Raw genomic sequence first — 451,132 nt, 5'->3', positions numbered from 1 at the left:
ATCTCGATCGATTGGCAGCCGGGAATGCAGCGCCTGAGAATCTCGGGATCGTTGAGCGCAGCCCACACCTTCGCTTTCGACGCCGGAATGCGCTGGCTGTCGTTCATCTGCATCGCTTCCACCCTCCGTTGTGTTTGTTCAGTGCGGATAGGGCGGCACGCGCCGTCGATCAATCGCCAGGAAGTAGGAGGCGAGCAATCGCGCCCGGCTGCGCCGCAAGGCGCTCGGCGGGCAGAGGGACCACAGCAAAATCAAAGGCTTAGCGCTCCGGCGCATACTACCAAGATCGCGATTACAAAGTTGCGGGCACGTGCTCCTATTCACGCCAAGGAACAACACATCAGGGGAGAGCAACGTGCCACGGGGCTGAACTTGCGGGCGAGCAGCGGCGGCACGCGGCGTCGACGATGCGGCATGGCCAGCGGCCGCGACACCCAACATTCCAAAGCCACCTTGCGGCTGCGCCATGCATTGGCGATCGTCGCGCCGTGACGGCCGCCACGATGACCTTTCCATGACGCGAGGTCACCAAAATGCCAGTTGCAAAGTTCCGTTGCGCTGTTTCTAATTAGAACCAATCAAAATCATTCTGGGAGGACTCCACGTGTCTACAGTCAAACTGACGGTGAACGGCAAGGCCGTTGCTGTCGACGTCGAGGACCGCACGCTGCTGGTCCAGCTCCTGCGCGATCACCTCAATCTCACGGGAACGCATGTCGGCTGCGACACCAGCCAGTGCGGCGCTTGCGTCGTGCACATGGACGGCAGGGCGGTGAAATCCTGCACCATGCTGGCGGGCCAGGCCGATGGCGCCACCATCACCACCATCGAGGGCATCGCCAAGGGCGACGAGCTGCATCCGATGCAGGCCGCCTTCCGCGACAATCATGGCCTGCAGTGCGGCTATTGCACGCCGGGCATGATCATGTCCGCGATCGACATCGTGCATCGTCACGGCGGCCAGCTCGACGAGGCCACCGTGCGCCAAGAGCTGGAAGGCAATATCTGCCGGTGCACCGGCTACCACAACATCGTCAAAGCCGTGCTGGACGCGGCCGGACGCATGAAGGTCTCGCAGGCGGCCGAGTAGAGCGGCGCGCCTCGAAAGAAAACCACCGCTTGCTGCTTTCGAAGGAAAGCGCAGTCATAAAATTTCCGGTCGGGAGGACCAGACATGGGTGTTGAAGGCATCGGCGCGCGCGTCGTGCGCAAGGAAGACAAGCGTTTCATTACCGGCAAGGGCCGCTACGTCGACGACATCAAGCTGACGGGCATGACCCATGCCCATTTCATCAGAAGTCCGCACGCCCACGCCAAGGTGAAGGGGATCGACGCCTCCGCCGCGCTGAAGATGCCGGGCGTGGTCGCCGTGCTCACGGGCCAGCAGATCGTCGACGACAAGGTCGGCAACCTGATTTGCGGCTGGGCCATCACCTCCAAGGACGGCAGCCCGATGAAGATGGGCGCATGGCCGGCGATGGCGCCGGAGACGGTGCGCTTCGTCGGACAGGCCGTCGCCGTCGTGATCGCCGAAAGCAAGAACCTGGCGCGCGACGCCGCGGAAGCGGTCGTGGTCAATTACGAAGAGCTGCCGGCAGTCGCCGACGTGCTCGCGGCAATCAAGCCCGGCGCACCGCAGCTGCACCCCGAAGCGCCCGGCAACCAGGTCTATGACTGGGTGATCGGGGACGAGGGCGCGACCGATGCCGCCTTCGCCAAGGCCGCCAATGTCGTCAAGCTCGACGTCACCAACAACCGCCTCGCCCCGAACGCGATGGAGCCGCGCGCGGCGATCGCGGACTACGACGCGGCGGAGGAACATTTCACGCTTTACACCACCTCGCAGAACCCGCACGTCGCCCGGCTCGTGCTGTCGGCGTTCTACAACATTGCCCCCGAGCACAAGCTGCGCGTGATCGCGCCTGACGTCGGCGGCGGCTTCGGCTCCAAGATCTTCATCTATCCCGAGGAGATGGTGGCGCTGTGGGCCTCCAAGAAGGTCGGCCGTCCCGTGAAGTGGACCGGCGACCGCACCGAGGCTTTCCTCACCGACGCCCATGGCCGCGACCATGTGACCCACGCCGAGATGGCGTTCGACGCCAACAACAAGATCATCGGCTTCAAGGTGAAGACCTACGCCAATTTCGGCGCCTACATGTCGCTGTTCTCGTCCTCGGTCCCGACCTATCTCTACGCGACGCTGCTGTCGGGCCAGTACAACATCCCGGCGATCCATGCCGAGGTGATCGGGGTCTATACCAACACCACGCCGGTCGACGCCTATCGCGGCGCAGGCCGCCCGGAGGCGAGCTACCTGATCGAACGGTTGATGGAGACGGCGGCGCGGCAGCTGAACGTCGATCCGGCCCAGCTGCGCCGGACCAACTTCATCACCCAGTTCCCGCACCAGACGCCGGTCATCATGGCCTACGACACCGGCGACTTCAACGCTTCGCTCGATGCCGCGATGAAGGCGATCGACTATGCCGGCTTCCCTGCCCGCAAGGCCAAGGCGAAAGCCGACGGCAAGCTGCGCGGCATCGGCGTGTCCTGCTACATCGAGGCCTGCGGCATCGCGCCGTCGAAGGCGGTCGGCAGCCTCGGCGCCGGCGTCGGCCTGTGGGAATCGGCCGAGGTGCGCGTCAATCCGGTCGGCACCATCGAGATCCTCACGGGATCGCACAGCCACGGCCAGGGGCACGAGACCACGTTCTGCCAGCTCGTCGCCGATCGGCTCGGCGTTCCCATCAGCCAGGTCTCGATCGTCCATGGCGACACCGACAAGGTGCAGTTCGGCATGGGCACCTACGGCTCGCGCTCGGCGGCCGTCGGCCTCACCGCGATCCTGAAGGCGATGGAGAAAATGGAAGCGAAGGCCAAGAAGATCGCCGCGCATGCGCTGGAGGCCTCCGAGGCCGACATCGTCATCGAGAACGGCGAGTTCAAGGTGACCGGCACCGACAAGGCGATCGCCCTGCCGATGGTGGCGCTCGCGGCCTATACCGCGCACAATCTGCCCGAAGGCATGGAGCCGGGCCTGAAGGAGAGCGCCTTCTACGACCCGACCAACTTCACCTTCCCGGCCGGCGCCTATATCTGCGAGGTCGAGGTCGATCCCGGCACCGGCAAGACATCCTTCGTCAACTTCGTCGCGGCCGACGATTTCGGCCGGCTGATCAACCCGATGATCGTCGAAGGCCAAGTCCATGGCGGCCTGGTGCAGGGCATCGGGCAGGCGTTGCTCGAGCATGCGGTCTACGATGCCAACGGCCAGCCGGTCACGGCCTCGTTCATGGATTACGCCATGCCGCGCGCCGACGACGTGCCGTCGTTCAACCTGTCCCACACCACGACGCTGTGCCCGGGCAATCCGCTCGGCATCAAGGGCTGCGGTGAGGCCGGCGCGATCGGGGCATCAGCGGCCGTCATCAACGCGATCACGGATGCGATCGGCAAGAACAATCTGGAAATGCCCGCTACCCCCGACCGGGTGTGGCGCACGATCCATGCGGCCTGACCGCTCATCATCGTCGTTCCGGGGCGACGTGAAGCGTCGAACCCGGAATCTGGAGCTGAAGAATTCAACCTCGGGATTCCGGGTCTGCGCCTGACGGCGAATCCCGGAAGACAGAGAAAAGATTTCAGGAGCATCAAAGATGTACCAGACCACCTATCATCGCGCCTCCTCGGTCGACGAGGCCGCCAGCCTGTTCGCCAAGGGCAGCGAATCGAAGTTCCTTGCCGGCGGCCAGACGCTGCTTCCGGTCATGAAGCAGCGCCTTGCAAGCCCCTCCGATGTTATCGATCTCGGCAAGATCAAGGAGCTGCAAGGCGTCGAACTATCCGGCGACACGCTGACGATCAAGGCCGCCACGACCTATTACGACATCATGACGAATGCCGATGTGAAGAAGGCGATTCCCGCGATCGCCTATCTCACCTCGGTGCTCGGCGACCCGGCCGTGCGTTATCGCGGTACGATCGGCGGCTCGATCGCCAACAACGATCCGGCGGCGGATTTCCCGGCCGCGCTGCTCGCACTCGGCGCCACCGTGAAGACCAACAAGCGGTCGATTGCGGCGGAGGATTTCTTCCAGGGCCTGTTCACGACGGCGCTCGAGGATGGCGAGATCATCACCGCCGTGTCCTTTCCTGTTCCGGCCAAGGCAGGTTACGAGAAGATGCGGCACCCGGCCTCGCGCTTCGCGCTGACCGGCGTGTTCGTGGCGCAGACCAAGTCGGGCGAGGTCCGGGTCGCCGCCACCGGCGCATCGCAAACCGGCGTGATGCGAGTGCCGGCGATCGAAGCGGCGCTGAAGGGGAACTGGTCGCCATCGGCGATCGACAGCGTGACGATTTCGGCGAACGGGCTCCTGGCTGACATCCACGGCACGGCCGAGTACCGCGCCAATCTCGTCAAGGTGATGGCACAGCGCGCGGTCGCCGCGGCGCGCTGATAGCGCCTCGACGCAATTTTCCGCGGCGCGCACTTCGGTGCGCGCCGTTTTATTTTGCGCGTGCGGCATGAAAACCGCTTGCCTCGCGGACATGAAGGCGAGAAAAGTTAATCAGCCGATTAACTCGCCCCCAAGAGCAACGTGAGGCGCTTGCCGGATCACCGGCACCTGCCCGCGACCCGAGGAAACAATAACGTGCTCGACAAATCAGCCCCCACCTCCTCCGTCCGCACCACCGGCCCGCTCTCGGGCTTCCGCATCGTTGAATTCGCCGGCATTGGTCCCGGCCCGTTCGCCTGCATGATGCTGGCGGACATGGGCGCTGACGTCGTCACGCTCGACCGCGTCGGTGCCAAGAAGAGCATGACGTCAGTGGCAGGCCGCGGCCGCAAGGTGATCGAGCTCGACCTCAAGGACAAGGCGGCGATCGCGCAGGTGCTGGACCTGCTCGCCAGCGCCGATGCGCTGGTCGAAGGTTTCCGTCCCGGCGTGATGGAGCGGCTCGGGCTCGGGCCGGACGTCGTGCTCGCACGTAATCCCAAGTTGGTCTATGGCCGCATGACCGGCTGGGGTCAGGAAGGCCCGCTCGCGAACGCGGCCGGCCACGACATCAATTACATCTCCATCACCGGCGCGCTCGCCGCCATCGGCACCAAGGAAGCACCGGTACCACCGCTCAACCTGGTCGGCGACTTCGGCGGCGGCGCGCTCTATCTCGTGGTCGGCGTGCTCGCCGCGCTCCTGGAAGCGCAGAAATCCGGCAAGGGCCAGGTGGTGGACGCGGCGATGTGCGACGGCGCGGCCTCGCTGATGTCGTTCTTCTTCGACATGACCGCGATGGGGCGCTGGACCGAAAGTCGCAACCAGAATTTCCTCGACGGCGGCGCGCATTTCTACGGCGTCTACGAATGCGCCTGCGGCCATTTCATCTCGATCGGCTCGATCGAGCCGCAATTCTACGCGCTGCTGCGCGAGCATGCGGGCCTGACCGACGCCGATTTCGACGCACAGATGGACCGCAAGGCCTGGCCGGCCCTGAAGGAGAAGCTCAAGGCGGTGTTCAAGAGCAAGACGCGCGAGGACTGGTGCAAGATCATGGAAGGCAGCGACATCTGCTTCGCGCCGGTGCTGACCATGTCGGAGGCTACGCAACATCCGCACATGGTCGCGCGCAACGTGTTCATCGAGCGCCACGGCGTGAAACAGCCCGCGCCCGCACCGCGCTTCTCGCGCACGCCGTCCGCGGCGCGTGAGCCGGAGCCGGCGGAGATCGCCGCGGTGATGAAGGCGTGGAAAGGCTGACGTCATTCCGGGTCGCTCGCGTCGCGAGCGAACCCGGAATCTGGAGATTATCACATCGGGATTCCGGGTTCGCGCTGATGCGCGCCCCGGAATGACAGTCAGGCCGCCGTATCCACCTTCAACACCCCGCGCCGGATCTGATCCTCCTCGATCGATTCGAACAGGGCCTTGAAATTGCCCTCGCCGAATCCGTCGTCGCCCTTGCGCTGGATGAACTCGAAGAAGATCGGGCCGATCGCGTTCGCCGAGAAGATCTGCAGCAGCACCTTGGTCTGGCCCCCCTCGACCACACCCTCGCCGTCGATCAGGATGCCGTTCTTCTTGAGCCGCGCGAGATCCTCGCCATGCTTGGGCAGGCGCGCATCGATCTTCTCGAAATAGGTGTCGGGCGGCGAGGGCATGAACGGCAGGCCGGCCTCACGCAAGCCTTCGATGGTGCTGTAGATGTCGCGGCAGCCGCAGGCGATGTGCTGAATGCCTTCGCCGCGATAGGTCTTCAGATATTCCTCGATCTGGCCGGAATCGCCGGCATCCTCGTTGATCGGGATCCGGATCTTGCCGTCCGGGCTCGTCAGCGCGCGCGAGAACAGGCCGGAGGCGCGGCCCTCGATGTCGAAGAAGCGGATCTGGCGGAAATTGAACAGCTTCTCGTAGAATCCCGCCCACACATCCATGCGGCCGCGATGAACATTGTGGGTGAGATGGTCGAGATAGAACAGGCCGGCCCCATGGGGCCGCGGATCGCGCGCGCCGAGCCATTCGAACTCGGCATCATAGGCCGAGCCATTCGCACCATAGCGGTCGACCAGATAGAGCAGACTGCCGCCGATGCCTTTGATCGCGGGCACGTCGAGCGTCTTCTGTGCGGATGACACACCGGCCGGCTCCGCGCCAAGCGCAATCGCGCGGTCATAAGCCGCCCTGGCATCGACGACACGGAACGCCATCGACGGCGCGCAGGGCCCGTGGGCTGCGACGAAGCCGGTGCCGTGGGTGCCGGGCTCCTCGTTGACGAGATAGTTGATGTCGCCCTGGCGATAGACCGTGATCTTCTTGGTCTTGTGGCGCGCGACGGGCGCATAGCCCATCAGCTTGAACAATGCATGCAGCTCGCCCGGATTGGGGTGCGCATATTCGACGAACTCGAAGCCGTCGGTGCCCATCGGATTGTCGGCGCTGACAGTGGCCGGCGGTGCATCGTGCGGAAACGGTCCCATTGGCGGCTCTCCCAAATTGCCCTGCGAGGAGGAAATATCCTTCACGGGGCGCGCAAGGAGCGTGCAAACATTATGCATTTTGGTTACCATGTGCACGATCTGCGCATGAAATCGCCGGAGGATGCATGATTTCGGTGGACGCCTTCGACCTCAAGATCCTGGGTGCGCTGCAGGACGACGGCCGCCTCACCAACCAGGAGCTCGCCGACTTCGCGGGCCTGTCGGCCTCGCAATGCTCGCGCCGGCGGATGCGGCTGGAGGAAGAGAAGGTAATATCAGGCTATCATGCCGACCTCTCCAGCGAGGCGCTCGGCTTCGGCGTGATCGCCTTCATCCAAGTCGGGCTCGCCACCCACTCGCCTGATAATTCCAAGCGCTTCCGCGCGCTGGTCAACCGCATCGACGAGATTCAGGAGGCCTATTCACTGACGGGCGATGCCGATTACGTGCTCAAGGCCGTGCTGCGCGATCTCAAGGGCCTCTCCAATCTCGTCAACGACGTGTTGATGCCGCACCAGAGCGTGGCGCATGTGCGCTCGTCGATCGTCCTGGACAGATTGAAGGAGAGCTCGCGGCTGCCGCTCAAGGAGATCAAGCCCGGCTGAAATCGAGGGAACTACGTCATTCGCGCTGCGCCGGCGATCTGCGATGATCGGAGCGATCCAAGGATGCGACCATGGCCCTCCAGCTTCGACCGAACTGCGAATATTGCGATTGCGATCTGCCGCCTGACGCGACGAACGCGCGGATCTGCTCCTATGAATGCACGTTCTGCGCGGATTGTGTCGAGACCAAGCTCTCCAACGTCTGCCCGAACTGCGGCGGCGGCTTTGCCCCGCGCCCGATCAGGCCAACGCAGGAATGGCGGCCGGGCGTGTGCACGGCGAAGCAGGCGCCGTCCGACAAGCGGGTGCATTTGAAGTACAGCATCGAGGACGTCGCGGCGCATTGCGCGCGTGTGCGCGACGTGCCGCCGGAGAAGCGGTAGGCTCTTTCGTCGTTCCGGGATGGTCCGAAGGACCAGACCCGGAACCTCGAGATTCCGGGTTCGCGCTACGCGCGCCCCGGAATGACAGCAAATTCATTCCGCCGCCAAAATCGTCCCCTCGACCTCTCCGAACCCGATACGATAGCCCTTGCCCTGACACCAGCCGCGCATGATGAGGCTGTCGCCGTCTTCGAGGAACGAGCGCTTGGCGCCGCCAGGAAGCTCGACCGGCTCGGTGCCGTTCCAGCTGATCTCGAGCAAGCTGCCGCGCTGGTTCTTCTCCGGCCCGGAGATGGTGCCGCTGCCGAGGAGATCGCCGACATTCATGGCGCAGCCCGAGGAGGCGTGGTGCATCAGCTGCTGCACTGAAGACCAGTACATGTATTTGAAGTTGGTGCGGCTGATGCTGGCGGGCGCGTTGGCGCCGGCCGCGCGCAAGGAGACGTCGAGCTCGACGTCATAGTTCTGCGGCCTGGCCTGCTTGAGATAATCCAGCGGCACCGGCTCCTGCTCCGGGCCCTTCAGGCGGAACGGCTCCAGCGCCTCGCGCGTCACCACCCAGGGGCTGATCGAGGTCGCGAATGCCTTGGCGAGGAACGGCCCGAGCGGCACATATTCCCATTGCTGGATGTCGCGCGCGCTCCAGTCGTTGAGCAGCACGAAGCCGAAGATCATCTCCTCTGCCTGTTGCTCGCTCAACATGCCGCCCATCGGCGAGGGTTGGCCAATGACGACGCCCATCTCGAGCTCGAAGTCGAGCCGCTTGCAGGGCCCGAAGCTCGGCACCTCGACATTCGCAGGCTTCAGCTGCCCCCGCGGGCGCTTCACCTGGGTGCCGGAGACCACGACGGTGGAGGCGCGGCCGTTATAGGCGATCGGCATATGCAGCCAGTTCGGCTGCAACGCGTTGTCCTTGCCGCGGAACATCACGCCGACATTGGTGGCGTGCTCCTTGGAGGAATAGAAATCGGTGTAGCCGGAGACCGCGAACGGCAGATGCAGTCTGACATCCCCCATCTGCACCAAGGCGCGGCTGCGCAATTCCTCATTGTCGCGCAGCTCCGGATGATCGTGCCGCAGCAATTCGCTGAGCCGTGCACGGGTCTTGCTCCACACTTTCGGTCCCAGCGCCATGAAGGGATTGAGCGAGGAGCCGGAGAACACGCCGAGCGGGCCGACGTCGAGGCGGGAATCCTGCTCGAGCTCCCATAGATCGAGCACGTAGTTTCCGATCGCCACGCCGACGCGCGGCGCCGGATTGGAAGCGGTCGAGAACACGCCATAGGGCAGGTTCTGGATCGGGAAGTCGGAAGAAGGATCGATCTCGATGAAGGAGCGGAGGCTGGGGTCGTTGGGGTGGGGCATGGGTTTCCCGTGGCACAGCGGTGACGGTGTCACCCTCCCCTGGAGGGGGAGGGTCGGTTCGCATGAAGCGAAGCGGAATGCGAAACGGGGTGGGGTGATCTCTCTGCACGGGCACGCCTCTTTGGAGAGACTGTCACCCCACCCCGCTCGCTACGCGAGCGACCCTCCCCCTCCAGGGGAGGGTAAGGGGCATCACGGCTTGCTCGGATCGAACCGCTTCTCCAGGCCTTTCCAGCAATCGGCATAATCATCCTGCAGCGTCGAGGACTTCGCCGCATGCGCGGTGACGCGCTGCGGGTAGCGGGTCTCGAACATGAAGGCCATGGTGCCGGTCAGCTTCACCGGCTTGAGCTCGCCATTGCTGGCATGCTCAAAGGCGTCGCGGTCGGGGCCGTGCGGCAGCATGCAATTGTGCAGGCTCATGCCGCCGGGGACGAAGCCTTGCGGCTTGGCATCGTAGACGCCGTAGATCAGGCCCATGAACTCGCTCATGATGTTCATGTGATACCAGGGCGGGCGGAAGGTGTTCTCGGCCACCATCCACCGCTCGGGGAAGATGACGAAGTCGATATTCGCGGTGCCCGCCGTCTCTGACGGCGAGGTCAGCACCGTGAAGATCGAGGGATCGGGATGATCGAATCCGATTGCACCGACCGGTGAGAACGTGCGCAGATCATATTTGTACGGCGCGTAATTGCCGTGCCAGGCAACGACGTCGATCGGCGAGTGGGCAAGCTGCGTCTTGAACAGCGAGCCGCCCCATTTCACGTAGAGCTCGGTCGGCGTGTCCTTGTCCTCGTAGTTTGCGACCGGAGTCAGGAAGTCGCGGGCATTGGCGAGGCAGTTGGCGCCGATCGGTCCGCGCTCCGGCAGCGTGAACGCGCCGCCGTAGTTCTCGCAGAGATAGCCGCGCGCGGGGCCGTTCGGAATCTCGACGCGGAACTTGACGCCGCGTGGGATCACCACGATTTCGCCGGGCTCGGCATCGATGCGGCCGAACTCGGTGACGACGCGAAGATTGCCCTGCTGCAGCACGAACATCAGCTCGCCGTCGGCATCGTAGAAATGCTGGTCCACCATCGACTTGGTGATGAGGTAGACATGCGCGGCCATGCCCGCTTGCGTGTTGACGTCACCGGCCGTCGTCATGGTCTGCACGCCCTGGATGAAGGTGACCTCCTCCTTCGGCAGCGGCGTCGGGTCCCAGCGCAGCTGCGCGATCGGCAGGTCATATTCGTGGCACGGCGCCGAACGCCACAGCCCGGCATCGATTTTCTCGAAGCGGCCGGAATGCTTCACGGAAGGGCGGATGCGATAGAGCCAGGAGCGCTCATTGGTGCCGCGCGGCGCGGTGAAGGGCGAGCCCGAGAGCTGCTCGGCATAGAGCCCATAGGCGCAACGCTGCGGCGAGTTGCGCCCGATCGGTAGCGCGCCCGGCAGCGCCTCGGTCTCGAATGAATTGCCGAAGCCGGACATGTAGCCCGGCGTGACCTGGGCCGAGCTGCGGATGATCTGATCAGGCGAGGTATTGATGTTCATGACTATCCTCCTCCTTGCAAGTTCGCCCACATTTCCTGGTCGCGCTTGTCGGTCCAGATCACGGGATCGTCGATCCCCGACGCTTCGTCATAGGCGCGCGACACGTTGAACGGGAGGCAATGCTCGTAGATGGCAAAGCTGTGGAATTTAGGATCCATCACCTCGCGCGTCGCCGCCATCGTCTCCTTCAGCGTGCGACCCTTGGCGACGGAGATCTCGGCCGCGCCATAGAGCGATGTGACGAAGTCGCGCGTCATCGCGATGGCCTCGCGCACCGTGGCGGCGCCCTTCAGTGCATCGCCGCGGCCCGGCGCGATTGCCTTGGGATTGAAGTTGCGGATCTCGTTCAACGTCGTCGGCCATTCGCGCAAATGCGCATCGCCGCAATAACAGGCCGAGTGATATTCGATGAGGTCGCCGGAGAACATCACCTCGGCATCCGGCACCCAGGCGACGATGTCGCCGGAGGTGTGGCCGGCCCCGAGCTGCATCAGGCGCACCTCGCGCTTGCCGAGAAAGATCGACATCTCGCCTTCGAAGGTCAGCGTCGGCCAGGTCAGGCCGGGAATGCTCTGGGCATCCTGGAACAGGCGCGGAAAGCGGCCATATTCGGAATCCCAATCCTGCTTGCCGCGCTCCTCGATCAGCCGATAGGTCTCCTGCGAGGCGACGATGCCCTGCGCCTTGTAGGCGGAGGCCCCGAGCACGCGCACGGCATGATAGTGCGACAGCACGACATATTTGATCGGCTTGTCGGTGACGGCGCGCACGCGCTCGATCACCTTGTTCGCCATCGCAGGCGTTGCCTGCGCGTCGAACACAAGGCAGCCGTCGTCGCCGACGATGACGGCCGTGTTCGGATCGCCTTCCGCGGTGAAGGCATAGAGATCGGTGCCGATCTCGGAGAAGGTGATCTTCTTCTCGGAGAGATCGCCGGTGGATGCGAAGTTCTTCGCCATCAGCTCGTCCTTTGGATGTTTGGCTATTGTTGCTGTTGTTGCTGCTGCTGACCGTCGATCATGCGGCGCCTGGCGAGCGCGATCGCCTCGCGCAGCACGTCGATGTCGCCGATATGGTTGGCGAGGATCAGCACCAGCGCCGCGTCGAAATCAGCGCTCTGCTCGTCGGTGAGGCCGCGATGCGCCTCGACGATGGCGCGAAAAGCGTCGTCGGGCCGCGCAAAGTTGGAGCCTGTGGACAGCGGCATGCGAAACCTCAATTCAGACCTTGGGCCCGCGATAACGCCGCCGCAATCGCCTCGCGGGTCGGATGGCGGAAGCGCGCGGCGACATAGCCGTCGGGCCTGAGCAGATAGGCTGTGCCGGGCGCGGCATCATAGCGCTTTGCGACGAGGCCTGCGGAATCGGCGAGACCGCCCTCGCCACCGATGCGAATGGTCTTGGTGCCATCGGGCACAGCGGTCGCGCTGCCATTGTTGAACGAGAGCAGGGTGAATTCCGTTCCCTTGCTGCGGAATGCATCCGTCAGATAACCCTGCTCGCCCGCCGGCATCGCAACGGGGGCATCGAGCATCGAGCAGCCGGGAGAGGGGCCGCCGCCCCACACATCCGCATCAGGCGAGGACAATGGGGAGTCGTAGCTGCACGGCACCGACAGTCGTCCGCCATTCACCATGCGCTTGCCGAACTCGGTCTCCTTGGCGAGCGACAGCACCGCCTTGCGCAGCCGCGCCTCCTGGTGCGAGTTCGGCGCCATGAAATCCGTCGAGCGGGTGGATTCGCGGATGTTCTCGTCGGCTGCCAGGCTGCGCTCGAGATGATAGCTCTCGAGCAGGCTCGCCGGCGAAACGCCGCGCAGCACACGGTCGAGCTTCCAAGACAGATTTTCGGCGTCCTCGAGCCCGGAATTGGCGCCGCGGGCACCGAATGGCGAGACCTGATGCGCCGAATCCCCCGCAAAGAGCACGCGGCCATGGATGAAACGGTCCATCCGCCGACACTGGAATTTGTAGAGCGAGATCCACTCGAACTCGAACTTGTCGTGGCCGAGCATGCGCGCGATTCGCGGCCGCACGTTCTCGGGCTTCTTCTCGACAACCGGATCGGCATAGCGATTGAGCTGGAGGTCGATGCGCCAGACGTCGTCCGGCTGCCGGTGCAGCAGCGCGGAACGGCCGGCATGGAACGGCGGATCGAACCAGAACCAGCGCTCGGTCGGGAATTCCGCGGTCATCTTGACGTCGGCGATCAGGAACTGGTCCTCGAACACCTGGCCGGCGAACTCGGCCCCGACCATCTGCCGCAGCGAGGAGCGCGCGCCGTCGCAGGCGATGACATACTGCGCATGCAGCCGATAGGCGCCCTCCGGCGTCTCGATCGTCAGCGCCACGGAATCGTTGCGCTGCTCCAAGGCCGTCACCTTGTTGCGCCAGCGCAGGTCGACCTCAGGCAGGTCGTTGATGCGATCGACCAGATAGGCCTCGGCGTAGTATTGCTGCAGGTTGATGAAGGCCGGCCGCTTGTGGCCGTCTTCCGGCAGCAGGTTGAACTGGTAAAGCTGGGACTCTCCGTGGAAGATCCGGCCGACGCTCCACACCACGCCCTTGGCGACCATGCGATCGCCGACGCCGAGCCGGTCCCAATATTCCAGCGACCGCTTCGAGAAGCAGATCGCGCGGGAGCCTTCGCCGATGCGGTCGGCGTCATCGAGGAGGACAACGCGCTGGCCGCGCTGGGCGAGATCGATCGCGAGCGACAGCCCGACCGGGCCGGCGCCCACAACCACGACCGGGTGTTCGGCCGGACTTTGAGCGGCACGGTCCTGATCGGGATGGCGGCGATAGCCGAACTGGGCTTTGGCCTGATGCGGCTTGTCAGAAAGCGGCTTGGCCTGCGCCATACACGAACCTCGGCTCTGGTCAGGACAGATCTGATCTGCTAGATAGTCTCACGTGCAACTATTTTGGACCGGAGCCGGCCGGCCGTCAACTGGAATCGGAGCACTCTCCTTGGCGAGGACATCCAGCGACATCGCACTGAAGGCGCGCGGGGCCGGTGACGCTTCGGTGCGGCCAAAGGCGCGGCTCGACCTGTTCAAATTCGTGCCGTTCCGCCTCAACCGGCTCGCCGCCGAAGTCAGTTCCGCACTCTCGGTCGAATATCAGGAACGGCACGGTCTCGACATCCCGGCCTGGCGCGTGATTGCCACGCTCGGGTTCCGCAACGATGCCTGCAGCGCGCAATACATCGCGCAATGCACCCGCACGCACAAATCCACCGTCAGCCGCGCGGTGACCACGCTGTTGCACGATGGCTTGATCGAGCGGGTCGAGAACGAAGCCGACCGCCGCGAATTCCGCCTGCAACTGACGACGAAGGGCCGCTCCCTTTACGAAGAACTTTTCCCGCAACTGCTACGGCGTGAAGACGAGATCCTCGCCTGTCTCTCGGCGCAGGAGCGCAAGCAGCTGTCTACCCTGCTCGGCAAGATCGAGCAGAGCCTCGACCTGATCCAGACCAGCGAAGAGGCCGACGCCAAGCAGGCGTATTGACGATGCCCTCATTCCGGGGCGCCGCGACCGCGGCGGGCCCGGAATCTCGCGCCACAATTTCTGGATTCCGGGTTCGCGCTCCGCGCGTCCCGGAACGACGCTAGCGCGTCATTTGGCAAACGATCGCGACGGCGGCAGATGCAGCGCCCAGGCATCGACCTTGTCGCTGGCCCGTGGGTAGATCTCGGTCACAACAGGATCGTGGCCGGGAATGAATCGATCCGGATGGCCGGCGAGGCGCTCGATCGTCTCCCAGCCTATCGCCATGTCGCCGACATTGTAGACGATCGGGAACGGGCTCCTGCGCTGCAGATTGGCGTAGTAATGCGCGGCATCGGAGGCCAGCACCACCGGCCCGCGTGCGGTTTCGACCTTGACGATCTGCAAGCCGTCGGAATGGCCGCCGACGCGATGCACGGTGACGCCGGGCGCGACCTCGCCGTCGCCGGAATGGAATGTGACGCGCTCGCCATAGACATGGCGCACCATCTGCGTGACGTGCTCGACCGTGAATGGATGTCGCAGCAGCCCGTTGCACATGCAGCGGCCGGTTGCATAGGCCATCTCGCGTTCTTGCAGATGGAAGCGCGCGTTCGGGAAGCGATCGAGATTGCCGGCATGGTCGTAATGCAGATGCGTCACGATGATGTCGCGGATGCTCGACGCCGCGACGCCGAAACGCTCCAGCGCATCGACCGGATTGAGCGTCAGCTTGCGCGCCCGCACGCTCGCCTCCTCGGCATTGAAGCCGGTGTCGACCAGGATGTCGCGGCCGCCCCCGCGGATCAGCCAGACGAAATAGTCCAGATCCTGCGCCGTGCTGTCATGCGGGTCGGGCGCCAGGAAGTTCATGCTGGGGGTGCGCGGCGACATCGTCGCATAGCGCAGGGCGTAGATCTCGTAGGCATTTCCCATGGTTTATTGGCTTTGCTTTTCTGGTTGGAGCTTCCGGGACGATGCTGCGCACCAAGCCATTGTCCGCCGCAAAGGTCAAACGCCTCCCGGCGCGAGGGAGGCGGCCTTCAACGCGAGAGCCATCACATTTTCGTCGCCGTGATTGCCCTAGCCTGTTGCCGACCGGATCGAGCCGGACCGCGTCGAGCACAGTCATGGCACCCCCATTTATTCCCCTTGCGGCGCACCGGGGTGTTGCGATCAATCGTCGCGATAATACCGCATTTCCAAGCGGTTGACGCCCCCCGTCCCTGGTTTGATAATGCAACAAGCGTAAGTTAAGGTCGCCGCGGCGCAAGCTGGGAACGGCGCCTTTTTGGCTGGACCGCGCTGATTATGAAAATTCGCTTCTTTCTTCTTCTTCCCTTGCTCATCTCGCTCGTCCCGACAGCGCCATCGCTAGCGGCCGGTGACCGTTTTGCGCTGGTCATCGGCAATGCCAAATATCCGGATGCGGATGCTCCGCTGAAGGAACCGATCAACGATGCGCGCGATGTCGCGGACGAACTCAAGCGCGACGGTTTTGCGGTCGAGATCGGGGAGAATCTGACCGGCGACGGCATGCGCCGCGCCTTCGACAAGCTCTACGCCAAGATCAAGCCGGGATCGGTGGCGCTGGTGTTCTTCAGCGGCTTCGGCATCCAGTCGGCGCGCCAGAGCTACATGCTGCCGGTCGACGCGCAGATCTGGACGGAATCCGATGTTCGCCGCGACGGTTTCAGCCTCGAGACCGTGCTCGGCGAGCTCAACACCCGCGGCGCCGGCGTCAAGATCGCGCTGATCGACGCCTCCAGGCGCAACCCGTTCGAGCGCCGGTTCCGCAGCTTCTCGGCCGGCCTGACCCCGGTCATCGCGCCGAACGGCACGCTGGTGATGTATTCGGCGGCGCTGGCCTCGGTGGTCTCGGACGCCGGCGGCGATCACAGCCTGTTCGTCCAGGAGCTCCTGAAGGAAATCCGCGTCCCCGACCTGATGGCCGAGGAAACACTGAACCGCACCAAGATGGGCGTCACGAGGGCTTCCCGCGGCGAGCAGGTGCCGTGGATATCTTCTTCGCTTGCCGAAGATTTCTCGTTCAGCCCGGGAGCCGGCGGATCGCGTCCGACACCGGCAACGCCGCCTGCGCCTCCCGCCCCCCCGCCGGTGGTCGCCAACAACCCGCCGCCGGCGCCTCCCGCGCCGCCAACACCGCCTCCGCCGCCGAAACCGGCCGACACCGCTGCGGCGCCAGCGCCTCCTCCTGCGCCCCCGGCCCCTGCGCCGGCTCCCACGGCAAAACCGCAGATCGAGGCCGCTCTGCCGCCACCGCCACCACCGGTGAAGCCGATCGAGACCGCTCCGGCGCCGAGCACAGATAGCGGACCGAGCGCCGCCGCCTTGGCTGACGATCCCACGATCAAGAGCCTGACCACCAAGATTGCCGCCAATCCGGACGACGTGAACGCGCTGTACCGGCGCGGCCAGGTCTATGCCAGCAAGGGTGCCTACACCCTCGCCATCAGGGATTTCGACGACACGCTCCGGATCAATTCGAAGGATGTCGAGGCGCTGAACAACCGCTGCTGGACCCGCACTGTGGTCGGCGACCTCCAGGGCGCGCTGAAGGATTGCAACGAGGCGCTGCGGCTGCGGCCGAACTTCGTCGATGCTCTGGATAGCCGGGGGCTCGTCAACCTGAAATCGGGGGCGGTCAAGAATGCCATTGCCGATTTCGATGCGGCCCTGAAGATCAATCCGCGCCTGACCTCCTCGCTCTACGGCCGCGGCCTCGCCAAGCAGCGCAACGGCTCCGCCCAGGAAGGAGCGCTCGATATCGCCAACGCCAAGGCGATGGATCCGAACATCGTTCAGGAATTCGCAAGCTACGGAGTGCGCTAGTATTTTTTTGAGTCGCGGCAGGCGGCGCCTCGAACCCTTGGCGGCCCAGGGAAGACTAACCAACGGATGCCGCAGGCGGCCTTCTCAGGAGGGCTCATTGCAGAAATTTTCGAATCGCGCGAGCTGGCTGCGCAGGAGGGACTGGCTATGAAATCGGCTGCAAAGGGACTTACCGCGATCCTGTCCGTCATCACGCTTGGCATTACTCTTGGCGCCGCCCTGTCGCTGCCGGCCTCGTCCGCCTTCGCGGGCGAAGAAAGCAACAGCAAGAACGTCACCGAGGATGACATCGTCCGCGCGCTGGCGCCCGCGCCCAAGAAGCCCCTGACCCGTGGCCTCTCGATCGCCCCGCAGGCCGATCCCGCGCCGAACGCGGCCGAGACCAAGTTGATCCAGTCGGTCCGGGGCCGCTCGACGCGTTCGCTGTCGTCGACCGAGCGCGAGGAGATCGCCTCGGTCGCCAAGGACAAGCCGAACATCGATCTTGAAATCACGTTCGACTACAACTCCGCCAATATCAGCGCCAAGTCGATGCCCTCAGTACAGGCGCTCGGTCGCGCCCTGACCAGCCCGGACCTGAAGGGCTCCACTTTCGTGGTTGCCGGCCACACCGACGCTGCCGGCGGCGAAGCCTACAATCAGGACCTGTCGGAACGCCGCGCGGATGCGATCAAACGCTACCTCGTCGATAAGTACAGCATCTCCGCGACCGACCTCGTCACAGTCGGCTACGGCAAGAGCAAGCTGAAGGATCCGAGCCAGCCGCTGGCTGAGGTCAACCGACGCGTGCAGGTCGTCAACATGGAAAACAAGACCACCGCATCGAAATAGACACGACGTAATCCTTCGAATTGACAAGTCGTGATGTGGTGTAAAGTCTCGCTTCCAAAGCGCGTCCCGCAGCCTTGCGGGACGCCGCTTTGTTTCAGGGAAACGCTCTCGATGGGCCTCGCGCGGATGGCCGTGAGCCAGGCCAGGATGATCCGGCGATGAATCTCTCCGAATATCTCAAGCCCGCCGGAACCGTGGTGTTCGTCGTCGCCCTCGGCGTCGGCTATTACCTGTTCGAGCATCGCAAGCGTCCCGAGCCGAAGGAGACGCAGAGCGAGGCGCTCGTCATCGTGACGAAATCGACCAATGCCTGCTTCTCCGACCTCGTGCGGGTGACCGGCTTCTTCGTGCCGCGCCGCGAGGCCGTGGTGATTGCCGACCAGGAAGGCTCCAAGGTCACCGATCTCCTGGTCACCGAGGGCGCCGTCGTCGCCGACAATCAGGAGCTGGCGCGCCTGACCGCGCCGCCGCAGATCCCGGGCCAGCCGCAGCGACCCGGCCCGCAAGGCCCGATTTCGCTGAAGGCGCCCGCGCCGGGCCTCGTCACCGAAGTCCGCACCATCGTCGGCGCGCCCGCATCCCCTCAAGCCGGCCCGATGTTCCGCATCGCCGTCAACAACGAGATCGAGCTCGATGCTCAGGTCCCGGCAGTGCACATGCCCAAGCTCAGCGCGGGCGCCACCGTGCGCATCAGCCGCGACGACGCGCCCGATCTGATCGGCCGGGTCCGGCTGGTTGCGCCCGAGATTGACCGCGCCACGCAGCTCGGCCGCGTCCGCATCAGCGTCACCAACAATCCGTCGCTGAAGGTCGGCGTGTTCGCGCGCGCCTCGATCGACGCCAAGCGAAGCTGCGGCGTCTCGATCCCCAAGACCGCGATCGACCATCTCACCATTCAGGTCGTCAAGGGCAACACGGTCGAGACCCGCAAGGTCCGGGTCGGACTCTCGTCCGACAACGCGACTGAAATCCTGGAAGGCCTCGACGTCGGCGAGATCGTCGTGGCCGACGCCGGCTCTTCCCTCCATGACGGCGACCAGATCAAGACCATGTTCGCCGATGAACTCGATCGCACGCGGGTACGCTGATGGCTCTCAATATTTCGGCTTGGTCGATCCGTCATCCGCTGCCGTCGGTCGTCTTCTCAATCATCCTTCTGGTCCTCGGCTGGGTGTCCTTCACCAAGCTCGCGATCACGCGGCTGCCCTCGGCCGACATTCCCGTGATCTCGGTCGCGGTCTCGCAATTCGGCGCCGCGCCCGCCGAGCTGGAATCCCAGGTCACCAAGACTGTTGAAGACGCGGTCTCCGGCGTGGAGGGCGTACGGCACATCACCTCCTCGATCACCGACGGCCTGTCCGTCACGACGATCCAGTTCGCGCTGGAGACCAACACCGACCGCGCGCTCAACGACGTCAAGGACGCCGTGACGCGCGTGCGCTCCAACCTGCCGCAAAACGTCACCGAGCCGCTGATCCAGCGCGTCGACGTCATCGGCTTGCCGATCGTCACCTATGCCGCGATCTCGCCCGGCAAGACGCCGGAACAGCTCTCTTATTTCGTCGACGACGTGGTCAAGCGCGCACTGCAGGGCGTGCGCGGCGTCGCCCAGGTCGAGCGCATCGGCGGCGTCGAGCGCGAGATCCTGGTCTCGCTCGATCCCGACCGCCTGCAGGCGATGGGGCTGACCGCGGTCAATGTCAGCCAGAGCCTGCGCGGCACCAATGTCGACGTTGCCGGCGGCCGCGCCGAGATCGGCAAGAACGACCAGGCGATCCGCACGCTCGCCGGCGCCAAGACGCTGGGAGACCTCGCCGGCACCATGATCCCGCTGTTCGGCGGCGGCGAGGTCCGGCTCGACGATCTCGGCACCGTCACCGACACCATCGCCGACCGCCGCACCTTTGCCCGCTTCAACGGTGAGCCCGTGGTGGCGCTCGGCATCAAGCGCTCCAAGGGCGCCAGTGACGTCAAGGTGGCCGAGGCCGTGCAGAAGCGCATCGACGCGCTGAAAGCCGCCTATCCCGACGTCGACCTCAAGCTGATCGACACCTCGGTCGACTACACCAAGGGCAATTACCACGCGGCGATCTCGACCTTATTCGAAGGCGCCATCCTCGCCGTGGTCATCGTGTTGCTGTTCCTGCGGGACCTGCGCGCCACCATCATCGCCGCGATCTCGCTGCCGCTGTCGATCTTCCCGGCGTTCTGGGCGATGGATCTGCTCGGCTTTTCGCTGAACCTCGTCAGCTTCCTCGCCATCACGCTGTCGACGGGTATTCTGGTCGACGACGCCATCGTCGAGATCGAGAACATCGTCCGGCACATGAACATGGGCAAATCGCCGTATCGTGCCGCGCTCGAGGCCGCCGATGAGATCGGCCTCGCGGTGATCGCGATCTCGCTGACCATCATCGCGATCTTCGCGCCTGCAAGCTTCATGTCGGGCATCGCCGGACAGTTCTTCAAGCAGTTCGGCATCACGGTTTCGGTGCAGGTGTTCTTCTCGCTGCTCGCGGCACGCTTCGTCACGCCGGTGCTGGCCGCCTATTTCCTCAAGCATGGCAATCACGCGGAGCCGCCGCCCGGACGCATCTTGCGGTCTTATCACCGCATCGTGGCGTGGTCGGTGAGGCACTATTTCATCACGGTGCTGATCGGCCTCGGCGTGTTCGCCGCCTCGATCTGGAGCATCACGCTGCTGCCGCAAGGCTTCCTGCCGGCCCAGGACAGCGCCCGCTCGCTGCTTGCCCTCGAACTGCCGCCGGGCACCCAGCTCGCCTACACCGAAAAGGTCACCGAGGACATCGTCGCACGCCTGCGCAAGCGGCCCGAGGTGAAGAGCATCTTCGTTGACGGCGGGCGCGTCCCGCCGGGCACGCAGGAAGTCCGGCGCGCCGCCCTGATCATCAACTACACGCCCAAGGACAGCCGCGACATCACCCAGCGCGAGCTCGAATTTTCGATCAGCCAGGAGCTGGAGAACGTTCCGGACATCCGCTTCTGGTTCCTCGACGAGAACGGCCTGCGCGCGATCTCGCTGGTGGTGACCGGCATCGACCCCAACATCGTCAACAACGTCGCGAGCGAGCTTGCGACGCAGATGAAGCGGATTCCCACTATCTCCAACGTCATCTCGGAAACCTCGCTGGAGCGTCCCGAGCTGCGCATCGAACCGCGCGCGGATCTCGCCGCACGGCTCGGCGTCTCGACCGAAAGCCTGTCGCAGACCATCCGCGTCGCCACCATCGGTGACGTCGGACCCGCGCTCGCCAAATTCGATGTCGGCGACCGTCTGGTGCCGATCCGCGTGCAGCTCGAGGATGCCGCGCGCGGCAATCTGAAGACGCTGGAGCAGTTGCGCGTGCCGCTCGGCGAGCACGGCGAGAAGGGCGGCGTGCCGCTCTCCGTCATTGCCGACGTCAAGCTCGACCAGGGGCCGACCAGCATCAACCGCTACGATCGCGAGCGGCAGGCCACGGTTGCCGCCGACCTGGTCGGCTCGGCTGCGCTCGGCGATGCCACCAAGAAGATCTACGAGCTGCCGGTGATGAAGAGCCTGCCGAAGGGCGTGAAGGTTTCTCCCTCCGGCGACGCCGAAAGCCTGAACGAATTGTCGGACGGCTTCGCCACCGCGATCACCGCGGGCCTGATGATGGTCTACGCCGTGCTGGTGCTGCTGTTCGGCACCTTCCTGCAGCCGATCACCATCCTGTTCTCGCTGCCGCTCTCGATCGGGGGCGCCATCGCGGCCCTGCTCGTCACCGGCAAGCAGCTCACGACGCCGGTGTGGATCGGCATCCTGATGCTGATGGGCATCGTCACCAAGAACGCGATCATGCTGGTGGAATTCGCGATCGAATCCATCCACGCCGGCAAGCCGCGCGAGGAGGCCATGATCGACGCCGGCATGAAGCGCGCCCGCCCGATCGTGATGACCACGATCGCGATGGCCGCGGGCATGATGCCGAGCGCGCTCGCGGTCGGCGCCGGCGGCGAGTTCCGCTCGCCGATGGCGCTCGCCGTGATCGGCGGCCTGATCTTCTCGACCATCCTGTCACTGGTGTTCGTGCCCGCGATGTTCATGGTGATGGACGATTTCGGCGGCCTGATCTGGCGCTTCGCCAAGCGGCTGATCGTCCACAGCGCGGATGCGGAGACGGACGGGCATCGCGGCGCGGCGCCGGCGGAAGCGGGGCCGGCGTCGAAGAACCTGGTACACCCCGCGGCGGAGTAAGGTTCGAAACGTTGCGGTCGTGCACTGGCGAAATGTGAGCGCTGACGCTATGTGGTGGCTATGACGTTTACGCGCATCACGATTGATCCTGCGGTCTGCACCGGCAAGCCCTGCATTGGCGGGTTGCGGTTTCCTGTGATCGAGGGCAGCATCATCACCATCGACCGCGATCATGTCCGCCGACGCAGACTCCCGATCGGCTGATCCTACTCATTCCGGGCGATCGCCGTCAGCTTGGTCATGTTCTGCAGCAATATCCGGCCGCGCTGCACATCGAGGATGGCTTCCTTGCGCCAGGCCTGCAGTTGGCGATTGACGCTCTCGCGGGCGGCGCCGACGAACACGCCGAGCTGCTCCTGCGAGATATGCACCTCGGAACCGAAATCGGCGGCGAGCGCGCAAAGCCGCCGCGCGAGGCGCACCGGCAGCGGCTGCAGCATGGATTCCTCCATGCGCTCGCTCTGCCAGCGGATGCGCTGGCACAGCAGAGCGATGATCTTGATCGCGACCTTCGGCTCGCGTTCGAGAAAGTTGAGGAAATCTTCGCGCCGCAGCACGAACAATTCGCTGGCCTCGCCCGCGGTCGCATCCGCGGTGCGGTTCTGCCCGTCCAGCACCGCGACTTCGCCGAACAGGTCGCCCGGTCCCATGAAATTCAGCGTCAGCCGGCTGCCGTCGGAGGCACCGGTCTCGATGCGGACTTGGCCGCGGCGCACGCCGAACAGCGCGTCCCCGGGATCACCCTTCTGGAACAGCACCTCGCCGTTCCCCAGATGCTGGGTGTGACAGAGATTGGACAGCCGCTGGAGCTCGTCTGCACCGAGATCCGCGAACATCGCGTTCATTTTCAGAATGACCGCAAATTCGGCCTGCTTGCTCATTTCAATGTCCTTGTGAACGCCCTGATCAGTTCTCTTGGAAAATCGCTTGAAACCATCAACATCAGAATCGCGTAAAACCGCGCCGGGGAAGTGTGTCATAAGTCACATAACTTTGCAGCACCCCCTGACTATTTTTACGCGCTTGGAGCCGCTTCTTGTCCGGGGGTAAACTCGGGGCGCGCGAAGGATGGATGGCCGGCGGGATACGACGCCGACTGTCCGTCGTTGGAAAGTCGACATGAGAGCAGTGAAATTCGCCGGCGCGGCGTTGGCCGCCGTCATCATCGTGATCGCACTCCTGCTGGTGATCGGAATCCCATCGGGCTTCCTGACCTCGACGATCGCCTCGCGCGTCGAGAGTGCGACCGGCTATCGGCTCTCGATCGACGGCACCACGAAGATCAGCCTGTGGCCGACGCTGAACGTCACCCTGAACGATCTCACGCTTGCCGATCCCCGGGATCGCAGCGGCATCACCCGCCTGACCATCGACAGCGTGCAGGCCGACATGTCGCTCTCCAGCGTGTGGTCGGGCCGCCCTGAGATCAGCGAGCTCATCGTCACCCGTCCGGTGCTCTACCAGCCGCTGCTGCGTGAGCGGCTGCCGAATGCGGGCGGCTCGTCGAAGCCGCCCCTCGCACTCGATGCCAATGGCGCGTCCATCGCGCGCGTCAAGATCACCGACGGCGAAGTCGCATTCTCGCGCTTGCGCGACCGTGTCGAGGGCCGCATCAGCGCCATCAACGCCGACGCGATCGTTGGCCGCGATCGCAAGGTCGATGTCACCGGCACAGCGCGCGTCGGTGACCACCCGACCAAGTTCGACATCAAGGCGGCCACGCCGGCTGCGCCAGGCGAACGGCCGACGATCCCGGTGGATTTCGCCGTCGACATGCCCGATGTGCTGAAGTCTCAACTCACCGGGCACGCCGAGATGCGTCTCAATGGCGACGTCGTCATGCTCAGCAGCATCAACGGCCGGCTTGGCGAGGGCGCGTTCAACGGCTGGGCATCGGTCGACATCGCGAGCAAGCCGCTGGTCAAGGTCGATCTCGACTTCCAACGGCTAGCGATTCCGCTGGCGAAGACGCCGGAGGGCATGCCCGGACAGCCCTGGAGCGATGCACCTATCGACGTCTCCGGGCTCAATTATGTCGACGCGCAGGTGCGGATCTCCGCGAACGAGGCCGTGATCGGCGACGCGCACATCGCGCCGCTGGCGCTCGACGCCAAGCTCGCCGGCGGCGTGCTGAAGGCCGGCACGGCCAATCTCGGCGCCTATGGCGGCCAAGTCTCCGGTGAGGCGATCCTGGACGCAACCACCGGCGCGCCGAGCTTTGCCATGCATTCCGATCTCGTCGGCGTGCGTGCGCTGCCGCTGCTGCAGAGCCTTGCCGAATTCGACCGCATCGACGGCAAGCTGCAGGCCAAGCTCGCCTTGCGCAGCGCCGGCACCAGCCAGCGCGCGCTGATGGCGAACATGCAGGGCACGGCCTTCGTCAACTTCCAGGACGGCGCCATCCGCGGCATCAATGTCGCCCAGATGATCCGCTCGCTGACGACGGGCACGCTGTCCGGCTGGCAAGACAGCAAGGAGCAAAGCACCGATCTGTCGCAGCTCTCGGCCTCCTTCCGCATCGACAAGGGGCAGGCGGTGACGACCGATCTCAACCTGATCGGGCCGCTGGTGCGGGTCACCGGCGCCGGCACCATCGCGCTCGACACCAAGATGATGGGCTTTCGCGTCGAGCCGAAGCTGGTCATGACGACCGAAGGCCAGGGCCGCACCAACGAGCCGGTCGGCTTCGGCATTCCCGTGATGATCCAGGGCTCCTGGTCGCAGCCGCGGATCTACCCCGACATGGCCGGCATGCTGGACAATCCGGATGCCGCCTACGCCAAGCTGCGCGAGATGGGCAAGGGCCTGTTCGGCCCTGACGGCGCCGGGCTCGGCAACATTCTGGGCAGCCTCGGTCTCGGCGGCACCGCCACACCGGGCGGCGGCAATGCGGCCGGCAATGCCAATCCGCAAGTCCAGCAGCCGGGCCAGAATAATCTGCTCGGCGGCCCGCTGGGGGAGGCGATCGGCAATTTGATTCAGCAGGGGCTGTCCAATGGCGCAGGAAGCAGCACTGGGGCCGCGCCAAACACCGGCCGCAGCCGCAACCTGCCGGCAACGCCCTCCACACCGGCACCGCAGGCATCCCCCGCCCTGGAAGACCCGCCGGTTGCGCAGCAGGACAGTCAGCCAATGAACGACGTGCTGCGGCAACTCTTTAACCGGTGATTGGCGGATTGGCGGGCTGGTCTCCACGGCAACCCCTCCCCTACATCAGCCGGCCCGCCCTCTGCTTCCCCCAAACAGATGAGGCTGCGGCAATTCATCCTCCTTCCACCCGACCCGGCGTCCACAGAGGGTAACCACGCCGGCCGGTGCCCGGCCACGCGGCGATCCCCTGGCCCAAATTGTGATAGAACGGCCCGACATGGGCCAACGGCCCGTAGCGCCGGCGTCGATGGCGGCGCGAGAGGATCGGGATGGCAGGAGCGAACGACAAGACACGGTTTCTGCGCGAGGGCCTGTTCGCCAAATACGTCGTCTCCCTCGTCGGCCTCGTCGTGTTCGTCCTCGCCGTCAACGGCGCGATGGAGACCTGGATCTCCTACCGCGCCACCCGGACCCAGCTGATCGACGGCCTGGAGGACAAGGCGCAAGCAGCGGCCCGGCGGATCGAGCAGTCGATCTCCGAGCTCGATCGCCAGATCAGCTGGGTGACGCGGGCGAGCCAGGACACCCTCGAGAAGCGCCGCGCCGACTACGCCCAGCTGCTGCACCAGGTGTCGGTCGTCAACCAGCTGTTCCAGCTCAACGGCGAGGGCCGCGAGGTGCTGCGCGTCTCGCGACAGTCGACCACGACCGGCAGCAACGCCGACCTGTCGCGCGACATGCGCTTCACCGAGACTGTCGCCCGCGGCATCAGCTATGCGCCGGCCTGGTTCGCCGACCAGACCCCGTTCATGTCGATCTCGGTGGCGCATTCCGGCTTCAATGCCGGCGTCACTGTGGCCGAGATCGATCTCAGCTTTCTCTCCGACTTCCTGTCCGACGCCCAGGTCGGCAAGGCGGCTTTTGCCTATGTGGTCGATCCGCGCGGCCGCGTGCTGGCGACATCGTCGAAGGGGCCCGATGTCGGCAAGGACCTGTCGAAGCTGCCGCAGGTGGCGGCCGCGATCGCGCCCGGCCGGGAGCCCGACACTTCGGGCACCGACTTCAACGGCCAGTCGGTGATGAGCGCCGCGAGCACCGTGCCGAAGCTCGGCTGGAGCGTGCTGTTCGAGCAGCCGAGCACGCAGGCCCTGATGCCGATCCGCGACCAGCTGGTGCGCATCGCGCTTTTGATCGGCATGGGCCTGATGGTCGCGATCCTCGCCGGCACGCTGCTCGCGCGCCGCATGATCATCCCGATCACGGCGCTGCGCGACGGCGCGCACAAGCTCGGCGAAGGCGATTTCAGTCATCGCATCGACGTCCACACCTCGGACGAGCTGGAGGACCTCGCCGGCCAGTTCAACCGCATGGCCGGCCAGATCCAGGAGACCTATTCGAGCCTGGAGACCAAGGTCGAGGAACGCACGCGCGATCTGGCGCAGTCGATCAACGAGCTGAAGGTGCTGGAGGAGGTCGGCCGCGCGCTCGCCGCCTCGCTCGATCTCAATGCCGTGCTGTCGACGATCGCCGCGCGCGCGATCGAGATCACCCATGCCGATGCGGTGCTGATTTACGGCTTCGACGCCGAGCGACGCCGCTTCGACCTGGTGGAGGCTGACGGCATCGACAAATCCGCCGACGGCGCGCATGTCACCATCGAGGAAGGCGAGAACATCCTGAGCGATGCCGCTACGAGCGGCGAGCCGATCGCGCTGCCCGATCTCGACCAGGCCGCCGAGCAGCCGCTGCGCGAAGTCGCGATCGCCGCCGGCTTCCATTCGGTGCTGGTGGTGCCGCTGGTCGACCAGCAGGGCACGCTCGGCTCGCTGGTGGTGCTGCGCCGCGGCGGAGGCGAGTTCGCCGGCAACATCATCGGCCTGATGCGCACCTTCGCCAACCAGGCCGTGCTGGCGATGCGCAATGCGCGCCTGTTCACCGAGGTTGCCCATAAGGGCCGCGAGCTGGAGGCCGCCAACGCGACCGTGCGCGCCCAGGCCGACAAGCTGCGGATGCAGACCGAGCAGCTCAAGGACTGGAACAAGTCGCTGGAGGAGCGGGTCAAGACCCAGCTCGGCGAGATCGAGCGCATCCGCAAGCTCGAGCGTTTCCTGGCGCCGCAGGTGGCGCAGCTGATCGCCTCCTCCGACAGCCCCGAAGGCTTGCTCACCAGCCAGCGCCGCGAGGTGACGGTGGTGTTCTGCGATTTGCGCGGCTTCACCGCGTTCACGGAAGCGACCGAGCCGGAAGAGGCGATGAACGTGCTGCGCGAATATCACGCCGCGCTCGGCGAGCTGATCTTCAAATATGAGGGCACGCTCGACAAATATGCCGGCGACGGCGTGATGATCCTGTTCAACGCACCGATCCAGTTCGAGGACCACACCAAGCGCGCCGTGAAGATGGCGGTGGAGATGCGCGACACCATCGGCCCGCTGACCGAGCGCTGGCGCAACCGCGGGCACAGCCTCGGCTTCGGCATCGGCATCGCGCTCGGCTACGCCACGCTCGGCCAGGTCGGCTTCGAGCAGCGGCTGGAATATGCCGCGATCGGCAGCGTCACCAACCTCGCCTCGCGCCTGTGCGGCGAGGCCAAGCCGAACCAGATCGTGGTGAGCCGCCGCGTCTACGGCATGGTCGAGCCCTGGGTGGAGGCCCGCGCCCTCGACGATCTCCAGCTCAAGGGCTTCAATCACCCGGTACTGGCGATGGAGATCCTGAACTGGCGCGAGCAGGTGGACAATGTGGTGGATGCGTCGGCGGTGCGGCGGCGGGGGTAGCCAACACAAAAAGTGCGAAAACAACCCCATGCACAGTAGACGGGGTCTGCAAGATCAAGGGGTTATGAGCGCACTCAGGCGCAGGATCGCAGGCCTCTAACGATCAGGAAAATCGATTTTCGATTTTCGGTTGACCCCGCGGCGGCGCACTGCAATCATCACCAGATGGGTCCGCTTCAGTTCGATATGTCCGGGAGCCCCGGGGACGGTCCGCGCAGCCTGACGTCCGCGCTGCATGAGCGGTTGCGCGCCGATATTCTGGCGGCGCGGCTGCTGCCGGGCCAGAAGCTGCATATCGCCGGCCTCGCCAAGCAATTCTCGGTCAGCCTCGCGGCGGTGCGCGAAGCCCTCTCGCGCCTCGTCGCCGACGGCCTCGTTCAGGCCTCGGACCAGCGCGGCTTCCGCGTCAGCCCGGTGTCACTCGCCGATCTCGCCGACGTGACCCAGACCCGGATCGACATCGAGGGGCTGGCGCTGCGCCGCTCGATCGAGCAGGGCGACGAAGCCTGGCTCGCGTCGGTGAAGGCGGCCTGGGCGGATCTGAAGGCCGTCCCCTATCACTATCCCGACGATCCGACCGTGCATTACGAGGAATGGGTGATCCGTCACCGCATTTTCCACCGCGCGCTGGTCAACGCCTGCGGCTCGCCATGGCTGCTCGGCTTCCGCGACGTGTTGCACGAGCAAAGCGAGAGATATCGGCGTCTGTCGATCCGACGCGAGCCCGGCGGCCAGCCGCGCGACGTCGAGGCCGAGCACGAGGCGATCGTCGCTGCCGTGGTGAAGCGCGATGCCGACGCGGCCGTTCGCGCACTATCAAAGCATTTCGGCACCACCAAGGCGTTCGTCGAGCTCGCCGCCTCGCGCATTGCGGAGGTGAGCCGCGCGACCTGACGATCCGGAACAATCCGGCACACAAAAAACATCAGACCGGGAGGAAACAATGAAGATCAACCGCCGTCACGCGTGCCTATCGCTCGTCGCCGCCGCAATTCTTGCCGGCCCCGCGAGCGCCGCCGAGACCATCCGCGTCGGACTTCCCACGAAGACATATTGGCCGACGACGGTCGCCGAAACGGCCGTGCGGCAGAAGCTGTTCGAGAAGGAAGGCATCCAGGCCGAGCTGACCATCTATCGCAGCGGTGCCGAGACGTTCGAGGGCATGGCGGCAGGCGCGGCCGACATCATCCTCGATCCGCCGTCGCTGGTCTCCGCCGGGCGCAAGAAGGGCGTGATGTCGCGCATCGTCGCCAACGCCGCGATGGGCAATTTCGGCTGGCAGTTGATGGTGCCGACCAAATCGACGCTCGAGGTCAAGGACCTCAACGGCAAGAAGGTGGCGATCACCGCGGCCGGCTCGGGCTCTGACCTGCTTGCGCTGTGGACCATCCAGGACAAGAAGATCGACTTCACCCGCGTTCCCGTCGGCGGCGGCGGCCTGGTGCCGAACCTCCTGGCCGGCAATGTCGACGCCGCCGTGGTCTATTCGCCGCTGAGCTTCCAGATCTCGAAATCCGGTGAAGCCAAGACCATCCTCGACTACGCGACCGCGGTGCCGCCGAACCTCACCGCGGGCTGGATCGTGCTCGACAAACTCGCCGAGGCCAAGCCTCAGCTGGTGCAGAAGGCGGTGAACGCGCTCTACGGCGCGGTCGCGTTCATGCGGGCGAACCGCGACGTCACCGTCAAGCTGATCGCCGAGCTCTACGAAATGCCGCCGGAGATCGCCGGCCTCGAATACGACAACACGATCATGAAGCTCGAGACCAGCGGCGACATGGGCGCGGCCAATGTCAACGCGGCGGTGCAGCTCTCGCTCGATCTCGCCAAGCTCGGCGGGCTCAAGGAGATCGTGCCGGCCGAGGACGTGATCTCGACCAAGTTCAAGCCGGTCCCGACCAAGTAGCAGCGATGCAGAGCTCGCTCGCCATCAACCTCGCGCGGATCGCGATCATCGTCGCGATCCTGGCGCTGTGGGAATTGCTGTCGCGCAGCGGCATCGTCAATCCGCGTCTGTTGCCGTCTGCGTCCGACACGCTCGCAACGCTCGGTGATCTCCTGCAGCGCGCGGCGGTGCAGAAGGACCTGATGGTGACCGCGACCGAGGTGCTGACGGCGTTCGCGCTGGCCGTGCCTGTCGGGGCACTGATCGGCTTCCTGATCGCCGAGAATCGCTACTTTGCCGACGTCGCCAAACCGCTGCTGTTCTTCGCCTTCAGCATCCCGAAATCGATCTTCCTGCCGATGTTCATCCTCGTGTTCGGCGTCGGCTTTGCCCAGAAGGTCGGCTTCGGCTTCTTCTCCACGATCTTCATCGTGATCATGTCGACCACGACCGCGGTGGAATCGGTCAAGGTCGAGCATCTGACGGTGGCGCGCTCCTACGGTGCCACGCCATGGCAGACTGCGTTCCGCGTCTATCTGCCGAGCATGCTGCCGGTGCTGCTGGAGGCGCTCAGGATCTCCATGATCTTCAACCTCACCGGCGTGATCCTTGCCGAGATGTATGCCTCGCGCGACGGCATCGGTCACCAGATCGCGACCTGGGGCGAGAATTTCCAGATGAAGCAGCTTCTCGCCGGCGTCGTGATGGTCGCCGCGATCGCCATGACCTTCAACGAACTTGTCAGATGGGTGGAAACGCGATGCAGCCATTGGCGAACGTGACCCCGTTGAAACCCGCCGCGCGCGCCGGCGCGATAGAGGTGAAGAATGTCGGCCAGGTGTTCAAGACCCGGTCGCAGGACGTCGTCGCGCTGGAGGACGTCTCGCTCGAGATCAAGCCCGGCCGCTTCGTGGTGCTGGTCGGCCCCAGCGGCTGCGGCAAGTCGACGCTTCTGATGATGATGGCGGGCCTGCGCCAGCAGACCGCAGGCACCATCACCATCAGCGGCGCGCCGATCCTGCAGCCTGATCCCGACCGGGTCGGCGTGGTGTTCCAGGAGGCGAGCCTGTTTCCGTGGCTGACCGCCGAGGACAATGTCGAATTTCCGCTGGCACTGCGAGGTATCCCCAAGGCCGAGCGGCACGCCAAGGCGCAGGATGCGCTGAAGCTGGTCGGGCTCGAAGGTTTTGGCCGGCGGCATCCGCACGAACTGTCGGGCGGCATGAAGCAGCGGGTCTCGATTGCGCGCGGGCTGGTGCAGGATCCGCCGGTGCTGCTCATGGACGAGCCGTTCGCAGCACTCGACGAGCAGACGCGCATGACCATGGGCGACGAGCTGCTGCGCATCTGGGCGGCGACCGGCAAGACCGTCGTCTTCGTCACGCACAGCCTCACCGAAGCGGTCTATCTCGCCGACGAGGTGATCGTGATGTCGGCGCGGCCCGGCCGGATCGTCGACCACCTTCAGGTCCCGCTGCCACGGCCGCGGACCTACGAGATGCTCAGCGGCGATGCCTTCGGCAGCTTGCGCGACCGCATCTGGCGGCACATCCGCAAATCGGCGTGAGACGACGACGATGAGCGCCAGGATCAGTGCGAAGACGCTGCGATATCTGATCGTGATCGGCTTGATCGCGCTGTGGGAGCTGCTGCCGCGCACCGGGCTCGTTGCCGAGCTGTTCCTGCCCTCGCTATCGTCCACGCTGATCGCTGGATGGACCGACGCGGGCGAATACGGTCACGCGCTCGCGATCACGCTCTACGAGGTCGTGGTGTCCATGGCCTTCGCCTGCGGCGGCGGAATCCTGCTCGGCGCAGTCGTCGGCAGCCTGCCGCGCCCGCGCGTCCTGATCATGCCGATGGTGTCGAGCCTCTACGCGGTGCCGCTGGTGATCCTCTATCCGGTCTTCACCGTCTGGCTTGGCATCGGCTCGGAGTCCAAGATCGCATTCGCCTCGATCTACGGTTTCCTGCCGACGATGCTCGCCACGGCGGCCGGCATCCAGACCATCGACCCGCAGCTCCTGCTCGCGGCCCGCAGCATGGGCGCGACGCTGAGTCAGCGGCTGGTCCGCGTCATCATACCGGCAGCGATCCCGACGGTGCTGTCGGGCCTGCGTGTCGGCGGCGCGCTGGTGATCGTCGGCGTGGTCGTGTCGGAGATGCTGATCTCCTCGGCCGGCATCGGCTATCTGATCTCGCGCTACCGCACGATCCTCGACAGCGCGCACGTGTTTGCCGGCGTGCTGCTGGTGCTGTTCCTCGCCATCGGCTTCAACGCCGTGATCCGCGGGATCGAGCGCAAGGCGGCGATCTGGCAGACCGGCACCCGCGCCGGCCACACCAACGACGACATCGCTTCCAGCACGATGCAGCCGGCGACCTGAGGTTTGCGCGTGTACGACTTGACCCTGACATTCGACAACGGTCCCGATCCCGACGTGACGCCGCGTGTGCTCGACATTCTGCAGAAGCGCGGCATCAAGACGACGTTCTTCGTCATCGGCGAGAAGCTCGCCGATCCCGGCAGGCGCCGCATTGCCGAGCGGGCGCACAACGAAGGGCACTGGATCGGCAATCACACCTTTACGCACAGCATTCCACTCGGCGAGCAATCCGGGCGCGACACCGCAGAGCGCGAGATCGGCCGCACCCAGGACGCGATTGGCCATCTTGCACATAGAGAGCGCTGGTTCCGGCCGTTCGGCGGCGGCGGCAATCTGGACAAGCGGCTGCTCAAGCCGTCCGTGGTCGACTATCTCACCCGCGAGAAGCACAGCTGCGTGCTCTGGAATTCCATTCCGCACGACTGGGACGATCCCGACGGCTGGACCGCGCGTGCGCTCGATCAGTGCAGCCGGCAGCCCTGGACGCTGATGGTGCTGCACGATCTGCCGACCGGCGCGATGGCGCATCTGGAGCGCTTTCTTGACCGCGCCGCTGCGGCTGGCGCCCAATTCCGCCAGGACTTCCCGCCGGCCTGCGTTCCGATCCGCAGCGGCGCGATCGCGTTTCCGATCGACGACTATGTTTCCTCCATCGAAGAGAGTGTTTGACTGATGAAAGTCGCAAGCTTCACGATATCTGGCACGGCGAGCTATGGCATCGTCACCGACCAGGGCGTCATCGACGCCGGCAGGCGCCTGAAGACATATCCGACGCTGAAGGCGCTGCTTGCGAGGGGATCGCTCGATGAGTTGAAGAAACTCGCTGCCGAGAAGCCCGACTACGCGCTTGCGGACGTCGCGCTGCTGCCGACGGTGCCCGATCCCGACAAGATCTTCTGCATCGGCGTCAACTACGCCACGCATCTGGCCGAGAGCGGCCACCCGACGCCTGCGCATCCGATGATCTTCACCCGCTTCGCCAACAGCCAGGTCGGCCATGGCCAGCCGATGATCCGACCGCTGGAATCCGAGCGTTTCGACTATGAGGGCGAAATGGCCGTCATCATCGGCAAGGCCGGCCGCCGCATCTCGCGGGAGGCTGCGCTCGGCCATATCGCAGGCTATGCCTGCTACAATGACGGCAGTATCCGGGACTGGCAGCGCCACACTTCGCAATTCGCGCCGGGCAAGAATTTCGTCGGCACCGGCGGCTTCGGGCCGTGGATGGTGACGACCGACGAGTTGACCGACGTCACCAAGCAGACGTTGATCACCCGGCTCAACGGCGTCGAGGTGCAGAAGGCTCCGATCTCCGACCTCGTCTTCGACGTGCCGGCCCTGATCGCCTATTGCTCGACCTTCACCGAGCTCGTGCCCGGCGACGTGATCGTCACCGGGACGACCGGCGGCGTCGGTGCCTATCGCACGCCGCCGCTCTGGATGAAGGGCGGTGATGTCGTCGAGATCGAGATCTCCGGCATCGGCATCCTGCGCAATCCCGTCAAGGACGAGGGATCGGTCGCGGCAACGCGCGCGGCCTGAACCGCCGCGCTCGACAACAATAAGAAGGAGAAATCCATGCCCATGCCAGCGCACATCCTGCCGACCACGGTGGTCGGCAGCTACCCGCAGCCGGAATGGCTGGTGAACCGCGCCATGTTGTCGAAGGTGGTGCCGCGCACCCGCCTGCACGACATGTGGCGATTGCCGCCGGAACATCTGGAGGAAGCCCAGGACGATGCGACCATCGTCGCGATCCGCGACATGGAGCGCGCCGGCATCGATATCGTGACCGACGGCGAGATTCGCCGCGAGAGCTATTCCAATCGCTTCGCCACCGCGCTCGAGGGCATCGACGCCGACAATCCCGCGATGATCGTGGCGCGCACTGGCAACACCCAGACGCCGGTGCCGCGCGTCGTCGGACCTGTCAGGCGCAAAGGTCCGGTCGAGCTGCACGACATGCAGTTCCTGCGGAAGAATACCGAGCGTGCAGCAAAGATTACTCTTCCCGGCCCCTTCACGATGAGCCAGCAGGCCAAGAACGAGTTCTACAAGGACGAGGAAGGGCTCGCGATGGCGCTCGCCGAGGCCGTCAATGCCGAGGCGCTCGATCTGCAAAAGGCCGGCGCCGACGTGATCCAGCTCGACGAGCCTTGGGTGCGCAACAATCCCGAGCTCGCCAAGCGCTATGCGGTCAAGGCGATCAACCGCGCTCTGCAGGGCATCACGGTGCCGACCGTGGTGCATCTCTGTTTTGGCTATGCCGCCGTCGTGCCCGGTTCGAACAAGCCGGCCGGCTATTCCTTCCTGGCCGAGCTCGACGACACCATTGCCGACCAGATCTCGATCGAGGCGGCGCAGCCGAAGCTCGACCTCGGCGTGCTCAAGGACCTGTCGTCGAAGAAGATCATGCTCGGCGTGCTCGACCTTGCGGACCCCGCGATCGAGAGCGTCGATACCGTCGCCGACCGCATTCGCAACGGTCTCAAGCACGTGCCGCCCGAGCGACTGATTGCGGCGCCCGATTGCGGCATGAAATACATGCCGCGCGCGACCGCGTTCGGAAAGCTGAAGGCCATGTGCGATGCCGCGGCGAAGGTCAGGCGGGAGATCGGTTAGAGCATGATCGGGAAAACGCGCGGCGGGCTTCCCAAAGGATCATGATCAAGAAATAACCTCACGCCAGGCGGGTCGGCGGCGGCCTCACGCTCCCCGCTTCGGCCCGATCGCCTCGAAACCGGCCTTCTGCTCGTCGCTCAGGTCGGCCTCGAAATCGTCGAGCGCATCGGCAACGGCGTTCACGGCGGCAAGCATCGTCTCCAACCGCGCCTTTACGGCGGTGAGTCGGGCCTGCGGGGTCGCAGCGGCCTCCGCCGGGCAGGCGCTCAGCGTCTGCATGGTGCGCAGCGTGGTGTCCTGAAGCACCTCGAAGCGGGCGCGGCCGGTCTCGTCGAGGCGAAGCGTGGTGGCGATGTCGTCCGCGGGCCATTGCTGCTGCACCAGCTGCTCATATTGACGTTGCAGCTTTTCGTCATAGCGGGGATCGCTGTCGGGGTCGCAGGCGCCCGACGCCTGCGCATCCTTGCTCGTATCCTTGCGCTGCATCGAGGCCAGAGCGGCGCGGCGCTCATTGGCGATGGCATTGAGCCGGGCCTTCTGATCGTCGTCGAGCGCGCCGGTGAACTTCGCCAGCGGCGGCGCGACCGCGTCGATGGCCTTGATCATGGCTTCGAGGCGTGCGCGCATCAGGCCAAGGCGCTCGGCGGCCGTGGCTGGCGCCTGCGCCGGGCAGGCCGCACGAATGGTGTCGCGCGCATTGGCCCAGGTGGATGCGAGCTCGTCGAGCGCGGTGCGCTGCAATTCGTTGGGCGTGACGGCCGCGGCGATACGCTCGACCGGCAGGCCGCCGGTATCGCTGGCCTCGCAGAGGCTCTCCGCAGTGGGAACGCGTCGTCCGCGCCGGCCTTGCGGCGTGGTATAGGCCGCGAGCTCGGTCGCCGCATAGGGCGCGAAGATCGCGGCGTAGATATCGCCATAGCCGTAGAGCGAGAGGCTGGTCGCATCGCCGAACACCACGGCATTGGTGAGGTCGTCATGCGCGAACGGCCAGAACACCGGGCCGACCCAGCCATAGCTGCCGTCGGGATGGCGCCACCAGCCTTGCGGGCTGCGACCACCGCGCCAGCCCGCAAGCGCGGCTTGCGCCGTGAGCGCCGCACGCAGGACGTAGGGGTTGGCGGGCTGGCCGCGCTCGGCGCCGCGCGGGTCCTGACGGGGATCTTGCGACCTCAGGGCAGCGGAGCGGTATCGGCCGCCCCGCACCGCCATGCGGGAATGGCGCAGCCGCGACAGGCCGATCATGTGGCCGACGGCGAAACGTGCAACGCCGAGCGGGCCGCCGCGCAATCCGAACTGCGCCTCGGCCCTCTCAGGCAGCAGCACGGCCGCAATCAGGAGAGTCGCGCCGGTCAGCGCCAGGCCCATGCGTCCCGACATGACCGCTGACCTGACCAATTTGGCCTCCTCCCAGCTGCCCGCACGCGCCCACTGCGTCTCAGCAGGATGACGCACGAGGGAACCAAATGTTCCCTGGGGACACAGGGCAAAGCGTCGCGGGCGAGGGGGCGGAGTTCGCGGTTGTCATGCTTTGGCCGCAGCCGGGGGCGCGCGCCTCGTCCTTCGAGACGACCGCTGCGCGGTCCCTCAGGATGAGGCTAGGACAGATTTGTGCCTGTCGAATTGCCGCCGCACATTCCGTCCTCATCCTGAGGGCCCGCCGAAGGCGGGCGTCTCGAAGGATGGCTGCAAAGAGTACGACAGCCGTGCGGTCGGGACGGAGCCCTCATTCCGCCTTTTGCGGCATCACAAAGGTCTGGCCGGGATAGATCAAATTGGGGTTGTGGATCTTGTCGCGATTGGCGTTGAAGATCACGGCATAGCGGGCGCCGTCGCCATAGGCGAGCCGGCTGAGCGCCCACAGGCTGTCGCCGCGGGTGATGACCCGGCTGCCGCCTGCCTCAGGTGCGGCGTGGAGCACGTCCGCCGGCGAGGCCGATGCAACCGTCGTCGCCGCGGATGCCCGCGCCAACACCTTGGGCTTCGGCGCGCCGGCCAATCTCGGCCGCGGCGCGGGCCGGTCGGGCACCGACGCCAGGCGCGACGAGGCCGACGGCAGGGCAGCGACGACGTCTGCTTTCTCATCCGGCTTCTCGGCCTGCGTCGTCTCCTGCTTGGTCTCTTGTCTCGCAATCGGTGCCGGGCGCGCGGGCGGCGGCGCCGCCTCGGCAATGGTCACCGGCATGGTGCGGCTGGACTGCGTGACCGTGCCATCCGGCGCCTTGGCCCGGAGCGTCAATTCATAGGAGCCGGCGGGAAGCTGCGGCGGGGTCATCACGAACTGACCCGAGGCGTCGGCGACCACCGCATCGAGCGGCTTGCCGTCGCGCAGCAGCTCGACCTTGGCACCGGGCGCGGCCTGGCCCGCGATCACCGCCGACTCGCCGCGCTCGTCGACGCGGGCGACATCGAAACGAGGGCCGGTATCGGCGGCTGCCGCCGGCTTGGCCGGTGCGAGATCGGGCAGCGCCGTGGCCTGCTTCTCCGTCTCGGCCAGCGCGCCAGGGTTCGCCTCGCGCGCCGATACAGGTGCTGGCGGCGCAATGGCGGCAAGCTTCGGCTGTTCCGGCTTGAGCTGCGCTGATTTGAGCTCTTCCGGTTTCGGCTCCGGCTTGAGATCGGCCTTGGTCTCGACCTTGGCCTCAACCTTTGCTTCGACTTTGGCTTCCGGCTTGGCGGCGACGGCGGTCTTGGTCCCATCCGGCAGCAGGCGGCGCAGCTCGGTCGGGCCGATCACCAGCACGGTGCCGACCAGCGCGAGCAGGCAGAAAACAATGAAGGCCTTGGATGCGGTGATCATCGGAAAAGAACCTTGGGTGGCAAATCAACCGAGGGCGGCAAGGTGCGCCGATTTGGCTGCGGCAGCAAGACGGTCGATGGGATGATAGCGCCGTCCAGGCGCGCCCGCGATGAACCGGCGCGATCCCACCGGCGTCAAATCGGTTGAGGCCGCATCGCGGCATTTCTCCAGGAATTTTCCCGTGACCTCATTTCGCCGTCCCGCCCCAAATCTGTCACTTGGGCTGGCGCTTGCCCTGACGCTCGCCACGTCCCCGGCGCTGGCCGCCTCCGGCCCGCCGCCGGGCTTCGTCCTCACCGACAATGCCGATCTCGCCTTCACCTCGCCCGACGGTGCCACCAAGATCGAGCAGTACATGAAAGACAGCGAAGACCTGTTCGGCGTCAAATGGCAGGTCTGGGCCCGACGCGGCGACCAGATAACGGAGCTGAAGCCGGAGCAGGGCTATGGCGCGGGCTTCCGCTTCACCAGCGACTCGCAATGGCTGGTGCGGATGCAGAAGACCGGCTCGGGCGAGCAGGACCTGTTTCTCTATCATTTCGAGAACGGCGCCTTCGCGAACGCGACGAAGAAGTCGCTCAGCGATCTCGCCTGGGACTATTTCCACAGCCGACCCGACACTGGGAAGATGAAGCTCGACTATCACATCTCCGCCAATCTGATGAAAGGCACCGAGGATGGCTATCGCTGGCTCGGCGTCGACTGGCCCAACAACCGCTATCTCCTGATCTCGCTGTCGGGCGAAATGGACAAGCATCCGAAGAACGTCGCCGTGAAGGGCCTGGCCGACTGGCGCTGTCGCTACGACCTCAAGACCGGCAAGTTCGACGTCCCCATCATGTTCGCCAAGCAAAATGCGGAAGCGCTGAGATGGGAGATCAGGCGGTGAGTGCCTCAACGGTGCTCTCTCCGTGCCCTCCCCCCTTGTGGGCAGGGGAATCGCATGTGGCCCTTTGCACGAGCTGAGCGCGCGCCTCGTCCTTCGAGACGACCGCTTTCAGCGGTCTCCTCAGGACGAGGCCAAGCGGCATCGGAGCTCGTCGAAACCAGCGAAACGCACTCGGTCCTCATCCTGAGGGCCCGCCAACGGCGGGCGTCTCGAAGGATGGCCGCACGCGACATCACTCTCATATGCGATAGCCCTGCCCTTGTGGGGAGGGAACATACTTCCCTCGCGGCGCCGTGCGAGCCTCGATCTGCGGTTGCTTGCGCTAAACCATCCCACTGATGTCGCTTCGATTCATGTTTTCCTAACCCTCAATGGTAACCGGGTCTTGTCGGTTTTGCTGCATCTTGCATCCCACGGGAGGGCTGCAATGGGCACATCGAACCGATGGACCGCGCGTATGCGCGCGCTGCTCCGTCGCTGGCGGGGAGCGCCGCTGACATGGCTGATCATCGGAGGGTTCGTGCTGATGGCCGCAACGGCCGTCGGCACCGCGCTCACCGTCGACCGCTTCCGGCAGAATGCGATCGAGAGCGGCCGCGACAGCCTTGAAAACTCCGTGCGCCTGCTGGCCCGGCATTTCGACCGCGAGTTCGAGGACTTCGCCGTGCTGCAGAAGAGCATCATCGCCGAGCTGGAGAGCCGCGGCACCGAATCCGCCGATGTGTTCCGTAGCGAGATGGGCACGCTGGCCGTGCACGAGGTGCTGCGCGCGAAAGCCAGCGGCTGGTCCGACATTGCCGGCGCCAATCTGTTTGATTCCCGGGGCGTGCTGATCAACTCGTCGCGGCGCTGGCCGGTTGCCGACATCTCGGTCGCCGACCGCCTCTATTTCAAGCGTCTCAGGGACGATCCAACCGCGCAGGAGGAGGTGGAGGTCGTGCCCGGCCGGCTCGGCAACGGACCGGCGATCGTGTTCGCGCGGCGCGTCTCCGGCCCGCGCGGCGAATTCCTCGGGCTGGTCTCGCGCGCGATCACGCCCGAGCAGCTCGAATCGTTCTTCGCCTCGACCGGCCTCGGCGAGGATTCCTCGGTCGCGATGTATCACCAGAACGGCCAATTGCTGGCGCGCGTCCCGCGCGTCGATGCGATGATCGGGCAGAATTTCCGCAAGGGCACCCCGGAGCAGATGGAGGTGTTCCAACGCACCACCGGCTCCACGCGACTCGTGAGCCCGATCGACGGCAAGGACCGCATCGTCGCCTCGCGCCTGCTCACCGGCGAACCGCTGGTCGTGATCGCAACCAAGTCGCTGGATGCGACGCTCGCGACCTGGCGCACGCAGACGAAATTCTTCGTCACCATCGCCGTGCTGTCGATCAGCCTTCTGGTGCTCACGCTGTTCTTGATCTTCCGCCAGGTGACGCACCGGCTCTCGCTCGAGAAGCAGCGGCTCGACACCGCGATGAACACGATGACGCAGGGGCTCCTGATGTTCGATCAGGACGAGCGGCTGATCGTCTGCAACCGCCGCTACATCGAGATGTACGGCCTGTCCGCTGATGTGGTGAAACCCGGCGCCAGTTTCCGCGACGTGATCCAGCATCGTCACGACACCGGCTCGTTCCACGGTGACGTCGAATCCTATTGCGACGGCATCCTGCGCAGTGTCGACCGCACCCAGAGCGCCATCGTCGAGACCGCGGACGGCCGCCTGATCGAGATCAAGAACCAGCCTGCCGACGCTGGCGGCTGGCTCGCGACCCACGACGACGTCACCGACCGCATTCGCGCCGACGAGCGCATCGCGCATATGGCGCATTACGACGCGCTGACCGACCTGCCCAACCGCGTGCTGATGCGCGGACATCTGGAGCGGCGCGTCGCCGAGCTCGGCGAGGGCAAGCCGTTCGCCATCCTCTATATCGATGTCGACGAATTCAAGGGCGTCAACGATTCGCTCGGACACGAGGTCGGCGACGAGCTGCTTCGCCAGGTCGCGAACCGCCTGCGCGCCTGCGTCAGCGGCAACGACATGGTCGCGCGGCTGGGCGGCGACGAATTCGCCATCATCAAGGCCGGCACCAACGATCGGGCCGAGCTGACGGCGCTGGCGGAGGACATTCTCAAGGCGTTGCGTGCGCCGGTAGACTGCAAGGGCCAGGACATCCCGACCGATGCCAGCATCGGCATCGCGATCGCGCCCGACCATGGCGACAATCTCGACGACCTGCTCAAGCGCGCTGACCTCGCCATGTACGCCGCGAAGTCAGAAGGGCGCCGCACCTATCGCGTCTTCGCGCCCGAATACGACGCCAAGGCAAAGGCGCGCCGCCAGCTCGAGCTCGATCTGCGTCAGGCGCTCGTTCGCGGCGAGTTCGAGGTGCATTACCAGCCGCTGGTCGATCTCGCAGCCAATGTCGTGACCGGCTGCGAAGCGCTGTTGCGCTGGCGCCATCCGGAGCGCGGCATGATCTCGCCGGCGGACTTCATCCCTGTGGCGGAAGACACCGGGCTGATCGGCGATATCGGCGAATGGGTGCTGAAGCAGGCATGCCTCGAAGCCGCCTCCTGGCCCGGCCAGATCCACATCGCGGTCAACGTCTCGCCGGTGCAGTTCCGCTCGCGCACGCTGGCGCTCAAGGTCGCGGCGGCCCTCGCCGAATCCGGGCTGGCGCCCGGCCGGCTCGAGCTCGAGATCACCGAGACCGTGCTGATCCGCGACGACGAGGAAGCGCTGACGATCCTGCAGCAGTTGCGCGAGCTTGGCGTGCGCATCGCGCTCGACGATTTCGGCACCGGCTATTCGTCGCTGAGCTATCTGCACCGCTTCCCGTTCGACAAGATCAAGATCGACCGCAGCTTCATCAACGACATCGGCCGGTCGGAGGATTCCTCACCGATCGTGCAGGCCGTGGTGCACATGGCCGCCGCCCGCCACATGGCGACCACCGCCGAAGGCGTCGAGACCGAAGCCCAGCGCGAGGTGCTGCGCCGGCTCGGCTGCAGCCAGATGCAGGGCTGGCTGTTCAGCCCGGCGGTGCCGGCGGCGAAGTTGAAGCAGTTGCTGCCGAGGCAGGCCGCGGCCTAGCAACGCGGAACGCGGCTATTTCGGAACGTGGACCAATGCTGCGGCATTTTCGACAGCCGCGGCGAGCCGCCTTCGTTCCCCCGTCAAGCGGGCGAGAGTGCGTTGCACGGCGAGCCAGCTCAGGAGCGCGATCGCCAAGCCGGCGATGACGTCACAAAAATAGTGGCTTCCATCCACCGGCGTCGCCGCGATCATCGCAACATTGAGCACGGCAGCGATGCTTCCGATATATCTCACCGGCCACAGCGCCAACAGGAAGAGCAATCCGAGCGCGGCATGCAGGCTCGGGAAGCTGATAATTCCGTCGGCGCCCTCCGCGACGAGCTGACGGACGGTTCCGTCGCGCAATCCAAAGAATACCGGAAGAGGCAGATCCCGCGTCACCGGTACGATGGCCGGAGAATTGATCGAAGACAGATTCAGATGACCCCAGACGCCCTGCGCCGGCATCAGGGTCGACACGCCGATCGTCAGAAGGGTCGTCAGCACGAAGCTCAGCATGAAGAGGCGCAATCGCGCAGCATGCCCTGCCGCAGCCAACACGAGGACGATGGCCGTCGCTTGCACGGCAAAGCTCGCATAGGCTAGCGCCAGTGTCCGATGTAGAAGCGGCGCAGCGTTCATTGCATCGAGCCAGGACATCCAGTCGAAGCCGAGACGCCGGTCCAGCGCGGCGAACGTAGCGTCCCAGAGCGGGAATGCCGCGCTCGCCGCGACATAGGACAGAGGAGCCGCCACCGCCGCAAATGCAATGATCTGGGCTGCCCCGGTCAATGCGCTGGCGAGAGCCGCGTCCTGTCTGACGGTCGCGTAGAACCAGCTCATCGACCCGAGCAAGACGGCGACGAGAGCGGGTTTCCAGAATGAAATCCATTCGATCTGGAAAGGCCCCAGCATCGCCGCGATGAACACGACGGCAGCCGTACCCCCGACTGCAATCCAGACAATGCGATCGGCATGCTTCGAGAGGTCGGAGTCGAGGGGCTGGGTCATGGCGGCGCGATCGACCACGGCGGCGGCCAAGTACGGCCGGCGGGATGACGTATGATACGGCGACTTCAGGCAGGATTCCTTATCGGAGGAAGACTGAAGGAATCGTTGCCCGGACCGTTTAATTGCCTTCGGGCGGCAGCCTCCTGGAGCATTTCCGGCTCTGATTGAATCAGAACCGGAGCTCTAGGCTCTTGTTTTGACGCGTTTTCTTGACGCGAACCGGTGCCCGCTTCGCTCGAAAACGCTCTCGCCGCCGAAAAATAGGATCAAACCTTCGACCTCGCGGTTATCGCCTCGCTGAGACGGCCGGGAACTCCGGCCGACGGGCATTGGCCAACATCGCATCACGCGCATCGCAGTGGCTTTTCGCCTGCGCGATCGCGCGCGTGCGAGAGCGAGCGAGGCAACATGGCGAGCGTGGCTTTCAGGATGATCCCTCTCGTCGCGGTGGCGGCCATGATCGGCCTCACCGCGCAGGCCCGCGACGACGGCCGCTATGCAAACTCTCCCCTCAAGGGCTGGTTCGAAAGCCTGCACAGCAAGGGCGGCGGCCCTTGTTGCGCCGATGCCGACGGCACCGCGCTGGCCGATGTCGATTGGGAGACGCGGGACGGGCATTACCGGGTGCGGCTCCTCGGCAATTGGATCGAGGTGCCGGACGACACCGTCATCACCGAGCCCAACCGCGCCGGGCGCACCATGGTCTGGCCGTATTACGTCAATGGCCGTCCCCTGATCCGCTGCTTCATGCCTGGCAGCATGACCTGAGCCGCGACGAACTCCGCCAGGTCGGGACGCTTACATCGCCAGGTCGGGACGCTTACATCGATCGTCTGGCAGCCTGCACCTCGACGAACTCCGCATCGGGATGGCTGACGATGGTGGCGACCCAGATGCCGCTGATGATGAGCGACCAGGCGGTGTTCCAACAGATCCAAAACACGTACCAGCCTCCTTTGCGGCGCGACTCCTTGCGCGCTATTTTGATTTGGTCGGCGCCGCCGCCCGATCGGTTTGACCGGTGTGGCGCTTTGCCACGACGTCCTCGTCGCGCTCGCCGTCGTGCGGACGCGGCGGCGACTTGGGCAAGCCGGCCTGGCCGCCATGCTTGCCGCCCATGTCGGGTTTACCTTCGAGATCGTTTTCGCGGGGCATGCGGGTTCAATGCGCTGGCGCGGCATTGGTTCGCATTGTGCCGGGCGTTTTCGGCCTGTGAACGAGATCATAGGATCGCCGCGGTTTGCAGTGCACGATCGGGGGGCCCGGGACCTTCGGCACGCGAGCGGATTCCACCAGATGCACAAACGCCTCATCGTCTCGACCATCCTGACATGTGCTGCGGTTGCGGTCGCGGTCTGGACCGTGCTCGGACCGCCCGCTCATCCGTCCGGCCCGCACCTCCCATCCCGGACCGCCGCAGTGCGGTAGCCTCCTGCACCACCGATACAATTTCGGCATCGATCAATCCCAATTCGAATTTGGTCCGGCGGTGCGCCGGCCGCTATCCTCATCGGCAAAACGACGAAGCCGCGATGCGGCCTTCAGGAGGAGCGCATGTTGAGACCGACCCGACGCACCGCGTCCAAAGCGCCACGCGCTGCGATCACCACCACCCTGTTTGCTGTCCTCACTCTCATCTCTGGAGTCCATTCCGGCATGGCCGAGACCTTCGCTTATGTCGGCAACGCCGACAGCAACGATATCAGCGTGTTCAGGATGACCGAGAGCGGCGAGATGATTCCGGTGCAGACGGCCGCCTTCAAGGGCGTCGACAAGCCCGGCTCCTCGACGCCGCTCGCGATCACGCCCGACCATCGCGTGCTGATTGCCGGAATCCGCTCGCAGCCGTACCAGGCGGTGAGCTTTGCGATCGACCCCGGGACAGGCCAGCTCAGCCATATCGGCAACGGACCGCTCGCCGACAGCATGGCCAGTATCGCCATCGATCGCAGCGGCAAATTCCTGTTCAGCGCCTCCTATGGCGGCAACAAGGTCGCGCTGAATCCGCTTCTTGCGAACGGCGTCGCCGGCGAGCCGAAGCAGGTGATCCCGACCGGGCTGAACGCGCACGCCATCGTGCCCTCGCCCGACAACCGCTTCGTGTTCGCGACCAATCTCGGCTCCGATCAGGTGCTGGCCTTCGCATTCGACGCCACGACCGGCACTCTGACGCCGAACGATCCGCCGGCCCACAAGGTGCCGGAGAAATCGGGGCCGCGGCACCTAGTGTTTCATCCGAGCGGCAAGTTCGTCTATCTCGTCCACGAGCTGAACGGCGACGTCGCCGCATTCGCCTATGAAGCCAGGAGCGGCGCCTGGAACGAAATCCAGCGCACCACCGCGCTGCCGGAAGGTTTTACCGGAAAGGAATCTGACAAGAAGGAGTCTGATAAAAAGCCTTGGGCCGCGGACATCCACATTACCTCGGACGGCCGCTTCCTCTACGCCTCCGAGCGCACCACCAACACGCTCGCCGGCTACAAGGTCGACGCCACCAGCGGGATGCTGACCACGATCGGCAGCGTGCCGACCGAGAAGCAGCCGCGCGGCTTCCACATCGACCCCTCCAGCCGCTACCTCGCCGCGGTCGGCGAGCTCTCCGACAGCATGACGGTCTATGCGATCGACCAGAGCAGCGGCGCGCTGGCCAAGCTGAAATCCTACCCCACCGGCAAGAAGCCGAACTGGGTGGAATTCCTGAACCTGCCCTGAGGAGCCGCCACGACCGACCTACGTAAACATCCGTAATTTCGGATCGCGCGCCTTGGCTTCATATCTGGGCCATGGATCGGCAGATTGTGTTCAAGTGTCCCCAGACGGGCATGAATGTGCAGCATCGGCTTAGCGAGGAGCCGACCGGGCACACGCACGTTTCCGTATCCTGTCCGGCCTGCACCCGCCTGCATCTCATTGATCGCGCCACCGGCAAGCTATTGGGCGAGGCTCGCGGTTAACGGGCAGCCTAAAGCGCGATGCGAGTGGGATGAATCGTCATCGCGCTTTGCGTCGTCGTTGAAGCACGATCCCTTCTGAAAACCGCTGCGCACTTTTCCGGCTCATGCTTTAGGACCGCGCCGCGACCTGTGCCGTGACGTCCTCGACGTGGTGCAGCAGGTAAACCACATGCCCGGTCGTGTCGTGGATCGGCGAGTTGATCGGCTGCCAATGGCGCTCGATGAAGGTCCCGCCGGGATCCCGGATGTCGTAGCGCTGGATCGCCATAGCATGCGCCCGCCCCGTTTCGCCAACGATCCTCAAGCTGCTGTAGAGGTTGCTGACGCCATCGGCCAGCGGATCGTCGGGATTGTCAGGAAATATCTCGAACAACGAGCGGCCGACGACGTCGGCCCGGCTGATGAAGGTCGCCGCCGCATAGGCATCGTTGATGTCGACGATCGACAGGCCCGGCCCCGGGTCCAGCAACATGTAAGGATGCGGTGAAGCATCGAATTCGGGCTGGAATTGCCGCCGGATCGCCTCGGCATCGCCGTGCTGCCGCCGGCGCTGTTCGAGCGGCGTCGTATCGGCGCCGGACTCCGCCGAGCTCAATAATGCCAGCTGCCGCTTCGCCGAGGCCAGCAGCGCACGCACGGTGGTCTGGACCGTCGGATCGGCCGTCTCGTTGAGCAGCCGCTCGAAATGAACGATATTCTGCTCGCAAACGAACCGTTGCATTCCATCTCGACCGTGAGTTGAGCGGCCGCAACGCCGCGTCCTCCTGATCTTAGTTCCATACAGGCGCCCCTGGCAGATGAGAAGACCGTGATCGGCCGCACCGGATGCGTACGGACCGCGGGTGGCGGCCCAGGCAAGGGCGAACCTGTTCTCTAATTCCGCGACTAATCAAAGACTTGTCATCAACGACTGGCCGCGACGGCGCGACATCCTTGCTGGGGACAACACTGCCGTAGTCCGCAAGACGGCCATCTGCTATCGATTGGAGGCATAGCCCCGTGGAATTTCCGATGCGTCATTTGCCCCGTGCCGTCGTTCGTCGCCTGCGTGCCGCGGCCGTCGCCAGCCTGCTGGTCCTCGGTCAATCTCCCGCCAAAGCCGCCGAGGACGACGCGCCCAAGGGGCCGGCGGTCACGGTGCTGAAGGTCGCAAAATCCTGCTTCTCCGATATCGTCGAAGCCACCGGCACGATCGTCGCGCGCGAGGAGACGTCGGTGCGGCCCGAGCGTCCGGGCTTGAAGGTCACGGACGTATTGGCGGAAGCCGGGGACACCACCACCGCCGGCCAGGTGCTGGCGCGGCTGGCGCTCCCCGAGGGCGGCACGCTGCAGGTCACCGCGCCCGTGGCCGGCGTGATCGCGACGTCGACCGCCCAGATCGGCAATTTCGCATCGGCCAAGGGCGAGGCGCTGTTCACGATCGTGGCGCGCAGCGAATACGACCTCGTCGGCCTCGTGGCGACCACCGACGTGCGCAAGCTCGCCGTCAACCAGCCAGCGACCGTGCGGATCGCCGGCGCCGGCGACATCGACGGCAAGGTGCGCCGCATCGGCCCGACCGTCGAGCCCAACATCCAGCAGGGCATGGTCTATATCGGCATCTCCTCGCAGAAGCGGCTGCTGCTGAAGGCGAGCGGGCGCGCGCTGATCAAGACCGGACAGAGCTGCAACGTCGCAGTGCCCCTGACGGCCGTGCAATATTCCTCCGCCGGCACCGTGGTGCAGGTGATCCGCCGCAACCGCGTCGAGACCAAGCGTGTCGAGATCGGCCTGATGTCGGGCGGCAATATCGAGGTCCGCGAGGGCCTCAACGAAGGCGACGTCGTCGTCGCCCGCGCCGGCGCGCTCTTGCGTGAAGGCGATCCGGTTCGCCCGGTGATGGCCGCGGAAGCGGCGAAGTAGGCAATTCCGATCGCGACTGGCTCTTACCCTACCCTGGAGGGGGACGGTCGCTTCGCATGCAGCGTAGCGAAATGCGAAGCGGGGTGGGGTGATCTCTCGACACGGGCACTGTTCGTGGGGAGAGATCACCCCACCCGCTCGCGCTTACGCGCGATCGACCCTCCCCCTCCAGGGGAGGGTAAGACAAAGACTAACCGCCGGCTTCGCCGAAACGGACGTCTTCGAGCAGCGAGGAGGAGACCGTCGGGACCTGGTCGCCTTCGCTGGCGCGGGAGATGGCGAGGCGGGTCTTGTTGAAGATGCTTTCTACGCTGCCCTGCGCATTGAGATTGTTGAGCAACTCGCCGACCAGCACGCTGTGCTCGCCCTTGTCGTCGTCGACGACCTTGCCGGGCGAGGCCGAGGTGAGCACCAGCGCATTGTCGGACGCGCTGATCGGCGCGAGGCCGTGGCTGTAGGAGCGGAAGCGGCGCTCATAGGGATTGCGACGGGAGGCGTCGATGACGACGAGCTTGGCCTTGGCGCCCTGCTCTTTCATCATGTCGAGCACGCCCTCGATCGACACGCCCTGGCGGCGGACGTCCTTTTCCTTCCAGATCACGGCATCGACCGGCAGCATGTAGCTCTCGCGGCCGGCCTGCACGCCGTAGCCGCCGAAGAACAGCATGACGACGGTGTCGTGCTTGATCCGCGACTTCAGGCGGCCCACGGCGCGGACCATGTCGTCGCGAGTCGCGTCTTCCACCATGTCGACGTCAAAGCCGTTCTTGCGCAGGGACGAGGACAGCGCGCGGGCGTCGTTGATCGACTGCGTCAGCGGCGCGCTGGCGTCGGGATAATGTCCGTTGCCGATGACGAGGGCGAGACGCGAGGTCTGGCCGATCGAACCAGTGATCTGGTCGGTCGACACCGCCTTGGCGGCATCGATCGCACGCATGTTGAGAGCAGCATGGGCGCCGATCACCAGCGAGACCGTGCCGATCAGGGCCGCGGCCAGCGCGATGGTGCGTCGGGAAAGGTCGAGCTGCTTTAGATTCATCTCGGTTCGTTTCCTGTGCCAAAGACCGGCCAAGCGCGCGCACACTGCTTGAGTAGCGCGATAGCGTCTTTAGGTTTGAGGGATTGGCCGGGGATGTGCCCCCGAATTGCGCGCAATTTGCGGCGCCGCACCAAACAAACTCTTAACCGGATATAGTGCGCCCGGCAATAGATTGCCCGAAATTTGAGCTAAGTCACTGCAAATGCTAGTTAATTTTCCCCGGAAGATGTCCGCATTTTTTGCTCCCCCGGCGCCTTCCTGCGCCGGATCCTGCAGCCCTCATGCCGGTCTCTTCCGTGACTTCCGTCACATTTGTATTTCCTGCGAATCCGGGTAGCCTTTTCAACGACTTGCAGGGGGTGGCGCGTGGCTGGGAACGCGCCGGCCGGCCCCCGGCTAAGACCCCGCCAAAGTCCCCGCGACCAGGTACTTCATGAGCTTTCATTATTTCGCCGGCGCCGCCTGCCGGGTGCTGCTGGCGCCCAAGGACGGCCCTTCGCTTTACGATGTGTGCGATCCCGTCTTGGCGGGGCCGGCCGGCGGCGATCCGCATCTGGCCAAATTCTACAAGACCGCACTCGGCAATCCCGCGCTGCGGGTGCTGCTGCGGCGGGCCGGGCTGCCCGAGCTGCGCGACGAGGCCCGGCTGACGGCGCTGCGACAGGCGTTGGCTCGCGCCCGCGACGAAGCCGAGCCCGACTGGGCGGCGATCGGCCAGCCGGTCGCCGATCTCGTCGACAGCATTGCGCTCGGTCATCCCAAGCCTCCGCCGGCGATGTTCACGGGCTCCGCGCCGTCAGCAGCGCAGATCGACGGCGTGATCCGCGACTGCGCGCAGCATCTGCTCGGCTCGTACCGCAAGAACGGCTTTCTGCCGACCTACGCAGCCTTCAACCTGATCGGCGACCCTGATTTTCGCGGCCGCGAGCTGATCATGGCGCTCACCGGCCTCAACGCGCGCGGCTACAAGAATTCCTCGCTGCTGTTCAACCTCGCGCGCGTCTTCATCGCGCGCTCGAAGGCCGCCGCCGTCGTCAATCCGCCCTGGCGGGGGATCGCCGAACCGATGTGGGAGCCGGTGCAGATCCGCCACCGTTCAGCCTATTACGACGCGTTCTTCATCGAAGCGCTGCTGAGCTATGGCGAGACCGGGCTCGCCTCACAGGCCGACAAGATCGCGGCAGAGCGCGCCATCGCCGACATGGTGAATTTCTGCGTCAATATCAGTCGCGAAGAGGTCGAGGGCATCGACGGCGCGCGCTTCAACGTCGTCACTGCGCTGGCCCCCGCGCCGCATCCGCGCTTCTCCCGCTATTTCGCGCAGATCAAGCAAGACCTCGGCTTCGGCATTTACGTGCCCGACTGCGACACCACGGCGTGCTCGATCTCCGCCGCGACGCAGGCCGGCTGCACCGATCCCATCATCGACCAGCCGCTGCTGGACTTCTACTCGGCTTATCAGGTCCGCGCCGGCGTCAACGAACCCCGCGTGACGGTGCCGCTCAACGACAATATCGACTATGAGGGCGGGGTCGCGACCTGGATCGACAACCTCAAGGGCGAGCGGCCCTACGGCAACGACCTCGATCCGACACTCAATCTCGACATTCTCGAGGTCAGCTTTCGCAACCTTGCGCGCTGGAAGATTCTGGAGACGCCGTCGCGGCTCGCCACGGTGCATCGCATCATCGGCTTCCAGAAGCGGCTCGCGGCGAGCGGCGCCTTCGCCAATCCGCGCTCGCACATCTATTACCTGCCGGAGCTCTACAGCGCCTATTTCGGCCGCTGCTATGCCGCCTTCCTGGCGCTGCCGCTGGCGGCGCAGGCGGCGATCGATCCTGCGGGCGATTTCGACTTCATCCGTCATCGCGTGCTCTCCTACGTCAAGGGCGAGCTGATGGCCGCGGAGATGAACGCGTTCGACGCGGCGCTGGCGCTGATCGCGCTCGGCCATCTCGGCGCCGATCCGCGCGCCTTCGCACCGGCGCTGAACGTGATCGTCGGTGCCGTCGGCGAAGGCGGCCGCCGCGGCCCGTTCCGCGCCTATGAATGGAACAAGATGAAGACGCCGACGCGGATCCTGGTGGGCGGGCCAGAGGTGACGTCGGCCTTCGTGCTGATGGGCCTTTCCGTAGCGAGGCGGGCGATGGCGCGGGGGTGAGGCTTCTCTCTTACCTTCCCCTGGAGGGCAGGGCTAACGCGTATGAGTCGGGTTGCCTGTGGCGCATCCTTCGAGACGCCCGCCGTTGGCGGGCCCTCAGGATGAGGACGGAGTGCGCGGCAGCGCTTTCAACGGACATCGATACAGTTCAGCCTCATCCTGAGGAGACCGCGAAGCGGGCGTCTCGAAGGAGAGGCGCTTGCTCGGGCCCCGCCACAAAGCCATATGCATAGCCCTGCCCCGGAGGGGGAGGGTAAAGCGAAAGCCACCACAATGACGGGAAGTTGAAAGCTCAATGGTTCGGCATAAGCTGGCCCGGCGGCCAAAAGCCGACCACAATTGCGCGGCTTATCGAGATCGTCCTGAACACGCGGACCGGCATGTTGCGAAAATTTCTGACTGCGCTGGCTTTGCTCGCTCTTCCCTCGCTCGCGCACGCCGCCGACATCACCGGCACCGCAAAGGTGCGCGCCGGCGATGCCGTCGTGATCGGCAACACGCGGATCCGGCTCGGCGGCATCGACGCGCCCGCGGTCGACCAGCTCTGCCTCAACACCAAGGCCGAGCGCTGGACCTGCGGCGTCGCGGCGCGCGACGAGCTCGCCAAATATGCCGACGGCAAGAATTGGGTTTGCCACACGAGGTCGATCGACCGGCGCGGCCGCACCGTGGCGCGCTGCGAGGTCGGCGGCGAGGACATCCAGAAATGGCTGGTGCGCAGCGGCTGGGCGCTGGCATACACCCGCATCTCCAAGGACTACGAGTCCGACGAGGCCGCCGCGCGTGAGGCCAAGGCCGGGATGTGGCAGGGCGCCTTCATCGCGCCCTGGGACTGGCGCGTCCGCAACAAGAAGACCACCATCCTCGGCGCGACCAAGCCGCCAGACGGGGCGCATGCGGTGCTGCTCGCCTCGGCCTCGGGGCCGACCGCGCCGTCGCCGGATTGCACCATCAAGGGCAACGTCAACAGCGCCGGCGAGTGCATCTATCATCAGCCGACCAGCCGCTGGTACACCCAGATCAAGATGAAGATCAGCAAGGGCACCCGCTGGTTCTGCTCGGTCGAGGAAGCCGAAGCCGCCGGCTGCCGCGAGACCAAACGATGACCCAGCCCTGCATTTTACGTGCTTTTCTTGGTTTCCTGCAGCGCGTAAGAGTGTGATTTAGCGACCCATCAACCTGTCCTCCAGCAACAAGGACCAAGAGCAATGACCGTTCGCGCGGGCCGGGAATTTCTGGCCATCCCCGGGCCCACCACGATGCCCGACGAGGTGCTGCGGGCGATGCATCGTCCGGCGATCGACATCTATTCCAAGCAGATGCTCGATCTGACCGAGAGCCTGCTCAGCGATATCTCGAAACTGTTCGCGACCAAGGGCAAGTCCTACATCTACATCGCCAACGGTCACGGCGCCTGGGAAGCGGCGCTGAGCAACGTCTTGTCGCGCGGCGACAAGGTGTTGGTGCTGGAGAGCGGCCGGTTTGCGATCGGCTGGGGCAATGCGGCGGCGCTGATGGGCGCCGAGGTCGAGGTGCTCAAGGGCGACTGGCGCCGCGCGGTGCGGCCGCACGAGGTCGAGGAGCGCCTGCGCCGCGACAAGGAGCACAGCATCAAGGCCGTCGTCGTGGTCCAGGTCGACACCGCGAGCGGCGTGCAGAACGACATCGCGGCGATCGGCAAGGCAATCAAGGCGAGCGGCCATCCCGCGCTGTACATGGTCGACACCGTGGCCTCGCTCGGCTGCATGCCGTTCGAGATGGACAAATGGGGCGTGGACGTCGCGATGTCCGGCTCGCAGAAGGGCCTGATGACGCCGCCCGGCCTCGGCTTCGTCGCCGCCAATGCGCGCGCGCTCGAGGTGCACAAGAAGGCCAACATGTCGACGCCCTATTGGAGCTGGAGTGAGCGCGAGGGCACCGAGAATTATCGCAAATATGCCGGCACCGCGCCGGTGCATCTGTTGTTCGCGCTGCGCCAGGCGATCGACCTCTTGCACGAGGAAGGGCTGGAAAACGCCTTCCGCCGCCACAGCCTGCTCGGCGAAGCCGCGCGGCGCGCCGTCTCGGTCTGGGCGGAAGGCCAGGTGCTCGGCTTCAACGTCGCGGAGGCCAACGAGCGCTCCAACACCGTGACCACGGTGACCATGAGCAACGGCCACGACCCCGCCGTGCTGCAACGCTATTGCAAGGACAAATGCGGCGTCGTGCTCGGCACCGGCATCGGCGACCTCTCCGGACAGGCCTTCCGCATCGCCCATATGGGCCATGTCAACGCACCGATGCTGCTCGGCACGCTAGGGGTGATCGAGGTCGGCCTCAACGCGCTGAAGATCCCGCACGGCAAGGGCGGGCTGGAAGCGGCGGTGTCGTATCTCGGCGAGGAGGTGGCGGCGTAGGGCGGAACGCTCTCCCGGCCGACGCCGCGCCGATTTCTTGCTTCTCCCCTTGTGGGAGAAGGTGGCACGAAGCGCCGGATGAGGGGTTCTCTCCGCGATCCATACTGCGAGATGGACTCGCGGAGAGAACTCCTCACCCGTCTCGTCGCTACGCGGCGAGCCACCCTCTCCCACAAGGGGAGAGGGAAGATCAGTGATCGAGGCGATATACTTCGACCTGCGCTCTCAGCTCATTCAGTGAGCTGAGCGGCGCCTTCGGATCGACGCGATACTCCCCGCTTGCCAGCCACTTCAGCACCATCGCATCCACCACCGGCGAATGGTGGATGACGTCGCTGTAATTGTCGAGATCGTGCGTCACCGCCTTGGTCGCGCGAAAATCGTGCACGCGCACGTTCGGTAGCTGCGTCAGCCGTCGCGCAATAACCGCCGTGAGATCGGTGACGATCGTCAGCGTCTCGGGCGAGGCATCGCGCATCGCGACGAATTGCAGGATCGAATAGGGCGGGAAGTAGATGTCGAAGGTCACGTCCGGATGCCGGGTGATCAGGCCGACGGCGTCGTGCTCGAAATGCCGGACCATGGCCTCAAAGCCGTAGCCTTCGCCGAGGAAGCGGCGGCGCGAGGGAGCGGTGATGTAGGAGAACGACGCCAGCGCCTTCGTCGCGTTGTACTCCCGCGCAACATCGAAATCGCGCGGCAGCGCGTAGATATCGTCGACGTCGGCAAGGGCGAACTTGACAGGCAGATAAGGCGTCGCGCGGGTCAGCGGCTCCCGCAGCGGCGGGATGGAGCGCAGCAAGGCGAACAGGGATTCCTTCGCCATCGCCGCGCTGAACAGATAGGACGCGATGCCCTTCGCCGTTCCGCGATAGAGATCGACCGGAAGATAGGGATCGGATTCGATGTCGGCGGCGTCGACGAAGATGAAATCGTCCATCTCCCAGATCACCCGCCTTGCGCCGCGATCGATCGCCTGCTCCAGCACGAAGGCCTGCTGGCGCGAGTTGGAGCCGGTCATCGCCAGCTTGAGCGAATGGACGGCGAGTGCGCGGTCGATGTCGCTCTGGCGGAAATGGATCGCAAGCGAGGTGCCCATGAAGGCGGTGTCGAACGATTGGCTGCGGATCAGCCCGGCATTCTGCATGCGCGTGTCATCGGAATGGAACGCGGATCGCGAAGGACGGAACAATTGCAGGGGATCGACGGCGTAAGTGAGCAGTGCCGCACCCAGCATCCACACGATGCTCGCGAGCAGAAGACGCTTCAGATGTGTGTACGTGGCGCGCATCAGAACCGGAAATAGATGAATTCGCTGTGGCTCTGGATGCCCAGGATGCCGAACGCGAGCACCAGCGAGGCCGCATAGAGAAACAGCGGCCGCATCCGCCCTTCCCGCAAAGCTGCGCCGACCCTGCGGCTGGCGTGGTCGTAGCCCATCAGGCCTTGCGTGTTCGGCGCCAGCCACACCAGCGCAGCGTAGACGGCGACCATCACCAATGCGGCGATCTCCTCGCGGCCGAACACGATGTTCGAGGGGTCGGCCATGGCGTGGAGCACGCGCAGTGCCCAGGCGACGCTCTCGGCGCGGAAGAACACCCAGGCGACGACGACGGCGAGAAATGTCAGCACGGCGCCGGCAATGCGGACCGGGCGTGCAAGGATCGCCGGAACGTCAGGCACCAGCGCGTTGAAGGCGTGGTTGACGCAGAGATAGGCGCCGTGCAGCGCGCCCCACACCACGAACGTCCAGGCCGCCCCATGCCAGAGCCCGCCGAGCAGCATCGTGATCAGCAGATTGACGTAGCGCAGCACGCGGCCGCGACGATTGCCGCCGAGCGGGATGTAGAGATAGTCGCGCAGGAATTGCGACAGCGTCATGTGCCAGCGGCGCCAGAACGCGACGATGCTCGTCGCCTTGTAAGGCGAATTGAAGTTCACGGGTAAGAAGATGCCGAACATCAGCGAGATCCCGATCGCCATGTCGGAATAGCCGGAGAAGTCGAAATAGAGCTGGAACGTGTAGGCGAGCGCACCCAGCCAGGCCTGGTCGAAGCTCGGCGCGCGCACCTCGAAGGCGAGCGCGACCAGCGGCTGGATGCCGTCGGCAAGGCAGGTCTTCTTGAACAGGCCGATGGCGAAGATGATGACGCCGCACAGAATGAGATGCGGGTCCGGATGCTTCGATTGCTCCCGCTGGAATTGCGGAATCATGTCCTTGTGGTGGAGGATCGGGCCCGCGATCAGGTGCGGAAAGTAGGTCACGAACAGCGCGTAATGCGGCAGCGCATAGGCCGCGACATGGCCGCGATAGGCGTCAACCAGGAACGCGATCTGGGTGAACGTGTAGAAGGAGATGCCGACCGGTAGCAGGATGTGCAGCGCGACGTCCGTGCCAAGCAGCGCGTTGATGTTCTCGGCGGCAAAGCCGGCATATTTGAAGATGCCGAGCAAGAGCAGGTCGCCGGCGACGCCGAGCGCGAGCGCGGCCTTTCGTCGTGACGGCCCGAGCTTCGCCACGATCAGGAGATGGCCGATGCCGTAATTGAACGCGATCGAGAGCAGCAGCAGGGCCACGAACTGCCAGCTGCCGATGGCGTAGAAGGCGATCGAGGCCAGTGCCAGCCAGATCACCGGGGCCAGATTGCTGCGCCGACCCAGCCAAAAATAGCCGGCCAGCACGATCGGCAGAAACAACAGGATGAACGGATAGGAATTGAACAGCATCAGGCTGGACCGGCGGCGGAGACATGGAGCCTAAAGCATACAAGGGACGGATCAACAACCCGGCGACTTGGCGCGCGGGCGCTGGCAATCCGCAGGCGCCTCGCCATATGATGCGCGACCTGCCGCCTTCCGATCTCGTCATTGCCGGGCGTGACCCGGCAATCCATCGACAAGGAATTCGCCCTTGATGGATGCGCGGGTCAAGCCCGCGCATGACGAGCCGGGTTCCGAAGAGACACGAACGAGGACCGAGTGACACAAGCCAAGACGCCTTCGAAGCCCCCCGTCGCCCCGCGGCGGCCGCATTCCTTCACCCGGCACGGCATCACCGTGACCGATGACTATGCCTGGCTGAAGGACGAGAAGTGGCAGGAGGTGCTGCGCGATCCCAAGGTCCTCGACCCCGACATCCGCAAATATCTGGACGAGGAGAACGTCTACACCGAGAGCCTGCTCGGCCACACCGCGCCGTTGCAGAAGACGCTGGTGCGCGAGATGCGCGGGCGGATCAAGGAGGACGATTCCAGCGTGCCGTCGCCCGACGGTCCGTTCGCCTATTTCCGCAGGTTTCGTGAAGGCGGGCAGCACGAGCTGTTCGGCCGCATGCCGCGCCATGGCGGCGAAGGCGAGATCGTGCTCGACGGCGACGCGCTTGCCAAGGACCACAAATATTTCAAGTTCGGCGGCAGCCGGCACTCCTACGATCACAAGCTGCAGGCCTGGAGCGCCGACACCAAGGGCTCGGAATATTTTTCCATCCGCATCCGCGACTGGGCCACCGGGAAGGATCTCGACGACCTCGTCGAGGAGACCGACGGCGGCGTGGTCTGGGCCGCGGATTGCAAGAGCTTCTTCTACGTGAAGCTCGACGACAATCACCGCCCGATGCAGGTGTGGCGGCACAAGCTCGGCACCAGGCAGGCCGACGACACGCTGGTCTACGAAGAGCAGGATGCCGGCTGGTTCACCCATTTGCACGAGAGCACCAGCGGCCGCTTCTGCGTCATCGCGGGCGGCGACCACGAGACAAGCGAACAGCGGCTGATCGACCTCGCTAACCCCGAGGCGCCGCCGCGCCTGGTCGCGGCCCGCGAGGAGGGTGTGCAATATTCGCTCGCCGACCGCGGCGACGAGCTGTTCATCCTCACCAATGCCGATGACGCCATCGACTTCAAGATCGTCACCGCGCCGCTTGCTTCGCCCGAGCGCAAGAACTGGCGCGATCTGATCCCGTATCGTCCCGGCATCTACATCATCGATCTCGACCTCTATGCCGGCCATCTGGTGCGGCTGGAGCGCGCCAATGCGCTGCCGTCGATCGTGATCCGCGATCTCGCTGGCGGAGAAGAGCATGCCATCGCTTTCGACGAGGCCGCCTATTCGCTGGACACGATGGGCTCCTACGAATTCGAGACCACGAATCTGCGCTTTTCCTATTCGTCGATGACGACGCCGTCGGAGGTCTATGATTACGACATGGTCAAGCGCACGCGCATCTTGCGCAAGCGCCAGGAGATTCCGTCGGGCCACAATGCTGCCGACTACGTCACCACCCGCATCATGGCGAAGGCGCATGACGGCGCCGAGGTGCCGGTCTCGATCCTCTATCGCCGCGGGCTGAAGCTCGACGGTTCCGCGCCGCTCCTGCTCTACGGCTACGGCTCCTATGGCATGGCGATGCCGGCCTCGTTCAGCGCCAACCGCCTGTCGCTGGTCGATCGCGGCTTCGTCTACGCCATCGCACATATTCGCGGTGGCGCCGACAAGGGCTGGGGCTGGTATCTCGACGGCAAGCGCGAGAAGAAGACGAACAGCTTCGACGATTTTGCCGCCAGCGCCAGCGCGCTGATCGATGCGAAATACACCAGCGCCAAGCGGATCGTCGGCCATGGCGGCTCGGCCGGCGGCATGCTGATGGGCGCGGTCGCCAACCGCGCCGGCGAGCTGTTCGCCGGCATCGTCGCCGAGGTGCCGTTCGTCGACGTGCTCAACACCATGCTCGACGACACGCTGCCGCTGACGCCGCCGGAGTGGCCGGAATGGGGCAACCCGATCGAGAGCGAGAAGGATTTCCGCACCATCCTGTCCTACTCGCCCTACGACAATGTCGCGACGAAGGATTATCCGGCGATCCTGGCGATGGGCGGGCTCACCGATCCACGCGTCACCTATTGGGAGCCTGCCAAATGGATCGCGCGCCTGCGCGCCACCATGACCGGCGGCGGCCCGGTCTTGCTCCGCACCAACATGGGCGCTGGCCACGGCGGTGCCTCGGGGCGCTTCGACCGGCTCGACGAGGTCGCGATCGTCTATGCGTTTGCGCTGTGGGCGGCGGGGATGGCGGAGGCGTGACTCTTCTCGCCCCTCGCGAGCAGGAGGATGGTATATGGCTTGGAGCATCGGCCAGTGCACACGCCTCGTCCTTCGAGACGACCGCTGCGCAGTCTCCTCAGGATGAGGCTAAACACCATGCGTGCTCGTTGAAACGTTCGCCAAGACTTCGGTCCTCATCCTGAGGGCCCGCCAACGGCGGGCGTCTCGAAGGATGGCCACATGCGATATCGCCATGCGATTGCCCTGCCGCAAGCAGGAAGAAGCGAAGAAACTACCGCCCGTTCTTCTTGCGCCATTCCGCGAAATCGGTGAGCGTCTGCGGGTCGGTGGCGGGATAGAGGCCGAAGATGCCGCGGCCCTTGCCGACTTCCTCGGTGACGAAGTCCTCGAACGCGGTCATCTCGAAGGTCTCGCTGGCGATCTCGTCGGCGAGATGCGCAGGGATCACGATGACGCCGTCGGCATCGCCGAGGATGACGTCGCCGGGAAACACCGGCGCATCACCGCAACCGATGGGCACGTTGATCTCGATCGCCTGATGCAGCGTCAGATTGGTCGGCGCCGAGGGACGGTGGTGATAGGCGGGAATGCCGAGCTTGGCGATCTCGGCGGAATCGCGAAAGCCGCCATCGGTGACGACGCCGGCGACGCCGCGCTTCATCAAGCGCGTCACCAGGATCGCGCCGGCCGAGGCCGCGCGCGCGTCCTTGCGGCTGTCCATCACCAGCACGGCGCCGGGCGGGCAATCCTCGACCGCCTTGCGCTGCGGATGCGAACGGTCCCTGAAAACGTCGATGGTGTTGAGGTCCTCGCGTGCCGGCATGTAGCGCAGCGTGAAGGCCTCGCCGACCATGGTCGGCTGGCCGGGACCGACCGGATGCACGTCCTGGATCATCTGGATGCGCAGGCCGCGCTTGAACAGAGCGGTGGCGACGGTGGCCGTGGAGACGGACTTGAGTTTGTTGCGGGTGGCTTCGCTGAGTTTTGGCATTTGTGTATCCTCATCTGTCATTCCGGGGCGATGCGAAAGCATCGAACCCGGAATCTCGAGGTTCCGGGTTCGCTTCGCGCCCCGGAACGACGGTGAATTAATAAATCGACGGCTCGCCGATCGGCGCGCCGAAATCGGTCTCGAGGAAGTCGAAGTCGCAGCCGTCATTGGCCTGCTTGATGTGCTTGGTGAACATCCAACCATAGCCGCGCTCGAAGCGGCGCTCGGGCTGCTTCCAGGCGGCGCGGCGCTTTGCCAGCTCGGCTTCGGGAACGTCGAGATTGATGGTCCGCGCGGCGACGTCGAGGGTGATGCGGTCGCCGTTCCGCACCAGCGCCAGCGGGCCGCCGATATAGGACTCCGGAGAAACGTGCAGGATGCAGGCGCCATAGCTGGTGCCGCTCATGCGCGCATCCGAGATGCGCACCATGTCGCGCACCCCCTGCTTCACGAGCTTGGTCGGGATCGGCAGCATGCCCCATTCCGGCATGCCCGGCCCGCCCTGCGGCCCCGCATTGCGCAGGATGAGAATATGGTCCTCGGTGACGTCGAGATTGGGATCGTCGACCGCCTTCTTCATCGACGGATAATCGTCGAACACCAGCGCCGGCCCGGTGTGCTTGAGGAAACGCGGCGCGCATGCGGAGGGCTTGATGACGCAGCCGTCGGGCGCAAGGTTGCCCTTGAGCACGGCAAGCGCGCCTTCCTTGTAGATGGGATTGTCGACGCCGCGGATGACGTCGGCATTGTGTACCTCGGCGCCCTCGATGTTCTCGCCCAGCGTCTTGCCGGTGACGGTGATGCAGTCGAGATGCAAATGCGGCTTGATCTGGCCCATCAGCGCCGGCAGCCCGCCGGCGTAGAAGAAGTCCTCCATCAGATAGGTATCGCCGCTCGGGCGGACATTGGCGATCACGGGCACCTTGCGGCTCGCGATCTCGAAGTCGTCGAGGCTGATGTCCTGGCCGGCGCGGCGGGCTTGCGCGATCAGATGGATGATGGCGTTGGTGGAGCAGCCCATCGCCATGGCCACCACGATCGCATTCTCGAACGCCTTGCGGGTCTGGATCACCTTGGGCGTCAGATCCTCCCACACCATCTCGACGATGCGGCGGCCACATTCGCTGGCCATGCGGATGTGGTTGGCGTCGGCGGCGGGGATCGAGGAAGCGCCGGGCAGCGTCATGCCGATCGCTTCCGCAATCGCCGTCATGGTCGAGGCCGTGCCCATGGTCATGCAGGTGCCGTAGCTGCGGGCGATGCCGGCTTCGATGTCGAGCCAGTCCTTGTCGGAGATCTTTCCGGCGCGGCGCTCGTCCCAATATTTCCAGCCGTCCGAGCCGGAGCCGAGCGTCTTGCCTTTCCAGTTGCCGCGCAGCATGGGACCTGCCGGCAGATAGATCGCCGGGATGTTCATCGAGGTTGCGCCCAGGAGCAGCGCCGGCGTGGTCTTGTCGCAGCCGCCCATCAGCACGACGCCGTCGACGGGATGGCTGCGCAGGAGCTCCTCGGCGTCCATTGCCAGCAGATTGCGATAGAGCATGGTCGTGGGCTTTAGCAGCGATTCCGACAGCGACAGCGCCGGCAGCTCCAGCGGCAGGCCGCCGGCCATCAGGATGCCGCGCTTGACGTCGTCCACGCGCGACTTGAAGTGCATGTGGCAGGGCTGCGCGTCCGACCAGGTGTTGAGGATCGCGATGATCGGCCGGTCCTTCCACTCCTCCGGGGCGTAGCCCATCTGCATGGCGCGGGAGCGGTGGCCGAACGAGCGCAGATCATCGGGCGCGAACCAGCGCGCGCTGCGGAGCTGGTCGGGCGTTTTCTTCTTGGTCATGATTGGGTGCCCCATTTCTGGACGGTGTTCCGCTCGATGGCGCGGAAGATCAGGTTCTCGACAAAGAGCCCGATGATGAGCACCGTCAAGAGGCCCGCGAAGACTGCAGGTATGTCGAGGACAGGGCGGGGGCCTGGACGCTGATGCACAGCCGCAGCAGGCATTTCCGCCAGCTGCGCAGGCCGCATCTACGCGACAATCGATTAAATCCGGAACCCCTTCCGTTCTAGGCCGCGTTGCGGCCGCTATGCCGCTCCGGCCCGCGGCTATCGGGATCCAGGCTGCTGCGGTGATCCATCGGGCCGTTGCGCAGCTTGACGAAGAAGGCCTGGACCTCGGCGGCAAGGCGCTCGGACGCCCCCGAGACCTGGTTCGCCGCCCCCATCACGTCGTCCGCAGAGCGGCTGGTTTCCGTGATGGCGCCGGAGACGGTGCCGATGCTGGTTGCGAGCGTCTGGGTCCCCGATGCCGCCATCTGGACATTCTGTGAAATCTCCCGGGTCGCTGCGCCCTGCTGCTCCACAGCGCTGGCGATCGCGGCAGTGACCTCGTCGATTCTGCGCATGGCCGTGGTCACCTCCTTGACGGAGGCGACCGCGCCGCCGGTCGAGTTCTGGATCGCGGCGATGTGCCGCGTGATATCCTGCGTCGCATTGCGGGTCTGGTCGGCCAGTGCCTTGACCTCGGAGGCGACCACCGCAAAGCCGCGGCCGGCCTCGCCGGCGCGCGCCGCCTCGATGGTGGCGTTGAGCGCAAGCAGGTTGGTCTGAGCCGCGATCGCCTGAATCAGGTCGACCACCGAGCTGATGCTCTGGGCGGCATGGGCGAGGCCCTCGATCTCCGCCTCCGAGCGGGCGGTGACCTCCCCCGCCGACCGCACCGTCTTGTTCGACAATTCGATCTGGCGGCCGATCTCGACGATGGAGCTTGCAAGCTGCTCCGCGGCGGCGGCGACGGTCTGGACATTGACCGCGGTCTGCTCGGACGCGGCGGCTGCGGACGTGGCCTGGTTCGTCGCATGATGCGCGATGCCGCCGAGGCTCTCCGCGGTCTGGCGCATGGTGCTCGCATTCTCGCCGACCAGCGCGAGCAGGTCGCGCGAGGTTGCCCGAAACTCCTCGACCGCGTTCTCCATATTGCGATTGGCGGCTTCGCGCGCCTCCGCCTCGCGCACAAGGCCGGCCGCGGCCTGCTGCTGGGCAATCACATTGTCGCGGAATTTGGCCACTGCCTGAGAGACGGTTCCGATCTCGTCACCGCGCTCGGCCGTCCTGAATTCGACACTGGTGTCGCCGCCGGACAGGCGCGCGGAATCTCCCACCAGCGCGATGATCGGACGCGTAATGGATCGCGCAACCAGGATCGCGATCGCGGTGCCGAGCGCAAGTCCCGCGGCGAGCAGGATCCATTGCACCTGCAGCAGCCTCTCGACCTCGTCGGCGACGCGGCGGGCGTCCGCGGCGAGCTTCGATTGTTGGTCGCTCTTGAGGCCTCCGGACCGCTTGCCGTCCGCGTCCTTGCGGCCGTCGAGGAGATCGAGGATGCGGGCGGCACGAGGCGCCGCCTCGGTGGACAGGATGAAGACGGGCATGTTCCATTGCGGCGTCTGGCGGATCGCGAAAATCTTCCCCGGCGATGCCGTGAAGGCTTCGTTCGCTTTTACGATGGCCTGATAGGCGGTTCTCTGGGTGGAGGTCAGCAGGGCGTGCTGGGCCCCGACCGAGGCGAGCGCGGCCCGGAATGTCGCAAGCGGCTTCTCGAATTTATCGCGGTCGGCGGCCTCGCCGGAGGCCACGTAGAGCCGCAATTGCGATCCCGCTGCGGCGAGATTGCCGCGGACGTCGGCGAAGGTCTTGAGCAAATGCTTGCGCTGCGGCGTCGCCTCCAGCGTCTCCTCCTCGTCGATCATCGCGGTGATCTCGGCGAACATGGTCGCGATAAGCGGCGCGGCCTCCTTCGTCAGGAGCTCGCTCGCCGGATAGGCCGACGGGGTGAAGGCAGCCAGCTCGGCCTTGTCCTGGGCCTGGCGGAATTCCGCAATCAGCGCCCTCGCCTCGCGCCAATTGACCTTGTTCTCCGGGCTGGAAAATCCTTCGGCGATACGGTCGACCGCTTCCATGGTGCGATCGAGCTCGGCCCAGACCGCGGCGCGGTCGCGCTTGCCCTGCGCGTCGCCGGTCAAGAGGTAGCCGCGCAGCGTCGACAGCGTGGAATAGAGATTGCCGACCAGCTCGGTGCTCGCAATCGCGACCGGCGCCCGCTGGTTGGTGACGGTGTCGATGCGCGAGGAGATGCCCAACACCGCGGTGACGGTGTAGATCACGGTCGCCGCGAGCAGCGTGCAGATGAGCGCAAAGCCGCCGAGCAGCCGGGTCCGAATTCCGGTATTCGCCAGTGATTTGAACATAAGTGTCTCGTTACTGAATCGGTCTGATCGGCGGGCTCGCTTTGGCGCCCGGACGGGGCAATGCCTTCCGTGACAATTGACGTCTGGAACGGCGCCGAGTTTGGTCCGCCGCCTTTAATCACCGGTGAAATCAGGCGCCCGTACAACTACGGCGAGAACAATAATTCTCAGGCTGCGCGCAGACTTGGGGCGCGATATGCACGGAACCATGCATAGTGAGGGGCATCTGCGTGGCTGGCCAAGCGGCCGCTCGCCACTCGCGAAGTGCTTGCAGGCCGGGCAGAATCCGCGCAACAATTTCATTTTTGATGGTTTGATTTGTGGCCGCTGGGAATGTCCCATCCGGCCCGGAGGAATTCAGACGTGGCCAACATCCTGATCGTGGATGACGACCCGGCCGTTCAAATCACAATCCGGCTGCTCCTGGAGCGGGCCGGTCATCACGTCACCGTCGCCGGCGACGGCTGCAAGGGACTTGCGCTGTTCGAGGCCAGCCGGTTCGATCTGTTGTTTCTCGATATCTTCATGCCCGGCATGGATGGGCTGGAGACGATGCGTCATATCCGGGCCTCCGCCCCCACCGTTCCGATCATCGTCATTTCCGGGCGTTCGGCCGCGCCGGATGCCTATGCAGAGCCGGACTTCCTGAAGATGGCGACCAAGCTCGGCGCGGTGGCAAGCCTGCAGAAGCCGTTCCGACCCGGCGCGCTGCTCGCCGCGGTCGATGGCTGCCTGAAGGCGGGCGAGGCGGAGGGGTCCGATGTCCGCTCCGGCCACAGATAACGAGGGGGCGTCTGCTTCAGGCCAGATCGGCCGCAATCATGCGGGAAGCCCTGCGAGCATCCCGATGACGCTCGCCACGCGGCTCGCCGTCGCAATGATCCTGCTGGTCGCCGTCACGGTGGCCGCGGTCGGCTGGCTGGGCTACCGCAACACCACGCAAGCGGTCATTCCGCGCGTGCTGGAGCGAGTCGAGGCCCAGTCGCGCCTGCTCGCGACCAGTCTGGAATCCTACGTTTCCGGAGCTCGCGGCGATCTGATCGGCTATCGCTCCGCCGCAGCGATCAACGGCTTGATCCGTGCTCACGTCGCTGGGGGAATCGACCCTGCGGACGGCGTCTCGGAGCAGACTTGGCGCGAGCGTATCGCGACGCGGCTCGCAGCCGAGATCGAGGCCAAGCCGGGTTACGGTCAGTTTCGAATCATCGGCCTCGACGACCAGCGTGAGCTGGTCCGCGTCGACCGCTCTGGCCCGAACGGAGCGGTGAGAATCGCCCCCGGCAGTGAGCTGGAGCAAAAGAGCGACCGGGCCTATTTTCAGGACACGATACGGCTGGCGCCGGGCGAGCTCTACGTTTCGCCGATCGAGCTCGCGACCCGCCAGGGCGGCACCACGGACTTGCACATTCCGACGCTGCGGGTCGCGACGCCCCTGTTCACGCCGGATGGCAAGCCGTTCGGCATCATCATCGCCAATATCGACATGCGTCCGGCTCTCGACCGCGTCCGCGGGACGGCGAGCTCGGGTGGAGAGATCTACGTCGTCAATTCGCACGGCGACTATCTCGTTCATCCCGATCGCGCGCGCGAATTCGGCTCGCAGCGCGGCCACCCCACCAACTGGCGCGATGATTTTCCATTCTTCTCGGCCTTGGCCGGCAGCTCGGACTTATCGACACGGCTCATGACGGATGGGTCGGGGCGGCCGAGCGGCGCGGCAATGGCGCCGGCGCTGCTGGCCGGCAAGGAATGGGTCGCAATCATCGTGACCATTCCCCCCGCCGTCTTTGGCCGGGTGCCGGCCGCCATTCAAAAGACGTCCCTGCTGGTCGGCGTGCTCGCCGTCCTCGCTGCGGCTTCGCTCGCGGTGCTGCTGGCGCGCTCTCTGACCCGCCCGATCGGCCGCCTGACCGCGGCCGTGGAGGCGATCGGGCGCGGGAAACCAGCAAACATCCCCATCGATGCCAGCGGCGAGACAGGCGTGCTGGCGCGGGCCTTCGCTCAGATGGTCGAGGAGACGCGGGTGAAAACCGCCGCGCTCGAACGCGAGATCGAGGAGCATCGGCGCACCGAAGCGGCGCGAAGCCATCATGCGGAGCGCGAGCGCTTGTTCAGCGCTGCCGTCGAATCATCCGACGACGCAATCGTGATGCAGACACTCGATGCCATCATCACAGGCTGGAATCCTGCGGCCGAACGCCTCTATGGTTATTCGGCGAGCGAGGCGATCGGGAAATCCACCTCGATCATCGTGCCGCCCGACCGCCGTGAGGATGGCAAGGAATATTTGCGGCGGATCGCCCGCGGCGAGCCGATCGAACGCTTCGAGACAGTGCGCCTGCGCAAGGACGGCACCCCGGTCGAGATCTCGCTCAGCCTGTCGCCGATCAAGGGGCCATCGGGCGAGATCATCGGCGCTTCCGGCAGCGCGCGCAGCCTGACCGAGGCGCGGCGCGCCGAGCGAGCGGTGCAGCAGCAGCTCGAGGAGCGGCGGCAGATCTTCGAGACGTCACAGGACCTGATCATGATCATGGATGCGCGGGGCCATATCGCGCAGATCAGCCCGAGCAGCGAGGCCATTCTCGGCTATCGTCCGGAACAAATGGTAGGCCGCAGCGGTGCCGACTTCATCCATCCCGATCATCTGGAGCAGTCCCGCGCCGAGATGCGCGCGATGCGTCAGGGCGAGCGCGTCAAGCTCGCCGACACCCGCTGCTTACACCGCGACGGTCATGAGGTCTGGCTGTCCTGGCTCGGCAGCTGGTCCGAGCAGGCGCAGCGCTACTACTTCGTCGGGCGCGACATGACCGAGGCGCGGCTCGCGCAGGAATCGCTGCGCGAGAGCGAGCGGCTCGCCCGCAACATTGTCGAGACCTCGCTCGACGCCTTCATCCAGACCGACGAGACCGGCAGCATCCTGAACTGGAACTCGCAGGCCGAGCAGCTGTTCGGCTGGCGCCGCGAGGAGGTGCTCGGCAAGAGCACGATCGACCTCATCGTCGCCGAAAGCGAACGCGAGAGAGTGCGGGCGGGTCTGAAGCTTTTCCTCGAGAGCGAGGACGGCAGATCGCTGAACCGCCGCCGCGAGCTGCTGTGCCGCCGCCGCGACGGCAAGGAATTCAAGGCCGAGCTGAGCGTCACCGCGCTGAAGCGCCGCGAAGGGCTGCTGTTCAACGTCTTCTACCGCGACCTCACCGACAAGATCGCCGCCGAGGAGCGCATCCGCCATGCCGAGAAGATGGAGGCCGTCGGTCAGCTCACCGGCGGCGTGGCGCACGACTTCAACAACATTCTCACCGTCATCACCGGGACGATCGAGATCCTCGCAGAGGCCGTCGAGAAGGAGCCGCAGCTTGCGGCCATCACGAAGATGATCGACGAGGCGGCCGCGCGCGGCGCCGATCTGACCCAGCACCTGCTCGCTTTCGCGCGCAAGCAGCCGCTCCAGCCGCGCGAGATCGACGTCAACTCGCTGGTGGTCGACACCGCGAAGCTGTTGCGACCGACGCTAGGCGAGCAGATCCAGATCGAATCGGTGTTCGAGGACGAGAACTGCGTCGCGATCGTCGATCCGAACCAGCTCACCACCGCGATCCTCAACCTCGCGCTCAACGCGCGCGATGCCATGCCCGGCGGCGGCAAGCTGATCCTGGAGACCGGCGCCGCCTATCTCGACGAGGCCTATGCCAGCGCAAACGATGTGCCGCCAGGGCATTACGTTCTGATCGCCGTGAGCGATACCGGCACCGGCATCCCTGCGAACATCCTGACCAGGGTGTTCGACCCCTTCTTCACCTCGAAGGGACCGGGCAAGGGCACCGGCCTCGGGCTCTCAATGGTCTACGGCTTCATTAAGCAATCCGCAGGTCACATCAAGATCTACAGTGAGGAGAACCACGGCACCACGATCAAGATGTACCTGCCGCCCGGCAAGACGCCCACAGCAGTCGGCGAGGGCGTGACGCCGGCGATGATCGAGGGCGGCCATGAGACGATCCTTGTGGTCGAGGACGACCGGCTGGTGCGCGACTACGTGCTGGCGCAGCTGCATTCGCTGGGTTACGTCACCTTGCAGGCGGCGAACGCTGCGGAGGCCCTCGCGATCGTCGCCGCCGGAAAGCCGTTCGACCTTCTGTTCACCGACGTCATCATGCCCGGCAAGATGAACGGACGGCAGCTCGCCGACGAGATTCAGAAGACGCGTCCGGATCTGAAGGTGGTCTACACCTCCGGCTACACCGAGAATGCGATCATCCATCACGGCCGGCTGGATTCCGGCGTGATGCTGCTGGCCAAGCCCTATCGCAAATCGGATCTGGCGCGGATCATCCGCAAGGCGCTGAGCGGGTGAGGCGATAATCCTTGGCCCGGATGAGCGAAGCGATCCGGGACTTCCGCAGCAGCGCTCCCGGGTGTCGCTTCGCTCACCCGGGCTACAACAGCTCTACGACGCGCGCTGGGCCGCAGTCATCACGATGCGGATCAGATCGGCGGCATTGCGCGCGCCGAGCTTCTTCATGATGTTGGCGCGGTGATCCTCGATCGTGCGCGGGCTGATGCCGAGCGTGCGACCGGCTTCCTTGTTGGACGCACCGGAGGCGAACTGTTCGAGCACTTCGCGCTCTCTGCGTGTCAGCGGCTCGCGTCCGGGGAAATGCAGCGAGCCGAACTTCGGCGAGGCGTTCTCCGCCTGCCTGCGCGCATAGGCGCCGATCGCCTCGTCGAGCCGGCCGACGATCTCGCTGCCGCGGAACGGCTTCTCGATGAAGTCGAGCGCGCCGCTCTTGATCGCGCCCACCGCCATCGCGATGTCGCCCTGTCCCGAGATCATGAAGATCGGCGCTGGATAGTCCTCGCCGTGCAACTCCTTGAGAATGTCGAGGCCCGACTTTCCGGGAATGTGCACGTCGAGCAGGATCGCAGCAGGCGTACGGTTTCGTGCGACGGAGAGCAGCGCCGCGCCGTCCGCGAAGCAGATCACCTCATAGCCCGCCGCCTTCAACACCATCGACAGAGTGTCGCGAACGGCAGGATCGTCGTCGACCACGAAGATTTCACCGCGAGAATTTTGTTCGGCCATGTGCCACATCCGGTTGGCATGAAGGACTCGCGTCCGCGCCAATCGTTATGGCGTTCGGCGCGGATTCGGCCCACCCGTATTTGTACGGGACATGGACTTAACGCACAAGTAGCGGCAAGGTGCCTAATTGCGGGGTACGGAGAATATCCATGCTAAATTTCGCAGGCACACCCCCGCTCCTCGCGATGCCCCAAACTGACAGCCGTCAGTTGATCGCCGCCGATCTTCGCGCTCTGATCACACGGATCGAGAGCAGCATGCGCCTGATCGACGCCGCCATGATGGAAGCCGGCGTGCTGGAAACCAGCCTGGCGCACGGCGATCCAGCCGGTTCCACGGATATTTTCGTGCTCGACGACGTGACGCCGCGCTATGCGAGGGCGAGCGCCGCCCTCAACGCCTGTCGAGCGGGCCTTGACCAGGCCGTGCAATGCTTGTCGGAAGCCGGCAACCCGGCATAGATCGCGATCAGCGCAGCGCGCCGGCTGCATCCCACCGCATGGCAGCTCCGCAAGATCAGGCGCGGTGCCGTTCCACGATCGCATCGGTGGCGACGCCGCCCCAGGTGTGGATCGCGGGCAGGCCCATCGCGGTCTTGCCGAGATTGGCGAGGCTGATGCGCAGGGCCGCAAGATCGAGCGGCTTCGGCAGGCTTTGAAGCTCGATTCCGACGGAGCGGGCGAAGCTGCGGGCAGCACTGCGGCGCTTGCCGTCCATGCCGCTGACGACGATCACGGCACCGCCGAACTTCGCCGCCGCCATCTCGCGCAGCACATCGATGCCGTCGCCGTCCTCCAGCACCAGATCCAGCGTCACGCAATCGAAGCGGGCGGCGCGCAGCTTCTCGATCGCATCCGCCACGGACGGCGCCACGGTGACTTCGTGGCCGGCCTGCTTGGCGGCCACCGTGATCAGGCTGCGCTGCGTGGCGTCGTCATCGACCACCAGGAGCTGAAGCGCACGCCGTTCGGTGCCGTCGGGCAGGTTGGACGGGATGGGGGAAAGAGAACTTCTGGGCATTTCCGTATCCTGACATTGAGACCGTCAATGGATACACGGTTCGCGCTTAGGCGACGTAAAGCTGCTGTCGCGAATTCGTTCGGATGTTTTCAGAAAATGTGAAGCAAGCGGTCGGAAAAGGCGGCAATGGACCCGGGCAATCACGCCGCGGCGTCATGGCCGCCACCGGCACCGCGCTTCTTCCTGTTCTTGCCGCGCAGGAACTGGATGTCCATTTCGGCACCGTTGACGCGGACCAGCTCGCAGCGGCGGTAGGCGAGGCCCGTGGACGACAGCAGCAGGAAGAACTCCTTCAGGTTCAACCCCTGAATCGAGCCTTCCACCGTGAGAATGGCGTCGGTGTCGGAGATCGCGTTCAGCTTGCAGTCGCGACGCCAGGTACCGTCGATGGCCATGATGCAAACATCATAGCCGCGACTGAAAGTTACGCGTTCCGTACCCTTGCCATCCTCGGCCATGTCTATCGTCCTGCCACGGCCGCGAGGCGCGGCACCGCGACGGCGAGAGCGGGCTTGGCGGCTGCGGCACGCGGATCGTTCGGCTTGTAGAGGCCGCGCCGCTCCGGAAGCGGGCGGAACGTATCGGTCAGGCCGACCACGGTTTCGGCCGCGCCCAGCACCAAGAAGCCGTCCGGCTCGATCTGCCGCGCCAGCCGGTTGAAGATGTTGATCTTGGTGTCCTGGTCGAAATAGATCAGCACGTTGCGGCAGAAGATGACGTCGAAGGTGCCGAGCTGGGAAAAGTCGTGCAGCAGGTTGAGCTGGCGATGCTGGATCATCGCCCGCAATTCGGGATTGACCTGCCAGGTCTCGCCGGTCTGCTTGAAATATTTGACCAGCATCTGGATCGGCAGGCCGCGCTGCACCTCGAACTGGCTGTAGACGCCGGCCTTGGCTTTCTCGAGCACCTCCTGCGACAGGTCGGTCGCAATGATCTCGATGCGCCAGCCGGTGAGGGCCGCGCCCATTTCCTTCAGGCACATCGCCAGCGAATAGGGCTCCTGCCCGGTCGAGCCCGCGGCGCACCAGATGCGCACGCTGCGCTTGGCCGCGCGCGCCTTGATGATCTCGGGCATGATGGTGTCGCGGAAATGATCGAACGGGACCTTGTCGCGGAAGAAGAAGGTCTCGTTGGTGGTCATGGCCTCGACCACGTCGGTGATCAGCTGGCGCGAGCCGCCTTGCAGCTTCTGCACCAGCTCGGCGATGCCGGAGAGCCCGGCCTTGCGGGCGAGCGGCAGCAGGCGGCTTTCGATCAGATATTGCTTGTCTGCGGATAGGTCGAGCCCGGAATTGTCCTTCAGGAACTTACGCAGATACTCATACTCGGTCGGGGTCACGGAAGCCTCTTCGAAGCTGTACTGGAACACTCTGGCCAAAATGCGCGGGCCAGACTCACTCAGACCATGTCTTGTCCGACCGGAAGCAAGCCGACTTCAGCAAACTTGTCGGCGATGATGTCTTTGTCGAAGGGCTTCATGATGTACTCGTTGGCGCCGCCACTGAGCGCCTGGGCGATATGAGCCACATTGTTCTCGGTGGTGCAGAACACCACCTTGGGCTGGTCGCCGCCCGGCAGCCGGCGCATGTGGCCCATGAATTCGAAACCGTCCATGACAGGCATGTTCCAGTCGAGCAGCACCGCATCGGGCAGCTGCCGCTGGCAGATCTCGAGCGCCTTCGAGCCGTCCTCGGCCTCGGTTACCTCGAATTCCAGGCCTTCCAGGATCCGGCGAGCGATCTTGCGCACCACGCTGGAATCATCGACCACCAAACAGGTCTTCATGTTGGTTCTCCGGCTCCGATGTTCGTTGGCTCACGCAGCCATTTGCACTTTGGTTTCGAGCTCGAGGACACGGTCGACGTCGAGGACGACCATGAGCTGTCCGTCGAGGCGGTGGACGCCGCCGGCGAGCTTGGCCATGCGGGGATCGAGGTTGACGGGGTTTTCTTCCTTGCCGTCCTCGGGCAGGCGCAGCACCTCGCCGATCTGGTCGATCAGGAGGCCATAGGATTCGCCGCGCAGATCGACGCCGACCGCCATCGCCGTCTTGCCGTCCTCGGCCTTGGGCAGGCCGAGCCGGGCGCGCATGTCGACCACGGTGACGATGCGGCCGCGCAGATTGAGCACGCCGGCGATCTCGCGCGAGGCCAGCGGCACGCGGGTGACGCGCTCGGGCATGAACACGTCCTGGACGCGCGAGATCGGCAGGCCGAACAGCTGGCCGCCGATCATCGCGGTGACGTATTCGACCATGGCGCCTTCGCTGGATTGGGTCTTGCTGGTCATCGATCCATCTCCTGATCGCGAACACTGTTCTGTTTGAGCATGATCTTGGCGGAAAGCCGCTTCACACTTTTCCGGATCATGCTCTACGCCGCTGCCCGGCTCAGCTCGGAGGCGCCGGCGGCGCTCGCGGTCTGCTCCTTCAGCGCCGCAATCAGACCGGGACGGTCGAACTTGGCGACATAATCGTGGAAGCCGGCCTGGCGGCCGCGCTCGATCGCCGCCGGCGACACCAGCGCGGACAGGCCGATGATCGGCGTCGCGGCGAGGTTGTTGTCGGCGCGGATAACTTCCGCGAACTCGAACCCGTTCATGTCGGGCATCTCGATGTCGGTCAGGATCACGTCGAAGCTCTGGGCCCGCAGCGCCGCCAGGCCCTCCTGCGCGGTCGGCGCGGTGCGGACGCGGTAGCCGGCGGCCTTGAGCACCGGCGCCAGCATGTTGCGGAAGAACGCACTATCGTCGACCAGGAGCACCGACTGCGCGTGCAGCGACGGCTTCATCTCCTTGCGGGTGAACCAGTCGGAGAACGCCATCGGCAGGAAGTGGCCAACGTCGATCACCTCGGTGGCCTGGCCCTTGATCACGGCCGAGCCGAGAATGCCGCTGGAGGAGCCGCCGACCTCGATGTTGAGCCGTTCCTCGACGATGTCGATGATCTCGTCGACCACGAGGCCCATGGAGCGGCCGTCATCGGCGAACACCAGGATCGGCTGGGCGCCCTGGCTCGCGATGGTGACGCCTTCCATGGCCACCAGCGGCATCAGCTGCTCGCGGTACTGCACCATGTAGCGGCCGTTGCTGAACTCGATCTTGTCGGCGGGGAGCTCTTCCAGGCGCGTGACGAGCCCGAGCGGGACCGCCTTGGGCTGGGACGAGCCGGCGCGGAACACCAGGAGCGAGGTGGTCTGCTCGCCCGAGCCGATGTGATGGGCGCCATTCTCGTCGCCCATGTCATGGGCCGAGGAGCCGGCGGCGCCGAGCGCCTTGGCAATGCCGTTGGGGTCGATGATCATGATGACCGCGCCATCGCCCAGAATGGTGTTGCCGGAGAACATGTCGATGTGACGCAGTTTGGTCGACATCGGCTTCACCACGATCTCTTCCGTGTGGAAGACCCCGTCGACGACGATGCCAAAGGTCTGGCTGCCGACCTGGGTGACCACGATGAAGCCGTTCTCGGGATCGCTAGCCGCGCCGTCGTCGATCTTGAGCAGCTTCTTCAGATGGATCAGCGGCAAGAGCTTGTTGCGTAGGCGCAACACCGCGGTGTCCTTGATGCGCTCGATGCGGTGCTCGGAGTTGGCGCGGGCCCGCACCAGCTCGACCACCGAGAGCTGCGGGATCGCAAAACGGTCGCCGGCGGCCTCGACGATCAGGGCCGAGACGATGGCGAGCGTCAGCGGGATCTTGATGGTGACGGAAGAACCTTCGCCGGCCACGCTCTTGATGTCGATGGTGCCGCCGATCTGGTCGATATTGGTGCGCACCACGTCCATGCCGACGCCGCGGCCCGAGACCGAGGTGATGGCGGCAGCAGTGGAGAAGCCCGGCGCGAAGATGAACTTATGGATCTGGGCTTCGCTCATCTTCTCGAGCTCAGCCTCGGTGACGAGGCCTGACGAGAGCGCCTTGGCCTTGATCTTCTCGGTGTTGAGGCCGCGGCCGTTGTCGGCGATGCAGATGATGATGTGGCCGCCCTCGTGATAGGCGGACAGGCGAATGGTGCCCTGCTCGCCCTTGCCGCTCGCCAAGCGCTCGGCGGGGTCTCCAGGCCATGATCGGCGGAGTTGCGCACCATGTGGGTGAGCGGGTCCTTGATCAGGTCGAGCACCTGGCGGTCGAGCTCGGTGTCGGCGCCGTGCATCTCCAATTCGATCTGCTTGCCGAGTTCGCTCGAGAGGTCGCGGACGATGCGGGGCAGCTTCTGCCAGGCATTGCCGATCGGCTGCATGCGCGTCTTCATGACGCCTTCCTGCAGCTCGGCGGTGACGTTGGAGAGGCGCTGCAACGGCACCTTGAACTCGGTGTCCTCGTTGCGGCGGGAGATCTCCAGCAGCTGGTTGCGGGTCAAGACCAGCTCGGAGACCATGGTCATCAGGTGCTCCAGCGTATCCACGTTGACGCGGATCGACTGGTTGGCGATGCGGTCGCCCTCGCCGGCGCCCTCGTCGGCCATCGACTTCTTCGGTGCGGCCTTTTCCTTGGCCGCCGGCTTTGCAGCTTCCTTCGCCGCGGGCGCCTCAGCAGCCGGCGCGGGGGCGGCCTTTGCTTCGGCCTTGGCAACCGGCGCAGGCACCGGCGCTTCGATCGCGGTCTCGCGGAAGGCGCGCTCGAGCTCGTCGAGCGAGACCTCGCCCGGACGCAAGGGGCGCTCCAGCGTCTGCTCGATCAGCGAGCCCGTGGTCATCTCCTTGGCGGGCGCAGCGGCGGCCGGGGCTTCCGGCACCAGCGGCGGGGCCTCGGCAACGGGAGCGGCTCCAGCGGCCATGGCCGCCATGCCCTGCTCGACCATCGCTTCCAGCTTGTCGATGAGGTCGCGGTCGTTGCCCTCAGGCTCGGCTTCGGTCGCCTCGAGCCCGGCCAAAATCTCCTTGATGCGGTCGATCGAGGACAGGATCACCGTCACCGCCTGCCCGGTCACCGGCATGCCGTCACGGAATTTGCCCATCAAGGTCTCGCCGGCATGGGCCAGCGCTTCGAGCCGGGGCAGGCCGAGGAAGCCGCAGGTGCCCTTGATGGTGTGAACCAGGCGGAAGATGTTATCGAGAATCTTGGCGTTGTTCGGCTCCTGCTCGAACTTCACCAATTGATTGTCTACGGTGTCCAGGCTCTCGCTGGTCTCCGTCAAAAACTCCCGCAACAGATCATCCATGAGCTACGCCTTACTGACCTGACCCTGGACTTCGACGCCTGGGCCACCCTTGGCACGGACGGAAGTCCTCTTCTGGATCGTTAGACATCCCCTTTCACAGTCCCGTTAATTTCATCCTCCGTGCTAATACGGATATTGAAGAGAAGTTTGCGGTTTGACGGCATGCAGCAGCGCCTTTCGGCAGAGCCGGCTCAGCGTCGCAGCAGCACGGAGGCGAGAGGTGAACGGCCCGGTCACAGCGAGGCGCAGCGCGCAGGAAAAGTCCTGCCCGCGAAGGACGATAGGCTCGGCTCGCGGGACATTGAACCGAGCCGCCTGCAATCGGGAGCGCACGCGCCCGCCTCGTTTCGCCTCGCCGCCGCGCTCCGCAAGGTCCGCACATGCGGTAAACGAACGGTTACCTCGCCACCATGGCGGGCCGTGGCGCGCTAACCGAAGCGCGCGGCCGAGGCAATGCCGCCATCGGGACGATGCTCTGCCAGGCAATCGTTGATGGCAGCGAGCAGCGCATGCGGCGTGAACGGCTTGCGCAGACAGCGTGCGGCACCGAGCTCCAGCGCCATCCGCAGGAAATCGGGAGCGGGCGAATTCAGATTCGCAAAAGCGTAGCCGGACATCGCGATCAGCGGAACGACCGGCGCGCGCTCGTGGAAGATCCGGATGGATTCGAAGCCACGCATGTGCGGCATGAAGATATCGATGATCATGAGATCGATATCGCCCTGCTCGAGGGCACGCAGCCCCGCTTCACCTCCATCGGCAATCGTCACCCGAAAATTGTTGCGCTGAAGATAGATCTCGATGGCCATGCACACCATCGGGTCGTCGTCGACAACGAGAATGTGGCGTAGACTTTCGGTCCCGGTATGAGCTTCCCGTTTGGGCGATTCAATAATCGAACCGTGGGGCACGCCTTGCTCCTTTGCTTTTCATCAAGAGGGGAATGGTCGCAAACGTCTCAGGCGGTCCGAGAAAACCGATACGACCGAGCTGAAGTCCACGGTCACCGGGCGCCAAGGTTCAGGGCAAGGTTCAATGACTGCAAGCGCTCGTCCCACGGACGAGGCGACGCGGCTCGACCGGCGTCCGATGGCAGCACGGATGCAATGCTTCCGGCTCATGAAGGCCCCTCTACCGCTTTTTCCTGCATATCCTTGCAGGGTGCACGCCCACTCGTGAGCGAATCAGCGCGCTTCTTACTTCCGCCGCAAATGAGACAGCCTGTCTGCCTCTAACGGGTATATGGACGTCATTACAACCTTTACTATAATATCTATTCGCCGCGCAACTGACCAGGAACAGGCGCCGCGCCGATCGTCCACCGAACCCGTCGGATTGACCTCTATGACCGCCAGCGGCCGCCCGCCCAATCAGCTCCTGCAATTGCTCGACGCGGTGGATTTCGATCTGCTGCACCCGCATCGGGCGACGGTCGAAATGGTCAGGAAATCTGTCCTGGCAGAGGCGGACGCTGCGCTCGGATATGTCTATCAAGGCCCATCACCAGCGCTTGGTGGAAGCCTTGCCATGGGGAACTCGGCGCAATCGATTGTGTACTGCATGCATGCAGTGGCGGAAAGATTGTTCGATCCGGACAACTTGTCCCAATTGCCAATATATCCCGACGTGAACATGATGGAACCTGCCGACGCGGGACGCAATTTGGCCTATAGCGCTTCGATGCTACGGGAAACGGGAGGCAGCTTTGGAAACGATGGTGCGCCCATCCAACGGTTTCCTGTCCGCACTGCCGGCAGACGATTATGAACTGCTCCGCCCGCATCTGCGAACGGTCGATCTGCCTCATGACGCCGTGCTGGTCGAGACCGGCGAGACGCTGAGGCGCGCCTATTTTCTCCACCGCGGTGTCATCTCGCTGGTGGTGAAACTCGCCAAGGGCGAGCATGTGCAGGTCGCCATGATCGGCCGTGACAGCCTGCTCGGGGCGCTCTCGATCTTGGGCGATGCATGCGCGTTGAACACTGCCATCGTGTTGGTTCCAGGCCTCGCATCGGTGATGGATCTCGACCGGCTGCAGATGGCCGCTGACCAGAGCAGCGCCTTGCGCGCGTTGCTGACGCGCCACGGCCTTGCAGTCTACGCCCAGGTTCAGCAGACCGCTGGGTGCAACGCCGCCCATCCGGTGGAGTCGCGGCTGTCGCGCTGCCTGTTGCACACGCATGACCTGTCGGGCGACTACCGCCTGCTGCTGACCCAGGAGGCCATGGCGCAGATGATCGGGGCGCGCCGCAACAGCGTGTCGCTGGTCGCCAACACCTTGCAGCAGGCCAATTTCATCCATTACAGCCGCGGACACATCCAGATCGTCAACCTCGAAGGCCTGCGCCAGACGGCGTGCGAATGCTACGCCACGGTGAAGGCCCAGTACGACCGGCTGCTCGGCGCGCGCTGACCGCCGCGCGCGCATGGTAAATCGCCGGCTAATGCCGACGCACAAACACCTGACGTCCTGCTACCGGAACCGAAATTCGAATGCCGTAGACACGAAACGTGCTCGCGCGCCGGGACGTGCTGCGCGACGAATGACCGTGATCAAGGCAGCAAGGCCATGTTTGAAGCTACCATCGCCCCCGCGCAGGAGGCGCCCGATACCGAGCCCGCGCGCGAGCCGCGCGCCTATGAAGCGCTGGTGCGCGAGATCGGCGAGGACGGCGCCCGTGAAGTGCGCGAGGTGTTCTGGAGCGAGACCTGCGCGCGCCTGCAACTGTTCCGTACGCTCGCGCTCGCGCAGCACCACGCTAGGATCGCGCGCGAAGCGCATTCGCTGAAGAGCGCGGCCGGAAGCTTTGGCTATGTCAGGCTCGCGGCACTGGCGCGGACGCTGGAAAAGACCGCGGAGAAGCTCGGCGATGCCGAATTCCGCGAGCTTCTGGACCGGATGGATGCCGCCTACGCCGCCGCGCGCGCACAGGAGCCGCGAGGCTAACCACTCGCGCGTGCATTCCCGCCGTACTTCTACGGCTTGGGATTTTTAGAGATGGCTAATCATAGGTGGCGATAGTCCCGGGAAACCAGGAGGGTTTCCATGTTCACCTACGAGACCGCGGACCAGAAAGAGGTTCGCCGCTTCCGCATCGCTCAGTTCAACGGCCGGATGGCGACGGTGAAGGCGGGCGATTCGACGGTGACCGGCTTCGTGCGTTCGGTGCTGGAGCAGGAATCGAGCATGCCTCCGCGCTGGACCATCACGATCATCCCGAACGGACCGAAGCAGGAGATCAAGCCGCTGCGTCCCACCTCGCGCGTGCGCCCCTTCGCCGAAGACTATTTCTGAGCGCGATCGGGTTTTGAGACGTCTCGAGAAATAGCGGGTCTGGTCTGCATCGCCTGCCGGCGATGCTACACGCCGGCCTCAATCGATTGAATGCAGCAGCGCCGCACGGACGAGGTCCGCGGTGTTGCGCGCGCCGAGCTTGCGCATCGCCTCGGCTCGATGGCTCTCGAACGTGCGCGGACTGATCTGCATCCGAAGCGCGCCCTGCTTGTTCGAGTAGCCTTCGCTGATCAGTCTCAGCACCTCGCGCTCGCGCTTGGTCAGGCGCTTCTGGCCCGACGGGCCGAGAAGTTCAGCATTCGGCACGCGCTGGGGTTGCTGTACGCGCACAGCCTTCGCGTCGGTGTCCTCGACGCTGGAGGGGATCGGCGGGCCACCCTTGTGAGGGCCGGCAAGCTGCTTGACCAGGCCGCAAACCCGCTCGGTCTGTGCCAACGCGTTCTCGATCACCCGTTGCAAATAGGCACGGTCGCCGGTGACGGGCGCAAGCTGATCGCTGTGATGCTTGATCTCGCCCATATAGAGCAGGAGCGCAGTCAGAGGGCCGTTGAGCTCGCGGGCGATGGCAGCCGCCATCTCGTCGGCCGCCTTGGCCCTGACGGCGCTCAGGCGGACGAAATCGAGCTCTTCAGTTGGAGCGGCGCTGCTTTCGTACCATTCCGACGGCCGCGAATCGGCGGCCGTATCATTCTGTGACCCCATGTCACTCATTTAGCGGAACCCGGGGCGGTCTGTGGTTAACTTTTTGCTCCGTAAGACTACGGTGATTTTGGCAGTTTTGCGCTAAAAAGGCGACGTCGGCACAATTTGTGCTTGCGCGCGGTCGCGCGCGACCATGCAACGGTTGCGTCTCCGGCGGAAATTTCGGGCGAACGGGCGGAAAACGCCTAAACCGCCGCTCTCGCCGGACGGCGCCCCCCGATTTTTACGGAATAATTAACGGCGACTTGCTTCTCTTAGCGAGGTTGAGAGCGCGCAAATGCCTCCACGCATTGGGCCCGCACGCCCGCGGGAAACGCTGCGAAAGATTGCGTGCCATGAACGAGATTGATCGGCTGTCGGAATTCTTGCAGAGGCTGACGCCGCTGTCGCGGAGTTGTTTGCTCAGCGAGCTCGAGCGGCTCGAGCTGTGCGGCATCGACATGCCGGGTTCGGCCGACATCCAGGCCCGCCTGCGCGCCGAATTCCGCAAGGATGGATCGACCCAGGCGCGCGCCACCAGCCCTTCGCGCTATTTCTTCGCGCCGCTCGAACTGCTTCTGATCGACGGCGCGCCCGAGCACGCCAATCTGGGGCGGATCTCGCGCAACACCCTGACGCCGATCTGGGAATGGATCTGTCGCGACCTGCTGCCGACCATGGCCCGCGACTACATCAAGGCAATCAACGATCAGGTCGCTGCCAACAACCCCAAGGAAGTCTTGAAGATCGCGTCGACCTTCCAGACCAAGGTCACGAAGGTTCTCGAGAGCACCTTCGCGTCGGCGGAGAGCACCGAATTCGCGCGCGGCAAGCTCGCGCAGTACACGGCGTCACGCAGCGCCTTCGATGACGTCAAGAAGATGCTGCAGGTGCTGCGCGCCGGCGATGCGCTGGCGAAATTCAACGAAAAGCTGCCCGAGAAGATCGCGAAGTTCGACGACAGCCGGGTTGCTCAAATCACCACGCAACTCGATGCCTTCAAGAAGGCCCATCCCGAGGCACTGCCCTACGCGCTGGCGCTGGTGGCGCGACGCCTGACGACGTCCTGGCAGCTGGTGCGTCTCGCCACCAAGGCCGCCGCCAGCAAGAGCGCCGCTGACGTCGCCGCCACGCCCTACGCCTGCGTCGTTCACATGGTGCTCGACCGGCTCGACGACAAGCGCCTCGCACTTCGTATCGCGCTCCGGCACAACCGGGTGCTGATCGCACGCGACCTGCTCACCGAGATCTACGACACCGAATATGCACTCAGGGTGCGCATCGACGGCATCGAACAATGCGAATGGGGCATCCGCCTTCAGCAATTGATGGACGCGATCGCAGCACTGGTGTCGGCCGAGGTGAGTCGCTTCCCCGCCAATGTCGGCCATATTCTCGGCTCACGCCGGCTGCGCAGCTACGACACGCTCGGCGGCAAGCTGACTTATCTGGCCTGGAAGGGACGCGACGCGATGCAGGACGGCGCGGCGGCGTTTCGCAAATTGATCGGGCAGACCTGATATCGCGACGCGCGCCTGAAGCATGATCCGGAGAAGTGCGAAGCGGCCTTCCGGAAGATCATGTGCAAGCTTTAGTGTGCGCGCGGCATGCACAGGAAGCGATCGAGAAATCGCCCTGACATCACGATCCTGAACCACCAAAAGATCAACCGCCGCGTCGTCATTGTCGCAAATCCTCGACAGCCCTCCACCGGCTGTGCCGAGCATTAGCGCAGGTGCAGCAATGGGCGTGTGATGCGCTTCACATTCGCACCAGCGGGCCTTGCCGGCTTGTCGCAGAACTGTCGCGAGCGAAGGCAGGACTACGCGCACATCGCGCGAGAAACGAATCGCGTAGCACGTCCGCCGCAATATCGCCACGCCGACCAGGGGCGATTCGGCTCCGGTTCACCGCCTTCGTCGGGCACGATCGCGTCGTACGCCTCAAAAGCACCACCGGCAATTAATCCTCCGAGACTCCGCCGTTGCACCGAAAGGGCACACGACTTTGTCGCCGCCTGCATTCGGCGCCAAGCACGACACAGGCGATATCGCGCGAGAGAAATTCCGCATGCGCCGGCAGCTCGTTGCAGATGCGGTGCTCCGGTATGCGAATCCTTTGCGAAGAATCTGTCGACAAATTAGCTCGAGTTGCAGGGTTTAACGTTACTCAAATAATTCAACAACGAAGTGAAGCTCTCCTTATTTGAACCCACGCTCGGCGTTTAAGAAACTGTCACGGAACGGGAGTGGTGTACGATGAACGATGGGATGGTTGAACTCGTCGGACGAAGGCCTGTGACCTTCGGACGGCGAAAGGTGACGCCGCGCGCCTGCGTGGCCGACAGCAAGCGTCACTTGCGAGCTTTCCTCAGCGAAGTGCTCGAGGACCTCGGGTTCGTCACCAGCGAATGCGCCAGCGCGGACGAGCTGCAGACCGTGCTCGCCAGCGAGTTGCCGGATCTGATCCTGCTCGGCGTGGCTACCGACGGCATCGAGCCGGGACGGTTCCTGGAGATCTTGGTCCGCGAGGCCTTCGCCGGAAAAGTTCTGGCGGTCGGCGCCCGCGAATCGATCATCGTCAGAGCGGTGCGGCAGGTCGGCGAGGAATATGGCCTTGCCATGCTGCCGCCGTTGACCACGCCCTTTGCCGCGGAGACGCTGCGCGAGCGTGTCGCGATGCTGCTGCCGGACGAGCCGGCGCCAAGCCCGGCCGTACATGTCGGCGAAGCCTTGCACGCCGGCTGGCTCGAGCTGTGGTACCAGTCGAAGATCGACGCACGCACGCTGGTCCGCCGCGGCGCCGAGGCGTTGGTGCGGATGCGGCATCCGACCTGGGGCGTCGTGCCGCCGGCCTATTTCATTTCGGAGCCGCACGATCCGCATCTGCGCGCTCTCTCGGAATTCGTGATCGACCGCGCCATGCAGGACTGGCACTATCTTCTGGAACAACAAAGCCCGGTCGATCTGTCGATCAATCTGCCCGCTTCCTATCTCAAAGAACCGCAGGCGGTGCGCGATCTCTGCCGTCGCATGCCGACGCATCCGGCCTTCGGCGGGCTGACGGTCGAGATCGACAGCGAGGAGGCGATCCGCGATCTCGATCTCCTGACGGAGGTCGCGCGCGAGGTCGGCCTGCACAATATCGGCCTCTCGATCGACAATCTCGGCGCCAACTGGCCGTCGCTGATGGAGCTGGACCGGATTCCATTCGTGAAGCTGAAGGCGGACCGGCAGTTCGTCACCGGCAGCGGCAATGATCGGCTCAAGCGCACGGTGTGCCGCCACATCGTCGAGCTCGCGCAGGGTTATGGCGCGCACGCGGTGGCGCAAGGGGTCGAGAGCCGCGCCGACCTCGTCATGGCCAACGAGCTCGGCTTCGACTTCGTGCAGGGCTTCCTGTTCGGCAAGCCGATGCCGCTGAAGAAATTCGCGCGCTCGACGCTGACGAAGACCGTGATGGAGTGAGCGTGAGGCCCAACCCTCACGCAAACCGCCGCGCGAAGAAGACGCAGGCGACTACGAGCACGGTCGCGGCGATCATGCTCCAGGCGACGGGCTCGTGTAGCAAGAGGCCCGCGAGCGCGAGGCCGAAGAACGGCTGGAGCTGTTGCAGCTGGCCGACGCGCGCAATGCCGCCGAGCGCAAGGCCGCGATACCAGAAGATGAAGCCGACGAACATGCTGAAGATCGAGACGTAAGCGAGCCCGATCCAGGCGGACGCGCTGACCCCGCTCCAGGACGGCGGCCAGGTCCAGACTGCGAGGGGGATCATCAGCGGCAGCGCAAGCAGCAGCGCCCAGGAGATCACCTGCCAGCCGCCGAGCCGGCGCGACAGCGCCGCTCCCTCGGCATAGCCGAGCCCGCACAGCACGATTGCCGCGACCATCAGGAGATCGCCGGTGAGCGAGGCCGAGCCGCCGCCGGACAAGGCAAAGCCGGCCACCGTGGCGCTGCCGAGGATCGCAAACAGCCAGAACAGCGGCTGCGGCCGCTCGCCGCCGCGCAGCACGGCGAAGATCGCCGTCGACAATGGCAAGAGGCCGATGAAGACGATCGAATGCGCCGAGGTGATGTGCTGGAGCGCGAGCGCCGTCAGCAGAGGGAAGCCGACCACGACGCCGACGGCGACGATGGCGAGGGAGGCGAGATCACTCCGCTTCGGCCAGGCCTGACGGAGCAGGCCGAGCACGGCCAGAGCGATCAGCGCGGCGATGAGCGCGCGCACCGACGTCAGGAACAGCGCGGAGAAGCCGCCGACCGCAACGCGCGTCGCCGGCAGGGAGCCACTGAAGATGATGACGCCGAGAAGGCCGTTGCCCCAGCCGCTGGCGGAAGAGTGCATGTTGGTCTCGCTTGGGTAGGAGGCGGCGGAGGTGGTGCCGTGGCGGTTGAACGCCTCGCGTTCAGCCATGGAACAACGAAACTGCGAAAACAACCCCATGCACAGTAGACGGGGGTTGCAATATCAATGGGTTAGGTGGGCGGAATTGGGTGGACTCGGCGGGCAAGTGTTCAAGAGCACGACGCGGCAAGTTGCGCGAGCTGAGTGCGCGCCTCGTCCTTCGAGACGACCGCTTTCAGCGGTCTCCTCAGGATGAGGCTAAGCAGCATCGGAGCCTGTTGAAATTGGCGCAGCATCCTCGTTCCTCATCCTGAGGGCCCGCCGCGACGGCGATCGTCTCGACGGATGGCCACAGGCGAATTGCTTGCATATGCGATAACCCTCCCGCAAACGGGAGAGGTTGCACCCAGCCCGCGACAATCGATTCAACCCAAAGCCATTCCGCTCTAGTTTCCCTTGATGCCGGCCTCGCTGATCAGCTTGCCCCATTTCGCGCTTTCGCTCTGGATGAAGTTGCCGAACTGCTCGGGCGAGGTCGGCGCGGGCTCCGCGCCGAGGGTGCGGATCTTCTCCGCCACGGCAGGATCCTTCAGCCCTTTGGTGAAGGCTTCGTTCAGCCGGCCGATGACATCCGCGGGCGTGCCGGCGGGCGCAACGAGCCCGAACCAGCCCACGGATTCAAAGCCGGCAATGCCGCTCTCGGCCAGCGTCGGGACGTCGGGCAACGAAGGAAGACGGCGCGCGGAGGACACACCGATCGCGTTGAGCTTGCCCTCGAGGATCAATTGCCGCGACGCCGGAATGTCCAGCACCGCGAAGGGGACATGGCCTGCAAGAACATCGACCGTCGCCGGCGCCGTCCCGCGATAGGGGACCAGCTCCATCGCGATTCCTGTCTTGTGCGTGAACAGCGCAGCCGTCAAATGCATCGCGGTCGAGTTGCCGCCATGCCCGATCGACAGCGCGCCCGGCTTGGCCTTGGCGAGCGCGATCGTCTCCGCGGCGTTGTGTGCCGGGATATTGGCGGACGCGACCAGCACAAAGGGAATTTCCGCGAGCAGGGTGATGGGCGCGAGATCCTTCAGCTCGAACGGCATCGCGGCATTGAGGTGCGGGTTCACAGTGAGCGCGCCCGCCGGCGCGACGCCGAGCGTGTAGCCGTCGGGCTTGGCCTGCGCGACCGCGGCCATGCCGATGTTGCCGCCGGCGCCCGCGCGGTTCTCGATGACCAGGCTCTGCTTGAGCTCGGCGGCGACGAGAGGTTCGAGCGCGCGGATGACGGTGTCGGCGCTGCCGCCGGGCGGGAAGGTCACGATGACCTTGATCAATTGCTCAGGATAGGCGCCTGCCTGCAGCGGCAATACGGCGAAGGTTGCAGCCGTCAGCACGGCCAGGATGCAGCGCCTTGCAACGTGAAGCACGTTCTCCTCCTTAAGTGCGCTCTTGCTTGAAACAGCCGGGCAGCCGGGCCGCCGGGCTGTCCGCTTGAAGTCAGCCTTACGCCGCAGCGCCGGTGATGCGTGCCAGCAGGCCCGGTGGATCTTCGGGCGCGATCTGCCCGCGCCAGGCGATGTGCTGATCGGGCCGCGCCAGCACCAGTTTCTCGGCATAGGTGCCGTTTGCCTCCTCCGGTGCGATGTCGACCAGCGCCAGCGGCACGCCGCGCTCCTTTGCGGCGGATTGCAGCCGCGTCACGTCGATCGCCGGGTCGAACCGCAACAATGTGTAGCCGGCGCCGAACGCATCGTAGAGCGACCGTCCGTCGCGCAGGAATAGATGCGGCGCGCGGGCACCCGGCACGGTGGAGGGCGTGAAGCTGCCCATCGCGTAAGGCGGCGGCGTCTCGCCGTCATAGGCGATGATCGGCGAGGCATCGTAGTAGTAGCCGAAGTTCAATCCGGCGCAGCAATATTGCTGCACGTTGAGATCATAGGCCGCTCTCGCCAGCGCCGCGCGCGCGGCGTGTCCGCGCGGCGTGTCGTTCTCGATCTCCGCCGAGACGCCGCCGCGCTGCGCCATCATCTTCATCGCGTGGTCCATCGCAAAGCGCGACACCTGCTCGGTGATGGGCTGACGCTCCGCCTCATAGGCATCGAGGATCGCAGCCGGCGCCCAGCCGTTCAGATGCGCCGCCAATTGCCAGCAGAGATCGACGGCGTCGGCAATGCCTGCATTCATGCCGTAGCCGGCATAAGGCATCCACAGATGCGCGGCGTCGCCACAGATGAAGACCCTGCGGTCGCGGAAGCGATCGGCCACGAGGCGACGGCCGACCCAATCCTCCTTGCTGAGCACCCGGTATTCGAAGCGCTCGTCGACGCCGAGGATGGCGCGGATGGCCCAGTCGCGATCGACCGAGTCGAATTCGGGCTCGTCGGGCCTTAGGTGATTGTGGATCAGCCAGCGGTCGTGACCGTCGATCGCAACAGTGGTGCCGGAGCGGCGCGGATTGAGCGAGAGCACCATCCAGGCCGGCTTATGTGCGCCCATCAACTCCTTCAGCTGCGGCGCCTCAATGTAGGTCGACTGCACGCGCTGGATCACCGGCGTGCCGGACAGGCTGGCGCCGATCGATTTGCGAACCAGGGAACGGCTGCCATCGCAGCCGATGACGAACGATGCTTCGATGCGGAGCGAATCGCCGCTGTCGAGATCGCGCGCGAGCGCAACGACATGGTCGCCGTCCTGTTCGATGTCGGTGATTTCCGTGCGGGCCAGGATCTTGATCCGCGGCTGCGCTGCGGCATGACTGAACAGGATCGGCTCGAGATAGATCTGGTTGATGCGGTGCGGCGGCTCGGGTGTCGGCCACCAGGTGTCGGGGCCGCCGGTGGCGCTATAGCGGCGCGCGCGGCAGGGAATCTCGATGCGGCAGAGCTCGATGCCGGTCGCCGTAATCCGGTAGGAGCAATCGTTGGGAAAATCGGCAGGCAGCCCCGCATCGCGCAAGCGGGCGGCCACGCCGAGCCGTCGAAAAATCTCCATCGAGCGCGCCGACACGTGATTGCACTTGACGCTGGGCGGATCGCCGGCGTGACGGATCTCCGCAACGACGACATCGATCCCGCGGGAGGCCAGATCCATCGCCGCGGTCAATCCGACGGGCCCGGCGCCCACCACCAGTACCTGTGTCTTCATCTCGCTCCCTTCCTCGCTGCGGATTCTCCGTCCGCGCAACCTGCATTTTATTGCAGGTCGGTTTATACGATAAGCCGGAAAGAACTCATCAATTCATGAGATTTGGATATGAATGTCACCTTGCGCCAATTGCGGGCCTTCACGGGCGTGTACCGGACGCGCAGCATCACGCGCGCCGCCCGCGAGCTCGGGATCACGCAATCGGCGGCGAGCCTGTTGATCCAGCAGCTCGAGAGCCAGCTCGGCGTCAAACTGTTCGACCGCTCGACACGCTCGGTGCAGCCGACGCTGGCCGCCGAGGAGGCGTTGCAAGCCGCCGAACGCATGCTGAGCGATGCGCAGGGCCTGTCGCACCGCATGCGCGACCTGGCGCAGGCGCGCGCGGGCCGCGTCGCATTTCTCGCCTCGGCCGGCGCCGCGTCGGCGCTGCTGCCGCTGGTGCTGGCGAGATTCCGCGCCGGCCATCCCGACATCGAAATCGACATGCGCGATGTTGCCGCCGACGATCTCGTACCGCGCCTGAGCGCGACCGATGCGGAGTTCGCGATCGGCAGCGTGGAAGGCGAATTCGCCGACATGACGGTCGAGATCCTGACCCGCGGCCGTCTCAGCGCCATCGGCCGTCGCACCCCGGACTTCGCCGCGCGCCGCTCCCTGACGTGGGACGAGCTGGCGCAACTGCCGACCATCGCAATGCGCCGCGAGAGCCGGATCCGTATGCAGATCGATCAGGCGCTGAGCGCGCAAGGCAAGCGCCTCGATCCGACCTATGAAGTGACCCTGATCAACACCGCGCTCGCCATGACCGCACAAGGCCTCGGCCTCGCCATCCTGCCCGCGACGATGCTGCCGGCCGACCAGTTTCCGACGCTGATCGCAAGACCTCTGGTCCGCCCGGCCATCACCCGTCCGGTGTCGCTGCTGCAGCGCCAGGGGCGAACGCTGTCGCCGGCAGCGCAGGCGTTTGTGGCGACCGCACGGACGGTGCTGGCGGGCCGAACGGCACCGGCATCAGGCTGATTTTTCGGAACTATTGGCTGAGCTGGCGGAGAGGGAGGGATTCGAACCCCCGATAGGCTTGCACCTATGCCGCATTTCGAGTGCGGTGCATTCAACCACTCTGCCACCTCTCCTGAAGGCGCCATATAGGAGCTGGGCCCCTGTGGTTGGGGGCGTTAATAGGCGAGGATGGCGGGCCAGACAAGGCGCGAAAGGGGAAAATCCGCTGCCTCTTTCATCCCGGCCTCCCGTGCCGAAGATCGGAACGGGAGGCCCGATTCTTGTTTGACGCGTTTTCTTGACGCGAACCGGTCCCCACTTCGCTTGAAAACGCGTCTGCCTGCCCTCGGGAAGGAACTGCCATGGAGCATCTGACGATCAAGGCCAACGGCGCCGATTTCCACCTGGTCCGCGCCGGAGCCGGAAAACCGCTGCTTTTGCTGCATGGGTGGCCGGAATTCTGGCTGACCTGGGAGCCGGTGATATCGAGGCTTTCGGACCGTTTCATGCTTGTAGCGCCTGACCTGCGCGGCTTCGGCGACAGCGCCAAGCCTGACGGACCTTATGGGCCGGAGGGACACGCCGCCGACATGCTGGCGCTGATGGACGAGCTCGGCATCGACCGATTCGGCGTGGTCGGCCACGATGTCGGCGGCGCCGTGATGCAGCCGCTGGCCCGGCAGGCGCCTTCGCGGCTCGCCGGGCTGTTCCTGTTCGATTTCGTCTATCCCGGGATCGGGCCGCGCATGGCGGCACCCGATCGGCTCAACGACATCTGGTACCAGTCCTTCCACCAGATGGAGATGGCGCCGGCGCTGGTCGGTGCGAGCCGCGAGAGCTGCCGGCTCTATATCAGCCACTTCCTCAAGGGCTGGGCGCATCGCAAAGATGCGTTCGACGACGCTCTCGATGCTTTCGCCGACAATTTCTTCAAGCCTGGAAACCTCGCCGGCGGCTTTGCGCATTACCGCGCTTCCCATGCCGGCCGGGTCGCGATGATGAAAGGCGAAGCGCCCAAGCTGCCGCCGATCGAGCTGCCGACCTGCGTGCGCTGGGCGGAGCACGATCCGCTGTTTCCCTATGCGTGGACCGATCGGCTTTCGGAGACCTTCAGCGCGCTCGACCTCGGGATGTTTCCCGGCGTCGGCCATTTCCCGCATCGGGAAGAGCCGGACCGCGCAGCCGCGGAGATCGCGGGATTCTTCCAACGGATCGGGTGGCGCTGAAAACGGGGTGGGACCGCCAGACGCGGTAAACACTGGCGGTCCCGGTGCCGCTCATTGAAATACTGGCCGTGAAGGGCGGCTTCGCCGGCCGAGTGGAAGCGACGATTCGACCCTAGCGTGCGGCCCGCATCCCGCAACGCAATCCGGTCCTTAACCTAACCGGTCAAGGTTACTCTTTGTCCGACTTGGCCTTTTTCTTCCCGTTCTCCGTAGAATCCCGGTCCTTGCCGTTCTCCTTGCGGCGATTGGTGAAGCGCGCATTGCCGAGCCCGGTGCCGATGGTGAGCACGCCCCAGCGCTCGACATGCTGCATGAACGGTACCTCGGAGAGGCCCTGCACCACGCCGTCATTGTGCATCACGATCGCCGTGTCATGCTCGCCGATCTTGGGAATGGCTTCGACCAGGCTCGCCGGCAGGTTGAACTTGCTGCTTTCCCAATTGCCGGGGAGATTCTGCGCGCCCTTCTCGATGGAGCCGTCGGCGTTGATTACGCCGGGACAGGCGATGCCGATGAAGGGGGCGAGCTTGAAGCCTTCGGCTTCGGCATCCTCGATGAGGCCCTGGAGCATCTTGACCAGCCGCTTCACCGCGGTCTCGCGGCTCGGCTCGTCATCGGCGTGGCGCCACAGATCCGACTTGAAGACGACCGCCTTGGACAGATCGGGCGCCTTCTTCCAGCGGGTCTCGACGATGCCACAGCGGATGTTGGTCCCGCCGATATCGACCGCGAGAATGCTGTCATAGGCCTCAAAGATCCAGGACGGCGCGAGATGTAGGGCTCCGATCAATCCGGCATCGTCGGGATCGAAGCGGATCGGCACCAGATCGACCTTGAAGCCTTCCGATTTCAGGATGATCTCGGCCCGGGCAATGGCAATCTCGCCGAGCCGGCTGGCGCGAAAGCCGCCGCCGACCACGATGCACTGGGTCTTGGCCCAGGCCTTGGTCTTGAGAAAGCGCCGCGTGACATAGGCGAGCTCCTGCGCGAAGTCCTCGATCGCGCTATGCACGACGGCCGTGGCCTCGGTGTCGTCGCCGACCAGAACGGCATCGAGAGCCTTCTTGCTGATCTTGTCGGACGGCTCCTCGCCAAAGGGATCCTCGCCGCTCTTGCGCAGCGGCTTGCGCCATTCTTCCAGGATCTCGCGAAAAGCGCCCTTGCTGGCGCGGTCGCCGAGAAAGCCGTCGTCGTCCTTGATCTCGATGTTGAAGCTGTCAACGTCGACCGACGGCAGCCGCCCGGCGCCGTGATGTGCGATGCCCGTCGTCGTCTTGACCAGTTCGTCGGTTGCCATATGGGAGCCCTTGCCCGCTTACGTGTTCCGGCCGGGACAACGACGTGGGAACCGGTTTGTTGCACGGCGACCTCAGATTCGGCTGACGGCCGCAAGCTCCGCCAAATCCTTCAAATCCGGACGCTTTTCGCCCGCTTTTCCTTGACTCCTGGCGCTCGGCGGCTATAAGTCCCACAGCCGGCGCGGGGCGTTTCTCGCGCCGCTTGTTTTTGCGTGGGGTTTCAAAGGGATAACTCCCGCCCGCACAAAACGCGCATAAACCCTTAGCGACTGACAAAAAGCCGGCCCCTGACAATCTGTCGCGAGGCCGGGATTGAACACGAAGGAAAAAAACGATGTTCGCAGTCATCAAAACCGGCGGCAAGCAATACCGCGTCGTGCCGGATGATGTTCTCGAAGTTGGCAAGATCGAAGGCGAAGTCGGCTCGATCGTGCAGTTGAATGAAGTGCTGGTGCTCGGCGGTGACACGCCGGTGCTGGGCGTTCCGACGGTCGCAGGTGCGTCCGTTGCGGTCGAGGTGCTCGACCACAAGCGCGGCCCCAAGGTCATCGCGTTCAAGAAGCGCCGCCGCAAGAACTCGCGCCGCAAGCGCGGCTATCGCGACGAGATCACGGTTCTCCGCGTTTCCGAGATCCTGGCTGACGGCGCCAAGCCCACCAAGGGCCCGCGTCCGAAGAAGGAGAAGGTCGCGAAAGAGGCCGCCGAGTAACGAAAGCCGATCACGCCAATTCACGAATTGATGCGTGCGACGTTTTGAAATGATTCCGTCAAGGAATTGACCTAGAACTACGCAGGATTTCGGAGACGAGCCATGGCTCACAAAAAAGCAGGCGGTTCATCGCGTAACGGACGTGATTCCAAGGGCAAGCGCCTCGGTATCAAGGCGTTCGGCGGGGAGATCGTCACTCCCGGCAACATCATTGCGCGTCAGCGCGGCACCACCTGGCACCCCGGCCTTAATGTCGGCATGGGCACGGACCATACTCTGTTCGCCAAGATCGAGGGTCGTGTTGCGTTCCAGGCCAAAGCCAACGGCCGCACCTTCGTATCGGTACTCCCGATCGCAGAGGCTGCTGAATAGACGGTGGATCAAATTGGAGTCCGCCGGTCCCGACTGAACCGGCGGAGTCCTAGAGATCACTGAGATCGAAGGCTCCAGGGGGAGGCGGGAAACCGGCCTCCCCTTTTCTTTGCTCACTTTGCATTAGTGACTTTCACGGAGCCGGACATGTTGCAGGATTTCTCGAGCGTGACCTTGCGGGAGGCGAGACCGGGTGTCGTCGCCACCGAGCGGCTGACCTTGCGGCGGCCGACGCTGGCCGACGTCAGGACCATCGCCCGGCTCGCCAACGATCGCCGCGTCGCCGAAAACACCCGCCGCCTGCCGCATCCCTATTCGCAGGACGACGCCGCCGAATTCATCCGCGCCACCGCCGCGCTCGGCAGCGAGACCGCGTTCCTGATCGAGCACGACACCACGCCGATCGGCATGGTCGGCATCGACTGCTCGACACCAGGCAATGCCGAGCTCGGCTACTGGCTCGGCGTCGAGCATTGGGGGCGGGGCTTCGCCACCGAGGCCGCACGCGGCGCGATCGACTTCTTCTTCGAGGAGTTCGACGACGAGCATCTCCACGCCGGCGCGCGCGTCACCAACCCCGCTTCGCGCAAGGTGCTGGAGAAGTGCGGCTTCCAGTGGAGCGGCGTGCAGCTGCACCGCTTCCTGGCGCTGGGCTCCTCGACGCCGGTCGACTGCTTCCGGCTGTCGCGCGGCGTGTGGGCGTCGCTGAAGAGCTGGAGCAGCGCGCGGAGGATGAGGTAGAGGCGCGCTTGACCACCCTCCCCTGGAGGGGGAGGGTCGGCTCACGTTGAGCGCAGCGAAATGTGAGACGGGGTGGGGTGACGGTCTCTCCACGTCGAACACTGCCCGTGGGGAGAGATCACCCACCCCGCTCGCGCTTCGCGCGCGCGACCCTCCCCCTCCAGGGGAGGGTGTCACGCCGGCGGATCCACTTCCGCGGTCTCGCGCCCCAAATCGCGCTCCCGCAAGTAGATATAGAATCCCGCGCCGATGATGATCGCGGCGCCGATGAGCGTGGCCACCTGTGGCACGTCGCCGAACACGACGAAGCCGAAGATCACGGCCCAGACGATCATCGAATACTGGTACGGCACAACCACGCTGGCCGGCGCCAGCTTGAGCGAGCGGTTGACGCAGAACAGCGCGGTGACCGAAATGATGCCGGCCAGCGCGAAGAACACGAGGCTGCCGGCGGTCGGCGGCACCCAGTTGAAAGCCGACAGCACCGCGCCCAGCGAGAACGTGCCGACGAATTGCGAGGACGCCATCACGATGTCGGGCGTCTTGCGCAGGCTGCGCGTGATCAGCATCAGGGTCGCGAATGACAGGCTGCCGCCGAGCGCGATCAGCGCCGGCAGGCTGACGGTCTGGGCCGACGGCCGCAGCGCGATCAAGACGCCGCAGAAGCCGATCAGGATCGCGGTCCAGCGCCGCCAGCCGACCCTCTCGCCCAGGAAGATCGCCGACATCGCGGTGACGAAGATGGGACCGGCGAGATAATAGGTGATGACATCGGCGAGCGGCAGATAGACGGTCGCAAGGAAGAAGGCGGCGACCTCCAGCGTCGAGAGCACGACGCGAACCAGCTGCAGGCCCGGCCGCTCCAGATGCAGGAACAGGTGGCGCTGCTTCCAGATCAGCGGCGACAGCAACAAGAGCGCCGCGCAGGCGCGCAGGAACAAGAGCTGCCCCACCGAATAGGTGCCCACCAGGAACTTGCCCATGGCATCGCCGAACGAGAACATGAAGATCGACAGCACCATCAGTGCAATGCCGGCCAGCCGTGCCGATCGGTCGTCATAGGCGGAGAGGTTCTTGAACAGGGGCATCGATCGAACTGCGAGGGATCGTCATTGCGAGGAGCTCTTGCGCCGAAGCAATCCAGACTGCGTCCGCAGCGGCAGTCTGGATTGCTTCGCTGAGCCTGTCATCGGGCCGCGCTTCGCGCGGACCCGTTGGCTCGCAATGACGGGGAGAGAGCGTCAGGAATCGGCTGGTAGCGGTGCTTGCGGTCGTTTTAATGACGTGAGCCGCCGCGACAAGCCCGCCACGCTGAATTGAACGGATTGTCGCACTCGTCCCGGCGCGCTAGCGATAGAGACCGCACCGAGAACAAGAGCATGGACATGACCGATTTCGATCCGACCCAGCATCGCATGATCCCCACGCAACGCTGGTTTGAGGATTTCGTGGTCGGCGAACGTTTCGTGCTGCCGAGCCGGACCCAGACCTCGGCGGTGTTCGCCGCGTTCCAGACCGCGAGCGGCGACACCCATCCGGTGCACTATGACGTGGAGTATTGTCGCGCCCGCGGCATGCCGCATCTGCTCGCCCACGGCTTCCAGACCCTGATCCACACCGCGCCCGGCGCCGGCCTGTTTCCGTTCATGGTCGAGGACTCCTTGGTCGGCTTCCTCGAGCAATCGAGCCGGTTCTTGAAACCCGTGTTCGCCGACGACACCATCTATCCCGCGCTCGAGGTCACGGAGCTGGCACCGGGCCGCAGCACCGGCGTGGTGACGCTCAAGAGCACCGTGTTCAACCAGCGCAAGGAGCTGGTGCTGGAGGGTACGCAGAAATTCCTGATCCGGCGACGCCCGGCGGGTTAAGCAAGCCGCAAATTCGCGGAGATTCGGCCGATTTGCGGGGTCATGCGGGTTGCCGGAGGGGGCCGGCTGGCCTACCTATGGCCCATGAAATTCCTCGACGAAGCAAAGGTCTATATCCGCTCCGGTGACGGCGGAAACGGCTGCGTGGCGTTCCGCCGCGAGAAGTTCATCGAATTCGGCGGTCCCTCCGGCGGCAATGGCGGCCGCGGCGGCAACGTCATCGTCGAGGTCGCCGACGGCCTCAACACGCTGATCGACTACCGCTACCAGCAGCACTTCAAGGCCCAGAAGGGCGAGAACGGGATGGGCTCGGACCGTCACGGCGCCAACGGCAAGAACATCGTGCTGAAGGTGCCGGTCGGCACCCAGATCTTCGACGAGGACCGCGAGACGCTGATCCACGACTTCACCAAGGTCGGCGAGAAATTCGTGCTGGCCGAGGGCGGCAATGGCGGCTTCGGCAATGCGCATTTCAAGTCGTCGACCAACCGCGCCCCGCGCAACGCCAATCCCGGCCAGCCCGGCGAGGAACGCTGGATCTGGCTGCGGCTGAAACTCATTGCCGATGCCGGCCTCGTCGGCATGCCCAATGCCGGCAAATCGACCTTCCTCTCCAAGGTCAGCGCTGCCCGGCCGAAGATCGCCGACTATCCCTTCACCACGCTGCATCCGCAGCTCGGCGTCGTGAACGCCGACGGCCGCGAGTTCGTGCTCGCCGACATTCCCGGCCTGATCGAAGGCGCGCATGAGGGCACCGGCCTCGGCGACCGCTTCCTGGGCCATGTCGAGCGCTGCCGCGTGCTGCTGCATCTGATCGATGCCACCTGCGAGCATGCCGGCAAGGCCTACAAGACGGTGCGCAAGGAGCTCGACGCCTATGGCGGCCAGCTCACCGACAAGATCGAGATCGTGGCGCTGAACAAGATCGACGCCGTCGAGCCGGACGAGCTGAAGAAGCAGAAGGACCGGCTGAAGCGCGCCGCCAAGAAGACGCCGCTGCTGCTCTCCGGCGCCACCGGCCAGGGCGTGAAGGAAGCCTTGCGCGCGCTCGCGGATGTGATCGGCGAGAGCCCGGTTTCCGCCAAGGCCAAGAGCGCGGCCGAAGCGGAGCCGTGGTCGGCTTGACCTCTCTCCTCATGGTCGTCCCCGCGGACGCGGGGACCCGTACCGCGTGATCTATCGGTTGGGGACGGTCATCGTACCGAAAATCGAGTCTTCGCCAAACCACGCCCTGTGGTTATGGGTCCCTGCGTTCGCGGGGACGACAGCGGAGTGTGAAGCCACAGGCACGCGCACTGACTTGTCATCCCGGCCGCGATAGCGCAGCATCAAGCAATCAAGAAAATGCAGGGACGAAGCATGGCACGCGCGAAGAACGTTCTCTGGATCATGTGCGACCAGCTTCGCTATGATTATCTCGGCTGCACCGGCCATCCCACGCTGAAGACGCCGAACATCGATGCCATGGCGAAGCGCGGCGTGCTCTTCACCAAGGCCTATGTGCAGTCGCCGATCTGCGGCCCGTCGCGGATGTCGTTCTACACCGGCCGCTACATGCGCTCGCACGGCTCGCACTGGAACGGCTGGCCGCTGCGGGTCGGCGAGCCCACGCTCGGCGACCACCTCAAGAAGATCGGCGTGCGCAACGTGCTGGTTGGGAAGACCCACATGGCGCCCGATCTCGAAGGCATGAAGGCGCTCGGCATTCCCCCGGAATCGATCATCGGCGTCCATGTCGCCGAATGCGGCTTCGAGCCGTATGAACGCGACGACGGGCTGCATCCCACGGGGCGGCCGCGGCCGAAATACGACGAATATCTCCGCAGCCAAGGTTTTGACGCCACCAATCCCTGGGAGCATTGGGCCAATTCCGGCGCTGCCGAGGACGGTAGCCTGCAGAACGGCTGGCTGCTGGTGCATGCCGACAAGGCGGCGCGCGTGCCTGAGGAGCATTCCGAGACGCCCTACATGACGCGGCGCGCGATGGACTTCATCAGCGAGGCCGAGACTCTGGGCAAGCCGTGGTGCCTGCACCTGTCCTACATCAAGCCGCACTGGCCCTATATCGCGCCGGAGCCCTATGCCAGCATGTATTCGACCGCCGACATGATCCCGGCGATCCGCTCGGAGCGCGAGCGGCAGAATCCGCACCCGGTGTTCGGCGCCTACATGGACATGCGCTACTCCCGCAACATGGCGCGCGACGATGCGCGGGAGAAGGTGATCCCGACCTATATGGGCCTGATCACCCAGATCGACGACCAGATGGGCGTGCTGATGAAGTTCCTGGAGGAACGCGATCTCCTGGAGACGACCCTGATCGTGTTCACCTCCGATCACGGCGACTATCTCGGCGACCACTGGATGGGCGAGAAGGATCTGTTCCACGAGCAGTCGGCGAAGATTCCGCTGATCATCATCGATCCCTCGAAAGAGGCCGACGACACGCGCGGCACACGCAGCGACGCGCTGGTCGAGGCCATCGACCTTGCGCCCACCTTCGTCGATTATTTCGGCGGCAAGGTGCCGGGCCACATTCTCGAGGGACGCTCGCTGCTGCCGCTGCTGCGTGGGCAGAAGCCGGGCGATTGGCGCAAGGTGGCATTCTCCGAATACGACTATGCCATGCAGGACGTCCGGCTGAAGCTGAACCAGCCGATCGAACGCTGCCGCCTATTCATGGTGTTCGACGGCCGCTGGAAATACATCCACGCTTCCGGATTCCGCCCAATGCTGTACGACCTCGAAACCGATCCGCAGGAATATGTGGATCGCGGCGACGACCCGGAATGCGCCGGCATCATCGCGCGGCTGCAGGCGGAGCTGTTCGACTGGGCGCTGCATCCGAACGACCACATCACCACGCCGCGCGAGAAGATCGCGGCCTATGCGGATAACCAGCTGCAGGTGAAGGGCGGGGTCTTGATCGGTATCTGGGATGAGCAAGAGCTCGCGGCGATCAAGGACGGGATAGCGCAGCGCGCGAAGATGTGAGCAAGAGAGCGCAGCTCTCTCCACTCGTCATGCCCGGGCTTGACCCGGGCATCCACGTCTCACCTCCATCGCGGAAGCACCTGGATGGCCGGGTCAAGCCCGGCCATGACGATGGGGTACGGAGCGCGGGCGGAGCCTCAGTTCTCGATTTTGTATCCCGTCGCCTTCACGATCGGCTGCCACAACGCGATATTTGCGGCGAGCTCCTTCGTCAATCCATCTGCATTGCTGCCGACCGGAATGAGGCCGATCGCCGTCAGTTTCTCCTTCACCTCGGGCTTGGCGAGTGCGGCGCTCGCGGCCGAGCCGAGCTTGCTCGCAAACTCCGGCGGGCTGCCGGCGGGAAGCCACATGCCGTACCAGGCATCGGCAACGAGATCGATGCCGCTCTCCTTCAGCGTCGGAACGTCAGGCGCAAACGGCGAACGTTCGGCGCTTGCGACTGCGATGATCTTCACGCCCTTGGCACGATGCTGCGGCAGCGCATCGGCTAGCGTCGTGATGCCGAACGAGATGTGGCCGCCGACGAGATCGTTCAGGATCGGCGCGCTGCCGCGATAGGGCACGCGGGTCAGGGGAATGCCGAGATCCTTCTCGAGCTTGGAGCCCGTGAAATGCGGAATGGTGCCGTTGCTCGGCACGCCGAACGAGGTCTTGTCGGGATGCGCCTTCAGCCACGCGACGAATGTCTTGAAGTCGACGGCTTCGACGCCCGGACCAATCACCACGGCGAATTCGAACCGTGCCAAGAGCGACACCGGCACGAAGTCCTTGGCGGTGTCGAAGCTCGGCGTCGCCTCGACCATCGGCAGCAGGTACATGGTGGGGCCGGTCGTCACCAGCACCATGCTGCCGTCGGGGCTTGCGCCCTTCACCGCCTTGATGCCGATCAGGCCGTCGCCGCCGGTCCGGTTCTCGACCACGATGGTCCGTTGCAGCACTGGGGCCATCTCCTGCGCGATCAGCCGGCACAGCGTGTCGCCGCCGGCCCCGGCAGCAAACGGGAAGATGATCTTGGTCAACCCGGCCTGCGCTCGCGCCTCACCCGTTCGAGCCAGCAGCGGCAGGGCGAGACATCCGGCCATGAATTTGCGGCGATCCATTTGGCGTCCTCTCCAGCCCATTATTGGTTGCTGGCATTAGAACCGGGCCGTTGCCCAAGACAAGGCCCGTTTACCATTCCGCCCGCCTTGCGCCGGCCATCGTCCTGCTGCAAAAGCAGGCCTCGACCGGCGCCGCCCTTCCCGCTCCGCCGTTTCCAATGCAGAGCAGACCGCCCAAGCGCGCCAACACACATACGCACATGGCCAGCCCCGAACTCAGTCAATTCCGCCGCATCGTCGTCAAGGTCGGCTCCGCGCTGCTGGTCGATTCCGACAAGGGCGAGGTGCGGGCGTCCTGGCTCGCCGCGCTCGCCGACGACATGGCCAAGCTGCACAAGGAAGGCCGCGACGTTCTCGTGGTGTCCTCGGGCTCGATCGCGCTCGGCCGCAGCCGCCTCAAGCTGCCGCGCGGCCCGCTGAAGCTGGAAGAGAGCCAGGCCGCCGCCGCCGTCGGCCAGATCGCGCTGGCGCGGATCTGGTCCGAGGTGCTCGGGGCGCACGGCATCGGCGCCGGCCAGATCCTGGTGACGCTGCAGGACACCGAGGAGCGCCGCCGCTATCTCAACGCGCGCTCCACCATCGGCAAGCTGCTGGAATGGCGCGCCATCCCCGTGATCAACGAGAACGACACCGTGGCGACCAACGAGATCCGCTACGGCGACAACGACCGCCTCGCCGCGCGCGTCGCCACCATGGCGAGCGCCGACTTGCTCGTGCTGCTGTCCGACATCGACGGCCTCTACGACGCCCCGCCGAAGAACAACCCGGACGCCAAGCTCATTCCGGTGGTCGAAAGCATCTCCTCGGAGATCGAGGCGGTGGCAGGCGATGCCGAGTCCGAGCTGTCGCGCGGCGGCATGCGCACCAAGGTCGAGGCCGCCAAGATCGCCAGCACCGGCGGCACCCATATGCTGATCGCCTCCGGCAAGATCGAGCATCCGTTGCAGGCGATCGCCGATGGCGGCCGCTGCACCTGGTTCCTGACGCCGGCCAACCCCATCACCTCACGCAAGCGCTGGATCGCGGGCACGCTGGAGCCGAAGGGCACGCTGACCATCGATGCCGGGGCGGTGACGGCGCTGCGCGCCGGCGCCAGCCTGCTGCCGGCCGGCGTCATCAAGGTCGAGGGCCAGTTCGCCCGCGGCGATGCCGTGATCGTGCGCGGCCCCGACAGCAGCGAGATCGGCCGCGGCCTGATCGCCTACGACGCCGACGAGGCCGAGCGGATCAGGGGACGCTCCTCCCCCGACGTGATGGCCATCCTCGGCATCAGCGGGCGATCGGAGATGATCCACCGCGACGATCTGGTGGTCGGCGGGTAAGGACCCCGCCGTCATCCCGGGATGGTCCGGAGGACCAGACCTCAGGTGCGCAATTGCGCACCGGGGAATCTCGAGATTCCGGGCTCGATGCTCCGCATCGCCCCGGAATGACGGGGGACTCACCTAGCCCGCCGGATCCCTGCCATTCCCTCCCCGCCCTTCGCAAAAGCGGGATTTCCGTGCTAGGACACCGCCTTAGCAGAAGGTTGAACTCCCATGGCCGCCCCCCTCAAAGCCGTTGACGGCAATGCCGATTTGCAGGCGCTGATGTCCGATCTCGGAACCCGTGCCCGCGCCGCCGCGCGCGTGCTGGCGCTGGCGCCGCCGGAGCAGAAGAACCGGGCGCTGGAGGCCATGGAGCGGGCAATCCGCAGCAACGCTGCGGCGATCCTCGCCGCCAATGCCGAGGATGTCGCGGAGGCCCGCGCCTCCGGCAATGCCACCGCCGCCTTTATCGACCGCCTGACGCTGACGCCGGCGCGCGTCGAGGCGATGGCCGAGGGCATCGCCATCGTGCGCGGCATCGCCGATCCGATCGGCACCGTCACCGAGAGCTGGCAGCGGCCGAACGGCATGACCATCGAGCGCGTGCGCGTGCCGCTTGGCGTCGTCGGCGTGATCTTCGAGAGCCGTCCCAATGTTGCGGCGGATGCCGGCGTGCTGTGCCTGAAGTCGGGCAATGCGGTGATCCTGCGCGGCGGCTCCGACAGTTTCCGCTCCTGCCGCGCGATCCACGACTGCCTGGTGCAGGGCCTGCGCGAAGCCGGCCTGCCCGAAGCCGCGATCACGCTGGTGCCGACGCGCGACCGCGCCGCGGTCGGCATGATGCTGTCGGGCCTCAACGGCGCGATCGACGTGATCGTGCCGCGCGGAGGCAAGAGCCTCGTCGCGCGCGTCGAGCAGGAGGCGCGCGTGCCTGTCTTCGCGCATCTTGAAGGCGTCAATCACGTCTATGTCGATGCCAGCGCCGACCTCGCCATGGCGAAGTCGATCGTGCTCAATGCGAAAATGCGGCGCACCGGCGTTTGCGGCGCGGCCGAGACGCTGCTGGTCGATCGCGCCGCTGCCGGCAACAGCCTGAAGCCGCTGGTCGAGATGCTGCTCGACGCCGGCTGCGAAGTGCGCGGCGACGATGCGGTCCAGAAGACGGACGCGCGGGTCAAACCTGCCAGCGACGAGGATTGGGACACCGAATATCTCGACGCGATCATCGCCGCAAAAGTGGTGGACGGCGTCGACGGCGCGATCGCACACATCCAGAATCACGGCTCGCATCACACCGACGCGATCGTGAGCGCAGATGAAGCCGTCGCGACGAAATTCCTCAGCGAGGTCGATTCCGCAATCGTGCTGCACAACGCCTCGACGCAGTTCGCCGATGGCGGCGAGTTCGGCTTCGGTGCCGAGATCGGCATTGCCACCGGCCGATTCCACGCCCGCGGCCCAGTCGGCGCCGAGCAATTGACGAGCTTCAAATATCGCGTCCACGGCACCGGGCAGACGCGGCCGTAAACGTCGCGAGGCGTTGGCATTGAGCAACAATTTCGTCGCGCCCCGCTTCGTGTCGCAGGCGGTCCCGCCTCACACGGAGGGCATGCGCATCGGCCTGCTCGGCGGCTCGTTCAATCCGCCGCATCAGGCTCATCGCGCCATCAGCCAGTTCGCACTCAAGCGCTTGCAACTCGACCGCATCTGGTGGCTGGTCACGCCAGGCAATCCGCTGAAGGAGAACGGCAACCTGCATGAGCTCGGCGAGCGCATGCAGGCCGCGCGGGATGTCGCCGATGATCCGCGCATCGAGGTCAGCTGTCTCGAATCCGTCATTCGCACGCGCTACACTATCGACACGATCAACACCTTGCGCCGCCGCTTCCCCGGCCTGCGCTTTGTCTGGATCATGGGCGCCGATAATCTCGCTCAATTCCACCGGTGGCAGGACTGGCGACGCATCGCCGCTCAGGTCCCGCTCGCGGTCATCGATCGTCCGCCCCGGAGCTTTCGCGCCCTCGCCTCGCCCGCAGCCCAGGCGTTATCGCGCTACCGTCTGCCCGAGAACAAGGCAGCCTTGCTTGCAGATCGGCCGGCGCCGGCCTGGGTGTTCCTGACCGGATTGAAGCTGACCCTGTCCTCGACGGGCTTACGGAACCCGGACGGGAGCTGGAAAGGTACGAAATGAGACGGAGTGCGCGGCGGTGGTGTGGGCTTCCGCCTCTCTGGCATATTGAAACCCTTAACCCCACATGATGTAGTGTAACCGGTGGGCGCCGGATTCGGCGTTCGCGATACAGTGAAAGGAATGGTCCCTGACCACATCTGTATTGTCCAAGTCTGTTTTACCCAAGGTTGCCAAGCCGACGCGTAAAACATCGACCAAAGCTGCGGCCTTGAAGGCGCAACCCGACGCCGACAAGACGCTGAGCCTGATCCTCTCCCGCCTCGAGGATATGAAGGCGGAAGAGACGGTCACCATCGACCTTCGCGGCAAATCGGCGTACTCCGACTACATGATCGTCACCACCGGCCGGGCCAACCGGCACGTCGGCGCGATCGCGGAAAACGTCACCAAGAGCCTGAAGGAAAACGGCATCAAGACCATCCATGTCGAGGGCTTGCCCAATTGCGACTGGGTGCTGATCGATTCCGGCGACGTGATCGTGCACGTGTTCAGACCCGAGGTCCGCGAGTTCTACAATCTCGAGCGATTGTACACGCAGGGCCCAGGGGCGGCGAAGGCGATCTAGGCTCACCTGAGCCGATTTCGAATCGGCTGACGCGCATGCTAGCGTCGTGCGCGCGCTTCACGCGCGCGGTGTTGAAAACGCGACCCTGAAAATATCATGCGTGTTGCTGTCATTGCGGTGGGCCGGCTGAAGCAGGGCCCCGAACGGGAGCTTGCCGACCGCTATTTCGAGCGGTTCGACGAGGCTGGCCGCAAGCTCGGATTCCGCGAGCTCGTGGTGCACGAGATCCCCGAAAGCCGCGCGCGCGACACCGCGACGCGGATGGCCGAGGAGGCCGCGGCGATCTCGGCGCATATCCCCGAAAAGTCGATCCTGGTGGCGCTGGACGAGCGCGGGCAGAATTTCGATTCCACCGTATTCGCACGGCATCTGTCGCGCTGGCGGGACGAAGGCGCCGGACATACTATCTTCGTGATCGGAGGGGCGGACGGACTTTCGCCCGAATTGCGCCGTAAGGCCAAGCTCGCGATCGCGTTCGGCTCTGCGACCTGGCCGCACCAAATGGTCCGCGTCATGCTTCTGGAACAGCTTTACCGGGCCGCCACCATTCTGGCCGGCCATCCCTATCACCGCGCGTGATCCGCGCCACAACGAGCACCTTTGCCTGAAGCGATGCGAGCGCCGCTCCTCAACCTCTTGCTGATCACAAGCGTTGCCGGCGCAAGCTTCGCGCAAGCTCAGACGGCACCGCCCGCGCCACAGACTGCAGCCGTCTCGCCCGATGCCATCAAGCAGCGCGAGCAGGAGCTGGAAGCCGCGCGCGCCAGGCAGAAGAGCGCGGAAGAGGCGCAGGCCAAGCTCAAGGCCGAGATCACCGCGCTCGGCCGGGACCGCACCCAACTCAATCAGCAGCTGATCGATACCGCCGCCAATGTGCGCACGGTCGAGACCAAGATCGACGACACCGAAGCGCGGCTGCGAAGCCTGAACGGCCGCGAGCAGGAGATGCGCGCTTCGCTGGATTCGCGCCGCGCCGACATCGTCGAGGTGCTGGCGGCGTTGCAGCGGGCCGGACGGCGCACGCCGCCCGCGCTGTTGGTGCGGCCCGAAGATGCGCTGCAATCGCTACGCACCGCGATGCTGCTCGGCGCCGTGGTGCCGGAATTGCGCGGCCGCGCCGAAAAGATCGCGAGCGAGCTCGGCGAGCTCGTGGCCTTGCGCAAGACTATCGCCACCGAGCGCGACCAGCTCGCCTCCGACCGCGACAGGGTCAGGAGCGACCAGACCCGCCTGACCGCGCTCGTCGACGAACGGCAACGCCAGCAAGCGGCACGCGAAAAGGATCTCGACGCGGAGAACGCGCGCGCGATCATGCTGTCAAAGCAGGTCGGCGATCTGCAGGGGCTGATCTCCAAGATGGAGCAGGACCTGCAAAGCGCCGCCAAGGCCGCTGAGAAAGCCGCCGAGGCCGCAAGGCAGGCCGAAGCCAAGGCGGCCGCCAGCGCCAAGTCAGGTCCGGGCGTGTTCAAGGACCGATCGCGGACCACACCGGCCATCGCCTTCGCCTCCGCCAAGGGTCTCCTCCCGCTTCCGGTTAACGGTAACAAAATCAGGGATTTTGGCGGTTCCGACGGGGTCGGCGGGGTCCAGAAGGGCATCTCGCTGGCGACCAAGCCCGGCTCCCAGGTCACAACGCCGTGTGACGGCTGGGTGGTCTATTCCGGCCCGTTCCGCAGCTATGGACAACTCTTGATCCTCAATGCCGGGGGCGGGTATCATGTCCTGATCGCCGGGATGGAGCGCATTTCGGTCAACATCGGACAGTTTGTGCTCACGGGGGAGCCGGTCGCGACCATGGGGTCGACATCTCAAGTCGCCTCCATTCTCGCCACGAACGCGAGTCAACCTGTGCTGTATGTCGAGTTCCGTAAGGACGGCACTCCAATCGATCCAGGCCCATGGTGGGCCGCAAATGAAGGCGAGAAGGTTCGCGGATGATGCGCAAGACTTCAGTAATCCTCCTCAGCGCGGCCACCGGTGCGGCGCTGACGCTGTTCGTGACCCAGCCGCGCGCGGTGTTCATGGGCTCCAGCGCGCGAGCCGCCACCGCGGACACCTATCGCCAGCTCAATCTGTTCGGCGACGTCTTCGAGCGCGTGCGCTCCGACTATGTCGAGAAGCCCGACGACACCAAGCTGATCGAATCCGCCATCAGCGGCATGCTCACCGGCCTCGATCCGCATTCGAGCTACATGGACGCCAAGAGCTTCCGCGACATGCAGGTGCAGACCCGCGGTGAGTTCGGCGGCCTCGGCATCGAAGTCACGATGGAAGACGGCCTCATCAAGGTGGTCTCGCCGATCGACGACACGCCGGCCTCGCGCGCCGGTGTCATGGCCAACGACATCATCACCAATCTCGATGACGAGGCGGTGCAGGGCCTGACCCTGAACCAGGCGGTCGAGAAGATGCGCGGCCCGGTCAACACCAAGATCAAGCTCAAGATCATTCGCAAGGGCCAGGACAACCCGATCGACGTCACCCTGGTGCGCGACAACATCCGCGTCCGCTCGGTCCGCGCGCGCGTCGAGCAGGATGACATCGCCTATATCCGCATCACCACCTTCAACGAGCAGACCACCGAAGGCCTGAAGCGCGAGGTCGCAAACCTCTCGAACCAGATCGGCGACAAGCTCAAGGGCTACATCATCGACCTCCGCAACAACCCGGGCGGCCTGCTCGAGGAAGCGGTCACCGTCTCCGACTCGTTCCTGGAGAAGGGCGAGATCGTCTCCACCCGCGGCCGCAACGCCGAGGAGACCCAGCGCCGCACCGCGCATGCCGGCGACCTCACCAAGGGCAAGCCGGTCATCGTGCTGATCAATGGCGGCTCGGCCTCGGCATCGGAAATCGTCGCCGGCGCGCTGCAGGACCACAAGCGCGCGACCATCGTCGGCACGCGCTCGTTCGGCAAGGGCTCGGTGCAGACCATCATTCCGCTCGGAAGCGGCAATGGCGCGCTGCGGCTGACCACGGCGCGCTACTACACTCCGTCGGGCAAGTCGATCCAGGCCAAGGGCATCGTGCCGGACATCGAAGTGCTCCAGGACGTGCCCGAGGAGCTGAAGTCGCGCACCGACACCAAGGGCGAGGCTTCGCTGCGCGGCCATCTGAAGAACGACGGCGACGAGAAGACCGGCTCGCAGTCCTACGTCCCGCCGGACGCCAAGGACGACAAGGCGCTCAAGCTCGCCGGCGACCTGCTCCACGGTATCAAGAACAGCGCCTCGGCCGCACCCGCCCCGGGCGGCGACAACAAGGCGACGGCCGACAAGCCGAAGGCGGCGAATTAACCCGACGTCTCACGCGGTTTCCCCGAAGGGCGGCTCCAGGAGCCGCCCTTTTCGTTGGGAACTCCCGGCCTCCCCGGCCTATCCCGGCCTGCCGCCGCTTGACCTCGGCGTGGTATCGTCAATTGCAGTGATTCGGGATCGCGCATGACTGAAACGGCCGATGATCTGAGCGCCCCGCTCGGACAGGACAAGCCGCGCCGGAAACGCCGGCTGCGGCTGCCGTTCACGGCCATGCAGCTGCTCGCCGTCCTGCTCGGCCTGTTCCTCGTCACCTTTGCCGGCTTCGCCATCTTCAACAAGGACCCGCTCGGCGGCGAGCCGATGACGCGGATCGCCATCCGCGCTCCCAATGCCACGGACGAGAAGTCGGCAGCCTCCGGCCACGGCTCGGAGAGCAAGCCAGAGGGCAAGCAAACCACCCAGGAGGCCCCGAAGCAGGCCGCCCCCGGCGAGCAGAAGACCGTCACCATGATCGACGGCTCCACCGGCGCCCGCCACGACGTGGTGATCGGCAGCGGCGATGCCGCCGACAAGGGCGAGGCGGCGTCCGCCCCGCCGCCCGTCATGGCCGGGATCAATCCGAAGCTGCTGGAGAAGTCACGCTACGGCATGATCCCGGTCGTCGCCGACGGGCTGAAGCCGTTCAACGTCTATGCGGCGGAGGCCGACCGCGCCAAGGCCGCCAAGATGCCGGTGGTCGCCATCGTGATCGGCGGGCTCGGCGTCGGCGCCGCCAAGACCACCGACGCCATCATGAGGCTGCCGGCGGCGGTCACGCTGGCCTTCACCCCCTACGGCGCCGATCCCGGCAAGCTTGCCGAACGAGCCCGCGCACAGCGCCACGAGATCTTCCTGCAGATCCCGATGGAGCCCTACGACTTTCCCGACAACGACCCGGGGCCGCAGACGCTGCTGACCTCGCTCAGCGCCGACCAGAACATTGACCGCCTGTACTGGCATCTGAGCCGGATGCAGGGCTATGCCGGCATCACCAACTTCATGGGCGCCCGCTTCATCGCGACGGAGCCGGCGATGCAGCCGATCATCCGCGAGGCCGCCAAGCGCGGCCTCGGCTTCTTCGACGACGGCTCCTCGCCACGCAGCATCGCGCCGCAGGCCGCCGCGAACCAGGCCATGCCGTTCGGCAAGGGCGACATCGCGATCGACGTGGTGCCGACCCCGACCGAGATCGACCGCGCCCTGAACAAGCTCGAATCGGCGGCCCGCGAGCGCGGCGTCGCCGTCGGCACGGCCTCCGCGCTTCCCGTCTCGATCGAGCGTATCGCCGCCTGGACCAAAACGCTGGGCGACCGAGGTATCCTTTTGGTGCCATTGACAACCGCGATGCTGAAATCAAAATCCAGCTAAATCAACGAATTGGTCGGGCACGACTCCTCGCGGAGCCGGTTAAGCCCAACCGACAGCATGCGAGAGGTCTGGCGGAATGGCGCGTTACGAGGATCTGCCCTACCGGACCTGCGTCGGCGTGATGCTGATCAACCCGAAGGGCCTGGTGTTCATCGGCCGCCGTGCCGGCGGCATCGAGCATGTCGACGACACCCATGTCTGGCAGATGCCGCAAGGCGGCGTCGATCCCGGCGAGGACACCTGGGAGGCCGCCAAGCGCGAGCTCTATGAGGAGACCAGCGTGCGCTCGGTCGAGCGGCTCGGCGAGATCCCGGACTGGCTCACCTACGACATTCCGCGCACCGTCGCCGGGCGCGCCTGGAAGGGCCGCTACCGCGGCCAGCGCCAGAAATGGTACGCGGTGCGCTTCACCGGCAAGGACAGCGAGATCAACGTCGAAAAGCCCGGCGGCGGCGGCCACAAGGCGGAGTTCGTGAGCTGGCGCTGGGAGCCGATGCAGAATCTGACCGGACTGATCATTCCCTTCAAGCGCCCGGTCTACGAGCGCGTGGTGAAGGAATTTTCGTCGCTGGCGAAGGATTGACCTCCACCGTCATTCCGGGGCACGCGAAGCGTGAACCCGGAATCTCGAGGTTCCGGGTTCGATGCTGCGCATCGCCCGGGGATGACGATGGAGAGCGAAAGCACATGCCTGATCAAAAACCCTACCGCCCGAACGTCGGCATCGCGCTCTTCAATGCCGAAGGCCGTGTGCTGATCGGCCACCGCTTCAAGGGCGACGGGCCCGAGATCATCCTGCCGGGGCTCGACTGGCAGATGCCGCAGGGCGGCGTCGACGAGGGCGAGAATCTGCGCGATGCCGCGATGCGCGAGCTCTGGGAGGAGACCAACGTTGTCAGCGCGGACTATCTCGGCGAGAGCGACTGGTTCACCTACGAATTCCCGCCTTACGACGGCCCGCAGACGCATCGCCTCGCCAAGTTCCGCGGCCAGCGCCAGAAATGGTTCGCGCTGCGCTTCACCGGCCGCGACGAGGAGATCGACCCGCTGACCCCGCGCAACGGCCAGCCCGCGGAGTTCGACGCCTGGCGCTGGGAGCGCCTCGACCGCGTCGCCGACATCGTGGTGCCGTTCCGGCGCGAGGTTTATCGGGCGGTCGCGCGAGAGTTTGCGGCCTTCGCCAAGTAAAACCGCGAAAACAACCCCATGCACCGTAGGATGGGGATTGGAATGGTTGGGGAATTTCGAACGAAATTTGCGGGAGAGAGAACGCACCGGCTTCGGCGCGTTAGAGCATGATGAAATTAGATTCAGCGGGCTGTCGGTGATTCACCTCTCCCCGACGGGGAGAGGTCGGATTGCCCTGGCGATGCGAAGCATCGTCCAGCGCCATCCGGGTGAGGGGCCGTGGCACTCAGCGAGACCAGATCCCCTCACCCGGACCGCATCTTCGATGCGCTCCGACCTCTCCCTGCGGGAGAGGTGAATCGAGCTGAGCGCACATCGATACAACCAAATCTCATCCTGCGTTAGGCGGGCGTAAGCTCGGGACGCGCTAATTGATCGGTCCCACCGTGAACGGGCCGATGGCGATGACGTGGCAGTCGCTGTCGCGCTTGGCGCAATCGGCGAGCGCGGACTTGACCGCGGCCGGCTCGTCGGCGGCCTTGAGGCCGAGGCCGGGCCGGCCCGCGGTGCCGACGGCGACCGCATTCCAGCCGATGGCATCACCGAGCTTGCGCACCACCTCGCCGCGCGCATCGGCCATGATCGAGGGGTTGGCCGCGGCATTGAAGAAGCCGGTGATCCTGAACAGGGTCGGGATCGGCACGACGAAATTGTCGTCGATCGCGACCACGAGGCACGCCACGCCGGCAATCGCACCGCACGATTCCAGGGACCGCCGCGCCGCGTCCTCGGCGGACGAAGCGCCGAGCACCATGAAATATTGTCCGCCCGGGCCGAGCGCGACCGCGCGGGCCTTGGCCGCGGGCACGAAGATGTTCTCGAGCCGGACCTTCTGCGGCTCGCGCACCATCGGAAAATCCTTCGAGACGAAGGGCCGCTCGGTCATCGCATCATGCCGAAAGAAGGGAGGCGGCGGCATCGGCGGCTTGCCATGCGCATACACCACATTGTCGCCGACGGCGTAGAGCTCGCAGCGCCGCGGCGATTGCGCGGCATCGGCGCGCTTCTGGCACTGCTCGATCGCCATGTTGCGCGCGGCCTCCTCGCTCGCCTGGTTCAGCGCCGAGCCGGTGAAGCCGCCGACATTGAGCGCGAAGGCCTTGTGGTCGCCGGAGCTCGCATAGTCGCTGGCGAGGAAGTTGCGCGCGCGCTCGTTGATGAAGGGCACGCTGTCGGCGGACAACTTTCCGGACATTGGCGAAGCCGACGGCATCGGCATCGGCATCGGCGTCGGCATCGGCATCGGCATCGGCATCGGCGCCGTTGCAGCGCCGGCATTCGAAGGCGGCATCGGCATCATCGGCGCCTTCGCCATCTGCGTCGGCATTGGGCTCGGCGCGGCTGCATTTGCAGTCGGCGCGGGACCGGGTGCAGAACTTGACGCCGGAGTTGGCGCCGCTGCGACATTCGCCGCCTGCTTGAGCTTGGTGTTGTAGAGAAAGCCGGTGACGCCGATCGCGACGGTCGAGATCACAGCCACCACCAGCGGCCACATCCATACCGGTGCGGCGGCCATCTTGGACGCCGCTTTCTTCAGCTGCGGCTTGCCGTAGGTGCCGTCCTCGCGCCGCATCGCCACCATATAGGCATGCACCGGCGTCGGGATGTTCTTGACCTCCTGCGCGCCGATGTCGGCGAACTGCACCGAGAGCTTGTTGGCGACCTGCTCGTGCACCGCGCGCGAGACGCAAATGCCGCCGACCTCGGCGAGGCCCTCCAGCCGTGCCGCGATGTTGACGCCATCGCCCAAGAGATCGCCGTCGCGCTCGACGACGTCGCCGATGGTGATGCCGATGCGGAACGACATCTGCCGGCTCGGCGGATAGGCCATGTTGCGGGTTCGCAGGGATTCCTGGATGTCGATCGCACAGCGCACCGCATCGACCGCGCTCGGAAATTCCGCGAGCACGGCATCGCCCGCCGTGTTGAAGATACGCCCGCCGGCCTTGGCGATGAAATCGTCGACGACCTCGCGATAGGAGGCGAGGCGCCGCAGCGTCTCCTCCTCGTCTTCCGCGACCAATCTCGAATAGCCGGCAATATCGGCCGCGAAAATCGCTGCGATCTTGCGTTTCATCTTCGACCCGCCCCGGGGACCAAATCCGCAAGGCAGAATGCCGCTATCGCAAGCGCGGTGCAACAAAGTTTCAGCGCCCGCCACGGTCGGTGACGAGCGCTGAACCTATTCAAGAATTTCGAGACTGGCCCCGGAGCAGTGCCCCGGGGCTTAGTGCATGGCCGTGGAGTTGAGCTGGTGCTGGATGCTCTTGAAGTGATCGAGCCGCTCGATGGCGTGGTCGAGCTCGCCGCCTTCGTGCTCCTTCAGATTCTCTTCCATCTCAGCGATCGTCTCGGCGAACTGGGCACGGTCGAGCTCGGCGAGCGACGTCGCGACGTCGGCGAGCACGGTCAGACCCTTGTCGGAGACTTCCGCGAGGCCGCCGAGCACGATGATCTTCTCGTGCTTGCCGCCGGTGGTGATGGTGAGAATGCCGGGCCGGATCGCAGCCACGACCGGCGCGTGCCCCGCCAGCACGCCGAAGTCACCCTCGACGCCGGGGATGTCGACCTGGTCGACCTCACCCGAGAAGGCGAGCTTTTCCGGAGAGACGAGATCGAAGTGGAAGGTGGCCATGGTGTTTCCGTTCTCTTCACTTGTCACCCGCGGGCTTGACCCGCGGGTCCATCCATCAAAACCTTCTTTTGATGGATCGCTGGGTCAAGCCCGGCGATGACGAGATGACAAAGCTTACGCGGCTTCCGCCGCCAGCTTCTTGCCCTTCTCGACCGCCTCTTCGATGGTGCCGACCATGTAGAAGGCGGCTTCCGGCAGGTGGTCGTACTTGCCTTCCACCAGGCCCTTGAAGCCCTTGATGGTGTCGGCGAGGTCGACGAACTTGCCCGGCGAGCCGGTGAAGATTTCGGCGACGTGGAACGGCTGCGACATGAAGCGCTCGACCTTGCGGGCGCGGGCCACCGTCAGCTTGTCCTCTTCCGAAAGCTCGTCCATGCCGAGAATGGCGATGATGTCCTGGAGCGCCTTGTAGCGCTGCAGCACCTGCTGGACCTGACGGGCGACCGCATAGTGCTCCTCGCCGACGACCAGCGGGGAGAGCATGCGCGAGGTCGAGTCGAGCGGGTCGACCGCCGGGTAGATGCCCTTTTCGGCGATCGAGCGCGACAGCGTGGTGGTCGCATCAAGATGCGCGAACGAGGTCGCCGGCGCCGGGTCGGTCAAGTCGTCGGCCGGAACGTAGATGGCCTGCACCGAGGTGATCGAGCCCTTCTGCGTCGTGGTGATGCGCTCCTGCAGCGCGCCCATGTCGGTGGCGAGCGTCGGCTGATAACCCACCGCCGAAGGAATACGGCCGAGCAGCGCCGACACTTCCGAGCCGGCCTGGGTGAAGCGGAAGATGTTGTCGACGAAGAACAGCACGTCCTGACCCTGGTCGCGGAAGTCTTCGGCGATAGTCAGGCCGGTGAGCGCGACGCGGGCGCGGGCGCCCGGCGGCTCGTTCATCTGGCCGAACACCAGCGCGCACTTCGACTTCACGCTCGGATCCGGGTTCTTCGGATCGGCGTTGACCTTGGACTCGATGAACTCGTGATAGAGGTCGTTGCCCTCGCGGGTGCGCTCGCCGACGCCGGCGAACACCGAGTAACCACCGTGGGCCTTAGCGACGTTGTTGATCAGCTCCTGAATCAGCACGGTCTTGCCGACGCCGGCGCCGCCGAACAGGCCGATCTTGCCGCCCTTGGCGTAGGGCGCGAGCAGGTCGACGACCTTGATGCCGGTGACGAGAATTTCAGCTTCGGTCGACTGGTCGGTGTAGGTCGGCGCTTCCTGGTGGATGGCGCGCAGGCTTTCGGTCTTGACGGGACCGGCTTCGTCGATCGGCTCGCCGATGACGTTGATGATGCGGCCGAGCGTGCCTTCGCCGACGGGAACGCGGATCGGCGCGCCGGTGTCGGTCACTTCTTGGCCGCGGACCAGACCTTCGGTGGTGTCCATCGCGATGGTGCGCACGGTGGACTCGCCGAGATGCTGGGCGACTTCGAGCACCAGGCGGTTGCCGCCGTTCTTGGTCTCGAGCGAATTGAGAATGGCCGGGAGGTGGCCTTCGAACTGCACGTCGACGACGGCGCCGATGACCTGGGTGACGCGACCGACCTGGGCTGCCATTGAATGTCTCCTTCGATCCGAACTACTAGACCACGGTCAGCGTGACCGGGATGTTGCGTTGATGGGTGCCGATGCGTCTTAGACGGCTTCGGCGCCCGAGATGATTTCGATCAGTTCCTTGGTGATCTGCGCCTGACGCGTGCGGTTGTAGACCAGCGTCTGCTTGCGGATCATCTCGCCGGCGTTGCGCGTCGCGTTGTCCATCGCGCTCATCTGCGCACCGTAGAACGAGGCGTTGTTCTCGAGCAGCGCGCGGAAGATCTGGACCGCGAGGTTGCGCGGCAGCAGGCGGGTGAGGATCTCGTCCTCCTCCGGCTCATATTCGTAGGCCGTCGTGTTGGCGCTACCTGCCTCCTCGACCACCAGCGGAATGATCTGCTGGGCGGTCGGGATCTGCGCGATCACCGACTTGAAGCGGGAATAGAACAGCGTGCAGACGTCGAACTCGCCGTTGTCGAAACGTGCCAGGACTTTCTTGGCAATGTCCTCGGCATTGGCGAAGCCGAGCTGGCGGACGCTGCGCAGGTCGAGATGCTCGACAATCTGCTTCTCGAACTGGCGGCGGAGCTGCTCGTAACCCTTGCGGCCGACGCAGAAGAACTTCACGTCCTTGCCCTGCGCCATCAGCGCCAAAGCGCGCTCGCGGGCGAGACGCACGATCGAGGAGTTGAAGGCGCCGGACAGGCCGCGCTCGCCGGTGCAGACCAGCAGCAGGTGAACCTGGTCCCTGCCGGTGCCGGCCAGCAGCACGGGTGCGCCGGGCGAGCCCGCCGCGGCGCTGGCGATGTTGGAGATCACCGCGCTCATCTTGTCGGCATAGGGACGCGCCGCTTCCGCGGCGGTCTGCGCACGGCGCAGCTTGGAGGCGGCGACCATCTGCATGGCCTTGGTGATCTTCTGCGTCGCCTTGGTGGAGGCGATGCGGACGCGCATGTCTTTAAGTGACGCCATTCTTCGTCCCCAGCGATCAGCCTGCGGCTCGACCGCGACCCTATCCTTTCGTCATGCCCGGGCGTGTCCCGGGCATCCACGTCTGCTCCCTCCACGCGGTCAGGCGTGGATGGCCGGGACAAGCCCGGCCATGACGGGCACTCTTAAGCAAAGCTCTTCGCAAAACCTTCGACCACCGCCTTCAGCTTGGCAGCCACGTCGTCGGAGAGGTCGCGGGAGTCGCGGATCGCGTTGAGGATCTCGACGTTCTTGCCGCGCAGCAGCGAGAGCAGACCGTCTTCGAACGCGCGCACCTTGTTGAGCGGGAGCGGATCGAGATAGCCGTTGGTGCCGGCCCAGATCACGCAAACCTGCTCTTCCATCTTCAGCGGCGCGAACTGCGGCTGCTTCAAGAGCTCGGTGAGGCGCGAACCGCGGTTGAGCAGGCGCTGGGTCGAGGCGTCGAGGTCGGAGCCGAACTGCGCGAACGCCGCCATTTCGCGGTACTGCGCGAGCTCGCCCTTGATCTTGCCGGCGACCTTCTTGGTGGCCTTGGTCTGCGCGGACGAACCGACGCGCGACACCGACAGACCGACGTTCACCGCGGGACGGATGCCCTGGAAGAACAGGTCGGTTTCCAGGAAGATCTGGCCGTCGGTGATCGAGATGACGTTGGTCGGGATGTAGGCCGACACGTCGTTGGCCTGGGTTTCGATGACCGGCAGCGCCGTCAGCGAGCCCGAGCCCTGGTCCTTGTTCAGCTTCGCCGCGCGCTCGAGCAGGCGGGAGTGCAGATAGAACACGTCGCCGGGATAGGCTTCGCGGCCCGGCGGGCGGCGCAGCAGCAGCGACATCTGGCGGTAGGCGACAGCCTGCTTGGACAGATCGTCATAGATGATGACGGCGTGCATGCCGTTGTCGCGGAAGTACTCGCCCATGGTGCAGCCGGTGAAGGGCGCGATGTACTGCATCGGCGCCGGATCCGACGCGGTTGCGGCGACGACGATCGAATATTCGAGCGCGCCCTGCTCTTCCAGAACCTTCACGAACTGGGCGACGGTCGAACGCTTCTGGCCGACCGCGACGTAGACGCAGTACAGCTTGATGTTCTCGTCGGGCTGCGAATTGAGCGGCTTCTGGTTCAGGATGGTATCGAGCGCGATCGCGGTCTTGCCGGTCTGACGGTCGCCGATGATCAGCTCGCGCTGGCCGCGGCCGATCGGGATCAGGGCGTCGATCGCCTTGAGGCCCGTCGCCATCGGCTCGTTGACCGACTTGCGCGGAATGATGCCGGGCGCCTTGACGTCGACGCGCATGCGCTTGTCGGCCTGGATCGGACCCTTGCCGTCGATGGGATTGCCGAGCGCGTCGACGACGCGGCCGAGCAGACCCTTGCCGACCGGCGCGTCCACGATGGCGCGGGTGCGCTTGACGGTCTGGCCTTCCTTGATCTCGCGGTCGGCACCGAAAATAACGACACCGACGTTGTCGGTTTCGAGGTTCAGCGCCATGCCGCGGGTGCCGTTCTCGAACTCGACCATTTCACCGGCCTGGACGTTGTCCAGACCGTAGACGCGGGCGATACCGTCGCCGACGGACAGCACCTGTCCGACTTCGGAGACTTCAGCTTCCTGGCCGAAATTCTTGATCTGGTCCTTGAGGATCGCGGAAATTTCCGCGGCGCGGATGTCCATCAGCCTGCCTCTTTCATCGCGTGCTTGATCGCATTGAGTTTGGTGCGAAGCGAACCATCGACCATGCGGCTGCCCAGCTTGACGACGAGGCCACCGATGATCGCGGGATCGACTTTCACGTTCAGCGCGACGTCCTTGCCGGTCACCGACTTCAGGGCAACCTTGAGGGCGTCGAGATTCTTGTCGGAGAGTGCTTCAGCCACCGTGACGTCGGCCGTCGTCTCGCCCTTGAACTTGGCGACGAGGGCGCGATAGGCGCGAATGACGTCGGTCACCGCGAACAGGCGGCGGTTGGCGGTCAGCACTTTCAGGAAATTGGCGGAGATGCCGGCAATGCCGGCCTTGGCCAGCACGGCTTCGAGCGCCTTGGACTGGGCATCCGCCGCGAACACCGGGCTGCGGACGAGGCGCTTCAGATCGGCGCTCTCGTTCAGCAGGGCCTCGAATTTGTCGAGATCGGCTTTGACCTCGTCGACCACCTTCTGGTCGCGGGCCAGTTCAAACAAGGCCGTTGCATAACGGCCGGACACACCTGAAACGGACGTATCTTCTGCAGCCACAGACGCGCTCTTTTTGCTGTCAAACTCGCAAGGGAAAAACCGTCGCCACGAAGCGGCGCCTAGCGATCCAAGCCCTTGGAATTCAAGCGGGACTTCGATTTTCGACCAGCACGGGACGTGCCGGGCTCGTTAAAATCGCGGCTTTGCTAACATAGCAGGCGCGCAGGTGCAACATGACGCCAAATTAAAGGCACGAGGTTCTGTCGCCAGTTCGTCGCATGTTGCGACACGCCGACGACCGCCTCACCCACGGACCGGACCCGGACCTGATCAAGGACTTGGACGAGACCTGCCGCGCCGCGGAATGGTCGAGGACCTCGCTGCGGCTCACCCGGCGTTGGTTCCTGCCCTCAGCGCATAGCGGCCATGAACACGGATCGCTGAGGCGTGATTCCGGCGCCCTCCGCTCCACTCGCTGAATACTTACCCAATTCTAAACATGCCCAGCGATGACTTCGTTTTACAGTATTCGACAGTAATGAATAGCTTAACGAATCGTTAAAGCCGAAGACTTCGCAACATCGGCTGAATATCGGCGGCCGGTAACAAGATGTTTCATGACGACACAGAACGGATTTACTGCCCAATTCACGCCGCATTGGGAATCGAAACGCCAAAGCGCTCACAAACTGATGGGGGCTCCACTAGCCACATATGTGGCAATACTAGCTTAGGGACCACTAAATGCTGTCTTTGAAGACGCTGGGCTTTGCGACCCGGCCACGCACGGCGATTGCTTTCGTTGCCGCAACTCTCCTCATCGGTGGAACTGCCACCGAAGCTTCTGCCAAATCCCGCCACCACCGGCATCATCACCGCCACCACGCAGACGCCGACGCCAACACGACCTCCGACTGGCGCAACGCCAACGCGTTGATGACGCCGACCTCGGGCACGGGCCGCAGCTTCTCCGGCATGGCGTCCTATTACGGCAACGAGTCCGGCAGCCGCACCGCCTCGGGCGCGCGCTTCAATCAGAACGCCCTGACCGCGGCGCACCGCTCGCTGCCGTTCGGCACCAAGCTGCGCGTCACCCATCGTGGCCAGAGTGTCGTCGTCACCATCAATGACCGGGGCCCGTTCATTCGCGGCCGGGTTCTCGATCTCTCCACCGGTGCCGCCCGCGCCATCGGCCTCACCGGCGCCGGCGTCGGCCGCGTCACTGCAGAGGTCGTCTCCTAAGGCGCGATCCGCGTCTTGAGCGAACGCGCAGTTTTCATCAGTTTGCTGCGCACGTGAAACAAGCCCGCGGTCTTGGGGGACCGCGGGTTTTTTACGTCCTGTCATTCCGGGGCGCGCGCAGCGCGAACCCGGAATCCATTCCTCCACCAACTCTGCCGCCCGATGGATTCCGGGCTCGCGCCCCGCGCGCCCCGGAATGACGACCGGGGATGCGATTGCGACTGGCGCTTACAAAAAGCTCTGCGGATCGACGTCGACTTCGAGCTTCTGATTGCCTGTCGGCTTCGGGCAGACCGCGAGCCAGTTGCGCAAATAGTCCGACAGATCGAAACCGCGGGCCGATTTCACCAGGATGCGGAAGCGGTAGCGGCCCTTGATGACGGCGAGCGGCGCTTCCGCCGGGCCGAGCACGACGACGCGCTCGTCGCGCGGCGCCAGCGCGACGATACGGCGGCCGAGACCTTCGGCGCTGGGGCGATCGCCGGCGGAGATGATCAGGCTGGCGAGCCGGCCGAACGGCGGATACAGCGTCCTCTCGCGCAGCTCGATCTCGCTGTCGTAGAAAGCCTCGCGGTCGCAGGCGATCAGCGCCCGCATCACGGGATGATCGGGCTGGTGGGTCTGCAGGTAGCCGACGCCGCGGCCCTGCTCGCGGCCGGCGCGGCCGATCACCTGGTTGAGCAATTGCCAGGTCCGTTCCGCCGCGCGTGGATCGCCGTTGCTGAGACCCAGATCCGCATCGACCACACCGACCAGATTGAGCCGCGGAAAATTGTGACCCTTGGCGACGAGCTGCGTGCCGATGATGATGTCGACGCGCCCTTCCGCGATCTCGGCGAGCTCGCCGCGCATCGTCTCGATCGAGGTGATGAGGTCGCTCGACAGCACCATGGTGCGGGCCTGCGGAAACAGCGCAGCCGCCTCCTCCTGCAGGCGCTCGACGCCGGGCCCGACCGCGACGAGCGATTCCTCTGCCGAGCAGTTCGGGCAGAGATGCGGCCGCGGCATCGAGAAGCCGCAATGGTGACAGACCAGGCGCTGGCGGAAGCGGTGATCGACCAGCCAGGCATCGCAGATGGTGCAGGCGAAGCGATGGCCACAGGCCCGGCACAGCGTCAGCGGCGCATAGCCACGGCGGTTGAGGAACAACAGCGCCTGCTCGCGCTTCTCGATCGCGCCTCTGATCTCGCCGGCGAGGCGCGGCGAGATGAAGCGGCCGCGTGCCGGCGGCTCGCGCCGCAGGTCGATGGCCTCGATATGCGGCATGTGCTGGCCGCCGAAGCGCGAGGGCAGTGCGATGCGCTGATAGCGGTTCTTGCGCGCATTGACCTCGGATTCGACCGACGGCGTCGCGGAGGCCAGCACGACCGGGATCTTGGCGATATGCGCGCGCACCACCGCCATGTCGCGGGCGTGATAATGCACGCCCTCGTCCTGCTTGTAGGCCTGGTCATGCTCTTCATCGACCACGATCAGGCCGAGATTGGCGTAAGGCAGAAACAGCGCCGAGCGCGCGCCGACCACGACGGGCGCCGATCCTTCGGAGATCGCCGCCCAATTGCGCGCGCGAGTGCGCGGGGTGAGCTCGGAATGCCACTCGATCGGCCGCACGCCGAAGCGCTGCGCGAAGCGATCGAGGAACTGGCCGGTGAGCGCGATCTCCGGCATCAGGATCAGCGATTGCCTGCCGCGGCGGATCGCTTCCGCGACCGCCTCGAAATAGACCTCGGTCTTGCCCGAGCCGGTAACGCCGTCGAGCAGCGCGACGTGGAAGGTACCGTTGGCCGCGAGCGCGCGCATGGTGTCGACCGCGGCGCGTTGCAGCGGGGTGAAATCCGGCCGGCCGAAATCCGGATCGGGGGCGGGCGGCGGCGGCGGTGGCGGCATCGGCTCGACCGTGAGCGTGCCTTCATCGACCAGGCCATCGATCACGCCGGCGGAGACGCCGGCCTCCCTGGCTGCCTCAGACTTGCCGTGCAGCAGCCGGTCCGACAACACCTCGATGACGCGCTGGCGTGCCGGCGTCAGCCGCCGCGGCGGATCGCCGGTCAGGCGCACGCCGGGCCGCACCCGTTCGGGGCCGAGATTCTCGCCCATCCGCAGGCACATGCGCAGCACCATGCCGCGCGGGCTCAGCGTGTAATTGGCGACCCAGTCGACCACCGCCCGCAGCTCAGGCTTGAGCGGCGGGATGTCGAGCTTTTCGCTGACTTCTTTCAAGCGGTTGTGCAGGCGCGGATCGGGATTGGCGTTCTCGCCCCAGACCACGGCGAGCACCTCGCGCGGCCCGAGCGGCACGCCGACGAGATCGCCCGCCTTCAGTGTCATGCCGCGCGGCACCTTGTAGGAATAGGTCTGGTCGAGCGCGACCGGCACCAGCACGTCGACCATGCCGGTCGCGTTGGCGGGAGTGGTCGTGCTGCGCGACGAATGATCCATCAACGGTCTTTTGGGGAGAATCGGAACCCGGGGCCTCAAGGCTAGCGCTGTCGCGCGGCCTTAGCGAACGATAAACGAGTGGGATGCGATATACTGAGCGGAATCATTCCGTCCAGAGCGCATGAGCAAAGCCGCCGCACCACGAATCGAGCTCGCCAGCGCCGATCCCTCGCTCGCGCAGGAGATGGCGCGCTGGCTGGCGCATCTCGGCGCCGAGCGGCGGCTGTCGCCGAAGACGCTGGAGGCCTATGGCCGCGATTTGCGGCAGTGCCTGGATTTTCTCTGCAGCCATTGGGGCGAGCGCGTCACGCTCGAGCGCTTCGCGTCGCTGGAAGCCACCGACGTCCGCGCCTTCATGGCGATGCGCCGCGCCGACGACATCGCGGGGCGCTCGCTGATGCGCGCGCTGGCGGGCCTGCGCTCGTTCGGCCGCTTCCTCGAGCGCGAGGGCAAGGGCAAGGTCGGTGCGCTCTCCGCGATCCGCGCGCCGAAAGTCGCCAAGAGCCTGCCGAAGCCTTTGCCGATGGCATCGGCAAAACGTCTTGCCGACGCCGACGAGCGTGCGAGCGAGGACCGCGAGACCTGGATTCTTGTGCGCGATGCCGCCGTGATGGCGCTGCTGTACGGCTCGGGCCTGCGCATCTCCGAAGCGCTCGGCCTGAAGCGCCGCGAGGTGCCGCGGCCCGGCGAGGGCGACGTGCTGGTCGTCACCGGCAAGGGCAACAAGACCCGCATGGTGCCGGTGCTGCAGAACGTGCTCGAGCTGGTGCAGGAGTACGTCGCGATGTGCCCCTATCCGCTGCCGGCGGAAGGGCCGATCTTCGTCGGCGCGCGCGGCGGGCCCTTGAGCCCGCGCATCATCCAGCTCGCGATGGAGCGGCTGCGCGGCGCGCTCGGGCTCCCCGACAGCGCCACGCCACACGCGCTGCGGCACTCCTTCGCCACGCATCTGCTCTCGCGCGGCGGCGACCTGCGCGCCATCCAGGAATTGCTCGGCCATTCCTCGCTCTCAACCACGCAGGTCTATACCGGCATCGATTCCGAGCGGCTGCTCGAAGTCTATGCGAGCGCGCACCCGCGGCGCTGAATTGCCGCTGAATTCTGACATGAAGCTGTCATAGCGGTCAGGCCTCTTGCGCAGGCCGCGCGGTTCGGTCAATCGTTGCGGCACCGAACCGGAGGGAATCATGAGTGCACACGAAAGCATGGAGCATGCCGAGCACGCCGAACACGCGTCCGGCTCGAACAAGAAGATCGCGCTCCTGATCGCGGTGCTGGCGCTATTCCTGGCCGTGTCGGAGACGCTCGGCAAGGGCGCCCAGACCGAATCGATCAGCAAGAACGTCGAAGCCGCCAATCTCTGGGCGTTCTTCCAGGCCAAGAGCATCCGCCGCACCGTGGTGGTGACCGCAGCCGAGCAGGGCAAGCTCACGCTGGCCGGCACGGCGGACGACGCGATCAAGGCAACGGTGCAGAAGCAGGTCGACGACTGGACCAAGACCGCGGCCCGCTACCGCTCCGAGCCCGAGACCGGCGAAGGCACCGAGCAGCTCGCGGAGAAGGCCAAGCACGCCGAGCACGACCGCGACGAGGCGACCGCGAAATACCATCATTTCGAGCTGGCCTCGGCCGCCTTCCAGATCGGCATCGTGCTGGCTTCGGCCACCATCATCACCGGCATGTTCGCGCTGGCCTATGTCAGCGGCATCCTGACGCTCGCCGGCCTGTTGATGACCGGGCTCGGCCTGTGGTGGCCGCACCTGTTGCATCTGCATTGAGGCGTTGAGGCGCGTGGCCTTGACGCCAAAAAGACAAGTGTCATGCCCCGCGAAGGCGGGGCATCCAGTATGCCGCGGCTTCTCGGTTCAATCACTGACGTCTCTGGAATACTGGATTGCCCGCCTTCGCGGGCAATGACACCGAGTTTGTGGCGATGACAATATGTATGCAGCGCGCAGCTAGCGCGCCTGGTGCACGCTCTTCCTGAAACGCTGGATCAGGCGCAGCGTGCGGGAGGACCAGCCTTCGCCGTTGCCGGCGATCAGTTCGCGGATGCGGCGCTTGATCGGGTCGACCAACAGGTGCGCCTTGGCGCGGATCTTCAGCACGAGATCGTAGATCCGTTCGAACCAGTGCATCTCCAAAAGCTTGTCGCGCGTCACGTCGAACACGAAGGCGGTGACGCCGACGCCGAGCATTTTTGCGAACAGGATGGTGAAGACTGCGCTGGTCCAGTATTCGTGCGCGAGCAGCCACAGCCCGACCAGCTTGAGCGGAAACAGCGGGATGACAGGCACCGCGAACACGATCAGCGTCATGGCCGGCGACAGCGCGTCGACGCGCTCCGTCAGCCATTGCTTGAAGCGCGCCAGCGGGATGGCCGCGACGATCTTCGCAACGATCGGCTCGAGATGGTCCCACAGCCAGGCTTCGATCAGGAAGATGATCGCCAGCAGGACCCAGACCGGTTGAAGAAGGCGGCGCAGCATATGTTTCCCGCCCGATTCGGCGCTGGGCGCGTGGCTACATATGGATGGCCCGCTTGCCGACTGCAAGCGCGGCTTCCTTGACGGCCTCCGAGCGGGTCGGATGGGCGTGGCAGGTGCGGGCGAGATCTTCCGCACTGCCGCCAAACTCCATGAGAACACACGCTTCATGGATCATTTCGCCGGCTTCGCGGCCGATAATGTGCACGCCGAGCACGCGATCGGTCTTCGCATCTGCGAGAATCTTCACAAAGCCGTCGGTGGTCTGGTTGACCTTGGAGCGGCCGTTGGCGGTGAACGGAAACTTTCCGACGGTATAGGCCGTGCCCGCCTGCTTCAGTTCTTCCTCGGTCTTGCCGACGGAGGACACTTCCGGCGTGGTATACACAACGCCCGGGATGACGTCGTAGTTCACGTGACCGGCCTGGCCGGCAATGATCTCGGCCACCGCCACGCCTTCATCCTCGGCCTTATGCGCGAGCATGGGCCCAGCGACGACGTCGCCGATGGCATAGACGCCCTTCAGGCTGGTGGCGAAATGCGGATCGATCTGCACGCGGCCGCGGGGGTCGAGCGCGACGCCGGCTTCCTTCAGGCCGAGGCCATCGGTGTACGGCACGCGGCCGATGCAGACCAGAACGACGTCGGCTTCCAGCGTCTCGGCGGCGCCGCCGGCGGCGGGCTCGACCGTCGCCTTCAGCGTCTTGCCGGAGGTATCGACGCCCGTGACCTTGGCGCCCAGCTTGAACGCAAAGCCCTGCTTCTCGAGGATGCGCTGGAATTGCTTGGCGATCTCGCCATCCATGCCGGGCAGGATGCGATCGAGGAATTCGACGACGACGACGTCGGCACCGAGGCGGTGCCAGACCGAGCCGAGCTCGAGGCCAATCACGCCGGCGCCGACGATCAGCAGCTTGCCGGGGACCTTGTCGAGGGACAGCGCGCCGGTCGAGGACACGATGCGCTTCTCGTCGATCTCGATGCCCTTGAGGCGCGCGATGTCCGAGCCGGTGGCAATCACGATGTTCTTGGTCTCGACGACCTGCGACTTGCCGTCGGCGGAAACCTCGACCTTGCCGGTGCCTAAGATCTTGCCGGTGCCCTTGAGCACGTCGATCTTATTCTTCTTCATCAGGAACTCGACGCCCTTGACGTTGCCGTCGATGCCCTGCTGCTTGAAGTTCATCATCGCGGGCAGATCGAGCTTCGGCGCGGACACGGAGACGCCCATTTTCGCGAAGGAATGGCCGGCTTCCTCGAACATCTCGGAGGCGTGCAGCAGCGCCTTCGACGGCATGCAGCCGACGTTGAGGCAGGTGCCGCCGAGGGTTGCGTTCTTTTCGACCACGGCGACTTTCATGCCGAGCTGGCTGGCGCGCACCGCGCAGACGTAACCGCCAGGTCCGGTGCCGATGACGACGAGATCGTAGGTAGCCATGAGAGGAAGTCCCGTGAGTTTAGCGTGATGAGGATGTGTCAGCGTCCGCCGGTGCGTCAGCGTCCGCCGGACACATCGAGAGTGGCTGCGGTGACGTAGGAGGCCTCGTCCGACATCAGCCAGAGGATGGCGCTCGCGATTTCATCTGATGTGCCGACACGCTTCATCGGCACCATATGAGCCAGACGGTGGTGCCGGTCGGGCTCGCCGCCCGAGGCGTGGATTTCCGTATCGATCAGGCCCGGGCGAATGCCCGCGACGCGAATGCCTTCGTTCGCGACCTCATAGCCGAGCCCGGTGGTGAAGGAATCGATCGCCCCCTTGGAGGCGGCATAATCGACATAGGTGTTGGGTGCGCCGAGCCTGGCCGCGACCGACGATAGATTGATGATGACGCCGCCCTTGCCGCCATGCCTGGTCGACATCCGCTTCACCGCCTCGCGCGCGCAGAGGATCGAGCCGGTGACGTTGACCGCCAGCACGCGCTGAATGCGCTCGGCCGACATCTCGTCGACGCGCACGCCGCTGGTCCCGACGATGCCGCCATTGTTGACGAGCGCCGCGAGCGTGCCGAACTTGTCGGCTTCCTTGAACAGCTCGATGATGTCGCGCTCCTCGGCGACATCGCATTTCACCGCGACGGCCTTGCCGCCCTTCGCCTCGATCTGCGCGACCACCTCGTCGGCGGCCTTCTTGTTGCTGGCATAGCCGACCACGACGCGGTAGCCGCGCGCGGCCGCCGCAAGCGCGGTCGCCCGCCCGATGCCCCGGCTGCCGCCGGTGATGACAACGACTTTATCCGTCACGCGCGCCTCCATGGTTCGACACGCGCCGTCGCGAATGGCGACGGCGCTCGCAGAGCATCAGGGATCAGAGATCGAGCACCAGGCGCGCCGGATCTTCCAGGCTCTCCTTGACCCGGACCAGGAAGGTGACGGCTTCCTTGCCGTCGATGACGCGGTGATCGTAGGACAGTGCCAGATACATCATCGGGCGGACCTCGATCTTGCCGCCGACGACCATCGGCCGCTCCTGGATCTTGTGCATGCCCAAAATGCCGGACTGCGGCGCATTCAGGATCGGGGTCGACATCAGCGAGCCGTAGATGCCGCCATTGGTGATGGTGAAGGTGCCGCCCTGCATCTCGTCGATCTTGAGCTGGCCGTCACGGGCGCGGCGGCCGAAATCGGCAATGCTCTTCTCGATGTCGGAGATCGACTTGTGGTCGCAGTCGCGCACCACGGGCACGACGAGGCCCTTGTCGGTGCCGACGGCAACGCCGATGTGGTAGTAGTTCTTGTAGATCAGATCGCTGCCGTCGATCTCGGCGTTGACGGCCGGGATGTCCTTCAGCGCCTGCACGACGGCCTTGGTGAAGAAGCCCATGAAGCCGAGCTTGGCGCCGTGCTTCTTCTCGAACGCGTCCTTGTAGTGCGCACGCAGCGCCATGACGTTGGTCATGTCGACCTCGTTGAAGGTCGTGAGCATGGCCGCGGTATTCTGCACGTCCTTGAGGCGGCGCGCGATGGTCTGGCGCAGCCGGGTCATCTTGACGCGCTCCTCGCGGGCGGCGTCATCGGCCGGCGAGGGCGCGCGCACCTGCACGGCGGCGGCGGGCTGGTTGACCGGGGTCGGCGCCGATGCAGCGCGCTCGATCGCAGCGAGCATGTCGCCCTTGGTGACGCGGCCGTCCTTGCCTGAGCCGGGAACGGTCGAGGCATCGATGCCGGTCTCGGCGGAGAGCTTTCGCACGGACGGCGCGAGCGGCGCATCGGCCGGCGGTGCCTTCGGCGCGGCGGCAGCAGCCGGAGCCGCCGCCGCGGGTGCCGGAGCAGCAGCGGGCTTGGCGGGTGCAGCAGTGGGCTTGGCCGCGCCGGCGCCGTCGGTGATCTGGCCGAGCAACGCGCCCACGGCAACGGTCGCGCCATCGGCGGCGATGATCTCGCTCAGCGTGCCCGCGGAGGGCGCGGGGACTTCGATGGTGACCTTGTCGGTCTCGAGCTCAACCAAGGGCTCGTCGACGGCGACGGGGTCGCCGGCCTTCTTGAACCAGCGGCCGATGGTGGCCTCGGTGACGGATTCGCCGAGCGTCGGCACACGAATTTCAGTCATGGTCTCTTCCTTAAGGGATCGCCAATGCGGTCATAAGTCGATCGTCAACGGCCCGCGAAAAGCAGGCCATCCAGCAAGCCGGGACGCTTCGCCTTGACGCGGAGGTCACGAGTTACTGGATGCCCCGCTCCTGTGCGCTGGTTGCGCACGAGGCGGGGCATGACCCAGTTCAAAAAGTTCAGCTCAGTGCTTCGTCCAGGAACGCCTTCAGCTGAGCCTGATGCTTGGACATCAGACCCGTGGCGGTCGCGGCGGAAGCGGCGCGGCCGACATAACGCGGACGCCGGCTTGCGCCGTTCACCTGGTTGAGCACCCATTCCAGATAAGGCTCGATGAAGTGCCAGGCACCCATGTTGCGGGGCTCTTCCTGGCACCACACCACTTCGGCCTTCTTGAAGCGCGACAGCTCGGCCACCAGCGCCTTCAGCGGCACCGGATAGAGCTGCTCGACGCGCATCAGATAGATGTCGTCGATGCCGCGCTTCTCGCGCTCCTCGTAGAGGTCGTAATAGACCTTGCCGGAACACAGCACGATGCGGCGGATCTTCTCGTCGGGGACGAGCTTGATCGCCTCGTTCGGCAGCATCTGGGCGTCGTCATAGAGGATGCGGTGGAAGGTCGTTCCCTTCGCGAGCTCGTCGAGGCGCGACACCGCCCGCTTGTGACGCAGCAGCGACTTCGGCGTCATCATGATCAGCGGCTTGCGGATCTCGCGATGCAGCTGCCGGCGCAGCGCGTGGAAGTAGTTCGCCGGCGTGGTCGGGTAGACCACCTGCATGTTGTCTTCCGCGCACATCTGCAGGTAACGCTCGAGCCGCGCCGAGGAGTGCTCCGGTCCCTGGCCCTCATAGCCGTGCGGCAGGAGGCAGACGAGGCCGGACATGCGCAGCCATTTGCGCTCGCCCGAGGAGATGAACTGGTCGAACACGACCTGCGCGCCGTTGGCGAAGTCGCCGAACTGGGCTTCCCACAGCGTCAGCGTGTTCGGCTCGGCGAGCGAATAGCCGTATTCGAAACCGAGCACGGCTTCTTCCGACAGCAGCGAGTTGATGACCTCGTAATGGCCCTGCTCGCCACCGAGATGGTTGAACGGCGTGTAGCGGCTCTCGTCCTCTTGATCGATCAGGACCGAATGGCGCTGCGAGAAGGTGCCGCGTTCCGAATCCTGTCCGGAGAGGCGGACGTGGTGGTTCTCGTTGAGCAGCGAGCAGAACGCCAGCGCCTCGCCGGTCGCCCAGTCGATGCCGTTGCCGCTCTCGATCGCCTTGGCGCGGTTATCGAGGAAGCGCTGAATGGTGCGGTGGACGCGGAAGCCGTCCGGCACCTTGGTGATCTTGCGGCCGATGTCCTTCAGGATGGGCAGATCGACGCCGGTGACGCCGCGCCGCGCATCCTCTTCCTGGTCGGCGATCTTGAAGCCCGCCCACTTGCCGTCGAGCCAGTCGGCCTTGTTCGGCTTGTAGGAGGTGCCGGCCTCGAATTCGGCGTCGAGCCGGGCGCGCCAGTCCGCTTTCAGCTTGTCGACCTCGCCCTCGGTGACCACGCCTTCCGCGATCAGGCGCCTGGAGTAGAGCGTCAGGGTCGAGGGATGGGCCGCGATCCGCTTGTACATCACCGGCTGGGTGAAGGCCGGCTCGTCGCCCTCATTGTGGCCGTAGCGGCGGTAGCACCACATGTCGATGACGACGGGCTTGTGGAACTTCTGCCGGAATTCGGTCGCGACCTTGGCTGCGAACACGACGGCTTCCGGATCGTCGCCGTTGACGTGGAAGATCGGCGCATCGATCATCTTCGCCACATCCGACGGATATGGCGAGGAGCGCGAGTAGCGCGGGTAGGTGGTGAAGCCGATCTGGTTGTTGACGATGAAGTGCACGGAACCGCCGGTGCGGTAGCCCTTCAGGTCGGACAGGCCGAAGCACTCGGCGACCACGCCCTGGCCGGCGAACGCGGCGTCGCCGTGCATCAGAAGCGGCATCACGGAGATGCGCATGTCCGGGGGATCGCCGTGCTGGTCCTGCTTGGCGCGCACCTTGCCGAGCACGACGGGATCGACGATCTCGAGATGCGAGGGGTTGGCGGTCAGCGACAGATGGATGCGGTTGCCGTCGAACTCGCGGTCCGAGGAGGCGCCGAGGTGATACTTCACGTCGCCGGAGCCTTCGACCGCGTCGGGATTGGCCGAGCCGCCCTTGAACTCGTGGAATAGCGCCCGGTGCGCCTTGCCCATCACCTGCGTCAGCACGTTGAGGCGGCCGCGATGCGGCATGCCCAGCACGATCTCCTTCACGCCGAGATTGCCGCCGCGCTTGATGATCTGCTCGAGCGCGGGGATCAGGGCTTCGCCGCCGTCGAGGCCGAAGCGCTTGGTGCCGGTGAACTTGGTGTCGCAGAACTTTTCGAAGCCTTCGGCTTCGACCAGCTTCTGCAGGATGGCTCTGCGGCCTTCCCGGGTGAACGAGATCTCCTTGTCGGGTCCCTCGATGCGCTCCTGGATCCAGGCCTTCTGCGCGGCGTTGCTGATATGCATGAACTCGACGCCCAGCGTCTGGCAATAGGTACGCTCGCAGATCGCGGTGATCTCGCGGATCGTGCCGTATTCGAGGCCGAGCACGTGATCGAGGAAGATCTTGCGGTCGAAATCGGCCTCGGTGAAGCCGTAGGTGCGCGGATCGAGCTCTTCGCGGTTGCGCTGGGCCTCGATGCCGAGCGGATCGAGCTTGGCGTGGAAGTGGCCGCGCATGCGGTAGGAGCGGATCAGCATCAGGGCGCGGACGGAGTCGCGCGTGGCCTGGAGCAGGTCGGCGGAGGAAATGTCGGCGCCCTTGGCCTGGGCCTTGGCGGCGATCTTGGTGCCGACCGTCTTCTCGACCTCGGCCCAATTGCCGTCGAGCGCGGAGGTCAGATCGTCCTTGGGGGTCAGCGGCCAGTTGTCGCGCTCCCAGGACGGGCCTTCCGCGTTCTTGCTGATGTCAGCGGGCGCGTCGTTCAGGCTCTTGAAGAACTCCTGCCACTCGGCGTCGACCGAGGACGGGTCCTTCTGGTAGCGGGCGTAGATTTCGTCGATGTAGGTGGCGTTGGTGCCCTGCAAAAACGATGACAGGGCAAAGGCTGCGTTGGCGTCCTGGCGAGACATACTTGAGTTCCTGGCGATTTCGGTTCGCGCATAACAAACGGCGCTGGCGCCGAGCTCCCCCGACAGGGCTCGACGCGACAGGCACCCTTTACCCTATTTGCTGCGAAACTTCGCCCGGAAAAGTACGAAGAAGTGAATTAGCCTTTCAACTTTTCGGCAAGCGTATGGCCGAGGCGGGCGGGCGACGGGGACACTGTAATTCCTGCCGATTTCATCGCCTCGGTCTTGGAACCGGCATCGCCCTTGCCGCCCGAGATGATGGCGCCGGCATGGCCCATGCGGCGGCCGGGAGGAGCGGTGACGCCGGCGATGAAGCCGACCATCGGCTTCTTGCGGCCACGCTTGGCCTCGTCCTTGAGGAACTGGGCGGCGTCCTCCTCGGCGGAGCCGCCGATCTCGCCGATCATGATGATCGATTCGGTCTTGGGGTCGGCGAGCAGCATTTCGAGGACGTCGATGAACTCGGTGCCCTTGACCGGGTCGCCGCCGATGCCGACCGCGGTGGTCTGGCCGAGGCCTTCCTGGGAGGTCTGGAACACGGCTTCATAGGTCAGCGTGCCCGAGCGGGAGACGATGCCGACCGAGCCGGTCTTGAAGATGTTGGCGGGCATGATGCCGATCTTGCACTCGCCGGCGGTCATGACGCCCGGGCAGTTCGGCCCGATCAGGCGCGACTTGGAGCCGATCAGCGAGCGCTTGACGCGGACCATGTCGATGACGGGAATGCCCTCGGTGATGCAGACGATCAGCGGGATCTCGGCGTCGATCGCTTCGCAGATCGCGTCCGCCGCGCCCGGCGGCGGCACGTAGATCACCGACGCATCGGCACCGGTCTTCTCACGCGCCTCGCGCACGGTGTCGAACACCGGCAGGCCCAGATGCGTCGAGCCGCCTTTGCCCGGCGAGGTGCCGCCGACCATCTTGGTGCCGTAGGCGATCGCGGCCTCGGAGTGGAAGGTGCCGTTCTTGCCGGTGAAGCCCTGGCAGATGACCTTGGTGTTCTTGTCGATCAGGATGGACATGAGGTCTGCTTTCGCGAAACTAACAGAGTGAGAGGGTCAGTGGATGCGGCGGTAGACGCCGGTGAGCACGTCGGCCCAGCCTTCCGCGTCCGGCGAGAACTGAATCTTCAACCAGTAGGAATCCTCGTTGATGATCTCGTAGACGTGGCGCGCATTGCCGCGGAGCGAGCCGCGCACCAGCGTCAGGGTCTGGCCGACCCACCCGCCTGAGGCGGGCGAAGGCGGCGTGTAGCCGAGCGAGTCGTACCAGAACAATTTGTAGGTCCGGTCGTCGCGGTCGAAGGTGAAGATGCCGTGGGTGGCGAAGACCTGCTTGCCGTCGCGCATCTGGACCGAGTCCTGGATCAAATAGAACCCGTTCAGATCCATGCGCGCGACGGTGCGCGAGGTCGCCGGCCCGCCCGCCGTCCAGCGCGACGGGAAGACCATCTCCTCACCATCCCATTCGCCGGCGAACGCGGCGAGGCGCGCGTGCTCGGGGAGCGGAGATGATGCGGCGAGATGGTCCTGGGCCATGGCGTCAGCCTCCCTTGACGGCCTTCACGATCTTCTGCGCGGCGTCGTCGAGATTGTCGGCCGGCACCACGTTCAGTCCGGATTCGCGGATGATCTTCTTGCCGAGCTCGACATTGGTGCCTTCGAGACGAACCACCAGCGGCACGCTGAGGCCGACTTCACGAACCGCGGCTGTGACGCCCTCGGCGATCACGTCGCACTTCATGATGCCGCCGAAGATGTTGACCAGGATGCCCTTCACGTTGGGATCGGCGGTGATGATCTTGAAGGCGGCCGCGACCTTCTCCTTGCTGGCGCTGCCACCGACGTCGAGGAAGTTGGCCGGCGCCATGCCGTAGAGCTTGATGATGTCCATCGTCGCCATGGCAAGGCCGGCGCCGTTGACCATGCAGCCGATGTTGCCGTCGAGGGTGACGTAGTTGAGGTCGTATTTCGACGCCTCGATTTCCTTGGCGTCTTCCTCGGTCTCGTCGCGCAGCGCGAGCACCTCGGGGTGCCGGAACAGGGCGTTGTCGTCGAACGACACCTTGGCGTCGAGCACGCGGAGCTGGCCCTGCTTGGTCACGACCAGCGGGTTGATCTCCAGCATCGACATGTCCTTGGCGACGAAGGCGGCGTAGAGCTGCGCCGTGAGCTTCTCGGCCTGCTTGGCGAGATCACCGGAGAGCTTCAGCGCGTTCGCAACCGTGCGGCCGTGATGGCCCATGATGCCGGTGGCGGGGTCGACCGAGAAGGTGACGATCTTCTCGGGCGTGTTGTGGGCGACGTCCTCGATGTTGACGCCGCCTTCGGTCGAGACGACGAAGGAGACGCGCGAGGTCTCGCGGTCGACCAGGATCGAGAGATAGAACTCCTTGTCGATGTCGGAGCCGTCCTCGATGTAGAGGCGGTTGACCTGCTTGCCGGCGGGGCCGGTCTGCACGGTCACCAGCGTCGCGCCCAGCATCTGCTTGGCGAATTCGGAGACTTCTGCCGCCGACTTGGCGATGCGGACGCCGCCCTTGTCGCCGGCGCTAGCTTCCTTGAACTTGCCCTTGCCGCGGCCGCCGGCATGGATCTGGCTCTTCACCACATAGACCGGGCCCGGCAGCGCCTTGGCCGCGGCTTCCGCGTCGCTCGCTTTGAGGACCGGCACGCCCTTGGAGATCGGCACGCCGAACTCACCCAGCAGCGCTTTGGCCTGATATTCATGGATATTCATATGGTCGCTCCCTGAACCCGCGGGCGGCGGCCTCTTGGGCCCACCTCAGTCTTGTGGCTGGCATACCATATACCACAGGAACTGCAACCCGGATTCTTTGACATCGATCTCTGGACTGCCGAACCCGAAGCCCGTCCCGACATCCGGGCCCCGGAAATGAAACCGCCGAAGACCGGGTTTCGATCTTCGGCGGGATTAGGTTGCGCCTCAGCGGCCGAGAAGATCGGGGGCGATCTTCTTGCAGGCATCGACCAGGCCCTGCACCGCGCCGACCGACTTGTCGAAGGCCTCGCGGTCCTTGCCGGCAAGCTCGATCTCGACGACGCGCTCGACGCCCTTGGAGCCGATCACGACGGGCACGCCGACATACATGTCCTTCACGCTGTACTCGCCGTTGAGGTAGGCGGCGCAGGGCAGCACGCGCTTCTTGTCCTTCAGATAGCTCTCGGCCATCGCGATGGCGGAGGCGGCCGGCGCATAGAAGGCCGAGCCGGTCTTGAGCAGATTGACGATCTCGGCGCCGCCGTTGCGAGTGCGGTCGACGATCTCGTCGAGGCGCGCCTGCGAGGTCCAGCCCATCTTGACGAGGTCGGGGAGCGGGATGCCGGCGACGGTGGAGTACTTCACCAGCGGCACCATGGTGTCGCCATGGCCGCCGAGCACGAAGGCGGTGACGTCTTCAACGGAGACGTTGAACTCGTCGGCCAGGAAGTAGCGGAAGCGGGCCGAATCCAGCACGCCGGCCATGCCGACGACCTTCTTGTGCGGCAGGCCGGAGGCCTTCTGCAGCGCCCAGACCATGGCGTCGAGCGGGTTGGTGATGCAGATGACGAAGGCGTCCGGCGCGTACTTCTTGATGCCGGCACCGACCTGCTCCATGACCTTGAGGTTGATGGAGAGCAGGTCGTCGCGGCTCATGCCGGGCTTGCGCGGCACGCCGGCGGTGACGATGCAGACCTTGGCGTTGTCGAGCGCTTCGTAGGAGTTCGCGCCGCTGTAGTGCGCGTCGAAGCCGTCGACCGGCGAGGACTGCGCGATGTCGAGCGCCTTGCCCTGCGGCACGCCTTCGGCGATGTCGAACATCACGACGTCGCCCAGTTCTTTCAGGCCGATGAGGTGAGCCAGCGTTCCGCCGATCTGACCGGAGCCAATCAAAGCAATCTTGTCGCGCGCCATGTGAACCTGTCCTTTAGACACGTAAGGAGGGGAAAACTGAGACGGGTGGTTATCCCTTTCGCCTCCCCCGTTCAAGTCGCCCAATGCCCAATTGTCGGGCTTGGCGCGAATCCGGCCAGCAGCCCCTCAGCCGTCATTCCGGGGCGCCCGTGCACTGCGCGGGCGAACCCGGAATCTCGAAATTGTAGCGCGAGATTCCGGGTTCGCGCTGCGCGCGCCCCGGAATGACGGGAAGATAGGAATAGGACTTAAGTCTCCACCAGGCCCTTGGTGGAGCCGCTCGCGGTGGAATCCTTGCGGCCATGGGCCAGCGCCAGATAGGATTTCGAGCTCATTTCGATCAGGCGCGAGGCGGTCCGCTTGAACTCATTGGCCTCGTTGCCCTCGGTGGCGAGGTAGAGCGAGATCGGGTTGGCGTCGGCCGAGGCCATCAGCTTCACGGCATTGTCGTAGAGCGCGTCGATCAGCGTGATGAAGCGCTTGGCGGCGTTGCGCTGGGAGAGATCCATCACTGGAATATGGTCGACCAGGATGGTGTGATAGTCGTGCGCGAGCCTGAGGTAGTCCGATGCCCCGAGTGGCTTCTCGCAGAGATCGGCGAACGAGAACCGCGCCACGCCATGGGCCGAGCACGGCACATGCAGGATGCGGCCCTTGATCGAGATGTCGCGCGAGCGGCATTTGGCGCTGCCCGACATCCGATTCCAAGCGCGGTCGAGGGCGGCATCGGCATCGGCGTCCGCCGGCGTCAGCCACATCGGCACGCCCTGCAGCTTCTCGAGGCGAAAGTCGGTGCGCGCATCGAGCCGCGCGACGTCCATGTGGTCGGTGATCTGCTTGATGAAGGGCAGGAACAGCGAGCGGTTCAGGCCGCCCTTGTAGAGATCTTCGGGCGCGACATTGGAGGTCGCGACCACGACGGTGCCGAGCTCGAACAGCTTTGCGAACAGGCGTCCGAGGATCATCGCATCGGCGATGTCGGTGACGTGGAATTCGTCGAAGCAGAGCAGCCAGCTCTCCTCGAAGATCGCGTTCGCCGTCAGCGCGATGACGTCGCCGTCGGGGATCTCGCCGCGCGCGATGCTCTGGCGGTAGTCGTAGATGCGCTCGTGCACGTCGGCCATGAATTCGTGGAAATGCGCGCGCCGCTTCTGTTCGACCGAGGCGTGCTGGAAGAACAGGTCCATCAGCATGGTCTTGCCGCGGCCGACCTCGCCATGGATGTAGAGCCCGCGCGGCGCCTCGTCCTTGTCGCCGCTGCCGAACAGGCGGCTGAGCAGGCCCTGCTTGCGCTGCGGATTGTAGTTCGCAAGCCGCAGGTCCAGCGCCGCATAGGCCTCGGCGACCTCGGCCTGCGCGGCATCGGGCTCGATTGCGCCGGCGGCGATCTGGGCCTGATAGGCTTCGCTGAAGGGGGAACTGGGAGTCGAGAGCATGGCCCTTTACCGCCAGAGACGGACGGAAATTGCAAGCGGTCAATTGGTGCGGGGCGCTATGCGTTCCGTGTCCCGGACGCGCTGCGGCAGCAATAGCGCGTCTTCGCCGCGCTATCGCTAAGACGCAGGGTTGGGACCCACTATTTCGTTTATCGCCGAATTTCGTCCATCGCGCAGCGCTGAGCCCCGGCTCTGCGGCCGGGGCAAGAGAGCGGAGCTACGCACACAGCTCGTAGGCGTCCTCGACGACATACGGGCCGCCGCCGGTGGAAGCGCGCGAGGAGAACAGCACGAAGCGTTCGGCCATGAAGGCCTTGCTCGGGAAGTAGCCGCGCAGCGACAGATAGTCGGCGACGTCGCGGTCGGAGGCGTCGTGCAGTCTCGCCAGCGTGACGTGCGGAATGTATTTGCGTCCCTCGGGGTCGAGGCCGATCCGCTGCATCATGCGTTCGAGCTCGGCCTGCAGCTCCATCAGGGGCTTGCTCGGCGCGATGGTGGCGACCACCGCGCGCGGCTTGCGGCCGCCGAAGCTCGTCAGTCCCTGCACCTTGACCTCGAACGGCTTGCGATCGACGCGAAACAGCATCGAGGCGATCTCGTTGGCGGAGACGCCGTCGATATCGCCGATGAAGCGCAAGGTGACGTGATAATTTTTGGGATCGATCCAGCGGGCGCCGGGAAGGCCACCCCTCAAGTTGGAAAGCGCCTGGCCGATCTCGGCCGGAATTTCCAGACCCGTAAACAAACGCGGCATCGTTCAGCACTCCCGATGCTTTGGGTACAGCCCTCGAACAGCGAGGACGATACCCACATTAGAGCCGGCGACGAATCACCGGTACCCTGATTCCTATCGCAGTTGTGTGACTCTGCGAAGCATGCCGCGCCTTACCCCGGCAAAACCCTGGGAATTACGGTCAGCCCTGCCTGCTTTTCAACGCCGATGCTCAGCGATCGTGCCAATGAATGCCTCCACCATGGGCATGAGCTTTTCGACGATGACGTCGACGCCGGCCGCTGTCGGATGAATGCCGTCGCCCTGGTTGAGCTTGGCGTCGGCCGCAACGCCGTCGAGGAAGAACGGATAGAGCGGCACGTCGAATTGCTTCGCCACGTCCGGATAAATCGCATTGAAGCGCGCGGCGTAGTCCGCGCCCAAGTTCGGCGGCGCCAGCATGCCGCACAGCATCACCGCGATCTTGCGCGCTCTGAGCCGCTGGATGATGTCCGCGAGCGCGGCGCGCGTCACGCCGGGATCGATGCCGCGCAGCGCGTCGTTGGCGCCGAGCTCGACGATGACGCCCTCGGTTCCTTCCGGCACCGACCAGTCGAGCCGGTCGCGGCCGCCGGAGACGGTGTCGCCGGACACCCCGGCATTGATCATGTCAATCGCTATGCCTTTGGTCTGCAAGGCTTTTTGCAGCTTTTGGGGAAATGCGTCCGCGGCCCCCAGGCCATAACCTGCGCTCAAGGAATCGCCGAGCACGACAAGCTTGACCGGCCTTGTCGCATCCGCCCAAGCCGGCTTCGCCATTGTCATCAAGGCGAGCATCAACACGGCTATGTGCATGAACAATCCGTAACGCCTCTCGACCGCGCTATCGGAGTTGCCATATGACCGGACCATGGACACTCGCATCGATACCTCTTCGCTCGCCGCCACCTCGGCGGACACCATCGCCATCTCCAACGTCAATCTCTCATTGGGCACGGGCGCGGCACGCGTTCACATTCTCAAGGATATCAGCTTGCGGGTCGGCCGTAGCGAGACGGTCGGCCTGATCGGCCCGTCAGGCTCGGGCAAATCCACGCTGCTGATGGTGATGGCGGGGCTGGAACGTCCTGATAGCGGAGAGGTGGTGGTATCGGGCACGCCTTTCAATGCCCTCGACGAGGACGCGCTGGCCCGCTTCCGCGGCCGCCAGGTCGGCATCGTCTTCCAGTCCTTTCACCTGATTCCGACCATGACCGCGCTGGAGAACGTCGCGGTGCCGCTCGAGCTTGCCGGCAATCCCGATGCCGCCAGGCGCGCCGCGCACGAGCTGCAATCCGTCGGGCTCGGCGACCGCCTGCATCATTATCCGACGCAGCTCTCGGGCGGCGAGCAGCAGCGCGTTGCACTCGCCCGCGCGCTGGCACCCGATCCCGCCATCCTCGTGGCGGACGAGCCGACCGGCAATCTCGACGAGACAACCGGAAAGCAGATCGTCGATCTCCTGTTCAGCAAGCATGCCGAGCGCGGCATGACCCTGGTGCTGGTCACGCATGATGCCTCGCTCGCACATCGCTGCGACCGCGTGATCCGCCTGCGTTCGGGCCGCATCGACACGCAGTCCGCGGCGGCATGAGCACGGCGGTCGAACCCCTGGTGAAGCCCGCCGGCGTCGCGCTGTCGTTGCGTTATGCGCTGCGCGAATTGCGCGGGGGCCTGCGCGGCTTCTACGTCTTCATTGCCTGCATCGCGCTCGGCGTGATGGCCATCGCCGGCGTCGGCTCGGTGTCGGCGAGCCTCTCCGACGGCCTGGCACGCGAGGGCCGCACCCTGCTCGGCGGCGACGTCTCGTTCGTGCTGTTTCAGCGCGAGGCCAAGCCCGACGAGGTCGCCTTCCTGCGCTCGCGCGGCGCCGTCTCGACCGCCGCGACCCTGCGCGGCATGGCCCGCGCAGGCGACGGCAAGCTGGCGCTGGTCGAGATGAAGGCGGTCGACGACACCTATCCGATGCTGGGCCAGCTGACGCTGGCACCGCCACTATCGATGCCCGACCTGCTCGCGGAGCGCGACGGCGCGTTCGGCGCCGCCGCCGATCCGACGCTGCTGGCACGGCTGTCGCTGAAGACCGGCGACCGCGTCACCATCGGCGCGGCGACCTTCCAGATCCGCTCCACGGTCGAGGCCGAACCGGACAAGCTCGCCGGCGGCATCGGTTTCGGTCCGCGCTTCTTGATCAGCGAGGCGGGCTTGCGCGCCACCGGCCTGATCCAGCCCGGCAGCCTGGTGCGCTGGGTCTACCGGGTCAAGCTGCCCGAGACCGCGAACGACGAGCGCGCCACCGAAGCCTTCATCGCGGACGCCCGCAACGCCGCGCCGCAGGCCGGCTGGGAGATCCGCAGCCGCTCCAACGCTTCGCCGCAGCTCGAACGCAACATCAACCGCTTCACGCAGTTCCTGACCCTGGTCGGCCTTGCCGCGCTGCTGGTCGGCGGTGTCGGCGTGGCCAACGCCGTGAAGAGCCATATCGACCGCCGGCTCGAAGTGATCGCGGCGCTCAAGGCCGTCGGCGCCACCGGGCGCGACGTGTTCGGCATCTATCTCGCGCAGGTTCTGCTGCTCGCTTGCATCGGCTCGGTGATCGGCCTTGCGCTCGGCGCCGCCATGCCGTTCGCCATCGTCGGTCTGTTCGGCAAGCTGTTGCCGCTGCCGGTGGTGCCGGCCGTGCATGCCGACGAGCTCGCGCTGTCCTTCGTCTATGGCCTCCTCACCGCGCTCGCCTTCGGCCTGTGGCCGCTCGGACGCGTCCACGACGTGCCGGTGGCCGCGCTGTTCCGCGACACCATCAGCTCGGAATGGCACCGGCCGCGTGCGGGCTATCTCGCCTTCATGGGCATCGTGATCGCGCTGCTGATCGCGGTCGTGATCGGGCTGGCGTTCGACAAGCGCATCGCCGCGGTGTTCGTTGCCTCCTCGATCGTGGTGTTCGCCCTGCTGCGCGGCATCGCCGCCCTGCTGATGGCGATCGCGCGGCGGCTGCCGCGGACGCGGCTGCCGATGCTGCGGCTGGCGATCGCCAACATCCACCGGCCGGGCGCGCTGACGCCCTCGGTCGTACTGTCGCTGGGGCTCGGGCTCGCCGTGCTCGTCACCATCACCCAGATCGACGGCAATCTGCGACGGCAGTTCCTCGCAGCCCTTCCCGATCAGGCGCCATCGTTCTTCTTCATCGACATTCCCAGCGCCCAGGCCGAGCAGTTCGACCTCTATCTGCGCCGGATCGCGCCCGGCGCGAAGATCGAGGACGTGCCGATGCTGCGCGGACGCATCGTCGCCGCGCGCGGGGTGCGTGCCGAGGAGCTCAAGCCGACCACCGATTCCGAATGGGTGCTGCAGAGCGACCGCGGCCTGACCTATACCAGCGAGCTGCCGAAAGGCTCCAAGGTGGTCGAGGGCGAGTGGTGGAGCGCCGATTATTCCGGCCCGACGCTGGTCTCGATGGAGAAGAAGATCGCCGACGGATTGGGCCTCAAGCTCGGCGACGAGATCGTGGTCAACGTGCTCGGCCGCGACATCCCGGCTAGAATCGGCAATCTGCGCACCATCGACTGGCAGGGCCTCGGCATCAACTTCGTTCTCGTGTTCTCGCCGAACGCCTTCAAGGGCGCTCCGCACACCCACATCGCCACGCTGACGGAAGCGGGCGGAAATGCGGCAGGCGACGGCAAGATCATCAGGGAGGTCGCCGACGCCTATCCGATGGTGACGAGCGTGCGCGTGCGAGAGGTGATGGAGACGGTCGGCTCGGTGGTGACCAATCTGGCGCTGGCGATCCGCGGCGCCAGCGCCGTGACCCTGATCTCGGCGATCCTGGTGCTCGGCGGGGCGCTCGCCGCCGGCCATCGCCACCGGGTCTACGATGCCGTGATCCTGAAGACGCTGGGCGCGACGCGGCTGCGGCTGCTCGGGGCCTATGCGCTCGAATACCTCCTGATCGGGCTCGCCACGGCGGTGTTCGGCGTGATCGCCGGCAGCGTCGCGGCCTGGATGATCGTGACGCGGCTGATGACGCTCAGCTTCGTCTGGCAGGCCGGCAGCGCGGCCGGCGTGGTAGCGGCCGCCCTGGTCGTCACAGTCGGGCTCGGCCTCGCCGGCACGCTGCTGGCGTTGAACAAAAAGCCCGCCACGGTGTTGCGGAATTTGTGACAAATGGTAGCGGCCCGCCGCGCGGGTGCGAAATCGCACGATTTCTGCGATTAACCACGCTGGCCGTCAGGTTCGCGTCAGGATTGCCGCCGAGGGCGACATTCAGCCGCGCGTGGAAGGTTGCGGCGAATGTGTTAGTTTCCCACATATCGAATGGGTTCGGAGCCCCGATTGTTAGCCAAAATTTAGTCGGTTGGCAGCGGTATCCGAGATAGAGTTTGACGAACCGGCGGCATGGCGACCCTCATGCCGGACCGGACCAACCAACGGGAATTCGACCATGTCGGACCTAGACCGTAACTACGCTTCTCCTTTCGGCAGGGCCGCCGGGCGTGTTGACGCCGCGACGGTCGATGCCGGCCTGCGCGCCTACATGCTGCGCATCTACAATTACATGAGCATTGGCCTCGCCATCACCGGCCTGGCCGCGCTCGGCGTCTACATGGCTGCCGTAACCGACGTTCCGACCCCGGAAGCCGTCCGCGTCGGCAAGCTGTTCCTGACGCCGTTCGGCTACGCGATGTTTGTCAGCCCCCTGAAGTGGCTGTTCATGCTCGCGCCGCTCGCGATGGTGTTCGTGATCTCGGCGGGGATCAACCGTCTCGCCCCCTCGACCGCCCAGATCCTGTTCTGGGTGTTCTCGGCGCTGATGGGCATCTCGCTGTCGTCCATCTTCCTGGTGTTCACGCACACCTCGATCGTGCGGGTGTTCTTCATCACCGCGGCGACCTTCGGTGCGCTGAGCCTCTACGGCTACACCACCAAGCGTGACCTGACCGGCATGGGCTCGTTCCTGTTCATGGGCCTGATCGGCATCATCATCGCGAGCCTGGTGAACCTGTTCCTGGCCAGCTCGATGCTGCAGTTCATCGTGTCGGTGGTCGGCGTGCTGGTGTTCGCGGGCCTCACCGCCTGGGATACGCAGCGGCTGAAGAACGACTACATCTACGGCTACGCTTCGGCCGGCGGTGACATCGCAGAGCGTGCAGCCATCACCGGCGCACTGTCGCTGTACCTGAACTTCATCAACCTGTTCACGTTGCTGCTGCAGCTCCTCGGCCAGCGCGACTAAGCGCAACGACGAGAGAACGGAGACGAACCCCGGCCGAAAGGCCGGGGTTTTTGTTGGGGGCGGGATCTCCCTCGTCATTGCGAGGAGCTCAGCGACAAAATTGAGGAGCAATTTTGCGCAGATGCGACGAAGCAATCCAGAGACCCTCCGCGGATGCATTTCTGGATTGCTTCGCTGCGCTCGCAATGACGGGTGTGGAGGCGGAACGGCCTCTTCCAGCAGTGTCCGGAAGGCTCTAATCTTCCCCCCATGTCCGCACCTGAAATCAGGCCCACGCTTGAGGCCGACCTCCCCGCCATCACCGCCATCTACCAGCAGGCCGTCCGCGAGGGCACGGCTACGTTCGAGCTGGAGCCGCCTGACCTCTCGGAGATGACGCGCCGCTATCGCGCGCTGATCGACGGCGGCTATCCCTATTTCGTCGCCGTCCTTGACGGACGCGTGGCCGGCTATGCCTATGCCGGCGCCTACCGGCCGCGCCCGGCCTACCGCTTCACGGTCGAGAACTCGATCTACCTGGATCCGAGCTTCCACCGCCGCGGGATCGGCGCATTGCTGCTGGAACGGTTGGTCAAAGAATGCGAGGCGCGCGGCTTCCGCCAGATGATCGCGGTGATCGGCGACTCCGCCAATGCCGGCTCGATCGGCGTGCACACCAAGGGCGGCTTCAAGATGATCGGCACGCATCCCAATGTCGGGCTGAAGTTCGGCCGCTGGCTGGACACGGTGATGATGCAGCGCGACCTCGGCGAGGGCGCAACCACGGTACCGGGGAGTTAGGTTTATCCGTCATTCCGGGACGATGCGCAGCATCGCACCCGGAATCCAGAAGTTGTTTGCGAACGCGGATCGAGATTCTCAGGGCGCAACCGCGCCGGAGTTCGCAACTTTGCCGCGCCCGGGAATGACGACCTAAGGTCGTCACACCACCGCCAGCTTGCGATCGATCACCAGCAGCACACGCTCGAGCTCGTGGCCGCGGCGCAGGATCAGGCCCGTCGCCGAGATCACGCTGTACATGCCCTGCTTGCGGGCCAGGCGCGGGTCCTTCTCGATGCGATAGATCGGCACCTCCGAGGCACGGCGATAGACCGAGAACACCGCGCGATCCCTGAGGAAGTCGATGGCATAATCGCGCCACTCGCCGTCGGCGACCATGCGGCCGTAGAGATTGAGAATCCGGTGCAGCTCGAGCCGGTTGAACGTCACCCGGTTCAGTTGGGCACTGGCAGCGGCGGGGCGCGCCGCCGCGCGCTGCTCGCTCGGATCGGCATTCTCCGACGTCAGACTCATGGGAAGCGCCTCCTCATCGCAACAGCACGCTCCGCGTCCGCGAAGACCGTCCCCGGAACCTCGGAACATGACAATTGCATGATTGCGCCAACCGGCCACCGCCGCAAGGCCCCCGATGGGACTCGGTGAACTCAACCGGTGGAATCGGCTGCGAATCAGGCCACACGCAGGGGTGGAACTCTGTCGCGACGAACCGTCACGGGATCGTGCTCAAGAATCTTAGTCTCGCCGCTTTTCCGCCTAGCGACTGCCGCCCTGCACTGCGAAAAGGTTCATGTGCGTTGACCCGGTCCTTTCGGTTCCGGATTCCTCAGCCCCCAGCCCCCCGGGGTCGAACAGGATCGGGTCTGTACGCGCGACAAGGAGGGCCAACGCGAGTTGGTCCTTTTTTGTTTGTGTCGGGATTTTTCGGCACGGCCTCTCTCCGAACATCCGGCCGGCGACTCTCTCCCCTTATCCTGAGGGCCGCGCACTTCGCGCGGCGTCTCGAAGGGCGAAGGCCGGGCTGCGTCAGCGGGGCCTTTCATGGTTCGAGACGCGCGCAAGGGCGCGCTCCTCACCATGACGGTCGAGAGCAGTGCGCGACGCTAGAGAGAAATCAGTGCAGCGAGGTGTACGCCGCGCCCAGCATCGGGCCCGGCCGCTCGCGGCTGCCGTCCTGAACATAGACCACCGCGCCGTCGACACCCTCGCGCGTGAGGTTCTCGATCGGCACCGTCCAGCTTTCCGGACGCCCGGTCCAGTCGCCGACCTTGAGCAGATTGCGAACGACGTTGTGGTAAGTGACCTGCTGCCCGCGATTCTCGCCGCGGGTGATTGCGATCGGGACCGACTTGGCGATCGAGCAGATCCAGACCTCGCCGTGCGAGACGGCCGGCTCGTTGCTCGCCGCCACCGATACGTTGATCTGCTTGCCCGCGAGCGACATCGTCACCGGCACGCTCATCACGCCCCCACCCTTGTCGGTCTTGCCGATCGCGTTCTCGATGCCGGCACGGTCGCTGCCGATGACATGCGTGGAGCCGTTGACCACGACCTGCGGCGTGTAGACCTCACGGTCGCCACGCATGCGCGAATAGGCGCGCTGCCGTGCCGAGAAACGCGAATCCGCCAGCGTGTCCTTCCAGCCGAGATAGTCCCAATAATCGATCGGCATGCTCAGCGCGATGATCGACGGGTCTTTCGAGAGATCGCCGATGATCTGGTCGGCGGGCGGGCAGGACGAGCAGCCCTGCGAAGTGAACAGTTCGACCACGGCCCGAGGATCGGCTGCGGCGGGACGGATGACGGCGACGATCGCACAGATACCGAGGGCGCCCGACCAGAGGGCACTGGACCAACGTGAAACCAGATGAGAAGCCGTCATTGTCGTCATGTTGAACGCCGCACACCATTGCTCGTGGGAAGGGGATCTTATCGCGGGATGGTCACCGTAGTCTTACGGGGCGCAGCACGCTCGACCGTCCGGGCAAATCGTCCAAAGGGAGATTTTCCGCCGGGCGGGCCCATCTAGAGCATGCCGCAAACGCACGAAGGCGGCCTTGTGATAGGCCGCCTTCGTTTAACCTTCTACTCACTTCGCAGTGAGCCACCGTTCACAAATCCGCGCTTAGGCTGCGAGCTTGCGCAGCACGTAGTGCAGGATACCGCCGTTGCGGTAGTAATCGAGCTCGTCCAGCGTATCGATGCGGCAGAGCAGCGAAACACGCTGCAACGAGCCGTCGCCGGAGACGATCTCCGCGGTCAGCTTCTGGCGCGGCTTGAGGTCGCCGACCAGGCCCCGCAGCGTGACCTTCTCGTCGCCCTTCAGGCCGAGCGACGACCAGGAGGTGCCTTCCTCGAAGGTCAGCGGCAGCACGCCCATGCCGACCAGGTTGGAGCGATGGATGCGCTCGAAGCTCTGGCAGATCACCGCACGCACGCCGAGCAGACGGGTGCCCTTGGCAGCCCAGTCGCGCGAGGAGCCGTTGCCGTATTCGGCGCCGGCGAACACCACCAGCGGCACCTGCTCCTGCTGGTACTTCATCGCGGCGTCGTAGATCGACATCTGCTCGCCGTCGGGCCAGTGCTTCGTCAAGCCGCCCTCAGGGATGTTTCCATCCGCGCCCTTGAGCATGAAGTTCTTGATGCGAATGTTGGCGAAGGTGCCGCGCATCATCACTTCGTGGTTGCCGCGGCGGGTGCCGTACTGGTTGAAGTCGGCGGGACGCACCTGGTGCTCGCTGAGATACTTGCCCGCGGGCGAGGTGAGCTTGATCGAACCGGCCGGCGAGATGTGGTCGGTAGTGATCTTGTCGCCAAACATGGCGAGGATCCGCGCCTCGACGATGTCGGTGACCGGCTCCGGCTCCTTCTTCATGCCTTCGAAATAGGGCGGGTTCTGCACGTAGGTCGAAGACATGTTCCAGCGATAGGTCTCGCTCTCGACAGTCTTGATCTTGCGCCAGTTGGTGTCGCCCTTGAACACGTCGGCATACTTCTTCTTGAAGATCGACGCGGTCACGAACTTCTTCATGAAGGCGTTGATCTCCTTGGTCGTCGGCCAGATGTCCTTCAGATAGACCGGCTTGCCGTCCTTGCCCTCGCCGAGCGGCTCGGTGGCGAGGTTCTTGGTGACGCTGCCGGCGAGCGCATAGGCGACGACCAGCGGCGGCGAGGCAAGGTAGTTCGCCTGCACGTCGGGCGAGACGCGGCCTTCGAAATTGCGGTTGCCGGAGAGCACGGCGGCCGCGACCACGCCATTGTCGTTGATCGACTTCGAGATCTCCTCAGGCAGCGGACCGGAATTGCCGATGCAGGTGGTGCAGCCGAAGCCGACCAGATTGAAGCCGACCTTGTCGAGATAGGGCTGCAGCCCGGAATTGGCGAGATATTCCGCCACCACCTGGCTGCCCGGGGCGAGCGAGGTCTTCACCCACGGCTTGGCCTTGAGGCCCTTGGCCGCAGCGTTACGCGCCAGGAGGCCGGCGCCGATCAGGACGCTCGGATTCGAGGTGTTGGTGCAGGAGGTGATCGCGGCGATCACGACGTCGCCATGGCCGATGTCGAAGTTCTTGCCTTCGACCGGGAAGCGCTTCGCCGGCTCCTCGGCCTTCTTGTATTCGCTGCCGAGCGCAAGCGAAAAGCCCTCCGCGACGGTCGGCAGCGCAATGCGGCCTTCGGGGCGCTTCGGGCCGGCCATCGACGGCACGACGTCGCCGAGGTCGAGGGTCAGCGTTTCCGTGAACACCGGATCGGGCGACTTGGCGGTGCGGAACAGGCCCTGCGCCTTGGCGTAGGCCTGCACCAGCGCGACGCGCGCCGAGGCGCGGCCGGAGGTCTTGAGGTAATCGAGCGCGGCGGCATCAACCGGGAAGAAGCCGCAGGTCGCGCCGTATTCGGGAGCCATGTTGGCGATCGTCGCCTTGTCGGCGACCGAGAGATGGTCGAGGCCCGGGCCGAAGAACTCGACGAACTTGCCGACGACGCCGAGCTTGCGCAGCATCTGCGTGACCGTGAGCACGAGGTCGGTCGCGGTGACGCCTTCCTTCAGCGCGCCCTTCAGCTTGAAGCCGACGACGTTGGGCAGCAGCATCGACAGCGGCTGGCCGAGCATGCAGGCTTCCGCCTCGATGCCGCCGACGCCCCAGCCGAGCACGGCGAGACCGTTGACCATGGTGGTGTGGGAATCGGTGCCGACCAGCGAATCAGGATAGGCGACCTCGAAGGTGCCGGTCTTCTTGCCGACCGTCATCTTCTCCTTCTTGGTCCAGACCGTCTGGGCCAGATATTCCAGATTGACCTGGTGGCAGATGCCGGTGCCGGGCGGCACGACGGAGAAGTTCGAGAACGCCTTCTGGCCCCATTTCAGGAACTCGTAGCGCTCCTGGTTCTGCTTGTATTCCTCGGTGACGTTCTTGCCGAAGGCCTTGTTGTCGCCGAAGAAGTTCACGATCACGGAGTGGTCGATGACGAGGTCGACTGGCACCAGCGGATTGATCTTTTCGGCATCGCCGCCGAGCTTCTGCATCGCGTTGCGCATCGCGGCGAGGTCGACCACCGCCGGCACGCCGGTGAAGTCCTGCATCAGCACGCGCGCCGGGCGGAACGCGATCTCATGCTCCAGCGACTTCTTGCGCAGCCATTTCGAGACGGCGACGATGTCCTCTTTCTTGACCGAGCGGCCGTCCTCGTTGCGCAGCAGGTTCTCGAGCAGGACCTTCATCGAATAGGGAAGCTTGGAGATTCCCTTCAGACCATTCTTCTCGGCCGTGGGCAGGCTGTAATAGACATAGGTCTTGGCGCCGACCTTGAGGGTCTTTTTGCATTTGAAGCTGTCGAGCGAGGTCATGTAGGAAATCCCAATTGTTAGTTATACCCGGCAGGGTATCTTAACACCGTCAGCGATCAGGCTGGGGCCGCTTGCAGGGGCGGGTTGAGTTGCTGCATCAAGTAGTTCCGGGCTTATAGAAGCTTTCTAACCGCGCCGCCACAGCCACAATCGTGCCGCAGCAATCGCCAGCCAAAAATTCCCATGCGCTACCCCAAGTTTTCCTGAGGCCCGGCCTTGAGTGATGTGAAACCAGGCCAGATGCGGCTCTCCGGACAGGGGGTCACCTGCGTGCGGGGCGGCCGCCAGGTGTTTGCCGGGCTGGATTTCGCGGCCGTCTCGGGCGAGGCCGTGGCGGTGGTCGGCCGCAACGGCTCGGGCAAGACCTCGCTGCTGCGGCTGATCGCCGGCCTGCTCGTGCCGGCGGGGGGCAAGATCGCGCTCGCCGGCGGCGATGCCGAGCTGACGCTGCCCGAGCAGTGCCACTATCTCGGCCATCGCGATGCCCTGAAGCCGGCCCTCACGGTGGCCGAAAACCTGTCATTCTGGGCCGATTTCCTGGGCGGCGAGCGCGGCAACGCCGCCGAGACCCTCGCCACCATCGGCCTCGACCACGCCACCCATCTGCCTGCCGGATTCCTGTCCGCGGGACAGCGCCGCCGGCTCTCACTGGCCCGGCTGCTGACCGTCCGCCGCCCGGTCTGGCTGCTGGACGAGCCGACCAACGCGCTGGATGTCGCCGGCCAGGACATGTTCGGCGGCCTGATGCGCGAGCACCTGTCGCGCGGCGGCATGATCGTCGCCGCCACCCACACCCCGCTCGGAATCGAATCGCGGGAGCTGCGGATCGGGGGGACGGCATGATGCGGCCCTACCCTCAGCTTTCCGAGCGGCTGGCCGCCGCTCTCACCGTTCCCTCCCCGCCCCCCCATCTCGCATCCTTGAAGCAGGCGTCGCCGCGGGCTCCCACGCCTCTCCCGCTTGCGGGAGAGGCCGGCGCGGAGCGACGGGTGAGGGTTCTCTCCTCTGGGGGAGACTTCGTTATCGGGCGAATCTTCGTTGTCGAGACACCCTCTCCCCGACCCTCCCCCGCAAGCGGGGGAGGGAGCGCACCGCCCTGGGGACGCGCTGGGAGCCCGCCATGACCGCCCTCACCGCCCTCATCCGCCGGGACATCCGGATCGCGCTCCGCGTCGGCGGCGGGGCGCTGATCGGCGTGCTGTTCTTCCTCACCGTGGTGGTGCTGATGCCGTTCGCGGTCGGGCCGGATCTGGCGCTGCTGTCGCGACTGGGGCCGGCCATCCTCTGGCTCGGTGCGCTGCTGGCGAGCCTGCTCACCCTCGACCGGCTGTTCATGGCCGACCACGAGGACGGCTCGCTCGACCTGATCACGATGAGCCGGACGCCGCTGGAACTGGCCTGCGCCGCCAAGGCGCTGGCGCATTGGCTGGCCGCCGGCCTGCCGCTGATTGTCGCAACCCCCGTGCTCGGCCTCCTGCTCAACCTCGACATGGTCGCCACGGCTGCGGTGGCGCTGACGCTCCTGGCGGGCACGCCGGCCCTGACCTTCACCGGCATGATCGGCGCGGCGCTGGCCGTGACGCTGCACCGCGGCGGATTGCTGATGGCGGTCCTGGTGCTGCCGCTGTCGATCCCGGTCCTGATTTTCGGGGTCGCGGCCTCGCAGGCGGTGATCGTCGGCCCGATGACATTCGGCGCACCGTTCTCGATCCTGTGCGCGCTGTCCCTGGTCAGCCTGGTGATCGGCCCTTTCGCAGCCGCAGCGAGCCTGCGGCACGGGCTCGACTGACCTTGACCCCGATCAACTTTCGCAACGGACTTTCGTGCTGATTGCCTGAGCGGCCACCGATGATTATCAGGGTACCATGACGCTGATCGACCTCGCCAACCCCACGCGGTTCCTCGCGCTGACAGCGCGGGTCTTGCCGTGGCTTGCGGCCGCGACCGTCATCCTGCTCACGATCGGTCTCTATCAGGCCGCGCTCGCGCCCGACGACTACCAGCAGGGCGCGACGGTGAAGATCATGTTCATCCACGTCCCCAATGCCTGGCTGTCGATGTTCGTCTGGGGCGTGATGAGCATCGCCTCGCTGGGCACGCTGGTGTGGCGTCATCCGCTCGCGGACGTCGCCGCCAAGGCCGCCGCGCCGATCGGCGCCGCCTTCACCTTCCTCGCGCTGCTCACGGGCTCGCTGTGGGGCCGGCCGATGTGGGGCACCTATTGGGAATGGGATGCGCGGCTGACCTCGGTGCTGATTCTGTTCCTGATGTATCTCGGCCTGATGGCGCTGTGGCGCGCGGTCGACGATCCCTCGCGCGCGGCACGCGCCGCCGCGGTGCTGACCCTGGTCGGCGCGCTCAATCTGCCGATCATCAAATTCTCGGTCGACTGGTGGAACACGCTGCACCAGCCGGCCTCGGTGATGCGCATGGGCGGATCGGCGCTCGACAAATCGTTCCTGATTCCGCTCTTGGTGATGGCGGTCGCGTTCACGCTGCTGTTCGTCACGCTGCATCTGGCGGCGATGCGCAACGAGATCCTGCGCCGCCGCGTCCGCTCGCTGCAAATGATGCAGGCGAGCCGCGTCGCGTTTTCGAGCGAGATGGGCGCCGGCCCGCGCGGACAAAACGCGTCGAACGAAGTCGGGGCCGCCTGATGATGTCGCTCGGCCCCTATGCATCCTTCATCGTGACCTCCTATGCCGCGGCGGCTTTCGTGGTCGCGATCCTGATCGGCTGGATCGCGCTCGACTATCGCAACCAGACGCAGCGCCTGCGCGAGCTGGAGGAGCGGGGCATCACGCGCCGGTCCGGCCGCAGCGCGACGGACATGCGATGAGCGATCAACCTATCTCCGCAGCACCGCAGCGCCGCACGTTCCTGATGGTGCTGCCGCTGATCGCCTTCATCGGGCTTGCGCTGCTGTTCTGGTTCCGGCTCGGCAGCGGCGATCCCTCGCGGATTCCCTCCGCGCTGATCGGTCGTCCCGCGCCGCAGACCGCGCTGCCGCCGCTCGAGGGATTGCAGGCCGACAATGCGCAGGTGCCGGGCCTCGACCCCGCCGCGTTCAAGGGCCAGGTGAGCCTGGTCAATGTCTGGGCCTCCTGGTGCGTGCCGTGCCACGACGAGGCGCCGCTCCTGACCGAGCTCGCCAAGGACAAGCGCTTCCAGATCGTCGGCATCAATTACAAAGACACGACCGAGAATGCGCGGCGCTTCCTGGGGCGCTACGGCAACCCGTTCGGCCGCGTCGGCGTGGATGCCAACGGCCGCGCCTCGATCGAATGGGGCGTCTACGGCGTGCCTGAAACCTTCATCGTCGGCCGCGAGGGCACCATCGTCTACAAGCTGGTCGGACCGGTCACGCCGGACAATCTGCGCACCGTGTTGTTGCCGCAGCTGGAGAAGGCGCTGAAGGCGGCGGGGTCTTAGCCAAGACCGTCATTGCGAGGAGCTCTTGCGACGAAGCAATCGAAAATCCCTCCGCAGAGACATTCTGGATTGCTTCGCTTCGCTCGTAACGACGAGCCGAGGGCTCACCCCTTGCTGACATCCCCCGCCTCGGCCTCGCTGGCTTCCAGCGAGACCGGCTCGAGGTGATAGCGCTTGATCAGGGGCATCTGGATCATGCCGAAGATGGCCGTCAGCGGCAGCACGCCGAACACCTTGAAGTTCACCCAGAAGTCCGTGCTCTGGGTCCGCCAGATGATCTCGTTCAGCACCGCCATGCCGGCGAAGAACAGCGCCCAGCGCAGCGTGAGAATGCGCCAGCCCTGCGAGGTCAGATTGAACACCTGGTCGAACATCACGGCGATGAAGGAGCGGCCGAACAACAGGCCGCCGCCGAGGATCGCGGCGAACAGGCCGTAGATGATGGTCGGCTTGACCTTGATGAAGGTCTCGTCGTGCAGCACCAGCGTCAGCGTGCCGAACACCAGCACGATCACGCCCGTGACGATCGCCATGATCGGGATGTGGCGCGTCACCACATAGGAGGCGGCCATCGCCGCCACGATCGCCACCATGAAGGCGCCGGTCGCGGCGAACAGATTGAACTTCGCGTTCACGAAGAAGAACACGAGCAGCGGGCCGAGCTCGGTCGCCAGCTTGAACAGCGGATGCGGCTGGGTCTTGTCCATTCTCTCTTCCGTCTCTCCCATCCTTCGAGACGACCGCTTCGCGGTCTCCTCAGGATGAGGACCTCATGTGTGGCACGACCTCATCCTGAGGAGCCGCGCAAGCGGCGTCTCGAAGGATGACGTTATTCGATTCCGGCTATGGCGCGGGCGAAATCGCGCGCGGTGAACGGTGCGAGATCGTCGACGCCTTCGCCGACGCCGATGAAATGCACCGGCAGTTTGAACTTCTCCGCGAGCGCCACCAGAATGCCGCCGCGCGCGGTGCCGTCGAGCTTGGTCATCACGAGGCCGGTGACCCCGGCGGTGCGGTGGAACGCCTCGACCTGGGACAGCGCGTTCTGGCCGACGGTGGCGTCCAGCACCAGCAGCACCGCATGAGGCGCGGTGGCGTCCACCTTGCGGATGACGCGCACCACCTTCTCGAGCTCGTTCATCAGCTCGGCCTTGTTCTGCAGGCGGCCGGCGGTGTCGATCAGCAACACGTCGATGGCCTGTTCCTTCGCCGCCGTCAGCGCGTTGAAGGCAAGGCTCGCCGAATCCGAGCCCTGCGCGCCCGCGATGACCGGCGTCTTGGTCCGCTCGCCCCAGACCTTGAGCTGCTCGATCGCGGCGGCGCGAAACGTGTCGCCGGCGGCCAGCATCACCTTGCGGCCTTCGGATGCGAATTTCTGCGACAGCTTGCCGATCGTGGTGGTCTTGCCGGAGCCGTTGACGCCGACCACGAGGATCACGAACGGTTTTTTGGCCGCATCGATCACGAGCGGCTTTGCCACCGGCGCCAGCACCTTCTCCACTTCAGTGGCGACGACGTCCTTGACCTCGTCCGCCGAGATCGCCTTGTCGTAGCGCCCAGTGCCGACCGCATCCGCGATCCGCACCGCCACGGAGGTGCCGAGGTCGGCGCGCAGGAGCACGTCCTCGATGTCGTCGAGCATGGCGCGGTCGAGCTTGCGCTTGGTAACGAGGTCGGCGACCGCGGTCCCGAGCGAGGACGAGGTGCGCTTCAGCCCGTTGGACAGGCGGCGCCACCAGCTCAGCTTGGGGGTCTCGGAGGTGGTATCGTTCATGGGGGCGTGTTAGCCGTTCCGGCTCGCAAACGAAAGCCTTGACCGAAAGTCTTGCAATTGCTCGATGTTCCCCAGTTGACCGCCGACGAGATCCTGGCCCGCGTGCTCCATCGCGACGGGCTGATGCTGATCATCGACAAGCCGGCCGGCCTGCCGGTGCATCGCGGCCCCAAGGGCGGCCCCAATCTGGAGGACTCCTTCGACGCCCTGCGGTTCGGTCTGCCGCGGCCGCCGGTGTTGGCCCACCGGCTGGACAAGGACACCTCCGGCTGCCTCGTGCTCGGCCGCCATCGCAAGGCGACCGCCTCGCTCGGCCTCCTCTTCAAGCATGGCAAGATCGGCAAGACCTACTGGACCGTGGTCGAGGGCGGCCCTGCCGAAGACGAAGGCACCATCGACATGCCGCTCGGCCGGCTCAATGCCGAGCGCGGCTGGTGGCAGAAGCCCGATCCGGACGGGCAGAAGGCAATCACGAACTGGAAAGTGATGGGCCGGGGCGACGGCCTGACCTGGCTGGCCATGGAACCGGTGACCGGGCGGACCCATCAATTGCGGGTGCACGCGGCCGCGAGCGGTTGGCCGATCTTCGGCGATAACATTTACGGCAACGGCCCGCGCTTCGGCGAGCCGCGCCTGCACCTGCATTCCCGCGAGATCGTGGTGCCGATCTCACGGAATAAGGAGCCGATCCGCGTCGTGGCACCGGCTCCGCCGCATATGCACGAAAAACTTCGCGCCTGCGGGTGGAATGGGGAATAGGTGTTGTTGTCACCTCTTCCGCTTGCGGGAGAGGCGGAGCAAGCCCGCGGGCCTCGCGAAATCCATATGCGATTGCCCTGCCCTGGAGGGGGAGGGAGCGCACCGGGGTTGCGGCGACGCTCGCTGCGGCTACCGGCTTTTCCCCATGGTTTACCAAACCTTCAGTGCTCGCCGCTAAGGATGACGGTTGCTTAGAACAAGCTTCTGTAACCGCTCAGGACGAGCAGGGCGTGATGTCCAAGGCCAATCTATCCATTATCGACGAGGTCGAATCCGCGATTCGTGCGGGTTCGGCGGAAAAGGGCCTGGAGACCGCCCGGCGCGTCACCGATTTATTCCTCTCTTCCGCCGGCAGCTTCGACGACGAGCAGATCGCGCTGTTCGACGAGGTGCTCGAGCGTCTGATCCGCACCATCGAGCTGCGCGCGCTTGCCGACATGGGCGCACGCATCGCGCTCGCGGAGATCAGCGCGCAGCTGGCACCGGTCGCGCAGGCGCCACCCTCCGTCATGCGCCGCCTTGCCAGCAACGACGAGATCCGCATCGCCGGTCCCGTGCTGCAGGAATCCGCCCGCCTCGACGACGGCGAGTTGGTGAAGATCGCATCAGCTAAGGGCGAGCCGCATCTGCTCGCGATCGCCGGCCGCTGGTGGCTCAAGGAGATCGTCACCGACGCGTTGCTGGCGCGCCGCTATCCCAGCGTCAGCCGGCGGCTCGCCGCCAATCCCGGCGCGCGCGTCTCCGGACAAGGCTTCGCCCTCATGGTCGGCCAGGCCGAGGCCGATCCCGAGCTCGCCGTCAGCGTCGGCATCCGCGTCGACCTGCCGTCGGAGCTGCGCCGCAGATTGCTGCGCTCGGCAACCGATGCCGTGCGCGCCCGCCTGTTGTCGCGCGCGCCGCCGCACCTGTTCGAGGAGATCCAGAGCGCGATCGCGGCCATCGCCGTCGGCGTCGAGCGCGAGATGTCGGCGGTGCGCGATTTCGAGGGCGCCAAGCGCGCCATCGCAGGTCTCAAGGCCACCGGCCAGCTCAACGAGGCGACGTTGCTCGGCTTCGCCAAGCAGCGGCGCTATGAGGAGACCGCCGCCGCCCTGGCGGCATTGTCCGGATCGACCATCGAAGTCATTCGTCCGCTGATGCAGAGCCTGCGCGACGACGGCTTGCTGGTGCCGTGCAAGGCGGCGCAGCTCAGCTGGGAAACTACCACGGCCGTGCTCGACAGCCGTTTTGCCACCGGCGCGATGAAGCCGGCGGACCTTGCGCGGGCGCAAAGTCATTTCGCGCGGATGACGCCGGAGAATGCAAAGCGGACGCTGCGGTTCTGGCAGGTGCGGGCGTCGTAGGACGCGCGTTCCAGGTCACGGCGTATCACCCCCTCGGTGTCGTCCCTGCGCACGCAGGGACGACGTCGAGGATAAAGCGTGGCGCACTTAGTACAGCCCGGTTACGCGATCAGCCGCTCGCCATCGCTACCGGCAATTCTCAGCGCCACCACGCTGCCGACACGCTCGCCCGCAATCGCCACCGGCAGATAGTGCTCCGTGCGGCCCTGGCCTTCGCTCTCGATCAGCACGCCGCGTGTCGCGCCGATCTCGGCCTGCAACCGCTTGCGCAGCGCTGCTTCTCCCACTGCCCGCAGCCGTCGCGCACGCTCCTTGATCGCGCTGCCCGCAACCTGCGGCATCCGCGCGGCCGGGGTGCCGGGGCGGGGCGAATAGGGGAAGACGTGCAGGAATGTCAGGCCGCATTCCTCGACGAGGTCGAGCGAACGCGAGAACATCGCGTCGGTCTCGGTCGGGAAGCCCGCGATGATGTCGGCGCCGAAGACGACGTCGGGGCGCAGGCGGCGCACCTGCTCGCAGAAGCGAAGCACGTCCTGCCGCGAATGCCGCCGCTTCATGCGCTTCAGGATCATGTCGTCGCCGGATTGCAGCGACAGATGCAGATGCGGCATCAGGCGCGCATCGTCGGCGATGGCATCGAGCAGGTCGTCGTCCGCCTCGATCGAATCGATCGAGGAGATGCGCAGGCGCTTCAGCTCCGGCACATGGCGCAGGATCTGCTTCGTCAGCAGGCCGAGCTTCGGCGCGCCCGGCAGATCGGCGCCGTAGCTGGTGAGATCGACGCCGGTCAGCACGATCTCGGCATGGCCGCGCCGGGCCAGCGCCCGCACCTGCTCGACCACCGCGCCCATCGGCACCGAGCGCGAATTGCCGCGGCCATAGGGGATGATGCAGAAGGTGCAGCGATGATCACAGCCGTTCTGCACCTGCACGAACACGCGCGGCAGGCCGCTCGCAAAACCGTCGATGAGATGCGGCGCCATCTCCTTCACCGACATGATGTCGCTGACGGCGATCTTCTCGCCGGCGCCGAGATCGAACGCATCGCGCGTCTCGCGCCAGGCTTCGCGGCGCATCTTGTCGTCATTGCCGACGACGCGATCGACCTCGGCCATGTCGGCGAACATCGCAGCCTGCGTCTGCGCCGCGCAGCCGGTGACGACGATGCGTGCCCCGGGCCGTTCGCGCTTCAATTTTCGTATCGATTGACGCGCCTGCGCCACCGCCTCGTTGGTGACCGCGCAACTATTGATGACGATGGTGTCGTTGAGCCCTGCGCCTTCGGCCTCGCGGCGCATCACCTCGGCCTCGAAGGCATTGAGGCGGCAGCCGAAGGTGACGATTTCGACGGCCATCAGGCGACCGGCGCGAACAGCGCCGGATCGAACCTGCCCTCATATTCGAAGGTCGCGGTGCCCGTCATCAGCACGTGGTCGTCGCGCTCGCGCCACTCAATGCCGAGCTTGCCGCCGGGCAGCGTGATCTCGACCTTGCGCTTGGCCCGCTTCAGTCGCGCCGCGGCGACCGCGGTCGCGCAGGCCGCCGAGCCGCAGGCCCTGGTCAGGCCGGCACCGCGTTCCCAGGTCCGGATCGTGATGTGCTCTCGATCGACGATATGGGCGAGCGTGATGTTGGCGCGCTCCGGGAAGATCGGATGGTTTTCGAGCAGCGGACCGAAGCGGCCGAGATCGTAAGCGTTGACATCCTCGACCCAGAAGATCGCATGCGGATTGCCCATGCTCACCGCGGATGGCGAATGCAGGATCGGATTGTCGATCGGCCCGATCTGCAATTCGATGTAGCGGGTGTCGCGAAACTCTTCCGCCAGCGGAATGTCCTGCCAGCCAAACTTCGGCGCGCCCATGTCGACAGTGTAGAGATCCGGCGACGGGCCCTGCCAGGCGTTGAGGAGGCCAGCAGCCGTCTCGAACGTTGCGGTGGTCTGGCCGGTCTTCTCGAAGATGCGGCGCACGACGCAACGCATGCCGTTGCCGCAGGCGCCGGCCACCGACCCGTCATTGTTGTAGATGCAGATGAAGGCCTCGGTGCCCTCGAGCCGCGGCCTCGAGAGCACCATGAGCTGGTCATAGGCCACGCCGCCGTTCGCGGACGCCACCGCGCGGGCATCGTCCGGCGTGACCCGACCTGCGGAATCGCGCATGTCGACAACGACGATCTCGTTGCCGATGCCGTTCATCTTGGCAAATGCGTGATTGGCCAGCGCGCTCATGAAAATTCCCGAATTTCGCCCGTCTTATATGGCGATCCTTGCCGGCTTGGCCAGTGATTTGCGGTCAGCGGCCAAGAGGTCTGCCATGACGCATCTGTCATGGGACGAATTCCGCGCTTGCGTGTTAAAACGGCGCGGCTTGCCGCGAACCGGGATGCGCGGCTGGCTGCAGCCGAATTTCAGGCCTTGGTGGGCAAGGCGTGGTGATTAAGGCCTTGGTGATCAAGGCCTTGGGGAGAATAAAATGATCGGGTTTCGTCGTCTCGCTCTGGCCGCGCTGATCCCGGCAGCGGCCTTGTCGCTTGGACTGCCGGAGGTTCTGGCGCAAACCCCAAGCCCCGCAACGCCCAGCCCGGCACCGGCCGCCTCGGCAAGTCCCTCGCCAGCCCCGTCGGCTTCCCCCTCCCCAGCCGCGAGCGCCTCGCCTGCGCCGACGACGTCGCCCTCGCCCGCAGCCAGTGCTTCGCCCAGCCCGGCAGCACCGCCACCTGCCGCCGCCGCAACGCCTGCTCCGGTGCAGACCGCCGATCCGTTCGGCCTGGAGACCACGCTCGAGGCCAAGAAGGTCGTGATGGTGAAGGGTACCGCGAACTGGGACTCGGCCTTCGACACGCTGATCGATGCCTTCAAGGCGCTGAACACGCTCCTGGACAAGCAGGGCATCAAGCACGCCGGCAATCCGATGATCGTCTACACCTCGACCGACGACACCGGCTTCACCTTCCTTGCCGAGATTCCGGTCGAGCAGGATCCCAAGAACTTGTCCAAGGACATGAGCATCGGCAAGTCGCCGGAGGGCAAGGTGCTGAAATTCGTCCATCGCGGCTCCTACGACAACATGGACAACACCTACGAGGCGATCACCAATCACCTCGACGACAAGAGGCTGGAAGCCAAGGACACTTTCATCGAGGAATATCTCACCGATCCGCTCAAGACCGCTGAGGACAAGCTCGTGATCAATGTTTTCGTACCGCTGAAATGAGAGAGATGAAGAAGCCTGCCGTACTTGCGACGTCCCTTGCCGCCGTTTTCGCCACGCTGCTGGCAACGCCTGCGCTTGCCGATGATTTTCCGTCCGCCATTTCGGTGAGCGGCGAAGCCAATATCTCCGTGGCGCCGGATCTCGCCCAGATCGACGCCGGCGTCGCCAATGACGCCAAGACGGCGAAGGAGGCCTCCGACGCCAACAACGCCGCCATGGGCAAGGTGCTGCTGGCGCTGAAAGGCGCCGGGATCGACGAGAAGGATTACCAGACCTCGCGTCTGTCGCTGCAGCCGCAATACGGCCAAAACAAATCCACCGGCGCATCTCCGGTGGTCGGCTTCCGCGCCTCCAACCGCGTCACCGTGAAGATTCGCGACGTCACCAAGGTCGCCGGCATCATCGATGCGCTGGTCGGCGCCGGTGCCAACGACATCGGCAACATCTCCTTCGAGGTGACGCAGGCCTCGAAGCTGCTCGACGACGCCCGCGAGCGGGCCGTCGCGGATGCCCGCCGCAAAGCCGAGATCTACGCCAAGGCAACGGGCGCGACGTTGGGCGCGCCGCTCAGCATCACCGAGGGCGGCGCCCCGGTGCCGCTCTTCAAGGCGCGGATGGCAACGGCGCCGATGGCTGCGCCGGCAGCCGTTGCACCGGGCGAGGAGACGCTGTCGGTGACGGTGAATGTGAGCTGGGCGATCAAGGCCAAGGAGTAGTAACTCTGTGCCCCGGACGCGCTGCAGCATGAAACGCTGCTGCGCCGCGTCCGGCACGAACAGTACGCGCGGAGAGAGCTAAATCTCCACCACCTGCCCCGGCAGCATCGCCACGAACCGCTCCTGCGGAATCTTGGCTGCATCGAGCGCTTCCATCAGCGCCTTCGCCGGTGCGTCGATTGCCTCGTCGGTAAGCTGGAACGTGAAGTGATGATGTCCGAGCGCTTGCTCGGCACCGCAATCGGCCAACGCCTTCACCGCATCTTCCGGATTCATGTGCTGGTCGCGCATGAACCAGCGCGGCTCGTAGGCGCCGATCGGGAGGATGGCGAGGCGCAGCGGCCCGTGCTTCTCGGCGACGCGACGGAAATGCCGCCCGTCGCCGTAACCGGAATCGCAGACGATGTAGATTTTCCCGGCCGGCGTCTCCAGCACGAAGCTCGCCCACAGCGCCCTGTTCCGATCGAACATGCCGCGTGCGGTCCAGTGCCGCGTCGGCACCAGGTGCACGGCGATGCCGCCACCGAGCTCGACACGCTCGTGCCAGTCGAACGCTTCCACCTTGATCGTCCGGTCCCAGCTACGCATCGTAACGTCGTTGCCGAGCGGGGTGACCACGCGCGGGGCGAAGTTTTTCGCGAGCCGCGACAGCGTCGCGATGTCGAGATGGTCGTAGTGGCCGTGCGAGACCAGCACGACGTCGACCTTCGGCAGCTGCTCGAATGCGATGCCGGGATCGTTGCGCCGCTTCGGCCCGGCGAAGGCGACCGGCGAGACCCGCGTCGACCAGACGGGATCGACCAGGATGTTGAGGCCGCCGGTCTGGATCAGCCAGCTGGCATGACCGACGAAAGAAAGCCGCACCTTGCCGCCCTCGACCCGCTCCGGCGGAGTGTCGGCATGAGGGCTGGGCGCCCAATCCGGCCATTTCGCGCGCTGCCGCTTGCCGCCGAACTGCCAGCGCAGCACCTCACGCAGCGATTTTGGCGGCGCCCCGTCCGGATCGAAGAAGGTCAGACCATCGAAATGGTCGGAGATGGGACCGTCATAGGTTTTCATGTTGGACATCCAAAGGGACGGGACACCGACCAGCGCGCCGGCCCCCGCAAGCAGCCCAAGAACATGGCGGCGGGTGACGGGCACAGGCGGGCTTTCAGGAATGGCGGCGGAGGTAAGTCATCACCTTCTATATGGGCGGGGCCAAGAGAAAAGGAACCGGCTGCCAAAAGGGACCTGTTTTCAGGACCTTACCCTGGCAAAGCCGCCACGCCACGCTAACTTTCCTTGACTTTTGGGCGGGAGCGGCGTTTAACCCCGCCACTTTCTCGGAAAGGCTTTCTTTTCGACCCGCCGACCGGCCCTCGAGACCGGAGGTCAACGCCCGACAGCGCTGTGCGCCCTCGGGCGCAAAGGTGTTTGGAAGATCGTTTGCCAAGAAAGTGGTCATCGCCCGACTTGATCGGGCGATCCAGTATCCCAGAGGCGGCTCGGCTGGAACCGAGAAGCCGCTGCTTACTGGATGCCCCGGTCAAGCCGGGTCATGACAGCGGCGAGTAACGGAGCGCTCTTCCCGTCGGGAAGACAGCAACAGGACAACGGCATTGTTCGACAATCTGTCGGAACGGCTTGGTGGCATTCTCGATCGTCTGACGGGGCGCGGCGCGCTGACCGAAAAGGACGTCGATGCCGCGATGCGCGAGGTGCGCCGCGCGCTGCTGGAAGCCGACGTCGCGCTCGAAGTGGTGCGCAGCTTCACCGAGCGCGTGCGCGAGCAGGCGATCGGCGCCACCGTCGTCAAGTCGGTCACCCCCGGCCAGATGGTGGTCAAGATCGTCCATGACGAGCTGGTCAACACGCTCGGCAGCGAAGGCCAGACCATCGACGTCAATTCCGTGCCGCCGGTGCCGATCATGATGGTCGGTTTGCAAGGCTCGGGTAAGACCACCACCACCGCCAAGCTCGCCCGCCGCCTGGTCCAGCGCGACAAGCGCAAGGTGCTAATGGCCTCGCTCGACGTCTACCGTCCGGCGGCGATGGAGCAGCTGGCCGTGCTCGGCCGCGACCTCGACATTCCCACGCTTCCGATCGTGGCGGGCCAGCAGCCGCCGCAAATCGCCAAGCGCGCGCTGGAAGCCGGCAAGCTTGGCGGCTACGACATCGTGCTGCTCGACACCGCCGGCCGCACCACGCTCGACGAAGAGATGATGGCAGAGGCGGCCGCGATCAAGGCGGCGGCCAACCCGCATGAAGTGCTGCTGGTTGCCGACAGCCTCACCGGCCAGGACGCCGTGAACCTAGCCCGCTCATTCGACCAGCGCGTCGGCCTCACCGGCATCGTGCTGACGCGGGTGGACGGCGATGGCCGCGGCGGTGCCGCGCTGTCGATGCGCGCCGTCACCGGCAAGCCGATCAAGCTGATCGGCACCGGTGAAAAGACCGACGCGCTGGAAGACTTCCACCCCGACCGTATCGCCGGCCGCATCCTCGGCATGGGCGACGTGGTCTCGCTGGTCGAGCGCGCCGCCGCCAATATCGACGCCGAGAAGGCCGCGCGCACCGCCGAGCGCATGCGCAAGGGTCAGTTCGACCTCAACGACATGCGCGAGCAGCTGTTGCAGATGGCCAACATGGGCGGCATCAGCGGGCTGATGGGCATGATGCCCGGCATCTCCAAGATGAAGAACCAGATCGCCGCGGCCGGCATCGACGACAAGATCTTGAAGCGCCAGGTCGCGATCATCGATTCCATGACGCGCGACGAGCGCCGTCATCCGGACCTGCTGAAGGCGAGTCGCAAGAAGCGCATCGCCGCAGGCTCCGGCCAGAGCGTCGAGCACGTCAACAAGCTTCTGAAGATGCATCGGAACATGGCCGACGTGATGAAGGCCATGGGCTCGGGCAAGCGCGGCCCGCTCGCCGGCATCGCGCAGGCCATGGGCTTCGGCGGCGGCATGAAGATGCCCTCTCCGGAAGAGATGAAGGCGCTGCAGGAGAAGATGCAGAGCGGCGGCGGACAAGGCCTGCCGAATCTGCCGAAGGATCTGCCCGCCGGCTTGCGCCAGGGCCTGCCGAATGTGCCGGGGCTCACGGGCCTCAGCAACAAGCCGACCCTGCCCGGGCTCGGCGGCTTCCCCGGATTGGGGAAGAAGAAGTGAGGGCACTCTCTCCCCTCGTCACTCCGGGGCACGCGAAGCGTGAACCCGGAATCCATCGACCCGCAGATGCGGGGAGGAATGGATTCCGGGCTCGCGCCTGACGGCGCGCCCCGGAATGACGAGCAAACTTTTCAATTAACCGACACTCAGGAGACCAACATGTCCGTCGTTATCCGCCTCGCCCGCGCAGGCACCAAGAAGCGTCCCGTCTATCACGTCGTCGTCGCCGATTCGCGCTTTCCGCGCGACGGCCGCTTCATCGAGCGTCTCGGCTATTTCAACCCGCTGCTGCCGAAGGACAACGAGGCGCGCCTCAAGCTCGACATGGAGAAGGTGAAGGCCTGGGTCGCCAAGGGCGCGCAGCCGTCGGACCGCGTGATGCGTTTCCTCGACGCCGCCGGCGTCAAGAAGCGCGAAGCGCGCAACAATCCGCAGAAGGCCGTGCCGCGCAAGGAGCGCAAGGCGCAGGCCGAAGCCGCCGCGAAGGGCTAAGGCTAGACCATGTCGGCGCTGGTCTGCGTCGCGCGGATCGGCGCCGCGCATGGTGTGCGCGGTGCGGTCAAGCTGTGGACTTTTACGGAAGATCCCTTTGCCGTCCGCCGCTACGGTCCGCTGTCGACCAAGGACGGCAGGCGCCAGTTCGAAATCGCGCAGCTGCGCGAGGCCAAAGATCATCTGGTCGCGACCTTCAAGGGTGTCGCGACCCGCGATGAGGCCGAGCGCCTCAACGGCATCGAGCTCTACGTCGCGCGCGACAAGCTGCCCGCGACGGATGAGGACGAATATTACCACACCGATCTGATCGGGCTCGCGGCCGTCACAACGGGCGGCGAGCCGCTCGGCCGCGTGCTCGCGGTCCACAATTTCGGCGCCGGCGACATCATCGAGATCGCCCCGCTCAAGGGCCCGACGATGCTGCTGCCGTTCTCCAACGCGGTGGTGCCGGAGGTCGACATTGCGGGCGGCCGCGTCGTGATCGCGCTGCCGCAGGAGATCGAGGGCGAGGAGCGCGATGCTTCCTCCACGAGTCGGCCTGCCGAAAGCCGCAACCCATAACCACCGACTACAATTTTGGCTAAGCTGATCGCTCCGGCCGTCGCAAAACTGGCTGCGGTCGCTATGGGTGCCGGATCTGCGCGCTTGAGGCGCGCTTGTCCGGGACGACGAGAACTGAGATCCGATGACAAACCCCTTGCCCTGGCGCGCGACGGTGCTGACGCTGTTTCCGGAGATGTTTCCGGGACCGCTCGGCGTGAGCCTGGCCGGGCGGGCGCTGGCATCCGGAATCTGGGAGATCGAGGCCCGCGACATCCGGGCCTCCGCCACCGACCGCCACCGCAGCGTCGACGACACCCCGGCCGGTGGCGGGCCGGGCATGGTGTTGCGGGCGGATGTTCTGGCGGACGCCATCGATGCCGCCGGGATCGGTCCGGACCGGCCGAAACTCCTGATGAGCCCGCGCGGTCGGCCATTGACCCAGGCCCGGGTTGCGGAGCTCGCCCGGGGTCCAGGTCCCCTGATCGTCTGCGGGCGCTTCGAGGGCGTGGACCAGCGGGTGATCGACGGCCGCGCTCTGGAGGAGGTCTCGATCGGCGATTACGTGCTGTCCGGGGGCGAAATCGCCGCCATGGCCCTGATCGACGCCTGCGTGCGGCTGCTGCCGGGGGTGATGGGCAAAGAGGCCTCGGGAACCGAGGAAAGCTTTTCCGAGGGCCTTCTGGAGTATCCCCAATACACCCGCCCGCAGCTGTTCGAGGGGGCTCCGATCCCTAATATCCTGACCTCGGGCGACCATGCCAAGGTGGCCGCCTGGCGGCGGGCGCAATCCGAGGCCCTGACGGCGGCCCGGCGGCCAGATTTGTGGGCCCAAATCCCGCCCAAACCGGCGAATCGGGCCGGGCGCCAAAAAACGCCAAAAAACAAGACAGACGGGTGACAAACGCTCCGGCTTGCCTTATAGGAGCGGCCAAATCCGCAATGGCTGGATAGACGAATTTTGCGCAGCCCCCCGTTTCCAGGGCTGGGCGCGCCGATGGAGATTTACCCATGAACCTGATCAAGCAGCTCGAGCAAGAGCAATTCGACAAGCTGTCCGCCGGCAAGGACATTCCGGAATTCGGTCCCGGCGACACCGTGATCGTCAACGTGAAGGTCGTAGAAGGCGACCGCACCCGCGTGCAGGCCTATGAAGGCGTCTGCATCGGCCGTTCCGGCGGTGGCCTCAACGAGAGCTTCACCGTCCGCAAGATCTCCTACGGCGAGGGCGTGGAGCGCGTGTTCCCGGTGATGTCGCCGATGATCGACTCGATCAAGGTGGTGCGCCGCGGCAAGGTGCGTCGCGCCAAGCTCTATTACCTGCGCAACCTTCGCGGCAAGTCGGCCCGCATCGTCGAGAAGCAGGACCGCCAGGCTGCCGTCGGCGAGTAAGCTTCGCCCCACCCGGCAAGTTTTCGAAAGCGCGGGGCTCGGCTCCGCGCTTTTTTGTTTTGCTCCGCGCCCTCCCCGACCCCGTCATTGCGAGCGCAGCGAAGCAATCCAGAATCTTTCCGCAGAGGCAGTCCTGGATTGCTTCGTCGCAAGGGCTCCTCGCAATGACGGTGCCGCTAGGCTCTCGCGCTTTAACTTGCGCGTGCTATATAGCCTCTAGAATGTTTCCAGATCCGACCAGCCTCGCCCCCGTCAAGCGCATCGTCATCGACGATCGCTCGCGGCTGCCTGGCCGGTTCTTCGGACGCTTCGCGACCTCGGCAACGTCAGAGCTTATTCGCGCAGCCTGAAAGGCTGCGCCGACGATTTTGTTGCCCGCGCGCCACCTGCGCATATCCGCTGACACAACGTTCTTTCGGAGCTGACGCTCATGTCCAAGCCGACCACATTGTACGACAAGATCTGGAACGACCACCTGGTGCACGAAGCCGAGGACGGCACCTGCCTGCTCTATATCGACCGTCACCTGGTGCACGAGGTGACATCGCCGCAGGCGTTCGAAGGCCTGCGCGCGACGGGGCGCAAGGTCCACGCGCCCGAGAAGACGCTCGCCGTCGTCGACCACAACGTGCCGACCACCGATCGCACCAAGCCCAATCCCGATCCGGAGAGCATCGAGCAGATCAAGGCGCTGGCCGAGAACGCCAGGGAATTCGGCATCGAATATTACAACGAGTTCGACAAGCGCCAGGGCATCGTTCACGTCATCGGCCCCGAGCAGGGCTTTACGCTGCCCGGCACCACCATCGTCTGCGGTGACAGCCACACCTCGACGCATGGCGCCTTCGGCGCGCTCGCGCACGGCATCGGCACGAGCGAAGTCGAGCACGTGCTGGCGACGCAGACGCTGATCCAGAAGAAGGCCAAGAACATGCGCGTCACCGTCGATGGCAAATTGCCCGACGGCGTCACCGGCAAGGACATCATCCTGGCCATCATCGGCGAGATCGGCACCGCCGGCGGCACCGGCTACGTGCTGGAATATGCCGGCGACGCGATCCGTGCGCTCTCGATGGAGGGCCGCATGACGGTCTGCAACATGTCGATCGAAGGCGGCGCCCGCGCCGGCCTCGTTGCGCCCGACCAGAAGGCCTACGACTTCCTGCGTGATCGTCCGAAGGCCCCGAAGGGCGCGGCCTGGGATGCGGCGATGCGCTATTGGGAGGGCTTGCGCTCCGACGAAGGCGCGCATTTCGACCACGAGCTGCGCCTCGACGCCGCAAAACTGCCGCCGATCGTGACCTGGGGTACCTCGCCTGAAGACGTGATCTCGGTCACCGGCATCGTGCCCGATCCCGACAAGATCGCGGACGAGGCCAAGCGCATCTCCAAGCATCGCGCCTTGAAGTACATGGGCCTGACCGCGGGAACGAAGATCACCGACATCAAGCTCGACCGCGTCTTCATCGGCTCCTGCACCAACGGCCGCATCGAGGATTTGCGCGCGGCGGCCAAGATCGCCGAGGGCAAGACGGTCAACGCCAACGTCAACGCCATGGTCGTGCCGGGCTCCGGCATCGTGAAGGAGCAGGCCGAGGCCGAGGGCCTCGACAAGATCTTCATCAAGGCCGGCTTCGAATGGCGCGAGCCGGGCTGCTCGATGTGCCTTGCCATGAATCCGGACAAGCTGAAGCCGGAAGAGCGCTGCGCCTCGACCTCGAACCGCAATTTCGAGGGCCGCCAGGGCTTCAAGGGCCGCACCCATCTGGTGTCGCCGGCGATGGCGGCGGCCGCGGCGATCGCGGGGCACTTCGTCGATGTCCGGGACTGGCGCTAAGCCGCTCCCCGCAATTGTAGCGATCGCGGCAAACCGCCGTTAATCGATCGCCTGACACTCTCGTCCTCGCGATGATGTCGCGAGGACATGCCTCATGGCCAACAAGCCGGAATATGTCGACCTGATCGGCGAAGCCACGCGCCAGCACCGCCGGCGCGCGGCGCCCTTGCGCATCGTCGCCAAGCCGGAGGTCGAGGAGACCTCCAAGCTCAGCCGCTGGCCGCCGGCGATGTTCAAGCAATGGAAGCTGGACAATCTGATGCGGTGGAAGGCTTCGTCGTGGAAGCTGAAGGATTGGCTCTAACCAGTCCCGCCGTCATGCCCGGGCTCGTCCCGGGCATCCACGAATTCTCTGCGCAAGCCCGAAGAACGTGGATGGCCGGGACAAGCCCGGCCATGACGAATGCAGAGCCAGCAATTCACTCACATCACCAATAGTAGCGGTACGGATAGTGCCAGCGCGGCCAGCGGCAGACGCGGCGCGGGCCGTAATAGGTCCAGATGATCCGGCAGCGGCGCGGATAGTGATAGTAGGGATAATAGCCGCCGTAATAGTAGCGCCGGTGAAAGTGGCGATAGCCGTAATGCGGGCGATGATAAGCCCAATGGCGGTGATAGCCGCCATATCCGCCGTAGCGGACCCCGCCATAGCGATAGCCGCCGTGGAACGCCGGCGCGGCGCGGAAGCCACCGACATGGCCGCCGTGAAATCCGCCACCGCGGAAACCGCCGCCGCCGTGAAAATGTCCGCCACCGCCATGTCCGCCGCCGCCGTGGCGAACCGGCGTGACGAGGTCCTCGGTTGCAGTCTTCGCCGCGGGTGACGTCGCCGGATTGATCAGGGTCAGCGCTTCAGCACGACGCGTGGTGCCGGCCGACAGCATCAGCGTCGCGGCCGCTGCAATCCCGAGCAGGCGCATCGGGCTTGTCCTGAAACCCAAACTCCTCAGCATGGAATTCTCCCTGACTCTGGATAGCGGAGTTTGCGATGCTCGTTTCCGGCCCGCGTCATCCCTGTTCAACCGCAGTCGCTCCCGAGGTTAAGATTGAGGAGAGCGATGTGAACGCCCCATGAATGAACGAAGCAGGGCTCCGCGCTGCGGCGCCGTGCCGCGATGGGAAGGAATTCGAGAGATGACTGTCTATGCAATCGCACAATTGACGATGACGGACCGCGCGGCCTACGACCGCTACCAGGCGCGGTTCTTCGACGTGTTCAGAAAGTACAATGGGCGGCTGCTCGCCGCCGACGAGCGCCCGCGCGTGCTGGAGGGAACATGGCCGCACGACAAGCTGGTCATGATGTCGTTTCCGGACGAGGCCGCCTTCCTCGCCTTCTCGAACTCGCCCGACTACGAAGAGATCTCGCGTGACCGCAAGGCCGGCGCAAAGGCGACCGTGCTGCTGGTCAAGGGATTTGCGCCCGCGAGCTAGCGGTTCACCAGAACGGCCCGTAGCCGAACACGAAGGGTGCGGGCACGGGATAGGGATAGGGCCGGTAATAGACGGGCCGCGCGTAGTAGCGCGGATCACGGCGCACCGCAGGCCGCACGACGCCATGCGTGCGCGCCGGCCGTCGCGCATCGAAAACCGCGATTCCAGCCGAGGCCTCCGGCATCGTCGCCCTGTGCGCCGCGGAGGCGCGCGGCAGGCCCGCGGCAAGCGCGACGGCAACGGCCCATGCAACCCATCTCGCCATGATGACCCCGCGAGGCTTCTGCGCTGCGCGCGCGTGTTGAACCGGCGTTAGCCGGGACGCCAATAGCAGCTCACACGCGGCACGATCACGGTGCCGCTCGGCCGGTATTCCTGCACATAGGTCGCGTTGCATTCGCGGACCGCGTTGGGACCGGGATTGTAGCGCGGATAGACGCCGTCAGGGCTGTAATAGGGCGTAACACGCAGGCGGGCCGGCGGGCGCTTGCGCGGCGGGGGGATGTCGTCCGGCGCCGTCGCCTGCGCGAGCCTCACGCCGGGGGCCGCCGTCTCAGCCTTCGCGCCGACGCAAAACTGCGAAAACAACCCCATGCACAGTAGCGTCAGCGCTGTTTTTGCTCGCATTTTTTCGCCCACCTGTAACGTCCCGTGACGGCCCCACGCTCCCCGTTTTGGCGGCGCCCGTCAACCTCGCCGCGCTTATAATGCGGGATGCATCGCCGCGGAACCCGCGGTATGAGGGTCTCATGTGGACGGAATTGAAAGCCCCTTCGCTCGCCGAGATGGAAGCGACGGCACACGAGATCTTCGAGGGCCTGCCGGCGGAATTTCGCGCCCTGTGCGAGGGCGTCATCATCCGCGTCGACGACTTCCCGACCGAGGAGGTCCTGGACCAGATGGACTGCGAGAGCGAGTTCGACCTGCTCGGCCTGTTCCAGGGCGTCGGCCTGCCCCAGCAGAGCCTTGGCGACGTGGCGCGGCTGCCCAACATGGTCTGGCTCTACCGCCGCCCGATCCTGGATTACTGGGCCGAGCACGACGAAAGCCTCGGCCATATCGTCCGCCACGTCCTGATCCACGAGATCGGCCACCATTTCGGTCTCTCGGACGACGATATGGCCGCGATCGAGGCGCGGGTGGAGTAATCGGTCTCGACTCACCTCTCCCCAGCGGGGAGAGGTCGATTTGCGCAGCAAATCGGGTGAGGGGGCGCTGCCCCAAGTGACACCGTAGCCCCTCACCCGGCGCGCGGGACGATGCTGCGCATCGCCCGGGACGCGCCGACCTCTCCCAAGGGAGAGGTGACTTCCCGATGCCGCGCCAGTAGAGCCTCAAACTCGCGGAGCAGACGAGCCCTGCCGAATTCGGCCTAGGATTCAGGCCACGGACACGATAAATACGCCTTCCCTGAACCACCCGGGAAACGCAACCATGGACAAGTTCACCACGCTGGAAGGCGTCGCGGCGCCGCTGAAGATCATCAATGTCGACACCGACATGATCATTCCGAAGCAGTACCTCAAGACCATCAAGCGGACCGGCCTTGGCAAGGGGCTCTTCTCCGAGCAGCGCTACAAGGACGACGGCAGCGAGAATCCGGATTTCGTCCTCAACCAGCCCGCCTATCGCAATGCGAAGGTGCTGGTCGCCGGCGACAATTTCGGCTGCGGCTCGAGCCGCGAGCATGCGCCCTGGGCGCTGCTCGACTTCGGCATCCGCTGCGTGATCTCGACCTCGTTCGGCGACATCTTCTACAACAATTGCTTCAAGAACGGCATCCTGCCGATCCGGGTGTCGCAGGAAGACCTCGACAAGCTGTTCGACGATGCCGAGCGCGGCGCCAACGCGACGCTGACGATCGACCTGCCGAACCAGGAGATCCGCGGGCCCGACGGCGGCAAGGTCAAGTTCGAGATCGACCCGTTCCGCAAGCACTGCCTGATCAACGGCCTCGACGACATCGGCCTCACCATGGAAAAGAAGGCCTCGATCGACTCCTACGAGGACAAGCTCAAGCGCGAACGCGCCTGGGCCTGATCGCAAAGTTGGTTTGAGCCCCGGTGCCGCAAGCGCCGGGGCTTTTTCTTTGTCCGGCTAATCTCCTGGTTTGTGCGGATGCTGCCCGAGATCGTCACCTTCTGGCATGGCCCGATGGACGCGCTGCGCCAGACCTGCCTGCGCTCGCAACTGGCTGCGGGCCACAAGGTCACGGTCTACAGCTTCGACACCATTCCCGGCCTGCCCGCCGGCGTCGCGAACGCCGAGGCGGAAGCGATCCTGCCGCACGCGTTCTCCGAACGCCTCCGGCCGCCGCAGCCGGACGGCAGCTGGCGCGACTGGACCACGTTACAGTTCAGCGACTTCTTCCGCATGAAGCTGATGGCGAAGGGCCTCGGCCTCTGGCTCGACGCCGACGTGCTGCTCTTGAAGCCGGTCGAGATCGACCCGGCAAAGCCCTATTTCGCCTGGGAGCGGCCCCGCCAGCTCGGCAATTCCGTGATCTATCTGCCGGCGGAGCACGGCATCGTGCGCGCGTTCGAAGAGCTGATGGAGCAGGAGGAGCTGACGCCGAACTGGCTGTCGCTGCGCCACCGCATCATCTTCATGATGCGGCGCCTGCGCGGCGGCTCCCACCGCCTTTCGGATATTCGCGTCGCGATCTATGGACCTGCAGCGCTGACCGCGCTCGCGCGCCGCACCGGCGAATTGCACAATGCGCTTCCGAAGCAATCGTTCTACGCCGTGCACGCCGAGCCAAGACTGTTCTTCGATCCCTCCAGCTATCTCGGCCTCGTCACCGACCCCGCCATCATCGGCCTGCATATCTCACCCAAGGGCCGCGGCGGCGAAAAGCCGGTACCGGGCAGCCTGTATGCGTGGGCGGCGGAGCGATTCGGGTAGCCGCCGCGCAGAAAGTGCGCTCCCGCTCCCGCAAGCGGGAGAGGTGCAGCGGAGGTCGCGGCCCCACCCAATTTGATCCAGCGCAACGCGCCTCTGCAACATCGTGCTTATTTGGCTCCAATTCCGCCGTCCGAAGGGAGCTTTCCATGAGCACCGCAAGCAGGCCTTATCCCATCGTCCAGGACCTCATCGACTCCTTTGCGAGCTGGCTGAAGCATCGCCGCGAGATCAACGAGATGCGGCAGCTCGATCGCGCCGATTTCGACCGGATCGCGAGCGATCTGAGGATCGCGCCTGACGATCTGGAAGAGCTGGTCCGTCACGGCAAGCACTCTGCCGACGAGCTGCCGATGATGCTGCAGCAGCTCGGCATCAGCGCCGAAGGCCTCGGCCGCGCGCAGCCGCTATTGCTGCGCGACATGGAGCGGGTCTGCTCGCTGTGCAATCACAAGGCAGAATGCGACCGCGATCTCGCCGACGGCACCGCCGCGGAGAATTATCACGGCTATTGCGCCAACGCCTCGACCCTGGAATCGCTCGATCGCGCCGACCTCGCGCCGCGCTGAACGGCGCCTCGTGCCGAGTCATTTGGCGGCAATAGACCACTTGAAGTGGCCGGCTGATCAGGCGCGGTTCGCCATCGCGGCCGCTTCGGCGGCGGCGCGCTGCATGCTGGTCGACATCTCGTTCGTCACCGTGCTCTGCTCCTCGATCGCCGCGGCCGTCGACGTCACGTACTCGCTGACATTGTTGATGGCCTGCTTGATCGCAACGAGGGCACCGACGACGTCCCCCGAGATCTGATTGAGGCTGCCGATCTCCTGAGCGATCTTGTCGGTGGCCTGCTTGGCCTGATTGGCAAGCCCCTTCACCTCGGATGCGACCACGGCAAAGCCGCGGCCGGCTTCCCCGGCACGGGCCGATTCGATCGTCGCGTTGAGCGCGAGCAAATTGATTTGGCCGGTGATGTTGTTGATCATCTCCACGATGCCGCTCATCGACTGCGCGGCATCGGTGAGGCGCTGGGCCTGGGCATCGGCGGAGGAGACCTGCTCAACGGCGCCGATCGCGGTTTCGCGCGATTTGGTCATGGCCTCCGATATCTCGCGTACCGATGCGTTGAGCTCCTCAGAGCCCGCAGCGACCGATTCCATCATGGCGCGGACGCGCTCGTTGCCCATCCGGACCAACACCTGCCTGGTGGTGTCGGTGGCGTATTTCACCACCTTGAACGGCTTGCCGTTGAGATCGAGGATCGGATTGTAGGAGGCCTGGATGTAGATCTCCTTGCCGCCCTTGCCGATGCGCTTGTATTCGGCCGCCTGGTATTCGCCGCGATTGAGCGCCGCCCAGAACTCGCGGTAGGCGGCGCCGTCTCGCTCCGAGGGCTCGACGAACATGCTGTGGTGCTTGCCCTTGATCTCGGCCAGCGAATAGCCGACCGCACCGAGGAAGTTGGCATTGGCCGTGATGATCGTGCCGTCCATGTTGAACTCGATGACGGCCTGCGCCTTGTCGATCGCCGCGATCTGACCGGCGAGATCGGCGTTCTTCAGCTTGTCCGCAGTTATGTCGTTTGCGAATTTGACGACACCGAAGGGCTTCCCCGTATCGTCCAGCACGGGATTATAGCTCGCCAGGATCCACACTTCCTTGCCGCCCTTGCCGATGCGCTTGAACTCGCCGGCCTGGTATTCCCCGCGGTTGAGCTTATCCCAGAACGCGCGATAGGCCGCACTATCCTGCTCAGCGGCGGGCACGAACAGGCTGTGGTGCTTGCCCTCGATCTCGGCCAGCGAATAGCCGAGCGTCCTGCAGAAATTCTCGTTGGCGGTGACGACGGTGCCGTCGAGCTTGAACTCGATCACGGCCTGGGCCCGATTGATGGCGGCAAGCTTGGACGCATCAGCCATGCTGCGCAGTTTCTTCGCAGTGATGTCGGTCGCGATCTTGATCACCTTGACCGGCTTGCCATCATTGCCGAGCACTGGATTGTATGACGCTTCGATCCAAATCGCGCGGCCGCCATTCGCGATGCGCTTGAACTCGCCTGCCTGAAATTCGCCGCGGCGCAGGGCTGCCCAGAAGGCCTGGTAATCGGCGCCGTCGCGCTGATCGGCCGGCACGAACATGGAGTGGTGCTTGCCCTGGATCTGGTCAAGATCGTAACCGAGCGCGTTCAGGAAATTCTTGTTGGCCTTGACGATCGTGCCATCCATGTTGAACTCGATCATGGCCTGCGAGCGGCCAACCGCATCAATTTGCGCCTGCGCATCGCCCAGAAACTTGCGACCAAACATTCGTTTTGCTCCGACATTGACGCTCAGTCCGCAGCACGGGCGAACCGGCCTCCAGCATCCATCCTGTTGCGGCGGAGCATTTTCGCTCGACTGCCGTCCTTGCGAATGGAGGAGATATCTGAATCGAATTATCAGAGTATTTGTCCGATCGCCGACACAATGGCCGCTTTTTGCCACGGCGATTAACCCGACAGCGACGCACCACCACCTTGACGCGCCGGTGGCCTTGAACTGCGAAAGTCACGCTAAATTCGCTATCGGTATTCGGCAAAAAGCTGATCGCGGGACATCACACGCGCCGCTCTCACGAGCCGCGCGTGGCTGATCTGCGGCCGGAAGAAACGATCTTCAGGTGCGCCGCGCGCCCTGGCAATTTGTCGCAGGGGTCCGCGGGTCGCTGCCGTTCGCCTGGGAGTGGATCAATCTCGCCCGTCGCCTCCTCCATGCAATCTCCAATTGGTAGCGCGCCGATTCCGATTCAGTAGTTTCAACGTTTTGAGGATTCTGATTTGGGCTCCGTCTCATACCTTGACGGCTATCCATTGCTGCGGTCGCGCGACAGCGAGTTCGCGCGAGATCGTCTGTTTGCTGCCTATGGCGCCGACCGGTTTGACAAGCATGACGACGACTTCGCCATTCAGGCCAATCTTGCCCGCCTGAACGCGATCGGCCTCGCGTTCTGCGCCTATGATGGTGCGGCATCGCTGTCCTTTCCCGAATCGCAAATTCTCCGTCAGTTCTTCTCCATCCAGGGAGCCGCGGGCTTCGCGACGGGCGGGAGAAGCCAATCGATCGAGGCCTGGACGCCTCTGATCTCCGGAGACGCCAGGTTGGATCTCGATTTCGCGCCGGGCTATCGCCAATTGGTGCTGAGGATCGATACTCCTGCACTCGAGCGTTTGCTGAAGAGCCTGCTCGGCGACGACAGCGGCATGAACTTGCGCTTCGCTTCAAACGAGGGCGACCCGGCGCTGATGACGCAGGTCCGCCATGACGTCTTCAGACTTGCCGAGGAGCTGGAGAGGTTCGGGCAGGATTACTCGCCCATCGCCATCGCCGAGCTCGAGCGAGCGCTGATGGTTCGAATCCTTCTGGCGCATCGGCATAATTTCTCCGATCGGCTCCAACGCGCCGCGCCGTCTGCCAACCGCACTGTGATCGACATCGTGGAGTCCTATATCGAGGCTCACTGGGACGAACCTCTCGATCTCGAGAAGATCGCGAAAGTCGCCAATGTGAGCGTGCGGACGGTGTTCCGGGAATTCTCCGAGGCCGGACGGGGATCGCCGGGCCAGTTCGCGCGGCGCGTCCGGCTTTATCGCGCGGCAGAGCTGCTGCGACGGCCTGATGCGCAAACCAGCGTGCTTGCCGTGGCGTTCAAATGCGGCTTTCGAAATCTCGGCCGCTTCGCATCCGAATATCGTCTCGCCATCGGCGAGCTGCCATCCGAGACTCTGAAGAATGCGAGACGAAGGCAGTAAGGCACTCGTGAGCGGAACGACCCCGCAAATTCAATGATCCTCAGCCCTTCCCCATCGCCGCGATCGCATCCGCGATGGCGATGGTGCGGCGGGCCATGTCGGCGTGCAGGCGCTCCACCATCGCGCCATCGAGGCGGATCGCGCCGCGCGAGGCGTTCTCGGGCAGCTCGAAGGCTGCGATGATTTTTCGCGCGCGCGCGATCTCTTCTTCGGGGGGCGTGAAGATCGCGTTGCAGGCGTCGATCTGGGAAGGGTGGATCAGCGTCTTGCCGTCGAAGCCGAGGTCGCGGCCTTGCGCGCATTCGGTGGCGAAGCCGTCGGAATTGGCGATGTCGCTATAGGGACCGTCGAGGATCTCGAGGCCATGGGCGCGCGTCGCCAGGATGCAATGGGTGATCATCGGGATCATGGCGGCGCGGCCCGGCAGCATCCGGATCCGCGTCTCGCGCGAGATGTCGTTCGGGCCGAACACGAAACCGGACAGGCGCGTCCTGGGATCGCGACCCGCGGCGGCCAGCTCCTCGGCATGCAGCACGGCGCGGGCGGTCTCGATCATGGCCCAGACCTTCACCGTCGGCGCTGCGCCAAGCTCGGCGAGGCGGCGGCCGATGGCGTCGAGATCTTCGATGCTTGAAACTTTTGGAACCAGAATGCCGTCAGGCGATGCCTTGGCAGCCATGGCGACGTCGTCGGCCCACCAGGGCGAGTCGAGACCATTGGTGCGGATCAAAATCTCGCGCCTGCCAAAGCCCTTGGCGGCAATCGCGGCGGCAATTGCGTCACGCGCCAGCGCCTTGGCCTCGGGCGCGACGGAATCCTCCATATCCAGGATCAGGCCGTCGGCCGGGAGATTGCGCGCCTTCTCCAGCGCACGAGGGTTGGAGCCGGGCATGAACAGATGGCTGCGGCGCGGGCGGGTCATGCGGGCGTTCCTTCCGGTTTCCTCGTCTCTCTTCTGACCGAAGCCGATAGCACTTGGCCTGCCTGTTCGAAAGGCTTGTCCGCCTCTGCGGTATATGGTTAGGCATAGGCATGATGACATTCCCGAAGCATTTGCTGGAAGGCTACAAGGCCTTCGCCACCCAGCGGCTGCCGACCGAGCAGAACCGCTATCGCGAGCTGTCGGTGAAGGGGCAGTCGCCGGAAGTGATGGTGATCGGCTGTTGCGACAGCCGCGTCTCGCCCGAGGTGATCTTCGACGTCGGCCCGGGCGAACTGTTCGTGGTCCGCAACATCGCCAATCTGGTACCGACCTATCAGCCCGACGAGAACGCCCATGGCGTGTCGGCGGCGCTGGAATATGCGGTGACGGTGTTGAAGGTGAAGCACATCGTGGTGCTCGGCCACGCCCAATGTGGCGGCATCCGCGCCTTCGTCGACAAGATCGAGCCGCTGACGCCCGGCGACTTCATCGGCAAATGGATGCAGATGTTCATCAAGCCGGGCGAAGTGGTCGAGCAGCGCGAGCACGAGACCATGGCGCAATTCGTCGAGCGCATCGAGAAGGCCGCGGTGTTCCGCAGCCTGGAGAACCTGATGACGTTCCCATTCGTGCGCAAGGCCGTCGAGAGCGGCCAGATGCAGACCCACGGCGCCTATTTCGGCGTCGCGGAGGGATCGCTGTTCGTGCTGGACAAGGCGAGCAAGGAATTCAAGAACGCGCAAAGCGTGGCGTAGGCGATTTCGTAAACTCTCTGGTCAAACGAGATCGTCGTCCCGGACAAGCGCAAGCGCAGATCCGGGACGACGAAGGGAGTGGATGGAGCTTACGCCGCCTGCTTCTTCGCGCTGATCAGCTTGCGGTTGATCAGCACTTCCGCGATCTGGATCGCGTTCAGCGCGGCGCCCTTGCGCAGATTGTCGGACACGCACCACAGCACCAGGCCGTTCTCCACCGTCGCGTCCTCGCGGATGCGGCTGATGTAAGTCGCGTCCTCGCCGGCCGCCTCATACGGCGTGGCGTAGCCGCCGGGCTCCTGCTTGTCGATGACGAGGCAGCCGGGCGCCTTGCGCAGGATCTCGCGCGCATCGTCGGCGCTGATCGGATTCTCGAACTCGATGTTGACGGCCTCGGAGTGGCCGACGAACACGGGCACGCGCACGCAGGTGGCGGAGAGCTTGATCTTGGGATCAAGGATCTTCTTGGTCTCCGCCATCATCTTCCACTCTTCCTTGGTGTAGCCGTCCTCCATGAAGACGTCGATGTGCGGGATGACGTTGAAGGCGATGCGCTTGGGGAATTTCTTCGCGACCAGCTCGTCATTGGTGTAGACGGCCTTGGTCTGCGAGAACAACTCGTCCATCGCGTCCTTGCCGGCGCCCGACACCGATTGATAGGTCGAGACCACGACGCGCTTGATCGTCGCCTTGTCGTGCAACGGCTTCAGCGCGACCACGAGCTGCGCGGTCGAGCAGTTCGGGTTGGCGATGATGTTCTTCTTCTTGAAGCCTTCGGTCGCGCCTGCGTTCACTTCCGGCACGATCAACGGCACGTCCGGATCCATGCGCCAGGCCGAGGAGTTGTCGATCACCACGGCGCCGGCGGCGCCGATCTTCGGCGACCATTCCTTCGACACCGAGCCGCCCGCCGACATCAGGCAGATGTCGACGTCGGAGAAGTCGTAATGCTCGAGCGCTTTGACCTTCAGGGTCCGGTCGCCATAGGAGACCTCGACGCCGACGCTGCGGCGTGAGGCCAGCGCCACGACCTCGTCCGCGGGGAATTTGCGCTCATCGAGGATGTTGAGCATTTCCCGTCCGACATTGCCGGTCGCGCCGACGACTGCGACTTTGTAACCCATCGTTCACTCTCCGATGAAAAAGCCCGTTCCTGAAGCTGACGCTTAAACAGGAAGAGCAGCGCTTCTATGCGAGAACCGGCCCCAAGACAACGTTGGACCCCGCCCGAAGGCCGTGGATGCAATCGCCTGAGGCCAGCACGGCCGCCATCTCGACCCGGACCAGTCTCCATCTGGCGCTTGCAGCTTTCGCCGACGAGGTCGTGGGCACGCTGGCGCGCCTGTTCGCCTATGTGGGGGCGCTCGCCCTGCTGTCCATCCTTGGCCTTGCGGCGCTGAGCCAGCTGCCGGATCTGCGCGACGATGGGCCGGCGCCGAAACCGGGCTGGAGCGTGGCCGACCGCTCGCATCCGGCCTTTGCCCTCAGCCGGCTTGATTCATCAGAAAAAACAGCCTCTTACACCATCCTCCGGCATCCCGAAGGAGGCCGCCGGGACGTCATGCGCTGGACCAGCGAAGCGGACAAGCCGCTGGCTGAACTGGAGATTTACCGGGAGGGCGGCGAATTCGACGTGACCCGCCCGGCAACCGCGGACCTCGCCGTCCAGATGGGCCTCGGGACAGATACGCCGCTCGAGCAGGCCGGCCTGATCGACACGAAATTCGGCCCCGTGGCCCTGTTCAGGCCGATCGGCCTGACCGGGACGCCGTCCTGCCTCGGTTACCTCAAGCGCAACGAGGAGCCCGCCTTGCAGATCTCCGGCTTCTCCTGCCGGGGCGACACCCTGCCCGCCCAGCGCGCAGCGATTGCCTGCACGCTAAGCCGGCTGACGCTGCTGACCTCCGGCAACGAGCCGAAGCTGGCCGACCTGTTCGCCCATGCCGAGCGGAAGCGACGGGCCTGCGATTTTGCCGGCTCGCCGGACTGGCTGCTGGGCGCCGCGAACGCGCAATTGCGCGGGACGCTTTGACCGGCATCAAGCTCAAGTGGCTGGTATTGATGCAACTTTTGCCAGCGGGCCCGATTATTCCGAGCTGGTGTGACCCAATAGACCTAGTTGCAGTCGCCCCCGCCGGGCTAGTATGGGGTGAAATCGACTGGCGGTGCGCCGCCTGAAGGGGACGTGATGAGCTCGAAATTCTCTGCCAAATTGGCGACCTTGTTTGCAGCGGGCGCCGTGATTTCCATGTCCTCCGCCATTGGTTTGGCGACGCCGGCCTCGGCCGACACCAAGGTCAAGCGTTATGACGAGCGCGGTCGGCCCTATTACGGCCCGAGCGGCCCCAACGCGGTCTATCAGCAGGGCCGCACCCGCATCTATGTCAGCAAGCGCTCCTGGCTCGACGGCGGCACCGAGGTCAATCCGGGCGACCGCAAGTTCAGCGACTACGCCTTCCCGCCGGCGGTGGGCTATCCCTCCTTCGCCCGCGAGAATCTCAACCGCCCGATCGATCGCCAGCCGCTGTCGCCGCCGCAGGACGTCGGCGGCTATCCGCAGAATTTCCCGCTGTACTGAGCGGACGATCTTTCCGAATCGAATGGCCGGGCTCACGCCCGGCCTTTTTCGTTTCGCCTGATGCATCCGCCTTATGCATTGGCTGCCGGATCGTAGCGCCGACAAAACTCCTCGATCGCCTCGGAACGGAAATCACCGAGGCGCTCGAAGATGAGCGCATCCGGCCAATCCCACCAGGCGATGCGGTGCAGGCTCTCGGCAATGACGTCAGAGAAGCGCTTGCGGATGGGACGGGCGGGAACGCCGCCGACGATGGTGTAGGGCGCGACGTCGCGGCTGACGACGGCGCCGGCGGCGATCACCGCGCCGTCGCCGACCGTGACGCCCGGCAGCAGGATGGCGGCGTGGCCGATCCAGACATCGTTGCCGACCACGACGCGGTCGCCGCGACGGCCTGCGAAGAAATCGCGGTCGCGCGTCGCGCTGGCCTCGTAATATTCGGGGACATAGGTGAAGCGGTGCTGGGACGGCCGGCCCATTGGATGGTTCGGCGCACCGATCCGCACCGAATTGGCGATGGCCGTGAACTTGCCGATCACGGCGTCAGCGACGTCGCAATTCTCGCCGAGATAGGAGTAGTCGCCCAGCGAGGCGTATTCGATGCGCGTGCCCGCGAGGATCTCGCAGCGTCGCCCGATCTGTGCCTCGCGCTGGCGCACCGTTTCATGGATGATGGTTTCCGCGATCTTGGGGCGGGGTGAGGCATCCATGAGGGAGCTCCGAGTGCAGGTGCCGTAGCAACCATTAAAGCGGCGCCCGATTGCCTTGAGCATGACGCCGCGCTTGCCGAGCCGTCATTCCGGGGCGGCTCGCAGAGCCGAACTCCGGTGCGCAATTGCGCACCTGAGAATCTCGAGATTCCGGGTTCGATGCTTCGCATCGCCCCGGAATGATGAGGATCAATCTTAAGCGTGCAGCTTCTGCAATTCCTTCAGGATCGCTTCGCCCATCTGCGTGGTGGAAGCAGCCGTGGTGCCCTCCGACTTGATGTCGGCGGTGCGCAGGCCGCTGGCGAGCACCGCGGCGATCGCGGCGTCGACCTTGTCGGCGAGATCGCCCATGTCGAAGGAATAGCGCAGCGCCATGCCGAAGGACGAGATCATCGCGATGGGATTGGCGAGGCCCTTGCCGGCGATGTCGGGCGCCGAGCCGTGCACGGGCTCGTACAGCGCCTTGCGCTTCTTGGTCTTGACGTCGACCTCGCCGAGCGAGGCCGAGGGTAGCATGCCGAGCGAGCCGGTGAGCATCGCCGCGATGTCCGACAGCATGTCGCCGAACAAATTGTCGGTGACGATGACGTCGAACTGCTTCGGCCATTTCACCAGCATCATGCCGCCGGAATCGGCGAGCTGATGCTCGAGCGTGACGTCGGGGTATTCGCGCTTGTGAACCTGGGTCATGACCTCGTTCCAGAGCACGCCCGACTTCATGACGTTGCGCTTCTCCATCGACGTCACCTTGTTCTTGCGCTTCCTGGCAAGCTCGAAGGCGACGCGACCGATGCGCTCGATCTCATAGGTGTCGTAGACCTGGGTGTCGATGGCGCGCTTCTGGCCGTTGCCGAGATCGGTGATGGTCTTGGGCTCGCCGAAATAGACGCCGCCGGTGAGCTCGCGCACGATCATGATGTCGAGGCCTTCGACCGCCTCGCGCTTCAGGCTGGAGGCATCGGCCAGCGCCGGATAGCACACGGCGGGACGGAGGTTGGCGAACAAAGCGAGATCCTTGCGCAGGCGCAGCAGGCCGGCTTCGGGGCGCACCTCGTAAGGCACGGCATCCCACTTCGGACCGCCGACTGCGCCGAAGATCACGGCGTCGGCGTCCTTGGCCTTGGCCATGTCGCCCTCGGAGATCGAGACCTTGTGCGCGTCATAGGCCGAGCCGCCGACGAGGCCGGTGTCGGTCTCGAACCTGGCGATCCCGGCCGAATTGAGCCAGTCGATCAGCCGCTTCACCTCGCCCATCACCTCGGGGCCGATACCGTCGCCGGGAAGCAGCAGCAATTTGTGGGTCGCCATGGTCGTCACCTTTTCGATCCTCTCTCGTCATTCCGGGACGCGAGCAAAGCGAGCAAGCCCGGAATCCATCGGGCGCCAGCGCAAGCGGGGAAATGGATTCCGGGTTCGCGCTGCGCGCGCCCCGGAATGACGGTCGGCCGGAGTGCTAGAGCGGCGTTGCGCGCTTGGCAAGACACCATTGCCGCCTCACGGCTGTGCAAGCCGGGCGGGGCCTGCCACATTGGGCGGGCCGGAGTACCCCCTTGCACGCACCTGACCGCCCGCCCTACGCGCATCCCGCACGGCTGATCCTGACGCTGTCGCTGGCCGCCACCGTCGGGCTCGGCATCGGCCGCTTCGCCTATGCGCTGGTGCTGCCCGACATGCGCGAGACCCTTGGCTGGTCCTACTCGGCGGCCGGATTCATGAACACCATCAATGCCGTCGGCTATCTCGTCGGCGCGCTGGTGGCCTCCCGCCTGATCCAGCGGGTCGGCTGGGCGGCCGCGATCCGCGGCGGAACCGTCGCCTGCGTCGCCGCGCTCGCCACCTGCGCGCTGACGGGAAATTTCGTCGCGCTGAGCCTGGCGCGCCTCGTGCTGGGTCTCGGTGCCGCGGCCGGCTTCGTCGCCGGCGGTGCGCTCGCCGCCACCATCGCCCAGTCGCGGCCTGAACGAGCCAATTTCCTGCTCAGCCTGTTCTATGCCGGACCCGGCATCGGCATTCTGTCCTCCGGACTGATCGCCCCGTTCACGCTGCAATATTTCGGGCCGGGCTCGTGGTGGATCGTGTGGTGGGCGCTGACGCTGCTGTCGGTCGCGATGACCGTGCCGCTGTTCCTGATCCGCATCGAAAGCGGCGCGCGTTTCTCGGAAGGCAGCCACGCCTCGTTCGCGCTTCCGCCGGTGCTGATTTATCTGGCCAGCTATTTCCTGTTCGGCGCGGGCTACATCGCCTACATGACCTTCATGATCGCCTATGTGCGCGACGGCGGCGGCGGGGCCGCGGCGCAGGCGGCGTTCTGGAGCCTGATCGGCCTGTCCGCCTTCGTCACGCCCTGGGCCTGGCGCGGCGTGCTGGCGCTCGATCGCGGCGGACTTGCCACCGCCATCATCCTCGGCACCAACGCAGCTGGGGCGGCGCTGCCGATGCTCGGGCATTCGCCGGCATGGCTCGCGGTCTCGGCGGTCGTGTTCGGCGTTGCCTTCTTCGCCGTGGTCGGCTCGACCACCGCCTTCGTGCGCTTCAACTATCCGCCGCAGACATGGCCGACCGCGATCGCGGCGATGACGATCTCGTTCGGCGTCGGTCAGACGCTGGGGCCGATCGTGGTCGGCGCGATCACGGATGCGCTGGGAAGCTTGTCGTATGCACTGAATGTATCGGCCGCGCTGCTGGCGCTCGGGGCGGCGGCGGCGTTGTGCCAGAGGAAGGTGGGGCCGAAGGCTTAACCGTCATTCCGGGGCGCGCGTAGCGCGAACCCGGAATCCAGAGATTGCGGCGCAAGATTCCGGGTTCTCGCTTCGCGAGCCCCGGAATGACCGCCTTGATCAGCTCCCGCTGAACGAATTGTATCCCTGGTCTTCCCAATAGCCGCCCTTGTAGTCGTTGGTGACTTCCATCGAGACCACGTATTTCGGGTTCTTGAAGCCGAGCTTGGTCGGCACGCGGATCTTCATCGGGAAGCCGTAGGCGCGCGGCAGGATCTCATTGGCGTATTTCAACGTCATCTGGGTCTGCGGATGCAGCGCGCTACGCATGTCCAAAGGCGAATTGTAGCCGTCCTTGTCGGCGCACTGGAACCAGACATATTTCGCGCGCGTGTCGGCGCCGATCAGTTTCAGGAAATCGCGCAAGGGCGTGCCGGTCCAGCTGCCGATCGCGCTCCAACCTTCGACGCAGATGTGGCGCGTGATCTGCGTGACCTGCGGCAGCTTGTAGAGCTCGTCCAGCGTCCAGGACTTCTTGTTGTCGACGAGGCCGCGCACCTCGAGCTTCCAGTCTGCGGCCGAGACCTCGGGCGCATCGTCGAGATCGTAATAGGCGTTGAACGGGAACGGCTTTGTGATCGCGCTCTCGGGGAAGGTCGGCGCCAGCGCGTCCGGATTGAAGATGAAGGACTGCACCGCGTCGTTGAATTTCGAGACCTGCGCCAGCAGCGTATCGGCCGAGGACGAGTCGACGACGTCGCAGCCAGTCAGCAGCGTCAGCGCCCCCAGGCTGGCGCCGCCCGCGATGAAGCGGCGACGCGTAAAATCCGGCATCGTCTTGATAGCGTCCTTGATGAGCAACCGCTTGTCGACGCCGGGGATCAGGAACGAACGCTTGGCCATCGCTATTCTCCTTATCGCCCGATGATCATTGCGCGCAGGCTCTTCGGCACCAAGAGCGCGAGCAGGACGTGAATGACGAGGAAGGCGCAGATCGCGGCCATGCAGAAGAAGTGGACGTAGCGCGCGGTCGGATAGTCGCCGAACAGCATCACGAGGTAATAGAGCTGCACCGGCTTCCACATGCCGAGGCCGGAGAGCACGATCAGCACGCCGACCACGATGATGCCGGCATAGAGCAGGCGCTGCACGTAATTGTAGACGGTGATGTCGTCATGGCCGAGCTTGAAGGTCAGGGCCGCCCTGACGTCGTGGAGCACGCCTGAGGCGGTGATCGGCAGCAGCTTCTTGCGGAAGCGGCCGGTGACAAAGCCGGTGACGAGATAGGCGAGGCCGTTGATCATCAACAGCCACATCGCAGCGAAGTGCCAGAGCAAGCCGCCGCCGAGCCAGCCGCCGAGCGTGTACTCGCGCGGAAAACTGAAGCCGAACAGCGGCGAGGCGTTGTAGATCTGCCAGCCCGACAGGATCATCAGGATCATGGCAAGGGCGTTGATCCAGTGCATGACCCGCACCCAGGCTGGCTGGATCAGTTTGGCCGGGGTGGCCCTGACCTGCTCGTCGGTGACTGTGAGGCTCGCCATGATGGTTCCGTCCTGATCGTTCCGTCGTGTTCGTTCCGTCCTGGAGATCGTGTATCGGTAATTATACGCCGGGCCGCCGGTTTTCGTTACGCCCCGCCAGCCATCGAATCGATGCCGTCAGGCTATTGTGGTCACAAAAAAGCGAGCCGGGTATCCCCGGCTCGCGGTCCGAAATCATCCTGTTCGGGGATGAAACAGGATGGCGCGGTGTTACGACGCCGGCATCAGCACGGTGTCGACCACATGGATGACGCCGTTGGACTGGTTGACATTGGAGATCGTCACCATCGAGGTACCGCCCTTGGCGTCCACGATCCAGACCTTGCCGTCCATCTTCTTGACCGTCAGCTCCTCGCCTTCGGCGGTCTTCAGCTTCTTGCCGTCGGTGAGAGCGGAGGCCTCGAGCTTGCCGGGCACGACGTGGTAGGTGAGGATCTTGGTCAGCGTCGCCTTGTTCTCGGGCTTGACCAGATTGTCGACGGTGCCGGCCGGCAGCTTGCCGAAGGCGGCGTTGGTCGGCGCGAACACCGTGAACGGGCCCTTGCTTTCCAGCGTCGGCACCAGGCCGGCCGCCTTCACCGCCGCCACCAGCGTGGTGTGGTCCTTCGAGTTGACCGCGTTCTGGACGATGTTCTTCGAAGGGAACATCGCGGCGCCGCCGACCATGACGGTCTTTTCCTCGGCGCTGGCAGGCGCGACGACGGTCGCGGTGATGGCGAGGGCGCTGAAGGCGGCGGCAGCGAGATAGGCAATGCGCTTCGACATGGAAAGTCTCCCGATTGGATTGTGACCGGCGATGGCCGGCGTTGAGTTGGGGCAACAACCGCGACTGCGACAGGGTGATGCAGCAGTGCCGTCGTTGGACCGAACTACGGGAGGGTTTGGCGCGCGGTTTCGGAGAAAAATTCTTTGTGATGGGTGAAACTATGCGGCGGGATGTTCGTGTACTCGATCCGCCGTCATTGCGAGGAGCCCTTGCGACGAAGCAATCCAGGAATGTCTCCGGGGAGACAGTCTGGATTGCTTCGCTTCGCTCGCAATGACGGCGTGTGGCCCAGATGGAGCGCAGCGTAGTCCGATTCTCAATCCCTGTTGTTCGGCGTCTGGATGAAGCCGCGATTATGCGTCGGGCTGATCAGCACTTCGTTGATGCAGACTCGCGCCGGCATGCTCGCGATGAACGCGATGGTGCGGCCGAGATCTTCGGGTTGGAGCATCTTCGCCTGCTCCTCCTCGCTCGGCACCACCGGGCGCAGCTTCAGGATCGGCGTCGCCACCTCGCCCGGCATCAGGCAGCAGGCGCGCAGGCCGTTGACGCACTCGTCCATGTTGAAGGAATGGGTCAGGGCCAGCACCGCATGCTTTGTCGTGGTGTAGGCCGGACCCGGCATCTTCGAGACGTGACGGCCGGCCCAGGACGAGACGTTGATGATCGCGCCGTCCTGCTGCTTGCGCATCGTCGGCAGCACGGCGCGCATGCAGTAGAGCACGCCGTTGAGGTTGACCTGGACCAGCTTGTCCCAGCCCTCCAGTTCCATGTCCTTCCAGCTCCGCTTGGGCACATTGATGCCGGCGTTGTTGACCAGCAGGTCAATGCGGCCGTGCCTTGCGACGATCTGGTCGGCCGCCTTCTGGGCTGCGGCCGCGTTGGAGACGTCCAGCGCAATCGCCTCGGCCGCCCCGCCGTCCGCAGTGATCTTCGCCACCACGGCATCCAGGGCGTCCTTGCGCCGGCCCGAAACCACCACCGTCCAGCCGTCGGCTGCCAACGCCTCGGCGCCGGCCTCGCCGATGCCGCTGCCACCGCCCGTTACCCAGGCCACGCGTTTCCCACCTTTGGTCATGCAAACTGTCTCCGTTGCTTCATCGGGGCGGTTTTTGCTAATCCAGCCCTCGGTTTTGACCGGCCCTGTCAGACTTGCGGTCGAGGAAATCTTGCATGAACCCAGCAGCCAACGCCAACCTGTTTTCCCGCCTGTTCGACGGCCTCGACGATCCCAAGCGCCTGGCGATCGAGACGCATGACGGCGTCCATATCAGCTATGGCGACCTGATCGCGCGTGCCGGGCAGATGGCGAACGTGCTGGTTGCCCGCGGCGTCAAGCCCGGCGACCGCGTCGCCGTGCAGGTCGAGAAATCGGTCGCCAATATCGTGCTTTATCTCGGCACGGTGCGGGCCGGCGCGGTCTATCTGCCGCTCAACACCGCCTATACGCTGAACGAGCTCGACTACTTCATCGGCGACGCCGAGCCGTCGCTGGTGGTGTGCGATCCCTCCAAGGCCGAAGGCCTCGCCCCGATCGCGGCCAAGGTGAAGGCCAAGGTCGAAACGCTCGGCGCCGACGGCAAGGGCTCGCTGACGGAGGCCGCGGACAAGGCCAGCTCCGAATTCGCAACCGTCTCGCGCGCGAACGACGATCTCGCCGCGATCCTCTATACCTCCGGCACCACCGGCCGCTCCAAGGGCGCGATGCTCAGCCACGACAACCTGGCATCGAACTCGCTCTCGCTTGTCGACTACTGGCGCTTCACCGACAAGGACGTCCTGATCCACGCGCTGCCGATCTATCACACCCACGGCCTGTTCGTGGCGACCAACGTGACGCTGTTCGCCCGCGCCTCGATGATCTTCCTGCCGAAGCTCGATCCGGATCTCATGATCAAGCTGATGGCGCGCGCCACGGTGATGATGGGCGTGCCGACCTTCTACACCCGCCTGCTGCAGAATCCCGCGCTGTCGAAGGAGACTACCAGCCACATGCGGCTGTTCATCTCGGGCTCTGCGCCGCTGCTGGCGGAGACTCATCGCGAATGGTCGGCGCGCACGGGCCATGCGGTGCTCGAGCGCTACGGCATGACCGAGACCAACATGAACACGTCGAATCCCTACGACGGCGAGCGGGTGCCCGGCGCGGTCGGTTTCCCGCTGCCCGGCGTTTCCGTGCGCGTCACCGATCCCGAGACAGGAAAAGAGCTGCCGCGCGACGAGATCGGCATGATCGAGGTGAAGGGCCCGAACGTCTTCAAGGGCTATTGGCGCATGCCGGAGAAGACCAAGTCCGAATTCCGCCCCGACGGATTCTTCATCACCGGCGATCTCGGCAAGATCGACGCCAAGGGTTACGTCCACATTCTCGGCCGCGGCAAGGATCTCGTCATCTCCGGCGGCTTCAACGTCTACCCGAAGGAAATCGAGAGCGAGATCGACGCCATGCCCGGTGTGGTCGAGTCCGCCGTGATCGGCGTGCCGCACGCCGATTTCGGCGAGGGCGTCACGGCGGTGCTGGTGCGCCAGCCCGGCGCGAGCATCGACGAAGCGGCCGTGCTGAAGGGCCTGGACGGACGCCTTGCGAAATTCAAGATGCCCAAGCGCGTCTTCGTGGTCGACGAGCTGCCGCGCAACACCATGGGCAAGGTGCAGAAGAACATCTTGCGCGAGACGTACAAGGATATTTACGCGAAGAAGTGAGAAGGGCCCCGCTCTCTCACCCGTCATTGCGAGGAGCCCTTGCGACGAAGCAATCCAGAATCTTTCCGCGGAGGCAGCCTGGATTGCTTCGTTTTGCTCGCAATGACGGAGCGTGCGGCGGCTACTGCCCGCCCAACAGGCTCAGCACGAACCGGCTGCCGACGATGAACAGATAGCACCCGAACGCCACTTCCAGGCTGCGCTTCGACATCGCATGCGCGGCCTTCACGCCGAGCGGCGCGGTGACGAGGCTCATCGGCATCACCAGCACGGCGCCGATCAGCGAGACGTAGCCGAGTGCGAATGGCACTTGCAGGGCGGCGACGGCAGGATAGGTCGTTGCCGCCGGCCAGCCGGCATAGATGTAGCCGAGCGCGCCGGGGATCGAGATCAGCACCGCGAGCGCCGAGGAGGTGGCGACCGCCTGGTGGATCGGGCGGCTATAGAAGGTCATCAAGAGGTTCGAGAACAGGCCGCCGCCGATGCCCATCAGGGTCGAGAGGATGCCGACGCAGAAGCCGTAGACGCGCATCAACGGGCCCTTCGGCAGATCGTCGCCGAGCTTCCAGCCTTCACGCGCGAAGATCAGACGCGCGGCCGCCGACCAGGCGACGCCAACGAACACGATCTTGAACAGCCGCTCCGGCGCGAAGCGCGCGATCACGCTGCCGGCGACAACGCCGATCACGATCGGCAGCCACCACACGCGCAGGATCGCTATGTCGACCGCGCCGCGCTTGTAGTGCGCCTGGAACGAGCGGATCGAGGTCGGGATGATCACGGCAAGCGAGGTACCGACGCAGAGCGGCATGCGCACCTCGAGCGGTACGCCGGCGATACGGAAGCATTCGTAGAACACCGGCACCAGAATCGCGCCGCCGCCGATGCCGAACACGCCGGCGAGGAATCCCGAGAGCGCACCGGTTGCAATCAGCAACAGCGCGAGCTCGAGAACCTCCTTGATATCGAGACCTGCAATCACCCTTGACCTGCCCCGGCGACCGGCCGCAGCGCTGCCGTAAGGTCGCTTCCAAAACCTGCGGAGCGAGCATTAGGCGATCTGATTCCCGCGGTCGACACGCCGGATCTTCCGGCTGGGGTGGAATGCGAAGTGCGCATATCCGAGGGCGGTCCGGCAGACGCCGAGATGCGGGTGCAGATTGGTGTGCGCCGGCGACGTTTTGCCGTGTTGTGGTCGCGTTCCGCGGGTTTGGACGACATGGTCCGTTTAGAGGCGTTCCAATAGCAATTTCAACGCACCTCGGCGCTCCCGCAAGAGATGAATCTTCATCCGCGTCTTCGTTGGCCGACCGGCATGCTGGTATACCAAGGCCCTGATTGGCCTTGTTTCCTCAGCGCTCTAGAGCTGAATGCCCGTTCGATTTATGGCGATTTGGTGATTGCGCAGGCCAAATCGACTCCGTAAATAGAGCCGACCTTTCCGATCCCCGCGCGCCCCACGTTGGGCCGCAATACAACATCAAAGCCCATGACCGCACGGATCGAACGACCGCTCTCGCCCCACATCCAAACCTACCGCTGGACACTGACGATGGCCCTGTCCATCGTCCATCGCGCCACCGGTATCGCCCTCTACGTCGGCACCCTGCTGCTGGCCTGGTGGCTGATCGCCGCGGCCTCCGGCCCGGCTGCCTACGCCCATGTCCAGGCCTTCACCGGCAGCATCATCGGCCGCCTGATCGTGTTCGGCTACACCTGGGCGCTGATGCACCATATGCTGAGCGGCATCCGGCATTTCGTCTGGGACCTCGGCTACGGCTTCAAGGCCAATGAGCGGGAAGCACTGACCTGGGGCGCGCTGATCGGCGGCATCGCGTTGACGGTGCTGGTCTGGATCATCGCCTATGCGATCGGAGGCGGACGATGAGCGCGACCGACAGCTCCAAGCGCAGCATGCGCACGCCGCTCGGCCGGGTCCGCAATCTCGGTGCGGCGCATTCCGGCACGTCCGATTTCTGGCGCCAACGCATCACCGGCGTCGCCATGACACTGCTGATGATCCCCGTGCTCGTGATCGTCATGATGCTGCTCGGCCGCAATCAGGCCGGCGCCGCGCAGATCCTCGGCTCGCTGCCGATCGCGGTGATCCTGCTGCTCTTCATCTTCGCCAGCGCCTGGCACATGAAGATCGGCATGCAGGTGGTGATCGAGGACTACGTCCATAACGAGAAGCTGAAGCTCACCGCGATCATGCTCAACAACTTCTTCTCGATCGCCGTGGCACTCGCCTCGACCTACGCGATCCTGAAACTTTCCTCCGGAGTGTAACCCATGGTTACCGGAACATCGGCCACCACAACGAATGGCTCGGGCAACGGCGCTCCCGCCACCAACGGCAAAGCCTATCCGATCGAAGACCACACCTATGACGTCGTCGTGGTCGGCGCCGGCGGCGCGGGCCTGCGCGCGGTGGTCGGCTGCAGCGAGGCGGGCCTGAAGACGGCCTGCATCACCAAGGTTTTCCCGACCCGCTCGCACACGGTCGCGGCGCAGGGCGGCATCTCGGCCTCGCTCGGCAACATGCACAAGGACGACTGGCGCTGGCACATGTACGACACCGTGAAGGGGTCGGACTGGCTCGGCGACCAGGACGCGATCGAATACATGGTGCGCAACGCGCCCGACGCTGTCTACGAGCTCGAGCATTGGGGCGTGCCGTTCTCGCGCACCGAGGACGGCAAGATCTACCAGCGTCCGTTCGGCGGCATGACCATGGAGTACGGCAAGGGCCAGGCGCAGCGCACCTGCGCCGCCGCCGACCGCACCGGCCACGCCATGCTGCACACGATGTACGGCCAGTCGCTGCGCCACGCGGCCGAGTTCTTCATCGAGTTCTTCGCCATCGACCTCATCATGGACGACCAGGGCACCTGCCGCGGCGTCATCGCGCTCAAGCTCGACGACGGCACGCTGCACCGCTTCCGCGCCCAGACCGTGATCCTCGCCACCGGCGGCTACGGCCGCGCCTACGCCTCCTGCACCTCGGCACATACCTGCACCGGCGACGGCGGCGGCATGGTGCTGCGCGCCGGTCTGCCGTTGCAGGACATGGAGTTTGTGCAGTTCCACCCGACCGGCATCTACGGCTCGGGCTGTCTCGTCACCGAGGGCGCGCGCGGCGAAGGCGGCTATCTCGTCAACTCCGAGGGCGAGCGCTTCATGGAGCGCTACGCGCCGTCAGCCAAGGACCTCGCTTCGCGCGACGTCGTCTCGCGCGCGATGACCATCGAGATCCGCGAGGGACGCGGCGTCGGCAAGAAGAAGGATCACATCTTCCTTCATCTCGACCATCTCGATCCCGCGGTGCTCGCCGAGCGCCTGCCGGGCATCTCCGAATCCGCAAAGATCTTCGCCAATGTCGACGTGACGCGCGAGCCGATCCCGATCGTGCCGACCGTGCACTACAACATGGGCGGCATCCCCACGAATTATCACGGCGAAGTGCTGACCAAGAAGGACGGCGACGACAACGCGGTGATCCCCGGCCTGATGGCGATCGGCGAAGCCGCCTGCGTCTCCGTGCACGGCGCCAACCGGCTCGGCTCGAACTCGCTGATCGACCTCGTGGTGTTCGGCCGCGCCGCCGCGCTGCGCCTCGCCGAGAAGCTGACGCCCAACGCCAAGCAGCCCGAGCTGCCGGCGAACTCGGCCGAGATGGCGCTCGGCCGGCTCGACCATTACCGCTACGCCTCCGGCGGCACGCCGACCGCGAAGCTGCGCGAAGGCATGCAGCACGTGATGCAGAACAATTGCGCGGTGTTCCGCACCGGCGAAGTCCTCAGCGAAGGCCAGAACCTGATCGCGAAGGTCCATAGCGGCATCACCGACATCGCCGTGTCCGACCGCTCGCTCGTGTGGAATTCGGATCTCGTCGAGACGCTCGAGTTCGACAATCTGATCTCGCAGGCGGTGGTGACGATGAACTCGGCGGCCAACCGCACCGAGAGCCGCGGCGCGCATGCCCGCGAGGACTTCTCCGAGCGCGACGACAAGAACTGGATGAAGCACACGCTGGCCTGGCTGGACGATGCCGGCAAGGTCAAGATCGAGTACCGCCCGGTTCACGACTACACCATGACCAACGACGTGCAGTACATCCCGCCGAAGGCGCGCGTGTATTGATCATTGCTGTCATTGCCGGGCTCGACCCGGCAATCCATCCTTTAAAGATGGATGCGCGGGTCAAGCCCGCGCATGACGGAAGAAACCAGAGGCAGGACTAATGGTTGAATTCGCACTTCCGAAGAACTCCAAGATCACCGGCGGCAAGACCTGGCCGAAGCCCGCGGGCGCGACAGAGGTTCGCGAGTTCAAGGTCTATCGCTGGAATCCGGACGACGGCAAGAATCCGAGCGTCGACACCTATTACGTCGACACCAATGATTGCGGTCCGATGGTGCTGGACGGCCTGATCTGGATCAAGAACCACATCGATCCGTCGCTGACCTTCCGCCGCTCCTGCCGTGAAGGCGTCTGCGGCTCCTGCGCCATGAACATCGACGGCCAGAACACGCTGGCCTGCACCCGCTCGATGCACGACGTGAAGGACGGCGCGGTGAAGGTCAATCCGCTGCCGCACCAGCCGGTCGTGAAGGACCTCGTCCCCGACCTCACCAATTTCTACGCGCAATACGCCTCGGTCGAGCCGTGGCTGAAGACGACCTCGCCGACGCCGCAGAAGGAATGGCGCCAGACCCACGAGGACCGCGAGAAGCTCGACGGCCTCTACGAGTGCATCCTGTGCGCCTGCTGCTCGACCTCGTGCCCGAGCTATTGGTGGAACAGCGAGCGCTATCTCGGTCCGGCCGCGCTGCTGCAGGCCAACCGCTGGGTGTCCGATTCTCGCGACGAAGCGACCGGCGAGCGGCTCGACAATCTCGAGGATCCGTTCCGGCTCTATCGCTGCCACACCATCATGAACTGCGCCAAGGCCTGCCCCAAGGGCCTCAACCCGGCTGAAGCCATCGCCGAGCTCAAGCTCAAGATGGTCGAGCGGCAGATCTAGGTCTCAGGCAGATTGCGATCCCCCGGCCGGGATGGCCGGGGCATTCTCATACGACGCGCGTTCGGGTGGATTTTTCCTCCAGCACCCGGTGCGGGCGAAGCGGCGAATTGCAACCTCCGGTTCCCGTCACAAGCCGCTTCCTTCCAAGCGGGAAGTTCAAGTAAGCTCTCCGGCGCGGGACCGGAGCGACTGTGCAGAGGGCGCAACGCAATTCGCTGAGATTGTTGCAGTGGATGATGGCGGCATCCCTGGCGCTGCCGGTTGCGCTGTTCGTGATCACCGCCGCGATCTCCTATACCTCGACCAGGGACGTCGCCGACCGGGAGATCGAGCGCACGCTCGACGTCGTGCATGAGCATGCGCTCAAGGTGTTCGAGACCATCGATCGCAGCCTCGCCGAGCTCAACGAGGTGGCCCGCGGCCTGTCCGACGACGCCATCCGCGCGCGCGAGCCGGCGCTGCACCGCCGCCTGAAGCGGCTGAGCGATTCGCTGCCGCAGCTGAAATCGGCCTGGATCTTCGATGCGGACGGGAAAGCGCTGGTCAACAGCCTCGTCTCGCCGCCGCCGGAGCTGAGCTTTGCAGACCGCGACTATTTCTATGCCCATGTCGACCAGGCCATCGGCACCTTCATCGGCACGGCGCTGACGCCGCGTCCGCCCTATCAGGGCGCCCGCTTCTTCGGGGTCAGCCGCCGCCGCGACTCCGATGACGGCCGCTTCATCGGCGTGATCCAGGCCTCGGTCCTCCCCGAATATTTCGAGAGCTTCTACGCCAGGATCGGACCCGATCCCGGCAGCTTCTTCGCGATGGGCCGCACCGACGGCGCGATGCTCACGCATTTCCCGCACCTCGACCGCGACCTCAGGCTCGATCCGACCGGACCGGTCGGCCGGGAGATCGCGGCTCGCCCCGAGCATGGCCTCATCACCGTCGCCTGGCCGTCAGACGGGATCGAGCGCCGCATCGGCTACCGGCGCGTCGCCGAATATCCGATCTATGTCAGCGCCGGGCTCGAGACCTCGGCAATCCGCGCGCGCTGGTTCGCCACCATCGGCCAGCATCTGGTGTTCGGCATCCCCGCCACCGCGCTGCTGTTCCTGCTGCTGATGCTGGCGCTACGGCGTACCCAGCACCTCCAGGCCGAGGCGGCCAAGCGGCGCGAGGCCGAGGAGGCGCTCAAGCACAGCCAGCGCCTCGAAGCGCTCGGACAGCTCACCGGCGGCGTCGCGCATGATTTCAACAATCTGCTGACGGTGATCCGCGCCTCGGTCGACCTGTTGAACCGGCCGCAGCTGACCGAGGAGCGGCGCCAGCGCTACATCACGGCCATTGCGGACGCGGTGGCCCGCGCCGCCAAGCTGACCTCGCAGCTGCTCGCCTTTGCCCGGCGTCAGACATTGAAGCCCGAAGTGTTCGACGTCGGCGAACGGATGCAGTCGTTGCGCGACATGCTTGCGCCCCTGCTGGGGCCGGCGATCGAGATCGTCATGCACCTGCCCGCGGAGCCCTGCCTCGTCCGCGCCGATGCCGGCCAGTTCGAGACGGCGCTGATCAACATGGCGACCAATGCGCGCGATGCCATGCAGGGCAAGGGCAGGATCACCTTCATGGTCGAGCCCGCCACGACCGTCCCGGAGACGCTGGCCGGTGTCTCCGGCCACCAGACCCCGGCCCATCATGGCTTCGTCCGCGTGACCGTCAGCGACACCGGCATCGGCATTCCCGCCGCTCGATTGGGGCGCATCTTCGAGCCGTTCTTCACCACCAAGCAGGTCGGCCAGGGCACCGGCCTCGGCCTGTCCCAGGTGTTCGGCTTCGCCCGGCAATCCGGCGGCGAGGTGACGGTCACCAGCGAAGTCGGGCACGGCAGCACCTTCTCGCTGTACCTGCCGCGCGTGCCGCCGGAGCTGCTGCCGCAGCGCCAGGCGCCCAACACGGCGCCGGCGGTCGCCGGCAGCGGCATGTCGGTGCTGGTGGTGGAGGACAATATCGAGCTTGCCAATTTCGCCGCCGATGGTCTCACCGAGCTCGGTTACAGCATCACCTTGGTCGACAATGCCACCGATGCACTCGCCGAGCTCGTCATGGACGCCGACCGCTTCGACGTCGTGTTCTCTGACGTCGTGATGCCCGGGATGACCGGGCTCGATCTGGCGCAGGCCATCCGCGACCGCAGCATCGACGTGCCGGTCGTGCTGACCACGGGCTACAGCCAGGCTCTGTCGCAAGAGGGCGTTGCCGGCTTCGACCTCGTGCAAAAGCCCTATTCGATCGAGGAATTGTCGCGCGTTTTGCATCGGGCGGCCCGGATCCGACGCGTGCGGGACGGTGCTGCCGAATAGGACCCTGCAGACCCCCGCGGGAACCGGCCGAGTTCCCTTCGCGTTGTCCGCCCATGCACAAGCCGGCCGCGAAGCGCGAACAGGACGAGCCGCCCATCGTTGGGATCAAGGGCGAAAATGGCGACGAGGTCGCACCGCCGCCCCCCGAGCTGGTCGAGCCCGACCCGGAGCTCTCCCCCGAGGAGGCCGAGCAGGCCCGCAAGGATTATCTGCTGACGCGGTTCTGGATCAGCGCGCGCGGCTTCTGGGGACGTGGCGGCGATCGCCTCGCCTGGCCGTTCTCGATCGGCCTCGGCGCGCTGATCGTGCTCACGGTGGGCTTCCAGTACGGCATCAATGTCTGGAACCGAGCAATCTTCGACGCGATCGAGAAGCGCGATGCGGCGAGCGTGTTCCATCTCACCGCGATGTTCTTTCCGCTCGCGATCGGCAGCATCGTGCTCGCCGTTGCGCAGGTGTTCGCGCGCATGGGCATCCAGCGGCGCTGGCGGGCCTGGCTGACCGCGAGCGTGCTGACGCGCTGGCTCAGCAACGGACGCTACTACCAGCTCAACCTGGTCGGCGGCGATCACGAGAACCCCGAATACCGGATCGCGGAGGATCTGCGCATCGCGACCGATTCGCCGGTCGACTTCCTTGCCGGGGTCACCTCGGCGCTCTTGTCGGCGGCGACCTTCATCGTCGTGCTCTGGACCATCGGCGGCGCGCTCACCGTCACGCTCGGCGGCACGAGCATCACCATCCCGGGCTTCCTCGTGATCGCCGCGATGCTCTATGCGGGAATCGCCTCCGGCTCGATCACGGTGATCGGCCGCCGCTTCGTGCAGGTGTCCGAAGACAAGAACCAGGCGGAGGCCGATTTCCGCTACACGCTGACGCGCGTGCGCGAGAATGGCGAGAGCATCGCGCTGCTCGGCGGCGAGGAGGAGGAGCGCGACGGCATCGACCGCAATTTTACCCGCGTGCTGCGGCAATGGGCGCGGCTCGCCGGACAGCACATGCGCACCACGCTGGTATCGCAGGGATCGAGCCTCGTTGCACCGGTGGTGCCGCTGCTGCTGTGCGCGCCAAAATTCCTCGACGGCAGCATGACGCTCGGGCAGGTGATGCAGGCGGCCTCCGCCTTCACCATCGTGCAGAGCGCGTTCGGCTGGCTGGTCGACAATTATCCGCGGCTGGCCGATTGGAACGCCTGCGCGCGCCGCATCGCCTCGCTGATGATGTCGCTCGACGGCCTCGAGCGCGCCGAGCAGGGCGAAGGCCTCGGCCGCATCAAGCGCGGCGAGACGCGCAACGAGGCGATGCTGGAGCTGCGCGATCTCTCCGTTACGCTCGACGACGGCACCGCGGTGGTCGGCGAGACCGAAGTGGTGATCGAGCCGGGCGAGCGGCTCCTGGTCGCCGGCGAATCCGGCACCGGCAAGAGCACGCTGGTGCGCGCCATCGCCGGCCTCTGGCCCTGGGGCGGCGGTAGCGTGAACTTCCATCCCGACCGGCGCCTGTTCATGCTGCCGCAGCGGCCCTACGTGCCGTCGGGGTCGCTGCGCCGCGCGGTCGCCTATCCCGGCGCGGCCGACCATTGGACGGTCGACGAGATCGGCGAAGCCCTGCACAAGGTCGGGCTCGATCATCTCAAGGACAAGATCGAGGAAGAGGGTCCGTGGGACCAGACCCTGTCCGGCGGCGAGAAGCAGCGCCTCGCCTTCGCGCGGCTCTTGCTGCACAATCCCGACATCGTCGTGCTCGATGAAGCGACCTCGGCGCTCGACGAGAAGAGCCAGGACAAGATGATGAAGATGGTGACCGACGCGCTGCGAGAGGCCACCATCGTCAGCGTCGCGCACCGTGCCGAGCTCGAGGCCTTCCACAGCCGCAAGATCGTGCTGGAGCGGCGCAAGGGCGGCGCCAAGCTCGTCAGCGACATCGACCTGATCCCGCGCAAGGGCAAGCGCCGGCTGCTCGGACGATTCCTGCGGCAGCGGAAGGCCCCGAAGAAGGCGGCGTGAGATCTCCCGGGACGACGTCCCGTGATCCAGCGTTGGAGTCCTCAGCAAAACCGGCTATGCATGCGCCGCCTGCAACGAGGACCGCCTGCTTGACGACCGACAACGCCCCTTCGACCGCGCCGTTCGGCGCGTTTGCGCCGAACGCGGCGCAGGCCGCGATCATTCGCCTCGCGAGCCAGTCCGGGCTGAAGCGCGGCGCGTTCCGTCCGTGGATGTCGCGGCTGGTGAACCTGCTGCGGAGCGGCCCTGTCGACGTGCAATATCAGGGCGCCTCGTTCCGGCTCTATCACCAGGGCAGCGCGACCGAGCGCGGCGCGCTGTTCAATCCCGACTACAATCTCGACGAGCTCGACTTCCTGCGTCAGCACACGCCCGCGGGCGGCGTGTTCGTCGACGTCGGCGCCAATGTCGGCACCTTTGCGCTGGTGATGGCGCGCCAGGTCGGCAGCACTGGCAAGGTGGTCGCGATCGAGCCGCATCCGCTGACGTTCGGACGACTGTCCTTCAATCACGCCGCGTCGAAAGCTGCGCAGGTGCGCCTGGTGCAGGCCGCCGCCGGTGACACCGACGGCGAGCTGATGATCGAGAGCGGCGGCGGCAATCTCGGCGCCACCCACGTCGTCACCGGCACGGCCAGCACCGAGGCGATCAAGGTGCCGTCGCTGCGGCTGACGCGCATCCTCGACGAGGCCGGCGTCGGACGCGTCGATTCACTCAAGATCGACGTCGAGGGTTTCGAGGATCGCGTGCTGATCGGCTTCTTCCGCGACGCGCCGCAAACGCTGTGGCCGCGCGCGGTGGTGATCGAGCACCTGTCACAAGACGAATGGCAGCAGGATTGTATCGCCGACATGGTCGCACGCGGTTATGCGATCATGCGCAAGACGCGAAGCAACACGTTCCTGTCGCGCTGACGGGAACGAACAACGGAGGCTAGTGATGATCGATCATTTGGGCTTTTCCGTCTCCGACTATGAGCGCGCAAAGGCGTTCTACGCCAAGGCGCTGGCGCCGCTCGGCTATGGTCTGATCATGGAAGTCACGGCGGAGCAGACCGGCCACGCTTCCGCCGCAGGCTTCGGCGCCGACGGCAAGCCGGACTTCTGGATCGGCGGCGAGGGCGCCATGAACAAGCCGGTGCATGTCGCGATCGCGGCCAAGGACCGCGCCACCGTCGATGCCTTCTACAAGGCCGCGATCGCAGCCGGCGGTCGCGACAACGGCCCGCCCGGCATCCGCCCGCATTATCACCCGAACTATTATGGCGCCTTCGTGCTCGACCCCGATGGCCACAACATCGAGGCCGTCTGCCACCTGCCCGAATAGGGCGCGCTTCGTAACGATGTGCGGCGGAACATCGGCTCGACATCGTCGTTGTCGTTCTCTGGACAACGATCCCGATGACGCCGATGCCGATCGAACCGCCCGAGATCCCGCCCTCGACGCCGGGCACTCCGACCGAGCCGCCGCCGGGGATTCCGCCTGGCAATCCGCAGCCCGAAATCACGCCGCCGGTGCACGAGCCCGGCGAAGCGCCGCGGCCCGACGAATTGCCCGGCCGCAGGCCTGACGAGATTCCGTCACGCGGGCCGAACGGTCCGCTGACGCCCAATCCTGCGACGGATGCGATGCCGCCGCGCAATCACACATGAGGCGACGCATCACATGTGAGGCGATTGCAACCCACGTCTGAATGCGCAATGAACGTCATCATAGTGAGTCGATTTCCGTGCAGAAATAAATCGGGCCGCGATCGCTTCGCCCGCCACAATCCGGCCTAACGCATAGCCGTTCATCCCAACACTACGTCAAAGAACCTTCCGGGGAAGTTCACCACCATGACCCATCTTCGTTTCGTGCTGCTCGCGACGACGGCTCTGACCGCGATGCAATTCATAAGCACCGCATCGCATGCGCAAGATGCGCCGCCGCTCGTGGTCGCGCAGGCCCAGCCTCAAGAGACTGGCCCTGACGGAAAACCGAAGCAGCCGCCGAAGGGACCCGCTGCCGCTCCGCCGGCAGTGCCCGCGCGCCCGTCCGCACCGCCGCCCGCGGCTGCGCCGCCCCATCCTCCCGCGGCGCCCCCGCCGGCAGCCGCACCGCCGCGACCGGCAGCGCCGCCTCCGCCTCCGCCGCCCCCTGCGGCTCGTCCCGCCCCGCCGCCGCCACCCCCGCCGCCTGCTGCGCCGAAGCAGCCTTCGCCGCCGCCGGCTGCGGCTCCGCAGCAGCATGCCCCGACACCACCGCCTCCGGCGCCGCCTGCAGCTCGGCCGACACCGACACCGCCGCCTCCTGCACCGCCTGCGGCTCGGCCGGCGCCGACACCGCCGCCCGCCGCGGCGCCGCAGCAGCACACCCCGTCCACGCCCCCGCCGCCAGCGGCTCGCCCGACTCCAACACCTCCCCCTCCGCCGCCCCCGGCAGCGGCTCCGTCCGCGCGCCCCGCGCCGGCGCCAACGGCGACACCGCCTGCTCCGACAGCCACGCCTCCGGCTCGTCCCGGCGCGCCGGCGCCAGCAGCCACTCCCGCGCCGACCGCAACACCGACGACCGCGCCTGCACCGACCGCGACCCCGGCTCCGGGCAGCACGCCCGGCGCACCTCCGGCCGGCCGCCCCGGTACACCGCCGACCGGCCGTCCTGGCACACCTCCTCCGGGAGGAACGCCGGCTCCCGGTGCTGCGCCCGCTCCGACAGCAACGCCGGCTCCCGGCAGCACGCCGACGCCCCCGCCCGGACGCCCCGGTGCGGCCCCCGCCCCGACTGCGACGCCGAGCCCCGGTCAACAGGGCGGAACGCCTCCTGCCGGCGGACCCGCTGCCGGTACTCCGGCCGCCCCCGCAGGCCGGTGCCCCGGCCCGGCCGCCGGCACCTCCCGCCGGTGCTGCAGCTCCGACGGTCGTCCCCGGCACCCCGGCCGCAGCGCCGCCGCCCGACCGGGCACAATACAGACCGCCGACGGTCGCACCGGCCTTCCGCGCCGCGCCGACGGTCGCAGCGCCCTTGCCGCCGCCGCCGCGTCCGCCGCAGCGTGATCTGACGCCGCTCGCGATCGGTGCCGGCGTGGTGGCCGGCGCCGTGATCGGCGCCACCATCGCCGACTACCGCAACCAGCGGCAGGAGATCGTCGAAGGCGGCCGCACTGTCTACACCGAGCCGGATCGCATCATCATCCGCGACCCGGGCGGTCAGGAATATGTCCGCGGCAACGATCTCTATCGCTTCCGTTACGGCGCCCGCGACATCCGCACCGAGACCTTTGGCGGCGAAACCCGCACCGTCGTGATCCGCCCTGACGGCAGCGAGGTGATCACCGTGGTCGGCCCGGACGGCTCGCTGCTGCGACGAATCCGCAGGGACCCCGGCGGGCGCGAGATCGTCATCATCGACAACAGCTACCGCGATCCGCGCGCGGTCGGCGGCTTCTATGTCGACGTGCCGCCGCCGGTCGTGAACATTCCCTATGATCGCTACATCGTCGATGCCGAAGAGGCGTCGCCGGACGTGATCTACGCGACCATGGAGGCGCCGCCGGTGCAGCGGATCGAACGGCGCTACTCGCTCGACGAGATCCGCTACAGCCCCAATGTTCGCATGCAGATGCCGAGCATCGACGTCAACACGATCAACTTCGAGACGGGATCGTGGACCATTCCGCCGGATCAGGCGGCTCGGCTGCAGGTCATTGCCGACGGTCTCAACCGCGCGATCCAGCGCAACCCGCGCGAGGTGTTCCTGATCGAGGGCCATACCGATGCGGTCGGCAACGACGTCGACAATCTGTCATTGTCGGATCGTCGTGCGCAGGCCGCAGCCGAACTGCTGACGCAGCAATTCGGTGTGCCCGCGGAGAACCTGACGTCGCAGGGCTATGGCAAGCAGTACCTGAAGGAGCAGACGGACGGACCGAGCCGGATCAACCGGCGCGTCACCGTCCGCCGCATCACGCCGCTGCTCAATGGCGGACAGGCCTCGCTGCCGCCGCCCCCGCCCGGCACCGCACCGCCGCGGTAACGGCACGCACAGACGCAAATGGCCGGGAGCGATCCCGGCCATTTTTGTTTTGGTTGTTACGCACGACGTTGCGGCACATCGCGCCGTCGCAGGGTGGTTAGCCCTTGTCGCTCTCGAGCCGGAAGATCTGCGAGCCTTCGCTGCCCGACAGCAAACCGGTCTTCGAATAGAGACCGAGCTTGGTGCGGGTGTCGGCGATGTCGAGATTGCGCATGGTGAGCTGGCCGATGCGGTCGGCCGGCGTGAAGGCGGCGTCCTCGACCTTCTCCATGCTGAGCCGTTCCGGCGCATAGGTGAGGTTGGGGCTCTCGGTGTTGAGGATCGAATAATCGTTGCCGCGGCGCAGCTCCAGCGTCACCTCGCCGGTGACGGCGCGCGCGACCCAGCGCTGCGCGGTCTCGCGCAGCATCAGGGCCTGCGAGTCGAACCAGCGGCCCTGATAGAGCAGACGCCCCAGGCGCATGCCGCTGATGCGGTACTGCTCGATGGTGTCCTCGTTGTGGATGCCGGTGACGAGACGTTCATAGGCGATGTGGAGGAGCGCCATGCCGGGCGCCTCGTAGATGCCGCGGCTCTTGGCCTCGATGATGCGGTTCTCGATCTGGTCGCTCATGCCGAGGCCATGGCGGCCGCCGATGGCGTTGGCTTCGAGAAACAGCGCAACAGGATCGGAGAAGGTCTGACCGTTCAGCGCCGTCGGCTGTCCCTCCTCGAAACGCACCACAACCTTCTCGGCCTTCACGGCGCAGTCCTCGCGCCAGAACGGCACGCCCATGATCGGGTTGACGATCTTGATGCCGCTGTCGAGGCTTTCGAGATCCTTGGCCTCGTGCGTGGCGCCGAGCAGGTTGCTGTCGGTCGAGTACGCCTTCTCGGCGCTCATCTTGTAGGCGAAGCCTTGCGCGGTCATGAACGCCGACATCTCGGCGCGGCCGCCGAGCTCGTCGATGAACTGCTGGTCGAGCCAGGGCTTGTAGATCTTCAGGCCGGGATTGGTGAGCAGGCCGTAGCGGTAGAAGCGCTCGATGTCGTTGCCCTTGAAGGTCGAGCCGTCGCCCCAGATGTTGACGCCGTCTTCCTTCATCGCCGCGACCAGCATCGTGCCGGTGACGGCGCGCCCGAGCGGCGTGGTGTTGAAATAGGTGATGCCACCGGTCGAGATATGGAAGGCGCCGGACTGGATCGCGGCGATGCCTTCATGGACCAGCTGGGTGCGGCAATCGACGAGGCGCGCCTTCTCGGCGCCGAACTCCATCGCCTTGCGCGGGATCTCGTTGTAGTCGGCTTCATCCGGCTGGCCGAGATTGGCGGTGTAGGCGTAGCAGCGCGCGCCCTTCTGCTTCATCCAGAGCAGCGCCGCAGACGTATCGAGGCCGCCCGAAAAAGCGATGCCGACTTTCTCACCCTTGGGCAGGCTTTTCAGGATCGTGGTCATGGGGCTTCCAATCGGGTCTCAAGGGGCTGATGATGGTTGCGAACTTGACCGCGCGAATATCAAATTTCGCCGGGGTGGGCACGCATTTAATGGCCTAAACCGACGGCTCGGGGCCGGTCTTGCGGCCGAACAGGCGCTGGCGAAGCCGGTAGGCGGGCATGTTCAGCCGGGTCAGGGCGGCATCGACCGCCTCGTCCGAAAACCGCGTCCGCGGCCAGCGGTAAATCAGCGCGTAGGCGACCCAGATCACGACGAAGGTGACGAGACCGGCGATCGAGACATCGGTGAAGAAGTGCCCGCCGAAGGCCATGCGCAGGCCGCTGGTGACGGCGCCGAAGATCACGGCTGCGGCATAGGCGAGCGGCCGCCATGCCGGCGGCGCCAGCGCGGCCGGCGCCAGCGTCCAGAACGCGGTCGCGCCCTCGCCCGAGAAGAACGAGCAGTTGCGCGCGCAGCCGCCGCGCGGATCCCACCACGGCACGAATTGCTGGTCGCCGGCGAACTCGGTCACCACCACCGGGCGCGGCCGGCCCCAATAGGTCTTGAAGGTGAGGTTGGTCAGGATGCCGGCCGACAGGATGATCGTGGCCAGCAGGAACACGATCGCGCGTCCCGACACCATCAGCGGCCGGTCCGGCCTGATCATCTTGACCACCAGCGCCACGAGCGACGGCAGCACGAAAGCCCAGGCGACCCACATCGCAGCATCACGCGCAAAGCCCGCCCAGTCGTTCAGCTTGAGCGGAAACGTCTTCGTCTCGGGGTCGAAGAACAGCGACGCGAGCTTGAGATCGAGCTCGGGATAGAGGCCGAAAACGACGCCGATCACGAGCCACAGCGCCAGGGCGATGAAGAGTCCAGTCCGGTTCATGGCGCGCGGTTTAGCGGAGCGGGAAGGGGATGGAAACCCCAACAGGGGTGCCCATCCTCCCCTGGAGGGGGAGGATCGACCGCGCGACGCGCGAGCGAGGTGGGGTGAAGCCGCACAAACAGTCTCTCGTTCGTCAGCAAACTCCAATCCTCGACACCGCGAGCGCGGAGAGTCTGTCACCCCACCCCGGACCGCATCTGCGATGCGATCCGACCCTCCCCCTCCAGGGGAGGGTAAGCAAGTCACCTCGCATCCGGCCTGGAATTCGCCGGCAATGGCGGCGGCGGTTTGTGCGGGGGTGGCGGTTCACGCCAGGCGCCGGCATTGCGGCCGGCGATCAGCCAGTAGACGATTCCGGCGACGATGCCGGCGCCGGTCATGATCTCCAGGTGACGCCGGACGATGCCTTCGAACTGCAGCGTGTCGGAATGGAACGGCACGAGGCCGAGATAGCAGGCGAGCCCGACGAGGCCGCCACCGACGGCATAGGCCAGCGCGCTGCGGATGTAGAGCGCCTCGGTGATCGCGACGATCACCGCCGCTGGCACCAAGGCAAAACCCGAGACGAAGATGAAGCCGAAGCCGAGCAGGATGTCGATCGTGCCCTGATCGACAGGACCGGCGCCGAGATCGGAAAATTCCGGAAACAGCAGCGCGACGACGACGATCATGCCGCCGACGAAGCAGGCCGCGAGAAAGCCGATGAAGATGACGACGAGGCGGCCGATCAGGGACATCTGAGGGATCTGTTGATTGTCATCGTCATTCCGGAGCGGTGCGCAGCACCGAATCTGGAATCTCGAGATTCCGGCTTCGCGCTACGCGCGCCCCGGAATGACGGCTCATAAACGCGGCTGGCCGGGTCAAGCCCGGCCATGACGAGCATCGAGGACGTTGCCATTCTTAGTCCGTCATCGCCATGGCGCGCAGCGCCTGGCGTTCGCGCGCCGAGAGCTTTTCGGTTTCCGACTTGAGCTGGCCGCAGGCGGCGAGAATGTCGCGGCCGCGCGGGGTGCGCACCGGCGAGGAATAGCCGGCATTGAAGATGTATTCGGAGAACTTTTCGATCTGGTCCCAGTCGGAGCATTCATAGGCGGTGCCGGGCCAAGGATTGAACGGGATCAAATTGATCTTGGCGGGAATGCCCTTGAGCAGCTTCACCAGCAGTTTTGCATCGTCGAGCGAATCGTTGACGCCCTTGAGCATCACATATTCGAAAGTGATGCGGCGCGCGTTCGAGGCGCCGGGATAGTCGCGGCAGGCCTGCAGCAGCTCCTTGATCGGATATTTGCGGTTGAGCGGCACCAGTTCGTTGCGCAGCTCGTCGCGAACGGCATGCAACGAAATCGCGAGCATGACGCCGATCTCCTCGCCGGCGCGCACGATGTTCGGCACCACGCCCGAGGTCGACAGCGTGATACGGCGGCGGGAGATGCCAATGCCTTCGTTGTCACCGACGATGAGCAGCGCATCACGCACGGCGTCGAAATTGTAGAGCGGCTCGCCCATGCCCATCATCACGATGTTGGTGACGCGGCGCGTGCCGTCCTCGCGATCGGCCCAGTCGTTCAGACGATCGCGCGCGACCATGACCTGGCCGACGATCTCGCCGGCGGTGAGGTTGCGCACCAGGCGTTGCGTGCCGGTGTGACAGAAGGCGCAGTTCAGCGTGCAGCCGACCTGCGAGGAGACGCAGAGCGTGCCGCGATCGGTCTCGGGGATGTAGACGCACTCGACTTCATGCGCCTTCTCGACATTGTCGCCGCTCGGCAAGCGCAGCAGCCATTTGCGGGTGCCGTCGTTGGAAATCTGCTCGGCCACGACCTCGGGACGGTCGACGGTGAAATGCTGCGCGAGCTCGGCGCGGATGCCCTTCGAGATCGAGGTCATCTCGTCAAAACTCTGGGCGCCGCGGAAATAGAGCCAGTGCCACAGCTGCTGCACGCGCATCTTGCGCTGCGCCGGCGCGACGCCGATCTCGCCGAGACGATCGGCGAGCTCGCTGCGCGACAGTCCGATCAGCGACGGCTTTGCCGGCGGCACATAGGTTTCGAGTGGAGTCTTCTCCACCAATGTTGCGTTGTGCGGCTCGGTCGTCGGTTGCATCGAATGGACCTGGTTACGTGGTCGTTCCGGGGCGATGCGGAGCATCGAACCCGGAACCTCGAGATTCCGGGTCTGGTCCTTCGGACCATCCCGGAATGACGGAAGAATTTGGAACCGCCTCTATATAGCAATCGGAACCGCCGATTGCGACCTTGTCGCCCGCAGCCTTAACGACTAGGCCTTACCGCTTGCAGTCCTGGGCGATCTTGTCGAGCGCCTGGGCGAGGCCCTTCAGCGAAAACGTGTCGGTCGTCTCCGTGCCCTTGGCCGAGACGCCCTTGACCACGAGATCGGCGGATTTGCGCATGGCTTCGACCATCCGCTCCTCCTCGGCCGCGTTCTTGATCCAGAGCCCGTCGCCCTGCGTGTACATCGCGAAGGAGGCACCGCCGACCTCGATAGAGGACTCCGAACCCGGCTTCAGCGCGTAGCCGATCATGACCGAGACTTCGTTGTTCACCTTCTCGGCCGGCCGGGTCGAGACGAAGGCATAGGCGGGATCGCGCGGTCGATTCGGCGGATTGGTCTTCGACGACGACGGCTTGGCCAGCGCGAAGCAGACCTTCTTGCCGTTGGGGGCCGCCGAATAGGCGCCCCAGGTGCCGAACTGACCGATCAGGGTCGGCTCCGCGCCACCCGCAACTGAAGCGGGTGGACCCGCCGGTTTGCTCTCCGGCTTTGCTGCCGACTTCGGCGTCGTATGAGCTGCCGACGCAGCCGGTTTCGATGCCGACTCCTTTGGAGCAGATTTGGGCGCCGGTTGCGCCGTCTGCGCCCGCGCAGAAACGGCGATTCCCCCGGCCGCCACACCAGTCATCAAAGCTAAAATCAGCACCCGCCACATGCTGGAGTGGTTCCCTCAATATTGTGACTGGAAGATGGCCCGGCCGCGCTTTGTCCCCGGGCAGGGATAGCCGGGAAAGTCCAATTTGGGAAGGCAGTTAGCGGTATCGCCGCGGACTAGACCTTGGATCGCGCGGCACGCTGGGCGGCCCATTGCGCCTCGGTCCAGAGAAGCAGATCCTCGGCGCCGGAACTGCGCAAATGCGCGCCACCATCGATGACGACCATCTCGCCATTGATGTAGCCGGCGCGATCCGAGACCAGGAAGCTGGCGAGGTCGGCAAGCTCGCTATGCGCTCCGGTCCGGCCCAGCGGATTGCGCGCGGTCCAGCCTTCGTCACGGCCTTGCGGGCGGAGCTGCCCCGACGCGCCCGCGGTCGGGAACGGACCCGGCGCGATGGCGACCGTGCGGATGCCTTTCGGGCCCCATTCCACGGCGAGACTTTTGGTCATCGCCAGCAGCGCCGATTTCGCCATCGCCGACGGCACGGTGAAGGCGCGGCCGGTGATGGTGGATGTCGAGAGGATCGAGAGCACGACGCCGCCATGCTTGTTCTCGATCCAGCGCCTGCCGGCGGCGAGCGTGCAATACATCGCGCCGTGCAGCGTCGGGGCGAGGATCGCATCCGCGGCGCGAAACGACAGGTGCTCGCTCTGTGCGATGAACGTCGCGGCAGCGTTGTTGACGAGGATATCGAGCGGCGCCTCGCGCCAGATCCGGTCCATCATGTCGTCGACCGCGACGCCGTCGCGGATATCGCACGCAATAGTGGTGACCCTGGCGCCGCTCTGTTCGCGCATCTCCGCGGCCGTTGCTTCCAGCCGGTCGCGCTTGCGGCCGCAGATCACGAGCTCGGCGCCGAGGCTCAGGAAACGGCGTCCCATCGCAGCGCCCAGGCCCGAGCCGCCGCCGGTGACGAGGATGCGCTTGTCCCTGAGCAGGCTTGTTTCAAACATCGTCTGAATCCTCGCTGTTTCCACACACTGCGTCATTGCGAGCGCAGCGACTTGTCCGCCGAAGCCTTGGCGAAGGCGGAAGCAATCCAGACTATTTCCGCAGGGCGGACTCTGGATTGCCTCGCTGCGCTCGCAATGACGTGAGGATAGGCCGAACAGAACAACCAGCAAAGAATCCCGATTGTCGCCCGTCACTAAATCCGGCAGAAACGACCCAACTATAATTCACCCGAAACGCCCAGGTGCCTTCATGAAAGCCATCCTCTGTTCGCAATATTGCCAGCCCGATGATCTCGTGCTCGCCGAGGTGCCGGATCCGGTGGCGGGTCCCGGCGAAGCGGTGATCGCGATCAAGGCCGCGGCGCTGAACTTCTTCGACATCCTGATGATTCAGGGCAAGTACCAGATCAAGCCGCCGTTTCCGTTCTCGCCGGCCGCGGAAGTCGCGGGCGTGATCGAGAGCATCGGCCCCGGCGTGACCGACCTGAAAGTCGGCGACCGCGTCGTCGCGTCCTGCGGACATAATGGCGCGCGCGAGAAGATCGCACTGCCGGCGGCCTCGATCGTGAAGATCCCCGACAATCTCGATTACGACCGCGCGGCCGGCATCATCATCATCTACGGCACCGCGCTGCATGCGTTGGAGGATCGAGCCAGCCCGAAACCGGGCGAGACGCTCGCGGTGCTGGGTGCGGCCGGCGGCACGGGCCTCGCGGCTTGCGAGCTCGGCAAGCTGATGGGGTTGAAGGTGATCGCCTGCGCCTCGTCGGACGAGAAGCTCGAATTCGCCAAGGCCCATGGCGCCGAGCTGACGCTGAACTACGCCAAGGAAGATCTGAAGGAAGGTCTGCGCAAGCTCACCGGCGGCAAGGGCGTCGACATCATCTTCGATCCCGTGGGTGGTGCTTATGCCGAGCAGGCGCTGCGCTCGATCGCCTGGGAAGGCCGCTTCCTTGTCATCGGCTTTGCCGCCGGCGACATCCCGAAGATGCCGCTGAACCTCGCGCTGTTGAAAGGCTGCGACATCCGAGGTGTGTTCTGGGGCGCCTGGACCCGGCTCAACCCGGCCAAGAACCGCGCCAATCTCGAGAAGCTCGTGAAGTGGACCGCGGAAGGAAAGATTTCGTCGCATGTCGACCGCACCTTCCCGCTGGCGCAGACCGCCGATGCGTTGAAGGTTCTGGCCGGACGCCAGGCGATGGGCAAGGTGATCCTGCATCCGTGAGGATGCGTGCAATCGCGAGCTGCTTGACGCACTGAACTTTCATCGCCTGGCCCCACCGGGCGATCCAGTATTCCAGAGACTGCAGTGAGTGAACCGAGAGGCCGCGGCGTACTGGATGCCCCGGTCAAGCCGGAGCATGACAGCGATGGGTGTGGTTGAGACCGCCTGCTACGCCGCTTCTTCTTCCATCTCATCCACCCCACGCTTCAGCGCGGCGCGGGCGGCTTCGCGGTGCTCATTGGTGATGTGGCCGGCGACCATGCGGATGGCGGTGGCGAGCACGGCCGCGTCGTCGGCGAAGCCCAGGATCGGCATCACGTCGGCGACGAAGTCGAACGGCAGGATGAAATAGGCGATCGCACCTAACAGCGCGGCCTGGACATGGCGCGGCGTCTGCCGGTCGAACGCGCAGTAATAAGCGGCCAGCAGGTCTTCGGCGAATGGCAGATGCGCGGCGACGCGCTTCAGCTTGCGCCAGAAGCGGCGGCGCACGCTCTCACGATCTTCCGCGAGCCGATCAGCCGGCTCGAAACCGACGCTGTGTTCGGCAGCCATGTTCGACAAACTCCCCGTTCAGCCAACGCAGGAGATCACCGATCCCCGGCTGATCACAAGATGGGGATTTGACCAATCCCTGCAAGACGCCGGCCTCAGCCGGCGATCGCGTTCATCGTCTTGGCCAGCGCGACGTCGAGCGCCGTGACGCCGCCGGCGTCGTGGGTCGACAGCACCACCTCCACTGTCTTGTAGACGTTGCGCCATTCGGGGTGGTGATCCATCTTCTCGGCGGCCAGCGCGACGCGGCTCATGAAGCCGAACGCCTCGTTGAAATCCTTGAAGATAAAGCTCTTCCCGATGGCGTCCCGGCCCTGAACCTCGCTCCACCCAGGTAGTCCGCCGAGCCCCTGCCTGCGCGCCTCCGCCGAGAGCCGTTCTGCCATGGCCGCCTCCGTCCTTCAGGGGAACTTTACCTTAACACCGGCACAGGGCCCGGGTTCATGCGGGATTCCCGCCATCCGCTAACCATGACGGAGATGTAACCCCGCCCGACAAGAAATTTGCTACAATTGCAGGCGTAAATCGCCGGCCAAGATGAAACTGAGCCTGAAGCGCCTGTTTGGGAGAACGATGACCGGGGGATTGGACCTGGCCGAAGCGCCCCCTCCGCCTTCGCCGCGATCCGCGGCGCGGAAGACGGCGCTGGTGTCTCTCGCCTTGGTGCTGGCAATCGTCGGCGCGCTCGCCGGCGGCTATTACTTCGCGATGCGGCCGGTGATGCTGAAGATCGCGGTCGGTCCCGCCAACAGCGATGACGTGAAGGTCGTGCAGGCGCTGACGCAGGCCTTCGCGCAGAGCAAGGGCCAGGTGCGGTTGCGGCCGATCCAGACCGATGGGGCCACCGCCAGCGCGGAGGCGCTCGCCGAGGGAAAGGTCGATCTCGCGATCGTGCGGGGCGACGTCGACGTGCCCAAGAACGCGCAAGCGGTCGCGACCCTGCGCAAGAACGTCGTGGTGCTGTGGTCCGTCCAAGGCAAGGGCAAGAAGCGGGGTTCGAAGATCACCAAGATCTCGCAGCTCGCCGGCCATCGCGTCGGCGTGGTCGGCCGCACCCAGGCCAACGTCAATCTGCTCAAGGTGATCCTGCAGCAATACGGCGTCGATCCCGCCAAGGTCGAGATCGTGCAATTCCCGGCCAACGAAGCCGCCGAGGCCATCAAGGCGCAGAAGGCCGACGTCTATCTCGCGGCCGGCCCGGTCAACAGCAAGATCACGGCGGATGCGATCGCCGCCTCCATCAAGGATTTCGGCGCGCCCAACTTCCTCGCGATCGATTCGGCGGATGCGATCGCGCAGAACCATCCGGTTTATGAAGCATCCGAGATTCCGGCCGGCACCTATGGCGGCTCGCCCGCCCGCCCGGAGGACGAGGTCAAGACCATCAGCTTCGCCCACCACATCGTGGCGCGCAAAGGCGTGTCCGAAACCACCATCGCGGCGTTCACGCGCCAGCTGTTCGCCGTGCGCCAGCAATTGGTGACGGAATTCCCGCTCGCGGCGAAGATCGAAACGCCCGACACGGACAAGGATGCGGTGATCCCGGTGCATCCCGGCGCGGCCGCCTTCGTCGACGGCGAGGAAAAGACCTTCCTCGACAAATACAGCGATTACATCTGGTGGGGCCTGATGGCGCTCTCCGCCATGGGCTCGATCGGCGCCTGGTTCGCGGGCTATCTGAAGAAGGACGAGCGCGACACCAACAGCCATCTGCGCGAGCGGCTGCTGGACATGATCGCGACAGCGCGCAAGTGCGAGACGACCGAAGAGCTCGACCAGATGCAGGCCGAGGCCGACGAGATTCTGCGCGATACGCTGCGCTGCTTCGATCATGGCGCGATCGAAGAGGGCTCGCTCACCGCCTTCAACATCGCGCTGGACCAGTTCCACGCCGCCGTCGCCGACCGCAAGGCGGTGCTGTTCAGCCTGCCGCAGAACCTGCAGCGGGCCGGCGCACAGTTCAGGGCCGCAGGCAACGCCTGAGCATCGCGTGCGCCCGTTATTGCTGCGTCACATTGTCTCCATATAGCTTCTACCGTCATTCCGGAGCACGCGAAGCGTGAATCCGGAATCTCGAGATTCCCCGGTGCGCAATTGCGCACCTGAGGTCTGGTCCTTCGAACCATCCCGGAGTGACGGCGCGAGATGCCGCGCAACACAGCGAGCCAAACATGAACATCAGATTGTCCCGCCGCCGCTTCCTCGCCACCGGCGCCGGCGCGCTCGGCACGATTGCGATGCCCTATCTGTCGCGCGCGGCCGATCGGCCGGCGGTCACGCATGGCGTCCAGTCGGGCGACGTCACCGCCAGCGGCGGCGTGGTCTGGGCGCGCACCGACCGGCCCGCGCAGATGCTGGTCGAGGTGGCGACGACCGATACGTTCAAGAATGCCCGCGCGCTTCCGCCGATCGCAGCCCTCCCCGAGAGCGATTTCACCGCAAAGATGCTGCTGGAGGACCTGCCGGGCGGCCAGGACATCTTCTACCGCGTCCGCTTCCGCGATCTCTCGCACAGTGCGGTCGAGGGCGAGCCGGTCGTCGGCCGCTTTCGCACGGCGCCGGCCGATCGCCGCGACGTCAGCTTCGTCTGGGGCGGAGACGTCGCGGGTCAGGGCTGGGGCATCAATCCGGATGACGGCGGCATGTTCACCTTCTCCACGATGCGCAAGCACCGGCCGGACTTCTTCCTGCATTCCGGGGACACCATCTATGCCGACGGCCCGATTGCATCCGAGGTGAAGCTCGCAGACGGCAGGATCTGGAAGAACGTCACCATTCCCGAGAAGGCCAAGGTCGCGGAGACGCTGGACGAGTTTCGCGCCGCGCATAAATACAATCTCACCGACGACAATCTCCGCGCCTTCAATGCCGAAGTGCCGATCTTCGTGCAGTGGGACGACCACGAGGTCACCAACAACTGGTCGCTGTCGAAGGAATTGCCGGCCGCCTACAAAGAGCGCGACATCGCGCTGCTCGCCGCACGTGGCGCACGCGCCTTCCACGAGATGTATCCGCTGCGCGAGAGCATCAACGAGCCCGGCCGCGTCTATCGCCAGATCTCCTACGGCCCGCATCTCGACGTGTTCATGCTCGACGAGCGCAGCTATCGCGGCCCGAACGGCCCCAATCTCGAAACCGCGTACGGCCCCGCCAGCTATTTCCTAGGTCCGGACCAGATCGCCTGGCTCAAGCGTGGCCTGCTGAATTCGCGCGCGACCTGGAAAGTGATCGCTTCCGACATGCCGCTCAGTCTCGTCGTATCCGACACGCCGAAAGGCGGCTCGGAAGCATTTGCGCAAGGCGACGGCCCGGTGCGCGGCCGCGAGTTCGAAATCGCCGATATCCTGCGCTTCATCAAGATGGCGCCGATCAGCAACACGGTGTGGCTGACCGCCGACGTGCACTATGCCGCCGCGCATTATTACGATCCGAACAAGGCGCAATTCCAGGAGTTCGAGCCGTTCTGGGAATTCGTGTCGGGCCCGCTGCATGCCGGCACGTTCGGCCCGAACGCGCTCGACAACACCTTTGGACCCGAGGTGCGCTTCGTCAAGGCGCCGGGCAAGGACAGCCAGAACCTGCCGCCCTCCGCCGGCATGCAGTTCTTCGGTCACGTCAAGATCGACGGCGCCTCGGGCCAGATGACGGTGACCCTGCGCGACCGCGCCGACGTCGCGCTGTGGTCGACCACGCTCGATCCGAAACCGTCCTGATGGCTCAAGCAGGATAAATTGGGGATCGATGCGCCACGGTTTAGCTAGCGCCGCGCAGCTTTAGCACCGCCTCCAGCGCCTCGCTCGAGCACGGCTTCTGCAGCCGTGGCTGGCCTGCCAATTCGGCCGGAATGCGCGCCTCGGCGCCATAGCCGGTGACGAAGACGAACGGGATCTTCAGCGCGAGCAGCCGCTCGGCGATCGCAAAGCTGGTCTCGCGGATCAGCTCGACATCGAGCAGCGCGAAGTCGGGCGCGCGCTTCGCAATGGCCTGCAGCGCCTGGGCCACCGATCCGACGGTCCGCACCCCCGCCACGCCAAACCCGAGCAGACGGTCCTCGAAATCGATCGCGATGATCGGGTCGTCTTCGACGATCAGAACGTCGGCCGGCCAGCCTGCGGCATTGGGAACGAGGGGTGCCATGATCACATCTGGGGTGGGGGGTTTTCGGATCAGGACTGCCGCGACACGATGCCTGCGCGCAGCGCATCGGGGGGTTCCCGGAACGAAACCCACCACATTGCCGTTCTCCAGTCTGTCCACTTGTGCACACAAATGCTGGACGGAACTCGTTAGGGTGAGAGGAGGATGGGAGTTCACGATGGATGCGCGCACCGGCAAGACGATCGAGGTGGAGACCCGGCCGGCCAACAATTTGTTGCGGCGTTTGAGCCAGGCTGACTACGCCCTGCTTGCACCCCACGTCAGCACCGAAAACGCCGCGGCCAACCATTTGCTCTACAATCCCGGCGATGACGTGCAGGTCGTCCACTTCCCCTGCGGGCCGGCGCTCGCGACCTTTCTCGTCCCCAACGAGGACGGCCGCGACGTCGAAACCATCCTGGTCGGCCGCGAAGGCGCGGTGGGCGGCATCGTCAGCGAGGGGTTCCTGCCGGCCTACACCCGGATCTGCGTGAAATTCGGCGGGCCGTTCGCGCGTATTCACGTTGCCAAGCTGGAGGCGGCCAAGCAGCGCTCGGCCTCGCTCCGCAACATCTTTGCCCGCTACGCCGATTGCATGCTGGCGCAGATCTTCCAGTCGACTGCCTGCAATGCGATCCATTCGATCGAGCAACGGACCGCCAAATGGATCCTGGCGGCGATGGAGCGGACCGGCGACGAAAGCAGCGTGCCGCTGACGCATGAGCAGCTTGCGACGCTGCTCGGGGTCGGGCGCAGCTATGCGAGCCGCGTGCTGCAATCGTTCAGGGCCGAAGGCGTGCTCGATACAAGGCGCGGCTCGATCCTGGTCCGCAACCGCGATGGCCTGAAGCTGCGCGCTTGCCTGTGCAACGACGCCGTGAAGCTGCATTTCGAAGAGGTGCTGCGCGGCGTCTATCCGACCGAGGAGCGGGAGGCGGGGTAGCGATCCTCCTCGCCGGCGAGGAGAAGGGGCGGGCACACTATCCCTCACGATCGGAACCTGGCTAAGATCCCCGCATGAGCGGGGCTTTGCTTCACACCATCTTCGACATCCTGGCGTGGCTGGCGGCGGCCGCCGCCGTCTGGTGGCTGTCGCGACAGCGGCTGCAGTTTCCGGCGCAATCCTTCGAAATGCCCTACATCGCTACGCTGGTGTTCGGGGCGGGTCTCGGCGCCTATCTGTTCGGCTCCGCCAATCTGTGGCTGTCGGGCCAGAGCGGCATCGCGCGCTCGGTCGAGGGCGCGCTGGCCGGTGGCATCGCGGCGATCGAGCTCTACAAATGGTCCGCAGGAATCACCGCACGAACCGGCGCTCGTTTTGCGCTGCCGCTCGCGCTCGGCATCGCGATCGGCCGGCTCGGCTGCTACTTCGCGGGCCTCGACGATTTCACCTACGGCACGCCGACGGCGCTTCCCTGGGCCCATGATTTCGGCGACGGCATTCTGCGCCATCCCGTGCAGCTGTATGAAAGCGCGGCAATGGCTGTATTCGCCCTCATCTATGTGCTGGCGGTCGTGAACCAGAACGCCTTTGTGATCACCAATGGTTTCTACCTGGCCCTCGTCTACTATGGAGCGCAACGCTTCCTGTGGGAATTCCTCAAGCCCTACGGCACGCTGATCGGTCCCTTCACCCTGTTTCACCTGCTGTCGCTGTCCATCCTGCTCTACGCCGGCGTCATGCTGGCCACCGCGCCCAAAGCGAGACCCATGCATGAACGCGCCGTTGCGTAAGTCGCGTCCCTATATTTTCTGGGGCCAGACCCAGTCTCTTTGCGAGACCTGCCTGAAGCTGGTGCCGGCCAAGATCCAGATTCACCGCAACGAAGTCTGGTACGAAAAACGATGCCGGGAGCACGGCGTCCAGTCGACGCTGGTCTCGACCGATGCAGCCTATTGGCGTCTGTGCAAGGATTTCATCAAGCCCGGCGACCGGCCGCTGCAATTCCAGCAGCGCACGGAATTCGGCTGCCCCTATGATTGCGGCCTGTGCGCCGACCACGAGCAGCATTCCTGCCTGGCGCTGATCGAGATCACCGAGCATTGCAATCTCACCTGCCCGGTATGCTTCGCCGAATCCTCGCCTGCACGAACGAAATTCACTCCGCTCCCTAAGATCGAGAGAATGCTGGACGCGCTGGTCGCAAGCGAGGGCGAGCCCGATCTGGTTCAGATCTCCGGCGGAGAGCCGACGCTGCATCCGGATTTCTTCGAGATCCTGAACGCCGTGCGCGCCCGTCCGATCCGCCACGTCATGATCAACACCAACGGCCTGCGCATCGCCCGCGAGAAAGATTTCGTCGCACGGCTGGCCGAGAACCGGCGCGGGCTGGAGGTCTACCTCCAGTTCGATTCGCTGCAGCGCGACGCGCTGATCAATCTGCGCGGCGCGGATTTGCGGAAGATCCGCCAGCAGGCGCTGGAAAATCTCGAGCATTACGGCGTGTCGACGACGCTGGTCGCAACCATCAAGCGCGGCGTCAATGATGCCGAGATCGGCGACATCGTCCGCCATGCTCTCACCTGGAGGTGCGTGCGCGGCGTCACGCTGCAGCCGGTGCAGGACGCCGGTCGTAACGACGATTTCGACGAGAAGACCGACCGCATCATGCTGTCGGAGATCCGCAAGCGCGTGATCGAGACCGGCGTGTTCGGCGACAAGGACATGATCCCGCTGCCTTGCAATCCCGAAAGCATCTCGATCGGCTACGGCCTGCGCAATGGCGAGAAGGTGCTGCCGCTGACCTCGCTGATCCCGCAGGAGCAATTGGTCGCGGTGATGCCTAACACCATCAGCCCGGAGAAATATCCGGCGCTGCGCGAAAAATTTGTCGACCTGTTCTCGCTGTCGTCGGGGCCGCTCAACACCAGCGAGCGCGTCTGCGAGCTGCTGTGCTGCCTACCGAGCTTTCAGGTGCCGGAAGGGCTCTCTTACGAGAACGTCTTTCGCATCACCATCGTGCAGTTTCTCGATCGCTTCAATTTCTGCGTCGGCAACGTCAAGCGCAGCTGCATCCATTTCGTCACGGAGCAAGGGGCGATCATTCCGTTCGACACTTACAATCTGTTCTACCGCAACGGCAAGATCGACGGCATCCGCGCCACGCTGGCTGTGCAGGCGGCCGAGGGAGTCATGCAGGCATGAGCATCAGCGACCCACCACCGCCCCCGGGACCGCCGCCGCCTCCGACGGAAAAGCGCAGCGGCTGCTTGACCGCGCTGATGGCGATCGCCGGCATCTTCATGCTGCTGCCGGGCCTCTGCGCGCTCCTGTTCGGTGGAATATCGTTGTCCGAGGATGGCAAGATCGCCTCCGACATCGCACCGCTGGTCTTTCTGGGGCTGGTCGTGGGGATCGGCGGGGTCGCCATGATCTGGGCGGCCATCAAGGGGCGAAAGGCCCCCGCCCATCCCGGGACGGAGCCCTAAGCTCCGGAGATTCCCGGACAAAATTCAGTCAACCAATGGGCAAAGAACACATTGTTTTTTGACCGTTTTTGCATATATTGCGCCGCAACGCGTAGGGCGCCCGGTCTAATATGGCCGGGCTTCCTTTTTGGGCGGAAAGCGCCCCGTTTCCAGTCTTCCAGCGTTGTTTCGAGAAGAGGTCCCGGTCCGACCGGCGAGATCGCGCTTAACCCATTGTTCGACCGCAAAGAAGCTCACTCATGAATCTTCGTAACGTCGCCATCATCGCCCACGTCGACCACGGCAAGACGACCCTGGTCGACAAACTCCTGCAGCAGTCCGGCACGTTCCGCGAGAACCAGAAGGTGACCGATCGCGCCATGGACTCCAACGATCTGGAGCGCGAGCGCGGCATCACCATCCTGGCCAAGGCCGCCTCGGTGCAGTGGAAGGACACCCGCATCAACATCGTCGATACCCCCGGCCACGCCGATTTCGGTGGTGAGGTCGAGCGCATCCTGAACATGGTGGACGGCGCCCTGGTGCTGGTCGACGCCGCCGAAGGCCCGCTGCCGCAGACCAAATTCGTGGTCTCCAAGGCGCTCAAGGTCGGCCTCAAGCCGATCGTCGTCATCAACAAGGTCGACCGCCCCGACGCGCGCCCGACCGAAGTCATCAACGAGGTGTTCGACCTGTTCGCGGCGCTCGACGCCAGCGAGGAGCAGCTCGACTTCCCGATCCTCTACGGGTCGGCCAAGCAGGGCTGGATGGCGGATAGTCCCGAAGGTCCGCAGGACAAGGGCATGGAGCCGCTGTTCGACCTGATCCTGCGCCACGTCGCCCCGCCGAAGGTCGAGGAAGGTCCGTTCCGCATGATCGGCACGATCCTCGAGGCCAACCCCTATCTCGGCCGCATCATCACCGGCCGCATCTCCTCCGGCACGCTGAAGCCGAACCAGCAGGTCAAGGTGCTGAACGCGGACGGCAAGCTGGTCGAGTCCGGGCGCATCACCAAGATCCTGGCCTTCCGCGGCCTCGAGCGCACGCCGCTCGACGAGGCCGAAGCCGGCGACATCGTCGCCATCGCGGGCCTCACCAAGGGCACCGTCGCCGATACCTTCTGCGATCCAAGCGTCGAGGTGCCGCTGCCTGCCCAGCCGATCGACCCGCCGACCGTGTCGATGTCGTTCATCGTCAACAACTCCCCGCTCGCCGGCACCGAGGGCGACAAGGTGACGAGCCGCATGATCCGCGATCGTCTGTTGCGCGAGGCCGAGGGCAACGTCGCGCTGCGCGTGGTCGAATCCGCCGACAAGGACGCGATGGAAGTGTCCGGCCGCGGCGAATTGCAGCTTGCGATCCTGATCGAGACCATGCGCCGCGAGGGTTTTGAGCTCTCGGTGTCGCGTCCGCGCGTCGTCTTCCAGAAGGACGAAGCGACCGGCGCCACTCTGGAGCCGATCGAGGAAGTCGTCATCGACGTCGACGAGGAGCATTCCGGCGTCGTCGTGCAGAAGATGAGCGAGCGCAAATCCGAGCTGATCGAGATGAAGCCCTCGGGCGGCAACCGCCAGCGCCTGGTGTTCTACGCGCCGACCCGCGGCCTGATCGGCTACCAAGGCGAACTGCTCACCGACACCCGCGGCACCGCGATCATGAACCGCCTGTTCCACGGCTATGCGCCGTACAAGGGCGAGATCCAGGGCCGCCGCAACGGCGTCCTGATCTCCAATGACCAGGGCGAGGCGGTGGCCTACGCCATGTTCAAGCTGGAAGACCGCGGCCCGATGATGATCGAGCCGGGCTGGAAGGTCTATCGCGGCATGATCGTCGGCGAGCACACCCGCGACAACGACCTCGAGATCAACGTGCTCAAGGGCAAGCAGCTCACCAACATCCGCACGACGTCGAAGGACGAAGCCGTGCGCCTGACCCCGCCGATCCGCATGACCCTGGAAAAGGCGCTCGCCTATATTGAGGACGACGAGCTCGTCGAGGTCACTCCGAAGTCGATCCGTCTGCGCAAGAAGCACCTCGACCCGAACGAGCGCAAGCGCGCGGAAAAGGCGAAGGAAGCGGTGGCGTAAGGCCGCGGCACACACTCACTGTCATGCCCCGCTTGGCCGGGGGCATCCAGTACACCCCGGCTTCTCGGCTCTACAACGATCGTCTTTGGAATACTGGATCGCCCGGTCAAGCCGGGCGATGACAGCTGTGCGTGCAGCGGCTTCAGCACTCTTCACGAACGTGCTAGAGCCCGCCCATGACCTCCCTGCCCTCCTCTGTCGACGTTGCGATCATCGGCGCCGGTGCCGCCGGCCTCGGCGCGGCGCACGCGCTGGCGGGTCGCGGCCTCGTCGTGATCGTGCTGGAGGCGCGGGGCAGGCTTGGCGGCCGGGCCTGGACGGTGCAGGCCTCGCCCGAGGTGACGTTCGACGTCGGCTGCGGCTGGCTGCATTCGGCGGACAAGAACTCCTTTGTCGCAATCGCGCAGCAGCTCGGCTTCGAGCTCAACAAGGACCTGCCGCCCTGGCGCGAGCGCGCCTATGGCAACGCATTTCCGCAAGCCGAGCGCGACGATTTCATGCGCGCCATGGACGCGTTCTACGAGCGGCTGTGGGAGGCCGCACAAAAGGGCCAGGACGAGCCCGCGAGCCGGAGCCTCGAGGCGGGCAATCGCTGGAATCCCATGATCGACGCGATCTCGACCTACATCAACGGCTGCGAGCTGAAGGACATGTCGACGCTCGACTGGGACGCCTATGAGGACACCAACTTCAACTGGCGCGTTCGCCGCGGCTATGGCGCGCTGGTCGCAGCCTATGGCGCGGCCTGTCCGGTGGCGCTGAATTGCAACGTCACGCTGATCGATCATTCGGACAAACGCATCCGCATCGCAACATCGCAGGGCACGCTGACCGCGGACAGAGTGATCGTCACCGTGCCGACCAATCTGATCGCCGACGAGACGATCCGCTTTTCGCCGCAGCTGCCCGCCAAGGTCGGCGCAGCAGCCGGCCTGCCGCTCGGCGTCGACGACAAGGTGACGCTGGCGCTCGACGACGCCGAAGCGTTTCCCAGGGAAGCCAATCTGCGCGGCGCCACCATGCGCACGGAGATGGGCACCTACCACATCCGCCCGTTCGGACAGCCCTGCATCGAAGGTTTTTTCGGCGGCAGCTTTGCCCGCGCGCTGGAAGATTCCGGCGAAGGCGCCATCGCCGCGCAAGCTGTCAGCGAGATCGCGGGCTTCCTCGGCAACGACATCAGGCGCAAGCTGAAGCCGCTGTCCGAATCGCGCTGGGCGCGCGATCCCTTTGCGCGAGGATCCTATTCGCACGCGCTGCCGGGGCATGCCGGCGACCGTGCCGTGCTGGCTGCGCCGGTGGATGGGCGGTTATTCTTTGCGGGAGAGGCGACGTCGCCGGAGTTCTTCACGACCGCGCATGGCGCAAGGGACAGCGGCGAGAGGGCGGCAGGGGAAGTGCTGGTGGCTCTGGGCAAGCCGTAGCCACACACTCCGTCATTGCGAGCGCAGGAAGCAATCCAGAATCTTTCCGCAGTGGCAGTCCGGATTGCTTCGTCGCTACGCTCCTCGCAGTGACGGAACTACTCGATCACCCGCGCACGCAAATCCGCATCGGGCACGAAGCACGCGTCATACTTGCCGAAGATGCGATAACGGTTGCGCGCGACAAGGCTGTAGACGAAATCGCGCAGCGGCTTCGGCACCGCGAAAAGCACCCGCATCCAGCCCCAGCCGGGAAGCTGCGACAGCACCGTCAGCGCAGCGTCGGACCTCACGAAGACCTCGCCGCCGTGGACCACCGCGTTGGTATCGGGATCATCGGGATCGATGCCGAACGTGCGCGCGAGCTTCGCGCCGTAATCCGACTGGATCGGCGTGAATCGAAACCGCTTCGCCCTGTCGCGCTTGGCAACGAACCGGACCCAGCGCGAGCAGAAGATGCAGACGCCGTCGAACAGGATCACATCATCGTCGGGCCATTTTGACATCAGCGATGATCCCATGACTTCTTGCTGGCCATTGGCCCGCGCTGGTTCAGCACACGCGCGAGCTCGCCCCTTGCGGCTTTGACGCCGGCTTCGGTTTCGATCATCCAATGGCCCTCGCTGCCGACGGCAGGCAGGGTGCGGAAGTCGGCCTTGCCCCCACTGCTGCGAAACGCATCGACGAGTCTCTGCGAAAATGCCGGCGCGAAATAGCTGTCGTTCGCCGCAACGAGCGAGGTGACCGGGATGCGCGCGGCCTTGCCGAATTCCGCCGCAGCGGCAAGCAGCGTATGTGGCGCGCAGATCCGGTTCGGCTCATCATTGGCATGGCCGCCGCGCCCCGGCGCAAACACTGCGATCGCGGAGATCGCTTTCGGATCGGCATCGGCGAGCGCCAGCGCCCCCCACGCGCCGGCGGAATGACCGATCACGACGGCGGCGTCCTTGCGAATGAAGTCCTGCTTTCGCAAATGCTCCAACGCGAGCCGGATCTCTTCGGCCGTGACACGGCCCGAACGCGCATAGTCGGCCTCGTCGCAGCCGCCCTGGTCCTCGACATAGCGGCCGCCGGTCGCGCCATGGCCAAGCCGCTCCGGCACCAGCACGGCAAAACCGCGCGCGACCAGATAAGCGGCGAGTGCCCGGTATTCCGGCTGCGGCATTTGCGCACGACGTAATCCATTCTGTGTCGAGGCGTGCGCGACGACCGCGAGCCGGAACGGACCTGCACCGGCGGGACGAAACAGCAGGGCGTGCGCGGCAATGTCGGCATCAAACGACGGCACACGCCACTGCTGCCGGCGAAGCGGCTCGCCCTCCTCGCCCGACGGGCCAAACGTGACCTGAGCGCACAGAGGCGGCGCGGTCAGCAAGGCCAGCAAAGGCAGGAGCGCGATGGTGGTGAAGAGCCGCATGAATGGCCGAGGGCGAACACGAACAGCGACAGCCACACTAATAGGAACGAATCACCATGGGCGCACTTTTTGCGGTGCCATTTCCGTCCGTTCGTTGCGGCCAAAGGAGTTTTGCACCGACACACGGCACGCCGGTGCCCTCGGAGTTGGCGTCCTGTCTTTTTTCGGTACAACAAGATCAAGAAACTGATGCAGAAAGTCCACACGTTAACCGATAATTAACGATAGCTCTTGCCGCCGGCGCGGCGACTTGGTTTGATTGCCTCCATGAGCACAACCCTGATCGAGGTCCGGCCGGCCAAAGCTGCAGACGCAACTGCGGTGGCGTCCACTCATGACGAAGCCTGGCGCTCGGCCTATCAGGGCATCATTCCCGGCGCCGAGCTGGAAAAGCTCATCAACCGCCGCGGTCCACAATGGTGGGACAGCGCGATCCGCAAGGGCAGCCGCGTCAGCGTGCTGGTGTTCGGCGACAAGATCGCCGGTTACGCCAATTACGGCCGCAACCGCGCCCGCAGCCTGCATTTCGACGGCGAGATCTACGAGCTCTATCTGCGGCCGGAATTCCAGGGCCTCGGCTTCGGCCGTCGCCTGTTCGCCGCCGCCCGCCGCGACCTGATGCAGAGCGGGTTGAAGAGCATGGTGGTGTGGGCGCTGTCGGACAACGACCCGGCAACCGAGTTCTACCGGGCACTGGGCGGCCGCATGGTGGCGCGCTCGTCGGAGCGGTTCGGGCCGAAGGCGCTCGACAAGGTTGCCTTCGCCTGGACCAATTGAGCTGCTGAAAGCTGAACGGCAGCGTTTTCCATTCCGTCGATACCGTTTGCCTTTGCGCCGGTGACTTCGGGATTCATTATTTCACAAAAACGCGATGGATCAGCGGGCCAAGCCCGCGTATGACAGCGCCAAAATCGCTGCCGGGCGCGATTTTACCTCGGCAACAACGGAGCCTTGAATGCGTATCGATGCGGTCTCGATCGGGAAGAACGTCCCCCACGACGTCAACGTCATTATCGAAGTCCCGGTGGGCGGCGAACCGATCAAATACGAGATGGACAAGGAGGCCGGCACGCTGGTGGTCGACCGCTTTCTCTACACGCCGATGCGTTACCCCGGTAATTACGGCTTCATTCCGCACACTCTGTCGGATGATGGCGACCCCTGCGACGTGCTGATCATCAACACCCGCGCCATCATTCCCGGCGCCGTCATGAGCGTGCGCCCGGTCGGCGTGCTGTTCATGGAGGACGAGGCCGGCGGCGACGAAAAGATCCTGGCGGTGCCGTCGTCGAAGCTCACGCAGCGCTATGACAAGGTGAAATCCTACTCCGACCTGCCCGACATCACGCTGCAGCAGATCCAGCACTTCTTCGAGCACTACAAGGATCTCGAGAAGGGCAAATGGGTGAAGATCCTGCGCTGGGGCGGCCCGGAGGAAGCGCACAAGCTGATCCTCGAAGGCATCGAGCGCGAGAAGAAGAAAAAGGCGTAGTCGTCGTTCCGGGGCGCCTCGAAGAGGCGAACCCGGAACCTCGAGATTCCGGGTTCGATGCTGCGGCATCGCCCCGGAATGACGACCAGCTACACCGCCGGCTTCGGCAGCCCAGCGATCGCGCAGGCGGCGCGGAGCGTGTTCACCAGCAGGCAGGCCACCGTCATTTGTCCGACGCCGCCGGGCACCGGCGTGATGGCGCCGGCCACCCCAAGCGCTTCCTGATAGGCGACGTCGCCGACGAGGCGCGTCTTGCCGTCGTCCCTGGGGATGCGATTGATGCCGACGTCGATCACGGTCGCACCCGGCTTCAGCCAATCGCCGCGCACCATCTCCGGCTTGCCGACGGCGGCATAGACGAGATCGGCCTTCTTCACGAGCCCGGGCAGGTCGCGCGAGCGCGAATGCGCGATCGTCACCGTAGCGTTCTCGTTCAGCAGCAATTGCACCAGCGGGCGGCCGACCAGATTGGAGCGGCCGATGACGATCGCGTTCATGCCCTCCAGCGAGGCGTGCACGCTCTTGGTCAGGATGATGCAGCCGAGCGGCGTGCAGGGCGACAGCGCCTCGAAGCCGCCGGCGAGCCGGCCGGCATTGTTCGGATGCAAGCCGTCGACGTCCTTGGCGGGGTCGATGGCGTTGATGACCGCTTCCGTGTTCAGCCCCTTCGGCAGCGGCAGCTGCACCAGAATGCCGTGCACGGCAGGATCGCGGTTGAGCTTTGCGACCAGCGCCAGCAGGTCTGCCTGCGAGACGTCGGCCGGCAGCTTGTGCTCGAACGAGGCCATGCCTGCGGCTTGCGTCTGGGTGTGCTTGGAACGGACATAGACCTCGCTGGCGGGGTCGTTGCCGACCAGGACCACCGCAAGGCCGGGCACCAGATTGTGCTCGCGCTTGACCCGGGCGACTTCGTCGGCCACGCGCGAACGGAGCTCGGCGGCAATGACTTTTCCATCGATGATCTTGGCGGTCATGTCAGCTCCTCAGTCTGTCGATTTGGCGTCTGCCGGCTTGGCTTGGACGAGCTGGCGCAGGGTTTCGCCGAGCCGCGCCGGATCGCCATCGACCGCGACCTGCTTCAGCCGCGAGGTGGCACCGGATAGCAGCTTTACGCTCGCCTTGGACACGCCAAGTGATTTGGCCAGCAGGACCAGAACGGCCTTGTTGGCCTCGCCGCCATCGGCAATGGCACGCACCCGCACCTTGAGCACGCTGCGGCCGTCGGCCAATTGCTCGATCCCGTCGATATCGTCGCGGCCGCCGCGCGGCGTCACCCGCAGCGCGATGCTGATTCCCGAGGCCGAGTAGCGCCAGGGTTCCCTGAAGGCCTCGTTCGCGACCAAGGCGCTCCAGCCCGCTCAGATCACGTTCGGGTAGATGTAGTACAGGATCACCCGCTCGATGAACATGATGAGCAGGATCAGGATGATCGGCGAGATGTCGAGGCCGCCGAGACTGGGCAGGAAATTGCGAATCGGCGCCAGCAGAGGCTCGGTGATCCGGTACAGGAACTCCGCCACCGCCGAGACGAACTGGTTGCGGGTGTTCACGACGTTGAAGGCGATCAGCCAGGACAGGATCGCGGAGGCGATCAGCAGCCAGACGTAGAGGTCGAGCACGATGATGACGATGTCGAGAACGGCACGCATGATTTTGAAGACTCTGGCTTTTGAAGACTCTGGCTCCGGTCGGGATTGACGCCTTTTGCTAGATATCGGTTCCGTCAGGCCCAAACAAGGGAAGTCGGTGCCTGGGATAGCTAAAACCGGGTTACACCTGTCCTTGACTTGACCTTGGCGGGGACTTAAATGGCGCCCGGTTGTCGGCCGCGTTGACCAGAGCGGCCAGCAAAGGGGCCATAGCTCAGCTGGGAGAGCGCGTCGTTCGCAATGACGAGGTCGGCGGTTCGATCCCGCCTGGCTCCACCAGCCTTCGCTCGCTTCGCGAGCTACGGCTGGGCAAGCCAGCCCTACTCTCTCGTAGCGAAGTGAGCGAAGGCTGTCCCGCCATAGCCCGAGGGGCGACGGTGGACTTTTTCCGCGATCACAGGTTTTCGCGAGCTACGGCTGGGCAAGCCAGCCCCTGCTCTCTCGTAGCGAAGTGAGCGAAGGCTGTCCCGCCATAGCCCGAAGGGCAACGGCGGACTTTTCCCTGCGTTCAGCCTCCCCTACCTTCCCGTAAACCGCGGCGGCCGCTTCTCCATAAAGCTTGCCACGCCTTCCCGGAAATCGCTGCCGGCCAGCGCCACCATCATCTCGCGATTGGCCTCGATCGTCGCCTCGGCCAGCGTCTGGAACGGCACCTCGTAGAGCTGGCGCTTGATCACGGCCATCGCGCTCGGCGAGACGAAATCGGCGAGATCGCGCGCATAGGCATAGGTCTCCTCGCGCAGCTTCTCGGGCGAGCAGAGCCGGTTGACCAGACCGATCCGCAGCGCTTCCTCGCTCGACACACGCCTTGCCGAAAGCAACAGATCCACTGCGTTGGCATGACCGACGATGCGCGGCAGCATCCAGCTGATGCCGTGCTCGGCAATCAGGCCGCGGCGCGCAAAAGCCGTGGTGAACACGGTGTTATCGGCGGCAAAGCGCAGATCACAATAGAGCGCGTGCACGAGGCCGATGCCGGCGGTGGCGCCATTGAGCATGGCGATGACCGGCTTCTTGATCGAAGGATAATAACCGTAGCGCGTCTGCCAGTCCGGGCGGCGGTTCATGTCGAAGGGTGGCAGATTCGAGGCGCGCCTGACGTCATCAGGATCGAGCCCCTTCAACGCGTCCATGTCGGCGCCGGCGCAAAACGCGCGGCCCGCGCCGGTGAGGATGATGACGCGGACATTGTCGTCGGCGCTCGAGGCCTCCATCGCGCGACGCACGTCGCGCTCCATGGTCGGCGTCCATGCATTCATGCGATCAGGGCGATTGAGCGTGATGGTCGCGATCTTGTCGCTCACCTCATAAAGAATGTGCTCGTAGGCCATGGCGCTCTCCCTTTGTCTGCCGGCACGCGTTCGCGCGCGCTCGTTGGCAACAAGCCTAACATATCCAGAGCAGAGGGAGAGACTTGCGCCAAGAACCTGCGAAGGCGCGATCACTCGGCGGCTTGCGCCAGCACGGGCCGGCGCGCCAGCCAGCCGTCGATGAAATGGTCGAGCCAGGCACGCTCCGCGGCATCGTAGACGGCACGATCGGCGAAATGGTGGTGCCGTTGCCGCGCCCCCGGCGCGCTGAAGCCGTCATAGCCGCGCGTGGTCCAGCGATGCATCATCGCGTAGGTCACGTCGGGGTGGAACTGCACGCCGAAGGCATTGCCGGTGCGGAATGCCTGCACCGGAAAATCATCGCCTTCTGCCAGCAGCTCGGCGCCGACAGGCAGCTCGAATCCCTCGCGGTGCCAGTGATAGACCTGCGCCGGCCAATGCGGGCAGAGCGCGTGGCCCGCGGCGGTCGGCCTGATCGGATAATAGCCGATCTGGGTCAGCCCTTGCGCATGCGGGGCGACGCGCGCCCCGAGCTGCATCGCGAGCATCTGGGCTCCCAGGCAGATGCCGAGGAACGGTCGCTGCTCGCGCAGCGGAATTTCGATCCAGTCGATCTCGCGCCGGATGTAATCGTCGGGATCATTCGCGCTCATCGGGCCGCCGAAGACCACGGCGCCGGCATGCTGATCGAGCGTCTCGGGCAGGGGATCGCCGAAGCGGGGACGACGAATGTCCAAGGGATGGCCGAGCGCGCGGAGTGCGTTGCCGACGCGGCCGGGTGTCGAGCATTCCTGGTGCAGGATGATGAGAACCGGCAGCTTCGTTGCGGAGGCGGTCGCACCCGGCGTCCTTCTTGGGAAGGGCACCACTTCTGCGCCACCAAACCTGTCCGTCCGGAACGACATGGCCTCTGCGAGTGCTATCGGTTCAGGCTGTCAGCATAGCTAAGCGAAGGTTAACATCGTGTGAGTTTGCGCACACACGCCCCCGAACTGAAGCAAGCTCCGGGCCACTACGGGCACCGTGCGTTGACTTCAGTGCCGTTGCCGCTGGAACCGGCTGGTGGCCGACAGGATGAAGCCGCGCGGAAAGAACCTCAGCGCGAACGGCACGATCTTGATGCCGAGACCGGGCAGGACTGCCCGTTTATTGGCCATCAGGCCTCGATAGGCCTCTTGTGCGACAACGGGGGCGGAGACATTGAGCAGAGCCGTATCGTGTCCGGACCCGACGCCGGCACGCGCCTGAAATTCGGTCGGCACCGGACCCGGGCAAAGCACGGTGACACGAACGCCGCGCGGCGCGAGCTCCGCCCGCAGCGCCTCGGTGAGGGAAATCACATAGGCCTTGGAGGCGTAATAGACGGCCATGCCAGGACCGGGCAGATAGCCCGCAACCGATCCGACATTGAGCAGGCCGCCCTTGTTCCTGATCAGCTGGTCGGCAAAGCGCAGCGACAGATCCGTCAATGCCCGCACGTTGACGTCGATAATGCCGACCTGATCGGCGCGATCGCACTCGACGGCGTCGCCGAACACGCCGTAGCCGGCATTGTTGACGAGATTGTCGAGCTCGACGCCTTCGGCGGCGAGTGCCGCCGCGATCGTGTCGCCGGCATCCGGCTGCTGGAGATCGCAAACGATGATGATGGGCTTCTTGCCGCCCCTGGCGGCGAGCTCGGCGGCCAGCGCCTCGAGCCGGTCCGCGCGCCGCGCCGTCAATGCCAGGCGGTGTCCATTCGCGGCGAACACACGCGCCAGCTCCGTGCCTATGCCCGCCGAGGCACCGGTGATCAAAGTTACCCGCTCAGTCACGATCCAGGTCTCTTGCCAAGTCTCTTGGTCCAAGTCTCTTGAAGTGAAGAATTTTGGCCTCGCAATGCCGGGACGAGAGCATAAGCCATGCGCGACAGGCAAGCTGCGCTGGCAGCATGGCCGCGTGAGCGGAAATCAGGGAGAGCGAGAAAACCGCGGATTTACCGGCGAAATCCGGCCGCGGGGCGAAGGGGGCGACTACATTAAAGTTTCGTCATGTGATCCGCACAACCGGCCGCGAGCCCAGCTCGGGCGAGGTCAACCACCGACCGCGCTGTCCTTCAACTGGCCGCCAGCGCGCTCCGCGACGGCGTGCTTGAGGTCGATTCGGTCGCGCTGGGATATGCCGAGCAGGTCGGAGGCGCGCCAGACCACGTTGTCCTCGAACTCGCTGACCTGGCCGTCGGCATAGACCAGCTCCCACATCATCTGCACGATGCGCTTGCGGCCTTCTTCGTCGAGCGAGCGCATGATGACACTGGTGAAGTGATAGAGGTCCACCGCCTCGCCTTCGACCTGGGTGGCATCCACGATCAAGCGGTCCGCGGTGCCGCGATCGAGCCCGAAATGGCTTTCGATCAGGCTGTGCAGCTTGCGCTGCTCGGCCGCGCTCGGCTGGCCGTCCAGCGACACCACATGGACCAGCAGCGCAGTCGCCGCCAGCCGATAATCGCTGTCGCCGAATACGCGATCCCCGGCTTGGGGAGAAACAATGTCGGCGATGAATTGGCGCAGGCCGTCGAGCATAAGGTCCTACCGTGATCGATAACGTCGCAAGGTGCGTGGCTGTTACCGGTATTATATGAGCGGAAAGCTCAACCGGCGCAACGTGCGTCAGTTCCGCGCGCGCATTACGTTTCGGCAATATGGTTGCTGTCATTCCGGGGCGATGCGCCAGCATCGAACCCGGAATCTCGAGATTCCCAGGTGCGCAATTGCGCACCATAGTTCGCGCTGCACGCGACCCGGAATGACCGTTTTGAGCTTACGGGATCTCGTACACCACCATCTTGTCGGCGATGCCGCGCAGCGCGGCCTGCTTCTGGATCGGCTTGATCGCGCGCCGCTCCAGCACCTCGGCAACCGCGGGCGCGTCGAGCACCGGGCCGGTGATGTGGATCTCCTGCGCGGTCGACAAGCTTTGCACGCGGGCGGCGATATTGACCGTCTGGCCGAAATAATCCTGCCGCTCGTTCAGCATCACCGCGAGGCACGGACCTTCATGGATGCCGATCTTGAGAACGAGGTCTTTGGCGCCGCGCTGCTCGTTCAATTCGTCCATGGCGGCACGCATGCGCAGTCCCGCGTTGATAGCGTGCTCGGGCCTGACGAAGGTCGCCATGACGGCATCGCCGATCGTCTTCACCACCGCGCCCTTCTCGGCGGCGATGATCTCCAGCAGCGCACGGAAATGCGCCCGCACGAGATCGAAGGCGTTGAGATCGCCGACGCGCTCATACAGCGCCGTCGAGCCCTTCAGATCGGTGAACAGGAACGTCAGCGACGTGATCTTCAGCCGCTGGTCGACGTTGAGATTGTCAGCCTTGAAGACGTCGCGGAACGTCTGATTGGACAGCATCCGCTTGGCGGTCAGGATCGGCTTGCGCTTGCCGATCATCTCATGCAACGCGTCGGCGGCAATCCAGACCGAAGGCAGCACGCGATTGCCCGACTGGTTCTCGAGCGTGAGACGCAGCGGTCCGGGGCGCATCACGGTGGTCCCCGTCGGGGCCTCCAGATTGTTGAACATGATCGAAAGCTGCTGACGCTCGCTCGTCGGCTCGCCCTGAACGTCGAGGAAATGGGCCGAATGGGTGACTGGCTCGAAGACGATGATGAACTGGCTGGGCAAGTTCAGCGACAGGATCGCCTTTTCGCCGGCAGGCAATTCGAGTGCTTCGAGCGTGACTTCGTTGATCAGGCGGGAAAAGGATTCCTCGTTGATGTCGACGCCTGAGCTCCAGAACATCTGCCGCACATATTCCCAGATCGGCAGCGTGTCGGGATCATGAGCACCGATCCGGCGGACCCGCGGACTGACGGTGAAGGCCACTTCGACCATCTCGTCGACAGACGCCTCGTATCCGGCTGCGCAGAGCGCGCAATTATAGTCTTCGTGCTTCAACGACTTCAACGTAGCGTGCGCACCCAGCACGCCGCCGCAGCCGGGACACAGCACGTTCCAGCTCATGTCGAACAGGCCGAGCCGCGAGGCGTGCAGGAATCCGGAAATGACCTTCTCCTGGTCGAGCCCGGTACGATCGGCAAAGTCGAGCGCATTGATCCGGTTGAGCTCGCGATCATGCCCGTTGGCGATCAGCTGCGCGATGGCCTCGACGACGACGGGGTCGGCGGTCTGCTTCAGAACGGAAAACTGGGCCTGGATGTCGCTCATGGCGGGACTCTATCTAAATGGATCACGCCGCCGGCCGAACCAGGGCCTGTCACCGACGCGTGATGCGGAACATGGGCGAGTGGTCCGGCTGGGTCGTGACCACGCCGAGCGGGACCACGGGGCTCGCCTGATCGGCGAGCTCGACACGGAACGCGCCGATCAGCCGCGCCAGCGCCAGCACGGATTCAGCCTGGGCGAACGGCGCGCCGATGCAGACGCGTGGACCCGCGCCGAACGGTAGATAGGCGAAGCGGTCGGGTGCTTCCTTCGACATGAAGCGCTTTGGAACGAACGCGTTCGGCTGGTCCCACAGCTTCTCGTGCCGGTGCAGCAGCCAGGGCGCGATCATGATGATGTCGCCCTTGTCGATCTCGATGCCGGCCGCATTGTCCTTCTCGCGCGCGGCACGCGCGACCAGGAACGCCGGTGGATAGAGCCGCATCGTCTCATCGATCACCGCGCGAGTGAACTTCTGCCGGTCGATGTCGGCGATGCTGTCGAGATGCTCGCCGCGCGTCTCGGAGGCGACCTCCTCCTGCGTCTCCGGGTCGAGCGCGAGCAGATAGAGCGCCCAGAACAGCGCCGTCGCCGTGGTCTCGTGACCGGCGAGGATCATGGTCGCGACCTCGTCGACGAGCTGCTCGTCGGAAAAGCCTTTGCCGGTCTCAGGGTCGCGCGCCGCGTCCATGAGGTCGAACAGATCACGCGGCGGCGCGCCGTCCTTCTTGCCGGCCTTGCGCCGCTCGGCGATCAGCATCGCGACGAATGCGATCCAGCGCTTGCGGAAACGCGCGCGGGCAAAATCCATCGGGCTCGGCCATGACACCGGCAGCAGCATGTCGAGGAAATAGGGCCGGCCCAGCCGGGCAGCATATTCCATGATGAAATTGCGCAAGGTCGCGCCATGGCGCTCCATGCCGAACGAGAACATCGTGCGCCCGGCGATCTCCAGCGTCATGTGCTGCATGATCTCGCGCAGATCGACGTCTTCGCCTGCGCGGGCGTCAAGCTTCGCGATGGTCTCGTCGAGCACCGCCGTCATGTGCGGGACGAGGTTCGCGGTGGCGCGCGGCGTGAAGGCCGGCGCAAGCGTGCGGCGCTGAAACGTCCAGGAGTGACCTTCCGCGATCAGAAGACCGTCGCCCAGCACGGGACGCAGCACGCGGATGCCCGCCGGCGTGCGCGAATAGTTCTCGTAATTGGTGAGCAGGACGTGCCGGATGGCGTCGGGCTGGTTCAGGATGAAACTGTTGCGGAGAAAGAAGCGGCCCTTGATGACGTCTTCCTCGTAGGCGCGCTGCCCCCAGGTCGCGATCATGTTCTGCCGGATCACGGCAAGCCGGCCGAAGAACGACATGTCATCGGGCGCACGCGGGGGAGCCGGAGGGACGATGGGCCGACGCACGCTGGCGATGTTCATGGCTCTCTCCCGAGAGATGTGACGCAGGTAAATAGCTAGTAAGTCAGCTCGGCAATCGCAATCCTGTTCTCCAGGGCGGGCCACGTGCGCGCCACAATTCGTTCTTCGCCGAATTGAGCCACGATGTTACGTCCAGCTTCGCCGGCCGCAAGCCGCAATGTTGCGACCGAATCCGTCGGCACGCCCGGCTTGACGTCGGCCGGCTCCTTGCCGTCCAGCAACACCACGTTCCGCGGCAGGCCGAAATAGCCGCGCGGCCGCGACATGATCACGACCGCGGCGGCGTCCTTGTCGGCCGGCCCGAGCGGACGCGCGGCGCGCAGATGCACGACGTCGGACGAGCGCGGGAACGGCGAGCGGTAGATGTGCGTGATCGGCGCGCCCGGCGACGTTAGCACGAATTCGAGCGACCAGGACGGATCGACCTGTGCGGGGCCCCAGCGGCCGTCGGCGCCGGTGTTCGCGCTGTACACCGCGCCGCCCTTGCGCTCTCCGGTGTCAGGATCGACACGGAAAATATCGACAGTTGCACCCGCCACCGGACGGTTGGTCGACACGCCGCCCGGCGTACCCGTGACAAGGCCGCTCAACCTGACGCTCGTCTCCGGCACGATCGCGATGCGTGCGGGCTCGCGTCCGGCGATGAACTTGTAGATCTCGCGGAACGCCCTGGGGTGGAACGCCACCTCGCGGTGGTCGAGCGCACCGAGCACGAGGTTGGTGGCGCCCTTCAGCTCCGGCCCTTCATTGGTGACGCCGGTCGGCGTGCCGGGCTTGCCGATGAAGCGGCCGTCGGCCTGGGCGTATTTGTCCATGCCGTCGCTGCGCAGTGTGAGAAAGGCCACTCCCGGCGTCACCTCGCTCTCGCCTTCGTTCAGCCTGCGCAGGAACGTACCGCGGCCGTTGAATTCGTTGTTCGGCTGGTCGTCGGTCGCAAACACGCCGTGATTGGGCGTGCCGCACAAGACGGCGTGGCTGACATCGCCCGCGTCGCCGTTCTTGATGACATTGCGGATCGCATAGCCGCCACGCGAGCTGCCGACCAGCGCCACGCGGGCCGCTCCGGTGCGGCGCTTCAGCTCGGCGATGGCAGCGGTGAGCTCGCGGCGCTGATCCTCGGTCGAGGAGCGGTTCGCCTGCTCGACCTTATCGTCGCTGCGTGCCACCGGATCGGTGAAATTGATCGCCATCATGCGGTCGCGCGCGACCCCGTTGGACTCCATCCGCCACAGCGTCGTCATCCAGAGCGCGTCGTAATCCCCATTGCCGTGCACGAACAGGATCGGCGGCAGCTCGGCGTTCGGCACGGCGGCGGTCTGGGCCAGCGCGCCCGTCCGCAAGCTCGCAATTGCGAAAGGCACGCTCGCAGCCCCTTGCAGGATCGTCCGTCGCGACAGCTTCATCTGTTCCTCCCCGGCAAACCGCCTCTTTGCACCGCTTATAGCGGCCTAAGCACTGGACAGCGAAGGACTTTCACGGGCATCACTGAACTTGCCGGAATCGCCCAAAGACCATTCGAAGACCGCTTCTGCCAGCCCATATGGAAGGGGATATGACCGAGCAGCCAACCCGTCAGAAAATGGCCGCCGACGGCATCACCGCGCCGCTGCGGTACACCGTATTCCGGCGCATCTGGCTCGCCAGCCTGCTCTCCAATCTCGGCCTCTTGATCCAGGGCGTGGGCGCGGCCTGGGCAATGACGCAAATGGCGGCCTCGGCGGACAAGGTGGCGCTGGTGCAGACCGCCTTGATGCTGCCGATCATGCTGATCTCGATGCCCGCCGGCGCCATCGCCGACATGTATGACCGCCGCGTCGTCACGCTGATCTCGCTGTCGATCGCGCTGATCGGCGCGAGCGCGCTCACCGTGCTGGCCGGCTTCAACCTGATCACGCCCGAATTGCTGCTGGCCTTCTGCTTCGTGGTCGGCAGCGGCAACGCGCTGTTCGGCCCGGCCTGGCAGTCCTCGGTCAGCGAGCAGGTGCCGCCCGATGCGCTGCCGTCGGCCGTCGCGTTGAACGGCATCAGCTACAACATCGCGCGCAGCTTCGGCCCTGCAGTCGGGGGCGTCATCGTCGCCGCACTCGGCGCAGTAGCCGCCTTCGCCTGCAACGCTATTCTCTACATACCGCTGCTGGTGGTGCTGCTGCTCTGGCGCCGCTCGGTCGAGCCCTCGCGGCTGCCGCGGGAGAAGCTCAACCGCGCCATGGTCTCGGGCTTCCGCTACATCACCAATTCGCCGCCGATCAAGGTCGTGCTGTTGCGCACGCTGGTGATGGGCCTGATCGGCGGCGCCGTGATGGCGCTGATGCCGCTGGTCGCGCGCGACCTGCTGCATGGCGGCGCGCAGACCTATGGCATCATGCTCGGCGCGTTCGGCATGGGCGCCGTGGTCGGCGCACTGAATATCCACGAATTGCGCAAGCGCATGAGCGGCGAGGCCGCGATCCGCGCCTGCACCATCTCGATGGCGTTCGCGATGGCTGCGCTTGCGCTGAGCACGGAGCCGGTGCTGACGGCAACGGCGCTGGTGCTGGCCGGCGCGGTCTGGATGGCCGCGATCGCCCTGTTCAACATCGGCGTGCAGCTCTCGGCGCCGCGCTGGGTGGCGGGCCGCTCGCTCGCGGCGTTCCAGGCCTCGATTTCCGGCGGCATCGCCATCGGTGCCTGGGGCTGGGGCCATCTCACCGACTTTGCCGGCGTCGAGATCGCGCTGCTGACAGCGGCCGGCCTGATGCTGATCTCGCCGCTGCTCGGGTTCTGGCTGACGATGCCGCGCGTCGGTGCCCGCAACGAGGATGCCGATGTGCTGGCCGATCCCGAGGTGAAGCTGTCCCTGACGGGGCGCAGCGGCCCGCTTGTGGTCGAGATCGAATACCGGGTGTCCCAGGACAACGCGCGCGCCTTCCACAATGTGATGCAGGACGTGCAGCTCTCGCGTCAGCGCAACGGCGCCTATGGCTGGTCGATCGCCCGCGACATCGCCGACCCCGAATTATGGACCGAGCGCTATCACTGCCCGACCTGGTTCGATTACTTGCGCCAGCGCAACCGCTCGACCCAGTCCGAACGCGCGCTGCATCAGCAGGCGATCGATTTCCACATCGGCCCCGAGCCGGTGCGGATCCGCCGCATGCTGGAGCGCCCGTTCGGCTCGGTGCGCTGGAAGGACGACACGCCGGATCGTGCGAGCGCCGAGGTGCTGCCGGTTGTGGCGACGGCGGCGGGAAGCAGCACGTAGCTATTGTGAGAATCCCTACTGCCCGTGCTCGGTCAGCACCTTGTCGCAGGCCTTGCTGAGGCGGGCGCGGTTTTGCTTCAGGCAGGCGAGCACGGCGCCATCGCCATTGTTCATCACTGCGCGGCAGAACCGGCTGACATCGCGCGCGCAGGCATCATGGCCGGGCTGCTGCGCCGACGCGGCTGATGCGCACAGGAGCAAAGGAAGAATGAAAAGAAATCTGGTCATCGCGTAATGCCTCACCCCGCAAGAAAGTGCGGGCGAAGCTAGTGCGACGATCCCGAGGCTGCAACGGCTTTATTGCCGAGCGGCAGGCGAGCCGCCGCGTGGGGGAGCTGACCGGCGCGACGATCGTTGCGCTGTTACTGGCTGTCCTGGGCGTCGGCGACCTTGCGTGAGGCGCCGCCCTTGGCGAGATCCTTGTCCATCACCGCGCGGCAGCCGGCGCTCAGATCCGAGCGATGCTTGATCATGCACGCCGTGATCTTCGGGATATTGGGGATGTCCGCCGAGCACAAACGGAAGGCATCGCCGGTGCACATTTGCTGCGCCTCGGCCGAGAAGGCGAAGCTCGAGGTCGTCGAGACCAGCGCAACGATGGCGGCAAAACCGAGGGCCAGGCTGGTGTCGCGGATGCTGGCAGAGAAGGACTTGGTCATCTGAAGCTCCCATTGGCACCGCGCAAGCGGGCCCGTTGTCGATGGGAGCTACGATGCTCCGGCAAATCCGTTTCCACTGTGATGACGGTCACGGGAGGTCCACCCTCTGTGACTTGGGTCACGTTGGCGCACCGCCCTGAAATTCCTCCACAACCGCCGTCGTGTTGGTGTCACGTTAACTGTTACTTCGCATTAATGGCTCGTCGCGCGGGAAATTCCGCCGGTTTGGTTGCGTAATTGGAAAGAGTAGCGATGCGTAATGCGTTGGGCCTGATGCTGGCCAGTGTAGTTGCGGCGATCGTGATCGCCGCCGGCGGTTGGTTTTATTATTCCGCGCGCGCCGACCAGGCCGCCCCCAAGACGGTTGCCGCCCGTGCCGCCGATCCATTGCCGGCACCGGCGAAGCTCGCCGCCAGGGATGACGTCGAGACCACCGCGGCAATCGCGGCGAAGCCGACGGCCGTTACCCAGGCGCCTGCGCCCGCCCCGGCCGCGCCAGTCCAGCCGAAGCAGGCCTGCGCCAATCCGAACGCGCTCGGCGTCTCCCGCGTGGTCGAGATCGACACCACCGGCGGCCCCGGCTTCGGCTTCGATCATTTCAAGCAGTTCGACTTCCTCACCGACAAGGAGGTCGTGCTGACCTTCGACGACGGCCCGTGGCCGGTGAACACGCCCGCGGTGCTGAAGGCGCTCGCGGACGAATGCACCAAGGGCCTGTTCTTCTCGGTCGGCAAGCACGCGACCTATCATCCGGAGATCCTGCGCCAGGTGCTGGCCCAGGGCCATACGGTCGGCACGCATACCTGGTCGCACGTCAATCTGAACGGCAAGAAGATGACCGAGCAGATGGCCAAGGACGAGGTCGAGAAGGGCATCAGCGCGGTGAGATTCGCACTCGGTGCCAACCCCGCGCCGTTCTTCCGCTTCCCGCAGCTGCAGCACAATCCGGCGATCGTGAACTATTTCGGCACCCGCAACGTCGCGATGTTCTCGACCGACGTCGACTCCTTCGACTTCCGCAAGGGCGCGACGCCGGAGAAGATCATCGAGACGGTGATGACGCGGCTCGACAAGCTCGGCAAGGGCATCATCCTGATGCACGATTTCCAGAAGAATACCGGCATCGCGCTGCCGACGCTGCTGGCACGGCTGAAGGCCGGCGGCTACAAGATCGTGCAGATGAAGGCCAAGACATCGCTGCAGTCGCTGCCGGAATATGACGAAGCGCTGATGAAGGACATGAAGGTGCCGACCGCGAGCACCAACACGCGTCCGATCTCGAGCGTGGTGCAGACCGTGTCGCAGTAAGCTCGACCGCAGCTACAAGAATGCGCATGGCCGGGCTTGTCCCGGCCATTTGCTTTGGGGCGGCTTACCAATAGATGCCGTGGCGGTGCAGCTCGCTGATGATGCGGCGCTCGGTCCAGCTGCGCTTAGGCTTAGGCTCGTCGGCCTCGCTTGGCTGTCGCCACCGGCGCCGGGGTAGCGGCGGGTGTGGTCGCTGCCGGGTCTGCCGCGGTGGCGGGAGCGGGCGGCGTGAGTGACCCTGCAACCCTTCGACAACCCGTTCGGCACGAGGTCGTCACCCATGTCTTAGGTACGACCTGTTACCTATGTCTCCGGGCTGGACAGACGATGGCTGGTGCCGCAAGAGGGATTCGAACCCCCGACCCCGTCATTACGAATGACGTGCTCTACCGACTGAGCTATTGCGGCGAACCCTGCCGGGGCCTGAGCGGTGCCGGCCCCGATGCACGCGCTCCTGATATCGGGCATGACCCGAATTGGCAAGGACAAGCCGGCTTCGAAATGCGGCTCACGCGCCCCAGCGGGACCAGAATCCGCGCCAGCCGCCGGCTTGGGCCTTGGCGTGGTCCCGGGGCGTGCCGATTTGTTCCGTAAATTCATCGCTCGGACCCTCGTCATCGATCCCGGGATCGTCGGGGGCCCGGACGATCGGGATGACCGCGGGAATCGGCGCTGACGCGGGCTTGCCTAGGTCGGCCCGGGTCCGGAACACCGGCGTGCCCGCGGGCGGCGATGATTCGGCGGGCTCGGAGGCCGGTTTGACCGGTTCGACGGGCGCTCCCGCCGGCTCGTCCTTGGGGACTTCCTTGATGGTGTCTTTGGCTGCTTCCTTGGCAGATTCCTTGGCCTCAGGGGGCGTATTATCCTGAGCGGCGGGCATCGGGGCTGAGGCCGTCACCGGCGGTTCCGCCGGGGCTTCGCTGGGCGCCACCGTCACCCGCTTCGGCGGGGGCGCCGCCAGCATGGCCTCCTCGAAGGCCGAGGATTCGATCGTGGTGCCCTTGTCCGAGGGCAGGCTGGCCACCGGCGTCTGCCATTGGAACGCATCGAGCCGGCCGGTGACCGGGGACACCGGGCGCCAGCGATCACTGACATAACCGTCCGCAGTCCAGGCCGGATCATGGCGGGCGCGCACCGCGCGCAAGGTCCAGGCGCGAGCACGGCCGCTGTCGCCATGTTCGGCGCGCTCGATCTCGGCCATCAGCAGCGCGACGCGCTGGGTGGGATCGCCGACATAGGGCGCGAGCACCTCGCGCGCGCGGGCGAACTCGGAGGCGTCGATCGCGGCCCGCGCGATCGCGAGCTGGCCCTCGATATGGCCCGGCTTGTCGGCGGGCGTCTTGGCGGCGAGCGTCTCGACCCGTTGCAGGCGCTGCCGCGCGGAATCGCCGAGCTTCACATGGGCATAGGCTTCCGCGAGATCGGGATGCGGGTTGGCGAGCCAGGCGGCCTCGACCAGCTTCATGGCGCGGCGCACCTGATGCGCCTCGCTCTCGAATTTCGCGGCGAGCACCGCGGCCGGCACCAGGGTCGGCGCCAGCTTAATCGCTTCCATCACGCTCTCGCGCGCGACGTCGCGGTCCATGGTCTGCAGCTCCAGCGCGCGCGCCGTGAGCAGCACGCCGCGCTGGCGGCGATAGGCCTGCTTGTCGATCAGGCCCGCGGACAGATTCGAATCGAGGATCGCGAGCGCGCCGCCCCAGTCGCCGCGTGCGCAGCGGAAGCCGAGCACCGCATGCGAGGCCCAGGTCGAGGACGGCGACAGCTTGATCGCTTCCTCGGCGATCATCACGGCGCCGACCGCATCGTCGGCGCGCTGCGCCTCGATGAACAGGCCGCGCAGGCCGAGCAGGCGCGTGTCCTCGCGCTCGGCCATGGCGCGGAAGACGCGCTGCGCCTCGTCGCGATTGCCTTCGAGCTGCGCCGACTGCGCGTGCAGGAGCAGCGCGAGCGGATCATTCGGTGCGTGCCGCCGCGCCGCCTCGGCGTGACGGCGGGCAAGCGCGGTGTCGCCATGACCGACCGCGAGCAGGCCGTGGGTGATGGCGTGGCGGCCGCGGGCGTGGCGCTTGTCCTGGCGGCGGCGCCGCAGGCGTCCCGGCGTGCGCCAGATCGTCGTCAGGATGCTCCAGAGCAGCACCACGGCCGCGGCAAACAGGCCAAGCAGGAACACGAATCTGGGAAGCGTCGTCGAGATGCGGAAACCGCCCGCGGTCAGGACGAGATCGCCAGGCTGGTCGGCGACCCAGGCCGCGCCGGCCGCCGCCAGCGCGATCAGGACGAGGAAGAGGACGATGCGAAGCATGACGATCCCTATTACGCGCCGATTGTTGCGCGAATCTTATTGAGCAGGCTTGGCCGGATCAGATTTGGCCGGATCAGATTTGGCGAGATCCGCCATCGCATCGTCGGCGAATTTGCGGGACGCGGCGAGCGCGGCGTCGCGGGCATCGGCCTTGTCGAGCCAGGCCTGTGCTGGCGCGCGATCGGCCTCCGCCAGCGTCTTGAGCTCGCGCCGCGCCTCTACGAAATCGTTGCGGAGCGCCGCCGCCGTTACCCGCGCGACGATGGCGCCGCGATCGTTGCCGACCCCGTCGGTGCGCTCGATGCGGACGAGCTTCGACGCGCCGGCCTGCAGACGCTCGACGATGCCGGCATTCGCGGCCGGGCCTTCCGCCGGCGGCGACAGCTTCGGCACGATGTTGAGGAGCTCGCGGCTCAACGCGACCGGCGTCGGGATGCCCGACGATGCAAACGCATCGAGCGGCTTCAGCGCATCGGGCCTGGCGGCGAGCGAACGCGCCGCCGACAGCTGCGACTGATAGGGATCGCCATGACGAACGGCGACGTCGAGCAGGGCGGCCGCAACGACGTGACGCAGCGGCTTGTCGTCTGCCGCCTTGGCTTCGGCGATCTTCTCGCCCTGCTGCACGAGCTCGGCGCGCTCAGCCTTGCTGGCGCGCTCGAGCTGCACGATGCGATCGTTGAGAGCGGCCAGGTCGGCCCCGGCGGCGCCCGGCGCTGACTTGGTGTCATTCAGGGCGCTCGCCATCTTGTCGGACTGCGCGCGCAGATTGGCGATCTCGCTGCGCAGGCTGCTTGCGGATTTCTCCAGCGCATCGATCCGCGCGACCATGGCCGGATCGGCGACGGGCTTGCCGGCTTTGGCTTCGACCGCCGCAACGCGACCGCTCAGCGCATCGACCGTCGCGCTGCTGACCTGCGGCGCGGCCGGCGGCGCCTGCACGGCGGGCCAGCCCAGCATCCAGCCGACCGCGATCACGACCGCGGCTGCAACAGCGCCGGAGAACGGCGCAATGACCCAGGGCGAAATCGGCGACGCCGGAGCCTGCGCCTCGACACGCTCCGGCTCTGCATCAACCGGGTCGGGTTTCGCCTGCTCGGGCTCGGCGCGCTCCGGCTCCGGCTGGGCCTCTGGCTCGACCGCCGCCTCCTGCGGCTGGGTCGAAACTTCGGTGGCTTCGAGATCGATGGTGGGCGGCGTGCGCTTGGCACGACCAGCGTCGGGCGCCAATCCTGCGTCTTCAGGCTTGTCGTCGGCCATCGTGACGGTTCCTCACACTTCCATACCAGGGGTGGACCAGATTGCGTCGGATTCGGCCCGACCTCTTACGCCAAACGGGTCCGCAAAGCACGCTCCAAGGTGGCAAACAAGGCATTTTCGTCCGGCGTCGCGGCGACCAGGACCTGCGACGCGCCGGCCTCGCGCAGCGCGCTGGCCACCGCTTCCGACAGACAGCATTGGGGTATCGCCAGCGCCGAGATTTCGACGCCTTCGTCCCGCGCCGCATCCAGAAACGCGCGGGCGCTGCGTCGGGAGTAGTGCAGCACCGCCTCGACCCCGTGCGCGGCAAAACCTTCGCAGACCTCGCGCGGCAGATGCTTGACCGGCGCCATGCGATAGGTCGTCTGCGTGACCACGGAGAAGCCCTCCGCATCGAGCTCGCCGCCGAGATCGCGCGACAGATCCGCGCCCGCGAGATACAGCAGCGTGCTCTTTTTCTTCAGCACCTTGTCGCGCGCGCTCTGCATCACCTTGTCGCGCAGGGACGCGGCATCGCCGCCGGCGACGATCACCTTGGCAAAGCCGGCGACGCGCGCCGCAGCGGCCGTATGCTCGCCGACCGCGAACAACGGCAGCTGCAGCAGACCAAGGTCGCGCAATTGCGGTGCGACGGCACGGATCGCGTTGGCCGACGTGACGAGGATGGCACCGTAGGAAGCTTCACCCATGTCATGGAAGGCGACCGGCTCGAACTTGAGCGCCGGAGCAAGCAGCACCGCATGTCCCCGCGCGCGCAGATTTGCCGCCGTCGCTTCATTGTCGGGATGCGGTCGTGTGACAAGAATGGACATCGCTGGTGTTCCCGAACCACGTGGCGTGGCGCATGACCGGGACGGGGGTGCGCGTGACGATTGCGCAATCTGGCCCCGGAATGCTACCGGACGTACCAGAACTCTGCTTTACGGATGAGCGCAAGGGCGCAAATTGGATAACAATTCGCCAATGCTGGTGCTGGGTATCGAAACCACCTGCGACGAGACCGCCGCGGCCGTGATCGCGCGCGCCTCCGACGGCAGCGGCAAGATCCTGTCCAACATCGTGCGATCGCAGATCGACGAGCACGCCCGCTTCGGCGGCGTGGTGCCGGAGATTGCCGCCCGCGCCCATGTCGACCTGCTCGACGGCATCGTCGATCGCGCCATGCGCGAGGCCGGCATCGGCTTCGGTGAGCTCGGCGGCGTCGCAGCCGCCGCGGGGCCGGGCTTGATCGGCGGCGTCATAGTCGGGCTCACCACCGCGAAGGCGATCGCGATGGTGCACGACACGCCGCTGGTCGCGGTGAACCATCTTGAGGCGCATGCGCTGACGCCGCGCCTCACCGATGGAATCGAATTTCCCTATTGCCTGTTTCTCGCCTCCGGCGGCCATACCCAGATCGTCGCGGTCACGGGCGTCGGACAATATGTGCGGCTCGGCACCACCGTCGACGACGCGATCGGCGAAGCTTTCGACAAGGTCGCGAAGATGCTAGGCCTGCCTTATCCCGGCGGACCGCAGGTCGAGCGCGCGGCGGCAAGCGGCGATGCCTCGCGCTTTGCGTTTCCGCGGCCGATGCAGGGGAGGCCCGATGCCAATTTCTCGCTGTCGGGATTGAAGACCGCGGTGCGTACCGAGGCGAGCCGGCTGGCTGAAATCACGCCGCAGGACATCAGCGATCTCTGCGCCAGCTTCCAGGCCGCCGTGCTCGATTCGACGGCCGACCGGTTGAGCGTCGGTCTCAGGCTGTTCCGCGAAAGATTCGGCGCGCCGCGCGCCCTGGTCGCGGCCGGCGGCGTCGCAGCCAATCAGGCGATCCGTGGCGCTCTCGACGACGTCGCGCAACAGGCCGGTACGCAATTGATCATGCCGCCGCCGGCGCTCTGCACCGACAATGGCGCAATGATCGCCTGGGCCGGTGCCGAACGCCTTGCGCTCGGCATGACCGACACGATGGACGCGCAGCCGCGCGCACGCTGGCTGCTCGACGCCAATGCAACGGCGCCGCCAGGCTACGGCAAGACGCGGGCGGGATACTAGAATGTCCGCGTTCCAATCCGTCGCGGTGATCGGCGCAGGTGCCTGGGGCACGGCGCTGGCGACCGTGGCAGCACGGGCCGGCCGCGCCGTGACGCTGTGGGCGCGCAATGCCGAGCACGCCGCGCGGATCGCATCGACCCGCGACAACCCGCGGCTGCCCGGCGTGTCGATCGCTTCCGAGATCGTCGTCACGAGTGACCTCGCCGAGGCGTCGCGTGCGGAGATGCTGCTGATCGCGACGCCGGCGCAGCATCTGCGCGGCGCGGTCAACATGCTGGCCTCGCATCTGGCAAGGCCCGCGCCGATCGTTGCCTGCGCCAAGGGCGTCGAGCACGGCACCCACAAATTCATGACCGACGTGATTGCGGAAGCCGCACCGGGCGCGCAGCCGGCGATCCTGTCGGGACCGAGCTTCGCCGACGACGTCGCGCGCGGCCTGCCGACGGCGGTGACGCTGGCTTCGAAGGACGAAGCGCTCGCCAGCAGCCTGGTTCAGGCGCTGGGCTCGGCAACGTTCCGGCCCTATCACACCACCGATGTCCGCGGCGTCGAGATCGGCGGCGCCGCCAAGAACGTGCTGGCGATCGCCGCCGGCATCGTGGTCGGCCGCAATCTCGGCGCCTCCGCGCTCGCCGCGCTAACCACGCGCGGCTTCAGCGAGCTGGCACGGCTCGGCCGCGCCTGCGGCGCGCGCACGGAAACGCTCTCGGGCCTGTCCGGCCTCGGCGACCTGCTGCTGAGCTGCTCGACCGCACAATCGCGCAATTTCGCGCTCGGTATCGCGCTCGGCCGCGGAGAGGCCGCGCCGGCGGGCAAGCTTGCGGAAGGTGCATTCACAGCCCCGGTGCTGGTCGAGCTCGCGGCCGCGCGAAACGTCGACATGCCGGTTTCGCAAGCGGTCGCGGCCATCCTGGACGGCAGGTTGACGATCGATGCCGCGATCGAGGGGTTGCTGACACGGCCGTTCAAGGCCGAGGAATGAACATCTTCTCGTCATGCCCGCGCTTGTCGCGGGCATCCACGTCTTGATATTGAATTGACGGCAGAGACGTGGATGGCGGGGACGAGCCCGGCCATGACGAATGGATAGGGCGCGCGCGATGAACTACTGGCTGGTGAAATCCGAACCATCGGTGTGGTCCTGGGACCAGCAGGTGGCGAAGGGCGCCAAGGGCGAGGCCTGGACCGGCGTGCGAAATTACACCGCGCGCCAGAACCTCGTCGCCATGAAGAAGGGCGACAAGGCGTTCTATTATCATTCCAACGAGGGCAAGGAGATCGTCGGCATCGCCGAGATCATCAAGGAAGCCTATCCCGATCCGACCGACAAGACGGGCAAGTTCGTCTGCGTCGACATCAAGGCCGACAAGCCCTTGAAGACGCCGGTGACGATGGCCGCGATCAAGGCCGAGAAGAAACTTGCCGACATGGCGCTGGTGAAATATTCGCGCCTCTCGGTGCAGCCGGTGACGGCGGAGGAGTGGAAGCTCGTCTGCAAGATGGGCGGGGTTTAGGAGGTCGTAACCGCCGTCGCTGGTAATGCGAACACCTCACACGGCGCAGCAATCCCGCGCAGCAGATGCGATCCGAGCGCGACCAGCGGCATCTCGGTCTCGGCGGCAAGCGCGCCCGACACCAGCACCGTCCTGCCGAGCGGCTTGCACAATCCCTCGAGCCGGCTGGCGAGATTGACGGCGGGACCGATCGCGGTGAAGTCCAGCCGATTGGCCGCGCCGATATTGCCCCAGAGCATCTCGCCAAGATGCAGGGCGGCGCCGAACGCCAGCGGCGGCAGGCCCTTGGCGCTGCGCTCCGCGTTGAGATAGGCCATCCCGGCCTCGGCTGCGCCTGCAGCCCGCAGAGCGGCCTCGCAGGCGCGGCGCGGCGAGGCCTCGAGCACCGGAAAGATCGCAAGCACGCCGTCGCCGATGAATTTCAGCACCTCGCCGCCGAAGGCGTGGACGGCCCCGGCGATGCGATCGAACCAGGCGTCGAGCGCGGCGATGACCTCGCCAGGCGGTGAAGTGTCCGACAGACGCGTGAAATTGCGCAAATCCGCATAGAGCAATGCGGCCTGAATGGTCTCGCCGAGATCGCGCCGCAACGGCGCCGCCAACACCCGCTCTGCACTGCGCTTGCCCAGATAGGCGTCGAGCGTTGCCCGCAAGGTGGCACGCGCAGCGAGCACGGCAAGCGGCGTTGCGGCAAACCGCGCCGCCTGGCGCAATTGCGCGATATCGTCCGCGGCGAACGGATGCGGCCCGATCCAGCCGAGCAGCGGCCCACCAGGCCGCCCCACGATGTCTTCGTGCACCTCGCCGCGCGCGATGTCGCGCAGCCAGCGGCGACCGGCATCGTTGGGTGGATCCGGTGCCAGCCCGCCCGGCGCAAAGCCGAGCGCTTCGATCACCTGGGCATTGTCGGCGCGCCACAACCAGGTCCGCTTCGCGATCAACGGATGCGGCACCTCCAGCGTCAGGGCGCCCGCTGCGAGCGGCACGCCGTCGGCGACAAGATGAGCGCCGAGTTCCGCAAGCAGGCGGTCCGCCCCGGGGCAATCCGAGGCGGCATCGACGAGCCAGGCGAGGGTCGGGGACAGCTGCATGGCCCGATGATGACGAAGCAAGGCCGTCTTTGTCACGGGCAATCCTTGACGGAGCGAAGGGCCGCCGCCATGTGCCATCGTCAAACCAGGGATGATCGCCGATGACCGAACCGTTCATAGTGCGACGCGAGACCCAGATCGCGGCCCCGCGTGCCACCGTCTTCGCCTATCTCACCGATCCCGAGAAAATTCTGAGCTGGATGGGGTCCGACGCGACCACGGAACTGCATCCGGGCGGGCTCTATCTGCTGAAGGGGATTGGCCCGCGCGCCGCCGCCGCCCGCGGCGCTTTCCGTGAGGTCGTGCCGGTGCATCGCCTGGCCTACACATTCGGCTGGGAGGGCGGTCAGGAAGTGCCGCCCGGCTCAAGCCTGATCGAGATTGACCTGATCGAGCGCGACGGCGGCACGCTGCTGCGCATGACCCACAGCGGCCTGCCGAATGCGGAGCAGGTGGCGGCACATGCGAAGGGGTGGGCCCACTATCTGAACCGGCTCACGAGCGCAGCCACTGGCAGCGATCCCGGTCCGGACAGGGGTGTCTCGGACAAGGCATAGGCCTTGTAAGCCGGGCAAAAGGCGCAGTTGCGCCGTGCCCACCCTGTGACAGGGTCGTTACACTGCCGCGGTGGCCACCACCTGCGCCAGCAGCTGCTCGCGCCGCGCCTGCGAGCGCTGGCCCTTCATGGTGGCGGCGAAGCGCTCGAGGATGCCTTCCTCGAAGGCGGTGACGATGGTGTCGTGGACGTAGCTCTTGCGGCAGATCGCCGGCGTGTTGGAGAGCTTGTCGGCCGCGGCGCGAATCGCCTCCAATACCTGCTTCTTGCGGCCGCGCTGGCTGGTCGCCGGCGTGATCCGCGACAAGGATTCCACGACCACGGCAGAGGCCATCAGCGTCCGAAAATCCTTCAGCGAGATCTTGATGCCGGCGATCTCGCGCAAGAACGCGTTCACCTGCGTGGTGTTGACTGCGCGCACGATGCCGTAGGCATCGCGGTATTGGAACATGCGCTTACCGGGCACGCCCTGCAAAATACCGATGGCGCGCACCAGCTTGGCCGCGTCGCACTCCTTGCGCACGGCCTTGCCGCCCTTCGCCTTGAACGTCAGCACGAAGCTGTCCTCTTCGAGCGTGACATTGGCCTTCAGCAGCGTGGTCGCGCCGCGGGTGCCGTTGAGGCGGGCATAGGATTCGTTGCCGGGACGGATCGCGGTGCGGGCAATCAGCTCGATGACGGCCGAGAGCGCGAATTCACGCGTCGGCTCGTCGCCCGACAGGAACGCCGAGACCTTGCGTCGGATTTTGGGCAGCGCACCGACGAGCTTCTCCAGGCGATGCGCCTTGCGGTGCTCGCGGACCTTCTCCCAATCGGCATGATAGCGATATTGCAGCCGGCCCGCGGCATCGCGGCCCACGGCCTGGAGGTGCGAGTTCGGATCGGCCGAGTAGCGCACCTCGCGATAGGCCGGCGGCACCGCCATGGCGTGCAGCCGGCGGATGGTGCGGGCGTCGCGGATATGCGCGCCGTTGGGACGAACGAAGGAATAGCCCTTGCCGCGCTTGACGCGGCGGATGGTCAGCTCGTTCTGATCGCCGAGCCGCAGGCCGAGTTCCTTGGCAAGCGCCTCGACCGTCGCCGCCGGCGCCGTGTCGAAGACCTTTTTGGGGCTCGGACGCCGGAAAGGGGCCGGTTTCGGCCATTGTCCAAGGGCTTTGGCCAGTGCAATGGCTGCAGGATCGGCTGAAGCGGGCCGCATCGTCCCGAAATTCCGCTGATCCATCATAGTCTTATGCCTTAGCCCTGTCTGGTATCGATCAATGCCGTTGTTCTGATTTTTGTTCCGAGGGGTTCTCTTTGGACCCGGGTTGGCCATTTAGGGTGTTCCGAACCGCATTGCGAGTCCCGAATCGGTGAAAAGCGGTTCCTAAATACCTCCGACGATGCATGGGCGCCCTGCACGGGCCTCTTCCGGCGATTTGGGTAAAGAGAGGCGAGCGTCCCGCGCCGCCTGTTTCAGATTTGCGACAGCCAACTCGCGCGGCTTGATCCTCCGCATGGCCGGCAGCCCGCCGAAGGTCCAGCTTGTGCTCCTTGTCGGGTCCGGTTAGCCCGACGCATAATCAGTCAATGATCAAGTCGGCTCGCCAGTCGCTAGCGTTGGGCCTGCCGTATCTGGAGGGAAAGCATGTCCGAGAAGATCTACGACGTCCCCGCGGAATGGGCGAAGCGCGCCTGGGTGGACCAGGCCAAGTACAAGGAGATGTACGCTCGCTCGATCTCGGACCCGAATGCTTTCTGGGCGGAGCAGGCCAAGCGCATCGACTGGATGCACGCGCCGACGAAAATCGAGAACGTCTCGTTTGCGCCGGGCAACATCTCGATCAAATGGTTCGAGGACGGCGTGCTCAACGTCGCCTACAACTGCATCGACCGGCATCTCGCCAAACGCGCCAACCAGACTGCGATCATCTGGGAAGGCGACGATCCCTCGCAGTCCAAGCACATCACCTATCAGGAGTTGCACGACGAGGTTTGCCGGATGGCAAACATCCTGCGCACCCGAAATGTCAAGAAGGGCGATCGCGTCACCATCTACCTGCCGATGATCCCGGAAGCGGCCTATGCGATGCTTGCCTGCGCACGCATCGGCGCGATCCACTCGGTGGTGTTCGCGGGCTTCTCGCCCGACAGCCTCGCCCAGCGCATCAATGACTGCAAATCCAAGGTCATCATCACCGCGGACGAAGGCCTGCGCGGCGGCAAGAAGGTGCCGCTGAAGGCCAATGTCGACGCTGCGCTCGCCAAGGCCGACGGCGTCGACTGGGTCGTCGTGGTCAAGCGCACCGGCGGCAAGATCGACATGAACCCGACGCGCGACCTCTGGTACCACGAGGCGGCGGCGATGGTGACGACGGAATGCCCGGTCGAGCACATGCACGCCGAGGACCCGCTGTTCATCCTCTACACCTCAGGTTCGACAGGCCAGCCCAAGGGCGTGCTGCACACCACGGGCGGCTATCTCGTGTTCGCCTCGATGACGCATCAATACGTCTTCGACTATCACGACGGCGACATCTACTGGTGCACCGCGGACGTCGGCTGGGTCACCGGCCACAGCTACATCCTTTACGGGCCGCTGGCGAACGGCGCGACCACGCTGATGTTCGAGGGCGTGCCGAATTACCCTGATAATTCCAGGTTCTGGAACGTCATCGACAAGCACAAGGTCAATATCTTCTACACCGCACCGACCGCGATCCGTGCGCTGATGCAGGGCGGCGACGAGCCGGTGAAGAAGACCTCGCGCGCCTCGCTCCGCCTGCTCGGCTCGGTCGGCGAGCCTATCAACCCTGAAGCCTGGGAGTGGTATCACCGCGTCGTCGGCGACGACCGCTGCCCGATCGTCGACACCTGGTGGCAAACCGAGACCGGCGGCATCCTGATCACGCCGCTGCCGGGCGCGACCAAGCTGAAGCCCGGCTCGGCCACCCAGCCGTTCTTCGGCGTGGTCCCGGAGATCGTCGATGCCGACGGCAAGGTGCTGGAGGGTGAGACCACCGGCAACCTCTGCCTGACCCGCTCCTGGCCGGGTCAGATGCGCACGGTCTACGGCGATCATGCCCGCTTCGAGCAGACCTATTTCTCGACCTACAAGGGCAAGTATTTCACCGGCGACGGCTGCCGGCGCGACGCCGACGGCTATTACTGGATCACCGGCCGCGTCGACGACGTCATCAACGTCTCCGGCCACCGCATGGGCACCGCGGAAGTCGAGAGCGCGCTGGTCGCGCACGAGAAGGTGTCGGAGGCCGCGGTTGTCGGCTTCCCGCACGACATCAAGGGCCAGGGCATCTATGCCTATGTCACGCTGATGGCCGGGGTGCAGCCGACCGAGGACCTGCGCAAGGAGCTCGTCACCTGGGTGCGCAAGGAGATCGGCCCGATCGCCTCGCCCGACCAGATCCAGTTCGCACCGGGCCTGCCCAAGACCCGCTCCGGCAAGATCATGCGCCGCATTCTGCGCAAGATCGCCGAGGACGAACCAGGCAGCCTGGGCGACACCTCGACACTCGCCGATCCCGCCGTGGTCGATGATCTCGTCAGGAACCGGCAGAACCGCAAGCAGGCGTAGTCAAGCAACACATCGTCATTCCGGGGCGGTCCGCAGGACCGAACCCGGAATCTCGCGATTCCGGGTCGCGCCGTGCGCGCCCGGAATGACAGCCTTTGACACCCTCACGCTCTTGTCAGCGCACGCGGCGGCGTGACCGCATCTTTCCCCGCCGAGTGTTGTTTTCAGGTCATTTACTTTATTTCGAACATTTCCTTTGTTGCCCCTGCCGGCTGGCCCTTGGCACCCGCGCATGGAAACCATCCGGTGAACAGGCGCGGCTAAGATTTGGGGGCGAGCGGGCACTTGCCGGTTCTGCGTAGATTTTGGACGACCCGTTCGGGGCAAGGGGAAGATTGATGGCGATGAGGATTGCTGTGGCGCTGGCCGCAACCATCGGGGCAGGGATCCTGATGTCGACCGCGGCCGAGGCACGACCGGAAATGGTGGGGACGCACCTTGCCGACTATTCGCCGGGCACGATCGTGGTCAAGACCAGCGAGCGCAAACTTTATCTCATTCTCGATAGCGGCCATGCCGTGCGCTATCCGGTCGGCGTCGGCAAGGCCGGCAAGCAATGGGCCGGCACCACCCGCATCGACGGCAAGTACCGCAACCCGGCCTGGGCACCGCCCGCCGAGGTGAAGCGTGACAAGCCAAGCATTCCGGACGTCATTCCGGGCGGCTCGCCGCACAATCCGATGGGCGTTGCGGCGATGACGCTGGCCGGCGGCGAATACGCCATCCACGGCACCAACGTGCCGGGCTCGATCGGCGGCTTCGTCTCCTACGGCTGCATCCGCATGCTCAACGACGACATCTCCGATCTCTATGGCCGCGTCTCCGTCGGCACCACTGTGGTGGTGACGCGCTGATCGCCGCGACCAGGCAAGACAACCAGACAACAACACAACAAATGGCCGCGTCTTCGGATGCGGCTTTTTTGTTACCAGAAGCGCCAGCCCCGTGCGCACCAGCCGTCGCGATGGCCGCCGTTGTAGCTTCGCGCAAAACCGCCGGCGAGCAGCGCTGCCGAAACGTTCGCAGTCCGCCGGGTCGCGACGTCGGCGAGAACACGGCCGTATTTATCCTGGCCAAGATTGGAGATCGTAACCCCGCCCTGAGCGAGCAAGTTGCGCAACGCGTCCGCGGCGGCTTCCGCCTTGTCGAGCTCCTGCGCGCAGGATGCCTTCAGCTCGGGCGCGTCAATGCCGCGCAGCCGAACGCTCACGACGAGATCGCGTCCGTCCCGCTGTCGAACGCGGGCCAGGAAGGTATCGCCGTCAATTGTGCGGATAATCTCGACCGGCTGATGCGTATCTGTACGGGACTGCCGCAGCACGATTCCGGCGTCCTGCGAGCGGCGATCAGTCTCGTGCGAAAGCGGCCAATTGGTTCCGTGGCGAGCGACGAGCACGACCACCACCACGACACCAACCACGAACATCCACGGCACGAGAGCCGAGAAGCGGCGGCCGAACGGCGAACCACTATAGGAGGGCCGATAGGAAGGGCTGCGGTCGAAGCGCGACATCCGCGCACGCTAGGGCTGAGTCGGCCGAGCCGGCAAGAGACTCACGAATCCTCAAAAGTCCGAGGCGATACCTTTGCGCTCCCAATCGCCGTAGCGGGTGGGCTCAGGGCCTTTCGGCCCCTGCAATTCCTTGGGCGCAGCTTCCGCATGCGCAGCGGCAGCCTGCCGGCGCGCCTCCGCCTCGGCCAGCGCACGCTGGGCGGCCGGCGGAATCTGCTTGCGATCGGGAGCGGGAGGCTGGTCACTCATCTCTGCGGTTCCTAGCTCAAGATCAGGGAGCGTGCGAGAGCCAATATCGCATTGCTGAAATGGTGATCGCAGGCTGCAATCGCGAGAGGCTATTCTTACATTTGGCATATTCGCATGCCAGATATCGTGTTCTCAAGGCATGCGCCCATTGCGGCGGAACTGCCGCTCGCTCAGAACCTTGCTTCCGCATGCCATCTCAACGTTTCGCCCCTCCGTCCGAAGTGCCAGGCCTTGCAGCACGACGGATTGCCGCCGACATCGTTGACGGCGTGCTGCACAAGCACCGCACGCTTGACGACCAGCTCGACGGCGGCGGCGCCCATCCCGGACTGAAGACGCTGGCCGACCGCGACCGCGCGCTGATGCGGCGCCTGGTCGCCACCGTGCTGCGCCGGCTCGGCACGCTCGGCCATGTGCTCTCCCGCCTGCTCGACAAGGGCATTCCCTCCGATGCCCCGCGCGCGCAGAGCGCGCTTCTGATCGGTGCCGCGCAGATTCTCTGGATGGACGTGCCGGATCACGCGGCTGTCGACCTCTCCGTTCGCCTCGTGCAATCCGACCGGCGCGCTGCGCGCTATGCCGGCCTCGTCAATGCCGTGCTGCGCCGCTGCGCGCGCGAGGGCAAGGCGCTGGTCGAAGAGGTCGCCACGCAATCGCTCGACCTGCCGCCATGGCTGCTCGCGCGCTGGAGCGCGCATTACGGCGAGGCGACCGCACGAGAGATGGCGCTGGCGCTCGGCCACGAGCCTTCGCTCGATCTCACCGTGAAGTCCGATCCCGCGCAATGGGCGAGCCGCCTGCACGGCGAGACGTTGCCGACCGGAACGGTGCGGATGTTGCTGCACGGCTCGGTGACCATGCTGCCCGGCTTCACCGAGGGACAATGGTGGGTGCAGGACGCCGCCGCCGCGCTGCCGGCCCGGCTGTTCGGCGACGTCAAAGGCAAGTCCATCGCCGATCTCTGTGCCGCGCCCGGCGGCAAGACCGCGCAACTGGCGCATGCCGGCGCACATGTCACGGCGATCGACCGCTCGCCCACCCGGGTGGCGCGGCTGCGCGAAAATCTGGCGCGGCTGTCGCTCCAGGCCGAGACCGTGGTCGCTGACGCCGTGGAATGGGCCGGCCCCGTCGAGGGCTTCGACGGCATCTTGATCGATGCGCCCTGCACCTCGACCGGCACGATCCGACGCCATCCCGACGTCGCCTGGCTGCGGCAGGAATCCGACATCGCTGCTCTGACCGCACTGCAGGGGCGGCTGCTGCGAAAATCGGTGTCGCTGCTCAAGCCCGGCGGTACGCTGGTCTACTGCACATGCTCGCTGGAACCCGAGGAAGGCGAGCAGGCCGTGGCGACGCTGCTGGCGGCGGAGCCCGCGCTTCGCCGCGTCCCGATCGAGGCCTCGGAGGTCGCGGGTCTCGACGAAATCATCACCGCCGACGGTGATCTGCGCACCCTGCCCTGCCATCTGCCGAACGCCGATCCCAAGCTCGGAGGGCTCGACGGATTCTTCGCAAGCCGGCTCGTTAAATCCTGATTTTGCACCGGTTTTTGCAACTCCGACACTGATTCGTCCCGTTCAGGGTGGTGTCAGGCGGTCGATTTTGCGATTAATAAGGATTCGTCGGAATCCTCTCCCCCTTCAAGGCAAGGCGTGTCGGTCGCTCAACGCAGACATATCTCGACGCTGGTCATGAACCGCTTCGCGCGGAACATGCTCGCGCGCGCGAGCGGTGGCTCCGTTGCGCTGTCGCGGGTCTGGCCGAGCCGCACCGACCGGCTGATCATCGCGCCGCACGACTTACGCACTGCGGATGCGACCCGCGCCGCCGAGATCTATGCCGGCCGCTTCGTCTTCGCCGGCAAGATCGTCAATTGCCACGGCCGCTCGATCTTCGATCTCGAGCCGCCGTCGGAGGATTGGGAGGTCGCGCTGCTCGGCTTCGGCTGGCTGCGCCATTTGCGCGCCGCCGACACTGCGCTGACGCGGGCGAATGCGCGCGCCCTGATCGAGGACTGGATCGCCAACCCCGCCAACAAGCGCCGCCCGGTCGCGCGCCGCGCCGACGTGCTGGCGCGGCGCGTGATCTCGCTGCTGTCCCAGGCGCCGCTGGTGCTGAGCGAGACCGACAACAAGTTCTACCGCCGCTATTTGCGCGCCCTCGCGCGCGAGATCCGATTCCTGCGCTACACCATGGTCGACATTCCCGACGGGGTGCCGAAGCTGCAGGTGCTGATCGCGCTCTGCTATGCGGCGCTGTGCCTCGCCAATCAGGCGCGCCACATCCGCAGCGCATCGAAGAAGCTGTCGGACGAATTGCAGCGGCAGATCCTGCCCGACGGCGGCCACATCTCCCGCAACCCGGGCGCGCTGATCGAGCTCCTGATCGACCTCTTGCCGCTGCGACAGACTTTTGCCGCGCGCAACATCGCGCCGCCGCCGGCACTGCTCAACGCGATCGATCGCATGATGCCGATGCTGCGCTTCTTCCGGCACGGCGACGGCAATTTCGCGCTGTTCAACGGCATGAGCGCGACATCTTCGGACCTGCTCGCCACCCTGCTCGCCTATGACGATACTCACGGCGCGCCGATGGCCAACATGCCGCATACCGGCTTTCAGCGCCTCGATGCCGGTCAGACCACCGTGATCATCGACACCGGCCCGCCACCGCCGGCCGGCGTCAGTCACGACGCCCATGCCGGCTGCCTGTCGTTCGAACTGTCCTCCGGCACCAGCCGCATCGTCACCAATTGCGGCATGCCGACCACGGGCCGGGACAATTGGCGGCCGTTCGCACGCAGCACCGCGGCGCATTCGACGCTGACTTATCACGACACCTCGTCCTGCCAGTTCGTCGAGATGTCGGCGATGAAGCGGCTCCTGCACGGCGCGCCCGTCACCAGCGGGCCGGTCGAGGTCGAGAGCTATCGCGAAGTCGTGCAGAACGGCACGCTGCTCACGACCTCGCATGACGGCTATCTCGCCAAGTTCGGCGCGATCCACCGCCGCGTGCTGATGATCGCCAATGACGGCGCGCGCATCGACGGTGAGGACACGCTGTCGCCGCCGCAGGGTGGACGCTTCAGGGGCGCGGATGCCGATTTCGCGCTGCGCTTCCATCTCCATCCGGCGGTGAAGGCAAGCCGGCTGTCGGATGCGCGCGGGGTCATGCTGGTGCTGCCGAACCGCGACGTCTGGACCTTCGAGGCGCTCGACGACAAGGTCGATCTCGAGGACAGCGTGTTCCTGGCCGGCAATGACGGCCCCCGCCGCACCGCGCAGATCGTGATCCGGCAGGATGCGCGCCAGGCCCCCACGATTCGCTGGAGCTTTGTCCGCTCCACCGCCTCGCCGGCGGTGACCAATGCCCGCCGCAACGCCCGGCGCGAGCCGGAACTTCCGTTGTAAACTGGCGCGATCCGGCCCTATCTCGTCGTTGTGAAAGCGGCCAAAAGCTGCTATCGAGCGCTCGTTCGCGCGACTGGCGACCTTGGATGGAGCACCATCGGGAAGCGCGACACATACCCGCCGCGCGCCTGGGCATAGACACTCCCTGAACAGAGGATCTTGCTCATGACTGACCATCCCCGCCGCGTCACCCGCGCTCTTCTCTCCGTTTCCGACAAGACCGGCCTGATCGAATTCGCCAAGGCGCTTGCCGCCCATGATGTCGAGCTGGTCTCGACCGGTGGCACGGCGAAAGCGATCGCCGCCGCCGGACTCAAGGTGAAGGACGTTTCCGACCTCACCGGCTTTCCCGAGATGATGGACGGCCGCGTCAAGACGCTGCATCCGAAGGTGCATGGCGGCCTGCTCGCGATCCGCGACAACAAGGAGCATGTGGAGGCGATGAAGGCGCACGGCATTGCGCCGATCGATCTCCTCGTCGTCAATCTCTACCCCTTCGAAGCCACCGTCGACAAAGGTGCGAGCTTCGAGGACTGCATCGAGAACATCGATATCGGCGGCCCCGCGATGATCCGCGCCGCCGCCAAGAACCATGACGACGTCGCCGTCGTGGTCGAGGCACAGGACTATCAGGCCGTGCTCGACGAGCTCGCCGCCAACAAGGGCGCCACCACGCTGAAGCTGCGCCGGAGGCTGGCCGCAAAGGCCTACGCCCGCACCGCGGCCTATGACGCCGCGATCTCGAACTGGTTCAACCGTCAGCTCGAGATCGAAGCGCCCGATTTCCGTGCCTTTGGTGGCAGACTGATCCAGTCGCTGCGCTACGGCGAGAACCCACACCAGACCGCGGCATTTTACGCGACGCCCGACAAGCGCCCGGGCGTCTCGACCGCGCGGCAGCTGCAGGGCAAGGAGCTCTCCTACAACAACATCAACGACACCGACGCGGCCTATGAATGCATCGGCGAGTTCGACGCCAAGCGCACCGCGGCCTGCGTCATCGTCAAGCACGCCAATCCCTGCGGCGTCGCGGAAGGCGCGAACCTGGTCGAAGCCTATCGCCGGGCGCTGGCCTGCGATTCCACCTCGGCCTTCGGCGGCATCATCGCGATGAACCGCGCGCTCGATGCCGACACGGCGCGCGAGATCACAAAAATCTTCACCGAGGTGATCATCGCACCCGATGCGACCGAGGAAGCGATCGCCATCATCGGCGGCAAGAAGAACCTGCGCCTGCTGCTCGCCGGCAGCCTGCCCGATCCCCGCGCGCCCGGCCTCACCGCCAAGACGGTGGCGGGCGGTCTGCTCGTGCAGAGCCGCGACAACGCCGTGGTCGACGACATGACGTTCAAGGTCGTGACCAAGCGCGCGCCGACCGACGCGGAAATGCGCGACCTCAAATTCGCGTTCCGGGTGGCAAAGCACGTCAAGTCCAACACCATCATCTACGCCAAGGATCTCGCCACCGTCGGCATCGGCGCGGGCCAGATGAGCCGGGTGGACTCAGCCCGGATCGCGGCGCGCAAGGCGCAGGATGCCGCCAATGAGCTGAAGCTTGCCGAGCCGCTCACCAAGGGTTCCGTGGTGGCCTCGGATGCGTTCTTCCCGTTCGCCGACGGCATGCTCGCCTGCATCGAAGCCGGCGCCACCGCGGTGGTGCAGCCCGGCGGCTCCATGCGCGATGACGAGGTGATCAAGGCTGCCGACGAGCACGGCATCGCCATGGTGTTCACCGGCACGCGGCACTTCCGGCACTAACCTGTCAGCTCGTCGTTGCGAGCGAAGCGAAGCAACCCAGTCTGTCTCCGCAAGGAAGGTCTGGATTGCTTCGTCGCAAGTGCTCCTCGCAATGACGAGGATAGAGTTGCATGATGCGGCTACTCCCGCACCCGCATCAACAGCCCCAGTCCCGCGACGAAGAACACCACCAGCACGGCCATGCCGGCTTTCTGGCTCGCGGTCGCGGCGGTGATCATGCCGATCAAGAGCGGTCCGATGAAGGAGGTCACCTTCCCGGTCAGGGCGAACAGGCCGAAATACTGCGCGATGCGATCCTTCGGTGCGAGACGGATCAAGAGCGTGCGCGAGGCGGCCTGCAATGGGCCACCGGCCGCGCCGATCAGGCAGCCCAGCACGAGATAAGCGCGCTCGGCCGCGCTCGAGAACAAGGGCGCACCCGCTTGCAGCGGTGCGACCTTGACGAACAGCACACTGTCCTTGTCGACCAGCAGGATCGCCGCTACCGACAGGAGCAGGATCAGCAGGCTGCCGGCGATGACGCGCTTCGGCCCGAGACGATCGTCGAGCTTGCCGCCGAGCCAGGCGCCGAACGCACCGGCAATCGCGAGCATGATGCCGAACGTGCCGATCTGAATCGTGTGCCAGTCGAAGGTGCCAGCGGCGTAGATGCCGCCGAACGCGAACAGCGACACCAGCCCGTCGGTGTAGATCATGTTGGCGAGCAGGAATGCCGCGAGCGATTTTTGCTGCGGCAGGCCCTTGATAGATTGCTTGAGCTCCGCCAGCCCTTCGCGCAGCGCCTCGCGGACGGGACGCTTTGCCGGATAGTCCGGCGTGAACAGGAACATCGGCGTCACGAAGATGATGAACCACAGACCGGTCAATGGCCCCGCGGCACGATCACCCTGATGCGTGACGGGATCGAGCCCGAACAGCGGCGTGAGGCCGAGCAGCGTGCGGCCGGTCTCGGGATTTGCGGCGAGCAGGCCGAGCACGACGACCAGGCTGACGATGCCGCCGATATAGCCTGTCGCCCAGCCGGTGCCGGAGAGGCGGCCGATCCGCTCCGGCGGCACCAGGGTCGGCATCATCGCATTGTTGAAGAGCGTGGCGAATTCGGCACCGACGCTGGCGAGCGCGACTGCGGTGAGCAGCGGCGGAATCACGGCGCTATCGCCGGGCTTGCCGATCCACAGCGCGCAGGATGCCAACACCAGCACCGCGCCGAAGCCTGCGATCCACGGCTTCCTTCGGCCGGAGGCGTCCGCGATCGCTCCCAGCACCGGCGACAGCAGCGCGATCGCAAGGCCCGCAGCCGCCATCGCAAATCCCCACAGCGACTGGCCGGTGGCAGGATTCGGCGCAACGCTGGTGGCGAAATAGGGCGCGAACACGAAGGTCGTGATCAACGTGAAATAGGGTTGGGCGGCCCAATCGAAGAAGATCCAGCTGACGACGGCGGCGCGCGGCGGATAGGCGCGCTGCGCGGCCCCCATACGCATATCCGGAGCAATCGTCGTCATCACGCAGTCCTCATCACGAACAGTTTTGCCTCTGTTGGCGCAAACGGTATAGCATTGCCGCGAGGCGTGTGAACCGGTTCGAAGCCGCCGCGGAAATTTGATGATGTCGTCATGTTCGACACGGCGGGCCTTTCTCGCCGTCATCGCCACCCTGGCGTTTAGTCTCGCAGCCGCAACCGCTCAGGATGCGCGGCGCGCCTATGTTCCCCCAGCGCCCGACACGGTGCGCGCGATTGCCGCCGAGCACGGCATGGTCGTCGCGCAGGAGAAGATATCCGCGCAAGTTGGCGCCGAGATCCTGCGCCGCGGCGGCAATGCAATCGACGCCGCGGTCGCGACCGGCTTTGCGATGGCCGTGACCTATCCGCGCGCCGGCAATATCGGCGGCGGCGGCTTCATGGTGATTCATTCCGCCGACCGCAGCGAAGACGTCACGATCGATTACCGCGAGACGGCGCCAGCGGCGACCACGCCGCAGATATTCCTCGGCGCCGACGGCAAGCCCGATCCAGCGAAGTCGCGGGATTCCGCGCTCGGCATCGGTGTGCCCGGCACGGTCGCGGGGCTTAGCCTGGCGCTGCAGAAATACGGCTCGGGCCAGTTCACGCTAGCGCAATTGCTCGAGCCTGCGATTACGCTCGCCCGCGATGGCTTCGTCGTCAGCGACGACATCGCCGACACGCTGCCGGGCTGGCACCGGCGGCTAGCGCGCTGGCCGTCTTCCGCCAGGATCTTCTCGCGGCCCGATGGCACGCCGATTGGTGAAGGCGACAAGCTGGTGCAGACCGATCTCGCTGACACGCTGTCGGCCGTCGCGGCACAGGGGCCGCGCGGTTTCTATGAGGGGCCGGTCGCGGAAAGACTCGCCAAAGCCGTGGCTGATGCGGGCGGCATCATGACGCCGGCCGATTTGAAAACCTATCAGCCCGCGATCCGCGCACCGGTACGCGGCACCTATCGCGGCTATGACATCGTGTCGATGCCACTGCCTTCGTCCGGCGGTGTCGTGCTGGTCGAAACGCTCAACATTCTCGAGGGTTTTCAGCTTGCCGCTCTGAAGCAGGGATCGCCGGCATCGCTGCATCTCCTCATCGAGGCGATGAAGCGCGCCTATGCGGACCGCGCGCGCTATCTCGGTGATCCCGCCTTCGTCAACGCACCGATCGAGACACTGGTCGCAAAGGACTACGCCGCCAAGCTGCGCTCCGGGATCTCCGCCGACCGCGCCACGCCGTCGCAGGAGCTCGCTTCCGCGGTCGCCTCGCCGCGGGAAGGCAGCAACACCACGCATTTCTCGGTCGTCGATTCCCGCGGCAACGCCGTCAGCAACACCTACACACTAAACTTCAGCTACGGCGTCGGCCTCGTTGCCGAGGGCACCGGCGTGCTGCTCAACAACGAGCTCGACGACTTCACCGCCGCTGTCGGCGCCTCCAATGCCTATGGACTCGTCGGCTTCGAGCCCAATCTGCCCGGGCCCGGCAAACGTCCGCTCTCGTCGATGTCGCCGACCATCGTGCTCAGGGACGGCAAGCCGATGCTGGTGACGGGCTCGCCCGGCGGCAGCCGCATCATTTCCAGCGTGCTGCAGGTCATCGTCGACGTGCTCGATTACAAGATGGATGTCGCCGCCGCCGTCGCGGCGCCACGGCTGCATCACCAATGGTTGCCGGACGAGGTGCGCGTCGAGCACGGCTTTCTCGATGATGTGCTGCTCAAGCTGAAGGCGATGGGGCATCACGTCGTGGCGCCGATGGGGCAGACATCGGCAAATTCGATTCTGGTGACGCCGAACGGGCCACTCGGCGCGCCCGACCCGCGCACCCGCGGCGCGGAAGCCGCGGGACAGTAACCCGTCATTTGCATGGCACGGGCGCGCGGGCCCGCTAGCTCTTGCGGCCACGCATGCTACCTAAGCGCCGAAGAAACTGCCGGGGGAAGGCCATGACGACAACCGATCCGCTGCAACGCATCGAGCGCGCCGAGATCGAGGATACCAGCCTTCTCGCGTTCTATCGCGACATGAACACGCCGGAGCGCCGGACGTTCTGGGCGTGCGCAGCGGGCTGGGCGCTCGACGGCATGGACTTCATGATCTATCCGCTGGTGATCGGCACCATCATCGCGCTGTGGAAGGTCGATGCGGCTTCCGCCGGCCTCGCCGGAACGGTGACGCTGCTCGCCTCTGCGATCGGCGGCTGGCTCGGCGGTTATCTCTCCGACCACATCGGGCGGGTCAGGACGCTCCAGATCACCATCATCTGGTTCTCGTTCCTCTCGCTGGTCTGCGCGGTCGTGCAGAATTTCGACCAGCTCCTGATTGCCCGCGCCGTGCTCGGCCTCGGCTTTGGCGGCGAATGGGCCGCCGGTGCAGTTCTGATGGGCGAGGCGATCCGGCCGCAATATCGCGGGCGCGCCGTCGGATCGGTGCAGTCGGGCTGGGCGGTCGGCTGGGGCCTCGCGGTGCTGTCGCAGGCGATCCTGTTTTCAGTCCTGCCGGCGGAATCGGCGTGGCGCTGGATGTTCGTGATCGGTGCATTGCCGGCGCTGCTGGTGTTCTACATCCGCCGCTCCGTCACTGAGCCGGAGATCGCAACCGAGGCGCGCGCCAGGCACGCGGAAACCGGCGGTCATCCGAAGCTTTGGGAGATCTTCACCTTCCCGATCCTGAAGACCACGGTGCTTGCGTCGCTGATGGCGACGGGCTGCCAGGGCGGCTACTACGCGATCACCTTCTGGGTACCGCAATTCCTGACCAAGGAGCGGCATCTGTCGATCGTCGGCTCGACCGGCTACCTGTCGACGCTGATCATCGGCTCCTTCATCGGCTATCTCACCGGCGCCTGGCTTGCCGACCGGATCGGACGGCGCAATCTGTTCCTGATTTTCTCGCTCGGCGCCATGGCGGTGGTGCTGCTTTATACGCAACTGCCGCTGACCAACGAGATCCTGTGGCTGCTCGGCTTCCCGCTCGGCTTCTTCGCCTCGGGCTATTTCTCCGGTATAGGCGCGTTCCTGACCGAGCTTTATCCGACGCGGTTGCGCGGCTCCGGCCAAGGCTTCTGCTATAATTTCGGCCGCGGCATCGGCGCGCTGTTTCCGTTCCTGGTCGGCGCGCTCTCGGCGACGACATCGCTTGCGAATGCGATCGCGATCTTCGCGGTGGTGGCTTACGCCGTGTTCTTCATTGCCGCCTTCGCGCTGCCGGAGACGCGCGGACGCGTGCTGCATGCGGATTAGCAGCCATTGTCATTCCGGGGCGATGCAAAGCATCGAACCCGGGACCTCGGCTACACTCTCGATATTCCGGGTTCGCCCTTCGGGCGCCCCGGAATGACGGTGAAGATAGCTACCGTCCCACTTGGTACGGCCCGCCCTTTTCCAGCGCTTTGGCGTAGGCCGGCCGGGCGTGGATGCGATCGAGGAACGCCATCGCTTTGGGATGGCCCTGCTCGAGCCCGCCGCGCGCTTGCGCAGCCTCGAGCGGGAAGCTCATCTGGATGTCGGCCGCGGTAAACTCGTTGCCGGCGAACCACTCGCTCTTCGCAAGCTCGCCTTCCCAGTAATCCATGTGCTGCTTGAGCTGCGGATTGACCAGCGTGGTCAGCGCCTGGTTCGACACCTTGCGCACCAGCGGACGAAGCAGCGCGGGCGCGCGCTTCGGCATTAGCGTGAACAGCAGCTTCAGCAGCAGCGGCTGCATTGCAGACCCTTCGGCGTAGTGCAGCCAATAGGTGAAGCGCAGCCGTTCCGGCGTGTTCGGCGGCGGAATCAGCCGGCCGTTGCCATAGGTGGCGATGATGTATTCGACGATCGCGCCGGACTCCGCGATGGTGTTGCCGTTGTCGGTGATGACCGGCGACTTGCCGAGCGGATGGATGGCGCGCAGCTCCTTGGGCGCGCGCATGTCCGGCTGGCGCTGATAGCGTACGATTTCGTAAGGGACGCCCAACTCTTCGAGCAGCCACAGCACGCGCTGCGAGCGTGAATTGTTGAGGTGGTGAACGGTCAGCATCGGCAAGATCCCCAGGCTAGGCGTGGCCAGTCGGTGGCGCGTTGGTGCCAGCCCGGGAACACAAAGTCGAGCCGCCGAAGCCGAATCTTTTCACCCGGGTATATTGACCTTCACAATTTACCCGGGTATTAATTGATCCAACGTCTTCAATATGGCAATGATTTCAATGCAAAAGACCTTCACCGCCTTCCAAGGGCAGCGCCGCTTGGTGTCCGGGTCCGCAGGCGAGGTCGCGCTCGTCGTCAAGCGGGTGGCGCCGCGGCCGGACGAGTCCATCGTCATCTTCGAGGACGCCACCGGCCGCTCGATCGATTTCGACCTGCGCGGCGGGGATCGCGAGGTGTTGGCGCGGTTGGCGAAGCTTCTCCCGCCCCCGGTTGAGGAGAGCACGCCGCCGACCGAGCCGCGCGGCCGCGGCCGGCCGAAGCTCGGCGTGGTCGCGCGCGAGGTGACGCTGTTGCCGCGGCACTGGGAGTGGCTCGGCGCGCAGCCGGGCGGCGCCTCGGTCGCGCTGCGCAAGCTCGTCGACGAGGCCCGGCGCGTCAGCGGCGACAAGGACCGCGAGCGGCAGGCACGCGATGCCGCCTATCACTTCATGTCGACCATGGCGGGCAACCTGCCGCAGTTCGAGGAAGCCTCGCGCGCCTTGTTTGCGGATGACCGGCGGCGCTTCACCGCCCTGATCGCGGATTGGCCGACCGACATCCGCGACCACATCGTCAAGCTCGCCCACAGCGATCGCGCGTAAAGCGCGCGTCTCATTTCCCCCATCGACGGCCGAGCCGCGCATCGCGCGGCGACGACGTCGCACGCCCTGATGAAAGGCACCTCCATGTCAGTCGCCACGCCGCTCTGGAAAATATTCTCGCGCTTCCTCGCGCCGCTGATGCTGGGCAACGCGCTGCAATCGCTGTTCGGCACCGTCAGCAACGTCTATCTCGGCCAGATGATCGGCATCGACGCGCTGGCGGCCGTCTCGGTGTTCTTTCCGGTGATGTTCTTTCTGTTCGCCTTCGTCATGGGCCTCAGCACCGGCGCGACCGTCTTGATCGGTCAGGCCTTCGGCGCCGGCGAGCACGACAAGATCAAGATCGTCGCGGGCACCACACTTGCGATCGGCCTACTGCTCTCCATTCTGATCGCGCTGGTCGGCGGACTCTTCAGCCGCCAGCTGATGATGGCGCTCGCCACGCCTGCGGACATCCTCGACCAGGCCAGCGCCTATGCGCGGATCATGCTGCTCACCATGCCGCTCGGCTTTGTCTTCCTGCTAATGACGGCGATGATCCGCGGCGTCGGCGACACGCTCACGCCGCTGTTGGCGCTGGCATTGTCGACCGCGATCGGACTGATCCTGACGCCGGTGCTGATCCACGGATCGTTCGGATTGCCGGCGGCCGGCATCACCAGTCCGGCATGGGCGGCGGCGATCTCGAATGCGCTCACATTGATCGCGCTCGCTCTCCATCTGCTGCGGACGAAGCACGCGCTGGCACCCGATGCGACGCTGCTGCGTCAACTGCGCCTCAACGGCGCCATGCTCGGCAAGATTCTCGGCATCGGATTGCCGAGTGCCGTCGGCATGGTTGTGATGGCGATCGCCGAGCTCGTGCTGCTCGGCCTCGTCAACGGTTTCGGGTCGGACGCCACCGCGGCCTACGGCGCCGTCAACCAGGTGATGGGCTACACGCAGTTCACGGCGATGTCGATTTCGATCGCGGTCTCGATCCTCGGCGCGCAGGCCGTGGGCGGCGGCGACAGAGCCCGGCTCGACCGCATCGTGCGGACCGGGCTCGCCTTCAACCTCGCCCTGACCGGCGGGCTCGTGGCGCTGATCTATCTCGCGCCGCGCACCATCCTCGGCCTCTTCATCACCGACGCCGCCGTGCTCGATCTGGCGAAAGGCCTGCTCGACATCGCGCTGTGGAGCTCGGTGCCCTTCGGTCTCGCCACGGTGTTTTCCGGAGCGATGCGCGCGGCCGGCGTCGCGCTGACGCCGATGCTGCTCTCGATCTTCGCGATTGTCGCAATCGAGCTGCCTGCCGCGGTGATCCTGAGTCATACGATTGGCCTGCAAGGCGTGTGGGCCGCCTACCCCATCGTGTTCTGCGCCATGTTCGTTTTGCAGATGGGCTATTACCTCATGGTCTGGCGCAAGCGGGCGGTCCGGCCGCTGGTCTGATCTTCAAAGTATTATGACCATCATTAAACGGTGGACCTCGGGGGCACGCTGCGTCACAATGGGCGAAAAGCGAGATCAGGGAGAACGAGTTTGACCCGCATTGCCCCACAGTTTCTGTTCGATTTCGGCAGCCCGAACGCCTATCTCAGCCATCTCGCGATTCCCGCGATCGAGCGGCGCATCGGCGTCAAGTTCGAATATGTTCCGATCCTGCTCGGCGGCATCTTCAAGTCGACCAACAACAGATCGCCGGCCGAGACGCTGGCCGGCGTCAAGAACAAGCGCGAATTCCAGCAGGTCGAGACCGAGCGCTTCATCAAGCGCTTCAAGGTCCAACCCTATGTCTGGAATCCGCATTTTCCGGTCAACACGCTGAACCTGATGCGCGCGGCGATCGCGGCGCAGCTCGAGGGCGTGTTCGAGGCCTATGTCGAGGCGGCCTTCCACCACATGTGGCGCGAGCCGAAGAAGATGGACGACCCCGAGATCGCGGCGAAGGCGCTGGCCTCCTCCGGCCTCGATGCCCAGAAGCTGTTTGCCCGCAGCCAGGAGCCCGAGGTGAAGGCGAGGCTGATCAAGAACACCGAAGAGGCCGTGGCCCGCGGCGCGTTCGGCTCGCCGACTTTCTTCGTCGGCAAGGAGATGTTCTTCGGCAAGGAGCAGCTCCGCGAGGTCGAGGAGATGGTGCTGGAGAAGGGCGAGTAGCGAACGGCGGATAGAGGAAACGTTACTCGCGTTTCGTCATCTGCTATCCTATTCGCTACTCCCTGTTCGCCATTCACCTCTGTCTGAAGAAGAACAACAATAACGGAGCTCTCTCATGCGCATCCTCGTGGTCGGCGCCGGCGCCATCGGCGGCTATTTTGGTGGCAGGCTGTTGCAGGCCGGCCGCGACGTCTCTTTCCTGGTCCGGCCGCGCCGGGCCGGTGAGCTCGCGAGCGCCGGGCTCGTCATCAAGAGCCCGAATGGCGATGTGACGTTGAAGAATCCGCCGACCGTGCAGGCCGACGCGCTCAAGGACAAATTCGACGTCGTGCTCTTGAGCTGCAAGGCGTTCGACCTCGACGACGCCATCAAATCGTTTGCGCCGGCGGTCGGACCGAACACGGCAATCATCCCGATGCTCAACGGCATGAAGCATCTCGACATCCTCGATGCCAAATTCGGCAAAGACCGCGTGCTCGGCGGGCTCTGTGCCATCGCGGCGACCCTGAACGAGCAGCGCGAGGTGGTGCAGCTCCAGCCGATGCAGTCGCTGAATTACGGCGAGCGCGACGGCAAGCTGTCGGAGCGCGTCAAGGCGATCGACGAGGCCTTCAAGAGCGGCATCAATGGCGCCACCGCCAGCCAGAACATCATGCAGGACATGTGGGAGAAGTGGGTGTTCCTCTCCTCACTGGCAGCATCCACCAGCCTGATGCGCAGCTCTGTCGGCAACATCCTCGCAGCTCCCGGCGGCCGGGACTTCCTGCTCGGCATGCTGGATGAGACCAGCGCGATCGCCACCGCGTCGGGATATCCGCCGGGCGGGCCGTTCTTCGAGCGGGTGAAGGGCAACCTCACCACCGAGGGCTCGCCGATGACGGCCTCGATGTTCCGCGACATCAAGGCGGGCCTGCCGGTCGAGGCCGATCACGTCATCGGCGATCTCATTGCCCGCGCCGATGCCGCCAAGGTGCCGGTGCCGAAGCTGCGCATCGCCTACACGCATTTGAAGGCGTATGAGAAGCAGCGGGCGGGGTAGGTCGTAACCACACACTCGGTGTCGTCCCCGACAAGTGCAGCGAAGCGGAGCGCCGATCCGGGACGACAGCGGAGCTTGTTGCGCTCGCTCCACACTATTGCAAATGCGCGAGATAGTGCGAGACCGCGGTGATCTCCTCATCGCTCATGTGATAAGCGACATCGGCCATGGCGGCGACGCCGCCGCCGACGCGCTGACCCGCCTTGTAATCGTGCAGTGCCTTGACCAGATATTCCTCGCGTTGACCTGCCAGCCGCGCGACGCCCTTGGTGCCGGCGAAACTGTCCGTGTGGCATGAGGCGCAACGGCGACCGGCGGCGACCTGCGCGCCCTTTTTCGACAGCTCCGGATCTCCGTCTTCCGCTCCCTTCGGCGGCGTCAGTTGCGAGAAATAGGCGCCGAAAGCGCGGATGTCCTCGTTGGTGATCTCCTCGACGATCGGCTGCATCTGGTCGTTCTTGCGCGAGCCGGAGCGGAAGAACACCAGCTGCCACTGGATGAATTGATCAGGCTGCCCGGCGAGGGAGGGGATGTTCTCGGTTTGCGAGATGCCGTTCTCACCGTGACAGCCGGAGCAGACGGAGGCTTTCTCCTTGATCGCGGCATTGTCGGCGGCCTGGGCCGGGATGAATAGTAGCGTCGCAGATAGAATTCCGAACCGAACGGCCCGCATGGCTGACTTCTCCAGCTGTCATCGCCGGCCTGACCCGCCTGCGAGGCCGAAGCCTCTTCGGCGTGGTCCAGGCCCGGCAATCCATCCCAGTTGCAAAAGGTTTCTCGTATGATGGATGCCCGGATCAAGTCCGGGCACGACGAACCTGTTCCGCGGCGAGCACGCCGCATCAAGCAAAGAGGCTGCGGCCATCGCGCGGTCGCAGCCTCACATCGTGTCTTGCGCTACTTCTTGCTGTAGCTGATGCGATAGATCGCGCCGGCCCAGTCGTCGGCGACCAGGATCGATCCGTCCTTGGCGAGGATGATGTCGTCGGGACGACCGAGATAGCCCTGGTCGCCCTCGATCCAGCCCGAGGCGAACACCTCCTGCTTGGCATTCTTGCCATCAGGCCCGACGATCACGCGCATGATGCGGCCGCCCTGGTACTTGTGCCGATTCCAGGAGCCGTGCTCGGCGATCAGGATGTTGTTCTTGTACTCGGCGGGGAACTGATCGCCGGTATAGAACTTCATGCCGAGCGGAGCGACATGGGCGCCGAGATTCAGCACGGGCGGCGTGAACTCGGAGCACTTGTGGCCCATCGCGAACTTGTCATCCGGCAGGTTGCCCTGATGGCAATAGGGATAGCCGAAATGCTCGCCGATCCGGTTGATCATGTTCAGCTTGTCCGAGGGCAGGTCATCGCTGATCCAGTCGCGCGCATTCTCGGTGAACCAGTACTTGCCGGTGCGGGGATCGACATCGCCGCCGACCGAGTTGCGAACGCCGAGCGCCCAGATTTCCGCATTGCCGGTCTTGGGATCGACGCGTCGGATCTGCGAGACGCTGGTCGGCGGGATGCCGACGTTGAAAGGCGGTCCGAACGGAATGTAGAACCAGCCTTCCTTGTCGACCGCGATGTACTTCCAGCCATGTGCGGCGTAGGAGGGCATGTCGTCATAGACGACCTTGCCGTCGCCGGGATTGTCGAGCTTGTTCTCGATATCGTCGTAGCGGATCAGCTTGTCGACGGCGATGACGTACAGCGCCCCGTCCTTGACAGCGAGACCCGTGGGCATGTTCAGCCCCTTGAGGATGGTCTTGACCTCCTTCTTCCCGCCATTGTCCTTGATCGCATAGACGTTGCCGAGGCCGAACGAGCCGACGAACAGCGTGCCCTTGTCACCCCAGGCCATCTGCCGCGCGGCCAGCACGCCCGAGGCATAGACCTCGATCTTGAAGCCCGGTGGCAGCTTGATCTTCTTGACGATGTTGGCGAGCTCGGCGTCGGAGGCGCCGGTCGGCGGTCCCGACGGCGGCGCGAGACCCTTCTGCGCCTCGGTCTCATCGCCCAGGAACCAGTCATCGGGCGGATGAGTCCAGAATTCCTTGGTGCCGGATTCGTATTTCTTCAGTGCCCTGTTCTTGTCCTGCTGTTGCGCGCTGCCGGCGCTGGTCCCTGCAAGAAGGGCCACGGCTGCAAGCGCCAACACGGATCGATGGAACATCGACGTCATCGCGTCACTCCCCTAAGGCAGCCGTCAGGGCTGCGATTATTTTGTTTTGCTAGTCGAGAGGCGAAGTTTGGGATCTGCCGAGCGGCAGACGTAAAAAGCTAGCACATCTGCGCGCGCTGAGAAGGGCATCGCGTGTGCTGTGGTTGCGCTCATTAAAAATTGAGACGGAGTGGCAATGAGCACGAGCAGCGCGACGAAAGCGCTCTCGCTGCAACGCGGAATCAAACCGACAGGCGGCGCGCTTTCCGACCGCGCGAGAGACGGGCCGAAACCAAAACTGCGAAAACAACCCCATGCACAGTAGAACGGCTCAGGCCGGGTGGCACGCGGTGACATCCGACAGGCATTTGATGCATCGAGCGAAATAACGAGCGCCGCGCTCATGAGGCGACGGGGTAGGGCCCGTCGTCAAACCGCACATCATGATAGCCTTTCGAGCCGACTTCACGCGCAAGCCTGCTGCGAAAATCGCGACCCTCGCGAACGCAGCTCAGCACATGCGCGAAGTCGAATTCGGGGCGCCAGCCGAGCTCGCGGCGTGTGCGCTCGTTGACATAGACGCGGTCGATCTCGGGGAAGAGCCGCCAGCCGCGCGACGCATAGAGCTCTGCGCAATCCGGATAGAGCTCGCGCACGACACCGGCCGCATCGCGCGCCAGCGCAGCGAGATGGCGTTGCTCGAACGGGCTGGTGGCCGAGACGATGTAACGGGCGAAACCAATCCTTGGCGCTCGCTCGGCGGCGAGCAGATGGGCGCCCACGGCATCCGCGATATCCAGCCGGCGATAGAGCAGCTCGTTGGCCTGCGCATTGTCCAGCGTATAGGCCGACCGCATCGCGGGATCGTCGTCGTCCTCGGGAAAGAAGCGTGAGGTCCGCAACACCACCACCGGCAGGGCACGCTCGCGGAAGAACAGCTCGCACAGGGTCTCCGCCATCAATTTCGTCGTGCCGTAGATGTTCTTCGGCACCGGCGGCAGGTCTTCGGTGACCCACACCGCCGCCTGTCCGGCCTCGGGACGGAGCTGCGAACCGAACGCGCTGGTCGTGCTGGTGAAGACGAAGCTCTTCACGCCGACGGCCGCGGCCGCCTCGAGCAGATTGAGCGTGCCGGTGACGTTGGTGTCGACGAAGTCCTGCTTGGAGTGTGTCGCCACATGTGGCTTGTGCAGCGTCGCGGCGTGGATGACGGCGGTCACGCCGGCCAACTGGCGCCGCACGAAATCGGGATCAACGATGGAGCCGACAGCATCGGTGAAAGGCGACGGCTTCAGATCGACCCCGCGCGCGGATGAACCTCGCGCCCGGAGCGTCCGCAGGATGGCCTCCCCGAGGTGCCCCGCGCTGCCCGTCACCAGAATTGTCATGGAGAACCCGATACAGCCGCCCGCGGCGTGGAGAACCACGGCCCGACCCGGTTTGGCTGGATGCTCTGGGAAAAATTGGAGCGGGCGAAGGGGCTCGAACCCTCGACCCCGACCTTGGCAAGGTCGTGCTCTACCACTGAGCTACACCCGCATCCTGTGTCGGCCGCGTGACGCGCCGGCAACGGCTGTCGTATGCCAAAAGCGGGAGGGGAATGCAACAGCTACCGGCGGCATAGATGCGCAATCCGAGACCCAATATGGACCCCGAATGCGGGCGAATCGACCGAAATGGGCCCGGAACCGCCGAATCGCCGCTGGTGGATTGAAATTCGGCCCATTCGGCCCAATTTAGGAGCCGACAGCGAAGCATAGGCGGCGGCGACGTGCTAAAGACCCCGCCTCCAGACATCAGACGAGGGGATCCCGTGACGATCATCGACCAGGGTAACGGAGCCGCAAACCCGGCTGCGGCCGATCTGATCAAGGACACCACCACCCAGAGCTTCGTGAAGGACGTCATCGAGGAATCGAAGCGCCAGCCGGTGCTGATCGACTTCTGGGCGGAGTGGTGCGGCCCGTGCAAACAACTCACCCCCGTGCTGGAAAAGGCGGTCAAGGCGGCCAAGGGCAAGGTCAAGCTGGTCAAGATGAATATCGACCAGCACCCGGCGATCCCGGGCCAGATGGGCATCCAGTCGATCCCGGCCGTGATCGCCTTCGTCAACGGCCAGCCGGCCGACGGCTTCATGGGCGCGGTGCCCGAGAGTCAGCTCAACGCCTTCATCGAAAAGCTGACCAAGGGCGTGACTGCGCCGGGCGAGCCCAACATCGCCGAGATCCTGCAGGAGGCCGAGGCCGTGCTCGCCGAGGGCGACACGGCTGCGGCTGCGCAGATCTATGCCGAGGTGCTCCAGTACGATGCGACCAACATCGCGGCGCTCGCGGGCCTCGCAAAATGCTACGCCGTTTCCGGCGCGATGGAGCAGGCCAAGCAGACGCTGGCCATGGTGCCGGAATCCAAGCGCAACGACCCCGCGGTGAAGGCCGTGCAGACCACGATCGATCTCGCCGAGCAGGCCCAATCGCTCGGACCGGTCGCGGAGCTGGAACAGAAAGTCGCCGCAAACCCGCTGGATCATCAGGCCCGATTCGACCTGGCGACCGCGCTCAACGCGCAAGGCGACCGCGCTGCTGCCACCGCGCAGCTGCTCGAGATCGTCAAGCGCGACCGCAAATGGAACGATGACGGCGCCCGCAAGCAGCTGGTGCAGTTCTTCGAGGCCTGGGGCGGCACGGATGATGCAACCGTCGAGGGACGCAAGCGTTTGTCGACGATCCTGTTTTCGTAAGGCGCGCTGGCAAGGCCAGGGGGACCGGGCAGATGCCGATCAACATCGAATATCGCGGCCCCGCCGACCTTCCGGAGATCATTCCGGTGTTTCCGCTGCCGGGTGCGCTGCTGCTGCCCCGCGGCCAGATGCCGCTCAACATCTTCGAGCCACGCTACCTTGCGATGGTCGACGATAGCTTCCGCGACGGCCATCGCCTGATCGGCATGATCCAGCCTGACGTCGCGCACTCGCCGAAGGATTCCGACAAGCCGACGCTGTTCCGCGTCGGCTGCGTCGGCCGCATCACCCAGCTCGCCGAGTCCGGCGACGGCCGCTACATCCTCGAGCTCACCGGGGTCTCGCGCTTCAAGGTGGTCGAGGAGCTCGACGTGCTCACCGCCTACCGGCAGTGCAAGGTCGATTTCTTCGCCTACGCCGACGACTTCACCGCCCGCCTGGGCGAGGATCAGGTCGACCGCGAAGCGCTGCTGGCCGTGCTGGCGGATTTCTTGAAAGCCAACAATCTCAAGGTCGACTGGGAGGGCGTCGAAAGCGCGCCCAACGAAGCGCTCGTCAATGCGCTGGCGATGATGTCGCCCTATGGCCCCGCGGAGAAGCAGGCCATGCTGGAGGCGCCTGACCTGAAGACCCGTGCCGAGATTCTGATCGCGGTCACCGAGATGGACCTCGCCAAGAAGCGCACCAGCGGCGATCCGCCGTTGCAGTGAGGGTGGTCGCGAAGCGCACCTGAAGCGCGATTTGATTGAATCGATGGGCACTCAGGGGTCGATCTACCTCTCCCCGTCGTTGGCAGGCAATCGCATATGGAATCGCGAGGACCGCGGGCTTGCTCCGCCTCTCCCGCTTGCTTGCGGGAGAGGCCGACGCGCTCGCAGAGCGCGGCGGGTGAGGGTTTTCGCCACTCGGGGGCATCTTCAACAATCCCAATGCGGAGACAGCCCCCCCCAGCCCTCCCCCGCAAGCGGGAGAGGAAGCCGACTGCCACTGCCGCCGCATCGTGCACACCATATGCGATTGCCCTGCCGTCGTCGGGGAGAGGTCGGAGCACATCAAAGATGCGGTCCGGATGAGGGGATCTGGTTCTCGCTGAGTGCCGCGGCCCCTCACCCGTTGGGGAGAGGTGAATCACCAAGGGCCCCGCCAAACCTGATCTCATCGCGCTTTAGGCAGCGCACACCTCGGCCTCGGCTCTTCGACGGATCAGCTGCGTGAGCGCCGAGGCCGGCATCGGCGGACTGAGGTGGTAGCCCTGCGCCTCGACGCATCCCTCTTCGCGCAGAATCTGCAGTTGTTCGGCGCTTTCGACGCCTTCGGCGGTGGACGTCTTGCCGAGGCTCGTGGCGAATTGCACCACAGCGCGAGCAATCCGATGAGGCTCTTCCACGGTGCTGGACAATTCGCTGACGAAGCTGCGATCGATCTTGACCTTGTCGAATGGAAACTTCTGCAGAAAGCTGAGCGACGAGTAGCCGGTGCCGAAATCGTCGAGGGCAATTCGCACGCCGAGCTCGCGCAGCTGGCTGAGTGCTGCAAATACGGCCGCACTGTCATGCATGATCACGGTTTCGGTGACCTCGAGCTCGAGCCTGCCCGGCGCAATGCCGGACGTCGCCAACGCGCCGATGATCGTCGGCACCAGCTCCTTGCTCCTGAACTGCGCAGGAGAGAGATTGATCGCGATCTTCAGATCGGGATGCCATTTGGCCGCCTCGGCGCAAGCGGTTCTCAACACCCATTCCCCCAGCGGCAGGATCAAACCGGTCTCCTCCGCAAGAGGAATGAATTCGGCGGGCGGAACCAGGCCTTGCTCCGGATGATGCCAGCGCAACAGCGCCTCGAAGCCGCGGATTTCGCCGCTCCTCAAGTCGACGAACGGCTGATAATGCAACTCGAATTCACCCCTCGCGAGAGCCTTCCGCAGATCGCGTTCTAGGTCGCGGCGTGCGCGTATGAGCTCGTTTAGCTCCGGTTCGAAGAAGCGGAATGCATCGCGTCCGCCGCTCTTGGCCGAGTACAGCGCGATATCGGCGCTCTTGAGGATCGTGTCGGAACCAGCGCCGTCCTGCGGCGCAATAGCGATCCCGATGCTGGTGCCCACGGTGACCTGATGATCGCCGAGATCGAACGGCTCGCAGAGCGCGCTCTTGATTGCCTCGGCGAGGGACGCCGCTTCCACCGCTGGATTCGTCACGTAGTCGACGACGGCAAACTCGTCTCCGCCCAATCGAGCGACGAACATTGTCTCGCTGCCACAACCCGGCAAACGTGCTGCCACCGAACGCAGCAGCGAATCGCCTGCGGGGTGTCCGAGCGTGTCGTTGACCTCCTTGAATCGGTCGAGGTCGAGCATGAGGACGGCCAGATGGAGATTTCTGTCGCACACATCGACGAGAGCATCCTCCAGACGTGCGCGCAGCAGCACGCGGTTCGGCAGATCCGTCAGGGCATCGTGTTGCGCCATATAGGTGATCTTGGCCTGGGACCGGCGTTGCTCCGTGACATCGAGATGGGTGGCCACCCAGCCGCCGCCAGCCATCGGCTGTCGCGTCACGCAGATCAATCGACCATCAGCGAACTCGTCGATCCGGCTCGACACCACATCGACCGGCAGGGCATCGAGCTTCGAGACCAACTGCTCGGCAGCATCATCGCTGGTGTCACCCTTGAGCGTGCCGCTTGTGACGCGATATCTGATGATGTCCCGGTGCGCGGCCCCTGGGCGCAGCAACTCCGGTGGCAGCCGGTACAGTTTGGCGTAGCGCTCGTTGCAGATGACGAGACGTTTTTCGGCGTCGAACATGCAGAGGCCCTCGACCATGTGGTTGATGGCGGTATCGAGCCGGAGCGTCTGTTCCTTGAGTTCTTTCTGCGAGCCCTCGAGTTGCTGCCGGGCCTTCGAGAGCTGGCTGATGATCTCCTCGAACTTGGCCGTTCTGGTTGCCAGGCGCCGATCGGCCAGCACGCCGATCAAGCTCATCCCCAGCACCGATAGCGCCACGCCGGCGATAGCAAGTGCGAGCACCGCCGGAGACAACGACAGGGCGCTCGTGGCACGCGTTGGATCCGGCGTAATCTGCACCGCCCCCATCGCCGTGAAGTGATGCGACACGATTGCGAGAGTCAGCAGGACCGCAGCTGCGAGCGTGCCGCGATAGTCCCGACATGTGAGCGCGACCGCCAGCGCGGCATAGCCAAGGCACATGCCCAGGACAATCGAGATCAGCACGAGATCCACTGACCAGGCGACCCGACCCGGCACTTCGAGCGCCCACATGCCGAGATAGTGCATGCCGGCAATGCCGCCTCCGATGATGACGCCGCCTGCCATCGCGCCCCAGCGGCCGGAGGCGCCGACCGCAACGCCGAAGCCGAGCGAGGTCAGGAGCATCGCCGCAGCGAGCGAAAGCGCCGTCAGCACGATGCCGTAACCCGTCGTCACACCGGGCTCGTAGGCCAGCATCGCGACGAAATGCGTTGCCCAGATGCCATATCCGATCGCCGCGCCGGCGATCGCGATCCAGATCCACCGCGTTCTTGCGCGGGCCGCGATCGCACGATGAAAGATACTGACCGCGACGATACTGGCGACGAAACAGACCGAGCCGGCGAGCACGACGAGCCGCCAATCGTGCTCGGCCGTAAGGCAGGAAAAAACGCGGAACATGCAATATCGCTCCATCGTCACTTGGGACGATGGTGGATGGGCTAGACGTGCTTCGCGTTAATTTTGTGCAGCGGCTGATTGCATGCTTACCGTCAAGCTAACGTCGGCCGCACAATTTAATCTGTCGCCTGTTTGCGCAAGAGGTCGGACCGTGAGTGCGCCCGAGCCGAGGGGCGAAACGCGGGCAAGATCAGCAATGAACTCAGAGATGGCCGCGGATGCGCTTGCGGCCGGTGATCATCGCGCGAATCAGGTTCTCGCGCTGGAGAAGTGCCATCAGCAGCACGCCCAGCACATGCAGCACGACCAGCACCATGACCGCATCGGATGAATAGTGGTGGGTGTCTTCGACCCACCAGACGCCGAAGAAGGTGGTGGTGACCGACATCGCGCCCGTGACCGCCGAGACGGTCAGCGAGACCAGCAGCGCCACCAGCATCAACGTGCCGGCGGGATTGAGCCCGATATAGCGGCCGGTGATGCCGCGACGCAGATTCCAGAGATAGCCTGGCGCCGCCCTGAGCCGGACCCTGATCATGCGGAAGCGCGAATAACGGCTGCCCCAAAAGCCCCAGACCAGGCGGAAGACGAGCAGTCCGAGCACCGCATAGCCGACGATGCGGTGAAGCCGATCATAGACGGTGGGCGTGAACCACGCGGCCAGAACGAAAGCCGCAAGCATCCAATGCCAGAGGCGCAGCGGGAGGTCCCAGACTGCAACCGTCCGCGAAACGGTTCGATCCGCGAAGGTCCCACCGGACGCCTCGCGCGCTTCTGGCATCGCTTCTTCAATCAAGCAAAGACCATCCTCAAGTCCTGCTTTGCGCAGATCGCGTCGCGCAGCCGACCTACTTGGCGATCGTGTGCTTCAGGCTGAGATCTTCGGGGCTGTAGAACAGCTCGTAAAGCTTGCCTTCCTTGACGCCGTAAACCTCGTAGCACGAACCTTCGATCTTGGACCGCCGCACCTCGTAACCCAGCGCCTTGGCCTTGGCTTCGGCTTCGCTGGCCGGCTTCCACGACGCCTTGTCGAGCTTTGTGCAGTCCTTGAAACCGTCGGCCATCGCCGCCGACCCCATGCCGATCCCGACCGTCAGTGCAATGGCAACAACACGAATGACCTTCACGAAAATCTCCTCCTTTGTCGTGCGCGCTACGCAAGCCGCGAAGCGGGTCCGAAGGAAGCAAAGGGGAAGGTGAAGTCAATCGGGTACGGGCCTCGATCGCGTTAGATAAGTTCTAATGACTCGTTTTAGATGAGTTCTAACCTGAGCCAAAACGCGAATGCTGTCCGAGGGCAGCGCGGATTTGAGCCATTGCTGCGGCGTTACGTCTCACGAACGGCTAGTAGCCGGCCACGGCCAGCGCAACGACCGCGCTTAGCATCATCCAGCCGAAGTGCCGGCCTCGCGTTGCCCAGGCATTAGCGAGTGCGGACAGGCCAAATACACAGGCCATGGTGATGACGATCCAGCGGCGCGCCGGCTCCGACTGCATCCAAGGCACCGCAATCAGGAGCACGCCACCGCCGATCCAGGCGACGGTCGAGGCTTGCCAGACCAGGCGGATCAAAGTGCGGAGCCGCTCGGGCTCGATGCGGGCGCGAGCGAACACCTTGGCTTCGCCGAGATAACCGTGGATGAGGGCCACGGCGATGGTCAGCATGCCGGCGCATTGAAGCATAAGGTCACGCATCGTCGGGAGTCCCGTAGGTTTGTCCATACATCAGTGTATGGCGAGATAGGCGCTAGCTCAGGATCTGTCAATACACTAGTGTATGGTCCGACCCCCGGGAACCCGACATGACCGTGCAGCTCTCCGCCGATGACTGGATCAAGGAAGGCCTCAAGGCGCTGGCCAAGAGCGGCTTTACCGCGCTCAAGGCCGACCCGCTGGCAAAGGCCATGGGTGTGTCGCGCGGCAGCTTCTATTGGCATTTCGCCGATCTCGGCGCCTTCCAGGCCGCCGTGCTGAAACGCTGGCGCGAGATCGCGGCGGAGCAGATCATCGCCGACGTCGAGGCCGCCGGCGACGAGCCGCTGAAGGCGCTGCTGCACAGGTCGTTCGGCGCGCGGCTCGATCTCGAACGGGCGGTGCGCAACTGGGCAGCCTTCGACGCGGCGGCGCAAGGGGCGGTGCGCGCGATCGACCGCCGCAGGCTCGACTATATCGAGCAGCTGCTGGCGAAGCGTGGGCTCGCCACGGCGACGGCGCACGCCCGCGCACAGATCCTCTATTGGACGTTTCTCGGCTTTGCCCTGTCGGGCGCGCCGATGCCGGCAGCACGGCTCCAAATCCTGCTCGACGAGGTCTTAACGATGGTGTCCGCGTAGCATCTTGCTCTGGCGCGTTTTCTCGCCGCGAAGCGGTATGCAGTTCGCCGGACGGCGCCTTGACGGGTGCGATGGGCGGACGCGAATTTCTATGCTAGAGGCAACCGATTGCCGGAGACCCCCATGAACGCGCCCACCGAACGTTCCGAAGCCAGCGTCGATCCCAAACTGCTGGAGATTCTCGTCTGCCCGCTGACGAAGGGCCCGCTGGAGTTCGACTCGGCGAAGCAGGAGCTGATCTCGCGCAGCGCCAAGCTGGCTTACCCGATCCGTGACGGCATCCCGATCATGCTGCCGGAAGAGGCGCGCAAGATCGATTGAGGATGCGGACAGCCGTTGTTGCGCGAGGAAGCGCAACACACTCGGTGTCATCCCCGCGAACGCGGGGAGCCATAACCACAGGAAATGGTCGTAGGTCCAAGTGGCAACTCCGAGTCTTCGCTAAATTCTTGCTGCGGCGTATGGGGCCCGGACCTGCGCGCGCTTCAGAGCGCGCTTGTCCGGGACGACAGTGGAGCGTGGAGCACGCCAACGCCCGCTACAGCGCCTCGCCCTTCAACAGCCGCGGCACCTCGCCGGTGAGGCCGGCGGCCTGGCGGATGAAGAGGTTCTTCAGCGGCGGGGCGCGGTCGACGAGGCCGAGCCCGATGTCGCGGACGGTGCGCAGCAGCGTCGACTGGTTTGAGAACAGGAAGTTCAGCGAGTTGGTGGCGACGCCCATTGCCATGGTGTCGAAGCGGCGCCAGCGCTGATAGCGCTCGAGCACGTCGGCCGCGCCGAGATCCATGCCGAGCCGCGCAGCGTCGACGACGACTTCGGCCAACGCGGCAACGTCCTTCAGCCCCATGTTGAGGCCCTGGCCCGCGATGGGATGGATGACATGGGCGGCGTCACCGACCAGCGCGAGGCGCTCGGCAATGAAGGAGCGCGCGACGAAATAGGACAGCGGGAACGCGCGCGGCTTGTCGAGCGCCTTGACCTCGCCGAGATGCAGGCCGAAACGCCGCTCGAGCTCGGCATGGAACTCCTCGTCGCCGAGCGCAACGATGCGCGCGGCCTCGGCGCGGCGCTCGGTCCACACCAGGGACGAACGCTTGCCCGAGAGCGGCAGGATCGCAAAGGGACCTGCGGGCAGGAAATGCTCCTCGGCGCGGCCCTCATGATCGCGCTCATGGCCGACGGTGACGACGATGCCGGATTGGTCATACTCCCAGCCATGGGTCGCGATGCCGGCGCGCTCGCGCAATTTCGACCGCGCGCCATCGGCGGCGACCAGCAGGCTCGCCGCAATCACGCTGCCATCGCCGAGCGTCACATCGATGCCCTCGGCGCGCGCGTCGTAGGACGCCACGGTGGTGGCCCGAAGATCGATGCCCTCGGCGTCGGCACGCGCTATCAGCGCATCGATCAGGCGGCGGTTTTCGACCATGTGCGCAAAGGGTTCGCCCGGCGCGACATCGCCGGCGAAGTTCAGGAAGACCGGACGGGTGGCGTCCTCCAGCTTGGAATCGGTGACGACCATGTCGAGGATCGGCTGCGCCTCGCCCCTGACGTCGTCCCAGGCACCGATCGCCTCGAACAGGCGGCGGCAGGCGGCCACGATCGCGGTGGCGCGGGGGTCCCGGCTCGGCCGCGCGCCGAGCGCAGGATCGGCGACAATAACGGGAATCTCGGGCCCGAGCCCCTGTCGCAGCGCCAGGGCCAGCGCAAGCCCTGCAAACGCGCCGCCCCCGATGACAATGCTACCCTGTACCGACATACCCAAATTCCCGGTCAATTCTCGGTCTTGCTAGCAGACTTGAGCTGGGCGAAACAGTGCGGTGAAACAAGGGCGGAACGGCCTCTTTCGGTCATTCCGGGGCGCGCAACCCGCGACCCCGGAATCCAGAGGTTATCAGCTCGAGATTCTCGGGTGCGCACTTGCGAACCGGAGTTCGCACTGCGTGCGCCCTGGAATGACGTAGCACCAGAAAGTACCATCATGTCCAAAGGCCTGATCGACCTGATTGCGATCCTCGACCTCGAACAGCTCGAGGTGAACCTGTTCCGCGGCAACAGCCCGAAGACGAGCTGGCAGCGCGTGTTCGGCGGCCAGGTCATCGGGCAGGCGATGGTCGCGGCCTGCCGCACCGTCGAGGGCCGGCTGCCGCATTCGCTGCATTGCTATTTCATCCTGCCGGGCGATCCGCAGATTCCGATCATCTATCAGGTCGAACGGCTGCGCGACGGCAAGAGCTATTCGACCCGCCGCGTCACAGCGATCCAGCATGGCAATGCGATCTTCTCGATCATGGTGTCATTCCATGCCGAGGAAGAGAGTGCCTTCGACCATCAGGACAAGATGCCCGACGTGCCGCCACCGGAAAAGCTCACGGCGGAGGAGGTGGCGAAGCAGCCGATGTTCAAGGAGATGCCGGAGTTCATCCGCCGCTACTATGAATCCGATCGGCCGATCGAGCTGCGCCCGGTCGAGCTCGGCCGCTATTTCGGCCAGAAGATCGACGACGGCCGCATCCATGTCTGGATCAAGACCGCGGCCACGCTGCCGGACGACCCGGCGCTGCACATGTGCGCGCTCGCCTACGCCTCGGACTTCTCGTTGCTCGATGCGATCATGGCCCGCTATGGCCGTACGCTGTTCGACAAGCGCATGATGCCGGCGAGCCTCGATCACGCAATGTGGTTTCACCGCCCGTTCCGCGCCGACGAATGGCTGCTCTATGCCCAGGATTCGCCGAGCGCACGCGGCGGCCGCGGCTTGACGCGCGGCTCGATCTTCAAGCCCGACGGCACGCTGGTCGCCTCCGTCGCGCAGGAAGGCTCGGTGCGCGAGCGCAGGAGCTGATCACCTCAAGCGCGCGATTATCCGGTCACACCGAGCCGCGCGGCGCGAGCTCGGTCTGCGACGCGAACCAGTTCATGATCCAGCGATACACCCACGGGATCGGGATAATCAGGCTGCACAGGATCGCCGCCACGATGCCGCGCCAGAGGATGTCGAGGCCGCTGCCCCTGAACACGATCTCGCGCCGCGTGCCCTCGATGCTGCGGCAGAACCAGCGCATCTGGGCCGCGGCCACCCAGGCCCAGCCGATGATGGTGATGATGGAAATCGCGAACAGCAGATTCCAGCCGATATAGGCCCAGACCGAACCGGTGAAGCTCAAGCCCAACGGCTGCCCGTTGGCGGCGAGGTTCGCGACCATCCATTTGATCAGCAGCCAGTAGAGCACGATCTGGACGATGAACAGCAGATTGCTCAGCACTTGGCTGCCGACGAAGCCGAGCGCGATCGCCAGAACGATGAAACCGAAAAACCAGGGCACCAGCGTCGTCGCGTTGCCGGTGAAGCTGAGATTGGGTCGTCCGGGGACCTTGATGCAGGGCACGATCCATTTCGTGTACCAGACGAACAGCCACGGCACCGGGATGATGAAGCACGAGCCGATCGCGAGCACGAGCGTGCGCCAGGTGAAGTCCCAGATGCCGAAATCGATCGACAGCGATCCGCTGCCGGCTGCGCCGTAACCGCCGGCACCCGTCATCGGGGGCCCGCCGCCCGGAACCATCGGCGGCGCGCCGCCGCCAATCAGGCCGGGAATTTCGCCGGCCTTCTGCCAGCCGGCCATGCCCTCAGTCCACACCAGCGTATCCGGGCGCACGACGCCCTGGGCGAGGAGATCGCGAAATTGCCCTTCCGGAAAGGGCCCCTGCTGCTTGCCCTCGGATGCGTAGAACCAACTCGCCATGAAGTCCCCCTCGAACATACTTATGTCCCGGCCGGGACGCCTGGGTTCACCGCATCCATGCCAAAAATGCATTGTGAAGGATGGACGGCTGCCCTGTACAGAGGCGGCCGTTCACATGACCGCCCTCGGCCAAACGTTTTTCCGCTTCAATCTGCAACTTTTTTGTGCCATTTGCCCGGAAAGATGCCAGATTGACGCAGCGCCGGGGACATACGGCGCGGCGCAGCCCGGGGAATAGGCCTGACCATGAAACTCGTCGTCGCGATCATCAAACCCTTCAAGCTCGATGAGGTCCGCCAAGCCCTGACGGCAATCGGCGTCCACGGCATGACCGTGACCGAGGTGAAGGGCTATGGCCGTCAGAAGGGCCACACCGAGATCTATCGCGGCGCCGAATATGTCGTGAACTTCCTGCCGAAGCTGCGCATCGAGATCGCCGTCGCCTCCGACGTCGCCGACAAGGCGGTCGCCGTGATCACCTCGACGGCCCGCACCGGGCAGATCGGCGATGGCAAGATTTTCGTCACGCCGATCGATAACGCGGTGCGCATCCGCACCGGCGAGACCGACAGCGACGCGCTCTGAACCAAACACGACTGCTTCGATCGCACCGGGCAACGATGCCATAGCGTGCGACCCAATTTCTATGCGGGGGGAGACGACATGGCGGGAATGTTGCGCCGCGCAGCTGCGATGGCTGTGCCGATCGGATTTGCGCTGCTCATGGCCGCGCCGGCGCATGCGGCGGAAAATGAGATCAACACGGCCGACACCGCCTGGATGATCGTCGCCACCGCGCTGGTCCTGATGATGACGATCCCGGGACTTGCGCTGTTCTATTCCGGCATGGTGCGCAAGAAGAACGTGCTCGCCACCATGGCGCAGAGCCTGGCAGCGGTGACGCTGATCTCCATTCTCTGGGTCGCGTTCGGCTATTCGCTGTGCTTCGTCGGCGACGGCCCATGGATCGGCACGCTCGACCGCTGGTTTCTCGCCGGCATGACCATGGACAGTGTCAATCCGGCGGCGAAGACCATCCCGGAAGCGCTGTTCATGCTGTACCAGATGACATTTGCCATCATCACGGTGGCGCTGGTCGCTGGCTCGGTCGCCGACCGGATGCGGTTCTCCGCCTATCTGCTGTTCTCGGTGGCCTGGTTCATCTTCGTCTACATTCCGCTGGCGCATTGGGTGTGGGGCGGCGGCTTTCTCAACAGCATGGGCGTGCTCGACTTCGCCGGCGGTCTCGTGGTGCACCTGTCGGCCGGCACCGGCGGCCTCGTTGCGGCGAAGGTGATGGGACGTCGCCACGGCTATGGCACCGAAAATCTCTCGCCGTTCGATCTCTCGCTCGCGGTGATGGGCACCGGCCTGTTGTGGGTCGGCTGGTTCGGCTTCAACGGCGGCTCGGCGGGCGCGGCCAATTCGCGCGCGGTGTTGGCGATCATCGCCACCCATCTCGCCGCCTGCGCCGGCGCGCTGACCTGGGCCGCGATCGAATGGTCGACGCGGCGCAAGCCCTCGGTGCTGGGCATGATCTCCGGCGCGGTGGCCGGGCTCGGCACCATCACGCCGGCCTCCGGATTCGTCGCGCCCTGGCACGGCATCGTCATCGGCATCATCGCCGGTGCGATTTGCTACTGGGCCTGCACCTGGCTGAAGCACCGTTTCGACTATGACGATTCGCTCGACGTGTTCGGCGTCCACGGCATCGGGGGCCTGACCGGCACCCTGCTCGGCGGCGTCTTCGCGACCAGCGCCATCGGCGGCACCGCCGGCCTGCTCGAGGGCCATCCCCAGCAATTGCTGATCCAGTTCTACGGCGTCGCCGTCACCTTCGTCTGGTCGGCGGGCGTGAGCTTCATTCTGCTCAAGCTGGTCGGCCTGTTCGTCCCCTTGCGCGTATCCCGTGAGCACGAGCTCGAGGGGCTCGATATTTCGCAGCACGGCGAAGCCTTGCAATAGAGCGGCGGCACTACGTAATTACCTTCCGGCTGCCCGACACATGAGCAACATTGTGTCGGCAGCCTGTCGTGCTTTCGTTTTGAGCAGGCATGACCATGTTTTGGGCGCGACGGAATGGCGCACCGCACCGCGGTACCCGTCAAACGCGAAAACCCCCGTTTTCATAATCCGTTAGGCAATACGCCTGATCTGGCACGGCATTTGATTCTAGGGGTCCCGGCTGTGCCCGCGTAGTGAAACGTCTCCCTCGTGGCGAACCAGTCGAGAAACGCCCGGCCACGTCCGGACCGGGCCCAAGCGGGGATAGGACCCATGAAAATTGTTATGGCGATTATCAAGCCATTCAAGCTGGAAGAAGTCCGTGACGCCCTGACCGCCATCGGCGTTCACGGTCTCACGGTGACGGAAGTCAAGGGGTATGGCCGCCAGAAGGGCCATACGGAAATCTATCGCGGCGCCGAATATGCCGTGAGCTTCCTGCCCAAGATCAAGATCGAGGTCGCTGTCGCTTCCGACCAGGTGGACAAGACCATCGATGCCATCACGTCCGCTGCGAAAACCGGACAGATCGGCGACGGCAAGATCTTCGTCATCAACCTCGACCATGCGGTTCGCATCCGCACCGGCGAGGCCGATGCCGCGGCCCTCTGATTTCGCGCTCAACCTTATCCAAGCAGGAGTAAACAATATGACGTTCAAGCGTCCCCATGGCGCGGGATTGGCGGCTCTCGCAGTCGGCCTGTTCGCTGCGACCGCAGCCTACGCCGAGCCAACGGTCAACAAGGGAGACAACGCCTGGATGCTGACATCGACAGTGCTGGTGCTGTTGATGACGATCCCCGGCCTCGCGCTGTTCTACGGCGGTCTCGTCCGTTCCAAGAACATGCTCTCCGTCCTGATGCAGGTGTTCTACACCGTCTGCGTCGTCACCGTGATCTGGGCCGTGTACGGCTACAGCCTCGCCTTCACCGGCGGCTCCGACTTCATCGGCGGCTTCTCCAAGGCCTTCATGATGGGCGTCACCACCGACTCGAAGGCCGCGACCTTCTCGGTCGACGCCAACATCTCGGAGCTCATCTACATGTGCTTCCAGATGACCTTCGCGGCGATCACGCCCGCCCTCATCGTCGGCGCCTTCGCCGAGCGCATGAAGTTCTCGGCGATCGCGCTCTTCATCCCGCTCTGGGTCACGCTGATCTACTTCCCGATCGCTCACATGGTCTGGTACTGGCCCGGCCCGGATGCGATCCAGGACGCCGCCAAGGCGCTGGCTGCCGCGGGTGATGCTGCTGCAAAGACCGCTGCTCAGGCCAAGCTCGACGAGATCAACGCCGACGCCGGCTGGATCTTCAAGAAGGGCGCGATCGACTTCGCTGGTGGTACCGTGGTGCACATCAACGCCGGCATCGCAGGTCTCGTCGGCGCTCTCCTGATCGGCAAGCGCGTCGGTTACGGCAAGGAGCTGATGGCTCCGCACTCGCTGACCATGTCGATGATCGGCGCCTCGCTGCTCTGGGTCGGCTGGTTCGGCTTCAACGCCGGCTCCAACCTCGAAGCCAATGGCGGCGCAGCCCTCGCCATGACCAACTCCTTCGTCGCCACCGCAGCCGCTGCGCTGTCGTGGATGTTCGCGGAGTGGATCGTGAAGGGTCACCCGTCGGTGCTCGGCGTCATCTCGGGTGCTGTCGCGGGCCTCGTGGCCGTCACGCCTGCCGCCGGCTTCGCCGGTGTGATGGGTGCGATCGTCCTCGGGCTCGTGGTCGGCGTGGTCTGCCTGTTCTTCTGCACCGTGGTGAAGAACGCGCTCGGTTACGATGACAGCCTCGACGTGTTCGGCGTGCACTGCATCGGCGGCATCGTCGGCGCTCTCGGCACCGGCATCCTGGTGAACCCGGCCCTCGGCGGCGCCGGCATCATCGACTACACCGCGATCCCGCCGAAGGTTGCCGATTACGACTTCGCGGCGCAGATGGTCTCCCAGCTCTGGGGCGTCTGCACCACGCTGGTGTGGTCGGGCGTCGGTTCGGCGATCCTCTACAAGGTCGTCGATGTGATCGTTGGCCTCCGCGCCAATGTCGAGAGCGAGCGTGAAGGCCTCGACATCACCGATCACACCGAGCGCGCCTACAACATGTAACTCTCCTCCCGGACGCGATCTCTTCGGCGATCGCGTCCACAACTACGGTTCGGGCACATACCCGGCAATGCCCAGACCGTTGAGGGGCTCCAGCGCAAGCTGGAGCCCCTTTCTTTTGGTCCGGGCGTTGAAGAAAAGCATTGCCATTCCGCACCGCCGGCGCAGAAATATCGACCACAAGAAACAACAAGCCGGAGGTCGTCATGCGTTTGGAAGGCGGATGCTATTGCGGCGAAGTGCGCTATGTCGCCGAGGGCGACCCGATGATGCAGGCCCAGTGTCATTGCCGCGAGTGCCAGTACATCTCGGGCGGGGCACCCAACACCTTCATCGCGATGCCCGCGGCCGGCTTCAGCTACATCTTGGGCCAACCCAAGCAGTTCACGCGCAAGGACCTCGAGCGCGCCGTCACGCGCGAGTTCTGCGCCGAATGCGGCACGCACCTCGTGACCAAGGTTCCGGGATTGCCGGCGGCAATCCTGAAAGTCGGCACCCTGGACGAGCCCAAGCAGTTCCAGCCGCAAATGGCGATCTACACCTGCGACATGCAGGAATTCCACACGATTCCAGCCGGCATGAAGACGTTCGAGAAGCTGCCGGGGCGTTAGGCGCCTCGTTTCGCGAATCTGGTCACGTTCTTGGACAGCAGAAACCGTGGATGGCCGGGACAAGCCCGGCCATTTTGTTTCCGATCGCCCCGCATCCCGTTGTTATCCGGCCCCATTTTTCCGGCTCTGGACGCAGGCGGCGGCCGATGGTTAATCGCGTCTTAACCTCGCCCTATCTATGGTGAACTGAACCGCTTCCCGCCGGCGCCTTGGTGCGACCGGCCGTTCCAAGAGTACTGGCGCCCAGAATGGTCATGACCGCTTCATCCCGCGCGCCGCAGGCCGGTGGAAGCTCCAACAACGAACGCTCCCCCTTCGTCCGGCTGAACGAGCTGCTGGCGCCGCATCAGCCCGGCAAACCCTTGATTTCGCTCGCGGTCGGTGAACCGCAGCATCCCGTGCCCGATTTCGTCGGCCCGGTGCTGGCCAAGCACATCGCCGATTTCGGCCGGTACCCGATGAATCAGGGCACCGAGCCGTTCCGCCAGGCGGCGAGCACCTGGCTGTCGTCGCGCTTCAGACTGCCGCGCCCGCTCGACCCCCGAAGCGAGATTCTCGTCCTCAATGGCAGCCGCGAGGGACTTTTCCTCGCCGCGATCGCGGCGGCGCGCTACGTTGGCCCGCGCCCCGGCAAGCCCGCCATCCTGATGCCGAACCCGTTCTATCCGGTCTATGGCGCCGGCGCCCTGGCAGCCGCCTGCGAGCCGGTCTATCTGCCGACCACCGTCGAGAACGGCTTCCTCCCCGATCTCGACGCGATCGACGAAGCGACGCTGGCGCGCACCGTGGCGTTCTACCTGGCCTCGCCTGCCAATCCGCAGGGCTCGGTCGCCTCGCCCGACTACTTCACACGCCTGAAGGGTCTCGCCGATCGCTACGGCTTCATGATCCTCAGCGACGAGTGCTATTCCGAGATCTACACCCGCGAAGCACCGGGCAGCGCGCTCGAATGCGCGGGTGCGGATTTCACCCGCGTGGCCGCGTTCCAATCGCTCTCGAAGCGCTCGAACCTGCCGGGCCTGCGCGTCGGCTTCGCCGCCGGCGACAAGACATTCATCGGCATATTCCTGGAGCTGCGCAACATCGCCGCCCCGCAGGTGCCGGTGCCGCTCCAGCACGTCGCGACCTTCGCCTATGGCGACGAGGCGCATGTCGAGGAGAACCGCAGGCTCTACCGGATCAAGTTCGATCTCGCCGACCAGATCATCGGTAATCGCTACGGCTACCGCCGGCCTGATGCCGGCTTCTGCGTCTGGCTCAACACGTCGGCGATCGGCGACGACGTCTCCGTGGCGCTCAAGCTCTTCAGGGAGGCCGGCGTGCGCGTGGTGCCCGGCAGCTTCTTGGCGCGGCAGCAGCCTGATGGATTCAATCCCGGCGCCGGCTACATCCGTCTCGCGCTGGTGCAGGATAGCGAGACCACGGCGCAGGCGCTGCATCGCCTGGTCGAGACTCTGGGTTAGGCGGGGCCCATGAGCATGTCGGCAATCGAACGTGTCATTCCACTGGTCGGTCATCTGCCGCCATCGATTCGCGAGGGTCTGGCGCGGCGCATGCGCGAGCTCAGTGGCCTCGGCCTGATCGCGCTGGCGGGCGTCGCCTCGGCCGCACTGATGACTTGGTCGGTGCAGGATCCCAGCCTCAGCCATGCCACCTCGCGGCCGATCCGCAACATCCTCGGCTATGCCGGCGCGATCGGCGCCGATCTCGCGATGCAGATCCTCGGGCTCGGCGCCATCATGCTGGTCCTGACCGTTGCGGTCTGGGGCTGGCGCATGATGACGCATCGGCCGTTCGACCGCGAAGCGCTGCGGCTCGGCTCCTGGATTCTCTGCACGGTGATCGCGGCGGGCTTCGTCAGCTGCTGGCCGCATGGCGGCGCCTGGCCGCTGCCGACCGGCCTCGGCGGCGTGGTCGGCGACGCCCTGGTGCGTGCGCCGGCGGTGATTTTCGGGCCGCCCGGCATGATCTATCGCATCGTGCTGGGCACGATCCTGTTCGCCGCGATGGCGGCGACTTTCCTGATCGCCTGCGGTCTCGGCGCCCGCGAGCAGGACGCGGAGCTCGCGGAGATCGAGGATGACGACAAGCCGCTCGACGAAGACGAGGAGGGCGATCGCGGCTCGGTGTCGCTGGGCTGGTTATTCCATGCGTTGATGAGCACGAAGGCACGGCTGATCTGGCTGTGTGGTGCCGCCTACCGCTCACTGGTCTCGAGCGCACCGAAGACCAAGGCCGCGCAGTTCAGCCGCCAGGAGCCGAATCTCGGCGGCGGCCGCCTCGCGCCCTCGATCTCGCCGCAGGCCGAGGACGAGGACTACGAGGATCATCACGAGGAGGAAGAGGAAGAAGAGGAGGAGGAGGAGCCCGCCGCACGCGCCCCGCGCAAGAAGGCTGCGCCGAAGACGCCTGCCAAGAAATCCTCCGACAAGTTCGATCTTCCCTCCGTCTCCATGCTGGCCGCGCCGAAGGCCGGCGACCGCCAGCCGCTCAGCAAGGCCGAGCTGGAGAACAATTCGCGCTCGCTCGAAGGCGTGCTGCAGGATTTCGGCGTGCGCGGCGAGATCGTCAAAGCCAATCCGGGCCCCGTGGTCACGCTGTACGAGCTCGAACCGGCGCCCGGCATCAAATCGTCGCGCGTGATCGGGCTTGCCGACGACATCGCCCGCTCGATGAGCGCGCTGTCGGCGCGCGTCGCGGTCGTGCCGGGCCGCAATGCGATCGGCATCGAGCTGCCGAACGCGCATCGTGAAAAGGTTTATCTGCGCGAGCTGCTGGTCGCGAAAGAGGCGACCGACACGGTGGCAAAGCTGCCGCTGTGTCTCGGCAAGACCATCGGCGGCGACCCTGTCATCATCGACCTCGCGCGCACGCCGCACATGCTGATTGCCGGTACCACCGGCTCCGGCAAGTCGGTCGCCATCAACACCATGATCCTCAGCCTGGTCTACCGGCTGCGCCCGGACCAGTGCCGCCTGATCATGGTCGATCCGAAGATGCTCGAACTATCCGTCTATGACGGCATTCCCCATCTGCTCACGCCCGTCGTGACCGATCCGAAGAAGGCGGTGGTCGCGCTGAAATGGGCCGTGCGCGAGATGGAAGAGCGCTACAAGAACATGGCCAAGCTCGGTGTGCGCAACATCGACGGCTACAACACGCGCCTGCTCGAATTGAAGGCCAAGGGCGAGGAGCCGACGCGCACGGTGCATACCGGCTTCGACAAGGAGACCGGCAAGGCGATCTACGAGGAAGAGAAGCTCTCGCTCGACCCGCTGCCCTACATCGTCATCATCGTCGACGAAATGGCCGACCTGATGATGGTTGCCGGCAAGGACATCGAAGGCGCGGTGCAGCGCCTCGCGCAGATGGCGCGCGCCGCCGGCCTGCACGTCATCCTCGCCACGCAGCGTCCATCGGTCGACGTCATCACCGGCACCATCAAGGCGAACTTCCCGACCCGCATCGCCTTCCAGGTCACCTCCAAGATCGACAGCCGGACCATCCTGGGCGAGATGGGCGCCGAGCAGCTGCTCGGCCAGGGCGACATGCTCTACATGGCCGGCGGCGGCCGCATCAGCCGCGTGCACGGACCTTTCGCCTCCGACGAGGAAGTCGAGAAAGTGGTGCGCCACCTCAAGACGCAGGGCCAACCGGAATATCTCGAGGCGGTCACCGCCGAAGAGCCCACCGAGGACGAGGACGGCGCCGTGTTCGACGCCACCGGCATGGGCGGCGATGGCGGCGGCGATCTCTTCCAGCAGGCCGTTGCGATCGTCAAACGCGACCGCAAGGCCTCGACCAGCTACATCCAGCGCCGCCTGCAAATCGGCTACAACCGCGCCGCATCGCTGATGGAGCGCATGGAACTGGAAGGCATCGTCGGTCCCGCCAACCACGCCGGCAAGCGCGAGATTCTGGTCGAGGAAGAAGACAGCCATATGTGAGGCAAGCCGCCTCGAGACATCATTTCACGCAAAATCGATATCTGCTTTTGCCCGAAATCACGCTAAAAGGCGCTCAAGCCATACAGGACGACGCGTTGATCAGACATCCGGACATTCGATTCGCTGCCTCGGTCGCTGCGCGAAGCGCGCGCATGGCCGGCGTGCTGCTCGTCACCGCCGCGATGGTGACTGCATCGTCCCTGGCGCAGACCGTGCCCGTGCCGAAGCCCGCGCCGAAGGGCCGTGACGGTGCTCAAGCCGGAGGCAGTGGACCTGCCGTCACCGGCGCGACCCAGACGCCGCCGAACCCGGTGATCCCGGATCCGCGCCGGAACGTGCCGAGCAGCATCTTCCAGACCTTCGATGCCAACCAGAAGGCCCAGGCGGCCAAGGTCAGCGCCTATCTCTCGTCGCTTCAGACGCTGGTCGGGAATTTCGTCCAGGTCGGCCCCGACGGCAGCAAGACGCAAGGCGATTTCTACATCCAGAAGCCGGGCAAGGTACGCTTCGAATATGACGCGCCGAGCCCGATCGACATCATCGCCGATGGATCGTCCCTGGTCGTGCGCGACCGCAAGCTCGCCACCCAGGACGTGTACCCGTTATCGCAGACGCCGCTGCGCTTCCTCTTGTCCGATCGCATCGACCTGATGAAGGATACCAATGTCGTTGGCGTCTCGGCCGACGACGTCTTCGTCAGCGTCACCATCGAGGAGAAGCAGGCGCTGGTCGGCACCAGCCGCCTGCTCCTGATGTTCGGCGCCAAGGACGGCCAGTTGAAGCAGTGGACCGTCACCGACCCGCAGGGCTACGACACCACGATCGCGGTCTACAATCTGGATTCGAGCAAGAAGCTCGATCCCAGCATGTTCAAGATCGATTTCACCAATTACGGCCCCGCGCCGGGTTGAAACCCGACGGCTGCTTCGATGATCGTCATGCCCGGGCTTGCCCCGGGCATCCACATTTCTGGACCCACAAAAAAACGTGGATGGCCCGGTCAAGCCCGGCCATGACGGATGGAGTTTGTTAGATCGTTCCCATGCGTCTTTCCCTGACAACCTGGAACATCAATTCGGTGCGCCTGCGCATCGATCTGGTCGCGAAATTCCTCAAGAGCGCGCGGCCGGACGTGCTGTGTCTGCAGGAGACCAAGTGCATCGACGATGCCTTTCCGCTGAAGCGCTTCAAGCGGCTCGGCTATGAGCACGTCGCGCTGAACGGGCAGAAGGGCTATCACGGCGTCGCCATCGTCTCGAAGCTTCCGTTCGAGGCGACCGATATCCGCACCTTCTGCGACAAGGTGGATTCGCGCCATATCTCGGTGTCGTTTGGCGACAAGGCCGGCATCGCAAAGCCGCTGGTGCTGCATAATTTCTACGTGCCGGCCGGCGGCGACATCCCCGATCCCCTCGTGAACGAGAAGTTCGATCACAAGCTCCGCTTCCTCGACGAGATGAAGGCGTGCGAGCCGCTACATCCGCGCGGGGAGGATCGCCACATCCTGGTCGGCGATCTCAATGTCGCTCCGCACGAGAACGACGTGTGGTCGCACAAGCAGCTTCTGAAGGTGGTCTCGCACACGCCTGTCGAAACCGAGAAGCTCAAGGCCGCGCTCGAAGCCGGCGAATGGGTCGACGTCGCGCGCGACCGCATTCCGATGTCCGAGAAGGTCTACACGTGGTGGAGCTACCGTTCCGCCGACTGGACCGTCGGCGATCGCGGCCGCAGGCTCGACCACATCTGGGTGTCGCGCGCGTTGAAGGACGCGGTCAGCGATTTCAAGATTCTGCGCGACGCGCGCAGCTGGGAGCGGCCGTCGGACCATGTGCCGGTCACGGTGACGCTGGAGGTGTAGGCCACCGGAATGACGGGTGGAGAGCTACGACGTCAGCTTCGCGCCCGCCATCAGGATATCGCTGGCAATCTGGCTGGAGCGCACGGCGAATTCGTCGCGCAGGCGGAGCGCGGCGGCAGGATCGCTTTCGAGCACGCGCTGGAACAGGCTGCGCGCGACGCGGATGACAGAGGAATGCTCCAATGCGATCGCGCTCGACGGCCGCTTCATCGGCACCACCAGCGCGAGCTCGCCGATCAACGCGCCGGGACCGGCGATCATTTCGGCGCCGGCGCCGTCCTCGACCCGGAAAGCGCCGCGTTGGACCACGAAGCCCGCATCGGCATCGTCGCCGAGATTGAACAGGGTGTCGCCGCGGACGAAGTCACGCTGCTCGGAGCCGATCGCCAGCATGCGCAACGAGGCGTCGCCCAACAGGCGCAATGTCGGGACTCGCTCGAGAAGCGCTACGTCGTCGTCGATTGACATTCAGATCCGAGGCTCAAGGGCATGCGATCTAAAACGATTCGCACGCCCCTCGAGCGTATCACGGCACCAGCTTGTAGCCACCGGCTTCGGTGACCAGGATTTCCGGGTTGGCGGCGTCCTTCTCGATCTTCTGGCGCAGACGGTAGATGTGGGTTTCCAGCGTGTGGGTGGTGACGCCGGAATTATAACCCCAGACCTCCTGGAGCAGAGTCTCGCGCGAGACCGGCATCTGGCCGGCCCGGTAGAGGAAGCGGAGGATGGCGGTTTCCTTCTCCGTAAGCCGCACCTTGCGCGCATTGGCCGCGGTCAGCATCTTGGAGCCGGGTCGGAAGGAGTAGGGGCCGACCGAGAACACCGCGTCCTCGCTGGCCTCGTGCTGGCGAAGCTGGGCGCGGATGCGGGCCAGCAGGACGGCGAAGCGGAAGGGCTTTGCCACATAGTCGTTGGCACCGGATTCCAGCCCCAAAATCGTATCGGAATCGGTGTCGTGCCCGGTCAGCATGATGATCGGAGCCTTGAAGCCGCCCTTGCGCAAGGAACGCACCACCTCGCGGCCGTCAGTGTCGGGCAGGCCCACATCCATCAGAACGAGATCAGGGGCGTTGGCCTTGGCGGCGCTCGCACCTTTGGCGCCGGTATCCACGGCGGAGGCTTCGAATTCTTCGTGTAGCGATAATTGCTCCACCAACGTATCGCGCAGATCGGTATCGTCATCCACGATCAGGATCTTGCGGGCATTGGCCATAGGGGGTCATCCTTTTGGGGTCCGACTCGGCGCGCATCCATGCTGCACCCAGCCGCGAGGGGAAGTTTAGGGGTCGCCGTTATTGTTGTTATTCGTGTTGAAGTAGTGGGCTGTCACCGATTCACAAGCCAGAAGCACTCTAACTCAGAATAGCAGGGCGTTTTGATGAATGTCCTGTAATGAATCCGACATTGCGCGTTCACATGAAAAACAAAGCGACTTCAATTGGTTATGCCATGAATCGAAGTACCGGGCCGCTCTCCACGGTCCGCGTTAAGGCCGCCGCCGGCAATCCGCGCCGAGGCTGGCTGACGGCGGGATCGCTGACCATACCGGTTGCGCTGGGGCGGGGCGGCATCCTCGCCAACAAGCGCGAGGGCGACGGCGGGACCCCCCGGGGCAGCTTCCGCCCCCGGCGATTGTGGTGGCGGGGCGACCGGCACAGCCGTCCGCAGAGCTTCCTGCCAGCCCGGATCATCACCGGCGAGGACGCCTGGTGCGAAGACCCTCGGGACCGCCATTACAACCAGAGCATCCGGCTTGGCGAAGGGCAGGGCGGTGACCGGCTCAAGCGTGCCGACCACCTCTATGATTTCATCATCGAGATCGACCACAACACGAAGCCGCGGATCGCCGGCCGTGGCAGCGCGGTATTTTTGCACCTGGCCCGCGACAATTTCGGTCCAACCGCGGGCTGCGTCTCCATGACGAAATCTGCCATGCTGCAATTGCTGCGGCGCCTTGGCCCGCGAACAAGAATCATCATCGGGTGAGGATCGATGCTCGACACGGATCAGATCGCGGCCGCATCGCGCGTGCTCGTCCGACATTGGCGCGACGGCGCCAAGCTTGACGCGCTGGAGCTGCGGTTGCGGCCGCAGAGCCGCGCTGAGGGCTATGCCATCCAGGCTGCGCTCGAGACCCAATCGCTTGGACAATTGTTCGGCTGGAAGATCGCGGCCACCAGCGTCTCCGGACAGAAGCACATCAACGTCACGGGACCGCTGGCCGGCCGCATCCTGAGCGACACCGTGATCGAAGACGGCGGCACCGCCTCGATGAAGGGCAACGCGATGCGCGTCGGCGAGCCGGAGTTCGCCTTCCGCATGGGGCGCGACCTGCCGCCGCGCGCGGCGCCGTACACGGTCGAGGAAGTTCTGGGCGCCGTCGACAGCTTCCATCCCGCCATCGAGATTCCCGATTCACGCTTTGTCGATTTCGTGAGCGCGGGCGAGGCGCAGCTGATCGCCGACAATGCCTGCGCGCATCTGTTCGTGCTGGGACCTGCGACGACTGCGAATTGGCGCGCGATGGATCTCGTCGAGGAGCGGCCGCAGATCACGCTGCGCGGCGAGCGCTACACCGGCCATGGCAAGAACGTGCTCGGCGATCCCCGCGCCGCGCTCGCCTGGCTTGCCAACGAGCTCTCCGGGCTCGGCATCACCTTGCGGGGAGGGCAGGTGGTGACCACAGGCACGTGCCATCCGCCGCTGCCGATTGCGGTCGGCGATCATCTTGCGGTGGATTTCGGTGTGCTGGGGAAGGTGTCGGTGAGGTTTGTGTAGGCTCGGCTTACTCCGCCATCACTCCGAGCCCATCTCTCTCCACGCGTCATTGCGAGCGCAGTGAAGCAATCCAGAGTCCCTCCACGGAAAGATTCTGGATTGCTTCGCTGCGCTCGCAATGACGAAATCGAAAGTGAGTTGCCGGGCAGGAATCTCGCTAACGACTCCCTACCTGTGCCCGAAGATCGCGCTGCCAACCCGCACATGGGTGGCGCCGAGCATGATGGCGGTGGCGAAATCCGCGCTCATGCCCATCGACAGATTGCTCAATCCATTGCGCGCAGCGATCTTGGCGGTGAGCGCAAAGTGCGCCGCCGGCGGTTCGTCGACCGGCGGAATGCACATCAATCCGGAGATCGTCAGCCCATAGGTGTTGCGGCAGGCGGCGAGAAAAGCGTCGGCTTCGCCGGGCGCAACGCCGGCCTTCTGCGGCTCCTCGCCGGTGTTGATCTGGACGAAGAGCTGCGGGTGCTTGTTCTGGGATTCGATTTCCTTGGCTAACGCTTGGCAAACGCTCGGACGATCGACCGAATGGATGGCATCGAACAGCGCCACCGCCTCTTTCGCCTTGTTCGATTGCAGCGGTCCGATCAGATGCAGTGCGATGCCGGGGTAAACCGCCGTTAACGCTGGCCACTTGCCTTTGGCCTCCTGCACCCGATTCTCGCCGAATACGCGCTGTCCCGCCGCGATGATCGGGATAATTGCATCCGCGGCGAAAGTCTTGGACACCGCGATCAGCGTCACGGAGGCGCGATCGCGTCGCGCATCCTTGCAGGCGCGGGCGATTTCGGCTTCGACCGCGGCGAGCGCGTTTGGTGAATGGCCGGTTACCGGCGCGGCGTTGGCTTCTGTCATAACGTCGTCTGGTTGTGCTCGGAACCGGAGGTAGGTCCAATTTTACCGAGTTCAAGAAACAGTTTTTGAACCCTTCGCTTTACCTTGGCCCATGGGGTGGGTAACGAAGATGGCAAGCATTAGTCTCAACCGCAAACGAGCGAAACTCAAGCAGGTTCTCGGAATCCGGGCGCGGCTTGCGTTGCTCGCGGTGATTCTGGTGGCGCCCTTGATGCTCGAGCGCATTCGCTCGCTCGAAGACACCCGCGCCCGGCAGATCGCGCAGGCTGTGGTTGAGTTCACCACCGTCGCAAGGCACAGCGCCGATGCGCAGCGCGAGGTGATATCGTCGGTCGAAACCATCCTGAAATCGGAAGCCTTCATCCGCGCCTCCGCCGGCGGCATCAGCAAGAGCTGCGACGTGCTGCGCGCAAGCCTGCCGTCGAACCTGCCCTGGATCCGCACGCTCCTGATCGCCGGCCAGGACGGTCGCATCCAATGCGCCACCAACAACATGTATGTCGGCCTCGACCTCGGCGACCGGCCCTATTTTCAGCAGGCCCAGGAGACCGGCCGCTTCGTGCTGAGCGATTTCATCCTGTCGCGGCCGGTGCCGACCCCGACCGTGATGGCGGTCTATCCGGTGTCCGCCTTCAGCGGCGTATCCGATGCCGTGGTACTCGCCACGGTCAATCTCGACTGGATGTCGAAGGTGATGAGCAATCTCGGCGGCCGCGCCGGCATCACCGCCGTGCTGGTCGACAGCGCCGGTACCGTGCTTGCCGCTCCGGCCGATCAGTACAGCGCGGTCGGCCGTCCTCTCGATAACATGCCGCTGATGTCGGCCATCGCCGACCGGGCGCTGCGGTCCGACCAGGACGAAGGCTCACTGTCCTTCCTCGCCGCCGACGGCTCCCGCCGCGCGGTCAGCTACATCCGCATCGCCGGCACCAATGCCCGCCTGATTGCCAGCATCGACGAGGACAAGGTGTCCGCGGCGGTCAGCCGCGACATCCGCACCGCCTATCTCCAGCTCGCCTTCGTCGTCGTGTTCGTCCTGCTCGGCGCGCTGATCGCCGCAGAAAAGCTCGTCATCAAGCCGATCGAGATGCTTGCAGACATGGCCAAGCGTCTCGGCGAGGGCGATCTGTCGGCCCGCGCCGCGCGCAGCCGCCTGCCGGCCGAGTTCGTGCCACTGGCCCGCGCCTTCAACGCGATGGCCGCGCAACTGAGCCAGCGCGAGCGCGAGCTGATCGCCAGCAACGATCGGCTGACGGTGATGGCCTCGATCGACATGCTCTCGGGGCTCGCCAACCGCCGCGGCTTCCAGAGCCGGCTCGACTTCGAGTGGATGCGCGCGCAGCAATATGGCAGCGACCTCGCGCTTCTGATGATCGACGTCGACCATTTCAAGCTGTTTAACGACACCTATGGCCATCTCGAAGGCGATTCCTGCCTAACCCGCCTCGGCGAGTCGCTCTCCGGCATCGCCGCCGACACGATGGGCTTTGCGGCGCGCTATGGCGGCGAGGAATTCTGCCTGCTGCTGCCGAACACCGATGTGAACCGCGCCGTCGAGATCGGCGAGCAGGTGCGCGCTGCCGTGCTGAAGCTGTGCCTGCCGCACATCACCTCGAGCCACATGATCGTCACGGTCTCGATCGGCGTTGCTGCGACCAAGCCCAACGAAGCCTTGCGACCCGGCGACCTCATCGAAGCTGCCGACGCCGCGCTCTATGCCGCCAAGCACCGCGGCCGCAACAATGTCGTCGAGCACGGCGTGCAGGCGATCGAGACCGGCGCGGTTGACATCATGATGGCGGCCAGCGCGTAGTCAGCTGGCGCTTCACCTCGCCCCGCTTGCGGCATCAGAGCTGCGTGCTTTCGGGGCACCATAACTTCCACATCCTCGTGGTCGGGCCGGCCCGCGCCTAGCCCGCGGTCCCGTCGCGATCGAGCTCGGCTTCCGTCACCACGCGATTACGGCCGCCGCTCTTGGCGAGATAGAGCGCGCGGTCGCAGCGCTCGACGAGATCGGTGATCGCTTCGCCGACCCGGTACTGCGCCACACCGATCGACACGCTGATGCTGGGAAGGATCTCGCCGGTCGAGCGGCGGGTGATCGTGCATTCGGCGAGCGCGCGTCTGATGCGCTCGGCGATCTCGGCACAAGTGGCGAGATCGGCGTCCGGCAGCACCGCAATCAGCTCCTCGCCGCCATAGCGGGCCGGCAGATCCTGCTCGCGGACCTTTTCGCGCAACACCTTCGCCATCAGGCGCAGCACCTGGTCGCCGACGCCGTGGCCGTAATTGTCGTTGAAGGTCTTGAAATGGTCGATGTCGAGCATCAGCACGCTGAGCGGCTCGCCCCATGCCGCTGTCGCCTGCGCCTTGCGAAGGAATTCGTCGAGCGCCCGCCGGTTTGCAAGGCCCGTCAGCGTGTCGGTCCGGGCGCGCTGCTCGGACCGCGAGAGCGAATCGCGGATCACGTCGAGCTCACGGGTCTTTTCAGCAAAGCCCGCTTCCAGCTGCGTCGCCCTCGTGGCGGCGCGGGCCAGCTCGTTCATGAGCTGGGCGACCAGCACCTTCGGATCGACGCCGGCCTGGCCCTGATCCGCCACCTGGCTGATGACCTGCATCTGCGAATGGTTGTCAGCGATCGCAGTCGCCAGAAATTCCTTGGCCGCACCCATCAGGGCCTGCAGCCGCTCGGAGGTGTCGACCATGACGGCGCTCACCTGGGGTGCGACGTAGGTCTCGAACAGATCCTGATTGGTTCGGGCGTCGAACGGGCGATTGTGGTCGATCAGGAGATCGATCGCGTTGCGCAGATCGTCATGGCTGCCCGCGAAATATTGGTACCACACCGCAAAATTGGCCGGGGTCGGCGCAATCCGCTGTTCGGACATGCTGCGCATCGCCCGTCCAGCGATGGAGGCGGCATAGTCGTAATCGGGATCGTCGAAGCTGGAATGCATTTGCGGTGAGGCGGCCTTATCGGGCCGCAAATTGGCACTGACCCCTTAATCACACCCCAACATGGGCCCTCGTAGTTATGCGGAGGCGAGAGCAAAGTTCCAAATCGCGGCAACCCATTGACCCCCCGAGGTCTTCTATGGCCTAGTCCGCCGTCTTGAGACGGCCGAACCCATGAAAACCCAACGATTCCATGACCTCCGAACGCTATAACGCCCGCGACGCCGAACCGCGCTGGCAACGCCTCTGGGACGAGCAGCAGATCTTCGTCTCCAAGAACGACGATTCGCGGCCGAAATACTATGTGCTGGAGATGTTCCCCTACCCGTCCGGGCGCATTCATATCGGCCATGTCCGGAATTATACGCTCGGCGACGTGCTGGCCCGCTTCATGCGCGCCAAGGGGTTCAACGTGCTGCACCCGATGGGCTGGGATGCTTTCGGTCTGCCGGCCGAGAATGCCGCCATCGAGCGCAAGGTCGCGCCGAAAGCCTGGACCTACGACAACATCGCCGCGATGAAGAAGCAGCTCCGCTCGATTGGGCTGTCGCTGGACTGGTCCCGGGAGATCGCGACCTGCGATCCCTCTTATTACAAGCACCAGCAGAAGATGTTTCTGGACTTCCTGCGCGCAGGCCTCGCCGAGCGCGAGAAGCGCAAGGTGAATTGGGACCCGGTCGACATGACCGTGCTCGCCAACGAGCAGGTGATCGACGGCCGTGGCTGGCGTTCGGGCGCTGTCGTCGAACAGCGCGAGATGAATCAGTGGGTCTTCAAGATCACGAAATATTCGCAGGAGCTCTTGGCAGCGCTGGATACGCTGGACCGCTGGCCGGACAAGGTGCGGCTGATGCAGCGCAACTGGATCGGCCGCTCGGAGGGCCTGTTGATCCGCTTCGCGCTGGATGCGGCGACGACGCCTGCAGGCGAGAGCGAGCTGAAGATCTTCACAACCCGCCCGGACACGCTGTTCGGCGCGAAGTTCATGGCGATCTCGGCCGATCATCCGCTGGCACAAGCGGCCGCGGCGAAGAACCCCGCGCTTGCCGAGTTCATTGCCGAGATCAAGAAGATCGGCACCGCGCAGGAGATCATCGACACCGCGGAGAAGCAGGGTTTCGACACCGGCATCCGCGCCGTGCATCCGTTCGATCCGTCCTGGAAGCTGCCGGTCTATGTCGCCAATTTCGTGCTGATGGAATACGGCACCGGCGCGATCTTCGGCTGCCCGGCGCACGACCAGCGCGACCTCGACTTCGTCAACAAGTACAATCTCGGCAACACGCCGGTGGTGTGCCCGGAAGGACAGGACCCGAAGACGTTCGTGATCACCGACACCGCCTATGACGGTGACGGCCGCATGATCAATTCGCGCTTCCTCGACGGCATGACCATCGAGCAGGCCAAGGACGAGGTGGCGAAGCGCCTCGAGACCGAGCTGCGCGGCAACGCACCGGTCGGCGAGCGGCAGGTCAATTTCCGCTTGCGCGACTGGGGCATTTCCCGCCAGCGCTATTGGGGCTGCCCGATTCCCGTCATCCACTGCCCGAAATGCGACGTGGTGCCGGTGCCGGATGCCGACCTGCCGGTGAAGCTGCCTGATGATGCGACCTTCGACAGGCCGGGCAACGCGCTCGACCATCACCCGACCTGGAAGCACGTCACCTGCCCCCAATGCGGCGGCAAGGCCCAGCGCGAAACCGACACCATGGACACCTTCGTGGATTCGTCCTGGTATTTTGCGCGCTTCACCGATCCCTGGAACGAGAACGCGCCGACCACGCCAGCCGTGGCCAACCGGATGCTGCCGGTCGACCAATATATAGGCGGCGTCGAGCACGCGATCCTGCATCTGCTCTATAGCCGCTTCTTCACTCGCGCGATGAAAGCGACGGGGCACATCGCGCTGGACGAGCCGTTCGCCGGCATGTTCACGCAAGGCATGGTGGTGCACGAGACCTACCAGAAGGCCGACGGCACCTACGTGCAGCCGGCCGAGGTCAAGGTCGAAATTGGTGGCAATGGACGCCGCGCGACATTGCTTGCGACTGGCGAGGACATCCAGATCGGCCCGATCGAGAAGATGTCCAAGTCGAAGAAGAACACGGTCGACCCCGACGACATCATCGAGACCTACGGCGCCGACGTCGCCCGTTGGTTCATGCTGTCGGACTCCCCGCCCGACCGCGACGTGATCTGGAGCGACGAGCGCGTCCAGGGCGCCTCGCGCTTCGTGCAGCGGCTGTGGCGGCTGGTGAACGATTCCGTCGAGCTCGGCAAAAGTGCGCCGGCGGCTCGGCCTGCCAGCTTCGGCTCCGACGCCACCGCCTTGCGCAAGGCCGCCCATGGCGCGCTGGACAAGGTCACCACCGGGATCGAGCGGCTGCACTTCAACGTCTGCCTCGCCCATATTCGCGAATTCAGCAACACCTTCTCGGAGATACTGCAGCGTCCCGGACAGCCGTCCGCCGACCTTGCCTGGGCGATCCGCGAAGCCGGCCGGATCCTGGTCCAGCTGTTCTCCCCGATGATGCCGCACCTCGCCGAGGAGTGCTGGCAGGTGCTGGGCCAAAGCGGGCTGGTTTCCGAGGCCGATTGGCCCCAAATCGAACGCGATTTGCTGGTTGAAGACAGCGTGACCCTCGTGGTCCAGGTCAACGGCAAGAAGCGGGGTGAGGTCACGGTTGCAACAGCGGCCCAGAATCCGGAAATCGAGGCTGCCGTTTTGGCCCTCGATGCGGTAAAGCTGGCCCTGGACGGCAAGCCCGTCCGCAAGGTGATCATCGTCCCCAAGAGGATCGTAAATGTTGTCGGCTAGGATCCGCATCGCAGCCCGCTTGCTGGCGGTCGCCGGATTGGCGGCGTTGACGGCCGGCTGCTTCCAGCCGATGTATGCCGAGCGGGGCGACGGCCTCCCCGGCCTGCGTGAGAAGCTGATGGGGGTAGAGCTGCCCCCGATCAGCAAGCCCAATGCCTCCCGCGAAGCCCGCGTCGGCGTCGAAATCCGCAACGCCCTGGCCTTCAAGCTTTACGGCTCGGCGACGGGCATGCCGCCGACCCACCGGCTGGACATCCGCTTCACCACCACCCGATCCTCACTGATCGTCAGCGCCACGACGGGACTGCCGACCAACGAAAATTTCGGCATCGACGCCCAGTACAACCTGATCGACGTCGCGAGCGGCAAGTCGGTCATGACCGGCTCGACCTTCTCGCGCGTGTCCTACGACATGCCGGGCTCCTACCAGCGCTTCTCGCGCAACCGCGCCGTGCGCGATGCGGAGGATCGTGCCGCCACCGAGATCGCCGAGAACATCACGACCCGGCTCGCCTCGTTCTTCACCGCGGGGACATAGGTCACTCCTATCATTCCGGGCGCCCGCGGGGGCGAACCCGGAATTGATCCCAAACCTCTGGATTCCGGGTTCGCGCTGCGCGTGCCCCGGAATGACAATCTGGCCATGGTCGCGCTGCGCGGAAAAGAGATCGACGCCTTCCTCGCCCGCCCCGATGCGGGCCGCCCGATCATCCTGCTCTATGGTCCGGACGCCGGCCTCGTGCGCGAGCGCGCCGATGCGCTGATCGCATCTGCCGTCGATGATCCCAACGATCCGTTCTCGCTGGTCAAGCTCGACGGCGACGAGCTCTCCGGCCAGCCCTCGCGCCTGGTCGACGAGGCCATGACGGTGCCGCTGTTCGGCGGCCGCCGCGCCATTCGTGTTCGCGCCGGCTCGCGCAGCTTTGCCAGCGGAATCGACACGCTGGCCGAGATGAATGTCAGGGATTGCCGCATCGTGATCGAGGCCGGCGAGCTGCGCCCGGAATCGCCGCTGCGCAAGGCCTGCGAGCGCGCCAAGACAGCGGTGGCAATCGGCTGCTATCCCGACACCGAGCGCGACCTCGCCAAGCTGATGGACGATGAATTGCGTATCGCCAATCTGCGCATCGCGCAGGACGCGCGCGCGGCGCTGATGTCGTTCCTCGGCGGTGACCGCCAGGCCTCGCGCAACGAGCTGCGCAAGCTGACGCTCTACGCTCACGGCAAAGGCGAGGTGACGCTGGACGACGTGATGGCGGTGGTTGCGGACGCGTCCGAGCTGAAGCTCGACCCGATCGTCGATGGCGCCTTTGCCGGTCGGCCCGACATCGTCGAGACTGAATTCGCCAAGGCCATGATCGCCGGCACCTACCCCGGCGTGATCATCTCGGCCGCGCAGCGCCAGGCGGCGTGGCTGCACAAATCCGCGCTGGCGATCGCCGACGGCACGCCCGCCTCCGCCGTGCTCGATGGCGGCTTTCCGCGCCTGCATTTTTCCCGCAAGCCGGCAGTGGAAACGGCGCTGCGCAATTTCAGCGTGACGCGGCTCGCCGCCGTGATCGAACAGCTCGCAACCGCCGCGCTCGAGACCCGCAAGCAATCAACCCTGGCCGCCGCCATCGCCCAGCGCACGCTGATGGCGATCGCCGCGAATGCGAAGCGACGGGGTTAATTGAGGCCTTCACGCCCTCCCCGTCATTGCGAGCGGAGCGAAGCAATCCAGAGTCCCTCCGCGGAGAGATTCTGGATTGCTTCGTCGCTGACGCTCCTCGCAATGACGTGGGGAGAGCGACACATTTCACAATGACGACGTCAGTTCCTCATCCTGAGGAGCGCGCTCTTGCGCGCGTCTCGAAGGATGCAGGCCGGCCCGTGGCCCTCGCCCTTCGAGACGCCGCTTCGCGGCTCCTCAGGGTGAGGGAGATAGACTGAACATGCCGCGCGATCCGGTTTTCGCCGGGCGGCGCGGAACGAGGGCGAAACCTATAGCACGCCCTTGGCCAGCCGCTTCATCACCTCATCGAGCTGATCGAGGTTGCGGTAGTTGATCTGCACGGAGCCGCCGGGGTCGCGGTGATTGACGGTGACCTTGAGGCCGAGCGCATCGCTGACGCGCTTTTCGAGATCGATCGTGTCGGGGTCCTTTTCCTTGCCCCCGGTCGCGCGCGCCTTTTGCGGCTTGCGCTCCGGTACGCCCTCCTCATGCGCGAGCGCCTCGGCCTGGCGGACGTTGAGGCCTTCCGCGACGATGCGCTTGGCGGCCGCGAGCGGATCCGGCACGCCGATCAGCGCGCGGGCATGACCGGCGGTCAGCTCGCCGGTCGCGATGAAGGCCTGCACCTCGGCCGGCAGTTTCGTCAGCCGCATCATGTTGGCGACGTGGCTGCGACTCTTGCCGACAACCCTTGCGATGTCGTCCTGGCTGCGTTTGAACTCGTTGGCGAGCGCGTGATAGCCCTGCGCCTCTTCCATCGGATTGAGGTCTTCGCGCTGCACGTTCTCGACGATCGCGAACTCCAGCGCGTCGCTGTCGCTGATGTCGACCGGGACGATCGGCACCTCGTGCAGGCCGGCCATTTGCGAGGCACGCCAGCGCCGTTCGCCGGCGATGATCTCGTAGCGGTCCTGCGCGCCCTTCACCGGACGCACCACGATCGGCTGGATCACGCCGTGCTGCTTGATGGACTCGCTGAGCTCCTTCAGCTCGGCGTCCGAAAAGGTGCGGCGCGGATTGCGCGGATTGGCCTTGATGAATTCGATCGGCACCTTGCGCTGCGCGCGCGGACGATCGACATGCTGGGCCTCGCCGCCGACGTCACCGATCAGACTTGCAAGACCCCGGCCCAGTCGCGAACGCGCTTCGTCGGCCATCGCCAGCTCCCTTGGATTCAACTCGAACGCTCCTGCTACTCTGTTCCCGTCATTCCGGGACGCGCGAAGCGCGAACCCGGAATCTCGACGTTGTTCAATTTCAAATCTCGGGATCCCGGATCAATTCGCCTGTCGCGAATTGTCCGGAATGACAACATGCGTATTCAATGCGTCGTGCGCAGCTCGCGCTCGCGCTGGATCACTTCGGTGGCGAGCCGCAAATACGCTTCGCTGCCGACGCATTTGAGATCGTAGACCAGCACCGGCTTGCCGTAGGACGGCGCCTCCGAGATGCGCACGTTGCGCGGGATCATGGTCTTGTAGACCTTCTCGCCCATGAACTGCCGAACGTCGGCGACGACCTGGTTCGAGAGGTTGTTACGCGAGTCGAACATGGTCAGCACGATGCCGTGGATCGACAGGTTCGGATTGAGCGTCGAGCGCACCTGCTCCACCGTCTGCAGCAATTGCGACAGACCTTCGAGCGCGAAGAACTCGCACTGCAACGGCACCAGGATCGCATCGGAGGCGGCCATCGCGTTCACCGTGAGCAGGTTGAGCGAGGGCGGGCAGTCGATCAGCACATAGGTGTAGTCGGCATCCGGCGAGACGTTGTTGTTGAGCGCGCCGATGGCGTCGCGCAGCTTGAAGGCGCGGCCGGGCGTGGTGCCGAGCTCGAGCTCGAGGCCGGAGAGGTCCATGGTCGACGGCGCGATGTGCAGCCGCGGCACCGCGGTCGACACCACCGCCTCACGCAAGGCGGCTTCGCCCACCAGCACGTCGTAGGTCGAGCAGGAGCGGTTGCGGCGGTCGATGCCCAGGCCGGTCGAGGCATTGCCTTGAGGATCGAGATCGACGATCAGGACGCGCTCGCCAATCGCCGCGAGCGCCGTGCCGAGATTGATCGCCGTGGTTGTTTTTCCCACACCGCCCTTCTGATTCGCCAGCGCGAGGATGCGCGGATGGCCATGCGGCACCTCAGCCTTCTCCTGGTCGGTCTGGTCTTGCTGCGGCCCGTCGATCACGGTCATCGAAATTTTCCCCACTCAACCCCTGCGCGCCTCAGCTGCGCCGCTCGGCGGCATCGAGCTCCACGATCCAGCCGTCACCCGTGCGGCTCTGGTGGAGCTGAGGCGCAATATTCCAATATTTAGCGGCTTCGGTCAATTCAGCCTCTACATCTTGACCCTTGAGAAACAACACTTTTGCGCCTTGACGCATCAGCGGCTCCGCAAAGCCGATGAGTTGATGTAGCGGAGCCAGCGCACGCGCGGTGACGCAATCGACCGGGCCGGTGATTCTATCCACATTATCCCCGATCTCAGCGAGATGTACGACCCCCGGAGATGTGGTGACGCGGATCGCTTCGCGCAAAAAGGCTGCCTTCTTGGCGATTCGTTCGACGAGGTGGACGCTCGCGCCCGGTATCCCGGCCATGGCGCAGGCGAGGACGACGCCGGGAAAGCCGCCGCCGCTGCCAAGATCGGCCCAGCGCTTCGCGGTCGGCGCGAGATCGACCAGCTGGAGCGAGTCGGCGATATGGCGGGTCCAGAGCTGCGGCAGGGCCGAGGGCGCGACCAGGTTGGTCTTGGCCTGCCACTCCCTGAGCAGCTCGATGTAGCGGTCGAGCCGCGCTTCCGTTTCATGTGAAACGGGTGCCAGCTTGAGCGCCGCGATTTTGTCGGCTGCGATGGCAGCATCTAACGCCTGATCATTGGCCTTGGCCTTGTCGACGTTCGGCTTGGTCGGCGTCAGATCGGATCGGCGACCGGCGCCCTCGCCCGCCCCAGGCCGTCGCGATGGCGGCCTGTCCCCGCCCGGTCCGCGCTGTTTCACGTGAAACGCCTATGCGATTGCCTTGGAGGTCTTTCGTGCCTCACGGCGGAGATAGGCCGCGAGGATACCGAGCGCTGCCGGTGTCATGCCGTCGATCCGGCCAGCTTGGCCGACGGTGAACGGCCGTGCTTTCTCCAGCTTGGCGCGGACCTCGTTGGAGAGACCGGGAACGAGGCTGTAGTCGACCTCTGACAGCACCATCCCCTCGTCGCGCCGGAAGGCCTCGACGTCGGCACTCTGGCGCTCCAGGTAGACATCGTATTTGGCATCGATCTCGAGATGGGTGGCGATGACCGGATCAATCTCAGCCAGCTCCGGCCAGATCGTCCGAACCTGGCTCCAGCCGATCTCCGGATAGGCCATCAGTTCGAAGGCCGAGCGGCGCTGGCCGTCCCGGTTCAAGGACAATCCGTGCTTGATCGCTTCGTTCGGGGTGATCGTCAGCGACTTCGACAGCGTCCGGGCGGCGTTCAGGGCGTGCATCTTGGCACGGTGATGCTGTGTCCGGGCGGTGCCGACGCAACCAAGCGCGATCCCCTTCTCGGTCAGACGCTGGTCGGCATTGTCGGCCCGCAGCGTCAGCCGGTACTCGGCGCGCGAGGTGAACATCCGATACGGCTCGGTGATCCCACGGGTGACGAGATCGTCGATCATCACACCGAGATAGCCGTCGGCGCGATCGAACACCGTCAGCGCGGCACCGCTGGCGCAAAGCGCCGCGTTCAGGCCGGCGACAATGCCCTGCCCGGCAGCCTCTTCGTATCCGGTGGTGCCGTTGATCTGCCCAGCCAGGAAGAGACCATGAAGACGCTTGGTCTGGAGGGTCGGGTCGAGTTCACGGGGATCGATGTGGTCGTACTCGATGGCGTAGCCCGGTCGCACCATCTTGACCCGCTCCAGGCCAGGGATGGTCGCGAGGATCGCGAGCTGGACCTCTTCGGGAAGCGACGTCGAGATGCCGTTGGGATAGACTGTCGCGTCGTCGAGGCCTTCCGGCTCCAGGAAGATCTGGTGGCCGTCGCGGTCGCCGAACCGGACGATCTTGTCCTCGATCGACGGGCAATAACGCGGCCCGGAGCTCTTGATCTGGCCGGAGTACATCGGAGAGCGATGTACATTAGCCCGGATCACCTCATGGGTGGCGGCTGTGGTCCGGGTGATGCCGCACTGGATCTGCGGGGTCGTGATCCGCTCCGTCATCACCGAGAACGGCTCCGGCGGCTCGTCTCCGGGCTGCATCTCGACCGCGGACCAGTCGATCGTTGAGCCATCCAGGCGCGGCGGAGTGCCGGTCTTGAGCCGTCCGAGAGTAAATCCGGCACGCTCGAAGGACCTGGAAAGACCCATCGCAGGCGCCTCGCCGACACGGCCGGCCGGCCAGTTCTTCTCGCCGAGATGGATGAGACCGCGAAGGAAGGTGCCGGTGGTGACCACGACGGCCCCTGCCCGGAGCTCCCGGCCATCGGCCAGGCGCAGACCGATGACCCGGCCCTGGTCCACGATCAGCTCGTCGGCTTCCCCTTCGATGACGGAGAGGCCCTCGGTCTCGCGGATCGCGGTCTGCATCGCCGCTGCATAGAGTTTTCGATCGGCCTGCGCGCGCGGACCCCGAACGGCAGGACCCTTCCGGCGATTGAGCACGCGAAACTGGATGCCGCCGGCATCGCCGACCCGGCCCATAAGGCCATCAAGCGCATCGACCTCACGGACCAGATGACCCTTGCCGAGACCACCGATGGCGGGGTTACAGGACATTGCGCCGATAGTGGAGAACCGGTGCGTCACCAGAACGGTCGCCGCGCCCATCCGGGCAGAGGCAGCAGCAGCTTCACAGCCGGCGTGGCCGCCGCCAATCACGATGACGTCGAAATTATCTCGCTCTGTTCGCATGGGCCGAACTTCTATCCCAGAGCGGAAAAAGCCGGAAGTGGAAACTGGGAGACGGGGTGTTTCACGTGAAACGGAGACGCGTGGCTGGCGGAGAAAGTCGCCAAAACAACCCCATGCACAGTAGGAGAGGCGTTGAATTGTCTCGTGTTTCACGTGAAACGTCGGCTGAAATCTCCCGCCTTGCAGGGACAAATGAGCTCCTTGGATGCCTTGGCTGGGTGGACGGCCCATGGACGAAAGGCTTCGCCGCCGTCATTGCGAGCGCAGCGAAGCAATCCAGCATTCCATCCGCAGAGGCAGCCTGGATTGCTTCGTCGCAAGGGCTCCTCGCAATGACGAGGCGTGAGCGACGCCCTGAAAGGGCCTCGGAAATCGCGGAGGCAGGAAGTATCCAAAGGCCCCGGCGCTCAGTCGAGCAGTGTTTCACGTGAAACACAAGCAATGGAACAAGTAATAGTTCTAGAATGAAGAACTAGGCCTACTTTCCGATGCAGAATTTCTGGAAGATGGCCCCAAGGACGTCCTCGACGTCCACTCTGCCCAATAGACGACCAAGCGCGTAGGCAGCAGCGCGGAGCTCTTCGGCAGCGAGCTCCTCGCCGTCTTCTACAAGGTCCAAGCTCCGGCGCAAGCTGTCCGCGGCCCGGCTCAACAAGTCGCGCTGGCGGGCCCGGGTCACCACGGCCCCCTCGGTGGTACCGAAAAACTCCGAAGCGAACTTCACCAGCCCGTCGACCAGCTCGGGGATGCCATCGCCGCGACTCGCCGAGATCGTGAACTCGCCGCCCGGCCGGGCTCTTCCGACCCCATCAAGATCGATCTTGTTGCGCACGATCCAGACCGTCCCCTCCGTTCGATCGCCGTCTGCGGATTTGCGAAGCGAGCGCATCGTGCTGGGATCGATGGCCTGCCCGGGCTCGACCAACCACAACACCAGGTCGGCATCCTCGGCCCGCGCCCGCGCACGGCGCACCCCCTCCTGCTCGACGGGATCGTCGGTCTCGCGGATGCCGGCGGTGTCGATGAGTGTGACGGGATAGCCGTCGAGATCGAGCTGCACCTCGATCACGTCGCGCGTCGTGCCGGCGTGCGGTGAGACGATCGCAACCTCGCGGCGCGCGAGCTGATTGATCAGCGTCGACTTGCCGACGTTCGGCTCGCCCGCGATCGCAACCACCAGCCCGTCCCGCAGCCGTTCAGAATGTCCCTGTGCCGCAAGGACTTCTGTGATCTCGTCATGCAGCGCCTTGATCGCCTTCACCGCCGGCGCGATCAATTCCGCAGGTACATCGCCCTCATCGGAAAAATCGATGCCGGCCTCGATCAGCGCCGAGGCCTCGATGATGCGCTCACGCCAGTCGCGCGCACGGTCGCCGAGTAAGCCCTGCAATTGGCGCAGCGCCTGGCGGCGCTGGCGGTCGGTGTCGGCGTGAATGAGATCGTCGAGGCCCTCGGCCTCGGTGAGGTCGAGCTTGCCATTCTCGAACGCACGCCGCGTGAACTCGCCGGGCTCGGCCGCTCGCGTATTCGGAATTAAAGAAATTGCAGCGAGGAGCGCCGCCAGCACCGCGCGGCCGCCATGGACGTGAAATTCGGCGATGTCCTCGCCCGTTGCACTGCCCGGCCCGGGAAACCAGAGCACGACTGCGTCGTCGATGGGCTGGCCTGCGCCGTCGCGGAGCAGCCGGCGGCTTGCCTGCCGCGGCAGTGGCAGCTTCCCCGCGAGGGTTGTTAGCACCGTGCCGGCCTGCGAACCGGAGACGCGCACCACCGCGATCGCGCTCGGCGCGCGGCCGGACGACAACGCAAAGATGGTCTGGTCGCGCGGATGCATGGCCTATTTGTCCGGCTCGCGGCGAAAACGCAAATGGCTGTTTCGGCGAGCCAGCGGCCGGAATTGCTGCAGGAAATCTTGCAGCAAAGACGATGTTGCGACGCAACATAGCCGCTGTACTTCGCTGCGGAACCGGTCGATCCCGAGGCCGGAAAGCTGCGGCAAATTTCAAGAATTATATCAAGATATCAACAGAGTGCGCGAAAGCCACGCCCTGGTGACAAACCGCCAGCCATGCTGCATCCTCGCCGCAGCAAGCCGCACAATAAAAAGGGCGCCGGAGGCGCCCTCTGATTCCTTGTTGCACTGCACTCAGGTGTTCATGGAGTCGAAGAACTCCGAATTGCTCTTGGTCGAGCGCAGCTTGTCGAGCAAGAAGTCGATCGCGTCCATGGTGCCCATCGGATTGAGGATGCGGCGCAGGACGTACATCTTCTTGAGCACCTGTGGATCGGTGATGAGCTCCTCCTTGCGCGTGCCGGAGCGCGAGATGTCGATCGCCGGGAAGGTGCGCTTGTCCGAGACCTTGCGGTCCAGGATCAGCTCCGAGTTACCGGTGCCCTTGAACTCTTCGAAGATGACTTCGTCCATGCGGCTGCCGGTATCGACCAGCGCGGTGGCGATGATGGTCAGCGAGCCGCCCTCCTCGATGTTACGGGCGGCACCGAAGAAGCGTTTCGGGCGCTGCAGCGCGTTGGCGTCGACACCGCCGGTCAGCACCTTGCCGGAAGACGGTACCACGGTGTTGTAGGCACGGCCGAGACGCGTGATCGAATCCAGCAGGATGACGACGTCGCGGCCATGCTCGACCAGCCGCTTGGCCTTCTCGATCACCATCTCGGCGACCTGGACGTGACGCACCGCCGGCTCGTCGAAGGTCGAGGACACGACCTCGCCCTTCACCGAGCGCTGCATGTCCGTGACTTCTTCCGGGCGCTCGTCGATCAAGAGCACGATCAGGTAGCACTCGGGATGATTATGCGTGATCGAGTGCGCGATGTTCTGCATCAGCACGGTCTTACCCGTGCGCGGCGGCGCCACGATCAATGCGCGCTGGCCCTTGCCGATCGGCGCGACGATGTCGATCACGCGGGCGGAGAGATCCTTTCGCGTCGGATCGTCGATTTCCATGCGGAAACGCTGATTCGGAAACAGCGGCGTGAGATTGTCGAAATTGACCTTGTGCTTGGCCTTTTCCGGGTCCTCGAAATTAAGCGTGTTGACCTTCAGCAGCGCGAAATAGCGCTCGCCCTCTTTCGGGCTGCGGATGTGGCCTTCGATGGTGTCGCCGGTGCGCAGGCCGAAACGGCGAATTTGCGAGGGCGAAACGTAGATGTCGTCGGGACCCGGCAGATAATTCGCGTCGGGCGAGCGGAGGAAGCCGAAGCCGTCGGAGAGAACCTCGACGACGCCCTCGCCGACGATGTCGGTTTCGGCGAGCGCAAGCTGCTTGAGGATGGCAAACAGCAGCTCCTGCTTGCGCATCGTGCTGGCGTTCTCGACCCCATGCTCTTCCGCGAACGAGACGAGCTCGGCCGGCGTTTTCGACTTGAGGTCCTGAAGTTTGATTTCCCGCATTGGGGTGGTCCTGTGGGGTAACGCTTGGAGGGGGTGCGAGGAGGCTCTGAAATGCGGACGTGAGAAGATAGGGTCCGCAGGTCTGGCAAGGTGAGCGCCGGTGAGGCTTCAAACCTGATGCGGTGTCCGGCCTCTGGAAAGCTCAGACACAACCACATCCGCCTGCGTTGGGTGGGATGTCGACAATATAGAAAATCGCTCTCCGCTCCGCAAGAAGAAGCGCTGAGCGATTTGCCGGGCGTCTTGCCTAGAACGGCTTCACGATCACCATGATGACGATGACAATCATCAGGACGGTCGGCACCTCATTGATAATCCGATAGAATTTCTGGCTACGCGGACGGCGGTCGGCGGCAAAATCCTTCAGCCAACGGGAAAAAAAGCCGTGGACCGCCGACATCGCCAGGACCAGTGCCAGTTTTACGTGCAGCCAGCCGAACGAGAACCAATGGCCGGACCAGGCGAGATAGAGCCCGGCCAGCCAGGTGACGATCATGGCAGGGTTGATGATGGCCTTGAGGAGCCGGCGTTCCATCACCTTGAACGTTTCCGACTGCTTCGAACCGATCTCGGCCTCGGAATGATAGACGAACAGCCGCGGCAGATAGAGCATGCCCGCCATCCAGGAGATGACGGCGACGACATGCAGCGCCTTGATCCAGAGATAGACGTCTTCGAACATTTTCGCAGGCCCGGATTTCCATCCAGCGCAGGAAACGCTGGGGATAGTAAGAACCCGTTAAGGTCTTACCCTGCACACATATCCGTCCGTAGCGCCTTCCTCAAATCTAGAATCTTAGATTCTTAAGGTTTGAGTCTATGTGACCGTGGATTGGACTCACGCAATTCCATCCGCGCGTTCGCACGCGCTTGTTCACACCCGTCAACATATCCCGGATCGCTCTGGCGCTTTGCGATAAGTCGGCCAGCCTCAAAGGCTTGCGCCTTTCCATAGGCAGCTTATCAAAGGGGTTGTCCGCGCAATCCAGTTCCCGGCTCGGCGGGGCGGCGAACTTGTTCTGACGGGCAGCGGTGTGAAGAAAATTGGCACTTGTCCCGCCCCTGGTGTCGCACATCCCTTTCCGAGGGGTTAAGCTCCACAGAAATCCACAAACCGCCCCAGCTCAATCCCAAGAGTTTTTGTGCCGACCTCGAACAATTATTTCCATCTGCACCTGGTCTCCGACTCCACCGGCGAGACGCTGATCACCGTGGCGCGCGCGGTCGCGGCCCAGTACGCCAACGTGACGCCGGTCGAGCATGTCTATCCGCTGGTGCGCAGCCAGAAGCAGCTCGATCGCGTGCTCGACGAGATCGAGGAGGCGCCGGGGATCGTGCTGTTCACGCTGCTGGAGAAGGATCTGGTCTCCAGGCTCGAGGACAAGTGCAAGGAGATCAATGTTCCGAGCCTGTCGATCATCGGCCCGGTGATGCAGCTGTTCGAAGCCTATCTCGGGGCTGCGACCACGGGCCGCGTCGGCGCTCAGCACGTCCTCAACGCGGAATATTTCAAGCGGATCGACGCGCTGAACTACACGATGATCCATGATGACGGCCAGCATGTCGAAGGTCTCGACGAGGCCGATGTCGTGCTGGTCGGCGTGTCCCGCACCTCGAAGACGCCGACGTCGATCTATCTCGCCAATCGCGGCATCCGTACCGCCAACGTGCCGCTGGTTCCCGGCATCCCGGTGCCCTCGCAATTGGAGACGCTGACGCGGCCGCTGGTCGTCAGCCTGCACGCGACGCCGGAACGCCTGATCCAGATCCGCCAGAATCGCCTGCTCTCCATGGGGGCCGAATCCGGCAGCGGCAGCGACAGCTATACCGACAAGCAGTCCGTCACCGAGGAGGTCGCATTCGCGCGCAAGCTGAGTGCCAAGCATGATTGGCCGCTGCTGGATGTCACGCGTCGCTCGATCGAGGAGACCGCGGCGGCGATCATGAAGCTGTACAGCGATCGTCAGCGCAACCGGCCATCCGAATAGTTTCCGCGATGGGTCTGTGGCTCGGCAAATCTCCGTTGATTCTGGCCTCGCAGAGCAGCGCGCGAAAGATGCTGCTGGCCAATGCCGGGCTGGAGTTCAAGGCGATCACCGCCGATATCGACGAGCGCGGTATTCAAGCCGCCTCGAAGCTTTCCACCCCGCGCGAGATCGCTTCGCTGCTGGCGCGCGAAAAGGCCAAGGCGGTCTCGGCCAATCATCCCGCAAGCTACGTGATCGGCGCCGATCAGACCCTGGCGCTTCGCGACCGGCTCTTCAACAAGCCTGCAGGCCGTTCGCAGGCCTTGGCGCAATTGCGCGACCTCGCCGGCAACAGCCACGAGCTGAATTCGGCAGTGGCGGTTGCGCATGACGGCAAGATCGTTTTCGACGACGTATCGATCGCCCGCATGACCATGCGAGAGATGACCGAGGGCGAGCTTTCGGCCTATCTGGACGCTGCCGGCGACGCCGTCACGACCAGCGTCGGGGCCTATCAGCTCGAGGGGCTGGGCATCCATCTGTTCGAGCGGATCGAGGGCGACCATTTCACCGTTCTCGGTCTGCCGTTGCTGCCGCTGCTTGCGTTCCTGCGCCGTGAACGGCTAGTTGCGGTGTAGATGAGAGATGGCTGCGCGCTGATGCGGATCCTGGGACTGACCGGCTCGATCGGGATGGGAAAATCCACCACCGCGAAACTGTTCGCGGAGGCCGGCGTGCCGGTCTACGACGCCGATGCCGCCGTGCATCAGCTCTATGAGGGGGAAGCTGCGCCAGCGATCGAAGCGGCCTTTCCCGGCACCACCGTCGACGGCAAGGTGGACCGGCCAAAGCTGTCTGCGCGCGTCGTGCACGATCCCGCCGCCATCAAGCAGCTCGAGCAGATCGTTCATCCCATGCTCGGCGCGTCCCGGCAAAGGTTCTTCGCCGAGGCCGAGGCGGCCAAGGCGCCGGTCGTGGTGCTGGACATCCCGCTGCTGTTTGAAACCGGCGGCGAGAAGCGGGTCGATGCCGTGGTCGTGGTCTCGACCTCGCCGGAACTCCAGCGTGAGCGGGTGCTGGCCCGCGGCACGATGGACGAGGCCAAGCTCAATGCCATCATCGCCAAGCAGACGCCCGACGCCGAGAAGCGAAAGCGGGCCGATTTCGTAGTGGATACGTCACACGGACTTGAGCCGGTGCGCGCCCAAATCAAGCACATCCTGGCCGAGGTCGTTAAGATGCCGCAGCGGCGAGCCTGATTCGCCGCCTTACGGCACTCAAGACTCTGATCTCAAGACATGCGCGAAATCGTTCTCGACACCGAAACCACCGGCCTCGATCCGCTCCGCGGTGATCGCCTGGTCGAAATCGGCTGCGTCGAGATTCTCAACCGCATGCCGACCGGGCAGACCTACCACGTCTATATCAACCCCGAACGGGACATGCCGGCGGAAGCGTTCGCCGTGCACGGGCTGTCGGCCGAATTCCTGTCGACCAAGCCGCTGTTCCACGAGGTCGCCGATGAATTTCTGGAGTTCATCGGTGATGCGCCGCTGGTGATCCACAACGCCTCGTTCGACATCAGCTTCATCAATGCCGAGCTCGACCGGATCAAGCGCGCCGCGATCCCGCGTGAACGGCTGGTCGACACGCTGCTGCTCGCGCGGCGCAAGCATCCCGGCGTGTCGAACCGGCTCGACGATCTCTGCTCGCGCTACTCGATCGACAATTCACACCGCACCAAGCACGGCGCGCTGCTCGACGCAGAATTGCTCGCGGAAGTCTATGTCGATCTGGTGGGAGCGCGGCAGTCGCAGCTGCTGCTGGCCTCGGAAAGCGAAGAGATCAGGGTCAGTTCCGCCGGCGATGCGCCGCGGCGGCAGCGCCTGGTGCCGCTCGCGCCGCGGGTTTCGGATGCCGAACGGGAGGCCCATCGGGCCTTCATCGCAACGATGGGCGAAAAGGCGATCTGGAACGAATATCTCGCCGCTCCAGTCGCTCTCCCGGGCGGTTAAGGCCGTTAAGGTCAGGCCTGGCCGGTCTGACCCGACTGAGCGGCCATTTGCCGCTCCATGTTCTGACGATAGAGACCGACGAAGTCGACCGGATCCAGCATCAGCGGCGGGAACCCGCCGTCGCGCACTGCGGTCGCGATGATCTCGCGGGCAAACGGGAACAGCAGGCGCGGGCATTCGATCATTACCAGAGGATGCAGATTTTCCTTCGGCACGTTGGCGATGCGGAACACACCGGCATAAGCGAGCTCGAACGAGAACATCACCTTGCCCGCGGCCTCGGCCTTGCCTTCGACCGACAACGTCACCTCGAACTCCTGTTCGCTGAGGTTGTTGGCGCTGACATTGATCTGGATGTTGATCTGGGGCGGCTGGCTCTGCTGCTGGAGCGAGCTCGGCGCGTTGGGATTTTCGAACGAGAGGTCCTTGGTATATTGCGCCAGCACGTTGAGCTGGGGAGCCTGGGCCGCCTCGGGAGGGGTGCCGTTACCGTTGGTCATGGGAATGTCTCCTTACCCGATTTGGGCTGAATTTCGCGGCGGTTGGCTAACATAGGGCCGCCTCGTTCCACAAGGACGAACGGCCCCGGATCGGGAATTCGGCCTGCGCCAACGACTGTGACGTTCATCCTGCCTTTACCGCAAAATAGCGCCTTAAACGATTGAAGATGCGCCATTTCCGGGCAGGATCGGCTTTTCCTTTAAGCATAAAACGCGCTACACTCGACGCTGTGCCAAAAGGCGCCATTGGCCGGGCAAGATTTCGTGCCTACATCCCACGGACCTGACGTGGACCTAAAAAGGGCGATGTAGACTTGCCGTTTCCGTAGGGAACGGTCTACTGGCCGGATTGATTTTCCCGGCGACGACCCGAAGCAAAGACCCAGAGCAAAGACCAGAAAGCGAATACGACGTGGATATCTACACCATCATCTTCCTGGCGCTGGCGGTCTTCATCTTTCTGCGGCTGCGCAGCGTGCTCGGGCAGCGAACGGGCAGCGAGCGGCCGCCGTTCGATCGCACCGCCGCCCGCAATGCACTGGGAAGTGGCCAGGACAACAACGTCGTAACCGTGCCGGGCAAGGTCATCGACCAGGCGCCGTTGGCGCCGACGGCCGAGCCGGTCTCGGCTTCCGATCGCTGGAAGGGCCTGGCCGAGCCGGGCACGGCGCTGGCGCAGGGCCTCGATACCATTCTCGATAAAGATTCGACCTTCGACCCGCGTCATTTCATCTCGGGCGCCCGCAGCGCCTACGAGATGATCGTGCTGGCCTTTGCCAATGGCGACCGCCGCGCGCTGCGCGACCTGTTGTCATCGGACGTCTATGACAGCTTCGACGCCGCGATCAAGGAGCGCGAGAAGAACGAGCAGAAGACCGAGACCCGCTTCGTCTCGATCGACAAGGCCGAGCTGGTCGGCGCCGAGCTGCGCGACCGCACCGCTCAGCTCACCGTGCGTTTCGTCTCTCAGATGATCTCGGCCACCCGCGACAAGGCCGGCAACATCGTCGACGGCAGCGCCGACACGGTCGCCGATATCACCGACATCTGGACTTTCGCCCGCGACATCACCTCTCGCGATCCGAACTGGAAGCTGGTTGGCACCGGAAGCGCGAATTAAGCTCTTTCTCAAGAACGGCGCGACGGCTCTCTGCGCAGGCGCTGTCGTGCTGTCGTCGTTTTCGCTCGGCGCCGAGGCGTCGCGGCGCCACTATCGCAGTCATCACCATCATCATCCGCCGCAATTGCCCGCCGCGCCGCCGCGGACCTTGCCCTATCCGCAGCTCCCCCTGCCGTTCGAAATTCCCGGCGCGCAATATCTGCCGCTGGCCTGGGCCGACGTGAAGGGCTGGAGCGACGACGATCATCTCGCGGCGTACAAGACGTTCCGCGCCAGCTGCAAGCCGATCAATGGCCAAACCGGTGTGACTGAACCGAAGGCGCTGGCAGGCTCGCTGAGCGAGCCTTGCAAGGTCGCCAAGGCGCTCGAGCTGAGCGACGACGCGAAAGCAAAAAGTTTCTTCGAGGAGAATTTTACGCCGCTGCGCATCTCGCGACTCGGCGAGGCCGATGGTTTCGTCACTGGATATTACGAGCCGGTGCTGGAGGGATCGCGCACGCAGACCGAAATCTACAATGTTCCGGTCTATCGCCGTCCCTCGAATCTGTTCGTGCGCGGCTACAAGCAGGATTCGGTGAGCCTGCCCAACAAGGGGCCGGTCTATCGCAAGATCGGCCGCCGCAAGCTGGTGCCCTATTACGACCGCGGCGAGATCGAGGACGGCAAGATCGCCGGCCGCGGGCTGGAGATCGCCTGGCTGAAGGATCCGACCGATCTCTTGTTCGCACAGATCCAGGGCTCGGCGCGGATCAAGTTCGAGGACGGCAGCTCGGTTCGGCTGAATTACGACGCCTATAACGGCTATCCCTACACCGCCGTCGGGCGCATCCTGATCGAGCGCGGCATCATTCCGAAGGAAGAGATGTCGATGCAGAGGATCCGGGAATGGATGACGCAGAACCCTGATGGCGCCAAGGAGCTGCGCCGCCAGAACCGCGCCTACATCTTCTTCCGCGAGGTCAACCTCTCCGAAAAGGACGAGGCGGTGGGCGCGCAAGGCATTCCGCTGACAGCAGGCCGCTCGATCGCGGTCGACAAGACGCTGCATGTCTATGGCACGCCGTTCTTCATCGAGGGCGAGCTGCCGATCGAGTCGGAGCGTTCGAAAACACCGTTCCATCGGCTGATGATCGCGCAGGACACGGGCTCGGCCATCATCGGGCCCGCGCGCGCCGATCTATTTTTCGGTGCAGGCCAGGAGGCCGGCCGCGTCTCCGGCCGGCTGCGCCATCCCATGCGTTTCGTGATGCTGGTGCCGAAGGGGCTCGACCCCTCGATGCGGGCCGCGCGGCTGCCGGTGCCTGATCCGCGCCCTTCGGAGAAGATCGCAAAACTGTTTCCGCAGACCGATCCGGGAAAGGCGACGGCGAAGCCGGCTGCTGCCGGTGCTACGGAAACCAGGACCGACACCGTTGCGATCGCCGGTCCGGTCCCGCTGCCGGCGCCGCGGCCCGCGATCGAGGCCGCTCCTGAACCGCAGCGGCCGGTGAAGAAACGGTCCCATCGGCAGCAATGAAGCGATCGTCCCGTCCGCCCGTGCTGGAGCCTCGCCCCTCGCCGCGCCGCCGCGCGCTGAGCGAGGAGGAGCGCGAGCTGTGGGATATGGTCGCCAAACAAGTCAAGCCGCTGCGGAAGCATCGCGTGGCCAAGCCGCATGTCGCGCCGCCTGCCGGCCCTTCACTCGCGGCTCCCGTGACCCGGCCTTCGCCGCCGGCAAGGCCGATGACCGCAGCGCCAGCGCCGCGGCCCGCGAAACCGCAGATCCCACCTTTGGCGCCGCTCGGCAAGCGCGAGCGCACAAAGCTGTCGCGCGGCCGCAGCGAGATCGAGGCGCGGCTCGATCTGCACGGCATGACCCAGATGCGCGCGCATCGCGCCTTGACCGGATTCCTGCACCGCGCCCATCACGATGGCCTGACCTTCGTGCTCGTCATCACCGGCAAGGGCCGCAGCGGCGGCGAAAGCGGCGTGCTGCGGCGTCAGGTGCCGGAATGGCTGAGCCTGCCGGAATTTCGCGCCTTCGTCGTCGGCTTCGAGGAGGCCGCCATCGGCCATGGCGGCGAGGGTGCGCTGTATGTGCGGATCAGGCGAGCGAGAGGGTAGCGGCTCTACACCTCTCCCGCTTGCGGGAGAGGTCGCGCCGAAGGCGCGGGTGAGGGCTCTGTCCTCTCGGGGGCTCTTGGTTGGAGAGAGCCCTCTCGCCAACCCTTTCCCGCAAGCGCAGGGCTATCGCATATGGCTTTGCGGCGGGGCCCGAGCAAGCGCCTCTCCTTCGAGACGCCCGCTTCGCGGTCTCCTCAGGATGAGGCTGAACTGTATCGGTGTTCGTTGAAAGTGCTGCCGCGCACTCCGTCCTCATCCTGAGGGCCCGCCAAGGGCGGGCGTCTCGAAGGATGCGCCACGGGCAACCGCACTCATATGCGATAGCCCTGCCCGCAAGCGGAGGAGGGAGCGCACCTTCGATGCCGCACAGGCAGAACTCTAAAACGGCCGCACGATTCCAACACGTGGGATCAGCGTGAGTATCAAACCGAAGACGTTTGTCGTCCGATCCTCGGACGGAATCAGCGGGACCTGCTGCTTCGCCGGCAGCATCTTCACCGCGTGCAGGATCAGGAACATGCAGACCGCCCAGTTCGAGATCCAGCGCGAATAGTCGAACACCATCGCGAACATCACGACATAGGCAAGGCTGACGCCGATCAGTGCCGCGATCACGAGGCGGCGGTGTGCCTCGCTTGTGAGAGCGCTGATCAGCTTCGCAAGATAGCGCCACAGCGGGGTGTGCAGCCAGATCAGCAGCGCGAACACGGGCACGCCGAGGATGTTGTGCGGCAGGCGGCCCCAGGTGTCCGCGACCTCCTTCGCCAGCGGCTGGTACCAGATATAGGCGAATTGCAAGAGGTCAGTACGGGACGGATCGGACATTCGCGTTTTCAGATAGGCGACGAAATCCGCTTCCGGAATCGGCATCGTTCCCAGGAATTGCGCGGCGAAGAACAGCGCGGAGACGATGAACAGGGCGACGATGCCGAAGGCAACATTGCTACGCGTGAGCCCGCAAGCGAGATAGTGCCTGATCACGACGATGGTGACGATCGTCGGCACGTACATCAGCAGATGGATGTGGTGGACCAGCACCAGCACGATCGCAAACAGCGCGGCCGTTGCCACGAACAGCAACGAGCGGGCCGGCATCAGCAGCAGGATGATCGCGAGCACGCAGCCGTAGATGTCGAAATGGCCGAGGGTGTGCATGAAGTTCTTCAGGAAGAACGGCGAGCCCGCCATGAACACGAACAGCGGCAGCGTCTTGCCGGAGAAGCCGAACGTCTTCTGGAACAGTCTCGCATAGAGGCCCAGCGTCGCCAGCCACGTCGCGCCGCCGAGCGCGAACACCAGCCAGACCGGCACCTTGGCCGTGAACAGCGCGACGATCGCCCCGATCAGCGCGCGCTTGATAAAGCCGAAATGGTAGTCGACCAGGAGATGGATATAGGGGACGTAAGGCGGCAGCTGGATCTTGTGCACGAACACGCCGACGATGACCGCCGCGTTGATCGCGAGCAGGAGACGCCAGGGATTTTGCAGGATGCGCACGGTCACGCCGCATCAATAGCGTGACCGCCCAAAATTACAAAATGAACCGGCTCAGGTCGGCGTTCTTGGCGAGGTCGCCGACGTGCTTCTGCACGAAATCCGCATCGACCGTGACGGTCTCGCCGCTGCGGTCGGGGGCAGTGAAGGAGATCTCGTCCAGCACCCGCTCCATCACGGTCTGCAGCCGCCGGGCGCCGATGTTCTCGACGGTCGAATTGACGGCGACCGCGACATCGGCAAGCGCGTCGATCGCGCCGTCGGTGATGTCGAGCGTCACGCCCTCGGTCTGCATCAGGGCGACATATTGCTTGATCAGCGAGGCCTCGGGCTCGGTCAGGATGCGGCGCATGTCGTCGCGTGTCAGCGCCTGCAATTCGACGCGGATCGGCAGGCGGCCCTGCAATTCCGGCAACAGGTCCGACGGCTTGGCGACGTGGAAGGCGCCGGAGGCGATGAACAGGATGTGGTCGGTCTTCACCGCGCCGTGCTTGGTCGAGACCGTGGTGCCCTCGATCAGCGGCAACAGATCGCGCTGCACGCCCTCGCGCGAGACATCGCCGGCGGCGCGGCCTTCGCGTGCGCAGATCTTGTCGATCTCGTCGAGGAACACGATGCCGTTGTTCTCGACCGCGCTGATCGCCTCGAGCGTCAACTGATCGGTGTCCAGCAGCTTGTCGGATTCCTCGTTGACGAGGATCTCGTGCGAGCCCTCGACTGTGAGCCGCCGCGTCTTGCTGCGGCCGCCCAGCTTGCCGAAGATGTCGCCGATCGAGATTGCGCCCATCTGCGCGCCCGGCATGCCCGGGATCTCGAACATCGGCAGGCCGCCGCCGGACGACTGCGTCTCGATCTCGATCTCCTTGTCGTTGAGCTCGCCGGCGCGCAGCTTCTTGCGGAAGGATTCCCGCGTCGTCGAAGAGGCATTGGCGCCGACCAGCGCATCGAGCACGCGCTCCTCGGCGGCGAGCTGGGCGCGGGCCTGCACGTCCTTGCGCTTCCTTTCGCGGACCTGGGCGATTGCGACCTCGACGAGATCGCGTACGATCTGCTCGACGTCGCGGCCGACATAGCCGACCTCGGTGAATTTCGTCGCCTCGACCTTCAGGAACGGCGCATTCGCGAGTTTTGCCAATCGCCGCGCGATTTCCGTCTTGCCGACGCCGGTGGGCCCGATCATCAGAATGTTCTTCGGCAGCACCTCTTCGCGCAAGGAGCCGGTGAGCTGCTGCCGCCGCCAGCGGTTGCGCAGCGCGATCGAGACGGCGCGCTTGGCGTCGGCCTGGCCGACGATGAAACGGTCGAGTTCGGAAACGATTTCACGGGGAGAGAAGTCTGTCATGTCTATCTAGCTAGGGCGGGAGACGGCCAAGGACAAGTTGCTTTTGTGGTCAGATGATGGGCGGGCCGGATTGCCATTGCTTCACGGCTTCGATCGGATGGATCAGCATCAGGACATTGAGCGTCAGATTGTCGCGAATGTGGAGCGCGAGCATGATCTCGAAGCCGAGGCCGATCAGGATCGTCGCCGATACGGGCAGCGCACGTGCGATGAGGAACCCGAGCACCATGGCCAGATTGTCGGAGACCGAATTGACGATGCTGTCGCCGAAATAATCCAGCGAGATCGTACCGGCGCGGTAGCGCTCGATGATGAATGGCGAGTTCTCGACGATCTCCCAGGCCCCTTCGATCAGCATCGCGACGATCAGGCGGGCCGGCCAGGAGAGAGGCAGGGACGGCAGGCGCACGAACAGCAGCCAGGTCAGGCCGTAGAACAGGAAGCCGTGCAGGACGTGCGAGAAGCTGTACCAGTCGGCGATGTGCTGGGAATTCTCCGAGCTGTTCACCACGCCGTGCCACAGCTTGACATGGCCACAGGTGCAGATCGGCACGCGGCCCATCGCGAACAGGATCGCCGCCTGCAGCGCCAGCAGCAGCAGCGCGATGCCGACCCAGGCGAGCGGCGGAAACGCGACTTTGCTCTCGCGCGCGTGGACCAGCGTCATGGCTCGCGCACCATCAGCAGTGCTTGCCCGTCCGGCGTCTCGACCATGCGGTTGCGGACGAAGCCGGCTTTCTCATAGGCGCGCAAGGCGCGTGCGTTGAGCGGATCGGGATCGGTGACCATGCGGAGCAGGCCGCTGCGAAATTGCTCATCGACGAACTGGCGGATGAACGCCGAACCGTGACCGCGTGCGATCATGTCGCTTTCACCGATGAACTGGTCGATCCCACGCGTACCCTCCGGTTGCGGCCCAAAGCCCGTATTCCAGGCGGTCAGGCGGTAGCACTGAAGATAGCCGAGGGGCTGCTGGCCGGCCAACACGATGAACTGGTCCATGGCCGGCTCGTCGAGATCGCCGCTGACGAGCGCAAACTGCTCGTCCGGATCGCCCCACCATTGCCGCACATGCGCCTCGCCCAGCCACCGCCCGATCAGCGGCAGGTCGGCCCTGGTCATAGGGCGGAAGGTGTAGGTGGGGGTCATTCTATCGCCACGGCGGCACTATGCCCCCTCCCGCGCCTGCGGGGGAGGGTTGGGGAGAGGGTGTCTCCGCGATGGGACAGTCCCTAGAGGAGCCAGCCCCCACCCGGCGCTGCGCGCCGACCTCCCCCGCAAGCGGGAGAGGTTGCACCGACCCTGCGGATCCTTGTTCGGACAAATGACGCTCGGCCTACCCCGTCGCCAGGCTCTCAATGGTCAAATTGCGGTTGGTGTAGACGCAGATATCGGCGGCGATGTCGAGGGAGCGGCGGACGATGGTCTCGGCGTCCTTGTCGGTGTCGAGCAGGGCCCGGGCCGCCGCCAGCGCGTAATTGCCGCCGGAGCCGATCGCCATCACGCCGGCCTCGGGCTCCAGCACGTCACCGGTGCCTGTCAGCACCAGGGAGACGTCCTTGTCGGCCACGATCATCATGGCCTCCAGCCGCCGCAAATAGCGGTCGGTGCGCCAGTCCTTGGCGAGCTCCACCGCGGCCCGGGTCAGCTGCCCCGGATATTGCTCGAGCTTGGATTCGAGCCGCTCGAACAGGGTGAAGGCGTCGGCGGTGGCGCCGGCAAAGCCGCCGATGACGTCGCCCTTGCCCAGCCTGCGGACCTTCTTGGCGTTGGATTTGATCACGGTCTGGCCGATCGAGACCTGGCCGTCGCCGCCGACCACCACCTTGCCGCCCTTGCGGACCGTCAAGATCGTGGTGCCGTGCCAGCCCGGCGAGCTGTTCTGGGAATCCTGCATGAAGTACCTCGTTGTCCGCCAGATTTAGGCGGTCCGGGAGCAGGGCACAACGGGCCGTTCCGGGCCGAATTTCGCTCACCATAGGCAGAAGTAAAGGCCCGGCCAGCCGTTCCCGCAGTAGCGAAGGCGTCATTTGGCTGTTAAGAGACTGGCGTTTTCGGCTCCGAGCATGATCCGGAAAAGTGGGCTCCGGTTTTCCGACAAGATCGTGCTCAAAACCAAAGTGGAAACCGCATTTCAATGCGCACCGCGACGATCAAGCGCAAGACCAAGGAAACCGACATCGAGGTCTCCGTGAACCTCGATGGCACCGGCGTGGCCAATATCGCGACCGGCATCGGCTTTTTCGACCATATGCTCGATCTCCTCGCCCGCCATTCCCGCATCGACCTCACGGTCAAGGCGGTGGGCGATCTGCACATTGATTACCACCATACCACCGAAGACACCGGCATCGCGCTCGGCCAGGCGGTCAAGCAGGCACTCGGCAACATGGCGGGCATCACCCGCTATGCCGGCGTGCACATGCCCATGGACGAGACGCTGACGCGCGTGGTCATCGACATCTCGGGCCGCCCGTTCCTGGTGTTCAAGGCCGACTTCCCCCGCGACAAGATCGGTGAGTTCGACACCGAGCTGGTGCGCGAGTGGTTCCAGGCCTTCGCCATCAACGCCGGCGTGACTCTCCACGTCGAGACCCTATATGGCGATAACAGCCACCATATCGCCGAATCCTGCTTCAAGGGTCTGGCGCGGGCGCTGCGCACGGCGGTCGCGATCGATCCGAAGGCCGTGGGCGAGATCCCGTCCACCAAGGGCTCGCTCGGCGGCTGACGTCTTCCGGCCGGCGGCGCGCGCCGCTTGCGGTATCACTGAATTCCTAGGAACGGGGCATCACCATGCCTGTCTACACAGTTCATGCTCCCTCCCCCGCCGGAGCCGATCTGCGTGCGACCGACAAGTTCGTGTTCGTGCGCGACGGCTTCCATTTCTGGGCGATGATCTTCGGACCGTTCTGGCTGCTGTGGAATCGGCTGTGGCTGGCCCTGATCGGCTATCTGATCTTCGTGGCCGCGTTCAACGCGGGGCTGTCGAGCCTCGGTGTCGGACGCTCGTCGATCTTCTTCGCCGATCTGGTCGTTGCCCTGCTGATGGGTCTCGAGGCTTCGAGCCTGCGCCGCTGGACGCTGTCGCGCGGCAAATGGCGCCAGCTCGACGTGGTGGTTGCCGACGACGAGGACACCGCCGAACGCCGCTTCTTCGAGCGCTGGAGCCAGAAGCAGCACGGCATCACTAACGATCAATGGGCCGTCGATCGCGGCGGCCCGCCACCGACCCGCAGCGTGCCGGGCCAGCAATTCTCGAACCCGCCGCCGATTCCGGCCGGCGGCATCATCGGGTTGTTTCCAGAACCGGGAGGGTCAAGATGAGCGTCGCCATCATCGATTACGGTTCCGGAAACCTGCATTCCGCGGCGAAAGCCTTCGAGCGCGCCGCGCGCAGCCTGGAAAATCCGCAGAAGGTCTTCGTCACCAGCGATCCCGATCAGGCTTACGAGGCTGACCGTCTGGTGCTGCCCGGCGTCGGCGCCTTTGCCGATTGCCGGCGCGGGTTAGACGCCGTCAACGGCATGGTCGAGGCGATCACCGAAGCCGTGCGCGTCAAGGCACGGCCGTTTTTCGGCATCTGTGTCGGCATGCAGCTGATGGCAAGCCGTGGCAAGGAGCACGTCATCACCGAAGGCCTGAACTGGATCGGTGGCGACGTCGAGAAGATCACGCCGCGCGACGAGAGCCTGAAGATCCCGCACATGGGTTGGAATACGCTCGAGGTGCTCAGGGAGCATCCGGTGCTGAACAAGCTGCCGCTCGGCCCCAAGGGCCAGCACGCCTACTTCGTGCATTCCTACCACCTCAATCCCGCCAGCGAGGCGGACGTGCTGGCGCGCGCAGATTACGGCGGCCCCGTCACCGCGATCGTCGCGAAGGACACCGCCGTCGGCACGCAGTTTCACCCCGAGAAGAGCCAGCGCTTCGGCCTCGCTCTGATCTCGAACTTTTTGCGATGGAAACCGTGATCCTCTTTCCCGCGATCGATCTCAAGAACGGCCAGTGCGTGCGCCTCGAGCAAGGCGACATGGCGCGCGCGACGGTGTTCAACCTCAATCCCGCCGCGCAGGCGCAGAGCTTCGTCGAGCAGGGCTTTGAGTATCTCCACGTCGTCGACCTCGACGGTGCCTTTGCCGGCAAGCCGGTGAACGCGCAGGCTGTCGAGGCGATGCTGAAGACGATCAAGATTCCGGTGCAGCTCGGCGGCGGCATTCGCGATCTCAAGACCGTCGAAGCCTGGCTCGACAAGGGCATCACCCGCGTCATCATCGGCACCGCCGCGGTGCGCGATCCGGAGCTGGTGAAGGCTGCTGCGAAGACGTTCCCCGGCCGCGTCGCGGTCGGGCTGGACGCGCGCGACGGCAAGGTCGCAGTCGAAGGCTGGGCCGAGACCTCGCAAGTCACGGTGCTAGAGATCGCCAAGCGGTTCGAGGATGCCGGCGTTGCCGCCATCATCTTCACCGACATCGCGCGCGACGGCCTGCTCAAGGGCCTGAACCTGGACGCGACCATCGCGCTGGCCGATGCCATCTCGATCCCCGTGATCGCCTCCGGCGGCCTCGCCTCGATCGAGGATGTGAAAGCCATGCTGACCCCGCGGGCGAAAAAGCTCGCCGGCGCGATCGCAGGCCGCGCGCTTTACGACGGCCGGCTCGATCCCGCCGCCGCCCTCACCCTGATCCGCAGCGCGCGCGCGCCTGGGAGCTGACACATGTTCAAGGTGCGTGTGATCCCCTGCCTCGACGTCAAGGACGGCCGCGTCGTCAAGGGCGTCAACTTCGTTGATCTCAGGGATGCCGGCGACCCCGTCGAAGCCGCGATCGCCTATGACGCTGCCGGTGCCGACGAGCTCACCTTCCTCGACATCACCGCCACCCACGAGAACCGCGGCATCATGCTGGACGTGGTCCGGCGCACCGCGGAAGCCTGCTTCATGCCCGTCACCGTCGGCGGCGGCGTGCGCGAGGTCAACGACATCAAGACGCTGCTGCGCGCCGGCGCCGACAAGGTCTCGATCAACAGCGCGGCAGTATCCCGCCGCGAGTTCGTCAAGGAAGCTGCCGAAAAATTCGGCGAGCAATGCGTGGTGGTCGCGATCGACGCCAAACGCGTCAAGCGTCCGGGCGGCGACCGCTGGGAGATCTTCACCCATGGCGGCCGCAATTCGACCGGCATCGACGCCATCGAATATGCCCAGGAAGTGGTCGCGCTCGGCGCCGGTGAAATCCTGCTCACCTCGATGGATCGCGACGGCACCAGGCAAGGCTTCGACATCCCGCTGACCCGGGCGATCGCCGACAGCGTGCCCGTGCCGGTGATCGCCTCCGGCGGCGTCGGCAATCTCGATCATCTGGTCGACGGCATCCGCGACGGACACGCCACGGCCGTGCTGGCGGCCTCGATCTTCCATTTCGGGGAATTCACCATCCGTGAAGCCAAGGAGCACATGGCCCGCCGGGGCTTGCCGATGCGCCTCGATGCCTGACGACTCCGGCTTGCAAAAATGCTACATAAGCCGGTGGGGAACGGCTTCCGTGGCCTCATGTGTTTCCGAGTAATCCGATGCCGCGTTTCACGATCCATGATCTGGCCGAGACCATCGACGCCCGCGCTGCGGCCGGCGGCGAGGCGTCCTATACCCGCAAGCTGCTCGACAAGGGCGCCGAACATTGCGCCAAGAAGTTCGGCGAGGAAGCAGTCGAAACCGTAATCGCAGCAGTCGAAAACGATCGCGCGCATCTGATCGCCGAGAGTGCGGATCTGCTCTATCATTTCCTTGTGCTTTTGAAGGCACGCGGCATAAAGCTGGAAGAGGTCGAGGCTGCGCTGGGCAAGCGCACGTCGATGTCAGGGTTGGAAGAAAAGGCGTCGCGCAAGAGCGATTGAGATTATTGTTTGAGCATGAATTTTCCGGATCATGCTCTGGAGCAACGGAAAGGCGGCGTCATGGATATCCGCGCACCCGAGCAGCAGTATAATCCGTACCGCGTCTATACGCGCGAAGAGTGGGCGCGTTTGCGCGACGATACGCCGATGACGCTGGAGCCGGGCGAGTTCGACCGGCTGCGCTCGTTGCACGATCGTCTCGACCTGCAGGAGGTCGAGGACATCTACCTTCCGCTGTCGCGCCTGCTCTCGATCTATGTCGATGCGACGCAGCGCCTGTATTACGCCGAACGCCAATTCCTCAACATCCGCGACCGCAAGGTGCCCTACATCATCGGCGTCGCCGGATCGGTCGCGGTCGGGAAATCCACCACGGCCCGCGTGCTTCAGGCATTGCTGGCGCGCTGGTCGCCGCGCCCGAAGGTCGAGCTGATCACCACTGACGGGTTTCTCTATCCCAACGCGGTGCTCGATCGCCAGGGCATCATGCAGAAGAAGGGTTTCCCCGAGAGTTACGACCTGCCGCTGCTGCTCAGCTTCCTCTCCGACATCAAGTCCGGTCGCCGCCATGTGCGCGCGCCGGTCTATTCGCATCTGACCTATGACATCGTGCCGAACCAGTGGGCCGAGATCGACCAGCCCGACATCCTGATCGTGGAGGGCGTCAACGTCTTGCAGACCGGCAAGCTGCCGCGGGACGGCAAGGCGGTGCCGGTGGTCTCCGACTTCTTCGATTTCTCGGTCTATATCGACGCCGACGAGGCGGCGCTGCGGCAATGGTACATCAAGCGCTTCCTGGCGCTGCGCGACACGGCATTCACCAACCCGAAATCCTACTTCAACCGCTACGCGCTGTTGTCGGACGAGGAAGCGACCGCCACGGCGATCGCGATTTGGGAGCGCACCAACCTCGCCAATCTCGAGGACAACATCCTGCCGACCCGCCCGCGCGCGACGCTGATCCTGAAGAAGGGCGCCGACCACACGGTGGAGAGCGTGGCGCTCAGGCGGCTGTAAGTCCAACGGTTGGGACGGCCCGGGCCGGTTTGGATAGAGTGTCTTTTGTTGCAGACCGGCAAGAGGTATTCAGCTATGACCTTCGAAACGCGAGGGCTCCATGGTTGATCGTCTGAGAAGCGCTGCAGAACAGCTCGAAGCACCGATCTGCCCTGATTGTCACATCGAGATGCGGTGGTACCGCTCGGAGCTGCTCGCGGATGAGCCAGTTCCGGTCATTGCGCATCTCTTCGTTTGCCCGCACTGCAAGCGCGCAGCGCAAACCGACACCGTCTTCAAGGGACCTCTCGGCCCGCCTGATAAACTCTCCGCGCCGCGCTTTATGGCGCACGCCGCGTAACGGGTCAGTCGCGAGCCTCTTGTCGCTCCTTCGCGCTGACGAAGATGTGCCACGCCGTCAGAAACATGGCGGCGACCAGCGGACCGATGACGAAGCCGTTCGCCCCGAAGGTTGCGAGGCCACCCAGCGTCGCGAGCAGCACGACATAGCTCGGCATCCGGATCGACTGTCCGACCAGGATCGGGCGGAGGAAGTTGTCGGCAAGGCCGATCACGAAGGTCCCGAAAGCGAGCAGGATGATCCCTTTCGTGACGGCGCCCGTCACAAGCAAATAGAGGCCGGCCGGAACCCAGACCAGGGCGGAGCCGAGCACCGGAAGAAGCGAAAACAGCGCCATGATGGCGCCCGCCAGCAGCGGCGCAGTCAGGCCGAGCAGCCAGAAGATCAGCCCGCCAAGCGCGCCCTGGATCAGCGCAACCAGGATGATGCCCTTGATCGTCCCGCGAACGGCCAGGGTGAACGCATCCAGGATCTCGGCGGTATGGCTCGCTCGCAGCGGAAGCGCGCTGCGGACGCGCAGGTTCAGCGCGTCACCGTCGCGCAGGAAGAAGAACAGCAAGTAGAGCATCACCAGCAGGCTGGCGACGAACTCCACCGTCAACTGGCCGATGTTGATCGCGTGCCCCGCCAGCTGCTGGCCGGCCGGGACCACCAGGCTCGACAGGCGTTCTTTCATAGCCGACAGGTCGATGCCGGCCAGGCGATCCGACATGGACGTAACCCAATCCGGCAGCGCGGCTTTCAGCTGCTGCAGGGGATGAGCCAGATCGATCTCGCCACTCTGAACGCGCTGAACCAGCTCGCCTCCCTGGTCGATGAGTGAAGCGATCACGACCCCGATCGGAATCAGGACCATGACGACCACGACGATGACGGTGGAAAGTGCAGCGAGATTGCGCCATTCCGGAAGTTTTTCCAGGCAAGCTCGATAGAACGGCGCGAAGATGATCGCCAGCAGCGTGGCCCATAACAAGGCGCCGGAAAACGGCCAAAGCAGCCAGCCGAACGCGAGGGAGATCACGCCAAGCCAGACGAGGAATGAACGGTCTTCCGATGTTCTCACGTGTTGCCGGCCTCCAGTCGCACCTTTCGGGACGTTGGTAGCACAGGACCGTGGCGGAGCGGCAAGTCGCGCCCCGCCTTCGTCGCACTGGCAGCCGAACTAATTTGCGGCCGGTTACTTGCCGGCCTTCGCACTCCAATCGGCGATCTTGATGCGTCCCGCAAAGGTCGCGGGACCGGAGCCGCCGGCCTTGTAGACGAAAGCCTCGCCCTCCTGGACGTCGCCGGCCTCCTTGCCGAAAGCATCGGCGATGTTGGTCTTATGGGTGACCAGGAATGTGTTCGTGCCTGGCTTTGGCGGCACATCGACGAGCTGACGCACGGCCTGTCCGGCCCTTGCATTGGCGCCGGTCGGGTTTGCCATTCCCGATGCGCTGGCGTTGCTGCTGTCCGTCAACGCATCGACCGGCTTGACCTCGCGGCCGGAGATCAGCCTGCCGGCTTCGATCGCGCGGTTCAGCCGGCTGGTGTAGACGTCGCCGATTGGGACCGTGAGGTCCTTGATCGCCGCTCCGATCTGTCGCGCCATGTCCCTGCCCTTTTCACTGAGCTGACGCTGGGCGCTCATGTCGTCGAACTTGAACGGGTAGACGTCCTTTTGGCTGTCGTCGGTCGCGGTGTGCCGAAAAACCAGGACAAAGCCGCCCTGCCTGAGCGATGCGATGAGGTCCGGCGTATCGGCCCCGGCGTCTTGGGAAATTCCGGCGAGGAGGACAACGATTGCGAGGCGGCAGAGCACATTCATGCGCGAGATCCTCTGGCGAACACCCCCCGAGGATGGTGACGCGCAGCGCCGCCGATTTCAATTGTCGATTGCCGAAGGGGTTCAAATTCCGGCGAGGCTTCCCGATCAGACCGACAGCCGCTGCGACGCCGCGAGCCCTGCCAGCGCTTCGTCGAGCTTGTCGCGATCGAGCGGCTTGATCAGAAACCCGGTCATGCCCGCTTCGAAGCAGGCATAGCGGTCCTCCACCAGCGTGTTGGCGGTGAGCGCGAGGATCGGCGTGTGATGGCCACCCATGGCGGCCTCATGCGCGCGGATGCGCTTGGTCGCTTCGATGCCGTCGAGCTGCGGCATCTGGATATCCATCAGCACGAGATCATAGGGCGTGCCGGCCGATGACGCGGCGAGCCAGGACTCCAGCGCCGCCTCGCCGTGGACGGCGATGACGACGCGATGGCCGAGCTTCGTCAGCAGCGAGCGCATCAACAGCGCGTTGATCTCATTGTCCTCGGCAACGAGAATCGACAGGCCCTTGGTGGGCGTCGCGCCGGCGGCTTCAGGTGGTGGCTCCGGCGCGAGGTCCGGCGAGGCGACCTCCGGCGTCAGCGCGAGGCGCGCGGCGAGCGAGGCCGCACGCAGCGGCTTCACCAGAAAGCCGGTGAAGGCCGGCGACAGCTTTTCATGGCGTGAGCTCGACGTCAGCAGCACGAGGCGCTGCAGCGCATGCGCGCGGGCCATTTCGCCGAGATGATCGGCCGTGGCAGCGCCAATCGCACGATCGATCAGCACCGCGTGCCATGAGCGTTCCGGCAGCAGCGCTTCGGCGACCGCCGCGTCCGCAACCAGGCAGGTCTGGCTGCCCCAGCGTTCAAGGCGCCGGGCGATCAACGAGCCCTCGATGCCGTCCGCGACGAGGAGGATCGATTTGCCGCCGAGGTTGGGGCTTGGAAAGGCGGTCTGTCCCGCGCTCGCTGGCGACGGCGCAAGCGGCACCGCGATCTCGAAGGTCGAGCCTTTGCCCGGCTCGCTCGTGAGCGTGATCCGGCCGCCCATGCGCTTGACGATGCGCTCGCTGATGGAAAGTCCGAGCCCGGTGCCGCCATAGGTGCGGGCGACGCGCTCGTCGGCCTGCTCGAATTCGCGGAAGATGCGTTGCTGCGCCTCCGGCGCGATGCCGATGCCGGTGTCGCGGACCAGGAAGCTGATCTCGTTCGGCCAGATGCCGGGCTCGACGATCAGCGCGACGCCGCCATTCGCGGTGAACTTGATGGCGTTGCCGGCGAGGTTGAGCAGCACCTGGCGCAGCCGCGCCGCATCGCCGACCACTTCCAGCGGCAGGCGCTCGTCGACGTAAGCGGCGATCTCGAGCGTCTTTGCCTGCGCGCGCGGCGCGAGCAGCTCGGTGATCTCCTCGACCAGGGTCGAGAGCGCGAAGGGACGCTGCTCGAGATCGAGCTTGCCGGCCTCGATCTTGGAATAGTCAAGCAATTCCTCGATCAGCGCCATCAAGGCTTCGCCCGAGGTCTTGACGGCCCTCGCATAGGTCGTCTGCTCCGGCGTCAGCGACGTGTCGAGCAGCAGGCCGCCCATGCCGATGATGCCGTTCAGCGGCGTGCGGATCTCGTGTGAGGCCATCGCCAGGAAGCGCGATTTGGCGCGGTTGGCGGCGTCGGCCTGATCGCGCGCGTCCGCCAAGGCGCGTTCGGTCTCGGTACGGTCGGTGACGTCGCGTCCCACGCTCTGCAGTTCGGCGGGCTGGCCGGCATCGAGGCGGACATAGCCCTCGCGCCAGGCGATCCAGCGCGCGCCGAGCGGGGTTGCGATCTTCTGGTCGTGGATCCGCGTGCCGTTGCTCTCGCGCGCGCTGTCGCCCTGCTCCAGCACGTCGAAATCGAAGCGCGTGCCGAGCAGCGCGCTGCGCTTCTGTCCCGCGAGCGTGCAATAGGCCTCGTTGGCAAAGGTGATGCGGCCATCGGTAGCACGCACCACAATGAGATCGCCCTGCTGCTCGAACAGGCTGCGGGCGCGTTCCTCCGCTTCCTTCAGCTCCCAATTGCGATCAATCAGCCTCTCGTTGTGGGCGGCGAGCGTGCGGAGCCGCTTGGCCACGAAACGCAGGCGCATGCTCAGCGTTGCAAGGCCGAGGCAGGCGAGCGCGAACAGGAAGCTGGCGCCGATCGCAAAGGTGTGCGGATCGTAGCCGGAGGTATCGGACCGGCTGCCGGACACGAAGCCATAGGCGCCGCCGAAGGTCGCCGAGAAGATCATGAAGGAACGGATCGCAAAGGCGATGCGGGGGTGTTGTCGCCTGAAGCGGCGCATGCGCACCTTGATCCGGAATGTCCGACCCATCGCCACCGACCCGACTCTTCTCCGAGACCCCACTGCCGCGTGCGACGATGGCCCGCGGACCTTGCGAACAGTTTGAGGCCTAGGTTCTGCCTCCGAACAGGGTTGATGAAGTGTTAAGGCTTCAGAGCGACGCGGCCTGGAGATGACGATGGCTGCCGCGGGCGCCGACGATCAGCGCCGCCGCCTCGCGCTGCGAGACGGACTTCGAGCGCACATAGATGCGGTAATCGGCCGGACCTTCGGTGGCGAGGTAGATCACCTCGCCGCCGTCGACCGGCTGGGCGGCGATCGAAACCAGGCGCGTCGAGGGATTGGCCTGACAGGAATCCGGCTCGGAATCGAGGCCATCGTCGACCACGGCGAAGTCCGCAGCGTCGGCATCGTCGGTGATCTGGACCCGCACCGTGGCGCGAGCAGGATCTTCGGTGAAGGCGACATGCACGCCGGCGGTCCAGAACAGCGATGTGAGCTCGACCGAGGTTTCGCCGACCGCGATGCAGGGATGCGAGACCGATCCGATCTCGGCGCGGGCGAACACCGCAGCCGCCAACAGGGGAACAACCGAGGCGAAGATCTTGAAACGCAACATGACACTCTACTCGCCGGGCCCTCGGGAACTCGGAACCGAAATCAGTGGGCCGTTATGGTTTGCAGAGCGTAAAGGAAACTCGTTACCGCCGGGTTGATGCGCTCAGGTGATCAAGCGATCTGGCGCACATCCTCCGCGAGTGCGCGATAGGAGAGTGCTTCGGCGAGGTGCAGCCGGCCGATCCTGTCGGCATGATCGAGATCGGCCAGGTGCGCGCCACCCGCAGCACGCGATGATAGCCGCGTGCCGACAGCCGCATGGTCTCGGCGGCGTCGCGCAACAATTTGGCGCCTTGCGCGTCCGGCTTTGCGATCTCCTCCAGCACCGAGGCCGGGGCCTCGGCATTGGTGCGGATCGTGGGCAGGCCGGCATCGGCATAGCGCGCGAGCTGGACGTCGCGCGCCGCCGCCACGCGCGCGGCGACCTCGGCCGATCCCTCCGCCGGCGGCGGCAGGATCAGATCGGCCGCGGTCACGGCCGGCACCTCGATGCGCAGGTCGATGCGGTCCATCAGCGGACCAGAGATGCGCGCCTGGTAATCGCCGGTGCAACGGTCGATGCGGCCGCGCTTGCAGGCATAGCCGGGCTCGAACGCGTTGCCGCAGCGGCACGGATTCATCGCCGCGACCAGCATGAAGCGCGCAGGATAGGTGACGCGATGATTGGCGCGCGACACCGCGACCTCGCCGTTCTCCAGCGGTTGCCGCAGCGAATCCAGCACGCGCGGATCGAACTCGGGCAGCTCGTCGAGGAACAGCACGCCCTGATGCGCCAGCGAGATCTCGCCGGGCTTGGCGCGCATGCCGCCGCCGGTGAGCGCCGCCATGCTCGCGGAATGATGCGGCGAGCGGAACGGCCGCCGCGCCGTCAGCGCGCCGCCTTCGATCTCGCCGGCGACGGAGGCGATCATCGAGACCTCGAGCAGCTCGCCCGGTGACAGCGGCGGCAGGATCGAGGGCAGGCGCGCGGCCAGCATCGATTTGCCCGCGCCCGGCGCGCCGATCATGAGCAGATGATGTCCGCCGGCAGCCGCGATCTCCAGCGCCCGCTTGGCGCTCTCCTGGCCCTTGATATCGCGCAGATCGAGCGTGGAGGTGACGGCTTCGTGGACCTTCGGCGAGGGCCGCGACAGCACCTGCGTGCCCTTGAAATGGTTGGCGATCTGGATCAACGAACTTGCGGCGATGATCTGGATATCAGGGCTCGCCCACGCCGCTTCCGAGCCGCAAGCCGCCGGGCAGATCAGCCCCTCCTCGCGCATATTGGCGCCGATCGCGGCGGGAAGAACGCCGGCCACCGGCGCGATCGAGCCGTCGAGACCGAGCTCGCCGAGCACGGTGAAGCCGGCCAGCGCATCCGGCGGGATCGCCCCGATCGCCGCCATCAGGCCGAGCGCGATCGGCAGGTCGTAATGGCTGCCCTCCTTGGGCAGGTCGGCTGGCGCCAGATTGACGATGATCCGCCGCGCCGGCAGCGCCAGTCCCGAGGCGATCAGCGCCGAGCGCACCCGCTCGCGCGCTTCCGACACCGCCTTGTCCGGCAGGCCGACGATGGCAAAGGCCGGCAGGCCGGGGGCGACCTGCACCTGCACGTCGACCGCCCGGGCCTCGATCCCTTCAAAGGCGACGGTGGAAACCCGTTGAACCATGCTCGAACCAGCCTGCCCTCACGCACAATTAGGGGTAGCAGAGGCCAGTCTGTTTCGCAAGAACAATACAGGAACATTCGCGGAGGGCAGAAGCAAGTCCTAACCAGCCGTAAACGCCCGGCCGACATTACGCATCGAATGCCAGCTTCTGTCCTCAGCACATCCCAACGAATGTCCGCTACTCCTAGCCTGCGGGATGGGCCGTAATCTAACAAGTGAACAAGCAAGATGCTGGTAAATCGCCGGAGAAGCGAACGTCGGGTGTGCAGCCGGCTCGCCAAGATCCATTTTGGCGCGGGCTCGCTGCCAAGGGACTGCACGATCACGGATATCTCGGACGGGGGTGTGAAAGTCGTGGCGGAATTTCTGGAAGTGCCGCCGCAATTCACCATCATCTTCGCGCCGGATTATTCCCGGCAGTGCCGTCTGCGCTGGCGCATCGGCTGCGAGTTCGGCGCCGAATTCGTCGACTAGATGATCCGGACCGGAGAGCCGCATCCGCGCAAAGCGTGAAGCGGCTTTCCGGCAAGATCATGCTCAAGCAACTGGACAGCCGCGCGTCCTTAACGGGACTTTAGCGTTAATCGGTAAGCATCTCTGATCAGTTGCCGAGTGATCAGAGTATGTCCAAGCGTTCGTCCCTCGCCTTCTCCGCGGCGAGATTTCTGCTTCCCGCGCTCATCGTGCTTGCTCTCGGCGGCTGTCAGACGACGAGCCTCGAGGACGTCACCGGCGCGCTCGGTGGCAAGCCGGAACCGGCCAGCAAGGCCGACGCCAAGTCGGACATGAAGGCGGACATGGATGCATTGCGCGAGCGCTATCGCGCCAAGCCCAGCGACGCCGCCTTTGCGCTCGAATACGGCAAGGCGCTGCGCGACAGCGGCCAGCGGGCCCAGGCGGTCGCGGTGCTCGAGCAGGCCGTGCTTGCCCATCCCAGCAACAAGGCGCTGCTCGCCGGCTACGGCCGCGCGCTCGCCGACAACGGCAATTTCCAGCAGGCCTTCGACGTTCTGGGCCGCGCGCATTCGCCTGAGGATCCCGACTGGCGGATCCTGTCGGCGCAAGGCGCCGCGCTCGATCAGCTTGGCCGCAATGAAGAGGCGCAGCAATATTACGCGAGCGCGCTGAAGATCGTGCCTGACGAGCCGCAGGTCCTGTCCAATCTCGGCCTGTCCTACATGCTCCAGAACGATCTGACGCGGGCCGAACAGGTACTCGGCCGCGCTCATCAGCGCAATCAGAACGATGTCCGGATCCGGGCCAATCTCGCGCTGGTGCTGGGATTGCAGGGCCGCCAGGCCGAGGCTGAAATCCTCGTGAAGGCAGATTTGCCGCCGGACCAGGCCGCGGCCAAGGTCACGGCGCTGCGGCAACTGCTGGCCAAGAAGCAGCAGCAGCGGGCCGAGAAGTAGCCCGCCACCCGCCCGCATTCTTGCGCATCGCGTTCACGCGACGGAAAACGCGATCGCGGTTACGATGCTTTGCGATGCGGGGCTGACCCGCGGCCAGACCGGCCCTTCAGCTTCTTCAAGAGCGGCTCGAGCAGCGAGCGCCTCGGCTTCTTCACCTCGCCGCGGCCGGCGAGGCGGTTCGCCATGTTCTGAAACAGCTCGGCGGTGCGGTGGCTCTTGGAGACTTCCGCGATCATCTGGCCGTTATTGGCCGCGGTCGAAAACAATTTCGAATCGAACGGGATCACCGCGATCGGCTGGCTCTCCATGGTCTTGGCGAACGCCTTGACCTCGATCTCGGCGCGCTTGTGCATGCCGACCTGGTTGAGGCAGTACAGCGGCGGCCGGTCGTTCGGTCGCGCCGCCTTCAGCACGCTCAGCATGTTCTTGGTGTTGCGCAGATTGGCGAGATCGGGCTCGGCGACGATCACGATGTCGTCGGCGTTCACCAGCGCGCGCCGGGTCCAGCCCGACCATTGGTGGGGCACATCGAGCACGATGCAGGGCGTGGTCATGCGCAGCGTGTCGAACACGGCATCGAAGGCTTCGGCGCCGAAATCGTAGACGCGGTCAAGGGTGGCAGGCGCAGCGAGGAGGCTGAGACGGTCGGTGCATTTGGCGAGCAGGCGCTCGAGCAGCGCCGTGTCCGGCCGGTCCTGCGACAGCACCGCGTTGGCGATGCCCTGCACCGGGTCCTGGTTGTAGTCGAGGCCCGCGGTGCCGAAGGCGAGATCGAGGTCGATCACGACGGAATCCAGCGAAAGGTCGCGGGCGATGGTCCAGGCCACGTTATGCGCGATGGTGGAGGCGCCGACGCCGCCCTTGGCGCCGACCACCGCGATGACGCGGCCCGTGATGATGGCTTCGGAGGCCGAGAACAGGCTGCAGATCGAGCGGACGACGTCGAGGGTCTCGACCGGTCCGACCACGTAGTCGTTGACGCCGCGGCGCACCAGCTCGCGATAGGGCGCGGTGTCGTTGGGATTGCCGATCACGACCACGCGGGTGCCGGGGTCGCAGACGCCGGCGAGGTCGTCGAGACCCGCGAGGATGTCGCGCGTACCGTCGGATTCGATCACGATCACGTTCGGCGTCGGCATCGATTCATAGACTTCGATCGCCGCGGCAAGGCCGCCCTCCTTGGCGGTGAGATGCGCCTTGGCGAGCCGGCGGTCCTGCCCGGCCGCGGTCACCGCCTTGAGCGTCTGCTCGGTCTCGCAAAACGCCTGCACCGAGATGCGAGGAACCGGCGCAATATGTTCCTCGGGGTGCTGTGGATCGTCCGCGCCTTCGTCGTGGAGCCCTGTCATTTGCCGGTATCGCTGAGTTTGGCCCTGTCGGCCTCGGGATGGGGAGACGCGATCGCGATGCCTTTGCGATAGCGCTCGAAAGCAATGTCGCGCCGCGCGGTATAGGCCGGTGTCTCCGACCGGGGCTGCTCGAGATCGGCCGGGTTGTCGATCATCGCTGCGAGATTGCGCTGGCTGGCGCAGCCCAGATTGAAATAGGGCCGGTTCTCATTGTAGCCGGGATCGAGAATCGAGGGGCCGACGTCTTCCGGCCACAGTCCGCAGGGGCCCGCGACCGCCGCAATCTTCGAATAGCTGAGGCGGATCGTCGGCAGCAATCCGGGATCCTCGGGACGATAGGGATGCTGGACGATGGCTCGCGACGGCACGCCGCCGGCTGCGAGCACGGAATGGATTTCCCGATAGGTCGCGGCGGCCGCGCGCGAATTCGCGCTGTCAACGGGCACGTCGACGACCACGGAGCCGGTGCCTTCGCGCACCCAGTCCCGCGCGATGCCGGCGACGTCCGAATGCTGCGCGGCGGACAGGCCGCCTCGCGCCTTGCCGACGAAGATCACGATCGACTTCTTGCCCTCCTGCACCGCGATCGGATGGCGTTGGCGGTAGTCGGTCGGCACCGTCTGGGTGACGATATCGCCCGTGGTGTTGCAGGCGCCGAGCATGACGGAGAGCCCCGTCAATGCCAGCGCGATCCGCACATTGCGACGTCGATCGGCAGATGTTGTCGTCATCGCCTGGTCCCCTCTTGCCCCGTTTCCTGCCCCGGTCCCCAAACCGTATGTGTCAGTCGATGATGAAGCCGAAATCGCCGGGCGCGCCGTTGATCGGATCGACGCGGCGCGCGATGCCGTAGAGACGGTTCATGCGGCCGAGCAGGGCCGACTGCGAATCGGAGGCCGGGGCAAAGCCGTCGTCGGGCCGCGACAATTCCTTCTGCGCGACCGCGCGGACCACATAGGGCGTCACGATCACCATCAGCTCGGTCTCGTTGTTGACGAAGTCCTGGCTGCGGAACAGCGCGCCGATGATCGGCACCTGGTCGACGCCGGGCAGGCCGTTGATGGCCTGCTTGGTCTGCTGCTGGATCAGGCCGGCCATCGCCATCGAGCCGCCGGAGGGGATTTCGAGCGTGGTCTCGGCGCGACGAGTCTGGATCGAGGGAATCGTGATCGAGTTGCTCGTGTTCAAGGACACCGCCTGCGTCAACGTGATCGAATTCGTATTCGACAGCTCCGAGACCTCGGTCATCACGCGCAGGCTGATGCGGCCCTCGCTCAGCACCACGGGCGTGAAGTTCAGGGAGATGCCGAACTTCTTGTAGGTGACCTGGGTGGTACAGACGTGGGTGACCGGATCGCAGGAATAGCCTGCAGGGATCGGAAATTCGCCGCCGGCGATGAAGGTCGCGGATTCGCCCGAGATCGCCGTCAGGCTCGGTTCGGCGAGCGTACGCATGACGCCGGCGCTTTCCATCGCGCGCATGGTGGCGCTGACGGTGGCGACGCCCTTGGCGAGGCCGGCGACGCCGAGCCCGTTGCTGCCGACGATCGGGCCGCCCGAGACCGAGAACGGGTTGGAATTGTTGAAATTCACCACCGCCGTGCCGGCGTTCAGGCTGGCACTGAGATCGACGCCGAGCTGCTTGACGATGTCGCGGCGCACTTCGCCGACGACGACCTTGAGCATCACCTGATCGCGGCCGCGCACGACGATGTTGTTGACGACCTTGTCCGGGCCGCCGACCAGTTTTGCGGCGACATCGCCGGCCTGCTGCGCCTCGACCGGGCTCGAGACCGAGCCGGTCAGCATCACGCTGTCGCCGACGCCTTCGATCTGCACGCCCGGCAGCGACTGGCGCAGGGCGGTGCGCATGCCGTTGAGATCGCGCTTCACCGCGATGTCATAGGAGGCGACCTGCTGGCCGTCGGCGGCGAAGAACACGACGTTGGTCTGGCCGACCTGGGCACCGATGATGTAGGCGCGCTGGGCCGAGCGGATCACCGCATTGGCGATCTTGGGATCGGCCACCAGCACGTCCTTGACCTCGCGGGGCAGGTCGATGACGACAGATTTGCCGATACCGAGCGAGAGAAAACGCGTCCGCGCCGGCGCGATCGTCGCGACCGACGACACGCCGAGATCCGGCGCCTGCATCGGCACCTGGTCGCCGACCGGCGCCTCCGCGGCGCTGACGCAGCCGGGCGTCGCAAGCAGCCCCAGCATCAGCATCGCCCCCGTCCAGAACGAGCGCGCGCGCTTCCCCCGAATGCGCAGCGCCGTCCGATCATCCCCGTAGTTCATGGTGTCCCCATCACTTCTGTGACGTTAGCTGCCGCGTCTGCACGCCGTAGCGGATGACGTTGACGCCGCCGGTGCGCTTGGCGCCCTGATCCTCGACCGTCTCCACCGCGTTGGCATCGACGATGCTTCGCAGCGCAAGCTGCAGCGTGCCGCCCTGGCGCGCGGCCGACAGCGTGGCGACCTGGTCGGGCTTGAGCTCGAGCGTGACGGTCTTGCCGATCACCGCGTTCTGACCGTCCTTTTCCTTCGGCGCCTGGTCGATCGCGAGCACGCGAATGTTGCTCAGGATGACCTCGGACAGGATGAGGTCGTTGCCGCCATTGGCGGTATCGGGATTCTTCAGCCGGCGGGTCAGCACGATGTCGACGCGGTCGTTCGGCAGGATGAAGCCGCCGGCGCCGGTCTCGGCGGAAATCTCGGTGGAAACGGCGCGCATCCCGGAGGGCAGGATGGCGGCCATGAAACCGGAGCCTTCGGCCTTGACCAGCTTCTGCTCGCGGATCGGCTCACCCTGCATCAGGGGAACGCGCGCGATCGAGCCGACGATCTGGGTTTGAGCGTCGGGCCTGGCGTCCCGGCGGATGAACGCGCTGCTTGCGGTCGCGGCCGGCCAGGACTGCCATTGCAGGTCGTCGGGCTTCACGGCCTGTCCGAGCTGGATGTCGTTCTTCGCGATCAGAACCTCGACCGTCGGCAGCTTCTCGGCGACGGGAGTGACGGGCGCGGGTGCATTTTGATAGCCGCTTGCCAGATACGCAGCGACGCCGCCGGCGCCCAGCGCGATGACGAGAACGACAATGCGTGCGGTGTTCATACGCTTTTACTCTTACGCGGGGCACTCGAACCGCACCTGGCGGGCCCCATGCGTCGATGAGTAGGGAGTAAAAGTATAAGGGGTGTTGCGAGGCCGAACGTGATGGCCGGTCACAATGCGGGTTTTCGGCAGATGGTGAACGCGGCGTTATTGAGTCGCCCAGCGCCCCCGTAGATTCACGTAATGCGAGGCGCGCGTCCGCATGACGCGCGCAGCGTCATGGTGAATGGATGGTTAGTGCACGTTGTGCGGTCGCGTGCGCCGTCCGCAGCCCGGGTTTCGCTGCGCTCGATCCGGGCTACAAGCAGAGCTTTACTTCGTCCGCTTCGCCTCGATCACGTCCCAAATCTTCGCGGCGACGTCAGGGCCGCCGAGCCGTGCGATGGCGCGGATGCCGGTCGGCGAGGTCACGTTGATCTCGGTGAGATTGCCGTTGATGACGTCGATGCCGACGAACAGCAGGCCGCGCGCGCGCAGCGCCGGGCCGACCGTGGCGCAGATTTCGCGCTCGCGCGGGGTGAGCTCGGTCTCCTGGGCCGCGCCGCCGCGCACCATGTTGGAGCGGAGGTCGTCGGCCGCCGGCACGCGGTTGACCGCGCCGGCGAACTCGCCGTCGACCAGGATGATGCGCTTGTCGCCGTGCTTCACCTCGGGGATGAACTGCTGGATCACCCAGGGCTCCCTGAACGTCACCGAGAACATGTCGAACAGCGAGCCGAAATTCATGTCCTGCGGCATCACACGGAACACCGCGGCGCCGCCATGGCCGTGCAGCGGCTTCATCACGACCGCGCCGTGCTTGTCGCGAAAGGCGTTGATCTCATCCAGGTCGCGCGAGATCAGCGTCGGCGGCATCAGCTGCGGAAAATTCATCACGAACAGCTTTTCCGGCGCGTTGCGCACCGAGGCGGGATCGTTGACGACGAGCGTCTTCGGATGGATGCGCTCCAGGAAATGCGTCGAGGTGATGTAGGCGAGGTCGAACGGCGGATCCTGGCGCAGCAGCACCACGTCGAAGCCGTTCAGCGCCTCGCGCTTCGGCTCGCCGAGCGTGAAATGGTTGCCGGGCTCGTCTCGCACGGTCAGGAGCTGAACCGGGGCGACGAGCTCCTCGCCGACCATCGAGAGCTTGTCGGGCGTGTAATAGGACAGGCCATGGCCGCGCTTCTGCGCCTCCAGCAGCAGCGCGAAGGTGGAATCGCCCTTGATGTTGATGCGGGCGATGGGGTCCATCTGGACGGCGACGTTCAGTTTCATGGTCTACCTTTCAGGTCGAGGCGTCGAATGCCGCCAACACATGGCGCGGAAGTGAGCGCGGCGCAATTAGCATGGCGTCGAATCGCAATTCGAATTCGGCATGCTCGGGATGCGCTACGAGCCAGCCTTGCGCGGCATCGATGATGCGCTGCTGCTGGCGCGGCGTCACGGCAAAAGCGGCATCGTCCAGCGTTGCGCGTGCCTTGACCTCGACGAAAGCGATCAGGTTGCGGCGGCGCGCCACGATGTCGATCTCGCCATGCGCCGTGCGGTAGCGTTTGGCGAGGATACGGTAGCCCTTGGCCATGAGATAGGCGGCGGCGCGGCTTTCCGCGGAGATGCCGGTCTGGAACGCGGCGACGCGCTCGGGCGAGGCGACCTTTGGTTCCCGGGGCGTCTCAGTCTTCGCCATCGCCACCCCGCGAATCCTTGTGCAGAGTCTTGGCGAGCTCGAGCGCGCGGGCATAGACCTCGCGGCGCGGCCGTCCCGACAATGCGACCGCATGCGCCACCGCATCCTTGACGCTGTGCGCGGCAAGCTGCTCGCGCAAGAGACCATCGAGCGCATCCGTCGTCAGCACCTCGGCGTCCGCGGCAGGCGGACCGATCACCAGGACGAACTCTCCGCGCGTCTCCGGTGCGTCTGCCTGTCGCGCGAGCTCGGTGAGGGGCGCGCGCCTGATCTCCTCGTGCAGCTTCGTCAGCTCGCGGCAGACCGCGGCATCTCGCTCGCCCATGATCTCGGCGAGATCGGTCAAGGTGGCCTGCATCCGATTTCCCGACTCGAACATCACCAGCGTCGCGTCGATGCGCGCGAGCTCAGCAAGGCGAGCGCGGCGCGCCGCGGATTTCGCCGGCAAGAAACCCTCGAAGAAGAAACGGTCGGTCGGCAGCGCGGCGACCGACAGCGCTGCCAGCACCGAGGACGGGCCGGGCAGCGCGTAGACCGCGTGTCCGGCGGCGCAGACCTCGCGCACCAGCTTGAAGCCGGGATCGGAGATCAGCGGCGTGCCGGCGTCCGAGACCAGCGCGAGGGAGCCGCCGGCCGCCAGCGCTTCCAGGATTTTTGGCCGGGCGGCTTCCGCGTTGTGCTCGTGATATTGCTTGAGCTGCGCTGTGATGGCGTAGCGCTCGGTCAGGCGCCGCGTGATGCGGGTGTCCTCGCAGGCGATGACGTCGACGCCGGCGAGGGTCTGGAGCGCACGCAAGGTGATGTCGCCGAGATTGCCGATCGGGGTTGCGACCAGATGCAGGCCCGGCGCCGCCTTCGGTGCCGCGATCCGATGGGCATCGATGGAGAAGCCGCGCGAGGCGGCGTCTTGAGCTTCAGGCGTATTTATCGGGGCCGGCTTTGCGCGCATAATGAAGTCAACTTAGGCACGATCCGCAGGGCTGGGAACCGGCTCACCGAAAAAGATCGTGCCCAAAGATTCTACCCAGGTGAGGGGGCGAGGGACGGACGGGAATGTGATCGGTCGGGATCACGTCGAGAGTGAGCGAGAGCGCTTGCGCCATATTCGCGACGGAAACACCGCCTTGATGCTGAAGGAGCGACGGCGAGCAGCTGCCGGAACAGGAGGTCGGCCGCGTTAAGTGGTTATTATCCTTTTGTTTTGGTTAACTATTTGCCGACAATATGAATGAATCCGCGGCCTGTGTCGTGGAAAGAATGCCGCGACCGGCCGGCGACGGCGGGTCAGAAGAGAAGCTGCCATGGTGGGCCCGCGTTATCCCAAGTCTCCCGTTCCGGGATCCCGATCGTCGGGAGCGACCCGCCGGAGCGCGCTCGGCCTGTTGCTCGGCGCACCCCTGCTGTCGGCCTGCGCCGGTGTGCAGCAGAGTCTCAGCCAGTTCTCCAACCCGTTCTCGGGTTCCGCTCCGCCGGCCCAGCCGGCGGGTCCCCCGCAGCAGGCGACGACCGCCGGCACCGGCGGCGTCAAGGTCGCCGTGATCCTGCCGCTCTCGGCCGCCGGCAATGCCGGCCTGGCCGCGCAATCCATGCGCAACGCCGCCGAGATGGCGCTGGCAGAGTTCCAGAATCCGAACATCCAGCTGCTGATCAAGGACGACAATGGCAATCCCCAGGGCGCGCAGGCCGGCGCGCAGCAGGCGGTCGACGAGGGCGCGGAGATCATCCTGGGGCCGCTGTTCGCGCAATCGGTGCCGGCGGTGGCGCAAGTCGCGCGCACGCGCGGCATCCCGGTGATCGCCTTCTCGACCGATTCCAGCATCGCGGGCCGCGGCGTCTATCTGCTCAGCTTCCTGCCGGAGTCCGACGTCAATCGCATCGTCGAATATTCCGCCAGCATCGGGAAGCGCTCCCTCGCCGTGCTCGTGCCCGACAACGCCTATGGCAATGTCGTCGAGGCCGCCGTGAAGGTGGCGGTGCCGCGGCGCGGCGGACGCATCGTCGCCTTCGAGAAATACGGCGCCGATCGCGCCACGCCGGCGCGCACCGTGGCGCAGCAGCTCGGCAGCGCGGATGGTTTGTTCATCGCCGATGATGGCGATGCCGTCGTGACGGTCGCGGACGCAATGACGGCCGCCGGCGCCAATTTGCGCAACATCCAGCTGCTCGGCACCGGCCTGTGGGACAATCCGCGCGTCTATGCGAATGCGAACCTGCAAGGCGGCCTCTATGCCGCGCCGGATCCGGCCGGCTTCCGCGCCTTTTCGGGCCGCTATCGCACCAAATACGGTGCGGAGCCGGTCCGCACCGCGACGCTCGCCTACGACGCCGTCGCCCTCGTCGCCGCGCTCGCGCGCACGCAGGGCAATGCGCGCTTCTCGTCCGATGTGCTGACCAATCCCTCCGGCTTTGCCGGCATCGACGGCCTGTTCCGCTTCCGCGCGGACGGCACCAATGAGCGCGGGCTCGCGGTGATGAAGGTGACGCAGGGCGGCGGCGTTGCGGTGGCGGGCTCGCCGAAGAGTTTTGGGGCGTAGCTCGCTACGCCGCGAGATCTGCGACCACCGCATCCAGCACCGGGAATCCGCTGCTGGTTACGCGCAGGCGGCCGGTCGGGTCCACGGTGATGGCGCCTTCCTCGCGCAGCAGCGCGATGCGCCTGGGGTCGAGCGGGCGGCCTGAGAGGGCCCGGTAACGCTCGGGGTCGATGCCCTCAGTGAGACGCAAGCCCATCAGCAAGAATTCGTCGGCGCGTTCCTCGCTGTTGAGGAGCTCGTCGGTGACGATGCCATGGCCATCGGTCTCGACCCGCATCAGCCAGGCCTCGGGACGCTTCTCGGTGGCGGTGGCGTGCCTCACGCCGTCGATGTCGAGGCGGCCATGCGCGCCGGGACCGATGCCGGCATATTCCTGGCCGCGCCAGTACACCAGATTGTGCCGGCACTCGGCGCCGCGTCGCGCGTGGTTGGAGATCTCGTAGGCGGGTAGCCCCAGCCTGTCGCAGGTTTCCTGCGTGACGTCGTAGAGCGCGCGCGCGACCGCCTCATCCGGCGTCTTCAATTTGCCGGCCTGGTGCAGGCCGAAGAATGGCGTGCCTTCCTCGATCGTCAATTGATAGAGCGACAGGTGCTCCGCCGCCTCGCTGATCGCAAGACGCAGCTCATCGGCCCACATCGCCGGCGTCTGGTCGGGCCGGGCATAGATCAGGTCGAACGAATAGCGCTCGAACGAGCGGCGCGCGATGGCGACGGCATCGAGCGCCTCGCGTGCGCTGTGCAGGCGTCCGAGCGCCTTCAGCGAGGCGTCGTCGAGCGCCTGCACGCCCAGCGAGACGCGATTGACGCCGGCGATGCGATAGCCGGCGAAGCGCGTGGCTTCGACGCTGGTGGGATTAGCTTCGAGCGTGACCTCGACGTCGCCTGCGACGGTCCAGTGCTTGGCGATGGCATCGAGCACCGCGCCGACGGTTGCGGGCTGCATCAAGGACGGCGTGCCGCCGCCGAGGAAGATCGAGGTGACTTCGCGCCCGGGCGCGCGCTCGGCGGTCGCAGCGATCTCGCGCGTGAAGGCCGAGGCGAAGCGGGCTTCGTCGATTGCGGCGTGGCGGACGTGGCTGTTGAAGTCGCAATAGGGACATTTCGACAGGCAGAACGGCCAGTGCACGTAGACGCCGAAGGCTCCAGATTCCTGCTTTGACGCGTTTTCCTGGCGCGAACCGGTATCCACTTCGCTCGAAAACGCTTCAGCGCGGCTCAAGGCAGATCTCCGCCAGTTTCACGAAGGCGCGGGCGCGGTGCGACAGGCCGAGGCCGAGCGGCGGCAGGCCGTGCTTTTCGATGCTGGTCATCTCGCCGAAGGTGCGATCATATCCCTCAGGCAGGAACATCGGATCGTAGCCGAAGCCGGCGGTGCCGCGCGGCGGCCAGACCAGCGTGCCGTCGACGCGCGCCTCGACCTCTTCGAGATGATCGTCGGGCCAGGCGACGCAGAGCGCGGAGACGAAATGCGCGGTGCGCTGCGCGGGCGTGGTGGCGCCGCGCTCCTGCAGCAGGCGCTCGATCTGCGCCATTGCCGCGTTGAAGTCCTTGGTCGGGCCGGCCCAGCGGGCGCTGTAGATGCCGGGCGCACCGTCCAGCGCATCGACCACGATGCCGGAATCGTCGGCGAAGGCGGGAAGCTTGGTCGCCTGCGCCGCCGCGATCGCCTTGATCGCGGCGTTGCTGCGGAAATCGTTGCCGGTCTCATCGGGCTCGGACAGGCCGAGCTCGCCGGCCGATACCGCCTCGACGCCGTGGGGCGCCAGAAGCTCCCGCATCTCGGCGAGCTTGCCGGGATTATGGGTGGCGATGACGAGCTTTCCGGTGATTCGGCGGTGCATGGGCCTATTGACTACGCCACGGCCAGTTTCTGCAAGTCCACGAGACGCGCGACGCCCTTGCGCGCCAGCGCCATCAGCGCCAGGAACTCGTCCTGCGTGAACGGCTCGCGCTCCGCCGTGCCCTGCACCTCGATGATGCGGCCGTCGCCGGTCATGACGAAATTGGCGTCGGTCTGGGCTTCCGAATCCTCGGCATAGTCGAGATCGAGCACCGGCGTGCCATTGTAGATGCCGCAGGAGATCGCGGCGACATTGTCGCGCATCACGTTGGCCTTGATCATGTTGCGCGCCTTCATCCAGTTGATGCAATCGGCGAGCGCGACCCAGGCGCCGGTGATCGAGGCCGTGCGGGTGCCGCCGTCGGCCTGCAGCACGTCGCAATCCACCGTGATCTGGCGCTCACCGAGCGCTTCGAGGTCGACGATGGTGCGAAGCGAGCGGCCGATCAGGCGCTGGATCTCGACGGTGCGGCCGCTCTGCTTGCCTGCGGAGGCTTCGCGGCGGGTGCGTTCGGAGGTCGCGCGCGGCAGCATGCCGTATTCGGCGGTGACCCAGCCGCGCCCTTGGCCCTTCAGCCAGGGCGGCAGGCGGTCCTCCAGCGTGGCGGTGACCAGCACATGGGTGTCGCCGAACTTCACCAGGCAGGAGCCTTCCGCATATTTGACCACGCCGCGCTCGAGCGTCACGGGGCGCAATTCGTCGGGCGCACGGCGGCTTGGCCGCATGGGAAATCCTCCAAAACTCGCAGGTGTAGGGCTGTTCGCGGTGCTTGTAGGTGGGGCGAGGGTGGGCGGCAAGGGGGAAGATCACGGCCTTGTTCACCCCCGATTTTCGATCCGCGAACGCCACGCTTGTCAGAACCCCCGGGGATGGACAAATTATGAGCATCTGAGAGGAGTTACCGTCTGTGGCCCATCACGATCCGATCCATCTGATCGCGCCGCGCGCAGGCCTTGCCCAGCTCAACGAGCGTTCCCGCGACATCTTTCGTCAAATTGTCGAAAGCTATCTCGCGACCGGTGAGCCCGTCGGTTCGCGCAATATCTCGCGCCTGATCGCCATGCCGCTGTCGCCGGCCTCGGTCCGCAACGTCATGGCGGATCTGGAACAGCTCGGCCTGATCTATGCGCCCCACACCTCCGCCGGCCGGCTGCCGACGGAACTCGGCCTGCGCTTCTTCGTCGACGCCCTGATGCAGGTCGGCGATCTCAACGAGGCGGAGCGGCAGTCGATCCAGGGCCAGCTCTCCTCGGTCGGCGAGGCGCAGTCGGTCGAGGCCGCGCTGGACCAGGCGCTGACGCGGCTGTCGGGCCTGACCCGCGCCGCAGCCGTGGTGTTGACGCCGAAATCCAATGCGCGGCTGAAGCACATCGAATTCGTCCGCCTGGAACCCGAGAAGGCGCTGGTCATCCTCGTCGGCGAGGACGGCCAGGTCGAGAACCGCGTGCTGACGCTGCCCCCTGGAGTTCCCTCCTCGGCGCTCACCGAAGCCGGCAATTTCCTCAATGCGCGGATCCGCGGCCGCACGCTGGCCGAGGCGCGGCTGGAGCTCGAGACCGCGCTCGCCGAGGCCCGCGCCGAGCTCGATCAACTGACGCAGAAGGTGATCTCGGCCGGCATCGCCAGCTGGTCCGGCGGCGAGAGCGAGGACCGCCAGCTGATCGTGCGCGGCCACGCCAATCTGCTGGAGGATCTGCACGCGCTGGAGGATCTGGAGCGGGTGCGCCTGTTGTTCGACGATCTCGAGACCAAGCGCGGCGTGATCGATCTGCTCGGGCGGGCCGAGACCGCCGAAGGCGTGCGCATCTTTATCGGTTCGGAGAACAAACTGTTTTCCCTGTCCGGCTCCTCCACCATCATCTCGCCCTATCGGGATGCCGCCGGCCATATCGTCGGCGTCCTGGGCGTGATCGGTCCGACGCGGCTGAATTATGCCCGCGTGATCCCGACCGTGGACTATGCTGCCCGCATCGTCAGCCGCCTTTTGGGAGGCTGACCGGCGTTTGATCCGATCACGGGCGCTTGATTTTCCGCGTCCGAAGCACGATATCCGGGCCAGAAAAATCCCTGAAACGAGTTCGAGACAGAGCCGATGACCGATCCAGACCGGCAACCCGAAGACGCGGCTGCACCGACTGGCGAGCCCGTGGTGTCAAAGCCCTACATCATGCCCGATGATCCCGAGCCGGGCTCGGTTGAAACCTTGCAGAAGGAAGCCGCCGAGGCGCGCGATCGCATGCTGCGGACGCTGGCCGAGATGGAGAATTTGCGCAAGCGCACCACCAAGGAGGTCGCCGACGCGCGCCTCTACGGCATCACGGGTTTTGCGCGCGACGTGCTCGACATCGCCGACAATCTTCAGCGCGCGCTCGATGCCGTTCCGGCCGAGGCGCGTGCTGCGGCCGATCCCGGCCTGACCTCGCTGATCGAGGGCGTCGAGCTCACCGAGCGCTCGCTGCTCAACGCGCTGGAAAAGCACGGCGTGAAGAAGTTCGATCCGCAGGGCCAGAAGTTCGATCCGAACTTCCAGCAGGCGATGTTCGAGGTGCCCGATGCGTCGGTGCCGTCGGGCACCGTGGTGCAGGTCGTGCAGGCCGGCTACACCATCGGCGAACGCGTGCTGCGTCCGGCGCTGGTCGGCGTCGCCAAGGGCGGCGCAAAGCCGGCGCCTGCGGCAAACAACAATGAATCGAGCAGCGCGCCGAACTGATTTTGGGCGTCATTCCGGGGCGGCTCGCAGAGCCGAACCCGGAATCTCGAGGTTCCGGGTTCGATGTTGCGCATCGCCCCGGAACGACTCTGTGAAATTCTTACGCGCTCACCGCGATATCCGCAGACTGAATCCGCTTCACGCCGGCCTTGGCCATATCGGCCCAGGCTTTGGCGAGCGATCCCTGCGTGTCGATGCCGCGGCAGGCGTCTTCCACGACATAGACTTCGAAGCCGGCCTTGCGCGCATCGAGCGCGGTCCAGGCGACGCAGAAATCCGTCGCCAGCCCAGCGACGAAGACGCGCTTGATCTTGCGCCCCTTGAGATATCCGGCGAGGCCCGTCGAGGTCTTGCCGTCGGCCTCGAGGAAGGCCGAGTAGCTGTCGACGTCCTTGTGAAAACCCTTGCGGATGATGAGCTCGGCGTGAGGGATCGCAAGGTCCTTCGACAGCGCCGCGCCGTCGGTGCCCTGCACGCAATGGTCCGGCCACAGCACCTGCTTGCCGTAGGGAAGGTCGACCGTCTCGAACGGCTTCTTGCCGGAATGCACCGACGCGAACGAGATGTGGCCGGGCGTGTGCCAGTCCTGCGTCATCACCACGTTCGCAAACGCCTTCGAGATCCTGTTGATGACGGGGACCACCTGCTCGCCTTCCTTCACCGCGAGGCTGCCGCCCGGCAGGAAGCAGTTCTGCACGTCGATCACGAGCAGGGCTGATGCATCGTCCGGCTTGATCGATGCGGCTGCAAGCAGCGCGGTCGGCGCGAGGGCCGCCAGCGCCGTCGTTCCAAGCATGGCCAAGAGTTGTCGTCGATCCGGCATCGTTCGCCTCCCCTAAGCTGATCCAACGGGAGCGAAGCCTAATTCTGCGCGGGAGCGAACAGAAGCCCGAAAATGCAGCCAGTATAGGTGAGGGGTTGGGCTTGCCGCCCCAAAACTCACCGTCGTTCCGGACAAGCGCCCGCAGGCGCGCGCCGATCCGGGACCCGTACCAGGGAGATGTTTGGCGAAGACTCTTCGTTGGTACTGCGACCGACCAAACTGCGAGATCACGCGGTATGGATCCCCGCGTTCGCGGGGATGACACCGAGTGTGCCGGACCGCCTTCGCCTAGCCCTTCGGCTGAATGCCGTCGCGGACGGCGCGGAAGCGGGTGAAGGCGGCTTGCCACTGGTCGCGCGGGGCGCTGGCGATGATGCGCAGCGAGGCGCCGCCGCTCGAGAAGCGGATCCACTGCACCACGGTGACCGGGGTCTTGTCCTTGCCGCTGACGCCGTCGATCCGGGTCTCGAAACCCTGCTGGCCGTTGATGCGGATCGGCTCGGACATGGTGACGCGCGACTCCCGCACGCCGGGAATCTGCAGTGCGGCCTCCTGGGCGAAGCGGGCGCGATCGTCGGCGGCTTGCGGGGTGGCGCCGATCAGGCCGAGGATCATGAACGGCTTCGATTCGTAGCCCGAGCCCTCGTTGCCGTCGGCCAGGATGATGCTCGCCCCCGGCGCCAGCGTGCGGATGTCCTTGAAGTCGGCGAGATTGGTGATGTTGAACGGCATCAGCGCGATCTGCTCCTCGGCCGAGACCTGCTTGCGCGTGGTGGCGCTCGCAAACATCTGCCGCACCGCCTCATCGGTGTAGATCTTGGTCGCATTCTCCGGGATCTGCACCGCGACATAGCCGGAGAAGCCGGCGCCCGGCACGATCATCGAATAGCGCTTCACCGGCGTATCGCCGGCCTTGCCGCTTTCGGTGGTGAAATAGGCGAGGCCCGCGGGGGTCTCGACCTTGTCCTGCTTGACGCCATTGGCACCGGCCGGATTGGAATTGAACGCGCTCACGACCTCGCCATAGGCGGCCGGCGGCAGCTCGGTGATCAGCACCTTGACGCTGCCGTCCTCGCTCTCGAAGCCCGGAAAGGTCTTGGCGGTGCTGAGGCCGACCAGCGGCACCATGCCGAGGCGCAAGCCGGGCGGAAACACGGCGTCGGCGGCGAGGGCCGGAAGCGCGGAGCTAATAAGAAGGGCGAGCGCGGCGAGGGGGCGGATCAGCTTCATGGGCACTCTGATTGGTTCACATTGAGGCCGTTCGATGGTCGGCGGCCGGGCCGCTTTGTCGCGCGAAGCAGCAGCGGTGGCAGTCCGGCCGGTCCGCCTTTTACCGGGTTTGGGCTTGCGGCAACAGGGCGGGCGGGCTTGCGGGAGCGGGGGCTTGCCGAGACCTGAACCTGTTAATAATTCCTCACCCGCAAGGGCGGTTGAGCCCGGATATCATCTTTCAAAACCCGATGTTTTAGCGGCAGAAACGTAGCTTCGGTCCTTGCGGGCCCCTCCCCCCCTCCTATATGAGCCTCAATCATCGCAATATCGCGGATGTTTGATCTTAGGGGGTTTCGGTTCGGGTGCCTCTTGGGCCCAGCCAACCTGCCGCAAAAAGAAGGATATCAGGACCATGGGAAAGGTCATTGGGATCGACCTCGGCACCACGAATTCGTGCGTCGCCGTGATGGATGGCAAGAACGCCAAAGTCATCGAGAATTCCGAAGGCATGCGCACGACGCCTTCGATCGTCGCCGTCACGGATGACGGCGAGCGCCTCGTCGGCCAGCCGGCCAAGCGCCAGGCCGTCACCAATCCTGAGCGCACCTTCTTCGCAGTGAAGCGCCTCATCGGCCGCCGCTACGACGACCCGATGGTCGAGAAGGACAAGAAGCTCGTTCCCTACAAGATCGTGAAGGCTTCCAACGGCGACGCCTGGGTCGAGGCCGACGGCCAGACCTACTCGCCCTCGCAGGTCTCGGCTTTCATCCTGCAGAAGATGAAGGAGACCGCGGAAGCCCATCTGGGCCAGAAGGTCGACCAGGCCGTCATCACCGTTCCCGCCTACTTCAACGACGCCCAGCGCCAGGCGACCAAGGACGCCGGCAAGATCGCGGGCCTTGAAGTGCTGCGCATCATCAACGAGCCGACCGCGGCCGCGCTCGCCTATGGCCTCGACAAGACCAAGGCCGGCACCATCGCGGTGTACGACCTCGGTGGCGGCACGTTCGATATCTCCATTCTCGAGATCGGCGACGGCGTGTTCGAGGTGAAGTCGACCAATGGCGACACCTTCCTCGGCGGCGAAGATTTCGACATGCGCCTCGTCGGCTATCTCGCCGACGAATTCCAGAAGGAGCAGGGCATCAACCTGCGCAACGACAAGCTCGCCCTGCAGCGCCTGAAGGAAGCCGCTGAAAAGGCCAAGATCGAGCTGTCCTCGACGACGCAGACCGAGATCAACCTGCCCTTCATCACCGCGGACCAGACCGGCCCGAAGCATCTGACCATGAAGCTCACCCGCGCCAAGTTCGAGGCGCTGGTCGACGACCTCGTGCAGAAGACCATCGAGCCCTGCCGCAAGGCGCTGAAGGATGCCGGCGTCACCGCCGGTGAGATCGGCGAAGTCGTCCTGGTCGGCGGCATGACCCGCATGCCGAAGGTTCAGGAAGTCGTGAAGCAGCTGTTCGGCAAGGAGCCGCACAAGGGCGTCAACCCGGACGAAGTCGTGGCGATCGGTGCCGCGATCCAGGCCGGCGTGCTCCAGGGCGACGTCAAGGACGTGCTGCTGCTCGACGTGACTCCGCTGTCGCTGGGCATCGAGACGCTGGGCGGCGTGTTCACCCGCATCATCGACCGCAACACCACGATCCCGACCAAGAAGAGCCAGGTGTTCTCGACGGCTGAAGACAACCAGAATGCCGTCACCATCCGCGTCTTCCAGGGCGAGCGTGAAATGGCGGCCGACAACAAGATGCTCGGCCAGTTCGACCTGATGGGCATTCCGCCGGCCCCGCGCGGCATGCCGCAGATCGAGGTGACCTTCGACATCGACGCCAACGGCATCGTCAACGTCTCGGCCAAGGACAAGGCCACGGGCAAGGAGCAGCAGATCCGCATCCAGGCCTCCGGTGGTCTGTCGGAAGCCGACATCGAGAAGATGGTCAAGGATGCCGAGGCGAATGCCGAGGCCGACAAGAAGCGCCGTGAGGCCGTCACCGCCAAGAACGAGGCGGATGGTCTGGTGCATTCGACCGAGAAGGCTCTGGCCGAGCACGGCTCGAAGATCGCCGAGAGCGAGCGCCGCGCCATCGAGGATGCCGTCAGCGATCTCAAGGAGGCGCTGAAGGGCGATGATGCCGAGGCGATCAAGGCTAAGACCCAGACGCTGGCCCAGGCTTCGATGAAGCTCGGCGAGGCCATGTACAAGCAGCAGGCCGAGGCCGACGCCAAGAAGGATGCGGCCAAGGACGACGTCGTCGACGCGGAGTTCACCGAAGTCGACGACGACAAGAACAACAAGAAGTCCGCTTAAGCCCCGAGAGGGTGACGATGCGGACGGCTTGGACCCCACACGCGCTACCGGCCTCCTCCCTTTTGGGGGAGGCCGCCGCGTCGGGACAGGGCAACGCGCCCGTTACGATCGATCAATTCCCGACCGTTATGCTGAACGCAGGCACGCTGTCCTCTGCCGCAAGGCGGAAGGCTGCCTATATCGTCGCGTGGCGACGTCGTTTTGCTCCAACTTGAATCGCGATTGGATAGACCGAGTCCCACATGTCCACGTCCACCAAGCGCTGCTATTACGAGACTCTCGAAGTCGAACGTGATGCCGACGAATCCAAGCTGAAATCGTCGTTCCGCAAGCTGGCGATGAAATTCCATCCCGACCGCAATCCGGGGGATGAGACCAGCGAGGTCAAATTCAAGGAAATCAACGAGGCCTACGAGGTCCTGAAAGACAAGGACAAGCGCGCCGCCTATGACCGTTACGGTCATGCCGCCTTCGAGCAGGGCGGCGGAGGGGCCGGCTTCGGCGCGGGCTTCGCTTCCTCTTTCTCCGACATTTTCGAAGATCTGTTCGGCATGGCCGGGCAGCGTGGCCGCGGCGGCCGCGAGCGCGGCGCCGACCTGCGCTACAACATGGAAATCACGCTCGAGGAAGCTTTCAGCGGCAAGACCGCGCAGATCGAGATTCCGGTCTCGGTCACCTGCGAGGCCTGCTCGGGAATCGGCGCCAAGGCCGGAACCAAGCCGAAGACCTGCTCGACCTGTGGCGGCGCCGGCCGCGTGCGGCAGTCGCAGGGCTTCTTCACGCTGGAGCGGACCTGTCCGGGCTGCCAAGGCCGCGGCCAGATGATCGAGGATGCCTGCCCGTCCTGCTCCGGCCAGGGCCGTGTCACCCGCGAGCGCACGCTGTCGGTCAACATCCCCCCGGGCGTCGAGGACGGCACCCGGATCAGGCTTGCCGGCGAAGGCGAGGCCGGGGTCCGCGGCGGCCCGCCCGGCGACCTCTACATCTTCCTGTCGCTGGCCCAGCACCAGTTCTTCCAGCGCGATGGCGCCGACCTGCATTGCCGTGTTCCCATCTCGATGGTGACGGCCGCCCTCGGCGGCGAATTCGAGGTGCCGACCATCGAGAAGGGCAAGGCCAAGGTGAAGGTGCCGGCCGGGACCCAGTCCAACCGCCGTTTCCGCATCGCATCAAAAGGCATGCCGGTGCTGCGGTCGCGCCAGATGGGCGACATGTATGTCCAGGTCGTGGTTGAGACGCCGCAGAATCTCACCAAGAAGCAGCAGGAACTGCTGGCCGAGTTCGAGAAGCTGTCGTCCGGCAACACCCAACCGGAGTCAGAGGGCTTCTTCGCCAAGGTCAAGGATTTCTTCGGTAATCGGGCGAGTTGACTCGGCTTGACCGTATCGACTTCGGCCTATACGTCTTTATGACCATTTTCTGACACGCCGCGGTCCTGCGGTCCCGTCCGGTCCAGACATGCCATTGCCATCGTCCGCGCGTGCGTTGAAGAAGCCTCGTCTCGATGACGAGGTGCGCTTTCTCAGGTCGTGGATCGAAAAGCCCTTGCACATGGGCGCGGTGATGCCGTCGGGCAAGCTGCTGGCCCGGACCATGGCCCACTATGTCGACGTTGAGTCGGATGCGCCTGTGGTCGAGCTCGGGCCCGGCACCGGGGCCATCACCTCCGCCCTGATCGAGCGCGGCGTCGACCAGAAGCGCCTCGTCCTCGTCGAATACAATCCCGGCTTCTGCGCGCTGCTGCGCGACCGCTATCCGCAGGCCAAGGTGGTGCAGGGCGATGCCTATCGCCTGCGTGACACGCTCTGGAACGTCCTGAGCGCGCCGGCGAGCGCGGTCGTCTCCGGCCTGCCGCTCGTGACCAAGCCGATGCTGACGCGGCTGCGGCTGATCCGTGACGCCTTCACGGCGCTGGCGCCTGGCGCGCCCTTTATCCAGTTCACCTATGCCGTGGTGCCGCCTATCCCGAAATCGCTGCCCGGCGTGTCCACAGAGGCCTCGGAACGGATCTGGATGAACCTTCCGCCGGCCCGCGTCTGGGTGTATCGCAAGGACTAATTCCGCCGGCTCGGTCCTTTGCGCGGCGGGCTGGTTTCGCCGAACGCATGGAAGCGGATGCCCGCACCCAAGATCCTGATCATTCCCGGCTCGCTGCGCACCGGCTCGCACAATGCGAAGCTCGCCGCGCTCGCCGCCTATGAATTCGCCCAGGCTGGCGTCGACGTCACCCGCATCTCGCTCGCCGACTTCCCGCTGCCCATCTATGACGGCGATCTCCAGGCCAAATCCGGCGTGCCCAAGCACGCGATCAATCTCAAGCGCATGATCGGTGCGCATCACGGCGTGCTGATCGTCTCGCCCGAATACAACGCCTCGGTGCCGCCGCTGCTCAAGAACGCGATCGACTGGGTCAGCCGCGTGCACGAGCTGCATGAGGCGCGCGGCGAGGTGTTCCGCAACCGCGCCTTCGCGCTCGCCGGCGCTTCGCAGAGCCGGCTAGGTGCCGCCCGCGCGCTGCAGGCGCTGCGGCTGATCCTGACCTCCTGCCACGCCAATGTGATTGCCAGCCAGCTCACGCTCGCCTTTGCCGATCAGGCCTATGACGACATGGACAGGCTCAAGAACGAGGGCGATATCGCCGCGCTGAAGGAGCTGGTCGCGCAGTTGATCGACATTTCTCAACGCCTGATGTGAGGTGACATGACGCCAGCCGAGATCGCTCCAAAGGACCGCCTGATCGTCGCGCTCGATCTGCCCAGCGTCGATGCCGCGGAGGCGACGATCGACCGTCTCGGCGACAGCGTCACCTTCTACAAGATCGGCTACCGCCTCGCTTATGCCGGCGGACTGCCGCTGGTCGGCAAGCTCGCCGACAAAGGCAAGAAGGTCTTTCTCGATCTCAAGCTGCACGACATCGGCAACACCGTGATGCAAGGCGTCGAGAGCATCACCAGGCTCGGCGCCACCTTCCTGACCGTGCACGCCTATCCGCAGACCATGAAGGGCGCGGTCGAAGGCCGCGGCAATTCGAGCCTGAAGATCCTCGCCGTCACGGTGCTGACCTCCTACAACGAGGACGATTTGCACGCGGCGGGTTATCGGCTCGGCGTCTCCGAACTGGTCGAGGCGCGCGCGCAGCAGGCGCAGGTGCTCGGCATCGACGGCCTGGTGTCGTCGCCGGAGGAAGCTGGCGCGTTGCGCAAGATCGTCGGCCACCAGATGAGTCTCGTCACCCCCGGCATTCGTCCGGCCGGCTCGGCGACCGGCGACCAGAAGCGCATCATGACGCCGGGCCGCGCAATCGCCGCCGGCGCCGACTATCTCGTCGTCGGGCGTCCGATCGTGGAAGCCGCCGATCCGAAGGCCGTCGCCGAGGCCATTCACGCCGAGATCGCGCAGGCGCTGGGCTAATCAACAACACAGGGAGAAGAACGATGGCAAAAGGCTACTGGATCGGACGCGTCGACGTGAACAATGAAGAGGGCTACAAGCCATACGCCGTCGCCAACGGTCCGATCTTCAAGAAATGGGGCGGCCGCTTCGTGGTTCGCGCCGGCAAGTTCACGACCGTGGAAGGCGCCAGCCGCACCCGCAACGTCGTGATCGAATTTCCCGACTACGAGACCGCGATCGCCTGCTACAACTCGCCGGAATATCAGGCCAACATCAAGGTGCGCCAGCCGCACTCGGTCGCCGACCTCATCATCATCGAAGGCTATGACGGCCCGCAGCCGCAGGACGGCTGAGGCGCCACACGACGTCATTCCGGGGCGGCATAGCCGAACCCGGAATCTCGAGATTCCGGGTCTGGTCCTTCGGACCATCCCGGAATGACGGCCGTGCTCATCCCCCTTCGGTTGCCGGAACTGCATCCCCCCGCTACAACGGCTCCCGAAGAGGATCACATCATGTCCGACATGCGCTTGATTGTTGCGGGGGCCGGCGGCCGGATGGGCCGTGCGCTGGTGCGGGCGATTGCCGAGAGCGAAGGGGCGGTGCTGGCCGGTGCGCTGGAGGCTCCCGGCTCGGAGCTGCTCGGCAAAGATGCTGGCGTGCTCGCCGGGCTGCCCGCCAATGGCATCAAGCTCTCGGCGGATCTCTGGGCGATGTCGAAGGAGGCCGACGGCATCCTCGATTTTACCGTGCCGGCCGCGACCATCGCCAATGTCGCGATCGCCGCCGAGCGGGGCATCGTCCATGTCGTCGGCACCACCGGGCTCTCGGGCTCCGACAACGCCGTGATCAAGAGCGTCACCAATCGTGCGGTCGTGGTGCAGTCGGGCAATATGAGCCTCGGCGTCAACCTGCTTGCCGCAGTGGTCAAGCGCGTCGCCAAGGCGCTCGACCAGAGCTTTGACATCGAGATCGTCGAGACCCATCACCGCATGAAGGTGGATGCGCCCTCGGGGACGGCGCTGATGCTGGGACAGGCCGCAGCGAGCGGCCGCGGCGTCACCCTCGACGAGCATTCCGAGCGCGGCCGTGACGGCATCACCGGCGCGCGCCGGCCGGGCAATATCGGCTTCGCCTCCTTGCGCGGCGGCACCGTTGCGGGGGATCACAGCGTCACCTTCCTCGGCCCGTTCGAGCGCCTAACGCTGTCGCACCAGGCCGAGGACCGCATGCTGTTCGCCCATGGCGCGCTAAAAGCGGCGCTGTGGGCGCATGGCAAGCCGCCGGGGCATTACTCCATGGCCGACGTGCTCGGCCTGTCTGACATCTGATGATCGCTCGCTGTAGCCGCGAGCCCGCTTCACCTCTCCCCAGCGGGGAGAGGTCGATTTGCGCAGCAAATCGGGTGAGGGGCTCAGGTACTTCGAGGGATCGCCTCCCCTCACCCGGCGCTACGCGCCGACCTCTCCCTATGGGAGAGGTTGGGCACCGCCAATGCCGCAACTCAGTTCAATACGGAAGGTAAAATGAGCGAACGTCTTCTCGTGCTCGTGCGGCACGGCCAGAGCGAATGGAATTTGAAGAACCTGTTCACGGGCTGGAAGGACCCCGATCTCACCGAGCTCGGCGTCAAAGAAGCCAAGGAAGCCGGTCGCAAGCTGAAGGCGCAGGGTCTGGTGTTTGACGTCGCCTATACGTCGGTGCTGACGCGCGCGCAACATACGCTCGATCTCATCCTGAGTGAGCTCGGCCAGACCGGTCTGCCGACCTCGAAGAATCTGGCGCTGAACGAGCGCGACTATGGCGATCTCTCCGGCCTCAACAAGGACGATGCGCGCAAGAAATGGGGCGAGGAGCAGGTGCTGATCTGGCGCCGTTCCTACGACGTGCCGCCGCCGGGCGGCGAAAGCCTGAAGGACACGCTGGCGCGTGCGCTGCCTTATTACGTGCAGGAGATCCTGCCCGGCGTGCTCAACGGCAAGCGCACATTGGTCGCCGCCCACGGCAATTCGCTGCGCGCGCTGATCATGGTGCTGGAGAAGCTGTCGCCCGAAGGAATCCTGAAGCGCGAGCTCGCCACCGGCGTGCCGATCATCTACCGGCTCAACGCGGATTCGACCGTGGCGTCGAAGCTGGACCTGGCGGGTTAGGCTTCGCCACACACGCGCAGCCGTAGGGTGGGTTAGCGCAGCGTAAGCCACCACACCTTTCGCCGCGGAACCAAAGAGGTGGGTTACGCCTTCGGCTAACCCACCCTACTCCATCTTGCCTACTGCACTCCCATCCGCCCGGCTTCCCAGCCCAGCATCGCCTGCTTGCGGGTGATGCCCCAATGGTAGCCCGTCAGCGTGCCGCTCTTGCCGAGCGCGCGGTGACAGGGCACGACGAACGAGACCGGGTTCTTGCCGACCGCGGCGCCGACGGCGCGCGAGGCCTTCGGGCTGTTGATGTTGCAGGCGATGTCGGAATAGGACACCGCGCGCCCCATCGGGATCTTCAGCAGCGTCTCCCACACCCGCACCTCGAAATCGGTGCCGATCAGCACCACGCGCAGCGGCTGGTCCGGCCGCCACAGCCTGGTGTCGAAGATGCGCGCAGCGAGCGGCGCGGTGCCTTCGTGGTCTTCGACATAGGTCGCGTTCGGCCAGCGCCGCGTCATGTCGGCGAGCGCGATCTTCTCTTCACCGTGGTCGGCGAAGGCAAGGCCCGACAGGCCGCGGTCGGTCGCGATCACGATGGCGGTGCCGAACGGCGAGGGGTGAAAGCCGTAGCGCAGCGTAAGGCCGGCGCCGCCGTTCTTCCATTCGCCCGGCGACATCGCTTCATGGGTGACGAAGAGATCGTGCAGCCGGCCGGGGCCGGACAGGCCGGAGTCGAGCGCGGCATCGAGGATGCTCGCGGAGTCCCGCAGCAAGCCCTTGGCATGGTCGAGGGTGAGCGCCTGCATAAAAGCCTTCGGCGTGATCGAGGCCCAGCGGCGGAACAGATGGTGCAGTTCGTCCGGCGTGACGCCGGCCGCATCAGCCATCGCCTCGATGGTCGGCTGCGCGCGCCAGTTCTCCGAGATGAAGGCGATTGCGCGGCGCACCGAATCATAGTCGCGCAACGCGGCGTTCTGGGGACCCGGCTTGGTCAGGCGCTGGTCATGTATGGCGAGTGTCATCATGGCCGGAAATGTAGGAGAGGGGCGGCCGGGAAACCACCCGATTTCCGACCCGATTCAGCTGATCGGATTGTAGGTCGGGCCGCGCTTGGCGGCATTCAGCGCCTCTACCAAGCCTTTGTAAAAACTTGCTTTTTCTTCCGGCCCCAGGAAGCGGGCAATCTGGATCTGGTGGCCGCGCGAGATCAGGTAGAGATGCTCGATGCCGAAATCCTCGTCGACCTCCATGTCGAGGCGGACCCAGAGCGGATTGAAGGTCCATTCGGCGACCTGGCCGCGATGGCTGATGCGCCTCACGCGCAGTTCGGACGCAGTGACCGTGATCTCCTCACGCGCTCTAGCAGTACGGAAATTGGCCTTGAACGCCCACCACACCACCAGCACGTCGAGGCCGAAAAAGCCGAGCACCGGCCAGGCGCCCTTCATCAGGAAGGCGAGGCCGGTGGCAAAGCTGACGACGCTCAGGAACAGCATCACCGCGAGAAAGCCGGTGCGGTTCAACGAGCGGTGCGGCGTCAGCAGCGCGGAAAAGATCTGCACCTCGCGGGGATCTACAGCGTCCTTGCGTTCAATTTCGTTGCCTGTGCTCATCGTCCCTCAGTATATCCCGATCATGGCGAAAATCACCCGCAAGCCGGCGCCGCGCAAAGCGCCCGTGCCGAAGAAAAAGGCGAAGGCTGCCACGGCGAAGCCCAAGCCTGCCAGGACAACGGCTCCGGCGAAGAAATCGCTGAAAGCGACGAGACCCTGGACGCCCGCCGAGGTTCACGAAGCCTTCAGCCGCTTCCGCAAAGCCAATCCGGAACCGAAAGGCGAGCTCGAGCACGTCAATCCGTTCACGTTGCTGGTGGCGGTGGTGTTGTCGGCACAGGCGACCGATGCCGGCGTCAACAAGGCGACGCGCGCATTGTTCGAAGTCGCCGACACGCCGCAGAAGATGCTTGATCTCGGCGAGGAGCGCTTGCGCGACTACATCAAGACCATCGGCCTCTATCGCACCAAGGCCAAGAACGTGATTGCGTTGTCGGCGAAGCTGCTCAGCGAGTTCGGCGGCGAGGTGCCGCGCACGCGCGCCGAGATCGAGTCGTTGCCCGGTGCCGGCCGCAAGACCGCCAATGTCGTGCTCAACATGGCCTTCGGCGAGCACACCATGGCGGTCGACACCCATGTCTTCCGTGTCGGCAATCGCACAGGACTTGCGCCCGGCAAGACGCCGCTGGAGGTCGAGCTCGGCCTGGAAAAGGTGATCCCGGCCGAGTTCATGCTGCATGCCCATCATCGGCTGATCCTGCACGGCCGCTATACGTGCCTCGCACGCACGCCGCGCTGCGAGGTCTGCCTGATCAACGATCTCTGCCGGTGGCCGGAGAAGACGGTCTGAGACGGCGCCGCTAAAGCATGATCCGGAAAAGTGCGAAGCGGTTTTCCGGAAAGATCATGCGCAAGCAATAACCCAAGCCGCGGTAACGGTTCGTGCAAACTTCATCGCGTCGTTAGCGCAGCTGCCGCGCCGGTTCGATCAGCTCGGGCCGCGGGCCCGACAGCCGCTTGTGCATGTGGACCATGAAGGCCATGCCGAAGATCGGCGTCGCCAGATTGACGATCGGGATCGAGACGAAGGCGGCGATGAACAGGCCGGCGGTGAAGATGGTCGCGGCGTTGTCGCGCCGCATCGCCTTGGCTTCCTCCGGCGGGCGGAAGCGCATCGCCGCCAGCTCGAAATATTCACGGCCCAGGAGCCAGGCGGCGGCGAGGAAGAAGATCAGGAAACCGGCGCCGGCGAACAGCACCAGCGGCAGCGCCGCAAGATAAACCAGGATCGTCAGCAGCGCGGTCTTGATGCCCTCGAGCATCGCCTGGCTGAACGGTAGCGCAAGGCCCGGCCGCTCGGCGGGATAATGCTCACGCTCGACGATGTCGGCGACGTCGTCCACGAACAGGCTCGCCACCAGCGAGGTGATCGCGGGCATCAGGAAAATGCCGCCGAACACGACGCCGAGGCCGGCCGCGATCGAAACGATCCAGGACAGGACTTCGAGCGAAGAGTGCCAGCCCGGCCCGAGCAGGCCTTCGAGCCAAACCTCGCCGGAGGTCGCAAACCAGCTCAAGAGCCGCTGCAGGCCGATCGCCAGCACGGTGATCAGCACCAGCGCCAGCCCGATCGATCGCCACAGGATCGAGCGCATCGGCGGCGCGACCATTTGCGACAGCGCCTTGAAGGCGGCATCCAGCATGAAAGACCCTCTCAGGTAGACAATGCGCGAGACGTAGAGATGCAATGTGGCTTCGGCAAGGGCAGGGGGCCGCTGCGAAGGTCGTGCAAACGCCGCGCGAGCTCTTGCTTACCCTCCCCTGGAGGGGGAGGGTCGGCTCACATTGAGCGCAGCGAAATGTGAGACGGGGTGGGGTGATCTCTCCCCACGGGCACTGTTTGACGCGGAGAGACCGTCACCCCACCCCGCTCGCGCTACGCGCGATCGACCCTCCCCCTCCAGGGGAGGGTAAGAGCGCTACTCTCTCCTGAAGTAGCCTACTCGTGCCGGTGCCCGTGCTTGCGCGCCTTCGCCGGCTTGCCCTCGCCGGTCGGGATCATCACCACGCGGCCGTAGCGCACGCCGCGCTCGGCGATGATGTGGTCGGCGAAATGCTTGACCTCATCCGCGGACCCCTTCAGCGCCGTCATCTCCATGCAATTGCTCTCGTCGAGATGGACGTGCAGCGTCGCCAGCGCGAGGTCGTGATGGCCGTGGAATTCCTGAACCAGGCGCTTGGAGAGATCGCGGGCGGCGTGGTCGTAGACATAGACCAGGCCGGCCACGCATTGGCCGGTCTGCGCGGTGTCCTCGGTGGATTGCTGCAGCCCGGCGCGGGCGAGATCGCGGATGATCTCGGAGCGGTTCTGGTAGCCGCGCGCCTCGGCCGCGGCATCGATCTCCGCCAGGAGATCGTCCTCGATCGTGATCGTGATCCGCTGCATCAAATGCTCCCGTAGGTCTTGCCTGCGTCCCGCGAACCGTAGCCGGGATGGCGCAGAGCGCAATCCGGGCCGCACGGTGTCCTCACAGCCGCGTCGCGCGCAAGCGCAGCGCATTGCCGACCACGCTGACCGAGGACAGCGCCATCGCGGCCGCCGCGATGATCGGCGAGAGCAACAGGCCAAACGCCGGATAGAGAATGCCGGCCGCGATCGGGATGCCGGCGGCATTGTAGATGAAGGCGAAGAACAGGTTTTGACGGATGTTGCTCATGGTCGCCTGCGACAGTTTTCGCGCCCGGACGATGCCGACGAGATCGCCCTTCAGCAGGGTGACCCCGGCGCTCTCCATCGCGACGTCCGTGCCGGTGCCCATGGCGATGCCGACCTCGGCAGCGGCCAGCGCCGGGGCGTCGTTGACGCCGTCGCCGGCCATCGCGACGATACGGCCGGCTTTTTGCAGCTTGGTCACCACCGCGCTCTTCTGATCCGGCAGCACCTCGGCCTCGACATCGGCGATGCCGAGCCGGCGCGCCACCGCTTCCGCCGTGGTGCGGTTGTCGCCCGTCAGCATGATCACCTTGATGCCTTCGGCCGCGAGCGCCTGCAGCGCCTCGGGGGTCGAGGCCTTGACCGGATCGGCGATCGCGAACAGGCCGGCCAGCCGGCCATCGACCGCCATGTTGATCACGGTGGCGCCGTCGCCGCGCAGCCGTTCGGCCTCGGCATCGAGCGGCTTGGTGTTGATGCCGATCGACGTCAGGTATCTTGCATTGCCGAGCACGACGGTCTTGCCGTCGACCTTGCCGGTCGCGCCCTTGCCCGTCGGCGAATCGAACTGCTCGACCTGGCCGAGCGTGAGCTGCTTCTCCTTGGCCGCGCGCACGATGGCGTCCGCCAGGGGATGCTCGCTGGCGCGTTCGACGGTGGCCGCCAGGCGGAGGATATCGTCTTCCGCAAAGCCGGAAGCCGGTACGATCGTCACCACCTTGGGCTTGCCCTCGGTCAGCGTGCCTGTCTTGTCGACCACCAGCGTGTCGATTTTTTCCATCCGCTCCAGTGCCTCGGCGTTCTTGATCAGCACGCCGCCTTGCGCACCGCGGCCGACGCCGACCATGATCGACATCGGGGTCGCAAGTCCGAGCGCGCAGGGGCACGCGATGATCAGCACGCTGACCGCGGCGACGAGGCCGAAGGCGAGCCGCGGCTCCGGTCCGAACCAGGCCCAGGCGGCAAAGGCGGCAATCGCGACGACGATCACGGCCGGCACGAACCAGCCCGCGACCTGATCGGCCAGGCGCTGGATCGGCGCCCGCGAACGCTGCGCATCCGCGACCATCTGCACGATTTGCGACAGCAGCGTCTCGCGCCCGACCTTGTCGGCGCGCATGATGAAGCTGCCCGACTGGTTCAGCGTGCCGGCGATGACCTTGGCGCCGGTTTCCTTGGTGACCGGCATGGATTCGCCGGTGACCAGCGACTCGTCGAGCGAGGAGCGGCCCTCGAGAATGACACCGTCGACCGGCACCTTCTCACCGGGGCGAACGCGCAGGCAATCGCCGGCATGGAGGGTATCGATCTCGACCTCGTGCTCGCTGCCATCGGCATCGACGCGGCGCGCGGTCTTCGGCGCAAGTTGCAATAGCGCCTTGATTGCGCCAGAGGTCGCATCGCGTGCGCGCAGCTCCAGCACCTGGCCGAGCAGCACCAGCACGGTGATGACCGCGGCCGCCTCGAAATAGACCGCGACTGCGCCTTCATGACCGCGGAAGGTGGCGGGGAAGATCTGCGGCGCGACCGTGCCGAGGACGCTGTAGATATAGGCTACGCCGGTGCCCATCGCGATCAGCGTGAACATGTTGAGGTTACGCGTCAGCAGCGATTGCCAGCCGCGGACGAAGAACGGCCAGCCGGCCCACAGCACCACGGGCGTTGCGAAGACGAGCTGGATCCAGTTCGACAGCGTCTGATCGATCCAGCTATGGGGGCCTGCGAGATGGCCGCCCATCTCCAGCACGACAGGTGGCAGCGACAGCACGCCGCCGATCCAGAACCGCCGCGTCATGTCGGCAAGCTCGGGATTGGGACCGGTCTCCAGGCTTGCGACCTCAGGCTCCAGCGCCATGCCGCAGATCGGGCAGGTGCCCGGACCGACCTGGCGGATCTGCGGGTGCATGGGGCAGGTGTAGATCGTGCCCGCGGGCATCTCCGGTTCGGGCGCCTTGTCCTTGGCGAGATATTTCGCGGGATCGGCGGCGAACTTGGTGCGGCAGCCGGCCGAGCAGAAATGGAAGGTCTCGCCGTGATGCTCGAAGCGATGCTTCGAGGTCGCGGGATCGACGCTCATGCCGCAGACGGGATCCTTCACCTTGGTCGCGGCGTCACCGTGATCGTGGCCGTAGTGATGGTCGTGGCCGGCATGACCGCCGCAGCACGAGGAAGCCTCGGGCTTGGCCGCCGCTGCAGCTTTCGTGGAACAGCCGCACCCGGAATGCGTTTGCGCGCCGTGACGATGCTCGTGCTCGTTGTTGTTTATTGCCATGTTCCGGCCTTTGCGTCTGGTCCCATACCTGGACTTGCAACCCATACCCGGTACGGGTATATAGACCCCATGCGCAAGGACATCAAGGCATCTGTCGGAAAACGTCTCGGCCGGATCGAGGGCCAGGTTCGTGGCCTCTCGAAAATGGTAGAGGAAGACCGCTACTGCATCGACATCGTCACGCAGATCTCGGCGGTGCGCGCCGCACTGCGCCGTGTCGAGGAGGAAGTCCTGAAGGACCACGTCGCCCATTGCGTCGAGCACGCCATCGCGAGCGGCGACAAGACCGACCAGCGCGCGAAGATCGCGGAGCTGATGGCGGTGATCGGCCGGGCGGAGCGGTAACGCGCGCTCTCTCCACCGTCATTGCGAGGAGCTCTTGCGAAGAAGCAATCCAGACAGTCACCGTGGTAACCGTCTGGATTGCTCCGCGGAGCCTGTCGTGGGGCCGCGCTTCGCGCCTTTGCCCACTCTACGAGACGGCGAATCTAAGCCGTCATCTCCTGCGACCGCGCGCGAACCCTCGCGAGTTCGCTCAGCTGCACGAAATGCTCGCAGAACGTGGCGCTCATCCCCGCAGCCTGCGCACTCACTTCTTCAGCCGGAACTTCAGGCGACGCCTCTTGGTCAATCGCTTCAGGAACGAGCGGCGGCGCACGGAGCGTTTCTGGAAACACACTGAACGTGCCCGCCACCTCCTCGAGCGGCTTCTGCTTGTCGGCCCAGTGCAAGGCTGTGTAGTCGAACCCGTGCACGATGGTGGGTTTGACGACTTCGAAATAGGGCGAGATGTCGAAGTCGCGGGGCATGTAGAGCGAGGAATCGCGGATGTGCAGGATCTCGCGGCGCGCGGCGCGGCTGCCGGCCTTGGTGATCTTCGGCAGGATCGGGTAGCGCACTGCGTCGAACGCCTGCGCGATCAGCGCCGAGCAGATGATCTTGGTCGGATCGCCCGAGCCGATTGCGATCATGCGCCGGCGCCAGCGCTGCGGGACCGGCAGCGGGAACAGGTAGCGCATGAGATCGATGATGTTCTTGGTGTCGTAGCCGAAGCCGATGCGGTTGATCGCATAGCGGCAGACCGTGGTGCGGTCCTCGTAGGACAGCCCGACCGGGCGGCAGAGGCGGGTATGATACGGGAAATATTTCGAGAGCGGCGCCGAGGTGACGCCTTCGCCGATGTTGGCCTCGATCAGCACGTGCGGCTCACCGTCGGGCTCCTCGGCGCCCTCGACCGGGCCGACATAGAGCGCGGCATGCGACCAGGTCGACTGCGTCAGATATTTGATGATGCCGGAGATACGGTTGTTGCCCTCGACCAGCAGCACGTCGCCGGGCTCGATGACGCCGCGCAGATGCTCGGGGTCGCTCGGCGTGAACGGCTCGTAGCCCGGCACCTCCTTGGAGAGGTACGCGGCAATCAGCTTGCCGACCGAATCTAGGACCGTCCCCATTTCAAACTCCCCCCACGGCCTTTGCCGGCCGTCTTTTTTCCTTCTCTATCATGGTCGAAACGTGTTGCAATTCGGTTCATCAGTTCGTGAGGTCAAGCACGATTGATTCACCATGATGGTTGCCGTGCAACATCAGATGCGGCAAGGTTCGCTGACTGTTCCTCTCCGCCGCAAGCCCTCGGAAACCATGACATGACAATCACGCGCCGCGGTTTCCTCATCGCGTCGGCGGCTCTCGCTGCGATGCCGGCCCCGCGCGCAAACGCTGCTAACGCGCCGCGCGAGGCCGACATCGTCGTGATCGGCGCGGGCGCTGCGGGAATTGCCGCGGCGCGGCGCATCATGGCGACTGGCCGCAAGGTGGTCGTGTTGGAAGCGGCGCCCCAGATCGGCGGCCGCTGTCTCACCGACAGCACGACCTTCGACACGCCGTTCGACCGCGGTGCGCGCTGGATGCACAATCCCGACACCAATCCGATGATCCGGCTGGCGCGCAGCGTCGGGCTGGACGTGCTGCCCGCGCCCTCCGGCCAGAAGATGCGCATCGGCCGCCGCAACGCACGCGCCGGCGAGACCGAGCAGTTTCTGGCGGCGCTGGTGCGCGCCAACCGCGCCATCGACGAGGCCGCGCGCGCCAAGCTGGATACCTCTTGCGCGTCGGTGCTGCCGAAGGATCTCGGTGACTGGGCGGGCGCGGCCGAGTTCCTGCTGGGCCCTAGCTTTGCCGGCAAGGACCTGAAGGAGCTGTCCGCGATCGACAAAGGGCGCGCGCAGGACCGTAACGCGGCGATCGCCTGCCGTCAGGGCCTCGGCACGCTGATTGCGAAACTGGGCGAGCAGGCGCCGGTGGTGCTGTCGACGCCGGCGAGCCGCATCGCCTGGAGCAACCGCGACGTCAGCGTGGAGACGCCAGCCGGCAAGATCGCCGCGCGTGCCGCCATCGTCACGGTCTCGACCAACGTGCTGACATCAGGCGCGATCAAGTTCGCGCCCGACATTCCCAAGCGCACGCTGGATGCGGCCGCCAAGCTCGGCCTCGGCAGCTACGATCGCATCATGCTGCAATTGCCGGGCAATCCGCTCGGCCTGTCGCGCGACGATATCCTCATCGAGCAGAGCAACTCGACGCGCACGGCGCTGATGTTCGCCAATATCGGCGGCTCCTCGCTCTGCTCCATCGACGTCTGCGGCGCGTTCGGCCGCGATCTGTCCGAGCAGGGCGAGAAGGCGATGGCTGCCTTTGCCCGGGAATGGATCACCAAGCTGTTCGGCAGCGAGGCCGCTTCCGCCGTGCAGAAGACCAGCGCTACGCGCTGGAACGCCTCGCCCTACGTGATGGGCGCGATGTCGGCGGCCTCACCCGGCGGACAGCTCTCGCGAAAGGTCCTGGCCGAGCCGATCGGCAACATGTTCCTCGCCGGCGAAGCCACCCATGAGACGCTATGGGGCACCGTCGACGGCGCCTGGGAAAGCGGCGAACGCGCCGCGGACGCCGCCCTGCGCAAGATCGGCGCGCTCAAGGACGAGCCCGCCGACGTGCCGACACAGTCGACGAAGAAGCGGCGCGTAAGGCCGCAGTAGCGGCAAGAACTCGAGGGCGATGGCTCAAGCTCGATCGACGCCCCGAAATAGGTGCGTTCCCTCCCACCTTGTGGGGGAGGGCTAGGGAGGGGGGTAGCTCAGCAAAAGGTGCCGATTGCGATGATGCGCTAAGGGCGAGGTGCGCGACGCAGAGAATCCCCGTGTGGCACCCCCTCCCTGCCCCTCCCCCATAAGGGGGGAGGGAACGGAAAGAGCGCTGCTCTTGACCGAACTCAATTCGATCTCAGCGCATCCCGCTCAATCTCGGCGCAACACCCCGTCCAACGCCGGCAATCCAAAGATCACCGCCATCGCGATCAGCGCATAGCAGATGCCGCGAAACACCTTTTCGCTGGCGCGGCCGAACAGCGAGGCGCCGAACGCGACGCCGAGCGCATAGACCGGGCCGACGACCAGCGACAGCACCAGCGACTCGCGGCTGATCAGGCCGGTGGTCGCGTAACTGATCATCGAGAAGAAATCCGACGCGCCGAAGAACAGCACGATGTTGGCGCGCGCGACGATCGGCGCGATCGGGCGGCCGAGCCAGTAGCCGACGATCGGCGGCCCGCCGGTCTGCGCGAGGCCGCTGCAGAAGCCGGAGAGGCCGCCGATGCCGACCGAGAGCCAGGCGTGGTCCCTGCCGCGGTAGCGCCAGCCGGACAGCAGCAGGAGCAATAGCGCGGCGACGAAGCCGGAGATGATCCAGCGCGTGGTGACGGGTTCGAGCACGCTGAGGAAATAGGTGCCAAGGGGAACGCCGACCAGCGCGCCCAGCACGATCACGGCAGTGGCCTTGCGATCGGCCTTGCGCCAGGCATCGGGCAGCAGCGGTGCGGCTGCGACGAAATCGATCACGAGCAGCAGGGCCGCGACCAGCCGCGGCGCCGCCACGCTGCTCGCGAGCGGCATGAAGATCAGCGCCGAGCCGAAGCCGGAGAAACCGCGCGCGGTGCCGGAAACGAAGGCGACGGCGCAAAGCGCCATCGCAACAGTAAGGCTGACGTCCTTCGGCAGGAAGTCCGCGGCTGTCATCCCCGCAACGTGCCGCCGGTCTTCTTCGTGACCTCGGCCACGATCTTGGCGGCCACGGCCTCGATCTCCTGGTCTGTCAGCGTCTTCTCGCGCGGCTGGATCGTCACCGCGATCGCGATCGACTTCTTGCCATCGTCGATGCCCTTGCCCTCGTAGACGTCGAAGACGTTCACGCCGGTGATCAGCTTCTTGTCCACACCGAGCGCAGCACGCACGATGTCGCCGGCCTTCACGGTGCGATCGACGATGAAGGCGAAGTCGCGCGACACCGGCTGGAAGGCCGACAGCTCGATCACGGGCTTGGCGCGGGTCGGCTTCTTCTTCGCTTCGGGGATGCGGTCGAGGATTACCTCGAACACCACCAGCGGGCCGTCGGCGCCGAGCGCCTCGAGCGCTCTGGGGTGCATTTCGCCGAAAGTGCCGAGCACGTTCTGCGGCCCGATCTGGATGGTGCCGGAGCGGCCGGGATGCAGCCAACCCGGTCCGCCGGCGACGATTTGCAGCGCCTGCATCGGCGCGCCGGCCGCGGCCAGAACGGCCAGCGCATCGGCCTTGGCGTCGAACACATCGGCCTGCGCCGAGCCGGTCCAGTGCCGTCCGAGGCCTTCCGTTGCAGCAAAGCCGCGGCGCACGCCGCTCGCGGCCATGAACTGATCCTGCGGGCGGTCGCCCTTGAAGACCTGGCCGACCTCGAACAGCGCGACATCGCTCACGCCGCGATTGGCGTTGGCCTGAGCTGCCGCGATCAGGCCTGCCAGCAGGGTCGGCCGCATGTCGGAGAGATCCGAGGCGATCGGGTTGGCGACCTCGAGCTCGCGCTGGCCGCCGCCGAACAGCTTTGCCGCAGACTTCGTGATGAACGACCAGGTCACCGCTTCGACCATGCCGCGGCTCGCGAGCGCGCGCCTGGCGCGGCGGGTGCGCAGCTGAAGCGGCGTCAGCACCGGCTTGCGCGCGTCCTCGCCGCGCTCGAACGGCGTCATCGGCACCTTGTCGACGCCAAAGATGCGGACGATCTCCTCGACGATGTCGGCCTTGCCGTGCACGTCGGAGCGCCACGACGGCACCGCCACCTTCACCACGGGGCCCGGACCCGCCATCATGAAGCCGAGATGGGTCAGGATGCGCTTCATCTCGACCTGCGGCACCTCGATGCCGGACAGACGCTTGACCTCGGTGACCGGGAATTCGATCACGCGGTCGTCGCCGAAGGACTTGCCGACCACGACGGTCTCGGACGGCGTGCCGCCGCACATCTCCATCACCAGCTTGGTCGCGAGCTCCAGCCCCGGCACCATGAAGGCCGGATCGACGCCGCGCTCGAAGCGGTAGCGCGCGTCCGAATTGATGCCGAGCTTGCGGCCGGTCTGGGCGATGTTGATCTCGTTCCACAGCGCCGATTCGATCAGCACGTCAGTGGTGTTCTCGTCGCAGCCCGAGGCCTCGCCGCCCATGATGCCGGCCAGCGATTCGACGCCGTGCTCGTCGGCGATCACGCAAATGGCGGGATCCAGATCGTAGGTGCGGCCATCGAGCGCGAGCAGGCTCTCGCCCTCGCGGGCGCGGCGCACGACAAGATTGCCCTTCACCTTCTTGGCGTCGAACACGTGCAGCGGCCGCGCGCGGTCGTAGGTCATGAAATTGGTGATGTCGACCAGCGCGTTGATCGGACGCAGGCCGATCGCGGTCAGCCGCGTCTGCAGCCATTCCGGCGACGGTCCGTTCTTGACGCCGCGCACGAGGCGAAGCGCGAAGCCCGGACAGAGCGTTGCATCCTCGACCGTGACCTTCACCGGGCACGGGAATTCGCCCTTGATCGGCTTGATGGTGGGGTCCTTGAACTTGCCCATATCGGCCGCGGCGAGGTCGCGGGCGATGCCGTGCACGCCGGTGCAGTCCTGGCGGTTCGGCGTCAGATTGATCTCGACCACGGGATCGCCGAGCGCGGCCCATTCGGCATAGCCCGCGCCGATTGGCGCGTCCGCCGGCAATTCCATGATGCCGTCATGGTCGTTGGAGATCTGTAGCTCGGCTGCCGAGCACAGCATGCCGCGGCTCTCGACGCCGCGAATGGTGCCGACGCCGAGCGTGATGTCCTTGCCGGGAATATAGGTCCCGGGCGGCGAGAACACGCTGACGAGCCCCGCCCGCGCATTCGGCGCGCCGCACACGACCTGCACCGGCGCACCGCCGTCGCCGGTATCGACCATGCAGACGCGCAGGCGGTCCGCATTCGGATGCTGCTCGGCCGAGATCACCTTCGCAATGGTGAAGGGCTTCAGCGCCTTCGCCTTGTCCTCGATGTTCTCGACCTCGAGTCCGATCATGGTGAGCTTGTCGGCGAGCTTGTCCAGCGGCTCGTCGGTCTCGAGATGATCCTTCAGCCAGGAGAGGGTGAATTTCATGGCTGCTTGCCTCGGCTCTTGTCGGTTGAATTGCTGTGGTCGGTGTCAATGTTCCCTCCCCCCTTGTGGGGGAGGGTCAGGGAGGGGGGTGAGCCGCGGGCTCCGGCGGAAGCTGCCTGGCGGATCGCCTCAACAACCCCCTCGAGATTCGTCATCACCTGCTCATTGGTGAAACGCAGAATCTGAAAGCCTTCGGCTGCGAAGAAAGCGTCGCGACGCTGATCTTTCTTCTGAGGTTCGTCGAAATCATGGGATTCTCCATCTAGCTCAATGATGAGCTTTGAGGAGAAGCACACGAAATCGGCGATGTAATTTCCAATCGGAGTCTGACGTCGGATGCCGACACCATCCATGCGATTGGCCTTGAGGTAGCGCCACAGCAGTGTTTCGGCACGCGTCATCGCTCGGCGAAGCTGTTTCGCCCGGCTGCGCTGACGCTCGCTTACGACTGCGTGGGGCATCCGCGGCTACCCCCCTCCCTGACCCTCCCCCACAAGGGGGGAGGGAACGGAGAGAGCTTTCGTGTGGCCGATCACGTGCTCAATCCCCCCGCGAGCGTCGGCACCTCCAGCGGCTTGAAGCCGTAATGGCTCAGCCAGCGGACGTCGCTCTCGAACAGCTGGCGCAAATCGGCGATGCCGTATTTCAGCATGGCGATGCGGTCGATGCCCATGCCCCAGGCGAAACCCTGGTACTCGTCGGGATCGATGCCGCAGGCGCGCAGCACGTTGGGATGCACCATGCCGCAGCCCAGGATCTCGAGCCAATCCTCGCCCTCGCCGAAGCGGATCTCGCCCTTGTCGCGGCGGCACTGGATGTCGACTTCCAGCGACGGCTCGGTGAACGGGAAGAACGAGGGGCGGAAGCGCATGTTGATGTGGTCGACCTCGAAGAACGCCTTGCAGAACTCGTGCAGGATCCATTTGAGGTGGCCGAGATGCGAGTGCTTGTCGATGACGAGGCCTTCGACCTGGTGGAATTGCGGCGTGTGGGTCGCGTCCGAATCGATGCGGTAGGTGCGGCCCGGGCAGATCACGCGGATCGGCGGCTTCTGGCTCAGCATGGTGCGCACCTGCACCGGCGAGGTGTGGGTTCGCAGCAGCATGCGCGAGCCGTCCTGCTTCGGATGGAAGAAGAACGTGTCGTGCATCTCGCGCGCGGGATGGCCCTCGGGGAAGTTCAGCTTGGTGAAATTGTAGTCGTCGGTCTCGATATCAGGGCCTTCGGCGACCGAGAATCCCATGTCCGCGAAGATCGTGGTCAGCTCGTCCCAGACCTGGCTCAGCGGATGGATGCGGCCGGCGTCAGTCGGCGCATCGCGCAGCGGCAGCGTCACGTCGATCGTTTCCGACGCGAGCCGCGCATCGAGCGCCGCCGACTTCAAGACGTCGCGCCGTGCGGCGAGCGCCTGGGTGACCTCGTCCTTGGCCTGATTGATCGCCGCGCCCTGCGTCTTGCGCTCGTCGGGCGACATCTTGCCGAGCGTTGCGAGCAGCGCGGAAATCGAGCCCTTCTTGCCGAGGGCTGCGACACGCACCGCTTCGAGCGCGGCCTCGTCGGCGGCGGCGGCGATGTCGGCGATGATCCGGGCTTGGAGCTGAGCTAGATCGGTCATGGCAATCCCTTTTGGCCAGGATGCTGAGCCGATGATCCTAGCCCGTTACGCCCGGCCCAAAAGCACGAAGCGCGTCTTCGCGTCAGATGCGCCGGGCTTCCGCGTCGGAGAAGTGTTTGCGTAAGTGACGAAAGCCGGGGCAGTGAGGCGAGACGCGCCTCTGCCCGGGCCATCACAAGCTGAGCGCTGCGCAGAGCACAGCGGAGGACGGCTTACGCCGCCAGCGCGGCCTCGGCCGTATTACGCCGCAAGGGCGGCCTTGGCCTTCTCGGCGATCGCCTGGAACGCGGCGGGCTCGTGGATCGCGAGATCCGACAGCACCTTGCGGTCCACGGTGATGCCCGACTTGGCAAGGCCGTCGATAAATCGGCTGTAGGTCAGGCCGAACGGACGAACGGCAGCGTTGAGGCGCTGGATCCAGAGCGCGCGGAAGGTGCGCTTGCGACGCTTGCGGTCGCGGAAGGCGTATTGCTGGGCCTTCTCCACGGCCGGCTTGGCGGCGCGGATGGTGTTCTTGCGGCGGCCGTAGAAGCCCTTGGCGGCCTTGTAGACTTTCTTGTGCTTGGCGTGGGCGGTCACACCGCGTTTGACGCGAGACATGACGAATATCCTTCAGAGATGACTTCGGTTTCGGATCGCCGCGCGAATGCGGCGCGACATGGCAGTGATCGTGGACGCGATCAGGCGTTCGGCAAGAAGTACTTCTTGACGTTGTCGCCGTCGGTCTTGAACAGCACGCGGGTGCCGCGGAGCTGACGGATCTGCTTCTTCGTCCGCTTGATCATGCCGTGACGCTTGCCGCGCTGGGCGTGCATCACTTTGCCGGTGGCAGTCACCTTGAAGCGCTTTTTAGCGCCCGATTTGGTCTTCAGCTTGGGCATTTGGCTCTCCTAATGGCCATAGAGATCCGCCCGCGAAGGCGGCTGGCCGTCAAAAATGCTCGTCTAGAGCGTTGATTGTGCTCAGGTTTTTGCGAACAAGCGCGAAACCCGCACGAAACACCGCCACGGCAGCCCGTAAATCAGCCGGGCGATGAAGGCTGGGCTTATGACAGAGGACGGGCCAATTGGCAACGATGAACCGCCGAAACCGCCCTGCCGACTATTGAAGGTTGCTACCTTCATGTCCAAGCCTTGTCGCCCGAAGCAGGTCCAAAATGGCCCATTTCCCGCAATCTCTCTCTTCGCTTTTCCCCCGTCCGCGCCATCTGGCGCTGGTCGCCGTGCTCGCCGCGGCCGCGCTGCCGTCAACGGCCGAGGCCCGCGCCGGCGGCTATGACGGCATCTGGAACGTCACCTTCGCCACCACCCGCGGCAATTGCAGCTCGGGCTACAGTGTTCCCTTCACCGTCACAGGCAACCGCGTCTCGTCGGCCGGCGGCGGCCGGGTCTCGGGCAGGGTCAACCGCTCCGGCGCTGTGGCCGTCCAGGTCTCGGTCGGCGCCTCCCATGCCAGCGGCGGCGGCCGCCTCGCCGGCGTGAACGGCGCCGGGTCGTGGAGGGGCATCATCTCCGGCGACCAGTGCAGCGGCACCTGGCAGGCGACGCGGAGCTAGTCGTCACGACGGCGGTGTGCTCCCTCCTCCGCCTGCGGGGGAGGGTTGGGGAGAGGGTATCTCCGCAACGGGATAGTCTCCGAGAGGAGAGAGCCCTCACCCGGCGCTTCGCGCCACCCTCGCCCCAAAAAAAACGGCCCGCCGGAGATCCGGACGGGCCGTTGAACTCTTGCAGTCCTAACGAGCTGTTGTCAGCGCGGCGCCAGCACCATGACGACCTGGCGACCTTCGAACCGGGCATCCTGCTCGACCTTGGCGAGCTCGGCGACGTCGGTCTTGATCTTGTCCAAAAGCTTGGTGCCGATCTCCTGGTGCGCCATTTCGCGGCCGCGATAGCGCAGCGTGATCTTGACCTTGTCGCCCTCTTCGAAGAACCGCTGCATCGCGCGCATCTTCACGTCGTAATCGTGATCGTCGATCATCGGACGGAGCTTGATCTCCTTGATCTCGACGGTCTTCTGCCGCTTGCGGGCTTCCGCGGCCTTCTTCTGGGCGGAATACTTGTACTTCCCGTAGTCCATGATCTTGCAGACGGGAGGGCTGGTATTCGGCGAAATCTCGACCAGGTCCATACCGACTTCCTGCGCCATGCGGATGGCGACGACAGTCTCGACCGTACCTTTGTTCTCACCGGTTTGGTCGATCAGCTGGATCTGCGCATTGCGAATATCATCATTGATGCGCGGCCCGTCTTTGCTGGCAGCGGGCGGAGCTTTATTAGGACGGCGAATGGGTGGTTCTCCAAAGTTGTGAAAGAAGCGGCTATTTTGAAGGAAGATGCGTTTGCCGGCAAGCAAGTCGCTGGTGCGAGGCGCGAAAAACCCTCAAATGCGAGGCATTTTGGTCACGGCCCTCGGCACGCTGACCGACATAGACACCTTGCCTCTGTTCCGCAAGCGTCCCAATGGACCAATACCGATACCGATCGTGCTTTCGGAACAGGTCCAGACAGCTCAAACCGCACAGCCAGAGTAAACGTTCCATGACCGATGCAATCCCCGATGCCGCGCTTGAGTTCATCGATGTGGGCCAAGGGCCGTCCGCACGCAGGATCGCGGTGCGACGCCGTCCTGGAAAAGGCCCGGGCCTGGTCTGGCTGGGCGGATTCAAGTCGGACATGCAGGGCGGCAAGGCCATAGCGTTGGATGCCTGGGCCTATGAGCGCGGCCGTGCCGTGGTCCGGTTCGACTATTCCGGCCACGGCGAATCCAGTGGCGATTTCGCCCAGGGAACCATCGGCAGCTGGCTCGAGGATAGTGTCGCGGTGTTCGAGCGCTTCTGCGATGGCCCGCAAATCCTGATCGGCTCCTCCATGGGCGGCTGGATGGCGCTGCTGCTCGCGCGCGAGATCAAGAAGCGTGCCGACAAAGCCTCGCTCGCGGGCCTGGTGCTGATCGCGCCGGCGCCCGATTTCACTGAAGAGCTGATGTGGAAGAATTTCTCGCCCGCGGTGAAGAAGGAGATCGAGACCAAGGGCTTCTGGCTGCGTCCGTCGGAGTATGGCGACGGCTCGCCCTATCCGATCACGCGGAACCTGATCGAGGAGGGGCGCAACCACCTCGTGCTCGGCAGCGCCATCGATCTCGGCTGTCCCGTCCGCATCCTGCAAGGCGCGCAGGATCCCGACGTGCCCTGGCAGCACGCCTTCGCGCTGACGCATCGTCTGCCGGCCGACGACGTCGTGCTGACCATGATCCAGGACGGCGACCACCGCCTCTCCCGCCCGCAGGACATTGCGCGCATCCTTGCCGCGGTCGCCGAGATCGGGTGAGCTTGTTCTTCTTCCTTCTCCCCTTGTGGGCGAAGGTGGTGCGAAGCGCCAGATGAGGGGTTCTTTCCACGAACTCGATTCGCGGAGGCAACCCCTCACCGGAGCGAATGCGTGTCAACGAGCGGAGCTGCCCTCTCCCACAAGGGGGAGGGGGCACAACAACCGGGAGGGCAATCCAATGACCACCACCGCCATGCTGCGCGCCTTCTGCGATGCGGTCGAGCAGCGCAACGGCAAAGCCTTTGCCGAGCTGTTCACCGAGGACGGCGTCTATCACGACGTGTTCTACGGCGCCTTCGAAGGTCGCGAGAACATCGCGGCGATGATCGACGACTGGTTCTATCGCACGGCGACCGACTTCCGCTGGGACATGCACGACCCCGTGTCGGACGGCACCACGCTCTATGCGCGCTATACCTTCAGCTACAGATCAACACTGCAGGAAGCAGGCGGCGCGCGGGCGATGTTCGAGGGCGTCGCGATCATGACGCTGAAGGGCGGCAGGATCGCGAGCTATCATGAGGTCGCCAACACCGCGCCGGCATTCGTCGACCTGAAATTCGCGCCGGAACGGATTGCGAAGATCGTCGCCAAGCAGGGCGCCGAGCTCAAGGCGCGGCCGGAGATGCAGCGGCATCTGACCTAACCGTCATTCCGGGGCGCGCGAAGCGCGAACCCGGAATCCATTTCACCTCTTCGCCTGCGGTCCGATGGATTCCGGGTCTGCGCCTGACGGCGCATCCCGGAATGACGAACGGAGAGAGGCGCGTTACCGCTTCGACGGATTCACCATCGGCTTGCGCTGTGCGAGCGCTGCGACCGTCGCAGTGCCGATCGGGCCCGCTTCGTCATAGAGCCAGCATTCGCCGATCGCGACGCCGTCGGTGGCTTGGTGGTTCACCACCTCGAAGCCGATCCACTCCGTCACCGGCAGGCGGTGCAGGTAGATCGTCACGTCGCTGTTGATGTAGCCGAGCCCCTTGTCGCCGGCATTGGCAAACGGGCTGGCGAAATCGGCGCCGGTGGCGACATGGACGAATGGCGTCATCGGGGCGCCCGCAACGAGCTCGCGCACCTCGCTCATCCAAAGCCGGCGCGGACCGAGCGAGCCCATATGGCCGACGATGGGGCGCGTCGCCCATTTGCCGTTCATGCCGAGCCTGGGATCGGTCGGCTTGGGAATGTCGGCCGGCTTCGGCGCATCCCAGTTTGGTGGCGACCAGACATTGCCGTCGGGATTCTGCGTCTTGCGCAGCAGCTGGCAGGAGGCGCGCGCCATGCTGACGCCGCCGGAAACGAACTCCGCCTCGACCACACGGATGCGCAGACCGTCGCGCACGAGCCGCGTTGTCACCTCGATCGGCTTGTCGATGGTCGGCAGCCGGAACATGTCGACGGTGAGCCGTGCCGGCACGAAGTCGGGACCGGAATGGCGCTCCTCGATGGCAAAGCCGAGCAGGCCGACGATGACGCGACCGTGCAGCGATTTCGGATCCCATGGACCGTTGGCCACTTCCGTCGGATGGAATGTATCGCCGTCGCGCGTGAAGAAAGGCATGTTTGTCATGACGCGCGACTTTGCGGGAACGGATGGGGAAATCAAGGTCCACGATCCTCATGGTGAGGAGGCGCGAAGCGCCGTCTCGAACCATGCAGGCCCCGCTGCGGCAGCTCGGCCTCGATCCTTCGAGACGCCGCTGCGCGGCTCCTCAGGATGAGCGGCCAGCAGTGCTTTCTGCCTGCCACTCCTCACGAACGCTCTCGTCGTGCTCGAGTCCGAGCGCGTGCAGCCTCATCACCGCAAACTCGTTCCGCTCCACCAACCGGCCCAGCGCCCATACCGCTGCCCCGCGCACCAGCGCGCTGGCGTCACCCAGCAATCGCCGCGCCTCGTCGGCCAGCGCCACATCGCCCGAGTTGCCGATCGCAATCAGCACGTTGCGCAGGAATCGGTCGCGGCCGATGCGCTTCACCGGCGATTTCGTGAACAGCGCACGGAACGCGGCGTCGTCCAGCCGTGCGAGCTCAGCGAGCGACGGCGCGCGCAATTCGTCACGCGCGGCGAGCTTGGCCTCGCGGCCCGCCTGCGCGAACTTGTTCCAGGGACACGCCGCGAGGCAGTCGTCGCAGCCATAGATGCGATTGCCGATGGCCTTGCGAAACTCGCGCGGGATCGGTCCCTTGTTCTCGATGGTGAGATAGGAAATGCAGCGCCGTGCATCGAGCTTGTAGGGCGCGGGGAATGCCGCGGTCGGGCAGATGTCGAGACAGGCCCGGCACGAGCCGCAATGGTCGATCTCGGCAGCGTCGCGCGGCAGCTCCAGCGTGGTGTAGATCGCGCCGAGAAACAGCCACGAGCCGAACTCGCGCGAGACGAGGTTGGTGTGCTTGCCCTGCCAGCCGAGACCTGCGGTCTGCGCCAGCGGCTTTTCCATCACCGCCGCAGTGTCGACGAACACCTTCACGTCCGCCGGCGCGGTCGCGACCAGCCAGCGCGCCAGCGCCTTCAGCCGCTTCTTGATGATATCGTGATAGTCGTCGCCCTGCGCATAGACCGAGATCGCAGCGTGGGTGCGCTGCCTGAGAATTGCGAGCGGATCGGAGTCGGGACCGTAATTGACGCCGAGCATGATCACGCTGCGCACGTCGGCCCACAGCCCGCGCGGATCGACGCGCCGTTCCGGCTGCGCGGCAAGCCAATCCATGTCGCCATGGCCGCCGGAGGCGATGAAGTCGAGGAAGTATTTTCCGGCGGTCTCGATCGTGCCGGGCGCGGTGATGCCGATACAGTCGAAGCCGAGCGCGCGCGCCTGCTCTTCGAGCGCGGTGCGCAACCGATCTGTGTCTGTGTCGATGTTGCTCAATGCATCCACACTCGACGTCGTCATGGCCGGGCTTGTCCCGGCCATCCACGTTCTTGTGTAGCCCTCTCCAAGACAGAAAGAACGTGGATGCCCGGGACGAGCCCGGGCATGACGCTCACCTTCAGAAATCCAGGTCCACGTAAGTCCGCGACGCCGGCACGCCGGCCAGCCATTCGCTCAGCAGCGGACGGAACGACGGGCGGGATTTCACCCGCGCGTACCACGCCTTTGCTGCGTCGTCCTCGCTCCATGGCACGTCGCCCAGATAGTCGATCGCCGAGAGATGCGCCGCGGCGGCGAGATCCGCGTAAGTGAGCCGTTCGCCGGCGAGGAAATTGCGCGTCTGCGCCAGCCAGCCGATATAGGCCAGATGATAGCGCACATTGGCCTTGGCGGCGCGCATCACGTCGGCCGAAGGCGGTCCGCCGCCGTTCTCCTCGCTCATGAAGCGCTTGTAGATGCGCTCGGTGACGAGGGGATGCGAGACCTCCTCGAAGAACTTTTCATTGAACCACGCCATCAGCCGGCGCACCTCGACGCGCTCGGCAACGGTCTCCGGCATCAGGCGCTTCACGCCCATCCCGGAGCCATAGGCCTCGTCGACATATTCGGCGATGATGGCCGCGCCCGGGATCGGCGGCTGCTCGTCGTCCACCATGACCGGCGTCGTGCCCGCCGCGTTGAGCAGCAGAAACGCCTCGCGCCGTTCCCAGCTGCGCTCCTCGACCAGCTTGAGGTCGAGCCCGTATTCGCCCGCGATCAGGCGGATGAAACGCGAATGCGGACAGAACGGATGATGAAACAGCGTAAACATGAAGCCTTTGACTATTTGATGGTGCTTAAGAATCCATCAATGTTTGTGCGGCGCCACACTAGTCCTTCAAAACCGCGAGGCAAGGGCGTGATTTCGCATTTTGCGATTGCGGCATGGGGGCGAATAGGCGAGAACGGCCCCGCTTTTCAAGCCGAAATGGACCGTAAATATGTCAGACGCAATACGGGCAGTGATCCTCGGCATCATCGAGGGTGTGACCGAGTTCCTTCCCGTGTCCTCGACCGGCCATCTGCTGCTCGCGGAGCGCTTCTTCCATCTCGGCGAAGGCGCCTTCTGGGATTCGTTTACGGTTCTGATCCAGTTGGGCGCGATCCTCGCGATCGTCGGGCTCTACTTCAGGAAGCTCTGGGATGTCGTGATCGGCTTCTTCACCGGCGACAGCTATTCGCGCCGCTTCGTGATCGGTGTGCTGGTGGCGTTCCTGCCGGCCGTGATCGTCGGTCTCGTCGCCGGCAAATACATCAAGAGCGTGCTGTTCAATCCGTGGGTCGTCTGCTTTACGCTGATCGTCGGCGGCGCAATCCTGCTCTGGGTCGACAAGCTCGATCTCAAGCCGCGCGAGCATGACGCCACCAAGTTTCCGCTGCTGATGTATCTCTATATCGGCATCGCGCAGTGCGTGGCGATGATCCCGGGCGTGTCGCGCTCCGGCGCCAGCATCGTCGCTGCGATGCTGCTCGGGGCCGACAAGCGCGCGGCGGCGGAGTTCTCGTTCTTCCTCGCCATCCCCACCATGATCGGCGCGTTCGCCTACGACTTCTACAAGAACCGCGCCGAGATGACGATGGACCACATGGGCATCGTCGCGATCGGCTTCGTCGTGTCGTTCATCACCGCGGTCATCGTCGTGAAGACGTTTCTGACCTACGTCACCCGCCATGGCTTCGTGCTGTTCGCCTGGTGGCGCGTCATCGTCGGCACGCTCGGCCTGATCGCGCTGGCATTGGGGCGATAAACCCGCCCGCGCATTCGACCGCGCACGCAGGGCAAGCCGTCCACGACGAAGATGATGGTTACGCGCTCTTGCGCTGGAACTGGCCGGCGGCGCGGAAACGCCAGAGATATTGCGGGGCGATCGCTTCCAGCGAGTCGGCCTGGATGCCGAGCCCTTCCAGCGTCAGCCCTGCGGCCTTGGCCGCCTCCGACACGACATTGTCGCGCTCGAGCAGCGTGACCTGGTCCGGCGTCAGCTTGAACGCGCCCGGCGCGAATTGCAGGAAGGCGGCCTTGAAGCGGGCGAGGCCGAACGGCAGCGGCACCAGCATCCGCTTGCGGTCGGTGATCTCGAGGATGGCCTCGATGATCTCGCGCATGGTCAGCACTTCCGGTCCGCCGAGCTCGTACGTCGCGCCGGCCTTGGCCTTGCCGTCGACGGCGTCCGCGATGGCGGTGGCGACGTCGCCGACATAGACCGGCTGCATCTTCGTCTCGCCGCCGATCAGCGGCAGCACCGGCGAGATCCGCGCCAGCGCGGCAAAGCGGTTGGTGAACTGGTCCTCGGGCCCGAACATCACGGAGGGGCGGAAGATCGTGGCCGAGGGCACCGCCGCCTGGACCGCCGCTTCGCCGGCCGCCTTGGCCCTGGCATAGCGCGAGGGCGATTCGGCGTCGGCGCCGATCGCCGAGACATGCACCAGCTGGGCTCCGGCTGCCGCCGCCGCCTTGGCCACCGTCTCGGCCCCCCGGGCCTGAACGGCGTCGAAGGTCTGCTCGCCGCCCTCGGCGAGGATGCCGACCAGATTGATCACGACATGCGAATCACGCAGCGCCGCCTCGACCGAGGCCGGATAGCGCAGATTCGCCTGAACGGTGTGGACCTGCCCGACCCGGCCGAGCGGCTGCAGGAAGCCGGCCAGTTCCGGCCGCCGGACCGCGACCCGGATCCGGTAATCGCGCTTGCACAGGGCACGGACCACGCTGCGGCCCAAAAACCCCGATCCGCCGAAAACCGTGACCAGCGTGTCCAGATTCGATGCCATGGGAGCCATTCCTGCGGAAAAGAGTGCGTCTTGTCAGGCTTGTATCGGGCCGGTTTGCGATGCGCAATCGGCATCCCGAACCGCCCTTCAAGCATGAATTGACAACGGCGTCACCGAACCGTAGTAACCGCCTCCGTGCCCCAAACGGCATGCCCAGGTGGTGGAATTGGTAGACGCGCTGGCTTCAGGTGCCAGTGGCTTAACGGCCGTGAAGGTTCGAGTCCTTTCCTGGGCACCATTTTTCCCGCCGATTCCCTGCGAAACGCAATTCGAGGGACGGTGGGTATAATCCGACCAGTTCCAGTGTGGCCAAGTTGGTCATGAATCGTCGGGATCCTGCCCTTTTCGCCGGCCGTCGCAGTAGCGATATTTGTTCTCGACGAGAACACGAAGGTTGTGATCTCGTTGGCAAAAGGCCTAAGGGGTTCGGATCATGGCGACGCTCGACATTAGCCGTTTGACTCCCAAGCAACGGCTCGACCTCATCGGAGAGCTTTGGGATAGCCTCTCCCCCGATGATGTGCTCTTGACCCCGGCGCACGAGGCCGAACTCGATCGTCGGCTTGCGAGTTTTGATGCGGACCGTCGCGACGCGATCCCTTGGGAAGATGTTGACGCTGAGCTTGACCGTCGGTCGCGATAGTGACCCGCCTGCTCTTTACGAAGGCAGCTCGGGCCGACCTCGTCGATGCAGTCAATGGTACAGCACCCATGCTCCGCATGTTGTGCCACAATTTCGCGACGCCTTACGTGCCGCGCTGATCCGGATTGCAGAGCATCCCAAGCAGTTTGCACCGGCCTACAAGGACTTACGCCGCGCTTTGCTGCGCAGGTTCCCTTACATTGTTGTATTTCGCGAAAGGGACGACGCGGTCTACGTCATTGCGATTTTTCACACAAGCCGCGAGCCCTTGGTTTGGCAACGGCGTTCATAGACACGCCGTGATCGAAGATGCTTGAAGTCCGCGCGCCAGCCGGACCACGCTTTTCTCGATTGAGGCGAATTCATAAGCCCCTCACACCACCCTCTTCCCCGCCCTCTCCGCCACCGCCTTCTGCACAAAATACATCGCGACCAGCGTGACGATCGTCGTGGTCACGACGACGTAGCCGATCCGGTCGAAATGGATCAGTGCGCCGTCGGGCGCCTGCACGATGATCGCGCCGGCGAGCACGGAACCCAGCCCGCCGGAGAGCTGCTGCAGCGAGGCGCTGACCGCGCTGAACGAGCCGCGCTGGTCGGGATCGGGGATCGCGGACATCAGCGCCTGCGAGGGGATCATGCGCGAGAAGATGCCGATGAACATCAGCACGTTGACGAGGATCGCGGTCGCCAGCGAGACCTGACCGAGGTTTGTGTAGATCAGCACCATGACCACGGTCATCGCGCAGCCGAACACGAAAGTCGGAAATTTGCCGAAGAAGTCGCTCGCGCGTCCGACCAGCGGTCCGGTGACGATGCTGAACAGGCCGGAGACGAGATAGATCGTCGGCAGATGCGTGATGTCGATGCCGAGATTGTGGACGGTGTAGGCGCTGGAGAACGGCATCAGCATGTAGCCACCGGTCGCCAGCAGCGTCGTGACCAGGAACGCCAGCGTGTAGCGCGGCTGCGCGACGGTCGCGATCAGATGATGGAATGGATTCCTGTCCTGCTTCAGCTTCAGATGCGCATCGACCGGCTCCATGGCGAAAGCGATGACGGCGATCGCGGCGATCGACACGACGACGATCGCGACGAAGCAGAGATGCCAGCTCCAGTGATTGGCGAGGAACAGCCCGGCCGGAATGCCCAGCACCTGGCTCGCGGCGAACGCTGTCTGGATGTAGCCCATCACGCGGCCGCGCAGCTGCAGCGGAAATAGATCGGTGATGATGGCGAGCACCACCGAGCCGATCACGCCGCCGAACAATCCGGTGACGATCCGCCCCATCAGCAGCACGTGGTAGTTCGGCGCCGCCGCGCACAGCATGGTGCCGAGCGTGAAGCCGACATAGAAGAACAGCAAGAGGCGCTTGCGGTCGAAGCGATCGGCGAAGCCGGCGGCCAGCACGCCGGAAATGCCCGCACTGAATGCATAGGCCGACACCGCGACGCCGAATTGCCCGGCCGTGATGCCGAGCGCGGGCATCAGGATGGCGCCCAGCGGCGACATGATGATGAAGTCGAGGATGATCGTGAATTGCGTGAACGCGAGCAGCGCGATGAGGAGCGCCTGATAGCGCGAGAAGCCGCGTTGCTGGTCCCGTCGGTCGGCGATCGGCGCGGCGAGCGTCTGTTCGGTCATTGGCACCTGATTCATGGTGAGGGGCAGGGAGCGGGCAAGACTGGCAGATGGGGTCGGCCGGGACGATGTCCACGGGGTGCAGGGCACAGATTGCGCTGGACTGCGAAGCCCGCGCCGGGTTGTGGGATCCCGGCAACAGCCCGCCGGCCGGGCGCCGCCGCCCCTCGCGCGCAACCTTGCTTGCGCGGCCCGCCGGCAATGGCTACACCGCGGGCAATCCGAATTCGTTATTGTGCCGACGTGACCGATTCGACCCGAGGTTTTGACACGCCATGACCGTACGCCTGCATCGCGGCGACCTGCCCGACCTGTCCCGCTACACCGGAGCGGTGGCGATCGACACTGAGACCATGGGGCTGAACCCGCACCGTGACCGGCTTTGCGTGGTGCAGCTCTCGCCGGGCGACGGCAGCGCCGACGTGGTGCAGATTCCGAAGGGTCACACCGACGCGCCGAACCTGAAGGCGCTGCTGGCCAATCCCGCCATCACCAAAATCTTCCACTTCGCTCGGTTCGACGTCGCGGTGCTGTACCAGACCTTCGGCGTCATGACCGGGCCGATCTATTGCACCAAGATCGCCTCCCGCCTGACCCGCACCTATACCGACCGCCACGGCCTGAAGGACCTCGTGCGCGAGGTGCTCAATGTCGACCTCTCCAAGCAGCAGCAGTCCAGCGACTGGGGTTCCGACAGCCTGAGCGAGCCGCAGCTCGCCTACGCCGCCTCCGACGTGCTGCATCTGCATGCCTTGCGCGAGCGGCTCGATGCCATGCTGGTCCGGGAAGGCCGCGCGGCGCTGGCAAAGGCCTGTTTCGACTTCCTGCCGACCCGTGCCCTGCTCGACCTCCAGGGCTGGGCGGAAGAGGACATTTTCGCGCATTCCTGAGCCCTCGGCCGCCGGCTAGACTTCGGGCTGCGCCCCGTTTCGGACACTTTCCTGCGGCCTGTCCAAGCCTGATCGTCCAGGCCCGATGCCTCCAGCCTGATATGTCCAAGGCTGCATATCGGGGCGGTGACGGGTAGAATGGGGCGCCCTGCAACCCGGCTTGGCGAGCGACACCTCAGGAGCTCAGGTGAATTCGGCCCACAATCCCACCTACGACGCCGCGCTCGCGGCGAAGTTTGCCAGCGCGGCGCGCCACAGCCGCCTGGTGCGGATTCTGCGGGTCTCGGTCCCGGCGACGGTGGTCGTGGCCATGGCCGTGATCGTCTACATCGCCTTCTTCAACAAGTTCAGGATTCCGGAGCTGCCGCTCACCGTCGAGAACATGGTGGTGTCGGGCACCAAGATCACGATGGAATCGCCGCATCTGTCCGGCTTCACCCCGGATCAGCGGCCCTACGAGCTCTGGGCCAAGACGGCGACGCAGGACATCACCGATCCCGATCACGTCGACCTCAAGGACCTGCGCGCGAAAGTGCTGATGGAGGATCAATCGACGCTGCTGCTCGATGCCCGCACCGGCCGCTTCGACAACAAGCAGCAGCAGCTCGATTTGCACAAGGATATCTTCCTGCGCACCTCGACCGGCTACGAGGCGCGGCTGAACTCGGCCTTCGTCGACATGGGCAAGGGCACGGTCTCCTCGGACGAGCGTGTCGACGTCAAGCTGACCAACGGCACGCTGACCGCGGACCGCTTGCGCATCACCGAAGGCGGCGACGTCATCCGCTTCGAAGGCAATGTGGTGATGCATCTGGACAAGCTGGACGACCCCGTCGCCGCGCAGCCTGTGCCGGTCGAGCCTGCGCCGCCGGCGGCGAAGACACGTACGCCTCAGAACAAGTCTGCCAACTCAAGATGATTTTCATGACCAAGCTCCTTTCGCGCAGCGGGTGCGCCATTGTCGGCGCGGCTGCACTTGCAGTCGGCATCGCGCTGCTCGCCGGCAATGCAGCCGTTGCGCAGAGCGCGATGCAGGGCGTGCCCAACGCGATGCAGGGCTTTTCGCAGAACCGCGACCAGCCGATCCAGATCGAGGCCGCCGCGCTCGAGATGCGCGACAAGAAGAAGGAGGCGACCTTCTCCGGCAACGTGAAGGTCGTGCAGGGCGACACCACCATGACCTCGAAGACGCTGGTGGTGTTCTACGAGTCCGGCGGCGACAAGCCGGCCGCGCCGCAGCCCGCGGCGAAGGGCGCGAAATCGGCGCCGATGCAATCGGCGCAGCCGGGTCCGGGCGGCAGCTCCTCGATCAAGCGGCTGGAGGCGCGCGGCAATGTCGTGGTCACCCAGAAGGACCAGGTGGTGACGGGCGAGACCGCCGTGTTCGACACCAAGACCAATCTCATCACCATGCTGGGGGGCGGGGGTCCGGTGGTCCTGACGCAGTGCAAGAACGTGATGCGCGGTGACCGGCTGACGGTCGATATGACGACCGGGGTGTCCCGCGTGGAATCCGACACCGGCCGGGTTCAGGTCCTGCTGCCGCAGGGCGCCGGCAATGATTGCGGTCAGGCGGGACAAGGCGGCAAGCCCGCCGGGGCGCCGCCGCTGCAACTGCCTGGCGCAAGTAAACCGAAATGAATTCAACGGCTTGGTTCGGATGTCGCCGAACCGAGGTTGAAGCTTGGCCGGTGAGACTGTATTTAGCGCACAGGGCTTTCGAAGCGGGGTCCGCCGCTTTTCGGGCGTGTTTCACTGGGCATGAGACATCCCTTCACTCATGCTGCGTCGGCGAATCGAAGGCCGGTGCGGTAGATCACGCGAATTCGCGAAGAATCGTCGCGAAAGGCTAGAAGGCGGGGATGGTCGATCTCTTCAGCATGTTCCGTCGGCGCCCCGCCAAGCGCGGCCGGCCAGGATTTGCGCGTCAGGACATCACCGCGCTCGGTGACAGCGTCGGCGGTCTCGTGACCAGCCCGATCCGGGACGCGCCGCCGATGGCCCGGGACCCGGCGATGCGCGCGCCCGATCAGTTCCAAGCTGACTATCAAGGCGACTACCAGGCCGACTATCAAGCCGGGCCGCGTCCGCAGGCCGTTCACCCCTTGCGGAACACGGCCAAATCCAATGGCACCGGCGGGCCGCAGCTGTTGAAGCGGCCGGGCTTCCTGGCTGTGCATAGCGTGGAAAAGGCGTTCGGCAGCCGCCAGGTGGTGCGCGGCGTCAGCATCTATGTGCGCCGCGGCGAAGCGGTCGGCCTGCTCGGCCCGAACGGCGCCGGCAAGACCACCGTGTTCTACATGATCACCGGCCTGATCAAGGCCGATCGCGGCGCGATCGAGCTCGACGGCCACGACGTCACCAGGCTCCCGATGTATCAGCGCGCGCGGCTCGGGATCGGCTACCTGCCGCAGGAAGCCTCGATCTTCCGCGGCCTCACCGTCGAGCAGAACATCCGCGCCGTACTCGAAGTGGTCGAGCCCTCGCGCAAGAAGCGCGAGCAGCAGCTCGATTCCCTGCTCGACGAATTCAACATCACGCGGCTGCGCAAATCGCCGTCGATCGCGCTGTCCGGCGGCGAGCGGCGCCGCGTCGAGATCGCGCGCGCGCTGGCGACGCGTCCGAACTACATGCTGCTCGACGAGCCCTTCGCCGGCATCGACCCGATCGCGGTCGGAGACATCCAGGACCTCGTCCGCCACCTCACCAATCGCGGCATCGGCGTGCTCATCACCGACCACAATGTGCGCGAGACGCTGGGCCTCACCGATCGCGCCTATATCGTCTATGCCGGGGAAATTTTGACCGAGGGAACCCCGGATGAGATCGTGGCCGATCCGGACGTACGCCGCCTTTACCTTGGCGAGGAATTCCGCCTCTAGCCCGTTTTTGCGTTTCGTCAAGGCGTGTACATCGGGCTCGGACTAGGATAAGCAAAAATCGGACCAATTTTTCGGGAACGGTTCTTGCTTCATGGCACTCACGCAGAGATTAGAGTTCCGGCAGTCGCAGTCGCTGGTGATGACGCCGCAGCTGATGCAGGCGATCAAGCTGCTGCAATTGTCCAATCTCGATCTCACCACCTTCGTGGAAGAGGAGCTGGAGCGTAACCCCCTGCTGGAACGGGCCAGCGACGAGGCTCCCGCGGAAGCCTCGTCCGAGGCCGGCCAGTTCGGCGATGGCGACGAATCCGGCGGCCAGAGCGGCGATGACGGCTTCGGCGGCAGCGCCGAAGGCTTCGAGCCGGGCCAGGAAGAATGGATGAGCAAGGATCTCGGCACCCGCGCCGAGATCGAGCAGACCCTGGACACGGGCCTCGACAACGTCTTCTCCGAGGAACCGGCGGAGGCCGCGGCACGCAACGCCCAGGACGCCGCACCGACCACCTATACCGAATGGGGCGGCGGCGCCTCGGGTGACGAAGACTACAATCTCGAAGCTTTTGTCGCGGCCGAGACAACGCTGTCGGACCATCTCGCCGAGCAGCTCGCGGTGGCCTTCACCGCGCCGGCGCAGCGCATGATCGGCCAGTATCTGATCGACCTCGTCGACGAGGCCGGCTATCTGCCACCCGATCTCGGCCAGGCCGCCGAACGCCTCGGCGCATCGCAGGCCGACGTCGAGGATGTTCTCGCCGTGCTGCAAAAATTCGATCCGCCCGGCGTCTGCGCACGCAATTTGAGTGAGTGCCTCGCGATCCAGCTTCGCGAGCTCGACCGCTACGACCCCGCGATGCAGGCGCTCGTCGAGCATCTCGATCTCCTCGCCAAGCGCGACATCGCGAGCTTGCGCAAGATCTGCGGCGTCGACGACGAGGACATCGCCGACATGATCGGCGAGATCCGCCGCCTCAATCCCAAGCCCGGCATGAAATTCGGCTCGGCGCGTTTGCAGACCATGGTGCCCGATGTCTATGTCCGCCCGGGTCCCGACGGCGGCTGGCATGTCGAGCTCAACAGCGACACCTTGCCGCGCGTGCTGGTCAACCAGACCTACTATTCCGAGCTGTCGAAGAAGATCGGCAAGGATGGCGACAAGTCCTATTTCACCGATGCACTGCAGAACGCGACTTGGCTCGTGCGCGCGCTCGACCAGCGCGCCCGCACCATCCTGAAGGTTGCAACCGAGATCGTGCGCCAGCAGGACGGCTTCTTCACCCACGGCGTCGCGCATTTGCGGCCGCTCAACCTGAAGGCCGTCGCCGACGCCATCCAGATGCATGAATCCACGGTGTCGCGCGTCACCGCCAACAAGTACATGGCGACCAATCGCGGCACGTTCGAATTGAAATATTTCTTTACGGCCTCGATCGCGTCGGCCGACGGGGGCGAAGCGCATTCGGCCGAAGCCGTGCGCCACCACATCAAGCAGCTGATCGATTCGGAAGAGCCCACGGCGATCCTGTCGGACGACACCATCGTGGAACGCTTGCGCGCCTCGGGCATTGATATTGCCCGCCGCACGGTCGCGAAGTACCGCGAAGCCATGCGCATTCCTTCCTCGGTGCAACGCCGCCGCGACAAGCAGAGCGCTCTTGGTAACGTCCTCTCCACCGCATTGTCCGATCGTTCCCGCAACACCGAGCCGGCCTGATTGCGCCGGCCTGAAATCGCGCTACTCTCGGCTCCCTTTGCGACCGGTCCAAGCTAGGCCAGCAAACCAAGCGAGGCATCCATGACCCTCCGGATTTCGGGCAAGAGCATCAGCGTCGGCGAGGCCCTGCGTGGCCGCGTCGCCGACCGTACCGACGAGGTGCTGCGCAAATATTTCGACGGCAATTATTCCGGCCACATCACGCTCAGCAAGGACGGCTTCGGCTTCCGCACCGACTGCGCCCTGCATCTCGATTCGGGGATCACGCTGGAGGCCGATTCGAACGCGCCGGATGCCTATGCCAGCGCCGACCAGGCGTTGCTGATGATCGAGAAGCGGCTGCGCCGCTACAAGAACCGGCTGAAGGACCGCTCCGCGCGCAAGGCCCATGCCGCCTCCGAGGCGATGGCGGCGCTCGACGCCACCAGCTATGTGCTGGAAGCGCCCGGTGAGGGCGAAGAGGAAGTCACCGGCTACAGCCCCGTCATCATCGCCGAGCAAACCACGTCGCTGAAGCGGCTCTCGGTCAGCGAAGCCGTCATGGAACTCGACCTCAGCGGAGCACCCTGCCTGGTATTCCAGCATGGCTCCTCCGGCCGGGTGAACATCATTTACCGCAGGGCGGACGGCAATGTGGGCTGGATCGACCCGCCGGGAGCCAAGGCGGACGGCCAGGCCGGTGGCTAGGCCCGCCAGCCGCCACCCGTACGATCCCGGCCCTTAACAATGACGGGGGCAAAGCCGCACGCGGGAGTTGGCACCGGGATTGCGTTGGAGTAGAAGCCCCCCACATCTGGGGCTTGGCAGGACTTCGGGCTAAGTCCCCCTCCTGCTTCATGTTATTGACGCCGGCCGAGCTTGGTCTATCAAGCTGGCCAAATCGGAAACCTGACGGTTTAATTCACCTCGGAAAGCTTCCATGCCGATTACCGATCTGGTCGCACCCGAGGCGATTCTCCCGGCATTGAAGGTCAACAGCAAGAAACAAGCCTTGCAGGAGCTCGCGGCCAAGGCCGCCGAGCTGACCGGGCAGAACGAGCGCTCGGTGTTCGAGGTGCTGCTGCAGCGGGAGAAGCTCGGCACCACCGCCGTCGGTTATGGCGTTGCCATCCCCCACGGCAAGCTGCCCAAGCTCGAAAAGATCTTTGGCCTGTTCGCACGGCTCGACCGCCCGATCGATTTCGAGGCGATGGACGGCCAGCCGGTCGATCTCGTCTTCCTGCTGCTCGCCCCCGAAGGCGCCGGCGCCGACCACCTCAAGGCGCTCGCCCGCATCGCCCGCCTGCTGCGCGACCAGGACATCGCCAAGAAGCTCCGCGCCTCGCGCGACGCCCAGGCGATCTATTCCGTGCTGGCGCTGCCGCCCGCGACCGCGGCGTAATCTTCCGTCTTCTCGCCTGATCACGGCCCGATCGTGTCTGCCACCTGATTGTGAGGGGCAGCGTCCCGTCATGTCACCTTGATCACAAAGGTAGAAGATACGACAATCTTCCCGCTTGAGACGCACGGCACGTTGGGCGGCGCCAAAATCCGCTGAGAGCCGTTCGAAGCTTTGGACTGAGCGGACGTGACTGGGAATGGAATGACGCCGTTGCGCCTCGCGGCCGCGGTGGGAGAACGGTTCGGGGAATCGGCTCTCGACTGGCAGAAACCCGGCAACAGCGCGCGTGCGAAGGCGCTCGTGGTGCGTCGTGACAAAAGATTCGCGGTGCTTCAGGCGGTCGGCTCATGACCAGCTTGCACACCGACGATTCCGAGGCATACGAGCGCGCGATCCCGACTGCGCCCGGCGCGGTGGAAAAGCTCGCCAGAAACGTGATGCGCGGCTCGATCACGGTCAATGTGATTGCGTCGATGGGTGTCTTCCACCCCGTGCTGCTTCCCGCAGAATGGAGCTATGTGCAACAGGCCGTTGCGCTCCTGATGTGGGTCATCCTGATCTACGCCAGTGCCTTCGTGCGTCCCTGCGTGCGCGTGCAGCCCAATCCGGATTTCATCGCGCTGGTCGCATTCTATGCTCTCGCCGCTGTTTCCGTGCTCTGGACCGGCCTCGCCACTGCGGCAATCATGAAGAGCGCGGCTCTCGTGGTGACGACCTTCGGTGCGTACTGCCTCATCACGCGGATCGACATCGACGAGATCGTCGGAGCGACGGCGCTGGGGCTCTTCGTGTTGGTGGCCGCCTCGGCCTTGTGTGCGGTGTTCGTGCCCGAGATCGGTGTCGATCAGAGCTGGATGCATAACGGCCAGTGGCAAGGGATCTACGAATCGAAGCAGACGCTCGGCTTCATCAGCGCCTACCTGATGTTCTTCGCCTGCTATCAAAAGATGACGGGCCAGCGCTGGATTGTCTTTCTCCTGACATTTCTCCTGGCATCGACATGCGTCATCGCCTCGGAATCCCGTGGGGCCGGCGCCGTCGCGATTGCCGCCGGTGCACTGCTCGTGACCTCGATGTGGTCGATCCGCTGCATGAAGATCTACGCGGTGCTGCCGGTCATCATGTGCATCCTGGCCGCGTTCCTGATCCTGTATTTCTATATCACCGGGTACGATTCCATCCATCTCGGCGACTCGACCATCAACTTGACCGAGCGAACGTTCATTTGGCAGTACGCCATCGGCCATTTCAACGATGCGCCGCTGCTGGGCTTCGGCATCAATGGGTTCTGGACGCGACCGGCGATTTACGACTATTTCAACCAGAACCACGGGTGGGTGCTGGACAATTATCATAGCGGCTACATCGCAGTTGCCATCGAAACGGGATTCCTGGGGTATGTGCTGTTCGTCGCGAGCGTCTATCTGTTCTCGGAAAAGGTCCTGTACTTGATCGCCACGCGGTCGATTGATCGCAGCCACTGCGCTCTCGTCATCGGCTTCGTGGTCCTGAGTTTTCAATCGAATTTCACGGAGACGATGTTCCTGCGTTCGACGATGTTCACCTCGGTGCTTCTCGTCGCCTTCTTCTTCGCGACTTGCAGGCGAGTGCCGCAGCAGGGCCTGCCGCAATGATGGAGCAATCCCGATGAATCGGGTCTGCGCCCGCTGGTCGGTGACTTTCGGTCTCGCCGTAGCGGTATCCATCCTCGCCATCTGCTCTCAAGCTGCTGCAGCCGGCCAGGAGCCGGGACGCGCCTCAGGCGGATTGGGGCGAGGCATCAACATTCTTGGCTATGACGGCATCTGGGAGGGCGGCCGGGATGCGCCGTTTCGACTCGACAATCTCACCGCGATCAGGAACGCCGGCTTTTCGCACGTCCGCATCAACTTCTTCGGCTTCAAGTTCATGGGACCGGCGAATCTGCTGGATGAAGCGGTCTTGAGGCGCCTCGACGCCGTGATCGAGGAAGTGCTCGCCCGGAATCTCGTGCCTGTCCTCGACGAGCACGATACCCATCTATGCCAGCGTGACGTCTCCGGATGCGCCGAGAAATTGAAAGCGTTCTGGACGCAAATCGCCGATCGCTATGCCGGAAGATATCCGGCGCTGGTCTTCGAGGTCCTCAATGAGCCCGGCGGACAGATGACGTCGGCCGGCTGGAACGTTCTTCTCAACGAGTGCCTCGGCATCATCCGCGCCACCAACCCCGGGCGGACGGTCATTGCGGCGGTTCTCAACGTCGATGAGATGCCGGTCGAGGATCTGATCCTTCCGCCCGGCGACCGAAACCTCATCGTCACGCTCCACTATTACGCGCCGATACGCTTCACTCATCAGGGGGCGCCGTGGTCGCCGACCTTCTCGCAGATCGGCCCGCTTGATTGGGGCACGCCGGAGGACCAACGGAAGGCGCGCGCCGATTTCGAGAAGATTCAAAACTGGTCGGAAAGGGAAAAGCGCCCGATCTATCTCGGTGAGTTTGGCGTGTACGAGCGCGCTCCGGCCGAAGCGCGGACGCGATATTTGTCGTTCGTCGCGCGAACCGCGGACCAGCTTGGCTGGGCGTGGGCCTATTGGCAGTTCGACCACGATTTCGCCGCCTTCGATAGCGCGCGTCAAAGCTGGAAGCCGGGCATCCTGCGGGCGCTGATGCGGGATGGACGTTGAAGCGCGATGCGGTCGCGCTGCATTGCGTCCCGGCTACGACGGGCGCAGTCGCTGCGGCCACACCGTCCGTTCCTGCGCTCGCGATGACGGCGCAGACACTTCGTGATCCAAAATGAAAGCGGGCACGCCTTCGCAAGAAGGCATGCCCACTTGAAACTCTCTTCGTGCGACGCGCGCGCGCTTAATGCACGCTCACCGCTTGCAGCTCGTTGCTCCAGGCGTTGGCGATCGCGGCTTCGCGGCTGTCGGTCAGCATGATCGGCGTGCCGTCGGCGGCGTGGAGCGCGAACAGCTTGAGACCCGGCGCAATCTTGGGCGCCTCCGGGAACAGGTCCGGTACGTCCTCGGAACGGATCTGCTTCACATAGGCGATATGGCCTTCGCCGAGGGTTGCCAGCGTCTCCGGAGAGACGTTCTTGGCTTCATATTCGAACGCAACGTGACCTTCACTCATGGTCTCGACTCCTCTGGAACACTAAGCGGTCGAGTCCGCTACTCGTTCCATTATTCGTGCTCATTGATAGCGATTGTCTTAACGATCCGCTCCGGTTCAGGCCGGGCCAGATCGATCGACAACAGCCCGTTCTTCAGATCCGCGCCCAGCACCAGCATCCCCTCCGCCAGCACAAAGGTGCGCTGGAAGTGGCGCGCGGCGATGCCGCGATGGATGTATTGCCGGGTCTTGTCGTCCTGCTGCCGCCCGCGAATGACGAGCTGGTTTTCCTCAATGGTTACATCGAGTTGGTCGCGCGTAAATCCGGCGACCGCCAGCGTGATGCGCAAGCGCTCGGGTTGGCCGTCCGCGCGGTCACACCTCTCGATATTGTAGGGAGGGTAGCCGTCGGCGCCTTTGACGACGCGATCGAGCACGCGCTCAATTTCGTCGAAGCCCAGCAGGAAGGGACTGGAGAGCGTTGGAACACGAGACATAGTTTACAAAGTCCTCGCAGAAGCGACTTTGGTGCATCAGGGCCCGCACGCGGCACCCCTTGATCAGCAATATGGGCATGTTCCCATGTTGGTTCAAGCAGCTAGCCGGGAGGCTGTGGAGGGGCCGGGGCATCCATTCGCGGGTGTCAGCCATGTCCTCGAAGGCTGTCAGCGATGCCGTCCGGGCCGGGCCGCCAAGCCCAGGCGGGACGATTTTCGGCGTCGAATTCCCTAGCGAAAACAGAGCCCCGTCTACTGTGCATGGGGTTGTTTTCGCGGTTTTGATCGACGGGCCCCGCGGAGCCGCTCAGGCTTCGAGCCGCTTCCGGCCATCGCCGCTGAACAGATGCAGCTTGGTCCGTACCGCCGCGACCCGGATTTTTGCGCCGATGGCGGGGGCCTCGGTTCCGGGGATGCGAACGATGACCTCGCCCGGCGGCAGCTCGCCGGGGGTGGCGGCGACGCGCTGGTCTTCCTGCTCGCGCGAGCCGTAGACGAAAGTCTCGGCGCCGACGCGCTCGATCGCTTCGACGGTGAGCGGCAAGGCGACGCCGCCGGCCGGGGTCTGGTCGGTGATGACGAAATCTTCCGGGCGGATGCCGAGGATGCCGGCATCGGCTGCGTTGCTGCCGGCGAGCTGCGACCGGATCTCCTCGGGCCGCGTCGACATCAGGTTCATCGGCGGCGCGCCGATGAAGGAGGCGACGAAGGTGGTCGCCGGCTTCTCGTAGATATCAAGGGGATTGCCGACCTGCTCGACCTGGCCGCCGTTCATCACCACGAGGATGTCGGCGAGCGTCATCGCCTCGAGCTGGTCGTGGGTGACGTAGATCGACGTCGTGTTGAGCCGGCGCTGCAATTTGCGGATCTCGACCCGCATCGCGATGCGCAACTTGGCGTCGAGATTCGACAGCGGTTCGTCGAACAGGAACACCTTCGGCTGCCGCACGATGGCGCGGCCCATGGCGACGCGCTGGCGCTGGCCGCCGGAGAGCTGGCGCGGCTTGCGCTCCAGCATCGCCGACAGCTCGAGCACGCGCGCGGCTTCCTCGACGCGGGTCTTGATCTCGGCCTCGGCCATGCCGCGGTTGCGCAGGCCATAGGCCATGTTGTTGTAGACGCTCATATGCGGATAGAGCGCGTAGTTCTGGAACACCATCGCGATGTCGCGATCGGCGGGCTCGATTCCGTTGACGACGCGGCCGCCGATGTCGATCTCGCCGCCGGTGACGGTTTCGAGGCCCGCAACCATGCGCAGCAAGGTGGACTTGCCGCAGCCGGAGGGGCCGACCAGCACGCAGAACTGTCCGTCGCCGACATCGACGTCGACGCCCTTGATGGCCTCGAAGCCGCCGGGATAGGTCTTGCGGACGTTGCGCAGGGTGACGTTAGCCATGAAAGCTCACTTGTTACTTCTCGGTCTCGACCAGTCCGCGCACGAACAATTTCTGCATGACGACGACGACGAACACCGGCGGCAGCATGGCCAGCACGGCGGTCGCCATCACGATCGGCCATTCGGTCAACGCGTCGGTGGTGGTGATCATCTTTCGGATGCCGATCTGAATGGTCTGCATGTCGTCGCGCGTGGTGATCAGCAGCGGCCAGAGATATTGATTCCAGCCGAGGATGAACAGGATCACGAACAGCGCCGCCATGTTGGTGCGCGACAGCGGCAGCAGCGTATCCCAGAAGAAGCGCAAGGGACCGGCGCCGTCGATGCGCGAGGCTTCCAGCAGCTCGTCCGGCACGGTCATGAAGAACTGGCGGAACAGCAGCGTCGCCGTGGCGGAGGCGATCAGCGGCAGCGACAGGCCCGCGTAGCTGTCGAGCATGTGCAGGTCGGCGACGATCTTGTAGGTCGGATAAATGCGCACCTCGACCGGCAGCATCAACGTGATGAAGATCAGCCAGAAGATCGGCATCCGGAACGGAAAGCGGAAATACACGATGGCATAGGCCGAGATGATCGAGATCGCGATCTTGCCGACCGCGATCATCAGCGCCATCACCAGCGAGTTCAGCATCATGTTGCCGACCGGCTCGCGGGTCGAGCCGCTCGTGCCGACGAAGATCGTCTGGTAATAGGTCTCGAAGAAATGCCCGCCCGGCAGCAGCGACATCTGCCCGTTCGCGATCAGCGCGTTCTCCTGGGTCGAGGCAATGATCGCGATGTAGACGGGGAACGCGACGATCGCGATTCCGATCCAGAGGATGATGTGGGCGACGTAGCGCCGGAAGCCCTCTTCCTCGACCATCAGTACGTCACCTTGCGTTCGACGAAGCGGAACTGGATTCCCGTCAGCACGATGACCATGATCATCAGGATCACCGATTGCGCCGCCGAGCTGCCGAGATTGCCGCCGAGCAGCCCGTCGGAATAGACCTTGTAGACCAGCGTCTCCGTCGACTTGCCGGGCCCGCCGCGGGTCATGGTGTCGATGATGCCGAATGTGTCGAAGAAGGCGTAGACGATGTTGACGACCAGGAGGAAGAAGATGGTCGGCGACAGCAGCGGGAAGGTCACGGTCCAGAACCGCCGCACCGGGCGCGCGCCGTCGATCGCGGCGGCTTCGAGCACGCTTTTCGGGATGCTCTGCAGGCCCGCGAGGAAGAAAAGGAAATTGTAGGAGATCTGCTTCCAGGCGGCGGCGATGATGATCAGCGTTGCGGCCTGATTGCCGTCGAGCAACGGATTCCAGTCGACGCCCAGACCGCGCAGATAGCGCGAGAGCACCCCGAGGGACGGATGGAGCATGAAGATCCAGAGCACGCCGACCACGGGCGGAGCGACCGCATAGGGCCAGATGAGAAGCGTCCGGTAGAGCATCGAGCCGCGCAGCGGCTTGTCCGCCATCACGGCGAGCAGCAGCGCAAAGGACAGCGACGACACGGCGATCGCGAACGAGAAGAAGAAGGTGCGCAGGATCGCTTCGAAGTAAGCGGCATCCCTGAACAGCTCCACGTAATTGTCGAACCAGACGAAGCTGGTCGACAGGCCGAAGGCGTCTTGCAGCAGGAAGGACTGGATCACGGCCTGCAGGGCCGGCCAGTAGAAGAAAATCAGGACGACCGCGAGCTGCGGCGCAACCAGCGCGTAAGGCAACAGTTTGGATTGGAAAATGGCTTGCTTTTGCATGATGCCCCGGAGCGGCAGGCCGCTTTGACGGCCTGCCGCTGATCGTCTTACTTCACGGCGGTCTTTTCGAACTGCCGCAGCATGGTGTTGCCGCGCTCGACGGCCGCATCCAGCGCCTGCTTGGCGGTCTTCTTGCCGGCGAGCGCCTGCTCGATCTCTTCCGACCAGACGTCACGCAGCTGGACCATGTTGCCGAGGCGCAGACCACGCGAATTCTCGGTCGGCTCCTTGTTGGTCAGCTCGAGCAACGGGGTCTCGAGATAGGGCTGGTCCTTGTAGAAGCCCTCGGCCTTGGCCTTCTCGTAAGCCGCCTTGGTGATCGGCAGATAGCCCGAGGCCTTGTGGATGTAGACCTGACGATCGGTGTCGGAGAGGAAGGTCAGGAATTTTGCAACGCCCTTGTAATCGTCGGCGGGCTTGCCGCCCATGACCCAGAGCGAAGCGCCGCCGATGATCGAGTTCTGCGGCGCGCCCTTGACGTCCGGATAATAGGGCATCGGCACCGCGGTGAAGTTGAACTTGGCCTGCGCCTTGACGTTACCGAAGAACGCCGAGGAGGTCAGGTAGAGGGGGCATTCACCCGAGGTGAAGCGGCCTTCGCCGGTATTGGTGCGGCCGGCATAGTCGTAGGTCTTGTCCTTCTGCAGCTCGACCAGCTTCTCGAGATGCTTGACCTGCAGCGGGCCGTTGAATTCCAGCACGGTGTCGAAGCCGTCGAGGCCGTTGGCCTTGCTCGACAGCGGCACGTTGTGCCAGGCCGAGAGCTGCTCGAGATTGACCCAGGTGATCCACGAGTTGGAGAAGCCGCAAGTGGCATGACCGTTGTCATGGAGCTTCTTGGCCGCGGCGAACACGTCCGGCCAGGTCTTGGGGATCTCGACATTGGCCTTCTTCAGCTCGTCGAGATTGACCCACATCACGGTCGACGACGAGTTGAACGGGAACGACAGCATCTCGCCCTTCGAGGTCGAGTAGTAGCCGGTGATCGCGGGCAGATAGGCCTTGGGATCGAACTTCTCGCCGGTCTCGGCCATCAGCTTGTAGACGGGCTTCACGGCGCCGGTCGCCGCCATCATGGTCGCGGTGCCGACTTCGAACACCTGCATGATGTGCGGGGCGTTGCCGGCGCGGAACGCGGCAATGCCGGCATTCATCGTATCGGGGTAGTTGCCCTTGTAGGTCGGAATCACCTTGTAGTCGGTCTGCGACGCGTTGAAATCGTTCGCGAGCTTGACGATGACGTCGTTGTTGGCGCCGGTCATCGCGTGCCACCACTGGATTTCCGTTACGGCCAGCGCCGGCGAAGCGCCGAGACCAACCGCGAGTGCAACAGCAGCAGCGGTGCCAAAATGTCGAAGAGCCATCAAGAAAACCTCCCTTGCCCGTCAATAAAGAGGCGCTTGCGCTAGCAGCGCCATATGACGTTCACATGACTGTGTAAGCGGGAGAAACGAAAGCAGCAAGCGCTGCCAAATGGGAAGCCGTCAAATAGGCGAAGACGCCGCGGGCAGCCTCCCCCGGTCGCGCCGCACTATCGTGCCCGCGCCGCAGTGCGGCATTGGTCGACGTGAAGTATTTAGCCGCGGCCTCAGAAACCTGTCCCGCTTGCGGAGAGGTCGACGCGTCCGGGCGATGCGAAGCATCCTCCCGCGCGTCGGGTGAGGGCTTTCTCCTCTAGGGGATTGTCCCGTTGCGGCGAGACCTCTCCCCAGCCCTCCCCGCAAGCGGGCAGGGCTATCGCATATGAGTGGGGTTGCCTGTGGCGCATCCTTCGAGACGCCCGCCGTTGGCGGGCCCTCAGGATGAGGACGGAGTGCGCGGCAGCGCTTTCAACGGACACCGATACAGTTGAGCCTCATCCTGAGGAGACCGCGAAGCGGGCGTCTCGAAGGAGAGGCGCTTGCTCGAGCCCCGCCACAAAGCCATATGCGATAGCCCTGCCGCAAGCGGGGGAGGGAGCGCACCTGCGCTGCCGCTCGATTTCAGCGCTTGCGCTCGGGGCCGCAGACGGTGCCCTTCTCGACCATCGCGTCGATCTCGGCCTTGGTGTAGCCGAACTCGCCGAGCACCTCGGCCGCGTGCTGGCTGAATTTCGGCGGCAACCGGCGCAGGCTCGGCTTGCTGCGATCGAGCCGGATCGGCGAGGCGACGCCCTTGTACCAGTCCTTCTCGATGATATCGCCGCGCGCGATCGTGTGCGCGTTGGTCAGCGCCTGGTCGATCTTCTGCACGGGCCCTGCGGGCAGGCCGGCGGCGAGCAGGCGATTGCACAGCGGCTCGGCCTCGTGCTGGCTGAACACGGCAGCGAGCTCGGCGCGCAGCGCCTCGCGATTGGCGATGCGGTCCTTGTTGCGGGCAAAGCGCGGATCGGTGCCGAGCTCGGGCTTGCCGATCTCCTTGGCGAGCTTGCGGAAGGTGCCGTCATTGCCGACGCCGATGAAGATGTTGTCGGTCTTAGTCGGGAAGATCGCGTAAGGCACGAGGTTCGGATGCTCGTTGCCGGTGAGCGAGGGCGGCTTGCCATGCATGAAGTAATTCGCGGTGTGCGGATGCATGATGGCAAGGCCGGTCTCGTACAGCGTGGTCTCCAGGAACTGGCCCTTGCCCGAGCGCTGCCGCTCCGACAGCGCCATCAGGATTCCGATCGCCGCATAAAGGCCGGTGGTGATGTCGACCAGCGGCACGCCGATCCGCATCGGCCCGCTCTCGGGCGAGCCGGTCGCGGCGATCATGCCAGTCATGGCCTGGATGATGGCGTCATAGCCGGGATTGCCGCCGCGCGGCCCGTCGGCGCCGAAGCCGCAGATCCGGCAGTGCACCAGGCGCGGGAATTTCTTGCTGAGCACGTCGTTGCCGATGCCCCATTTCTGCAGCGTGCCCGGCTTGAAATTCTCGATCAGGACGTCGGCCGTTTCCAGCATCTTGAGCAGCACGGCGCGGCCGCCTTCGGAGGCGAGGTCGAGGCCGATCGAGCGCTTGTTGCGGTTGATGCCGACGAAATAGGCCGCGTCCTCCTCGTGGAAGGGAGGGCCCCATTCGCGCACCTCGTCGCCCGCGGGCGGCTCGACCTTGATGACGTCGGCGCCATGGTCGGCGAGGATCTGGGTGCAGTAGGGACCGCCGAGCACGCGCGTGAGATCGATGACGCGCAGTCCGCTCATGGCACCTGTGGCCGCTTCAGAACTCATACCTTCGCTTCCCCTGTGTCGGTCATTTGATCACAGGCCTAGCGAGGTTTGTTTGCGCCAGCAATGGGCCCTCGCGTGGAGCCGTATGCGCCGCCGTGCGGCCATGCCGCGAGGTGGCAAATTCGGTCGGAAGCGGCCGGCCCGAGGCGGATCCCGGGCCAGCCAATCCGCAGTTCCGATCAGACGACCGTCAGGCGAACGTCGACATTGCCGCGCGTGGCGTTGGAGTAGGGGCACACCTGGTGGGCCTTCGCGACCAATGCCTCGGCGTCGGCGCGGGCGAGGCCCGGCAGCGAGACCGCGAGGTCGATATCGAGGCCGAAGCCGCCTTCGGAGCGCGGGCCGATGCCGACGGTCGAGGTGACGGAGGCATCCGCGGGAACCTTGGGGCCGCCCTGGGAGGCCACGAACTTCATGGCGCCGATGAAGCAGGCGGCATAACCGGCCGCAAACAGCTGCTCGGGATTGTTGCCGGCGCCGCCGCCGCCGCCGAGCTCCTTCGGCGTGGTGAGCTTGACGTCGAGCGCGCCGTCGAGGGTTGCAGCATGGCCGTCGCGGCCGCCGGTGGCCTTGGCGCTGGTCTTGTAGAGGACGTTCACGGACATTGTCGTCTCCCTGAGGGGTTCGATGGGGTGCGATCTTTATTGCAGGCAATTAGATTGTGCACAATGCAAATTGCAGAGTTTCACATTTAATTGTTCGCAATTGAATGTGCCGGCGCGCGGCGCCAGAATGAGACAAATTCCGAGGGAGTCTCCATGCCCCGAAAATCATCGGCAGCGGACGCGCCGCTGCGGCTCGACAACCAGATCTGCTTCGCGGTCTATTCCGCCGCGCATGCCTTCAACCGCGTCTACAAGCCGCTGCTGGACCGGCTCGGCCTGACCTATCCGCAATATCTGGTCATGTTGGTGCTGTGGGAGCGCGACGATTTGCCGGTCAAGGACATCGGCGAGAAGCTGTTCCTGGATTCCGGCACGTTGACGCCCCTGCTCAAGCGCCTCGAGGCCGCCCATCTCGTCAGGCGCACCCGCTCGCGCGAGGACGAGCGCCAGGTCCTGATCGCCCTGACGGCGCAGGGCCAGGCGCTGAAGGAGAAAGCGCGCAGCGTGCCGCAGTCGATCCTGGCGGCGTCGGACTGCTCGGTCTCGGAGCTGGTCGCGATGAAGGACGAGATCGTCGCGCTGAGGGATCGGCTGAATGCGGCGATGGGGGAGTAGGGGGCTTATGCGATCAGAAGTGCTTCTTCGCGAAAGCGCGCCCCGAACCTGATTTCAGGTATCGCTCGAACGCGACAGCGCGCGCGTTGTCATCAAAGGCGAAATAGGTCCGAATTCGCCATGGCCCATATTTCGAAGTGTGCGGTACCTCGCCGGCGTTGTGCTTCACCAAACGGGCTCGCAAGTCGTCCGTAATACCGACGTAGAAGTGCCGAGAATCGAGACTTTCGAGGATATAGACGTATTTCATTCTGCTTCCTCCCCGGCGAGTAGGATAGCAGCTTCGAAACACGTTTAGGGTGTCGCTTCCACCGTTGCTGCGACGATGTGGATGTCGGCCTCAGTCCGCCGTCGCCCTTCGGGCTATGGCGGGACAGCCTTCGCTCACTTCGCTACGAGGGACTTCCCGGGCTTGCCCAGCCGAAGCTCGCGAAGCGAGCGAAGGCTGGTGGAGCCAGGCGGGATCGAACCGCCGACCTCTTGCATGCCATGCAAGCGCTCTCCCAGCTGAGCTATGGCCCCTTAGTCCTTGCGGGGTGAATCTGGTGGATCACCCCGACCGGCGAGCCTAGCCGACTCGCGCGGTGCACCCTTTTTCACAGATCAGGACTGATCTCAAGTCTCTTCATCACCTCCGACATCACCAATGATGTCGGTCACGTCCTCATCGCCCTCTTCTTCGTCGGCAATGAAGGTCGAATCGTCGTCATCATCGTCGTCGAGGGTCTCGTCGACCTCGATGTCGTCCTCCGACTCGGGCACCACGGCCTTGACCTTGCCGGTGTTCTCCTCGGCATCGGCCTCCTCGAGCGAGACCAATTCTTCAGCCTCCGCCGGCTCCGGCGCGGTGTCCTGGGCCATGTTGCGGGCCTCAGCGCCGCGGGACGCACGCGCAGGCGCGATCGGGGCGATCGGCACCACCTCGCCGGTGTAGGGCGAGATCACCGGATTCTTGTTGAGGTCATAGAATTTCTTGCCCGTGGTCGGGCAAATACGTTTGGTTCCGAGTTCGGACTTGGCCACGGCAGGAATCCTGGGAATGTCTGAAAAGCGGTGCTTCACTTGGCTAGTTGGCGGCCCGCTGTCAATAGCGCATTACGGGAGAACGACATGCCCGTGACGGGGCGCGGACCATGTGGTACCTGCCCCCCCAGCCCACCGGGCCTATCCAAGGACACAATCTTGACCCATTCCGATCAACCGAGACCGCTCCAGTCTCGCGCCAGCGGGCCCCTGACCGGGAAAGTACGGGTGCCCGGGGACAAGTCGATCTCCCACCGCGCGCTCATCCTGGGCGCGCTGGCGGTCGGCGAAACCAGGATTTCGGGCCTGCTGGAGGGCGAGGACGTCCTCAACACCGCCAAATCCATGCAGGCGCTGGGCGCCGGGGTCGAGCGGATCGGCGATTTCGCCTGGAAGGTGCATGGGGTGGGCGTCGCGGGCTTTGCCGCGCCCAAGGCGCCGCTGGATTTCGGCAACTCCGGCACCGGCTGCCGGCTGGTCATGGGCGCCGTCGCCGGCTGCCCGATCGCGGCGGTGTTTGACGGCGATGCCTCCCTGCGCAGCCGTCCCATGCGCCGGATCCTCGATCCGCTTGAGAAGATGGGTGCGAAGGTCATCTCCGGCGGTGAGGGCGGGCGTCTGCCGCTGACCCTTCAGGGCGCGCGCGATCCGCTTCCGATCACCTACACGACCCCGGTCGCCTCGGCCCAGATCAAGTCGGCAGTGCTGCTGGCGGGACTCGCCGCGCCCGGCACCACGACCGTCATCGAGACCGAAGCCAGTCGTGACCATACCGAATTGATGCTGAAGCATTTCGGGGCCGACATTGCCTCGACGCGGGAGGGCGTGCATGGCCGCCGTATCACGCTCAAAGGCCAGCCGGAGCTTCATGGCGCCACCGTGGTGGTGCCGGCCGATCCCTCCTCGGCGGCCTTCCCGCTGGTCGCGGCGCTGATCGTGGAGGGCTCCGACGTCGTCCTGTCGGATGTCATGACCAATCCGCTTCGTACCGGCCTGTTCACCACGTTGCGCGAGATGGGCGCCTCGATCGAGGAAAGCGAAGTCCGCGGGGACGCCGGCGAGCCCATGGCGCAATTGCGCGTGCGCGCCTCGAAACTGCGCGGCGTCGAGGTGCCGCCGGAGCGGGCGCCCTCGATGATCGACGAATATCTGGTGCTGGCGGTAGCTGCCTCCTTTGCCGAGGGCACCACCATCATGCGCGGCCTGCACGAGCTGCGCGTCAAGGAATCCGACCGGCTGGAGGCCACCGCGGCCATGCTGCGGGTCAACGGCGTGAAGGTCGAGATCTCCGGCGACGATCTGAGCGTCGAGGGCCGCGGTCACGTTCCCGGCGGCGGCACGGTCGCCACCCATATGGACCATCGGATCGCGATGTCCGCATTGGTCATGGGCTGCGCTTCCGACCAGCCCGTGACGGTCGACGATACCGCCTTCATCGCCACCAGCTTTCCGGATTTCATTCCGATGATGCGTTCGTTAGGGGCCGAGTTTTCATGATCATCGCCATCGACGGGCCCGCCGCCTCGGGGAAGGGGACGCTCGGCAAGCGTCTCGCCCACCATTACGGCTATCGTCATCTCGATACCGGCGTGATCTACCGCGCGGTGGCCTATGCCCTGATGCAATCAGGTCATGATCTCCGGGACGAGGCGGCCGCGGTGCAGGCCGCGCTGGAGCTCGATCCCGAAAAGTTCGGCAATCCCGCGCTGAAGACCCAGAAGGCCGGCGAGGGCGCCTCGATCGTCTCGGCAATCCCTCGGGTTCGCGAGGTTCTGGTCAATTTCCAACGGCAATTCGCCGCCGATCCGCCAGGTGCGGTGCTGGATGGCCGGGACATTGGAACCGTGATCTGCCCCCATGCCGACGTGAAGATCTTCGTCGTCGCCGACCCCAAGGTCCGCGCCCGGCGCCGCACCATGGAGGCCAGAGCGAGGGGCGAGGAGGCGGACGAGGCGGCCGTGCTGGCCGACATCCTCCAGCGCGACGAGCGCGACCAGAACCGGCCGATTGCGCCTTTAAAACCAGCCCCGGATGCTTACTTGCTAGATAACTCCCAACTGGATATAGAAGGCGGCGTCCGGGCCGCCATCGACATTATCGAGGCCGTCCGAGCGGGCCGGTCGCGGGGTTAAGCCGCAGCCGTCATTGGAGGAAGTGCCCGCTCCCGCTCTTTGAGGTCGATACGTCAGGCCCTCGTTTCGGGACCGGCGCGATCCAGGCTCCGGACACAAGATTTTCACGTATCGAACGCGCGGGCCTCAGCCGGCCCGCTTCCGCTGTTTCGGCACCAGCCGGGGCAACGAGCGGTCGCTCGAAGGTTTTTGCGGACCTTCCGACACTGCGCGTCCGATGCGCCCATGAACCCAACGGCCGGCACGACATCCGCAACTGGAGAACAAATGGCTTCGACTTCTGCTGATACCTATAGCCCCTCGCGCGACGATTTCGCCGCGATGCTCGACGAGTCCTTCGCAGGTGGCAACCTGCAGGAAAGCTCCGTCGTCAAGGGCAAGGTGGTTGCAATTGAAAAGGACATGGCCGTCATCGACGTCGGCCTGAAGACCGAGGGCCGCGTTGCCCTGCGTGAATTTTCCGGCCCCGGCCGTGAGTCCGACCTCAAGGTCGGCGACGAGGTGGAAGTGTTCCTCGATCGCATCGAGAACGCTCTCGGCGAGGCCGTGCTGTCGCGCGACAAGGCGCGCCGCGAGGAGAGCTGGGGCAAGCTCGAGAAGGCGTTCCAGAACAACGAGAAGGTCAACGGCGTCATCTTCAACCAGGTCAAGGGCGGCTTCACCGTCGACCTCGACGGTGCCGTGGCCTTCCTGCCGCGCTCGCAGGTTGACATCCGTCCGATCCGCGACGTTGCGCCGCTGATGAACAACTCGCAGCCGTTCCAGATCCTCAAGATGGACCGCCGCCGCGGCAACATCGTGGTGTCGCGCCGCACGGTTCTCGAAGAGACCCGCGCCGAGCAGCGCCAGGAGCTGGTGCAGAACCTCGAAGAGGGTCAGGTCATCGACGGCGTGGTCAAGAACATCACCGATTACGGTGCGTTCGTTGACCTCGGCGGCATCGACGGCCTGCTGCACGTCACCGATATCGCGTGGCGCCGCGTCAACCATCCGACCGAGGTGCTCTCGATCGGCCAGACCGTGAAGGTCAAGATCATCAAGATCAACCACGAGACGCACCGCATCTCGCTGGGCATGAAGCAGCTGCTGGATGATCCGTGGCAGGGCATCGAAGCCAAGTACCCGCTGGGTGCCCGCTTCACCGGCCGCGTCACCAACATCACCGACTACGGTGCGTTCGTCGAGCTCGAGCCGGGCATCGAAGGCCTGATCCACGTCTCCGAGATGTCGTGGACCAAGAAGAACATGCACCCCGGCAAGATCGTTTCGACCTCGCAGGAAGTCGAAGTGCAGGTGCTGGAAGTCGATTCCGTCAAGCGCCGCATTTCGCTCGGCCTCAAGCAGACCATGCGCAACCCGTGGGAGGTCTTCGTCGAAGGTCACCCGACCGGTTCGGTGGTCGAGGGCGAGGTCAAGAACAAGACCGAGTTCGGTCTGTTCCTGGGCCTCGAGGGCGACGTCGACGGCATGGTCCATCTCTCCGACCTCGACTGGAAGCTTCCGGGCGAGCAGGTGATCGACAACTACAAGAAGGGCGACATGGTGAAGGCCGTGGTGCTCGATGTGGACGTCGAGAAGGAGCGCATCTCGCTCGGCATCAAGCAGCTCGAAGGCGACCCCTTCGCCGAGCCGGGCGATGTCAAGAAGGGCGCGGTCGTGACCTGCGAAGTGCTCGAAGTGAAGGAAAGCGGTATCGAGGTGAAGATCGCCGGTACCGACTTCTCGACCTTCATCAAACGCTCCGAGCTCGCGCGTGACCGCAACGACCAGCGTGCCGAACGCTTCGCCGTCGGCGAGAAGGTCGATGCCCGCGTGATCCAGTTCGACAAGAAGGCCCGCAAGGTCCAGGTGTCGATCAAGGCGCTCGAAGTCGCCGAAGAGAAGGAGGCCATTGCGCAGTACGGCTCCTCCGATTCGGGTGCGACGCTCGGCGACATCCTGGGCACCGCGCTCAAGAACCGCGACAGCAAGTAAGCGAAACGCAGCTTTTGCTGACAACGAAGCCCCGGCGCGAGCCGGGGTTTTTTTGTTGCTGTTTCAAATTCCACTGTCGTCCCGGATCGGCGCTCCGCTTCGCTGCGCTTGTCCGGGACGACAGCGAGGATGTGGCAGCGTTCGGGCTATGCACTCAAAGCCTTCATTTCTTCAAATTGCGCCGCAATTGATGTATCCAGATAAGCCGTTGGTCACGCCGTGACGGCACAACGCGCCTGACCTTTCATTTGGAGATATTCCGATGTCGCTCGATTCGGACATCATCGTCGATCGCAGGCGGATCCGTCGCAAGCTGACGTTCTGGCGCGTCATGGCCGCGCTGATCGCCATCGCGGCGATCGCAAGCTTTGCGCTGATTGCGACACCCGGCGCGCGCGGCAGCTTCGTCTCCGCCGGCTCGATCGCGCGGGTCCAGATCGAGGGATTGATCCGCAGCGATTCCGATCGCACGCAGGCGCTGGAGCGGCTCGAGAATTCGCAGGCCGCGGCCGTCATCGTTCACATCAACTCGCCGGGCGGCACCACCGCCGGCTCCGAGCAGCTGTACGATTCACTCGTCCGGCTGAAGGCAAAGAAGCCGCTCGTCGTGGTGGTCGAGGGCCTCGCGGCCTCCGGCGGCTACATCACCGCGATCGCGAGCGATCACATCATCGCCCAGCAGAGCTCGCTGGTCGGGTCGATCGGCGTGCTGTTCCAATATCCCAACGTCTCCGAGCTCCTGAAGACGATCGGCGTCAAGGTCGAGGAGGTGAAGTCGTCGCCGCTGAAGGCCGCGCCCAACGGCTTCGAGCCGACCAGTCCCGAAGCGCGGGCCGCGCTCGACGCGTTGGTGAAGGATTCCTACGCCTGGTTCAGGGGATTGGTGAAGGATCGGCGTGGCATGGATGACACGCAGCTCGAGAAAGTGGCCGACGGCCGCGTCTTCACCGGACGCCAGGCGATCGATCTTAAGCTGGTCGACCAGATCGGCGACGAGAAGACGGCGGTGAGCTGGCTGGTCGAGCACAAGAGCGTCAAGAAGGGCCTGCCGGTACGCGATTACAAGCTTCAGCCGCGCTTTGGCGATCTGCCGTTCCTCAAGACGGCCGCAGCCGTCACGCTGGAAGCGCTCGGTTTGGGCTCGATTGCACACCAAATCGGCCAAACCGGCGTTGCGCAGGCGGTCGACCGGTTCGGAATGGACGGAATGCTGGCCCTCTGGCAACCGGCCACCTCAAATTGAGGCGGCTGGGCGAACGTCCCAGGGTTTTCCCGTTTGACGCGCATCGGGGCAGCACGCTTTTTCGGCATTTGTCACGCATTTTCACGACGCTCAACCTTGATTTAGCGTCTTGACAGATCACGGTATTTTCACGGAAATGGTCATCCGCACGCTCCCGGGTCCTATCTCTCGATGATCAAATCCGAACTTGTTCAGCGTATCGCCGAGCACAACCCGCATCTGTACCAGCGGGATGTCGAGAACATTGTGAATGCGATTCTCGAAGAGATCGTAGCGGCCCTCGCACGCGGTGATCGCGTCGAGCTGCGCGGCTTCGGTGCCTTCTCGGTCAAGCATCGCCCTGCACGCGCCGGACGCAATCCGCGCACTGGCGCCCATGTGCCCGTCGACCAGAAGAGCGTTCCGTTCTTCAAGACCGGCAAGGAAATGCGCGAGCGGTTGAACCGCGACCATCCGGACCCCGGCGCGCCCGATTAAAGTAGCCGCTGTCGTTAACCGAACGGCCGTATGAAGCGGCAGCAAGCTTGATTCAAGACGAGCGATCGCGATGCGAAAGTTCCTGACCGCGCTGATCGTGATTCCGCTGGGCCTGATCCTGGTGGCTTTTGCCGTCGCCAACCGGCATTTCGTCACGGTCTCGTTCGATCCCTTCATTTCGGACGACTCATCGCTCTCGGTCACCTTGCCGCTGTTCCTGCTGCTGATCCTGGTGGCCGCCATCGGGGTCTTCGCGGGCGGCTGCGCGGTCTGGTTCGGCCAGCGGCACTGGCGGCGGGCTGCGCGGCGGCATGAGGCGGAGGCCCGGGCCGCCAGGAGCGAGCTGGCCGACCTGCGGGCCCAGGCAGCCGCGGCAAGGCCCGAGCCCCAGCGCCTTCCCGTTCCCTCCGGGGTGGGGCTTTACGGGCCTATCGGGCGAGACAAGCAGCGCGCGACGTTGTAGAAGCGGCCGCAACCGAAAACCCGATTTTCCGGCCGCGGACCCGCGACCTCCTTTTGCTTTGAGACCATGTCCCTGCTCGTCAAAATCTGCGGCCTGTCCACGCGCGAGACGCTCGACGTCGCGCTCGACGCCGGCGCCGACATGGTGGGGTTCGTGTTCTTCCCGCCGTCGCCGCGGCATCTGTCCCTGGAGGTCGGCCGCGACCTCGGCCGTCAGGTGAAGGGGCGCGCGCTCAAGGTGGCGCTCACCGTCGACGCCGACGATGCGACGCTCGACAACATCATGGATGCGCTCGCGCCGGACATCTTCCAGCTCCACGGCCAGGAAAGCGTCGCGCGGCTGCGCGACATCAAGCAGCGTTTCGGCCGCCCGGTGATGAAGGCGGTCCCGGTCGCAACCGCAGCCGATCTCGCCGTGCTGCCCGGCTATGCCGCAGTCGCCGACCGCATCCTGTTCGATGCGCGCGCGCCGAAGGATGCGACGCGCCCCGGCGGCCTCGGGGCCGCTTTCGACTGGCACCTCCTGGAAAACCTCGATCTCGAATTGCCCTACATGGTCTCGGGCGGGCTGCACGCCGGCAACCTCGCTGAGGCCCTTCGCCTCACCCGCGCCGGCGGCGTCGACGTGTCCTCCGGTGTCGAGAGCGCTCCCGGCGTCAAGGACCCGGACATGATCAAGGCCTTCATCCGCGCCGCGCGCGCAAGCCAAGAGTTGAGCCAAGAGTTGAGCGTCCGATGAACATCGCCAAACCAAACTCCTACCGCAGCGGCCCCGACGAGCGCGGCCATTTCGGCATTTTCGGCGGACGCTTCGTCGCCGAAACCCTGATGCCGCTGATCCTCGATCTCGAGAAGGCCTACACCGCGGCCAAGGCCGATCCGGCGTTCCAGGCCGAGATGAACGGCTATCTCAAGAATTATGTCGGCCGGCCGTCGCCGCTCTATTTCGCGGAGCGCCTGACGGAGCATCTCGGCGGCGCAAAAATCTATCTCAAGCGCGAAGAGCTCAACCACACCGGCTCGCACAAGGTGAACAACGTGCTCGGCCAGATCATGCTGGCGCGGCGCATGGGCAAGAAGCGCATCATCGCCGAGACCGGTGCGGGACAGCATGGCGTTGCCACCGCGACGCTGTGCGCGCGCTTCGGGCTCGAATGCGTGGTCTATATGGGCGCCGTCGACGTCGAGCGGCAGCAGCCCAACGTCATTCGCATGGAGATGCTGGGCGCCAAGGTGATGCCGGTGCAATCGGGCACGCGCACGCTCAAAGACGCCATGAACGAGGCGCTGCGCGACTGGGTCACCAACGTGCACAACACCTTCTATTGCATCGGCACGGTGGCGGGCCCGCATCCCTATCCGACCTTGGTGCGCGACTTCCAGTCAATCATCGGCAACGAGACCAAGGCACAGATGCAGGAGATCGAAGGCCGCCTGCCGGATTCGCTGGTCGCCTGTATCGGCGGCGGCTCCAATGCGATGGGCCTGTTCCATCCGTTTCTCGACGATCCCTCCGTCGAGATTTTTGGCGTCGAAGCCGCCGGCCATGGTCTGACGCAGCTGCATGCGGCCTCGATCGCGGGCGGCCGTCCCGGCGTTCTGCACGGCAACCGCACTTATCTCCTGATGGATGCCGACGGCCAGATCCAGGACGCGCATTCGATCTCGGCCGGCCTCGACTATCCTGGCATCGGTCCCGAGCATTCCTGGCTGCACGAGGTCGGCCGCGTCAATTATCTCTCCGCGACCGATGAGGAAGCGCTCGCCGCGTTCCAGCTGCTCTCGAAGCTAGAAGGCATCATCCCCGCGCTCGAGCCCGCGCATGCCATCGCCAAGGTGATGGAGCTCGCGCCGAAGCGGCCTCGGGATCACCTCATGGTCGTCAACCTCTCCGGCCGCGGCGACAAGGACGTCCCGCAAGTCGGCGACATCCTGAGGGGCAAGAGCAAGTGACCACGCGTATCGATACCCGTTTTGCCGAGCTTGCGAAGCAAGGCCGCTCGGCCTTCGTGACCTTCCTGATGGCCGGCGATCCCGATCCCGCCACCTCGCTCGAGATCATCAAGGCGCTGCCGAAATCGGGCGCCGACGTGATCGAGATCGGCATGCCCTTCACCGATCCGATGGCCGATGGCCCGTCGATCCAGGCTGCGGGCCTGCGTGCGCTCAAGGCCGGCATGACCTTGAAGAAGACGCTGGAGCTGGTGCGCGGGTTCCGCAAGGACGACAACGCCACACCAATCGTGCTGATGGGCTACTACAACCCGATCTACATCTACGGCGTCGACAAGTTCCTCATTGATGCGAAGAGCGCGGGCGTTGACGGACTGATCATCGTCGATCTGCCGCCGGAGGAGGACGAGGAGCTGTGCCTGCCCGCGATGAAGGCGGGCCTCAACTTCATCCGCCTGGCGACGCCGACGACCGACGACAAGCGTCTGCCGGCGGTGCTCGCCAACACGTCGGGCTTCGTCTACTACGTCTCGATCACCGGCATCACCGGCGCGGCCGCCGCTGACTCCACCGCCGTGAGCGAGGCGGTGGCCCGCATCAAGCGGCACACCAAGCTGCCGGTCTGCGTCGGCTTCGGCATTCGCACGCCGGAGACGGCGCGCGCGATTGCCTCCCATGCCAATGGCGCGGTGGTCGGCACGGCGCTGGTCGATGCGCTCAAGAACAGCCTCGATGCCGAGGGGCGGGCGACCGGCACGACCGTTAACGCCGTGGCGGAGCTGACGGCGGCCCTGGCCCAGGGCGTCAAAGGCGCGCAGCAGGCGGCGGAATAGGCCCTAGTTCCGCTTTAGCGCTTAGTTTCAGCATGATCTTGTCGGATCATGCTCTGGCGCGGGCGATACGACGGCTTGCCGGGCAGAGGTCCGGCCGCCATATATCCTTCAGGCGATCCGCGGGGCGGCATCGCACATCGGAGCAAACCATGAACTGGCTTACCAATGTGGTCCGGCCGAAGATCCGCAACATGCTGCGGCGGGAGACGCCGGAGAATCTGTGGATCAAGTGCCCGGATTCCGGACAGCTCGTGTTCTACAAGGACGTCGAGGCCAACCAGTTCGTCATCCCCGGCTCGAATTACCACATGCGCATGGGCGCGGTGGCGCGCTTGAAGTCGATCTTCGACAACCAGACCTGGTTCGACGTCGCGCTGCCCGAGGTCACGCCCGACCCGCTCAAGTTCCGTGACGAGAAGAAATATGTCGATCGCGTCAAGGACGCGCGCGCTCGAACCAATCTGAACGACGCGATCAAGGTCGGCTATGGCAAGCTCGAAGGCTCCGCCGTCGTCGTCGCCGTGCAGGATTTCGACTTCATGGGCGGTTCGCTCGGCATGGCCGCGGGCGAGGCGATCGTGCGCGGCATGGAGCTTGCGGTCGAGAAGAATTCGCCGTTCATCGTGTTCGCCGCATCGGGCGGTGCGCGCATGCAGGAAGGCATCCTGTCGCTGATGCAGATGCCGCGCACGACCGTCGCGGTGCAGATGCTGCGCGAGGCGAAGTTGCCCTACATCGTCGTGCTGACCAACCCGACCACCGGCGGCGTTACCGCATCCTACGCGATGCTGGGCGACGTGCATATCGCCGAACCGGGCGCGCTGATCGGCTTTGCCGGCGCGCGCGTGATCGAGCAGACCATTCGTGAAAAGCTCCCGGAAGGCTTCCAGCGCGCCGAGTACCTCAAGGAGCACGGCATGGTCGACATGGTCGTGCATCGCCACGAGCTGCGCCCGACCCTGGCGCGGCTGTGCCGCCTGCTGACGAAGGCGTCGGCGCAGGACGGCGCATCGAAGCCGACGCAGGCCGTCACGAGCCCGGCGCAGATCGTATCGGCCGCTGAGACGGCGCCGGCTGCGCCCCACGCGTGAACGCGCCCTCCGACAGCACCAAGACGCCGCTCGGCGAGCTGATCGGGCGGCTGTCGGCCCTGCATCAGAAACGCATCGATCTCGGGTTGGAACGGATGCACCGACTGCTCGAGCGGCTCGGCCACCCCGAACGCAGGCTGCCGCCGGTGATCCACATCGCCGGCACCAACGGCAAGGGCTCGACGCTCGCTTATCTGCGCGCAACGCTGGAGGCAGCAGGCTTGCGCGTCCACGCTTACACCTCGCCCTATCTCGTCCGCATCAACGAGTGCTTCCGGCTCGGCTGCGTCGGCGGCGGCGTGCTGGTCGGTGACGACGCGCTGCGCGCCGCTCTGGAAGAGGTCGAGCGCGTCAATGCCGGCGAACCGGCGACGGTGTTCGAGTTGAAGACCGCCGCGGCCTTCGTCTTGTTCGCGCAGAACCCGGCCGATGTGGTGCTGCTCGAAGTCGGCCTCGGCGGCCGGCTCGATTCCACCAACGTGATCGACGCGCCGGCGGCCTGCGTGATCACGCCGGTCAGCATGGACCACATGGATTTCCTGGGGTCGACGCTGACATCGATCGCGGGCGAGAAGGCGGCGATCATCAAGCGCGGCGTGCCCGTGATCTCCGCGGAGCAGGCGCCGGACGCCATGGCGGTGATCGAGGCGCAGGCCAAGCGCATGCGCGCGCCGCTGCTTGCCGCGAACGAGAGCTGGCACGTCAATGTCGAGCGTGGCCGTCTTGTCTACTCCGACGAGCGCGGGCTGATGGATCTGCCGGCGCCGCGTCTGTTCGGCCGTCACCAATTCGCCAATGCCGGCCTTGCGATTGCGACGCTGCGCGCGCTTCCGGCCTTCAAGGTGAGCCACGCGGCGTTCGAGGCCGGCATCGTCGGTGCCGAATGGCCGGCGCGGATGCAGCGCATTACCTCAGGCGAGCTGCTGTCCTGGGGGCCGCAGGGCTCCGAGATCTGGCTCGATGGCGGCCACAATGCCGAAGGCGGCCGTGTTGCAGCCGCCGCGCTCGGTGATCTCGAGGAGCGGGTGTCGCGACCGCTGGTCGTCATCGCCGGCATGATGGCCAACAAGGATGCGCCAGGCTTCCTCGCCAATTTCGCCGGCCTCACCCGTCACATCATCGCGGTGCCGATCCCCGATACCGAGAACGCGATGCCGGCCGACCGCCTTGCGGACGCCGCGCGCAGCCTCGGCATGCGCGTCGAGCCCGCAGCGGGAATCGAAGCTGCGCTACGCGCCTTGTCCAGGCTCGCCTATGAAGTGCCGCCGCGGATCCTGATCACCGGTTCGCTGTACCTCGCCGGCCACGTGCTCGCCATCAACGGCACGCCGCCTGCATAGAGGTTGCGTAGCCCCCTTCGCGCCATCCGGGACAAAGGAAATGCCAATGCGTTTTGCCGCGATTGCCGATGTGCACGGAAACTATCTCGCGCTGGAGGCCGTGCTTGCCGACATTCGCGCGCAGGGCATCACCGACATCGTCAATCTCGGCGACATGCTGAGCGGCCCGCTCGATGCGCGCCGCACTATCGAGATCCTGATGCCGCTCGAGGCCGTGCACGTGCTCGGCAATCACGACCGGTATCTGCTCGATCGCCCGCCGGAGAAGATGGGCTCGTGGGATCGTCCCGCCTACGAAGCGCTCGACGCCGCGCAGCTCGACTGGCTGCGCGCGCAGCCGATGACACGCGTGTTCCGCGACCAGGTCCTACTCTGCCATGCGACGCCGGGAAATGATGAAATCTATTGGCTCGACACCGTGCATCCCGACGGCGCGGTGGTGCTGTCGCCGCTGGACCGGATCGAGCAATTCGCGCATGGCGTCACGCAATCCCTGATCCTCTGCGCCCACACCCATCTCGCCCGCGCCGTGCGCCTGCGCGACGGCCGGCTGATCGTCAATCCCGGCAGCGTCGGTAGTCCCGGCTTTCGCGACAAGCATCCGTATCCGCATGTCGTCGAAGCCGGCGCGCCGCACGCGCGTTATGCGATCTTCGAACTGGTGAACGGTGTCTGGCAGGTGACGTTCCGCCATGTCGCCTATGATCACGAGGCGATGGCAGCGCTCGCCCGCCGCAATGGGCAGCCGGAGCTGGCGAACGCGCTTGCGACAGGATGGATCAAGTAAGCCGGCACCGGCTGTTCACTTCAACAGCTTCATCGGATCGGCCGCCTTCTGCTTCAATTGCTCGAAGCTGCATTGCCGCGGCGCCTTGTCCGGGCGCCAGCGCAGGATCGAGGTGCCGTGGCGAAAGCGCTCGCCGCTGAAATGGTCGTAGCACACCTCGATCACCAGCTTCGGCTTGAGCGGACACCATTTCGCCGAGCGCTCGGTCGACCAGCGGCTCGGCCCGCCCGGCGCGTTGCCGGTGAAGCCGGGCTCGCCAATCAAGGCTTCGAGCCGATCGGTCAAGGCTGGCTTCTCTTCCGCCTTGATTGCGGAGGTGAAGCCGACATGGTGCAGCAAGCCTGCATCGTCGTAGAGCCCGAGCAGCAGCGAGCCGACGACCTTGCGACCCGCGATCTTGTTGCTGGCATAGCGGAAGCCGCCGACCACGCAATCGGCGCTGCGGAATTTCTTGATCTTCTGCATGCCGTCGCGGTTTCCGGCCTGATAGGGCAGGTCGATGCGCTTGGCGATGACGCCGTCCGAACCGCGGCCGGACCGCGCCAGCCATGTCTTCGCCGTGGCATAACTGGTCGTGAACGGTGAGAGACGGAAAGTGCCGCCTGTCAGATTGGCTTTCGCAAACGCTTCCAGCGCCGGCCGCCGCGCGCTCAGCGGCTGGGCGGCAAGCTGTTTGTCTCTGGCGGTCGCGAGCAGATCGAAGACAAGATAGAGCGCCGGCGTTTCGTCGGACAGCTTGTTCACGCGGCTGGCCGCAGGATGGATCCGTTGCAGCAGCGCGTCGAAAGAAAAGCCCTTGCCCTGCGGCACGACGAGCTCGCCGTCGAGCGTGAAGCGATCGGCCTTCAGCCTCAAGGCAGCGGCGACCACTTCCGGGAAATAGCGCGCGAGGTCCTCGCCGGATTTCGAGCGCAGGTCGACCCGGCTGCCGTCGCGCGAGAGCAGGCAGCGAAAACCGTCCCATTTCGGCTCGTACTGCCACGCCTTGCCGCGCGGAATCGCGTCGACCGACCGCGCCTCCATCGCGACCAGAGAGCTCGATTTTCGCGCGCGCTTTGCGGGAGGAGCAGGCAAGGGCTGGGACTCGTCATACGCTGGACACGTCCCATCAACGCACAACGGCCGGCTTTCGCCGGCCGTTGTCGAAAATAATCTGACGCGAAGCCGATCAGACCGCGGAGGTGATCCACTGCTGCAGCTTCGCCTTCGGCGCTGCGCCGACCTGGCGGGAGGCCATCTCGCCGCCCTTGAAGATCATCAGGGTCGGGATCGACATCACGCCATACTTCGAGGCGGTCTTCGGGCTCTCGTCGACGTTGAGCTTGACGATCTTGACCTTGTCGCCCATCGCGCCGGCGATCTCGTCGAGAGCGGGCGCGATCATGCGGCAGGGGCCGCACCACTCGGCCCAGAAATCGACGACCACGGGGCCGTTCGCCTTGAGCACTTCGGCTTCGAAATCGGCGTCGGAAACCTTGCTAACGGCCATTGGGAGTACCTCACTCGGTTGAAAGAATCGGCGCGACCTGGAATCGCGCCCGGGATCATGGGGTCAACCTATGAACGGCTCCTTGCCGGGTCAAGGACGCTCACACCGAGATGAAGGGATGCCAGCGCCGCGTCCAGCGCGGGGGGCGAAATCTCCATATATTCAAGGGTCTCGGTCCAAAGCAGGACGGCCCTGACCGGCTTTTGGGGATAAAGCCGCGAGAGTACCGCCCGGTACAGCGCAAGCTGCCGGACATAGGCCGCCGGCGCCTCCCTGGCGCTCTTGGGTGTCGCCTGGTTGGTTTTGAAATCGACGATCAAGACCTCATCCGGTCGAACGACCAGCCGGTCGATCTGCCCCGACACCAATGCCGGGGCGCGGCCCGGCCGCTCCAGCCTGCCGGCGATGGCAACCTCGGCCCGGCTGCCCGCGGCGAAGACCGGCGCAAAGCGCGGCTCGCTGATCAAAGCGAGCACCTTGTCGGCGAGTGCAGTGCGGTCGGCTTCGGTCCAGTCCGCAGCGTTGCGCGCCATGAAGCCGAGCGCGGCCTCGCGCCGGCGCTCGCTGGCGACGTCAGGCAGGGATTGCAGCAGGCGGTGCACCAGCGTGCCGCGTTGCAGCGCGAGCGCGCGGGACTGCACCGATTCGCCCGACCGCACGCTGCGGCCCTCCTCGGCCGACTGGCCGGACGGGCGCACGGGATCGTCATCGACCGTTTCACGCGGTGCCGGGGTTCGCAGCCAGTCCGGCAATTTGACCGTTGCGTCCACGGCGGCCGCCGGCGTGCCCAGCGCCACGACGTCCTCCGGCCGGGCGAAGCGGGTGACCTTGCCGAGCGGCGTCTCGACCACCTGCTTGTCCAGGCCCGAGCCGGCGAGCCCGGTGTCGACCAGGTCATACCAGCTCAGCTTGCGGACGTCCTTCCTATTGCCTGGCAAGCAACCCCCGACAATCAGCCGGTCCGCCGCGCGCGTCATCGCGACGTAGAGCAAACGGCGATACTCGTCCTCGGTCTCCTCGATGATCGCATTGCGGGCCTCGGCAACGGGTTTTGGATCGTCGGCCTTGCGCCCGGCCCAGACCACGACCTCGCCGCCATTGTCGCGCGATACGTTGATCAGCTGAAGCCGCTGTGAGTCCGCGGGCGAGGAGGTCGTGTCGACCATGAACACGACCGAGGCTTCCAGACCCTTGGCGCCGTGCACGGTCATCACCCGCACCTCGTCGCGCGAGATTTCCATGTCGCGCTTCACCTCGGTGTCGGCCGAGCGCAGCCAGGCCATGAATCCCTGCAGCGAGGCCGGTGCCTTGCGCTCATAATTCAGCGCAAGCTCCAGAAATTCATCGAGCGCGTCGTTGGCCTCATGGCCGAGCCGGCGCAGGATGCGGGCCCGCCCGCCGTCGCCCCCGAGCAGCCAGGCGTAGAAGGCGAACGGGGTCTCCTCGCGCGCGCGCCTCTCGCAGGCTTCCAGCCGACGCAGCACGGTCGCGAATTTCTCGTTGCCGGCCGCGTGCTCGCCGAGCGCACGGCGCAGCGATCCCTTGCGGTCGTAGGCGAGCTGGAACAGATCGTCGTCGTCGAGCCCGAACAGTGGGCTCTTCAGCGCCACAGCCAGCGCGAGATCGTCCTGCGGCAGCAGCAGCGCGTCGGCGAGATTCATCAGGTCGATGATGCCGATATGCTCGGTGAGCTTGAGCCGGTCGGCGCCGGCGACCGGAACGCCGGCGTGCTTCAGCGCCTGGATCACGGCGTCGAATGCGTTGCCGCGCCGGCGCACCAGGATCAGCATGTCGCCGTAACGTAAGGGCCGGCGCTCGCCTTCGTGCCCGGTCAGCGTTCCGCTTTCGACCAGCCGCTTGATCTCGGCCTGGATCCGGCGCGCGAGCTTGACTTCGGGGCTGGTCACCGCGACCCCGTCGAACGGCGCGCGCCAACCTTCAATGTTCTGCTTGTCGTCTGCGACTGCGAGGTCCCAAAGCTCGACTATGCTCGGGCCTGCATCGGCGAGCGCGTTGTGCAGGGGGTGGCCGATCTCGACCGAATGGATGCTCTTGTAGATCTGGGGATCACGGAAGACGTGGTCGACCGAGTGCAGGATCGTGGCGCCCGAGCGGAACGAATAGGTGAAAGCAACGGGGTCGAATTTCAGCCCGGCGGCGGTGAACTTGCGGTGCAGCTCGCGCCGGCGCGCGTCGAATTCGTGCGGCGCCGCGCCCTGGAACGAGAAGATCGACTGCTTCTCGTCACCGACGGCGAAGATGGTGCGGTTCAGCCCTTCGCGAGCGCCTGCGCCAGCCGTGAATTCGGAGATGATGTGCGCGACAATGTCCCATTGCCGGGGGCTGGTGTCCTGCGCTTCGTCGATCAGGACGTGATCGACGCCGCGGTCGAGCTTGTAATGTACCCAGCCCGAGGAGACGCGGTCGAGCATCGCCAGCGTCTTGTCGATGAGGTCGTCGTAGTCGAGCAGGCCGCGCTCCTGCTTCTCGCGGCGATAGTTTGCGGCAACCGCGGTCGCGATATGCAGCAGGGCCGCGGTGCGATCGCGCATGGTCACCGCGCGCCGCTTCTCGATCAATCGGCCGATGCGCTGGCCCTCCGCCTCGAACAGGCGCGCGACCGAAGGATTGTGATCGCAAAACTTCTTGGTCAGCACCGTCTTGCGCGGCAGCTTTTCGTCGGTGAGGAAGACGCACAGATAGGCATCGACCTGCGCGGCGCCGGAGAACGCTTTTGCCTCGCGAAGACGGGCGGCCTGGTCGTTGTCGGACTTGCTGCCGTCTTCGAGCGCAAAGGCGATATCGTCCCAGCGCGATCGCGGCAAATAAGGCCCGTCGAGAATCTCCGTCTCGACATCCTCGATGCGGTCGCCCGCATCGACGCCGAGTGCCGCTGCCATCTGAGCCGCCGCCGCTTCGGCGTTGCCGGCCTCGTCCGTCCAGGCCATGAAATGATCGCGGCTGAGACAGGCCTCGCGCACGACCTCCTTGAAGGTGACGTCGGCGGCGCTCGCCATCGCCGTCAGCAGCGCGCGGCCGGTGACGCTGTCCGGATCGCGCGCGGCTTCCAGCAGCACCTTCAGATTGGCGCGCTCCATCATGTCGTTCTGGTCGCGCTCGTCGATGACGGCGAAGCGTGCCGGCACGTTGGCCTCGAACGGAAACTGCTGGAGCAGGCGCGTACACAGCGCGTGGATGGTCTGCACCTTCAGCCCGCCCGGCGTCTCCAGCGCGCAGGCGAACAGTTTTCGCGCGTTTCGGCGCAAGGACCTGTCAGGATGCGGAATGCCGACCGCCTTGATCGCTGCGTCCAGCGCGGCATCATCCAGCGTCACCCAATGACCGAGCGTGGTGAACACGCGCTCGGCCATATTGGCGGCAGCAGCCTTTGTGAAGGTGATGCAGAGGATTTTTTCCGGCGGTACGCCGGACAGCAACAGGCGGATCACGCGCTGCACCAGCACATGCGTCTTGCCCGAGCCGGCATTGGCCGAGACGAAGGCCGACGCGGTCGGATCCGATGCGCGCGCCTGCCGCGCGCGCACCTCGTCGGGGATGGGACGCGGCGCCTTCACCATTCCTCGATCCCCAATCCGCCGGCCGCAGACCATTCCTTGATCCGGGCGAGGTCGTCATAGGTGCCGTAGCGGTTCGCCCACATCGGCAGGTTCAGCGATGTATAGGGCTGGTTCTCGTCCTCGAAGGCGCGGATCAGCGCCTCCAGCTTGGCCCGCGCTTCCGCGGCGGCCGTGTCCGGCGGCTGCGGCTCGTCGCTATGCTTGTATTTGAGCTCGAGAATGCGCTCCTCGCCTGGCGGGTTGTTGCCGCTGAGGCGGACATAGACGAGCTGACTCACCGACGCCCCCGCGTCGATACCGGGAAAGCCGCCCTCGCGCAGGATCGCGGCCTCCAGCGTCAATTGCGGCGACAGGCCCATGCGAACCTGCTTGCCGGTTGGCGGCTGCCCGGTCTTGTAGTCGAGGATGGCGTAGCCGCCGCCCTGGCGCCGCTCGATGCGGTCGGCGCGCGCGGACAGATAGAACGTGCGTGCATTGTCGAGCGGGATCGAGATCTCGCCCCTGGTCTCGGCCGTGATCGCCTCGATCGCATCGCGACGCGCGGTCTCCCATTCGCCGAACCAGCGCGCGATGCGCTGGAAGCGAGGCCACCACAATGCCCGCGCCTCGGGCCGTTCCATCAATGGCGCAAAGTGCTTCTCGCCGATCGCGCGCAGCACGCGCGCGGGATCGTCGGGCAGATGTCTCGCATAGGTTTCCGTGAATTCGCCGATCGCATCATGGATCGCCGAGCCGCGGTCGGCCGCCGACAGCGGCATGTCGACGGGGTCGAGCGCATCCAGCCGCAAGATGTATTTTGCATAGATCGTGTAGGGATCGCGCAGCCAATCCTCGATCGCGGTGACGGACATCTTCAGCGGCCGCGTTGCGCGCGGCGGTCGCGGCTCCGGCTGCTTGATCGGCTCGACCTTGCCGGGCTGGTCCAGCGCGCCCGCGAACTGCACGTATTTTTCACCAGCGCGAACTGCCGCCTTCCAGAGATCGTCGCCCGCGACCGCCTCCAGCCGGTGCAGGAAGCGCGAAGCCACGGCCGGCGCGCCGCCGGCTTTGGCGGAATGGGTGAGGATCACTTCATCGCCGCCGAGCAGCTGGGCAAAATCGTGGGCGGAGAGGCCGATGCGGCGTTCCGGCAGATCGAGCCCAAGCTCGTGCCGCATCGGCCGGCTGAGCCAGGGGTCGATGCGCGGCGCCGGTGGCCAGACGCCTTCGATCAGGCCGCCGACGATGATGCGGTCAGCCTGCATCAGGCGCGATTCCAGCGGGCCGTAGATTTGCAGGCGCGCTCCTGGCTTGTCTGGCCGCCGCACTGCGCGATCGCTGAACGCGGTCTGAAACACGTCGGGGTAGTCGGGCAACGGCACCATCAATCCGCTGGTCGTGCCGCCGCGCAGGAGGTCGTCGAAAGCGCCGGCGAGGGCGAGGCCTTCGCGCTCCTCGAATGCCAGCGGGATGCCCTGCTCGTCGCGCGACAGCTCGATCATGATTTCGCGATGACGGTGCGCCAGCTCGGCGAAATCATATGGCTTTGATGGCGGCAGGCTCTCGATCGGCGCCAATGCGTGTCGCAGCGCATCGATCAGCGCCTGGATGCGGTCGAGATCCTCGGCCTTGAGACGCGCGCGCGGCTCGGCGCGGTGCAGCGCGGAGACCTCGCTGCGCCACAGTTTTGCAAGCTCCTCGCGAAAGCGGTTGAATTCGCGCAGGAGGCCGGCCGTGCCGGCAGGCGGACGCGTGCCGCGCAAGACGGCCAGCTCGAGGCCTTCGATCGCCGCCCTCCATGCGCCGGGCGCGCGGCCGAGCCGGCACAGCGGATGCTTCAGCATCGCCAGCAGCGTCGGCGGCTCCAATCCCTTGGTCGCTGCCTCCGCCGCGAGACGTGCAAAGACGCCAGCGGAGGTTTCCATCAGCGCGTCGCCGCCGGAATCATCGAAGGTGAGATCCCACCGGGTCAGCGCAGCCATCACCCGTCGCGCCAGCGCGCGGTCCGGGGTCACCAGCGCCGCCGATTTGTCGAGATGGCGTGCCTCACGCATCGCAATCGCAATGGCGAGCGCTTCCATTTCGGGATTGGGGGCCTCGACAACCGCGAGCTTGGTCATGCCGCCGGCGATCTTCGCGGCAATATCGGCCTGCTTCAGCCGGTCGTGCCAGACTTCCGTCTTGGCAGAGGGGCGCATCGATTCGGAGGCGAGCAAATCGCGGCCGCCTTGCGCCGGCGGCTGAAGCAGCTCGACATCGCTGCGCTTGATGCCGAAGCGCTGCAACAGCGCATGCATGGCATATTGCGGATGGTTCGAGGCCGGATGCTCCACGAACTTGCCGAGCGCATCGCGCACGCCGCCGATCGTTCGCCAGGAATCGTCGTCGAGATCGGTGTCGAGGCCGGGCAACACCACCGCGCCATGCGGCAGCGAAGCGACCGCGTGCAGGAACTTTGCGGTGGCCGGCATCGAGCCGGTCGATCCCGCGGCGATCACGGGCCCGTTCGGATGCGCGGTCAGCCGTTTGGCCTCCGCCGCGATCAGGAGATCGCGCCGCGCCGCCGGCTCGATCCGGTTGATCTCGGCGAGATGTTGGGGCCAGGCGATGCGCGCGATCCGCAAAAATTCCAGCGAGTGCTGCCAGTAGCGATCGAGGTTGTCAGGCACGAGGCCGTCGAGCGCGTTCCAGTCGACGCCGCGCGTGACCATGTCGTCGATCAAGCGCGCGAGATCGCCGGCGAGCGCGAGGGTCGAGGCGGGCCCGCCGACCACCAGCGGCGCCAGCACCGGACCCTTGGCCCAGGCGGCGACGAGCTGCGCCAGCGTGAGCCGCCGCTCCAGCTCGCCGAGCCGCGGCGGAATCTCAAGCGGCGTCGTGCCGGAGAACTGCTCGCCTTCATCAGTGAAGGCGAGCTCGTCCTCGTCGATGTCCCCGAGCGCGACGATGCGCGGCAGCACCACCGCATCCGCCTTCATCTCGTCGAGGAAGATCTCGCGGACGACGCGCATGGCGCGGCGGGTCGGCAAATACAGCGTCGCATCGGCTAGCCGCGCCGGTTCCCTGCGCGCCTCGAATCCCTCGACCAGCCGGCCATCGAGCAGGGCCGTGACGACCGTGCGCAGAAACGGAACTGAGATGGGAACGCTGAAGACGCGCATGGGCTGCCTGATTCGAACGATCAGGCAATATAGGGAGGCGGGGTCAAATGGTCATGGGTGGGGGAGGAATCGTCCCCGCTCTCCCCCGTCATTCCGGGGCGACGCGCAGCATCGAACCCGGAATCTCGCGATTCTCAGGTGCGCAACTGCGCACCATAGTGCGCGCTTACGCGCGCTCCGGAATGACTGGCAGCCCCTACGCCACGCTCTCCAAAAACGCCTCTTCCGCGGCGTGCACGGCATCGGGCGTGCCGACATGCATCCAGACGCCGTCGAGGCGCAGGCCGAACAGCCGTTCCTGCTCGTTGGCGCGGTCGAACATCTTCGTCAGCGAGAATTCGCCCGCGGGCGCGCCTGCGAAGATCGACGGCGACAAGATCGCCGCTCCGGCATAAACGAACGGAACGACCTCTTTTTCCTTGCGCTTGCGCAAGGCGCCGTCGGGCAGCATGCCGTAATCGCCGCGGCCGCTATAGCCGATGCTGGTGGCGGTCGGCGCCATCAGCAGCAGGATGTCCATTCGATCAGGGTCGAAGTTTTCGGCGAGCCGCGTCAGGTTCGAGCGCACGCCGTCGATCCACAGCGTGTCGGAATTGACGTGGAAGAATGGGGTGTCGCCGAGCAGCGGCAGCGCCTTGACCACGCCGCCGCCGGTGCCGAGCACCTGGTCGCGCTCGTCCGAGATGGTCACGCGCGGATGCTGGCGCGATGCGACGTGATCGATGATCTGATCCGGCAGGTAGTGCACGTTGACCACGGCCTCGGTCACGCCGGCCCGGCCGAGCTTGTCGAGCACGTGGTCGAGCAGCGGCTGGCCGGCCACCGGCACCATCGGCTTCGGCATCCTGTCCGTCAGGGGGCGCATGCGCAGGCCGAACCCTGCGGCGAGCACCATGGCTTTGGTTGGTTTGACGGACATCCTTCGCTTTCTCAGACCTTTCGCGTTCGCAGCAAGCCTAACACGGGGTTCGACCAGCCGCACCGCATCTCAACCGCCTTAATCGCCCGCCGTGACGGTTGTACGACGGGTGTTGCCGTCATGCCCCGACGGCTGTGGAACGGACCTTTTTCTTCCTGTCGCCGACCTTGAGGAAATTGACGCCGATCTGGTCGCCATTGACCCAGGCCAGCTCGCAGCGCCGGTAGGCCAGGCCCGTGGACGACAGCAGCAGGAAGAATTCTTTCAGATGCAGGCCTTCGACCGAGCCGTCGATGGTCAGCTTGGCGCCGTTCTCGGAGACGTCCTCCATGGTGCAGTCGCGCCGCCAGGTACCGTCGATTCCCATCATCTGGGCCGGAATCCCGCGCTCGAAAATGACCCTGCTGTTTCCGCGCTGATCCGCTTTCGCCGCCATCTGCCTGCTCCAGCCCCGTAATCATCCGGCTCCCTCGCTGCCAGATTAGCGACATCTTGGCTAACGGCCGGTAAATCGGACCCTGAATCAGCCTCGAGGCGGCGGGACGTTGGCGAGATACCAGTCGCGCAAGGAGCTCAGCGCGGGATGCGCCAGCGAGCGCTGGAGATAGGTCCAGATCCGCGGCTGGTGACGCAGGTAATGCGGCTTGCCGTCGCGGCGGTTGAGCCGGGCGAAGGTACCGAGCAGGCGCGTGTTCCGCTGCGCCGACATGATCGCGTAGAGCTCGGCGAAACCGGCCGGATCGAAGCCGGCATCGCCGGCGCGCCGCGCCTTGATGTAACGCGACAGCAGCGTCAGCTCGAGGCTTTCGGGCACGTCGATGCGGGCGTCCTGGAGCAGCGACACGACGTCGTAGGATTGCGGGCCGAGCACGGCGTCCTGGAAATCGATGACGCCGACGCGCGCAATGCCGGCGCGATCGCCCAGCCAGATCAAATTGGGCGAGTGATAATCGCGGATGATCCAGGTCTTCGGCGCCCCCAGCGGCTTCTTCAGCAGCTCGCGCCACATCGCGAAGAACTCCGAGCGCGCCGCCTCGCCCAGCGGCGCGTCGCGATCGGGCAGATACCATTCCGGCATCAACCCGATCTCGATCAGCAGCGCCTCGATGTCGAAGACGGGAATGGTGTAGGTCTGATCCGCAAGCTTCAGAGTTTCCGGCAGCGTCTTGCCGTGCAGCGTCGCCAGCACGTCGGTCGCCGCCTCATAGCGCTCGGCGATCGGGCGCGGCGGATCGCCTTCGATCACCCCTTCGCTGCCGAAATCTTCCGAGATGAGGAAGCCGTGCTCGAGATCGACATGGTGGATCGCGGGCGCGGAGATGCCTTGCGCGCGCAGGCCCTCGTCGATCGCGACGAACGGCCTCACGTTCTCGGCGAGATGCACCGCGGCGCTGTAGGACTTTCCGTTATAGAGGGCAGCGCCGTCGGGTCGCTGCGGAAAGTTCATGAGGATGACGATCTCGTCGTCGCGCAACAGCCGCGCATAGGAACGGGTCGACGCATCGCCGGCCATGCGCCGACGGGCCGCATCGATATAGCCGGATGCGTCGAGGAATTCGCGCAGTGCCTGCAGCCGCGCGACGATGGCCGCGCCCCTGCCGTAACCGGTGATGTCGGCGGCGCGCGCGGTCGAGCCCAGCGCCGGCCGATGCGTGAGTGCGATATCGATGCGGTCCTGCGGCATCGCCGATGGGGCGCGCTCCGGCCATTCGATCAGCACCAGCGTGGCATCGGGGAGCGGCGACAGCCCGATCTCCTCGAGCTCGCTCTCGTCCTCGACGCGGTAGAGGTCGGCGTGCAGCACCGCAAACGGCGGCAGCTCGTAGCCCTGCACCAGCGTGAAGGTCGGGCTCGGCACCTCCAGCTCCTCGTTTCCGGCGAGGTAGCGGATCAGGCTGCGCGCCGCCGCAGTCTTGCCGGCGCCGAGATCGCCGGTGAGGGTGATGACATCGCCGGGGCCGACCAGCAGCGCGAGGTCGGCCATCAGCTGCGCAGTGGCCGTCTCGTTGTGAAGCGCGACGGAGAATGTGGCGGGTTCGGTCATTCGGCGGCGTCGCGATGCGCCGCCTGGTCGGTCGGGAAATCGCAGATCACGACCGTGCCCCGGCCGACGATCGAATCCACCCGCACCTTGCCGCCATGCAGCTCGACGAAGGAGCGCACCAGCGACAGGCCGAGCCCGGCGCCGCGGTGACGCGAGCCCTGCGAGCGGCTTTCGAACCAGTTGAACACCTTGTCCTTCATGTCGGCAGGTATTCCAGGCCCGGAATCTGTCACAGTGAAGACCACGCTGCGTTCGGTGCGCCGTGCGCTGATGCCGACGGTGGAATCCTGTGGAGAAAAGCCGACGGCGTTGGCGAGGAGGTTATAGAGCACCTGCACCACGCGCTTCTCGTCGCCGATGAAGCTGCCGACGTCGGGCGCGATCTCGACCTTGAGGCGGATGCGGTCGGTGGCGAGGCGGTCCTGGATGCCTTCGGCGGCGAGCTCGATGGCCTTGCTGACGTCGACCGGCCCGAGCTCCAGCTTCATTGCGCCGGCATCGATGGTGGCGAGGTCGAGAATGTTGTTGGTCAGCGCCAGCAGCGCATTGGTCGATTTGGTGACGTAGTCGAGATATTCGGCCTGCTTCGGCGTCAGCGGCCCGGTCGAGGGGTCGCTGAGGAAATGCGCGAAGCCGATGATGGTGGTGAGCGGCGAGCGCAGCTCGTAGGAGACGTGGTGGACGAAATCCACCTTCATCTGGTCGGCGGCCTCCAGCGCCTCGTTGCGCTCGCGCAGCGCGCGCTCGACATTCTCGGTGTCAGTGATGTCCTGGAACGTCAGCATGGTGGCGCCGTCATGCAGCGGGCGGATCATGCCGTCCAGCACGCTGCCGTCCTTGCGCTCCAGCTTGAGCGGCACGTCGGCGCGGTTCTCGATTGAGGTGATGGCCTCGCGGATCTGCCGCCACACCGCGGGATCGTCGAACAGCTGATGGCACCAGCCTTCCACGGTCTGGATGTGCGGCTCGTCGCGCATGGCATCGCTCGACAGCTTCCACATCCGGACGAAGGCCGGGTTGAACAGCTGCGCCTTGCCGTTGCTGCCGAACACCGCGACGCCCTCGGCGAGGCTGTCCAGCGTCTCGCGCTGGACGCGGATCAGGCCGTCGAAACGGCGGGCAAGCTCGAGGCTCTCGGTGACGTCGTCGAACAGATAGGTGACGCCGCCTTCCGGGTTCGGCGTGGTGACGACCGAGAGCGCGCGGCCGTCGGGCAGGAACCAGGTGTCCTTGGTGGTCTCGACCGCGCGATAGGCCTCGTGCAGCTTGGCCTTCCAGGCGCGGAAGTCCGGCTGCTCCGGCAGCTTGCGCGCGGCGCGGAGCTGGTCGAGCACGCTGGAATCGTCAGGGTTGGCGTCGAGGAAGCTGCGGTCGAGATCCCACAGCCGGCGATAGGAATCGTTGTAGAAGGCAAGCCGACGCTGGCCGTCGAACACGGCAACGCCGGAGGAGAGCTGGTCGAGCGTGCGGCGATGCGCTTCCGCCATCCGCACCAGCGCCGAGCTGAGTGCATCCGCCTCGCTGGCATCGATGGCGACGCCGACACTGCCGCTGCCGACATTGACCGCGCGCACGTCATACATGCGCCGCTCGCCGCCGATCACGATCGGCAGCCGTGAATTGAAGCCGGCCGCGTCCTTCAGCCCCCGCTCCATCGCGCTGCGGTCGGCACTGTCGAGCAGCTCAAGCTTGCGCTCCTGCGCGTCGGCGACGCTGTTCGCCTCGGTCGCACGGACATAGGCGGGGTTGGCATAAGTCAGCGCGCCGTTCTCGCCCTTGGCCCAGATCGGCCACGGCGCGGCGGTGGCAAAGCCGCGCAGCATCTCGGTCTCGTGCGAGAGCGCGTTGTAGCGCAGGTTGGTCTCGGCCAGGTCACGGCGCAGCCCGGAGAGCTCGCGAATCCGGACGATGGCCTGGCCGCCGATGGCGCGGCCGATGGCTTCCAGCGTGTGGCCATGCGCGGTGGTCAGCGTCAGCTGGAACCCGTCGCCGCGATCGCGCAACGCGTCGACGGCATGATCCATCTGCAGTGCGGGTTCCGGAGGCAGCCAGGTTCCGAATGCAAGCACCCGCTGCGGAGAGGAGTCGCGCGGCAGCACCATCGAGACGTCGCCGGAGATCTGCGCGCGATTGTCGCCGGCCGGCCAGGAGATCAGGATCTGCGGCTCGGCGAACAGCAGCGCGCCGAAGCGGTCGGCCTGAAGCTGCAGTTCCCTGATCCGCGCCCTTAGCCGCGCCTCGTTCTTCGCTGTCCGCACCCGCGTGCGCATCAACAGGATCGCAGCCGTCACCGAGAAGCCGAGCAGGGCCAGCGCGGTGGCGAGCACCGCGAGTTCCTGCCGGTTGAAATCCAGCATGATGGAGAGGGTATCGATCAGGTCGGCGGCCTCGGCCGGCGCAGCCGGCAGCAGCGCTGCAAGAGCGCCTCCCAACAAGCCGTTGCGCGCAAGCGATGTGCACGACAGCAGCGTCCGACGCATCGACACGATCACGCCTGACATAGTTGCCCCAAGACCGCACGAATCTACGCGCGGCGACCCCCGTCGCGCGCGAATCAAACGACAATACCCTCACCGCGACTCCGCCGGTAAGAGTCCAGATCGTGAACGCAAAGGTGGCCCCAAAAAAATGCCGCCCACGCGGTTCCAACTCACGTGAGTCTGCGGATGATTCGGCTGGGATCGCCGTGCGTTAGCGTGTGAGATGAAACTCCACTGGCGCTCCAATGGAGGTGCGTTCCCTCCCCCCTTGTGGGGGAGGGCTAGGGAGGGGGTGGCTCAGGAAGAAGTGCCAATTGTTGACGATGCAACGAGAACGGCGAGCAATTGATAGACTCCCCGTGTGGCACCCCCCTCCCTGCCCCTCCCCCACAAGGGGGGAGGGAACGGAGAGAGTGTCGCTGTCGATCGGACTCTGTTCGACGTCAACCGACCACGTCCTACCGCCCCGTCGAGCCGAAGCCGCCGGCGCCGCGACCGGTCGTCGATAATGTGGCGACGGGAACCAGCGTGGCCTGCACCACGGGCGCGATCACCATCTGGGCGATGCGCTCGCCGCGCTTGATCATGAACGGTGCCGCGCCGTGATTGATCAGGATCACCTTGATCTCGCCGCGATAGTCCGCATCGATCGTGCCCGGTGAGTTCAGCACGGTGACGCCGTGCTTGGCCGCAAGTCCCGAACGGGGCCGCACCTGCGCCTCGTGCCCGGCCGGCAGTGCGATCGCGAGCCCCGTCGGCACCAGTGCATATTGGCCGGGCGCGAGCGTCAACGGCTCGCTGTCCGGCACCGCGGCCATCAAATCGAGCCCGGCGGCCTCACTGGTCTGATAGGCCGGCAGCGGCAGGCCGTCGGCATGAGCCAGTTGCTGCAGTTCGACGCTGACCTTCGTGCTCAAGATGCCGGCTCCACGGCTTTGCCGCTCACGCTCTTGGCGACATGCGCGACCAGTTCGATCGCGACCTGTTCCTTGGTCATCACCGGCCAGGAATCAACGGTGATCTCGCCATCCTTCTCACCATTCTTGCGGCTGATCAGATGCACGGTGTTGCGGTCGCCGCCCATCACGCCGGTGGCCGGCGAGACGTCGTTGGCGACGATCCAGTCGCAGCCCTTGCGGGCCAGCTTGGACTTGGCGTTGTCGATGAGGTGCTCGGTCTCGGCGGCAAAGCCGATCACCAGCGGCGGGCGCTTGTCGGTCAGCTTGGAGATCGTCGCGAGAATGTCGGGGTTCTCGACCAGCTGCAGCGGCGGCATGCCGCCCGCGGTCTTCTTCAGCTTCTGCTCGCCTTCGTTGGCGACGCGCCAATCGGCGACCGCGGCGGCGAAGATCGCGATATCGGCGGGAAGCGCAGCCTGCACCTGCTCCAGCATCTGCCGGGCCGATTCGACGTGCTTCACCGTCACGCCGGCGGGATCGTCGAGGTCGACCGGCCCGCTCACCAGGATCACCTCGGCGCCGGCGGCCTGCGCGGCGGCGGCAATGGCAAAGCCCTGCTTGCCGGAGGAGCGATTGGCGATATAGCGCACCGGATCGATCGGCTCATGGGTCGGGCCGGCGGTGATCAGCATGCGCTTGCCGGCCAGCGGCTTCGGCACCGGCGGCCGCAGCAGCCGCTCGGCGGCATTGGCGATCTCGATCGCTTCCGACATGCGGCCGATCCCGGCCTCACCTGCTTCCGCCATCTCGCCGGAGTTGGGGCCGATCAGCGCCACACCGTCGCGCTGCAGTGCGCTGACATTGCGGCGTGTCGCCGCATTGTTCCACATCAGTGGATTCATCGCGGGCGCCAGCAGCACCTTGCGGTTGGTCGCGAGCAGGATGGCGCTGGCGAGATCGTCGGCGTGGCCGCCTGCCATCTTCGCCATCAGATCGGCGGTGGCCGGCGCCACCACGATCAGATCGCAATCGCGCGCGAGGCGAATGTGCCCGGCGTCGAACTCGCTCTGGGGATCGAACAGGTCGGTATAGACCCGCTCATGGGACAGCGCGCTCACCGCCAGCGGCGTGACGAATTGCTGTGCCGCCTTGGTCAGCACGCAGCGGACCTCGATGCGGCGCTCCTTCAGCCGGCGGATCAGGTCGAGCGATTTATAGGCTGCGATGCCGCCGCCGATGATCAGGGTGACGCTGGCCTCGGGCAGGGCGGTGCGTTGTGGCGTCGCGGATGGCGCCGGCGGCACCGCAAACGGCGTCAGCGGCTCCTCGCGGCCCTCGATCAGCTCCCGCAGGATGACCCGGACCTCCTCCTCGACCGACCTGTGGTTCTTGGCCGAGCGCAGCCGCAAATAGGTTTTGACGCCCTCATCGAGCTTGCGGATGGTCAGGCTTGCCATGACGCCCTCCAGCACGGAATGATAGCGATGCTATCAACATGATGATTGCAATGCAATCATAGATTCCGGACGGCGATCAGGATTCCGATGAAGGTCGCGGCGATGATCCAGAGTGCGACCGTGCGCCAGCGATTCTTGCGGCCCTCGCTGCGGCCCATCGCGGCGATGCTGTCCGGCGACAGCCTGATGCCCTCCCGCGTCATGGTCTCGAGTTGCTCGAGCACCTTCACGGATCGCTCGGCGATCTCCGGCATCCGCATCAGCACGCGTGCGATGTCCCCGGTCCCGGCAAGCGCGCCCTGCACCCGTCCGATCGGGCCGAGATTGCGCTCGATCCATTCGCGCACCACGGGGTCGGCCACCTTCCAGATGTCGAGCCTGGGATCGAAGCCGCGCGCCACGCCCTCGACCACGACCATGGTCTTCTGCAGCAGGATCAGCTCCGGCCGCGTCGTCATGTCGAACAGGCCGGTGACCTCGAGCAGCAGCGTCAACAGCCGCGCCATCGAGATCTCTTCCGCCGTGCGATTGTGAATCGGCTCGCCGATGGCGCGGATCGCCTGGGCGAAATTCTCGACCGAGTGATGCGCGGGCACGTAGCCTGCCTCGAAATGCACCTCAGCGACGCGGCGATAATCGCGGGTGATGAAGCCGAGCAGGATCTCGGCGAGGAAGCGCCGCTCCTTCATGCCGAGCCGGCCCATGATGCCGAAATCGACCGCGACCAGGCGGCCGGCGTCATCGAGGAACAGATTGCCCGGATGCATGTCGGCATGGAAGAAGCCGTCGCGCAGCGCGTGCCGCAAAAAGCTCTGAATCACCTTGCGGCCGAGATCGGGCAGATCGACCTGCGCCTCTTCCAGGCGCTTGTGGTCGTTCAGTGCGATGCCGTCGATCCACTCCATCGTCAGCACGTTGTGCGTGGTGCGGTCCCAGTCGACTGCAGGGACGCGGAAATCGGGATCGTCGCGCGTGTTCTCCGCCATCTCCGACAGCGCGGCCGCCTCGAGGCGCAGGTCCATCTCCATGGCGACCGAGCGCGACATGGTGTTGATGACCTCGATCAGGCGCAGGCGCCGCGCCTCGGCCGAATAGGCTTCGGCTTTGTGTGCGACGAAGAAGAAGTCGGAGAGATCGCGGCGGAAGCGCGCGGCGACGTTCGGCCGGAGCACCTTGACCGCGACCGGCTTGCGGATGCCGTCGCGCAACACCTCACCGCGATGCACCTGTGCGATCGAGGCAGCCGCCACCGGCGGGCCGAAGCTCGCGAAGATGTCCTTCAGCGGCCGCTCCAGCGATATCGCGATTGCGGCCTCGGCTTCGTCCTGCGCAAACGGCGGCAGGCGGTCCTGCAGGCTTTCGAGGTCGCGCGCCATGATGACGCCGACGACGTCGGGACGCGTGGCCAGGAACTGTCCGAGCTTGAGATAGGCGGGGCCCATCCGCGTCAGCGCGCGCGATATCCGCGGGCCGTATTTGGCGCCGCGTCGTTCGACCAGGCGCGCCAGCTTGAGCGCGAGCTGTCCCGGCGGCGGCACCAGGCTCGGATCGACCGAACCGAACACGCCCTCGCGGGCAAACACGAACGCGGCGCGGATCAGGCGCGCAATGTGGGTGAAGGCAGAGATCACAAACGCCAGCCCGAATGCAGTGCGACGATGCCGCCGGAGAGGGTCTGCCAGCTGACGCGGGAAAAACCCGCGTCGCGGATCATGTCGGCAAAGGCGGCTGGCTTCGGAAACTGGCGGATCGATTCGACGAGATATTGGTAGGATTCGGCGTCGCCCGTGACCATGCGTCCGAGCGGGGGGATCACCTTGAACGAGAACAGATCATAGAGCTTGTCGAGCCCTGGCATCTCGACGGTGGAGAATTCCAGGCAGAGGAAGCGGCTGCCTGGCTTCAGCACGCGATAGGCCTCGCGCAGCGCAAGGTCGATCTGCGGCACGTTGCGAATGCCGAAAGCGATTGTATATGCGTCGAAGCTGCGGTCGGCGAATGCGAGCGCTTCGGCATTGCCTTCGACGAAATCGACCTGGGTTTCGAGATGCCGCTTGACGGCGCGCTCGCGCCCGACCGCCAGCATGTCGGCGTTGATGTCGCAGACGGTGGCATGGAAGCCCGCGCCTGCGGCCTTGGCGGCACGGAACGAGATGTCACCGGTGCCGCCGGCGACGTCGAGCAGCGCGAACGGCCGGTCGCTCCTCGGCGGGTCGAGCGCGGTGATCATGATGTCCTTCCAGACCCGGTGCAGGCCACCGGACATCAGGTCGTTCATCAGATCATAGCGCGACGCCACGCTGTGAAACACGTCGTTCACCAGCGTCTGCTTGTCCCCGAGGGGGACGTCCCTGAAGCCAAAATGCGTGGTTTCGCCCGGCCGATCCATTACTCTACTCCACTGGACGGACCATAGCCTGCCCGCCGCAATGGCGCTATCACACCGCCCTCATAAGGTGAATGCCTGACCATGCCTGAATTGCCCGAAGTCGAGACCGTCCGCCGCGGCCTTCAGCCCGTCATGGAGGGTGCGAAGATCCTCAATGCGGAGGCCCGCCGGCCGGATTTGCGCTTTCCGTTCCAGCCCGATTTCGTGGCCCGGCTCCAGGGGCAGGTCGTCACTGGGCTCGGCCGCCGTGCAAAATATCTCATGGCCGATCTCGCCTCCGGCGACGTGCTCTTGATGCATCTGGGCATGTCGGGCTCGTTCCGCGTCATCAAGCCGGACAACGACGCGGTGCCAGGCGAGTTTCACTATTCCAGGGGAAAGGATTCCGCGCACGACCACGTGCTGTTTCGGATGTCCTCGGGTGCCGACATCGTCTTCAACGATCCACGCCGCTTCGGTTACATGAAAGTGATTGCGCGCAGTGACCTCGAAGATGAGCCGCTGCTGCGCGGCCTCGGCCCCGAGCCGCTCGGCAACGAGTTCGATGCTGCGATGCTGGCGCGGTCCTGCGCCGGCAAGACCACCAGCCTGAAGGCTGCGCTGCTCGACCAGCGCGTGGTCGCCGGGCTCGGCAACATCTATGTCTGCGAGGCGCTGCACCGCTCGCATCTGTCGCCGCGGCGCATTGCTGCGACATTATCGACAAAAAAGGGTGAGCCGACCGACCATGCCAAGCGATTGGTCGGCGCTATCCATACCGTGCTGAACGACGCAATCAAGGCGGGCGGATCGTCGCTGCGCGATCACCGCCAGACCTCAGGCGAGCTCGGCTATTTCCAGCATTCGTTCAAGGTCTACGACCGCGAAGGCGAAAAATGCACGACACCGCGTTGCGGCGGCACGATCAAGCGGTTCGTGCAGAACGGCCGCTCGACCTTCTGGTGCCCGAAATGTCAGAAGTGACGTAGCGCCGTAGCCGAAAGGCGAGGTGTTTCTGCACGACGACGGTCCCACCGCCCGCCATTGCGAGGAGCCCTTGCGACGAAGCAATCCAGAATCCCTCCACGGCGACAGTCTGGATTGCTTCGCTGCGCTCGCAATGACGCAGGATAGAGCATCTCCAAACCGCGAAGCGAAGCAACCCGGCCGGGCTGGTGGCCGGATTGCTTCGTCGCTAGGCCCTTCCGGATAGTGAAGGGCCGACTGCCGTCCGAGCGATCGTCCCGATCAGGACGCCAGGGTCGTGGTCTCGTCCGCCGCAAGATCGGCGGTGACATGCAGCATGCCGTCCGCAGCCGACATCACTTGGTCGATCAGCACATTGGTCGTGGTGCTGAGCTCAAGCCGGGTCTCGATCCAGCGCCAGAGGCCGCGGATCTCGTTCGCCGACTTGCCGTTCGGCGCGAACTCGCTCACCGCAAGGCCGCTCGCGAGCGCGTCCTGGTGATCGTTGCGCATCACGATCAGCGGGCGCGCGAGCACGTCAGCGAGATCGAGCGCGGCTTCCTCGGCGAGCGCGCCTGCGGCATTGTCGATGCGCTGGCCGCGGATCGGCGTCTGGTTCAGCACGAAGCTGTAGGGCCGCTTCCAGGCGCGCGCGACGCTGAGCGTGGAGACGGTCGCCTCGATATCGGCGATGGTCGGGCGCGCCGGGATCAGGCAGAGATCGGAATGGCGGATCGCGGCGGTGGTGGCCGCGGACAGACCGGCCGCGGTGTCGACGATCGCGAGCTGCAGGCCGCTATCCGCCAGCATCCTCAGACGCGGCTCGATGTCGGCGGCGTGGTAGATCGGCTCGACGACGAGATCATCGGCGACACGGCGGCGCTGCCAGTTGGACAAAGTGCCCTGCGGGTCGGTCTCGATCAGGCGGACGGAGAAGCCGGCCTGCTTGGCGGCCAGCGCGAGGCCGACGGCGAGCGTGCTCTTGCCGCTGCCGCCCTTTTGGGTGGCCAGTACGATCGTGTGCATTTGTAGCTCAATCCTTTGGAGTGCCTGGGTCTGGAATACGCCACGCGAACGTGCATCGATCTCGATGCTGAGCTCTTCTCGCTCAGGACGTGCCGGCCCGATCCAAAGGGGGATCGCGGAGGTCCGAATCAGCCGTCACAATGATGGCGGAATAGGGAATGCCAGCTAATCCGTACCATTACTGGACCAGTAGTCGTACGTATGATGTGCTCGCGGCCGTGAACAGCAAGGGCAGACAAGATGAGCGGCAATTGGCGCGACCGGACGGCAACCACCTTTGACTGCCAGAAGATGCCGGCGGTCTCAAGCCGCGGCATGGTGGTCAGCAATCACCCCCTGGCCTCCAGCGCCGGCGCCGAGATGCTGGCGGCCGGCGGCAACGCCATCGATGCCGCGATCGCCACCCTGTTCACGTTGACCGTGGTCGAGCCGATGATGGTCGGCATCATCGGCGGCGGCATGGCACACATCCGGCTGGCCGACGGCAGCCATCGCATCATCGACGGCCAGAGCACCGTACCCTCGGCCGTTCGCGACACCAGCTACACCTCCAAGCCTGGCTCGGCGCACGACGTGTTCGACACCGTCGGCGACGAGAATCTCAACGGGCCGAAGGCCGTTGCCACGCCCGGCTCGCTGAAGGCCTGGTGCGAGACGCTGCGCCGTTTCGGCACCATGAGCCTCGCCGACGTCCTGCAACCCGCCATCAAGCACGCCGCACGCGGCTATGCGGCGACGCCCTATTTGCACGAATGCATCAGCGAGAGCGCTGCCGAGATGCGCAAGGACAAGCCGATTTCGGCGATCTATTTGCCGAACGGTGAGCCGCTCAAGGTCGGCGAGCGCCTGGTGCAGGCCGAATATGCCGAGACCTTGCGCACTATCGCCGACCACGGCGAGACTGCGCTCTACGACGGGCCACTCGGCGATATCCTCGCCGACTACATGGAGAAGGCCGGCGGCTTCATCCGCCGCAACGATCTCACCGGCTACAAGACGGTCGAGCGGCAGCCGATCCGCGCCGATTATCGCGGCTGGACCATTTTGGGCCCGCCGCCGCCAGCCGCCTCCGGTGTGCATATCGCGCAGATGCTGAACATCCTGGAAGGCTACGACATCTGCGGCCTCGGCTTCGGTACGCCTGAAACGATCCATTACCTCGCTGAAGTGTTGAAGATCGCCTTTGCCGACCGCGCTGCCGCCAGCGGCGATCCTGATTATGTCGGCGTGCCCGTGGAGAAGCTGACCTCGAAAGCCTATGCCGAGGAGCGCCGCCGCGCCATCGATCCGGCGCGGGCGCGGATTTGGGGTGCCGGCGTGTCGCAGCTCGAAGGCGCGCACACCACGCACATGACGGCGGCGGATAGCTTCGGGAACGTGATCGCGACCACGCAGACCATCAACAATCTGTTTGGTGCCAAGATCATGATCCCGGGCTTGGGAGCCATCGCCAACAACTACATGAACCTGTTCGATCCGCGACCGGGCCACGCGCTGTCGCTGGCGCCGGGCAAGCGCGTCACCACCTCGATGTCGCCGATGATGGCGCTGAATGGCGGCAAGCTGCGCTATGCGCTCGGCTTGCCCGGAGGCAAGCGCATCTTCCCGAGCGCGATGCAGGCGCTGGTCAATCTGATCGACCACGGCATGAGCCTGCAGGAGGCCGTCGAGGCGCCGAGGGTCTGGACCGAGGGTAATGCGCTCGAGGTCGAGCAGGCCGTGCCGGAGAGTGTGCGTTTGAGGCTGGCAACGCTTGGCCACAAGGTGCAGCCCGTTCCGACCGTCGCCGGCGGCATGAACGGGATCGCCTTTCACGACGACGGCAACATGACCGGCGCTGCCTGCTGGCGGGCCGACGGTACGCCCGTCGGCATCTCGGGCGGCCTTGCGAAGAGCGGAATCAGGTTCAGGCTCGCCTGACGGCTGTCATTTCTGTGCGCCGCTGCCCGCAATGTCCGCGGCAGCGCGCGCAACCAGGTCGGCGGCGCTCGCATTGGTCTGGAGCGAGCGGACCTTGACGTCGATCGTGATCAGCTTCCATTCGCCCTCCGACATGGCGTAGTCCAGCGCGTAGCTGAGCTGCGATGGCGTCGTGTCGAAATGCCCGCGCAACAACAGCGCGCCATTGTCGTCGATCCTGGGCTCTTCCGTCGTCACGATCGGCATGCCGGCGATGGCATCGATGTGATGCCCCGCAAAGGTCGCGAATGCCTGCTTCAGCGTGGCGGCGGAAAAGCGCTCGCGAAACGGTCTCGCCATCTTCGCATGGAGGACGTTGTAGTTGCCGGTGAGATTGGCGTCATTGAGCGTCAGCAGCGCCACCTTCACCATCACCTCTTCCACTTTCGGTGTCGGCAGCGCCGGCGATTGTGCCAGGGCGGAACAGCTCAGCAGCGCAATGGCTGCCGCCACGGAAAGAGAGACAAGACGCCGCAACATGCTACTTCCGCACGCAGATCACGCGCACGACGGCGGCTTTGGCATCGCTCGAGGTGCCGTTCGCGGTGACTTGGTTGGTCTTGAGGAAATCGCGCACGGCGTCTGCGGACACCATCACGGCCTGCGAGGCCGGCGCCGATGTCGCAGGTCCCGCCAGCATGGCCGGCTTCAACAGCGCAATGCCGGCGAACTTGCCGTCGCCATCGATTGCTGGAGCGCCTGAAAATCCGACCCCCGGCGGTGGGGACAACGCGGAATCGCTGCCCGGGACCGGCGCCAGCGCGGCCTTGACGACCGACACGCCGCCCGCGCCGCCCTGGCTCTGCGGATCGGCGATGCCGACGACATCCACGTTCGTCCTTGTCGTGCCGCCAGCGAGGCTGAACGGTCTCAAGCCGCGTGCGCCGTAGATGTGCAGGAGCGCAAGACCCCGGTCCTTGTCTTCGGCAAGGCGGTCGGCACTGCCATGGCCGGCGATCGTGATCGCGAGACAGCCGTCGGTGACGAGCCGGTCGGCCAGGATCGCGCCATCGTCGCTGACGACGACGCCGGTGCCGTATTCGACGGTCTTGCGCGGCGGCGGCCCGGCCACCGGTCCCGATGGGAACGCGTTGAACGCACTCGACATCGCAATCACCACCGGCTCGACCGTGTTCTCGGTCGCCTGATCGTAAAGGATCGTCATGATGCGGACTTCGTCGCCCTTGAAGGTGCCGCGGACATAAAATTTCTTCAGGCCCTGCAAGCCCGAGAGCACGAAGAAATCGGGCTTCACCAGGGTATAGTCGACCTTGCGCCCGGACGGCTCCTTCTCGAGCTCCGCGAGCTTTGCCGAGCTCGGGTTCGCCTCCTTGCGGCGGCTGAGCAGCACCTGAACAGTTCCGGTCGGCGAGGTCCATTTCGAGCCGTTGGCGTCGCTCGCCTGCTGCGGCACCAGCTTTGAGGGGATGCCGAGCCGGGCGCCGCTGGTCGGCTCCGTCACGATTTTCCAGCCGACGCTGTCCTGCTTCTTTCGCGCTGTCTCGGCGAGTGCGGCGCGCTCCTGCGGATTGAGCACGCCGGTCGGCTTGCCGCCCTTGGCCTTCTGGTATTCCTTGATGGCGTTGACCATGCGCGCGCTGACGTCGCCGGTGATGGCGCCGTTGTACTGGCCGACCCAGGCGAGGTCGGATTGCAGCGACAGCCGCTCCGCCTGCGTCATCGCGTCCGCCGTCGCCGACGGCGTCTGCATGGCCGGTGGCTGGATCGGCACGGTCTGGACCGCCTTCGGCTTGGTCCCGGGGATCGGCTGCGTCGTCATCTGGGCGTTCGCAGCCGTGGCAGCCGCAAACATCAAGCTTGCCGCAAGCATCGATCTCATGACAAATCCAACCAGCCCATTGAACGCAATGGCATTGAAGCACATCTCGTTGGTCGCGAACAATGTTGCGGTGGTTCAGGTTGCGTAGAGGTCACGAACTCAGGCCCTCATCCTGAGGAGCGGCCGAAGGCCGCGTCTCGAAGGATGGCCGCAGGCGAGATCGGGGCCTTCATGGTTCGAGACGCGCGTTCCGCGCTCCTCACCATGAGGGTCCGAGAGCACGAAGGATAACGATGCTGAGCCCGGACGAACTCGAACGTTATGCCCGCCATATCGTGCTGCGCGATGTCGGCGGACCGGGCCAGGCCGCGCTGAAGCGGGCTTCGGTGCTGGTGATCGGCGCCGGCGGCCTCGGCGCGCCCGCTCTGATGTATCTGGCCGCGGCCGGCGTCGGCACGCTTGGCGTGGTCGACGACGACGTCGTGTCGCTGTCCAATCTGCAGCGCCAGGTGATCCACACCACGCCCGATATCGGCCGGCACAAGGTCGAGAGCGCCGCCGAGCGGATCGCGGCGCTCAATCCGCATGTCCGCTTCGTCGGCCACGCCACCTGGCTCAACGCCGACAACGCGCTCGGCCTGATCGGTGACTACGACCTCGTGCTCGACGGCTCCGACAATTTCTCCACGCGCTATCTGGTCTCGGACGCCTGCTTCTTCGCCAAGCGGCCGCTGATTACCGCCGCGCTCGGCACCTTCGACGGCTCGCTCACCACCGTCCGCGCGCATGAGACCAACGAAGCCGGCGAATTCAACCCGACCTATCGCTGCCTGTTTCCGGAGGCGCCACCGCCCGGCACGGTGCCGGCCTGCGCGGAAGCCGGCGTGATGGGGGCGCTGGCCGGTGTGCTCGGCTCGATGATGGCGCTGGAGGCGATCCGCGAGATCGTGGGCTTCGGCGATGGCCTGGTCGGTCGCCTCCTGATGATCGACGCCCGCGCGATGCGCTTCGAGACGCTGCGCTATTCGCGCGATCCCGCCAATCCGCTCAATGGCGACGGGCCTGTGTTCGAAGATCTGAGCGTCCATCGCGCGTAGGTGCGTGGCTCGAAAATAGATACTTGCAAGCGTCTCTCTTCGTGATTGAATTCACCCCGCCGCAAGGCAAATGGATGATTTCAGATTGGAGATTGCTATGAAGTACATCTCGAGTTGGAAATTGCCGCCGAATTTGATCGACTCTGCAATCGAGAAGTTTCTGAAGACAGGGGGAGCGCCACCCGAAGGCGTGAAGATGCTCGGCCGCTGGCATGGAATGAATGGAACGGGCTTTGCCATTTCGGAGAGCAACGACCCGAAGGCCATGTATCAATGGTATGCCCAATGGGCCAACGTGATGGAGGTCACCGTGACTCCATGCGTTGAAGACGCCGAAGCCGGCCCGATCCTGGCTGCCTTGGCGAAGCAGTGACTGGCTCGGAGCGGTCGCCGTCCACTGCGGCCGCTCCGCTCAAATCGACGAGCCTTGGCGGGTGGCGCCTTACAGCATGCTCGGCAGCACGCGATCCGGCGGCTTGTGGGCGTCGAGGAAGGTGCGGATGTTGATGATCACCTTCTCGCCCATCTCGACGCGGCCTTCGATCGTGGCCGAGCCCATATGCGGCAGCAGCGTCACCTTGCCGGCCTTGGCGAGCCGCACCAGCTTCGGGTTGACTGCGGGTTCGTGCTCGTAGACGTCGAGGCCGGCGCCGGCGATCTCGCCGCCCTCGATCAGCTTGATCAGCGTGTCCTCGTCGGTGACCTCGCCGCGCGCGGTGTTGACGATATAGGCGTCCTTGCGGATCAGCTTCAGCCGTCGCGCCGAGAGCAGGTGGTAGGTCGCGGGCGTGTGCGGGCAGTTCACCGAAATGATGTCCATCCGCGCCAGCATCTGGTCGAGGCTTTCCCAATAGGTCGCGCCGAGCTCTTCGGCGATGACAGGGGCGACGGGACGGCGGTTGTGATAGTGGATCTGCAGGCCGAAGGCGCGGGCGCGGCGCGCGACCGCCTGACCGATGCGGCCCATGCCGATGATGCCGAGGCGTTTTCCGCCGATGCGATGGCCGAGCATCCAGGTCGGCGACCAGCCCGCCCAGGGTTTTCCTTCGGTCAGGATCGAGGCGCCTTCGATCATCCGCCGCGGCACGGCGAGGATCAGCGCCATGGTCATGTCGGCGGTGTCCTCGGTCAGGACCTTCGGCGTGTTGGTGACGGTGATGCCGCGGGCATGGGCGGCCGCGACATCGATATTGTCGACGCCGTTGCCGAAATTGGCGATCAGCCGCAGCTTGCAGTCGGGCTGGTTGACGATGTCGGCGCTGATATGGTCGGTGACGGTTGGAACCAGCACGTCGGCGGTGCGCGCGGCTTCCGCGAGCTGCTCGCTGGACATCGGCGTGTCCTCGAGATTGATCCGCGCGTCGAACAATTCGCGCATGCGCGTCTCGATCGAATCCGGCAGCTTGCGCGTCACCACGACGAGGGGCTTTTTCTTCACCGACATGTCCTGCTCTCATGACGCGTCGCAGGCCGCCTCTGTCGCCAAAGGCCGGTCGTTGAGGCCTCATTAACCCGGTTGTTCGACACTGCCCTTGCCGTGTCCGTCCCCGGCGTTTCCTTCAAGCTCTCCCGACATTTCCGGCCGGAAAATCGGGGCAAACTGGTTGTTCAAGTGCCCGTCCTCTCTAGCAGAAGGCCGGGCCAAGACAAGAACCACGGGTTAAGGCTCGGAGGATCTGGCTGGGAACACCCGCGTGGGGCGGGCTGACGCGGCAGGATTGGATTTTGGCGTAGGGACCCGGCTCGGCCGGGTCTACGACGGGAGACGGGTTGATGGCGTTGGGGCGTTTTTGTTCGGTGATGGCGCTCGTTTGCACCTGGTTGAGCGCCTCGGTCGGCCCCTCGCATTCGGCCAAGGATAACACCCCGCAGACCGCCAGCGGCCTGCCGGTGCCGCGCTACGTCAGCCTCAAATCGGATCATGTGAATGTCCGCGCCGGCCCGACCAAGGACAATGACGTGGCCTGGGTCTACACGCGTGCCGGCCTGCCGGTCGAAATCACTGCCGAGTTCGAGAATTGGCGGCGGGTGCGCGATTCCGAGGGTGCCGAGGGCTGGGTCTATCACTCGCTGCTGTCGGGCCGCCGCACCGCGGTGGTCACCATGAAGCACAAGGATGATCTTGCCCCGATCTACGACCGGGCCGATCCCGACAGCGCGGTTGCCGCAAGGCTCCAGGCCGGCGTTGTCACGCAGGTGAAGAAGTGCGCTGCAAACTGGTGCCGCGTCACCGGCAACGGCTTTGACGGCTGGATCCAGCAGGAGCGCCTCTGGGGCGTGTACTCGGACGAGCAGGTCAACTGACGCCGATAGGCGGGCGGAGCAATCTGCCGCAGCGTCATGCCCGGGCTTGTCCCGGGCATCCACGACCTTTGCGCCTGGTCCAAAAACGTGGATGGCCGGGACAAGCCCGGCCATGACGAACTGAATTCGATCTCTGGACTGATGCTCAGCGCTTCTTGCGCAGGCGCACGACCATGTCGATGCGCGAGATCTCGTAACCCTCGGGCACCTCCGGCATCTTGGACAGCGCCAGATGCGGATCCTCGATGTCGACCAGCTCGTGGCTGTTCTCGAGGTAGTAGTGATGGTGGGTGGTGACGTTGGTGTCGAAATAGGTCTTGGTGCCGTCGACGCTGACCTGACGGAGCAGGCCGGCATCGGTGAGCTGGTTCAGCGTGTTGTAGACGGTCGCCAGCGACACCGGAACCTTGGCCAGGGTCGCTTCCTCGTAGAGCATTTCAGCCGTCAGGTGGCGTGCACCCTTGCCGAACAACAGCCAGCCGAGCGCCATGCGCTGGCGCGTCGGACGCAAGCCCGCGGACTGGAGCATTTCGTTGACGTCGTGCCAGGGGCAGCCAGTCAAGGCCGGCTGGCGGCCGGACAGCAGGGCTGCGGTGTGGACGTCATCGTCGTGACGGGGCGCGGTATTCTCGCTCATTTCCAGATTTCGGGCACGCGTGAACAATATCTCTAAGCAATATAAGAAGAGAAAGATGCAGATGCAAGTTTCTCGCAACTAGAGAGGTTCTAATCAGGCTTGGAACCGGGCGTGGATCGCGTCATTTTACCTTCATGGATGCGCTTTGCCACCCGAAGGGCCTGTGTTAGAGAGCGCGCGGTTCCGCTTAGCCGATTTTGGCGCAGCCGGGCGATCGAGGCCCGGTCCGCTATCCATCCGGGCATGCGTGAGCCGCGCCTGACGGGTGGCATTGGCGTTGCTCTCCGACCGAGACGGGGCCCAATTTCGCCAAAAAACGCCGCTCAATCGGAGTTTTGACAGAGGCACGTGCATGCTGAACAGGCGCAACGGTTACGAATACGAAGATCTGCTGGCCTGTGCCCGTGGTGAGATGTTCGGCGCGGGCAATGCCCAGCTGCCGCTGCCGCCGATGCTGATGTTCGACCGGATCACCGACATCAACGACAATGGCGGCGAATTCGGCAAGGGCCTGGTGCGCGCCGAGCTCGACGTGAAGCCCGACCTCTGGTTCTTCGGCTGCCACTTCAAGAACGATCCGGTGATGCCCGGCTGCCTCGGCCTCGACGCGCTCTGGCAGATGGTCGGCTTCTATCTCGGTTGGATCGGGGGCGAAGGTCGCGGTCGCGCGCTCGGCCTCAACGAGCTGAAGTTCAGCGGCCAGGTCCTGCCTGAGGCGCGCCGGGTTGTGTACAACGTCGATATCAAGCGCGTGATGCGCTCAAAGCTGGTTCTCGGTATCGCCGACGGGTGGCTTTCGGTCGATGATCAGATTATTTATCGCGCGAAAGACCTGAAGGTCGGCCTGTTCAAGCAGGGCACGAGCCTGGGCTGAGCGCATCACCACGAAAGCAACGAGAAGACAACGAGCAGGGCGAGGCTGTCATGAGGCGGGTTGTGGTCACCGGGATGGGCATCGTCTCGTCGATCGGAAACAACACCCAGGAAGTGCTTGCGAGCCTTCACGAGGCGAAGTCGGGCATTTCTCGGGCTGAGAAATATGCCGAGCTCGGCTTTCGTTCGCAGGTGCAAGGCGCGCCGACGCTCGATCCTGCGACAGTGGTTGACCGCCGCGCTATGCGTTTTCTCGGTCAGGGCGCGGCGTGGAATCACATCGCGATGGAGCAGGCGATTCAGGACTCCGGTCTGTCGCCCGACGAAGTCTCCAACATCCGTACCGGCATCATCATGGGCTCCGGCGGCCCGTCGGCGCGCACCATCGTCGAATCCGCCGACATCACCCGCACCAAGGGACCGAAGCGCGTCGGACCGTTTGCAGTGCCGAAGGCGATGTCGTCCACGGCCTCCGCGACGCTTGCGACCTGGTTCAAGATCAAGGGCGTGAACTACTCGATCTCCTCGGCCTGCGCGACGTCGAATCATTGCGTCGGCAATGCCTATGAGACGATCCAGATCGGCAAGCAGGACGTCATCTTCGCCGGCGGCTGCGAGGAGCTGGACTGGTCGCTGTCGGTGCTGTTCGACGCCATGGGCGCGATGTCCTCGAAGTACAACGATACGCCCGCCACGGCCTCGCGTCCCTACGACGTCAACCGCGACGGCTTCGTCATCGCCGGCGGCGCCGGCGTGCTGGTGCTGGAAGAGCTCGAACATGCCAAGGCGCGCGGCGCCCGCATCTACGGCGAAATCGTCGGCTACGGCGCGACCTCCGACGGCTACGACATGGTTGCGCCGTCAGGCGAGGGCGCCGAGCGCTGCATGCGCATGGCGATGTCGACGGTGAAGACCAAGGTTGACTACATCAATCCGCACGCGACCTCGACGCCGGCCGGCGATCCGCCCGAGATCGAGGCGCTGCGCAAGGTGTTCGGCACCGGCGAGAAGTGCCCGCCGATCTCGGCGACCAAGGCGTTGACCGGCCACTCGCTCGGCGCCACCGGCGTGCAGGAGGCGATCTATTCGCTGCTGATGATGAACAACGGCTTCATCTGCGAGAGTGCCCACATCCAGGAGCTCGATCCCGTCTTCGCCGACATGCCGATCGTCCGCAAGCGCATCGACAACGTCAAGATCGGCACCGTGCTTTCGAACTCCTTCGGCTTCGGCGGCACCAACGCCACGCTGGTGTTCAGCCGGATGGATGTGTGACGTCGTTGTCGACGCGTTCGTGATTTTCGTGATGGCCGGGCTTGTCCCGGCCATCCACGTCTTAGGTTCTGGCTGCAAAGGGCGTGGATGCCCGGGACAAGCCCGGGCATGACGAAGAGCGGAGAGTAATTTCGCAATGGAAGGTTTGATGAAAGGCAAGCGCGGTCTGATCATGGGCATCGCCAATGATCATTCGATCGCCTGGGGCATGGCTAAGACGCTGCACGCCCACGGCGCGGAGCTTGCCTTCACCTTCCAGGGCGAGGCCTTGGGCAAGCGGGTCAAGCCGCTGGCGGAGCAGCTTGGTGTGGATCTGGTGCTGCCTTGCGACGTCGAAGACATCGCCAGCGTCGATGCCGCCTTCGCCGTGCTGCGCGACAAATGGGGCAAGCTCGACTTCGTCATCCACGCCATCGGTTTTGCCGACAAGAACGAGCTGAAGGGCCGCTACGCCGACACCAGCCGCGAGAACTTTTCGCGCACCATGGTGATCTCCTGTTTCTCGTTCACCGAAATCGCAAAGCGTGCCGCCGAGCTGATGACCGAGGGCGGCAGCATGATCACGCTGACCTTCGGCGCCTCCGAGCGCGCGATGCCGAACTACAACGTGATGGGCGTCGCCAAGGCGGCGCTGGAAGCCTCGGTGCGCTATCTCGCCGCCGATTTCGGACCGCGCGGCATCCGCGTCAACGCGATCTCCGCAGGGCCGATCCGCACGCTTGCCGGCTCGGGCATCGGCGAAGCGCGTGCGATGTTCGCCTTCATGCAGAAGCATTCGCCGCTGCGCCGCGGCGTCACGCTCGACGATCTCGGCGGTTCGGCGCTGTATCTGTTGTCGGATCTCTCCGGCGGCGTGACCGGCGAGATCCATTACGTCGATTCCGGCTACAATATCGTCCTGATGCCGCGTCCCGACGATTTGAAGGCGTCGGACTAACCGGCCGCGATCTTCTCCGCGCGCTGGAACGCCGGCCGCGCCATGCAGCGTGCCAGATAGGCATCGAAAGTCGGCCGCGTCGGCACCATCTTGAACAGGCGCACCGCGAAATTCAGGCCGGAGCCGATCATAATGTCGGCGGCTGAAAATTCCTCGCCGAGAATCCACGGCCCCTTGGCGAGCGCGGCCTCCAGCACGTCGAACACCTGCGTCGCGCTGCCCCAGGCCGCGGTCGAGGTCGGGATCTCGATCTTGGTGAAGATCTGGATGATGGCGGGCTCGATACAGCCCGGTGAAAAGAACAGCCATTGCAGATAGCGCGCGCGGCGCGGATCGGTCACCGCGGGCGCGAGCTTCGTCTCCGGATAGCGATCGGCAATGTAGGCGCAGATCGCCGCGGCTTCGCCGAGCGCAGCTTCGCCGTCGGTCAGCGCCGGCACCTTGCCCATCGGATTGATCTTGAGATAGTCCGGCGCCTTCTGCGCGCCGGTCGAGATGTCGGTCAGCACGCGCTCATAGGGCAGGCCGCTCTCCTCCATCAGCCAGAGCGTCGAGAACGAGCGCGAGCGGGGCGACCAATAGAGCTTGATCATGCAAGCGGACCTTCCACAGGTGTAAGAGACAAGGCCCATTCATTGCTTGTTTGCTTTAAATCCGCAACGCACTACGCCTGGGCGGAGACGGCGTTCCGCGGGCGACATCTGGGTCAACTCGAACGAGTTCAGCGAATCGAGCGCGTTAGTCTTCCTTTAGATAGCCGGGGAGGCTCCGGTCGAGCCTTTCTAAGACGAGCGCACGCGTTCTCTCGCGCAACGCCGCGTTGGTCGAAGCTGTCTCGGGCGGATCTGGGAACAGCGAATTGTCGAGCTTCGTGATCGGGTCTTCAAACAGACGCATGCTTGTGGCGAGGTTCGCGCCGATATCCGTAAGGGGACGCTTGATCTGTTCGTAGCTGCGGCCGTCAATCAGCGTGATTGCAACATTGGCGAAAAGGTGTGAGTGCCGAATCAAGCTGCCGAGCCCCTGGTTGTAGGTGCCGATGCCGTTCAGCGTCATGTTCGAGTTCGGCAGCTTCGTCTTGAAAGTGGTTGCGACGAGATAGCGATCGCAATTCGCATTCGCGGTGAACCCCTTCACGATCACCGGCAGAGTCTCTTTGGGGTCCGGGATGAAGATCGCCTTCGCATGATAGAAGGGATCGAAGGCGCCCTTGGGATAAGCGATCCTGCGTATCGAGGAATCGTTGTTCGTTGACGCGCGCACGCGCGCAAAAACGAGATCATCCAGGCCCCAGTCGATCGGGACCTCTTTTGCTTCCGCCTCGAAGATTGTGACGCCGAACTTCTGTACGGAGTAATGCTCGTCGATTGCCGAGATTACGCCCAGACGGCACGGACCGCTGTTCATCTGCTCGGCCGGTTTGACTGCCGCAGCTTTCGGCTTCGTCGCCGCTTTCTTGACGGTCGGCTTTGAGGGAGGCGTGGGTGGCGCGGTGGTCGCAGGAGGAGTTTGAGCTGCTGCCAGAGCTAGAGAAGACAGCAAAACGATCGCGGGAGCAGCAAATCGAATCATGGATTCCAGGGCATCAGCAGCGGGAGAATATCGATCACGCCACCCTAGATTAGGACGGTGACAACCGCAAGCTGCACCCGCGTGCCGCTACCTATCCGTTGGCCGCTGTCGCTTCCACCGGTAATACTTCATCACGAACCCGTTCGACGGCTCGACCTCTTCCTTCTCAAACACAAAGCCTTCGCGCTCGTACCAGCGCCAGGCCTTTTCGTTCTCGCGGACGCAGCGCAGGTACATCTCATCGGGCATTTGCGTGCGGGTGAAGGCGAGCAATTGCCGGCCGAGCGATTGGCCCTGATGGGTGGGCGCGACGAACAGCATGTCGAGATAGAGCTTCGGCACGTGCAGCGCCAGCATCGCGGCGATCGTGCCGTGATCGTCGGCGACGAACAGGCTCCAGCCGTCCGCGATCTCGCGTCTTATGCGTGCACGCAAATTGGCCAGCAGGAAGTCACTGGCTTCGCCGAGACCGGTTGAGACCCAGCTCTCCATCCAGACACGGCCGATCTCGTCGTACTCCTCCGGGCGCGCGGGTCGGATGATCGGCTTAGACATTCGCTCAAGCCCGCTGGCTGCGCACGGATGGCCGCGCGCGCACCTTGCCGGCCGACAGGCACACCACTTCGGAGATCTGCAGCAGCTGGCGCGCCAGCGGGCTGGTCTTGCGCCACACCATGCCGATGGTGCGCGACGGCTCGGGGGCGCGGAAGCGCGCCAGCGAGACCGAGGCGGAACGCGTCTCCACCGGCACCGCCATCTCCGGGATCAAGGTGACGCCGATGCCGGCGCTGACCATCTGCACCAGCGTCGACAGCGAATTGGCATCCAGCATCTCGCGCGGCGGCGCCGACTGCATGTTGCAGAACGACAGCGCCTGATCGCGGAAGCAGTGCCCCTCTTCGAGCAGCAACAGCCGCATCTCGCGCATCATCTCCCGCGACGGCACCGGTGTGCCCTCGTCCGCGCCCGGTCGCACCAGCAGGAATTTCTCCTCGAACAGGGCGACCTCGGTGAGCGACGGCTCGGATACCGGCAGGGCCACGATGGCGGTGTCGAGCCGCCCTTCCACCAGCTCCTGGATCAGCCGCGGCGTCATGGTCTCGCGCACGCGGATGTCGAGCTCGGGGTGCATCCGTGTGAGATTCTTGGTGATCTTGGGCAGGAGATAGGGCGCAATCGTCGGGATCATGCCGATGCGCAAGCGGCCCGCGAAGCGGTCCTGCGAGGCGCGGGCGAAATCGCCGAGCTCATCGACCGAGCGCAAAATGTCGCGGACGCGCTGGGCGAGTTCCTCGCCGAACCGGGTTAGCGCCACCTGGCGCGCGCTGCGCTCCAGCAGCAGGCCGCCCAGCGCTTCTTCCAACTCCTTGATCTGCATCGACAAGGCCGGCTGCGAGATGGAGCAGGCCTCGGCCGCGCGGCCGAAATGGCCATGACGGGCCAGCGCGTCGAAATACCGGAGCTGGCGCAGCGTGACGTTCAGCATCAGGAAATCTTATTGCAGCGATCATTAAAGTCAACTTCACCTGATCGAACCCGGAGCTTAGAGTGCTTCTACCTGGTCAAAAGGCGCGAGTTCGACGCCACCAGAGGAGGTATTCATGGACGACTCTTCGAAGTGCCCGTTTTCGGGCGGAAAACCCGTGCGCACAAACCGCGACTGGTGGCCGACGCAGCTCAACATCGAGGTGCTGCACAAGAATTCCGGCCTGTCCGACCCCATGGGCAAGGACTTCGACTACGCCAAGGAATTCAAGACGCTCGATCTCAACGCGGTGATCAAGGACCTGACCGCGCTGATGACCGACTCGCAGGAATGGTGGCCTGCCGACTTCGGTCACTATGGCGGCCTGATGATCCGCATGGCCTGGCACAGCGCGGGCACCTACCGCATCACCGACGGCCGCGGTGGCGCCGGCGCAGGACAGCAGCGCTTTGCGCCGCTCAACAGCTGGCCCGACAATGCCAATCTCGACAAGGCGCGCCGTCTGCTCTGGCCGATCAAGCAAAAATACGGCCGCAAGATTTCCTGGGCCGATCTGATGGTGCTCGCCGGCAACGTCGCGCTGGAATCGATGGGCTTCAAGACCTTCGGTTTCGCCGGCGGCCGCGCCGACGTCTGGGAGCCGGAAGAGCTCTATTGGGGTCCGGAAGGCACCTGGCTCGGTGATGAGCGCTACAGCGGCGAACGCCAGCTCGCCGAGCCGCTCGGCGCCGTGCAGATGGGCCTCATCTACGTCAATCCGGAAGGCCCCAACGGCAAGCCGGACCCCGTCGCCGCGGCCAAGGACATCCGCGAGACCTTCTTCCGCATGGCGATGAACGACGAGGAGACCGTCGCGCTGATCGCCGGCGGCCACACTTTCGGCAAGACCCATGGCGCCGGTGACCCCTCCCTCGTCGGACCGGAGCCGGAAGCGGGCGCGCTGGAGGATCAGGGCCTCGGCTGGAAGAGCAAGCACGCTTCGGGGCACTCGGGCGATGCCATCACCAGCGGTCTCGAGGTGACGTGGACGCAGACCCCGACGAAGTGGAGCAACAACTTCTTCGAAAACCTGTTCAAGTACGAATGGGAGCTGACCAAGAGCCCGGGCGGCGCCAACCAGTGGGTGGCGAAGGGCGCCGAGGCGATCATCCCGGACGCCTTCGACAAGTCGAAGAAGCACCGGCCGACCATGCTGACGACCGACCTGTCGCTGCGATTCGATCCGGCCTACGAGAAGATCTCGCGTCGTTTCCTCGAGAATCCCGATCAGTTCGCGGACGCCTTCGCCCGCGCCTGGTTCAAGCTCACCCATCGCGACATGGGGCCGATCCAGCGCTATCTCGGCCCGCTGGTGCCGAAGGAGACGCTGATCTGGCAGGACCCGATCCCGGCCGTGGACCACGAGCTGGTCAGCGACCAGGACATCGCCGCACTGAAGACCAAGATCCTGGCCTCGGGCCTGTCGGTGTCCGAGCTGGTCTCGACCGCCTGGGCGTCGGCCTCGACGTTCCGCGGCTCGGACAAGCGCGGCGGCGCCAACGGCGCGCGCATCCGTCTTGCCCCGCAGAAGGACTGGGAGGTGAACCAGCCGGCTCAGCTCGCCAAGGTGCTCGGCAAGCTCGAAGCGATCCAGAAGGACTTCAACGCGTCATCCGGTGCGAAGAAGGTCTCGCTCGCGGACTTGATCGTGCTCGGCGGCACCGCCGCGGTCGAAAAGGCCGCCAAGGATGCCGGCGTCGACGTCAAGGTCGGCTTCACGCCGGGCCGCATGGATGCGTCGCAGGAGCAGACGGACGCGGCCTCCTTCGCGCCGCTGGAGCCGCGCGCCGATGGATTCCGCAACTACATCGGCAAGCGGCATCAATTCATGCAGCCCGAAGAGGCGCTCGTCGACCGCGCCCAGCTCCTGAGGCTGACCGGTCCGGAGATGACGGTGCTGGTCGGTGGCCTGCGTGTGCTCGGCGCCAATGCCGGCGGGTCGAAGCACGGCGTCTTCACCGCGAAGGTGGGTGCGCTGACCAACGACTTCTTCGTCAACCTGCTCGACATGAGCACGCAATGGGCACCGCCCGGTGCCGACGGCGTCTATGAAGGGCGCGACCGCAAGACCAACACGGTCAAGTGGACCGCCACGCGTGTCGATCTCATCTTCGGCGCACACTCGCAGCTCCGCGCCTTCGCCGAGGTCTATGCCACCTCGGACTCCAAGGAGAAGTTCGTGCAGGACTTCGCCAAGGCCTGGACCAAGGTGATGAACCTCGACCGCTACGACATCGTGGCGTGAGGCGTGGCACCTCTCCCGCTCTTGTCCGCCGAAGCTTCTTAGCGAAGGCGGATGCGGGAGAGGTCGGATCGCGCAGCGATCGCCCGGAGCGAACACAAACAAAAAGGGCGGCCTCTCGGCCGCCCTTCGTGTTTTTGATGCAGGGAAGCGATTACTCGCCGGCGGCTTCGCGCGGGGCCTTCTCGCCCTCGGCAGCCTTTTCCTTGCCCTCGAGATCTTCGCCGGTGACCTGGTCGACCACCTTCATCGACAGTCGGGTCTTGCCGCGATCGTCGAAGCCGAGCAGCTTGACCTTGACCTTGTCGCCTTCCTTCACGACGTCGGAGGTCTTCTGCACGCGGTTGGCCGCGAGCTGGCTGATGTGGACGAGGCCGTCCTTGGAGCCGAAGAAGTTTACGAAGGCGCCGAACTCCATCACCTTGACGACGGTGCCGTCGTAGATCTGGCCGACTTCAGGATCGGACGCGATCGACTTGATCCACTTGATCGCGGCCTTCATCGCCTCGCCGTCGCTGGAGGCGACCTTCACGGTGCCGTCGTCCTCGATGTTGACCTTGGCGCCGGTCTTCTCGACGATCTCGCGGATCACCTTGCCGCCGGTGCCGATCACTTCGCGGATCTTGTCGGTGGCGATCTTGAAGGTCTCGATGCGCGGCGCGTATTCGCCGAGCTCGGCGCGAGCGGCAGTGAGAGCCTTGGCCATCTCGCCGAGGATATGGATGCGGCCGTCCCTGGCCTGAGCCAGCGCCACCTTCATGATCTCTTCGGTGATGCCCTCGATCTTGATGTCCATCTGGAGCGAGGTGATGCCCGCTTCCGTGCCGGCGACCTTGAAGTCCATGTCGCCGAGATGGTCCTCATCGCCGAGGATGTCCGACAGAACCGCGAAGCGCTTGTCTTCGAGGATCAGGCCCATCGCGATGCCCGCGGTCGGCCGCTTTAACGGCACGCCGGCATCCATCAGCGCCAGCGAAGCGCCGCAGACCGAAGCCATCGAGGACGAGCCGTTCGATTCGGTGATCTCCGACACCACGCGCGTGGTGTAGGGGAATTCGTGATGCGGCGGCAGCACCGGGTGGATCGCGCGCCAGGCGAGCTTGCCGTGGCCGATCTCACGGCGCTTGGTGCCGCCGAGGCGACCGGTCTCACCGACCGAATAGGGCGGGAAGTTGTAGTGCAGCAGGAACGTTTCCTTGTACGTTCCCGACAGCGCGTCGATGTACTGCTCGTCCTCGCCGGTGCCGAGCGTGGTCACGACCATCGCCTGGGTCTCGCCGCGGGTGAACAGCGCCGAGCCGTGGGCGCGGGGCAGCACGCCGACTTCGGCGACGATGTTGCGAACGGTCTTGACGTCGCGGCCGTCAATGCGCTTGCCGGTGTCGAGGATGTTCCAGCGAACGATCTTGGCCTCGAGCTCCTTGAACACGGCAGCGATGCGCAGCTTATCGTATTTCGGCTCCTGGCCCTCCGGGAAATAGTGGGCCATCACCTTTTCCTTGGCCTTGCCGACCGCCGCGTAGCGGTCCTGCTTGACCGGGATCGCATAGGCGGCGCGCAGCTCCTGCTCGATCAGACCGAGCATTTCCTTCTCGAGCGCCGCATTGTCGATCACGGTGACTTCGCGCGGCTCCTTCGCGGCCTTCTCGGCCAGCTCGATGATCGCGTTGATGACGGGCTGGAAATGACGGTGACCGAACATCACCGCGCCGAGCATCACGTCTTCGTTCAGCTCCTTGGCTTCGGATTCCACCATCAGCACGGCGTCGGCGGTGCCGGCGACGACGAGGTCGAGCTGGGTGTCGACCATCTCGTCCAGCGTCGGGTTGAGAACGAATTCGTCATTGGCAAAGCCGACGCGCGCAGCGCCGATCGGGCCCTTGAAGGGCACGCCGGACAGGGTCAGCGCGGCCGAAGCCGCGACCATCGCGACGACATCGGGATCGTTCTCCATGTCGTGCGACAGCACGGTGACGATCACCTGGGTCTCGTTGCGCCAGCCGTCGACGAACAAGGGGCGGATCGGACGGTCGATCAGGCGGGAGACCAGCGTCTCCTTCTCGGTCGGACGGCCTTCGCGCTTGAAATAGCCGCCGGGAATGCGGCCGGC

The 451,132-nt window shown here is 65.2% G+C and carries 419 protein-coding genes, 6 tRNA genes, 3 pseudogenes and 1 riboswitch (2 of these 429 running past the window's edge); of the genes and pseudogenes, 221 read left to right on the top strand and 207 right to left on the bottom strand.

Translation table 11 applies throughout. The features are described 5' to 3' along the window. Positions 1 to 113 carry the beginning of an SRPBCC family protein gene (locus P6U31_RS02385; RefSeq protein ID WP_407186682.1) on the bottom strand. Its footprint begins 337 nt before the window's first position, so 113 of the gene's 450 nt are visible here — the first part of the coding sequence; its start codon is at positions 111 to 113; its stop codon lies beyond the left edge, outside the window. A gap of 491 nt (positions 114 to 604) precedes the next feature. On the opposite strand from P6U31_RS02385, the gene P6U31_RS02380 reads away from it, so the two are divergent. From P6U31_RS02380 to P6U31_RS02365, 4 genes are all read left to right on the top strand, one after another. Next, positions 605 to 1,090, top strand: coding sequence for a (2Fe-2S)-binding protein (locus P6U31_RS02380; RefSeq protein ID WP_407186681.1), 486 nt, complete (start codon positions 605 to 607; stop codon positions 1,088 to 1,090). A gap of 84 nt (positions 1,091 to 1,174) precedes the next feature. Further along, a complete protein-coding gene (locus P6U31_RS02375) occupies positions 1,175 to 3,517 on the top strand; it encodes a xanthine dehydrogenase family protein molybdopterin-binding subunit (protein WP_407186680.1) in 2,343 nt (780 codons plus the stop codon). A 139-nt stretch (positions 3,518 to 3,656) separates the two neighbouring features. After that, positions 3,657 to 4,457: an FAD binding domain-containing protein gene (locus P6U31_RS02370; protein WP_407186679.1), complete on the top strand. Its 801-nt coding sequence runs from the start codon at positions 3,657 to 3,659 to the stop codon at positions 4,455 to 4,457. Positions 4,458 to 4,652: 195 nt separating this feature from the next. After that, positions 4,653 to 5,759, top strand: coding sequence for a CaiB/BaiF CoA transferase family protein (locus tag P6U31_RS02365; RefSeq protein ID WP_407186678.1), 1,107 nt, complete (start codon positions 4,653 to 4,655; stop codon positions 5,757 to 5,759). A 98-nt stretch (positions 5,760 to 5,857) separates the two neighbouring features. Here the strand turns inward: P6U31_RS02365 and hppD are convergent, their stop codons facing one another. Beyond that, entirely contained in the window at positions 5,858 to 6,976 is a 1,119-nt protein-coding gene (gene hppD, locus P6U31_RS02360; RefSeq protein WP_407186677.1) for a 4-hydroxyphenylpyruvate dioxygenase, read from the bottom strand. A gap of 125 nt (positions 6,977 to 7,101) precedes the next feature. Between hppD and P6U31_RS02355 the strand changes: the two genes are divergently transcribed. Together P6U31_RS02355 and P6U31_RS02350 are read left to right on the top strand one after the other, a co-directional pair. Next, positions 7,102 to 7,581: an Lrp/AsnC family transcriptional regulator gene (locus tag P6U31_RS02355; protein WP_407186676.1), complete on the top strand. Its 480-nt coding sequence runs from the start codon at positions 7,102 to 7,104 to the stop codon at positions 7,579 to 7,581. Positions 7,582 to 7,652: 71 nt separating this feature from the next. Beyond that, positions 7,653 to 7,964: a DUF1272 domain-containing protein gene (locus P6U31_RS02350; protein ID WP_407186675.1), complete on the top strand. Its 312-nt coding sequence runs from the start codon at positions 7,653 to 7,655 to the stop codon at positions 7,962 to 7,964. Positions 7,965 to 8,057: 93 nt separating this feature from the next. Here P6U31_RS02350 and fahA read toward each other — a convergent pair whose 3' ends face one another. The 5 genes from fahA to P6U31_RS02325 all read right to left on the bottom strand — a co-directional run bounded on the left by fahA (position 8,058) and on the right by P6U31_RS02325 (position 13,727). Then, positions 8,058 to 9,329: a fumarylacetoacetase gene (fahA, locus tag P6U31_RS02345; protein WP_407186674.1), complete on the bottom strand. Its 1,272-nt coding sequence runs from the start codon at positions 9,327 to 9,329 to the stop codon at positions 8,058 to 8,060. 192 nt (positions 9,330 to 9,521) lie between these two features. Further along, a complete protein-coding gene (gene hmgA / locus P6U31_RS02340) occupies positions 9,522 to 10,868 on the bottom strand; it encodes a homogentisate 1,2-dioxygenase (RefSeq protein WP_407186673.1) in 1,347 nt (448 codons plus the stop codon). Between the two features lie 2 nt (positions 10,869 to 10,870). Then, on the bottom strand, positions 10,871 to 11,827 hold the full coding sequence (locus tag P6U31_RS02335; protein WP_407186672.1) for an MBL fold metallo-hydrolase: 957 nt from the start codon (positions 11,825 to 11,827) through the stop codon (positions 10,871 to 10,873). 23 nt (positions 11,828 to 11,850) lie between these two features. After that, the gene (locus P6U31_RS02330) at positions 11,851 to 12,075 is read right to left on the bottom strand and encodes a DUF2783 domain-containing protein (protein ID WP_128929046.1); all 225 of its coding nucleotides are present in this window, start codon (positions 12,073 to 12,075) and stop codon (positions 11,851 to 11,853) included. Positions 12,076 to 12,083: 8 nt separating this feature from the next. Then, positions 12,084 to 13,727 carry an FAD-dependent oxidoreductase gene (locus tag P6U31_RS02325; protein WP_407186671.1) on the bottom strand — a complete coding sequence of 548 codons (1,644 nt, stop codon included), beginning with the start codon at positions 13,725 to 13,727 and terminating at the stop codon, positions 12,084 to 12,086. 109 nt (positions 13,728 to 13,836) lie between these two features. On the opposite strand from P6U31_RS02325, the gene P6U31_RS02320 reads away from it, so the two are divergent. Further along, positions 13,837 to 14,379 carry a MarR family winged helix-turn-helix transcriptional regulator gene (locus P6U31_RS02320; RefSeq protein ID WP_407186670.1) on the top strand — a complete coding sequence of 181 codons (543 nt, stop codon included), beginning with the start codon at positions 13,837 to 13,839 and terminating at the stop codon, positions 14,377 to 14,379. Between the two features lie 108 nt (positions 14,380 to 14,487). Here P6U31_RS02320 and P6U31_RS02315 read toward each other — a convergent pair whose 3' ends face one another. Then, positions 14,488 to 15,294: an N-acyl homoserine lactonase family protein gene (locus P6U31_RS02315; protein ID WP_407186669.1), complete on the bottom strand. Its 807-nt coding sequence runs from the start codon at positions 15,292 to 15,294 to the stop codon at positions 14,488 to 14,490. Positions 15,295 to 15,669: 375 nt separating this feature from the next. Between P6U31_RS02315 and P6U31_RS02310 the strand changes: the two genes are divergently transcribed. The 5 genes from P6U31_RS02310 to P6U31_RS02290 all read left to right on the top strand — a co-directional run bounded on the left by P6U31_RS02310 (position 15,670) and on the right by P6U31_RS02290 (position 22,483). Further along, a complete protein-coding gene (locus tag P6U31_RS02310; RefSeq protein WP_407186668.1) occupies positions 15,670 to 17,211 on the top strand; it encodes a caspase family protein in 1,542 nt (513 codons plus the stop codon). A 147-nt stretch (positions 17,212 to 17,358) separates the two neighbouring features. Next, positions 17,359 to 18,042 carry an OmpA family protein gene (locus P6U31_RS02305; RefSeq protein ID WP_407186667.1) on the top strand — a complete coding sequence of 228 codons (684 nt, stop codon included), beginning with the start codon at positions 17,359 to 17,361 and terminating at the stop codon, positions 18,040 to 18,042. 158 nt (positions 18,043 to 18,200) lie between these two features. Further along, a complete protein-coding gene (locus P6U31_RS02300) occupies positions 18,201 to 19,130 on the top strand; it encodes an efflux RND transporter periplasmic adaptor subunit (protein WP_407186666.1) in 930 nt (309 codons plus the stop codon). Beyond that, entirely contained in the window at positions 19,130 to 22,279 is a 3,150-nt protein-coding gene (locus tag P6U31_RS02295; RefSeq protein WP_407186665.1) for an efflux RND transporter permease subunit, read from the top strand. Before P6U31_RS02300 ends, P6U31_RS02295 begins: the two co-directional genes overlap by 1 nt. 60 nt (positions 22,280 to 22,339) lie before the next feature. After that, complete coding sequence (locus tag P6U31_RS02290; protein ID WP_407186664.1) at positions 22,340 to 22,483, top strand: DUF433 domain-containing protein; 144 nt, start codon at positions 22,340 to 22,342, stop codon at positions 22,481 to 22,483. Positions 22,484 to 22,485: 2 nt separating this feature from the next. Here the strand turns inward: P6U31_RS02290 and P6U31_RS02285 are convergent, their stop codons facing one another. Next, the gene (locus P6U31_RS02285) at positions 22,486 to 23,160 is read right to left on the bottom strand and encodes a Crp/Fnr family transcriptional regulator (protein ID WP_407186663.1); all 675 of its coding nucleotides are present in this window, start codon (positions 23,158 to 23,160) and stop codon (positions 22,486 to 22,488) included. Positions 23,161 to 23,398: 238 nt separating this feature from the next. On the opposite strand from P6U31_RS02285, the gene P6U31_RS02280 reads away from it, so the two are divergent. The 10 genes from P6U31_RS02280 to P6U31_RS02235 all read left to right on the top strand — a co-directional run bounded on the left by P6U31_RS02280 (position 23,399) and on the right by P6U31_RS02235 (position 35,040). Continuing rightward, the gene (locus P6U31_RS02280; protein ID WP_407186662.1) at positions 23,399 to 25,447 is read left to right on the top strand and encodes an AsmA family protein; all 2,049 of its coding nucleotides are present in this window, start codon (positions 23,399 to 23,401) and stop codon (positions 25,445 to 25,447) included. Between the two features lie 251 nt (positions 25,448 to 25,698). Continuing rightward, positions 25,699 to 28,146, top strand: coding sequence for an adenylate/guanylate cyclase domain-containing protein (locus P6U31_RS02275; RefSeq protein WP_407186661.1), 2,448 nt, complete (start codon positions 25,699 to 25,701; stop codon positions 28,144 to 28,146). Between the two features lie 186 nt (positions 28,147 to 28,332). Further along, on the top strand, positions 28,333 to 29,040 hold the full coding sequence (locus tag P6U31_RS02270) for a GntR family transcriptional regulator (RefSeq protein WP_407186660.1): 708 nt from the start codon (positions 28,333 to 28,335) through the stop codon (positions 29,038 to 29,040). Positions 29,041 to 29,089: 49 nt separating this feature from the next. Then, positions 29,090 to 30,052 carry an ABC transporter substrate-binding protein gene (locus P6U31_RS02265; RefSeq protein ID WP_407186659.1) on the top strand — a complete coding sequence of 321 codons (963 nt, stop codon included), beginning with the start codon at positions 29,090 to 29,092 and terminating at the stop codon, positions 30,050 to 30,052. Between the two features lie 5 nt (positions 30,053 to 30,057). Further along, positions 30,058 to 30,813 carry an ABC transporter permease gene (locus P6U31_RS02260; protein WP_407186658.1) on the top strand — a complete coding sequence of 252 codons (756 nt, stop codon included), beginning with the start codon at positions 30,058 to 30,060 and terminating at the stop codon, positions 30,811 to 30,813. Continuing rightward, the gene (locus P6U31_RS02255) at positions 30,792 to 31,598 is read left to right on the top strand and encodes an ABC transporter ATP-binding protein (RefSeq protein WP_407186657.1); all 807 of its coding nucleotides are present in this window, start codon (positions 30,792 to 30,794) and stop codon (positions 31,596 to 31,598) included. Before P6U31_RS02260 ends, P6U31_RS02255 begins: the two co-directional genes overlap by 22 nt. A gap of 10 nt (positions 31,599 to 31,608) precedes the next feature. Next, entirely contained in the window at positions 31,609 to 32,418 is an 810-nt protein-coding gene (locus P6U31_RS02250) for an ABC transporter permease (protein ID WP_407186656.1), read from the top strand. 9 nt (positions 32,419 to 32,427) lie between these two features. Continuing rightward, positions 32,428 to 33,087, top strand: a complete 660-nt coding sequence (locus tag P6U31_RS02245) for a polysaccharide deacetylase family protein (protein WP_407186655.1) — start codon at positions 32,428 to 32,430, stop codon at positions 33,085 to 33,087. 3 nt (positions 33,088 to 33,090) lie between these two features. Beyond that, positions 33,091 to 33,960 (top strand): fumarylacetoacetate hydrolase family protein, encoded by an 870-nt coding sequence (locus P6U31_RS02240; RefSeq protein WP_407186654.1) that lies wholly within the window; start codon positions 33,091 to 33,093, stop codon positions 33,958 to 33,960. A gap of 36 nt (positions 33,961 to 33,996) precedes the next feature. Next, a complete protein-coding gene (locus P6U31_RS02235) occupies positions 33,997 to 35,040 on the top strand; it encodes a uroporphyrinogen decarboxylase family protein (protein WP_407186653.1) in 1,044 nt (347 codons plus the stop codon). Between the two features lie 84 nt (positions 35,041 to 35,124). On the opposite strand, the gene P6U31_RS02230 is transcribed toward P6U31_RS02235, so the two are convergent. After that, a complete protein-coding gene (locus P6U31_RS02230) occupies positions 35,125 to 36,417 on the bottom strand; it encodes a Spy/CpxP family protein refolding chaperone (RefSeq protein ID WP_407186652.1) in 1,293 nt (430 codons plus the stop codon). Positions 36,418 to 36,763: 346 nt separating this feature from the next. Beyond that, positions 36,764 to 37,837 (bottom strand): LysM peptidoglycan-binding domain-containing protein, encoded by a 1,074-nt coding sequence (locus P6U31_RS02225; protein WP_407186651.1) that lies wholly within the window; start codon positions 37,835 to 37,837, stop codon positions 36,764 to 36,766. Between the two features lie 181 nt (positions 37,838 to 38,018). Here P6U31_RS02225 and P6U31_RS02220 point away from each other — a divergent pair, with 181 nt between their 5' ends. Further along, positions 38,019 to 38,726 (top strand): hypothetical protein, encoded by a 708-nt coding sequence (locus P6U31_RS02220; protein WP_407186650.1) that lies wholly within the window; start codon positions 38,019 to 38,021, stop codon positions 38,724 to 38,726. A gap of 427 nt (positions 38,727 to 39,153) precedes the next feature. After that, positions 39,154 to 41,814 (top strand): EAL domain-containing protein, encoded by a 2,661-nt coding sequence (locus P6U31_RS02215; protein WP_407186649.1) that lies wholly within the window; start codon positions 39,154 to 39,156, stop codon positions 41,812 to 41,814. A gap of 15 nt (positions 41,815 to 41,829) precedes the next feature. Here P6U31_RS02215 and P6U31_RS02210 read toward each other — a convergent pair whose 3' ends face one another. Then, on the bottom strand, positions 41,830 to 42,807 hold the full coding sequence (locus P6U31_RS02210; RefSeq protein WP_407186648.1) for a phosphatase PAP2 family protein: 978 nt from the start codon (positions 42,805 to 42,807) through the stop codon (positions 41,830 to 41,832). A gap of 408 nt (positions 42,808 to 43,215) precedes the next feature. Here P6U31_RS02210 and P6U31_RS02205 point away from each other — a divergent pair, with 408 nt between their 5' ends. After that, positions 43,216 to 43,575, top strand: coding sequence for a hypothetical protein (locus tag P6U31_RS02205; protein ID WP_407186647.1), 360 nt, complete (start codon positions 43,216 to 43,218; stop codon positions 43,573 to 43,575). 52 nt (positions 43,576 to 43,627) lie between these two features. Here the strand turns inward: P6U31_RS02205 and P6U31_RS02200 are convergent, their stop codons facing one another. Together P6U31_RS02200 and P6U31_RS02195 are read right to left on the bottom strand one after the other, a co-directional pair. Then, entirely contained in the window at positions 43,628 to 43,750 is a 123-nt protein-coding gene (locus P6U31_RS02200) for a hypothetical protein (RefSeq protein ID WP_271501787.1), read from the bottom strand. 35 nt (positions 43,751 to 43,785) lie between these two features. Next, entirely contained in the window at positions 43,786 to 43,962 is a 177-nt protein-coding gene (locus P6U31_RS02195; protein ID WP_407186646.1) for a hypothetical protein, read from the bottom strand. Positions 43,963 to 44,103: 141 nt separating this feature from the next. On the opposite strand from P6U31_RS02195, the gene P6U31_RS02190 reads away from it, so the two are divergent. Then, positions 44,104 to 44,235: a hypothetical protein gene (locus P6U31_RS02190; RefSeq protein WP_407186645.1), complete on the top strand. Its 132-nt coding sequence runs from the start codon at positions 44,104 to 44,106 to the stop codon at positions 44,233 to 44,235. Between the two features lie 126 nt (positions 44,236 to 44,361). Continuing rightward, positions 44,362 to 45,519, top strand: coding sequence for a lactonase family protein (locus tag P6U31_RS02185; RefSeq protein ID WP_407186644.1), 1,158 nt, complete (start codon positions 44,362 to 44,364; stop codon positions 45,517 to 45,519). Between the two features lie 351 nt (positions 45,520 to 45,870). Here P6U31_RS02185 and P6U31_RS02180 read toward each other — a convergent pair whose 3' ends face one another. Next, positions 45,871 to 46,482 carry a PAS domain-containing protein gene (locus tag P6U31_RS02180; protein WP_407186643.1) on the bottom strand — a complete coding sequence of 204 codons (612 nt, stop codon included), beginning with the start codon at positions 46,480 to 46,482 and terminating at the stop codon, positions 45,871 to 45,873. 290 nt (positions 46,483 to 46,772) lie between these two features. Between P6U31_RS02180 and P6U31_RS02175 the strand changes: the two genes are divergently transcribed. Next, a complete protein-coding gene (locus tag P6U31_RS02175) occupies positions 46,773 to 47,663 on the top strand; it encodes an efflux RND transporter periplasmic adaptor subunit (protein WP_407186642.1) in 891 nt (296 codons plus the stop codon). Positions 47,664 to 47,853: 190 nt separating this feature from the next. Here the strand turns inward: P6U31_RS02175 and P6U31_RS02170 are convergent, their stop codons facing one another. After that, positions 47,854 to 48,702 carry a caspase domain-containing protein gene (locus P6U31_RS02170; protein WP_407186641.1) on the bottom strand — a complete coding sequence of 283 codons (849 nt, stop codon included), beginning with the start codon at positions 48,700 to 48,702 and terminating at the stop codon, positions 47,854 to 47,856. Positions 48,703 to 49,135: 433 nt separating this feature from the next. Between P6U31_RS02170 and P6U31_RS02165 the strand changes: the two genes are divergently transcribed. The 3 genes from P6U31_RS02165 (at position 49,136) to P6U31_RS02155 (ending at position 53,259) form a co-directional block, all read left to right on the top strand. Continuing rightward, positions 49,136 to 50,863, top strand: a complete 1,728-nt coding sequence (locus P6U31_RS02165; RefSeq protein ID WP_407186640.1) for a hypothetical protein — start codon at positions 49,136 to 49,138, stop codon at positions 50,861 to 50,863. A 380-nt stretch (positions 50,864 to 51,243) separates the two neighbouring features. Continuing rightward, entirely contained in the window at positions 51,244 to 51,969 is a 726-nt protein-coding gene (locus P6U31_RS02160; protein ID WP_407186639.1) for a thermonuclease family protein, read from the top strand. 102 nt (positions 51,970 to 52,071) lie between these two features. Further along, the gene (locus tag P6U31_RS02155) at positions 52,072 to 53,259 is read left to right on the top strand and encodes a pyridoxal-phosphate-dependent aminotransferase family protein (protein ID WP_407186638.1); all 1,188 of its coding nucleotides are present in this window, start codon (positions 52,072 to 52,074) and stop codon (positions 53,257 to 53,259) included. 190 nt (positions 53,260 to 53,449) lie between these two features. On the opposite strand, the gene P6U31_RS02150 is transcribed toward P6U31_RS02155, so the two are convergent. Both P6U31_RS02150 and P6U31_RS02145 read right to left on the bottom strand, forming a co-directional pair. Continuing rightward, complete coding sequence (locus P6U31_RS02150; protein ID WP_407186637.1) at positions 53,450 to 54,550, bottom strand: hypothetical protein; 1,101 nt, start codon at positions 54,548 to 54,550, stop codon at positions 53,450 to 53,452. Beyond that, entirely contained in the window at positions 54,550 to 55,986 is a 1,437-nt protein-coding gene (locus P6U31_RS02145) for an MBOAT family O-acyltransferase (protein WP_407186636.1), read from the bottom strand. The genes P6U31_RS02150 and P6U31_RS02145 overlap by 1 nt, the downstream gene beginning before the upstream one ends. A gap of 252 nt (positions 55,987 to 56,238) precedes the next feature. On the opposite strand from P6U31_RS02145, the gene P6U31_RS02140 reads away from it, so the two are divergent. Next, positions 56,239 to 58,338 carry a S9 family peptidase gene (locus P6U31_RS02140; RefSeq protein WP_407186635.1) on the top strand — a complete coding sequence of 700 codons (2,100 nt, stop codon included), beginning with the start codon at positions 56,239 to 56,241 and terminating at the stop codon, positions 58,336 to 58,338. Positions 58,339 to 58,591: 253 nt separating this feature from the next. On the opposite strand, the gene P6U31_RS02135 is transcribed toward P6U31_RS02140, so the two are convergent. The 4 genes and pseudogenes from P6U31_RS02135 to P6U31_RS02120 form a co-directional block, all read right to left on the bottom strand. Next, entirely contained in the window at positions 58,592 to 59,311 is a 720-nt protein-coding gene (locus P6U31_RS02135; RefSeq protein WP_407186634.1) for a ribonuclease activity regulator RraA, read from the bottom strand. Positions 59,312 to 59,408: 97 nt separating this feature from the next. Next, entirely contained in the window at positions 59,409 to 61,145 is a 1,737-nt protein-coding gene (araD, locus tag P6U31_RS02130) for an L-arabinonate dehydratase (RefSeq protein WP_407186633.1), read from the bottom strand. Further along, positions 61,142 to 61,273, bottom strand: a pseudogene (locus tag P6U31_RS02125) (ABC transporter permease); the annotation flags it as partial. The gene araD and the pseudogene P6U31_RS02125, both read right to left, overlap by 4 nt. A 98-nt stretch (positions 61,274 to 61,371) precedes the next feature. After that, positions 61,372 to 63,552 carry a methyl-accepting chemotaxis protein gene (locus tag P6U31_RS02120; protein ID WP_407186632.1) on the bottom strand — a complete coding sequence of 727 codons (2,181 nt, stop codon included), beginning with the start codon at positions 63,550 to 63,552 and terminating at the stop codon, positions 61,372 to 61,374. Between the two features lie 363 nt (positions 63,553 to 63,915). On the opposite strand from P6U31_RS02120, the gene P6U31_RS02115 reads away from it, so the two are divergent. Together P6U31_RS02115 and P6U31_RS02110 are read left to right on the top strand one after the other, a co-directional pair. Further along, entirely contained in the window at positions 63,916 to 64,335 is a 420-nt protein-coding gene (locus P6U31_RS02115; RefSeq protein ID WP_407186631.1) for a response regulator, read from the top strand. Then, positions 64,313 to 67,903 (top strand): PAS domain S-box protein, encoded by a 3,591-nt coding sequence (locus P6U31_RS02110; RefSeq protein WP_407186630.1) that lies wholly within the window; start codon positions 64,313 to 64,315, stop codon positions 67,901 to 67,903. The genes P6U31_RS02115 and P6U31_RS02110 overlap by 23 nt, the downstream gene beginning before the upstream one ends. 93 nt (positions 67,904 to 67,996) lie before the next feature. Here P6U31_RS02110 and P6U31_RS02105 read toward each other — a convergent pair whose 3' ends face one another. Beyond that, positions 67,997 to 68,632: a response regulator transcription factor gene (locus P6U31_RS02105; RefSeq protein WP_200497279.1), complete on the bottom strand. Its 636-nt coding sequence runs from the start codon at positions 68,630 to 68,632 to the stop codon at positions 67,997 to 67,999. 257 nt (positions 68,633 to 68,889) lie between these two features. Here P6U31_RS02105 and P6U31_RS02100 point away from each other — a divergent pair, with 257 nt between their 5' ends. Beyond that, the gene (locus P6U31_RS02100) at positions 68,890 to 69,093 is read left to right on the top strand and encodes a hypothetical protein (protein ID WP_407186629.1); all 204 of its coding nucleotides are present in this window, start codon (positions 68,890 to 68,892) and stop codon (positions 69,091 to 69,093) included. 55 nt (positions 69,094 to 69,148) lie between these two features. Here the strand turns inward: P6U31_RS02100 and P6U31_RS02095 are convergent, their stop codons facing one another. The 7 genes and pseudogenes from P6U31_RS02095 to P6U31_RS02065 form a co-directional block, all read right to left on the bottom strand. Continuing rightward, on the bottom strand, positions 69,149 to 69,652 hold the full coding sequence (locus P6U31_RS02095) for a response regulator (RefSeq protein WP_128929002.1): 504 nt from the start codon (positions 69,650 to 69,652) through the stop codon (positions 69,149 to 69,151). Positions 69,653 to 69,792: 140 nt separating this feature from the next. Then, positions 69,793 to 70,110 (bottom strand): PilZ domain-containing protein, encoded by a 318-nt coding sequence (locus tag P6U31_RS02090; RefSeq protein WP_128929001.1) that lies wholly within the window; start codon positions 70,108 to 70,110, stop codon positions 69,793 to 69,795. A gap of 2 nt (positions 70,111 to 70,112) precedes the next feature. Next, entirely contained in the window at positions 70,113 to 70,991 is an 879-nt protein-coding gene (locus P6U31_RS02085; RefSeq protein WP_407186628.1) for a CheR family methyltransferase, read from the bottom strand. 59 nt (positions 70,992 to 71,050) lie between these two features. Beyond that, complete coding sequence (locus tag P6U31_RS02080) at positions 71,051 to 71,437, bottom strand: PleD family two-component system response regulator (RefSeq protein WP_407186627.1); 387 nt, start codon at positions 71,435 to 71,437, stop codon at positions 71,051 to 71,053. A 30-nt stretch (positions 71,438 to 71,467) separates the two neighbouring features. After that, positions 71,468 to 71,941, bottom strand: a complete 474-nt coding sequence (locus tag P6U31_RS02075) for a chemotaxis protein CheW (protein ID WP_407186626.1) — start codon at positions 71,939 to 71,941, stop codon at positions 71,468 to 71,470. Positions 71,942 to 72,024: 83 nt separating this feature from the next. Then, positions 72,025 to 74,813, bottom strand: a pseudogene (locus tag P6U31_RS02070) (chemotaxis protein CheW). Between the two features lie 428 nt (positions 74,814 to 75,241). Further along, on the bottom strand, positions 75,242 to 75,724 hold the full coding sequence (locus P6U31_RS02065; RefSeq protein ID WP_407186625.1) for a response regulator: 483 nt from the start codon (positions 75,722 to 75,724) through the stop codon (positions 75,242 to 75,244). 433 nt (positions 75,725 to 76,157) lie between these two features. On the opposite strand from P6U31_RS02065, the gene P6U31_RS02060 reads away from it, so the two are divergent. The 4 genes from P6U31_RS02060 to P6U31_RS02045 all read left to right on the top strand — a co-directional run bounded on the left by P6U31_RS02060 (position 76,158) and on the right by P6U31_RS02045 (position 78,108). Continuing rightward, positions 76,158 to 76,580: a hypothetical protein gene (locus P6U31_RS02060; RefSeq protein WP_407186624.1), complete on the top strand. Its 423-nt coding sequence runs from the start codon at positions 76,158 to 76,160 to the stop codon at positions 76,578 to 76,580. After that, complete coding sequence (locus P6U31_RS02055) at positions 76,528 to 77,226, top strand: Crp/Fnr family transcriptional regulator (protein WP_407186623.1); 699 nt, start codon at positions 76,528 to 76,530, stop codon at positions 77,224 to 77,226. The genes P6U31_RS02060 and P6U31_RS02055 overlap by 53 nt, the downstream gene beginning before the upstream one ends. 156 nt (positions 77,227 to 77,382) lie before the next feature. Beyond that, entirely contained in the window at positions 77,383 to 77,760 is a 378-nt protein-coding gene (locus P6U31_RS02050; protein ID WP_407186622.1) for an Hpt domain-containing protein, read from the top strand. 99 nt (positions 77,761 to 77,859) lie between these two features. Then, positions 77,860 to 78,108: a hypothetical protein gene (locus P6U31_RS02045; protein WP_407186621.1), complete on the top strand. Its 249-nt coding sequence runs from the start codon at positions 77,860 to 77,862 to the stop codon at positions 78,106 to 78,108. A gap of 78 nt (positions 78,109 to 78,186) precedes the next feature. Here P6U31_RS02045 and P6U31_RS02040 read toward each other — a convergent pair whose 3' ends face one another. Then, positions 78,187 to 78,810: a response regulator transcription factor gene (locus tag P6U31_RS02040; protein WP_407186620.1), complete on the bottom strand. Its 624-nt coding sequence runs from the start codon at positions 78,808 to 78,810 to the stop codon at positions 78,187 to 78,189. 335 nt (positions 78,811 to 79,145) lie between these two features. Here P6U31_RS02040 and P6U31_RS02035 point away from each other — a divergent pair, with 335 nt between their 5' ends. Next, complete coding sequence (locus P6U31_RS02035; protein WP_407186619.1) at positions 79,146 to 80,309, top strand: hypothetical protein; 1,164 nt, start codon at positions 79,146 to 79,148, stop codon at positions 80,307 to 80,309. 738 nt (positions 80,310 to 81,047) lie between these two features. Further along, the gene (locus P6U31_RS02030) at positions 81,048 to 82,256 is read left to right on the top strand and encodes an EAL domain-containing protein (RefSeq protein WP_407186618.1); all 1,209 of its coding nucleotides are present in this window, start codon (positions 81,048 to 81,050) and stop codon (positions 82,254 to 82,256) included. A gap of 16 nt (positions 82,257 to 82,272) precedes the next feature. On the opposite strand, the gene P6U31_RS02025 is transcribed toward P6U31_RS02030, so the two are convergent. The 3 genes from P6U31_RS02025 to P6U31_RS02015 form a co-directional block, all read right to left on the bottom strand. Further along, positions 82,273 to 83,133 (bottom strand): DMT family transporter, encoded by an 861-nt coding sequence (locus P6U31_RS02025; protein WP_407190067.1) that lies wholly within the window; start codon positions 83,131 to 83,133, stop codon positions 82,273 to 82,275. Positions 83,134 to 83,579: 446 nt separating this feature from the next. Continuing rightward, positions 83,580 to 84,554, bottom strand: a complete 975-nt coding sequence (locus P6U31_RS02020; protein ID WP_407186617.1) for a Bug family tripartite tricarboxylate transporter substrate binding protein — start codon at positions 84,552 to 84,554, stop codon at positions 83,580 to 83,582. Between the two features lie 76 nt (positions 84,555 to 84,630). After that, positions 84,631 to 86,271: an FAD-dependent oxidoreductase gene (locus tag P6U31_RS02015; RefSeq protein ID WP_407186616.1), complete on the bottom strand. Its 1,641-nt coding sequence runs from the start codon at positions 86,269 to 86,271 to the stop codon at positions 84,631 to 84,633. A 108-nt stretch (positions 86,272 to 86,379) separates the two neighbouring features. Here P6U31_RS02015 and P6U31_RS02010 point away from each other — a divergent pair, with 108 nt between their 5' ends. After that, positions 86,380 to 87,291 carry a LysR family transcriptional regulator gene (locus P6U31_RS02010; protein WP_407186615.1) on the top strand — a complete coding sequence of 304 codons (912 nt, stop codon included), beginning with the start codon at positions 86,380 to 86,382 and terminating at the stop codon, positions 87,289 to 87,291. Between the two features lie 23 nt (positions 87,292 to 87,314). On the opposite strand, the gene P6U31_RS02005 is transcribed toward P6U31_RS02010, so the two are convergent. Next, a tRNA-Ser gene (locus P6U31_RS02005) sits at positions 87,315 to 87,404 on the bottom strand. A gap of 228 nt (positions 87,405 to 87,632) precedes the next feature. On the opposite strand from P6U31_RS02005, the gene P6U31_RS02000 reads away from it, so the two are divergent. Next, positions 87,633 to 88,496, top strand: a complete 864-nt coding sequence (locus tag P6U31_RS02000) for an alpha/beta fold hydrolase (RefSeq protein WP_407186614.1) — start codon at positions 87,633 to 87,635, stop codon at positions 88,494 to 88,496. A gap of 169 nt (positions 88,497 to 88,665) precedes the next feature. On the opposite strand, the gene P6U31_RS01995 is transcribed toward P6U31_RS02000, so the two are convergent. Continuing rightward, complete coding sequence (locus tag P6U31_RS01995; protein WP_407186613.1) at positions 88,666 to 89,793, bottom strand: ROK family protein; 1,128 nt, start codon at positions 89,791 to 89,793, stop codon at positions 88,666 to 88,668. 335 nt (positions 89,794 to 90,128) lie between these two features. Here P6U31_RS01995 and rplU point away from each other — a divergent pair, with 335 nt between their 5' ends. The 3 genes from rplU (at position 90,129) to P6U31_RS01980 (ending at position 91,616) form a co-directional block, all read left to right on the top strand. Then, positions 90,129 to 90,503: a 50S ribosomal protein L21 gene (gene rplU / locus P6U31_RS01990; RefSeq protein ID WP_407186612.1), complete on the top strand. Its 375-nt coding sequence runs from the start codon at positions 90,129 to 90,131 to the stop codon at positions 90,501 to 90,503. A 102-nt stretch (positions 90,504 to 90,605) separates the two neighbouring features. Next, the gene (gene rpmA / locus P6U31_RS01985) at positions 90,606 to 90,875 is read left to right on the top strand and encodes a 50S ribosomal protein L27 (RefSeq protein WP_008538809.1); all 270 of its coding nucleotides are present in this window, start codon (positions 90,606 to 90,608) and stop codon (positions 90,873 to 90,875) included. 147 nt (positions 90,876 to 91,022) lie between these two features. After that, complete coding sequence (locus P6U31_RS01980; protein WP_407186611.1) at positions 91,023 to 91,616, top strand: GNAT family N-acetyltransferase; 594 nt, start codon at positions 91,023 to 91,025, stop codon at positions 91,614 to 91,616. A gap of 173 nt (positions 91,617 to 91,789) precedes the next feature. Here P6U31_RS01980 and P6U31_RS01975 read toward each other — a convergent pair whose 3' ends face one another. Next, the gene (locus P6U31_RS01975; protein WP_407186610.1) at positions 91,790 to 92,704 is read right to left on the bottom strand and encodes a DMT family transporter; all 915 of its coding nucleotides are present in this window, start codon (positions 92,702 to 92,704) and stop codon (positions 91,790 to 91,792) included. Between the two features lie 297 nt (positions 92,705 to 93,001). On the opposite strand from P6U31_RS01975, the gene P6U31_RS01970 reads away from it, so the two are divergent. From P6U31_RS01970 to P6U31_RS01960, 3 genes are all read left to right on the top strand, one after another. After that, the gene (locus P6U31_RS01970; protein WP_407186609.1) at positions 93,002 to 93,484 is read left to right on the top strand and encodes a MaoC family dehydratase; all 483 of its coding nucleotides are present in this window, start codon (positions 93,002 to 93,004) and stop codon (positions 93,482 to 93,484) included. Between the two features lie 84 nt (positions 93,485 to 93,568). Continuing rightward, on the top strand, positions 93,569 to 94,609 hold the full coding sequence (obgE, locus tag P6U31_RS01965) for a GTPase ObgE (RefSeq protein ID WP_407186608.1): 1,041 nt from the start codon (positions 93,569 to 93,571) through the stop codon (positions 94,607 to 94,609). Between the two features lie 234 nt (positions 94,610 to 94,843). Further along, a complete protein-coding gene (locus tag P6U31_RS01960; protein WP_407186607.1) occupies positions 94,844 to 96,478 on the top strand; it encodes an alkaline phosphatase family protein in 1,635 nt (544 codons plus the stop codon). Positions 96,479 to 96,615: 137 nt separating this feature from the next. Here P6U31_RS01960 and P6U31_RS01955 read toward each other — a convergent pair whose 3' ends face one another. Further along, positions 96,616 to 97,581: a Bug family tripartite tricarboxylate transporter substrate binding protein gene (locus P6U31_RS01955; protein WP_407186606.1), complete on the bottom strand. Its 966-nt coding sequence runs from the start codon at positions 97,579 to 97,581 to the stop codon at positions 96,616 to 96,618. Between the two features lie 200 nt (positions 97,582 to 97,781). Between P6U31_RS01955 and proB the strand changes: the two genes are divergently transcribed. From proB to P6U31_RS01905, 10 genes are all read left to right on the top strand, one after another. Beyond that, a complete protein-coding gene (proB, locus tag P6U31_RS01950) occupies positions 97,782 to 98,903 on the top strand; it encodes a glutamate 5-kinase (protein ID WP_407186605.1) in 1,122 nt (373 codons plus the stop codon). Between the two features lie 216 nt (positions 98,904 to 99,119). Continuing rightward, positions 99,120 to 100,415, top strand: coding sequence for a glutamate-5-semialdehyde dehydrogenase (locus tag P6U31_RS01945; RefSeq protein ID WP_407186604.1), 1,296 nt, complete (start codon positions 99,120 to 99,122; stop codon positions 100,413 to 100,415). A gap of 19 nt (positions 100,416 to 100,434) precedes the next feature. Next, positions 100,435 to 101,079 carry a nicotinate-nucleotide adenylyltransferase gene (locus P6U31_RS01940; protein ID WP_407186603.1) on the top strand — a complete coding sequence of 215 codons (645 nt, stop codon included), beginning with the start codon at positions 100,435 to 100,437 and terminating at the stop codon, positions 101,077 to 101,079. Positions 101,080 to 101,287: 208 nt separating this feature from the next. Beyond that, complete coding sequence (gene rsfS / locus P6U31_RS01935) at positions 101,288 to 101,644, top strand: ribosome silencing factor (protein WP_128928970.1); 357 nt, start codon at positions 101,288 to 101,290, stop codon at positions 101,642 to 101,644. Between the two features lie 96 nt (positions 101,645 to 101,740). Further along, entirely contained in the window at positions 101,741 to 102,223 is a 483-nt protein-coding gene (gene rlmH / locus P6U31_RS01930; protein WP_407186602.1) for a 23S rRNA (pseudouridine(1915)-N(3))-methyltransferase RlmH, read from the top strand. Positions 102,224 to 102,256: 33 nt separating this feature from the next. Beyond that, a complete protein-coding gene (locus P6U31_RS01925) occupies positions 102,257 to 103,582 on the top strand; it encodes a murein hydrolase activator EnvC family protein (RefSeq protein ID WP_407186601.1) in 1,326 nt (441 codons plus the stop codon). Next, positions 103,579 to 104,937, top strand: a complete 1,359-nt coding sequence (locus P6U31_RS01920) for a S41 family peptidase (protein WP_407186600.1) — start codon at positions 103,579 to 103,581, stop codon at positions 104,935 to 104,937. Before P6U31_RS01925 ends, P6U31_RS01920 begins: the two co-directional genes overlap by 4 nt. A gap of 144 nt (positions 104,938 to 105,081) precedes the next feature. Then, on the top strand, positions 105,082 to 106,305 hold the full coding sequence (locus P6U31_RS01915; protein ID WP_407186599.1) for a divergent polysaccharide deacetylase family protein: 1,224 nt from the start codon (positions 105,082 to 105,084) through the stop codon (positions 106,303 to 106,305). 76 nt (positions 106,306 to 106,381) lie between these two features. Next, on the top strand, positions 106,382 to 106,888 hold the full coding sequence (locus tag P6U31_RS01910; RefSeq protein ID WP_407186598.1) for an RNA pyrophosphohydrolase: 507 nt from the start codon (positions 106,382 to 106,384) through the stop codon (positions 106,886 to 106,888). A gap of 104 nt (positions 106,889 to 106,992) precedes the next feature. After that, positions 106,993 to 107,493 (top strand): RNA pyrophosphohydrolase, encoded by a 501-nt coding sequence (locus tag P6U31_RS01905; RefSeq protein ID WP_407186597.1) that lies wholly within the window; start codon positions 106,993 to 106,995, stop codon positions 107,491 to 107,493. Between the two features lie 367 nt (positions 107,494 to 107,860). Here P6U31_RS01905 and P6U31_RS01900 read toward each other — a convergent pair whose 3' ends face one another. The 6 genes from P6U31_RS01900 to P6U31_RS01875 form a co-directional block, all read right to left on the bottom strand. Then, complete coding sequence (locus tag P6U31_RS01900; protein WP_407186596.1) at positions 107,861 to 109,570, bottom strand: adenylate/guanylate cyclase domain-containing protein; 1,710 nt, start codon at positions 109,568 to 109,570, stop codon at positions 107,861 to 107,863. A gap of 150 nt (positions 109,571 to 109,720) precedes the next feature. Beyond that, positions 109,721 to 110,128, bottom strand: a complete 408-nt coding sequence (locus P6U31_RS01895; RefSeq protein WP_407186595.1) for a F0F1 ATP synthase subunit epsilon — start codon at positions 110,126 to 110,128, stop codon at positions 109,721 to 109,723. Between the two features lie 114 nt (positions 110,129 to 110,242). Beyond that, positions 110,243 to 111,676: a F0F1 ATP synthase subunit beta gene (gene atpD / locus P6U31_RS01890; protein WP_407186594.1), complete on the bottom strand. Its 1,434-nt coding sequence runs from the start codon at positions 111,674 to 111,676 to the stop codon at positions 110,243 to 110,245. 78 nt (positions 111,677 to 111,754) lie between these two features. Then, entirely contained in the window at positions 111,755 to 112,627 is an 873-nt protein-coding gene (locus tag P6U31_RS01885) for a F0F1 ATP synthase subunit gamma (RefSeq protein ID WP_407186593.1), read from the bottom strand. 143 nt (positions 112,628 to 112,770) lie between these two features. Then, on the bottom strand, positions 112,771 to 114,300 hold the full coding sequence (atpA, locus tag P6U31_RS01880) for a F0F1 ATP synthase subunit alpha (protein WP_407186592.1): 1,530 nt from the start codon (positions 114,298 to 114,300) through the stop codon (positions 112,771 to 112,773). Beyond that, a complete protein-coding gene (locus P6U31_RS01875; RefSeq protein WP_407186591.1) occupies positions 114,300 to 114,860 on the bottom strand; it encodes a F0F1 ATP synthase subunit delta in 561 nt (186 codons plus the stop codon). Before P6U31_RS01875 ends, atpA begins: the two co-directional genes overlap by 1 nt. Positions 114,861 to 115,544: 684 nt before the next feature. Between P6U31_RS01875 and P6U31_RS01870 the strand changes: the two genes are divergently transcribed. Further along, positions 115,545 to 116,042, top strand: coding sequence for a septal ring lytic transglycosylase RlpA family protein (locus P6U31_RS01870; RefSeq protein WP_407186590.1), 498 nt, complete (start codon positions 115,545 to 115,547; stop codon positions 116,040 to 116,042). Between the two features lie 228 nt (positions 116,043 to 116,270). Here the strand turns inward: P6U31_RS01870 and P6U31_RS01865 are convergent, their stop codons facing one another. Beyond that, positions 116,271 to 118,481 (bottom strand): primosomal protein N', encoded by a 2,211-nt coding sequence (locus P6U31_RS01865; RefSeq protein ID WP_407186589.1) that lies wholly within the window; start codon positions 118,479 to 118,481, stop codon positions 116,271 to 116,273. A gap of 121 nt (positions 118,482 to 118,602) precedes the next feature. Here P6U31_RS01865 and P6U31_RS01860 point away from each other — a divergent pair, with 121 nt between their 5' ends. Continuing rightward, positions 118,603 to 119,568, top strand: a complete 966-nt coding sequence (locus P6U31_RS01860; RefSeq protein ID WP_407186588.1) for a tyrosine recombinase XerC — start codon at positions 118,603 to 118,605, stop codon at positions 119,566 to 119,568. Between the two features lie 100 nt (positions 119,569 to 119,668). Further along, complete coding sequence (locus tag P6U31_RS01855) at positions 119,669 to 120,259, top strand: DUF4337 domain-containing protein (RefSeq protein ID WP_407186587.1); 591 nt, start codon at positions 119,669 to 119,671, stop codon at positions 120,257 to 120,259. A gap of 180 nt (positions 120,260 to 120,439) precedes the next feature. Here the strand turns inward: P6U31_RS01855 and P6U31_RS01850 are convergent, their stop codons facing one another. The 12 genes from P6U31_RS01850 to P6U31_RS01795 all read right to left on the bottom strand — a co-directional run bounded on the left by P6U31_RS01850 (position 120,440) and on the right by P6U31_RS01795 (position 134,571). Then, complete coding sequence (locus P6U31_RS01850; protein ID WP_407186586.1) at positions 120,440 to 120,970, bottom strand: hypothetical protein; 531 nt, start codon at positions 120,968 to 120,970, stop codon at positions 120,440 to 120,442. Between the two features lie 34 nt (positions 120,971 to 121,004). Continuing rightward, positions 121,005 to 122,405: a dihydrolipoyl dehydrogenase gene (gene lpdA / locus P6U31_RS01845; protein WP_407186585.1), complete on the bottom strand. Its 1,401-nt coding sequence runs from the start codon at positions 122,403 to 122,405 to the stop codon at positions 121,005 to 121,007. Positions 122,406 to 122,461: 56 nt separating this feature from the next. Then, a complete protein-coding gene (locus P6U31_RS01840; protein ID WP_407186584.1) occupies positions 122,462 to 123,223 on the bottom strand; it encodes an SDR family oxidoreductase in 762 nt (253 codons plus the stop codon). 52 nt (positions 123,224 to 123,275) lie between these two features. Beyond that, entirely contained in the window at positions 123,276 to 124,517 is a 1,242-nt protein-coding gene (odhB, locus tag P6U31_RS01835) for a 2-oxoglutarate dehydrogenase complex dihydrolipoyllysine-residue succinyltransferase (RefSeq protein WP_407186583.1), read from the bottom strand. Positions 124,518 to 124,695: 178 nt separating this feature from the next. Next, positions 124,696 to 127,653, bottom strand: coding sequence for a 2-oxoglutarate dehydrogenase E1 component (locus tag P6U31_RS01830; RefSeq protein WP_407186582.1), 2,958 nt, complete (start codon positions 127,651 to 127,653; stop codon positions 124,696 to 124,698). Between the two features lie 137 nt (positions 127,654 to 127,790). Further along, the gene (gene sucD, locus P6U31_RS01825; RefSeq protein WP_122400407.1) at positions 127,791 to 128,675 is read right to left on the bottom strand and encodes a succinate--CoA ligase subunit alpha; all 885 of its coding nucleotides are present in this window, start codon (positions 128,673 to 128,675) and stop codon (positions 127,791 to 127,793) included. Positions 128,676 to 128,711: 36 nt separating this feature from the next. Beyond that, positions 128,712 to 129,191, bottom strand: a complete 480-nt coding sequence (locus P6U31_RS01820) for a DUF1579 family protein (protein ID WP_407186581.1) — start codon at positions 129,189 to 129,191, stop codon at positions 128,712 to 128,714. A gap of 4 nt (positions 129,192 to 129,195) precedes the next feature. Continuing rightward, positions 129,196 to 130,392 carry an ADP-forming succinate--CoA ligase subunit beta gene (gene sucC, locus P6U31_RS01815; RefSeq protein WP_128928948.1) on the bottom strand — a complete coding sequence of 399 codons (1,197 nt, stop codon included), beginning with the start codon at positions 130,390 to 130,392 and terminating at the stop codon, positions 129,196 to 129,198. Between the two features lie 207 nt (positions 130,393 to 130,599). Continuing rightward, the gene (gene mdh / locus P6U31_RS01810) at positions 130,600 to 131,568 is read right to left on the bottom strand and encodes a malate dehydrogenase (protein ID WP_028177733.1); all 969 of its coding nucleotides are present in this window, start codon (positions 131,566 to 131,568) and stop codon (positions 130,600 to 130,602) included. 248 nt (positions 131,569 to 131,816) lie between these two features. Further along, entirely contained in the window at positions 131,817 to 133,004 is a 1,188-nt protein-coding gene (zapE, locus tag P6U31_RS01805; RefSeq protein WP_407186580.1) for a cell division protein ZapE, read from the bottom strand. 217 nt (positions 133,005 to 133,221) lie between these two features. Next, entirely contained in the window at positions 133,222 to 133,758 is a 537-nt protein-coding gene (gene thpR, locus P6U31_RS01800; RefSeq protein ID WP_407186579.1) for an RNA 2',3'-cyclic phosphodiesterase, read from the bottom strand. A 177-nt stretch (positions 133,759 to 133,935) separates the two neighbouring features. Then, the gene (locus P6U31_RS01795; protein WP_407186578.1) at positions 133,936 to 134,571 is read right to left on the bottom strand and encodes an arylesterase; all 636 of its coding nucleotides are present in this window, start codon (positions 134,569 to 134,571) and stop codon (positions 133,936 to 133,938) included. Positions 134,572 to 134,626: 55 nt separating this feature from the next. Here P6U31_RS01795 and P6U31_RS01790 point away from each other — a divergent pair, with 55 nt between their 5' ends. The 4 genes from P6U31_RS01790 to P6U31_RS01775 all read left to right on the top strand — a co-directional run bounded on the left by P6U31_RS01790 (position 134,627) and on the right by P6U31_RS01775 (position 139,768). Then, entirely contained in the window at positions 134,627 to 135,349 is a 723-nt protein-coding gene (locus P6U31_RS01790; RefSeq protein WP_407186577.1) for an ABC transporter ATP-binding protein, read from the top strand. Next, complete coding sequence (locus P6U31_RS01785; RefSeq protein ID WP_407186576.1) at positions 135,346 to 137,916, top strand: ABC transporter permease; 2,571 nt, start codon at positions 135,346 to 135,348, stop codon at positions 137,914 to 137,916. The genes P6U31_RS01790 and P6U31_RS01785 overlap by 4 nt, the downstream gene beginning before the upstream one ends. A gap of 280 nt (positions 137,917 to 138,196) precedes the next feature. After that, positions 138,197 to 138,988 (top strand): Bax inhibitor-1/YccA family protein, encoded by a 792-nt coding sequence (locus P6U31_RS01780; protein WP_025575992.1) that lies wholly within the window; start codon positions 138,197 to 138,199, stop codon positions 138,986 to 138,988. Positions 138,989 to 139,237: 249 nt separating this feature from the next. Beyond that, the gene (locus tag P6U31_RS01775; protein WP_407186575.1) at positions 139,238 to 139,768 is read left to right on the top strand and encodes a GNAT family N-acetyltransferase; all 531 of its coding nucleotides are present in this window, start codon (positions 139,238 to 139,240) and stop codon (positions 139,766 to 139,768) included. 141 nt (positions 139,769 to 139,909) lie between these two features. Here P6U31_RS01775 and P6U31_RS01770 read toward each other — a convergent pair whose 3' ends face one another. The 3 genes from P6U31_RS01770 to acnA all read right to left on the bottom strand — a co-directional run bounded on the left by P6U31_RS01770 (position 139,910) and on the right by acnA (position 144,611). Beyond that, entirely contained in the window at positions 139,910 to 140,281 is a 372-nt protein-coding gene (locus tag P6U31_RS01770; RefSeq protein WP_407186574.1) for a DUF2794 domain-containing protein, read from the bottom strand. A 598-nt stretch (positions 140,282 to 140,879) separates the two neighbouring features. Next, the gene (locus tag P6U31_RS01765; protein ID WP_407186573.1) at positions 140,880 to 141,656 is read right to left on the bottom strand and encodes a DUF1223 domain-containing protein; all 777 of its coding nucleotides are present in this window, start codon (positions 141,654 to 141,656) and stop codon (positions 140,880 to 140,882) included. A gap of 234 nt (positions 141,657 to 141,890) precedes the next feature. Beyond that, positions 141,891 to 144,611, bottom strand: a complete 2,721-nt coding sequence (acnA, locus tag P6U31_RS01760; protein ID WP_407186572.1) for an aconitate hydratase AcnA — start codon at positions 144,609 to 144,611, stop codon at positions 141,891 to 141,893. A gap of 240 nt (positions 144,612 to 144,851) precedes the next feature. Here acnA and ccmA point away from each other — a divergent pair, with 240 nt between their 5' ends. From ccmA to P6U31_RS01735, 5 genes are all read left to right on the top strand, one after another. Continuing rightward, positions 144,852 to 145,454, top strand: a complete 603-nt coding sequence (gene ccmA, locus P6U31_RS01755; RefSeq protein WP_407190066.1) for a heme ABC exporter ATP-binding protein CcmA — start codon at positions 144,852 to 144,854, stop codon at positions 145,452 to 145,454. A gap of 277 nt (positions 145,455 to 145,731) precedes the next feature. Further along, a complete protein-coding gene (gene ccmB / locus P6U31_RS01750; protein ID WP_407186571.1) occupies positions 145,732 to 146,400 on the top strand; it encodes a heme exporter protein CcmB in 669 nt (222 codons plus the stop codon). A 76-nt stretch (positions 146,401 to 146,476) separates the two neighbouring features. Next, a complete protein-coding gene (locus P6U31_RS01745) occupies positions 146,477 to 147,268 on the top strand; it encodes a heme ABC transporter permease (protein WP_407186570.1) in 792 nt (263 codons plus the stop codon). Next, positions 147,265 to 147,450, top strand: a complete 186-nt coding sequence (gene ccmD, locus P6U31_RS01740) for a heme exporter protein CcmD (protein ID WP_407190065.1) — start codon at positions 147,265 to 147,267, stop codon at positions 147,448 to 147,450. Before P6U31_RS01745 ends, ccmD begins: the two co-directional genes overlap by 4 nt. After that, positions 147,447 to 148,043: a DsbE family thiol:disulfide interchange protein gene (locus P6U31_RS01735; RefSeq protein ID WP_407186569.1), complete on the top strand. Its 597-nt coding sequence runs from the start codon at positions 147,447 to 147,449 to the stop codon at positions 148,041 to 148,043. Before ccmD ends, P6U31_RS01735 begins: the two co-directional genes overlap by 4 nt. Before the next feature lie 104 nt (positions 148,044 to 148,147). Here P6U31_RS01735 and P6U31_RS01730 read toward each other — a convergent pair whose 3' ends face one another. Together P6U31_RS01730 and ftsY are read right to left on the bottom strand one after the other, a co-directional pair. After that, positions 148,148 to 148,750, bottom strand: a complete 603-nt coding sequence (locus P6U31_RS01730) for a septation protein A (protein ID WP_407186568.1) — start codon at positions 148,748 to 148,750, stop codon at positions 148,148 to 148,150. A 122-nt stretch (positions 148,751 to 148,872) separates the two neighbouring features. Then, entirely contained in the window at positions 148,873 to 149,817 is a 945-nt protein-coding gene (gene ftsY, locus P6U31_RS01725; RefSeq protein WP_407186567.1) for a signal recognition particle-docking protein FtsY, read from the bottom strand. A gap of 57 nt (positions 149,818 to 149,874) precedes the next feature. Here ftsY and P6U31_RS01720 point away from each other — a divergent pair, with 57 nt between their 5' ends. Further along, positions 149,875 to 150,576: an RluA family pseudouridine synthase gene (locus P6U31_RS01720; RefSeq protein WP_407186566.1), complete on the top strand. Its 702-nt coding sequence runs from the start codon at positions 149,875 to 149,877 to the stop codon at positions 150,574 to 150,576. A 233-nt stretch (positions 150,577 to 150,809) separates the two neighbouring features. Next, positions 150,810 to 151,919 carry a DUF2336 domain-containing protein gene (locus P6U31_RS01715; protein WP_407186565.1) on the top strand — a complete coding sequence of 370 codons (1,110 nt, stop codon included), beginning with the start codon at positions 150,810 to 150,812 and terminating at the stop codon, positions 151,917 to 151,919. Positions 151,920 to 152,020: 101 nt separating this feature from the next. Here the strand turns inward: P6U31_RS01715 and mtaB are convergent, their stop codons facing one another. Next, the gene (gene mtaB, locus P6U31_RS01710) at positions 152,021 to 153,274 is read right to left on the bottom strand and encodes a tRNA (N(6)-L-threonylcarbamoyladenosine(37)-C(2))-methylthiotransferase MtaB (protein ID WP_407186564.1); all 1,254 of its coding nucleotides are present in this window, start codon (positions 153,272 to 153,274) and stop codon (positions 152,021 to 152,023) included. Next, positions 153,274 to 154,149, bottom strand: a complete 876-nt coding sequence (gene dapF / locus P6U31_RS01705) for a diaminopimelate epimerase (RefSeq protein WP_407186563.1) — start codon at positions 154,147 to 154,149, stop codon at positions 153,274 to 153,276. Before dapF ends, mtaB begins: the two co-directional genes overlap by 1 nt. Before the next feature lie 244 nt (positions 154,150 to 154,393). On the opposite strand from dapF, the gene P6U31_RS01700 reads away from it, so the two are divergent. Further along, complete coding sequence (locus P6U31_RS01700; RefSeq protein WP_407186562.1) at positions 154,394 to 155,134, top strand: GyrI-like domain-containing protein; 741 nt, start codon at positions 154,394 to 154,396, stop codon at positions 155,132 to 155,134. Between the two features lie 5 nt (positions 155,135 to 155,139). Beyond that, positions 155,140 to 155,850: an SIMPL domain-containing protein gene (locus P6U31_RS01695; protein WP_407186561.1), complete on the top strand. Its 711-nt coding sequence runs from the start codon at positions 155,140 to 155,142 to the stop codon at positions 155,848 to 155,850. A gap of 78 nt (positions 155,851 to 155,928) precedes the next feature. Here P6U31_RS01695 and P6U31_RS01690 read toward each other — a convergent pair whose 3' ends face one another. Continuing rightward, positions 155,929 to 156,993, bottom strand: coding sequence for an MBL fold metallo-hydrolase (locus tag P6U31_RS01690; RefSeq protein WP_407186560.1), 1,065 nt, complete (start codon positions 156,991 to 156,993; stop codon positions 155,929 to 155,931). 458 nt (positions 156,994 to 157,451) lie between these two features. Between P6U31_RS01690 and ffh the strand changes: the two genes are divergently transcribed. The 7 genes from ffh (at position 157,452) to P6U31_RS01655 (ending at position 163,573) form a co-directional block, all read left to right on the top strand. Next, on the top strand, positions 157,452 to 159,005 hold the full coding sequence (gene ffh, locus P6U31_RS01685) for a signal recognition particle protein (RefSeq protein ID WP_407186559.1): 1,554 nt from the start codon (positions 157,452 to 157,454) through the stop codon (positions 159,003 to 159,005). A 159-nt stretch (positions 159,006 to 159,164) separates the two neighbouring features. Further along, positions 159,165 to 159,497, top strand: a complete 333-nt coding sequence (gene rpsP, locus P6U31_RS01680; protein WP_407186558.1) for a 30S ribosomal protein S16 — start codon at positions 159,165 to 159,167, stop codon at positions 159,495 to 159,497. A gap of 9 nt (positions 159,498 to 159,506) precedes the next feature. Next, positions 159,507 to 160,061 carry a ribosome maturation factor RimM gene (gene rimM, locus P6U31_RS01675; RefSeq protein WP_407186557.1) on the top strand — a complete coding sequence of 185 codons (555 nt, stop codon included), beginning with the start codon at positions 159,507 to 159,509 and terminating at the stop codon, positions 160,059 to 160,061. A gap of 124 nt (positions 160,062 to 160,185) precedes the next feature. Further along, positions 160,186 to 160,941, top strand: coding sequence for a tRNA (guanosine(37)-N1)-methyltransferase TrmD (gene trmD, locus P6U31_RS01670; protein WP_407186556.1), 756 nt, complete (start codon positions 160,186 to 160,188; stop codon positions 160,939 to 160,941). Between the two features lie 110 nt (positions 160,942 to 161,051). After that, positions 161,052 to 161,432 (top strand): 50S ribosomal protein L19, encoded by a 381-nt coding sequence (gene rplS, locus P6U31_RS01665; protein WP_011083318.1) that lies wholly within the window; start codon positions 161,052 to 161,054, stop codon positions 161,430 to 161,432. Positions 161,433 to 161,862: 430 nt separating this feature from the next. Continuing rightward, positions 161,863 to 163,269: a 3-isopropylmalate dehydratase large subunit gene (leuC, locus tag P6U31_RS01660; protein ID WP_407186555.1), complete on the top strand. Its 1,407-nt coding sequence runs from the start codon at positions 161,863 to 161,865 to the stop codon at positions 163,267 to 163,269. 94 nt (positions 163,270 to 163,363) lie between these two features. Next, a complete protein-coding gene (locus P6U31_RS01655; RefSeq protein ID WP_063198504.1) occupies positions 163,364 to 163,573 on the top strand; it encodes a hypothetical protein in 210 nt (69 codons plus the stop codon). A gap of 124 nt (positions 163,574 to 163,697) precedes the next feature. Here P6U31_RS01655 and P6U31_RS01650 read toward each other — a convergent pair whose 3' ends face one another. Beyond that, the gene (locus tag P6U31_RS01650) at positions 163,698 to 164,222 is read right to left on the bottom strand and encodes a hypothetical protein (RefSeq protein ID WP_407186554.1); all 525 of its coding nucleotides are present in this window, start codon (positions 164,220 to 164,222) and stop codon (positions 163,698 to 163,700) included. A 181-nt stretch (positions 164,223 to 164,403) separates the two neighbouring features. Here P6U31_RS01650 and P6U31_RS01645 point away from each other — a divergent pair, with 181 nt between their 5' ends. Beyond that, positions 164,404 to 164,703: a DUF1330 domain-containing protein gene (locus P6U31_RS01645; protein WP_407186553.1), complete on the top strand. Its 300-nt coding sequence runs from the start codon at positions 164,404 to 164,406 to the stop codon at positions 164,701 to 164,703. A 4-nt stretch (positions 164,704 to 164,707) separates the two neighbouring features. On the opposite strand, the gene P6U31_RS01640 is transcribed toward P6U31_RS01645, so the two are convergent. Then, entirely contained in the window at positions 164,708 to 164,968 is a 261-nt protein-coding gene (locus tag P6U31_RS01640) for a hypothetical protein (RefSeq protein ID WP_407186552.1), read from the bottom strand. Between the two features lie 47 nt (positions 164,969 to 165,015). After that, positions 165,016 to 165,297, bottom strand: a complete 282-nt coding sequence (locus tag P6U31_RS01635) for a hypothetical protein (protein ID WP_407190064.1) — start codon at positions 165,295 to 165,297, stop codon at positions 165,016 to 165,018. 155 nt (positions 165,298 to 165,452) lie between these two features. Here P6U31_RS01635 and P6U31_RS01630 point away from each other — a divergent pair, with 155 nt between their 5' ends. The 4 genes from P6U31_RS01630 to P6U31_RS01615 all read left to right on the top strand — a co-directional run bounded on the left by P6U31_RS01630 (position 165,453) and on the right by P6U31_RS01615 (position 168,173). Then, positions 165,453 to 165,851, top strand: coding sequence for a metallopeptidase family protein (locus tag P6U31_RS01630; protein ID WP_407186551.1), 399 nt, complete (start codon positions 165,453 to 165,455; stop codon positions 165,849 to 165,851). Positions 165,852 to 166,137: 286 nt separating this feature from the next. Next, complete coding sequence (gene leuD / locus P6U31_RS01625) at positions 166,138 to 166,743, top strand: 3-isopropylmalate dehydratase small subunit (protein ID WP_027573022.1); 606 nt, start codon at positions 166,138 to 166,140, stop codon at positions 166,741 to 166,743. A 78-nt stretch (positions 166,744 to 166,821) separates the two neighbouring features. Then, positions 166,822 to 167,607, top strand: coding sequence for a hypothetical protein (locus P6U31_RS01620; protein WP_407186550.1), 786 nt, complete (start codon positions 166,822 to 166,824; stop codon positions 167,605 to 167,607). Between the two features lie 146 nt (positions 167,608 to 167,753). Further along, positions 167,754 to 168,173: a hypothetical protein gene (locus tag P6U31_RS01615; protein WP_407186549.1), complete on the top strand. Its 420-nt coding sequence runs from the start codon at positions 167,754 to 167,756 to the stop codon at positions 168,171 to 168,173. Between the two features lie 57 nt (positions 168,174 to 168,230). Here P6U31_RS01615 and P6U31_RS01610 read toward each other — a convergent pair whose 3' ends face one another. Further along, complete coding sequence (locus P6U31_RS01610; RefSeq protein ID WP_407190063.1) at positions 168,231 to 169,907, bottom strand: PAS domain-containing protein; 1,677 nt, start codon at positions 169,905 to 169,907, stop codon at positions 168,231 to 168,233. Positions 169,908 to 170,416: 509 nt separating this feature from the next. Between P6U31_RS01610 and P6U31_RS01605 the strand changes: the two genes are divergently transcribed. Further along, complete coding sequence (locus tag P6U31_RS01605) at positions 170,417 to 171,388, top strand: AraC family transcriptional regulator (RefSeq protein WP_407186548.1); 972 nt, start codon at positions 170,417 to 170,419, stop codon at positions 171,386 to 171,388. 40 nt (positions 171,389 to 171,428) lie between these two features. On the opposite strand, the gene P6U31_RS01600 is transcribed toward P6U31_RS01605, so the two are convergent. Further along, the gene (locus P6U31_RS01600) at positions 171,429 to 172,310 is read right to left on the bottom strand and encodes an HpcH/HpaI aldolase/citrate lyase family protein (RefSeq protein ID WP_407186547.1); all 882 of its coding nucleotides are present in this window, start codon (positions 172,308 to 172,310) and stop codon (positions 171,429 to 171,431) included. Positions 172,311 to 172,420: 110 nt separating this feature from the next. Between P6U31_RS01600 and P6U31_RS01595 the strand changes: the two genes are divergently transcribed. Beyond that, a complete protein-coding gene (locus P6U31_RS01595) occupies positions 172,421 to 173,065 on the top strand; it encodes a carbonic anhydrase (protein WP_407186546.1) in 645 nt (214 codons plus the stop codon). Positions 173,066 to 173,154: 89 nt separating this feature from the next. Here the strand turns inward: P6U31_RS01595 and P6U31_RS01590 are convergent, their stop codons facing one another. Further along, positions 173,155 to 174,189, bottom strand: coding sequence for an aspartate-semialdehyde dehydrogenase (locus P6U31_RS01590; protein WP_407186545.1), 1,035 nt, complete (start codon positions 174,187 to 174,189; stop codon positions 173,155 to 173,157). A gap of 116 nt (positions 174,190 to 174,305) precedes the next feature. Here P6U31_RS01590 and P6U31_RS01585 point away from each other — a divergent pair, with 116 nt between their 5' ends. Together P6U31_RS01585 and P6U31_RS01580 are read left to right on the top strand one after the other, a co-directional pair. Continuing rightward, positions 174,306 to 175,097 (top strand): hypothetical protein, encoded by a 792-nt coding sequence (locus P6U31_RS01585; protein WP_407190062.1) that lies wholly within the window; start codon positions 174,306 to 174,308, stop codon positions 175,095 to 175,097. A 156-nt stretch (positions 175,098 to 175,253) separates the two neighbouring features. Beyond that, on the top strand, positions 175,254 to 175,643 hold the full coding sequence (locus P6U31_RS01580) for a hypothetical protein (protein WP_407186544.1): 390 nt from the start codon (positions 175,254 to 175,256) through the stop codon (positions 175,641 to 175,643). 71 nt (positions 175,644 to 175,714) lie between these two features. Here the strand turns inward: P6U31_RS01580 and P6U31_RS01575 are convergent, their stop codons facing one another. Then, complete coding sequence (locus tag P6U31_RS01575; protein ID WP_407186543.1) at positions 175,715 to 176,353, bottom strand: DapH/DapD/GlmU-related protein; 639 nt, start codon at positions 176,351 to 176,353, stop codon at positions 175,715 to 175,717. 195 nt (positions 176,354 to 176,548) lie between these two features. Further along, positions 176,549 to 177,661 carry a 3-isopropylmalate dehydrogenase gene (leuB, locus tag P6U31_RS01570; RefSeq protein WP_407186542.1) on the bottom strand — a complete coding sequence of 371 codons (1,113 nt, stop codon included), beginning with the start codon at positions 177,659 to 177,661 and terminating at the stop codon, positions 176,549 to 176,551. 242 nt (positions 177,662 to 177,903) lie between these two features. On the opposite strand from leuB, the gene P6U31_RS01565 reads away from it, so the two are divergent. Then, positions 177,904 to 179,091 (top strand): YbfB/YjiJ family MFS transporter, encoded by a 1,188-nt coding sequence (locus P6U31_RS01565; protein ID WP_407186541.1) that lies wholly within the window; start codon positions 177,904 to 177,906, stop codon positions 179,089 to 179,091. A 99-nt stretch (positions 179,092 to 179,190) separates the two neighbouring features. On the opposite strand, the gene P6U31_RS01560 is transcribed toward P6U31_RS01565, so the two are convergent. The 4 genes from P6U31_RS01560 to P6U31_RS01545 all read right to left on the bottom strand — a co-directional run bounded on the left by P6U31_RS01560 (position 179,191) and on the right by P6U31_RS01545 (position 182,458). After that, on the bottom strand, positions 179,191 to 179,973 hold the full coding sequence (locus P6U31_RS01560) for a molybdopterin-binding protein (protein ID WP_407186540.1): 783 nt from the start codon (positions 179,971 to 179,973) through the stop codon (positions 179,191 to 179,193). An 11-nt stretch (positions 179,974 to 179,984) separates the two neighbouring features. Then, on the bottom strand, positions 179,985 to 180,614 hold the full coding sequence (locus P6U31_RS01555; RefSeq protein WP_407186539.1) for a cytochrome b/b6 domain-containing protein: 630 nt from the start codon (positions 180,612 to 180,614) through the stop codon (positions 179,985 to 179,987). A 210-nt stretch (positions 180,615 to 180,824) separates the two neighbouring features. Beyond that, positions 180,825 to 181,379 carry a fasciclin domain-containing protein gene (locus P6U31_RS01550; RefSeq protein WP_407186538.1) on the bottom strand — a complete coding sequence of 185 codons (555 nt, stop codon included), beginning with the start codon at positions 181,377 to 181,379 and terminating at the stop codon, positions 180,825 to 180,827. Positions 181,380 to 181,696: 317 nt separating this feature from the next. Continuing rightward, positions 181,697 to 182,458 carry an SDR family oxidoreductase gene (locus P6U31_RS01545; protein ID WP_407186537.1) on the bottom strand — a complete coding sequence of 254 codons (762 nt, stop codon included), beginning with the start codon at positions 182,456 to 182,458 and terminating at the stop codon, positions 181,697 to 181,699. A 95-nt stretch (positions 182,459 to 182,553) separates the two neighbouring features. Here P6U31_RS01545 and P6U31_RS01540 point away from each other — a divergent pair, with 95 nt between their 5' ends. Next, positions 182,554 to 184,083: a malonate--CoA ligase gene (locus P6U31_RS01540; protein WP_407186536.1), complete on the top strand. Its 1,530-nt coding sequence runs from the start codon at positions 182,554 to 182,556 to the stop codon at positions 184,081 to 184,083. A 121-nt stretch (positions 184,084 to 184,204) separates the two neighbouring features. Here P6U31_RS01540 and P6U31_RS01535 read toward each other — a convergent pair whose 3' ends face one another. Further along, positions 184,205 to 185,065, bottom strand: a complete 861-nt coding sequence (locus tag P6U31_RS01535) for a sulfite exporter TauE/SafE family protein (protein WP_407186535.1) — start codon at positions 185,063 to 185,065, stop codon at positions 184,205 to 184,207. Between the two features lie 507 nt (positions 185,066 to 185,572). On the opposite strand from P6U31_RS01535, the gene sdhC reads away from it, so the two are divergent. The 9 genes from sdhC to P6U31_RS01490 all read left to right on the top strand — a co-directional run bounded on the left by sdhC (position 185,573) and on the right by P6U31_RS01490 (position 195,112). Beyond that, positions 185,573 to 185,971, top strand: a complete 399-nt coding sequence (gene sdhC, locus P6U31_RS01530; protein ID WP_407186534.1) for a succinate dehydrogenase, cytochrome b556 subunit — start codon at positions 185,573 to 185,575, stop codon at positions 185,969 to 185,971. Further along, positions 185,968 to 186,372, top strand: a complete 405-nt coding sequence (sdhD, locus tag P6U31_RS01525) for a succinate dehydrogenase, hydrophobic membrane anchor protein (protein WP_407186533.1) — start codon at positions 185,968 to 185,970, stop codon at positions 186,370 to 186,372. The genes sdhC and sdhD overlap by 4 nt, the downstream gene beginning before the upstream one ends. Positions 186,373 to 186,375: 3 nt before the next feature. Beyond that, the gene (gene sdhA, locus P6U31_RS01520) at positions 186,376 to 188,226 is read left to right on the top strand and encodes a succinate dehydrogenase flavoprotein subunit (protein ID WP_407186532.1); all 1,851 of its coding nucleotides are present in this window, start codon (positions 186,376 to 186,378) and stop codon (positions 188,224 to 188,226) included. Between the two features lie 100 nt (positions 188,227 to 188,326). Further along, complete coding sequence (locus P6U31_RS01515; protein ID WP_298244332.1) at positions 188,327 to 189,109, top strand: succinate dehydrogenase iron-sulfur subunit; 783 nt, start codon at positions 188,327 to 188,329, stop codon at positions 189,107 to 189,109. Positions 189,110 to 189,300: 191 nt separating this feature from the next. Beyond that, positions 189,301 to 191,454 (top strand): ATP-binding protein, encoded by a 2,154-nt coding sequence (locus tag P6U31_RS01510; protein WP_407186531.1) that lies wholly within the window; start codon positions 189,301 to 189,303, stop codon positions 191,452 to 191,454. 53 nt (positions 191,455 to 191,507) lie between these two features. Next, positions 191,508 to 193,460 (top strand): ABC transporter ATP-binding protein/permease, encoded by a 1,953-nt coding sequence (locus P6U31_RS01505; protein WP_407186530.1) that lies wholly within the window; start codon positions 191,508 to 191,510, stop codon positions 193,458 to 193,460. 89 nt (positions 193,461 to 193,549) lie between these two features. After that, on the top strand, positions 193,550 to 194,374 hold the full coding sequence (locus P6U31_RS01500; RefSeq protein ID WP_407186529.1) for an FkbM family methyltransferase: 825 nt from the start codon (positions 193,550 to 193,552) through the stop codon (positions 194,372 to 194,374). Between the two features lie 25 nt (positions 194,375 to 194,399). After that, positions 194,400 to 194,786 (top strand): VOC family protein, encoded by a 387-nt coding sequence (locus P6U31_RS01495; RefSeq protein ID WP_407186528.1) that lies wholly within the window; start codon positions 194,400 to 194,402, stop codon positions 194,784 to 194,786. An 83-nt stretch (positions 194,787 to 194,869) separates the two neighbouring features. Next, the gene (locus tag P6U31_RS01490; RefSeq protein WP_407186527.1) at positions 194,870 to 195,112 is read left to right on the top strand and encodes a hypothetical protein; all 243 of its coding nucleotides are present in this window, start codon (positions 194,870 to 194,872) and stop codon (positions 195,110 to 195,112) included. A gap of 241 nt (positions 195,113 to 195,353) precedes the next feature. Here the strand turns inward: P6U31_RS01490 and P6U31_RS01485 are convergent, their stop codons facing one another. After that, entirely contained in the window at positions 195,354 to 196,160 is an 807-nt protein-coding gene (locus P6U31_RS01485; protein WP_407186526.1) for a hypothetical protein, read from the bottom strand. Positions 196,161 to 196,205: 45 nt separating this feature from the next. Between P6U31_RS01485 and P6U31_RS01480 the strand changes: the two genes are divergently transcribed. Continuing rightward, on the top strand, positions 196,206 to 197,474 hold the full coding sequence (locus P6U31_RS01480; RefSeq protein WP_407186525.1) for an OmpA family protein: 1,269 nt from the start codon (positions 196,206 to 196,208) through the stop codon (positions 197,472 to 197,474). Between the two features lie 97 nt (positions 197,475 to 197,571). Here the strand turns inward: P6U31_RS01480 and argG are convergent, their stop codons facing one another. The 6 genes from argG to P6U31_RS01450 all read right to left on the bottom strand — a co-directional run bounded on the left by argG (position 197,572) and on the right by P6U31_RS01450 (position 203,686). Then, positions 197,572 to 198,909 (bottom strand): argininosuccinate synthase, encoded by a 1,338-nt coding sequence (gene argG / locus P6U31_RS01475; protein WP_407186524.1) that lies wholly within the window; start codon positions 198,907 to 198,909, stop codon positions 197,572 to 197,574. 94 nt (positions 198,910 to 199,003) lie between these two features. Next, the gene (locus P6U31_RS01470) at positions 199,004 to 199,780 is read right to left on the bottom strand and encodes a phosphatase PAP2 family protein (protein WP_407186523.1); all 777 of its coding nucleotides are present in this window, start codon (positions 199,778 to 199,780) and stop codon (positions 199,004 to 199,006) included. Between the two features lie 242 nt (positions 199,781 to 200,022). Next, a complete protein-coding gene (locus P6U31_RS01465; RefSeq protein WP_407186522.1) occupies positions 200,023 to 200,517 on the bottom strand; it encodes a hypothetical protein in 495 nt (164 codons plus the stop codon). 166 nt (positions 200,518 to 200,683) lie between these two features. Then, complete coding sequence (gene rlmN / locus P6U31_RS01460) at positions 200,684 to 201,886, bottom strand: 23S rRNA (adenine(2503)-C(2))-methyltransferase RlmN (protein ID WP_407186521.1); 1,203 nt, start codon at positions 201,884 to 201,886, stop codon at positions 200,684 to 200,686. Between the two features lie 181 nt (positions 201,887 to 202,067). Beyond that, a complete protein-coding gene (locus P6U31_RS01455) occupies positions 202,068 to 202,730 on the bottom strand; it encodes an invasion associated locus B family protein (protein WP_407186520.1) in 663 nt (220 codons plus the stop codon). A gap of 116 nt (positions 202,731 to 202,846) precedes the next feature. Next, positions 202,847 to 203,686, bottom strand: a complete 840-nt coding sequence (locus tag P6U31_RS01450) for an SDR family oxidoreductase (RefSeq protein ID WP_407186519.1) — start codon at positions 203,684 to 203,686, stop codon at positions 202,847 to 202,849. Positions 203,687 to 203,936: 250 nt separating this feature from the next. Here P6U31_RS01450 and P6U31_RS01445 point away from each other — a divergent pair, with 250 nt between their 5' ends. Beyond that, positions 203,937 to 204,911: an NADPH:quinone oxidoreductase family protein gene (locus tag P6U31_RS01445; protein WP_157336083.1), complete on the top strand. Its 975-nt coding sequence runs from the start codon at positions 203,937 to 203,939 to the stop codon at positions 204,909 to 204,911. Positions 204,912 to 205,079: 168 nt separating this feature from the next. On the opposite strand, the gene P6U31_RS01440 is transcribed toward P6U31_RS01445, so the two are convergent. Together P6U31_RS01440 and P6U31_RS01435 are read right to left on the bottom strand one after the other, a co-directional pair. After that, complete coding sequence (locus P6U31_RS01440) at positions 205,080 to 205,466, bottom strand: YkvA family protein (RefSeq protein ID WP_407186518.1); 387 nt, start codon at positions 205,464 to 205,466, stop codon at positions 205,080 to 205,082. 95 nt (positions 205,467 to 205,561) lie between these two features. Further along, positions 205,562 to 205,852 (bottom strand): 4a-hydroxytetrahydrobiopterin dehydratase, encoded by a 291-nt coding sequence (locus P6U31_RS01435; protein ID WP_407186517.1) that lies wholly within the window; start codon positions 205,850 to 205,852, stop codon positions 205,562 to 205,564. Between the two features lie 151 nt (positions 205,853 to 206,003). Here P6U31_RS01435 and P6U31_RS01430 point away from each other — a divergent pair, with 151 nt between their 5' ends. After that, entirely contained in the window at positions 206,004 to 207,449 is a 1,446-nt protein-coding gene (locus P6U31_RS01430) for a TAXI family TRAP transporter solute-binding subunit (protein ID WP_407186516.1), read from the top strand. 188 nt (positions 207,450 to 207,637) lie between these two features. Beyond that, complete coding sequence (locus P6U31_RS01425) at positions 207,638 to 209,179, top strand: alkaline phosphatase D family protein (RefSeq protein ID WP_407186515.1); 1,542 nt, start codon at positions 207,638 to 207,640, stop codon at positions 209,177 to 209,179. A 40-nt stretch (positions 209,180 to 209,219) separates the two neighbouring features. On the opposite strand, the gene P6U31_RS01420 is transcribed toward P6U31_RS01425, so the two are convergent. Then, positions 209,220 to 209,603: a response regulator gene (locus P6U31_RS01420; protein WP_407186514.1), complete on the bottom strand. Its 384-nt coding sequence runs from the start codon at positions 209,601 to 209,603 to the stop codon at positions 209,220 to 209,222. 178 nt (positions 209,604 to 209,781) lie between these two features. Here P6U31_RS01420 and P6U31_RS01415 point away from each other — a divergent pair, with 178 nt between their 5' ends. The 6 genes from P6U31_RS01415 (at position 209,782) to P6U31_RS01390 (ending at position 216,522) form a co-directional block, all read left to right on the top strand. Continuing rightward, complete coding sequence (locus P6U31_RS01415; RefSeq protein WP_407186513.1) at positions 209,782 to 210,546, top strand: Crp/Fnr family transcriptional regulator; 765 nt, start codon at positions 209,782 to 209,784, stop codon at positions 210,544 to 210,546. Between the two features lie 74 nt (positions 210,547 to 210,620). After that, positions 210,621 to 211,337, top strand: a complete 717-nt coding sequence (locus tag P6U31_RS01410) for a prolipoprotein diacylglyceryl transferase family protein (protein ID WP_407186512.1) — start codon at positions 210,621 to 210,623, stop codon at positions 211,335 to 211,337. Next, the gene (locus P6U31_RS01405; protein WP_407186511.1) at positions 211,318 to 212,748 is read left to right on the top strand and encodes a radical SAM protein; all 1,431 of its coding nucleotides are present in this window, start codon (positions 211,318 to 211,320) and stop codon (positions 212,746 to 212,748) included. Before P6U31_RS01410 ends, P6U31_RS01405 begins: the two co-directional genes overlap by 20 nt. Then, positions 212,745 to 213,032, top strand: a complete 288-nt coding sequence (locus P6U31_RS01400) for a hypothetical protein (RefSeq protein ID WP_407186510.1) — start codon at positions 212,745 to 212,747, stop codon at positions 213,030 to 213,032. The genes P6U31_RS01405 and P6U31_RS01400 overlap by 4 nt, the downstream gene beginning before the upstream one ends. Positions 213,033 to 213,271: 239 nt before the next feature. Continuing rightward, a complete protein-coding gene (typA, locus tag P6U31_RS01395; RefSeq protein ID WP_407186509.1) occupies positions 213,272 to 215,098 on the top strand; it encodes a translational GTPase TypA in 1,827 nt (608 codons plus the stop codon). Positions 215,099 to 215,274: 176 nt separating this feature from the next. After that, positions 215,275 to 216,522 carry a flavin monoamine oxidase family protein gene (locus P6U31_RS01390; RefSeq protein ID WP_407186508.1) on the top strand — a complete coding sequence of 416 codons (1,248 nt, stop codon included), beginning with the start codon at positions 215,275 to 215,277 and terminating at the stop codon, positions 216,520 to 216,522. Between the two features lie 98 nt (positions 216,523 to 216,620). Here P6U31_RS01390 and P6U31_RS01385 read toward each other — a convergent pair whose 3' ends face one another. Both P6U31_RS01385 and P6U31_RS01380 read right to left on the bottom strand, forming a co-directional pair. After that, positions 216,621 to 217,028 (bottom strand): thiol-disulfide oxidoreductase DCC family protein, encoded by a 408-nt coding sequence (locus P6U31_RS01385; protein WP_407186507.1) that lies wholly within the window; start codon positions 217,026 to 217,028, stop codon positions 216,621 to 216,623. After that, positions 217,028 to 217,939: a dienelactone hydrolase family protein gene (locus P6U31_RS01380; RefSeq protein ID WP_407186506.1), complete on the bottom strand. Its 912-nt coding sequence runs from the start codon at positions 217,937 to 217,939 to the stop codon at positions 217,028 to 217,030. The genes P6U31_RS01385 and P6U31_RS01380 overlap by 1 nt, the downstream gene beginning before the upstream one ends. 267 nt (positions 217,940 to 218,206) lie before the next feature. Between P6U31_RS01380 and P6U31_RS01375 the strand changes: the two genes are divergently transcribed. Beyond that, a complete protein-coding gene (locus tag P6U31_RS01375; protein WP_024338772.1) occupies positions 218,207 to 218,716 on the top strand; it encodes a GNAT family N-acetyltransferase in 510 nt (169 codons plus the stop codon). Between the two features lie 178 nt (positions 218,717 to 218,894). After that, complete coding sequence (gene ppa / locus P6U31_RS01370; protein ID WP_407186505.1) at positions 218,895 to 219,431, top strand: inorganic diphosphatase; 537 nt, start codon at positions 218,895 to 218,897, stop codon at positions 219,429 to 219,431. A gap of 89 nt (positions 219,432 to 219,520) precedes the next feature. Here ppa and folD read toward each other — a convergent pair whose 3' ends face one another. The 3 genes from folD to P6U31_RS01355 are packed head-to-tail and all read right to left on the bottom strand — an operon-like array spanning position 219,521 to position 221,080. Further along, positions 219,521 to 220,405, bottom strand: coding sequence for a bifunctional methylenetetrahydrofolate dehydrogenase/methenyltetrahydrofolate cyclohydrolase FolD (gene folD / locus P6U31_RS01365; RefSeq protein WP_407186504.1), 885 nt, complete (start codon positions 220,403 to 220,405; stop codon positions 219,521 to 219,523). Positions 220,406 to 220,414: 9 nt separating this feature from the next. Further along, complete coding sequence (locus P6U31_RS01360) at positions 220,415 to 220,774, bottom strand: DUF167 domain-containing protein (protein WP_407186503.1); 360 nt, start codon at positions 220,772 to 220,774, stop codon at positions 220,415 to 220,417. Positions 220,775 to 220,789: 15 nt separating this feature from the next. Next, on the bottom strand, positions 220,790 to 221,080 hold the full coding sequence (locus tag P6U31_RS01355; protein WP_008539240.1) for a YggT family protein: 291 nt from the start codon (positions 221,078 to 221,080) through the stop codon (positions 220,790 to 220,792). A gap of 203 nt (positions 221,081 to 221,283) precedes the next feature. On the opposite strand from P6U31_RS01355, the gene P6U31_RS01350 reads away from it, so the two are divergent. Continuing rightward, positions 221,284 to 221,359, top strand: a tRNA-Ala gene (locus P6U31_RS01350). A 239-nt stretch (positions 221,360 to 221,598) separates the two neighbouring features. Here P6U31_RS01350 and P6U31_RS01345 read toward each other — a convergent pair. From P6U31_RS01345 to P6U31_RS01315, 7 genes are all read right to left on the bottom strand, one after another. Next, a complete protein-coding gene (locus P6U31_RS01345; protein ID WP_407186502.1) occupies positions 221,599 to 222,411 on the bottom strand; it encodes an enoyl-CoA hydratase in 813 nt (270 codons plus the stop codon). A 110-nt stretch (positions 222,412 to 222,521) separates the two neighbouring features. Beyond that, the gene (locus P6U31_RS01340) at positions 222,522 to 223,316 is read right to left on the bottom strand and encodes a glutamine amidotransferase (RefSeq protein ID WP_407186501.1); all 795 of its coding nucleotides are present in this window, start codon (positions 223,314 to 223,316) and stop codon (positions 222,522 to 222,524) included. Positions 223,317 to 223,445: 129 nt separating this feature from the next. Continuing rightward, positions 223,446 to 224,225: an SDR family NAD(P)-dependent oxidoreductase gene (locus P6U31_RS01335; protein ID WP_407186500.1), complete on the bottom strand. Its 780-nt coding sequence runs from the start codon at positions 224,223 to 224,225 to the stop codon at positions 223,446 to 223,448. A 258-nt stretch (positions 224,226 to 224,483) separates the two neighbouring features. Continuing rightward, a complete protein-coding gene (locus P6U31_RS01330; RefSeq protein WP_407186499.1) occupies positions 224,484 to 224,972 on the bottom strand; it encodes a TerB family tellurite resistance protein in 489 nt (162 codons plus the stop codon). A gap of 238 nt (positions 224,973 to 225,210) precedes the next feature. Next, a complete protein-coding gene (locus P6U31_RS01325; RefSeq protein WP_407186498.1) occupies positions 225,211 to 226,620 on the bottom strand; it encodes an adenylate/guanylate cyclase domain-containing protein in 1,410 nt (469 codons plus the stop codon). Between the two features lie 49 nt (positions 226,621 to 226,669). After that, the gene (locus tag P6U31_RS01320) at positions 226,670 to 228,040 is read right to left on the bottom strand and encodes a cytochrome P450 (RefSeq protein WP_407186497.1); all 1,371 of its coding nucleotides are present in this window, start codon (positions 228,038 to 228,040) and stop codon (positions 226,670 to 226,672) included. A gap of 35 nt (positions 228,041 to 228,075) precedes the next feature. Then, positions 228,076 to 229,443 carry a hydrolase gene (locus P6U31_RS01315; protein ID WP_407186496.1) on the bottom strand — a complete coding sequence of 456 codons (1,368 nt, stop codon included), beginning with the start codon at positions 229,441 to 229,443 and terminating at the stop codon, positions 228,076 to 228,078. A gap of 149 nt (positions 229,444 to 229,592) precedes the next feature. On the opposite strand from P6U31_RS01315, the gene P6U31_RS01310 reads away from it, so the two are divergent. Continuing rightward, complete coding sequence (locus tag P6U31_RS01310; RefSeq protein ID WP_407186495.1) at positions 229,593 to 231,281, top strand: MFS transporter; 1,689 nt, start codon at positions 229,593 to 229,595, stop codon at positions 231,279 to 231,281. A 15-nt stretch (positions 231,282 to 231,296) separates the two neighbouring features. Here the strand turns inward: P6U31_RS01310 and P6U31_RS01305 are convergent, their stop codons facing one another. Next, entirely contained in the window at positions 231,297 to 231,509 is a 213-nt protein-coding gene (locus tag P6U31_RS01305) for a cysteine rich repeat-containing protein (protein ID WP_407186494.1), read from the bottom strand. 134 nt (positions 231,510 to 231,643) lie between these two features. Further along, on the bottom strand, positions 231,644 to 231,940 hold the full coding sequence (locus tag P6U31_RS01300; RefSeq protein ID WP_407186493.1) for a hypothetical protein: 297 nt from the start codon (positions 231,938 to 231,940) through the stop codon (positions 231,644 to 231,646). 252 nt (positions 231,941 to 232,192) lie between these two features. Here P6U31_RS01300 and P6U31_RS01295 point away from each other — a divergent pair, with 252 nt between their 5' ends. Beyond that, positions 232,193 to 233,248 (top strand): polysaccharide deacetylase family protein, encoded by a 1,056-nt coding sequence (locus tag P6U31_RS01295; protein WP_407186492.1) that lies wholly within the window; start codon positions 232,193 to 232,195, stop codon positions 233,246 to 233,248. A 332-nt stretch (positions 233,249 to 233,580) separates the two neighbouring features. Here P6U31_RS01295 and P6U31_RS01290 read toward each other — a convergent pair. The 4 genes from P6U31_RS01290 to P6U31_RS01275 all read right to left on the bottom strand — a co-directional run bounded on the left by P6U31_RS01290 (position 233,581) and on the right by P6U31_RS01275 (position 237,625). Continuing rightward, positions 233,581 to 233,656, bottom strand: a tRNA-Thr gene (locus P6U31_RS01290). A gap of 100 nt (positions 233,657 to 233,756) precedes the next feature. Then, positions 233,757 to 235,553: a heme biosynthesis HemY N-terminal domain-containing protein gene (locus P6U31_RS01285; protein WP_407186491.1), complete on the bottom strand. Its 1,797-nt coding sequence runs from the start codon at positions 235,551 to 235,553 to the stop codon at positions 233,757 to 233,759. A 36-nt stretch (positions 235,554 to 235,589) separates the two neighbouring features. Continuing rightward, a complete protein-coding gene (locus P6U31_RS01280) occupies positions 235,590 to 236,813 on the bottom strand; it encodes a hypothetical protein (protein ID WP_407186490.1) in 1,224 nt (407 codons plus the stop codon). A 65-nt stretch (positions 236,814 to 236,878) separates the two neighbouring features. After that, positions 236,879 to 237,625 carry a uroporphyrinogen-III synthase gene (locus tag P6U31_RS01275; protein WP_407186489.1) on the bottom strand — a complete coding sequence of 249 codons (747 nt, stop codon included), beginning with the start codon at positions 237,623 to 237,625 and terminating at the stop codon, positions 236,879 to 236,881. Positions 237,626 to 237,782: 157 nt separating this feature from the next. On the opposite strand from P6U31_RS01275, the gene tsaD reads away from it, so the two are divergent. The 3 genes from tsaD (at position 237,783) to P6U31_RS01260 (ending at position 240,364) form a co-directional block, all read left to right on the top strand. Continuing rightward, complete coding sequence (gene tsaD, locus P6U31_RS01270) at positions 237,783 to 238,850, top strand: tRNA (adenosine(37)-N6)-threonylcarbamoyltransferase complex transferase subunit TsaD (protein WP_407190061.1); 1,068 nt, start codon at positions 237,783 to 237,785, stop codon at positions 238,848 to 238,850. A 1-nt stretch (position 238,851) separates the two neighbouring features. Continuing rightward, positions 238,852 to 239,832 (top strand): NAD(P)H-dependent glycerol-3-phosphate dehydrogenase, encoded by a 981-nt coding sequence (locus tag P6U31_RS01265; RefSeq protein WP_407186488.1) that lies wholly within the window; start codon positions 238,852 to 238,854, stop codon positions 239,830 to 239,832. A gap of 118 nt (positions 239,833 to 239,950) precedes the next feature. Then, positions 239,951 to 240,364, top strand: a complete 414-nt coding sequence (locus tag P6U31_RS01260; protein WP_407190060.1) for an EVE domain-containing protein — start codon at positions 239,951 to 239,953, stop codon at positions 240,362 to 240,364. Here the strand turns inward: P6U31_RS01260 and P6U31_RS01255 are convergent. Continuing rightward, positions 240,361 to 241,455 (bottom strand): adenylate/guanylate cyclase domain-containing protein, encoded by a 1,095-nt coding sequence (locus P6U31_RS01255; RefSeq protein ID WP_407190059.1) that lies wholly within the window; start codon positions 241,453 to 241,455, stop codon positions 240,361 to 240,363. The two genes, P6U31_RS01260 and P6U31_RS01255, sit on opposite strands and share 4 nt — an antisense overlap. Positions 241,456 to 241,556: 101 nt before the next feature. On the opposite strand from P6U31_RS01255, the gene P6U31_RS01250 reads away from it, so the two are divergent. Beyond that, complete coding sequence (locus P6U31_RS01250; protein ID WP_407186487.1) at positions 241,557 to 242,012, top strand: SRPBCC domain-containing protein; 456 nt, start codon at positions 241,557 to 241,559, stop codon at positions 242,010 to 242,012. A 57-nt stretch (positions 242,013 to 242,069) separates the two neighbouring features. Here P6U31_RS01250 and P6U31_RS01245 read toward each other — a convergent pair whose 3' ends face one another. Then, positions 242,070 to 243,239, bottom strand: coding sequence for a DNA topoisomerase IB (locus P6U31_RS01245; RefSeq protein ID WP_407186486.1), 1,170 nt, complete (start codon positions 243,237 to 243,239; stop codon positions 242,070 to 242,072). 402 nt (positions 243,240 to 243,641) lie between these two features. Here P6U31_RS01245 and acs point away from each other — a divergent pair, with 402 nt between their 5' ends. Both acs and P6U31_RS01235 read left to right on the top strand, forming a co-directional pair. Beyond that, complete coding sequence (gene acs / locus P6U31_RS01240) at positions 243,642 to 245,588, top strand: acetate--CoA ligase (RefSeq protein ID WP_407186485.1); 1,947 nt, start codon at positions 243,642 to 243,644, stop codon at positions 245,586 to 245,588. A 338-nt stretch (positions 245,589 to 245,926) separates the two neighbouring features. Further along, the gene (locus P6U31_RS01235; protein ID WP_407186484.1) at positions 245,927 to 246,442 is read left to right on the top strand and encodes a L,D-transpeptidase; all 516 of its coding nucleotides are present in this window, start codon (positions 245,927 to 245,929) and stop codon (positions 246,440 to 246,442) included. Positions 246,443 to 246,513: 71 nt separating this feature from the next. Here P6U31_RS01235 and P6U31_RS01230 read toward each other — a convergent pair whose 3' ends face one another. Both P6U31_RS01230 and P6U31_RS01225 read right to left on the bottom strand, forming a co-directional pair. Beyond that, positions 246,514 to 247,101 carry a thermonuclease family protein gene (locus P6U31_RS01230; RefSeq protein WP_407186483.1) on the bottom strand — a complete coding sequence of 196 codons (588 nt, stop codon included), beginning with the start codon at positions 247,099 to 247,101 and terminating at the stop codon, positions 246,514 to 246,516. 51 nt (positions 247,102 to 247,152) lie between these two features. After that, positions 247,153 to 247,350: a DUF1674 domain-containing protein gene (locus P6U31_RS01225; protein WP_407186482.1), complete on the bottom strand. Its 198-nt coding sequence runs from the start codon at positions 247,348 to 247,350 to the stop codon at positions 247,153 to 247,155. 188 nt (positions 247,351 to 247,538) lie between these two features. On the opposite strand from P6U31_RS01225, the gene P6U31_RS01220 reads away from it, so the two are divergent. From P6U31_RS01220 to purH, 3 genes are all read left to right on the top strand, one after another. Further along, entirely contained in the window at positions 247,539 to 248,885 is a 1,347-nt protein-coding gene (locus P6U31_RS01220) for an RsmB/NOP family class I SAM-dependent RNA methyltransferase (protein WP_407186481.1), read from the top strand. Between the two features lie 156 nt (positions 248,886 to 249,041). Beyond that, positions 249,042 to 250,760 (top strand): heparinase II/III family protein, encoded by a 1,719-nt coding sequence (locus tag P6U31_RS01215; RefSeq protein ID WP_407186480.1) that lies wholly within the window; start codon positions 249,042 to 249,044, stop codon positions 250,758 to 250,760. 59 nt (positions 250,761 to 250,819) lie between these two features. Then, a riboswitch (ZMP/ZTP riboswitch) is annotated at positions 250,820 to 250,901 on the top strand. 24 nt (positions 250,902 to 250,925) lie between these two features. After that, complete coding sequence (gene purH / locus P6U31_RS01210) at positions 250,926 to 252,518, top strand: bifunctional phosphoribosylaminoimidazolecarboxamide formyltransferase/IMP cyclohydrolase (protein WP_407186479.1); 1,593 nt, start codon at positions 250,926 to 250,928, stop codon at positions 252,516 to 252,518. 119 nt (positions 252,519 to 252,637) lie between these two features. Here purH and P6U31_RS01205 read toward each other — a convergent pair whose 3' ends face one another. Then, positions 252,638 to 254,023, bottom strand: a complete 1,386-nt coding sequence (locus P6U31_RS01205; protein ID WP_407186478.1) for an MFS transporter — start codon at positions 254,021 to 254,023, stop codon at positions 252,638 to 252,640. A 100-nt stretch (positions 254,024 to 254,123) separates the two neighbouring features. On the opposite strand from P6U31_RS01205, the gene ggt (P6U31_RS01200) reads away from it, so the two are divergent. Beyond that, complete coding sequence (ggt, locus tag P6U31_RS01200; protein ID WP_407186477.1) at positions 254,124 to 255,875, top strand: gamma-glutamyltransferase; 1,752 nt, start codon at positions 254,124 to 254,126, stop codon at positions 255,873 to 255,875. Positions 255,876 to 255,967: 92 nt separating this feature from the next. Beyond that, complete coding sequence (locus P6U31_RS01195; RefSeq protein WP_407186476.1) at positions 255,968 to 257,263, top strand: MFS transporter; 1,296 nt, start codon at positions 255,968 to 255,970, stop codon at positions 257,261 to 257,263. 109 nt (positions 257,264 to 257,372) lie between these two features. Here the strand turns inward: P6U31_RS01195 and P6U31_RS01190 are convergent, their stop codons facing one another. Next, a complete protein-coding gene (locus P6U31_RS01190) occupies positions 257,373 to 258,038 on the bottom strand; it encodes a glutathione S-transferase family protein (protein WP_407186475.1) in 666 nt (221 codons plus the stop codon). A gap of 151 nt (positions 258,039 to 258,189) precedes the next feature. Between P6U31_RS01190 and P6U31_RS01185 the strand changes: the two genes are divergently transcribed. The 4 genes from P6U31_RS01185 to panE all read left to right on the top strand — a co-directional run bounded on the left by P6U31_RS01185 (position 258,190) and on the right by panE (position 261,964). Next, on the top strand, positions 258,190 to 258,786 hold the full coding sequence (locus P6U31_RS01185; RefSeq protein WP_407186474.1) for a DUF2239 family protein: 597 nt from the start codon (positions 258,190 to 258,192) through the stop codon (positions 258,784 to 258,786). Between the two features lie 84 nt (positions 258,787 to 258,870). After that, positions 258,871 to 260,220 carry an MATE family efflux transporter gene (locus P6U31_RS01180; RefSeq protein WP_407186473.1) on the top strand — a complete coding sequence of 450 codons (1,350 nt, stop codon included), beginning with the start codon at positions 258,871 to 258,873 and terminating at the stop codon, positions 260,218 to 260,220. 90 nt (positions 260,221 to 260,310) lie between these two features. Continuing rightward, entirely contained in the window at positions 260,311 to 260,925 is a 615-nt protein-coding gene (locus P6U31_RS01175) for a 2-hydroxychromene-2-carboxylate isomerase (protein ID WP_407186472.1), read from the top strand. A 115-nt stretch (positions 260,926 to 261,040) separates the two neighbouring features. Next, the gene (gene panE / locus P6U31_RS01170; RefSeq protein ID WP_407186471.1) at positions 261,041 to 261,964 is read left to right on the top strand and encodes a 2-dehydropantoate 2-reductase; all 924 of its coding nucleotides are present in this window, start codon (positions 261,041 to 261,043) and stop codon (positions 261,962 to 261,964) included. Between the two features lie 94 nt (positions 261,965 to 262,058). Here panE and P6U31_RS01165 read toward each other — a convergent pair whose 3' ends face one another. The 4 genes from P6U31_RS01165 to P6U31_RS01150 form a co-directional block, all read right to left on the bottom strand. Then, complete coding sequence (locus P6U31_RS01165; protein WP_407186470.1) at positions 262,059 to 262,637, bottom strand: c-type cytochrome; 579 nt, start codon at positions 262,635 to 262,637, stop codon at positions 262,059 to 262,061. Between the two features lie 224 nt (positions 262,638 to 262,861). Then, positions 262,862 to 264,136, bottom strand: coding sequence for a PQQ-dependent sugar dehydrogenase (locus P6U31_RS01160; RefSeq protein WP_407186468.1), 1,275 nt, complete (start codon positions 264,134 to 264,136; stop codon positions 262,862 to 262,864). A 380-nt stretch (positions 264,137 to 264,516) separates the two neighbouring features. Beyond that, positions 264,517 to 265,503 (bottom strand): NAD-dependent epimerase/dehydratase family protein, encoded by a 987-nt coding sequence (locus P6U31_RS01155; RefSeq protein ID WP_407186467.1) that lies wholly within the window; start codon positions 265,501 to 265,503, stop codon positions 264,517 to 264,519. 76 nt (positions 265,504 to 265,579) lie between these two features. Then, positions 265,580 to 265,654: transfer RNA gene (locus P6U31_RS01150), tRNA-Gly, on the bottom strand. Between the two features lie 274 nt (positions 265,655 to 265,928). Between P6U31_RS01150 and trxA (P6U31_RS01145) the strand changes: the two genes are divergently transcribed. After that, positions 265,929 to 266,852 (top strand): thioredoxin, encoded by a 924-nt coding sequence (gene trxA, locus P6U31_RS01145; RefSeq protein ID WP_407186466.1) that lies wholly within the window; start codon positions 265,929 to 265,931, stop codon positions 266,850 to 266,852. 32 nt (positions 266,853 to 266,884) lie between these two features. Beyond that, the gene (locus P6U31_RS01140) at positions 266,885 to 267,562 is read left to right on the top strand and encodes an LON peptidase substrate-binding domain-containing protein (protein ID WP_407186465.1); all 678 of its coding nucleotides are present in this window, start codon (positions 266,885 to 266,887) and stop codon (positions 267,560 to 267,562) included. 455 nt (positions 267,563 to 268,017) lie between these two features. Here P6U31_RS01140 and P6U31_RS01135 read toward each other — a convergent pair whose 3' ends face one another. The 4 genes from P6U31_RS01135 to P6U31_RS01120 form a co-directional block, all read right to left on the bottom strand. Then, entirely contained in the window at positions 268,018 to 270,519 is a 2,502-nt protein-coding gene (locus P6U31_RS01135; protein ID WP_407190058.1) for an EAL domain-containing protein, read from the bottom strand. A 202-nt stretch (positions 270,520 to 270,721) separates the two neighbouring features. After that, entirely contained in the window at positions 270,722 to 271,315 is a 594-nt protein-coding gene (locus P6U31_RS01130; protein WP_407186464.1) for a cytochrome b/b6 domain-containing protein, read from the bottom strand. A 52-nt stretch (positions 271,316 to 271,367) separates the two neighbouring features. Further along, positions 271,368 to 271,646, bottom strand: a complete 279-nt coding sequence (locus P6U31_RS01125) for a PepSY domain-containing protein (RefSeq protein ID WP_063198686.1) — start codon at positions 271,644 to 271,646, stop codon at positions 271,368 to 271,370. A gap of 217 nt (positions 271,647 to 271,863) precedes the next feature. Then, entirely contained in the window at positions 271,864 to 272,214 is a 351-nt protein-coding gene (locus tag P6U31_RS01120) for a hypothetical protein (RefSeq protein ID WP_407186463.1), read from the bottom strand. A gap of 107 nt (positions 272,215 to 272,321) precedes the next feature. On the opposite strand from P6U31_RS01120, the gene P6U31_RS01115 reads away from it, so the two are divergent. Together P6U31_RS01115 and P6U31_RS01110 are read left to right on the top strand one after the other, a co-directional pair. Then, positions 272,322 to 272,852, top strand: coding sequence for a TetR/AcrR family transcriptional regulator (locus P6U31_RS01115; protein WP_407186462.1), 531 nt, complete (start codon positions 272,322 to 272,324; stop codon positions 272,850 to 272,852). A gap of 123 nt (positions 272,853 to 272,975) precedes the next feature. Continuing rightward, entirely contained in the window at positions 272,976 to 273,173 is a 198-nt protein-coding gene (locus tag P6U31_RS01110; RefSeq protein WP_407186461.1) for a Trm112 family protein, read from the top strand. Positions 273,174 to 273,390: 217 nt separating this feature from the next. Here the strand turns inward: P6U31_RS01110 and P6U31_RS01105 are convergent, their stop codons facing one another. Further along, entirely contained in the window at positions 273,391 to 274,611 is a 1,221-nt protein-coding gene (locus P6U31_RS01105; RefSeq protein ID WP_407186460.1) for a ubiquinone biosynthesis hydroxylase, read from the bottom strand. 222 nt (positions 274,612 to 274,833) lie between these two features. Between P6U31_RS01105 and tesB the strand changes: the two genes are divergently transcribed. After that, positions 274,834 to 275,697 carry an acyl-CoA thioesterase II gene (tesB, locus tag P6U31_RS01100; RefSeq protein ID WP_128928815.1) on the top strand — a complete coding sequence of 288 codons (864 nt, stop codon included), beginning with the start codon at positions 274,834 to 274,836 and terminating at the stop codon, positions 275,695 to 275,697. 25 nt (positions 275,698 to 275,722) lie between these two features. Here tesB and P6U31_RS01095 read toward each other — a convergent pair whose 3' ends face one another. Then, positions 275,723 to 276,601 carry a DUF4339 domain-containing protein gene (locus tag P6U31_RS01095; RefSeq protein ID WP_407186459.1) on the bottom strand — a complete coding sequence of 293 codons (879 nt, stop codon included), beginning with the start codon at positions 276,599 to 276,601 and terminating at the stop codon, positions 275,723 to 275,725. Between the two features lie 246 nt (positions 276,602 to 276,847). Between P6U31_RS01095 and P6U31_RS01090 the strand changes: the two genes are divergently transcribed. The 9 genes from P6U31_RS01090 (at position 276,848) to xth (ending at position 287,116) form a co-directional block, all read left to right on the top strand. Beyond that, a complete protein-coding gene (locus tag P6U31_RS01090; RefSeq protein WP_128928813.1) occupies positions 276,848 to 277,186 on the top strand; it encodes a P-II family nitrogen regulator in 339 nt (112 codons plus the stop codon). 78 nt (positions 277,187 to 277,264) lie between these two features. Beyond that, positions 277,265 to 278,566: an ammonium transporter gene (locus P6U31_RS01085; protein ID WP_407186458.1), complete on the top strand. Its 1,302-nt coding sequence runs from the start codon at positions 277,265 to 277,267 to the stop codon at positions 278,564 to 278,566. Positions 278,567 to 278,878: 312 nt separating this feature from the next. Beyond that, positions 278,879 to 279,217: a P-II family nitrogen regulator gene (locus P6U31_RS01080; protein WP_008142813.1), complete on the top strand. Its 339-nt coding sequence runs from the start codon at positions 278,879 to 278,881 to the stop codon at positions 279,215 to 279,217. A gap of 37 nt (positions 279,218 to 279,254) precedes the next feature. Then, the gene (locus P6U31_RS01075; RefSeq protein WP_407186457.1) at positions 279,255 to 280,703 is read left to right on the top strand and encodes an ammonium transporter; all 1,449 of its coding nucleotides are present in this window, start codon (positions 279,255 to 279,257) and stop codon (positions 280,701 to 280,703) included. Between the two features lie 203 nt (positions 280,704 to 280,906). Further along, positions 280,907 to 281,311, top strand: a complete 405-nt coding sequence (locus P6U31_RS01070) for a GFA family protein (protein ID WP_407186456.1) — start codon at positions 280,907 to 280,909, stop codon at positions 281,309 to 281,311. 248 nt (positions 281,312 to 281,559) lie between these two features. Next, entirely contained in the window at positions 281,560 to 282,774 is a 1,215-nt protein-coding gene (locus P6U31_RS01065; protein WP_407186455.1) for an aminotransferase class I/II-fold pyridoxal phosphate-dependent enzyme, read from the top strand. Between the two features lie 9 nt (positions 282,775 to 282,783). Continuing rightward, positions 282,784 to 285,258, top strand: coding sequence for a DNA translocase FtsK (locus tag P6U31_RS01060; RefSeq protein ID WP_407186454.1), 2,475 nt, complete (start codon positions 282,784 to 282,786; stop codon positions 285,256 to 285,258). Positions 285,259 to 285,410: 152 nt separating this feature from the next. Continuing rightward, a complete protein-coding gene (locus P6U31_RS01055) occupies positions 285,411 to 286,169 on the top strand; it encodes an outer membrane lipoprotein carrier protein LolA (protein WP_407186453.1) in 759 nt (252 codons plus the stop codon). 131 nt (positions 286,170 to 286,300) lie between these two features. Next, positions 286,301 to 287,116, top strand: a complete 816-nt coding sequence (xth, locus tag P6U31_RS01050; RefSeq protein WP_407186452.1) for an exodeoxyribonuclease III — start codon at positions 286,301 to 286,303, stop codon at positions 287,114 to 287,116. Between the two features lie 24 nt (positions 287,117 to 287,140). Here xth and P6U31_RS01045 read toward each other — a convergent pair whose 3' ends face one another. Together P6U31_RS01045 and P6U31_RS01040 are read right to left on the bottom strand one after the other, a co-directional pair. Further along, entirely contained in the window at positions 287,141 to 287,584 is a 444-nt protein-coding gene (locus P6U31_RS01045; protein WP_128928805.1) for a cyclic nucleotide-binding domain-containing protein, read from the bottom strand. A 58-nt stretch (positions 287,585 to 287,642) separates the two neighbouring features. Beyond that, complete coding sequence (locus P6U31_RS01040) at positions 287,643 to 288,329, bottom strand: response regulator transcription factor (protein WP_007598630.1); 687 nt, start codon at positions 288,327 to 288,329, stop codon at positions 287,643 to 287,645. Positions 288,330 to 288,532: 203 nt separating this feature from the next. Here P6U31_RS01040 and P6U31_RS01035 point away from each other — a divergent pair, with 203 nt between their 5' ends. Both P6U31_RS01035 and P6U31_RS01030 read left to right on the top strand, forming a co-directional pair. Next, positions 288,533 to 289,102 (top strand): L,D-transpeptidase, encoded by a 570-nt coding sequence (locus P6U31_RS01035; protein WP_407190057.1) that lies wholly within the window; start codon positions 288,533 to 288,535, stop codon positions 289,100 to 289,102. 6 nt (positions 289,103 to 289,108) lie between these two features. Further along, positions 289,109 to 289,894, top strand: coding sequence for a 2-keto-4-pentenoate hydratase (locus P6U31_RS01030; RefSeq protein ID WP_407186451.1), 786 nt, complete (start codon positions 289,109 to 289,111; stop codon positions 289,892 to 289,894). 168 nt (positions 289,895 to 290,062) lie between these two features. Here the strand turns inward: P6U31_RS01030 and P6U31_RS01025 are convergent, their stop codons facing one another. After that, positions 290,063 to 290,752, bottom strand: a complete 690-nt coding sequence (locus P6U31_RS01025) for a YggS family pyridoxal phosphate-dependent enzyme (RefSeq protein ID WP_407186450.1) — start codon at positions 290,750 to 290,752, stop codon at positions 290,063 to 290,065. 109 nt (positions 290,753 to 290,861) lie between these two features. Here P6U31_RS01025 and P6U31_RS01020 point away from each other — a divergent pair, with 109 nt between their 5' ends. Further along, positions 290,862 to 292,565: a diguanylate cyclase domain-containing protein gene (locus P6U31_RS01020; protein ID WP_407186449.1), complete on the top strand. Its 1,704-nt coding sequence runs from the start codon at positions 290,862 to 290,864 to the stop codon at positions 292,563 to 292,565. Positions 292,566 to 292,662: 97 nt separating this feature from the next. On the opposite strand, the gene P6U31_RS01015 is transcribed toward P6U31_RS01020, so the two are convergent. Then, entirely contained in the window at positions 292,663 to 293,709 is a 1,047-nt protein-coding gene (locus P6U31_RS01015; RefSeq protein ID WP_407186448.1) for a GGDEF domain-containing protein, read from the bottom strand. Positions 293,710 to 293,900: 191 nt separating this feature from the next. On the opposite strand from P6U31_RS01015, the gene leuS reads away from it, so the two are divergent. From leuS to holA, 3 genes are all read left to right on the top strand, one after another. Next, positions 293,901 to 296,525, top strand: coding sequence for a leucine--tRNA ligase (gene leuS, locus P6U31_RS01010; RefSeq protein ID WP_407186447.1), 2,625 nt, complete (start codon positions 293,901 to 293,903; stop codon positions 296,523 to 296,525). Continuing rightward, the gene (gene lptE, locus P6U31_RS01005) at positions 296,512 to 297,063 is read left to right on the top strand and encodes an LPS assembly lipoprotein LptE (protein ID WP_407186446.1); all 552 of its coding nucleotides are present in this window, start codon (positions 296,512 to 296,514) and stop codon (positions 297,061 to 297,063) included. Before leuS ends, lptE begins: the two co-directional genes overlap by 14 nt. Positions 297,064 to 297,168: 105 nt before the next feature. Beyond that, positions 297,169 to 298,197: a DNA polymerase III subunit delta gene (gene holA / locus P6U31_RS01000; RefSeq protein ID WP_407190056.1), complete on the top strand. Its 1,029-nt coding sequence runs from the start codon at positions 297,169 to 297,171 to the stop codon at positions 298,195 to 298,197. A gap of 311 nt (positions 298,198 to 298,508) precedes the next feature. On the opposite strand, the gene P6U31_RS00995 is transcribed toward holA, so the two are convergent. The 7 genes from P6U31_RS00995 to hemJ form a co-directional block, all read right to left on the bottom strand. Next, on the bottom strand, positions 298,509 to 299,396 hold the full coding sequence (locus P6U31_RS00995; protein ID WP_407186445.1) for a ParB/RepB/Spo0J family partition protein: 888 nt from the start codon (positions 299,394 to 299,396) through the stop codon (positions 298,509 to 298,511). Positions 299,397 to 299,560: 164 nt separating this feature from the next. Further along, positions 299,561 to 300,427, bottom strand: a complete 867-nt coding sequence (locus tag P6U31_RS00990; RefSeq protein ID WP_407186444.1) for a ParA family protein — start codon at positions 300,425 to 300,427, stop codon at positions 299,561 to 299,563. Positions 300,428 to 300,458: 31 nt separating this feature from the next. After that, complete coding sequence (gene rsmG, locus P6U31_RS00985; protein WP_407190055.1) at positions 300,459 to 301,088, bottom strand: 16S rRNA (guanine(527)-N(7))-methyltransferase RsmG; 630 nt, start codon at positions 301,086 to 301,088, stop codon at positions 300,459 to 300,461. A gap of 153 nt (positions 301,089 to 301,241) precedes the next feature. Continuing rightward, the gene (gene mnmG / locus P6U31_RS00980; RefSeq protein ID WP_407186443.1) at positions 301,242 to 303,122 is read right to left on the bottom strand and encodes a tRNA uridine-5-carboxymethylaminomethyl(34) synthesis enzyme MnmG; all 1,881 of its coding nucleotides are present in this window, start codon (positions 303,120 to 303,122) and stop codon (positions 301,242 to 301,244) included. Between the two features lie 478 nt (positions 303,123 to 303,600). Then, complete coding sequence (mnmE, locus tag P6U31_RS00975) at positions 303,601 to 304,956, bottom strand: tRNA uridine-5-carboxymethylaminomethyl(34) synthesis GTPase MnmE (RefSeq protein WP_407186442.1); 1,356 nt, start codon at positions 304,954 to 304,956, stop codon at positions 303,601 to 303,603. 312 nt (positions 304,957 to 305,268) lie between these two features. Then, the gene (gene rho / locus P6U31_RS00970) at positions 305,269 to 306,534 is read right to left on the bottom strand and encodes a transcription termination factor Rho (protein WP_028133442.1); all 1,266 of its coding nucleotides are present in this window, start codon (positions 306,532 to 306,534) and stop codon (positions 305,269 to 305,271) included. 247 nt (positions 306,535 to 306,781) lie between these two features. Then, on the bottom strand, positions 306,782 to 307,216 hold the full coding sequence (gene hemJ, locus P6U31_RS00965) for a protoporphyrinogen oxidase HemJ (RefSeq protein WP_128928792.1): 435 nt from the start codon (positions 307,214 to 307,216) through the stop codon (positions 306,782 to 306,784). Between the two features lie 460 nt (positions 307,217 to 307,676). Between hemJ and P6U31_RS00960 the strand changes: the two genes are divergently transcribed. From P6U31_RS00960 to dnaQ, 4 genes are read left to right on the top strand one after another with little or no spacing between them, the layout of a single operon-like run. Beyond that, the gene (locus P6U31_RS00960) at positions 307,677 to 308,522 is read left to right on the top strand and encodes a pyruvate, water dikinase regulatory protein (protein WP_407186441.1); all 846 of its coding nucleotides are present in this window, start codon (positions 307,677 to 307,679) and stop codon (positions 308,520 to 308,522) included. Positions 308,523 to 308,530: 8 nt separating this feature from the next. Continuing rightward, positions 308,531 to 309,139, top strand: a complete 609-nt coding sequence (locus tag P6U31_RS00955; protein WP_407186440.1) for a Maf family nucleotide pyrophosphatase — start codon at positions 308,531 to 308,533, stop codon at positions 309,137 to 309,139. Between the two features lie 21 nt (positions 309,140 to 309,160). Continuing rightward, the gene (gene coaE / locus P6U31_RS00950; protein ID WP_407190054.1) at positions 309,161 to 309,760 is read left to right on the top strand and encodes a dephospho-CoA kinase; all 600 of its coding nucleotides are present in this window, start codon (positions 309,161 to 309,163) and stop codon (positions 309,758 to 309,760) included. Positions 309,761 to 309,799: 39 nt separating this feature from the next. Beyond that, a complete protein-coding gene (gene dnaQ, locus P6U31_RS00945; protein ID WP_407186439.1) occupies positions 309,800 to 310,516 on the top strand; it encodes a DNA polymerase III subunit epsilon in 717 nt (238 codons plus the stop codon). 11 nt (positions 310,517 to 310,527) lie between these two features. On the opposite strand, the gene secB is transcribed toward dnaQ, so the two are convergent. Beyond that, the gene (gene secB, locus P6U31_RS00940) at positions 310,528 to 311,016 is read right to left on the bottom strand and encodes a protein-export chaperone SecB (RefSeq protein WP_128928787.1); all 489 of its coding nucleotides are present in this window, start codon (positions 311,014 to 311,016) and stop codon (positions 310,528 to 310,530) included. A 412-nt stretch (positions 311,017 to 311,428) separates the two neighbouring features. On the opposite strand from secB, the gene P6U31_RS00935 reads away from it, so the two are divergent. From P6U31_RS00935 to P6U31_RS00925, 3 genes are read left to right on the top strand one after another with little or no spacing between them, the layout of a single operon-like run. Continuing rightward, positions 311,429 to 312,136, top strand: coding sequence for a Tim44/TimA family putative adaptor protein (locus P6U31_RS00935; RefSeq protein WP_407186437.1), 708 nt, complete (start codon positions 311,429 to 311,431; stop codon positions 312,134 to 312,136). Then, positions 312,114 to 313,652: a murein transglycosylase A gene (locus tag P6U31_RS00930; RefSeq protein ID WP_407186436.1), complete on the top strand. Its 1,539-nt coding sequence runs from the start codon at positions 312,114 to 312,116 to the stop codon at positions 313,650 to 313,652. The genes P6U31_RS00935 and P6U31_RS00930 overlap by 23 nt, the downstream gene beginning before the upstream one ends. Further along, positions 313,649 to 314,239: a Smr/MutS family protein gene (locus P6U31_RS00925; RefSeq protein ID WP_407186435.1), complete on the top strand. Its 591-nt coding sequence runs from the start codon at positions 313,649 to 313,651 to the stop codon at positions 314,237 to 314,239. Before P6U31_RS00930 ends, P6U31_RS00925 begins: the two co-directional genes overlap by 4 nt. A 378-nt stretch (positions 314,240 to 314,617) precedes the next feature. Here P6U31_RS00925 and P6U31_RS00920 read toward each other — a convergent pair whose 3' ends face one another. The 5 genes from P6U31_RS00920 to hslV form a co-directional block, all read right to left on the bottom strand. Further along, positions 314,618 to 315,742: a hypothetical protein gene (locus P6U31_RS00920; protein WP_407186434.1), complete on the bottom strand. Its 1,125-nt coding sequence runs from the start codon at positions 315,740 to 315,742 to the stop codon at positions 314,618 to 314,620. Positions 315,743 to 315,770: 28 nt separating this feature from the next. Beyond that, positions 315,771 to 317,075, bottom strand: coding sequence for an ATP-dependent protease ATPase subunit HslU (gene hslU, locus P6U31_RS00915; protein ID WP_407186433.1), 1,305 nt, complete (start codon positions 317,073 to 317,075; stop codon positions 315,771 to 315,773). A 49-nt stretch (positions 317,076 to 317,124) separates the two neighbouring features. Further along, complete coding sequence (locus tag P6U31_RS00910; protein WP_407186432.1) at positions 317,125 to 317,742, bottom strand: DUF2585 domain-containing protein; 618 nt, start codon at positions 317,740 to 317,742, stop codon at positions 317,125 to 317,127. Beyond that, positions 317,739 to 318,224 (bottom strand): GNAT family N-acetyltransferase, encoded by a 486-nt coding sequence (locus P6U31_RS00905; RefSeq protein ID WP_407186431.1) that lies wholly within the window; start codon positions 318,222 to 318,224, stop codon positions 317,739 to 317,741. The genes P6U31_RS00910 and P6U31_RS00905 overlap by 4 nt, the downstream gene beginning before the upstream one ends. Positions 318,225 to 318,411: 187 nt before the next feature. After that, positions 318,412 to 318,972 carry an ATP-dependent protease subunit HslV gene (gene hslV / locus P6U31_RS00900; RefSeq protein WP_407186430.1) on the bottom strand — a complete coding sequence of 187 codons (561 nt, stop codon included), beginning with the start codon at positions 318,970 to 318,972 and terminating at the stop codon, positions 318,412 to 318,414. A gap of 240 nt (positions 318,973 to 319,212) precedes the next feature. Between hslV and hisB the strand changes: the two genes are divergently transcribed. The 8 genes from hisB to P6U31_RS00860 all read left to right on the top strand — a co-directional run bounded on the left by hisB (position 319,213) and on the right by P6U31_RS00860 (position 324,324). Beyond that, entirely contained in the window at positions 319,213 to 319,806 is a 594-nt protein-coding gene (hisB, locus tag P6U31_RS00895) for an imidazoleglycerol-phosphate dehydratase HisB (RefSeq protein WP_407186429.1), read from the top strand. A gap of 65 nt (positions 319,807 to 319,871) precedes the next feature. Next, a complete protein-coding gene (locus tag P6U31_RS00890; protein WP_407186428.1) occupies positions 319,872 to 320,402 on the top strand; it encodes a DUF2628 domain-containing protein in 531 nt (176 codons plus the stop codon). Further along, complete coding sequence (hisH, locus tag P6U31_RS00885) at positions 320,399 to 321,049, top strand: imidazole glycerol phosphate synthase subunit HisH (protein ID WP_130364006.1); 651 nt, start codon at positions 320,399 to 320,401, stop codon at positions 321,047 to 321,049. Before P6U31_RS00890 ends, hisH begins: the two co-directional genes overlap by 4 nt. Next, complete coding sequence (gene hisA / locus P6U31_RS00880) at positions 321,046 to 321,789, top strand: 1-(5-phosphoribosyl)-5-[(5-phosphoribosylamino)methylideneamino]imidazole-4-carboxamide isomerase (protein ID WP_407186427.1); 744 nt, start codon at positions 321,046 to 321,048, stop codon at positions 321,787 to 321,789. Before hisH ends, hisA begins: the two co-directional genes overlap by 4 nt. 3 nt (positions 321,790 to 321,792) lie before the next feature. After that, positions 321,793 to 322,566 carry an imidazole glycerol phosphate synthase subunit HisF gene (hisF, locus tag P6U31_RS00875; protein WP_028133461.1) on the top strand — a complete coding sequence of 258 codons (774 nt, stop codon included), beginning with the start codon at positions 321,793 to 321,795 and terminating at the stop codon, positions 322,564 to 322,566. A 77-nt stretch (positions 322,567 to 322,643) separates the two neighbouring features. Next, positions 322,644 to 322,967, top strand: coding sequence for a phosphoribosyl-ATP diphosphatase (locus P6U31_RS00870; protein WP_080133864.1), 324 nt, complete (start codon positions 322,644 to 322,646; stop codon positions 322,965 to 322,967). 60 nt (positions 322,968 to 323,027) lie between these two features. Further along, entirely contained in the window at positions 323,028 to 323,984 is a 957-nt protein-coding gene (gene coaA / locus P6U31_RS00865; RefSeq protein ID WP_407186426.1) for a type I pantothenate kinase, read from the top strand. A gap of 100 nt (positions 323,985 to 324,084) precedes the next feature. Beyond that, entirely contained in the window at positions 324,085 to 324,324 is a 240-nt protein-coding gene (locus P6U31_RS00860; protein ID WP_407186425.1) for a hypothetical protein, read from the top strand. 4 nt (positions 324,325 to 324,328) lie between these two features. On the opposite strand, the gene P6U31_RS00855 is transcribed toward P6U31_RS00860, so the two are convergent. From P6U31_RS00855 to P6U31_RS00835, 5 genes and pseudogenes are all read right to left on the bottom strand, one after another. Continuing rightward, positions 324,329 to 325,387, bottom strand: coding sequence for an AI-2E family transporter (locus P6U31_RS00855; protein WP_407186424.1), 1,059 nt, complete (start codon positions 325,385 to 325,387; stop codon positions 324,329 to 324,331). A 114-nt stretch (positions 325,388 to 325,501) separates the two neighbouring features. Next, positions 325,502 to 326,131, bottom strand: coding sequence for a histidine phosphatase family protein (locus P6U31_RS00850; RefSeq protein WP_407186423.1), 630 nt, complete (start codon positions 326,129 to 326,131; stop codon positions 325,502 to 325,504). 105 nt (positions 326,132 to 326,236) lie between these two features. Next, positions 326,237 to 328,462: an ATP-binding protein gene (locus tag P6U31_RS00845; protein WP_407186422.1), complete on the bottom strand. Its 2,226-nt coding sequence runs from the start codon at positions 328,460 to 328,462 to the stop codon at positions 326,237 to 326,239. A gap of 121 nt (positions 328,463 to 328,583) precedes the next feature. After that, positions 328,584 to 329,051, bottom strand: coding sequence for a hypothetical protein (locus P6U31_RS00840; RefSeq protein WP_407186421.1), 468 nt, complete (start codon positions 329,049 to 329,051; stop codon positions 328,584 to 328,586). 110 nt (positions 329,052 to 329,161) lie between these two features. Further along, positions 329,162 to 330,699: pseudogene (locus P6U31_RS00835) on the bottom strand (YifB family Mg chelatase-like AAA ATPase). A gap of 228 nt (positions 330,700 to 330,927) precedes the next feature. On the opposite strand from P6U31_RS00835, the gene P6U31_RS00830 reads away from it, so the two are divergent. Further along, positions 330,928 to 331,173, top strand: a complete 246-nt coding sequence (locus tag P6U31_RS00830) for a PilZ domain-containing protein (RefSeq protein WP_028145870.1) — start codon at positions 330,928 to 330,930, stop codon at positions 331,171 to 331,173. A 149-nt stretch (positions 331,174 to 331,322) separates the two neighbouring features. Further along, positions 331,323 to 332,111: a tetratricopeptide repeat protein gene (locus P6U31_RS00825; RefSeq protein ID WP_407186420.1), complete on the top strand. Its 789-nt coding sequence runs from the start codon at positions 331,323 to 331,325 to the stop codon at positions 332,109 to 332,111. Between the two features lie 59 nt (positions 332,112 to 332,170). On the opposite strand, the gene P6U31_RS00820 is transcribed toward P6U31_RS00825, so the two are convergent. From P6U31_RS00820 to rsmI, 7 genes are all read right to left on the bottom strand, one after another. Next, on the bottom strand, positions 332,171 to 333,460 hold the full coding sequence (locus P6U31_RS00820; RefSeq protein ID WP_407186419.1) for a CpaE family protein: 1,290 nt from the start codon (positions 333,458 to 333,460) through the stop codon (positions 332,171 to 332,173). Continuing rightward, positions 333,457 to 334,191: a CpaD family pilus assembly protein gene (locus P6U31_RS00815; RefSeq protein ID WP_407186418.1), complete on the bottom strand. Its 735-nt coding sequence runs from the start codon at positions 334,189 to 334,191 to the stop codon at positions 333,457 to 333,459. The genes P6U31_RS00820 and P6U31_RS00815 overlap by 4 nt, the downstream gene beginning before the upstream one ends. A 52-nt stretch (positions 334,192 to 334,243) precedes the next feature. Next, on the bottom strand, positions 334,244 to 335,761 hold the full coding sequence (locus P6U31_RS00810) for a type II and III secretion system protein family protein (protein ID WP_407186417.1): 1,518 nt from the start codon (positions 335,759 to 335,761) through the stop codon (positions 334,244 to 334,246). A 10-nt stretch (positions 335,762 to 335,771) separates the two neighbouring features. Then, positions 335,772 to 336,575 carry a Flp pilus assembly protein CpaB gene (gene cpaB / locus P6U31_RS00805; protein WP_407186416.1) on the bottom strand — a complete coding sequence of 268 codons (804 nt, stop codon included), beginning with the start codon at positions 336,573 to 336,575 and terminating at the stop codon, positions 335,772 to 335,774. 312 nt (positions 336,576 to 336,887) lie between these two features. Then, positions 336,888 to 337,832, bottom strand: a complete 945-nt coding sequence (gene gshB / locus P6U31_RS00800) for a glutathione synthase (RefSeq protein ID WP_407186415.1) — start codon at positions 337,830 to 337,832, stop codon at positions 336,888 to 336,890. Positions 337,833 to 337,842: 10 nt separating this feature from the next. Next, complete coding sequence (locus P6U31_RS00795; protein WP_407186414.1) at positions 337,843 to 338,244, bottom strand: YraN family protein; 402 nt, start codon at positions 338,242 to 338,244, stop codon at positions 337,843 to 337,845. Then, positions 338,231 to 339,193 carry a 16S rRNA (cytidine(1402)-2'-O)-methyltransferase gene (rsmI, locus tag P6U31_RS00790; protein WP_407186413.1) on the bottom strand — a complete coding sequence of 321 codons (963 nt, stop codon included), beginning with the start codon at positions 339,191 to 339,193 and terminating at the stop codon, positions 338,231 to 338,233. Before rsmI ends, P6U31_RS00795 begins: the two co-directional genes overlap by 14 nt. Positions 339,194 to 339,545: 352 nt before the next feature. Between rsmI and P6U31_RS00785 the strand changes: the two genes are divergently transcribed. After that, on the top strand, positions 339,546 to 340,778 hold the full coding sequence (locus tag P6U31_RS00785; protein ID WP_407186412.1) for a penicillin-binding protein activator: 1,233 nt from the start codon (positions 339,546 to 339,548) through the stop codon (positions 340,776 to 340,778). Positions 340,779 to 340,782: 4 nt separating this feature from the next. On the opposite strand, the gene hemW is transcribed toward P6U31_RS00785, so the two are convergent. Genes hemW through rph form a run of 3 tightly spaced genes read right to left on the bottom strand, consistent with a single transcriptional unit; the run spans position 340,783 to position 343,344 of the window. Then, positions 340,783 to 341,967 (bottom strand): radical SAM family heme chaperone HemW, encoded by a 1,185-nt coding sequence (gene hemW / locus P6U31_RS00780; RefSeq protein ID WP_407190053.1) that lies wholly within the window; start codon positions 341,965 to 341,967, stop codon positions 340,783 to 340,785. Positions 341,968 to 341,983: 16 nt separating this feature from the next. Next, the gene (rdgB, locus tag P6U31_RS00775; RefSeq protein WP_407186411.1) at positions 341,984 to 342,619 is read right to left on the bottom strand and encodes an RdgB/HAM1 family non-canonical purine NTP pyrophosphatase; all 636 of its coding nucleotides are present in this window, start codon (positions 342,617 to 342,619) and stop codon (positions 341,984 to 341,986) included. Between the two features lie 11 nt (positions 342,620 to 342,630). Further along, the gene (rph, locus tag P6U31_RS00770) at positions 342,631 to 343,344 is read right to left on the bottom strand and encodes a ribonuclease PH (RefSeq protein ID WP_247970100.1); all 714 of its coding nucleotides are present in this window, start codon (positions 343,342 to 343,344) and stop codon (positions 342,631 to 342,633) included. A gap of 182 nt (positions 343,345 to 343,526) precedes the next feature. On the opposite strand from rph, the gene hrcA reads away from it, so the two are divergent. Beyond that, entirely contained in the window at positions 343,527 to 344,615 is a 1,089-nt protein-coding gene (gene hrcA, locus P6U31_RS00765) for a heat-inducible transcriptional repressor HrcA (RefSeq protein WP_407186410.1), read from the top strand. 96 nt (positions 344,616 to 344,711) lie between these two features. Further along, positions 344,712 to 345,329 (top strand): nucleotide exchange factor GrpE, encoded by a 618-nt coding sequence (grpE, locus tag P6U31_RS00760; RefSeq protein WP_407186409.1) that lies wholly within the window; start codon positions 344,712 to 344,714, stop codon positions 345,327 to 345,329. 100 nt (positions 345,330 to 345,429) lie between these two features. Here the strand turns inward: grpE and pncA are convergent, their stop codons facing one another. Together pncA and P6U31_RS00750 are read right to left on the bottom strand one after the other, a co-directional pair. Then, positions 345,430 to 346,152: a bifunctional nicotinamidase/pyrazinamidase gene (gene pncA, locus P6U31_RS00755; protein WP_407186408.1), complete on the bottom strand. Its 723-nt coding sequence runs from the start codon at positions 346,150 to 346,152 to the stop codon at positions 345,430 to 345,432. A 288-nt stretch (positions 346,153 to 346,440) separates the two neighbouring features. Continuing rightward, entirely contained in the window at positions 346,441 to 347,382 is a 942-nt protein-coding gene (locus P6U31_RS00750; protein ID WP_407186407.1) for a hypothetical protein, read from the bottom strand. A gap of 394 nt (positions 347,383 to 347,776) precedes the next feature. Between P6U31_RS00750 and dnaK the strand changes: the two genes are divergently transcribed. The 8 genes from dnaK to P6U31_RS00710 all read left to right on the top strand — a co-directional run bounded on the left by dnaK (position 347,777) and on the right by P6U31_RS00710 (position 355,221). After that, a complete protein-coding gene (dnaK, locus tag P6U31_RS00745) occupies positions 347,777 to 349,678 on the top strand; it encodes a molecular chaperone DnaK (protein ID WP_407186406.1) in 1,902 nt (633 codons plus the stop codon). Between the two features lie 242 nt (positions 349,679 to 349,920). Beyond that, positions 349,921 to 351,048, top strand: coding sequence for a molecular chaperone DnaJ (gene dnaJ, locus P6U31_RS00740; RefSeq protein ID WP_407186405.1), 1,128 nt, complete (start codon positions 349,921 to 349,923; stop codon positions 351,046 to 351,048). A gap of 88 nt (positions 351,049 to 351,136) precedes the next feature. Further along, complete coding sequence (locus tag P6U31_RS00735) at positions 351,137 to 351,736, top strand: class I SAM-dependent methyltransferase (RefSeq protein ID WP_407186404.1); 600 nt, start codon at positions 351,137 to 351,139, stop codon at positions 351,734 to 351,736. 57 nt (positions 351,737 to 351,793) lie between these two features. Continuing rightward, the gene (locus P6U31_RS00730) at positions 351,794 to 352,372 is read left to right on the top strand and encodes an NADPH-dependent FMN reductase (RefSeq protein WP_407186403.1); all 579 of its coding nucleotides are present in this window, start codon (positions 351,794 to 351,796) and stop codon (positions 352,370 to 352,372) included. A gap of 6 nt (positions 352,373 to 352,378) precedes the next feature. Next, positions 352,379 to 353,089, top strand: a complete 711-nt coding sequence (gene pyrF, locus P6U31_RS00725) for an orotidine-5'-phosphate decarboxylase (protein WP_407186402.1) — start codon at positions 352,379 to 352,381, stop codon at positions 353,087 to 353,089. Positions 353,090 to 353,112: 23 nt separating this feature from the next. Beyond that, positions 353,113 to 353,424, top strand: a complete 312-nt coding sequence (locus P6U31_RS00720; RefSeq protein ID WP_407186401.1) for a DUF1330 domain-containing protein — start codon at positions 353,113 to 353,115, stop codon at positions 353,422 to 353,424. 162 nt (positions 353,425 to 353,586) lie between these two features. Continuing rightward, positions 353,587 to 354,402 (top strand): 4-hydroxy-tetrahydrodipicolinate reductase, encoded by an 816-nt coding sequence (gene dapB, locus P6U31_RS00715; RefSeq protein ID WP_407186400.1) that lies wholly within the window; start codon positions 353,587 to 353,589, stop codon positions 354,400 to 354,402. A gap of 195 nt (positions 354,403 to 354,597) precedes the next feature. Then, the gene (locus tag P6U31_RS00710) at positions 354,598 to 355,221 is read left to right on the top strand and encodes a 2,3-bisphosphoglycerate-dependent phosphoglycerate mutase (protein ID WP_407186399.1); all 624 of its coding nucleotides are present in this window, start codon (positions 354,598 to 354,600) and stop codon (positions 355,219 to 355,221) included. A 119-nt stretch (positions 355,222 to 355,340) separates the two neighbouring features. Here P6U31_RS00710 and P6U31_RS00705 read toward each other — a convergent pair whose 3' ends face one another. Both P6U31_RS00705 and P6U31_RS00700 read right to left on the bottom strand, forming a co-directional pair. Continuing rightward, the gene (locus P6U31_RS00705) at positions 355,341 to 356,237 is read right to left on the bottom strand and encodes a bifunctional helix-turn-helix domain-containing protein/methylated-DNA--[protein]-cysteine S-methyltransferase (RefSeq protein ID WP_128928711.1); all 897 of its coding nucleotides are present in this window, start codon (positions 356,235 to 356,237) and stop codon (positions 355,341 to 355,343) included. 54 nt (positions 356,238 to 356,291) lie between these two features. Further along, positions 356,292 to 356,825 carry a DUF2244 domain-containing protein gene (locus P6U31_RS00700; RefSeq protein ID WP_407186398.1) on the bottom strand — a complete coding sequence of 178 codons (534 nt, stop codon included), beginning with the start codon at positions 356,823 to 356,825 and terminating at the stop codon, positions 356,292 to 356,294. A gap of 22 nt (positions 356,826 to 356,847) precedes the next feature. Between P6U31_RS00700 and nth the strand changes: the two genes are divergently transcribed. Continuing rightward, a complete protein-coding gene (gene nth, locus P6U31_RS00695; protein WP_407186397.1) occupies positions 356,848 to 357,615 on the top strand; it encodes an endonuclease III in 768 nt (255 codons plus the stop codon). A gap of 112 nt (positions 357,616 to 357,727) precedes the next feature. Here the strand turns inward: nth and P6U31_RS00690 are convergent, their stop codons facing one another. The 3 genes from P6U31_RS00690 to P6U31_RS00680 form a co-directional block, all read right to left on the bottom strand. Further along, complete coding sequence (locus P6U31_RS00690) at positions 357,728 to 358,468, bottom strand: sulfate transporter family protein (protein ID WP_407186396.1); 741 nt, start codon at positions 358,466 to 358,468, stop codon at positions 357,728 to 357,730. A gap of 296 nt (positions 358,469 to 358,764) precedes the next feature. Beyond that, the gene (nikR, locus tag P6U31_RS00685; RefSeq protein ID WP_407186395.1) at positions 358,765 to 359,211 is read right to left on the bottom strand and encodes a nickel-responsive transcriptional regulator NikR; all 447 of its coding nucleotides are present in this window, start codon (positions 359,209 to 359,211) and stop codon (positions 358,765 to 358,767) included. An 82-nt stretch (positions 359,212 to 359,293) separates the two neighbouring features. Beyond that, positions 359,294 to 361,750, bottom strand: a complete 2,457-nt coding sequence (locus P6U31_RS00680) for a heavy metal translocating P-type ATPase (RefSeq protein ID WP_407186394.1) — start codon at positions 361,748 to 361,750, stop codon at positions 359,294 to 359,296. Positions 361,751 to 361,819: 69 nt separating this feature from the next. Between P6U31_RS00680 and P6U31_RS00675 the strand changes: the two genes are divergently transcribed. Further along, positions 361,820 to 362,095: a metal-sensitive transcriptional regulator gene (locus tag P6U31_RS00675; protein ID WP_407186393.1), complete on the top strand. Its 276-nt coding sequence runs from the start codon at positions 361,820 to 361,822 to the stop codon at positions 362,093 to 362,095. Between the two features lie 143 nt (positions 362,096 to 362,238). On the opposite strand, the gene P6U31_RS00670 is transcribed toward P6U31_RS00675, so the two are convergent. Beyond that, complete coding sequence (locus tag P6U31_RS00670; RefSeq protein WP_407186392.1) at positions 362,239 to 363,204, bottom strand: YiiX/YebB-like N1pC/P60 family cysteine hydrolase; 966 nt, start codon at positions 363,202 to 363,204, stop codon at positions 362,239 to 362,241. Positions 363,205 to 363,396: 192 nt separating this feature from the next. Here P6U31_RS00670 and P6U31_RS00665 point away from each other — a divergent pair, with 192 nt between their 5' ends. Continuing rightward, positions 363,397 to 364,785, top strand: coding sequence for a flavin monoamine oxidase family protein (locus tag P6U31_RS00665; protein ID WP_407186391.1), 1,389 nt, complete (start codon positions 363,397 to 363,399; stop codon positions 364,783 to 364,785). Positions 364,786 to 365,043: 258 nt separating this feature from the next. On the opposite strand, the gene P6U31_RS00660 is transcribed toward P6U31_RS00665, so the two are convergent. The 6 genes from P6U31_RS00660 to rpmI all read right to left on the bottom strand — a co-directional run bounded on the left by P6U31_RS00660 (position 365,044) and on the right by rpmI (position 370,721). Further along, a complete protein-coding gene (locus P6U31_RS00660) occupies positions 365,044 to 365,820 on the bottom strand; it encodes a sulfite exporter TauE/SafE family protein (protein WP_407186390.1) in 777 nt (258 codons plus the stop codon). Then, positions 365,817 to 368,225 (bottom strand): phenylalanine--tRNA ligase subunit beta, encoded by a 2,409-nt coding sequence (gene pheT / locus P6U31_RS00655; RefSeq protein WP_407186389.1) that lies wholly within the window; start codon positions 368,223 to 368,225, stop codon positions 365,817 to 365,819. The genes P6U31_RS00660 and pheT overlap by 4 nt, the downstream gene beginning before the upstream one ends. Further along, positions 368,222 to 368,686: an endonuclease domain-containing protein gene (locus P6U31_RS00650; RefSeq protein WP_407186388.1), complete on the bottom strand. Its 465-nt coding sequence runs from the start codon at positions 368,684 to 368,686 to the stop codon at positions 368,222 to 368,224. The genes pheT and P6U31_RS00650 overlap by 4 nt, the downstream gene beginning before the upstream one ends. 71 nt (positions 368,687 to 368,757) lie before the next feature. Then, positions 368,758 to 369,840: a phenylalanine--tRNA ligase subunit alpha gene (gene pheS / locus P6U31_RS00645; RefSeq protein ID WP_407186387.1), complete on the bottom strand. Its 1,083-nt coding sequence runs from the start codon at positions 369,838 to 369,840 to the stop codon at positions 368,758 to 368,760. A 240-nt stretch (positions 369,841 to 370,080) separates the two neighbouring features. Continuing rightward, positions 370,081 to 370,440 (bottom strand): 50S ribosomal protein L20, encoded by a 360-nt coding sequence (gene rplT / locus P6U31_RS00640; RefSeq protein WP_128928695.1) that lies wholly within the window; start codon positions 370,438 to 370,440, stop codon positions 370,081 to 370,083. A gap of 80 nt (positions 370,441 to 370,520) precedes the next feature. Beyond that, positions 370,521 to 370,721 carry a 50S ribosomal protein L35 gene (gene rpmI / locus P6U31_RS00635; protein WP_008539890.1) on the bottom strand — a complete coding sequence of 67 codons (201 nt, stop codon included), beginning with the start codon at positions 370,719 to 370,721 and terminating at the stop codon, positions 370,521 to 370,523. Positions 370,722 to 370,996: 275 nt separating this feature from the next. Here rpmI and P6U31_RS00630 point away from each other — a divergent pair, with 275 nt between their 5' ends. Next, a complete protein-coding gene (locus P6U31_RS00630) occupies positions 370,997 to 371,395 on the top strand; it encodes a hypothetical protein (protein ID WP_407186386.1) in 399 nt (132 codons plus the stop codon). A 191-nt stretch (positions 371,396 to 371,586) separates the two neighbouring features. Here the strand turns inward: P6U31_RS00630 and infC are convergent, their stop codons facing one another. Next, positions 371,587 to 372,126, bottom strand: a complete 540-nt coding sequence (gene infC, locus P6U31_RS00625; protein WP_027574769.1) for a translation initiation factor IF-3 — start codon at positions 372,124 to 372,126, stop codon at positions 371,587 to 371,589. A 251-nt stretch (positions 372,127 to 372,377) separates the two neighbouring features. On the opposite strand from infC, the gene P6U31_RS00620 reads away from it, so the two are divergent. Further along, positions 372,378 to 373,166: an alpha/beta hydrolase gene (locus P6U31_RS00620; RefSeq protein WP_407186385.1), complete on the top strand. Its 789-nt coding sequence runs from the start codon at positions 372,378 to 372,380 to the stop codon at positions 373,164 to 373,166. Between the two features lie 178 nt (positions 373,167 to 373,344). Then, on the top strand, positions 373,345 to 373,812 hold the full coding sequence (locus P6U31_RS00615; RefSeq protein ID WP_407186384.1) for a nuclear transport factor 2 family protein: 468 nt from the start codon (positions 373,345 to 373,347) through the stop codon (positions 373,810 to 373,812). Between the two features lie 123 nt (positions 373,813 to 373,935). On the opposite strand, the gene P6U31_RS00610 is transcribed toward P6U31_RS00615, so the two are convergent. From P6U31_RS00610 to P6U31_RS00600, 3 genes are all read right to left on the bottom strand, one after another. Beyond that, positions 373,936 to 374,733 carry an acyl-CoA thioesterase domain-containing protein gene (locus tag P6U31_RS00610; protein ID WP_407186383.1) on the bottom strand — a complete coding sequence of 266 codons (798 nt, stop codon included), beginning with the start codon at positions 374,731 to 374,733 and terminating at the stop codon, positions 373,936 to 373,938. A gap of 142 nt (positions 374,734 to 374,875) precedes the next feature. Further along, positions 374,876 to 376,054 (bottom strand): tRNA epoxyqueuosine(34) reductase QueG, encoded by a 1,179-nt coding sequence (gene queG / locus P6U31_RS00605; protein WP_407186382.1) that lies wholly within the window; start codon positions 376,052 to 376,054, stop codon positions 374,876 to 374,878. A 97-nt stretch (positions 376,055 to 376,151) separates the two neighbouring features. Then, positions 376,152 to 376,844 (bottom strand): glutathione S-transferase family protein, encoded by a 693-nt coding sequence (locus P6U31_RS00600; RefSeq protein ID WP_407186381.1) that lies wholly within the window; start codon positions 376,842 to 376,844, stop codon positions 376,152 to 376,154. Between the two features lie 169 nt (positions 376,845 to 377,013). Here P6U31_RS00600 and P6U31_RS00595 point away from each other — a divergent pair, with 169 nt between their 5' ends. Next, complete coding sequence (locus tag P6U31_RS00595) at positions 377,014 to 377,820, top strand: undecaprenyl-diphosphate phosphatase (protein ID WP_407186380.1); 807 nt, start codon at positions 377,014 to 377,016, stop codon at positions 377,818 to 377,820. Between the two features lie 58 nt (positions 377,821 to 377,878). Here P6U31_RS00595 and P6U31_RS00590 read toward each other — a convergent pair whose 3' ends face one another. Then, positions 377,879 to 378,844 (bottom strand): complex I NDUFA9 subunit family protein, encoded by a 966-nt coding sequence (locus tag P6U31_RS00590; protein ID WP_407186379.1) that lies wholly within the window; start codon positions 378,842 to 378,844, stop codon positions 377,879 to 377,881. Between the two features lie 151 nt (positions 378,845 to 378,995). Here P6U31_RS00590 and P6U31_RS00585 point away from each other — a divergent pair. The 3 genes from P6U31_RS00585 to P6U31_RS00575 all read left to right on the top strand — a co-directional run bounded on the left by P6U31_RS00585 (position 378,996) and on the right by P6U31_RS00575 (position 379,779). Next, positions 378,996 to 379,082 (top strand) — tRNA-Leu (locus P6U31_RS00585). A gap of 195 nt (positions 379,083 to 379,277) precedes the next feature. After that, positions 379,278 to 379,487: an addiction module protein gene (locus P6U31_RS00580; RefSeq protein ID WP_407186378.1), complete on the top strand. Its 210-nt coding sequence runs from the start codon at positions 379,278 to 379,280 to the stop codon at positions 379,485 to 379,487. Further along, positions 379,420 to 379,779, top strand: coding sequence for a type II toxin-antitoxin system RelE/ParE family toxin (locus P6U31_RS00575; protein WP_407186377.1), 360 nt, complete (start codon positions 379,420 to 379,422; stop codon positions 379,777 to 379,779). The genes P6U31_RS00580 and P6U31_RS00575 overlap by 68 nt, the downstream gene beginning before the upstream one ends. An 81-nt stretch (positions 379,780 to 379,860) precedes the next feature. Here the strand turns inward: P6U31_RS00575 and P6U31_RS00570 are convergent, their stop codons facing one another. Continuing rightward, positions 379,861 to 381,132: an MFS transporter gene (locus P6U31_RS00570; protein WP_407186376.1), complete on the bottom strand. Its 1,272-nt coding sequence runs from the start codon at positions 381,130 to 381,132 to the stop codon at positions 379,861 to 379,863. Between the two features lie 272 nt (positions 381,133 to 381,404). Between P6U31_RS00570 and P6U31_RS00565 the strand changes: the two genes are divergently transcribed. The 9 genes from P6U31_RS00565 (at position 381,405) to P6U31_RS00525 (ending at position 390,663) form a co-directional block, all read left to right on the top strand. Then, on the top strand, positions 381,405 to 382,019 hold the full coding sequence (locus P6U31_RS00565) for a ribonuclease D (RefSeq protein WP_407186375.1): 615 nt from the start codon (positions 381,405 to 381,407) through the stop codon (positions 382,017 to 382,019). 187 nt (positions 382,020 to 382,206) lie between these two features. Next, positions 382,207 to 382,938 (top strand): LPS export ABC transporter periplasmic protein LptC, encoded by a 732-nt coding sequence (lptC, locus tag P6U31_RS00560; protein WP_407186374.1) that lies wholly within the window; start codon positions 382,207 to 382,209, stop codon positions 382,936 to 382,938. Next, positions 382,935 to 383,660: an LptA/OstA family protein gene (locus tag P6U31_RS00555; RefSeq protein WP_407186373.1), complete on the top strand. Its 726-nt coding sequence runs from the start codon at positions 382,935 to 382,937 to the stop codon at positions 383,658 to 383,660. The genes lptC and P6U31_RS00555 overlap by 4 nt, the downstream gene beginning before the upstream one ends. A gap of 221 nt (positions 383,661 to 383,881) precedes the next feature. Beyond that, the gene (gene lptB / locus P6U31_RS00550; protein WP_407186372.1) at positions 383,882 to 384,901 is read left to right on the top strand and encodes an LPS export ABC transporter ATP-binding protein; all 1,020 of its coding nucleotides are present in this window, start codon (positions 383,882 to 383,884) and stop codon (positions 384,899 to 384,901) included. Positions 384,902 to 384,992: 91 nt separating this feature from the next. Next, positions 384,993 to 386,612 (top strand): RNA polymerase factor sigma-54, encoded by a 1,620-nt coding sequence (rpoN, locus tag P6U31_RS00545; protein WP_407186371.1) that lies wholly within the window; start codon positions 384,993 to 384,995, stop codon positions 386,610 to 386,612. A gap of 81 nt (positions 386,613 to 386,693) precedes the next feature. Then, entirely contained in the window at positions 386,694 to 387,299 is a 606-nt protein-coding gene (hpf, locus tag P6U31_RS00540) for a ribosome hibernation-promoting factor, HPF/YfiA family (protein ID WP_407186370.1), read from the top strand. A 232-nt stretch (positions 387,300 to 387,531) separates the two neighbouring features. Next, entirely contained in the window at positions 387,532 to 387,993 is a 462-nt protein-coding gene (gene ptsN, locus P6U31_RS00535) for a PTS IIA-like nitrogen regulatory protein PtsN (protein WP_008141251.1), read from the top strand. A gap of 347 nt (positions 387,994 to 388,340) precedes the next feature. Beyond that, on the top strand, positions 388,341 to 389,627 hold the full coding sequence (locus P6U31_RS00530; RefSeq protein WP_407186369.1) for an O-antigen ligase family protein: 1,287 nt from the start codon (positions 388,341 to 388,343) through the stop codon (positions 389,625 to 389,627). 13 nt (positions 389,628 to 389,640) lie between these two features. Continuing rightward, positions 389,641 to 390,663: a glycoside hydrolase family 5 protein gene (locus tag P6U31_RS00525; protein WP_407186368.1), complete on the top strand. Its 1,023-nt coding sequence runs from the start codon at positions 389,641 to 389,643 to the stop codon at positions 390,661 to 390,663. 181 nt (positions 390,664 to 390,844) lie between these two features. Here the strand turns inward: P6U31_RS00525 and P6U31_RS00520 are convergent, their stop codons facing one another. From P6U31_RS00520 to P6U31_RS00485, 8 genes are all read right to left on the bottom strand, one after another. After that, the gene (locus tag P6U31_RS00520; RefSeq protein ID WP_035704148.1) at positions 390,845 to 391,117 is read right to left on the bottom strand and encodes a DUF1150 domain-containing protein; all 273 of its coding nucleotides are present in this window, start codon (positions 391,115 to 391,117) and stop codon (positions 390,845 to 390,847) included. A 50-nt stretch (positions 391,118 to 391,167) separates the two neighbouring features. Continuing rightward, on the bottom strand, positions 391,168 to 391,593 hold the full coding sequence (locus P6U31_RS00515) for an Hsp20 family protein (protein ID WP_407115843.1): 426 nt from the start codon (positions 391,591 to 391,593) through the stop codon (positions 391,168 to 391,170). Positions 391,594 to 391,900: 307 nt separating this feature from the next. Then, positions 391,901 to 392,989, bottom strand: coding sequence for a sn-glycerol-3-phosphate import ATP-binding protein UgpC (locus P6U31_RS00510; RefSeq protein ID WP_407186367.1), 1,089 nt, complete (start codon positions 392,987 to 392,989; stop codon positions 391,901 to 391,903). Between the two features lie 13 nt (positions 392,990 to 393,002). Further along, a complete protein-coding gene (gene ugpE, locus P6U31_RS00505; RefSeq protein WP_407186366.1) occupies positions 393,003 to 393,851 on the bottom strand; it encodes a sn-glycerol-3-phosphate ABC transporter permease UgpE in 849 nt (282 codons plus the stop codon). Next, complete coding sequence (gene ugpA, locus P6U31_RS00500; protein WP_407186365.1) at positions 393,851 to 394,732, bottom strand: sn-glycerol-3-phosphate ABC transporter permease UgpA; 882 nt, start codon at positions 394,730 to 394,732, stop codon at positions 393,851 to 393,853. The genes ugpE and ugpA overlap by 1 nt, the downstream gene beginning before the upstream one ends. 47 nt (positions 394,733 to 394,779) lie before the next feature. Next, a complete protein-coding gene (ugpB, locus tag P6U31_RS00495; RefSeq protein WP_128928674.1) occupies positions 394,780 to 396,096 on the bottom strand; it encodes a sn-glycerol-3-phosphate ABC transporter substrate-binding protein UgpB in 1,317 nt (438 codons plus the stop codon). A gap of 618 nt (positions 396,097 to 396,714) precedes the next feature. Beyond that, on the bottom strand, positions 396,715 to 397,920 hold the full coding sequence (locus tag P6U31_RS00490) for a CaiB/BaiF CoA transferase family protein (protein ID WP_407186364.1): 1,206 nt from the start codon (positions 397,918 to 397,920) through the stop codon (positions 396,715 to 396,717). Positions 397,921 to 398,099: 179 nt separating this feature from the next. Next, a complete protein-coding gene (locus P6U31_RS00485; RefSeq protein WP_036009140.1) occupies positions 398,100 to 398,525 on the bottom strand; it encodes an organic hydroperoxide resistance protein in 426 nt (141 codons plus the stop codon). Between the two features lie 153 nt (positions 398,526 to 398,678). Between P6U31_RS00485 and P6U31_RS00480 the strand changes: the two genes are divergently transcribed. Then, entirely contained in the window at positions 398,679 to 399,140 is a 462-nt protein-coding gene (locus P6U31_RS00480) for a MarR family winged helix-turn-helix transcriptional regulator (protein ID WP_407186363.1), read from the top strand. A 13-nt stretch (positions 399,141 to 399,153) separates the two neighbouring features. Here P6U31_RS00480 and P6U31_RS00475 read toward each other — a convergent pair whose 3' ends face one another. From P6U31_RS00475 to P6U31_RS00465, 3 genes are all read right to left on the bottom strand, one after another. Then, the gene (locus P6U31_RS00475; protein WP_407186362.1) at positions 399,154 to 399,390 is read right to left on the bottom strand and encodes a GIY-YIG nuclease family protein; all 237 of its coding nucleotides are present in this window, start codon (positions 399,388 to 399,390) and stop codon (positions 399,154 to 399,156) included. Between the two features lie 196 nt (positions 399,391 to 399,586). Beyond that, positions 399,587 to 399,662, bottom strand: a tRNA-Ala gene (locus P6U31_RS00470). Between the two features lie 93 nt (positions 399,663 to 399,755). Beyond that, positions 399,756 to 400,163, bottom strand: coding sequence for a TIGR02300 family protein (locus P6U31_RS00465; RefSeq protein ID WP_407186361.1), 408 nt, complete (start codon positions 400,161 to 400,163; stop codon positions 399,756 to 399,758). Between the two features lie 159 nt (positions 400,164 to 400,322). On the opposite strand from P6U31_RS00465, the gene aroA reads away from it, so the two are divergent. The 12 genes from aroA to P6U31_RS00405 all read left to right on the top strand — a co-directional run bounded on the left by aroA (position 400,323) and on the right by P6U31_RS00405 (position 412,455). Next, the gene (gene aroA / locus P6U31_RS00460; RefSeq protein ID WP_407186360.1) at positions 400,323 to 401,660 is read left to right on the top strand and encodes a 3-phosphoshikimate 1-carboxyvinyltransferase; all 1,338 of its coding nucleotides are present in this window, start codon (positions 400,323 to 400,325) and stop codon (positions 401,658 to 401,660) included. Then, positions 401,657 to 402,295, top strand: a complete 639-nt coding sequence (gene cmk, locus P6U31_RS00455; RefSeq protein WP_407186359.1) for a (d)CMP kinase — start codon at positions 401,657 to 401,659, stop codon at positions 402,293 to 402,295. Before aroA ends, cmk begins: the two co-directional genes overlap by 4 nt. A gap of 267 nt (positions 402,296 to 402,562) precedes the next feature. Further along, positions 402,563 to 404,269, top strand: coding sequence for a 30S ribosomal protein S1 (rpsA, locus tag P6U31_RS00450; RefSeq protein WP_164938046.1), 1,707 nt, complete (start codon positions 402,563 to 402,565; stop codon positions 404,267 to 404,269). Positions 404,270 to 404,531: 262 nt separating this feature from the next. Next, positions 404,532 to 405,512 (top strand): signal peptide peptidase SppA, encoded by a 981-nt coding sequence (gene sppA, locus P6U31_RS00445; RefSeq protein WP_407186358.1) that lies wholly within the window; start codon positions 404,532 to 404,534, stop codon positions 405,510 to 405,512. Positions 405,513 to 405,683: 171 nt separating this feature from the next. Beyond that, a complete protein-coding gene (locus P6U31_RS00440; RefSeq protein WP_007598410.1) occupies positions 405,684 to 405,989 on the top strand; it encodes an integration host factor subunit beta in 306 nt (101 codons plus the stop codon). Positions 405,990 to 406,059: 70 nt separating this feature from the next. Next, positions 406,060 to 406,452 (top strand): lipopolysaccharide assembly protein LapA domain-containing protein, encoded by a 393-nt coding sequence (locus P6U31_RS00435; protein ID WP_407186357.1) that lies wholly within the window; start codon positions 406,060 to 406,062, stop codon positions 406,450 to 406,452. 66 nt (positions 406,453 to 406,518) lie between these two features. Further along, on the top strand, positions 406,519 to 407,190 hold the full coding sequence (locus tag P6U31_RS00430; RefSeq protein ID WP_407186356.1) for a phosphoribosylanthranilate isomerase: 672 nt from the start codon (positions 406,519 to 406,521) through the stop codon (positions 407,188 to 407,190). Next, a complete protein-coding gene (trpB, locus tag P6U31_RS00425) occupies positions 407,187 to 408,404 on the top strand; it encodes a tryptophan synthase subunit beta (RefSeq protein WP_407186355.1) in 1,218 nt (405 codons plus the stop codon). Before P6U31_RS00430 ends, trpB begins: the two co-directional genes overlap by 4 nt. Then, entirely contained in the window at positions 408,401 to 409,237 is an 837-nt protein-coding gene (gene trpA / locus P6U31_RS00420; RefSeq protein WP_407186354.1) for a tryptophan synthase subunit alpha, read from the top strand. Before trpB ends, trpA begins: the two co-directional genes overlap by 4 nt. 149 nt (positions 409,238 to 409,386) lie before the next feature. Further along, the gene (gene accD / locus P6U31_RS00415; protein WP_407186353.1) at positions 409,387 to 410,328 is read left to right on the top strand and encodes an acetyl-CoA carboxylase, carboxyltransferase subunit beta; all 942 of its coding nucleotides are present in this window, start codon (positions 409,387 to 409,389) and stop codon (positions 410,326 to 410,328) included. Continuing rightward, a complete protein-coding gene (locus tag P6U31_RS00410; RefSeq protein ID WP_407186352.1) occupies positions 410,325 to 411,668 on the top strand; it encodes a bifunctional folylpolyglutamate synthase/dihydrofolate synthase in 1,344 nt (447 codons plus the stop codon). Before accD ends, P6U31_RS00410 begins: the two co-directional genes overlap by 4 nt. A 46-nt stretch (positions 411,669 to 411,714) precedes the next feature. Next, positions 411,715 to 412,455 (top strand): metallophosphoesterase family protein, encoded by a 741-nt coding sequence (locus P6U31_RS00405; protein WP_407186351.1) that lies wholly within the window; start codon positions 411,715 to 411,717, stop codon positions 412,453 to 412,455. Positions 412,456 to 412,470: 15 nt separating this feature from the next. On the opposite strand, the gene P6U31_RS00400 is transcribed toward P6U31_RS00405, so the two are convergent. From P6U31_RS00400 to ubiE, 12 genes are all read right to left on the bottom strand, one after another. Next, a complete protein-coding gene (locus tag P6U31_RS00400) occupies positions 412,471 to 413,478 on the bottom strand; it encodes an ATP-dependent DNA ligase (RefSeq protein ID WP_407190052.1) in 1,008 nt (335 codons plus the stop codon). A gap of 145 nt (positions 413,479 to 413,623) precedes the next feature. Then, on the bottom strand, positions 413,624 to 413,944 hold the full coding sequence (trxA, locus tag P6U31_RS00395) for a thioredoxin (RefSeq protein ID WP_008540017.1): 321 nt from the start codon (positions 413,942 to 413,944) through the stop codon (positions 413,624 to 413,626). 68 nt (positions 413,945 to 414,012) lie between these two features. Next, positions 414,013 to 417,522, bottom strand: a complete 3,510-nt coding sequence (gene addA / locus P6U31_RS00390; protein WP_407186350.1) for a double-strand break repair helicase AddA — start codon at positions 417,520 to 417,522, stop codon at positions 414,013 to 414,015. Beyond that, positions 417,516 to 420,662: a double-strand break repair protein AddB gene (gene addB, locus P6U31_RS00385; protein ID WP_407186349.1), complete on the bottom strand. Its 3,147-nt coding sequence runs from the start codon at positions 420,660 to 420,662 to the stop codon at positions 417,516 to 417,518. Before addB ends, addA begins: the two co-directional genes overlap by 7 nt. Positions 420,663 to 420,858: 196 nt before the next feature. Next, positions 420,859 to 421,581 carry a nucleotidyltransferase family protein gene (locus tag P6U31_RS00380; RefSeq protein ID WP_407186348.1) on the bottom strand — a complete coding sequence of 241 codons (723 nt, stop codon included), beginning with the start codon at positions 421,579 to 421,581 and terminating at the stop codon, positions 420,859 to 420,861. A gap of 118 nt (positions 421,582 to 421,699) precedes the next feature. Further along, positions 421,700 to 422,017 (bottom strand): PilZ domain-containing protein, encoded by a 318-nt coding sequence (locus P6U31_RS00375; protein WP_407186347.1) that lies wholly within the window; start codon positions 422,015 to 422,017, stop codon positions 421,700 to 421,702. A gap of 87 nt (positions 422,018 to 422,104) precedes the next feature. Continuing rightward, complete coding sequence (gene tsaE / locus P6U31_RS00370) at positions 422,105 to 423,625, bottom strand: tRNA (adenosine(37)-N6)-threonylcarbamoyltransferase complex ATPase subunit type 1 TsaE (RefSeq protein WP_407186346.1); 1,521 nt, start codon at positions 423,623 to 423,625, stop codon at positions 422,105 to 422,107. Next, entirely contained in the window at positions 423,622 to 426,126 is a 2,505-nt protein-coding gene (locus P6U31_RS00365) for an ATP-binding protein (RefSeq protein WP_407186345.1), read from the bottom strand. The genes tsaE and P6U31_RS00365 overlap by 4 nt, the downstream gene beginning before the upstream one ends. A 437-nt stretch (positions 426,127 to 426,563) precedes the next feature. Further along, a complete protein-coding gene (gene dut, locus P6U31_RS00360; protein ID WP_407186344.1) occupies positions 426,564 to 427,022 on the bottom strand; it encodes a dUTP diphosphatase in 459 nt (152 codons plus the stop codon). Beyond that, the gene (gene coaBC / locus P6U31_RS00355) at positions 427,019 to 428,461 is read right to left on the bottom strand and encodes a bifunctional phosphopantothenoylcysteine decarboxylase/phosphopantothenate--cysteine ligase CoaBC (RefSeq protein ID WP_407186343.1); all 1,443 of its coding nucleotides are present in this window, start codon (positions 428,459 to 428,461) and stop codon (positions 427,019 to 427,021) included. Before coaBC ends, dut begins: the two co-directional genes overlap by 4 nt. 56 nt (positions 428,462 to 428,517) lie before the next feature. Further along, positions 428,518 to 430,092: a 2-polyprenylphenol 6-hydroxylase gene (gene ubiB / locus P6U31_RS00350; RefSeq protein WP_407186342.1), complete on the bottom strand. Its 1,575-nt coding sequence runs from the start codon at positions 430,090 to 430,092 to the stop codon at positions 428,518 to 428,520. After that, positions 430,089 to 430,850: a bifunctional demethylmenaquinone methyltransferase/2-methoxy-6-polyprenyl-1,4-benzoquinol methylase UbiE gene (ubiE, locus tag P6U31_RS00345; protein WP_407186341.1), complete on the bottom strand. Its 762-nt coding sequence runs from the start codon at positions 430,848 to 430,850 to the stop codon at positions 430,089 to 430,091. Before ubiE ends, ubiB begins: the two co-directional genes overlap by 4 nt. Before the next feature lie 81 nt (positions 430,851 to 430,931). Between ubiE and mutM the strand changes: the two genes are divergently transcribed. Then, complete coding sequence (gene mutM, locus P6U31_RS00340) at positions 430,932 to 431,813, top strand: bifunctional DNA-formamidopyrimidine glycosylase/DNA-(apurinic or apyrimidinic site) lyase (RefSeq protein WP_407186340.1); 882 nt, start codon at positions 430,932 to 430,934, stop codon at positions 431,811 to 431,813. A 264-nt stretch (positions 431,814 to 432,077) separates the two neighbouring features. Here the strand turns inward: mutM and P6U31_RS00335 are convergent, their stop codons facing one another. Then, entirely contained in the window at positions 432,078 to 432,821 is a 744-nt protein-coding gene (locus P6U31_RS00335; protein WP_407186339.1) for an AAA family ATPase, read from the bottom strand. A 240-nt stretch (positions 432,822 to 433,061) separates the two neighbouring features. On the opposite strand from P6U31_RS00335, the gene ggt (P6U31_RS00330) reads away from it, so the two are divergent. Beyond that, positions 433,062 to 434,741, top strand: coding sequence for a gamma-glutamyltransferase (gene ggt / locus P6U31_RS00330; protein ID WP_407186338.1), 1,680 nt, complete (start codon positions 433,062 to 433,064; stop codon positions 434,739 to 434,741). 6 nt (positions 434,742 to 434,747) lie between these two features. On the opposite strand, the gene P6U31_RS00325 is transcribed toward ggt (P6U31_RS00330), so the two are convergent. Next, a complete protein-coding gene (locus P6U31_RS00325) occupies positions 434,748 to 435,260 on the bottom strand; it encodes a hypothetical protein (RefSeq protein WP_407186337.1) in 513 nt (170 codons plus the stop codon). A gap of 1 nt (position 435,261) precedes the next feature. Continuing rightward, a complete protein-coding gene (locus P6U31_RS00320) occupies positions 435,262 to 436,620 on the bottom strand; it encodes a peptidoglycan-binding protein (protein ID WP_407186336.1) in 1,359 nt (452 codons plus the stop codon). Positions 436,621 to 436,853: 233 nt separating this feature from the next. Here P6U31_RS00320 and P6U31_RS00315 point away from each other — a divergent pair, with 233 nt between their 5' ends. Then, the gene (locus tag P6U31_RS00315) at positions 436,854 to 437,657 is read left to right on the top strand and encodes a HesA/MoeB/ThiF family protein (protein WP_407186335.1); all 804 of its coding nucleotides are present in this window, start codon (positions 436,854 to 436,856) and stop codon (positions 437,655 to 437,657) included. A 97-nt stretch (positions 437,658 to 437,754) separates the two neighbouring features. Next, positions 437,755 to 438,030 (top strand): DUF3303 domain-containing protein, encoded by a 276-nt coding sequence (locus tag P6U31_RS00310; RefSeq protein ID WP_407186334.1) that lies wholly within the window; start codon positions 437,755 to 437,757, stop codon positions 438,028 to 438,030. A 69-nt stretch (positions 438,031 to 438,099) separates the two neighbouring features. Here the strand turns inward: P6U31_RS00310 and P6U31_RS00305 are convergent, their stop codons facing one another. Then, on the bottom strand, positions 438,100 to 439,101 hold the full coding sequence (locus P6U31_RS00305; RefSeq protein ID WP_407186333.1) for a 2-hydroxyacid dehydrogenase: 1,002 nt from the start codon (positions 439,099 to 439,101) through the stop codon (positions 438,100 to 438,102). 329 nt (positions 439,102 to 439,430) lie between these two features. Here P6U31_RS00305 and P6U31_RS00300 point away from each other — a divergent pair, with 329 nt between their 5' ends. Beyond that, entirely contained in the window at positions 439,431 to 439,961 is a 531-nt protein-coding gene (locus P6U31_RS00300; RefSeq protein WP_407186332.1) for an SH3 domain-containing protein, read from the top strand. A 145-nt stretch (positions 439,962 to 440,106) separates the two neighbouring features. Here P6U31_RS00300 and irrA read toward each other — a convergent pair whose 3' ends face one another. Then, the gene (gene irrA, locus P6U31_RS00295; protein WP_128928640.1) at positions 440,107 to 440,598 is read right to left on the bottom strand and encodes an iron response transcriptional regulator IrrA; all 492 of its coding nucleotides are present in this window, start codon (positions 440,596 to 440,598) and stop codon (positions 440,107 to 440,109) included. A 352-nt stretch (positions 440,599 to 440,950) separates the two neighbouring features. On the opposite strand from irrA, the gene fabA reads away from it, so the two are divergent. The 3 genes from fabA (at position 440,951) to fabI (ending at position 443,683) form a co-directional block, all read left to right on the top strand. Next, a complete protein-coding gene (gene fabA, locus P6U31_RS00290; protein ID WP_407190051.1) occupies positions 440,951 to 441,472 on the top strand; it encodes a bifunctional 3-hydroxydecanoyl-ACP dehydratase/trans-2-decenoyl-ACP isomerase in 522 nt (173 codons plus the stop codon). A 50-nt stretch (positions 441,473 to 441,522) separates the two neighbouring features. Continuing rightward, complete coding sequence (gene fabB, locus P6U31_RS00285; protein ID WP_407186331.1) at positions 441,523 to 442,746, top strand: beta-ketoacyl-ACP synthase I; 1,224 nt, start codon at positions 441,523 to 441,525, stop codon at positions 442,744 to 442,746. 136 nt (positions 442,747 to 442,882) lie between these two features. After that, positions 442,883 to 443,683 carry an enoyl-ACP reductase FabI gene (gene fabI / locus P6U31_RS00280; RefSeq protein WP_407186330.1) on the top strand — a complete coding sequence of 267 codons (801 nt, stop codon included), beginning with the start codon at positions 442,883 to 442,885 and terminating at the stop codon, positions 443,681 to 443,683. Here the strand turns inward: fabI and P6U31_RS00275 are convergent. From P6U31_RS00275 to P6U31_RS00260, 4 genes are all read right to left on the bottom strand, one after another. Beyond that, a complete protein-coding gene (locus P6U31_RS00275; RefSeq protein ID WP_407186329.1) occupies positions 443,680 to 444,276 on the bottom strand; it encodes a glutathione S-transferase family protein in 597 nt (198 codons plus the stop codon). The two genes, fabI and P6U31_RS00275, sit on opposite strands and share 4 nt — an antisense overlap. Before the next feature lie 145 nt (positions 444,277 to 444,421). Beyond that, positions 444,422 to 445,255: a hypothetical protein gene (locus P6U31_RS00270; RefSeq protein ID WP_407186328.1), complete on the bottom strand. Its 834-nt coding sequence runs from the start codon at positions 445,253 to 445,255 to the stop codon at positions 444,422 to 444,424. Between the two features lie 87 nt (positions 445,256 to 445,342). Further along, positions 445,343 to 445,810 (bottom strand): GNAT family N-acetyltransferase, encoded by a 468-nt coding sequence (locus P6U31_RS00265; protein ID WP_407186327.1) that lies wholly within the window; start codon positions 445,808 to 445,810, stop codon positions 445,343 to 445,345. Between the two features lie 4 nt (positions 445,811 to 445,814). Continuing rightward, the gene (locus P6U31_RS00260; RefSeq protein ID WP_128928633.1) at positions 445,815 to 446,741 is read right to left on the bottom strand and encodes a hydrogen peroxide-inducible genes activator; all 927 of its coding nucleotides are present in this window, start codon (positions 446,739 to 446,741) and stop codon (positions 445,815 to 445,817) included. A gap of 115 nt (positions 446,742 to 446,856) precedes the next feature. Between P6U31_RS00260 and katG the strand changes: the two genes are divergently transcribed. Then, positions 446,857 to 449,025 carry a catalase/peroxidase HPI gene (gene katG, locus P6U31_RS00255; protein WP_407186326.1) on the top strand — a complete coding sequence of 723 codons (2,169 nt, stop codon included), beginning with the start codon at positions 446,857 to 446,859 and terminating at the stop codon, positions 449,023 to 449,025. Positions 449,026 to 449,176: 151 nt separating this feature from the next. Here the strand turns inward: katG and pnp are convergent, their stop codons facing one another. Next, positions 449,177 to 451,132, bottom strand: the 3' portion of a protein-coding gene (gene pnp / locus P6U31_RS00250) for a polyribonucleotide nucleotidyltransferase (protein WP_407186325.1). 207 nt of this gene lie beyond the right edge of the window; the window shows 1,956 of its 2,163 coding nt (coding positions 208-2,163); the start codon falls outside the window, past its right edge — the gene reads right to left on this strand; it ends in the stop codon at positions 449,177 to 449,179.

Origin of the sequence: Bradyrhizobium centrosematis (assembly GCF_045571495.1) — a bacterium.
In the GTDB taxonomy this organism is placed as follows: domain Bacteria; phylum Pseudomonadota; class Alphaproteobacteria; order Rhizobiales; family Xanthobacteraceae; genus Bradyrhizobium; species Bradyrhizobium centrosematis.
This window is presented reverse-complemented; position numbering and strand designations above follow the sequence as displayed.

Excerpts from the sequence above, each read along its gene's own strand:
- mdh (WP_028177733.1), bottom strand. The coding sequence starts at position 131,568 with ATGGCGCGCGACAAGATTGCTTTGATTGGCTCCGGTCAGATCGGCGGA.
- P6U31_RS01215 (WP_407186480.1), top strand. The coding sequence starts at position 249,042 with ATGAACCGCTTCGCGCGGAACATGCTCGCGCGCGCGAGCGGTGGCTCC.
- rpoN (WP_407186371.1), top strand. The coding sequence starts at position 384,993 with ATGGCACTCACGCAGAGATTAGAGTTCCGGCAGTCGCAGTCGCTGGTG.
- P6U31_RS01135 (WP_407190058.1), bottom strand. The coding sequence starts at position 270,519 with ATGTTCCGCGTTTTTTCCTGCCTTACGGCCGAGCACGATTGGCGGCTC.
- P6U31_RS00275 (WP_407186329.1), bottom strand. The coding sequence starts at position 444,276 with ATGATCAAGCTCTATTGGTCGCCCCGCTCGCGCTCGTTCTCGACGCTC.
- P6U31_RS00815 (WP_407186418.1), bottom strand. The coding sequence starts at position 334,191 with ATGACGACAACATCTGCCGATCGACGTCGCAATGTGCGGATCGCGCTG.
- P6U31_RS02375 (WP_407186680.1), top strand. The coding sequence starts at position 1,175 with ATGGGTGTTGAAGGCATCGGCGCGCGCGTCGTGCGCAAGGAAGACAAG.
- P6U31_RS00515 (WP_407115843.1), bottom strand. The coding sequence starts at position 391,593 with ATGTCTCGTGTTCCAACGCTCTCCAGTCCCTTCCTGCTGGGCTTCGAC.
- sdhD (WP_407186533.1), top strand. The coding sequence starts at position 185,968 with ATGAGCGCGACCGACAGCTCCAAGCGCAGCATGCGCACGCCGCTCGGC.
- P6U31_RS01065 (WP_407186455.1), top strand. The coding sequence starts at position 281,560 with ATGGTCATGACCGCTTCATCCCGCGCGCCGCAGGCCGGTGGAAGCTCC.
- P6U31_RS01230 (WP_407186483.1), bottom strand. The coding sequence starts at position 247,101 with ATGTCGCGCTTCGACCGCAGCCCTTCCTATCGGCCCTCCTATAGTGGT.
- P6U31_RS00580 (WP_407186378.1), top strand. The coding sequence starts at position 379,278 with ATGGCGACGCTCGACATTAGCCGTTTGACTCCCAAGCAACGGCTCGAC.
- P6U31_RS01695 (WP_407186561.1), top strand. The coding sequence starts at position 155,140 with ATGAAGAAGCCTGCCGTACTTGCGACGTCCCTTGCCGCCGTTTTCGCC.
- P6U31_RS00480 (WP_407186363.1), top strand. The coding sequence starts at position 398,679 with ATGCCCCGAAAATCATCGGCAGCGGACGCGCCGCTGCGGCTCGACAAC.
- grpE (WP_407186409.1), top strand. The coding sequence starts at position 344,712 with ATGACCGATCCAGACCGGCAACCCGAAGACGCGGCTGCACCGACTGGC.
- ggt (WP_407186477.1), top strand. The coding sequence starts at position 254,124 with ATGATGTCGTCATGTTCGACACGGCGGGCCTTTCTCGCCGTCATCGCC.
- P6U31_RS02280 (WP_407186662.1), top strand. The coding sequence starts at position 23,399 with ATGAGAGCAGTGAAATTCGCCGGCGCGGCGTTGGCCGCCGTCATCATC.
- P6U31_RS00510 (WP_407186367.1), bottom strand. The coding sequence starts at position 392,989 with ATGGCTAACGTCACCCTGCGCAACGTCCGCAAGACCTATCCCGGCGGC.
- P6U31_RS02195 (WP_407186646.1), bottom strand. The coding sequence starts at position 43,962 with ATGCCCCGCGAAAACGATCTCGAAGGTAAACCCGACATGGGCGGCAAG.
- P6U31_RS00310 (WP_407186334.1), top strand. The coding sequence starts at position 437,755 with ATGAAGTACATCTCGAGTTGGAAATTGCCGCCGAATTTGATCGACTCT.
- P6U31_RS01495 (WP_407186528.1), top strand. The coding sequence starts at position 194,400 with ATGATCGATCATTTGGGCTTTTCCGTCTCCGACTATGAGCGCGCAAAG.
- tesB (WP_128928815.1), top strand. The coding sequence starts at position 274,834 with ATGTCCAAAGGCCTGATCGACCTGATTGCGATCCTCGACCTCGAACAG.
- P6U31_RS01160 (WP_407186468.1), bottom strand. The coding sequence starts at position 264,136 with ATGACGTCGATGTTCCATCGATCCGTGTTGGCGCTTGCAGCCGTGGCC.
- katG (WP_407186326.1), top strand. The coding sequence starts at position 446,857 with ATGGACGACTCTTCGAAGTGCCCGTTTTCGGGCGGAAAACCCGTGCGC.
- zapE (WP_407186580.1), bottom strand. The coding sequence starts at position 133,004 with ATGCTCTCGACTCCCAGTTCCCCCTTCAGCGAAGCCTATCAGGCCCAG.
- P6U31_RS01975 (WP_407186610.1), bottom strand. The coding sequence starts at position 92,704 with ATGCCCCTGTTCAAGAACCTCTCCGCCTATGACGACCGATCGGCACGG.
- tsaE (WP_407186346.1), bottom strand. The coding sequence starts at position 423,625 with ATGACCGAACCCGCCACATTCTCCGTCGCGCTTCACAACGAGACGGCC.
- sucD (WP_122400407.1), bottom strand. The coding sequence starts at position 128,675 with ATGTCCATCCTGATCGACAAGAACACCAAGGTCATCTGCCAGGGCTTC.
- P6U31_RS01550 (WP_407186538.1), bottom strand. The coding sequence starts at position 181,379 with ATGTCGAAGCGCATTGCCTATCTCGCTGCCGCCGCCTTCAGCGCCCTC.
- P6U31_RS01635 (WP_407190064.1), bottom strand. The coding sequence starts at position 165,297 with ATGGGGTTGTTTTCGCAGTTTTGCGTCGGCGCGAAGGCTGAGACGGCG.
- P6U31_RS00380 (WP_407186348.1), bottom strand. The coding sequence starts at position 421,581 with ATGTCCGTCAAACCAACCAAAGCCATGGTGCTCGCCGCAGGGTTCGGC.
- trmD (WP_407186556.1), top strand. The coding sequence starts at position 160,186 with ATGACAAACCCCTTGCCCTGGCGCGCGACGGTGCTGACGCTGTTTCCG.
- P6U31_RS01620 (WP_407186550.1), top strand. The coding sequence starts at position 166,822 with ATGCTGCCCGAGATCGTCACCTTCTGGCATGGCCCGATGGACGCGCTG.
- P6U31_RS02010 (WP_407186615.1), top strand. The coding sequence starts at position 86,380 with ATGAATGTCACCTTGCGCCAATTGCGGGCCTTCACGGGCGTGTACCGG.
- P6U31_RS01830 (WP_407186582.1), bottom strand. The coding sequence starts at position 127,653 with ATGTCTCGCCAGGACGCCAACGCAGCCTTTGCCCTGTCATCGTTTTTG.
- P6U31_RS01925 (WP_407186601.1), top strand. The coding sequence starts at position 102,257 with ATGCGAGCGCCGCTCCTCAACCTCTTGCTGATCACAAGCGTTGCCGGC.
- P6U31_RS01110 (WP_407186461.1), top strand. The coding sequence starts at position 272,976 with ATGAACGCGCCCACCGAACGTTCCGAAGCCAGCGTCGATCCCAAACTG.
- P6U31_RS00680 (WP_407186394.1), bottom strand. The coding sequence starts at position 361,750 with ATGGCAATAAACAACAACGAGCACGAGCATCGTCACGGCGCGCAAACG.
- P6U31_RS00955 (WP_407186440.1), top strand. The coding sequence starts at position 308,531 with ATGGGTCTGTGGCTCGGCAAATCTCCGTTGATTCTGGCCTCGCAGAGC.
- P6U31_RS01220 (WP_407186481.1), top strand. The coding sequence starts at position 247,539 with ATGCCATCTCAACGTTTCGCCCCTCCGTCCGAAGTGCCAGGCCTTGCA.
- P6U31_RS00335 (WP_407186339.1), bottom strand. The coding sequence starts at position 432,821 with ATGCACACGATCGTACTGGCCACCCAAAAGGGCGGCAGCGGCAAGAGC.
- P6U31_RS00785 (WP_407186412.1), top strand. The coding sequence starts at position 339,546 with ATGGTGGGCCCGCGTTATCCCAAGTCTCCCGTTCCGGGATCCCGATCG.
- P6U31_RS01165 (WP_407186470.1), bottom strand. The coding sequence starts at position 262,637 with ATGCGGGCCGTTCGGTTCGGAATTCTATCTGCGACGCTACTATTCATC.
- gshB (WP_407186415.1), bottom strand. The coding sequence starts at position 337,832 with ATGAAACTGAACGTCGCCGTCCAGATGGACCCCATCGCCCGCATCAAC.
- rpsA (WP_164938046.1), top strand. The coding sequence starts at position 402,563 with ATGGCTTCGACTTCTGCTGATACCTATAGCCCCTCGCGCGACGATTTC.
- sdhC (WP_407186534.1), top strand. The coding sequence starts at position 185,573 with ATGACCGCACGGATCGAACGACCGCTCTCGCCCCACATCCAAACCTAC.
- P6U31_RS00575 (WP_407186377.1), top strand. The coding sequence starts at position 379,420 with ATGCGGACCGTCGCGACGCGATCCCTTGGGAAGATGTTGACGCTGAGC.
- P6U31_RS01730 (WP_407186568.1), bottom strand. The coding sequence starts at position 148,750 with ATGGACAAGACCCAGCCGCATCCGCTGTTCAAGCTGGCGACCGAGCTC.
- P6U31_RS01190 (WP_407186475.1), bottom strand. The coding sequence starts at position 258,038 with ATGCTGACCGTTCACCACCTCAACAATTCACGCTCGCAGCGCGTGCTG.
- P6U31_RS01155 (WP_407186467.1), bottom strand. The coding sequence starts at position 265,503 with ATGACAATTCTGGTGACGGGCAGCGCGGGGCACCTCGGGGAGGCCATC.
- P6U31_RS00830 (WP_028145870.1), top strand. The coding sequence starts at position 330,928 with ATGCTGGTAAATCGCCGGAGAAGCGAACGTCGGGTGTGCAGCCGGCTC.
- P6U31_RS00485 (WP_036009140.1), bottom strand. The coding sequence starts at position 398,525 with ATGTCCGTGAACGTCCTCTACAAGACCAGCGCCAAGGCCACCGGCGGC.
- P6U31_RS02175 (WP_407186642.1), top strand. The coding sequence starts at position 46,773 with ATGCGTCATTTGCCCCGTGCCGTCGTTCGTCGCCTGCGTGCCGCGGCC.
- P6U31_RS00675 (WP_407186393.1), top strand. The coding sequence starts at position 361,820 with ATGCGCAAGGACATCAAGGCATCTGTCGGAAAACGTCTCGGCCGGATC.
- P6U31_RS01400 (WP_407186510.1), top strand. The coding sequence starts at position 212,745 with ATGAGCATCAGCGACCCACCACCGCCCCCGGGACCGCCGCCGCCTCCG.
- acs (WP_407186485.1), top strand. The coding sequence starts at position 243,642 with ATGTCCGAGAAGATCTACGACGTCCCCGCGGAATGGGCGAAGCGCGCC.
- P6U31_RS00750 (WP_407186407.1), bottom strand. The coding sequence starts at position 347,382 with ATGAAGCTGATCCGCCCCCTCGCCGCGCTCGCCCTTCTTATTAGCTCC.
- P6U31_RS01225 (WP_407186482.1), bottom strand. The coding sequence starts at position 247,350 with ATGAGTGACCAGCCTCCCGCTCCCGATCGCAAGCAGATTCCGCCGGCC.
- P6U31_RS01905 (WP_407186597.1), top strand. The coding sequence starts at position 106,993 with ATGCCTGATCAAAAACCCTACCGCCCGAACGTCGGCATCGCGCTCTTC.
- rho (WP_028133442.1), bottom strand. The coding sequence starts at position 306,534 with ATGCGGGAAATCAAACTTCAGGACCTCAAGTCGAAAACGCCGGCCGAG.
- ggt (WP_407186338.1), top strand. The coding sequence starts at position 433,062 with ATGAGCGGCAATTGGCGCGACCGGACGGCAACCACCTTTGACTGCCAG.
- P6U31_RS01325 (WP_407186498.1), bottom strand. The coding sequence starts at position 226,620 with ATGAGCGACATCCAGGCCCAGTTTTCCGTTCTGAAGCAGACCGCCGAC.
- P6U31_RS01390 (WP_407186508.1), top strand. The coding sequence starts at position 215,275 with ATGACCTCCCTGCCCTCCTCTGTCGACGTTGCGATCATCGGCGCCGGT.
- P6U31_RS02255 (WP_407186657.1), top strand. The coding sequence starts at position 30,792 with ATGCAGCCATTGGCGAACGTGACCCCGTTGAAACCCGCCGCGCGCGCC.
- P6U31_RS02025 (WP_407190067.1), bottom strand. The coding sequence starts at position 83,133 with ATGCACTCTTCCGCCAGCGGCTGGGGCAACGGCCTTCTCGGCGTCATC.
- rpmI (WP_008539890.1), bottom strand. The coding sequence starts at position 370,721 with ATGCCCAAGCTGAAGACCAAATCGGGCGCTAAAAAGCGCTTCAAGGTG.
- P6U31_RS00375 (WP_407186347.1), bottom strand. The coding sequence starts at position 422,017 with ATGGCGGCGAAAGCGGATCAGCGCGGAAACAGCAGGGTCATTTTCGAG.
- P6U31_RS02370 (WP_407186679.1), top strand. The coding sequence starts at position 3,657 with ATGTACCAGACCACCTATCATCGCGCCTCCTCGGTCGACGAGGCCGCC.
- purH (WP_407186479.1), top strand. The coding sequence starts at position 250,926 with ATGACTGACCATCCCCGCCGCGTCACCCGCGCTCTTCTCTCCGTTTCC.
- P6U31_RS01305 (WP_407186494.1), bottom strand. The coding sequence starts at position 231,509 with ATGACCAGATTTCTTTTCATTCTTCCTTTGCTCCTGTGCGCATCAGCC.
- dnaK (WP_407186406.1), top strand. The coding sequence starts at position 347,777 with ATGGGAAAGGTCATTGGGATCGACCTCGGCACCACGAATTCGTGCGTC.
- P6U31_RS02270 (WP_407186660.1), top strand. The coding sequence starts at position 28,333 with ATGTCCGGGAGCCCCGGGGACGGTCCGCGCAGCCTGACGTCCGCGCTG.
- P6U31_RS00570 (WP_407186376.1), bottom strand. The coding sequence starts at position 381,132 with ATGACCGAACAGACGCTCGCCGCGCCGATCGCCGACCGACGGGACCAG.
- P6U31_RS01915 (WP_407186599.1), top strand. The coding sequence starts at position 105,082 with ATGACTGAAACGGCCGATGATCTGAGCGCCCCGCTCGGACAGGACAAG.
- P6U31_RS01415 (WP_407186513.1), top strand. The coding sequence starts at position 209,782 with ATGGATGCGCGCACCGGCAAGACGATCGAGGTGGAGACCCGGCCGGCC.
- holA (WP_407190056.1), top strand. The coding sequence starts at position 297,169 with ATGGTCGCGCTGCGCGGAAAAGAGATCGACGCCTTCCTCGCCCGCCCC.
- mnmE (WP_407186442.1), bottom strand. The coding sequence starts at position 304,956 with ATGCATCCGCGCGACCAGACCATCTTTGCGTTGTCGTCCGGCCGCGCG.
- proB (WP_407186605.1), top strand. The coding sequence starts at position 97,782 with ATGGCCAGCCCCGAACTCAGTCAATTCCGCCGCATCGTCGTCAAGGTC.
- P6U31_RS00265 (WP_407186327.1), bottom strand. The coding sequence starts at position 445,810 with ATGTCTAAGCCGATCATCCGACCCGCGCGCCCGGAGGAGTACGACGAG.
- rplU (WP_407186612.1), top strand. The coding sequence starts at position 90,129 with ATGTTCGCAGTCATCAAAACCGGCGGCAAGCAATACCGCGTCGTGCCG.
- hemJ (WP_128928792.1), bottom strand. The coding sequence starts at position 307,216 with ATGTTCGAAGACGTCTATCTCTGGATCAAGGCGCTGCATGTCGTCGCC.
- ptsN (WP_008141251.1), top strand. The coding sequence starts at position 387,532 with ATGCCGATTACCGATCTGGTCGCACCCGAGGCGATTCTCCCGGCATTG.
- P6U31_RS01095 (WP_407186459.1), bottom strand. The coding sequence starts at position 276,601 with ATGGCGAGTTGGTTCTACGCATCCGAGGGCAAGCAGCAGGGGCCCTTT.
- P6U31_RS01970 (WP_407186609.1), top strand. The coding sequence starts at position 93,002 with ATGACCGATTTCGATCCGACCCAGCATCGCATGATCCCCACGCAACGC.
- lptE (WP_407186446.1), top strand. The coding sequence starts at position 296,512 with ATGTTGTCGGCTAGGATCCGCATCGCAGCCCGCTTGCTGGCGGTCGCC.
- P6U31_RS01945 (WP_407186604.1), top strand. The coding sequence starts at position 99,120 with ATGGCCGCCCCCCTCAAAGCCGTTGACGGCAATGCCGATTTGCAGGCG.
- P6U31_RS01315 (WP_407186496.1), bottom strand. The coding sequence starts at position 229,443 with ATGAAGCTGTCGCGACGGACGATCCTGCAAGGGGCTGCGAGCGTGCCT.
- atpA (WP_407186592.1), bottom strand. The coding sequence starts at position 114,300 with ATGGACATCCGCGCCGCGGAAATTTCCGCGATCCTCAAGGACCAGATC.
- thpR (WP_407186579.1), bottom strand. The coding sequence starts at position 133,758 with ATGCCGCGTTTGTTTACGGGTCTGGAAATTCCGGCCGAGATCGGCCAG.
- dapB (WP_407186400.1), top strand. The coding sequence starts at position 353,587 with ATGTCCGACATGCGCTTGATTGTTGCGGGGGCCGGCGGCCGGATGGGC.
- P6U31_RS01120 (WP_407186463.1), bottom strand. The coding sequence starts at position 272,214 with ATGCGTGACCTTATGCTTCAATGCGCCGGCATGCTGACCATCGCCGTG.
- P6U31_RS00555 (WP_407186373.1), top strand. The coding sequence starts at position 382,935 with ATGATTTTCATGACCAAGCTCCTTTCGCGCAGCGGGTGCGCCATTGTC.
- P6U31_RS00910 (WP_407186432.1), bottom strand. The coding sequence starts at position 317,742 with ATGACGCTGGTCCACGCGCGCGAGAGCAAAGTCGCGTTTCCGCCGCTC.
- P6U31_RS01895 (WP_407186595.1), bottom strand. The coding sequence starts at position 110,128 with ATGGCCACCTTCCACTTCGATCTCGTCTCTCCGGAAAAGCTCGCCTTC.
- P6U31_RS01470 (WP_407186523.1), bottom strand. The coding sequence starts at position 199,780 with ATGAACCGGACTGGACTCTTCATCGCCCTGGCGCTGTGGCTCGTGATC.
- mutM (WP_407186340.1), top strand. The coding sequence starts at position 430,932 with ATGCCTGAATTGCCCGAAGTCGAGACCGTCCGCCGCGGCCTTCAGCCC.
- P6U31_RS01320 (WP_407186497.1), bottom strand. The coding sequence starts at position 228,040 with ATGAACATCGCCAGCGTGCGTCGGCCCATCGTCCCTCCGGCTCCCCCG.
- P6U31_RS02110 (WP_407186630.1), top strand. The coding sequence starts at position 64,313 with ATGTCCGCTCCGGCCACAGATAACGAGGGGGCGTCTGCTTCAGGCCAG.
- P6U31_RS00365 (WP_407186345.1), bottom strand. The coding sequence starts at position 426,126 with ATGTCAGGCGTGATCGTGTCGATGCGTCGGACGCTGCTGTCGTGCACA.
- rph (WP_247970100.1), bottom strand. The coding sequence starts at position 343,344 with ATGCGGCCAAGCCGCCGTGCGCCCGACGAATTGCGCCCCGTGACGCTC.
- hslU (WP_407186433.1), bottom strand. The coding sequence starts at position 317,075 with ATGACAGACTTCTCTCCCCGTGAAATCGTTTCCGAACTCGACCGTTTC.
- P6U31_RS01355 (WP_008539240.1), bottom strand. The coding sequence starts at position 221,080 with ATGCGTGCCGTTCTCGACATCGTCATCATCGTGCTCGACCTCTACGTC.
- P6U31_RS01505 (WP_407186530.1), top strand. The coding sequence starts at position 191,508 with ATGCACAAGCCGGCCGCGAAGCGCGAACAGGACGAGCCGCCCATCGTT.
- panE (WP_407186471.1), top strand. The coding sequence starts at position 261,041 with ATGCGCATCCTCGTGGTCGGCGCCGGCGCCATCGGCGGCTATTTTGGT.
- P6U31_RS02095 (WP_128929002.1), bottom strand. The coding sequence starts at position 69,652 with ATGCCCAGAAGTTCTCTTTCCCCCATCCCGTCCAACCTGCCCGACGGC.
- P6U31_RS01920 (WP_407186600.1), top strand. The coding sequence starts at position 103,579 with ATGATGCGCAAGACTTCAGTAATCCTCCTCAGCGCGGCCACCGGTGCG.
- P6U31_RS01455 (WP_407186520.1), bottom strand. The coding sequence starts at position 202,730 with ATGTGGCGGGTGCTGATTTTAGCTTTGATGACTGGTGTGGCGGCCGGG.
- P6U31_RS02305 (WP_407186667.1), top strand. The coding sequence starts at position 17,359 with ATGAAATCGGCTGCAAAGGGACTTACCGCGATCCTGTCCGTCATCACG.
- P6U31_RS00720 (WP_407186401.1), top strand. The coding sequence starts at position 353,113 with ATGGCAAAAGGCTACTGGATCGGACGCGTCGACGTGAACAATGAAGAG.
- P6U31_RS01140 (WP_407186465.1), top strand. The coding sequence starts at position 266,885 with ATGCCGATCAACATCGAATATCGCGGCCCCGCCGACCTTCCGGAGATC.
- P6U31_RS01265 (WP_407186488.1), top strand. The coding sequence starts at position 238,852 with ATGTCCGCGTTCCAATCCGTCGCGGTGATCGGCGCAGGTGCCTGGGGC.
- P6U31_RS01035 (WP_407190057.1), top strand. The coding sequence starts at position 288,533 with ATGAAAAACAAAGCGACTTCAATTGGTTATGCCATGAATCGAAGTACC.
- P6U31_RS00995 (WP_407186445.1), bottom strand. The coding sequence starts at position 299,396 with ATGGCCGACGAAGCGCGTTCGCGACTGGGCCGGGGTCTTGCAAGTCTG.
- P6U31_RS01995 (WP_407186613.1), bottom strand. The coding sequence starts at position 89,793 with ATGGCAACCGACGAACTGGTCAAGACGACGACGGGCATCGCACATCAC.
- P6U31_RS00405 (WP_407186351.1), top strand. The coding sequence starts at position 411,715 with ATGCGTTTTGCCGCGATTGCCGATGTGCACGGAAACTATCTCGCGCTG.
- coaE (WP_407190054.1), top strand. The coding sequence starts at position 309,161 with ATGCGGATCCTGGGACTGACCGGCTCGATCGGGATGGGAAAATCCACC.
- P6U31_RS01885 (WP_407186593.1), bottom strand. The coding sequence starts at position 112,627 with ATGGCGTCACTTAAAGACATGCGCGTCCGCATCGCCTCCACCAAGGCG.
- P6U31_RS01595 (WP_407186546.1), top strand. The coding sequence starts at position 172,421 with ATGATGACATTCCCGAAGCATTTGCTGGAAGGCTACAAGGCCTTCGCC.
- P6U31_RS01780 (WP_025575992.1), top strand. The coding sequence starts at position 138,197 with ATGTCGGACCTAGACCGTAACTACGCTTCTCCTTTCGGCAGGGCCGCC.
- P6U31_RS00925 (WP_407186435.1), top strand. The coding sequence starts at position 313,649 with ATGAAGCGATCGTCCCGTCCGCCCGTGCTGGAGCCTCGCCCCTCGCCG.
- P6U31_RS01045 (WP_128928805.1), bottom strand. The coding sequence starts at position 287,584 with ATGTCAATCGACGACGACGTAGCGCTTCTCGAGCGAGTCCCGACATTG.
- P6U31_RS00870 (WP_080133864.1), top strand. The coding sequence starts at position 322,644 with ATGCCGCGTTTCACGATCCATGATCTGGCCGAGACCATCGACGCCCGC.
- P6U31_RS01555 (WP_407186539.1), bottom strand. The coding sequence starts at position 180,614 with ATGGCGAGCCTCACAGTCACCGACGAGCAGGTCAGGGCCACCCCGGCC.
- leuB (WP_407186542.1), bottom strand. The coding sequence starts at position 177,661 with ATGGCGACCCACAAATTGCTGCTGCTTCCCGGCGACGGTATCGGCCCC.
- lpdA (WP_407186585.1), bottom strand. The coding sequence starts at position 122,405 with ATGGCTACCTACGATCTCGTCGTCATCGGCACCGGACCTGGCGGTTAC.
- ugpE (WP_407186366.1), bottom strand. The coding sequence starts at position 393,851 with ATGGTCGAGGAAGAGGGCTTCCGGCGCTACGTCGCCCACATCATCCTC.
- P6U31_RS02165 (WP_407186640.1), top strand. The coding sequence starts at position 49,136 with ATGAGCTTTCATTATTTCGCCGGCGCCGCCTGCCGGGTGCTGCTGGCG.
- P6U31_RS02150 (WP_407186637.1), bottom strand. The coding sequence starts at position 54,550 with ATGCGCGCCACGTACACACATCTGAAGCGTCTTCTGCTCGCGAGCATC.
- P6U31_RS01745 (WP_407186570.1), top strand. The coding sequence starts at position 146,477 with ATGACGCTGATCGACCTCGCCAACCCCACGCGGTTCCTCGCGCTGACA.
- P6U31_RS01450 (WP_407186519.1), bottom strand. The coding sequence starts at position 203,686 with ATGTTTGAAACAAGCCTGCTCAGGGACAAGCGCATCCTCGTCACCGGC.
- P6U31_RS02300 (WP_407186666.1), top strand. The coding sequence starts at position 18,201 with ATGAATCTCTCCGAATATCTCAAGCCCGCCGGAACCGTGGTGTTCGTC.
- P6U31_RS02000 (WP_407186614.1), top strand. The coding sequence starts at position 87,633 with ATGGAGCATCTGACGATCAAGGCCAACGGCGCCGATTTCCACCTGGTC.
- mnmG (WP_407186443.1), bottom strand. The coding sequence starts at position 303,122 with ATGCGAACAGAGCGAGATAATTTCGACGTCATCGTGATTGGCGGCGGC.
- P6U31_RS01330 (WP_407186499.1), bottom strand. The coding sequence starts at position 224,972 with ATGCTCGACGGCCTGCGCCAATTCATCGCCGACATTGTTTCTCCCCAA.
- P6U31_RS00590 (WP_407186379.1), bottom strand. The coding sequence starts at position 378,844 with ATGGCATCGAATCTGGACACGCTGGTCACGGTTTTCGGCGGATCGGGG.
- irrA (WP_128928640.1), bottom strand. The coding sequence starts at position 440,598 with ATGAGCGAGAATACCGCGCCCCGTCACGACGATGACGTCCACACCGCA.
- P6U31_RS01770 (WP_407186574.1), bottom strand. The coding sequence starts at position 140,281 with ATGAGTCTGACGTCGGAGAATGCCGATCCGAGCGAGCAGCGCGCGGCG.
- nth (WP_407186397.1), top strand. The coding sequence starts at position 356,848 with ATGGCGAAAATCACCCGCAAGCCGGCGCCGCGCAAAGCGCCCGTGCCG.
- ppa (WP_407186505.1), top strand. The coding sequence starts at position 218,895 with ATGCGTATCGATGCGGTCTCGATCGGGAAGAACGTCCCCCACGACGTC.
- P6U31_RS01600 (WP_407186547.1), bottom strand. The coding sequence starts at position 172,310 with ATGACCCGCCCGCGCCGCAGCCATCTGTTCATGCCCGGCTCCAACCCT.
- P6U31_RS02180 (WP_407186643.1), bottom strand. The coding sequence starts at position 46,482 with ATGCAACGGTTCGTTTGCGAGCAGAATATCGTTCATTTCGAGCGGCTG.
- P6U31_RS00660 (WP_407186390.1), bottom strand. The coding sequence starts at position 365,820 with ATGACAGCCGCGGACTTCCTGCCGAAGGACGTCAGCCTTACTGTTGCG.
- P6U31_RS00700 (WP_407186398.1), bottom strand. The coding sequence starts at position 356,825 with ATGAGCACAGGCAACGAAATTGAACGCAAGGACGCTGTAGATCCCCGC.
- P6U31_RS00600 (WP_407186381.1), bottom strand. The coding sequence starts at position 376,844 with ATGTTTACGCTGTTTCATCATCCGTTCTGTCCGCATTCGCGTTTCATC.
- P6U31_RS01540 (WP_407186536.1), top strand. The coding sequence starts at position 182,554 with ATGAACCCAGCAGCCAACGCCAACCTGTTTTCCCGCCTGTTCGACGGC.
- ccmB (WP_407186571.1), top strand. The coding sequence starts at position 145,732 with ATGACCGCCCTCACCGCCCTCATCCGCCGGGACATCCGGATCGCGCTC.
- P6U31_RS00260 (WP_128928633.1), bottom strand. The coding sequence starts at position 446,741 with ATGCTGAACGTCACGCTGCGCCAGCTCCGGTATTTCGACGCGCTGGCC.
- P6U31_RS02350 (WP_407186675.1), top strand. The coding sequence starts at position 7,653 with ATGGCCCTCCAGCTTCGACCGAACTGCGAATATTGCGATTGCGATCTG.
- P6U31_RS02015 (WP_407186616.1), bottom strand. The coding sequence starts at position 86,271 with ATGAAGACACAGGTACTGGTGGTGGGCGCCGGGCCCGTCGGATTGACC.
- P6U31_RS01440 (WP_407186518.1), bottom strand. The coding sequence starts at position 205,466 with ATGGCTGCCGAACACAGCGTCGGTTTCGAGCCGGCTGATCGGCTCGCG.
- P6U31_RS01860 (WP_407186588.1), top strand. The coding sequence starts at position 118,603 with ATGAGCAAAGCCGCCGCACCACGAATCGAGCTCGCCAGCGCCGATCCC.
- ftsY (WP_407186567.1), bottom strand. The coding sequence starts at position 149,817 with ATGAACGATACCACCTCCGAGACCCCCAAGCTGAGCTGGTGGCGCCGC.
- P6U31_RS01380 (WP_407186506.1), bottom strand. The coding sequence starts at position 217,939 with ATGCGGCTCTTCACCACCATCGCGCTCCTGCCTTTGCTGGCCTTGCTG.
- P6U31_RS01580 (WP_407186544.1), top strand. The coding sequence starts at position 175,254 with ATGAGCTCGAAATTCTCTGCCAAATTGGCGACCTTGTTTGCAGCGGGC.
- P6U31_RS01585 (WP_407190062.1), top strand. The coding sequence starts at position 174,306 with ATGCAATCGCCTGAGGCCAGCACGGCCGCCATCTCGACCCGGACCAGT.
- P6U31_RS00565 (WP_407186375.1), top strand. The coding sequence starts at position 381,405 with ATGACCGTACGCCTGCATCGCGGCGACCTGCCCGACCTGTCCCGCTAC.
- P6U31_RS02265 (WP_407186659.1), top strand. The coding sequence starts at position 29,090 with ATGAAGATCAACCGCCGTCACGCGTGCCTATCGCTCGTCGCCGCCGCA.
- P6U31_RS00860 (WP_407186425.1), top strand. The coding sequence starts at position 324,085 with ATGGTTGATCGTCTGAGAAGCGCTGCAGAACAGCTCGAAGCACCGATC.
- P6U31_RS00475 (WP_407186362.1), bottom strand. The coding sequence starts at position 399,390 with ATGAAATACGTCTATATCCTCGAAAGTCTCGATTCTCGGCACTTCTAC.
- P6U31_RS02050 (WP_407186622.1), top strand. The coding sequence starts at position 77,383 with ATGTTTGAAGCTACCATCGCCCCCGCGCAGGAGGCGCCCGATACCGAG.
- P6U31_RS01900 (WP_407186596.1), bottom strand. The coding sequence starts at position 109,570 with ATGAAACGCAAGATCGCAGCGATTTTCGCGGCCGATATTGCCGGCTAT.
- P6U31_RS01260 (WP_407190060.1), top strand. The coding sequence starts at position 239,951 with ATGAACTACTGGCTGGTGAAATCCGAACCATCGGTGTGGTCCTGGGAC.
- P6U31_RS01185 (WP_407186474.1), top strand. The coding sequence starts at position 258,190 with ATGGCAATGATTTCAATGCAAAAGACCTTCACCGCCTTCCAAGGGCAG.
- P6U31_RS01430 (WP_407186516.1), top strand. The coding sequence starts at position 206,004 with ATGAAACTGAGCCTGAAGCGCCTGTTTGGGAGAACGATGACCGGGGGA.
- P6U31_RS01775 (WP_407186575.1), top strand. The coding sequence starts at position 139,238 with ATGTCCGCACCTGAAATCAGGCCCACGCTTGAGGCCGACCTCCCCGCC.
- acnA (WP_407186572.1), bottom strand. The coding sequence starts at position 144,611 with ATGACCTCGCTCGACAGCTTCAAATGCAAAAAGACCCTCAAGGTCGGC.
- P6U31_RS01250 (WP_407186487.1), top strand. The coding sequence starts at position 241,557 with ATGACCGAACCGTTCATAGTGCGACGCGAGACCCAGATCGCGGCCCCG.
- P6U31_RS02145 (WP_407186636.1), bottom strand. The coding sequence starts at position 55,986 with ATGCTGTTCAATTCCTATCCGTTCATCCTGTTGTTTCTGCCGATCGTG.
- P6U31_RS01645 (WP_407186553.1), top strand. The coding sequence starts at position 164,404 with ATGACTGTCTATGCAATCGCACAATTGACGATGACGGACCGCGCGGCC.
- P6U31_RS01040 (WP_007598630.1), bottom strand. The coding sequence starts at position 288,329 with ATGGCCAATGCCCGCAAGATCCTGATCGTGGATGACGATACCGATCTG.
- P6U31_RS00840 (WP_407186421.1), bottom strand. The coding sequence starts at position 329,051 with ATGTTGCGTTTCAAGATCTTCGCCTCGGTTGTTCCCCTGTTGGCGGCT.
- P6U31_RS01070 (WP_407186456.1), top strand. The coding sequence starts at position 280,907 with ATGCGTTTGGAAGGCGGATGCTATTGCGGCGAAGTGCGCTATGTCGCC.
- P6U31_RS01405 (WP_407186511.1), top strand. The coding sequence starts at position 211,318 with ATGAACGCGCCGTTGCGTAAGTCGCGTCCCTATATTTTCTGGGGCCAG.
- P6U31_RS02185 (WP_407186644.1), top strand. The coding sequence starts at position 44,362 with ATGTTGAGACCGACCCGACGCACCGCGTCCAAAGCGCCACGCGCTGCG.
- hmgA (WP_407186673.1), bottom strand. The coding sequence starts at position 10,868 with ATGAACATCAATACCTCGCCTGATCAGATCATCCGCAGCTCGGCCCAG.
- fahA (WP_407186674.1), bottom strand. The coding sequence starts at position 9,329 with ATGCCCCACCCCAACGACCCCAGCCTCCGCTCCTTCATCGAGATCGAT.
- P6U31_RS01090 (WP_128928813.1), top strand. The coding sequence starts at position 276,848 with ATGAAACTCGTCGTCGCGATCATCAAACCCTTCAAGCTCGATGAGGTC.
- P6U31_RS01515 (WP_298244332.1), top strand. The coding sequence starts at position 188,327 with ATGGTTGAATTCGCACTTCCGAAGAACTCCAAGATCACCGGCGGCAAG.
- leuD (WP_027573022.1), top strand. The coding sequence starts at position 166,138 with ATGGACAAGTTCACCACGCTGGAAGGCGTCGCGGCGCCGCTGAAGATC.
- P6U31_RS00325 (WP_407186337.1), bottom strand. The coding sequence starts at position 435,260 with ATGTTGCGGCGTCTTGTCTCTCTTTCCGTGGCGGCAGCCATTGCGCTG.
- P6U31_RS01850 (WP_407186586.1), bottom strand. The coding sequence starts at position 120,970 with ATGCTGCGCCGCCTTCTTCAACCGGTCTGGGTCCTGCTGGCGATCATC.
- hppD (WP_407186677.1), bottom strand. The coding sequence starts at position 6,976 with ATGGGACCGTTTCCGCACGATGCACCGCCGGCCACTGTCAGCGCCGAC.
- P6U31_RS02030 (WP_407186618.1), top strand. The coding sequence starts at position 81,048 with ATGAACGATGGGATGGTTGAACTCGTCGGACGAAGGCCTGTGACCTTC.
- coaBC (WP_407186343.1), bottom strand. The coding sequence starts at position 428,461 with ATGGCAAGCCTGACCATCCGCAAGCTCGATGAGGGCGTCAAAACCTAT.
- P6U31_RS01105 (WP_407186460.1), bottom strand. The coding sequence starts at position 274,611 with ATGTCGGTACAGGGTAGCATTGTCATCGGGGGCGGCGCGTTTGCAGGG.
- P6U31_RS01855 (WP_407186587.1), top strand. The coding sequence starts at position 119,669 with ATGAGTGCACACGAAAGCATGGAGCATGCCGAGCACGCCGAACACGCG.
- hisF (WP_028133461.1), top strand. The coding sequence starts at position 321,793 with ATGTTCAAGGTGCGTGTGATCCCCTGCCTCGACGTCAAGGACGGCCGC.
- P6U31_RS01655 (WP_063198504.1), top strand. The coding sequence starts at position 163,364 with ATGGCCAACAAGCCGGAATATGTCGACCTGATCGGCGAAGCCACGCGC.
- P6U31_RS01640 (WP_407186552.1), bottom strand. The coding sequence starts at position 164,968 with ATGGCGAGATGGGTTGCATGGGCCGTTGCCGTCGCGCTTGCCGCGGGC.
- P6U31_RS00615 (WP_407186384.1), top strand. The coding sequence starts at position 373,345 with ATGACCACCACCGCCATGCTGCGCGCCTTCTGCGATGCGGTCGAGCAG.
- P6U31_RS02250 (WP_407186656.1), top strand. The coding sequence starts at position 31,609 with ATGAGCGCCAGGATCAGTGCGAAGACGCTGCGATATCTGATCGTGATC.
- P6U31_RS01445 (WP_157336083.1), top strand. The coding sequence starts at position 203,937 with ATGAAAGCCATCCTCTGTTCGCAATATTGCCAGCCCGATGATCTCGTG.
- P6U31_RS01280 (WP_407186490.1), bottom strand. The coding sequence starts at position 236,813 with ATGGCCGACGACAAGCCTGAAGACGCAGGATTGGCGCCCGACGCTGGT.
- P6U31_RS01420 (WP_407186514.1), bottom strand. The coding sequence starts at position 209,603 with ATGGCACCCCTCGTTCCCAATGCCGCAGGCTGGCCGGCCGACGTTCTG.
- P6U31_RS01275 (WP_407186489.1), bottom strand. The coding sequence starts at position 237,625 with ATGTCCATTCTTGTCACACGACCGCATCCCGACAATGAAGCGACGGCG.
- P6U31_RS00305 (WP_407186333.1), bottom strand. The coding sequence starts at position 439,101 with ATGTCGGTGAAGAAAAAGCCCCTCGTCGTGGTGACGCGCAAGCTGCCG.
- P6U31_RS01195 (WP_407186476.1), top strand. The coding sequence starts at position 255,968 with ATGACGACAACCGATCCGCTGCAACGCATCGAGCGCGCCGAGATCGAG.
- P6U31_RS00595 (WP_407186380.1), top strand. The coding sequence starts at position 377,014 with ATGTCAGACGCAATACGGGCAGTGATCCTCGGCATCATCGAGGGTGTG.
- coaA (WP_407186426.1), top strand. The coding sequence starts at position 323,028 with ATGGATATCCGCGCACCCGAGCAGCAGTATAATCCGTACCGCGTCTAT.
- P6U31_RS01490 (WP_407186527.1), top strand. The coding sequence starts at position 194,870 with ATGCCGATCGAACCGCCCGAGATCCCGCCCTCGACGCCGGGCACTCCG.
- dapF (WP_407186563.1), bottom strand. The coding sequence starts at position 154,149 with ATGAGCGCGCTGGCCAATCACGCATTTGCCAAGATGAACGGCATCGGC.
- P6U31_RS02355 (WP_407186676.1), top strand. The coding sequence starts at position 7,102 with ATGATTTCGGTGGACGCCTTCGACCTCAAGATCCTGGGTGCGCTGCAG.
- P6U31_RS01295 (WP_407186492.1), top strand. The coding sequence starts at position 232,193 with ATGCGTAATGCGTTGGGCCTGATGCTGGCCAGTGTAGTTGCGGCGATC.
- xth (WP_407186452.1), top strand. The coding sequence starts at position 286,301 with ATGCGTCTTTCCCTGACAACCTGGAACATCAATTCGGTGCGCCTGCGC.
- P6U31_RS02260 (WP_407186658.1), top strand. The coding sequence starts at position 30,058 with ATGCAGAGCTCGCTCGCCATCAACCTCGCGCGGATCGCGATCATCGTC.
- P6U31_RS00890 (WP_407186428.1), top strand. The coding sequence starts at position 319,872 with ATGCCTGTCTACACAGTTCATGCTCCCTCCCCCGCCGGAGCCGATCTG.
- P6U31_RS02160 (WP_407186639.1), top strand. The coding sequence starts at position 51,244 with ATGTTGCGAAAATTTCTGACTGCGCTGGCTTTGCTCGCTCTTCCCTCG.
- P6U31_RS01205 (WP_407186478.1), bottom strand. The coding sequence starts at position 254,023 with ATGACGACGATTGCTCCGGATATGCGTATGGGGGCCGCGCAGCGCGCC.
- P6U31_RS01375 (WP_024338772.1), top strand. The coding sequence starts at position 218,207 with ATGAGCACAACCCTGATCGAGGTCCGGCCGGCCAAAGCTGCAGACGCA.
- hslV (WP_407186430.1), bottom strand. The coding sequence starts at position 318,972 with ATGCAGGATTCCCAGAACAGCTCGCCGGGCTGGCACGGCACCACGATC.
- P6U31_RS02240 (WP_407186654.1), top strand. The coding sequence starts at position 33,091 with ATGAAAGTCGCAAGCTTCACGATATCTGGCACGGCGAGCTATGGCATC.
- P6U31_RS00665 (WP_407186391.1), top strand. The coding sequence starts at position 363,397 with ATGACAATCACGCGCCGCGGTTTCCTCATCGCGTCGGCGGCTCTCGCT.
- P6U31_RS01910 (WP_407186598.1), top strand. The coding sequence starts at position 106,382 with ATGGCGCGTTACGAGGATCTGCCCTACCGGACCTGCGTCGGCGTGATG.
- P6U31_RS02330 (WP_128929046.1), bottom strand. The coding sequence starts at position 12,075 with ATGCCGCTGTCCACAGGCTCCAACTTTGCGCGGCCCGACGACGCTTTT.
- trpB (WP_407186355.1), top strand. The coding sequence starts at position 407,187 with ATGAACATCGCCAAACCAAACTCCTACCGCAGCGGCCCCGACGAGCGC.
- P6U31_RS01300 (WP_407186493.1), bottom strand. The coding sequence starts at position 231,940 with ATGACCAAGTCCTTCTCTGCCAGCATCCGCGACACCAGCCTGGCCCTC.
- P6U31_RS01385 (WP_407186507.1), bottom strand. The coding sequence starts at position 217,028 with ATGTCAAAATGGCCCGACGATGATGTGATCCTGTTCGACGGCGTCTGC.
- cmk (WP_407186359.1), top strand. The coding sequence starts at position 401,657 with ATGATCATCGCCATCGACGGGCCCGCCGCCTCGGGGAAGGGGACGCTC.
- nikR (WP_407186395.1), bottom strand. The coding sequence starts at position 359,211 with ATGCAGCGGATCACGATCACGATCGAGGACGATCTCCTGGCGGAGATC.
- sdhA (WP_407186532.1), top strand. The coding sequence starts at position 186,376 with ATGGTTACCGGAACATCGGCCACCACAACGAATGGCTCGGGCAACGGC.
- leuC (WP_407186555.1), top strand. The coding sequence starts at position 161,863 with ATGTCCAAGCCGACCACATTGTACGACAAGATCTGGAACGACCACCTG.
- P6U31_RS02035 (WP_407186619.1), top strand. The coding sequence starts at position 79,146 with ATGAACGAGATTGATCGGCTGTCGGAATTCTTGCAGAGGCTGACGCCG.
- P6U31_RS01030 (WP_407186451.1), top strand. The coding sequence starts at position 289,109 with ATGCTCGACACGGATCAGATCGCGGCCGCATCGCGCGTGCTCGTCCGA.
- pncA (WP_407186408.1), bottom strand. The coding sequence starts at position 346,152 with ATGCCGGATCGACGACAACTCTTGGCCATGCTTGGAACGACGGCGCTG.
- P6U31_RS00320 (WP_407186336.1), bottom strand. The coding sequence starts at position 436,620 with ATGAGATCGATGCTTGCGGCAAGCTTGATGTTTGCGGCTGCCACGGCT.
- fabA (WP_407190051.1), top strand. The coding sequence starts at position 440,951 with ATGCTGAACAGGCGCAACGGTTACGAATACGAAGATCTGCTGGCCTGT.
- P6U31_RS01765 (WP_407186573.1), bottom strand. The coding sequence starts at position 141,656 with ATGACGACAATGACGGCTTCTCATCTGGTTTCACGTTGGTCCAGTGCC.
- P6U31_RS01020 (WP_407186449.1), top strand. The coding sequence starts at position 290,862 with ATGGCAAGCATTAGTCTCAACCGCAAACGAGCGAAACTCAAGCAGGTT.
- P6U31_RS02230 (WP_407186652.1), bottom strand. The coding sequence starts at position 36,417 with ATGTCGGGACGCATGGGCCTGGCGCTGACCGGCGCGACTCTCCTGATT.
- P6U31_RS02135 (WP_407186634.1), bottom strand. The coding sequence starts at position 59,311 with ATGCCAAAACTCAGCGAAGCCACCCGCAACAAACTCAAGTCCGTCTCC.
- P6U31_RS00520 (WP_035704148.1), bottom strand. The coding sequence starts at position 391,117 with ATGAGTGAAGGTCACGTTGCGTTCGAATATGAAGCCAAGAACGTCTCT.
- sppA (WP_407186358.1), top strand. The coding sequence starts at position 404,532 with ATGTCGCTCGATTCGGACATCATCGTCGATCGCAGGCGGATCCGTCGC.
- P6U31_RS01735 (WP_407186569.1), top strand. The coding sequence starts at position 147,447 with ATGAGCGATCAACCTATCTCCGCAGCACCGCAGCGCCGCACGTTCCTG.
- rplS (WP_011083318.1), top strand. The coding sequence starts at position 161,052 with ATGAACCTGATCAAGCAGCTCGAGCAAGAGCAATTCGACAAGCTGTCC.
- P6U31_RS01590 (WP_407186545.1), bottom strand. The coding sequence starts at position 174,189 with ATGGGTTACAAAGTCGCAGTCGTCGGCGCGACCGGCAATGTCGGACGG.
- P6U31_RS00490 (WP_407186364.1), bottom strand. The coding sequence starts at position 397,920 with ATGAGTTCTGAAGCGGCCACAGGTGCCATGAGCGGACTGCGCGTCATC.
- P6U31_RS00710 (WP_407186399.1), top strand. The coding sequence starts at position 354,598 with ATGAGCGAACGTCTTCTCGTGCTCGTGCGGCACGGCCAGAGCGAATGG.
- P6U31_RS00620 (WP_407186385.1), top strand. The coding sequence starts at position 372,378 with ATGACCGATGCAATCCCCGATGCCGCGCTTGAGTTCATCGATGTGGGC.
- mtaB (WP_407186564.1), bottom strand. The coding sequence starts at position 153,274 with ATGGCCGTCGAAATCGTCACCTTCGGCTGCCGCCTCAATGCCTTCGAG.
- P6U31_RS00610 (WP_407186383.1), bottom strand. The coding sequence starts at position 374,733 with ATGACAAACATGCCTTTCTTCACGCGCGACGGCGATACATTCCATCCG.
- P6U31_RS02225 (WP_407186651.1), bottom strand. The coding sequence starts at position 37,837 with ATGATCACCGCATCCAAGGCCTTCATTGTTTTCTGCCTGCTCGCGCTG.
- fabB (WP_407186331.1), top strand. The coding sequence starts at position 441,523 with ATGAGGCGGGTTGTGGTCACCGGGATGGGCATCGTCTCGTCGATCGGA.
- rlmH (WP_407186602.1), top strand. The coding sequence starts at position 101,741 with ATGCGTGTTGCTGTCATTGCGGTGGGCCGGCTGAAGCAGGGCCCCGAA.
- P6U31_RS01255 (WP_407190059.1), bottom strand. The coding sequence starts at position 241,455 with ATGCAGCTGTCCCCGACCCTCGCCTGGCTCGTCGATGCCGCCTCGGAT.
- P6U31_RS02310 (WP_407186668.1), top strand. The coding sequence starts at position 15,670 with ATGAAAATTCGCTTCTTTCTTCTTCTTCCCTTGCTCATCTCGCTCGTC.
- P6U31_RS02325 (WP_407186671.1), bottom strand. The coding sequence starts at position 13,727 with ATGGCGCAGGCCAAGCCGCTTTCTGACAAGCCGCATCAGGCCAAAGCC.
- P6U31_RS02205 (WP_407186647.1), top strand. The coding sequence starts at position 43,216 with ATGGCGAGCGTGGCTTTCAGGATGATCCCTCTCGTCGCGGTGGCGGCC.
- P6U31_RS01795 (WP_407186578.1), bottom strand. The coding sequence starts at position 134,571 with ATGCACATAGCCGTGTTGATGCTCGCCTTGATGACAATGGCGAAGCCG.
- P6U31_RS01715 (WP_407186565.1), top strand. The coding sequence starts at position 150,810 with ATGTCCAAGGCCAATCTATCCATTATCGACGAGGTCGAATCCGCGATT.
- ugpB (WP_128928674.1), bottom strand. The coding sequence starts at position 396,096 with ATGGCTCTTCGACATTTTGGCACCGCTGCTGCTGTTGCACTCGCGGTT.
- P6U31_RS01790 (WP_407186577.1), top strand. The coding sequence starts at position 134,627 with ATGGACACTCGCATCGATACCTCTTCGCTCGCCGCCACCTCGGCGGAC.
- P6U31_RS01650 (WP_407186554.1), bottom strand. The coding sequence starts at position 164,222 with ATGCTGAGGAGTTTGGGTTTCAGGACAAGCCCGATGCGCCTGCTCGGG.
- secB (WP_128928787.1), bottom strand. The coding sequence starts at position 311,016 with ATGACCAACGGTAACGGCACCCCTCCCGAGGCGGCCCAGGCTCCCCAG.
- P6U31_RS01285 (WP_407186491.1), bottom strand. The coding sequence starts at position 235,553 with ATGCTTCGCATCGTCCTCTTCCTCGTCCTGATCGCGCTGGCGGCGGCC.
- P6U31_RS02235 (WP_407186653.1), top strand. The coding sequence starts at position 33,997 with ATGCCCATGCCAGCGCACATCCTGCCGACCACGGTGGTCGGCAGCTAC.
- P6U31_RS02075 (WP_407186626.1), bottom strand. The coding sequence starts at position 71,941 with ATGACCAGCAAGACCCAATCCAGCGAAGGCGCCATGGTCGAATACGTC.
- rdgB (WP_407186411.1), bottom strand. The coding sequence starts at position 342,619 with ATGCACCGCCGAATCACCGGAAAGCTCGTCATCGCCACCCATAATCCC.
- P6U31_RS01700 (WP_407186562.1), top strand. The coding sequence starts at position 154,394 with ATGATCGGGTTTCGTCGTCTCGCTCTGGCCGCGCTGATCCCGGCAGCG.
- dnaJ (WP_407186405.1), top strand. The coding sequence starts at position 349,921 with ATGTCCACGTCCACCAAGCGCTGCTATTACGAGACTCTCGAAGTCGAA.
- P6U31_RS01025 (WP_407186450.1), bottom strand. The coding sequence starts at position 290,752 with ATGACAGAAGCCAACGCCGCGCCGGTAACCGGCCATTCACCAAACGCG.
- ubiE (WP_407186341.1), bottom strand. The coding sequence starts at position 430,850 with ATGGATCGGCCGGGCGAAACCACGCATTTTGGCTTCAGGGACGTCCCC.
- P6U31_RS01015 (WP_407186448.1), bottom strand. The coding sequence starts at position 293,709 with ATGCATTCCAGCTTCGACGATCCCGATTACGACTATGCCGCCTCCATC.
- P6U31_RS01435 (WP_407186517.1), bottom strand. The coding sequence starts at position 205,852 with ATGGCAGAACGGCTCTCGGCGGAGGCGCGCAGGCAGGGGCTCGGCGGA.
- P6U31_RS02315 (WP_407186669.1), bottom strand. The coding sequence starts at position 15,294 with ATGGGAAATGCCTACGAGATCTACGCCCTGCGCTATGCGACGATGTCG.
- obgE (WP_407186608.1), top strand. The coding sequence starts at position 93,569 with ATGAAATTCCTCGACGAAGCAAAGGTCTATATCCGCTCCGGTGACGGC.
- P6U31_RS01610 (WP_407190063.1), bottom strand. The coding sequence starts at position 169,907 with ATGTTTGGTCGCAAGTTTCTGGGCGATGCGCAGGCGCAAATTGATGCG.
- hisH (WP_130364006.1), top strand. The coding sequence starts at position 320,399 with ATGAGCGTCGCCATCATCGATTACGGTTCCGGAAACCTGCATTCCGCG.
- P6U31_RS02090 (WP_128929001.1), bottom strand. The coding sequence starts at position 70,110 with ATGGCCGAGGATGGCAAGGGTACGGAACGCGTAACTTTCAGTCGCGGC.
- P6U31_RS01340 (WP_407186501.1), bottom strand. The coding sequence starts at position 223,316 with ATGTCGTTCCGGACGGACAGGTTTGGTGGCGCAGAAGTGGTGCCCTTC.
- P6U31_RS00630 (WP_407186386.1), top strand. The coding sequence starts at position 370,997 with ATGGCCCATTTCCCGCAATCTCTCTCTTCGCTTTTCCCCCGTCCGCGC.
- araD (WP_407186633.1), bottom strand. The coding sequence starts at position 61,145 with ATGACCAAGAAGAAAACGCCCGACCAGCTCCGCAGCGCGCGCTGGTTC.
- P6U31_RS01960 (WP_407186607.1), top strand. The coding sequence starts at position 94,844 with ATGGCACGCGCGAAGAACGTTCTCTGGATCATGTGCGACCAGCTTCGC.
- typA (WP_407186509.1), top strand. The coding sequence starts at position 213,272 with ATGAATCTTCGTAACGTCGCCATCATCGCCCACGTCGACCACGGCAAG.
- P6U31_RS01060 (WP_407186454.1), top strand. The coding sequence starts at position 282,784 with ATGAGCATGTCGGCAATCGAACGTGTCATTCCACTGGTCGGTCATCTG.
- P6U31_RS01235 (WP_407186484.1), top strand. The coding sequence starts at position 245,927 with ATGGCGATGAGGATTGCTGTGGCGCTGGCCGCAACCATCGGGGCAGGG.
- ccmA (WP_407190066.1), top strand. The coding sequence starts at position 144,852 with ATGCGGCTCTCCGGACAGGGGGTCACCTGCGTGCGGGGCGGCCGCCAG.
- argG (WP_407186524.1), bottom strand. The coding sequence starts at position 198,909 with ATGACCACGATCCTGAAAAGCCTGCCCAAGGGTGAGAAAGTCGGCATC.
- P6U31_RS02215 (WP_407186649.1), top strand. The coding sequence starts at position 39,154 with ATGGGCACATCGAACCGATGGACCGCGCGTATGCGCGCGCTGCTCCGT.
- P6U31_RS01575 (WP_407186543.1), bottom strand. The coding sequence starts at position 176,353 with ATGGATGCCTCACCCCGCCCCAAGATCGCGGAAACCATCATCCATGAA.
- ugpA (WP_407186365.1), bottom strand. The coding sequence starts at position 394,732 with ATGCAAAAGCAAGCCATTTTCCAATCCAAACTGTTGCCTTACGCGCTG.
- P6U31_RS02335 (WP_407186672.1), bottom strand. The coding sequence starts at position 11,827 with ATGGCGAAGAACTTCGCATCCACCGGCGATCTCTCCGAGAAGAAGATC.
- P6U31_RS01080 (WP_008142813.1), top strand. The coding sequence starts at position 278,879 with ATGAAAATTGTTATGGCGATTATCAAGCCATTCAAGCTGGAAGAAGTC.
- P6U31_RS00705 (WP_128928711.1), bottom strand. The coding sequence starts at position 356,237 with ATGATGACACTCGCCATACATGACCAGCGCCTGACCAAGCCGGGTCCC.
- P6U31_RS01345 (WP_407186502.1), bottom strand. The coding sequence starts at position 222,411 with ATGGCCTACGAGCACATTCTTTATGAGGTGAGCGACAAGATCGCGACC.
- P6U31_RS01075 (WP_407186457.1), top strand. The coding sequence starts at position 279,255 with ATGACGTTCAAGCGTCCCCATGGCGCGGGATTGGCGGCTCTCGCAGTC.
- P6U31_RS02055 (WP_407186623.1), top strand. The coding sequence starts at position 76,528 with ATGGTGCGCCCATCCAACGGTTTCCTGTCCGCACTGCCGGCAGACGAT.
- P6U31_RS01980 (WP_407186611.1), top strand. The coding sequence starts at position 91,023 with ATGTTGCAGGATTTCTCGAGCGTGACCTTGCGGGAGGCGAGACCGGGT.
- P6U31_RS01180 (WP_407186473.1), top strand. The coding sequence starts at position 258,871 with ATGTCAGTCGCCACGCCGCTCTGGAAAATATTCTCGCGCTTCCTCGCG.
- P6U31_RS02155 (WP_407186638.1), top strand. The coding sequence starts at position 52,072 with ATGACCGTTCGCGCGGGCCGGGAATTTCTGGCCATCCCCGGGCCCACC.
- P6U31_RS00525 (WP_407186368.1), top strand. The coding sequence starts at position 389,641 with ATGAATCGGGTCTGCGCCCGCTGGTCGGTGACTTTCGGTCTCGCCGTA.
- P6U31_RS00810 (WP_407186417.1), bottom strand. The coding sequence starts at position 335,761 with ATGAACTACGGGGATGATCGGACGGCGCTGCGCATTCGGGGGAAGCGC.
- P6U31_RS02190 (WP_407186645.1), top strand. The coding sequence starts at position 44,104 with ATGCACAAACGCCTCATCGTCTCGACCATCCTGACATGTGCTGCGGTT.
- P6U31_RS01615 (WP_407186549.1), top strand. The coding sequence starts at position 167,754 with ATGAGCACCGCAAGCAGGCCTTATCCCATCGTCCAGGACCTCATCGAC.
- pheT (WP_407186389.1), bottom strand. The coding sequence starts at position 368,225 with ATGAAATTCACCCTCTCCTGGCTGAAGGATCATCTCGAGACCGACGAG.
- P6U31_RS00300 (WP_407186332.1), top strand. The coding sequence starts at position 439,431 with ATGGCGTTGGGGCGTTTTTGTTCGGTGATGGCGCTCGTTTGCACCTGG.
- dnaQ (WP_407186439.1), top strand. The coding sequence starts at position 309,800 with ATGCGCGAAATCGTTCTCGACACCGAAACCACCGGCCTCGATCCGCTC.
- P6U31_RS01870 (WP_407186590.1), top strand. The coding sequence starts at position 115,545 with ATGCTGTCTTTGAAGACGCTGGGCTTTGCGACCCGGCCACGCACGGCG.
- P6U31_RS00400 (WP_407190052.1), bottom strand. The coding sequence starts at position 413,478 with ATGGAGGCGCGGTCGGTCGACGCGATTCCGCGCGGCAAGGCGTGGCAG.
- P6U31_RS00650 (WP_407186388.1), bottom strand. The coding sequence starts at position 368,686 with ATGCCCCACGCAGTCGTAAGCGAGCGTCAGCGCAGCCGGGCGAAACAG.
- lptB (WP_407186372.1), top strand. The coding sequence starts at position 383,882 with ATGGTCGATCTCTTCAGCATGTTCCGTCGGCGCCCCGCCAAGCGCGGC.
- P6U31_RS02210 (WP_407186648.1), bottom strand. The coding sequence starts at position 42,807 with ATGACCCAGCCCCTCGACTCCGACCTCTCGAAGCATGCCGATCGCATT.
- P6U31_RS00440 (WP_007598410.1), top strand. The coding sequence starts at position 405,684 with ATGATCAAATCCGAACTTGTTCAGCGTATCGCCGAGCACAACCCGCAT.
- P6U31_RS02060 (WP_407186624.1), top strand. The coding sequence starts at position 76,158 with ATGACCGCCAGCGGCCGCCCGCCCAATCAGCTCCTGCAATTGCTCGAC.
- P6U31_RS00670 (WP_407186392.1), bottom strand. The coding sequence starts at position 363,204 with ATGGGGACGGTCCTAGATTCGGTCGGCAAGCTGATTGCCGCGTACCTC.
- P6U31_RS01115 (WP_407186462.1), top strand. The coding sequence starts at position 272,322 with ATGACCGTGCAGCTCTCCGCCGATGACTGGATCAAGGAAGGCCTCAAG.
- P6U31_RS00435 (WP_407186357.1), top strand. The coding sequence starts at position 406,060 with ATGCGAAAGTTCCTGACCGCGCTGATCGTGATTCCGCTGGGCCTGATC.
- P6U31_RS01545 (WP_407186537.1), bottom strand. The coding sequence starts at position 182,458 with ATGACCAAAGGTGGGAAACGCGTGGCCTGGGTAACGGGCGGTGGCAGC.
- P6U31_RS01465 (WP_407186522.1), bottom strand. The coding sequence starts at position 200,517 with ATGTCCCTGATCGGCCGCCTCGTCGTCATCTTCATCGGCTTTCTCGCG.
- pheS (WP_407186387.1), bottom strand. The coding sequence starts at position 369,840 with ATGACCGATCTAGCTCAGCTCCAAGCCCGGATCATCGCCGACATCGCC.
- cpaB (WP_407186416.1), bottom strand. The coding sequence starts at position 336,575 with ATGAACACCGCACGCATTGTCGTTCTCGTCATCGCGCTGGGCGCCGGC.
- P6U31_RS02080 (WP_407186627.1), bottom strand. The coding sequence starts at position 71,437 with ATGAAGACCTGTTTGGTGGTCGATGATTCCAGCGTGGTGCGCAAGATC.
- P6U31_RS01630 (WP_407186551.1), top strand. The coding sequence starts at position 165,453 with ATGTGGACGGAATTGAAAGCCCCTTCGCTCGCCGAGATGGAAGCGACG.
- P6U31_RS00820 (WP_407186419.1), bottom strand. The coding sequence starts at position 333,460 with ATGACAGGGCTCCACGACGAAGGCGCGGACGATCCACAGCACCCCGAG.
- P6U31_RS01840 (WP_407186584.1), bottom strand. The coding sequence starts at position 123,223 with ATGGAGGCGCGCGTGACGGATAAAGTCGTTGTCATCACCGGCGGCAGC.
- P6U31_RS00905 (WP_407186431.1), bottom strand. The coding sequence starts at position 318,224 with ATGACCCCCACCTACACCTTCCGCCCTATGACCAGGGCCGACCTGCCG.
- P6U31_RS02170 (WP_407186641.1), bottom strand. The coding sequence starts at position 48,702 with ATGAATCTAAAGCAGCTCGACCTTTCCCGACGCACCATCGCGCTGGCC.
- hisB (WP_407186429.1), top strand. The coding sequence starts at position 319,213 with ATGCGCACCGCGACGATCAAGCGCAAGACCAAGGAAACCGACATCGAG.
- odhB (WP_407186583.1), bottom strand. The coding sequence starts at position 124,517 with ATGACTGAAATTCGTGTGCCGACGCTCGGCGAATCCGTCACCGAGGCC.
- P6U31_RS01055 (WP_407186453.1), top strand. The coding sequence starts at position 285,411 with ATGGCCGGCGTGCTGCTCGTCACCGCCGCGATGGTGACTGCATCGTCC.
- fabI (WP_407186330.1), top strand. The coding sequence starts at position 442,883 with ATGGAAGGTTTGATGAAAGGCAAGCGCGGTCTGATCATGGGCATCGCC.
- P6U31_RS00430 (WP_407186356.1), top strand. The coding sequence starts at position 406,519 with ATGTCCCTGCTCGTCAAAATCTGCGGCCTGTCCACGCGCGAGACGCTC.
- rlmN (WP_407186521.1), bottom strand. The coding sequence starts at position 201,886 with ATGCAACCGACGACCGAGCCGCACAACGCAACATTGGTGGAGAAGACT.
- P6U31_RS00315 (WP_407186335.1), top strand. The coding sequence starts at position 436,854 with ATGCTGAGCCCGGACGAACTCGAACGTTATGCCCGCCATATCGTGCTG.
- P6U31_RS01955 (WP_407186606.1), bottom strand. The coding sequence starts at position 97,581 with ATGGATCGCCGCAAATTCATGGCCGGATGTCTCGCCCTGCCGCTGCTG.
- hpf (WP_407186370.1), top strand. The coding sequence starts at position 386,694 with ATGACCCTCCGGATTTCGGGCAAGAGCATCAGCGTCGGCGAGGCCCTG.
- P6U31_RS02045 (WP_407186621.1), top strand. The coding sequence starts at position 77,860 with ATGTTCACCTACGAGACCGCGGACCAGAAAGAGGTTCGCCGCTTCCGC.
- P6U31_RS00690 (WP_407186396.1), bottom strand. The coding sequence starts at position 358,468 with ATGCTGGATGCCGCCTTCAAGGCGCTGTCGCAAATGGTCGCGCCGCCG.
- accD (WP_407186353.1), top strand. The coding sequence starts at position 409,387 with ATGAACTGGCTTACCAATGTGGTCCGGCCGAAGATCCGCAACATGCTG.
- P6U31_RS01820 (WP_407186581.1), bottom strand. The coding sequence starts at position 129,191 with ATGGCCCAGGACCATCTCGCCGCATCATCTCCGCTCCCCGAGCACGCG.
- P6U31_RS00795 (WP_407186414.1), bottom strand. The coding sequence starts at position 338,244 with ATGGCGAAGACTGAGACGCCCCGGGAACCAAAGGTCGCCTCGCCCGAG.
- P6U31_RS01865 (WP_407186589.1), bottom strand. The coding sequence starts at position 118,481 with ATGGATCATTCGTCGCGCAGCACGACCACTCCCGCCAACGCGACCGGC.
- P6U31_RS01085 (WP_407186458.1), top strand. The coding sequence starts at position 277,265 with ATGGCGGGAATGTTGCGCCGCGCAGCTGCGATGGCTGTGCCGATCGGA.
- P6U31_RS01310 (WP_407186495.1), top strand. The coding sequence starts at position 229,593 with ATGACCGAGCAGCCAACCCGTCAGAAAATGGCCGCCGACGGCATCACC.
- P6U31_RS02290 (WP_407186664.1), top strand. The coding sequence starts at position 22,340 with ATGACGTTTACGCGCATCACGATTGATCCTGCGGTCTGCACCGGCAAG.
- P6U31_RS02120 (WP_407186632.1), bottom strand. The coding sequence starts at position 63,552 with ATGTTCAAATCACTGGCGAATACCGGAATTCGGACCCGGCTGCTCGGC.
- P6U31_RS00845 (WP_407186422.1), bottom strand. The coding sequence starts at position 328,462 with ATGGGTCGGACATTCCGGATCAAGGTGCGCATGCGCCGCTTCAGGCGA.
- trxA (WP_008540017.1), bottom strand. The coding sequence starts at position 413,944 with ATGGCCGTTAGCAAGGTTTCCGACGCCGATTTCGAAGCCGAAGTGCTC.
- P6U31_RS02105 (WP_200497279.1), bottom strand. The coding sequence starts at position 68,632 with ATGGCCGAACAAAATTCTCGCGGTGAAATCTTCGTGGTCGACGACGAT.
- pyrF (WP_407186402.1), top strand. The coding sequence starts at position 352,379 with ATGACGCCAGCCGAGATCGCTCCAAAGGACCGCCTGATCGTCGCGCTC.
- P6U31_RS00850 (WP_407186423.1), bottom strand. The coding sequence starts at position 326,131 with ATGAATGTGCTCTGCCGCCTCGCAATCGTTGTCCTCCTCGCCGGAATT.
- rpmA (WP_008538809.1), top strand. The coding sequence starts at position 90,606 with ATGGCTCACAAAAAAGCAGGCGGTTCATCGCGTAACGGACGTGATTCC.
- atpD (WP_407186594.1), bottom strand. The coding sequence starts at position 111,676 with ATGGCAGCCCAGGTCGGTCGCGTCACCCAGGTCATCGGCGCCGTCGTC.
- addA (WP_407186350.1), bottom strand. The coding sequence starts at position 417,522 with ATGGTGAAGGCGCCGCGTCCCATCCCCGACGAGGTGCGCGCGCGGCAG.
- P6U31_RS02285 (WP_407186663.1), bottom strand. The coding sequence starts at position 23,160 with ATGAGCAAGCAGGCCGAATTTGCGGTCATTCTGAAAATGAACGCGATG.
- rsmI (WP_407186413.1), bottom strand. The coding sequence starts at position 339,193 with ATGCGCGCAAAGCCGGCCCCGATAAATACGCCTGAAGCTCAAGACGCC.
- leuS (WP_407186447.1), top strand. The coding sequence starts at position 293,901 with ATGACCTCCGAACGCTATAACGCCCGCGACGCCGAACCGCGCTGGCAA.
- P6U31_RS00730 (WP_407186403.1), top strand. The coding sequence starts at position 351,794 with ATGCCCGCACCCAAGATCCTGATCATTCCCGGCTCGCTGCGCACCGGC.
- P6U31_RS00530 (WP_407186369.1), top strand. The coding sequence starts at position 388,341 with ATGACCAGCTTGCACACCGACGATTCCGAGGCATACGAGCGCGCGATC.
- rpsP (WP_407186558.1), top strand. The coding sequence starts at position 159,165 with ATGTCCGTCGTTATCCGCCTCGCCCGCGCAGGCACCAAGAAGCGTCCC.
- P6U31_RS00825 (WP_407186420.1), top strand. The coding sequence starts at position 331,323 with ATGTCCAAGCGTTCGTCCCTCGCCTTCTCCGCGGCGAGATTTCTGCTT.
- P6U31_RS02040 (WP_407186620.1), bottom strand. The coding sequence starts at position 78,810 with ATGGGGTCACAGAATGATACGGCCGCCGATTCGCGGCCGTCGGAATGG.
- P6U31_RS01425 (WP_407186515.1), top strand. The coding sequence starts at position 207,638 with ATGAACATCAGATTGTCCCGCCGCCGCTTCCTCGCCACCGGCGCCGGC.
- P6U31_RS00990 (WP_407186444.1), bottom strand. The coding sequence starts at position 300,427 with ATGACCGTGATCGACGGGCCGCAGCAAGACCAGACCGACCAGGAGAAG.
- P6U31_RS02295 (WP_407186665.1), top strand. The coding sequence starts at position 19,130 with ATGGCTCTCAATATTTCGGCTTGGTCGATCCGTCATCCGCTGCCGTCG.
- folD (WP_407186504.1), bottom strand. The coding sequence starts at position 220,405 with ATGACCGCCAAGATCATCGATGGAAAAGTCATTGCCGCCGAGCTCCGT.
- P6U31_RS02100 (WP_407186629.1), top strand. The coding sequence starts at position 68,890 with ATGCGCCTGATCGACGCCGCCATGATGGAAGCCGGCGTGCTGGAAACC.
- rplT (WP_128928695.1), bottom strand. The coding sequence starts at position 370,440 with ATGTCTCGCGTCAAACGCGGTGTGACCGCCCACGCCAAGCACAAGAAA.
- addB (WP_407186349.1), bottom strand. The coding sequence starts at position 420,662 with ATGCGCGTCTTCAGCGTTCCCATCTCAGTTCCGTTTCTGCGCACGGTC.
- sucC (WP_128928948.1), bottom strand. The coding sequence starts at position 130,392 with ATGAATATCCATGAATATCAGGCCAAAGCGCTGCTGGGTGAGTTCGGC.
- P6U31_RS01560 (WP_407186540.1), bottom strand. The coding sequence starts at position 179,973 with ATGGCCAAGCGTTCGTTCCTGATCCCCGGCGTCGACAAGCGGTTGCTC.
- P6U31_RS00735 (WP_407186404.1), top strand. The coding sequence starts at position 351,137 with ATGCCATTGCCATCGTCCGCGCGTGCGTTGAAGAAGCCTCGTCTCGAT.
- P6U31_RS02275 (WP_407186661.1), top strand. The coding sequence starts at position 25,699 with ATGGCAGGAGCGAACGACAAGACACGGTTTCTGCGCGAGGGCCTGTTC.
- P6U31_RS01410 (WP_407186512.1), top strand. The coding sequence starts at position 210,621 with ATGAGCGGGGCTTTGCTTCACACCATCTTCGACATCCTGGCGTGGCTG.
- P6U31_RS00270 (WP_407186328.1), bottom strand. The coding sequence starts at position 445,255 with ATGATTCGATTTGCTGCTCCCGCGATCGTTTTGCTGTCTTCTCTAGCT.
- P6U31_RS01785 (WP_407186576.1), top strand. The coding sequence starts at position 135,346 with ATGAGCACGGCGGTCGAACCCCTGGTGAAGCCCGCCGGCGTCGCGCTG.
- rimM (WP_407186557.1), top strand. The coding sequence starts at position 159,507 with ATGTCGGCGCTGGTCTGCGTCGCGCGGATCGGCGCCGCGCATGGTGTG.
- queG (WP_407186382.1), bottom strand. The coding sequence starts at position 376,054 with ATGACGACGTCGAGTGTGGATGCATTGAGCAACATCGACACAGACACA.
- P6U31_RS01245 (WP_407186486.1), bottom strand. The coding sequence starts at position 243,239 with ATGATGGATCAGCGGAATTTCGGGACGATGCGGCCCGCTTCAGCCGAT.